This is a genomic window from Agrobacterium sp. 22-210-1, assembly GCF_053522525.1.
On the sequence record NZ_JBNWCI010000003.1, the window covers coordinates 173,014 to 630,296 of the forward strand.

The 457,283-nt window shown below is 59.4% G+C and carries 420 protein-coding genes and 4 pseudogenes (2 of these 424 only partly in view); 222 read left to right on the forward strand and 202 right to left on the reverse strand.

The window, feature by feature from the left end; genetic code table 11:
- A protein-coding gene (locus tag ACQZ5F_RS19105; protein WP_225337918.1) for an SDR family NAD(P)-dependent oxidoreductase crosses the window boundary here: on the forward strand, positions 1–281 show its 3' end. It extends 475 nt beyond the left edge of the window; only the last 281 of its 756 coding nucleotides appear in the window; its start codon lies off the left edge, out of view; the stop codon is at positions 279–281.
- Positions 282–544: 263 nt separating this feature from the next.
- On the opposite strand, the gene ACQZ5F_RS19110 is transcribed toward ACQZ5F_RS19105, so the two are convergent.
- Positions 545–928, reverse strand: coding sequence for a type II toxin-antitoxin system VapC family toxin (locus tag ACQZ5F_RS19110; RefSeq protein WP_225337917.1), 384 nt, complete (start codon positions 926–928; stop codon positions 545–547).
- A complete protein-coding gene (locus ACQZ5F_RS19115; protein WP_225337916.1) occupies positions 925–1,125 on the reverse strand; it encodes a type II toxin-antitoxin system VapB family antitoxin in 201 nt (66 codons plus the stop codon). Before ACQZ5F_RS19115 ends, ACQZ5F_RS19110 begins: the two co-directional genes overlap by 4 nt.
- 263 nt (positions 1,126–1,388) lie before the next feature.
- On the opposite strand from ACQZ5F_RS19115, the gene ACQZ5F_RS19120 reads away from it, so the two are divergent.
- From ACQZ5F_RS19120 to ACQZ5F_RS19145, 6 genes are read left to right on the forward strand one after another with little or no spacing between them, the layout of a single operon-like run.
- Positions 1,389–2,648, forward strand: a complete 1,260-nt coding sequence (locus tag ACQZ5F_RS19120; protein ID WP_448730716.1) for an ABC transporter substrate-binding protein — start codon at positions 1,389–1,391, stop codon at positions 2,646–2,648.
- Between the two features lie 58 nt (positions 2,649–2,706).
- A complete protein-coding gene (locus ACQZ5F_RS19125) occupies positions 2,707–3,576 on the forward strand; it encodes a carbohydrate ABC transporter permease (protein ID WP_225337914.1) in 870 nt (289 codons plus the stop codon).
- Positions 3,566–4,375 carry a carbohydrate ABC transporter permease gene (locus ACQZ5F_RS19130; RefSeq protein WP_225337913.1) on the forward strand — a complete coding sequence of 270 codons (810 nt, stop codon included), beginning with the start codon at positions 3,566–3,568 and terminating at the stop codon, positions 4,373–4,375. Before ACQZ5F_RS19125 ends, ACQZ5F_RS19130 begins: the two co-directional genes overlap by 11 nt.
- Positions 4,376–4,391: 16 nt before the next feature.
- The gene (locus tag ACQZ5F_RS19135) at positions 4,392–5,141 is read left to right on the forward strand and encodes a glycerophosphodiester phosphodiesterase family protein (protein ID WP_225337912.1); all 750 of its coding nucleotides are present in this window, start codon (positions 4,392–4,394) and stop codon (positions 5,139–5,141) included.
- Complete coding sequence (locus tag ACQZ5F_RS19140; protein WP_225337911.1) at positions 5,138–6,181, forward strand: ABC transporter ATP-binding protein; 1,044 nt, start codon at positions 5,138–5,140, stop codon at positions 6,179–6,181. Before ACQZ5F_RS19135 ends, ACQZ5F_RS19140 begins: the two co-directional genes overlap by 4 nt.
- 18 nt (positions 6,182–6,199) lie before the next feature.
- Complete coding sequence (locus tag ACQZ5F_RS19145) at positions 6,200–7,078, forward strand: MurR/RpiR family transcriptional regulator (protein ID WP_225337910.1); 879 nt, start codon at positions 6,200–6,202, stop codon at positions 7,076–7,078.
- A 279-nt stretch (positions 7,079–7,357) separates the two neighbouring features.
- Here the strand turns inward: ACQZ5F_RS19145 and ACQZ5F_RS19150 are convergent, their stop codons facing one another.
- Positions 7,358–7,912 (reverse strand): ankyrin repeat domain-containing protein, encoded by a 555-nt coding sequence (locus ACQZ5F_RS19150; protein ID WP_225337909.1) that lies wholly within the window; start codon positions 7,910–7,912, stop codon positions 7,358–7,360.
- A 463-nt stretch (positions 7,913–8,375) separates the two neighbouring features.
- On the reverse strand, positions 8,376–9,290 hold the full coding sequence (locus ACQZ5F_RS19155) for a hypothetical protein (protein ID WP_448730717.1): 915 nt from the start codon (positions 9,288–9,290) through the stop codon (positions 8,376–8,378).
- Positions 9,291–9,448: 158 nt separating this feature from the next.
- Between ACQZ5F_RS19155 and tssI the strand changes: the two genes are divergently transcribed.
- From tssI to ACQZ5F_RS19205, 10 genes are all read left to right on the forward strand, one after another.
- Entirely contained in the window at positions 9,449–11,560 is a 2,112-nt protein-coding gene (gene tssI / locus ACQZ5F_RS19160; protein ID WP_448730718.1) for a type VI secretion system tip protein TssI/VgrG, read from the forward strand.
- Between the two features lie 9 nt (positions 11,561–11,569).
- Positions 11,570–12,715: a hypothetical protein gene (locus ACQZ5F_RS19165; RefSeq protein ID WP_137330455.1), complete on the forward strand. Its 1,146-nt coding sequence runs from the start codon at positions 11,570–11,572 to the stop codon at positions 12,713–12,715.
- Between the two features lie 16 nt (positions 12,716–12,731).
- Positions 12,732–13,895 carry a hypothetical protein gene (locus tag ACQZ5F_RS19170; RefSeq protein WP_448730719.1) on the forward strand — a complete coding sequence of 388 codons (1,164 nt, stop codon included), beginning with the start codon at positions 12,732–12,734 and terminating at the stop codon, positions 13,893–13,895.
- Between the two features lie 79 nt (positions 13,896–13,974).
- The gene (locus ACQZ5F_RS19175; RefSeq protein WP_137002572.1) at positions 13,975–14,223 is read left to right on the forward strand and encodes a hypothetical protein; all 249 of its coding nucleotides are present in this window, start codon (positions 13,975–13,977) and stop codon (positions 14,221–14,223) included.
- 5 nt (positions 14,224–14,228) lie between these two features.
- The gene (locus ACQZ5F_RS19180; protein ID WP_225338460.1) at positions 14,229–15,254 is read left to right on the forward strand and encodes a DUF2169 family type VI secretion system accessory protein; all 1,026 of its coding nucleotides are present in this window, start codon (positions 14,229–14,231) and stop codon (positions 15,252–15,254) included.
- On the forward strand, positions 15,251–16,318 hold the full coding sequence (locus tag ACQZ5F_RS19185) for a hypothetical protein (RefSeq protein WP_225338459.1): 1,068 nt from the start codon (positions 15,251–15,253) through the stop codon (positions 16,316–16,318). Before ACQZ5F_RS19180 ends, ACQZ5F_RS19185 begins: the two co-directional genes overlap by 4 nt.
- The gene (locus tag ACQZ5F_RS19190) at positions 16,315–17,451 is read left to right on the forward strand and encodes a DUF4150 domain-containing protein (RefSeq protein WP_225338458.1); all 1,137 of its coding nucleotides are present in this window, start codon (positions 16,315–16,317) and stop codon (positions 17,449–17,451) included. Before ACQZ5F_RS19185 ends, ACQZ5F_RS19190 begins: the two co-directional genes overlap by 4 nt.
- 9 nt (positions 17,452–17,460) lie before the next feature.
- Entirely contained in the window at positions 17,461–18,450 is a 990-nt protein-coding gene (locus ACQZ5F_RS19195; RefSeq protein WP_225244481.1) for a type VI immunity family protein, read from the forward strand.
- A 14-nt stretch (positions 18,451–18,464) separates the two neighbouring features.
- Positions 18,465–19,457, forward strand: coding sequence for a type VI immunity family protein (locus ACQZ5F_RS19200; protein WP_448730720.1), 993 nt, complete (start codon positions 18,465–18,467; stop codon positions 19,455–19,457).
- Between the two features lie 9 nt (positions 19,458–19,466).
- The gene (locus ACQZ5F_RS19205) at positions 19,467–20,456 is read left to right on the forward strand and encodes a type VI immunity family protein (protein WP_225338456.1); all 990 of its coding nucleotides are present in this window, start codon (positions 19,467–19,469) and stop codon (positions 20,454–20,456) included.
- Positions 20,457–20,476: 20 nt separating this feature from the next.
- Here the strand turns inward: ACQZ5F_RS19205 and ACQZ5F_RS19210 are convergent, their stop codons facing one another.
- The 3 genes from ACQZ5F_RS19210 to ACQZ5F_RS19220 are packed head-to-tail and all read right to left on the reverse strand — an operon-like array spanning position 20,477 to position 21,608.
- Positions 20,477–20,626 carry a hypothetical protein gene (locus ACQZ5F_RS19210; RefSeq protein WP_225338455.1) on the reverse strand — a complete coding sequence of 50 codons (150 nt, stop codon included), beginning with the start codon at positions 20,624–20,626 and terminating at the stop codon, positions 20,477–20,479.
- Positions 20,627–20,634: 8 nt separating this feature from the next.
- Positions 20,635–21,327, reverse strand: a complete 693-nt coding sequence (locus ACQZ5F_RS19215; RefSeq protein WP_225338454.1) for a DUF899 domain-containing protein — start codon at positions 21,325–21,327, stop codon at positions 20,635–20,637.
- 2 nt (positions 21,328–21,329) lie between these two features.
- On the reverse strand, positions 21,330–21,608 hold the full coding sequence (locus tag ACQZ5F_RS19220; protein WP_225338453.1) for a hypothetical protein: 279 nt from the start codon (positions 21,606–21,608) through the stop codon (positions 21,330–21,332).
- A gap of 115 nt (positions 21,609–21,723) precedes the next feature.
- On the opposite strand from ACQZ5F_RS19220, the gene ACQZ5F_RS19225 reads away from it, so the two are divergent.
- A complete protein-coding gene (locus tag ACQZ5F_RS19225; RefSeq protein ID WP_448730721.1) occupies positions 21,724–22,944 on the forward strand; it encodes a helix-turn-helix domain-containing protein in 1,221 nt (406 codons plus the stop codon).
- 9 nt (positions 22,945–22,953) lie between these two features.
- Positions 22,954–23,604, forward strand: a complete 651-nt coding sequence (locus ACQZ5F_RS19230; RefSeq protein ID WP_225338451.1) for a Vgb family protein — start codon at positions 22,954–22,956, stop codon at positions 23,602–23,604.
- Between the two features lie 215 nt (positions 23,605–23,819).
- On the opposite strand, the gene ACQZ5F_RS19235 is transcribed toward ACQZ5F_RS19230, so the two are convergent.
- Entirely contained in the window at positions 23,820–24,206 is a 387-nt protein-coding gene (locus ACQZ5F_RS19235) for a GFA family protein (RefSeq protein ID WP_225338468.1), read from the reverse strand.
- Between the two features lie 454 nt (positions 24,207–24,660).
- Here ACQZ5F_RS19235 and mctS point away from each other — a divergent pair, with 454 nt between their 5' ends.
- Both mctS and mctR read left to right on the forward strand, forming a co-directional pair.
- Positions 24,661–26,058, forward strand: a complete 1,398-nt coding sequence (mctS, locus tag ACQZ5F_RS19240; protein ID WP_225338450.1) for a two-component system sensor histidine kinase MctS — start codon at positions 24,661–24,663, stop codon at positions 26,056–26,058.
- Positions 26,055–26,687: a two-component system response regulator MctR gene (gene mctR, locus ACQZ5F_RS19245; RefSeq protein WP_448730722.1), complete on the forward strand. Its 633-nt coding sequence runs from the start codon at positions 26,055–26,057 to the stop codon at positions 26,685–26,687. Before mctS ends, mctR begins: the two co-directional genes overlap by 4 nt.
- 63 nt (positions 26,688–26,750) lie before the next feature.
- Here the strand turns inward: mctR and ACQZ5F_RS19250 are convergent, their stop codons facing one another.
- From ACQZ5F_RS19250 to ACQZ5F_RS19265, 4 genes are all read right to left on the reverse strand, one after another.
- Positions 26,751–27,863 (reverse strand): TRAP transporter substrate-binding protein, encoded by a 1,113-nt coding sequence (locus ACQZ5F_RS19250; protein ID WP_448730723.1) that lies wholly within the window; start codon positions 27,861–27,863, stop codon positions 26,751–26,753.
- Between the two features lie 81 nt (positions 27,864–27,944).
- On the reverse strand, positions 27,945–29,450 hold the full coding sequence (locus tag ACQZ5F_RS19255; RefSeq protein WP_046802203.1) for a TRAP transporter large permease: 1,506 nt from the start codon (positions 29,448–29,450) through the stop codon (positions 27,945–27,947).
- A gap of 15 nt (positions 29,451–29,465) precedes the next feature.
- The gene (locus tag ACQZ5F_RS19260; protein WP_052819096.1) at positions 29,466–30,014 is read right to left on the reverse strand and encodes a TRAP transporter small permease subunit; all 549 of its coding nucleotides are present in this window, start codon (positions 30,012–30,014) and stop codon (positions 29,466–29,468) included.
- Positions 30,015–30,367: 353 nt separating this feature from the next.
- Positions 30,368–31,588: a LysR family transcriptional regulator gene (locus ACQZ5F_RS19265; RefSeq protein WP_448730724.1), complete on the reverse strand. Its 1,221-nt coding sequence runs from the start codon at positions 31,586–31,588 to the stop codon at positions 30,368–30,370.
- A 72-nt stretch (positions 31,589–31,660) separates the two neighbouring features.
- Between ACQZ5F_RS19265 and ACQZ5F_RS19270 the strand changes: the two genes are divergently transcribed.
- The 6 genes from ACQZ5F_RS19270 (at position 31,661) to ACQZ5F_RS19295 (ending at position 40,254) form a co-directional block, all read left to right on the forward strand.
- Positions 31,661–33,043 carry a dihydroorotase gene (locus ACQZ5F_RS19270; protein WP_046802206.1) on the forward strand — a complete coding sequence of 461 codons (1,383 nt, stop codon included), beginning with the start codon at positions 31,661–31,663 and terminating at the stop codon, positions 33,041–33,043.
- Positions 33,043–34,281, forward strand: coding sequence for a Zn-dependent hydrolase (locus tag ACQZ5F_RS19275; RefSeq protein ID WP_448730725.1), 1,239 nt, complete (start codon positions 33,043–33,045; stop codon positions 34,279–34,281). The genes ACQZ5F_RS19270 and ACQZ5F_RS19275 overlap by 1 nt, the downstream gene beginning before the upstream one ends.
- Positions 34,282–34,283: 2 nt before the next feature.
- Positions 34,284–35,375: a DUF917 domain-containing protein gene (locus tag ACQZ5F_RS19280; protein ID WP_312357468.1), complete on the forward strand. Its 1,092-nt coding sequence runs from the start codon at positions 34,284–34,286 to the stop codon at positions 35,373–35,375.
- 2 nt (positions 35,376–35,377) lie between these two features.
- Positions 35,378–37,036, forward strand: coding sequence for a urocanate hydratase (locus tag ACQZ5F_RS19285; RefSeq protein ID WP_448730726.1), 1,659 nt, complete (start codon positions 35,378–35,380; stop codon positions 37,034–37,036).
- 103 nt (positions 37,037–37,139) lie between these two features.
- Positions 37,140–38,447, forward strand: coding sequence for an MFS transporter (locus tag ACQZ5F_RS19290; protein WP_448730727.1), 1,308 nt, complete (start codon positions 37,140–37,142; stop codon positions 38,445–38,447).
- Between the two features lie 142 nt (positions 38,448–38,589).
- Positions 38,590–40,254, forward strand: coding sequence for an HAL/PAL/TAL family ammonia-lyase (locus ACQZ5F_RS19295; protein ID WP_448730728.1), 1,665 nt, complete (start codon positions 38,590–38,592; stop codon positions 40,252–40,254).
- A gap of 295 nt (positions 40,255–40,549) precedes the next feature.
- Here the strand turns inward: ACQZ5F_RS19295 and ACQZ5F_RS19300 are convergent, their stop codons facing one another.
- From ACQZ5F_RS19300 to ACQZ5F_RS19345, 10 genes are all read right to left on the reverse strand, one after another.
- Entirely contained in the window at positions 40,550–41,524 is a 975-nt protein-coding gene (locus tag ACQZ5F_RS19300) for a DUF4432 family protein (RefSeq protein ID WP_312357462.1), read from the reverse strand.
- 15 nt (positions 41,525–41,539) lie between these two features.
- A complete protein-coding gene (locus ACQZ5F_RS19305; protein ID WP_312357461.1) occupies positions 41,540–42,046 on the reverse strand; it encodes an NUDIX hydrolase in 507 nt (168 codons plus the stop codon).
- 176 nt (positions 42,047–42,222) lie between these two features.
- Positions 42,223–43,035, reverse strand: coding sequence for an inositol monophosphatase family protein (locus tag ACQZ5F_RS19310; RefSeq protein WP_448730729.1), 813 nt, complete (start codon positions 43,033–43,035; stop codon positions 42,223–42,225).
- Positions 43,028–43,828 (reverse strand): glycerophosphodiester phosphodiesterase, encoded by an 801-nt coding sequence (locus tag ACQZ5F_RS19315; protein ID WP_448730730.1) that lies wholly within the window; start codon positions 43,826–43,828, stop codon positions 43,028–43,030. The genes ACQZ5F_RS19310 and ACQZ5F_RS19315 overlap by 8 nt, the downstream gene beginning before the upstream one ends.
- A gap of 17 nt (positions 43,829–43,845) precedes the next feature.
- Positions 43,846–44,712, reverse strand: coding sequence for an ABC transporter permease (locus tag ACQZ5F_RS19320; protein WP_137087542.1), 867 nt, complete (start codon positions 44,710–44,712; stop codon positions 43,846–43,848).
- A 1-nt stretch (position 44,713) separates the two neighbouring features.
- Positions 44,714–45,631 (reverse strand): ABC transporter permease, encoded by a 918-nt coding sequence (locus ACQZ5F_RS19325; protein WP_448730731.1) that lies wholly within the window; start codon positions 45,629–45,631, stop codon positions 44,714–44,716.
- Entirely contained in the window at positions 45,628–46,647 is a 1,020-nt protein-coding gene (locus ACQZ5F_RS19330) for an oligopeptide/dipeptide ABC transporter ATP-binding protein (RefSeq protein ID WP_448730732.1), read from the reverse strand. Before ACQZ5F_RS19330 ends, ACQZ5F_RS19325 begins: the two co-directional genes overlap by 4 nt.
- Complete coding sequence (locus ACQZ5F_RS19335; RefSeq protein WP_448730733.1) at positions 46,644–47,591, reverse strand: ABC transporter ATP-binding protein; 948 nt, start codon at positions 47,589–47,591, stop codon at positions 46,644–46,646. Before ACQZ5F_RS19335 ends, ACQZ5F_RS19330 begins: the two co-directional genes overlap by 4 nt.
- Before the next feature lie 59 nt (positions 47,592–47,650).
- Positions 47,651–49,216, reverse strand: a complete 1,566-nt coding sequence (locus ACQZ5F_RS19340; protein WP_448730734.1) for an ABC transporter substrate-binding protein — start codon at positions 49,214–49,216, stop codon at positions 47,651–47,653.
- A gap of 42 nt (positions 49,217–49,258) precedes the next feature.
- On the reverse strand, positions 49,259–50,050 hold the full coding sequence (locus ACQZ5F_RS19345; protein ID WP_448730735.1) for a DeoR/GlpR family DNA-binding transcription regulator: 792 nt from the start codon (positions 50,048–50,050) through the stop codon (positions 49,259–49,261).
- Between the two features lie 643 nt (positions 50,051–50,693).
- On the opposite strand from ACQZ5F_RS19345, the gene ACQZ5F_RS19350 reads away from it, so the two are divergent.
- The 5 genes from ACQZ5F_RS19350 (at position 50,694) to ACQZ5F_RS19370 (ending at position 56,617) form a co-directional block, all read left to right on the forward strand.
- Positions 50,694–50,978, forward strand: a complete 285-nt coding sequence (locus tag ACQZ5F_RS19350; RefSeq protein ID WP_052819114.1) for a YMGG-like glycine zipper-containing protein — start codon at positions 50,694–50,696, stop codon at positions 50,976–50,978.
- A 214-nt stretch (positions 50,979–51,192) separates the two neighbouring features.
- Positions 51,193–51,867, forward strand: coding sequence for a response regulator transcription factor (locus ACQZ5F_RS19355; RefSeq protein ID WP_052819115.1), 675 nt, complete (start codon positions 51,193–51,195; stop codon positions 51,865–51,867).
- 1 nt (position 51,868) lies between these two features.
- Positions 51,869–53,218 carry a sensor histidine kinase gene (locus ACQZ5F_RS19360; RefSeq protein WP_448730736.1) on the forward strand — a complete coding sequence of 450 codons (1,350 nt, stop codon included), beginning with the start codon at positions 51,869–51,871 and terminating at the stop codon, positions 53,216–53,218.
- Positions 53,219–53,465: 247 nt separating this feature from the next.
- Positions 53,466–54,659 carry an efflux RND transporter periplasmic adaptor subunit gene (locus ACQZ5F_RS19365; RefSeq protein WP_448730737.1) on the forward strand — a complete coding sequence of 398 codons (1,194 nt, stop codon included), beginning with the start codon at positions 53,466–53,468 and terminating at the stop codon, positions 54,657–54,659.
- An 8-nt stretch (positions 54,660–54,667) separates the two neighbouring features.
- Positions 54,668–56,617: a MacB family efflux pump subunit gene (locus tag ACQZ5F_RS19370; RefSeq protein ID WP_137087556.1), complete on the forward strand. Its 1,950-nt coding sequence runs from the start codon at positions 54,668–54,670 to the stop codon at positions 56,615–56,617.
- A 67-nt stretch (positions 56,618–56,684) separates the two neighbouring features.
- Here the strand turns inward: ACQZ5F_RS19370 and ACQZ5F_RS19375 are convergent, their stop codons facing one another.
- The gene (locus ACQZ5F_RS19375) at positions 56,685–57,569 is read right to left on the reverse strand and encodes an NmrA/HSCARG family protein (RefSeq protein ID WP_448730738.1); all 885 of its coding nucleotides are present in this window, start codon (positions 57,567–57,569) and stop codon (positions 56,685–56,687) included.
- Between the two features lie 89 nt (positions 57,570–57,658).
- Between ACQZ5F_RS19375 and ACQZ5F_RS19380 the strand changes: the two genes are divergently transcribed.
- Positions 57,659–58,075, forward strand: a complete 417-nt coding sequence (locus ACQZ5F_RS19380; protein WP_448730739.1) for a winged helix-turn-helix transcriptional regulator — start codon at positions 57,659–57,661, stop codon at positions 58,073–58,075.
- Between the two features lie 163 nt (positions 58,076–58,238).
- Here ACQZ5F_RS19380 and ACQZ5F_RS19385 read toward each other — a convergent pair whose 3' ends face one another.
- Positions 58,239–59,189, reverse strand: coding sequence for a LysR substrate-binding domain-containing protein (locus ACQZ5F_RS19385; RefSeq protein WP_448730740.1), 951 nt, complete (start codon positions 59,187–59,189; stop codon positions 58,239–58,241).
- A 119-nt stretch (positions 59,190–59,308) separates the two neighbouring features.
- Between ACQZ5F_RS19385 and ACQZ5F_RS19390 the strand changes: the two genes are divergently transcribed.
- From ACQZ5F_RS19390 to ACQZ5F_RS19405, 4 genes are all read left to right on the forward strand, one after another.
- Entirely contained in the window at positions 59,309–60,055 is a 747-nt protein-coding gene (locus ACQZ5F_RS19390; RefSeq protein ID WP_052819122.1) for an SDR family oxidoreductase, read from the forward strand.
- A gap of 2 nt (positions 60,056–60,057) precedes the next feature.
- The gene (locus ACQZ5F_RS19395) at positions 60,058–60,765 is read left to right on the forward strand and encodes a cupin domain-containing protein (RefSeq protein ID WP_448730967.1); all 708 of its coding nucleotides are present in this window, start codon (positions 60,058–60,060) and stop codon (positions 60,763–60,765) included.
- Positions 60,762–61,853 carry a flavin monoamine oxidase family protein gene (locus tag ACQZ5F_RS19400; RefSeq protein ID WP_448730741.1) on the forward strand — a complete coding sequence of 364 codons (1,092 nt, stop codon included), beginning with the start codon at positions 60,762–60,764 and terminating at the stop codon, positions 61,851–61,853. The genes ACQZ5F_RS19395 and ACQZ5F_RS19400 overlap by 4 nt, the downstream gene beginning before the upstream one ends.
- 66 nt (positions 61,854–61,919) lie before the next feature.
- Positions 61,920–62,414 carry a GNAT family N-acetyltransferase gene (locus tag ACQZ5F_RS19405; protein WP_448730742.1) on the forward strand — a complete coding sequence of 165 codons (495 nt, stop codon included), beginning with the start codon at positions 61,920–61,922 and terminating at the stop codon, positions 62,412–62,414.
- A gap of 48 nt (positions 62,415–62,462) precedes the next feature.
- Here ACQZ5F_RS19405 and ACQZ5F_RS19410 read toward each other — a convergent pair whose 3' ends face one another.
- Positions 62,463–62,975 carry a TetR/AcrR family transcriptional regulator gene (locus tag ACQZ5F_RS19410; RefSeq protein WP_350639978.1) on the reverse strand — a complete coding sequence of 171 codons (513 nt, stop codon included), beginning with the start codon at positions 62,973–62,975 and terminating at the stop codon, positions 62,463–62,465.
- A 99-nt stretch (positions 62,976–63,074) separates the two neighbouring features.
- Here ACQZ5F_RS19410 and ACQZ5F_RS19415 point away from each other — a divergent pair, with 99 nt between their 5' ends.
- Both ACQZ5F_RS19415 and ACQZ5F_RS19420 read left to right on the forward strand, forming a co-directional pair.
- Positions 63,075–63,842, forward strand: coding sequence for an SDR family NAD(P)-dependent oxidoreductase (locus ACQZ5F_RS19415; RefSeq protein WP_448730743.1), 768 nt, complete (start codon positions 63,075–63,077; stop codon positions 63,840–63,842).
- A gap of 19 nt (positions 63,843–63,861) precedes the next feature.
- The gene (locus ACQZ5F_RS19420) at positions 63,862–64,203 is read left to right on the forward strand and encodes a carboxymuconolactone decarboxylase family protein (protein WP_052819296.1); all 342 of its coding nucleotides are present in this window, start codon (positions 63,862–63,864) and stop codon (positions 64,201–64,203) included.
- Positions 64,204–64,467: 264 nt separating this feature from the next.
- Here ACQZ5F_RS19420 and ACQZ5F_RS19425 read toward each other — a convergent pair whose 3' ends face one another.
- The 8 genes from ACQZ5F_RS19425 to ACQZ5F_RS19460 form a co-directional block, all read right to left on the reverse strand.
- Positions 64,468–65,973, reverse strand: a complete 1,506-nt coding sequence (locus ACQZ5F_RS19425; RefSeq protein WP_448730744.1) for a SecDF P1 head subdomain-containing protein — start codon at positions 65,971–65,973, stop codon at positions 64,468–64,470.
- A gap of 166 nt (positions 65,974–66,139) precedes the next feature.
- Entirely contained in the window at positions 66,140–67,183 is a 1,044-nt protein-coding gene (locus tag ACQZ5F_RS19430; protein ID WP_448730745.1) for an ABC transporter ATP-binding protein, read from the reverse strand.
- 15 nt (positions 67,184–67,198) lie between these two features.
- Entirely contained in the window at positions 67,199–68,041 is an 843-nt protein-coding gene (locus tag ACQZ5F_RS19435; RefSeq protein WP_448730746.1) for a carbohydrate ABC transporter permease, read from the reverse strand.
- The gene (locus tag ACQZ5F_RS19440) at positions 68,031–68,957 is read right to left on the reverse strand and encodes a carbohydrate ABC transporter permease (RefSeq protein WP_225338439.1); all 927 of its coding nucleotides are present in this window, start codon (positions 68,955–68,957) and stop codon (positions 68,031–68,033) included. Before ACQZ5F_RS19440 ends, ACQZ5F_RS19435 begins: the two co-directional genes overlap by 11 nt.
- Before the next feature lie 55 nt (positions 68,958–69,012).
- Positions 69,013–70,272 carry an ABC transporter substrate-binding protein gene (locus tag ACQZ5F_RS19445; RefSeq protein ID WP_046801084.1) on the reverse strand — a complete coding sequence of 420 codons (1,260 nt, stop codon included), beginning with the start codon at positions 70,270–70,272 and terminating at the stop codon, positions 69,013–69,015.
- A 29-nt stretch (positions 70,273–70,301) separates the two neighbouring features.
- Complete coding sequence (locus tag ACQZ5F_RS19450; protein WP_448730747.1) at positions 70,302–71,912, reverse strand: FAD-dependent oxidoreductase; 1,611 nt, start codon at positions 71,910–71,912, stop codon at positions 70,302–70,304.
- 16 nt (positions 71,913–71,928) lie between these two features.
- Positions 71,929–72,972 carry a LacI family DNA-binding transcriptional regulator gene (locus ACQZ5F_RS19455; RefSeq protein WP_448730748.1) on the reverse strand — a complete coding sequence of 348 codons (1,044 nt, stop codon included), beginning with the start codon at positions 72,970–72,972 and terminating at the stop codon, positions 71,929–71,931.
- 207 nt (positions 72,973–73,179) lie between these two features.
- Positions 73,180–73,638: an Lrp/AsnC family transcriptional regulator gene (locus tag ACQZ5F_RS19460; protein ID WP_046801081.1), complete on the reverse strand. Its 459-nt coding sequence runs from the start codon at positions 73,636–73,638 to the stop codon at positions 73,180–73,182.
- Positions 73,639–73,761: 123 nt separating this feature from the next.
- On the opposite strand from ACQZ5F_RS19460, the gene ACQZ5F_RS19465 reads away from it, so the two are divergent.
- Positions 73,762–75,045, forward strand: a complete 1,284-nt coding sequence (locus ACQZ5F_RS19465; RefSeq protein ID WP_046801080.1) for a cystathionine gamma-synthase family protein — start codon at positions 73,762–73,764, stop codon at positions 75,043–75,045.
- 113 nt (positions 75,046–75,158) lie between these two features.
- Here ACQZ5F_RS19465 and ACQZ5F_RS19470 read toward each other — a convergent pair whose 3' ends face one another.
- The 5 genes from ACQZ5F_RS19470 to ggt form a co-directional block, all read right to left on the reverse strand.
- The gene (locus ACQZ5F_RS19470) at positions 75,159–75,887 is read right to left on the reverse strand and encodes an ABC transporter ATP-binding protein (RefSeq protein WP_448730749.1); all 729 of its coding nucleotides are present in this window, start codon (positions 75,885–75,887) and stop codon (positions 75,159–75,161) included.
- Positions 75,884–76,753: an ABC transporter permease gene (locus ACQZ5F_RS19475; protein ID WP_448730750.1), complete on the reverse strand. Its 870-nt coding sequence runs from the start codon at positions 76,751–76,753 to the stop codon at positions 75,884–75,886. The genes ACQZ5F_RS19470 and ACQZ5F_RS19475 overlap by 4 nt, the downstream gene beginning before the upstream one ends.
- A complete protein-coding gene (locus ACQZ5F_RS19480; RefSeq protein WP_225338433.1) occupies positions 76,750–77,745 on the reverse strand; it encodes an aliphatic sulfonate ABC transporter substrate-binding protein in 996 nt (331 codons plus the stop codon). Before ACQZ5F_RS19480 ends, ACQZ5F_RS19475 begins: the two co-directional genes overlap by 4 nt.
- 152 nt (positions 77,746–77,897) lie before the next feature.
- On the reverse strand, positions 77,898–79,223 hold the full coding sequence (locus ACQZ5F_RS19485) for an LLM class flavin-dependent oxidoreductase (RefSeq protein WP_448730751.1): 1,326 nt from the start codon (positions 79,221–79,223) through the stop codon (positions 77,898–77,900).
- Between the two features lie 314 nt (positions 79,224–79,537).
- Positions 79,538–81,295 (reverse strand): gamma-glutamyltransferase, encoded by a 1,758-nt coding sequence (gene ggt / locus ACQZ5F_RS19490; RefSeq protein ID WP_448730752.1) that lies wholly within the window; start codon positions 81,293–81,295, stop codon positions 79,538–79,540.
- A gap of 282 nt (positions 81,296–81,577) precedes the next feature.
- Between ggt and ACQZ5F_RS19495 the strand changes: the two genes are divergently transcribed.
- Positions 81,578–82,489: an HNH endonuclease gene (locus ACQZ5F_RS19495; protein ID WP_052819139.1), complete on the forward strand. Its 912-nt coding sequence runs from the start codon at positions 81,578–81,580 to the stop codon at positions 82,487–82,489.
- Between the two features lie 126 nt (positions 82,490–82,615).
- On the opposite strand, the gene ACQZ5F_RS19500 is transcribed toward ACQZ5F_RS19495, so the two are convergent.
- Positions 82,616–82,921 carry a hypothetical protein gene (locus ACQZ5F_RS19500; RefSeq protein ID WP_137088016.1) on the reverse strand — a complete coding sequence of 102 codons (306 nt, stop codon included), beginning with the start codon at positions 82,919–82,921 and terminating at the stop codon, positions 82,616–82,618.
- Positions 82,922–83,147: 226 nt separating this feature from the next.
- On the opposite strand from ACQZ5F_RS19500, the pseudogene ACQZ5F_RS19505 reads away from it, so the two are divergent.
- The 4 genes and pseudogenes from ACQZ5F_RS19505 to ACQZ5F_RS19520 form a co-directional block, all read left to right on the forward strand.
- Positions 83,148–83,456: pseudogene (locus ACQZ5F_RS19505) on the forward strand (DAK2 domain-containing protein); the annotation flags it as partial.
- Positions 83,457–83,494: 38 nt separating this feature from the next.
- Entirely contained in the window at positions 83,495–83,677 is a 183-nt protein-coding gene (locus ACQZ5F_RS19510; protein WP_448730753.1) for a hypothetical protein, read from the forward strand.
- Positions 83,678–83,711: 34 nt separating this feature from the next.
- Positions 83,712–84,008 carry a hypothetical protein gene (locus ACQZ5F_RS19515; protein WP_448730754.1) on the forward strand — a complete coding sequence of 99 codons (297 nt, stop codon included), beginning with the start codon at positions 83,712–83,714 and terminating at the stop codon, positions 84,006–84,008.
- A 237-nt stretch (positions 84,009–84,245) separates the two neighbouring features.
- Positions 84,246–84,944 (forward strand): glutathione S-transferase, encoded by a 699-nt coding sequence (locus tag ACQZ5F_RS19520; RefSeq protein ID WP_052819144.1) that lies wholly within the window; start codon positions 84,246–84,248, stop codon positions 84,942–84,944.
- 126 nt (positions 84,945–85,070) lie between these two features.
- Here the strand turns inward: ACQZ5F_RS19520 and ACQZ5F_RS19525 are convergent, their stop codons facing one another.
- Both ACQZ5F_RS19525 and ACQZ5F_RS19530 read right to left on the reverse strand, forming a co-directional pair.
- The gene (locus ACQZ5F_RS19525; protein WP_448730755.1) at positions 85,071–85,475 is read right to left on the reverse strand and encodes a VOC family protein; all 405 of its coding nucleotides are present in this window, start codon (positions 85,473–85,475) and stop codon (positions 85,071–85,073) included.
- A gap of 27 nt (positions 85,476–85,502) precedes the next feature.
- A complete protein-coding gene (locus tag ACQZ5F_RS19530) occupies positions 85,503–85,838 on the reverse strand; it encodes a cupin domain-containing protein (protein WP_052819146.1) in 336 nt (111 codons plus the stop codon).
- Positions 85,839–85,986: 148 nt separating this feature from the next.
- Here ACQZ5F_RS19530 and ACQZ5F_RS19535 point away from each other — a divergent pair, with 148 nt between their 5' ends.
- Together ACQZ5F_RS19535 and ACQZ5F_RS19540 are read left to right on the forward strand one after the other, a co-directional pair.
- Positions 85,987–86,526, forward strand: coding sequence for a MarR family winged helix-turn-helix transcriptional regulator (locus ACQZ5F_RS19535; protein WP_444562064.1), 540 nt, complete (start codon positions 85,987–85,989; stop codon positions 86,524–86,526).
- A 113-nt stretch (positions 86,527–86,639) separates the two neighbouring features.
- Positions 86,640–88,589: an ABC transporter ATP-binding protein/permease gene (locus ACQZ5F_RS19540; RefSeq protein ID WP_046801065.1), complete on the forward strand. Its 1,950-nt coding sequence runs from the start codon at positions 86,640–86,642 to the stop codon at positions 88,587–88,589.
- Positions 88,590–88,622: 33 nt separating this feature from the next.
- Here ACQZ5F_RS19540 and ACQZ5F_RS19545 read toward each other — a convergent pair.
- Positions 88,623–88,724 (reverse strand): annotated as a pseudogene (locus ACQZ5F_RS19545) (Lrp/AsnC ligand binding domain-containing protein); the annotation flags it as partial.
- Positions 88,725–89,023: 299 nt separating this feature from the next.
- On the opposite strand from ACQZ5F_RS19545, the gene ACQZ5F_RS19550 reads away from it, so the two are divergent.
- A complete protein-coding gene (locus ACQZ5F_RS19550; RefSeq protein ID WP_448730756.1) occupies positions 89,024–89,704 on the forward strand; it encodes a DUF2161 domain-containing phosphodiesterase in 681 nt (226 codons plus the stop codon).
- A gap of 204 nt (positions 89,705–89,908) precedes the next feature.
- Here the strand turns inward: ACQZ5F_RS19550 and ACQZ5F_RS19555 are convergent, their stop codons facing one another.
- The 4 genes from ACQZ5F_RS19555 to ACQZ5F_RS19570 form a co-directional block, all read right to left on the reverse strand.
- On the reverse strand, positions 89,909–90,427 hold the full coding sequence (locus ACQZ5F_RS19555) for a hypothetical protein (RefSeq protein ID WP_046801063.1): 519 nt from the start codon (positions 90,425–90,427) through the stop codon (positions 89,909–89,911).
- Between the two features lie 158 nt (positions 90,428–90,585).
- Complete coding sequence (locus tag ACQZ5F_RS19560) at positions 90,586–91,536, reverse strand: MYG1 family protein (protein WP_448730757.1); 951 nt, start codon at positions 91,534–91,536, stop codon at positions 90,586–90,588.
- A 309-nt stretch (positions 91,537–91,845) separates the two neighbouring features.
- Positions 91,846–93,063, reverse strand: a complete 1,218-nt coding sequence (locus tag ACQZ5F_RS19565; protein WP_448730758.1) for a glycerate kinase family protein — start codon at positions 93,061–93,063, stop codon at positions 91,846–91,848.
- A 142-nt stretch (positions 93,064–93,205) separates the two neighbouring features.
- Positions 93,206–94,684 carry an SLC13 family permease gene (locus tag ACQZ5F_RS19570; protein WP_448730759.1) on the reverse strand — a complete coding sequence of 493 codons (1,479 nt, stop codon included), beginning with the start codon at positions 94,682–94,684 and terminating at the stop codon, positions 93,206–93,208.
- 217 nt (positions 94,685–94,901) lie between these two features.
- On the opposite strand from ACQZ5F_RS19570, the gene ACQZ5F_RS19575 reads away from it, so the two are divergent.
- On the forward strand, positions 94,902–95,219 hold the full coding sequence (locus ACQZ5F_RS19575) for a hypothetical protein (RefSeq protein ID WP_225338422.1): 318 nt from the start codon (positions 94,902–94,904) through the stop codon (positions 95,217–95,219).
- 101 nt (positions 95,220–95,320) lie between these two features.
- Here the strand turns inward: ACQZ5F_RS19575 and ACQZ5F_RS19580 are convergent, their stop codons facing one another.
- Positions 95,321–96,730 (reverse strand): S8 family serine peptidase, encoded by a 1,410-nt coding sequence (locus ACQZ5F_RS19580; protein ID WP_448730760.1) that lies wholly within the window; start codon positions 96,728–96,730, stop codon positions 95,321–95,323.
- A 113-nt stretch (positions 96,731–96,843) separates the two neighbouring features.
- Between ACQZ5F_RS19580 and ACQZ5F_RS19585 the strand changes: the two genes are divergently transcribed.
- Positions 96,844–97,386 (forward strand): RNA polymerase sigma factor, encoded by a 543-nt coding sequence (locus ACQZ5F_RS19585; protein ID WP_046801061.1) that lies wholly within the window; start codon positions 96,844–96,846, stop codon positions 97,384–97,386.
- The gene (locus ACQZ5F_RS19590; RefSeq protein WP_052819148.1) at positions 97,383–98,135 is read left to right on the forward strand and encodes an anti-sigma factor family protein; all 753 of its coding nucleotides are present in this window, start codon (positions 97,383–97,385) and stop codon (positions 98,133–98,135) included. The genes ACQZ5F_RS19585 and ACQZ5F_RS19590 overlap by 4 nt, the downstream gene beginning before the upstream one ends.
- A gap of 87 nt (positions 98,136–98,222) precedes the next feature.
- Here the strand turns inward: ACQZ5F_RS19590 and ACQZ5F_RS19595 are convergent, their stop codons facing one another.
- The gene (locus ACQZ5F_RS19595; RefSeq protein WP_052819149.1) at positions 98,223–99,476 is read right to left on the reverse strand and encodes an MFS transporter; all 1,254 of its coding nucleotides are present in this window, start codon (positions 99,474–99,476) and stop codon (positions 98,223–98,225) included.
- 90 nt (positions 99,477–99,566) lie between these two features.
- Between ACQZ5F_RS19595 and ACQZ5F_RS19600 the strand changes: the two genes are divergently transcribed.
- Positions 99,567–100,418, forward strand: coding sequence for a LysR family transcriptional regulator (locus tag ACQZ5F_RS19600; protein ID WP_448730761.1), 852 nt, complete (start codon positions 99,567–99,569; stop codon positions 100,416–100,418).
- A gap of 63 nt (positions 100,419–100,481) precedes the next feature.
- On the opposite strand, the gene ACQZ5F_RS19605 is transcribed toward ACQZ5F_RS19600, so the two are convergent.
- The 12 genes from ACQZ5F_RS19605 to ACQZ5F_RS19660 all read right to left on the reverse strand — a co-directional run bounded on the left by ACQZ5F_RS19605 (position 100,482) and on the right by ACQZ5F_RS19660 (position 114,719).
- Positions 100,482–101,729 (reverse strand): glucarate dehydratase family protein, encoded by a 1,248-nt coding sequence (locus tag ACQZ5F_RS19605; protein ID WP_448730762.1) that lies wholly within the window; start codon positions 101,727–101,729, stop codon positions 100,482–100,484.
- Between the two features lies 1 nt (position 101,730).
- Complete coding sequence (locus tag ACQZ5F_RS19610; protein ID WP_448730763.1) at positions 101,731–102,528, reverse strand: sugar phosphate isomerase/epimerase family protein; 798 nt, start codon at positions 102,526–102,528, stop codon at positions 101,731–101,733.
- On the reverse strand, positions 102,525–103,559 hold the full coding sequence (locus ACQZ5F_RS19615) for a hydroxyacid dehydrogenase (protein WP_448730764.1): 1,035 nt from the start codon (positions 103,557–103,559) through the stop codon (positions 102,525–102,527). The genes ACQZ5F_RS19610 and ACQZ5F_RS19615 overlap by 4 nt, the downstream gene beginning before the upstream one ends.
- The gene (locus ACQZ5F_RS19620) at positions 103,556–104,725 is read right to left on the reverse strand and encodes an SGNH/GDSL hydrolase family protein (RefSeq protein ID WP_448730765.1); all 1,170 of its coding nucleotides are present in this window, start codon (positions 104,723–104,725) and stop codon (positions 103,556–103,558) included. The genes ACQZ5F_RS19615 and ACQZ5F_RS19620 overlap by 4 nt, the downstream gene beginning before the upstream one ends.
- A 16-nt stretch (positions 104,726–104,741) precedes the next feature.
- Entirely contained in the window at positions 104,742–105,491 is a 750-nt protein-coding gene (locus ACQZ5F_RS19625) for an SDR family NAD(P)-dependent oxidoreductase (protein ID WP_448730766.1), read from the reverse strand.
- A gap of 17 nt (positions 105,492–105,508) precedes the next feature.
- Entirely contained in the window at positions 105,509–107,839 is a 2,331-nt protein-coding gene (locus ACQZ5F_RS19630; RefSeq protein ID WP_448730767.1) for an alginate lyase, read from the reverse strand.
- A 71-nt stretch (positions 107,840–107,910) separates the two neighbouring features.
- Positions 107,911–109,440: an extracellular solute-binding protein gene (locus ACQZ5F_RS19635; RefSeq protein WP_448730968.1), complete on the reverse strand. Its 1,530-nt coding sequence runs from the start codon at positions 109,438–109,440 to the stop codon at positions 107,911–107,913.
- 60 nt (positions 109,441–109,500) lie between these two features.
- Positions 109,501–110,382, reverse strand: coding sequence for a carbohydrate ABC transporter permease (locus ACQZ5F_RS19640; RefSeq protein WP_003517572.1), 882 nt, complete (start codon positions 110,380–110,382; stop codon positions 109,501–109,503).
- Positions 110,383–110,393: 11 nt separating this feature from the next.
- Positions 110,394–111,323 carry an ABC transporter permease gene (locus ACQZ5F_RS19645; protein ID WP_046801050.1) on the reverse strand — a complete coding sequence of 310 codons (930 nt, stop codon included), beginning with the start codon at positions 111,321–111,323 and terminating at the stop codon, positions 110,394–110,396.
- On the reverse strand, positions 111,320–112,435 hold the full coding sequence (locus ACQZ5F_RS19650) for an ABC transporter ATP-binding protein (protein WP_448730768.1): 1,116 nt from the start codon (positions 112,433–112,435) through the stop codon (positions 111,320–111,322). Before ACQZ5F_RS19650 ends, ACQZ5F_RS19645 begins: the two co-directional genes overlap by 4 nt.
- 30 nt (positions 112,436–112,465) lie before the next feature.
- Complete coding sequence (locus tag ACQZ5F_RS19655; protein ID WP_225341569.1) at positions 112,466–113,254, reverse strand: GntR family transcriptional regulator; 789 nt, start codon at positions 113,252–113,254, stop codon at positions 112,466–112,468.
- Positions 113,255–113,492: 238 nt separating this feature from the next.
- A complete protein-coding gene (locus ACQZ5F_RS19660) occupies positions 113,493–114,719 on the reverse strand; it encodes an MFS transporter (RefSeq protein WP_137087624.1) in 1,227 nt (408 codons plus the stop codon).
- 121 nt (positions 114,720–114,840) lie between these two features.
- On the opposite strand from ACQZ5F_RS19660, the gene ACQZ5F_RS19665 reads away from it, so the two are divergent.
- The 14 genes from ACQZ5F_RS19665 (at position 114,841) to ACQZ5F_RS19730 (ending at position 130,145) form a co-directional block, all read left to right on the forward strand.
- A complete protein-coding gene (locus ACQZ5F_RS19665) occupies positions 114,841–115,434 on the forward strand; it encodes a TetR/AcrR family transcriptional regulator (RefSeq protein ID WP_225244539.1) in 594 nt (197 codons plus the stop codon).
- Positions 115,435–115,609: 175 nt separating this feature from the next.
- On the forward strand, positions 115,610–117,364 hold the full coding sequence (locus ACQZ5F_RS19670) for an alkaline phosphatase (RefSeq protein ID WP_052819161.1): 1,755 nt from the start codon (positions 115,610–115,612) through the stop codon (positions 117,362–117,364).
- Between the two features lie 114 nt (positions 117,365–117,478).
- Positions 117,479–117,943, forward strand: coding sequence for a hypothetical protein (locus ACQZ5F_RS19675; RefSeq protein WP_046801044.1), 465 nt, complete (start codon positions 117,479–117,481; stop codon positions 117,941–117,943).
- Between the two features lie 4 nt (positions 117,944–117,947).
- Complete coding sequence (locus ACQZ5F_RS19680; protein ID WP_448730769.1) at positions 117,948–118,637, forward strand: ABC transporter ATP-binding protein; 690 nt, start codon at positions 117,948–117,950, stop codon at positions 118,635–118,637.
- Positions 118,634–120,067, forward strand: coding sequence for an ABC transporter permease (locus ACQZ5F_RS19685; protein ID WP_137087630.1), 1,434 nt, complete (start codon positions 118,634–118,636; stop codon positions 120,065–120,067). Before ACQZ5F_RS19680 ends, ACQZ5F_RS19685 begins: the two co-directional genes overlap by 4 nt.
- Positions 120,068–120,328: 261 nt before the next feature.
- On the forward strand, positions 120,329–120,787 hold the full coding sequence (locus ACQZ5F_RS19690; protein WP_448730770.1) for a DUF1801 domain-containing protein: 459 nt from the start codon (positions 120,329–120,331) through the stop codon (positions 120,785–120,787).
- Between the two features lie 252 nt (positions 120,788–121,039).
- The gene (locus ACQZ5F_RS19695; RefSeq protein ID WP_137087634.1) at positions 121,040–122,077 is read left to right on the forward strand and encodes an NAD(P)-dependent alcohol dehydrogenase; all 1,038 of its coding nucleotides are present in this window, start codon (positions 121,040–121,042) and stop codon (positions 122,075–122,077) included.
- A gap of 376 nt (positions 122,078–122,453) precedes the next feature.
- Positions 122,454–123,338, forward strand: coding sequence for a helix-turn-helix domain-containing protein (locus tag ACQZ5F_RS19700; protein ID WP_046801040.1), 885 nt, complete (start codon positions 122,454–122,456; stop codon positions 123,336–123,338).
- 97 nt (positions 123,339–123,435) lie between these two features.
- Positions 123,436–124,347 carry an ABC transporter substrate-binding protein gene (locus ACQZ5F_RS19705; RefSeq protein WP_080842915.1) on the forward strand — a complete coding sequence of 304 codons (912 nt, stop codon included), beginning with the start codon at positions 123,436–123,438 and terminating at the stop codon, positions 124,345–124,347.
- 71 nt (positions 124,348–124,418) lie between these two features.
- Positions 124,419–125,921, forward strand: a complete 1,503-nt coding sequence (locus ACQZ5F_RS19710; RefSeq protein ID WP_046801039.1) for a sugar ABC transporter ATP-binding protein — start codon at positions 124,419–124,421, stop codon at positions 125,919–125,921.
- Positions 125,911–126,888, forward strand: coding sequence for an ABC transporter permease (locus tag ACQZ5F_RS19715; protein ID WP_046801038.1), 978 nt, complete (start codon positions 125,911–125,913; stop codon positions 126,886–126,888). The genes ACQZ5F_RS19710 and ACQZ5F_RS19715 overlap by 11 nt, the downstream gene beginning before the upstream one ends.
- 39 nt (positions 126,889–126,927) lie before the next feature.
- Positions 126,928–127,659 (forward strand): SDR family oxidoreductase, encoded by a 732-nt coding sequence (locus ACQZ5F_RS19720; RefSeq protein ID WP_448730771.1) that lies wholly within the window; start codon positions 126,928–126,930, stop codon positions 127,657–127,659.
- Between the two features lie 90 nt (positions 127,660–127,749).
- Entirely contained in the window at positions 127,750–129,360 is a 1,611-nt protein-coding gene (locus tag ACQZ5F_RS19725; RefSeq protein ID WP_448730772.1) for an FGGY-family carbohydrate kinase, read from the forward strand.
- Between the two features lie 59 nt (positions 129,361–129,419).
- A complete protein-coding gene (locus tag ACQZ5F_RS19730) occupies positions 129,420–130,145 on the forward strand; it encodes an SDR family oxidoreductase (protein ID WP_046801119.1) in 726 nt (241 codons plus the stop codon).
- 69 nt (positions 130,146–130,214) lie between these two features.
- Here ACQZ5F_RS19730 and ACQZ5F_RS19735 read toward each other — a convergent pair whose 3' ends face one another.
- Entirely contained in the window at positions 130,215–130,511 is a 297-nt protein-coding gene (locus tag ACQZ5F_RS19735; protein WP_003522015.1) for a PRC-barrel domain-containing protein, read from the reverse strand.
- A gap of 263 nt (positions 130,512–130,774) precedes the next feature.
- Here ACQZ5F_RS19735 and ACQZ5F_RS19740 point away from each other — a divergent pair, with 263 nt between their 5' ends.
- Entirely contained in the window at positions 130,775–131,911 is a 1,137-nt protein-coding gene (locus ACQZ5F_RS19740; protein WP_312357361.1) for a polysaccharide biosynthesis/export family protein, read from the forward strand.
- A gap of 9 nt (positions 131,912–131,920) precedes the next feature.
- Here ACQZ5F_RS19740 and ACQZ5F_RS19745 read toward each other — a convergent pair whose 3' ends face one another.
- The 14 genes from ACQZ5F_RS19745 to tssA all read right to left on the reverse strand — a co-directional run bounded on the left by ACQZ5F_RS19745 (position 131,921) and on the right by tssA (position 150,596).
- Entirely contained in the window at positions 131,921–132,826 is a 906-nt protein-coding gene (locus tag ACQZ5F_RS19745; RefSeq protein WP_448730773.1) for a protein kinase domain-containing protein, read from the reverse strand.
- Positions 132,813–134,225 (reverse strand): type VI secretion system-associated protein TagF, encoded by a 1,413-nt coding sequence (tagF, locus tag ACQZ5F_RS19750; protein WP_448730774.1) that lies wholly within the window; start codon positions 134,223–134,225, stop codon positions 132,813–132,815. The genes ACQZ5F_RS19745 and tagF overlap by 14 nt, the downstream gene beginning before the upstream one ends.
- Before the next feature lie 81 nt (positions 134,226–134,306).
- A complete protein-coding gene (tssM, locus tag ACQZ5F_RS19755; RefSeq protein WP_448730775.1) occupies positions 134,307–137,795 on the reverse strand; it encodes a type VI secretion system membrane subunit TssM in 3,489 nt (1,162 codons plus the stop codon).
- Complete coding sequence (tssL, locus tag ACQZ5F_RS19760) at positions 137,792–139,294, reverse strand: type VI secretion system protein TssL, long form (RefSeq protein ID WP_448730776.1); 1,503 nt, start codon at positions 139,292–139,294, stop codon at positions 137,792–137,794. The genes tssM and tssL overlap by 4 nt, the downstream gene beginning before the upstream one ends.
- A complete protein-coding gene (tssK, locus tag ACQZ5F_RS19765) occupies positions 139,291–140,631 on the reverse strand; it encodes a type VI secretion system baseplate subunit TssK (protein ID WP_052819174.1) in 1,341 nt (446 codons plus the stop codon). Before tssK ends, tssL begins: the two co-directional genes overlap by 4 nt.
- On the reverse strand, positions 140,621–141,823 hold the full coding sequence (locus ACQZ5F_RS19770; protein ID WP_448730777.1) for a type VI secretion system-associated FHA domain protein: 1,203 nt from the start codon (positions 141,821–141,823) through the stop codon (positions 140,621–140,623). The genes tssK and ACQZ5F_RS19770 overlap by 11 nt, the downstream gene beginning before the upstream one ends.
- A gap of 9 nt (positions 141,824–141,832) precedes the next feature.
- Positions 141,833–142,834 (reverse strand): type VI secretion system baseplate subunit TssG, encoded by a 1,002-nt coding sequence (tssG, locus tag ACQZ5F_RS19775; RefSeq protein ID WP_225338400.1) that lies wholly within the window; start codon positions 142,832–142,834, stop codon positions 141,833–141,835.
- 9 nt (positions 142,835–142,843) lie between these two features.
- The gene (gene tssF, locus ACQZ5F_RS19780; RefSeq protein WP_448730778.1) at positions 142,844–144,625 is read right to left on the reverse strand and encodes a type VI secretion system baseplate subunit TssF; all 1,782 of its coding nucleotides are present in this window, start codon (positions 144,623–144,625) and stop codon (positions 142,844–142,846) included.
- On the reverse strand, positions 144,618–145,127 hold the full coding sequence (gene tssE / locus ACQZ5F_RS19785) for a type VI secretion system baseplate subunit TssE (protein ID WP_137087652.1): 510 nt from the start codon (positions 145,125–145,127) through the stop codon (positions 144,618–144,620). Before tssE ends, tssF begins: the two co-directional genes overlap by 8 nt.
- A complete protein-coding gene (locus ACQZ5F_RS19790) occupies positions 145,120–145,944 on the reverse strand; it encodes a type VI secretion system accessory protein TagJ (RefSeq protein WP_448730779.1) in 825 nt (274 codons plus the stop codon). Before ACQZ5F_RS19790 ends, tssE begins: the two co-directional genes overlap by 8 nt.
- Positions 145,941–147,335: a type VI secretion system contractile sheath large subunit gene (gene tssC, locus ACQZ5F_RS19795; protein ID WP_046801025.1), complete on the reverse strand. Its 1,395-nt coding sequence runs from the start codon at positions 147,333–147,335 to the stop codon at positions 145,941–145,943. The genes ACQZ5F_RS19790 and tssC (ACQZ5F_RS19795) overlap by 4 nt, the downstream gene beginning before the upstream one ends.
- Before the next feature lie 55 nt (positions 147,336–147,390).
- Complete coding sequence (gene tssC / locus ACQZ5F_RS19800; RefSeq protein WP_046801024.1) at positions 147,391–148,872, reverse strand: type VI secretion system contractile sheath large subunit; 1,482 nt, start codon at positions 148,870–148,872, stop codon at positions 147,391–147,393.
- Positions 148,873–148,969: 97 nt separating this feature from the next.
- Positions 148,970–149,479, reverse strand: a complete 510-nt coding sequence (gene tssB, locus ACQZ5F_RS19805) for a type VI secretion system contractile sheath small subunit (protein ID WP_010973761.1) — start codon at positions 149,477–149,479, stop codon at positions 148,970–148,972.
- Positions 149,480–149,543: 64 nt separating this feature from the next.
- On the reverse strand, positions 149,544–150,596 hold the full coding sequence (gene tssA, locus ACQZ5F_RS19810; protein WP_082178842.1) for a type VI secretion system protein TssA: 1,053 nt from the start codon (positions 150,594–150,596) through the stop codon (positions 149,544–149,546).
- Positions 150,597–150,816: 220 nt separating this feature from the next.
- Between tssA and tssH the strand changes: the two genes are divergently transcribed.
- From tssH to ACQZ5F_RS19830, 4 genes are all read left to right on the forward strand, one after another.
- Entirely contained in the window at positions 150,817–153,483 is a 2,667-nt protein-coding gene (gene tssH, locus ACQZ5F_RS19815; protein WP_225244555.1) for a type VI secretion system ATPase TssH, read from the forward strand.
- 57 nt (positions 153,484–153,540) lie between these two features.
- On the forward strand, positions 153,541–154,017 hold the full coding sequence (locus tag ACQZ5F_RS19820; protein ID WP_046801021.1) for an Hcp family type VI secretion system effector: 477 nt from the start codon (positions 153,541–153,543) through the stop codon (positions 154,015–154,017).
- Between the two features lie 109 nt (positions 154,018–154,126).
- The gene (locus ACQZ5F_RS19825) at positions 154,127–154,516 is read left to right on the forward strand and encodes a Rap1a/Tai family immunity protein (protein WP_046801020.1); all 390 of its coding nucleotides are present in this window, start codon (positions 154,127–154,129) and stop codon (positions 154,514–154,516) included.
- A gap of 11 nt (positions 154,517–154,527) precedes the next feature.
- Complete coding sequence (locus tag ACQZ5F_RS19830) at positions 154,528–155,028, forward strand: type VI secretion system amidase effector protein Tae4 (RefSeq protein ID WP_046801019.1); 501 nt, start codon at positions 154,528–154,530, stop codon at positions 155,026–155,028.
- 137 nt (positions 155,029–155,165) lie between these two features.
- On the opposite strand, the gene ACQZ5F_RS19835 is transcribed toward ACQZ5F_RS19830, so the two are convergent.
- Positions 155,166–157,112 carry a putative bifunctional diguanylate cyclase/phosphodiesterase gene (locus ACQZ5F_RS19835; RefSeq protein WP_225244556.1) on the reverse strand — a complete coding sequence of 649 codons (1,947 nt, stop codon included), beginning with the start codon at positions 157,110–157,112 and terminating at the stop codon, positions 155,166–155,168.
- A gap of 338 nt (positions 157,113–157,450) precedes the next feature.
- Here ACQZ5F_RS19835 and ACQZ5F_RS19840 point away from each other — a divergent pair, with 338 nt between their 5' ends.
- The 4 genes from ACQZ5F_RS19840 to ACQZ5F_RS19855 all read left to right on the forward strand — a co-directional run bounded on the left by ACQZ5F_RS19840 (position 157,451) and on the right by ACQZ5F_RS19855 (position 162,357).
- A complete protein-coding gene (locus tag ACQZ5F_RS19840) occupies positions 157,451–158,290 on the forward strand; it encodes an inositol monophosphatase family protein (protein ID WP_225244557.1) in 840 nt (279 codons plus the stop codon).
- Between the two features lie 55 nt (positions 158,291–158,345).
- A complete protein-coding gene (locus tag ACQZ5F_RS19845) occupies positions 158,346–158,954 on the forward strand; it encodes a dual specificity protein phosphatase family protein (RefSeq protein ID WP_225244558.1) in 609 nt (202 codons plus the stop codon).
- The gene (locus ACQZ5F_RS19850) at positions 158,948–160,633 is read left to right on the forward strand and encodes a metallophosphoesterase family protein (RefSeq protein WP_225244559.1); all 1,686 of its coding nucleotides are present in this window, start codon (positions 158,948–158,950) and stop codon (positions 160,631–160,633) included. Before ACQZ5F_RS19845 ends, ACQZ5F_RS19850 begins: the two co-directional genes overlap by 7 nt.
- Positions 160,634–160,713: 80 nt before the next feature.
- The gene (locus ACQZ5F_RS19855) at positions 160,714–162,357 is read left to right on the forward strand and encodes a Na/Pi cotransporter family protein (RefSeq protein WP_046801014.1); all 1,644 of its coding nucleotides are present in this window, start codon (positions 160,714–160,716) and stop codon (positions 162,355–162,357) included.
- Here ACQZ5F_RS19855 and ACQZ5F_RS19860 read toward each other — a convergent pair.
- The gene (locus ACQZ5F_RS19860) at positions 162,354–163,340 is read right to left on the reverse strand and encodes a LacI family DNA-binding transcriptional regulator (protein WP_225244560.1); all 987 of its coding nucleotides are present in this window, start codon (positions 163,338–163,340) and stop codon (positions 162,354–162,356) included. The two genes, ACQZ5F_RS19855 and ACQZ5F_RS19860, sit on opposite strands and share 4 nt — an antisense overlap.
- Positions 163,341–163,857: 517 nt before the next feature.
- Between ACQZ5F_RS19860 and ACQZ5F_RS19865 the strand changes: the two genes are divergently transcribed.
- From ACQZ5F_RS19865 to ACQZ5F_RS19895, 7 genes are all read left to right on the forward strand, one after another.
- Positions 163,858–165,711 carry an ABC transporter permease gene (locus tag ACQZ5F_RS19865; RefSeq protein WP_046801012.1) on the forward strand — a complete coding sequence of 618 codons (1,854 nt, stop codon included), beginning with the start codon at positions 163,858–163,860 and terminating at the stop codon, positions 165,709–165,711.
- On the forward strand, positions 165,711–166,844 hold the full coding sequence (locus ACQZ5F_RS19870) for an ABC transporter ATP-binding protein (RefSeq protein WP_046801011.1): 1,134 nt from the start codon (positions 165,711–165,713) through the stop codon (positions 166,842–166,844). The genes ACQZ5F_RS19865 and ACQZ5F_RS19870 overlap by 1 nt, the downstream gene beginning before the upstream one ends.
- 34 nt (positions 166,845–166,878) lie before the next feature.
- The gene (locus ACQZ5F_RS19875; RefSeq protein ID WP_448730780.1) at positions 166,879–168,003 is read left to right on the forward strand and encodes an ABC transporter substrate-binding protein; all 1,125 of its coding nucleotides are present in this window, start codon (positions 166,879–166,881) and stop codon (positions 168,001–168,003) included.
- 25 nt (positions 168,004–168,028) lie between these two features.
- On the forward strand, positions 168,029–169,168 hold the full coding sequence (locus tag ACQZ5F_RS19880; RefSeq protein ID WP_448730781.1) for an ABC transporter substrate-binding protein: 1,140 nt from the start codon (positions 168,029–168,031) through the stop codon (positions 169,166–169,168).
- A 50-nt stretch (positions 169,169–169,218) separates the two neighbouring features.
- The gene (locus tag ACQZ5F_RS19885; protein WP_448730782.1) at positions 169,219–170,334 is read left to right on the forward strand and encodes an ABC transporter substrate-binding protein; all 1,116 of its coding nucleotides are present in this window, start codon (positions 169,219–169,221) and stop codon (positions 170,332–170,334) included.
- Between the two features lie 63 nt (positions 170,335–170,397).
- Positions 170,398–171,315: an inositol monophosphatase family protein gene (locus tag ACQZ5F_RS19890; protein ID WP_448730783.1), complete on the forward strand. Its 918-nt coding sequence runs from the start codon at positions 170,398–170,400 to the stop codon at positions 171,313–171,315.
- 32 nt (positions 171,316–171,347) lie between these two features.
- Positions 171,348–171,974: a dual specificity protein phosphatase family protein gene (locus ACQZ5F_RS19895; RefSeq protein ID WP_444562098.1), complete on the forward strand. Its 627-nt coding sequence runs from the start codon at positions 171,348–171,350 to the stop codon at positions 171,972–171,974.
- 119 nt (positions 171,975–172,093) lie between these two features.
- Here ACQZ5F_RS19895 and ACQZ5F_RS19900 read toward each other — a convergent pair whose 3' ends face one another.
- A complete protein-coding gene (locus ACQZ5F_RS19900; RefSeq protein WP_312357319.1) occupies positions 172,094–173,650 on the reverse strand; it encodes a TerC family protein in 1,557 nt (518 codons plus the stop codon).
- A gap of 378 nt (positions 173,651–174,028) precedes the next feature.
- Positions 174,029–175,045, reverse strand: a complete 1,017-nt coding sequence (locus ACQZ5F_RS19905; RefSeq protein WP_448730784.1) for a DUF1402 family protein — start codon at positions 175,043–175,045, stop codon at positions 174,029–174,031.
- Positions 175,046–175,275: 230 nt separating this feature from the next.
- Here ACQZ5F_RS19905 and ACQZ5F_RS19910 point away from each other — a divergent pair, with 230 nt between their 5' ends.
- Positions 175,276–175,944, forward strand: coding sequence for a transglutaminase-like cysteine peptidase (locus ACQZ5F_RS19910; RefSeq protein WP_448730785.1), 669 nt, complete (start codon positions 175,276–175,278; stop codon positions 175,942–175,944).
- A gap of 46 nt (positions 175,945–175,990) precedes the next feature.
- On the opposite strand, the gene ACQZ5F_RS19915 is transcribed toward ACQZ5F_RS19910, so the two are convergent.
- From ACQZ5F_RS19915 to ACQZ5F_RS19945, 7 genes are all read right to left on the reverse strand, one after another.
- The gene (locus tag ACQZ5F_RS19915) at positions 175,991–176,203 is read right to left on the reverse strand and encodes a hypothetical protein (RefSeq protein WP_448730786.1); all 213 of its coding nucleotides are present in this window, start codon (positions 176,201–176,203) and stop codon (positions 175,991–175,993) included.
- A 264-nt stretch (positions 176,204–176,467) separates the two neighbouring features.
- Positions 176,468–177,553, reverse strand: a complete 1,086-nt coding sequence (locus ACQZ5F_RS19920; protein WP_448730787.1) for an ABC transporter ATP-binding protein — start codon at positions 177,551–177,553, stop codon at positions 176,468–176,470.
- Entirely contained in the window at positions 177,550–178,377 is an 828-nt protein-coding gene (locus ACQZ5F_RS19925) for a carbohydrate ABC transporter permease (RefSeq protein WP_046801001.1), read from the reverse strand. Before ACQZ5F_RS19925 ends, ACQZ5F_RS19920 begins: the two co-directional genes overlap by 4 nt.
- The gene (locus ACQZ5F_RS19930) at positions 178,374–179,276 is read right to left on the reverse strand and encodes a carbohydrate ABC transporter permease (RefSeq protein ID WP_046801000.1); all 903 of its coding nucleotides are present in this window, start codon (positions 179,274–179,276) and stop codon (positions 178,374–178,376) included. Before ACQZ5F_RS19930 ends, ACQZ5F_RS19925 begins: the two co-directional genes overlap by 4 nt.
- A 113-nt stretch (positions 179,277–179,389) precedes the next feature.
- A complete protein-coding gene (locus ACQZ5F_RS19935; protein ID WP_448730788.1) occupies positions 179,390–180,622 on the reverse strand; it encodes an ABC transporter substrate-binding protein in 1,233 nt (410 codons plus the stop codon).
- Positions 180,623–180,682: 60 nt separating this feature from the next.
- Positions 180,683–181,585: a sugar phosphate isomerase/epimerase family protein gene (locus tag ACQZ5F_RS19940; RefSeq protein WP_448730789.1), complete on the reverse strand. Its 903-nt coding sequence runs from the start codon at positions 181,583–181,585 to the stop codon at positions 180,683–180,685.
- A 12-nt stretch (positions 181,586–181,597) separates the two neighbouring features.
- On the reverse strand, positions 181,598–182,632 hold the full coding sequence (locus tag ACQZ5F_RS19945; RefSeq protein ID WP_448730790.1) for a Gfo/Idh/MocA family protein: 1,035 nt from the start codon (positions 182,630–182,632) through the stop codon (positions 181,598–181,600).
- A gap of 139 nt (positions 182,633–182,771) precedes the next feature.
- On the opposite strand from ACQZ5F_RS19945, the gene ACQZ5F_RS19950 reads away from it, so the two are divergent.
- On the forward strand, positions 182,772–183,806 hold the full coding sequence (locus tag ACQZ5F_RS19950) for a LacI family DNA-binding transcriptional regulator (protein ID WP_046800996.1): 1,035 nt from the start codon (positions 182,772–182,774) through the stop codon (positions 183,804–183,806).
- A gap of 25 nt (positions 183,807–183,831) precedes the next feature.
- On the opposite strand, the gene ACQZ5F_RS19955 is transcribed toward ACQZ5F_RS19950, so the two are convergent.
- A complete protein-coding gene (locus ACQZ5F_RS19955) occupies positions 183,832–184,710 on the reverse strand; it encodes a hypothetical protein (RefSeq protein WP_448730791.1) in 879 nt (292 codons plus the stop codon).
- A gap of 185 nt (positions 184,711–184,895) precedes the next feature.
- The gene (locus ACQZ5F_RS19960; protein ID WP_137087679.1) at positions 184,896–185,669 is read right to left on the reverse strand and encodes an SDR family oxidoreductase; all 774 of its coding nucleotides are present in this window, start codon (positions 185,667–185,669) and stop codon (positions 184,896–184,898) included.
- 137 nt (positions 185,670–185,806) lie between these two features.
- Here ACQZ5F_RS19960 and ACQZ5F_RS19965 point away from each other — a divergent pair, with 137 nt between their 5' ends.
- From ACQZ5F_RS19965 to iolG, 4 genes are all read left to right on the forward strand, one after another.
- Positions 185,807–186,706 carry a LysR family transcriptional regulator gene (locus ACQZ5F_RS19965; protein ID WP_052819201.1) on the forward strand — a complete coding sequence of 300 codons (900 nt, stop codon included), beginning with the start codon at positions 185,807–185,809 and terminating at the stop codon, positions 186,704–186,706.
- 135 nt (positions 186,707–186,841) lie between these two features.
- Positions 186,842–187,891: a LacI family DNA-binding transcriptional regulator gene (locus tag ACQZ5F_RS19970; RefSeq protein ID WP_448730792.1), complete on the forward strand. Its 1,050-nt coding sequence runs from the start codon at positions 186,842–186,844 to the stop codon at positions 187,889–187,891.
- Positions 187,892–188,018: 127 nt separating this feature from the next.
- Entirely contained in the window at positions 188,019–189,035 is a 1,017-nt protein-coding gene (locus ACQZ5F_RS19975) for a Gfo/Idh/MocA family protein (RefSeq protein ID WP_448730793.1), read from the forward strand.
- A gap of 1 nt (position 189,036) precedes the next feature.
- The gene (gene iolG / locus ACQZ5F_RS19980) at positions 189,037–190,026 is read left to right on the forward strand and encodes an inositol 2-dehydrogenase (RefSeq protein ID WP_448730794.1); all 990 of its coding nucleotides are present in this window, start codon (positions 189,037–189,039) and stop codon (positions 190,024–190,026) included.
- Positions 190,027–190,075: 49 nt separating this feature from the next.
- Here iolG and ACQZ5F_RS19985 read toward each other — a convergent pair whose 3' ends face one another.
- The 3 genes from ACQZ5F_RS19985 to ACQZ5F_RS19995 form a co-directional block, all read right to left on the reverse strand.
- Entirely contained in the window at positions 190,076–191,071 is a 996-nt protein-coding gene (locus ACQZ5F_RS19985; protein WP_225244576.1) for a LacI family DNA-binding transcriptional regulator, read from the reverse strand.
- Between the two features lie 75 nt (positions 191,072–191,146).
- Complete coding sequence (locus ACQZ5F_RS19990; RefSeq protein ID WP_448730795.1) at positions 191,147–192,091, reverse strand: sugar phosphate isomerase/epimerase family protein; 945 nt, start codon at positions 192,089–192,091, stop codon at positions 191,147–191,149.
- Between the two features lie 17 nt (positions 192,092–192,108).
- The gene (locus ACQZ5F_RS19995; RefSeq protein WP_448730796.1) at positions 192,109–193,284 is read right to left on the reverse strand and encodes a Gfo/Idh/MocA family protein; all 1,176 of its coding nucleotides are present in this window, start codon (positions 193,282–193,284) and stop codon (positions 192,109–192,111) included.
- 340 nt (positions 193,285–193,624) lie between these two features.
- Here ACQZ5F_RS19995 and ACQZ5F_RS20000 point away from each other — a divergent pair, with 340 nt between their 5' ends.
- Entirely contained in the window at positions 193,625–194,563 is a 939-nt protein-coding gene (locus tag ACQZ5F_RS20000) for a sugar ABC transporter substrate-binding protein (protein ID WP_448730797.1), read from the forward strand.
- Positions 194,564–194,620: 57 nt separating this feature from the next.
- Here ACQZ5F_RS20000 and ACQZ5F_RS20005 read toward each other — a convergent pair whose 3' ends face one another.
- From ACQZ5F_RS20005 to ACQZ5F_RS20025, 5 genes are all read right to left on the reverse strand, one after another.
- Entirely contained in the window at positions 194,621–195,622 is a 1,002-nt protein-coding gene (locus ACQZ5F_RS20005; RefSeq protein WP_448730798.1) for an ABC transporter ATP-binding protein, read from the reverse strand.
- The gene (locus ACQZ5F_RS20010) at positions 195,619–196,413 is read right to left on the reverse strand and encodes an ABC transporter permease (protein ID WP_448730799.1); all 795 of its coding nucleotides are present in this window, start codon (positions 196,411–196,413) and stop codon (positions 195,619–195,621) included. The genes ACQZ5F_RS20005 and ACQZ5F_RS20010 overlap by 4 nt, the downstream gene beginning before the upstream one ends.
- The gene (locus tag ACQZ5F_RS20015) at positions 196,410–197,234 is read right to left on the reverse strand and encodes an ABC transporter permease (RefSeq protein ID WP_082178845.1); all 825 of its coding nucleotides are present in this window, start codon (positions 197,232–197,234) and stop codon (positions 196,410–196,412) included. The genes ACQZ5F_RS20010 and ACQZ5F_RS20015 overlap by 4 nt, the downstream gene beginning before the upstream one ends.
- Positions 197,231–198,037: an alkaline phosphatase family protein gene (locus ACQZ5F_RS20020; RefSeq protein ID WP_448730800.1), complete on the reverse strand. Its 807-nt coding sequence runs from the start codon at positions 198,035–198,037 to the stop codon at positions 197,231–197,233. Before ACQZ5F_RS20020 ends, ACQZ5F_RS20015 begins: the two co-directional genes overlap by 4 nt.
- A gap of 108 nt (positions 198,038–198,145) precedes the next feature.
- On the reverse strand, positions 198,146–199,189 hold the full coding sequence (locus ACQZ5F_RS20025) for an ABC transporter substrate-binding protein (protein WP_448730801.1): 1,044 nt from the start codon (positions 199,187–199,189) through the stop codon (positions 198,146–198,148).
- A 126-nt stretch (positions 199,190–199,315) separates the two neighbouring features.
- Here ACQZ5F_RS20025 and ACQZ5F_RS20030 point away from each other — a divergent pair, with 126 nt between their 5' ends.
- The gene (locus tag ACQZ5F_RS20030; protein WP_448730802.1) at positions 199,316–200,077 is read left to right on the forward strand and encodes a UTRA domain-containing protein; all 762 of its coding nucleotides are present in this window, start codon (positions 199,316–199,318) and stop codon (positions 200,075–200,077) included.
- Between the two features lie 22 nt (positions 200,078–200,099).
- Here ACQZ5F_RS20030 and ACQZ5F_RS20035 read toward each other — a convergent pair whose 3' ends face one another.
- Positions 200,100–201,146 carry a GlxA family transcriptional regulator gene (locus ACQZ5F_RS20035; RefSeq protein WP_448730803.1) on the reverse strand — a complete coding sequence of 349 codons (1,047 nt, stop codon included), beginning with the start codon at positions 201,144–201,146 and terminating at the stop codon, positions 200,100–200,102.
- A gap of 85 nt (positions 201,147–201,231) precedes the next feature.
- Between ACQZ5F_RS20035 and ACQZ5F_RS20040 the strand changes: the two genes are divergently transcribed.
- The 5 genes from ACQZ5F_RS20040 to purU all read left to right on the forward strand — a co-directional run bounded on the left by ACQZ5F_RS20040 (position 201,232) and on the right by purU (position 207,368).
- Positions 201,232–202,485, forward strand: a complete 1,254-nt coding sequence (locus ACQZ5F_RS20040; RefSeq protein ID WP_448730804.1) for a sarcosine oxidase subunit beta family protein — start codon at positions 201,232–201,234, stop codon at positions 202,483–202,485.
- Positions 202,486–202,551: 66 nt separating this feature from the next.
- Positions 202,552–202,872 (forward strand): sarcosine oxidase subunit delta, encoded by a 321-nt coding sequence (locus tag ACQZ5F_RS20045; protein WP_003504489.1) that lies wholly within the window; start codon positions 202,552–202,554, stop codon positions 202,870–202,872.
- Positions 202,869–205,859, forward strand: coding sequence for a sarcosine oxidase subunit alpha (locus ACQZ5F_RS20050; RefSeq protein WP_448730805.1), 2,991 nt, complete (start codon positions 202,869–202,871; stop codon positions 205,857–205,859). Before ACQZ5F_RS20045 ends, ACQZ5F_RS20050 begins: the two co-directional genes overlap by 4 nt.
- 13 nt (positions 205,860–205,872) lie before the next feature.
- Positions 205,873–206,427 (forward strand): sarcosine oxidase subunit gamma family protein, encoded by a 555-nt coding sequence (gene soxG, locus ACQZ5F_RS20055; RefSeq protein WP_448730806.1) that lies wholly within the window; start codon positions 205,873–205,875, stop codon positions 206,425–206,427.
- A 56-nt stretch (positions 206,428–206,483) separates the two neighbouring features.
- Positions 206,484–207,368, forward strand: a complete 885-nt coding sequence (purU, locus tag ACQZ5F_RS20060; protein ID WP_225244584.1) for a formyltetrahydrofolate deformylase — start codon at positions 206,484–206,486, stop codon at positions 207,366–207,368.
- Between the two features lie 27 nt (positions 207,369–207,395).
- Here the strand turns inward: purU and ACQZ5F_RS20065 are convergent, their stop codons facing one another.
- The 4 genes from ACQZ5F_RS20065 to ACQZ5F_RS20080 all read right to left on the reverse strand — a co-directional run bounded on the left by ACQZ5F_RS20065 (position 207,396) and on the right by ACQZ5F_RS20080 (position 212,356).
- Entirely contained in the window at positions 207,396–209,489 is a 2,094-nt protein-coding gene (locus ACQZ5F_RS20065; RefSeq protein WP_448730807.1) for a mechanosensitive ion channel domain-containing protein, read from the reverse strand.
- Entirely contained in the window at positions 209,486–210,103 is a 618-nt protein-coding gene (locus ACQZ5F_RS20070; RefSeq protein WP_448730808.1) for a ParB-like protein, read from the reverse strand. The genes ACQZ5F_RS20065 and ACQZ5F_RS20070 overlap by 4 nt, the downstream gene beginning before the upstream one ends.
- A complete protein-coding gene (locus ACQZ5F_RS20075; RefSeq protein WP_448730809.1) occupies positions 210,087–211,718 on the reverse strand; it encodes a SulP family inorganic anion transporter in 1,632 nt (543 codons plus the stop codon). Before ACQZ5F_RS20075 ends, ACQZ5F_RS20070 begins: the two co-directional genes overlap by 17 nt.
- Before the next feature lie 242 nt (positions 211,719–211,960).
- Positions 211,961–212,356: a (R)-mandelonitrile lyase gene (locus ACQZ5F_RS20080; protein ID WP_312359383.1), complete on the reverse strand. Its 396-nt coding sequence runs from the start codon at positions 212,354–212,356 to the stop codon at positions 211,961–211,963.
- Between the two features lie 306 nt (positions 212,357–212,662).
- Between ACQZ5F_RS20080 and ACQZ5F_RS20085 the strand changes: the two genes are divergently transcribed.
- From ACQZ5F_RS20085 to ACQZ5F_RS20135, 11 genes and pseudogenes are all read left to right on the forward strand, one after another.
- Positions 212,663–213,685, forward strand: coding sequence for a substrate-binding domain-containing protein (locus ACQZ5F_RS20085; RefSeq protein ID WP_444562117.1), 1,023 nt, complete (start codon positions 212,663–212,665; stop codon positions 213,683–213,685).
- A gap of 136 nt (positions 213,686–213,821) precedes the next feature.
- The gene (locus tag ACQZ5F_RS20090) at positions 213,822–215,315 is read left to right on the forward strand and encodes a sugar ABC transporter ATP-binding protein (RefSeq protein ID WP_448730810.1); all 1,494 of its coding nucleotides are present in this window, start codon (positions 213,822–213,824) and stop codon (positions 215,313–215,315) included.
- A complete protein-coding gene (locus ACQZ5F_RS20095) occupies positions 215,312–216,256 on the forward strand; it encodes an ABC transporter permease (RefSeq protein WP_046800969.1) in 945 nt (314 codons plus the stop codon). Before ACQZ5F_RS20090 ends, ACQZ5F_RS20095 begins: the two co-directional genes overlap by 4 nt.
- Position 216,257: 1 nt before the next feature.
- A complete protein-coding gene (locus ACQZ5F_RS20100) occupies positions 216,258–217,226 on the forward strand; it encodes an ABC transporter permease (protein WP_052819224.1) in 969 nt (322 codons plus the stop codon).
- A 3-nt stretch (positions 217,227–217,229) separates the two neighbouring features.
- Positions 217,230–218,252, forward strand: a complete 1,023-nt coding sequence (locus ACQZ5F_RS20105) for a LacI family DNA-binding transcriptional regulator (RefSeq protein ID WP_225338362.1) — start codon at positions 217,230–217,232, stop codon at positions 218,250–218,252.
- Between the two features lie 33 nt (positions 218,253–218,285).
- The gene (locus tag ACQZ5F_RS20110) at positions 218,286–219,335 is read left to right on the forward strand and encodes a sugar phosphate isomerase/epimerase family protein (RefSeq protein ID WP_448730811.1); all 1,050 of its coding nucleotides are present in this window, start codon (positions 218,286–218,288) and stop codon (positions 219,333–219,335) included.
- Between the two features lie 10 nt (positions 219,336–219,345).
- On the forward strand, positions 219,346–220,515 hold the full coding sequence (locus ACQZ5F_RS20115) for a Gfo/Idh/MocA family protein (RefSeq protein WP_448730812.1): 1,170 nt from the start codon (positions 219,346–219,348) through the stop codon (positions 220,513–220,515).
- A 129-nt stretch (positions 220,516–220,644) separates the two neighbouring features.
- Positions 220,645–221,499 (forward strand): sugar phosphate isomerase/epimerase family protein, encoded by an 855-nt coding sequence (locus ACQZ5F_RS20120; protein ID WP_046800965.1) that lies wholly within the window; start codon positions 220,645–220,647, stop codon positions 221,497–221,499.
- Between the two features lie 17 nt (positions 221,500–221,516).
- A pseudogene (locus tag ACQZ5F_RS20125) lies at positions 221,517–222,554 on the forward strand (GMC oxidoreductase); the annotation flags it as partial.
- Positions 222,554–223,112: pseudogene (locus tag ACQZ5F_RS20130) on the forward strand (gluconate 2-dehydrogenase subunit 3 family protein). The pseudogenes ACQZ5F_RS20125 and ACQZ5F_RS20130, both read left to right, overlap by 1 nt.
- 69 nt (positions 223,113–223,181) lie before the next feature.
- Positions 223,182–223,577, forward strand: a complete 396-nt coding sequence (locus tag ACQZ5F_RS20135) for a c-type cytochrome (RefSeq protein WP_448730813.1) — start codon at positions 223,182–223,184, stop codon at positions 223,575–223,577.
- A 72-nt stretch (positions 223,578–223,649) separates the two neighbouring features.
- On the opposite strand, the gene ACQZ5F_RS20140 is transcribed toward ACQZ5F_RS20135, so the two are convergent.
- From ACQZ5F_RS20140 to nirK, 3 genes are all read right to left on the reverse strand, one after another.
- Positions 223,650–224,351 carry a Crp/Fnr family transcriptional regulator gene (locus tag ACQZ5F_RS20140; RefSeq protein ID WP_046800962.1) on the reverse strand — a complete coding sequence of 234 codons (702 nt, stop codon included), beginning with the start codon at positions 224,349–224,351 and terminating at the stop codon, positions 223,650–223,652.
- 149 nt (positions 224,352–224,500) lie between these two features.
- Entirely contained in the window at positions 224,501–225,418 is a 918-nt protein-coding gene (locus ACQZ5F_RS20145) for an SUMF1/EgtB/PvdO family nonheme iron enzyme (RefSeq protein WP_448730814.1), read from the reverse strand.
- A gap of 111 nt (positions 225,419–225,529) precedes the next feature.
- Positions 225,530–226,672 (reverse strand): copper-containing nitrite reductase, encoded by a 1,143-nt coding sequence (nirK, locus tag ACQZ5F_RS20150; RefSeq protein WP_448730815.1) that lies wholly within the window; start codon positions 226,670–226,672, stop codon positions 225,530–225,532.
- Positions 226,673–226,908: 236 nt separating this feature from the next.
- Here nirK and ACQZ5F_RS20155 point away from each other — a divergent pair, with 236 nt between their 5' ends.
- Positions 226,909–228,141, forward strand: a complete 1,233-nt coding sequence (locus ACQZ5F_RS20155; protein WP_448730816.1) for an NnrS family protein — start codon at positions 226,909–226,911, stop codon at positions 228,139–228,141.
- A gap of 84 nt (positions 228,142–228,225) precedes the next feature.
- On the opposite strand, the gene ACQZ5F_RS20160 is transcribed toward ACQZ5F_RS20155, so the two are convergent.
- The 8 genes from ACQZ5F_RS20160 to ACQZ5F_RS20195 all read right to left on the reverse strand — a co-directional run bounded on the left by ACQZ5F_RS20160 (position 228,226) and on the right by ACQZ5F_RS20195 (position 234,965).
- Positions 228,226–228,759, reverse strand: coding sequence for a DUF2249 domain-containing protein (locus ACQZ5F_RS20160; protein ID WP_448730817.1), 534 nt, complete (start codon positions 228,757–228,759; stop codon positions 228,226–228,228).
- A gap of 78 nt (positions 228,760–228,837) precedes the next feature.
- On the reverse strand, positions 228,838–229,143 hold the full coding sequence (locus ACQZ5F_RS20165) for a DUF2249 domain-containing protein (protein ID WP_046800958.1): 306 nt from the start codon (positions 229,141–229,143) through the stop codon (positions 228,838–228,840).
- A 146-nt stretch (positions 229,144–229,289) separates the two neighbouring features.
- A complete protein-coding gene (locus ACQZ5F_RS20170; RefSeq protein WP_448730818.1) occupies positions 229,290–231,188 on the reverse strand; it encodes a VWA domain-containing protein in 1,899 nt (632 codons plus the stop codon).
- A gap of 67 nt (positions 231,189–231,255) precedes the next feature.
- Positions 231,256–232,068 (reverse strand): CbbQ/NirQ/NorQ/GpvN family protein, encoded by an 813-nt coding sequence (locus tag ACQZ5F_RS20175; RefSeq protein WP_052819307.1) that lies wholly within the window; start codon positions 232,066–232,068, stop codon positions 231,256–231,258.
- A 65-nt stretch (positions 232,069–232,133) separates the two neighbouring features.
- Positions 232,134–233,480 carry a nitric-oxide reductase large subunit gene (locus ACQZ5F_RS20180; protein WP_046800956.1) on the reverse strand — a complete coding sequence of 449 codons (1,347 nt, stop codon included), beginning with the start codon at positions 233,478–233,480 and terminating at the stop codon, positions 232,134–232,136.
- A gap of 24 nt (positions 233,481–233,504) precedes the next feature.
- Positions 233,505–233,957 carry a c-type cytochrome gene (locus tag ACQZ5F_RS20185; protein WP_046800955.1) on the reverse strand — a complete coding sequence of 151 codons (453 nt, stop codon included), beginning with the start codon at positions 233,955–233,957 and terminating at the stop codon, positions 233,505–233,507.
- Between the two features lie 178 nt (positions 233,958–234,135).
- The gene (locus tag ACQZ5F_RS20190; protein WP_448730819.1) at positions 234,136–234,426 is read right to left on the reverse strand and encodes a hypothetical protein; all 291 of its coding nucleotides are present in this window, start codon (positions 234,424–234,426) and stop codon (positions 234,136–234,138) included.
- 5 nt (positions 234,427–234,431) lie between these two features.
- Positions 234,432–234,965 (reverse strand): cytochrome c oxidase subunit 3, encoded by a 534-nt coding sequence (locus tag ACQZ5F_RS20195; protein WP_448730820.1) that lies wholly within the window; start codon positions 234,963–234,965, stop codon positions 234,432–234,434.
- A gap of 137 nt (positions 234,966–235,102) precedes the next feature.
- Between ACQZ5F_RS20195 and ACQZ5F_RS20200 the strand changes: the two genes are divergently transcribed.
- A complete protein-coding gene (locus ACQZ5F_RS20200; RefSeq protein WP_003520964.1) occupies positions 235,103–235,258 on the forward strand; it encodes a hypothetical protein in 156 nt (51 codons plus the stop codon).
- 12 nt (positions 235,259–235,270) lie between these two features.
- Positions 235,271–235,948: an NnrU family protein gene (locus ACQZ5F_RS20205; RefSeq protein WP_448730821.1), complete on the forward strand. Its 678-nt coding sequence runs from the start codon at positions 235,271–235,273 to the stop codon at positions 235,946–235,948.
- Between the two features lie 4 nt (positions 235,949–235,952).
- On the opposite strand, the gene ACQZ5F_RS20210 is transcribed toward ACQZ5F_RS20205, so the two are convergent.
- Genes ACQZ5F_RS20210 through ACQZ5F_RS20220 form a run of 3 tightly spaced genes read right to left on the reverse strand, consistent with a single transcriptional unit; the run spans position 235,953 to position 238,473 of the window.
- Positions 235,953–236,543: a UbiX family flavin prenyltransferase gene (locus ACQZ5F_RS20210; RefSeq protein WP_448730822.1), complete on the reverse strand. Its 591-nt coding sequence runs from the start codon at positions 236,541–236,543 to the stop codon at positions 235,953–235,955.
- The gene (locus ACQZ5F_RS20215; protein WP_448730823.1) at positions 236,540–238,066 is read right to left on the reverse strand and encodes a UbiD family decarboxylase; all 1,527 of its coding nucleotides are present in this window, start codon (positions 238,064–238,066) and stop codon (positions 236,540–236,542) included. Before ACQZ5F_RS20215 ends, ACQZ5F_RS20210 begins: the two co-directional genes overlap by 4 nt.
- A 56-nt stretch (positions 238,067–238,122) precedes the next feature.
- Positions 238,123–238,473 carry a DUF488 domain-containing protein gene (locus ACQZ5F_RS20220; protein ID WP_137087717.1) on the reverse strand — a complete coding sequence of 117 codons (351 nt, stop codon included), beginning with the start codon at positions 238,471–238,473 and terminating at the stop codon, positions 238,123–238,125.
- A 149-nt stretch (positions 238,474–238,622) separates the two neighbouring features.
- On the opposite strand from ACQZ5F_RS20220, the gene ubiT reads away from it, so the two are divergent.
- From ubiT to ACQZ5F_RS20290, 14 genes are all read left to right on the forward strand, one after another.
- Positions 238,623–239,138: a ubiquinone anaerobic biosynthesis accessory factor UbiT gene (gene ubiT, locus ACQZ5F_RS20225; protein ID WP_444562136.1), complete on the forward strand. Its 516-nt coding sequence runs from the start codon at positions 238,623–238,625 to the stop codon at positions 239,136–239,138.
- Positions 239,129–240,106 carry a ubiquinone anaerobic biosynthesis protein UbiU gene (gene ubiU, locus ACQZ5F_RS20230; RefSeq protein ID WP_046800948.1) on the forward strand — a complete coding sequence of 326 codons (978 nt, stop codon included), beginning with the start codon at positions 239,129–239,131 and terminating at the stop codon, positions 240,104–240,106. Before ubiT ends, ubiU begins: the two co-directional genes overlap by 10 nt.
- 5 nt (positions 240,107–240,111) lie before the next feature.
- Entirely contained in the window at positions 240,112–241,050 is a 939-nt protein-coding gene (ubiV, locus tag ACQZ5F_RS20235; RefSeq protein ID WP_448730824.1) for a ubiquinone anaerobic biosynthesis protein UbiV, read from the forward strand.
- On the forward strand, positions 241,047–241,430 hold the full coding sequence (locus tag ACQZ5F_RS20240) for a hypothetical protein (protein WP_448730825.1): 384 nt from the start codon (positions 241,047–241,049) through the stop codon (positions 241,428–241,430). The genes ubiV and ACQZ5F_RS20240 overlap by 4 nt, the downstream gene beginning before the upstream one ends.
- Positions 241,431–241,580: 150 nt before the next feature.
- A complete protein-coding gene (locus ACQZ5F_RS20245; RefSeq protein ID WP_448730826.1) occupies positions 241,581–242,564 on the forward strand; it encodes an ABC transporter substrate-binding protein in 984 nt (327 codons plus the stop codon).
- 5 nt (positions 242,565–242,569) lie between these two features.
- On the forward strand, positions 242,570–243,379 hold the full coding sequence (locus tag ACQZ5F_RS20250; RefSeq protein ID WP_046800945.1) for an ABC transporter permease: 810 nt from the start codon (positions 242,570–242,572) through the stop codon (positions 243,377–243,379).
- Complete coding sequence (locus ACQZ5F_RS20255) at positions 243,376–244,128, forward strand: ATP-binding cassette domain-containing protein (RefSeq protein WP_448730827.1); 753 nt, start codon at positions 243,376–243,378, stop codon at positions 244,126–244,128. The genes ACQZ5F_RS20250 and ACQZ5F_RS20255 overlap by 4 nt, the downstream gene beginning before the upstream one ends.
- Positions 244,125–245,312, forward strand: a complete 1,188-nt coding sequence (locus ACQZ5F_RS20260) for an NnrS family protein (RefSeq protein WP_448730828.1) — start codon at positions 244,125–244,127, stop codon at positions 245,310–245,312. Before ACQZ5F_RS20255 ends, ACQZ5F_RS20260 begins: the two co-directional genes overlap by 4 nt.
- Positions 245,313–245,510: 198 nt before the next feature.
- Entirely contained in the window at positions 245,511–245,696 is a 186-nt protein-coding gene (gene napE / locus ACQZ5F_RS20265) for a periplasmic nitrate reductase, NapE protein (protein WP_046800942.1), read from the forward strand.
- A gap of 7 nt (positions 245,697–245,703) precedes the next feature.
- Positions 245,704–246,204 carry a ferredoxin-type protein NapF gene (locus tag ACQZ5F_RS20270; RefSeq protein ID WP_225244612.1) on the forward strand — a complete coding sequence of 167 codons (501 nt, stop codon included), beginning with the start codon at positions 245,704–245,706 and terminating at the stop codon, positions 246,202–246,204.
- Positions 246,197–246,484, forward strand: a complete 288-nt coding sequence (locus ACQZ5F_RS20275; RefSeq protein ID WP_149900841.1) for a chaperone NapD — start codon at positions 246,197–246,199, stop codon at positions 246,482–246,484. The genes ACQZ5F_RS20270 and ACQZ5F_RS20275 overlap by 8 nt, the downstream gene beginning before the upstream one ends.
- Positions 246,459–248,963, forward strand: coding sequence for a periplasmic nitrate reductase subunit alpha (napA, locus tag ACQZ5F_RS20280; protein ID WP_448730829.1), 2,505 nt, complete (start codon positions 246,459–246,461; stop codon positions 248,961–248,963). The genes ACQZ5F_RS20275 and napA overlap by 26 nt, the downstream gene beginning before the upstream one ends.
- Positions 248,933–249,424, forward strand: coding sequence for a nitrate reductase cytochrome c-type subunit (locus tag ACQZ5F_RS20285; RefSeq protein WP_052819310.1), 492 nt, complete (start codon positions 248,933–248,935; stop codon positions 249,422–249,424). Before napA ends, ACQZ5F_RS20285 begins: the two co-directional genes overlap by 31 nt.
- Positions 249,425–249,426: 2 nt before the next feature.
- Positions 249,427–250,122 carry a cytochrome c3 family protein gene (locus ACQZ5F_RS20290; protein ID WP_349506702.1) on the forward strand — a complete coding sequence of 232 codons (696 nt, stop codon included), beginning with the start codon at positions 249,427–249,429 and terminating at the stop codon, positions 250,120–250,122.
- Between the two features lie 105 nt (positions 250,123–250,227).
- Here ACQZ5F_RS20290 and ACQZ5F_RS20295 read toward each other — a convergent pair whose 3' ends face one another.
- The 6 genes from ACQZ5F_RS20295 to ACQZ5F_RS20320 all read right to left on the reverse strand — a co-directional run bounded on the left by ACQZ5F_RS20295 (position 250,228) and on the right by ACQZ5F_RS20320 (position 257,579).
- Complete coding sequence (locus ACQZ5F_RS20295) at positions 250,228–252,141, reverse strand: PhoX family protein (protein ID WP_046800937.1); 1,914 nt, start codon at positions 252,139–252,141, stop codon at positions 250,228–250,230.
- A 130-nt stretch (positions 252,142–252,271) separates the two neighbouring features.
- Positions 252,272–252,988, reverse strand: a complete 717-nt coding sequence (locus tag ACQZ5F_RS20300; RefSeq protein WP_448730830.1) for a 4'-phosphopantetheinyl transferase family protein — start codon at positions 252,986–252,988, stop codon at positions 252,272–252,274.
- Between the two features lie 26 nt (positions 252,989–253,014).
- Positions 253,015–253,770 (reverse strand): 2,3-dihydro-2,3-dihydroxybenzoate dehydrogenase, encoded by a 756-nt coding sequence (dhbA, locus tag ACQZ5F_RS20305; RefSeq protein WP_448730831.1) that lies wholly within the window; start codon positions 253,768–253,770, stop codon positions 253,015–253,017.
- 13 nt (positions 253,771–253,783) lie between these two features.
- Complete coding sequence (locus ACQZ5F_RS20310; protein WP_448730832.1) at positions 253,784–254,653, reverse strand: isochorismatase family protein; 870 nt, start codon at positions 254,651–254,653, stop codon at positions 253,784–253,786.
- A gap of 95 nt (positions 254,654–254,748) precedes the next feature.
- Positions 254,749–256,374 (reverse strand): (2,3-dihydroxybenzoyl)adenylate synthase, encoded by a 1,626-nt coding sequence (locus tag ACQZ5F_RS20315; protein WP_448730833.1) that lies wholly within the window; start codon positions 256,372–256,374, stop codon positions 254,749–254,751.
- 29 nt (positions 256,375–256,403) lie between these two features.
- The gene (locus ACQZ5F_RS20320) at positions 256,404–257,579 is read right to left on the reverse strand and encodes an isochorismate synthase (RefSeq protein WP_448730834.1); all 1,176 of its coding nucleotides are present in this window, start codon (positions 257,577–257,579) and stop codon (positions 256,404–256,406) included.
- Positions 257,580–257,660: 81 nt separating this feature from the next.
- Here ACQZ5F_RS20320 and ACQZ5F_RS20325 point away from each other — a divergent pair, with 81 nt between their 5' ends.
- Complete coding sequence (locus tag ACQZ5F_RS20325) at positions 257,661–262,109, forward strand: amino acid adenylation domain-containing protein (RefSeq protein ID WP_448730835.1); 4,449 nt, start codon at positions 257,661–257,663, stop codon at positions 262,107–262,109.
- Between the two features lie 53 nt (positions 262,110–262,162).
- Positions 262,163–263,509, forward strand: a complete 1,347-nt coding sequence (locus tag ACQZ5F_RS20330) for a condensation domain-containing protein (RefSeq protein ID WP_046800930.1) — start codon at positions 262,163–262,165, stop codon at positions 263,507–263,509.
- A 201-nt stretch (positions 263,510–263,710) separates the two neighbouring features.
- On the opposite strand, the gene ACQZ5F_RS20335 is transcribed toward ACQZ5F_RS20330, so the two are convergent.
- The 7 genes from ACQZ5F_RS20335 to ACQZ5F_RS20365 all read right to left on the reverse strand — a co-directional run bounded on the left by ACQZ5F_RS20335 (position 263,711) and on the right by ACQZ5F_RS20365 (position 271,806).
- Entirely contained in the window at positions 263,711–266,536 is a 2,826-nt protein-coding gene (locus ACQZ5F_RS20335) for a condensation domain-containing protein (RefSeq protein ID WP_448730836.1), read from the reverse strand.
- Between the two features lie 75 nt (positions 266,537–266,611).
- A complete protein-coding gene (locus ACQZ5F_RS20340; RefSeq protein ID WP_448730837.1) occupies positions 266,612–266,890 on the reverse strand; it encodes a phosphopantetheine-binding protein in 279 nt (92 codons plus the stop codon).
- Positions 266,883–267,722, reverse strand: a complete 840-nt coding sequence (locus ACQZ5F_RS20345) for a siderophore-interacting protein (RefSeq protein ID WP_448730838.1) — start codon at positions 267,720–267,722, stop codon at positions 266,883–266,885. Before ACQZ5F_RS20345 ends, ACQZ5F_RS20340 begins: the two co-directional genes overlap by 8 nt.
- Before the next feature lie 235 nt (positions 267,723–267,957).
- Positions 267,958–268,911, reverse strand: coding sequence for an ABC transporter substrate-binding protein (locus ACQZ5F_RS20350; protein WP_448730839.1), 954 nt, complete (start codon positions 268,909–268,911; stop codon positions 267,958–267,960).
- Between the two features lie 23 nt (positions 268,912–268,934).
- Positions 268,935–269,999: a FecCD family ABC transporter permease gene (locus ACQZ5F_RS20355; RefSeq protein WP_448730840.1), complete on the reverse strand. Its 1,065-nt coding sequence runs from the start codon at positions 269,997–269,999 to the stop codon at positions 268,935–268,937.
- Entirely contained in the window at positions 269,996–271,009 is a 1,014-nt protein-coding gene (locus ACQZ5F_RS20360) for a FecCD family ABC transporter permease (protein ID WP_448730841.1), read from the reverse strand. Before ACQZ5F_RS20360 ends, ACQZ5F_RS20355 begins: the two co-directional genes overlap by 4 nt.
- Positions 271,006–271,806, reverse strand: a complete 801-nt coding sequence (locus ACQZ5F_RS20365; protein ID WP_448730842.1) for an ABC transporter ATP-binding protein — start codon at positions 271,804–271,806, stop codon at positions 271,006–271,008. The genes ACQZ5F_RS20360 and ACQZ5F_RS20365 overlap by 4 nt, the downstream gene beginning before the upstream one ends.
- A 214-nt stretch (positions 271,807–272,020) precedes the next feature.
- Between ACQZ5F_RS20365 and ACQZ5F_RS20370 the strand changes: the two genes are divergently transcribed.
- Positions 272,021–273,322, forward strand: coding sequence for an NtaA/DmoA family FMN-dependent monooxygenase (locus ACQZ5F_RS20370; protein ID WP_448730843.1), 1,302 nt, complete (start codon positions 272,021–272,023; stop codon positions 273,320–273,322).
- Positions 273,323–273,324: 2 nt separating this feature from the next.
- On the opposite strand, the gene ACQZ5F_RS20375 is transcribed toward ACQZ5F_RS20370, so the two are convergent.
- A complete protein-coding gene (locus ACQZ5F_RS20375; RefSeq protein WP_448730969.1) occupies positions 273,325–274,101 on the reverse strand; it encodes an IclR family transcriptional regulator in 777 nt (258 codons plus the stop codon).
- Positions 274,102–274,414: 313 nt separating this feature from the next.
- Here ACQZ5F_RS20375 and ACQZ5F_RS20380 point away from each other — a divergent pair, with 313 nt between their 5' ends.
- Entirely contained in the window at positions 274,415–276,481 is a 2,067-nt protein-coding gene (locus ACQZ5F_RS20380) for a TonB-dependent receptor (RefSeq protein ID WP_137087743.1), read from the forward strand.
- Between the two features lie 85 nt (positions 276,482–276,566).
- On the opposite strand, the gene ACQZ5F_RS20385 is transcribed toward ACQZ5F_RS20380, so the two are convergent.
- Entirely contained in the window at positions 276,567–277,754 is a 1,188-nt protein-coding gene (locus tag ACQZ5F_RS20385) for an acyl-CoA dehydrogenase (RefSeq protein ID WP_046800922.1), read from the reverse strand.
- Between the two features lie 97 nt (positions 277,755–277,851).
- On the opposite strand from ACQZ5F_RS20385, the gene ACQZ5F_RS20390 reads away from it, so the two are divergent.
- From ACQZ5F_RS20390 to ACQZ5F_RS20425, 8 genes are all read left to right on the forward strand, one after another.
- Positions 277,852–278,778 carry a LysR family transcriptional regulator gene (locus ACQZ5F_RS20390; RefSeq protein ID WP_046800921.1) on the forward strand — a complete coding sequence of 309 codons (927 nt, stop codon included), beginning with the start codon at positions 277,852–277,854 and terminating at the stop codon, positions 278,776–278,778.
- 127 nt (positions 278,779–278,905) lie between these two features.
- Positions 278,906–279,967, forward strand: coding sequence for a LacI family DNA-binding transcriptional regulator (locus tag ACQZ5F_RS20395; RefSeq protein WP_052819266.1), 1,062 nt, complete (start codon positions 278,906–278,908; stop codon positions 279,965–279,967).
- Positions 279,964–280,986 carry an ABC transporter substrate-binding protein gene (locus ACQZ5F_RS20400; RefSeq protein WP_046800919.1) on the forward strand — a complete coding sequence of 341 codons (1,023 nt, stop codon included), beginning with the start codon at positions 279,964–279,966 and terminating at the stop codon, positions 280,984–280,986. Before ACQZ5F_RS20395 ends, ACQZ5F_RS20400 begins: the two co-directional genes overlap by 4 nt.
- A 174-nt stretch (positions 280,987–281,160) precedes the next feature.
- The gene (locus tag ACQZ5F_RS20405) at positions 281,161–281,988 is read left to right on the forward strand and encodes an ABC transporter permease (protein WP_448730844.1); all 828 of its coding nucleotides are present in this window, start codon (positions 281,161–281,163) and stop codon (positions 281,986–281,988) included.
- Positions 281,985–282,764 (forward strand): ABC transporter permease, encoded by a 780-nt coding sequence (locus ACQZ5F_RS20410; protein WP_006315562.1) that lies wholly within the window; start codon positions 281,985–281,987, stop codon positions 282,762–282,764. The genes ACQZ5F_RS20405 and ACQZ5F_RS20410 overlap by 4 nt, the downstream gene beginning before the upstream one ends.
- Positions 282,757–283,782, forward strand: a complete 1,026-nt coding sequence (locus ACQZ5F_RS20415; protein ID WP_448730845.1) for an ABC transporter ATP-binding protein — start codon at positions 282,757–282,759, stop codon at positions 283,780–283,782. Before ACQZ5F_RS20410 ends, ACQZ5F_RS20415 begins: the two co-directional genes overlap by 8 nt.
- 2 nt (positions 283,783–283,784) lie before the next feature.
- Positions 283,785–284,705, forward strand: a complete 921-nt coding sequence (locus ACQZ5F_RS20420) for a nucleoside hydrolase (protein ID WP_448730846.1) — start codon at positions 283,785–283,787, stop codon at positions 284,703–284,705.
- Positions 284,702–286,495, forward strand: a complete 1,794-nt coding sequence (locus ACQZ5F_RS20425; RefSeq protein ID WP_448730847.1) for an adenine deaminase — start codon at positions 284,702–284,704, stop codon at positions 286,493–286,495. Before ACQZ5F_RS20420 ends, ACQZ5F_RS20425 begins: the two co-directional genes overlap by 4 nt.
- A gap of 51 nt (positions 286,496–286,546) precedes the next feature.
- Here the strand turns inward: ACQZ5F_RS20425 and ACQZ5F_RS20430 are convergent, their stop codons facing one another.
- Both ACQZ5F_RS20430 and ACQZ5F_RS20435 read right to left on the reverse strand, forming a co-directional pair.
- A complete protein-coding gene (locus ACQZ5F_RS20430; RefSeq protein ID WP_448730848.1) occupies positions 286,547–287,248 on the reverse strand; it encodes a DNA helicase in 702 nt (233 codons plus the stop codon).
- A gap of 211 nt (positions 287,249–287,459) precedes the next feature.
- The gene (locus tag ACQZ5F_RS20435; protein ID WP_444562164.1) at positions 287,460–288,632 is read right to left on the reverse strand and encodes a M20 aminoacylase family protein; all 1,173 of its coding nucleotides are present in this window, start codon (positions 288,630–288,632) and stop codon (positions 287,460–287,462) included.
- Positions 288,633–288,843: 211 nt separating this feature from the next.
- On the opposite strand from ACQZ5F_RS20435, the gene ACQZ5F_RS20440 reads away from it, so the two are divergent.
- The 14 genes from ACQZ5F_RS20440 (at position 288,844) to ACQZ5F_RS20505 (ending at position 303,478) form a co-directional block, all read left to right on the forward strand.
- The gene (locus ACQZ5F_RS20440) at positions 288,844–289,551 is read left to right on the forward strand and encodes a phosphoribosyltransferase (RefSeq protein WP_448730849.1); all 708 of its coding nucleotides are present in this window, start codon (positions 288,844–288,846) and stop codon (positions 289,549–289,551) included.
- Between the two features lie 205 nt (positions 289,552–289,756).
- The gene (locus tag ACQZ5F_RS20445) at positions 289,757–290,812 is read left to right on the forward strand and encodes a dipeptidase (protein ID WP_448730850.1); all 1,056 of its coding nucleotides are present in this window, start codon (positions 289,757–289,759) and stop codon (positions 290,810–290,812) included.
- Positions 290,813–290,862: 50 nt separating this feature from the next.
- Entirely contained in the window at positions 290,863–292,503 is a 1,641-nt protein-coding gene (locus ACQZ5F_RS20450) for an ABC transporter substrate-binding protein (protein WP_448730851.1), read from the forward strand.
- Between the two features lie 18 nt (positions 292,504–292,521).
- On the forward strand, positions 292,522–293,589 hold the full coding sequence (locus ACQZ5F_RS20455; RefSeq protein ID WP_003499026.1) for an ABC transporter permease: 1,068 nt from the start codon (positions 292,522–292,524) through the stop codon (positions 293,587–293,589).
- A complete protein-coding gene (locus ACQZ5F_RS20460) occupies positions 293,586–294,518 on the forward strand; it encodes an ABC transporter permease (RefSeq protein ID WP_137087751.1) in 933 nt (310 codons plus the stop codon). The genes ACQZ5F_RS20455 and ACQZ5F_RS20460 overlap by 4 nt, the downstream gene beginning before the upstream one ends.
- Positions 294,515–295,351: an ABC transporter ATP-binding protein gene (locus tag ACQZ5F_RS20465; protein ID WP_046800908.1), complete on the forward strand. Its 837-nt coding sequence runs from the start codon at positions 294,515–294,517 to the stop codon at positions 295,349–295,351. The genes ACQZ5F_RS20460 and ACQZ5F_RS20465 overlap by 4 nt, the downstream gene beginning before the upstream one ends.
- Positions 295,348–296,097 (forward strand): ABC transporter ATP-binding protein, encoded by a 750-nt coding sequence (locus tag ACQZ5F_RS20470; protein WP_046800907.1) that lies wholly within the window; start codon positions 295,348–295,350, stop codon positions 296,095–296,097. The genes ACQZ5F_RS20465 and ACQZ5F_RS20470 overlap by 4 nt, the downstream gene beginning before the upstream one ends.
- A gap of 261 nt (positions 296,098–296,358) precedes the next feature.
- Positions 296,359–297,261, forward strand: a complete 903-nt coding sequence (locus ACQZ5F_RS20475; protein ID WP_448730852.1) for a LysR family transcriptional regulator — start codon at positions 296,359–296,361, stop codon at positions 297,259–297,261.
- Positions 297,262–297,443: 182 nt separating this feature from the next.
- Positions 297,444–298,979, forward strand: a complete 1,536-nt coding sequence (locus ACQZ5F_RS20480; RefSeq protein ID WP_448730853.1) for an ABC transporter substrate-binding protein — start codon at positions 297,444–297,446, stop codon at positions 298,977–298,979.
- Positions 298,980–299,173: 194 nt separating this feature from the next.
- Complete coding sequence (locus ACQZ5F_RS20485) at positions 299,174–300,124, forward strand: ABC transporter permease (protein WP_225244640.1); 951 nt, start codon at positions 299,174–299,176, stop codon at positions 300,122–300,124.
- Positions 300,121–300,942 carry an ABC transporter permease gene (locus ACQZ5F_RS20490; RefSeq protein WP_448730854.1) on the forward strand — a complete coding sequence of 274 codons (822 nt, stop codon included), beginning with the start codon at positions 300,121–300,123 and terminating at the stop codon, positions 300,940–300,942. Before ACQZ5F_RS20485 ends, ACQZ5F_RS20490 begins: the two co-directional genes overlap by 4 nt.
- A gap of 53 nt (positions 300,943–300,995) precedes the next feature.
- A complete protein-coding gene (locus tag ACQZ5F_RS20495; protein WP_448730855.1) occupies positions 300,996–302,393 on the forward strand; it encodes an amidase in 1,398 nt (465 codons plus the stop codon).
- A 97-nt stretch (positions 302,394–302,490) separates the two neighbouring features.
- Positions 302,491–303,057 carry a DJ-1/PfpI family protein gene (locus ACQZ5F_RS20500; protein ID WP_448730856.1) on the forward strand — a complete coding sequence of 189 codons (567 nt, stop codon included), beginning with the start codon at positions 302,491–302,493 and terminating at the stop codon, positions 303,055–303,057.
- A gap of 70 nt (positions 303,058–303,127) precedes the next feature.
- The gene (locus ACQZ5F_RS20505; protein WP_003504781.1) at positions 303,128–303,478 is read left to right on the forward strand and encodes a ribbon-helix-helix domain-containing protein; all 351 of its coding nucleotides are present in this window, start codon (positions 303,128–303,130) and stop codon (positions 303,476–303,478) included.
- 39 nt (positions 303,479–303,517) lie between these two features.
- Here ACQZ5F_RS20505 and ACQZ5F_RS20510 read toward each other — a convergent pair whose 3' ends face one another.
- The 3 genes from ACQZ5F_RS20510 to ACQZ5F_RS20520 all read right to left on the reverse strand — a co-directional run bounded on the left by ACQZ5F_RS20510 (position 303,518) and on the right by ACQZ5F_RS20520 (position 307,292).
- Positions 303,518–304,438 (reverse strand): ABC transporter permease, encoded by a 921-nt coding sequence (locus ACQZ5F_RS20510; protein WP_046800899.1) that lies wholly within the window; start codon positions 304,436–304,438, stop codon positions 303,518–303,520.
- Entirely contained in the window at positions 304,431–305,441 is a 1,011-nt protein-coding gene (locus ACQZ5F_RS20515; protein ID WP_052819285.1) for an ABC transporter permease, read from the reverse strand. Before ACQZ5F_RS20515 ends, ACQZ5F_RS20510 begins: the two co-directional genes overlap by 8 nt.
- 141 nt (positions 305,442–305,582) lie before the next feature.
- Positions 305,583–307,292 carry a peptide ABC transporter substrate-binding protein gene (locus tag ACQZ5F_RS20520; protein WP_448730857.1) on the reverse strand — a complete coding sequence of 570 codons (1,710 nt, stop codon included), beginning with the start codon at positions 307,290–307,292 and terminating at the stop codon, positions 305,583–305,585.
- 305 nt (positions 307,293–307,597) lie between these two features.
- Here ACQZ5F_RS20520 and ACQZ5F_RS20525 point away from each other — a divergent pair, with 305 nt between their 5' ends.
- The 11 genes from ACQZ5F_RS20525 (at position 307,598) to ACQZ5F_RS20575 (ending at position 320,948) form a co-directional block, all read left to right on the forward strand.
- A complete protein-coding gene (locus ACQZ5F_RS20525) occupies positions 307,598–308,761 on the forward strand; it encodes a M20 aminoacylase family protein (RefSeq protein WP_448730858.1) in 1,164 nt (387 codons plus the stop codon).
- Positions 308,762–308,809: 48 nt separating this feature from the next.
- Positions 308,810–310,660, forward strand: coding sequence for an ABC transporter ATP-binding protein (locus tag ACQZ5F_RS20530; RefSeq protein ID WP_448730859.1), 1,851 nt, complete (start codon positions 308,810–308,812; stop codon positions 310,658–310,660).
- Positions 310,661–310,968: 308 nt separating this feature from the next.
- Entirely contained in the window at positions 310,969–311,922 is a 954-nt protein-coding gene (locus tag ACQZ5F_RS20535) for a sugar-binding transcriptional regulator (protein ID WP_448730860.1), read from the forward strand.
- A gap of 144 nt (positions 311,923–312,066) precedes the next feature.
- Positions 312,067–313,380 (forward strand): ABC transporter substrate-binding protein, encoded by a 1,314-nt coding sequence (locus ACQZ5F_RS20540; protein WP_052819290.1) that lies wholly within the window; start codon positions 312,067–312,069, stop codon positions 313,378–313,380.
- Between the two features lie 166 nt (positions 313,381–313,546).
- A complete protein-coding gene (locus tag ACQZ5F_RS20545) occupies positions 313,547–314,419 on the forward strand; it encodes a carbohydrate ABC transporter permease (RefSeq protein WP_052820838.1) in 873 nt (290 codons plus the stop codon).
- Between the two features lie 12 nt (positions 314,420–314,431).
- Positions 314,432–315,256 carry a carbohydrate ABC transporter permease gene (locus ACQZ5F_RS20550; protein ID WP_225337895.1) on the forward strand — a complete coding sequence of 275 codons (825 nt, stop codon included), beginning with the start codon at positions 314,432–314,434 and terminating at the stop codon, positions 315,254–315,256.
- A gap of 12 nt (positions 315,257–315,268) precedes the next feature.
- Complete coding sequence (locus ACQZ5F_RS20555) at positions 315,269–316,267, forward strand: ABC transporter ATP-binding protein (protein WP_448730861.1); 999 nt, start codon at positions 315,269–315,271, stop codon at positions 316,265–316,267.
- On the forward strand, positions 316,264–317,040 hold the full coding sequence (locus ACQZ5F_RS20560; RefSeq protein WP_448730862.1) for an L-iditol 2-dehydrogenase: 777 nt from the start codon (positions 316,264–316,266) through the stop codon (positions 317,038–317,040). Before ACQZ5F_RS20555 ends, ACQZ5F_RS20560 begins: the two co-directional genes overlap by 4 nt.
- 61 nt (positions 317,041–317,101) lie before the next feature.
- Complete coding sequence (locus ACQZ5F_RS20565; RefSeq protein WP_448730863.1) at positions 317,102–318,586, forward strand: mannitol dehydrogenase family protein; 1,485 nt, start codon at positions 317,102–317,104, stop codon at positions 318,584–318,586.
- Between the two features lie 7 nt (positions 318,587–318,593).
- Positions 318,594–319,313: an HAD family hydrolase gene (locus ACQZ5F_RS20570; RefSeq protein ID WP_448730970.1), complete on the forward strand. Its 720-nt coding sequence runs from the start codon at positions 318,594–318,596 to the stop codon at positions 319,311–319,313.
- Positions 319,314–319,373: 60 nt separating this feature from the next.
- Positions 319,374–320,948 carry an FGGY-family carbohydrate kinase gene (locus ACQZ5F_RS20575; RefSeq protein WP_448730864.1) on the forward strand — a complete coding sequence of 525 codons (1,575 nt, stop codon included), beginning with the start codon at positions 319,374–319,376 and terminating at the stop codon, positions 320,946–320,948.
- A 222-nt stretch (positions 320,949–321,170) separates the two neighbouring features.
- On the opposite strand, the gene ACQZ5F_RS20580 is transcribed toward ACQZ5F_RS20575, so the two are convergent.
- Complete coding sequence (locus ACQZ5F_RS20580) at positions 321,171–322,004, reverse strand: MurR/RpiR family transcriptional regulator (RefSeq protein ID WP_448730865.1); 834 nt, start codon at positions 322,002–322,004, stop codon at positions 321,171–321,173.
- 298 nt (positions 322,005–322,302) lie between these two features.
- Here ACQZ5F_RS20580 and ACQZ5F_RS20585 point away from each other — a divergent pair, with 298 nt between their 5' ends.
- Positions 322,303–323,040, forward strand: coding sequence for a sulfate transporter family protein (locus ACQZ5F_RS20585; RefSeq protein ID WP_046802080.1), 738 nt, complete (start codon positions 322,303–322,305; stop codon positions 323,038–323,040).
- Here ACQZ5F_RS20585 and nth read toward each other — a convergent pair.
- Complete coding sequence (nth, locus tag ACQZ5F_RS20590) at positions 323,002–323,784, reverse strand: endonuclease III (protein ID WP_137087760.1); 783 nt, start codon at positions 323,782–323,784, stop codon at positions 323,002–323,004. The two genes, ACQZ5F_RS20585 and nth, sit on opposite strands and share 39 nt — an antisense overlap.
- Positions 323,785–323,821: 37 nt before the next feature.
- On the opposite strand from nth, the gene ACQZ5F_RS20595 reads away from it, so the two are divergent.
- Positions 323,822–324,304 carry a DUF2244 domain-containing protein gene (locus ACQZ5F_RS20595; protein ID WP_448730866.1) on the forward strand — a complete coding sequence of 161 codons (483 nt, stop codon included), beginning with the start codon at positions 323,822–323,824 and terminating at the stop codon, positions 324,302–324,304.
- Between the two features lie 133 nt (positions 324,305–324,437).
- Here ACQZ5F_RS20595 and ACQZ5F_RS20600 read toward each other — a convergent pair whose 3' ends face one another.
- Positions 324,438–325,124: an HAD family hydrolase gene (locus tag ACQZ5F_RS20600; RefSeq protein WP_448730867.1), complete on the reverse strand. Its 687-nt coding sequence runs from the start codon at positions 325,122–325,124 to the stop codon at positions 324,438–324,440.
- Between the two features lie 412 nt (positions 325,125–325,536).
- Between ACQZ5F_RS20600 and minC the strand changes: the two genes are divergently transcribed.
- From minC to minE, 3 genes are read left to right on the forward strand one after another with little or no spacing between them, the layout of a single operon-like run.
- The gene (gene minC, locus ACQZ5F_RS20605; RefSeq protein ID WP_312361536.1) at positions 325,537–326,265 is read left to right on the forward strand and encodes a septum site-determining protein MinC; all 729 of its coding nucleotides are present in this window, start codon (positions 325,537–325,539) and stop codon (positions 326,263–326,265) included.
- Between the two features lie 37 nt (positions 326,266–326,302).
- The gene (gene minD / locus ACQZ5F_RS20610; protein WP_046802075.1) at positions 326,303–327,118 is read left to right on the forward strand and encodes a septum site-determining protein MinD; all 816 of its coding nucleotides are present in this window, start codon (positions 326,303–326,305) and stop codon (positions 327,116–327,118) included.
- Positions 327,115–327,375 carry a cell division topological specificity factor MinE gene (minE, locus tag ACQZ5F_RS20615; RefSeq protein WP_046802074.1) on the forward strand — a complete coding sequence of 87 codons (261 nt, stop codon included), beginning with the start codon at positions 327,115–327,117 and terminating at the stop codon, positions 327,373–327,375. The genes minD and minE overlap by 4 nt, the downstream gene beginning before the upstream one ends.
- Positions 327,376–327,416: 41 nt before the next feature.
- On the opposite strand, the gene ACQZ5F_RS20620 is transcribed toward minE, so the two are convergent.
- From ACQZ5F_RS20620 to ACQZ5F_RS20630, 3 genes are all read right to left on the reverse strand, one after another.
- Entirely contained in the window at positions 327,417–328,322 is a 906-nt protein-coding gene (locus tag ACQZ5F_RS20620) for an amino acid ABC transporter substrate-binding protein (RefSeq protein WP_052820688.1), read from the reverse strand.
- Between the two features lie 68 nt (positions 328,323–328,390).
- On the reverse strand, positions 328,391–329,284 hold the full coding sequence (locus tag ACQZ5F_RS20625) for an amino acid ABC transporter substrate-binding protein (RefSeq protein ID WP_448730868.1): 894 nt from the start codon (positions 329,282–329,284) through the stop codon (positions 328,391–328,393).
- Positions 329,285–329,314: 30 nt separating this feature from the next.
- Positions 329,315–331,657, reverse strand: a complete 2,343-nt coding sequence (locus ACQZ5F_RS20630) for an EAL domain-containing protein (protein WP_448730869.1) — start codon at positions 331,655–331,657, stop codon at positions 329,315–329,317.
- A gap of 346 nt (positions 331,658–332,003) precedes the next feature.
- Here ACQZ5F_RS20630 and ACQZ5F_RS20635 point away from each other — a divergent pair, with 346 nt between their 5' ends.
- Positions 332,004–333,362 (forward strand): amidase, encoded by a 1,359-nt coding sequence (locus ACQZ5F_RS20635; RefSeq protein WP_448730870.1) that lies wholly within the window; start codon positions 332,004–332,006, stop codon positions 333,360–333,362.
- Positions 333,363–333,525: 163 nt separating this feature from the next.
- Here ACQZ5F_RS20635 and ACQZ5F_RS20640 read toward each other — a convergent pair whose 3' ends face one another.
- From ACQZ5F_RS20640 to ACQZ5F_RS20650, 3 genes are read right to left on the reverse strand one after another with little or no spacing between them, the layout of a single operon-like run.
- Positions 333,526–334,167, reverse strand: coding sequence for a ThuA domain-containing protein (locus tag ACQZ5F_RS20640; protein ID WP_003523774.1), 642 nt, complete (start codon positions 334,165–334,167; stop codon positions 333,526–333,528).
- A gap of 33 nt (positions 334,168–334,200) precedes the next feature.
- Positions 334,201–335,301: a Gfo/Idh/MocA family protein gene (locus ACQZ5F_RS20645; RefSeq protein ID WP_448730871.1), complete on the reverse strand. Its 1,101-nt coding sequence runs from the start codon at positions 335,299–335,301 to the stop codon at positions 334,201–334,203.
- Between the two features lie 53 nt (positions 335,302–335,354).
- Positions 335,355–336,554: an ROK family transcriptional regulator gene (locus ACQZ5F_RS20650; RefSeq protein ID WP_046802068.1), complete on the reverse strand. Its 1,200-nt coding sequence runs from the start codon at positions 336,552–336,554 to the stop codon at positions 335,355–335,357.
- A gap of 196 nt (positions 336,555–336,750) precedes the next feature.
- Here ACQZ5F_RS20650 and ACQZ5F_RS20655 point away from each other — a divergent pair, with 196 nt between their 5' ends.
- The 6 genes from ACQZ5F_RS20655 (at position 336,751) to ACQZ5F_RS20680 (ending at position 343,452) form a co-directional block, all read left to right on the forward strand.
- On the forward strand, positions 336,751–338,052 hold the full coding sequence (locus ACQZ5F_RS20655) for an ABC transporter substrate-binding protein (RefSeq protein WP_046802067.1): 1,302 nt from the start codon (positions 336,751–336,753) through the stop codon (positions 338,050–338,052).
- Positions 338,053–338,124: 72 nt separating this feature from the next.
- Positions 338,125–339,063, forward strand: a complete 939-nt coding sequence (locus tag ACQZ5F_RS20660) for a carbohydrate ABC transporter permease (RefSeq protein ID WP_046802066.1) — start codon at positions 338,125–338,127, stop codon at positions 339,061–339,063.
- Positions 339,056–339,904: a carbohydrate ABC transporter permease gene (locus ACQZ5F_RS20665; protein WP_046802065.1), complete on the forward strand. Its 849-nt coding sequence runs from the start codon at positions 339,056–339,058 to the stop codon at positions 339,902–339,904. Before ACQZ5F_RS20660 ends, ACQZ5F_RS20665 begins: the two co-directional genes overlap by 8 nt.
- Before the next feature lie 17 nt (positions 339,905–339,921).
- Complete coding sequence (locus ACQZ5F_RS20670; protein WP_448730872.1) at positions 339,922–340,995, forward strand: ABC transporter ATP-binding protein; 1,074 nt, start codon at positions 339,922–339,924, stop codon at positions 340,993–340,995.
- Between the two features lie 145 nt (positions 340,996–341,140).
- Positions 341,141–342,193, forward strand: coding sequence for a sugar phosphate isomerase/epimerase family protein (locus ACQZ5F_RS20675; protein ID WP_448730873.1), 1,053 nt, complete (start codon positions 341,141–341,143; stop codon positions 342,191–342,193).
- A 71-nt stretch (positions 342,194–342,264) separates the two neighbouring features.
- Positions 342,265–343,452 (forward strand): Gfo/Idh/MocA family protein, encoded by a 1,188-nt coding sequence (locus ACQZ5F_RS20680; protein ID WP_448730874.1) that lies wholly within the window; start codon positions 342,265–342,267, stop codon positions 343,450–343,452.
- A 100-nt stretch (positions 343,453–343,552) separates the two neighbouring features.
- Here ACQZ5F_RS20680 and trhO read toward each other — a convergent pair whose 3' ends face one another.
- The 3 genes from trhO to ACQZ5F_RS20695 all read right to left on the reverse strand — a co-directional run bounded on the left by trhO (position 343,553) and on the right by ACQZ5F_RS20695 (position 346,159).
- On the reverse strand, positions 343,553–344,497 hold the full coding sequence (gene trhO / locus ACQZ5F_RS20685) for an oxygen-dependent tRNA uridine(34) hydroxylase TrhO (RefSeq protein ID WP_448730875.1): 945 nt from the start codon (positions 344,495–344,497) through the stop codon (positions 343,553–343,555).
- 281 nt (positions 344,498–344,778) lie between these two features.
- Positions 344,779–345,687: a CHAD domain-containing protein gene (locus tag ACQZ5F_RS20690; protein ID WP_448730876.1), complete on the reverse strand. Its 909-nt coding sequence runs from the start codon at positions 345,685–345,687 to the stop codon at positions 344,779–344,781.
- A complete protein-coding gene (locus tag ACQZ5F_RS20695; protein WP_448730877.1) occupies positions 345,671–346,159 on the reverse strand; it encodes a CYTH domain-containing protein in 489 nt (162 codons plus the stop codon). The genes ACQZ5F_RS20690 and ACQZ5F_RS20695 overlap by 17 nt, the downstream gene beginning before the upstream one ends.
- 172 nt (positions 346,160–346,331) lie before the next feature.
- Between ACQZ5F_RS20695 and ACQZ5F_RS20700 the strand changes: the two genes are divergently transcribed.
- The 4 genes from ACQZ5F_RS20700 (at position 346,332) to ACQZ5F_RS20715 (ending at position 348,947) form a co-directional block, all read left to right on the forward strand.
- Positions 346,332–346,970 carry a 2-dehydro-3-deoxy-phosphogluconate aldolase gene (locus ACQZ5F_RS20700; protein WP_052820675.1) on the forward strand — a complete coding sequence of 213 codons (639 nt, stop codon included), beginning with the start codon at positions 346,332–346,334 and terminating at the stop codon, positions 346,968–346,970.
- 109 nt (positions 346,971–347,079) lie between these two features.
- Positions 347,080–347,775, forward strand: coding sequence for a tellurite resistance TerB family protein (locus ACQZ5F_RS20705; protein WP_046802057.1), 696 nt, complete (start codon positions 347,080–347,082; stop codon positions 347,773–347,775).
- Positions 347,776–348,058: 283 nt separating this feature from the next.
- Positions 348,059–348,745, forward strand: a complete 687-nt coding sequence (locus tag ACQZ5F_RS20710) for a GNAT family N-acetyltransferase (protein ID WP_448730878.1) — start codon at positions 348,059–348,061, stop codon at positions 348,743–348,745.
- On the forward strand, positions 348,738–348,947 hold the full coding sequence (locus tag ACQZ5F_RS20715; RefSeq protein WP_046802055.1) for a hypothetical protein: 210 nt from the start codon (positions 348,738–348,740) through the stop codon (positions 348,945–348,947). The genes ACQZ5F_RS20710 and ACQZ5F_RS20715 overlap by 8 nt, the downstream gene beginning before the upstream one ends.
- 71 nt (positions 348,948–349,018) lie before the next feature.
- On the opposite strand, the gene ACQZ5F_RS20720 is transcribed toward ACQZ5F_RS20715, so the two are convergent.
- From ACQZ5F_RS20720 to ACQZ5F_RS20730, 3 genes are all read right to left on the reverse strand, one after another.
- On the reverse strand, positions 349,019–350,080 hold the full coding sequence (locus ACQZ5F_RS20720) for a nickel/cobalt transporter (protein ID WP_448730879.1): 1,062 nt from the start codon (positions 350,078–350,080) through the stop codon (positions 349,019–349,021).
- A complete protein-coding gene (locus ACQZ5F_RS20725; protein WP_046802053.1) occupies positions 350,074–350,715 on the reverse strand; it encodes a DUF1007 family protein in 642 nt (213 codons plus the stop codon). Before ACQZ5F_RS20725 ends, ACQZ5F_RS20720 begins: the two co-directional genes overlap by 7 nt.
- Positions 350,716–350,806: 91 nt before the next feature.
- Entirely contained in the window at positions 350,807–351,985 is a 1,179-nt protein-coding gene (locus ACQZ5F_RS20730) for a hypothetical protein (RefSeq protein ID WP_448730880.1), read from the reverse strand.
- Between the two features lie 271 nt (positions 351,986–352,256).
- On the opposite strand from ACQZ5F_RS20730, the gene ACQZ5F_RS20735 reads away from it, so the two are divergent.
- The 3 genes from ACQZ5F_RS20735 (at position 352,257) to ACQZ5F_RS20745 (ending at position 355,150) form a co-directional block, all read left to right on the forward strand.
- Positions 352,257–352,544, forward strand: coding sequence for a hypothetical protein (locus ACQZ5F_RS20735; RefSeq protein ID WP_046802051.1), 288 nt, complete (start codon positions 352,257–352,259; stop codon positions 352,542–352,544).
- 488 nt (positions 352,545–353,032) lie between these two features.
- Complete coding sequence (locus ACQZ5F_RS20740) at positions 353,033–353,680, forward strand: outer membrane protein (protein ID WP_312360010.1); 648 nt, start codon at positions 353,033–353,035, stop codon at positions 353,678–353,680.
- A gap of 288 nt (positions 353,681–353,968) precedes the next feature.
- Positions 353,969–355,150, forward strand: coding sequence for an MFS transporter (locus tag ACQZ5F_RS20745; RefSeq protein WP_046802049.1), 1,182 nt, complete (start codon positions 353,969–353,971; stop codon positions 355,148–355,150).
- A gap of 80 nt (positions 355,151–355,230) precedes the next feature.
- Here ACQZ5F_RS20745 and ACQZ5F_RS20750 read toward each other — a convergent pair whose 3' ends face one another.
- From ACQZ5F_RS20750 to ACQZ5F_RS20760, 3 genes are all read right to left on the reverse strand, one after another.
- Complete coding sequence (locus tag ACQZ5F_RS20750) at positions 355,231–356,223, reverse strand: WD40 repeat domain-containing protein (RefSeq protein ID WP_052820699.1); 993 nt, start codon at positions 356,221–356,223, stop codon at positions 355,231–355,233.
- A 484-nt stretch (positions 356,224–356,707) separates the two neighbouring features.
- Positions 356,708–357,829: a CobW family GTP-binding protein gene (locus tag ACQZ5F_RS20755; RefSeq protein WP_137087774.1), complete on the reverse strand. Its 1,122-nt coding sequence runs from the start codon at positions 357,827–357,829 to the stop codon at positions 356,708–356,710.
- Between the two features lie 117 nt (positions 357,830–357,946).
- The gene (locus ACQZ5F_RS20760; protein WP_448730881.1) at positions 357,947–358,747 is read right to left on the reverse strand and encodes a creatininase family protein; all 801 of its coding nucleotides are present in this window, start codon (positions 358,745–358,747) and stop codon (positions 357,947–357,949) included.
- Positions 358,748–358,826: 79 nt separating this feature from the next.
- Between ACQZ5F_RS20760 and ACQZ5F_RS20765 the strand changes: the two genes are divergently transcribed.
- The 3 genes from ACQZ5F_RS20765 (at position 358,827) to ACQZ5F_RS20775 (ending at position 361,793) form a co-directional block, all read left to right on the forward strand.
- Positions 358,827–359,336 (forward strand): MarR family winged helix-turn-helix transcriptional regulator, encoded by a 510-nt coding sequence (locus tag ACQZ5F_RS20765; protein ID WP_137087776.1) that lies wholly within the window; start codon positions 358,827–358,829, stop codon positions 359,334–359,336.
- A gap of 132 nt (positions 359,337–359,468) precedes the next feature.
- Complete coding sequence (locus ACQZ5F_RS20770; RefSeq protein WP_004433466.1) at positions 359,469–360,491, forward strand: LacI family DNA-binding transcriptional regulator; 1,023 nt, start codon at positions 359,469–359,471, stop codon at positions 360,489–360,491.
- Positions 360,492–360,830: 339 nt separating this feature from the next.
- Positions 360,831–361,793, forward strand: a complete 963-nt coding sequence (locus ACQZ5F_RS20775) for a 2-hydroxyacid dehydrogenase (protein WP_448730882.1) — start codon at positions 360,831–360,833, stop codon at positions 361,791–361,793.
- 161 nt (positions 361,794–361,954) lie between these two features.
- Here the strand turns inward: ACQZ5F_RS20775 and ACQZ5F_RS20780 are convergent, their stop codons facing one another.
- The 11 genes from ACQZ5F_RS20780 to ACQZ5F_RS20830 all read right to left on the reverse strand — a co-directional run bounded on the left by ACQZ5F_RS20780 (position 361,955) and on the right by ACQZ5F_RS20830 (position 374,859).
- The gene (locus tag ACQZ5F_RS20780; protein ID WP_448730883.1) at positions 361,955–363,082 is read right to left on the reverse strand and encodes a Gfo/Idh/MocA family protein; all 1,128 of its coding nucleotides are present in this window, start codon (positions 363,080–363,082) and stop codon (positions 361,955–361,957) included.
- A 215-nt stretch (positions 363,083–363,297) separates the two neighbouring features.
- Positions 363,298–364,110, reverse strand: coding sequence for a 5-deoxy-glucuronate isomerase (iolB, locus tag ACQZ5F_RS20785; RefSeq protein WP_448730884.1), 813 nt, complete (start codon positions 364,108–364,110; stop codon positions 363,298–363,300).
- 238 nt (positions 364,111–364,348) lie between these two features.
- Entirely contained in the window at positions 364,349–365,257 is a 909-nt protein-coding gene (gene iolE / locus ACQZ5F_RS20790; protein ID WP_312359978.1) for a myo-inosose-2 dehydratase, read from the reverse strand.
- A gap of 1 nt (position 365,258) precedes the next feature.
- Positions 365,259–367,085, reverse strand: a complete 1,827-nt coding sequence (iolD, locus tag ACQZ5F_RS20795) for a 3D-(3,5/4)-trihydroxycyclohexane-1,2-dione acylhydrolase (decyclizing) (protein ID WP_444553011.1) — start codon at positions 367,083–367,085, stop codon at positions 365,259–365,261.
- Positions 367,082–368,998, reverse strand: a complete 1,917-nt coding sequence (locus tag ACQZ5F_RS20800) for a bifunctional 5-dehydro-2-deoxygluconokinase/5-dehydro-2-deoxyphosphogluconate aldolase (protein ID WP_448730885.1) — start codon at positions 368,996–368,998, stop codon at positions 367,082–367,084. Before ACQZ5F_RS20800 ends, iolD begins: the two co-directional genes overlap by 4 nt.
- Before the next feature lie 206 nt (positions 368,999–369,204).
- Positions 369,205–370,020 (reverse strand): MurR/RpiR family transcriptional regulator, encoded by an 816-nt coding sequence (locus ACQZ5F_RS20805; RefSeq protein WP_046802038.1) that lies wholly within the window; start codon positions 370,018–370,020, stop codon positions 369,205–369,207.
- Positions 370,021–370,237: 217 nt separating this feature from the next.
- A complete protein-coding gene (locus tag ACQZ5F_RS20810) occupies positions 370,238–370,954 on the reverse strand; it encodes an ABC transporter ATP-binding protein (RefSeq protein ID WP_225338945.1) in 717 nt (238 codons plus the stop codon).
- Positions 370,935–371,699 carry an ABC transporter ATP-binding protein gene (locus ACQZ5F_RS20815; protein WP_448730886.1) on the reverse strand — a complete coding sequence of 255 codons (765 nt, stop codon included), beginning with the start codon at positions 371,697–371,699 and terminating at the stop codon, positions 370,935–370,937. Before ACQZ5F_RS20815 ends, ACQZ5F_RS20810 begins: the two co-directional genes overlap by 20 nt.
- Positions 371,696–372,703, reverse strand: coding sequence for a branched-chain amino acid ABC transporter permease (locus tag ACQZ5F_RS20820; RefSeq protein WP_448730887.1), 1,008 nt, complete (start codon positions 372,701–372,703; stop codon positions 371,696–371,698). The genes ACQZ5F_RS20815 and ACQZ5F_RS20820 overlap by 4 nt, the downstream gene beginning before the upstream one ends.
- A gap of 1 nt (position 372,704) precedes the next feature.
- Positions 372,705–373,568, reverse strand: a complete 864-nt coding sequence (locus ACQZ5F_RS20825) for a branched-chain amino acid ABC transporter permease (protein WP_052820657.1) — start codon at positions 373,566–373,568, stop codon at positions 372,705–372,707.
- A gap of 118 nt (positions 373,569–373,686) precedes the next feature.
- Complete coding sequence (locus ACQZ5F_RS20830) at positions 373,687–374,859, reverse strand: ABC transporter substrate-binding protein (RefSeq protein WP_052820656.1); 1,173 nt, start codon at positions 374,857–374,859, stop codon at positions 373,687–373,689.
- Positions 374,860–375,203: 344 nt separating this feature from the next.
- Between ACQZ5F_RS20830 and ACQZ5F_RS20835 the strand changes: the two genes are divergently transcribed.
- Complete coding sequence (locus ACQZ5F_RS20835; RefSeq protein ID WP_225338948.1) at positions 375,204–375,548, forward strand: hypothetical protein; 345 nt, start codon at positions 375,204–375,206, stop codon at positions 375,546–375,548.
- 53 nt (positions 375,549–375,601) lie between these two features.
- On the opposite strand, the gene ACQZ5F_RS20840 is transcribed toward ACQZ5F_RS20835, so the two are convergent.
- The 6 genes from ACQZ5F_RS20840 to ACQZ5F_RS20865 form a co-directional block, all read right to left on the reverse strand.
- Entirely contained in the window at positions 375,602–377,335 is a 1,734-nt protein-coding gene (locus ACQZ5F_RS20840) for a M14 family metallopeptidase (RefSeq protein WP_448730888.1), read from the reverse strand.
- Between the two features lie 5 nt (positions 377,336–377,340).
- Positions 377,341–378,189 carry an ABC transporter permease gene (locus ACQZ5F_RS20845; RefSeq protein WP_052820652.1) on the reverse strand — a complete coding sequence of 283 codons (849 nt, stop codon included), beginning with the start codon at positions 378,187–378,189 and terminating at the stop codon, positions 377,341–377,343.
- Between the two features lie 6 nt (positions 378,190–378,195).
- Positions 378,196–379,119, reverse strand: coding sequence for an ABC transporter permease (locus ACQZ5F_RS20850; protein ID WP_003505487.1), 924 nt, complete (start codon positions 379,117–379,119; stop codon positions 378,196–378,198).
- Between the two features lie 89 nt (positions 379,120–379,208).
- Entirely contained in the window at positions 379,209–380,744 is a 1,536-nt protein-coding gene (locus ACQZ5F_RS20855; RefSeq protein WP_448730889.1) for an ABC transporter substrate-binding protein, read from the reverse strand.
- 41 nt (positions 380,745–380,785) lie between these two features.
- Positions 380,786–382,606 (reverse strand): ABC transporter ATP-binding protein, encoded by a 1,821-nt coding sequence (locus tag ACQZ5F_RS20860; RefSeq protein ID WP_052820650.1) that lies wholly within the window; start codon positions 382,604–382,606, stop codon positions 380,786–380,788.
- A gap of 139 nt (positions 382,607–382,745) precedes the next feature.
- A complete protein-coding gene (locus ACQZ5F_RS20865; RefSeq protein WP_197283345.1) occupies positions 382,746–382,883 on the reverse strand; it encodes a hypothetical protein in 138 nt (45 codons plus the stop codon).
- 293 nt (positions 382,884–383,176) lie between these two features.
- Between ACQZ5F_RS20865 and ACQZ5F_RS20870 the strand changes: the two genes are divergently transcribed.
- Positions 383,177–383,470: a putative quinol monooxygenase gene (locus tag ACQZ5F_RS20870; RefSeq protein ID WP_290561116.1), complete on the forward strand. Its 294-nt coding sequence runs from the start codon at positions 383,177–383,179 to the stop codon at positions 383,468–383,470.
- Positions 383,471–383,530: 60 nt separating this feature from the next.
- On the opposite strand, the gene ACQZ5F_RS20875 is transcribed toward ACQZ5F_RS20870, so the two are convergent.
- Positions 383,531–385,432 (reverse strand): bifunctional sugar phosphate isomerase/epimerase/4-hydroxyphenylpyruvate dioxygenase family protein, encoded by a 1,902-nt coding sequence (locus tag ACQZ5F_RS20875; RefSeq protein ID WP_448730971.1) that lies wholly within the window; start codon positions 385,430–385,432, stop codon positions 383,531–383,533.
- Positions 385,433–385,554: 122 nt separating this feature from the next.
- On the opposite strand from ACQZ5F_RS20875, the gene ACQZ5F_RS20880 reads away from it, so the two are divergent.
- Positions 385,555–386,247 (forward strand): TetR/AcrR family transcriptional regulator, encoded by a 693-nt coding sequence (locus ACQZ5F_RS20880; protein WP_137087791.1) that lies wholly within the window; start codon positions 385,555–385,557, stop codon positions 386,245–386,247.
- Here ACQZ5F_RS20880 and aroQ read toward each other — a convergent pair.
- From aroQ to pcaD, 11 genes are all read right to left on the reverse strand, one after another.
- On the reverse strand, positions 386,222–386,665 hold the full coding sequence (gene aroQ, locus ACQZ5F_RS20885; protein ID WP_448730890.1) for a type II 3-dehydroquinate dehydratase: 444 nt from the start codon (positions 386,663–386,665) through the stop codon (positions 386,222–386,224). The genes ACQZ5F_RS20880 and aroQ overlap by 26 nt on opposite strands.
- Positions 386,662–387,531, reverse strand: coding sequence for a shikimate dehydrogenase (locus ACQZ5F_RS20890; protein ID WP_448730891.1), 870 nt, complete (start codon positions 387,529–387,531; stop codon positions 386,662–386,664). The genes aroQ and ACQZ5F_RS20890 overlap by 4 nt, the downstream gene beginning before the upstream one ends.
- 203 nt (positions 387,532–387,734) lie before the next feature.
- Positions 387,735–388,496, reverse strand: coding sequence for an amino acid ABC transporter ATP-binding protein (locus tag ACQZ5F_RS20895; protein ID WP_046802023.1), 762 nt, complete (start codon positions 388,494–388,496; stop codon positions 387,735–387,737).
- Between the two features lie 13 nt (positions 388,497–388,509).
- Positions 388,510–389,349, reverse strand: a complete 840-nt coding sequence (locus ACQZ5F_RS20900) for a transporter substrate-binding domain-containing protein (protein WP_046802022.1) — start codon at positions 389,347–389,349, stop codon at positions 388,510–388,512.
- Between the two features lie 42 nt (positions 389,350–389,391).
- Complete coding sequence (locus ACQZ5F_RS20905; RefSeq protein ID WP_080842982.1) at positions 389,392–390,042, reverse strand: amino acid ABC transporter permease; 651 nt, start codon at positions 390,040–390,042, stop codon at positions 389,392–389,394.
- A 10-nt stretch (positions 390,043–390,052) separates the two neighbouring features.
- Positions 390,053–390,721: an amino acid ABC transporter permease gene (locus ACQZ5F_RS20910; RefSeq protein ID WP_046802020.1), complete on the reverse strand. Its 669-nt coding sequence runs from the start codon at positions 390,719–390,721 to the stop codon at positions 390,053–390,055.
- A gap of 367 nt (positions 390,722–391,088) precedes the next feature.
- Positions 391,089–392,150, reverse strand: coding sequence for a 3-carboxy-cis,cis-muconate cycloisomerase (locus tag ACQZ5F_RS20915; RefSeq protein WP_448730892.1), 1,062 nt, complete (start codon positions 392,148–392,150; stop codon positions 391,089–391,091).
- A 12-nt stretch (positions 392,151–392,162) separates the two neighbouring features.
- Entirely contained in the window at positions 392,163–392,783 is a 621-nt protein-coding gene (gene pcaG / locus ACQZ5F_RS20920) for a protocatechuate 3,4-dioxygenase subunit alpha (protein WP_046802018.1), read from the reverse strand.
- 2 nt (positions 392,784–392,785) lie between these two features.
- Positions 392,786–393,526, reverse strand: a complete 741-nt coding sequence (pcaH, locus tag ACQZ5F_RS20925; protein WP_046802017.1) for a protocatechuate 3,4-dioxygenase subunit beta — start codon at positions 393,524–393,526, stop codon at positions 392,786–392,788.
- The gene (gene pcaC / locus ACQZ5F_RS20930) at positions 393,523–393,972 is read right to left on the reverse strand and encodes a 4-carboxymuconolactone decarboxylase (RefSeq protein WP_046802016.1); all 450 of its coding nucleotides are present in this window, start codon (positions 393,970–393,972) and stop codon (positions 393,523–393,525) included. Before pcaC ends, pcaH begins: the two co-directional genes overlap by 4 nt.
- 3 nt (positions 393,973–393,975) lie before the next feature.
- Positions 393,976–394,773, reverse strand: a complete 798-nt coding sequence (gene pcaD / locus ACQZ5F_RS20935) for a 3-oxoadipate enol-lactonase (protein ID WP_448730893.1) — start codon at positions 394,771–394,773, stop codon at positions 393,976–393,978.
- A 94-nt stretch (positions 394,774–394,867) separates the two neighbouring features.
- Between pcaD and pcaQ the strand changes: the two genes are divergently transcribed.
- Positions 394,868–395,812: a pca operon transcription factor PcaQ gene (gene pcaQ, locus ACQZ5F_RS20940; protein ID WP_052820640.1), complete on the forward strand. Its 945-nt coding sequence runs from the start codon at positions 394,868–394,870 to the stop codon at positions 395,810–395,812.
- Here the strand turns inward: pcaQ and pobA are convergent.
- The gene (pobA, locus tag ACQZ5F_RS20945; protein WP_448730894.1) at positions 395,806–396,978 is read right to left on the reverse strand and encodes a 4-hydroxybenzoate 3-monooxygenase; all 1,173 of its coding nucleotides are present in this window, start codon (positions 396,976–396,978) and stop codon (positions 395,806–395,808) included. The two genes, pcaQ and pobA, sit on opposite strands and share 7 nt — an antisense overlap.
- 117 nt (positions 396,979–397,095) lie before the next feature.
- On the opposite strand from pobA, the gene ACQZ5F_RS20950 reads away from it, so the two are divergent.
- Entirely contained in the window at positions 397,096–398,019 is a 924-nt protein-coding gene (locus ACQZ5F_RS20950; RefSeq protein ID WP_448730895.1) for a helix-turn-helix domain-containing protein, read from the forward strand.
- Here the strand turns inward: ACQZ5F_RS20950 and ACQZ5F_RS20955 are convergent.
- Entirely contained in the window at positions 397,989–398,750 is a 762-nt protein-coding gene (locus ACQZ5F_RS20955) for an IclR family transcriptional regulator (RefSeq protein WP_046802011.1), read from the reverse strand. The two genes, ACQZ5F_RS20950 and ACQZ5F_RS20955, sit on opposite strands and share 31 nt — an antisense overlap.
- Positions 398,751–398,889: 139 nt before the next feature.
- On the opposite strand from ACQZ5F_RS20955, the gene ACQZ5F_RS20960 reads away from it, so the two are divergent.
- From ACQZ5F_RS20960 to ACQZ5F_RS21005, 10 genes are all read left to right on the forward strand, one after another.
- Positions 398,890–399,597 carry a 3-oxoacid CoA-transferase subunit A gene (locus tag ACQZ5F_RS20960; protein ID WP_448730896.1) on the forward strand — a complete coding sequence of 236 codons (708 nt, stop codon included), beginning with the start codon at positions 398,890–398,892 and terminating at the stop codon, positions 399,595–399,597.
- Positions 399,594–400,289, forward strand: a complete 696-nt coding sequence (locus tag ACQZ5F_RS20965; protein ID WP_046802009.1) for a CoA transferase subunit B — start codon at positions 399,594–399,596, stop codon at positions 400,287–400,289. Before ACQZ5F_RS20960 ends, ACQZ5F_RS20965 begins: the two co-directional genes overlap by 4 nt.
- A gap of 24 nt (positions 400,290–400,313) precedes the next feature.
- Positions 400,314–401,519 (forward strand): 3-oxoadipyl-CoA thiolase, encoded by a 1,206-nt coding sequence (pcaF, locus tag ACQZ5F_RS20970; RefSeq protein ID WP_448730897.1) that lies wholly within the window; start codon positions 400,314–400,316, stop codon positions 401,517–401,519.
- A gap of 408 nt (positions 401,520–401,927) precedes the next feature.
- Positions 401,928–402,956: a LacI family DNA-binding transcriptional regulator gene (locus tag ACQZ5F_RS20975; protein ID WP_448730898.1), complete on the forward strand. Its 1,029-nt coding sequence runs from the start codon at positions 401,928–401,930 to the stop codon at positions 402,954–402,956.
- A gap of 282 nt (positions 402,957–403,238) precedes the next feature.
- Entirely contained in the window at positions 403,239–404,180 is a 942-nt protein-coding gene (locus ACQZ5F_RS20980; RefSeq protein ID WP_225244662.1) for a sugar ABC transporter substrate-binding protein, read from the forward strand.
- A gap of 152 nt (positions 404,181–404,332) precedes the next feature.
- Positions 404,333–405,241 (forward strand): sugar ABC transporter substrate-binding protein, encoded by a 909-nt coding sequence (locus ACQZ5F_RS20985; RefSeq protein ID WP_448730972.1) that lies wholly within the window; start codon positions 404,333–404,335, stop codon positions 405,239–405,241.
- 47 nt (positions 405,242–405,288) lie between these two features.
- Entirely contained in the window at positions 405,289–406,185 is an 897-nt protein-coding gene (locus tag ACQZ5F_RS20990; RefSeq protein ID WP_448730899.1) for a sugar phosphate isomerase/epimerase family protein, read from the forward strand.
- Between the two features lie 10 nt (positions 406,186–406,195).
- Positions 406,196–407,206: a Gfo/Idh/MocA family protein gene (locus tag ACQZ5F_RS20995; RefSeq protein WP_062653069.1), complete on the forward strand. Its 1,011-nt coding sequence runs from the start codon at positions 406,196–406,198 to the stop codon at positions 407,204–407,206.
- A gap of 8 nt (positions 407,207–407,214) precedes the next feature.
- Entirely contained in the window at positions 407,215–408,000 is a 786-nt protein-coding gene (locus tag ACQZ5F_RS21000; RefSeq protein ID WP_448730900.1) for a TIM barrel protein, read from the forward strand.
- 206 nt (positions 408,001–408,206) lie between these two features.
- Positions 408,207–409,253 (forward strand): LacI family DNA-binding transcriptional regulator, encoded by a 1,047-nt coding sequence (locus ACQZ5F_RS21005; RefSeq protein WP_448730901.1) that lies wholly within the window; start codon positions 408,207–408,209, stop codon positions 409,251–409,253.
- Positions 409,254–409,503: 250 nt separating this feature from the next.
- Here ACQZ5F_RS21005 and ACQZ5F_RS21010 read toward each other — a convergent pair whose 3' ends face one another.
- Genes ACQZ5F_RS21010 through ACQZ5F_RS21035 form a run of 6 tightly spaced genes read right to left on the reverse strand, consistent with a single transcriptional unit; the run spans position 409,504 to position 417,647 of the window.
- The gene (locus ACQZ5F_RS21010; RefSeq protein WP_137087804.1) at positions 409,504–410,553 is read right to left on the reverse strand and encodes a carbohydrate ABC transporter permease; all 1,050 of its coding nucleotides are present in this window, start codon (positions 410,551–410,553) and stop codon (positions 409,504–409,506) included.
- Positions 410,554–410,555: 2 nt separating this feature from the next.
- Entirely contained in the window at positions 410,556–411,551 is a 996-nt protein-coding gene (locus ACQZ5F_RS21015) for a carbohydrate ABC transporter permease (protein ID WP_004433473.1), read from the reverse strand.
- Position 411,552: 1 nt separating this feature from the next.
- The gene (locus ACQZ5F_RS21020; RefSeq protein ID WP_448730902.1) at positions 411,553–412,659 is read right to left on the reverse strand and encodes an ABC transporter ATP-binding protein; all 1,107 of its coding nucleotides are present in this window, start codon (positions 412,657–412,659) and stop codon (positions 411,553–411,555) included.
- Positions 412,659–414,011, reverse strand: a complete 1,353-nt coding sequence (gene pglB / locus ACQZ5F_RS21025; protein WP_448730903.1) for a polygalacturonase PglB — start codon at positions 414,009–414,011, stop codon at positions 412,659–412,661. The genes ACQZ5F_RS21020 and pglB overlap by 1 nt, the downstream gene beginning before the upstream one ends.
- Positions 414,012–414,016: 5 nt before the next feature.
- Positions 414,017–415,111, reverse strand: a complete 1,095-nt coding sequence (gene bglB, locus ACQZ5F_RS21030) for a beta-galactosidase BglB (protein ID WP_448730904.1) — start codon at positions 415,109–415,111, stop codon at positions 414,017–414,019.
- A 13-nt stretch (positions 415,112–415,124) separates the two neighbouring features.
- Complete coding sequence (locus ACQZ5F_RS21035; RefSeq protein ID WP_448730905.1) at positions 415,125–417,647, reverse strand: hypothetical protein; 2,523 nt, start codon at positions 417,645–417,647, stop codon at positions 415,125–415,127.
- 195 nt (positions 417,648–417,842) lie between these two features.
- Between ACQZ5F_RS21035 and ACQZ5F_RS21040 the strand changes: the two genes are divergently transcribed.
- Both ACQZ5F_RS21040 and ACQZ5F_RS21045 read left to right on the forward strand, forming a co-directional pair.
- Positions 417,843–419,123, forward strand: a complete 1,281-nt coding sequence (locus ACQZ5F_RS21040; RefSeq protein WP_448730906.1) for an ABC transporter substrate-binding protein — start codon at positions 417,843–417,845, stop codon at positions 419,121–419,123.
- A 253-nt stretch (positions 419,124–419,376) separates the two neighbouring features.
- Positions 419,377–421,359, forward strand: a complete 1,983-nt coding sequence (locus ACQZ5F_RS21045; protein WP_448730907.1) for a phosphatase PAP2 family protein — start codon at positions 419,377–419,379, stop codon at positions 421,357–421,359.
- Positions 421,360–421,444: 85 nt separating this feature from the next.
- Here the strand turns inward: ACQZ5F_RS21045 and ACQZ5F_RS21050 are convergent, their stop codons facing one another.
- Positions 421,445–422,593: an ROK family transcriptional regulator gene (locus tag ACQZ5F_RS21050; protein WP_137087811.1), complete on the reverse strand. Its 1,149-nt coding sequence runs from the start codon at positions 422,591–422,593 to the stop codon at positions 421,445–421,447.
- Between the two features lie 145 nt (positions 422,594–422,738).
- Here ACQZ5F_RS21050 and ACQZ5F_RS21055 point away from each other — a divergent pair, with 145 nt between their 5' ends.
- From ACQZ5F_RS21055 to ACQZ5F_RS21080, 6 genes are all read left to right on the forward strand, one after another.
- Positions 422,739–423,968, forward strand: coding sequence for an extracellular solute-binding protein (locus tag ACQZ5F_RS21055; protein WP_448730908.1), 1,230 nt, complete (start codon positions 422,739–422,741; stop codon positions 423,966–423,968).
- A gap of 84 nt (positions 423,969–424,052) precedes the next feature.
- The gene (locus ACQZ5F_RS21060; RefSeq protein ID WP_448730909.1) at positions 424,053–425,105 is read left to right on the forward strand and encodes an ABC transporter ATP-binding protein; all 1,053 of its coding nucleotides are present in this window, start codon (positions 424,053–424,055) and stop codon (positions 425,103–425,105) included.
- Positions 425,105–425,959 (forward strand): ABC transporter permease, encoded by an 855-nt coding sequence (locus tag ACQZ5F_RS21065; protein WP_448730910.1) that lies wholly within the window; start codon positions 425,105–425,107, stop codon positions 425,957–425,959. The genes ACQZ5F_RS21060 and ACQZ5F_RS21065 overlap by 1 nt, the downstream gene beginning before the upstream one ends.
- On the forward strand, positions 425,956–426,822 hold the full coding sequence (locus ACQZ5F_RS21070) for an ABC transporter permease (protein ID WP_448730911.1): 867 nt from the start codon (positions 425,956–425,958) through the stop codon (positions 426,820–426,822). Before ACQZ5F_RS21065 ends, ACQZ5F_RS21070 begins: the two co-directional genes overlap by 4 nt.
- A gap of 46 nt (positions 426,823–426,868) precedes the next feature.
- Complete coding sequence (locus ACQZ5F_RS21075) at positions 426,869–427,765, forward strand: glycerophosphodiester phosphodiesterase family protein (protein WP_448730912.1); 897 nt, start codon at positions 426,869–426,871, stop codon at positions 427,763–427,765.
- Positions 427,762–428,547 carry an inositol monophosphatase family protein gene (locus ACQZ5F_RS21080; RefSeq protein ID WP_448730913.1) on the forward strand — a complete coding sequence of 262 codons (786 nt, stop codon included), beginning with the start codon at positions 427,762–427,764 and terminating at the stop codon, positions 428,545–428,547. The genes ACQZ5F_RS21075 and ACQZ5F_RS21080 overlap by 4 nt, the downstream gene beginning before the upstream one ends.
- 58 nt (positions 428,548–428,605) lie before the next feature.
- Here ACQZ5F_RS21080 and ACQZ5F_RS21085 read toward each other — a convergent pair whose 3' ends face one another.
- From ACQZ5F_RS21085 to ACQZ5F_RS21100, 4 genes are all read right to left on the reverse strand, one after another.
- Positions 428,606–429,184, reverse strand: coding sequence for a flavin reductase family protein (locus ACQZ5F_RS21085; RefSeq protein WP_448730914.1), 579 nt, complete (start codon positions 429,182–429,184; stop codon positions 428,606–428,608).
- A gap of 11 nt (positions 429,185–429,195) precedes the next feature.
- Positions 429,196–429,531 carry a ferredoxin FdxA gene (gene fdxA / locus ACQZ5F_RS21090; protein ID WP_312359894.1) on the reverse strand — a complete coding sequence of 112 codons (336 nt, stop codon included), beginning with the start codon at positions 429,529–429,531 and terminating at the stop codon, positions 429,196–429,198.
- A gap of 104 nt (positions 429,532–429,635) precedes the next feature.
- On the reverse strand, positions 429,636–430,235 hold the full coding sequence (locus tag ACQZ5F_RS21095) for a superoxide dismutase (protein WP_448730915.1): 600 nt from the start codon (positions 430,233–430,235) through the stop codon (positions 429,636–429,638).
- 205 nt (positions 430,236–430,440) lie between these two features.
- Complete coding sequence (locus ACQZ5F_RS21100; protein ID WP_448730916.1) at positions 430,441–431,508, reverse strand: linear amide C-N hydrolase; 1,068 nt, start codon at positions 431,506–431,508, stop codon at positions 430,441–430,443.
- A gap of 137 nt (positions 431,509–431,645) precedes the next feature.
- Between ACQZ5F_RS21100 and ACQZ5F_RS21105 the strand changes: the two genes are divergently transcribed.
- Together ACQZ5F_RS21105 and ACQZ5F_RS21110 are read left to right on the forward strand one after the other, a co-directional pair.
- Entirely contained in the window at positions 431,646–432,446 is an 801-nt protein-coding gene (locus ACQZ5F_RS21105) for a hypothetical protein (RefSeq protein WP_137088030.1), read from the forward strand.
- A gap of 195 nt (positions 432,447–432,641) precedes the next feature.
- Positions 432,642–433,592, forward strand: a complete 951-nt coding sequence (locus ACQZ5F_RS21110) for a bile acid:sodium symporter family protein (protein WP_448730917.1) — start codon at positions 432,642–432,644, stop codon at positions 433,590–433,592.
- A gap of 78 nt (positions 433,593–433,670) precedes the next feature.
- On the opposite strand, the gene ACQZ5F_RS21115 is transcribed toward ACQZ5F_RS21110, so the two are convergent.
- The gene (locus ACQZ5F_RS21115; RefSeq protein ID WP_448730918.1) at positions 433,671–434,726 is read right to left on the reverse strand and encodes an aldo/keto reductase; all 1,056 of its coding nucleotides are present in this window, start codon (positions 434,724–434,726) and stop codon (positions 433,671–433,673) included.
- 186 nt (positions 434,727–434,912) lie between these two features.
- Here ACQZ5F_RS21115 and ACQZ5F_RS21120 point away from each other — a divergent pair, with 186 nt between their 5' ends.
- A complete protein-coding gene (locus ACQZ5F_RS21120; protein ID WP_448730919.1) occupies positions 434,913–435,818 on the forward strand; it encodes a LysR family transcriptional regulator in 906 nt (301 codons plus the stop codon).
- A 61-nt stretch (positions 435,819–435,879) separates the two neighbouring features.
- On the opposite strand, the gene ACQZ5F_RS21125 is transcribed toward ACQZ5F_RS21120, so the two are convergent.
- The 6 genes from ACQZ5F_RS21125 to ACQZ5F_RS21150 all read right to left on the reverse strand — a co-directional run bounded on the left by ACQZ5F_RS21125 (position 435,880) and on the right by ACQZ5F_RS21150 (position 442,966).
- Positions 435,880–436,665 carry a 2-keto-4-pentenoate hydratase gene (locus ACQZ5F_RS21125; protein ID WP_448730920.1) on the reverse strand — a complete coding sequence of 262 codons (786 nt, stop codon included), beginning with the start codon at positions 436,663–436,665 and terminating at the stop codon, positions 435,880–435,882.
- Between the two features lie 102 nt (positions 436,666–436,767).
- Complete coding sequence (locus ACQZ5F_RS21130; protein ID WP_448730973.1) at positions 436,768–438,531, reverse strand: ABC transporter ATP-binding protein; 1,764 nt, start codon at positions 438,529–438,531, stop codon at positions 436,768–436,770.
- A gap of 816 nt (positions 438,532–439,347) precedes the next feature.
- Positions 439,348–440,508, reverse strand: coding sequence for a DegT/DnrJ/EryC1/StrS family aminotransferase (locus ACQZ5F_RS21135; RefSeq protein WP_448730921.1), 1,161 nt, complete (start codon positions 440,506–440,508; stop codon positions 439,348–439,350).
- Between the two features lie 251 nt (positions 440,509–440,759).
- Positions 440,760–440,924: a hypothetical protein gene (locus ACQZ5F_RS21140; RefSeq protein ID WP_448730922.1), complete on the reverse strand. Its 165-nt coding sequence runs from the start codon at positions 440,922–440,924 to the stop codon at positions 440,760–440,762.
- Between the two features lie 477 nt (positions 440,925–441,401).
- A complete protein-coding gene (locus ACQZ5F_RS21145) occupies positions 441,402–442,202 on the reverse strand; it encodes a metallophosphoesterase (protein WP_448730923.1) in 801 nt (266 codons plus the stop codon).
- Between the two features lie 53 nt (positions 442,203–442,255).
- A complete protein-coding gene (locus tag ACQZ5F_RS21150; protein ID WP_448730924.1) occupies positions 442,256–442,966 on the reverse strand; it encodes a 4'-phosphopantetheinyl transferase family protein in 711 nt (236 codons plus the stop codon).
- 638 nt (positions 442,967–443,604) lie between these two features.
- Here ACQZ5F_RS21150 and ACQZ5F_RS21155 point away from each other — a divergent pair.
- From ACQZ5F_RS21155 to ACQZ5F_RS21220, 14 genes are all read left to right on the forward strand, one after another.
- Positions 443,605–444,432: a transketolase gene (locus tag ACQZ5F_RS21155; RefSeq protein WP_448730925.1), complete on the forward strand. Its 828-nt coding sequence runs from the start codon at positions 443,605–443,607 to the stop codon at positions 444,430–444,432.
- The gene (locus ACQZ5F_RS21160; protein ID WP_448730926.1) at positions 444,425–445,402 is read left to right on the forward strand and encodes a transketolase family protein; all 978 of its coding nucleotides are present in this window, start codon (positions 444,425–444,427) and stop codon (positions 445,400–445,402) included. The genes ACQZ5F_RS21155 and ACQZ5F_RS21160 overlap by 8 nt, the downstream gene beginning before the upstream one ends.
- Positions 445,395–446,069: a NeuD/PglB/VioB family sugar acetyltransferase gene (locus ACQZ5F_RS21165; protein ID WP_448730927.1), complete on the forward strand. Its 675-nt coding sequence runs from the start codon at positions 445,395–445,397 to the stop codon at positions 446,067–446,069. Before ACQZ5F_RS21160 ends, ACQZ5F_RS21165 begins: the two co-directional genes overlap by 8 nt.
- Positions 446,070–446,071: 2 nt before the next feature.
- A complete protein-coding gene (locus tag ACQZ5F_RS21170) occupies positions 446,072–446,311 on the forward strand; it encodes an acyl carrier protein (protein WP_448730928.1) in 240 nt (79 codons plus the stop codon).
- Between the two features lie 45 nt (positions 446,312–446,356).
- A complete protein-coding gene (locus ACQZ5F_RS21175) occupies positions 446,357–447,694 on the forward strand; it encodes an AMP-binding protein (RefSeq protein ID WP_448730929.1) in 1,338 nt (445 codons plus the stop codon).
- On the forward strand, positions 447,691–448,704 hold the full coding sequence (locus tag ACQZ5F_RS21180; protein ID WP_448730930.1) for a LuxE/PaaK family acyltransferase: 1,014 nt from the start codon (positions 447,691–447,693) through the stop codon (positions 448,702–448,704). Before ACQZ5F_RS21175 ends, ACQZ5F_RS21180 begins: the two co-directional genes overlap by 4 nt.
- Positions 448,691–449,884 carry an acyl-CoA reductase gene (locus tag ACQZ5F_RS21185; protein WP_448730931.1) on the forward strand — a complete coding sequence of 398 codons (1,194 nt, stop codon included), beginning with the start codon at positions 448,691–448,693 and terminating at the stop codon, positions 449,882–449,884. The genes ACQZ5F_RS21180 and ACQZ5F_RS21185 overlap by 14 nt, the downstream gene beginning before the upstream one ends.
- A gap of 53 nt (positions 449,885–449,937) precedes the next feature.
- Entirely contained in the window at positions 449,938–450,393 is a 456-nt protein-coding gene (fabZ, locus tag ACQZ5F_RS21190; RefSeq protein ID WP_111793628.1) for a 3-hydroxyacyl-ACP dehydratase FabZ, read from the forward strand.
- A gap of 2 nt (positions 450,394–450,395) precedes the next feature.
- The gene (locus ACQZ5F_RS21195; RefSeq protein WP_448730932.1) at positions 450,396–451,985 is read left to right on the forward strand and encodes a GMC family oxidoreductase; all 1,590 of its coding nucleotides are present in this window, start codon (positions 450,396–450,398) and stop codon (positions 451,983–451,985) included.
- The gene (locus tag ACQZ5F_RS21200) at positions 451,975–452,361 is read left to right on the forward strand and encodes a hypothetical protein (RefSeq protein ID WP_448730933.1); all 387 of its coding nucleotides are present in this window, start codon (positions 451,975–451,977) and stop codon (positions 452,359–452,361) included. The genes ACQZ5F_RS21195 and ACQZ5F_RS21200 overlap by 11 nt, the downstream gene beginning before the upstream one ends.
- Positions 452,358–453,089 carry an SDR family NAD(P)-dependent oxidoreductase gene (locus ACQZ5F_RS21205; RefSeq protein WP_448730934.1) on the forward strand — a complete coding sequence of 244 codons (732 nt, stop codon included), beginning with the start codon at positions 452,358–452,360 and terminating at the stop codon, positions 453,087–453,089. Before ACQZ5F_RS21200 ends, ACQZ5F_RS21205 begins: the two co-directional genes overlap by 4 nt.
- A 135-nt stretch (positions 453,090–453,224) precedes the next feature.
- Positions 453,225–454,160 carry a hypothetical protein gene (locus ACQZ5F_RS21210; RefSeq protein ID WP_448730935.1) on the forward strand — a complete coding sequence of 312 codons (936 nt, stop codon included), beginning with the start codon at positions 453,225–453,227 and terminating at the stop codon, positions 454,158–454,160.
- A gap of 364 nt (positions 454,161–454,524) precedes the next feature.
- The gene (locus tag ACQZ5F_RS21215; RefSeq protein WP_448730936.1) at positions 454,525–455,754 is read left to right on the forward strand and encodes a class I SAM-dependent methyltransferase; all 1,230 of its coding nucleotides are present in this window, start codon (positions 454,525–454,527) and stop codon (positions 455,752–455,754) included.
- A gap of 83 nt (positions 455,755–455,837) precedes the next feature.
- Positions 455,838–457,283 carry the 5' portion of a glycosyltransferase gene (locus ACQZ5F_RS21220; protein WP_448730937.1) on the forward strand. The gene runs 1,317 nt beyond the window's last position, so 1,446 of the gene's 2,763 nt are visible here — the first part of the coding sequence; it begins with the start codon at positions 455,838–455,840; the stop codon falls past the right edge of the window.

A 457,283-nucleotide genomic window follows, 5' to 3' on the forward strand; every position in this document is an offset into this window, starting at 1 on the left:
AAGCCGCCGTCGCCGCGTTCACGCAGAACCTTGCGCGCGACTACGCACCGGACAAAATCCGCGTAAACGCCGTCTGCCCAGGTGAAATCCATACGCCGATGCTCGAAGCCGGCGTCAAACGCTCGGGGCGGACGATGGCCGATCTCGACAAGATGGTTCCGTTCGGCCGGATCGGCAAGCCTGAAGAGGTTGCTGCGCTTGTCGCCTTCCTTGCCTCCGATGAGGCGGCGTTCATGTGCGGTTCGCTTGTCGAAATCACCGGCGCACAGGCCGTGGCCTGAACTGCCTTGGTGGCGACAAGGCAGCTTACGGCCACGACTGCTACGATCAAGCCGCTGGAAATGGCTGGGCGAGAGCTGTTGTTGGTTTCGGGACTGAAATCCGACAACAGCCGTCTGAGGTTCCATAGTAGTGGTTATGGCGCAGCCGATGAACTCGCAACGAATTCTGCTGTTTCCAGTGGCTTAGTACGCGATGGGCAAGGGTCGGAGGTTCAGATCCCTTCAATAGGATCTAGAACTGCTTAGCAATCTTGCGTTCCGTTCTAGTGAGAGGCTTCTGCGTGTGGATGAAGCGTGGCGCCAACCTTTTGTGCTGCCGCCGCCAGGCGTTTGTCTCTTGTCCACAAGCTTGATCGGCGGTCGAGCAGTGTTGAAGTCAACAAGTGCGCGTCCGTGTAACCGATCCCCATGCTGAATATCGAATTCCGATCGATTATTGTCATTACTTCTGCATGGCTTGCGATCAGCGCTTCGCGCTGGGCTGTTAGAAAAGCTATAACTGCATCCCGTTCTCGAAGGTTACCGAGCGCCAATTCCCCAACAATGAACGGGTGGCACAGCAGCCGGTCATCGTTAATGATTTTGCATAGTTCCGCGTCACCGTATCGGAAATGATCTATCCAGATTGATGTGTCTACTAAAATCACTTGGCTATATCGCTCCGTCGGCGAGGAGAAGCCTCAGCCTCGGGCATAGAGCCGCCAAGCGCGATTAATCGTTTGCCAGATTCCACGCGCACAAGTGTCTCCAGGGCTTGCCGAACAAGAGCCGCTGTTTCCTTCGTGCCAGTGAGGGACTTGGCCCGTGCCATGAGATTGTCGTCGAGATTTATGGTAGATCGCATGTCGAGCTCCCGCTGATTAGCCGCTCATATAGCACCATTTGGTGTCAAAATCTATGGCTTGTCGAATACGGCTGAGACTTCTGTCCTGCGGGCTGCCGGTTCTATTCCTTTCAAGGCGAAGCACCGACACTCGGCTCATCGCCGGTGCAAGACACGAGCGCTGGCGGAACTTCGTCATCAAAACGTCGTAAGACCTTCAAGAAAGTGTCTCATGCAATTGCTAAGCAGCCGTCATTGCAATTATTTTTGCACAGGAGATACGGATGTTACAGAAATTGCAAATCGCCCTCACGGCGAGCGTCCTTTCACTCGCCGCGGGGGTCTCTTCGGCTGATGCTGCCACAACGGTGAAGTTCTGGCACAGCTTCAACAAATCGAACGGCGAGGCGCTCGACAAGATCATCGCGGGTTTTGAAGCCGCCAACCCCGATATCGATAGCGAAGCCGAGTATGTCGGCAGCTACAACGACATCATCGCCAAGCTGCAGGCCGCCATTCCCGCACGCCGTGCACCAGATGCAGTCATCCTTGAAGTCACGCGCTATGGGTTGTTTGCTAACAACAATCTGCTGACCGATCTTACCCCATATTTCGATGCCGACCCATTAAAGGACGATCTCTACGATTACGCCCGCGAAGTGGGGGTGATCAACGGCAAGAATTATGTTGTGCCGTTCAACTCCTCGACCCCAGTTCTGTATTTTAACAAGGACATCTTCGCCCGCGCTGGTCTCCCGGCTGATACTCCCCTGAAGACGTTCGAGGATATCTCCGCAGCAGCCAAGACGATCAACGAGAAGCTTGGCTCCCAGGGTATCTCCGGTATCGCAGCGCCGGGGCAGTTCGCGCGCTGGGGTCTGGTCATGGCCAATGATAGCGAGATGGTCGATCCGAAGAGTGGTGAAATCCTTCTGGATAAGCCGAACACAATCGAAGCCTATCAGTGGATGGCGTCGCTTGTGAAAGACAGCAAGGTCGCATCGCCGGACGGCGTGACCGAGGAAGACAATGGTCGCGACGCCTTTCTCGCCAAGAAGGTCGGGATCATGATGAACTCGACGGGCAATTACGTCGGTTCGAAAAAGGCGCTGGGAGATGACCTGGTTGTTCGGCCGATGCCATGCAACAAGACATGCTCCGTGCCGATTGGTGGTGCTGGAATTGGCATCATGTCCACTTCGGAGAAGGATGTGCAGGATGCTGCTTACAAGTTTATCAGTTATGCAGCATCGCCTGAAGCAAACGCAACCTGGTTTGCCGGAACAGGTTACTTGCCCATCAACAAGAAGAGTGCGGACCTTCCGATCGCCAAGGAAGCCCTGGCCACGCAGCCTGGCATCAATGTAGCGATCGAATCCCTGCCCGTCGCGCACGGTCGTGCTCGGACGACCGTGGTCACCTGGATGCGCACCACCGAATACAAGATGTGGGAAGCCATGGCGCTCGGTCAGCGTGATGTGGACGCGACAATGAAGGACTTTGCTGCACAGACGCGTGCCGAAGAAAAGCGCCTCAGCAACTGATCCTCTCGTGAAAAGGGTACCGACGGACGCCTCAAGTGTCTGTCGGTGCGGTCATTACATGTTTCGCAAGCTCACACCTTATCTCTTCGTGGCGCCGCTGATGATCTTCATCGCGCTGTTCACCTACATTCCCATTCTCGCAAGCCTAAATCTGAGTTTCCGCGAATGGAATTTTCTCTCTCCGAACATGCCCTTTGTCGGGCTTCGCAATTACGAGCAGTTGCTAGCCTCCCGAGATTTGTGGAACTCCCTCTGGGTGACGACCCTGTTTGCAGTACTATCCGTGCCGTTGCGGCTCGGCCTCGCACTGGTAATCGCCGCCTATCTCGTGCGCGATTCCGTGCATGTCCGTCTGCTGCGCGGCGCTCTGTTCCTTCCCTCGGTGACATCCACTGTTTCCATCGCCGTAGTGTTCTCATGGGTTTTCTCCACGGATTACGGCATGGTCAACGCATTGCTCGGCACCTTTAGTCTGGGCAAGGTTCAGTGGCTGCAGAACCCTCATCTGGCGCTCTGGGTACTGATCTTCGTCAACACATGGAAGCAGATCGGCTACGACATCGTCATCTACATCGCGGGCCTGCAGGCAATTCCACGCGAGCTGTATGACGCAGCAGCCGTCGATGGCGGCAAGCGTCTGCATGTATTCCGTCGAATCACCATGCCTTTGGTCATGCCGACCACGTATTTTTTGCTGGTGATATCGGTCATTGAGGCCTTCCAGGTGTTCACGATCGTCAACGTGATGACGAAAGGCGGTCCGGCAGGCGCAACCGACATGCTCGTCAACCTCCTCTATGAGATCGGGTTCGTGCTTTTCGATATTGGTCGTGGGTCGGCGCTGGCGGTGTTGCTGTTCATCCTGCTGGTCGGGCTCGCGATACTGAAATCTCGCATCATCGGCCGGAAGGTGCACTATGAAGCCTGAGAACCCACTTCTTGCTGGGCTGGCGCTAGTCGCCGGCCTGCTGTTTCTGTCTCCCGTGCTCTATTCCATCTGGATGTCGTTCCAGACGGTGGATGCCTACTACGCAGGCGAGCTCGGGTTCACTTTAGATAACTATGCGCGCGCGGTAGGGCAGTACAACTTCGCCCGTTACCTGCTGAACAGTCTGATCGTCTCGGGGATGGTGACGCTGCTCGGTATTACCTTCGCGACCATGGCGGCCTACGCCTTCGCACGGTATTCGTTCAAGGGCGGTGATTTTCTGTTTGCAGCAACCGTCGCAACGCTGATGATCCCGAGCCATATCAGCCTCATTCCGAATTATCTGACGCTGGCGAAGGTTGGGCTGCTGGACAGCTATGCCGGTCTGATCTTGCCAGCAATATCGAACGGCTTCGCCGCCTTCTTCCTGCGCCAGTACATCCGTGGCATCCCGAAGGCGCTGGACGAGGCAGCATACATGGATGGCGCAACGTCACTGCAGGTGCTTTGGCGCATCATCGTGCCTCTGTCCCGCCCGGCCATTGCATCCATGGCTCTCTACATCTTCATGACGGAATGGAATAATTACATCTGGCCGCTCGTCGCCGTAGGCAAGCAAGATATGTACACGCTGCAGATCGGCCTTGCCCGCCTTTACCGCATCAACCCCGGTGAAGGCCTGATTGACTGGCCGCTCGTCATGGCCGCATCCACGATCACCATTCTTCCCGTTCTCCTAGGCTTCCTTCTGGTGGAGCGCCATCTCGTGCGCGGCATCACCATGGGCGCGGTCAAATAATCCAGGACATTCAGATATGACACGCATTGCATCCCACCGCGGCGGTACGCTGGAATTCGGCGACAGCACGCCTCATGGTTTTACCGCCACTGCCGCCATGGCGCTGGAAGAAGTCGAATTCGATCTTCACCCCACGGCTGACGGTGCCATCGTTGTCCATCATGATCCGACGCTCGATGCCACCACGGATATGACCGGCGCAATTGTGGATATGACACTTGCCAAGGTGAAAGCGGCGACCATCCGCTATGGCGCTGGCAGTCACCCGATGACGCTCGAGGAATTGTGCGCGCTTTATGTGGACAGCCACGTCAATTTCCGCTGCGAGATAAAACCCGGTGTCGATGGTCTTCCGTATGAAGGTTTTGTTGCTCCTGTCATCGCGGAGCTGGAGCGCCATTCCATGCTGGAGCGGACAACGTTTTCGTCGTTTCTTCTAGCATCCATGGATGAACTCTGGACGGCGACGACACGCCCCCGGCTCTGGCTGGTCAGCCCGTCGGTCCTGCGGCAACTGGGAGCAGGAGCCGTCATTGAGACAGCGATTGCCCACAGCATTCATGAGATCGGTGTTCACATCGATACAGCCGATGCGGGCTTGATGGCGCAAGTACAGGCCGCCGGCCTCGATTTCGGCTGCTGGGCTGCTCACACCCGCTCGCAGATAACCAAAGCGCTGGATCTCGGCGTGAAGGTCTTCACGACCGACCGACCGACGCTCGCGATCACTCTCCGTACAGAACATCGAATGGAGGCCTCCGTATGAGTGAGATTTCTCTGCGCAACATTCGCAAGGCCTATGTCAACGGTCCTCAGGTGCTCCACGGCGTGTCATTTGATATTCAGCCGGGTGAGTTCGTGGTGATCGTCGGCCCGTCCGGTTGCGGCAAGTCGACACTTTTGCGCTTGATCGCTGGCCTTGATCGCTGCGAGGACGGCACCATCGAGATTGGTGGACGCCTTGCAAATGATCTCGCGCCGCAGGATCGCGACATCGCGATGATCTTTCAGAGTTATGCGCTCTATCCACATATGACCGTTCGCGAGAACATCGCATTTGGTCTGGAATTGCGCGGCATGAAAAAGTCGGAGCGCAACGAGCGCGCTCAATGTGTCGCGAAAACACTGCAACTCGAAGCCTATCTCGATCGTAAGCCAGCAGCTTTGTCCGGTGGTCAGCGCCAGCGTGTTGCAATGGGTCGGGCGATGGCCCGCAATGCCTCAATCTTTCTGATGGACGAGCCGCTTTCGAATCTCGACAACGCTCTCCGCATAACCATGCGCACCGAGATCAAGGAACTTCACCGGCAGCTTGGCGCTACCATGGTCTATGTCACCCATGATCAAACTGAAGCTCTGTCTCTGGCCGATCGTATCGCGGTCATGAAGGATGGCCATCTTCTGCAGTTTGATCGGCCCGATGTGATCTACGATCGTCCGGCCAATCGTTTCGTGGCAAGCTTTCTCGGCAGCCCGCCGATGAATTTCGTGCCGGCCGATATGCTTCCGGGCTGGGTCGGGCCGCAAGGTCTGACAGCGGGCCTGCGCCCTGAAATTCTCTCCGTGCATGCCGAAAAACCACATGGGACAGCGCTCATGGCGCGTCTGCTTCTGTCCGAAATGACGGGTGCCGATATGCTTCTTCATTGTGAAAGCCTGGCTGGGCGTCTGACGGTCTCGGCTCCGCGTCAGGATATGCCGAAGGATACGGGACAATTCTGGATTGCTTTCCATCTTGACCGCGCGCTGTTTTTCGATAGCCAGAGTGGCGAACGTGTTGATCTTTCGCCTGCAAACCAAGCGTGAAAGGAATTTAGAAAGCACATGGACAAGCAGGATGCACCGCTGGCTTTAAGCGATCTGATAAGCCGTCATTCGACGCGGCTGACTGATGCCGATACGCGCCTCCTGGATGTTTTGATACAGGATCCAATCCGCGCGGCGATGGAAAACGGCAAGGATGTTTCTTCGCGGGCAGGTGTGCATCCGGCCTCTGCGGTGAGGCTCGCGCGCCGCCTCGGCTTCAAGGGTTATCCGGAGTTTCGGGGGTTTCTGCAATCCAGTCTGACGGAAGGTGGCGGAGATTTTGAAAATCCTGCAGCGCGCATGGCTGCCCGGCTGATGCGGGCCGAAGACAACGGCTTGCTGGCGTCGATCCTGGACAGCGAGATCGCTGCTCTTCAACAGGCCCGCAACAGTGTTTCCGATGCCGATATTCGCGCGTTTTCGACCAGCCTACGCGACAGCCGTCGAATTTTCGTCTTCGGACGCGGGCATTTTGCGGCGCTGTCATCCCTTATCGCGCTTCGTCTCAGCCGCTCCGGCTACGAAGCGATCGATCTTGCCAGCCAGATGCACCAGCTTGCAGAAGTGCTGGCAACGCTGACCGCCGAAGATGTCGTTTGGTTTCTCGCCTTCCGCAGGGCGCCGCCGCTTCTCCAGGAAGTACGCGAGATTGCAGAACGGCGGGGAGCAAAAACACTGGCTGTGACGGATGTCGGGGGCACACGGATCGATCCGGTACCCCACCATCAAATTCTGGTCTCACGAGGTGATCCAGGTGAATCGCAGTCGCTTGTGGTGCCTATGACGATTGCCAATGCGATTATCCTCGACCTGGCATCCATCGATAACGGGCGCTCGTTGCAATCGCTGAGCGAGTTCAAATCGTTCAGGGCATCGTCACGTCTGACTGTTGGCTAAAAGTGCAACGTTGACATTGCTGATCACCTACCCCGAAAATGCTTCACGATTAAAATACCGGATATTTCAGCTGTTTGGGGATCTTGAACATCAAGGTCAGGGGTTCGTATCCGCTCAAGAGCGAAACGAGGAAGTCGGCTCGGGCGCAGACAGTCATCAGTATCCGAGCTGAATATCCCATTCTATCTTACGCAGCCAGCCAAACCTGATTGAGGATTTTGGCAGCTAGTGCCGCCTTGTCTTGCGGTAGGAAGGGTGCCGTTCAACATGAACCTGTTGTCACTTCGTCGCACCGTTTGCGGTAAGGACCTCGATAAATGATTCATCACCCGTTTCCCTTGCGAAGGAAAGGGCGGTTTCGCCATCGTGCCCTTCTGCATTCGGATCAGCGCCATGAGCAAGAAGAGCGGCGACGACATCCGGACCATTCTGCTGATTATTTGCCTGCATGATCAACGGGGTCCACCCTCTTTTGTCGCGAGACTCAATGTTTGCGCCTCGTTCCACAAGGAGCGGCACGGCGTCCGGATCGGTGACAATGTGGAGAATGGTGACGCCCTCATCGTTCACAGCATTGATGTTTGCGCCATTTTCAAGCAGGAGATCGAGCACTTCCTTATCCGGATACATGTCGAGGAGGTGTATCGGTTGGAAACCATATTGGTCCCTGGAAACGGCAAGCCCGGGATCGGTCGCGAGCATTGTCCGGACCGTTTCCACTTTGCCCACATGAACGGCGTTGTGGAAAATTCGCATTTCGTCGCCGTCCGCCGCAATGGCTGAACCGACAGCAACTCCCAAAACCGCCAGAAATCGGTAAGCCCAGCGAAACACAGTTACCTCCTTAGATATCCTCGGCATCAATCAACGTATAAAGGATTTGATTGCACGCGGGAATTTGACTTTCAGGGCCGGAATTCGAGCAACCAGCCCTCGGGTGGAGCGCCCGGGACAGTAGTTGTCACCGGTTCAATCAGTCTGCACCGACAATTCAAAACAGCCTCTGGGCCCCGGGAGAGCCTCCGACCAAGCATGGGACATACGGCTTCTTTAATCGTTACGGCAGGCGAAGAGTAGCCTGATTATGCGCACCGGCGTAGAGAGGCTTGGTGCACCAGATAATCTCGACAAGAATGACGAGGTAGAAAATACAACGGCCGGATGGAAACGGGGGGCGGTCGATTATTCCTTTGTTCAGATTGGCTCTTCCGCTGTCATAAATATCAGCTCAAGTCGATGAGGTAATGGGGTGGGCTTTTTTACGCCGTTCCCGCGCGGGGAACGGACGGAAAAGTCGTCATCGGCTGCACTGCTCCTCCGGCACAAAAACAAGCACGTTGAAACCCTCATCAATGTTGAATGTCTGCGGATTGAGCAGTTTGTTCCCATAGGTGGAGCTGAACCAGCACGCGACCCTCTCATCATGAATTGCTGCCAAGGTTTCCCGGACGCTTCTGTTGATCGCCTCGACGATGTCGATCCCTGTCTTGCCGCGCCTATTGAGGTGCATGAGCTTTTTCCGCGCGGGGCTTTCTGCATCGGAAACTGCGATGGATATCCTGTCCTTCGAATAGCTTTTTACCCGAACCCGCAGTCGCTTCGGACGAGACGCATCAAATTGGTCGTTAATCTCTTTGATACGCGCCTCGATGTCAGCATCGGTCAGACGCACCTCAGGCAAAACATCATCCGCCGGCGCAAGCCCGTCGCCAAATTGCGCGCGCGCAACCTCGGCGGCGTGATGCGCATATGCGAGATGGGTGACGGGCAGCGCCTTCAGCCATTTGCGGCGCTGCGTTATCGCCATCGATTTTGCCGCCTCCTCGCCCAGTTTGGCGACGGAGAAGTTTTCTCTTTTCTGTCCCTCATTGGTCATCAGCGTTGCCTGCCAGACATCGCCATCGGCCGTCTCAACGCGCCTGACGCCGGAGATACCACTTCGGTTGTTTCTACGCAGAAGTACGGCCTGTTCGTGATTGGTGGCGGGCGGAATGGCAAGAAGGATGGCGTCGCGGTAGGCGCGTGCCTGACAGTAGGCTTCGTCGCCGGAACCGTAAATACTGTCCTTGAACAGCCTGACGATCCTGTGGCCGCGCCGCCTGATACTGACCCACCATCCGGCACCATGGCGAGTGCCGGCGGCCTCTTCGCGGCGCAGGCCGTAAGTCTCGGCATCGTGCTTTGTCTGTCTCGGATTTCTTTCGAGCGGCACTCCACACCTCAGCCTGTCAGATCTCATCTATGGAATTTTGGCATATGCAGGTTGCAGAATTCATGGTGAGTCCTTGGTTTCGCCACAATGTTTGATTGCATTCTGTCGAGATTTTGACAGCTGATTGATATTTTTCCGATCTTCCATCGAGGTTTGCCATGAATGATCAGTCTTCTTTTTCCGATTTCGTTCAGGCGAGCCGCGTTCTCAAGGTCAAGTCCCCGCTGGGCGAAGACCAGCTTCTGCCGGAACGACTTGCGGTTGATGAGGGCGTATCACGGCTCTTCGAAATCCACCTGACCCTGCGGGCCAAGAAGGAAGCGGTCAAGCCCGAGGAACTGATTGGCCGGCTTGTCGATGTGTCGGTCGAGATCAGCCAGGGCGATGGCGACGGTGGCGGTGTTCGCCGGCCGTTCAATGGTCTGGTGACGGAATTGCACGAAGGTCCGCCGATCACCCGCGGCATGCGCTCCTATGCGCTGACGCTGCGGCCGCAGATGTGGCTTCTGTCGCGCCGCTCGGATTGCCGCATCTGGATGGACAAGACGGCGGTCGAGATCGTCGAGACGCTGTTTTCCGAACACGGCATTCCCGCCCCCGATACATCGGGCATCATCTCGCCGCCGCCGGCGCAGCATTACAGCGTGCAGTTTAACGAGACCGATCTGGACTATCTCACCCGGCGTTTCGAAGAGGACGGGCTGTTCTACTGGTTTGCCCATGAGGACGGTTCCCACAAGCTGCATGTGGCCGACAGCGCCAGCGGCTGGCTCGGGCCGTCGCCGGCCGCCCAGGGCGAGGGGACGGTGCGTCTGGCGCAGGGTTCGTCGGATCGCAACCACATTAGCGACTGGGCGCGGCGTTTTTCCTATGTGTCGGGTCAGCGTGCGGGTGCGGACTGGAATTTCGAGACACCGGGCATGGTGCCTGGCACCATGACGCCCTCACTGGTGCAGATGCCGGATGCGACGAAACGCGAGCTTTATGAATATCCGGCCCGGATCAAGACGGTTGAAGAGGCCGAGCGGGCGCAGAAACTCAGAACCCAATCCATCGAGGCCGACCATGACCGTGTATTCGGGTCTTCGACCACGCGCATCCTGGAAGCCGGCCGCCGCTTTACGCCTTACGAGGTTGCGCATCCCGATCACGCCTATGAAGAACATGTGATCATCAGGGCAAGCCACAGTATTGTGGATCTCTCCTATGAGACAAACAGCAACGAGCCGGAATATCGCAACAGTTTCGAGGCGATCCCGGCGCGCGTGCCGCTGACGCCGCACCGTGCGACGAGGCGGCCGCGCATCGAGGGTACGCAGGTGGCGATCGTCGCCGGTCCTGAAGGCGAGGAAATCCATCCGGATCAATATGGCCGCATCAAGCTGTGGTTCCCGTGGGACCGCAAGGCGAAGAAGGATGGAACCGATACGTGCTGGGTGCGGGTGGCACAGAACTGGGCAGGCTCCACCTGGGGCGGCCAGATCATTCCGCGCATCGGCATGGAGGTGATGGTTGCCTTCGTGGACGGCGATCCCGACCGTCCGCTGGTGACGGGGGTGGTGCCGAATGCGCGACAGACCGTGCCTTATGAGCTGCCGGCAAACAAGACGCGCAGCACATTCCGCACCAACACGCACAAAGGGTCCGGATTTAACGAATTGCGGTTTGAGGACGAGGCGGCCAAGGAGGAGGTATTTCTCCACGCTCAGAAGGATACGAATTTTGAAATTCTGAACGATTACTCCAAGCGTGTGGGACGCGATAAATCGGAACTCGTGGCCAACGACAAATCGACGGAAGTTGGTGGCGATCATGACGAGGTCATAGCGGGCAACATGTCGATTGCAGTCGGCGAAAATGCCTTGTCGAACCTTCTGAGGGACAAGACGAAGCTTGTCTTCGACAAGGTTGGAGCTGCCTTGGGCAAACTCAAGATCCCGGACCCTTTCAATTTCGCAAAAGGGAATTTCCAGCTTTTCGTCGAGAAAAATCACTCGCAGGTCGTTGGTATTGGTTCCTCGGAGGTTGTCGGCGGCGCCAAATCGACGGTTGTTGGGCATACCTATCAAACGACGGTCGGTAAATCTCACAGCGTCATCGTGCGGGGGCGCTCTGACACAGATATCGGGCGTATCATGAACATTCGGGTGGGCGAACAATTGACGATCAAAGTGGGAGAGAACTCGATGCTGACGATGTCGCGCGAGGGGCATATCGTGATTCAAGGGAAGCATATTCATTTCCAAGCCGACCAGATTACACAGAACTGAGTGTAGGCCATGGCTGAGAAACCGTCAGGATTGCCGCCGTCTCGCATGCTGGGTGTGCCGTTTTCCGCATACGACGACGACAATGTCCTGGAGATGTTGAAAACTGACCTGTCGACGTTCAAACGTCACCCGTTTTTTCCGGTGTCTCCGGGGATCACGCCGCCATTTCGCGCGGATGCTCCCCAGCAGTCGTTCAATTCCAAAGGCGGATTATGCGAATATATACCCGCTGTGGACGAGACCGTGCTTTTCGGACGATCGTCTAGCGCAAACAAACTCCTTCCCCAGAAGGAACGTGAAAACGAGAGCAAGGAAAGCGCCTGGAAATTCGGCGAACTGAGCAAGGATTACAAGGACGCCGGCGTCGGCAAGAAATATCAGCGCGGCGTCAGGGAGTATCTCGCTTCGGGCTATACACGCACCAACCCGGACGGAAAGACCGCCCACGACACCGACTGGCGCGGCAAATGGAAGGAGCGCAATTTTCAGGTCGCCGAATATACCTGGTGGAAACACGACAAGAAGGTGGCTGGCGACAGCTTTGGCGACCCGGCAAAGGATTGGGCTTCGGGAGAATACAAGCTCGGTGCACGGGAGGGCGATGGAAAGGCCGGATTTTCTGTCACCAAGGGCGGAATTGATGCCAAATTGAGCGCAAAAGCCAGTGTCGCCGCTGCTCAAGGAAAAGTCGAGGTTCTCAAAGACCAGGTCATCTCCGGAGCCGCAAAAGGCGCGGTGCTGAAAGGAGAGCTGGAGGGCGAGGTTGCTTTTGTCGGTAACCCTGAAGAGGTGACGGGGACGCTGAAACTCGCCGCCAAGGCAAATGTCATCGAGGGCTCGGTCAACGGAGAACTTTGCCTGACGCCAAGCCGTGTCGGCAATCCTGTCATCAAAGCGTGGAACTGGCTGTTCGAAGAGCACAACCAACTCATTGAGGACAAATGGGATATAGGTGTGTGCGTTGGCGGTGAACTGCAGGGAGCCGTTGGCGCTCAGGCTGAGGCATCTGCGGAAGCAGGCGTGAAAAAAGGCAAGGCGCGCGCCGAGGTCGGCGCCAAACTTGGTTTTGGCCTCGGCGGCGGCGCCAAAGTGTCCGGCGGCCTGACGGGTCTTGATAAGGCAGCAGACCTCATCAAGGGATGGCAGGGAAAATGATACGGAGAACCGAACGTTGAAGCCTCTATTTTTGGTGCTGCGCCGACTGTCTTTTTCGGCGATGGTTTTAATGACGACCGCAATTGGATTGGATGTTATGGCCGAAGATTATACGAGTCGTTTGACCCTCGACAGCACAGCGAAGGCGTCGGAGCCATATGGCTTTGAGGAAACCAAGGATCTTAACTTCCACTCGGTCAAGATCGATAAATTTATGTGGTTTAAGGAAAAGCGGGCACTGTCCGAATGGGATAAGTACGAAACCTTCGACAATGTGACCCTGCAGACGATCGGTTATGATCCCGCCAATCGCGATCATTTCGAAATCCAGATCATCACCGCCGAGATCAAACCGGAAAAGGTTGCGCGCGGGGTCGATTACGCCCGGCTCTTTGCGAAAGAATGGGCGCCTTCTGTCTCCGCGATGAAGGAGTATGGTCGTGACGCTGGCGATGTGTTTGCCCTCGGGCCGGATAATGGATTCAACCGCCGTGAGAGGGTCGCGGTTTGGCGTAAGGATAAGTCTCTGCTCGTCGTGCGCGCTGGCTACGCGGAAGAGCAGGCCGCCCGCGTCGAACCCCGGATCTCGCAATTTTTCGGAGCTTTGAAGCTCGACAACGAAACGACTGACAGCATTGACGGCGCGATGCATCTGGAAGAGCTGCCGTCGAGCGGTGGCGCCGCCTACTCCGCACGTCTGCCGGACGGATGGAAAAAACTGACGCAGAACAGCGATCCCAATCCGTCCTATACGGGGGCGATATTCACAAATTCCAATGATCCAGACGGAAACGCGGCTGTATCCCTGTTCGTCTTTCCAACGCCCAAGTCGGATCTGTCGCCAACTGACGACCAACTGCGTCAGCTTGCCGCGAAGGTGGTGGAAATCGAACTGCAAAATCTCATGCCGGACGTCGGCTTTAAGCTGGACCAGGACGTCAGCTTCGTTCCCGGCGAAAAAGTCGGCGATGTGGATAAGGGTTTCATCGACATCGTTACTCTCCAGGGCAGCGAGCAGAAGATACGTGCCAGGACCGTATTGAGCTTCAGGAAGGGCGTTGTCGCCGCAGTGGCTTCGCTCACGGCGTTCCCCGCCACGCCAAAAGATGTTGCAACGATGATCCATACCGACTTCGTCACCCGTACCATCGGAGAGGGTTTGGTGGGTCAACTGAAATGAATATCTGTGGTCGATGGGAGCGCCGCTCATTTTGGGATCGGCCTTCCACCTGGGTGAATTTAGAGGGAGTTCGCACGATATGAATCAGATACCTGATCGTAAAGCGCTTTTAGGGGACGCTCTTCCGTTGCCGGAGGATGCATGGGGGAAGCTTCTGAAGCTCGCGACGATGATCGAGTTCGATGGTTCCGGGACGCTGACGATCCGCAACGGCGAGGCCCGAATCTCATTGGGCTCTGACGGCGTGGTGAGGGTGGAAGGTAAAAAAATTATCCAGACGGCTCGTCAGAATATCGCGCTCGACGCTGCCTATATTGACCTGAACTGACCGGCATGTGGGCTGTCAGCAACAACACGCCTTTCTCTGCGGACGGCTATTTCATTCGCGACCGCGATGGAAAGGAATATTGGTGTGTCGCCGTGCGCGGGCGGTTTCGCGCGCGTCCGGACGGTATGACCGATCTTCTTGAGCCGCAGCCCGTTCGGCTCTCTCCAGCCTATCGCGATGCCGAGGCAAATGAGCTCCTCGCGGATGCTGATTTCGCACCTTTCAGGCCCGCCGCAGATATTCTTGTCAACGGCTCAGCCGTTGCACCTGACGAGAAGCCGATAGACCGTATCGATGTCACGGTTGCTGTAGGTACAATGACAAAGCAGGCTGCCGTCACGGGCGAAGCGCGTATGGTCAAAAAAAAGCACGGCTGGGAGGTCGCTGAAAAAGAGCGGGCCTCGCGCGTCGAACTATCATGGAGGCGTTCGCTCGGCGGAAGCGATCTTTTTGCGGATGATGATGGGGCCGAGTGCGAAGCCAATCCAATTGGCCGGGGCTGGTCACGTCATTTCGAGCGCGCGCCGGAGGGAGCCGAACTGGTTATGCCGCAGATCGCAGCGCCTGCGGATGTCTTCGATCCAGGTCGCCCGCTTTCGCAGCCAGTCGGGTTTGGCGCTATTCAGCCGGCTTGGACAACGCGGCGTATCCATGCTGGCACCTATGACGACGCTTGGATTAAAAACAGGTCGCCGCTTTTGCCTTCCGATTTCTCCGAAAATTTCCACCAGACCGCGCCGGTCGATCAAATCTATTCCGGTGAGTTGCGCGGCGGTGAGCCGGTACGACTGGAAGGGCTTCATCCGGAAGGCGGTTATGCATTTCGCCTGCCGCAATGTATCCTCGAAGCTGATACGCGTATTGCCGGAAAGACGCTGACGCACAGGTTCAGGCTCGTTCAGGTGGAGATCACTGGCGATGAGCGCCTCGTGGATCTGGTATGGAATGCCCATGTGCCATGTGGCGGGCGCGACCAGGATGTCGAGGTCTCTTTTCTCCGACTGAGGCAAATGGCCGGAGTTGTCGCATGAGAACGGCGGTTTCAATCCTGGCGGCCGGCCTGACGTGTCCGGCGGGCAAAGACTTTGAAACGGCAATTGCCGCCTATTCGAGCGGCGAACGATTTACCGAGAAGGACCGCAACCTGGTGATGGCGGACGGGCGACCGCCAACCCTTGCGGCGGTCTTTCCGTTGACGGAAGAGCGGGACTATGTCGAGCGTCTGCGAAAACTACTCGCCTGCGGGCTTGCCGATTGCGTTGCGCAGTTGACGAAGCGCGGACAGGAAAGCGCGGACTATGCGATGCTTCTGCTGCTGCCCTATTGGATGGAGGGCGGACCTGTCGCAGAGGACTTTAATACCAGGCTCCACCAGGCCCCTTTGCCGCAGGTGACGAGCCTCTCCGTTTCCTTCGGCGGACAGGCTGAAAGCCTGCAGCTTGTTGGCAGGGATGGTCCGGAAATCGTGAGGAGAACGGGGAGAATTGTTCTCGTTGCCGTCGTTGACAGTTATATCCACTCAGACATGCTCGACAGTCTGGCCTATCACGGTGAACTGCTGACACGAGACAACCCCTACGGCATGGTTCCCGGCGAAGCTGCGGCCGTGTTGGCACTTGGGCCGGAAAATGATGTGCGGCTTGGTCGAATCGCGCGCCTTTCTACCATGGAAGAGCCTGAAAGCCCGATTGATCCCGAGCGCGGATTGATGGGTCGCGCCCTTGCGAGCTGTTATGGGATGCTCCTCGAAGGAGGCTTTTCTCCTGATCGCTTTATTGTCGATCTCAATGGCGATCGCGTACGCGCTGAGGAATTTGGCTATGCGATCACAACCAATGCCGCGGAAATGGCCGAGCTGGCCGACAGGGCGGAAATACCGTCGCTTCAGCTCGGTGATCTTGGGGCGGCAAGCGGGCTTGTGATGGCCGCTCTTGCACTTGCGCCGGCGCCGGGATCGCGCAGGGAAAATGCCGAACCGGACGGCGAAGCGTTTCGCTACACTCTTCTGTCGGCCAGTTCCCGCGACGGGCTGAGAGCGGCAACAATTGTGGAAAGCGTCCAGCGCGACATAAGAACCGGTAGGGTAGACGCATGAAGGAAACAATCCGCATCAACGGGATTACGCTCTGCCACAAAAACTCCAATGGCTACGTCCGCTCGACCTTGCCGGATGTTTGCCTGACCCCGCCCAAGCCTGTGCCCGTGCCATACACGAATACCGCATTTGCCCGCGATCTTGCCGACGGGACGACCACGGTGTTCTCGCATGGCGGAGTGATGAATGGCGTGCGCGGCTCCCGGTTCGCCAAATCGATCGGCGATGAACCCGGTTCGTCCGGTGGAATCAAATCCGGCACGCATCTGCATCAGGCCACCTTCCTTTCCTGGTCCCCCAACGTCTTCATGCAAGGCCGCGCAGTGACGCGCCTTACCGACAAGATGCTCCTCAACAAGGGCAACACCGTATCGGTCGGAGGTTACAAAACCGATCTGCCCGAAGGTGATCCCGAGCGTTACCTGTGTGAAGTGGGCTGCCGCTGTTATGCGCTGCATCGTCCGAGAAACAGCGTTACCGAGGGTCTTGAATGGGTCGATCAGGTTTTGCCGCGCGACGACGAGGCGAGCCCGGGACGCTATCAGCGCTGTGTAGATGCAACGATCCAGGCGCAATATCCGAACACGGTGCTTGGCAGCAGCATGCCGGTCGGCGATCCCCGCACCAATTACGGCTATGTTTCCGAGCTTGGATTCTGGGACCCGAACAATCCGAACAATACATTCCCGGACAAACCGCCCGGCAATATCATCCTGCAGGGAGAGGAACACGACATTCCAAAGGTTCCCCGTCGGGCGCCCTGGGGCGGCACGAGATGGTTCAATGTCCGCGGCTCCCGCTGGCTGGACGTGGTCAAAGTCGAAAACGGCCAGATGACCCACATGTACGACATGAAGTTTCCGGGGGACAAGTTTCCAAATGAAACCGCGAAGGATGATGCCTATCGCGCTATCGCACGACGGCACAGAGCTCGTTACAAGGAGTTCGTGGTGTTGGATGAGTGTGACAACTGCGAGGAATCTGTGAGGCAGCGTGAACAGGAGCGCCAGTGGGAAGCCGAAGAACGATGGCGGCAGTTAAAAAAGGGGCTTGAGAATGGCCCGCCGATCTGGCTCCCCTTGCCCGGACCCCGAATCCCGGGTGGGCGCCGCCCGCCCGTGCCAAGCTGGTAGGATGATGTCATGAATTTAAACGAACTGGTCGCTGCCATGGCGAACTTCGAAGAGCGTGGCGAATTGGAGAAGCTTGACGAAATCGGCCTGCCGCCGGGCAACGCCATCCAATGGCTGTTCGGGCTGACGGCGGGGTTCTATTTTGCCGATGGTGAGACACGGCGTACACGCCAAGCCATGCTGGATCTGGCGCTACGTTATTACGACCTTACGGAAGGCAACACAAATTTGTTGTCCTTTAACGAGCGTGTACGTCGTATCTCGTCACGGGAAGACGTTGCGCAAAATCTGTCAAAAGACGAGTATTTTGACGAGGGGGAGACAGCGAGCTTCTATATCAGGCACATGCCAAAACAGGCGCTGCGTTCCACCGATCCGGTTCACGACTATTTTACTGTCCTTCTCCCGAGTGCCGGCTACCGCGGCGGCAATGGGCGCTTGATGTATCAGACGCGGTTATCGGAATTATCACGCGACCCAACTGGCGTGGTTCGCCTCTTCGTTGACGCCTGCCGTGATCTCCGGGTTTTTTATGCCGTTTCCGGAATGTCGCTTTTTTTCTATTCCTATGCGGCGGGTGCGACTGAAAAAGCATATCCTCTGTTCCGTCGGTTTCCGGGCCTTCTTTACGAAGATGGCAGTAATTTCACCCTGGAAATATTGCGCCGCATCGATGTGATCCGTGACGTGAACTGGCTGACAGCTGTCAATGATGAGTTGCTTGAGCGCGTCGGTGGTCTTGAGAAGGCGAGAGAGGTGCTCGGAGACGAGATCGTCCTCCATCCCTATGAGGGTGGCGTTGTTTTCCAGGCGGGTGAACGGCCTGTACTGGGCGACCTGAACAAGGGGCGGGTGCCGGCGGCATACCGCGCGGTCAATGATTTCCTCAAGCCCCTGCGCTACGAGAACTGGGACTATCCTTATCTACGGGCTCCCCACGATGTCGATGAGATGGAGTATACGCAATGGTGGACACGCCGATTTGACGATCAACATTAAGGCCGCTTAGCCTCGTGAATTTAAACGAACTCATCACCGCAATGGCCATCCTTGAGGAGCGGGGTGAACTCGAAAAACTGGATGAAATCGGATTGCCGCCCGGCAATGCAATCCAGTGGTTATTCGGGTTGACGGCAGGGTTCTATTTTGCCGATGGAGAAACGCGTCAAATACGCCAGGCCATGCTCGGTTTGGCACTGCGCTATTACGACCTCGCAGAGGGCAATACCAATTTATTGTCGTTTAACGAGCGGACACGCCGTGTTTCAGCAGGAAAACAGATCGAGGAATATCTGTCGCAGGGTGAATATTACGACGGAAGAGAGACAGCGAGTTTCTATATCAGGCACATGCCAAAACAGGCGCTGCGTCCCACCGATCCGGTTCACGACTACTTTACGGCCCTTCTTCCAGGCGCCGGTTATCGCGGTGGCAACGGTCACCTCATGTGCCAGACGGGGCTATCGGCGCTGTCGCGCTACCCGGCAGGTGTGATCCGTTTCTTCGTTGACGCCTGTCGCGATCTGCGGGTTTTCTATGCCGTGTCGGGTTTGTCGCTCTTTTTCTATTCCTATGCGTCTGGCGCAACTGCGAAAGCCTATCCTCTGTTTCGCAGGTTTCCTGGGCTGCTTTACGAAGATGGTGCGCGTTTTGGATTGGCCATACGAGACCGGACGGACACTATCCGTGACGTGAACTGGCTGACTGCCGTCAACGATGAACTGCTCTCGCGAGTCGGCGGTCTCGATAAGGCGCGAGCGGTACTCGGCGAAGAAGTCATCCTTCATCCTTACGAGGGTGGCGTCGTTTTCCAGGCTGGCGAACGGCCTGTGCTCGGTGACCTGAACAAGGGGAGGGTGCCGGCGGCCTATCGCGCAGTCAATGATTTCCTCAAGCCCCTGCGTTACGAGACCTGGGAGCGCGCCTATCTTAGAGCGCCATATGATGTCGATAAGATGGAGTACACAGAATGGTGGACACGCCGGTTTGATGGCGGCGAGCGCTAGGATGGCGTCTTGGATATAAACGGATTCATCGCCACAACGGCGACCCTCGAAGAGCGCGGTGAACTCGACAAGTTGGACGAGATCGGTTTGCCGCCGGGCAATGCCATCCAATGGTTGTTCGGGCTGACGGCCGGGTTCTATTTTGCGGATGGTGAAACACTGCGGACACGCCGAGCGGCGCTTGATCTGGCGTTGCGCTACTACGATGTTACGAAAGGAAATACCAATCTGCTGACGGTTGGTGAGCGTTCGCGCCGTGTGTCTTCGAGAGATGACATCGAGCGGCATCTAGCACAGAGCAATTACGCTGATGAGAAGGAGACAGCAGGCTTTTATATCAGACATATGCCTGCCAAAGCTCTGCGGTCGACCGATCCGGCACACGACTATTTGACGGCACTTCTTCCCGGCATTGGGTATCGTGGCGGCTGTGGGCAGCTGATGTACCAGACGAGGTTGTCGCAACTATCGCTAGATCCAATAGGTGTTGTGCGTTTCTTCGTTGACGCCTGCCGTGACCTTCAGGTTTTTTACGCCGTGTCGGGCATGTCGCTTTTTTTCTATTCCTATGCGACAGGTGCAACCGAGCGGGCCTATCCACTGTTCCGCAGATTTCCCGGTCTCCTCTACGAAGATGGCATCCGTTTTGGACTAAGCATTTCACAGCGCACTGATGTGATCCGTGACGTGAACTGGCTGACAGCTGTCAATGATGAGTTGCTTGAGCGCGTCGGTGGTCTTGAGAAGGCGAGAGAGGTGCTCGGAGACGAGATCGTCCTCCATCCCTATGAGGGTGGCGTCGTTTTCCAGGCGGGTGAACGGCCTGTACTGGGCGACCTGAACAAGGGGCGGGTGCCGGCGGCATACCGCGCGGTCAATGATTTCCTCAAGCCCCTGCGCTACGAGAACTGGGACTATCCCTATCTACGAGCGCCCTACGGCGTCGATGAGATGGAGTATACGCAATGGTGGACACGCCGATTTGACGATCAACGTTAAGGCCGCCCAACCTCGTGAAGTTAAACGAACTCATCACCGCGATGGCGATCCTCGAAGAGCGCGGTGAACTCGACACGTTGGACGAGATCGGCCAAGAGCTTTTCCTTGAGACCGTTTCGGGCATCATATCCTCCCCAGTCACGGCTCGCGGCAATTGCATTGGCAAACATAAGGACTGCTATTCGTACCGATCTTGGCGGCGCACCCAGTCCATTCCTTCGGCTTCGTTGCGTCCCTTCGGGGCGAGATCGAGCAGCTGATAGGTGCCCATCATCGCCTCGACGCCGCGCCCATAGGTGGAGTAGGTGCGGAAGACCTGGCCGGCGTCGTCCTTGTAGAAGGCGCTGATGCCCGGCCATTCCTCGCCGAGTTCCGGCCACTCTCCGAAATTATAGTCGATCTTTCCGGAGGCGACTTCGCCTGGTGTGAAGCTGACACGGAAATCGTGATTGAAGTCATTTCCGAAGGACGACACCCATTTGAACTGCCAGCCCATCCGTTTACGATAGCGCTCGATGTCGGCGAGCGGTGCGCGCGATACGGCGATCATGGTAACGTCGTGATGCGAAAGATGATTGTTCATGCCATCGGTATGATCGGCCATGAAAGAGCAACTCGGGCAACCCTCCTTCCATCCCGGCGCGAACATGAAGTGCTGCACCAGAAGCTGCGATCGGTCATCGAACAGATCGGCAAGCGTTCGGGGGCCATCGAGCGTATCGAACACATATTCCTTCTCGATTCGTACCCATGGCAGCGCCAGCCGCTTTTGGGTGACCTCGTCCCGGTGTCGAGTAAGCTCTTTCTCCGCTTTCAGAAAATCCCGCCGGGCGGCGAGCCAGTCTTTGGCTGAAACGATTTTGTGGTTCATTGTCAGTCTCCTCGGGTTTTAGGGGATGGGCATTGCCGCCAGTAAGCGGAAGCGAGCTTCAGCCAGGGCGACAGGTGAAAGAGGCTCATCAGCAGGTACATGAAGGCCATGCCACTGATCGGCAGCATGCCGGGTGGGGACGCGCAGATACTCACCTGAATGTCGTTCGCCGAAATCCAGGCCATCGACGCGAAGGTTGGCGAAGCTGCAAGAACGAGCCAGCCTGTCATATCGCCTGATCGCAGGGTGTCCGAAGAGCGTTTTCTTGTTGGTTTGGACATTGTCATTTCTGAATTCCCAATTGAGGTTCGACAACGCTTCCCGCGACGCTTAGCCTGACAAAAATCTATGTCCGAATGGCGGGAGAATGTGAGTAACAAGTGTGACGGGATTTGAATGGACACTCTGATGACCTTCGCGGCGCGGGCGCTTGCGGCGGGCGATCCGCTTGCAGCACTCAAGCACATCGCTCTACGCGCCGATGCTCCTGCACTCGCCCTGCGCGGCATTGCCATGGCGCAACTCGGCGACCTTGCGCGCGCGAAGGAACTGCTGGGAAACGCGGCACGCGCTTTCGGCAACCAAGAGCCTATGGCCCGTGCACGATGCAACCTCGCGGAAGCAGAGATCGCGTTGGTCTTGCGCGACCTTGGCCGTCCCATGGAGGGGCTCGCCGCCGCCCGGTCCACGCTGGAGACATTCGGAGACTTTGCGAACGCCGCGCATGCCGGCTATCTCGAAGCAAGGCGCTTGCTGTTGATCGGCCGTCTCGACGAAGCCGAGTGGGTTCTGGGCGGCTTCGATGCCGGTGCGTTGCCGATGACATCGCGGGTAGGCTACGAGTTGGTAGTCGCGGGCATCGCGATACGCCGCATACGCGCGAAGCCGGCTCGTGATGCGCTCGATCGCGCGGAAAGCGTCGCGGCTGCCTTTGGCAATGCCGCATTGAAAGCCGAAGTCGACAGAGCCGTACGGAACTTCGAAGCGCCTGCCGCGCGGCTGGTCTTGCGCAATGGAGAACGGCTTCTTCGGCTCGATGAGGTCGAGGCGCTCACTGCATCGGGGGCGACCGTCATCGATGTGTGCCGGAACGTCGTGCGCGTCAATAAAGCCATCGTCTTTCTCGCCAGTCGTCCGGTCCTGTTCGCACTCATGCGCGTGCTCGGTGAGGCTTGGCCGGAAGATGTCACGCGGGAAGAGCTTCTCGTCCGCGCCTTTCGCGCACGGGAAGCAGATGAATCGCATCGCGCTCGGCTGCGGGTCGAGATCGGGCGTCTGCGCGAGGCAATCAGGCCCTTGGCGGAGATACGCGCCACCGAGCGGGGATTCGTATTGGAGCCCCATGATAGCGGCGCGGTCGCGGTGTTTGCGCCGCCTGTCGAAGACGAGCATGGCGACATGCTGGCGCTTCTCGCCGATGGCGAAGCCTGGTCCAGCTCCGCGCTGGCGCTCGCGCTCGACGTCAGTCCACGCACGGTACAGCGGGCGCTCGACACCCTTGCGCAAAATGACAAGGTGGAATGGTTCGGCCACGGGCGCGCCCGTCGCTGGATTGCGACGAGCGTACCGGGTTTCCCGACAAGCTTGTTACTCCCCACCGTCGGCGTTCTAGTCTAGGATGAGGGCATGAAACAAACAGCCGCCGAAATCATCCGCGAATATGGCCCTTTTCCCGGAGTGGATCGCGTCCATGGGGTCAGCTTTGACGGCCGCCGGGTCTGGATGGCGACAGGCGAGAGGCTGGACGCCTTCGATCCGGACAACGGGAACGTGCTGAACTCGCTTAATATTGCCGCTGATGCCGGCACGGCATTCGATGGCAAGCACCTGTTCCAGATTGCTGAAGCGGTGATTCAGAAGGTCGATCCACAGACTGGCGAGGTGCTTGCCACGATTTCCGCCCCCGGCAATGGAGGCGATTCCGGTCTTGCATGGGCTGAAGGTTCGCTCTGGGTCGGGCAACATCGCGGCCGCAAAATCCATCAAATCGATCCTGAGACGGGAAAGGTGCTGCGCACGATTGAAACCGATCGCTTCGTTACCGGGGTCACCTGGGTCGACGGCGAGCTCTGGCACGGTACATGGGAGAACGACCAAAGCGATGTCCGCCGCATCGATCCTTCGACCGGTGAAGTATTGGAGCGGTTGGATATGCCAGCGGGAATGGCAGTTTCAGGACTTGAATCCGACGGACGCGATCGGTTTTTCTGCGGGGCTGGCGATAGCCCCAAAGTTCGCGCCATACGCAAGCCAAAACGATCTGAAACCGCAATGTGAAACAAGAAGCAAGTCGCCGGCTTATGTATCCTTATTCGTTGGTCTTCTCGGCGGTAACCGTTCACATGGACATCTGCAATGTCGTTTAAGGACCTGATACTGGAGGCAACGCGCGAGCAAGCTTGATGAAAACGGCAAAGTCGGCGGTTCGTATCTTTTCAACAGCAATTGTGTGTAATCTCGAAAGCTCGAGCTGAAGCATTCGACCTTCATCTCTATCCAGAATCTCGAAAAGATAGAGAAACCCATGCATGGCGGGTCGCTTCATACACGCTCTGAGTTGGTTCCATAGCATCTGGGTCTTCAAAACAGCCCAAGGCGATGGCGACGAGGTTAGGCCGAAATTCCGGTATCCAGTAGACGGTTGATCCGCAAGTGGGGCAAAAACGGAACTCTAGGCGCTTTCCGCTATCTCCAGGTCGTATATAGGTTTGGTGTTTCCCCGACGCCCTGATTTGATCGGCAGCATAAAACACTGCGACACCGAACGCTGAACCGGTACGATACTGGCAAGCACGACAGTGACAAACGGATATCTTATGGGGTTCGCCGTTTGTCACCACTGTTAGCTGATGACATGAACAATGGGCTAGGCGCACAATTTTGCTCCCAATTCCAAATTTTTTCGATCCTGAATATGCGCGATGACGACGATATCGGAGCGGTCAGCTTTGAGCAAATTGACATTCGCAAGGTCTTACCGAGGATGATCATCCTTGCGGTATCCTACACTATTCCGTTGCCGGTGTAGTTACCGGCTTTATCGCCGGATCGAGCCGCCCACCGCAGGCGCGGTCCTGCGATATCACATAGCGACCAGATAGGGCGCGTAGCACGGACGAGGGTGGGAGCCTTTCGGTCACCCCGGCGAGAGAACTGTTCTATCTCAGCGCGGTTGAGTGACACTATTCGGAGGGCGTCACACTGTTCCTCGCTGCACAGATTTCCCGAACCCCTTTCTATTTCGCCTCAGGATCATGTTCTGACACGCTCGACTTGCCGTATGAAGTATTGTTAGCTGAGGGCAAGTGAGAGCGAATGTGTCGGAGGGGCCGCATGAGACTCAGGAATCAGATTCTCGCATTGGCCATCGGGCCTCTCGTTCTTGCGATTATCGTTATCACAGCACTGATTACGTGGCAGTCCATGACGCTGGCGCGCACGAGCATCGATGCGTTCGAACGAAACATGCTCGCTGCAAAGGAGGCTGAACTCCTTAACCTCACCAATTTGGCCCTTTCGGCGATCCGTTCGGTCTATGACAGGGCGGGAACTGATGACGAGGCTGCGAAGGAGGAGGTCAAGCGAATTCTGACTGACCTCGATTACGGTACGGACGGCTATTTCTTTGTCTATGATTATGACGGCGTGAACGTCGTCCATCCGCGACAAAGCTTTCGTCCAGGGAGTAATTGGCTGGATCTTTACGATCCCGACGGCAACCGCGTCATCTATGACCTGATAGTCAAGGCGAAAGAAGGAGGAGGTCTTGTCCAGTATAAATGGGAGAAGCCCTCGACCGGGAAGATGGCTGATAAGCTTTCTTTTGCAGCCGGCCTCAACAAATGGCGCTGGATGATCGGTACAGGGGTTTATCTGGATGATGTTTTTGCCGCGACAGCGGCGGCGAAGGAGGAAATGCGCCGTTCCATTACATGGAATTTCCTGATTGTTGCACTGTTTGCGGTCCCTGCTGTGTTGCTGGTGTTCGCCACCTGCATGCTGCTCAATCTGCGTCAGCAGAGGTTGGCAGACGGACGGCTCAAGGAACTGATGCAGAGGGTTATCGATACCCAGGAAGAGGAGCGCCTGCGCATTGCTAGAGAATTGCATGACGGCATTTCTCAAAATCTCGTCGGAGTGCGCTTTGCGATTGATCTCGCGCGGCGCAAGGTGGCGCCTGACAATGTCGGAGCCGCCGAGGCGATCGGCAAGGGCGCCGTCGCATTAAATGAGGCGATCAAGGAGGTACGTCGTATTTCCCACGATCTTCGCCCGCGTGTCCTCGACGATCTGGGGCTGACGGCAGCGCTGGAATCCCTCATCTCGAGTTTTTCCGAACGCACGGGAATAGCGGCGACGCTTGAATCCGTAGCCTTCAAGCATATGCTTGTCCCCGAGGCACGGGTTGCACTTTACCGTGTCGCACAGGAGGCGCTGACCAACATCGAGCGCCATGCCGGCGCGACGCAGGTCGCCATCCGGTTTTCCAGTCGCGATGAACGGGTACAGATGGATGTCAGCGACAATGGCCGCGGCTTTCCGACCGTTCGGACAGAGAACGGGATGCCGGCAAGCAAGGGGCTCGGTTTGAGAAACATGCAGGAACGCATGACGCATTTCGGAGGCAGGCTGGATGTCGAAAGCTCCGCAAGGGGAACCGTTCTGCGGGCGGTGCTGCCCATCACCGCCATGAAGGATCGCAATAGCGGCTTACAGGAGGCCGCCGAGTGACCGTTCATCCGATCCGTGTGCTGCTGATCGACAACCATCCTCTGGTTCTGGATGGGTTGAGGGCCGTCCTCGAGACTTACGAGCATCTCGCAGTCGTTGGAACCGCATTGTCCGCCATGGCCGGTATCGACGCGGCTGTCGCCACGCGGCCCGATGTGGTGCTGATGGATATCAACATGCCGCAGATCAATGGCATTGATGCCCTGGAACTGTTCAAGGAAAAGCAGCTTTCCGCCCGGGTGCTGATGCTGTCGATGCATGACAGCCGGGAATATATATCGACATCGGTCATGTATGGTGCGGCCGGGTACGTTCTGAAGGACGTGGCGACCGAAGAAATAGTCGCCGCAATCGAAACCGTGGCTGCCGGCGGCACCTATTTTTCCTCTGGCGTTCGCGATGTGCTGATGGAGGGGTCTTCCGGCAGGCTGAAGGCGCTGACGACACGCGAGCAGGAAGTTCTGCTGCTGATCGCGCGCGGAAAGAGCAATCGCGACGCTGCCATGGCGCTCGACATCGCCGAGCGCACGATGGAAACCCATCGCAAGAATATCAAGAGGAAACTGGATATAGCGACGACTGCGGGTCTCATCCGCTATGCGATCGATAACGGGCTTATCAAAGAATAGCCGCTAAAGGTCCGAGGCCCCGGAATGTCGCCATCCGGGGGCCTCGGTAAAGTCTATGCCGGCTTATTTGCCGGCCGTCTGCATGGCATAGCCGTAGCTGTCATAGGTATATTCGGCGACGCGGAACCATTCAAAGCTCTCGTCGCGGAATTTCTTCCAGCCCGGATAGATCTTGGCCCATGCGGGATGCTTCTGCGTGTACTCGTCATAAAGCTCGAAGGTCGCCTTGTAGGCGGCGTCGAGCACATCGCGGGGCAGCGGGCGAAGCTGCGTGCCCTTGGAAACCAGCGAGCGGATCGCATCCTTGTTCTTGACGTCGTACAGCGCCTGCATGTTGATGTTGGCGGCCTTGCAGGCAGTGTCGAGTGCTGCCTTGTATTCATCAGGCAGGGCTGCATATTGGTCCTTGTTGACGAAGAAGTGGATCGTCAGTCCGCCCTCCCAGAACGCGGGGTAATAGTAGTATGGCGCGATCTGGTAGAAGCCGAGCTTTTCGTCGTCATAGGGACCGACCCATTCCGCGGCATCGATGGTGCCACGTTCCAGCGCCGGATAGATGTCGCCGCCCGGGAGCTGCTGCGGCACCGCGCCAAGCTTGGCAAGCACCTGCCCCGCGACGCCGGCAATACGCATCTTGAGGCCCTTGATATCCTCGACGCTCTTGATTTCCTTGCGATACCAGCCGCCCATCTGGGCGCCCGTCGCTCCACCGGGAATACCGATGACGCCGTAGTCGGAAAGGAATTCGTTGTAAGCTTCGTTGCCGCCGCCATGGTAGAGCCATGCGTTCTGCTGGCGGGCGTTCAGGCCGAAGGGGATGGTCGAGCCGATGGCGAATGTCGGATCTTTCCCCGTGAAATAGTAGCCGCAGGTATGGGAAATCTCGACGGTATTGGCTTTTACGGCATCGATGGCCTGGGCGCCGGGAACGATTTCACCAGCCTGGAAGACCTGGATTTCGAACTTGCCGCCGGTAATGGCCTTCAATGCGTTCGCCATAACGACGGCGCCGCCGTAGATGGTGTCCAGATTGTTCGGAAAGCCGGACGTCAGGCGCCAGCGAACGTTCGGCAAAGATTGCGCTATGGCCGGCGTGGTGAGCGTCGAAGCGGCCGCAGCCGCCCCGGCAAGCACGCCGCCGGACAAGAAGTGTCTGCGGTCCAGATTGTTCCTCATAAGATTACCTCCTCCTATTGAAGTGACCGACGCTTGGTGCGTCGATGGGGTGCGGCGGGCGCTTGTGCGCCCGTCGGAATGTCAGGGGTTGCTGGGCTTGCCGAAGCTTGGGGCGTTGCCGCCAGGGGCGAAGGGATTAGCGAACGGATCGGCGTCGCTACCTGCGCCGGGCATCGGTACATTGATATGGACGGCCGAGGGATCGGCGACCTTGGCACCCGACTTGTAGTGCATCACTATTCCGGGGAAGGCGATGATGATGATGACCATGGCGAGCTGGATGAAAAGATAGGGAATGGCGCCGAGATAAATCTGGGTCGAGGTGACCGGCTGGATCGTCTGTCCCGTGATCCGATCCTTATAGGCACGCGTCGGTGCGACGGACCGCAGGAAGAACAGCGAGAAACCGAAGGGCGGGTGCATGAACGACGTCTGCATATTAACCGCCAGCATGACGCCAAACCAGATCAGGTCGATGCCAAGCGCATCGGCGACCGGCGCCAGCAGCGGGATGATGATGAAGGCCAGCTCGAAATAATCGAGGAAGAAGGCCAGGAAAAACACCAGCAGGTTGGCGACGATCAGGAAGCCGATCTCGCCACCGGGGATCGATGTCATCAGATGCTCGACCCAGACGTGACCGTTCACGCCATAAAAGGTCAGGGAAAAGACGCGCGCGCCGAGCAGGATGAGCAGAACGAAGGACGACAGCTTTGCCGTCGCGTAGAGTGACTGCTGGATCAGGCCGAAATTGAGTTTACGGTTGGCAAGCGCAAGGGCGAGCGCGCCGACAGCACCCATGGCGCCACCTTCCGTGGGGGTGGCGATCCCGAGGAAGATCGTGCCGAGCACGAGGAATATCAGGACGAGCGGAGGCACCAGCGAGGTGATGACCTTGAGCAGCAACTTGGTGCCGCGCAGGGTCCGCGCCTCCAGCGGCAGGGCCGGGACCTTTGTAGGGCTGATGATTGATGTGATGATGATGTAGAGCGTATAAGCCGTTACCAGCATCAGACCCGGAACAAGCGCTCCCTTGTACATGTCGCCCACCGAGCGGCCGAGCTGGTCAGCCAGCACGATCAGCACGAGACTTGGGGGGATGATCTGCGCCAGCGTGCCTGACGCGGCGATCGTACCTGCGGCGATTTTGCGGTCGTAGCCATAGCGCAACATGATGGGAAGCGAGATGAGGCCCATTGAGATGACCGAGGCGGCGACGACGCCGGTGGTGGCGGCCAGAATTGCCCCGACGAAGATGACGGCAAACGCAATGCCGCCGCGGACCGGTCCAAACAGCTGGCCGATCGTGTCCAGCAAATCCTCCGCCATGCCGCTCTTTTCAAGAATGAGCCCCATGAAGGTGAAGAACGGTATCGCCAGCAGCGTTTCGTTCGACATCTGGCCGAATATGCGATCAGGAATGGCCTGGAATAGCGTGGCTGGCAGCAGGCCGAGTTCTATCCCGATGAAGCCGAAGACAAAGCCGACAAAAGCCAGCGCAAAGGCTACCGGATAGCCGAACAGCAGCACGATGATGAGCGCGGCGAACATGATCGGCGCGAGATTTTCCGCAAGGAATGCCATTATTGTTTCTTCCTTCGATCAGAGCATTGCTGCTGCGGCATCAGCCGCTGCAACCGGATCGGGGATATCGCCGCGCAGGATTGCGACGCGTTTGATGAGTTCCGACACGCCCTGAAGGGCGAGCAAGCTGAAGCCGATTGGTATCAGCGCCCAGACCGGCCATTGAATGAGCCCGCCCGTGTTGTTGGAAACTTCACCGGAGGCAAATTTCTGCAGGAACACCGGCCAGGAGAGATAAACCGTGATGAGGCAAAAGGGCATGAGAAAGAAGATGGTCCCGAGGATATCGACCCACAATTGCCCCTTGCGCGGCAGGCTTCCGTAAATCAGATCGACCTTCACATGCTCGTTGTTGAGGAGCGTGTAGGCGGCGGCGATCAGAAACACAGCGGAGAACAAATACCACTGGGATTCAAGCCAGGCGTTGGAACTCATCGAGAACGCCTTGCGCATGGCGGCATTGATGGCGCTGATGAGAATGGCGGCGAGCAGCAGCCACGAAATACCTTTGCCAATAGCAGAATTGGCAGCATCAATGGCGCGCGAAAGCGCCAGCAAAAACTTCATGAAATCCTCCCCGGAAGCGGCCGCGTACTCCTCGATACGCGTGCTGCCGCTATAGTTCGGGCACGATATCAATGGCGTCTTCACGCTCAAGGGCTGCTGCCGGAGAATTTCTTCAGGCGTACCGAGAACTGGGTATGTGAGGGGCAACTTCAGTAAGACGGCAAGGGATAATGAAATGAAAGAGCGTGCTTGGGCACCCAATACTTCGTCGTGCTCGACATCAACCCGGAAGACAGGCTTCCCGTGATCGCCCTCTATTTCTCTTGCAAGTTCATTGCGCTGGAAGCCCAGCGCTCGGCGAAATGATAGAGACTTGAAGCCAAGTTGCAGGAGCCGAGCTTACCCGGCCACCATTAGCTCGTCATATCAAGCAGCTGAAGAACGCGTTGCGCCATATCTGTGCCTCTGTCATCGGCGCGCCAGGCTAATAGCAATGGAACAGAAAATGTCATCGGCAATGGGATTTTCGTCACCTTGGGGGAGGTTATTCCCACGCCGGACGGCAATATCGAACAATATCCGTGGCCGACAATCAGTTGCACTGCCACCGGTATGCTGTCGATCTCAATCAACTGCACCTTTGACAGCCACGTTGGCCCAAGCAGGTGCTCGAGAAAGCTTTCGGCCGTCTGGCGCAGTCCGGAGGCGCGGGAAGGTAGTACCAGAGGGTGCTTGAGGATCGCCTCCCGCATCTGTGACGGTGAATATGCATCCGCCAGTTCAGGTGCTTCATGCTGCAGGAAACATGAAAGGTGGCTGCGCAGAACCTCACGGCTGCGCAGGCGGGAATTGTTGACTGGCATGTCGACAAGGACTGCATCGTATCGCTGCTGTTCAAGCCCTTCCAGCAGACTGTCTGCAAGTCCGGGCTGCATCAGCAGCGGTGTGTCGAAGCGCCGTGCCCAGTTGGCGGCAATGCGCGCCAGAATAATTGCCGTCGGGCTGTCAGTTGTTGCGGGAGGAATGCCGCCGAATGACCAATGGCGCAGATGCCGCTTGAAACGCAGGGCGGATGTGGAGTCCAGCGCAGCCCAGATATCGCGTAATTTGTGGACGTGGGGCGATACCCGCAGCCCCTCGGGCGATGCGCGCGAGCCGCTGCGGGTCCGTTCAAAAAGCCGGACGCCCAGATTTTCCTCCAGCATCGCCATCATCCGCGTCAGCTGTGGTTGCCCGATTTGAAGCCTCAATGCGGATTTACGGATCGAGCCCGATTCGAGAATGTCCACGAAGCGGAACAGTGCAATCAGCGACACGCTTCTCTGATGAATATCATTCGCATGGTCATCGCCGCACGCGCCGTGGATCGCGAAGATTTCATGGGTGGCCTGCGCGAGATACGGGCTAAGTCGCCCGCCTTCGGCTGTCAGGATCAGGCCTTTTGCACCCTGGACGAAAAGCTTGACGGAGAGGGCGGTTTCCAGGCGGCTGACGGCATCCGATACGGTTGAAACCGGAATTCCCGTTGCCTTGGACGCAAGGTGGATGCCGCCGAGACGAACCACCTGGTCACATAAAAGAATCGTCGAAACCTTCACCGCCCACGCCTCGTCTTGACCTTCCCATTCCGGCATCGGCTGTCCGGATTTTGGGATATACCACTAATTTTATTGTGCCTCATAGTCGAAATATGACAGGAGGACGACATGGCGGATTTCGATACGGTTTTGGCGGGGCGGGTCATTCTGACCGACCGCGAGATTTCTCGAGGTTTCGTGGCCATTCGCGAGGGGAAAACGGCACTCATCGGAGAAGGCCCCGCGCCGGCTGGAAGAGAAAATCATGATTTCGGCACCGGCATCCTATTGCCTGGCGCCATAGACGCACAGGTGCATTCGCTGTCGCAGAAGGGGGCCGAGGGTTTTGCGGCCTCGACCCGTGCGGCGGCGGCGGGCGGCGTCACGACAATCGTGGACATGCCCTATGATGAAGGCAATCTTGTGTGTTCCGCCGAGGCTGTCAGGCGCAAGGTCGCGATGATCGACGCGGAGGCGCGCATCGATGTTGCACTTTATGGCACCGTCGATCCGCAAGAGGGGTCTGCCCGCATTGCCGAACAGGCGGCGGCGGGAGTTTGCGCCTACAAGTTCTCGACCTTCGGCACGGATCCCCAACGCTTTCCGCGTATCCCACCGGCGCTGCTTCGCGCCTGTTTTGCCGAGATTGCAAAGACCGGGCTTGCCGCAGGCGTGCACAATGAGGATGACGCCTATGTCCGCGCCGCGATTTCCGAGGTCGAGGCATCCGGTATAACCGACTGGCGTGCGCACGGCCTGTCGCGTCCCGAACTGGCTGAGACGCTGGCGATGCTGCAGATTTACGAAACCGGTGCCGAGACAGATTGCCCGGCACATGTCGTCCATTGCTCCGTCAGCCGCGGCTACGAAATCGCCGAGATGTACCGCAGGAACGGCCGGTATTCCTCCGTCGAATGCTGCATTCACTACCTTGTTCTGGATGAGGAAAACGACGTCGCGCGGCTTGGCGGCAAGGCCAAGATCAACCCGCCCATACGCGCCCGAAAAGAAGTGGAGGCGATCTGGCGTCATCTGGCCGAAGGGCGGGTGTCGATGGTGTCTACCGACCATGTCAGCTGGAGCGAGGACCGCAAGACCAATCCCGATATGCTGAAAAATGCCTCCGGTGTCCCAGGGCTGGAGGTCATGGTGCCGCTTTTCGTCAAGGGCGCGATCGCGCGCGGTGTACCGCTGGTGTGGGCGGCCCGGTTGATGGCCGAAAATCCGGCCCGGCATTTTCGTCTGGATCACCAGAAAGGCGGGTTGCAGGTTGGGCGTGATGCTGACGTCATGGTGCTCGTCGATCGGCCCGTGGTGTATGACGCAGCCAGCAGTCCCCACTCCATTGCGGGGTGGTCGCCTTATCACGGCATGGAACTGCCCTGGACGGTCGCAGCCACCTGGCGGCGAGGCGAGATGGTTTTCGACGGGGAAAATGTGCTGGCTGCGCCGGGAACCGGTATTTTTGTGCGGCCGCCTGAAACGCTTGGTCTGCGCGAGGTGCTGTTGTGATGCGCCGCAATCTCGACGCGTCAATAAAGGACATAGAAGCGGATCTCGATGCACTGGCGCAGATTACCGATCCGGAACGCCCCTGGACCCGCCGCGCCTTCTCGCCCCGTTTCGATGAAGGGCGCGACTATCTTCGGCGGCGTTTCCTGAGTGAAGGATTGAATGTCTCGACGGATGCGGGCGGGAACCTGATCGGCCGCCGGGAAGGCACCGAGCCGCAGGCCGGAACGATCATGCTGGGCTCACATTCCGACACCGTGCCGGACGGCGGACGTTTTGATGGTGTTGCCGGTGTCGTCGTTGCATTGGAGGTCGCACGCATTCTCTCCCGGCGCGGTGTTGCCTTGCGGCATAACCTTGCCGTCGTCGATTTTCTTGCTGAAGAAGTCTCCATTTTCGGGGTTTCCTGTATCGGTTCGCGAGCAATGGCGGGCGTTCTGCCGCAGGACTGGCTGAGGCGTATCAGTGACGGGCGCGATCTGGCGACGGCCATACGTGACGTGGGCGGCAAGCCGGAAAGTCTTGAAGCTCCCTTGGCTGATGACCTGAAGGTCTTTCTGGAACTGCACATCGAACAGGGGCCGGTTCTCGAACGGGAAAAGATTGCGCTTGGGGTGGTGACAACCATTGTCGGCATCAATCGCGTCGAGATCGAGGTGACGGGTCGTCCCGACCATGCCGGCACGACCCCGATGGGGTTGCGTGCGGATGCCCTCGTCGCTGCGGCGCGGATCGTGAGTGAGATCGAGCGGTACGCGACGGAGCTTTCCGGTGGTCCCGGGCATTTCACCGCAACTGTGGGCGAGTTCGAAATCTACCCCAACGCCGCCAATGTGGTCCCGGGCCGCGTCCGCATGCTGGTTGATATCCGCGCCGAGCGGGCTGAGGACAAGGAAGCATTCGTATCCTGGCTGACCGGACTTGACGCGGACGGTGGAAACACAATCGAGGCACGGCTGATTTCCGCCAATCCCGGCGTGCAGATGGATGATGGATTGCAGGAGATGCTGGCAAAGGCCGCCGACGGGCTGGACACGCCCTATCGCAAGATGGTGTCGGGTGCGGGACATGATGCGGCGTTCATGACACGGCTGTGTCCTTCGGCGATGCTCTTCATCCCTTGCCGCGACGGCCGTTCCCATTGCCCGGAAGAATGGGCCGATGCGGCTGATCTCGCTCTGGCGGCTGAGGTTCTGGCGAACACGATTATGGAATTGGACAGAAAAAGGGAGGGCTGAAAGTGGCCAGAATTCTGACGGAGAAGGATGTGGAACCCGCGGTGCGGGGAGGCGCGGTCTATGCGGCTGGCGGTGGCGGCTGGGTCCACCATGGACGGATGCTGGGCTATGCCGCAGTGAACGCCGGTGCGCCTGAACTCGTCTCCATCGACGAATTGAACGAAGACGACTGGGTGGCGACGGCTGCCGCCATCGGCGCGCCGGCCTCCACGACGCCTTGGGAAATGCGGGGCGTGGATTATGTCAAGGCCGTGCAGCTTTTGCAGGACGCGCTTGGTGCAAAGGTCGCGGCCCTGATGATCGGGCAGAACGGCAAGTCCTCGACCCTCAACGCATGGCTGCCTTCGGCTATCCTTGGCTGCAAGGTGCTGGACGCGGTGGGTGACATGCGGGCCCATCCGACCGGCGACATGGGGGCAATCGGCATGGCCGGAAAACCGGACCAGTCGATCCAGACGGCCGTCGGCGGAAATCGCGATCAGAACCGCTATATCGAGCTTGTAACGCGCGGCGCAACCGGCCGGATCTCTCCCATCCTGCGCACGGCCTCCGACATGTCGGGCGGTTTCATCGCCTCGGCCCGCAACCCGGTTCGCGCCGGCTACGTCGCGAAAAATGCCGCGCTCGGCGGAATTTCCAAGGCGCTGGAGCTTGGTCACGCAATCCTCGCCGCCGAGCCTCGAGGGCATGCGGCAGTCCTCGACGCGATCCTTGCGACCACGGGCGGCAGGATCATGATTGAAGGAGAGATCACGGCCAAGGATGTCGTTTATACGAATGAGGCTTTCGACGTCGGTACGGTCACCATCGGCAGGGGTGATGCGGCGCTGACCCTGCATGTGATGAACGAATACATGGCGGTCGATGCGGTCGATGGTCGCCGCCTCGCAACCTTTCCGGACGTCATCACCACATTGTCGCAGGAGATCGAACCGTTGTCTGTCGGTGAGCTGAAGGTCGGCATGAAGATCCATCTGCTGCATGTCCCGAAGACCCTCATTCCGATCGGCGCGGGCCTGATGGACCCGGCGATCTATGTCCACCCCGAAAAGGTCATGGGCATCAACCTGACCGACTACGCATTGGAGGCCTGAAGATGCCGAGAGAAAATCCCCGTAATCCGGGCTTCCCGATCCCTTCAGGCCCGGACCTTCGCGCGAAGGGCTGGCGGCAGGAAGCCCTGTTGCGCCTCATGGAAAACGTGCTGGCTGTCGGTGAAGACCCTGAAAATCTCGTCGTCTACGCAGCACTTGGGAAGGCGGCGCGCAACAAGGCCGCATATGATGCCATCGTGCGCGCATTGACGACCATGGATGAGGATCAGACGCTTGTCATCCAGTCGGGAAAGCCGGTCGGGTTGATGAAGACTTCGACCGAGGCTCCGATGGTCATCATGGCCAATTGCAACATGGTCGGCCAATGGGCCAAGGCCGAGAATTTTTATGCTCTCGAACGCAAGGGCCTCATATGCTGGGGCGGCCTGACTGCGGGGGCATGGCAATATATCGGCTCGCAGGGCGTCATTCAGGGCACCTATGAAATCTTCATGCGCATTGCCGAACGCCGCTTCGGCGGCACGCTCAATGGGCGTTTCGTACTGACCGCGGGCCTTGGTGGTATGGGAGGCGCGCAGCCGCTTGCCGGCCGCATGGCGGGCGCGGCCATCCTGTGCGTGGAGATCAATCCGGAACGGGCCCGCACCCGCAAGGATATCGGCTATCTCGACGAGATCGCCGATGACCTCGATAGCGCACTGGCACGGATTGAAGAGGCCCGCGCGAAGGGTGAGGCGCTGTCCGTCGGACTTGTCGGCAATGCAGCGGAAATCTATCCCGAAATAGCTGCGCGGGGGATCATTCCGGATATCGTGACTGACCAGACCTCCGCCCACGATCTCGTTTATGGTTATATTCCAATCGGTTACGATCTGGACCGGGTACGCCGCCTGCGCAAGCAGAACCCGGATGAGCTGATCGAGGCCGGCAGGGCGTCGATTGCCAAACAGGTAACAGCCATGCTCGAATTCCAGCGGGCCGGCTCGGAGGTTTTCGACAATGGCAACTTGATCCGCACGCAGGCGCAGGCCGGTGGCGTTGCTGATGCCTTCGACATTCCGGTCTTCACCGAGGCTTATCTGCGCCCGCTGTTTTGCCGGGCGATTGGTCCCTTCCGCTGGATGGCCCTGTCGGGCGACGCCTCGGACATTGCGCGGATAGACGAGCTGGTGCTGGAGATGTTTCCGGACAACAAGATCGTCACCAACTGGATTTCGCTGGCGCGCAAGCACGTTCCGTTCGAGGGGTTGCCGGCACGCATCGCCTGGCTCGGCCATGGCGAACGGAGCGCACTCGCACGTCGGGTCAACGCTCTGGTCGCTTCGGGCGAATTGAAGGGGCCGGTCGCCTTCTCTCGCGATCATCTCGATTCAGCGGGCATGGCGCATCCGAACATCATGACGGAGAACATGCTCGACGGTTCGGACGCCATCGCCGACTGGCCGCTTCTCGACGCGATGCTGCTCTGCGCTTCGCGCGCCGACCTTGTCGCACTTCATTCCGGCGGCGGGGGTTATGCGGGCTTCATGACCTCGGCAGGGGTCACGATCGTTGCTGATGGAACCAACGCGGCCGACGACCGGCTTTCGCAATCACTCGACAATGATACCGGGCTCGGCGTCATCCGTTACGCGGATGCGGGCTATGCCGAGGCGCAGGATGAAATTGCCAGCAAGGGCATAAATCACGTGCAGATCTGACAGGTCAAAGCGAGGAGACGTCATCAATCGCCACGAAGGGCGGAAAATTACGATCACTAATCAACACCGCCTGCCGGCACCGGCAGGCCAAGAGGGGACAATAATGGAAAAAACATATCAAAATTTGTCAGTGACACCGGCCAGACGGTCATCACCGGAGCGCGCTGTTGCCGCAGCATCGATAGGCAACGCCCTGGAGTGGTATGACTTCACCGTCTATGCGCTGTTTGCAATCTACATCGCCCATAATTTCTTTCCCGGCGGTGATCATACGGTCGAACTCGTGAAAGCCTTTCTCGCCTTTGGGCTAGGCTTCGTGATCCGCCCCCTGGGAGCCATCGTGATCGGGGTCTATGGCGACAAGGCCGGCCGAAAGGCCGCACTGTTCCTGACCATCATGATCATGGCGGCGGGCACCCTGCTGATCGCGGTGGCGCCCACCTATGCCGCGATTGGTGTGGGAGCGCCGCTCATGATCCTTGCGGGACGAGTCCTTCAGGGCTTCTCCGCGGGCGGAGAAATCGGCGGAGCAGCCGCCTTTCTTGTTGAACATGCGCCCGCCGACAAAAAAGGCAAATATGCTTCCTGGCTCCAGGCAAGCATGGCGATTTCCAACATCATGGGTGCACTCGTCGCCTTTGCGGTTACCTCGCTTCTGACGGAGCAGGAGATCGGAGACTGGGGCTGGCGGATCCCATTCTTCATTGGCGTATTGATCGCGCCGGTGGGCCTGTGGCTGCGCAAGACGCTGGACGAAACGCCGGCTTTTCAGGCCGAACAGGCAAGTCTGGAGAACAAGTCCGCCAAAACACCCCTGAAGCTCGTCTTCTCGGACTATTTCGGCCACCTGATCAAAGGCTTCGCTTTCTCGATCCTGTGGGCGGTTTGCGTTTATGTGCTGATCATCTACATGCCGATCTTCGTTCAGCGTGCTTTCGGTTTCAGCCCTTCGGAGGCGTTTACGGCATCGCTGATTGGGAACGTCTTCCTCGCGGTCGGCTGCGTCAGCGCCGGCAGCATTTCGGACAGGATCGGTCGGCGCGTGATGCTTGCCATTGCCGCCGGCGCAATGCTGGTCGCTGTCTATCCCCTGATCTGGTGGCTGCAATCTTCACCGACGCTGACGACGCTCATCGTCGTGCAAAGCCTCTTCTGCATCATGGTCTCGGGATATGTCGGGGTCGCGCCGGCAACCCTGTCTGAGGTTTTCCCGACGAATATCCGCACCACCGGCATGTCATTGGCCTACAATGCCGCCGTAACGATCTTCGGAGGATTTGCCCCGGCGACGCTGACCTGGCTTGGCAGCACGGGCATCGGTTATCACGCGCCCGGATTTTATGTCATGGCCGCGGCGTTCATATCGCTGATAGCGGTTCTGATCCTGCCGAAGCCGTATTCCACGAACTAAAGGAGATGGGCCGCTCAAGGCCCAGCTCCCCCAATTGCTCCACCCGTCATGTCTGGAAGTTTCCAGTCGAAGCGAAGCCGTTTCGACGCCGGACAGTGCTGCAAACATGACGGCATAATAATAACCAACTCAAGGGAACATCATGTCTGTTAAAAACGGGACTATTCATCGCCTCTCCATTGTCACAGCTTTTGCGATCGCCGGGCTTGCTGCTTCAAACGCACGGGCGGAACATTGGTCCATCGACGGTCAAAACCTGACCGTGGAACAGGTCGTCGGCCTGGCGCGGGATGACAGCGCCAAAATTACTCTCACCGAGAGCGCGGGCAAACGGATCGCCGAAGGCTTTGATCTGGTGATGGAGGCCGCCCTGCAAGGCAAGGCGGTCTACGGCCTGACGGTCGGCGTTGGCTGGAACAAGGATCGCCCAGTTTTCGCGATGAAGGACGGCAAGCGTGTGCTGGACGACGATCTGCTGAAACTGTCACGCGCTTTCAATTCGACATCTCTGCGCGCTCATGGCGCAGGCGTAGGTGAGCCGATGGCGGTCGAGGCCGTGAGGGCGGGCATGGCGATCCGTCTAAACCAGATTGCAACCGGCCGAACCGGCGTTCAGAGCGCCGTTGCGGAAATGTATCGACAGTTTCTGGAGCAGGGGATTACCCCAGTGGTTCCTTCACGCGGTTCTGTCGGCGAGGCGGATATCACCCTTGCCTCCCATATCGGTCTGGCGATGGTCGGCGAGGGGGAGGTCTTCATGAAAGGCAACCGCATTCCCGCAGCACGCGCCCTGACTGACGCCGGCATCGCTCCGCTCGAGCCGGTTGGCAAGGATTTCCTTTCGATCCTTAGTACGAATGCGCTTACCGCCGGGCAGGCTGCCTTGCTGGCGCAAGATACGGCGGGTTATCTCGAAAAGGAAGCCGTTGTCTTTGGTTTGGCACTTGAAGGTTTTAATGGCAATGTCGCCCCTTTCCTCGCAGCGACGAACGAGCTGCGCCCCTTCGCCGAAAACACATCCGGGGCACTGATGGTTCGCTCTGCCCTTGACGGCAGCTATCTCTGGTCGCCCACGAAGGATCGGGCACTGCAGGACCCGCTGTCTTATCGCACCATGGCCTATGTGCTTGGCGGAGCCGAAATTGCGACGCAGGATCTGACCAGGGCGCTGGAAATCCAGATGAATCACAGTGATGACAATCCGGGCGTGGTTGCGGGAGCCTCGGACGACAAGGCTTCCGGGCAGGTCTCCCAGTATTTTATCGAGGGCGAAATATCGGGAGCGATCTATCCGAGTGCGGGTTTTGAGATGTTGCCGGTGGCCTCAAGGGTTGAAGCACTGAACACGGCGCTGGTGCGTCTGTCACAGGCCATTACGATGCAGACGATCCGCTTCGAGAACCCGGACATGACGCATCTTTCGCGGTTCCTTGCTGCTGAAACCAATCAGGGACATGCGTTTGGCGCGATCCAGAAACCGCTCGTCGCGCTTCTGGCTGAAAACCAGCAGATCGGCGCGCAGGCTCCTGTCGGCTCGATTGCGATGGCAGGAAATATCGAGGATCTGGACAGCCACGCACCGCTTTCGGTCGCCAATCTCGGCCGAATTCTGGATAACCTCTACTGGATGTCCTCGATACAGTTGCTCCATGCGGCGCAAGCCGTTGATCTACGCAAGCCCGGGCAGTTGGGGGCGGGAACAAAAGCGCTGTTTGAAGACTATCGCCGCAGTGTGCCCTTTGTGGCGGTGGACCGAATATATACCAATGATTTCAGGACGGGTTATCGCTTTCTCAAGGCCCGTTGAGCGGTTGTTATATTGGTGTTGAACAGATGAGATGACCGATGTCTTCCGCCCCGTTTCGCAAAGCAAATACTTGATGCTGCGGCACGGCCCGAAGACCTCGGCCATCCCCGCTATGATGGGTAGCGCCGAATTTGATACAAGGCAGTCTGTCGATCTATATTTCGACAGGACCGGGAGCTGGCTTTACAGAGGAATATCGGCAGATTGCTGACAGCAGGGCCCATTATCTTGTGGAAGGTTCTGGAGTCTGGAATCGAGCGGGCTGTCGCAAATATTCCAAAGCCTGCACCCCGTTTCATGAGGGGAGTAAATCTATTTGCAGCTTGTAGGTGCGGCTTTCCCCAGCATCCAGCTGACCGCCTTCGGGTGGTCGGAGATCGGATCGAGGCTCGATCCCAAGTGCGAATACGCCGGACTGATATGCGCGCCAGGTCGCAAACTTTGGGAGCGCCACCTGATCATAGGTCAGGGAGAGGGAGAAACCACATCGCTTGTTTTCGAGAACAATTGGCGTGTCGTGCGGAGTGACGCGGCAGTCGATATGATCCACTTTCTCCCCAAAGCTGTCGTGAGGGATCGGCGGAGTCGAATTGATTTCGCAAAGCGCAGGTTCAGGCAAGCCTTTTACGATCAAGGTCTCGTCCAAGAATGGATATCCGACATTGAGGTGATAGAGGATAGCGTGTTCGGATGGTCGGAAGCTTCGGTTTGTTACCGTGTCTTCAATGAGCAATGTGGACTCGAAAATCGGCACGGTTATTTTGCGGTGCAGTTCTAGAACCTCTCCGAAAACACTTGATTGCCGCACCGTGCCCTCGCAGATGATGGTGCGTGTCCCAACCTCGACGCCAAATCTCTTCAGCCGCGACTTCTCGGACGAGATCCGGCCGTGCTGCGGCAACCGCCTGGATTTGAGATTTGGATATCCGTAATGGGTGACATCGGAGTCATGAGGCCTGCTGTACTGGTCCAGACCGCATGTCACCATGAAGCCATCGAAATTGCGAAAAAAGCCTAACCCTTCTTCTGAATCCGGGTCATGTGGCGAGAATGGCATCTGGTTGGAAGAGTGCCATCCGACATTCACCCCCTTGAACGACAGCGATGACACGTCGAAACCACGATCGACCGCGATCTCGAAGCCGATACCGGCGGCATTTCTGGCAATGATAAGACGTTGTCCTCTGCCCGGGCCATCTTCCATTGTTAAGAGCCTTGCGTCGGCAACCGAACGGAGATCTGCGGTTCGGCGGAGCAAATCCATGTCCATCAATTGATCCTCATTTTATGGCTCGGAGCGCTGATACGTGGCCGGCAACGCCAGGGTTTCAAGTTTTGAGATCAAGCAACGAAGCTGCGGTTCCCTGACGGAAGAGGCTGCGGCCGCTGGCGTGAACCAGCTCAATCTGCGCTCGTCCTTTTCGGGATAATCGCTCTCGAGCCCTTGCACATCGAGCAAGTGGACCTGAACCATCGCAGGGACAAGATTTCCGTCATCCAGCCTCTTAAGATAGGTGTAATGACCCCATGCCTTTTTCTGGACACGGCCTCTCACTCCGGCTTCCTCCCAGGCCTCGGTGCAGGCAACTTGGTGGGGCTTCTTCTTCCCCATAGGCCATCCCTTTGGGACGACCCAACGGCCGCTGTCTCTGCTCGTTATCAGCAGGACTTCGATCGCTCCGTCTTGCTCAGGCACGCGTCGAAAGCAAATTGCAGCATATTGCGTCCTGACATCACCCTTCGGCAGCTTGCCGTCTACTGGTGCTGAAACTTCGGTAGTTTTGTGTGCCAAGTCGATAGCCTTTCACACTCCTGTCATGCACGTCGGCTATAGGATTGGTGGATCAAGAGTGCTGAATATCTCGATTATTCAGCGGCTTGACTGACGAGATGCTTGAAGGTTTTGTCTGATTGTGAGGAGCGTCGCACCGGCTTGCGCGGCGCCCGTTGGTAAAAGGCGATTGAGGGTCAGGCAGCCGCCGAAAGGTTGTTCAGCACCGGCTTTACTCGATTGAGAAATTCCTTGGAGCCGCACACGAAACGAAGTTTCTGCGGTAACTCCGTATTGTCCCAATCGATCGTGTGAGTGACGCCCAGTCCCGCGAGGATTGGCAGTGCCGCCATGACGTCCCATGTGGAGTCGCCGACAGAAACGTACCCATCTGTCTCACCCATCATCACTTCGATCAACGAGAGCGTTGCGGACCCCGTGAAGCGGAAGCTTATGCGCAGGTCATCCGAGATGAACCGGATGACCTCCAGCCTGTCAGCCGTCGAGACCGATGGATGAATGCTGAAACCTGTCGATGCGCGAGACATGTCGAGCGCTGGCAGGGGGCCGAGAGGCTTTCCATTGAGCTGCGGTACGATGGCGTGACCACCGATCAACAGAAGGTCGCGTGCAGGAGCGAAAATAACGCCGAAGGCGGGACGCCGGTTCTCGAAAAGCCCGATTGAGACAGCCCAGTTCTGGGCGCCGCGGACATAGTTGAACGTGCCGTCAATCGGATCGATGACCCAGATGCGACCCGAAGTGCCGGTGATCTCGCCGCCTTCTTCTCCAAAGACCCCATCGTCTGGAAAAGCTTGACGAAGCCTCTCGATAATCAGGGCTTCGACCTGCTTGTCGGCTTCGGTGACCAGATCAAGGTGCCCCTTCTTCTCGACCGGCAGGGTGGCCAGTTTTTTGAAGTGGTATAGAGCCAGGTTCCCGGCTTCCCGCGCAATGCCCTCGACAATGCGCGCCTGATCCGAAGAGATTGTTGTGTTTACCTTATCCACGCGCCTGATCCCGCAACCGTGCGATCTGTGCGACATCGTCACCGAGAAGCTGATCGAGCTGACCTTCACGGACCCACTGGACAAGTTGAGATTCGACGTCCACGCCATACGTCATCAATTTTTCATGGTGGCCGGCTGGCAGATAGCAGAAGGCCGCAAAGCCCCCCTCATGCAGCTGGCGCGCCTCGCCGCTGGCAAAATGATAGACTTCGATATTCATGGCATCCAGATTGGCCTGGCGAGCAAGCGACGCAGGATCGATGAGGCGGGAGTGCATCAGGCCGACTGTCGGAACCTCCGGGATGGCTTTCTTGACGTCCCTCAGCTGCACATAGTCGAAGGAAGAGAACTGCAACAGGTCGGCGGCACCAAGCTCATCGATCAATGCGCGCAGCTTCGGGAAAAACACGTCGTTCTGGTCGTAGATCTTGAGTTCCAGCTGATAGATGATGCCAAGCTCTCGTGCGAGTATCAGCGCATCACGCAGCCGTGGCACCTGCTCACCTGAAAACTCGTCACTGAACCAGCTGCCGGCATCAAGCTTCGCCAGCTCAGCATAGGTCATTTTCTGGACGATGCCGTGGCCATTCGTCGTGCGATCAACCGTCTTGTCGTGCATCAGAACGAGCTCGCCATCGCTGGTGATGGAGAGGTCGGTCTCGCAGGTCGTAAGCGGGCCGCCGTACTCGAAAGCCTTGCGAAACGCGACCAGCGTATTTTCCGGGGCGCCGGCGCTGTGGCCGCGGTGGCCACCGATGCGCATGTTCTCAATCGTCATTCGAAGCGGATTCATAGTCTTTTCCTTCTGAGTTAACGGAGGCGCGCGTCGAAGCGATCGCGCAGATAGTCGCCAAGCAGGCTGATGGAGAGCGTCGTCAGGACAATCACGGCGCCGGGGAATGCGGCGATCCACCATGCGATCGCGAGATAGTTGCGGCCGTCAGCGACCATCAGCCCAAGGCTCGTTTCCGGTGCTTGAATGCCAAGACCGAGGAAACTCAGGCCACTTTCCAGAAGGATGATTTCTGGAAAGTTCACGGTGAACTGAACGATCAGGGGGCCAGCGATGTTGGGGAGCATGTGGCGGAGATAGATGCGCATCGGCGGCACGCCGACGATACGAGCGGCTTCGGCATAGCCTTCCTCCTTGGCGCTCAGGACCAGGCCGCGCGTCAGTCGCGCATAACGTTCCCAGCTGGCGAAACCGACAAGGAACACGAAGAGAATTGGGCTGGAGCCAAGCAGCGCCAGAACGCCGAGAGCAATGACGATGAAAGGAACCGACGCCATGGCGTCGGCGAAGCCCATGATGGTGTTGTCCACCCAGCCGCCGAAATGGGCCGCCAGCAGGCCGAGCGTGGTCCCCATGATGGCGCAAATGACGGAGCCAACCAGCGCGATCATTAACGTCATCTGTGTCGCGACGAGCAGATTGCTGACCACGTCGCGACCAAGATAGTCGGTTCCAAGAAAGTGCTCGGCCGACAGGAATGGCCTGGCAAACCGCGCGATCGGATCCTGGCTCAGGTAGTCAAAGGGCGAAATCCAGCGTGCCGTTACGCCGACGATGACGACGATCGCAATCCAGAGGCAGCATAGAGTTATGCTTGCCGGCATTTTGCGGAATGGGGCCAGCACGGAGATCGGCGCGGGATTGGAGGAGGTGATCGATGCCATGTCAGTGCTTCCTGATTTTCGGATTGAGAACCGCATAGAGAACATCGACGGTGAGGTTGATGGCCACCATGAACGCGGTGAAGAGGATGATCATGGCCTGTACGACGGGTAGATCGCCGGTGCTCGTCGCATTGACAAACCCACTTCCGAGACCTGGCCACGAGAATACCGGCTCTATGAGTGCCGATCCGCCAAGCAGACCGCCTGCGACGAAGCCGAGTGTCGTCACCATCGGGATTGCTGCATTCGGAAGGGCGTGACGCAAGATGACGTCCCAATTCTGAATGCCATCCGCACGAGCTGCCGCGATATATGGCTGACCGAGCACGTCGATCAGCGTGGAGCGCATGAACCGCGCCACGGCCGCAGCGTTGAACAGCGCGAAGGTTGCTATGGGCAGGATGGCATGGTTCCAGGTTGAACTGCCGGAACTCGGCAGTACCCGAAGCCACACTGCAAACACGAAGACGAAGACCAGACCGAGCAGGAAGTTTGGAATGCTGTAGCCGAGAACAGCGCCGGCCATCACGCCTTTGTCGATAGCAGATTCACGACGCACAGCCGCAATAATTCCGACGGGAATTCCGATCAGGAGACTCAGGAAAAAGGCCGAAACCGTCAAAAGCAGGGTTTTAGGAATTCGCTCGCTGATAACGTCGAACACCGCTCGGCCATCTGCGAACGATGTCCCGAAGTCGCCATGGAATGCATTGGCGACATAGTAGAGATATTGTTCAGGGATAGAGCGGTCGAGACCCCACTTCTCGTTGAAGGCGGCAAGCGCCTCCGGCCCGGCATTATCCGACAACATCGACTGCGCGGGATCACCGCTCAAGCGCAGAATGACGAAAACGATGGTAACCGTGAACACGAGAACGACGATGGCACGTATGACGCGGGCGAAAATGAAGCTGGTCATATGGCCAACTCCTTCTTCACGGCGACATCAGCCGCCGGGACGGATTGACGGTCAATCTCCTCTGCACGATGGCAGGCAGCTTGCTGGTTCCCGACCAGTCGCAATGCCGGCGTCTCACTGACACATCGGTCGATCGCGAATGGACAGCGTGCCCGAAACGCGCAACCCTTTGACGCATTGCTGGCATCGAGTTCGCCTTTGATCGGCGGTTCGATATTTCGAACCCTGGGATCCATGGTCGGCACGGAAGCCAGGAGTGCCCGCGTGTAGGGATGCCGCGGATTTTGGTAGACCGTCTTGATGTCGCCTGTCTCGACAATGCGGCCGAGATACATGACGGCGATACGGTCAACGAGATGGCGAACGATCCTCAAATCATGGGTGATGAAGACGTAAGCGAGATCCATCTCCTGCCAGAGCTCGCTCAGAAGTGCCACCACCTGGGCCTGCACCGAGACATCGAGCGCCGAAACAGCCTCGTCAAAAACGACCAGCTTTGGATCAAGGATCAGCGCGCGTGCGATGACGACGCGCTGGCGCTGACCGCCTGACATCTGGTGCGGGTAGCGGTTCATCATCGCTCCGGAGAGGCCGACACGTTCCAGCATCGCGGCTGCCCGCCGATAGGCCTCTTCCCGACCACAGACATGATGAACGATCAGGCCTTCGGCGACCTGCTGGCCGATCATCATTTGCGGGTTAAGCGCCGCGAGCGGGTTCTGCTGTACGAGGGAGGTGCGAACACGGAAATTCCTCCAGTCCGCCTTCGTCCGGTCTTTGTGGTTTACGCCGTCAAACCATACATCGCCGCTGGTTGGGGGTGTCAGACCGAGGAGCAGTCGGCCAAGTGTCGACTTGCCGCTGCCGGATTCGCCGACAACACCAATGCGTTCCCGAGCCGACAGTTCGAAACTGATGTGGTTCGCGGCGAGCTGCTGCGTCGGCCTGGCGAAGAAACCAGTCTTGTGCCTGTAAGCCTTCGTCAGATCGCTTGTTTGAAGCAGGGGCGTCATCATGCGACCACCGGATGATAGCAGGAAGCTTCGTGGGACAGGCCGATGCTGGAGGGAGCAGGGAAGCGAGCCACACATTCCTCAGCCACGCGCGGACAGCGCGGATGGAAGTAACAGCCATCAGGCAGGCTCTCGAGAAGAGGAACAGAACCCGGGATTGGGATCGGTGGCTCAAGATCGGCGGGATCGATGCTCGGCATACAGTCGATCAAAGCGCGGGCATAGGGATGAGCGGGCCGCGCAAGCAGCTCCGCAATTGGAGCCGTCTCGATGATCTTGCCGCAATACATGACTGCTGCCTTGTCAGCGAGACGCGCAATCACCCCAAGATCATGGGAAACGATCATCAGGGCCATGCCAGTCTCGGCCTTCAACTCTTCGAGGAGGTGGAGGATCTGCGCCTGCATGGTGACATCGAGCGCAGTCGTTGGTTCATCGGCGATCAGCAATTGAGGCTTTGCCGCGAGTGCATGTGCGATCATGACGCGCTGGTTCATGCCGCCGGAGAATTGATGGGGGTAGGCGCGCAGACGGCTTGCGGCGCGATCGATACCGACGCGTTCGAGAAGCCGCATGGCTTCCAGCCGGGCATCGTTGCCTTTCAGCCCCTGATGGCGATAGAGCGCCGATTCAAGGTAACGGCCTATCGTATGAACCGGATTCAGGCTGCTGGTTGGGTCCTGGAATATCATTGCTATCGTCGGATCGGCGGCCCTGCCGGATTTCGTCGTATCACGTTCGAACTCGATGGAGCCACCGGTGCGGGCGATTCCGCGCGGCAGCATGCCCGCAACGGCGTAACAGGTCATGCTCTTGCCGCAACCGGACTCCCCAACAAGACCGAGGGTCTCACCGGCATTCACACTGAAGCTGATCCCATCAATGATTTTAGTATTGCGTGCCGGGACTTCGACGACCAGGTCGCGAACGGTCAAGAGCTTTGGCATTCTTCAATCTCCTTGGGGCGATGCGCACGGATGCGCATCGCCGAGGCAGCGTGTTATGATCAGCTGAAGCTGAGGTTGTTGCGAAATTCCATCATCTCAAAGCTGATGGGCTTCCACTGGACATTCTTGCGCGCCGCGTAGACGTCGAACGGCTGGTAAAGAATGACGGCCGGTGCTTCTTCCTCGAAGATGTCGCGCATGCGGCTCCAAGCGTCGAAGCGTTCCTTGCCATTCGGCATCTGGGAAACCTTGGTGCAGAGTTCGTTGAACTCGGCCGGAGCCTTCCAGCCCCAACGCTTCTGCACCTGGCCTTTCGGACCAAATTCGCAAACCATCGTCGCCCAGGCGTCCGTCATCCACTGGCCGTTCGACCAGTTGCGGATGTAGCTGTCCTGGTCTTTCGGTGCGGCGCCGGGGGCGAATACCTTCGGAACCACCGTGACGCCGATCTGCTTCCACATCTCGATCATCATCATGAGAGCGGGAACGGCATTGGCGTAGTAATTGCCCATCGTGTGGTAAGTGATGGGGGTGCCGTCGTAGCCACTTTCCTTGACCAGGCGCCTGGCTTCCTCGACGTTGTATTCCATCGCTTTGCGGTTTGGATCGAAAGATTCACCGTAGTTCGGGAAGTTGAAGCCATGAGGGATCGAAGCTTTGCTCTTCCAGAGCGATTCGACCATGATCGGGCGGTTGACCGCTAGCGCGAGGGCGCGGCGGAGCGTCTTCGACTGGAACACCTTCTGGTTCATGTTGAAGGTGAACATGTGGAAATTCTCAACGACCTTTCCGCGTGTTTCCAGGTCGGAATAGCCGTTGATGAGTTCCATGTCGTCGGGCGTGAGGGTGGTGACGATATCATATTCACCGCTGATCAGACCGGCGACACGGGCGGCTGGTTCGGCGACAAGCTGGTAGGTGATCTTTGAGGCAGTGGGTTTGATACCCCAGTAGTCGTCGTTCGGTTCGAGAACCACGCGGTCGCCAGCGATCATCTCGACGAATTTATACGGGCCTGTTCCGATCGGCTTGCTGCCGAACCCGACAGTGCCAAGGCTCTTATAATAGTCCTTCGGGACGATGCGCCCCATCCAGGAGGTAACGTATGTCTCCGTCAGATAGCTCGGCGTTTTCGTGCGCAGAACGACAGTGTATTTGTCCTCGATAACGGGCTCGTCGAAGTCGAGCGAATAGGAGCCACCAAGCGGAATGGTCTTGATTGCTTCAGGACCCCACAGGCGCTCGGACGAGAACGTGTAGGCGACGTCATCAGCGGTCATTTCGACGCCGTTGTGGAACATGACCTTCTGGCGCAGCTTGAAGCGCACGGACCTGTCGTCGATGCGTTCCCAGCTTTCAGCCAGCGATGGCATCAGACCGAGACCCGTTCCCGGCGCGCCGTTCCCGAAAAAATCGCGGGCGATGAGCGTGTCGTATATCTGGTTGACGATGCGCGGTCCGACATTGCTGATCGCATTGACCGGCTCCAGCGTGGCTGGCAGCCCGTTGACGCCGATCCGAAGCTCACGGCGCTCCTGGGCAAATGCAAACTTCATGCTGGTGGTCGATGCCAGCGCCGCAACGCTTGCACCGATGATGAATTTTCTGCGGCTGGTCGAAAGCATCTAAGGTCCCCTGCTTGGCAAGATGTACGTGGAAAGGAAGGTTCACGTCGCGATGACGAACTTTTTGCGCAGCTTCTCTGGCGCCGCGTCGATGATGGTTTTCGAGCCGTTGTCGGTGACAACGATGCCGATATCTTCGATCTTGCCGACAACGGACAGGCTGCTCTTTGTGAGCTTCGAATGATCGGCGACGACAATCGTCCGGCGTGAGACCTCGATCATGACCTTCGCGATGCTTGCGTTGACGGGCTCAACGGTACAGACCAGACCGCGATCGACGTCGATTGACGCCGCATTCAAGATGAGCTTGTCGACGTTGAACTGCCGGATGAACTGCTCTGCCAGCGGCCCGCGGAAGGAATGGTTCGTGTCGGTGTATTCACCGCCAACAGAATAAATCTTGTGATCACCCTGGCGCGTCAGCTCGGCAACGATGTCGAGGCCGTTGGAGATGATCGTGAGGTTCTTTCGACCCGCGAGCATTTTCGCGACTTCCAGCGCGGTGGTGCCCGCATCGAGGAGGATCGTGTCTCCATCCGAAATCATTCCGACAACGGTGGCAGCAATTGCAGCCTTTTCAGCTTGCTTCCACACCAGACGCGCGGAGTTCGTCGCATCTTGCGCTACCTGGTTGAGCCCGACTGCGCCGCCATGAGTTCTGCGAAGAAATCCCGACTCCTCAAGCTCGACCAGATCGCGACGCGCGGTCGCCACAGATATGTCAAAACGCTCAGTCAGTGTTTTGAGGTCAACGAAATTCTGCTCACGCAGAAGCTTGACGATCTTGGCCTGCCTGCCTTCTGCTTGTGTCGGTATTGGCTGGATCTCGTTCATTTGTGATGCTTCTCGTTCATGTGTGAGCGTTATCTATCGGCCTTGGATGACACTGATATGACAAAATAGGCCTGAAAAGTAGGTATATTGTATTTTGCAAGGCACCAATTCGATGCTGCAATGCGCTTTGTCGATGAAATATGAGCGATATCGTTCATCTCTTGGGGCCGTAAAGCAATAGAAGCGGTTGAGCTCTCAAACCCGTTTGGTAGGCACTCGGTTAGTAGCTCGCGATAGCGTAGCAGCGCGGTATCCAACGCGGTCCAATCCCGATTTTGTTGATTGCTGCCCGGACCAAATCCGGAAGGGGTAGGCTAGCAAGCTGCCGTAAGCGGTGTTGAAACGTCGTCAATCCCCGTATGAGAACGTCGGCAAGGGTCTGCGCGTAGTCATTTCGACTCACCATCCCAAAACGCAATGAAGAACAGCGTGACGTCGGAGCCTATCGATTAGGCGGCGGCAGTCTTTGAGAATTGCTGATCGCTGACACGCGCATCCTACGCGCATTTTGCGCTTTCGACCGGTGTCAATGCCGACGGCTCTCCGTAACTTCCGCGTAATTTTTGGCGGCCATACGTCTCCGCCTTGGTGCGCCTCAACGGTCGACGGGCGACCGTAGCGGCGATGGATCGAAAGGACGGACATGAAAAAGATCATTTCAGGCGTACTTGTTTGCTTGACGCTGACAGCGTGCAGCCAGACGGAAAAGGGCGCCGGCATTGGTGCGGCGGGCGGCGCTATCATCGGTGGGTTGGCAAGCGGCACTTGGGAAGGCGCTGCAGTGGGAGCCGCCGCAGGTGGCGTGGGAGGGGCCGTGGTAGGCAACATCAGCGAACGTAACGACAGGAACCGCCGCGACCGCTGGGAACAACGGGACCGCCGCGACTACGGGTGCAGATATCGGGATCATTACGGTCGCTGCCGATAAGGATTGCGGCCTGGGTGGTGCACGTCAATGGCGAGATGGGTACCGGACGAACTTCGGTTTCTCCGGTCTCCACGTCCATGGCAGTTTCATGATGTCCCACAACCTGACGATCAGGACGACGTCACGACTGTCGAGTTTATCTGAACCAGAGCCGTAGTTTTGCTATAAAGACTATCGGGAATGATTAGTCCGAGACTTGACTGATTAGGCGACTATGAAACTTCTGCTTATCGAAGACGATCCGGAAATGACGGACGCGTTGAGGACGGCCCTCTCGCAGCATGGCATCGTGCTTGACGCTGTTGGAGATCTGGCAACGGCGCGGGAAGCAATCGCTATGGCGGATTATGATATTGTCCTTATCGACCGGCAACTGCCGGATGGTGATGGCAGTACCTTTCTCGCCGATTTGCGTCGCGCCGGATCAAATACGCGATCGATCATCATCTCCGCCCTGAGGTCGACCGACGAGCGAATTTCCGGCCTCAATGACGGCGCCGATGACTATTTACCGAAGCCGTTCGAAATTCCCGAGCTAATTGCCAGAATGAGCGCGGTGCTGAGGCGGGTGCCCACAACCAGCCCGTTCGTCCTGTCGGCAGGAAACGTCACCTATGATCGTGTTTCATGCGATGTGCATGTCAACGGCGTCCGGCTTGCGCTCACCCGCAGGGAACTGCTCATCATCGAAACTCTTCTGAGAAACCGTGGTCGTACCGTGTTGCGCTCGTCCCTTGAGGGGCAGGTCTATTCCTTTGACGATGAGATCCAGTCGAACTCGCTGGAGTCCAATATGTCTCGCCTGCGCCGAAAGCTTGGCGAAGCCGAGGCCGACATTGTTATCAAGAATATTCGTGGCATAGGCTACTACCTTCATGAGCAGAAATAGGATGACCAGCACATCCCTTCGCTGGCGCTTCACTTTTGGTTTTATTGTCCTGCAGCTCTGCGCGGTCATCGCCTCTCTCAGCCTGGTTTTTTATCTCCTTTCCGGCCTCAAGCCCGATGTGGCGATCACGTCCATCTGGCTGTCTCAGGAAATCGCAGACTCGGTCCGTCTCGAGCCGAATGGCCGGGCCCATCTGGTGCCGACTGCCAAACTTAAAGAGATTATGAAGGACGCGCCTGACCTGTGGTTCGTGGCAGATCTGGGCAAAGATATTGTCCTCGCACACGGCGCGCCTCCCGAGAAAATTTCCGACAACATGCCATTCCTGCGGACGTTCAGAAGTGTCGAGCTGCATGGTGATCTGAATGATCCGTTGAGTGTCGCCCGCATGGAGCGCTTCGACACAGAGGCCGGTGAGGCAACGATTTTTGCCGGCGGTGTTTCGATGTCGCAATATGGTGTGACCGTGCTGTTGGGGAACCTTGCCATCGGCGTGCCGGCGCTGATCCTTGTCGCCATTTCCCTCATTGGCGTCCCGTTTGTCACGCGCTGGGCTTTGCGATCCTTCAGCGATCTGACCAGGCGTCTCGACAGGATCGATCTCGATACACGTGGCGCCCTGGTGGAAGAGCGTGGCTTGCCCAATGAGGTGCTTCGCCTGGTGCGCGACATCAACAGGGCGCTGCGTCGTCTCGATAGCGGCTTCGAGGCGACGGAGCGCTTCTTCGTCAACGCGGCCCATGAACTTCGAACGCCGATTGCTGTCCTGCAGGTAAGAATCGATACGCTTTCAGCAAGTGCGGACAAGACACACCTGCAGACGGCCATCAAGCGACTTACAGCGATCGCAAACCAGCTTCTCGACACCGAGAAGTACCGGCAGAAGCCTCAGCAGAATGCACCTGTCGATCTCAACAGCGTTGTGTCGAAGGTGGTCGCCGACCTTGCTCCCCTGGCGATCGCCGAAGGCTACGAGATTTCGTTCGACAGCGATGCGGAAAACCTGTTCGTTCCCGGGGATGCCGAAGCTCTGGAACGTGCATTCGTCAATCTGGTGCGTAATGCAGTGCAGTACGGAGGTGGAGGAGGACAGATATCGGTCAGTATTGAGGCTGACGGCAGCGTGACCGTAGCCGATCAGGGCTGCGGAATTGCCGGCGATAAGCAATCGCGCATATTCGAACCGTTCTACCGGATCAGCCCTCACGGCTCAGGTGCGGGCCTGGGGCTCAGCATGGTCAACGAGATCGTGACCCGTCACGGCGGCTATGTTGAGCTTTCGTCCGCTCCAGGCAACGGCAGCACATTTGCCGTGCGCTGGCGCGAGAAGCGCGTTTTCCAGCAGCGGTAGGGGCCGTCGTCTGCGCCAACGGGCAAGGCATATTCGTCCGTCGACGTTGGCTGAGCACGGGCGCGATCGCTTGATGTCTGGCGGGCAATCTCTGGCACGCCATCCACATTGCAAGCACCCTTTGTCGATCGGTTGATTTTACAGCGCGTGCCAAACGGACCAGGCGCAACGACCGCTCCCCGTAATTTTCAGGTAACTCTCGTGACAGAGAAAGCCCGCAAATTTCAATAGCATGGACCACGACTAAATGACACGACACATTACCCGCAAGCGTCTCATCCTGGCGGCGGCAACCCTTGTCGGTCTGCTGGTCGTCTGGCTCTTGTTTCTGCGTCCGCCGGCGAAGCCTGAACTGGTGACCACGCAGGCGCGAACGGGTGACATTGAAGAGGTCGTGCTGGCGACCGGGGTTCTCGAACCGCTTGAGCTGGTGCGCGTCGGCGCCCAGGCCTCGGGTCGCGTTGAGCGTCTGGCGGTCAAGATCGGTGACGTCGTCGAGGCTGGCCAATTGGTGGCCCAGATCGATTCCCAGACCCGGCGCAACACCTTGCGGGACCGCGAGGCCGCTTTGGCCAACATCCGCGCCGTTCACGCTGCGCGCAGCGCCGGTCTGGTGAAAGCCGAGAAGGACTTCGAGCGCGAGCGTGACCTGCTGGCAGGTGGTTCGACGCCGCGCGCCCAGTATGACGCCGCGGTTGCCACGCGAGACAGCGCGCGGGCTGAGGTTCAGTCGCTGGACGCTCAGGTCGCCCAAGCGCAGGTCGCGCTGGAGTCTGCGGGTATAGAACTGGACTATACCCGCATCACTGCCCCGATCGCCGGCACGGTGGTAGCGATCGTCACTGACGAAGGACAAACCGTGAATGCCCTGCAGACCGCGCCGACCATCGTCATGATCGCGCGATTGGACACAATGACGGTGCGCGCGGATATCTCCGAGGCTGACGTCGTGCGTGTACGGCGGGGCCTACCGGTCTGGTTCAGCATTCTTGGCGATCCGAAGCGCCGTTTCGATGGGGAGTTGCGACAGGTGGAACCAGCTCCCGCCTCCATCGCCAACGAGAGCAACGCCGCCGCGAGCCGTATTGGCTCAACCAACGGCGCGGTCTATTACACCGGGCTGATCGACGTCGCGAACGCGGACGGGGTCCTGCGGCCCTCCATGACGGCGCAGGTGTCCATCGTTCTCAGCCGCGTCAGCGGCGCCGTGCTGGTTCCGCTCAGCGCGGTGGAAGGCGCGCCCCGGGCCGGCGATACGGCGCGTGTCCGCGTACGCGACACAATGGGCGAGGTCCAGATCCGGCAGGTCCAGGTCGGCATCGACAACGGCGCGGACATCCAGATCCTTAGCGGTCTTCAGGCAGGCGAGACCATCGTCCTTGGAGCATCCACGGACGAACGCACGGATGGCCAGGCTCAACTGGCCGCGGCGAAGCGGTAGGGCGCGCTATGACGGAACCACTGATCCGCGTACGTGGGGTATCCCGCGCTTTCCCCGCAGGCGACGAGATGGTGCGGGTGCTGAAAGACGTCGACCTCGACATCGAGGCCGGCGAGATGATGGCCATCATCGGCGCCTCGGGCTCCGGCAAGTCGACCCTCATGAACATCCTTGGTTGCCTCGATCGTCCGACGGACGGCAGCTACTGGATCGAAGGGCGCGAGACGTCGAAGATGTCCGTGGACGAACTGGCGGCGCTACGCCGTGAGCGGTTTGGTTTCATCTTCCAGCGCTATCATCTGCTTGGCGATCTCAGCGCGGCCAGTAACGTCGAGGTTCCGGCCATCTATGCCGGGCGCAGCCGATCCGACCGGCACAAGCGAGCGATCTCATTGTTGACCCGGCTGGGCCTCGCTGAGCGGACGGGCAATATTCCGGGCAAGCTTTCGGGCGGCCAGCAGCAGCGGGTGTCGATCGCCCGCGCCCTGATGAATGGCGGCGAGATAATTCTGGCCGACGAACCCACCGGAGCGCTGGATACGCACAGCGGCGCCGAAGTTATGAAGATCCTGCGCGAGCTTCACGCCGAAGGGCACACCATCATCCTCGTCACTCACGACAAGAAGATCGCCGAACACGCGGATCGGGTCGTAGAGATCAGCGACGGCGTTATCATTTCCGACGAGCGCAATATATCCAAATCCGCCGCGACGGCCCGTCCCATCCGCGAGCACGCGCCGGGCGCTGGCTGGCGCGGCGCAATTGACCGGATGACCGAAGCCTTTCGTATGGCGGGCGCGGCAATCTGGGCGCACAAGATGCGCTCGCTTCTGACCATGCTCGGCATCATCATCGGTATCGCCTCGGTGGCGGCTATTTCGGCGCTGGGAGCTGGCTCGCAGCAACAAATCCTGAGCAGTATCAGTTCGCTCGGCACCAACACGATCGAAGTGCGGGCCGGGAAAGGCTTCGGCGATCTGGAAGCGGGCAAGATACGGACCCTGGTTCCCGCCGATGCCGAAGCGCTGGTGAACCAGCCCTATGTCGACAGCGTGACACCAACCGTCACGACGAGCGTAACTGTCAAGCGCGCTGCCGTGGCCGTCAATGCGTCAGTCACCGGAGTTGGCGCGGACTTCTTTCGTGTACGGGGCCTTGAGCTGGCCCATGGACAACTGTTCGACGCCCAGGATGTTATCGCCTACAGCCAGAATGTGGTGATCGACGCAAACGCCGCGCGAGACCTGTTTCCAGACCGGGTAAACCCGGTGGGGCAGGTCATTCTTCTGGGCACAATGCCGGCGAGGGTTGTGGGTGTGACGAAACCGGAAAACTCCTTCGGCCCGGCGGTTGATACATTGACGGTTTATGCGCCTTACACAACCGTCATGGGCCGCATGCTGGGACGTCCGAACGTCGACGGCATAACGGTCCGTATCAGAGACGATGTCGATCCGGGCAATGTCGAAGCCGCAGTTTCGCGCCTTATCGAGCGTCGGCACGGCGCGAAAGACTTCTTCCTCACCAACTCGGCGACCATTCGCGAGACTATCGAGACCACCACGCAAACCCTGACGCTGCTGATTTCGTCAGTCGCCGTGATCTCGCTGATTGTCGGCGGCATCGGCGTGATGAATATCATGCTGGTATCCGTGACCGAACGCACCAAGGAGATCGGGGTTCGTGTGGCCGTCGGCGCTCGCCGCAGCGACATCCTTTCCCAGTTCCTGATCGAGGCCGTCATGGTCTGCCTTGTCGGCGGCTTCATGGGAGTGATGCTCGCCCTCGGGATCAGCGCTCTTTTCAATTTGCTGAGCCCCGACTTCAAAATGATCTTCTCTTCGGGCTCCATCATGGTGGCCTTCACCTGCTCAACCCTGATCGGAATCGTCTTCGGCTTCCTTCCCGCCCGCAATGCGGCAAAGCTGGACCCGATCGAAGCCCTGGCGCGTGACTGATGACCTGGAAACGTCTGCTCGGTAGCCGTTGCGGTCGCTTATCATTATTGAGGCTGGCGTAGTGTCATTAGGCCGATGGTTGCAAGGCTGCATCGAGCAGCTTGCGCCCATTGCCAGCGAGCCAGGACCTGAAAGTGAGAAGGTCGGGGTTAATTTCGCGCATGAGTTTCAGATCGACGAGCTCGGCGAGCGGCCCGTCTACCAGGCTCTTTGCCATATGCGCGAGATCAGCGTTTGCAGCGAGAACATCGTCCGGGAACCGTTCATAGGTTATTGAGCGACCGGCTGCTTCGCTGAAAGCGACCTCAAGTTCACGCCCCGTCAGTCGATCGCTCGCGATCTTAAGCGTTGCACCGCCAAAGCGTGACTTGTCGGCAAATACGGCAGCGACAAACCTGCCGATGTCTTCCACGCCGGTAAGCTGAATGGAATGGTCGGGTCGGATCAGGGACACCAGCCGGCCCTCATCCAGACCGAAGCCAGGTCGCACCAGCATTTCCATGAAAATCATCGGCCGGATGATGGTCGTAGTCATGTCCAGCTGTCGAATATGGGCTTCGATACGAGGCTTGGCGTCGAAACGCGGAACGCCTGTCAGTTCATTCCCCACGCTGGCGCCAGACGAATAAACAAAATGGTTGATGCCGGTTTCGGCAGCGATATCCGCAATCGATGTACCATGACGGACTTCGTCTTCGGCAGCCAGGTTGGCTGGCAGTACGCTAAAGACACCGTAAGCGTCTTTCATTGCTGTGCGGATTACATTTGTCTCTTCAAATGAACCCTGCACAAGCTCGACACCTGCATTCCTCAACTGCAGGGATTCAGCTTTGGTGGAATCCAGAACGAGCGCGCGAACGGGCCATCCCGCTTTCAACAGGGCTTTGGCGACTGATCCTCCCTGTTTTCCGGTTGCGCCGAAAACCAGAATGGGGTGCTTGCTATTGGTCATTTGAAACCCTCGCGTTAAACAAGGGCCATCCATATATACGAATGTAGTTCTGCCGGAAGACGGCACATTTTTCAGCGTCAGGCACAAGGATGAAACCCTTGGATGAACAGACCGATGCCAGTACACAGTACGGGTCAGAAAATGACAGGCAATTCAGGCCCATTCCGTCAAATGGGGTCTGCAGCCTGCTGAGTGACAAGTGGACCGTGCCGGTTCTCTGGCGTCTTTCGCTCGCCGAGGATCATCGGCTCCGCTTTTCAGCCTTGAGAAAAGAGGTCCGTGAAATCACCCAGCGCATGCTGACGCTCACGTTGCGCAATCTCGAGCGTGACGGCTTCGTTACACGTCACTATTTCCCTGAAGTGCCGCCACGTGTTGAGTATGAGCTGACGGATATAGGCCACGGAGCCTTGCACGCCCTTGAGGGGTTCAACTTCTGGATCCACGACAATCTGGACGCCATCAAGGCGCGACGACGCGCTTACGACGACCAGACGGACCTGTAAATCCGAATCCCCGAGCCGAGTTGAGAGACTCAGAGACCGCTCCAGATTAGCAACGCTTGGCTAAGACCGCTTTCCGCATTCACGGCGAGATTAGAACCCTTGTGGCGCCCCGAAAGCGGAAATAGCAGTGGGCGCGCGAGGCGGCATGTTTGCGCCCCAATACTCAACGGCCCGCATCGCTGGCACTTTGGTGAACGTTTCGGTGGCTTTCGACGCTATCAGACACCAGCCACTCGTGAAATGAAGCCACTTCATATCTCCGTAGGGCTTTGGGAGATGCGGCGACGAAATAGGCCCACTTAACGGGCCATCTAATCTCGGGCAAGAGATGAACGAGGCGGCCGCTCTCCAGTTCCTGCGCCACCAGTGCTTTCCTGACGAGGGCAACACCGCGCGCGGCGATGGCCGCTTGAATGACGGCTGCCGTAGAGTTGATCTTCAGGCCGCTTTCCGCTGGCAACTGGTTCACCCCGGCGCGAGTGAGCCAGTCACGCCATGACGGGAAGTCGCCGCCAGGATGGGGCGTACCGTCATGGATCAGGGTTTGCTCGGAAATCCAGCCAGCCGCCATATGGCAATCCCGCGGAAGCAAAGACCTGTTGCAGACCGCGATGATTTCTTCACCCATCAGGTATGTTGACTTCACGCCCTTCCAGTCTCCGAGGCCGCACCGGATGCCGATGTCGGCTTCGCCCTGAGCAAGGTCAATCACCCGGTCGGAGACGTCGAGCCTGACGTCAATGTTGGGATGACGGGTCGTGAAATCCTCGAGACGTCCAAGCAGCCAGTTCGCGACCAGCGCCTGCGATGCCGTGACGACGATTACCGAACGAGCTTTTCGGCCGCGAAGCTTTCGAAGGCCGGATTCCAGGAGATCAAGGCCTTGCGCAATGTCATCCAGAGCCTCCCTGGCTTCGTCAACCGGGGCCAGACGTTCACTCCCTGACCGTGTTCGGCGAAAAAGCGGATACCCGACCCAGTCCTCAAGCGAACGGACAAGCTGGCCAACAGCGGGCGGGGTCACGTCAAGTTCGGTTGCCGCTCCAACGAAACTCCCGTGTCTGGCCGAAGCTTCAAGAGCCTGCAGGGATTTGAGCCTTGTGAGGTTTCTCATACGATAATGATCTCCTGATAACCAGCGACAAAGATTTTCTTTCTTTTCGGTATCGATCGTTTGCCTCGTCTCTGCAATCGAAAACGTCCATCCGTAATACTCCAGAAAGAGGTGCAGATATGACACTTGAGGGCAAGACAGCACTCGTCACGGGCGGATCGAGCGGGATCGGGCTGGCGACGGCAAAGATGTTACACGACAAGGGCGTGCGGGTCGCGGTCACGGGCAGATCGATGGCGAAGCTCGAGAGTGCAAGACTTGAAATCGGCGAGGATGTCCTGACGATCCAGGCCGATGTATCGTCACTGGACGATCTGGCGAGAATGAAGGCTACTCTCGAAAAAGAACTCTCCGCGATTGACATCGTGTTCGCGAACGCAGGCGTGGCCTTGGGCACGCCGCTCGCGTCTGCCGACGAGGCAACTTATAACGCGATCATGGACACCAACGTCAAAGGCGTCTTTTTTACTGTGCAGGCGGTGCTCCCTCTTATGCGCGATGGCGGCTCGATCATCCTCAACACCTCCTGGCTCAATCAGGTCGGCACACCCGGTCGCGCCATCCTCTCAGCGTCGAAGGCTGCAGTCCGATCCTTCGCCAGGACGATGTCGGCAGAGCTGATTGATCGAAAGATCAGGGTTAACGCTGTCAGCCCCGGATCGATAGAAACGCCAATCCATCGTGGGAAAAACCAGACGGAGGAAGAGTTCAGAGCCTATGCGGAGCGGGTTGGCAGCCAGGTGCCGGCCGGACGGATGGGCAAGCCCGAGGAGATCGCCGCAGCCGTACTCTTCCTCGCCAGCGACGCTTCCGCCTACATGCTGGGTTCGGAAATCGTCATCGACGGAGGAAGATCAGAGCTATGACGATGTTGATCAACGAGGACCTCACCCAGCGTGCCCTTGTCCATTCAGAGCGCCTCGACTGGGTATCTAGCCCCGCCAAGGGCGTCGACCGCCGCATGCTGTTTCGCATCGGTGGAGAGAAGGCCCGCGCGACATCCATCGTCCGTTATGCTGCCGGCAGTCGCTTCACCCATCACGAACATCCGGGCGGCGAGGAATTTTTGGTTCTTGACGGCGTCTTCCAGGACGAGAGCGGCGACTTTCCGGCGGGAACCTACGTCCGCAATCCTCCAGGCACAGGCCACGCACCAAGCAGCGATGACGGATGCATCATCCTCGTAAAGCTCTGGCAGTTCAGGGAAGCCGACCGGAAAAGGATCGTCAGGCTTCCGGGGGAAGGAACCTCTCTGAACTTGCGCTCCGGAGTGGCTTCGTCGCGATTGCTTTTCGACGGAGATGGCGAACGTGTGACACTTGAGGATTGGCAGCCCGATAGAATAATCGACGTCGAAAATCCCGACGGCCTCGAACTACTGGTACTATCCGGAGATTTCACAGAGAGCGGCGATATACTTGACCAGTGGACGTGGCTCCGACTGCCGGCTGGCCAGTCGATCCAAACAAAAGTCGGGAGCGATGGAGCTCGCGTCTGGATGAAGGCTGGTAAATTGCTGCACGACGATGTCTGCCAATTCGATACTGCCGTGAACCCAGAGGGAAAGTCCCGATGAAGTCCTATGACGTCGCGATCGTCGGTGCAGGCCTCGCCGGTCTCTACGCGGCAAGAGGCTTGTACGCGGCCGGGGTCGACTTCGTCGTCATCGAGGCCCGCGACCGCATAGGCGGCCGTATCCTGACCGCGGACGGTTCGGGACTGCCGAACGAAGACGGCTTCGATCTCGGTCCATCCTGGTACTGGCCAGAGATGCAGCCGGCCATGGCGGAACTGGTGTCGGAAGTCGGCCTCAAATCGTTTCCTCAAAACAGCGATGGCGACGTTGTCTTCGAGCGGATGTCACGGGAAAGGCCCCAGAGATATCGGCCTACGATGCAGGAGCAGCAATCGATGCGGATATCGGGCGGGACCGGAGCCGGCATCCGTGCGATCGCCCGTGAACTGCCGCAGGATCGAATTCTGCTCGGTGCTAAGGCGACGGCGATGGAATTGACCGATAACGGTGTTCGGATCGCGATTCAGGGCAAAGAGGCGGCTGAAGAGACCATCGAGGCTCGCCATGTCATTGTGGCATTGCCGCCGCGACTGCTGGAAGCTTCGGTGTCCTTCACTCCGGCGCAGGAGAACGCGACCTCTAAGCGTTGGCGGGATACGTCGACGTGGATGGCTCCGCACGCCAAGTTTTTTGCGATCTACGATCAGCCTTTCTGGAGGAGCTCGGGTCTCTCCGGGACTGCCCAGAGCATGGTCGGGCCGATGGTGGAAGTCCATGATGCCACGACCGCTTCCGGCAAGGCAGCTTTATTCGGGTTTCTCGGCGTGGCCGCCGAGAAACGTAAAGCAATCGGTGAGGAAGCACTGAAGGCCGCATGCCTCGCACAGCTCGAACGGTTGTTCGGGGCTCCCGCCCGAAACGTGACAGCAACTCTGCTGAAGGATTGGGCCACGGATCCCTTGACCACAACGAAACACGACCTCGTCGCCTCCGGGCATCCCATCATCCAGGACGAGGCCTGGGTAAGCGGAGCGTGGCGTGAACGCCTTATTCTGGCAGGAAGCGAGACAAGCGATTCCGAGCCTGGCTATCTGTCGGGTGCGGTCACGGCTGCCAAACGTGCCGTCGCCGACTATCTTTCGCGATAGGGAGCGTGGTGTGCAGTCCATGCCCGTCTTATCGAACGATCTTCTCGAGCAAATCAGGATTTTTGAATGACCATCGAATACTCTTTTCGTCAGCCAGTCCTCAATGATGCGGAGCGGTGTTTTGAGATCGAGACGTCGGCCTACGAAGGCGACGAGGCCGCGACACTGGAGAAAATCAAAACCCGTATCACTGAGTATCCTCAGGGGTTCCTCATCCTTGAAACGGGCGGAAAGATCGTAGGCTTTATCAACAGCGGCTGCGCATTCGATGTCGTCATGTCCGATGAGGCGTTCAAGGAACTCATTGGACACGATCCGGAGGCTCCAAACGTCGTCATCATGTCGGTCGTTGTCGATCCGGCGGAGCAGGGCAAGGGATATGCGAAACTCATGATGAACCGCTTCATCGAGCAGATGAAGGACATGGGCAAGATGAGCATTCATCTTATTTGCAAGGATCAGCACGTGCCGCTCTACCAAAAGATCGGCTATCGCTATGTCAAACCCTCAGCATCGGATCATGGCGGCATGGCTTGGCATGAGATGATCATGGGCCTTTAGAGCCACATTTCCTTACGGGCACAACCGTTTCCTGGTGGCTATTACCAATCAAGCAACGAAAGCAGAGCTGCCGGCTTCGAACACCGACTGATCGTCCAGGATAGTCGCCGTCAGCATCGCCCCTTCCAGGGCGGAGAGAACCCGGATCGCGGCGGCCCGTTCCAAACCGCCTTGCCGCAGATTCTCGATACCACGCTCAAAGAATCTCTTGACCTCGGTTCTGATTTCCTCGGCAAGTTCGTGAGACGTGGCCGCCAAAGCACCACAAAGACACATGCGTCCATCCCGTTGCAAAGCAATCCGGAAAACGCGACGCCAAGCCTCCACGACATCAGTGCCCAGTGCGACTTCTGCGTCGACGGCTTCGATGAAGCGGTCGGTGTAACGGCGCGCGACTGCTGCTGCGAGTTTTTCCTTGGCCGGAAAGTGATAGTGAACAGAGGAGGCCTTCACGCCAACATCCGCAGCAACGTCACGAAAACTGAAACCGTGATAACCGGCTCCGCGAATTCTCTCTTCGGCGGCATCCAGAATTGCGGTTACGGTGTCTGTCATAAACATTCCTCTCTACCTAATGTTAGATAGGCCTTGCGATCCAGAAATTCAATCCCTATGTCTCGATCATCTATCTAACGTTAGATAGACAAATGGAGATTGAACATGCGCTTTGAAGGTAAAGTAGTAGCAATTACGGGCGGAGGCTCAGGCATCGGTAAGGAAGCGGCTGCTCGCTTCATCGCCGAGGGAGCGAAGGTCGCGATCAATGGACGTGATTTGGCAAAGCTGGAGGCTGCAGCAAAGGACATTGATCCAGGCGGTAAAAACGTCGTCGTCGTCGCAGGCGATATTGCCAGGTCAGAAACCGGAGCGGCTCTGGTCGATGCGGCGGTAAAGCACTTCGGTGGCCTGGATATTCTCGTGAACAACGCCGGGGTCTTCAACCCCAAGCCATTCATAGAACTGACGGAAGCCGACTACGACTGGTATCTGGACACGATTCTCAAGGGTAAATTCTTCACGGCGCAGGCAGCGGCCAAGGTGATGAAGGAGAAGGGGGGCGTGATTGTCCAGACGGGTTCCATGTGGGCGATCCAAGCAATCGGCGCAACGCCATCAGCCGCCTATTCCGCGGCGAACGCAGGGGTCCACGCAATGGTCCGCAACCTCGCAATTGAACTTGCTCCGTACAATATCCGGATCAACGCAGTCGCGCCGGCAGTTGTCGAGACCCCTGTCTATAACACCTTCCTCTCTGACGATCAGGTCAAGGAGGTCCTGCCAACCTTTAACGCCTTCCACCCGCTCGGTCGGAATGGCCAGCCGCGCGATGTTGCCGAAGCGATCCTTTTCCTGGCATCCGAGCAGGCATCGTGGATTACCGGCACGATCCTTCCCGTGGATGGCGGCGTGACCGCCGGCCGCCAGTAAGGAGATCACCATGAACACGATGCAGGATTGGAATGCTTACCGTGAGACGCTGTTGGCGCGGGTAGGAGAATTCGCGAAGCACAGCCCCGATGTCTTGCGTGGGCTCAACATGGTCGAAGGCAGCGGGGCCAAAACAAAACACCTTGAGCCGAAAATACACGAGCTGATCGCCCTCGCTGTCGCGGTTACGACCCGTTGCGACGGCTGCATCTCCGTCCATGCCAAGAAGGCAGTCGAACTCGGAGCAGTGAAGGGTGAAATCGCTGAAGCTCTGGGTGTTGCCATAGCACTCAACGCTGGAGCAGCACTCACCTATTCGGCGCGTGTATTTGACGCTGTCGATGCCCTCCCATCGGACTAAGGCAGACATGCTGGCGGGGCCAAAGCGCCCCGTCAGCGATCTTCCTTCCACGCAGTGTTTTGCAAGGCAGGGTGGATCACAGTGGCCAATCCCTCCCGGAAGCTGCCTTTCGCCGAATAGGTTTTGTGGGAGTCGCGCTTATGGAGTCCACCGAGCGCAATTCCGGACGGTCAGCGATTGCGATGCGAAAACTTCTGATCTGTCTGTCTGGTATCCGAAAAAACAGGACGTGCCCGCATACCGGAAGAAATCCTCATCGCAAGGTCACGGCGCCAACCGCACAATGATCGTCGCCTCAGAGGATGACAAGTGCCGCTCGATCACCTTGGCTTGCGATGAATCAAGACCATTGATGGTAACGCTGCCGCCGATAATTGGCTCTCTCACCACCGGCTCGAAAATGACTTCTCCATCAACCAGCAACTGGGTCTTGTGCCCGAGAGCTACGCGCGTGAAATCCTCGAAGGCCTTGGCGCTTTCCGGTGTCAACGCAATTTCCACCGCAGGTCCTGCAGCAGGATCGACCGAAGTTTTCACCTTGGCGACCTTGAGCGAAATCGGTGCAATGTCCCCGCCGCCGCCGTCGGCAGAGGTTTTGCCACCCTCATTCTGGTCGGGAGAGGAAGCGGTATCGGCTTCGGGCTTCGGGCGGTACTGGTCCAGATTGATCGACGCCTTCGTATTGTTTTCGGGTAACGGCTCAACCCGTTGGCCAGACAGGGTCTCGGCAGTCCAGGCACGCGGCGCGGGCAATACCGGTGGCTGATCCTCTCGCCAGATATGCACGGCCACGGTAACCTTCATGCCGCCAACATTTGCGACCGTGTTTTCCAGCACTTCGATTGTCGAGCCGTCGTGTGTTGAATTCACATAGGTCACAGTCCGTGATTTGCCGGCGCTTCTGGCCTGCGCCAGTTGCGCATCGGTCAGTTGTTTGGCCCGGTCTGCGAAGCTCGCGATCATGCCATCGATCGAAGATTGCTGGGATTGCAGCAGGGCAGCCGGATCGTAGGTTACCTTCGCGCTGAAGGTGGCTGTTTGCCGGGCCTTGTCGGCGGCTTCGAGTTTCCAGACGGTACTTGTCGGAACGAGCATCCCCTTCAGCTCTTCGCTTCCCGCAACCGTCCATTCCTTCCCGATATCGGTCGTGAAAGCTTCGGAGGATTGCCCAAGCGCAAGGATCATGCTTTCCGGCGCAAGCACGTCGATAACGACTAGGGGATTACCTTTAACCGCCTGGAGCATGCGGGAAGCCGTGTTATCAGACGAGGACGTGGACAGAAGCATTTCCATATTGGCTATGATCTGATCGGCGCCGACAAGTGCCGTCGGGGCACCGCTCGGATCCGCGTCGAATTCCAGCTCCTCGACGCCATAAGCGGCGAGCGAATTGCGAAACATGGCGTTCATCGCATAGGAATCCGCAGCGCCCGTTGCGTCCGGGGGAATGTCCGCCGAAAGCCTCCATTTCATCCGCATCCCCTCGTCGTTCTGCGACAGGACCGTTGCAGATTGACGGAAGTCGCCCCGCATGACGGCGGACGATGCTTCCGGCCTGTCGAACCAAAGCGACATGTCGGTCTCGGTCGTCTTTTGAACGCGATAATGACGCTCAGTCCCAACCGCAGGTTCGTAAGGTGGAACGGTCACGCTCTCCGCCGCCTGGGCCGGGCCGACTGCCATCGTTACCTGGAATATCAGCCCGGCAGCGAGAAAGAGGGGAGGGACCAAGCCGATATTACGGCGCGTTACGTTCGTGCGAATTTGCATGCCCCTCCGATTAGCTTTCCAACGCCTGACACGTTGATTTCATACTGTCTATCCCAGGTTCAGCGCCACACGGCTCCCATAAACAGTGATTTTTAATCATTGAATCCGGCCCTGCGTTGCGATTCCGCGATCATTGCACTCAGGCGGTGTCGTGGCGATCGGTCTGCTAGTTGAGGCGTTGACTGGTCCTGGCATCGAACAAATGGATCGATGCCAGATCCGGCTGAACCTGGATGGTCGCGCCCGGCTGCGCCTGCACACGTTCGCGGAAAACACCGATGACCTGGTGGTGGCCGATCATCATCGTCACCTGCGTTTCCGAACCCATTGGCTCCACCAGCAAAACCGTTGCGGTGAGGCCATGGTTGACCAGTTCGAAATGTTCCGGGCGGATGCCGTAGATCGCTTCGCCTGTGGCAGGGCCGGGCGGGAGGGGCAGGACGACGCCGTCAGCCTCGAAACCATCGGTGGTAAGTTGTCCCTTGATGAAATTCATCGCCGGGGACCCGATGAAGCCGGCGACGAAGGGATTGGCGGGCCGGTCATAAAGCTCAAGCGGCGCCCCGCATTGCTCGACCCGACCGGCATTCATCACCACGATCTTGTCGGCCATGGTCATGGCTTCCACCTGATCATGCGTGACATAAACGGTCGTGACCCCCAGACGCTGGTGCAACCCTTTGATTTCACCGCGCATCACCACGCGTAGCTTGGCATCGAGATTGCTGAGCGGTTCGTCGAACAGAAAAACCTGAGGATTGCGGACGATTGCGCGGCCCATGGCGACACGCTGCCGTTGCCCGCCGGAAAGCTGGCGGGGGAACCGTTCGAGCAATGGTGTCAGCCCCAATATTTCCGCTGCCCAGTTCACCCGCTCAGCGATCTCGGCCTTGCTGCCGCCGCGATGCTCGAGCGAAAATGCCATGTTCCTGGCCACGCTCATGTGCGGATAAAGCGCGTAGTTCTGGAAGACCATGGCGATGTCGCGGTCTTTCGGTTCGATTTCGTTGACGACACGGCTGCTGATCGAGATATCGCCGCTGGTCACGGTTTCAAGGCCTGCGATCATCCGCAGCAGGGTGGATTTGCCGCAGCCCGAAGGGCCGACGAGCACAACGAATTCGCCATCGGCAATATCGATATCGACACCATGGATGGTGGCGAGTGCGCCATAGCTTTTCTTGACGGATCTAAGGGTAACGGGTGCCATGGGTCAGCCTTTCGATTAGCCTTTGAGCCCGGTATGGGCGAGGCCTTCGACGAATTGTTTCTGCGCAACGATGAAGACGATGAGTACGGGGATGGCAGTCATCGTTGCTGCGGCAAGCTGGATGTTCCACATCGGTCCGCCATAGGCGTCGGTAAATTGTGTCAGTGCCTGGGGCAGGGTGAACCTGTCGGGGCTGGAAAGAAAGACAATGGGTTCGAGATAGAGGTTCCAGCTGCCGAGAAATGTGAAGATCGCAACGGCGGCCAGCGCCGGACGGGAAAGCGGCAGTGCGATGGTCCAGAATATCTTGAACCGGCCGAGGCCATCGACCCGGGCGGCCTCCTCCAGCTCCATGGGCAGGGAGATGAAGAACTGGCGCATGATGAAGGTGGCGAAGACCGCCGGCGCACCGAAGATCGGCACCAGGATGAGCGGCCAGTGTGTGTTGACCATGCCCCATTTGAGAAACATCCGGAACAGTGGAACCAGCGTCACTTCGGATGGGATCAGCAGCCCCACCAGCACCACCATGAAGATGGCGTTGGCGAAGGGGAACCTGATGCGCGCAAAGGCATACCCGGCCATCGACGCCACTGCCATGGTGCCGATGGTGACGATTGCGGCGATATAGGCGGAGTTCCAGTATTGCAGCGCGAAGGGCTGTATTCTGAAAACGTCGGAATAAGACGAAAAATCGAAGGCGCGCGGCCAGATATCAGGCGGAAAGGCAAATATCTGGCTGACGGGTTTGACAGACGACGTCACCATCCACCAGGTCGGAAAGACGAAGGGGACAAGCAGCACGCAGAGTATGAAATAGATCAGCGCCTGCGCGCGTGGGCTGAGTTCAGTTTTCATAGAATACGAACTTTCTGCGCAAGTGCCATTGAATGAAGGTGAGAGCGCCGACAATGACCAGCAGAATGATGGAGAGTGTCGAACCGTAACCGAAGAGGTAGAACTGGAAGGCCTGCTGATAGAGGTAATAAACGAGAACCGTCGTGGAAAAACCCGGCCCGCCCTGAGTGAGGATCATGATCTGCGCAAAGACCTGCAACGCGCCGACGATCGTGACGATGGAGGCAAGCAGGATCGTCGGGCTGATCATCGGCAGGGTGATGCGATAGAACTGCTTGAAGCGCGGCACACCGTCGACACGCGCGGCTTCGAACAATTCCCGCGGCACGCCCTGCAGCGCGGCGAGAAACAGGATCATGTTGAGGCCGAGATTCTTGAGCGCCTGCACGACGATGACCGAGATCATCGCCGTTGTGGGGTGGCGCAGCCAGTTGGGACCCTCGACACCGATCATTTGCAGGAGGCCGTTGATGCCGCCATTATTCTGCAGCAAAAAGCTCCAGACGATTGTCCAGGCGACCAGCGACACCACCACTGGCGAAAAGAACAGCGTGCGGAACACGGTCATGAAGGCCAGCTTCTGGTTCAACAGCAACGCTAGCCCCAGCGCCAGGCTCATATTGAGGAGCGCAAGCCCGCCCGAGAACACGGCGGTCACGGCCATCACCTCGCCTATGGCCGGGTCGCTGAGCAGCTTGTGGTAATTGGCAAGGCCGGTGAACCGGAAAGATCCCGCCAGCACGTTCCACTCATGCAGCGAATACCAGAAGACCAGAACCAGCGGAACGAGCACGAAGACAACGATGCCGATGAGTTGCGGCGCTATGAACAGATAACCGGTGGCGGCGTCCCGCCGCGCCATGGTCCAGAAGCTGCGCCGGGCCTGTGTTTGCGCCGTCTGGAGGGCAAGCGTCATGGCTTTTCTTCCTTCTGCTTTTCGCATCCACACAAAATCGGATGACTACGAAGCGTCAATTGGCCGCCAGCAATGGATCGAGACGGCCGCAAAGCGCTTGCAGGACAGCCGCAACGTCGGCATCGGGACGCCAGAGACCGTCCAGGCTGGCACGAACGGTTTGTTGCAGCCGGGCAAAATTGAGAACCTGCTGCGTCGACTGACCGGTGGCGACGCCACGAATGACTACGGCCTCTATCTGTTTGCGCGACAGCAATGGGTTGGCGGCCGCGAGCACATCGGCGGTGAGCAGGCTCTGCCGCGCCGGCGGGAAAAACCGCGCGAGCTTGGCTACATTAGGCTTGGAGGAGAAAAATGCCAGGAATTCCGCCGCGAGCTTGGGATTTTTGCCGCTGGCCATGACGCCAATGCCCGCCCGACCTGTAACGGCATAGTCACCTGCAGGCCCTGTGGGCAAAGGCACGAGATCCCAGTCGAAGGCCTTGTCGCCTTTCGGCAGCAGCGCTGCGCGGCTGATCTGGGTGGTCGTCATCGCCGCATCCCCGGCAAAGAAATCGGCCGAAACACCAGGCCCCGGCATGGCTTTCTTCACGAAGATCGCATCGTGGATGAAGCGCATGGCGTCAACCATTTCCGGGCTGGCAAAAGCACAGGACTTGGTGTCTTTGGACCAGGGATAGGCATTCCAGCCGGTATAGACTTCGGCAAGGTTCTCCCAGGCCTTGTATTCAAAATCACGAATGATCAATCCCTGCTTGCCCGTGGCTGCGACTTTCGCAGCCGTTGCAATGGCATTGTCCCAGTTCCATTCGCCGGCGGCGATCATCTCGGCGGGCGTCTTTGCGCCTGCCGCCCGGATCATGTCGTTGTTGACGAAAACGCCGAAGGGCGATGTCGAGAACGGATAGAGATATTGCACCCCTTCATGCGACCAGGCGGTGAGCGTTGCCGGGGGGAAATCGCCCATGTCGTAACCTTCGGTATTGGCAAAGGTTTCGGTGAGGGGATAAAGCGCCCCGGCCGCCATGAAGTCGGGCGCGGTCGTGTCGAAAAGCCAGGCCAGATCGGGGGGATTGCCGCCGGCGATCTGGGTGGTCAAGGTGGTGGCATAACCTTCGTAGGCAAGCGAATCGTAGGTGATCTTGACGCCAGGATGGCTCGCCTCAAACTCATCGGCGATCTCGTTGAACAGGGCCAGATGGGCTTCGTTGGCGCTCCAGATGGCCATCCGCAATTCCTGCGACAAAGCCGGTGAAACCAGCCCGGATGTGACCAGAAAACCGGCCATTGCAATTTTCACTATACTCCTGCGCATAAATAATCCTCCCAGATTATACGTATTAGCTAGTAGCCGCGAATATCAGGCCAATGGCGCTCCACCCCTTGGCGTTCAATATGGGTATGGAACTCCGCCAGCCGCTTTTCATCGGCATGCACGCCATGCGGGGTCTCACCCCTGTCGAGGCAATAGGCGGCCAGCATGCCGGCCACTTCGCCGATGTTCCATTCGACCGGATGCAGCCTGTAACAACCATTGGTGATATGCGTGGTGCCGATATTCTTGGAAGCGGCCAGCAGATTTGTTTTGTGGCGGGGAATAAGAGCACCCAGCGGAATTTCGAAAGGGCAGGCGCCGACATCGATATAATTATCGCCGCCCGTCGAGGGGTGCAGGTCGATGCGGTACATGCCGATACCGATGCTATCAGGGTAATGCACCGCACCGCGATCGCCGCGCACCGCAAGCGACAGATCCTGCTCGACCACCGTGGTCAAGGCACGAATGCGACGGCTTTCACGGATATAGGGCGCCATTGCCAGTCCATGCTCGGTGCCGGTAATGTCGCCGCGCAGGCGCAGGCCCGGAAACCCCTGGCCGCCATCCGGGCGAGGCGCCTCGGTCTGCATCCAGTAGAACATGGAATAGGACAGGCTTGCCGCATCGGCCAGCCGCTCGGCATATTGTTCGGGGGTAACGTCGATGATCGGCGCCTCGAAATAATCTATCATCGGCCAGTTCACGAGGCAGATATCGCTGGCATAGGCGCCGGGCCGAAATGTATGGCGGGCGGCAATACGGCGGAATATCCACAGGCTCATATCGCCGGCGCTGTGGCGCTGGTCGGCAACGTCGCGTGTTGCGTTGTCGACCGGGTTGGGATCGAAGAACCGGCGGCTGCGCTCCAGCGTCCGTGGATTGGGCGAGTCCCAGCTCAACAGCGGGCCACCCCAGAATTCGGGGGCAACCTGACGCCAATGGTCGTACCGGGCGGGTTTGTCGATGACATGATTGCCGTCAACCTGATCGACGGCGAAGCAGATCGAGACGGCCTGCTGGTTGTGCGGTTGCGCCTCCGCCGGTGCGCTCGGCTCGCCGGTTTCGGATTGGGCTTCGAAACCAGTGACATAATCGGTTGCGGTCAGCGGCAGCAGATCGCCCAATTCGGTCGCGTCGATAATGTAGCGGGCCGAGCAGGAGATGAGATCGCCCGTATTGCAATGGCGCAGCGTCACGGCCCGCAGGGTTTCGCCGTCGGCCTCCGCTGCGATCGGCTCATAGGGCTTGAGGATGGTCAGCTTGCCGCCGGCCGCGTAAGGCGCAAGCATTGCCTCCATCACCGCCAGCGAAACGCGTGGTTCGTGGCAGAGGCGAGATACGTTGCCGTCACCGGGGTTGAGCGTCAGATCCGCCCGGGCTGCATCCGTCAGCGGATAGTGGTCGCGGTAATATTGCCGCACGCCGGTGCGCAGGGCGCGATAGCTGGCCGTGATCCCGAACTGTTCAACCCAGCTGTGCTCATCGGGCGGCACCGCCTGGCTGGTCAGCTGGCCGCCAATCCAGTCGAATGCTTCTGTCAGGATAACGCTGCGGCCGTTGCGCAGGGCCCCAAGCGCCGCGGCCACGCCGCCAAGTCCGCCGCCAACCACAAGAATATCTGCATTGTATTCTCTCACGTCAGGTTCTCTTTCCTTAAGTTGGGCCTTGATTTGGGGAGCCAAGCGTTTCGCCTGCCACGATGTCGCAGCCCAGCAGTATTTGCCGCACGGGGCCGGGGGGGCTGGTGAGGGTTTCGACCAGCATGGAGGTCGCCTGCCGGCCCATCTCTTCGCGGGGGATGGCATAGGAGGTGAAGACGCGTTGCGACCGGAATGTATGCGTTCGTGTGCCGCTGCCCAGCACCACGATGGAAAGATCGTTGGGGACGCTCACTCCCTGGGCGCGGGCATGATTGTCGAAAACCATCGCTTCGGCCACTTCGGCAAAAAAAACGACGCTCGCTCCGCTGGCGCGAACGTCGGCCAGTTGCTCGGCCGGATCGCCATTTTCACTCTCATGGGAATAGACCAGATCCGCCGCGCCCTCGATTGCGGCCAGAAAACCACGCCAGCGGTCGCTGATGGATTCCGCCGGACCCGTCGCGCCAATAAAGGCGAAGCGGCGATGGCCGGCGACAAGCGCCTCTCGGACAAGAGCATGCGTGGCTGTCACGTAATCCGCGCCAACATAACGCACCGGCCCGCCGGCATCGTCACGACGACCGACTGCGACATAGGGATAGTCACCGGCAACCAGCTGGGCCAGTTCATCGCGGTCGAACTGACTGCCCAGAATGAGGCACCCGTCAGCAAGTCGAAGCCGCCCCGTTTCCCCGAAGATACGCTTGCGCCCGTTGTCGTCGCGCGCCGCAGCCGTCATCAGCAGAAGGTCGTAGCCCAACCTCTCCGCTTCCTCCTCTATCCCCATCAGAAAAGGCGTGTAGAAATCCGCCTGCGCAATCGGGAAAGCCGGCTGATAGGTAAAAACACCCAGAATCCGGTTGGCGCCCTTGACCATGCTGCGCGCGATGGGATCCGCCACATAACCGGTGTCGCGAATGGCCTTCAGCACACGCTCCCGCGTTTCAGGCGGGATACGACCTTCAGCGGATTTCGCCTCGTTTAGCACAAGCGAAACTGTCGCCTGGCTGACCCCCGCGAAGATCGCAATGTCCCGTTGCGTCAAGCGCCTAACCATCGAAACCTCATTTCCTGTTGCTTGCTAATTCGTATTAGCTGCTTATGCGTATAAACAAGGTTTGCGAGAGGATGTCAAGAGTGAGGCACTCCACGATGATGTCGGGAGACGTGATGCGCTCCCGGCAGACCCTGCCGAACTTTGGGATCAGCGCCGTAGAGCAGGAGAGCCGGGTGAAGGAAGGAATTGCAACAGTCGTGGCGAGGTTCAGATGCGTCGTGCCTTTATCGTGTTCATGACGAAGCTTGTCTCGATGGTGTCGACGCATTTCAGCTTTGCGATCTTGTCCTTGATGAAGCGCTCGTAGTCCTCCAGCCCGCCACACATGACCTTGAGCATGTAATCCCTCGAGCCGGTGACCAGATGACATTCGAGAACCTCATCCCAGTTGAGAACGGCCGCCTCGAACATTCGGATTTCATCGTCGTGCTGGCGGCTGAGGCGGACGGATGCAAGAGCGGTCATTGTCCATCCCTCGATTGCCGGATCGATGATCGCGGAATACCCTTTGATCGCCCCCACCTCCTCCAGCCGCCGAAGCCGCCGCAGACACGCGGATGCCGACAATCCGACCCGCTCGGCAAGTTCGTTGTTTGTGACCCGCGCATCGGCGGACAATTCCCTGAGTATCCGTTTGTCGATCTGATCCGCAATTTTCTGCGACATAAAGGAAAATTCTCCGCAATATATTGCGTCATCAGACATGTCTGCGCCTTAAAATGCAAGTTATTTTGGCCTGATTGCATGTAACCTGCAGATAGTTCAACGCCAGCCAAGGGATCATCGGAAATGACCGCGCCGCATCCGTCCAAAACCCACATCGGCAATCACGCTCTCCATCCTGAAACCCAGATGCTTAATTACGGATATGATCCGGAATTGTCGGAGGGCGCCGTAAAGCCGCCTGTGTTTTTGACATCGACTTTCGTCTTCAAGTCGGCAGAAGACGGGCGTGACTTCTTCGACTACGTCTCCGGGCGCAAGGAGCCGCCGGAGGGCAGGGGGGCGGGCCTCGTCTATTCGCGTTTCAACCATCCGAACAGCGAGATCGTTGAAGATCGTCTTGCCGTTTACGAACGTACGGAGAGCTGTGCGCTCTTCTCGTCTGGCATGTCCGCCATTTCAACGACGCTTTTTGCTTTCGTCCGGCCCGGCGATACCGTGTTGCATTCCCAGCCCCTGTATGGTGGCACGGAGACGCTGCTGGCCAAGACCTTCCATAATTTCGGCGTGTCGGCTGTGGGTTTCGCCGACGGCGTCAGCGAAGCTTCGGTGATGGCTGCGGCAGAGGAGGCGATGGCGAAAGGCAGGGTGTCTGTCATCCTTATCGAAACCCCCGCCAATCCGACAAACAGCATTGTCGACATCGCGATAATGGGCCGCGTCGCTGATGTGATCGGCCAAAAGCAGGGGCACAGGCCGATCATCGCCTGCGACAACACGCTTCTCGGCCCGGTGTTCCAGCGACCTATCGAGCACGGTGCCGATATCTCGCTCTATTCGCTGACAAAATATGTTGGCGGGCACTCCGATCTCATTGCCGGGGCTGCGCTTGGTCGGAAGGATGTCATGAAGCAGGTGAAGGCCTTGCGTGGCGCTATCGGCACGCAGCTTGATCCGCATTCATGCTGGATGCTTGGCCGTTCCCTTGAGACGCTGCAGATCCGGATGGAGCGGGCGGACAACAATGCCAGGGTCGTGGCTGAATTCCTGAAGGCGCACCCGAAGGTCGAAAGAATCCACTACCTGCCGTTCAGCGAGCCGGCGTCCGCTGTGGGCAAGGTGTTTGCGGCTCAATGCACCGGCGCGGGATCGACATTCTCGTTTGATATCATCGGCGGCCAGGCCGCATCCTTCAAATTCCTCAATGCCCTGACCATATTCAAACTGGCGGTGAGCCTTGGCGGTACGGAGTCGCTTGCTTCCCACCCGGCAACCATGACGCATTCGGGAGTTCCCGCCGATGTTCGCCAGCGCATCGGCGTGCTGGATTCCACAATCCGGCTGTCGATCGGTATCGAACATCCGGACGATCTTGTCGCTGACCTGGCTCTCGCCTTGGATAAGTCATGACGCGCAGAAAGATGTAGCCTCGAATGGATGGAAGGCGAATGCTGCGGCAGATTCTCGCGCTGCCCAGCTTCGCCTGCCAGCTTCAGGCGGACTATTCGGGCGAGGCGCAGCCTTTAGATGACGTGGGCATTATGCAGGGCGGTCAGCACCTCGTTCTTGAGGCTGGCGAGGTGCGGCGACCTTCGGTCACGCGGGCGCGGTACGTCCACCTCTATCCGCTGCTGGATACGGCCGTCATGGGCGCCCATCATGTAAATCCGGTCACCGAGATAGAGTGCTTCGTCGATATCGTGGGTGACGAGCAGGAAGGAAATTCTGCGCTGTTCGACGATTTTCAGCACCAGATCCTGCAATTTCATCCGCGTGAAAGCGTCCACCGCACTGAAGGGCTCATCCAAAAGCAAGATGCGTGGCCGGGTATAGAGCGCCCTTGCGATGGCCACCCGCTGCGCCATGCCGCCTGAAAGGGCCTTTGGCAGCGCGCCAGCGTGGCCGCTCAGGCCCACATCATTGATCAGGCCCTCGACCCGCTCGACGTCATATTTCTTGCCGGCAGCGTAACCTATGTTTTCTGCAACCGTCAGCCAGGGCATCAGGCGGGGTTCCTGAAATACGAAGGCGATGGGCGGCGAGGCCTCATCTCCCTCTGCCGGCTGAACCTTGACCGTACCGGAAAAACGCCGGTCGAGACCGGCGGCAATGCGCAGCAACGTGCTCTTGCCGCAGCCGCTGGGGCCAAGAAGAACCGCCGCTTCACCATCACCCAGCGTCAGGTGGATATCCTGAAGGACGACCGTATCGCCGAAAGCTTTTTCGCGCACATCGACATTGAGCAGGCTCATCGCAGCGGCCCTCCTTCTTGAAGGGAATAGGTGTCACGCCAGCGCAGGCAGCGCTCCTCGACGATCTTGAACAGGCTGTCGGAAATCTTGCCAAGCACCGCAAGGCAGATGATGGCGATCATCACCAGATCGGGCCGCGAGAGTTCCCGTCCGTCGGACAGCATGTAGCCGATGCCTTCAGACGCGGCCAGAAGCTCGGCTGCGACGACACTCAGCCAAGCTAGCGACAGCCCGTAACGCAGGCCGGTGAACAGGTGCGGCAAAGAGGCGGGAATAAAAATCCGCCACACCAGAACGGGCAGTGGCTGGCGATACATTTCGCCCACTTCCACCAGCTTGCGGTCGACATTTCTGATGCCGGAGACGAGGTTGAGGTAAACCGGGAAAAACGCGCTTTTAGCGATCAGCACGATTTTTGAAGTTTCTCCAATGCCGAACCAGATCATCAGCAGCGGCACCCATGCAAGGCTGGGCACGGCGCGCAGCGCCTGAAATGTCGGCTCGAGATATCGCTCGGCGGCAATCACCAAACCGACCAGCGAACCAACGACGACCGCCAGCAGCGAGCCGATGACGAAGCCGACAAAGACGCGCGCGGTACTGGCCGCGACATTCGTCCACAACGGACCTTCGGCAAGCCGCAGAAACGTCTCGTAAAGTTCGGAAGGCGGCGGCAGCACATAGGGGCTGACCCAGCCCAAACGAACGAAAAGCTCGAGCAGCACCAATGAGCCGACCGGCACGATCGCGCCGCGCAGATCGAACCGCCCAAAGAAGCTTCCCACCCGCTGCAACAACGGCAGGCGGGAGGGGAATTGTCTGGCAGGCTGCTTCACGCGCTGGAATTCGCGCGGATGGGAATTCATGCGCCAAGTACCTTTTTCGCCGGCGCCGGATCGATCAGCGATGAAAGGACATTATCGACATTGACGCCCGGACGCAGAACATCGTCGCCGAGCAGTGGCGTGACAATGCGGATCGAGTTCAGCAACTCCTCACCCGGAACAGGATCCTTCCAGTCGCGCTTGTTAATCGTCAGCTCGGTGATCTTGGGATCGTTGCCGGTAACCTTGGTGACGAAATCGATGAATTCGCGGTTATTCTCGCGGATCCATTTCTGCGTCTCCACCCAGACGCCGAGTAGTCGCTCGACTGCTTTCGGGTGCTTTGCCAGAAATTCTTCGGACACGCTGAAGACGCTGCCGTCGCGCCAGCTGCGCTCATCGAAAATCGCCCTGTCGCCGGCAAGCTCCGCCTGGGAGGTATGCGGATCGATACCGACCCAGGCATCGACCTGACCCTGCTGCAGCGCGTTGAAGCCTTCCGGATGTTGCAGGTTCACGACCTTCAGATCGTCGATCGACAGCTTGTTTTGGTCAAGCGCACGCACCAGGGTGAAATAAGGAGCCGTGCCCTTGGTGACTGCGATGGTCTTGCCCTTGAGATCGGCGACGGTCTTGACCGGCGAATCCGGCCGCACCTGAATGATGGAGGAACCGCCCCAGCTTGCCACATAAATAACTTTCAGCGGCACGCCGTTGGCGCGGGCCAGAAAGGCCGACAGTGCGGCCGAACCGGCAAAATCGGTCGAGCCGACCTTCAGGAATTCCAGTGAATTGTTGCTGCCACGGGACTGCACCCAGGTGATCTTGGTGCCGACATCCTTAAAAGCGTCCTCAAGCCAGCCCTTGTTCTTTATCAGCAGCGTGTGCGAGGAGTAAAATCCCCAGTCAAGTTTCAGCTCCGCAGGGAAATCCGAAGAGGCTTGGGCGAGCGCGCGGCCCGTGACCAGCGGTGCTGCGAGAGCGCCAGCAAGGCCGAATTTGAGGATCTGGCGACGCGAATGTTCAGCCTTCATATTAATTCACCTAATTTATGTATTTTGTGTAATTAAAGGGTAAGGGCGGGTGTTTTTGAGGTCAATCCGCCCTTCTGGAACCTCATGCCAAACTTCGCGGCGGGCGTGGAAAATCTCCCTAGCTTTGTCGCAATCGGCGCGATGGCCCTTTATCAGGGGAAAAAACGATTGGCTGGCCGTTGCAGCCCCAGATGGTCGCGCAATGTCGGCCCCTCATAGTCCTTTCGAAACAGACCACGCCTTTGCAGTTCCGGCACCACCTGCGTGGTGAAGTCATCAAGGCCATTGGGCAGGAAAGGGAAGGTGATGTTGAAACCGTCAGAACCCTCTTCATGCAGCCATTTTTCCATCTCGTCGGCGATGGTTTCTGGCGTGCCGACGAAGGCGAGGCCGGCATAACCGCCCAACCGCTGGGCAAGCTGGCGCACCGTCAGACCTTCGTTTCTGGCGAGTTCGATGACCCTTTCACGGCTGGATTTGCTGGCATTCGTCTCGGGAATATCAGGCAGGGGAGCATCGGGATTGAAGCCGGAAACATCGTGGCCGAGCGCAATCGAAAGCGAGGCGATCGCGCTGTCATAATGGACGAGGCTGTCGAGCCTGGCGCGTTTGGCCTTGGCCTCCTCCGCCGTATCGCCAACCAGAACGAAAGCGCCGGGCAGGATGACAATTCCGTCGCGGGAGCGACCAGCGGCGACAGTCCTGTCCTTGACGTCCCTGTAAAAGGCCTTTCCCGCGGCAAGCGTGGGTGTCGCTGCAAAAACCACCTCGGCTGTTTCGGCCGCAAGCTGGCGTCCCGGCTCGGACGCCCCGGCCTGAACGATGACAGGCCAGCCCTGCACGGGACGCGCGATGTTCAGCGGCCCGCGCACGGAAAATTCGGGTCCCTTGTGATTGAGGACATGCATTTTTTCCGGATCGAAGAACAGCCCGCTATCGACATCGCGTATGAAGGCGTCGTCGGAGAAGGAGTCCCAGAGGCCGGTGACGACATCGTAAAATTCACGTGCCCGCCCGTAGCGCTCGGTGTGATCAGGCTGCTCGTCGCGGCCGAAATTCCGCGCAGCATCCGGGTTGGACGTGGTGACGATGTTCCATCCGGCACGACCATTGCTGAGGTGATCGAGAGACGCAAAACGTCGCGCCACATGATAGGGCTCATCAAATGTGGTGGAAGCGGTGGCGACCAGCCCGATGCGCGAGGTGACGGCGGCGAGTGCTGAAAGCAGGGTAAAAGGTTCGAAGGACGTTACGGTGTGGCTGCGGCGCAGGGCTTCCGTCGGCATGTTCAACACCGCCAGATGATCGGCCATGAAGAATGCGTCGAATTTCGCGGCTTCCAGCTGTTGCGCAAAGCGCGCCAGATGGGCGAAGTTGAAATTCGCGTCCGGGAAGGCACCCGGATAACGCCATGCGCCCGTGTGGAGGCTGACGGGCCGCATGAAGGCTCCGAGATGCAGTTTGCGATCATTTGCCATTCGGCTTTACCCTCTTGTCGATGTTTCTGATCCGGGCTGCTGGCCTTGCCGTGGAAGAGCAAGGCAGGCCCGATCTTCATCACGACGATATCCCTGCCGGGGACCGGGCGCGGCAAAGACCATTCCGATTATTGGTGGCAAACCGAAAGATTTTTTCTACGGGGCTGGATAGCCGGGTTCAGCAGCGTGTGAGGTCAACCACGATATTGAAACGACGCCCGTTGGCGCAGCCGAGCTTTTGAAAGACGCTAACAGTCAAGATGGAGACAAGGTCCTCACCCCTTTTTGCGCCGGTGTCTCCTGTGCCCCGTTTCTCACTCCCCCACAACCACTCCTTCGCGTCGTGGATCGGCACTGCCGGCCAAACCTCGGGCGGTCATCTCGATAGCATGCAAACCGGAATTCATCTCACCCGGTTTCACCTCGTAACCCAGTGCCTTCAGCGGACCGACCAGTTCTTCCGCGCTAGTGCCGGCCTCTATGTCATAGGTGCCGAACCGGTTGATGAGATGCGGCTGGGCGACGATCACTTCCACCGGCATGCCCCAGTCAATGTAGGCGATGAGCGCCTGCGCCACATAGCCGATGATCTGGCTGCCGCCGGGCGAACCAATGGCGAGCAGCGGTTTTCCATCCTTCATCACGATAGTCGGGGCCATGGAGGAACGCGGCCGTTTGCCGGGCTCGACACGGTTGGCGATCGGCAGGCCGCCATCATGGGTCTTGAAAGAAAAGTCCGTCAACTCGTTATTGAGCAGGAAGCCATTTGTCATAAGCCGCGAGCCGAAGCCGCTTTCGATCGTCGTTGTCATCGAGACCACGTTGCCATCCTTGTCGGCAATGACAAAATGGCTGGTGGAGGGCAATTCGAGCGCAGCATCCCGGCCGAAAAGGAGCGCGTGGTCCCATTCCGGCTCGCCGGCCTTGACGGCATCGGTGGCCAACGCCTTGTCGCCGTCGAGCAGCTTTGCTCTCTCGCTCAGATAGGTCTTGTCCAGCAGGCCCTTGATCGGTAATGGCACAAAATCGGTGTCAGCGACGTAACGCTCACGGTCGGCGAACGCGAGACGCTGCGCATCGCCGATAATGCGCCAGCTTTCGACATTTCTCGGCCCCAGGGACCTGAGATCGAAATTCTCCGCCATGCCGAGCATCTGGCCGATGGCGATGCCGCCCGACGATGGTGGTCCCATGCCGCAAACATCAAGTGCGCGATAGATAAAACAGACCGGCTCGCGCTCGATGACGCGATAGTTGGAAAGATCGGAAAGCGACAGCACACCGGGATTGTCGGCCGCCTCGCGCACGGTCTTGACGATCGCCTCGGCAATTCGCCCCTTGTAAAAGGCATCGGCGCCACCTTTGGCGAGAGCGGCAAGCGTCTCGGCATAGGCTGGGTTCTTCAACAGGGCACCGGTCTGCAGGGCGGCGCCTGATGTGTCAAAGAAATAGGACCGGGGCTCTGAATATTTCTTCAGCCGGTCGCCCTCGGATGCGATCAGGGAGGCAAGACGCGGCGAGACTTTGAAACCATCGGTCGCCAGCTTTTCCGCCGGCTTCAGCAGGCTTGCCCATTCCGCCTTTCCATAGCGTCTGTGCGCTTCCTCTAAAAGTCGCACCGTTCCCGGCGTGCCAACGGAACGGCCGCCGATGACTGCGTCCATGAATTTAAGCGGCTGACCTTTGTCATCCAGGAAGAGCTTTGGTGAGGCTTCCATCGGCGCCGTCTCCCGGCCGTCCAACGTCGTCAGCTTGCCGCTTTTCGCATTGTAATAGACGAGGAAGGCACCACCGCCGAGACCAGAACTCTGCGGTTCAACGAGGCCCAGCACGGACTGCACCGCCACCATAGCATCAATGGCGTTGCCGCCCGCGGCGATCACGTCGCGCCCAGCCTCGGCCGCCAGCGGATTGGCAGCCGCCACCATGAAGCTTCCTGACTCGACACGTCTGGCCGTCGCGACATCAGTCGCCTTCTCGGGCGCGACCATGTCGGACGCCTGCTGGGCAGAGGCGATAGCGGTGGAAAGCATGAGGGCGAGAAAAGCCTCAGCGAGAAATCTTACTTCCATTAGATTTATCCTCCGGAGGCGCGCAATCGGTAATGTAAGCAGGGCCAGTAATGTAAGCATGGCATCCAACTGAGCCAACAGGTAGATCGAACCCGCAATGACTGAGATACGGATGACTTCCAAACTCGTCCTTCCCTCTCCGAAAAGACGCCAACCTCTGGCACTATGATGGCTCCGGCGGCATGCGAAGTCTATGCCATACACGAGTTGGTGCTCAATGATTTCGCTTTAAGTGAGAAGGCGCATTGCGCTGTTGTATCCTGGTCGTGCTAATATTCGGGTATGGGATTCGGAATTTTCATTCATCGCTCAGATTCAATTTACGACGACAGTCCGGCTGAACAGTACCAGTTTCCGAGCCAATATCTCGGTCGTGTACAAGCTTGTCTCGGTGATTGGATCATCTATTATGAGCCGCGCAAGGTTGCAGCGACGCGTGGTTATTTTGCTGTCGCCAAAGTTGCCCAGATCATTCCGGACACTAAGGCGGCCGGCATGTATCTGGCGTTGATTGAGCCGGGAAGTTACCTTGATTTTATCAATCCTGTTCCGTTCGGTGGGCCAGACGGCGTCATCGAGCGCGGTCTGTTGAATGAAGAGGGCCGGATTTCTGGTAGGGCACAGGCGGCAGTACGCCCGATATCAGCGGCGGACTTCAATCGCATCGTGTCGATTGGCCTGGATGAGCTGGAACCCGAGTTGCCGCGTTTGGACGAGCCGAGAGAGATGCGGCTTTCTGACGGATTTGACGACCGGGTTCAGGCGCCCTTCGTGGTCGAAGAAGAGCGTGAGCGTGTTGCCCAGCTTTCGTCACGAATTGTGCGAGATCGCCTGTTTCGCCGGCTCGTTTTGCAGGCTTACGACAAGCGCTGTGCGATCACGGGCCTGAAGCTTATCAATGGCGGTGGACGTGCGGAAGTCGATGCTGCGCATATACGTCCGGTGGAGGCAAATGGCCCTGATATACTTTGCAATGGCATCGCCCTTTCAGGAACGGCGCACTGGATGTTCGATCGTGGGTTAATCGGTCTCTCCGATAAACTTGAGATCCTGATTTCACGGCAGGCCAATGATCGAGAGAGCATCCGCGGTTTGATCAACAAGACAGGGCGAGCGATCGTGCCGTTTCGATCGATTGAGCAGCCACATCCACATTTTCTCCAGTGGCATCGTGAGAATTGCTTCAAGGTTTGAAATATTTAGTCATGGCGGCGTGTAGGCCGCTCAGTCAGGGGTCGCAGATACTCTATACCGCCGGTCGGCCATCGAGAGACGACGATCGACAATGCTCTCTATATCGGAATATGGCCGTACCCTCTCTCAAATCCCCGATCCATCGAGTTCGCGATCATCCTCGCCTTTCCAGGGGGATGGCATTCCGAGACCATCGGCATTGGCCAGGGGAACCGGCATCCAACACTTCAATTCCGGCTCGGCATATTCGATGATCCGGCCCGGTGACGAGTCTGAAGCGCGCCAGCCTTCCGAGCCGAACCGGTCGCTCTTCGCCCAATATGCAAGATCTACCTGGGCAGGCCCCTGTTCTGACGAGCGTATCGTTACGAGGATCCGGTTGCCGTTTTTGGGCGCACTTGCCATGTGACGCCATTGCTGTGCCTCATCCATCATCTTCCTCCCTGTCCATGGCTGCAAGTGTCACCTCACCACTTAAAACGGTCAACTCAAACTTTGCGCATGATGCGCTGATTGGTTTACAAACCAGCAGCCCATTTATGCGGGCCTTTTCTTGCAACATTTTATTGGGCAGCGGTTCGCAACTGACGAGCGCCCGAGCTTGAAATTGGCCGGGAGATCGTGCTTGTTCAGGGCCAGCAGGGGGTACGGCTCGTAGATGGCGGAAGCATTTGTAGCGGCGGTTATCGCGGTCTCGGAACTTGGCGGTGCGAAGCCAGGTGACCGCACGATGATAGATGCGCTTCATCCGGCGGCAGAAACGTTTCGGGATAAACTTGCCGCGGGAGCTTCGACGGAAGAGGCCTGGCGGTCCGCAGTCGCGGCGGGCGTTGCGGGCGCCGAGGCAACGACATCCATGAAGCCACGGCTTGGGCGCGCAAGCTATCTCGGCGAACGGGCTGTCGGGCACCCCGACGCGGGCGCAGTCGCCGTCAGCATCTGGCTTGAAGCAATCGGGAAGGAATAGCCGGTGGACGACATGTCCACTCGTCGCTGGGGGAAGTTATGATCGCTGCTTATATCGACGAATTCATCATGTTTTGCGCCGGTCTGTGGATGACCGCCGTAGGTTTCGGTCATCTGCCCCTATCGAAAAATCCGACACAGCAACTGCCGGTGGTCCGGCACTTCAGGTGGATGGGGCCGTTACTGCTCGCTATTGCGATCATTTTGGCCGCGGCGTCATAGGTCGCCGTCAGATGCGCTCGGGATATGTTTTGCAATGAACACCATGCTGGCCTGCACCGCGTGCGGATTGGACGAAACCGAATCTGTTGTCCATTTCGGCTCCTATATTCTGCGATGCGCCGCTTGCGGCCAGCACCTAGTTGCGACATCGTTCATGGCGATGCTGAACTCGGATGACGAGTGTTCAGCCTTTATCGATCCGGGCCCTGGAAAAAACCCTTTGCCGGAAACGCTCGTCGCGCGCGGACCGCTCCGGTTGACTGCAACGGCAATCAGTGCCGCGGCCACTGACGGAACCCTGATACGCGTGATCTTCGAACCAATGGATTGAAGTCGCGGCTGACATCTGCGCAAACGCCTAGCAAATGTAATGAACCGCAAGCGCTGCGGGGCTGACAACTTTGAGCCCAGGCGCGCCCGGTTGTCATCATCCGCAACGCGTTAAAACATCGAACCAAAAGTTGCGTGCAGCAACTCTTCAAAGCTCCGCGTTTGTTTCCAGCGCGACGCGGTGGAACTGGCAATAGCCAGCCCCGTTAGAGGTTTGCGTAACGAACAGGAGGACGATATGAGCGACTTCGACCTTTATTACTGGCCAGTTCCGTTTAGAGGTCAGTTCATCAGGGGAATTCTGGCCCATGGCGGATGCTCCTGGGATGAACATGGTGTCGATGCGATAGACGATATTATGCATCGTGAGGTGGGGAAGCAGCCGATAGCTTTCATGGGGCCACCGGTCCTGATTGATCGCGAGCGCAATTTCGCCATCTCGCAGATGCCGGCAATCGCCCTCTATCTGGGTGAGCGGCTGGATATCCTGCCGGCGGCGGTCGAGGGCCGCGCACTCAGCGCCAAAGTGGTAAACGACGCCAACGACGTCCTTGATGAGCTGACGCTCAGCGGTGGGCGCGAGATGTGGACGCCAGAAAAATGGGAGGAGTTCGTCCCTCGTTTACGGAAGTGGCTCCGCATTTTTGAAGATACCGGGGCAAGAAACGGTCTGACCGCTCACTCCGGATTTATGCTCGGATCGGAAAAACCCGGCGTCGCAGATATCGTTACCGCCCTGCTGTGGACGACGATGGCTGACCGCTTTCCAGTCATTAAAGGCATTATCGAAGATACTTCGCCAGTCATCTGGGGCCTTTCCTGTCGGGTGGGGGCTACAGCTCAGCTGGCCGCCTTGAACCGCCGGAGTTTTGAAGACTACGGTGATGCTTATTGCGGAGGAGAGATTGAAAGATCACTCCGAAAAGTTGCGGGCTAACCGTGAATGTATGAGACAACCTGCTGCGCGGTCTGATGCCGCGCGGCAGAGTTTTTTGAGTGCCATGTGGTTCGTCGCGATTGAGCCGGCAAAAGCGTTATAGCGCCCGAAATGCCGATCATAAGGTCAGCCGTCTTTGCCTAGATTCATGTAGGCCGGCTCGAATACGTGACCATCGGGATCGGCGAAGGTGCGGAGATACATGAAACCTAAATCCTGCGGCTCTCGAACATCCGCTTGCCCGCCGGCCTTTGCCGCGGCCTCAACCATGGCGTCGACCTCGTCTCGGCTGTCGCGCGAAAGGGCGATCAGCATGCCATTTGTTGTGTGAGCATCGGCGATGGGCTTGGTGGTGAAGGTCTTATAATAATCATGCTGTAGAAGCTGGAATGTGATTGTGTCCGACCACACCATCGAGCTTGCATCTTCGTTGGAGAATTGCTCGTTCTTCGCACAGCCGATTGCCTCATAGAAGGCGGTTGAGGCAGCCAGATCTTTCACCGGCAGGTTCAGGAAAATCATTCTGGCCATTGTCTTTCTCCTCATGGTGGAACGGGATTACAGGAAAGTCTGCTGGAAGGTCTCACTTGGATGAATACAGATGATCTCCAGCCGTTCGGTGCCGATGTTTTCGAAGCGGTGGGGAATATTGGCAGGTCCGACAATGATGTCGCCGGATGAACCATGCGCCCGGCGATCGCCGATGGTGAATTCGGCCTCGCCTTTTCGAACGACCCATGTTTCCGCATAGGGGTGAACGTGCAGTTCAGGCCCGCGACCCGGATCGGCGTTGACGAGAAAGATGGATACGGCACTTCCATATTCGCATCCTTCATAACGTACCGTTCGGCTCTCGCCAGCTTTCGGTTCCTGATGACGGCGGATGGAAAACATCTGATCTCCTCCCTGAGATAGAATTATCTTCGCGAGAAGATATATTTCTAATTTATCTTCTCGTCAAGACATTTACCTTCTCGCAAAGATATATTCACGGCGCAGGCGAAGCCGTATATGGTTTTCAGGTTGATGATGGGGTGAAGAGATGAAGCAGGCGAAGACGATGACGGATCGCACGGTCGAAGCTGACAAGGGGGATCATGTCGATCGTCTCCGTGGCCAATGGGCGCAGGAATTACCGGATATCGATACGGAGCCGATGGCCATTTTCGGAAGAGCCAAACGGCTGAGCAACCTTTTGGCACCGTCTATCGAAGACACGTTTGCCCGTTTCGGCCTTGATCGTGGGGAGTTCGATGTTATCGCAACATTGCGCCGGTCGGGACCGCCCTACCAATTGACGCCAACGGAGATGTACACAACGCTGATGCTCTCGTCGGGTGGCCTGACGCACCGGCTTGACCGACTGGAAAAGGCCGGTCTCATCGAGCGCAGGAAATCGACGCTTGATGGGCGCAGTATCGTCGTATGTCTTGCACCGGCCGGCATTGATCTGGCCGAAAAAGCGTTTCGCGAAGACATGGCAAGCGAAGTGGGTTTCCTGCAAGGCCTCAATCCGGAGGAGCGCAAAAATCTTGCGGCGCTGCTGAAAAAGCTGGTGTTGGATATCGAGTCTCGATTGTAGCTTTGGGTGTAGATTTTCCCGGGAAACGCTGCGGATATTTGTTGGCGAAACCATTTGCCGCGTCCCCTCGCGTAGCCGTGAAACCTTTCAAACCGCCGTTCGTTTAAGCATCCATGACCGATGCTGATGCAAACCCGAAACCGGTCGATGGCACCGGCCAGAATGGTGCGAAAAACGCGCCCATGACGGAAGATCGTGACATTGATGATCCCCTCCCGCCCGAGGAAATAGAGCCCGCTTCAGGGTTGACGCCGGAGGAGGCCGAGCAGGCTCGAAAGAGATATCTGCTGAAGCGCTTCTGGATCAGCGCGCGAGGTTACTGGAGCCGCCGTGGTGATAGGCTGGCGTGGCCGTTCTCGCTCGGGCTGCTGGCGATGATCGGCATAAATGTCGGTTTCCAATATGGCATCAATGTCTGGAATCGCGGGATTTTTGATGCGATTGAAAAAAGGGACGCATCTACCGTCTATTTTCTCGGATCCGTCTTTCCGCCGCTGGTCCTGGGAAGCGTCTTGATCGTGACGTCCCAGGTCTATGCCAGAATGCTGATCCAGCGCCGCTGGCGCTCATGGCTGACGAAGTTGCTGGTCGCACGATGGATTGCAAATGGCCGCTATTATCAACTCAATCTGATCGACGGCGATCATCAAAATCCTGAGGCGAGGCTGTCGGAGGATATGCGGATCGCCACCGAGGCGCCGGTGGATTTTGTCGCAGGTGTCATCGCCGCGTTCGTGTCTGCTTCCACCTTTATCGTTGTCCTGTGGACGATTGGCGGGGCGTTGACGCTGTCGGTGGCGGGAGTGTGGATTACAATACCCGGCTTTCTCGTGGTTGCGGCAGTGATCTACGCCGTCGTTACATCTAGTTCCATAGCTTTGATTGGCAGGAACTTCGTTCGAGTGTCCGAGGTCAAGAACCAGCTGGAGGCGGAATTCCGGTACACGCTTACGCGCGTCCGGGAAAATGGCGAGAGCATCGCCCTGCTTGGCGGGGAAGAGGAGGAACGGAGCGACCTCGACAAGAGGTTTGTCAATGTGCGCCGGCAGTGGCGGCTGATGGCGCTACAATATATGCGCACCACGATCGTGTCGCATGGATCGATGCTGATCGCTCCCGTCGTGCCGGTTCTGCTTTGCGCGCCGAAGTTTCTCGATGGGAGCATGTCGCTCGGAGAGGTCATGCAATCCGCATCGGCATTCACCATCGTTCAATCCGCCTTTGGCTGGCTGGTCGACAACTATCCCCGGCTGGCCGACTGGAATGCATGCGCACGGCGCGTCGCATCCCTGATGATGTCGCTTGATGGTCTCGAGCGGGCCGAACAGAGCGACACCCTCGGTCGGATCGTGCGCGGTGAGACGGAAGGCGAAACAATGCTCAGCCTCAAGGATGTTTCCGTTTCGCTGGGTGACGGTACCGCTGTCGTCAAAGAGACGGATGTGGAAATCGGGCCGGGAGAAAGGGTGCTGGTCGCAGGGGAATCCGGATCGGGCAAAAGTACGCTTGTCCGCGCTATCGCCGGCCTGTGGCCGTGGGGCGGTGGCGACGTGAGTTTTCGCGCTGGCAGTCGACTTTTCATGTTGCCGCAGCGCCCATACATTCCGTCAGGTACGCTGCGTCGAGCGGTCTGCTATCCGCAGGCGGCCGAGAGCTGGACTCTCGAAGAGATAGGGGCAGCTCTCGACAAAGTTGGCCTTGGTCACCTCAAGGACAAGGTGGAGGAAGAGGCGCCGTGGGACCAGACGCTGTCGGGTGGTGAAAAGCAACGGCTGACCTTTGCTCGCCTGTTGCTGAACGATCCTGACATCATCGTCATGGACGAAGCAACCGCAGCCCTGGACGAAAAAAGTCAGGACAAGATGATGCAGACGGTAATCGATGAATTGCCCGATGCCACGATCGTCAGTGTGGCGCATCGTGCCGAGCTTGAAGCTTTCCACAGCCGAAAGATCACGCTGGAACGTCGGGAGGGTGGCGCAAAACTCGTCAGCGATATCCATCTTGCTCCTCGCAAGGGCAGGGCCGGCTCCCTGCTTCGGCGTATGGTCAAACGGAAGTGAGGGCATTCTGCCTCCAGATGCCGCCTTGATGAGATAATCATATTCGCCGGTGGTCAGATAGGCTTCCAGCACCTCCGGAAGCGCGGCCATGGCTGCGCCGAAACGTTCCAGAACCTCGTCGTCGTGGCGCTCCATAATTACCGTCTCGGTCAATCCCAGGTGCGCCTGATCGAGAATGGCGGTGTAGCCGCGAATGATCAAAGGTCCATATAGTGGATCATACTTTGAAATAGAAAGATCGACGGATCGCGTGTTCGCCCTCGTCGAGGGCGCAGCGTCGTCGCAACGCCGCAGCGAATGTCGATCCTCTGCGAAATTTATGGGCGGTTGTCTCCAGCGCTGACGATTTGTAACGGCGTCGGCGGCTATAAAGGTTGTCCTGAGCACGTGGAACGATGTATTCGGGGCCGGATATCACTTGATCCTGCAGGCACATGGAAACTTCGCTTTATCTGCCCGTCAAAGGCTTTCTTGAAAAGGCAGGTTACACTGTCAAAGGTGAGGTCGGCGGTTGCGACCTCGTCGGTTTGAGCGACGACGATCCGCCTGTTGTTGTGATCTGCGAGCTAAAGCTCAGCTTTAACCTGGAGCTCATTCTGCAGGCAGTCGATCGCGCAGCTATTGCAGATGAGATATGGATTGCGGCCCGAATTTCAGCCAAGGGCAGAGGCCGGGAGGCCGACAAGCGCTACCGTGATCTTTGCCGCAGGCTTGGGATCGGCATGCTCGGGATTTCTGATAGCGGTGACGTCAGCGTTGTTGTCGGTTCCATATCACCGATGCCGCGAACCAATCCGAAACGGCGTTCGCGGCTCATGCGTGAACACCAGAGGCGACGCGGAGATCCGGCAGTCGGCGGGAGCACCCGGGCGCCGATCATGACCGCTTACCGCCAGCAGGCGCTCGGCTGCGCGTTAGCGCTGGCATCAGGGCCGCTGCGTGTGCGCCAGGTCAGGTCCAGCATACCGGATGCCGGAAAAATTTTGCTTTCGAATGTTTACGGCTGGTTTGAACGGCTCGATCGGGGAGTTTATGACCTGACTGACGCCGGGCGGGAAGCGCTGCAGCGGTGGCCGCAGCAGGATATGCCTGCGACAGCCGCCATTCCAGACTGATTTCATTCAGTGACAGACCCAAGCTGAGACGCTGATGGCGATGTGCAAGAGGTATGGCGCTATGGCGCAGCCATCACAATGGAACCGCCGCCTAAGTCGAAGCCTGAAACGGCATCGACGTCGGCTGCCGCACGGGTTTAAGGCTCATTCACTGCCGTGATCGCCAGGGCAAGGCAATGGCATTGGCAGGTCGCCCGGTGATATTCAGTCCGGGGCGAATTCACAGGCCAACAGGGTTTTGCCGCCAAGAGCGTCACCTTCCCGGGCCACAATGGAGACTTTTCCGGGGCCCGCCAGACCTTCCGGGGGCTGCAGATCCTGCGAGAGTTCCCGTGCATAACCTTTGCTGGAGGTACCCATCAGGTCGGAAGTTTCTGGCTTCAAATCATATTTCGCCGCCAGATCGTCGGCACGCTGGCCCTTGATCAAAACGCCGACCGCACCATTGGCGAAGAACACTTCATCGCTTTCAAATCCATCACGGCCGATCTGAAAGGGAAGTGTGTAGATTGCCGCGCCCAGTGACGATGTGTCTGGTTTTGCAAGCTTTTCCGCTGCATCGTAAATCTCGGTCGCAGATGTCATCGAGTATGGCGGATTGCACAGCGCCGCATCATAAAATGTAGGATCGGTTTTGGCTGCCACAGCGCTTCCGGCTTGGAGCATAGCGAAAGTGATGCACATTACGGTCGTGCCGTGACGAAGGTGTGTGAGAGCGAGCATAGGCGATCCTTGAAATTTGCCTGTCGTTTATTGGTGGAAATGCGTCAGGTATCATCTTTGCTTGGAGCACCAAAGTTTGCGCCTGTCGATATCCGATGGAGCCTTTTCCCAAAACAGCCGGCTGGTGCGCAAACAACGCAGCAGGATAGGCCGCTATGTCACGGCTTTATCGCTGTGGCCTCCTTGCCGAGGGAGAGAGCCTCTTTCACCGCCAACTCCGCCATGGCTAGCGCAGCATCGCGGGTTCTGGCCGCTGCGACAAACCGGCCGTTGTGGCAGAAGCTCGCTCCTTCGACGCCACAAACCGCTTCCAAATCCTTGTCCGTCAGACCGGCCCAGGCGGCTGGCAGATCCGCCCGTAGATCAAAGCCCTCATCGGCGCGACGGATACCGGTCAGGCACCAGTCGTTGTTGCGGGGGTGAACGACAAACAGTAGATGGTCGGCGCCCGACTTCACGATAGCGGGCCGGAACGGCATTCCCACAGGCAATTCCAGAATATGCCCTTCGCCGGCATCCACGATAGCCCGGTTCACAAGCGCCTCAGCCCGCAATTTTGCAGCGCTGTTGGCAATCTTCGCCTCGATGAAGCTGCGGGCAATGGCGAGCGCCGCATGGAAACTGCGATTGTCGGCGTCGGGATCTGTCTCGTCAAAAACAGGTTTCAGGGTTTCCAGCAAAACAGGCAGCGTTAGCCCGGCAAGTGGCCCGGCGATGGAAGGGCTGAGCGCGCCATTGTCGACCAGATCGACCGGCAGCACAAAGCTGGTATCGAACGCGGCATGGACGGTCTCGATATGATCTTCTGGAACGCCCGAGGCGACAAGATAGTCCCGGCCGAAGTGCTTCCAGATCAGACCGAACGAACTATAGGGCTGACCATCGTCCCGTAATGGCGCGCCGCGCTGGTGGTGGTCGAAGATTCTGCCCGCTGGGTCATAAGCGCCGCCGACGTCGTAGATGATGCGGTCCGCGCCGGGCGTGATCCATTCGGCTGCCCTGCTGCGAACGAGGCGGGCCTGGGGGAAAAGCCGGGTCAACACGACGCTGGACAGAAGCTCATCAGCATGGAAGCCACCGGAATGGGTGACGAGGAAGTCCGGGATCATGTCAGGATACGCCTTGTTGCTTGCGGAAGGCCCGCTTTGGGGCCGGGCAACTGATACTCTGTGCCGGACGCCATCTCAACCCGCCATTTTCCACGGAGGCCAAAAGCAATGATATGCTGTACGTTCTCGGATAGATGTGGTCTTCCTGCGCGAGTTATGGCATCAATGCCGCGCGAAAGCGCCAGAAAACGTCATGATATCCTCCCCGGAGGGCGCTGCCGCGTATTTCTCAATACACATTTGGCAGCGCCGGTTCAGGCGGATATCGGGATAGGTTGCGTGCTTAAGGGCGAGCGCCTGCGAATTTCCTCAGGAGTACCGGGAACTGGACATGCCGGTTCCAATTGCGGACGGAGCACGAACTCTTCCCCTTATGCGCAAGGTTGTTCCGATCATGATCATCCTGACGGCATCCTCCGCCGCGCGGGCCAGAAGCTTCGGTGCCGATGATATTGCGTCCTCCAGGGAGCACGGTCGGGTCAATATCGAGGCGAAGGCATCAATCCCGTATTCGAGATTAAGCCTGACGCCCTTGCCGATCGTACCAGCAAGCGCGACCACCGGAACGCCGGCCTCCTTGGCCCGACGGGCGATTTCGGCTGGAACCTTGCCGAAGGGGGTCTGGCCGTCGAGGCTTCCTTCGGCAGTGATCACCAGATCGGCGTTACGCAGATAATCATCAATATCGAGATATTGCATGACGATGTCGTAGCGGGGGTGAAGCTTGCCGCAGAGCAGGCCCAGTACAGCTGCTCCCAGTCCGCCCGATGCGCCAGCGCCCGGTGCTGAGCCGACATCGAGACCGGTGGCGTCTTCTATGCGCTCTGCGTAGATTTCCATCGCCGCAGCAAGCTCTTCCACTTGTTGCGGCGTCGCTCCTTTCTGCGGCCCGAAAACGCGGGCGACACCTCGCTCCCCGAGAAGCTGGTTATGCCAGTTCACAGCGGCATCAATGCGCACTTGGGACAGGCGCGGATCTCGGTTGCTGAGATCGATGCGGTTCAGCTTCGCCAAGGCTGCACCGCCACGGTCGAGGTCGCGGCCGGCGGCATCGAGCAGTCGGACGCCCAGCGCCTGAGCCATGCCGGCGCCGCCATCATTGATGCCGCTGTCGCCGCAGCCGAGCAATATCCGTCTTGCGCCACCGTCAAGTGCGGCGCGCACGAGTTCGCCGACACCATAGCTCGTGGTGAGGCAGGGATTGCGGCGATCACGCGGAACAAGGCTGAGACCGGCAGCCGCAGCCATTTCGATGACCGCCGTCGGCTCAGGGCATCCGCCGAGAAATCCGATAAATGCGGAGACGGGTTGTCCAAGCGGGCCGGTCACCGTTACCGGGTGGATCGTGCCATTGGTGGCGCCGGTCAATGCCCGGGTAAAGCCTTCGCCGCCGTCGGCCATGGGTGCCTTGACGACCTCGGAGCCGGGAAATGCACGCAGAACACCTTTTTCAATGCAATCGGCGGCCTGTTCGGCTGAGAGACTTTCCTTGAAGCCCGAGGGGGCAACAACAACGCGGAAGGGCATGGGAAGATCCTTTCATGACAAGTATGTGACATTGGGGAAACGTGGCCGATCAGCACTTATTCCAGCGATTAAAAAATTTAGTCGGATAAATAAAAAAGGCCGCATATCGCGGCCTTTTGTTCACTGCAATTCATTGTTTGTTTTAGATTTTTTGCGAAAGTCCCTGCATCGGCCAAAGAAATATTGCCGACAGGATGAGCAGGAATATGAATGGCGGCAGGAGGAAATAACCAAGCTTGCGCAGGTCGGCTTGAGTGAATGCTGCGGGTTCCATTCCACCGAACAGAACGACCGGTTTTGCCGATACCATCGTCATCTGGCAAAAGCCGCTTGCCAGTGTCACCATCATCACAAGCACGGCCGGATCCACGCCAAGGCCAGACAAGGGTAATGCAAAGGCGGGAACAAGAACCGTAACCCGCGCCGTGCGCGAGGTGATCACCAGATGGGAAAAGGTGGCGACAATTACGGCAAATGAGATGACGATATAAGGTGCGGTGATCAAGCTCTGGCGGAAAACAGCCACCAGCCGATCGGCCAGCATCTGTGCCGTGCCCGTCTCGATCAGCGCTTCGCCGATGACCAGCGTGCCGGCCATGAAAAGAAGCAGATTCCACTCGACGGTTTTCAAGGCTGTTTTCAACGTCATGCCGGAGACATCAGGCACGCAGAGGACAAGAGCTGCCACCATGCCGATCAGCGCCATTCCGACACCGTGAATGGACTGGGTGGAAAACATCAGGACCGTGCAGGAGACCACAGCCGCGACGATGATCTGTTCTCTGGAAAAGGGGGCGATTCGCGCCAGGCCCGCTTTGCTGTCCGGGACCATGTCGCGTTCCTCTCTGGTGAGAAACACATGCAGCAGGATGGTGCAGGCAATCAGGCAGGTGATGAGCGAAAACGGTCCGGCCAGCACCAGCCAGCCGATGAAATCCGGCTGAGTTCCGGTCAGGCGGGCCAAGAACCCGGCAGCAACCAGATGCGCCCCGGCGCCAATCAGGGATGCGCCGGCGGAAAGGAGAATGATCGTGGGAAAGAGCAGGCCGAGGGCACGGGAAATGCGGCTATTGCCGATTGCGCCTGACAATCCGAGATACACCGGCATGAGAATGACGGCCCGGGCTGAGGTGGAAGGAATGACGAAGGCGGTCGCGAAGGTCACAAACGTCAGCATCCAGAACATCGAGCTTATGCTGCGCATTCTGGGCATCAGTCGTGCCGTCAATTGCTCGATGAGACCCACATGCCGCAATACGCCGGCAATCACGAAGGCCGACAGAAGAAGCCAGATGATGTCATTGCCCAACGACTGGTAAACCAGATTTTCCGGTATCGCGCCGACGACGGCAAGCGCGATAGCCCCGGTCAGGGCAACCGGCGTTTCAGGCAGTTCGAGGACCGTCCAGGCGATGATGGCCGACAAAAAAATGAAGAGTGTCGCCCGCATCGGCATTGTCAGGTCGTCGATCGCTAGAAAGATCAGCACAGCGGCGAAGGCAGTCAGCAGCATCGCAACAATATGTTTGAGGCGCCGGACGGAAACCGTAGCCTCGGTCATGGCGGTTGTCGGCAGGTCTTTCTTCAGATTTGCCGTGGGCAAGGACATGAGATGTGCCACCAGTGGCCTCCTTTGCATCGCGCCGTCATCAGAGGGCAGTTTCGGATCGGGAGAGCCGCCCGTGCGGCACAAATTTTCCCCTATGTCCGATTATGAACGTTCGATGACGGTGAATATTCCCAGCAGAGGCAAGTTTTTGAGGGGCAGGGGTGGCCTGAGGAAAATGTCTTTGCGCGGAATAAAGTCGCGTCAGCCGCGTTCCTCGCCAGGTACCGACATGGCAGGTACCGACATGAAACATGAAAGGAGAAACGTCATGAGGCATATTTTTGCCGCAAGTGCCGTGGCGCTGTTTGCCACGGTAACCTTCACGGTTGCAGCATCTCCGGCATACGCCACGGCGATACAGCCGCAGCCACCGCTTCGCGCGCACTCTCACATCGTTTTGGTGGATGATGATGGCGATGACGACGATGATGACCGTCGCTTCAGTCGCCGCTATCGTTATGACAACGACGGGTGGCGGAACTTCCGCGGCGGTTCCCGCGACGACGACGATGATTTTGACGACGACGATGATGACGATGACGATTGATATCGTCCATCAAGATCTGACGTTCATGCCCGGCCTCGCGCCGGGCATTTTTATTAAAGCTGCACATGGATAACGCAAAAAATAGAGTGACGCTGGCAAGCTCAACTCTGGCACAATGTTCGTGCGTTCAGCAGACCCCAACCGAAAATCGCGTCCTTACCCGGCGCGCCCATGTCGCTTGCCGACTGCGCCAGGGCATTTGCGACGTCGTTCGGCCGCATGTCCGGGTTTGCGCCCAGCAGCAGCGAGGCCGCAGCCGTTACAAAGGGCGCGGCAAAAGACGTGCCGCTCTTCTGTCTGCCGCCGGAAATGGAGGCGGCCGTCCACACGCCGACGCCTGGCGCTGCGATGTCGATATGCTCCCCGCGAACGGCGCGCCGATATGGCTTCATGCTTCTGTCCACGGCCGTGACCGCGATAACATCCGCATAGGCTGCGGGATAAACCGGCTTGGCGTTCGGACCTTCATTGCCGGCTGCGGCGACCAGTATCGTGCCCTTGTCGATCGTCGCGCGCACTGCCTTTTCGAGCAATGTGTTCGCAGGCCCGCTCAGGCTGAGGTTGATGATCCGGATTTTTCTGGCGGCGAGTACGTCGAGCGCCTGGATGAGATCGTATGTTTCGGCAATATCGGCCGTCTTGCGATAGCGCTGGAAGGCATCTATCGCCACGAGGTGCCCGGCGGGGAGAAGGCCGGGCGCACGGCTGCCCGCGGCTCCGACCAGAAGGGCGGCGACCGCGGTTCCATGCTGTTCACCCGATGGCGCTTCCGCACCATTACCAAGCTGCACGACCTCAATCGCGGCGTCGGTGAATGATGCGTGTCCGGCGTTTATGGCGGTATCGATGAGGCCGATCGGCAACGGAGCGGCGCAGCTTGCCGGTTGTTCCTGATCACCATCGAGAGGCCAGCCGACCATATGTCTCACGAGCTTGCAGCCATCACCGGAACAGGAAGAGGCTTCCTGCTGTTCCGGCTGATAGAAATGGTTGAAATCCACGGATGCGGAAGGCGCTGTCGCGATGACAGCCTGTCGCGCGGTATCCAGTGTCATTCCCCGCGGTATCGTCAGCTTGATCAGTTCGCTGCCGGTAAGCGCTATGGTCGTTCGTTCATCAACGACAAATCCTTCCTGCGTCAGGTTTGCTATCGCTGGATCGTCGAGGCCGAGCGCCAGTATTTTGTCGGGTGCGCGTTCCGGAACGGCGACGGTCCTTCGCTGCGGCGGCCTTTGTTCCGCTCGCTGGAACGGCCAGCCAAAAAGCGAACGCAGATCGCCACGGGGACGCCGGTTGTCGCTCCCGCGGTCTCCCCCTCCAGACGAGCCGCCATACCCGCTACCGCCACCATCGTCGTCATTGCCGCCGCCATCGTCATCATCGTCTGCGCGCGCTGCGGAAATACCGGGAGCAATGCCTGCCGATTGCAGCAGCGGCAACGCGGCCTGTGAAAAGGCGGCGGTGAGGATAACGATTAAAAACCCGAAACGAAGCGGTGCAGTCTTCGACAAATGGCTATCTCCAGTAGAAATTACACTCGAAACATTCCGAACATATGTGTGAATGTTACCTCAGGTAGACGTTTGGCTCGACAGATTATTCCGTTCCGTGCCAAACAAATCGCATGACGAATGAAACGCCCACAGTGCCGCAGCGGCTGGTCGAGTTCCTGCCGAACCTGCGTCGATTTGCGATTTCGCTCTGCCATTCACGCGAATTGGCCGACGATCTGGTGCAGGCCGCCTGCGAGCGGGCAATCGTTGCTGCCGACAGTTTTGCACCCGATACCCGATTCGACGCCTGGATGTTTCGTATCCTGCGCAACCTCTGGATTGATCATCTGCGCCGTGCCAGGACCGCTGGTCCGCAGGAGGAGATCGAGAAGGCGCATGATGTGTCGGTGCCTTCGGGAGAAGCAGCGACGCATGCGCGCATGGAACTGATGGAGGTGGTGGCGGCCCTGCAGAAACTGCCGGAAGAGCAGCGCGAAGTGCTGGTTCTGGTCTGCGTCGAGGAGCTCAGTTACCGCGATACGGCCGATGTTCTCTCCATTCCCATCGGCACGGTCATGAGCCGGCTGGCGCGGGCACGCAAACATCTGGCGGAACTGACGGGAATAAGTCTGGGGGAGAAACGTTCGTCAGATAGGAAAGGCGGCGTTGCATGAGCATGGAACATTTTGACGACGAGACATTGATGGCATTTGCCGATGGCGAACTTGACGAGGCGACCAGCCTTCGTCTTGAAACCGCGCTCGAAACGGATGACGCGCTTGCCGAACGCCTTGCCGTTTTCCTCGACACGCGGACGGCGCTCGCCTCGACGCTCAAGCCGCTGATCGATGAGCCGGTGCCGGATGCGCTTGCTGCATCGGTACGTCGCATGGTTGAGGACGCCGAAGCCAACAGTTCCGATACGGAGGGTGCCAAGGTCATTGCTTTCCGCGGACGGGAAAAGCCAGAGATATCCCGCTTCAGGCAGCGCTGGCTGATGCCGGTTGCAGCCTCCGTCCTCGCCGTCATTACCGGTGTTGGCGGTTTTGTCGCCGGGCGTAGCGGTCTCGAATCAGGCACATCGGTCAAGGGCGCATTGTCTGCTGCGCTCGATCGTCAACCGTCCGGCAGCGATATCGCAGTCGGTCAATCCGAAGTGCTGCGCATCGTCGCAAGTTTTGTCGATGGCCGGGGCGCACTCTGCCGCGAATACGAATTGAAACGACAGGAAGAAAACACCCTGGCCGTTGCCTGCCGGTCGGATGGCACCTGGGTAACACGTCTCGCCCTATCGTCACCAAGGGCCGACGGTTATGTTCCGGCGTCTTCACAGGAGACAATTGACACCTATCTGACGTCTATCGAAGCCGGCGGCCCACTTTCCGCGGCGGAGGAGCAACGTGTGCTTTCGAAGGCCGAATGATGTGCTGCGCGTGTCGGCGGAATTGCCTTTTTTTTTTGACCAAGGCACTTGCTTCGGCCTCATTCCCTGTCAAAGCAGTCAGCTAGTCTACGATGAGCTAATCTGAGTTCTGGAGGGGCGCAGCGAGATTGCCAGGGGCAGCGCTGTCACAACCACCGGCAAGATGAGTACCGACCACGCTGCCCCGTAGCCAAAACTGTCGACCAGCAGCCCGAAGATGTAAGGGCCAATTGCCATGACAGCCAAGCAGATCGTGGACGCGAAGGCGATTGTCGATGCTATCGAACCTTTCGGTGCGCTCTCGGCGATCTGCAGAAGATAAAGCGGAAACCAGCCGATCCCGAATATCCCCAATATGACGAGCACCGGGAGGATCACCAGCGGCGGAGTGCCGGTGGGAAGAAGCGCCAGGATTGTCGCAGCGCCGGCGGCAATGACGGATACCAGGCCAAAGGATTGACCGCGAAGACCGGGCCGGAAACGATCGCTGAGCCAAGGCAGGAGAATACGGCCGGGAATGCCCGCAAGCTGCGTGGCGGCAAACATCGAAGAAGCGGCAAAAAGGCCTAGCCCCAATCCATCCGCCATGAAGCCGATCGCGTGTGCGGTCAAGGTGAATTGAAACGCAGACATGGCGATACCGAGCCGCAATACGGGCCAGAAGCTGCGATCCTGCCCGACGATGCGGACGAGTTTGCCTAGAGATAGTGGACGCTCGGTTTTTGCGGCCAAATCGCCTCCCTCGCGATACAGCCCCCAGAAAAGCGCCGCGCCGACAATGGAAACACCGGCGCAAAGCCATGCTGCGGCATGCCACCCGTAACGGACCGCCATGAAAGGCAGGAGAGCGGCTGCAATCATTGTTCCAAAGGGAACCGCCGCCTGTCTGAACCCTGTGGCAATGCCGCGTTTGGCAGGTGGGAACCAGCGCATGATCGCCCGCGTGCCGCCCGGTTGGACGGCCGCATAGGTGCCGCCCAGAAAAGCGATGCAAACAAGCAGCGCGGGCAGGCTGTCTGCGAATGCCGCTGCACAGGCCATGGCGATCGCCATGCCGAGCATGGCAATGCCGACGATGCGACGTTCACCGTGAATATCAATGGCGCGGCCGAGCATGAACATTGTCGCGATCTGGACGCCGTTCATAACGGTCACGGCAAGCGATGCAGATGCGAGGGAGACCCCGAATGCTTCCCGCCAGAAGGGCACGAGAATGTAAATTCCCTGCGATACGAATGAGCCTGCGGTTTGCGTTCCGACCGCCACGGCAAGGACTGCCCAGATCCGGGGATCGGTCTCGGACGTGGGTGTGGGCGAGGACAAAGAAATCTGTGACGACACGAAAAGCTCCTATCAGGGTTTTCGTGCGATAACCTTTCTGGTCAGCCGACAGAATTAGGAGCTTGCAAGTTTCAGCGATAACAGCTTGTTATGCAAGTCATGCGCTCATTGGATCCTGAAGCCGTCGAGGCTTTTCTTCTTGTTGCCGAATTGCAGTCGTTCACGCGGGTTGCAGGCGTTATGAATACGACGCAGGCGGCCATATCCCTGCGCTTGCGCCGGCTCGAAGACTTGCTGGGGCATCGCCTCGTCGAACGGACGCCACGCCGCGTGCGGTTGACGGCTGCAGGCGAACGCTTCCTGGAGCCGGCGCGGGCCTATGTCGCTGCCGGTCGTCGCGCGCTTGATGTCTTTGAACAGGAGCCAACGCGTCTGGCGATCGGCGTTACCCATCATCTGATCGGGGCCGACCTGCCTCGGATACTTCGGGTCGTCAGCGAGCGCGAGACGAGCGTGACGCTTCATCTTCGTACGGCCGGCACAAGAACCCTGCTTGACCTCTATGATGCCGGAGAACTCGACGCGATCGTGGTGCTGCGGCACGATGATATCCGCCGGGATGGGGAACCTCTGTTTCAGGAGAGCTTTGGCTGGTATTGCAGCGGGGATTTTGATCTGCCTTCAAACCTCCCGGTGCCGCTGGTGCTTCAACCGGAACCTTGCAATTTGCGGGCCATGGCTCTTCGGGCGCTGGAAACAGCGGATATCCCCTGGCGCGAGGTATTTGTCGGCACCGGCGCAACGGCGGTCGGAGCCGCGGCTGAAGCCGGGATTGGCATAGCACTTCTGGCACAAAGCGCAGCCCCCGCCGGTGTGCGGCAGGTCAGGGGCCGCGCGCTCCCGGAACTTCCGAAACTGGATGTCGTGATGATTTCGACCGTCACCGGCGACAGCGCGAATGCCGTGCTTCGACGGATCACCGGGGCATTTCGATCATCCTGATCTAGCGTGTGGTTGGCCGGAAGCGCTGAGAAATCGGCCAGTCGAGTTCTGGCGCATGCAAGATTACCAACGCGGCACACGCCTTTCATAAGCGGGGTCGAAGAGCTTCATGTAGGCTGTGTCATCGCGCTCCTTCATCGCGGTCTGCTCATAAAGAGCCGCAAGTTCGGCGAGCTTCTGCCGATTGAGGCTGACGCCAAGTCCGGGCGCTTTCGGCACATCCAGACGACCGTTTCGGAATGTGAAAGGCGTACCCTCGATCACATCGACGCCCGTCCATGGGTAATGTGTGTCGCAATCGAAACTAAGGTTCGGCGTTGCTGCAGCCACATGCACCATCGCCGCAAGGGTGATGCCGAGGTGGGAATTGGAATGCATGGAAACACCAAGCCCCAGTGTCTCGCAGGTCTTTGCGAGATGGGTCGAAGCGCGCAATCCGCCCCAATAATGGTGATCTGACAGCACGATCTGTACCGCATTTTTACGGAAGGCGGTGGCGATCTGGTCGAACTCCAGAACGATCATGTTGGTGGCGAGCGGGATTGAGGTTGCGGCCGCCACCTGCGCCATCTGGTCCATGCCGATGACCGGGTCCTCAAGATATTCGAGAATATTTTCAAGCTTGCGGGCAATGTAGATGGCCGTTTCCACTGTCCAGCCGCCATTCGGATCAATCCTCAGGGGGTGATGGGGAAAGGCTTGCCGCAGCTTCAGCATCGTCTCGATCTCGAGATCGGGATGCAGCACGCCGCCCTTCAGTTTCAGCGATTGAAAACCGTAAGCGTCGACCATTTTCCGGGCTTCGCCGACCATCTGGTCAGGGGTCATAACCTCTCCCCATTCATCCGCCGCTTCGCCGATATGGCCTGCAAATTTGAAAAACAGATAGGCGCTGAAAGGTACGCTTGTGCGAACCGCCCCGCCAAGCAGGTCTGAAACCGGCCGCCCAAGCAGCTTGCCCTGAATGTCGAGGCAGGGGACTTCGAAGGCCGAGGCAACCACATCCGTCAGCTTGTGATCGGCGACAGCCGATTTGGCATTGATGCCACCGCCGCCCGGCAAAGCCGTAATGATACGCGATTTCAGTTCGTGAAGATGAAAAGGGTCCAGTCCGATGAGGGCTGGTGCGGCGCGACGCAACCCGTCCAGCGCCTTGATGCTTCCGTAACTTTCCCCAAGCCCGGTCGTGCCGTCGTCGCATATGACTTCGATGATGGTGCGCAGCGCATGGGGCTGATGGACACCCTTGCAATTCAGCAATGGCCGGTCGGGAATGGCGACCGGAGTGAGGTGGATTTCGGCTATGCGCATATCAAGAAACTCCTTGTCGCCACCAGTGGCGCGCAGCCTTCAGCGCATCTTCCAGTGGTGGCAGTTGGGGGTGCCAGTGGCGTTCCCATTCGAGGCTGAGGGGAATTTGCCGTTCGTCCGGCTGGAGCAACGAAAGCAGTTCCGCGATGGGAAAGTTGCCCTGGCCGGGCAGAACGTAGCGCCGTTTTCCGTCTTTATCCGTCGTGCTATCCTTGACGTGCAGATGGACGGTGTTTTTAGCGATGTGGCGCCAAAGGGTTTTGAGATCGGTGCCTTTGGCCCATGTATGATGGGTATCCCACAATATCCGGGCCGTCGGTACGTGTTCCAGAAAAGCGAGCAACTGATCGAAATCGGCCAGCGCGTCGTGGGTTTCGATCATAAGCTCGACATTCAGCCCGCGTGATTGCCGCAGACCCTGCCACTTGTCCAGCAGCGTCGCTGCGCGATCCAACTCCTCCGCCCCAATTTTTTTGCCACCATCGAATATCCGCAGATAGGCGATGTTGGCAGCTTCCGCCCAGTCAATGAAAGGGTCTAGCTCGGAGAGACTGCCGCTTCCGAACAGCCGCATGGATGTGTTGAGAGCGGCAATTCTGATGTTGCGTTCGGTCAGAAAAGTGGCAAATCGGGCAGGGGTGCCGAACTCGGCAACGAGCGCGGAGATCAGGTCTATGGTGCCGGATAGTGCGCGCAATTCCACGCTTCTTATGCCATGGCGCTCTGCCAGATCGGCCGTCTCATGCAGGCTGAGGTCGGAGCAGCCGAGGGTCGAAAAGCAATAGTCGGAACCGCTCATGCCATACGCTCCATATCCTGCTTATAGACCGGGTGGAGTGGCGCAAGCCCCGCCACGAAGCGTTCAATCTCGGTAATGGCCAGATCGGAAAGTGCGCGCAATTCGTTGCCCAGCGCCCCGGCTATATGAGGGGTGAGCACGACATTGGGCAGATCGTAAAATGGGCTGTCCGTTGGCAAGGGTTCGGGTTCGGGCGTGTCGATCAGGATGCGCAGCCGTCCGGAAAGCGCCTCGGCCAGCAATGCCTCGTGATCCACCAGCCAACCCCGCGCGGTATTGATGAAGATGGCATGATCGGCCATCAGCGCCAGTTCACGGGCGCCGATCATATGGCGCGTTTCCGGCAGGATCGGCGCGTGCAGCGAGACCACATCGGAGCAGGCGAGAAGTTCATCCAGCTCCGTTTTCCTCGCGCCGAGGGAGGCTGCCTCTTCTGGCGAAAGAAAGGGATCGTAAACGGCAATCTCAAATTTGCTGCGCGCCAGCATCTCCATCACCAGCCGCCCGATGCGTGAGGCGCCGACAATGCCAACCTTGCGGGCATGATTGCCGAGATGCGGCAGGCTTCTGCCACGCCTGCTGCCAAAAACGCCGGTGCCGCGCTCCGCCCTGTGTTCATCCCGCAACCGAAAGACGTCCTTGCCGCACATGATGATCGCCGCATAGGTGAATTCGGCAACCGGCACGGCCATGGCGGAAGCTGCTGTCGTGACGAGAATATCGGACGTTTCCCAGAATTCTGCGGGCGCAACCACCCGCACCGATGATGCCGCATAGGCCAGCATTTTCAGCCGTGGCGCGCGGGAAAGTCGTTCGCGTGTGAGGGATGGCGTACCCCAGGCAGCGAGCAGAATGTCAGCTTCGGCGAGAGCTTCGGCACCTTCAGCGGTGTCGAAATCCGTATGGGGAAAACCCGGAATAATGTCCGCTATCGCATTCAGCCGCGCCCATTCGCGCGAACCGAAGAACGCTTCGGGAAGCTCGCTGCGCATGGCGATCAGCAGGCGTGGTTTATTCTCGGAATGTTTCATGCGCGCACCGGATTTGAAATGGGGCGGATGTCGATGCTGGAAACATCAATCTCGATCGGTTGAGAACCGGGTTGCAGGATCACATCGAGAAAAAGTTCGGGCGGTGTCTTGCCCGACCGTAGTTTCAGGGGAGGGGTCCTTAACGCGCCTTGCCACTGCGCGGACGGAAAGGAAAAGAGCCTGCCGTCATCCGCGCGGAACGGTGCGAGCGCCGTCATCGTCTGTCCCTCGGCTGCGACATCTTTCAGCCGCAGCGATATTCCCAGAACCCCATCATGGGCCGGTATCTCCACATTACAGATCGCTTCCACCCAGACGCCGGTGCCGGGGTGGACAAGCTGCCCGCCAAGACGATGGTTCTGCTCACCCGTTTCGGTGACGATCCGGGCCGAGAGATCCGATGCGAGATTGCCGGCTGGATTGTTTACCGGATCGAAGCGATCATCCTTTGACAGGAGCCGGGCAGGCGCACGGGGCACGATCGTTTCGAGGTAGTCCGCCAGCAATTGTCCGACGGCAAAGGCGCCGGGTACGGAAAAATGGGTTCCGTCATCGGAATAGCCGGGATAGGACTCGCCGAATTCGCTGTCAGGATCGACCCACGCCGCGTTCCAGTCGAAGATATGGCAATTGGCGTTGTTTGCCGCAAATTCGATGCTTTGCCGGTTGATCCAGTGCGCCTTGGCGCGCTCCGTACCGCCTGCGGGCCATTTCCCGACGCTTCGCGCCAGAATGGGAAGCAGGATCACGGTCTTGCCGGCGGCGAGCAGGACTGAGGCGATCCTTGCCCGCGTGTCGGCAATCGTCTGGCGCGTTTCCACCATCATGTCGTTGGTGCCGGCATCGACAATGATCAGGTCAAAATCCGATTGCAGCAACCGAGACAATCGCCGCTCGATCTCGACCGCCTTCTGGCCGGAAACCCCGAAATTGAGGCCGGAAAAGAACCGGCTGACACCGGGCCGGTTGCTCGGCTCCCACCCAGACGGCACGGATGGATCGTGGTGGACCGGGCAACAAAGCCTGCCATGCGACAGGACCTCGGCCCAGCTCATCCAGCCGCGTGCCGATGTGGCAAGCGAGCTGGCGTCACCAATATGGTTCTGCTGGACGAGCGAGGTGCCGAGAATGGCAATCCGGCTCGCCCTTGGTAACGATACGGACATGGTTTTTACCGGGATATCAGGAGAACAGGACGCCGCCATTGATGTCGTAGCAGGCGCCGGTGACATAGGCGGCATCGTCAGATGCGAGGAAGGCTACCAGACCGGCAACGTCTTCGCTCGACCCTTCGCGCTTGAGCGACGTTGCGCCGGCCACCCGTTCGCGCACCTCCGGCTTGGTGAAGGTGTCGTGGAAGGTGGTCGAGATCATGCCGGGGCAAACGGCATTGACGCGGATATCAGGGCCGGCTTCCTTGGCAAGGCCACGGGTGAAGGTCATCACGGCACCCTTGGAGGTCGCATAGGCAAGAGCGCCCGGGCCGCCGCCATCACGGCCGGCCTGCGACGAGAAGGTGACGATGGCCCCGCCCTTTGCCATTTTGGGCAATGCGGCCTTGGTGGTCAGGAACAGCGATGTCAGATTGACGTCGAGGACCTGATGCCAGAAGGCTTCATCCATCTCTGCAATTGTCTTGCGGGCGATCAGGCCGCCGGCAACATGGACGAGGCCATGGATCTCGCCGAATTTGTCGGCAGCTGTGGATATGGCTGCCTCAACGTCGCTTGCATTGGTGAGATCCGCCTTGATGGCCAGAGCCGAGCGGCCAAGCTTTTCGATTTCGGTAACGGCTGTAGCCGCACCATCGGCAGCACCATTATAGGTAAGAACGACATTGGCGCCTTCCTGCGCAAAACGGATGGCACATGCCCGGCCGATATCCCGGCCGGCGCCGGCGACAACAACGGTCCTGTTGGTAAAACGCTGCATTGGAAAACCTCGTATGGTTAGAACTGCTTGGGAAGTGAGAGCTTGAAACGCTCGTCATCGACATCGCTGAAGTAGATGTCGGTCGAAAAACCCTGATCGTCGATGAAGCTGAAGATGCGCTTCGGCTCCTTCAGGCTGTAAGGCACGAGAAGGGTGACAAGGCGATGCCGGGTGGCGGCTGGAGCCGTGGCGCAGACATGGTGGTGAATATCGAGCCCTTCGAATTCCTTCGGGTCGATATCGGGAAAACCTTCCACTGCGCTGATTTGTGGCGTGCCGGCCGAAGAGTAGACGAACTGCCCGTAGAAGCCGGCTTTCTGGCCATTGTAGCGGAAGCTTGACCTGCCGGTCTGCGGCGCTCCGAGTGTATGGCAAAGCCATTGCAGTTCCTGGGGTTCGGAACATTCCACCTCGTCGACAATCACGAAATAGCTGTCATTGACGAAATGGATTTCGCGCAGCACCTTTTGAACCAGCGGGTTCGCAACCTGGTAGGCGGCTGTGGCGTCGCCGACGATACGCACATGGCCGGGCTTTTCCTCCACCGAGGCGATGCGGCCGGCGGCGCGGCGCGCAAGCGCCTTGTCCTTTTCCGCATATTGGCCCTTGCCGCCGATCAGCACCGCGTTTTTCGACCGTGTCTGACGGCGCCAGTTCAGGTGCATCTGCGAATTGAACGCCACGTAATAACCGGACTGGATCGCCAGATCTTCGCCATGGGCATAAAGCACAAAGGCGTTCTGGTCGCCATGGCTGTGGCTGAGCGAGCCATAGGGGCTGGATTTGAAGACGAACTGCAGGTGCCGGTCCGGATCTTCCATATTTTTCTGGATCGTGGCCCAACCGATATCATCGAAAACGGCGAGTGCCGGCAAGTCGGCAGGCGGCACGGCTTCCACCTGCCGGTAATCGTGGCGATAGACGAGATCGTCGAAGTTCAGGTCCCACCAGCCGTAATTGTAAAAGGCCATTTCCGTGCCCGTCGCATCGGCCTTGATGTGATCGAAATACCATTGGTAGTGGCCATTGCCGGTGACGCCGGCGAATTGCCGGACGTTGTAGCCGAGTTTCAGGCCGGGAAGATCACCGAGCGTGGAGTCGTCGCCGAAGTTGGCGCGACGGGTGCCGGGCGCCTTGGTGTAAAGCGGGAAGCGGCCGGTATTCTGGAAAAACGGCCGCTGATAAAGGTCGTAACCCATATAGGAGCGGATCAGGTTGGCGGCCTCGATAAGATAGGCCATGCCTGTCATCCAGTAATGCGGACCTTCCGCCCAGCCGCCGTCGGTTCCGGCCCATGGAGAATAGAGCGTGGCGAGGAATTCGACGGTATAGTCGAGCCATTCGCCCGCCTCTTCGCTTTCGCCCTGAAGCGCGATGCAGGCCGGTGTCAGGACAGCCGAAAGCGAGCGCACCGCATGGCTGTCATAGGGAAATACGTGAATGCGGGCGTGTGCAATGACATGGTCGGCAACTTCCCGCGTCCGTTCGAGAAGAACGGACCGCACGGTCTTGCGTTCGTCTTCGCTCAGATGGTCGTACAGCCAGTCATAACCCCAGGCGAGTGCAACAACGACACGGAACCCCGCCTCGTCATTATAGGCGCGCGAGGTCGCACCTTTCGGGTCCCAGGCGGCGACGGCCAGCAGCCATTTGCGAGATGCATCGAGAAGATCGTTGCGCCCGAGCACGCGGCCGGCGATGGCAAGGTGCCGGATCGCATAGATCACTTCCTGGCAATCAATATACATCTGCCGCCAGAGCGCGGCGACCCGCATGTTGTTGGGATAGGGCTGCGGTTCCGGCATGACCGGCCGCTGCAGCCATGGTTCAACCGATTTTTCGTAAAATTCGGCCCAGCCGCAATGATTGGGATCCTTTGCAACGGCATCGGCGAAGGTGCTCAATTGCTCGGAATTGAGCCACAGCCGAGGGTGGCTGGTTTGCGCGGCGGCGTGGCGGGCAGACTTGCCGGGCAGCGGCGTTTTCGGCAGTGTTGCACCGATCTCGAAACTGCGCACGGCGCTCCAGTTGGAATGCGCTGTCGCGGATTTTTGATCCCAAAGCGCATAACACCAGTGATAGTGGCCCTCCGGCAGCGCTTCATCCGGTGTGAAGAAATTCCAGGCGAGATCTTCGAAGACGAGCGTTTTTTTGTCCGCAAAGCCGGGATCGGCCGAAATGCGCAGCACGTAACGCGCGCCGTCGTCGATATCCGGTAGCCATGAAAAGCGCGGAGGGTTCTCCGTCGGCTGTGCTTCTTCGCTCGGCTCGTAGCCAATGGTCAATGAGCCCGGGCGGGGTTCATCGAGAAGTGTCTGTCTGGAGATGGCCGGGGCAGAGGGACGCATTGCGCTCTAACTCCTATGAAAACAGATGGGAAAGGATGGCGGCGATAAAGCCGCCATCGTGGTCGGAGGGTTTATTGCGCCGCCTTGTACTGGCGGTCATAGGCCGATTGCATCATCTTGATGACCTCGTCGTAACCGAGGGCGCTGAGACGCTTTTTATAGGCGTCCCAGCCGGTATCGACGTCCTGCGCGCCGAGAATCCAGGTCTGCTGCATTTCGGTCATGTAGGTGAGGATGCTAGGCCAGTAGCGGTCGAAGGTCGCCTTTTCCTCAGCGTTCAGGGAAACGCCCATGAACTCGTCCTTGAGGCAGTTGCACTTCTCGTACATGTCGATGCCTTCAAGCGCGATCTTGTTTGTCCACTGGCGCTCATATTCGTAATCCATCCAGTATCCGCGCGGGATCGCCGCACCGACTGCCCATAGCTGGGCATTGACCGGATCCTTGTTGTCGAGGATTTCCTTCTTGAACTGCGGTTTGCCGTCGACCATTTCGTAAGTGAGGCCCTCGACGCCGAAGTTCGACAGGATGCGACCCTGCTGCGAGAACCAGAAGTCGAAATATTTGATGGTTTCGACGGGGTGTTCGTTGGTCGCCGAAATAGCCCAGCCGACGGGCTGGACACGCAGGCGGCGGGAATCCTCGAAACGCTCACCTGAAACCGTCTTGGGCGGAAGCATGGGCTTCAGTGCAAAGCCCGCAATCTTCGGCGACAGCGCGTCATTATAGGTCGAGGTGCTGGCGAACCAGTCATGTGTCATGCCGCCGAGATTGTTGCCCAAGAGATATTCGCGCGAACGGGCGCCGCGGGTGAATATCTCCTTGTCGATCAGCCCTTCCTTATACCACTTGGCGACATTGGAAATGCCGGTCTTGTAGTTGTCTTCCGCCCAGGGGTGACGCAGCTTTCCGTCATAGACGGCAAAGTCGCCATACCGCTCCGATCCCGAAACGCGTGCGTCCCACAGATTGATGAGGCGGACGGCATCGATTTCCTCACGGGCAAAATAAGGCACCTCATCCTTGAGGCCGTTGCCGTTGGGGTCCTTGTCTCGGAAGGCTTTCAGAACCTCGTAGACCTCTTCCGGTGTCTCCGGCTGCTTCAGGCCAAGCTTGTCGAGCCAGTCCTGGCGGATGAACCAGCCGCGCGAGAACTTGCCATCAGGCACATAGGGAATGAAGTAAAGCTTGCCGTCCGGTCCGGAGATGGCGTTGCGGATGTCCTTGTGGCTGTCGAAGAAGGCTTTGAGGTTGGGGGCGTTTTCCTCGATCAGATCGTCGAGTGGAATGAACGCGCCTTCCAGCCCGTAGCGAATGAAGTCTTCCTTCAGCCCACCGGTGGCGTCGCCGCCGACGATATCGGGAAGGTTGCCAGAGGCGATCAGAAGGTTGAATGCATCGCGGCTGCTGGTGGTCGCCAGCGACGCCACGTTGCGGACATGGATGTTGGTGATTTCCGCGGCCTTCTGCTCCACCGGCCATTTTTCCGAATAGACGTATTTGTCGCGGAAGTGGAAATGGATCGTCAGTTCCAGCGGGTCTTCGGTGATCTTGCCCGCATCCTGCGCCAATGCCGGCAAGGCCAGGGTTGCGGCTGTCATCAACGCCAGTAGGGGCGCGCCTTTTCGTAGTGCTCTCACAGGTTCTCCTCCCTTGTGCTGCTACTCTTTCACTCCGCCCAGCAGAATTCCTTTGGTGAAATACTTCTGCGCGTAGGGGTAAATGATGAGGACGGGAATGATGGAAGCGATCATGATCGCTGACGTCACCGTCTCGAACGAATAATGGGCGGTGAGCAGGCTCGAGGCGAATTCGTCGTTCGAGTTGAGGTCGACGATGACGCGCTTGAGATAGACCTGAAGCGGGATTTTCTCTTCGCCGCGCAGCAGCACCATGGCCCAGAAATAGCCGTTCCAGCGTGAAACGATGCAGAACAGCGCAACGGTGACGATTGCGGGCTTGGAAAGCGGAATGAACACCTTCCACAGCAGCTGCAATTCGCTGGCGCCGTCCATCTTGGCGGCCTCTTCGAAGGACTTGGGCACGGCTTCGAAGAAATTGCGCAGCAGAATGACGTTGAAGGCGTTTGCCGCAAAGCCAAGGATGATGCCGAAGCGGCTGTCGAGAAGTCCAAGGTCGCGCATGTTCAGAAAGAAGGGGATCATGCCGGCGTTGAACCAGAGCGTAAACGCGATGGCGATGTTGAAGAAGGTGCGGCCACGCAGGCGCTTGCGCGAGAGGGCATAGGCTCCGGGGATCATGATCAGCAGGCTCATCAGCGTGCCGCCGAAGGTGTAGATGAAGGTGTTGCCATAAGCGACCCAGAACATCCTGTCGGACAGGACCCGGTCATAGGCGGCAAGCGTGACGTCCACCGGCCAGAGTGTGACGCGACCGGCCGTGACGGCGGCACCCGAGGACAGCGAGACCGACAGCACATAGATGAAGGGATAAAGCGTCGACAGGACGAACAGGCCGAGAAGAATGGCGTTTGCCCAGCCGAAAATCCTGTCGCCGCGGGAATAAAGATTGAAGTTTGCCATGTTTCAGCTCCTCACCACAGCGATGTCGACGAGACTTTTCGGCTGATACGATTTGCCGAATAGACAAGGACGAAAGCGATGACCGCGTTGAACAGTCCGGCGGCAGTCGCCAGATCGTATTGGGTGCCCTGCAGGCCGGTGCGGTAGATGAAGGTGGAAACGACGTCCGCCGTCTCATAAGTGGATGGGCGATAAAGCAGGATGATATATTCGAACCCGACCTCGACCAGATTGCCGATGCGGATGATCAGCATGATCACGATTGTCGGCAGGATGCAGGGCAGGGTGATGCGCCACATCATCTGCCAGCGCGATGCGCCGTCCACGCGGGCGGATTCGTAAAGTGTCGGGCTCACGCCGGCGATGGCGGCGAGATAGACGATGGATTCGAAGCCTGCCTCTTTCCAGACGGATGAGCCTATGTAGACCGGGCGAAACCATTCCGGCTGGGTCAGGAAATAGATCGGTTCGAACCCAAGGCCTTTCAGCATGAGATTGACGATGCCAATCGATGGCGAGAGGAAATTGATGACGATGCCGGCGACGATCACCACCGAAATGAAGTGCGGCAGGTAAACGACCGTCTGCGCCCAGCTGCGGGCAATGCCGCTTTGAATTTCGTTGAACATCAGGGCCAGAATGATCGGCACCGGAAAGGCGAAGATCAGGCCAAGGCCGCTGATGGTGATGGTGTTCCAGAAGGAACGAATGAACATGTCATTCTGGAAAAGCTCCACGAAATTCGCAAATCCGACCCAGGGGCTTTTTTCGATGCCGCGGAAGATCGAAAAATCCTGGAATGCGATGACCAGCCCGTACATGGGTTTGTAGAGGAAAACCGCAAACCAGATGAGCATTGGCGCGAGCAGGAGGTAGAGCTGCCAGTCGCGGCGCACGTCTTCCTGAAGGTCGTGAAGGCGCCCTTGAAAATCCTGTTTCATGGCCGCGCTCCACCCCGTGTTTTGAGCGATCTTCCGGTCGCCGCATCAAAGATGTGGACGCGTGCGGTATCGATGGACAGCCGGTTGATGCCGTTAAGGGCGTGGTCGCCATAAAGCGTTTCGGCTTTGGCGATAAATGGCTGGCCATCGGCCTTTCCATGCAGCAACGCTTCAGCGCCCAGAGGCTCCACGAGGTCGATGCTGCAATTTAGAACATCGCGGCCATCGCCAGCCTCCACCGACATGATTTCCGGCCGCAGGCCAAGCTTGACGGCCTGTCCTTGCGTCGTGTTCTGCGCGAAGGCATCGGGAATGTTGAAGCGCTGCCCGGAGCCGCCACCGAGGACAACGGTAACGCAGCCGTCATGGCTTTCGATCGTCCCGTCCAGAAGGTTCATCGGTGGGGAGCCTATGAAGCTTGCGACAAATGTGTTTGCCGGTTCGAGGAAAACCTCCATCGGCGAGCCGACCTGTTCGATATGGCCGCCATTCATGATGACGATACGGTCGGCAAGCGTCATCGCCTCCACCTGGTCGTGGGTGACATAGATGCTGGTAGCCTGCATCCGCTTGTGCAGCAGCTTGATCTCGGCGCGCATATGGGTGCGCAGCTTGGCGTCGAGATTGGAGAGGGGTTCGTCGAACAGGAAGATTTTCGGCCGGCGCACGATGGCGCGGCCCATGGCGACGCGCTGACGCTGGCCGCCGGAAAGATCTGCCGGCTTGCGGGCCAGATATTCGGTAAGTCCCAATATCTGTGCGGCTTCCGCAACGGCCTTGTCAACGACGGCGCGCTTCTCGCCCCTGACGCGCAGGCCGAATGCGATGTTCTCGGCCACGCTCAGATGGGGGTAGAGCGCATAGTTCTGGAATACCATGGCGACATCGCGGTCTTTCGGGGCGACCTTGTTGACGATCCGGCCATCCATTGAAACGGTGCCGTCCGAGATGTCCTCCAGTCCGGCGAGCATGCGCAGCGTGGTGGATTTTCCGCATCCCGAGGGACCAACGAGGACAACGAATTCCTGCGGCTGTATGGAAAGATTGATACCGTGGACGACTTCGAGAGCGCCGTAGCGCTTGACGACATCGTTGATTTGAACTGCAGACATGAAAGGCCCCTCCTCAAAAGCCTTGAATGTTCAGTCAGGCGTCTTCGACCCCCGTGAAGCGCGCTTCCTCGTGACGCGCGTGTTGACCTGTTCGATGAAGGTCCAGATCTTCGGGTTCTTGGAGAGTTCTGCGATCTTGGTTTCGAGTGATCCGAGATGGCGCTGGACGGCTTCGCGTGCGGCTTCGATATCGCCTGACTCGATGGCGCTCACGATCGCTTCGTGCTCCTCGATCACCTTTTCAGTGCGACGGACCGCAAAAACGCGCTTCAGATGGCGCATCCGGTCCATTTCACCTTTTGCCTGATTGACCACGCTCCAGGCGCCGGGAAGGCGGGCTGCCGCGAAGATGGTGCGGTGAAATTCCTCGTCCAGCAGGAAGAAATCCGTGAATTCCTCGTCTTCGGCTGCGGTGCGCTGCTGGGAAATGCAGGTTTTCAGACGGGCGATGTCTTCCAGCGAGTGCCGCTTGGTCGCCTCGATGACGGCGCCCTCTTCCAGCTTGAACCGGATGAAGCAGGCTTCCATGTAGCGCTGCACGTCGATCGGCGAGATATAGGTACCGCCCTGCGGTACGACAGTCACGAAACCTTCTTCGGAAAGGCGAATGATCGCCTCGCGCACCGGCGTCTTGCTGACATGCAAGAGCGCTGCGATTTCCTTTTCCGACAATGCGCGCCCGGGAAGCAGCTTCACCTCGACAATCAGTTTGCGAAGCAGGGCATGGATCCGGTTCGTCATGTTTCCATCAGCCGGCAAGTCTCGCGGGGTGACGAGTTCGGACAGCGGCAACGATGGAAATTCAAGAGCGTTAGACATATCAATAACCAAACTGAAATATCAGATTATGTAGTGACATATCTATTGTGTTTTTGAGAGTCAAGCGCGAATGATCGGTTGGGAAGCGCCACACCGAAAAACCGGAGCGATCTTTTGATCGCTCCGGTGCAAGGGTTTTGATTTTGAAGGAAGTTTCAGCGGCGGCTAAAAGCGCCTTGGGGCATGATAATGCCAGCTATTTTGCCGCCATTACCATGTTCACCGGGTGCTCGAGGTATTATTCGGCGGGCTGTGCCGCGCATGCCTGCTCGGAAGCTCTCTGCTCTCCGGAAAGGCTGCGCTGACCGAGGCCAATGATGGCGACTGTCGAAAGGCTGGCAGCAACGGACATCCAGAAGCCGTTGGTGGGGCCGAAATTATCGATGACCCAGCCGGAGATGAAGGCGCCGAGCGCCATGCCGATACCGATGCCGGTCATCACCCAGGTCACGCCTTCCGTCAGCATCGATTCCGGCACGCGGCGCTCGATAAGGCCGAATGCGGTGATGAAGATGGGCGAGATTGCAACGCCGCTGAGGAAAACGGCAAAGGCGAGCAGGGCAACGGTTGTCGTGGCAAAGAGGAGCGGCAGGGCGGTAAGCGCAAGGACGCTGACGGCAATCAGCAACTGGCGATGTAACGGCATTTTCGGGTTGATCGCGCCGAGCAGCAGGCCGACAACGAAGGAGCCTATGGCATAGACACCGATGACGAGGCTCGCGGCCTCCGGCTGGCCGAGTTGCTTGGTGATGGCCACAGCGCTTACCTCGGCCGTGGCGAAGGTTGAACCCACGAAGATCAGGGCGAGTGTGATGATCTGGACCGGCCGTAGCCGTATCGCTGATTGCTGCCGTGTCCCGCTTTCAACCGGGCGCACCTTGGGTTCTGTCGACCGCTGCAGCAGGAAGGCAAAGGTGCCGAGCGCCAGCGAGGCCGTGCTGATCATCATGCCCGCTTCCGGAAAGAGCGAGACCGCAAGCCCGACGGAAAGCGAGGCGCCGGAAATATAAACCAGCTCATCCGCGGCGGACTCAAAGGCAAAAGCCGTGTTCAGCTCTGGCCGGTCGCGGAAGATTTCCGTCCAGCGGGCACGCATCATGGCGGGGATGCTGGGCATGGCGGCGGCGAGGAAGGCTGAAAGGAACAGGGTCCAGACCGGCCACTTCTGGTTCGTGGCGAGGATCAAAACCACAAAGGCGATGACCGATATGATGGTGGCCGGGATGAGGACCTTGCTCTGGCCCTTGCGATCCACGAGGCGGGAGATCTGCGGTGCCGCAGCCGCATTGGTCAGCGCGAAGGTTGCCGAGACGGCGCCGGCAAGCCAATATTCTCCATGGGTCTGGGAAAGCATGGCGACGATACCGATCGGCGCCATCGCAATTGGCAGGCGGGCAAAGAAGCCCGCGGCGGAAAAGCCCTTCGCGCCCGGAGCCCTAAAAATTTCTCTGTATGGATTAGACATCGGGATGCACCTTGTTCAGGGAGTATCTACCACACACATACGTGGCGTATGTGAATGAGATAATTGCATACGTCGCGTATGTCAACTAATATACGTGGTGTATGTGGACGACGGAGAAAAAATGCGCAAACCCCGCAGTGAAATGATTGCCGAGACACGGGCAAAGCTTCTGTCCGCCGGTCGAAAGGCGTTTGGCAGCATCGGTTATGCCGAAGCGTCGATGGACGACTTCACCGCCGAGGCGGGGCTGACCCGTGGCGCGCTCTATCACCATTTCGGTGACAAAAAGGGCCTGCTGCTGGCGGTTGTCGCTGAAATTGACGCGGAGATGACAAAAAGACTCTGTGAGATTTCGTCGAAAGCCGCGACCCGGTGGGACGGTTTTATCGATGAGAATGTCGGTTATGTCCGCATGGCTCTTGAGCCGGAAATCCAGCGGATCATGTTTCGTGATGGACCGGCCGTGCTCGGTGATCCCTCCCGCTGGCCAAATGCCAATGGCTGTATCTCCGCCGTCGCGCGAAGCCTTGATGTGCTGAAGCAGGAAGGGGCGATCACCGATATTGACCCGGAGGCATGTGCCCGTTTCATCAACGCGGCAAGCAGCAGCGCCGCCCAGTGGATCGCGAATTCCGACGACCCTGAAAGGACTTCCAAACGGGCAGTTGAAAGCTTCCGGACCCTGCTTGAAGGATTGCGCATTCACAAAGGCTGATCCGTACCCGTTTAGGCGGGACCTCTCGACTGAAGGGAGAGCGGCGTGCCGGGTGCCCGCCTCACAGGTTCCCCGTCAGCGCTAGCTTTCACGACATGGCAATAGGTAAGTCATCCAACTGTCATATGGCGGGTCTAGGAGAGGTTGTGGTTTTCACATGTCTCGCGAGGGGAATATGCGCAAAATTGTTGCTGCTTTGGTCGCTACGACCTTTCTTGCCGGCGCCGCTCAGGCTGCCGAGGTCTATCCGCTTGATCGTGCTACGATCCTGACCGGTTCGCCGTTTGATTTCAAAGCGGAATTCGACGCGGTCGTAAAGCCGGAAGACGTCAAGATCACCGTCAACGGCCAGGATTACAAGGCTGTTCTCGGCAAGGACGTTGAGTTCGTTGCCGAAGAAAAGAACAAGGACAAGGTTCTTGGTTCGGCCGTCATCCTGCGCGGCATCACGCTCGCCAATGCCGGTGATTACAAGGTCGAAGTCTCGGCCGGTTCCGAGACCAAGAACGTGACCTGGACCGTTTATGGCACGCCTGCCCAGGCGAAGGCCAAGAACGTGATCTTCCTGATCGCCGACGGTCTGTCTGTCGCCCATCGCACTGCCGCCCGTATCATGTCCAAGGGCATGACCGAGGGTAAAGCCAATGGCCGTCTCAACATGGATGACGTGCCGCCGGTTGCCTTCATCGGCACCTCCGCCACGGACGCCGTCGCCACCGACAGCGCCAACACCATGTCGGCCTACATGACCGGCCACAAGACCGCCGTGAACGCTATCGGCGTTTATGCCGACCGCACTCCGGCCTCGCTCGACGATCCGAAGGTCGAAACGCTGGCTGAAGCCCTGCGCCGCCAGACCAAGAAGTCGATCGGCATCATCTCCACTGCCGAATTGCAGGATGCGACGCCGGCTGCCGTCGTTGCCCATACCCGCAAGCGTGGCGACAAGGCCGACATTAACGGCATGCTGTTCGACGTGAAGCCGGATGTGCTTCTCGGCGGCGGTTCCGCCTATTTCCTGCCGCAGGCGACCGCCGGCTCCAAGCGCAAGGACGACAAGGACTATATCGCCCTGTTCAAGGAAGCCGGTTACACGCTGGCGACCAGCAAGGCTGAACTCGCAACGGCTGCCGGCACCAACACCGGCAAGATCCTTGGCCTGTTCCACACCGGCAACATGGATACCACGCTCGATCGCGAGTTCCTGAAAAAGGGCACCACGGGCAAGTTCCCGGATCAGCCGGGTCTGGTTGAAATGACCAAGGTTGCGCTCGACAATCTGTCGAAGAACCCGGAAGGCTTCTTCCTGATGGTCGAAGCGGCGAACGTCGACAAGATGTCTCATCCGCTCGACTGGGATCGCGCCGTCGTCGATACGATCGAATTCGACAAGGCCATCGGCGTTGCCCGCGAATTTGCGGCCAAGAACCCCGATACGCTGATCATCGTCACCGGCGACCATACCCACGGCGTTTCCATCATCGGTACTGTTGATGATGACAAGCCCGGTACGGACATGCGCGAAAAGGTCGGCACCTATGCCGAAGCCGGCTTCCCGAACTACGAAGACAAGGACGGCGACGGTTATCCTGACAAGGTCGACGTTTCGCGTCGTCTCTTCCTGAACGCCAATAACGGTCCGGATCACTACGAAACCTTCCGCCCGAAGCTCGATGGCCCGTTTGCGCCGGCCATCCAGAACGAAAAGAAGGAATACATCGCCAACGAGCAATACAAGGATGTTCCCGGTGCCGTGCTGGTCACCGGCATCATTCCGAAGAGCTCCGACAGCGGCGTACACGCGGTTGATGACGTCGTGCTGCAGGCCGAAGGACCCGGCGCCGAAGGCTTCCGCGGTTACATGGAGCAGAGCGATGTGTACAAGGGTCTCGCCGAAGCTTTCGCTCTTGGCGCCAAGCAGACAAATTAAGATTTGAAACGGGGCAAGGGCGCGCCACCATGGCGTGCCCTTGCCGTCACTACGGTCCTGCGTTGCCGGCCATGACGGCTGACGATGAAAGACCTTTGAAGAAGGAAAATGGTCATGAGCAAGCCTGATCCGGCGCGGTTCAATCGCCGCCAGACCCTTGGTCTCATTGCTGGTCTGCCGCTGCTGGCCGCCGGCACGCGTGCACAGGCGAAAAGCGACATCACCTTCGACGAGCTTTATGGCAAGGTCAGCGTTCTCGGGCTGGAATTTTCCGAGAAGGTCAAGCAGTTGAACGGCGAGGAGGTCGCCATGCGCGGCTTCATGGCGCCACCGCTGAAGGCTGAAGCACAGTTCTTCGTGCTCACCGAAATACCCATGTCGATCTGCCCGTTTTGCTCCACCGATTCAGACTGGCCGGACAATATTGTCGTCGTCTATCTTGGCGAAAAGCAGACCTTTACCCAGCCCAGCCAGACGATCGAAGTGCGCGGTACACTGGAAACGGGTTCCTGGACTGATCCGGACACCGGCTTCGTCAGCCTGCTGCGCATTCGCCAGGCAGAATACGCGACGGTTTGAAACCATGCTGCCTCTGAAGATAGAAAATCTTGCCGTCTCCTTTCCCGGACTGGCGGCTCCGGTTCTTGTTATCGACCATCTGGAAATCGCGGCCGGAAGCCGCGTGGCACTGACGGGTGGTTCCGGCTCGGGCAAGAGCACCCTCATCAACATCATCGCCGGCCTTGAGCGGGTTGAGACCGGCCGCGTCGTTTGGGGGAACGGGAACATTGCGGAGCTGTCCGAGGGCCGTCGCGACCATTGGCGGGCTGCCAATATCGGCCTTGTCATGCAGGAGTTTCATCTTTTTCCCGGTCTCTCTGCGCTGGATAACATCCTGTTGCCCGCTCGCCTGTCGCGTGTTGCGAATGCAGAGCTTATAAAACGTGCGGAATCCCTGTTTGCGACCGTCGGCCTCAAGCGCCCCGGGCAGCATATCGAGACCATGTCGCGGGGTGAAATGCAGCGTGTTGCCATCGCCCGGGCGCTGCTGCGCAGCCCCGGCGTCATCATTGCTGACGAACCGACCGCCAGCCTGGATCTCGAAAGCGGCGAGGCTGTCGGCGATTTGCTGCTTGCCGTTGCCGCCGGCACCGGCAGTACGCTGATTGTCGCGAGCCACGATCAGCATCTGATCGGTCGCCTTGACCGGCGTCTGACCCTCAGTGGCGGCCGTGTCGTTGCCGATACTGACGCGAAGGAGATCGCAGCATGATCGGTTTCATCCTTGCCGACCTGCGTCGCCTGTGGCTGGGCGGGGCCGTCGTGGTTCTGCTGGTGGCGCTGGCCACCGCGCTTGGCGTGGCTGTCACCTTGCAGGAACGGTCTTTGCGTCTCGGCAGCGCCCGCGCCGCCGATAAATTCGACCTCGTTGTCGGTGCTGCCGGCAGCGAAACGCAGTTGATCCTTTCATCCATCTTCCTGCAGGCGGCGCCCCTGCCGCTCGTGGATGGCGCCGTCCTCACCCGGCTTGCCGCCGATCCGCGTGTCGCATGGGCGGCTCCTGTCGGATTTGGGGATTCTTTTGCCGGCTATCCCATTGTCGGCACGACGACGAGCCTCGTCAGTAACACAACGCCCGGCTTTGCCGAGGGCAGGATGTTTGCTTTGGAAGGCGAAGCCCTTCTGGGCGCTGCCGTCAACCTCTCCGTTGGTGCCGAGATCAAGCCGATGCATGGCACCGCCGAAACCGGCGGCCGCACCCATACCGAGATCGCCTACAAGGCCGTCGGGAAGTTGCAGCCGACTGGCACACCCTGGGATCGCGCCATTCTCGTGCCGATTCAGGCTGTGTGGCACGTCCATGGTCTTGGCCAGGAACATGGTCATGATCACGGTGAAGGCAATGGGGAAGGTGACGCGGCTGCGCATGATGACGGGCATCAGGAGGATGGCCATGATCACGCCCATGAAGGCGAGGCACATCATGAGGATGGCGATACGCATGCCGAAGGGGAGGTCGGCCAAGCCGATGCCATTATTCAGATCGGGATGCCGCAGGAGCCCAAAGCGGCTCTCGTGCCGGGCGCCTCCTCGGGGCATGCCGAGTCCGATCATCATGGCAGCATTGATCCCGATGCGCCGATCGTAGAGACCTTTGGTGAGAACATGCCCGGTCTGCCGGCCATTCTCGTCAAACCGAAGACGATTGCCGATGCTTATCGGCTGAGACAGGAATATCGCAGCGGCAATACGCTTGGCGTTTTCCCGGGCGAGGTGCTCACCGGACTTTATGCCACGCTTGGTGATGCCAAGATGGTTCTGGGTGCGGTCGCCGCGGGTTCGCAAGGGCTGGTGGCGGCAGCGTTGATGCTGGTGACGGTGATCCATGTCGGTCAGCGGCGTAGGCAGATAGGCGCATTGCGGGCATTCGGCGCGCCCCGTGGCTCGGTATTCGCCATCGTCTGGCTGGAGCTTTTCTTTCTGGTGGCGCTTGGTGTCGGTATCGGTTTTCTGCTCGGCCTGGGCGCTGCCCATATAGGCGCGCAGCTGTTTACCGCAAAAAGTGGCGTGATCCTGCCGGTTGGCTTCACCCGCGAAGATTTGCGTCTTGCGCTCTTCCTGCTGGGCTTTGCCGCTGTTCTGGCCGCGATACCGGCATTGCTTGCCTATCGCCAGTCTCCCGCAGCCGCGCTCCGCGCGTGAGCGTGTACAAAGGCCACGTTTTTAGATTTATTGGAGGCTGTGCCAGTCGGCGTGATTGGCAGGGTCGTGCCCCTTGTTTCGATTACCAGACCGACAGATCGGGTTGCGTCGCTTGTAACCTGGCTCCGAACATGCCCTCCGGTCCGGGAAGCGAAAGGCGCAGATAAAATATAGTTTTTTTACTGTGGTCGCTTTTTGTGGCAGGCTTTCGCCGATACCTGCGAAATCGGCAGGAAACTGCATGACATTGAGAGGGACGAGATGGCTGAAAGGAAACCGGAAAAAGCTGCCGAAAACGCGGAGGTCGGAGCTTCGGCTGTCGCACCGAAGCTTCTTTCAGGCGGCAATCCACAGATTGCCAAGGGTTATGGTGATGCGCCGGTGCAGGCCTATATTGCCGCCATGCCGGGGTGGAAAAGCCCGGTCGGAGCGCGTATTGACACGCTGATTGAAAACCTGGTGCCCGGCGTGCGCAAGGCCGTGAAGTGGAACTCGCCCCTCTACGGCATGGAGGATGGCGTCTGGTTCCTCGGCCTTCACTGCTTTGCCAAATATATCAAAGTCAGCTTCTTCAACGGTGCGTCCCTTGAGCCGCCACCGCCCGGTGCATCGAAGCAGCCGAAGGTTCGTTACCTTGACATTCACGAAGGCGCCTTCGATGAAGCGCAGTTCGCTGAATGGGTGAAACAGGCAAGCCAATTGCCGGGTGAGAAGCTTTAGGAAGACGCGGTTCGTCAGCCTTGCAGGGAAGACAGCTCCCGGCATGGGCAGACGAATCACGTCCCATTTCCCTCTCTGGAAAAGCCATGATACCCGGCCGGTGATGAGAAATCGCCGATGCCTCGATACAGTTTTTCCGTCGCGAAGAAAAACCGGCCGATCCGGCGGATTTCTGTTTACTTTTGCCGAAGTTGCACGCCATCACGCTGATTGAACTCGCTGCCAGGCGTATCGCAAACCATGGAGGATGAGATGAAGGCACTGGTGCTGGAAGAAAAAGGCAAGCTCTCGCTCAGGGATTTTGACATTTCGGGTGAACTCGGACCGAAGGATGTGCGCATCCGCACCCATACGGTCGGCATCTGCGGCTCGGATGTCCATTATTACACCCATGGCAAAATCGGCCATTTCATCGTCAATGCTCCCATGGTACTCGGCCATGAGGCGTCGGGAACGGTCATCGAAACCGGTGCCGAAGTGGCGCATCTGAAGGCCGGTGACCGTGTCTGCATGGAGCCGGGTATCCCCGACCCGACGTCGCGCGCATCCAAGCTCGGCATCTATAACGTCGATCCCGCCGTCCGCTTCTGGGCGACACCGCCGATCCATGGCTGCCTGACGCCTGAGGTCATCCACCCCGCCGCTTTCACGTACAAGCTGCCGGACAATGTGTCCTTTGCCGAAGGCGCCATGGTCGAACCCTTCGCCATCGGCATGCAGGCGGCACTCAGAGCGCGCATCCAGCCCGGCGATGTCGCCGTCGTCACCGGTGCCGGTCCGATCGGCATGATGGTGGCGCTGGCAGCACTTGCCGGTGGTTGCGCCAAGGTCATCGTTGCCGATCTCGCCCAGCCGAAGCTTGATATCATCGCCGCTTATGACGGTATCGAGACCGTCAATATCCGTGAGCATAATCTTGCCGAAGCCGTGGCCGCTGCTACGGATGGCTGGGGCTGCGACATCGTGTTCGAATGCTCGGGTGCTGCACCGGCCGTGCTTGGCATGGCGAAACTTGCGCGGCCCGGCGGTGCGATCGTGCTTGTTGGCATGCCGGTTGATCCGGTGCCGGTTGATATCGTTGGCCTGCAGGCCAAGGAGCTTCGGGTGGAGACGGTTTTCCGTTACGCCAACGTTTATGACCGGGCAGTTGCACTCATTGCATCCGGCAAGGTCGATCTGAAGCCGCTGATTTCCGCAACCATCCCTTTCGAAGACAGCATCGCCGGTTTTGATCGTGCGGTGGAAGCACGGGATACGGATGTGAAGCTGCAAATTCTGATGCCGCAATAAAAGATCAGGCCAATTGCCTGCTGATGACTGAGCGGCAGGCACCCTGCGGAAAAGTATAAGCGCGAGCTGCCGGTGATCGGTAGTTCGTGCTCCAAAAATTCATCAAAACTCTCCCCGTCATGCATATTATATCGGCGTATCACGCAAAATTGCGCGAAAAAATCGGTGCAACTGCCAGCTTAATTGGCAGCGTCTGTACGCAACTATTCAATTTCCGACAAAAAACAGTCAAAAAAGTATCGGTAATTTCCCCGGCTTGATGTGGAAGTAAATGCGCGGCAGGCCATATGCTCCCCGTTAACGCCTGGGACGAGCCATAAAGAGGAATGGCCTTGCTCCGCAAATACGGCGGACGTGACCGATGGGAGGAATATTAATGCAGCCCGATCTGGAACTGGTACACATCCGCAAGGGCGAATCCTTCGCTGCCTGGCGGCATGGCTATCCGTTCCGCACCGTGCGCTGGCATTATCATCCCGAATATGAAATTCATCTGGTCGTTGCCACGTCGGGCACGTTCTATATCGGTGATTTCGTCGGTCGCTTCAGCCCCGGTCAGCTCATCATGACCGGTCCCAATCTCCCCCAGAACTGGATCAGCGAGATCGAGCCGGACGAGATCGTGCCGACACGCTCTCTCGTGATCCAGTTTCCGGAGACATTTATCGAAGATGCCTGCACCTCCATGTCCGAAATGGATGTGGTGCGTGCCCTGCTGGATCGCAGCCGCCGCGGCATTCTGTTTGACGACGAGACGAGCGACCGGGTTCGCCCGCTGGTCCTTCGGCTGATCGAAGCGCAGGGGCTGACACGGCTTGCGCTTTTCTGGGAAATTCTCGATCTGCTGGTCAACGCGCCGTCTTCAGAAGTGCTGGCGAGCCTGAGCTACGAGCTTGATCTGACCGGCATCGGTGATAGCGGCATCAACCGCGCTCTGTCGCATCTGCGCCAGCATTTGACCGAACAGGTTGAGGAGATCGATCTGGCCGACATGGTGGGCCAGAGCCCGAGCGCCTTTTCCCGTGCCTTCAAGCGCCATACGGGAACGACGCTGGTGCGGTATCGCAATCAGTTACGCATTGATCTTGCCTGCCAGATGCTGCTGGCGGATCAGGACGTGAAGGTGGCGGAGGTCTGCTACGATGTGGGCTTTTCCAACCTTTCGAATTTCAACCGGCATTTCCTGAAATTGAAGGGAATGTCGCCGTCGAGGTTCCGAACCATATTCGCAGCCCAGAAGGCAGCGGTCATGGCGGATTAAACCAGCGACACATCGCCGATTTTTTAGAATTCGGGCAGAGGGCTGTCCGGAAACGGGCACTTGTTGCCCCAACTTTCCAAACGGGAGGAATAGTAAGATGAAAATGAAATCCAAGTTTCTGATGGCGACAGCCGCAATTGCAATGATGGCCGCTCCGGCGCTGGCGCAGGAAAAACTGAAGATCGGCATGACCTTCCAGGAGCTTAATAACCCCTATTTCGTGTCGATGCAGGAAGCGCTGAAGGAAGCCGCAGCAAGCATCGGCGCAGACGTTGTCGTGACCGATGCCGGCCACGATGTGGCAAAGCAGATTTCCGACGTTGAAGACATGCTTCAGCAGAAGATCGATATCCTGCTTCTGAACCCGACGGATAGCGCCGGCATCGAAGCTGCCGTGCACGCTGCCAAGGCTGCCGGCGTGACCGTCGTTGCGGTTGACGCCAACGCCAATGGCCCGGTCGACACCTTCGTCGGCTCTAAAAACCGTGACGCGGGCTACAAGTCGTGCAAATATCTCGGTGAAGCCCTCGGCGGCAAGGGTGAAGTCGCGATCCTCGACGGCATTCCGGTCGTGCCGATCCTGCAGCGCGTCGAAGGTTGCAAGGCAGCACTTGCCGAATTCGCCGACATCAAGCTCGTCGATACGCAGAACGGCCGTCAGGACCGCTCCGTTGCTCTCGGCGTCGTTGAAAACATGATCCAGTCGCGTCCGAACCTCGCCGGTATCTTCTCGGTGAATGACGGCGGTGCGATGGGCGCCCTGGCTGCGATCCAGGGTTCCGGCAAGGACATCAAGCTGACCTCGGTTGACGGCGCTCCGGAAGCGGTGAAGGCGATTGCTGACGGTGGTCCTTTCATCGAAACCACGGCGCAGTTCCCGCGTGACCAGGTGCGTGTCGGCCTTGCCATGGCGCTTGCCCAGAAGTGGGGCGCACGCGTCGTGCCGAAGGAAGTCCCGATCGACGTCATGGTCGTCGACAGCAAAAACGCCGGCGAGTTCAGCTGGTAAGAACTCCTCCCAAGCCCCGTCCCCATCTAGTGTGGGGGCGGGGTTAAATCCCGACCATTGAGGAGGGTGAAATGCTGGAACTGAATGGAATAAGAAAAAGCTTTGGCAAGATCGAAGTCCTGCGTGGCGTCGACCTTGAGGCGCGCGCCGGCGAGGTGCATGCGCTTCTGGGCGAAAACGGCGCCGGCAAGTCGACTTTGATGAAGATCCTGTGCGGCATTTTGCAGCCATCGGAGGGAACGATCCGCATTGACGGCAAGGATCGCCGCTTCGCCAATTATGATGAGGCGATTGCCGCCGGCGTCGGCATCGTGTTTCAGGAATTCAGCCTGATCCCCTATCTCAATGCCGTGGAAAACATGTTCCTTGCCCGCGAAATCCGCGGGCCGCTTCGCCTTTTGAACAAGGGTGCCATGCGCAAGCGCGCGGCCGAGATCATGAGCCGTCTGGCAGTGGATGTTCCGCTCGATGTGCCCGTCCATCACCTTTCGGTTGCCCAGCAGCAATTTGTCGAAATTGCCAAGGCACTGTCGCTGGATGCCCGCATCCTCGTTCTCGACGAGCCGACCGCGACGCTCACCCCGTCCGAGACCGAACACCTCTTCAAGGTCATGCGCGAGCTGCGGCGTCAGGGCGTGGCGATCATCTTCATTTCGCATCACCTCGAGGAAATATTCGAGATTTGCGACCGCATCACCGTTCTGCGCGATGGCGAACTGATCGGCTCCTGCCTGACTTCGGAGGTCGACAACGACCGTCTGGTCGAGATGATGGTCGGCCGGCGCATCGAATCCAGCTTCCCGCCGAAGCCGCAGCTCGATCCTTCCGCCGCAAGCGTGATCGAAGTGGAAGAGCTGCAATTGAAGAAGGGCGGCCCCGTCTCGCGCTTTGCGCTGCGCAAGGGTGAAATTCTCGGATTTGCGGGCCTTGTCGGCTCCGGTCGCACGGAAACGGTGCTGGCGATGCTCGGCGCGCACTCCGCTTCGCGCCGCAAGGTCAAGGTCGACGGCGTGGACACGCGTTTTTCCGGCCCTGATGAAGCGCTGATGCGCGGTATCGGCCTGTTGCCGGAGAGCCGCAAGGAGGAGGGGCTGATCACCAGCTTCTCCATCCTGCAGAATATTTCGCTCAACAACTATCGCAAATACCGCAAGGCCCACTGGTTCCTCGATCTCAAAAAGGAACTGGAGCACACGACAAAGGCCATGGCGCAAGTGCAGGTGAAGGCGCAAGGGCCCTACGCCCGCGTCGACACGCTGTCCGGCGGCAACCAGCAGAAGATCGTGATTGCCCGCTGGCTGAACCATGACATGCGTGTGCTGATCTTCGATGAGCCGACGCGCGGCATCGATGTGGGCGCCAAGGCGGAAATCTATTCGCTGATGCGCGAATTCGCCGCCAGGGGACATTCCATCATCATGATCTCCTCGGAGCTGCCGGAAGTGATCGGCATGTCCGACAGGGTCTGCGTCTTCCGCTCCGGCGGCATCGTCGCCACCGTGGAAGGCGACGACATTAATTCAGAAACAATAATGACAAACGCCACCACCGGGAGAGTTGAACATGTCGCTTGATGCAAACACCGGCACTGCCGCGAAAACGGGCGGCTTCAGTCTCAGTGCCATGCTGCGCTCGCCGCTCGCCCTGCCTCTGGCGGGCCTGATTGTCGTATCGATCCTGATGGGGCTTGCGAGCGACAATTTCTTCAGCGTCAACAACATCATGAACGTGCTGCGGCAGGTGTCCGTCGTCGGCATTCTCGCCGTCGGCATGACCTTCGTCATCCTCACCGGTGGCATCGACCTGTCTGTCGGTGCGGTCATGGCGCTTGTCGGCACGCTGTCGGCTGGCCTCATGGTGAACACCGGCCTGTCGCCCGCAGTTGCCCTGCCAGCTGGCCTGTTCATCGGGTTGGGCATCGGTATCTTTAACGGGGCGCTTGTCGCCTGGGGCAAGATGCCAGCCATCATCGTCACGCTTGCCACCATGGGCATGGCGCGTGGCCTCGGCCTTATCTACTCCGGCGGTTATCCGGTCAGCGGCATTCCGAGCTGGATCTCCTGGTTCGGCGTCGGCCGTGTCGGTGTGGTTCCGGTGCCGGTCATCATCATGGTGGTGATTTATGCGGTGGCATGGGTGCTGTTGCAGCGCACGGCCTTCGGCCGTCACGTCTACGCGCTTGGCGGCAACGAGTTGGCGGCCCGCCTTTCAGGCGTAAAGACCCGGCGCGTCAAGCTTGCCGTCTATGGCATCTCGGGCGTCACGGCAGCACTTGCGGCCCTCATCCTCACGGGCCGCCTGATGAGCGGTCAGCCGAATGCCGGCGTCGGTTTTGAACTGGATGCCATTGCAGCGGTCGTTCTCGGCGGTACGGCGATTGCCGGCGGCAGGGGTCTCATCCTCGGCACGCTCATCGGTGCGGTGCTGCTCGGTATTCTCAATAACGGCCTCAACCTGATGGGCATCAACCCCTATCTGCAGGATGTCATCAAGGGCGGCATCATCCTGCTGGCTATCTATATCGGGCGCGATTGGCGCTGAGCCGGCCCGGAAATATCTTCATAAACGCAGGAGAATTAAATGTCTGAATCGCTGCAAGGCAAGATCGCGGTCATCACCGGCGCCGCATCCGGCATCGGGCTTGCCACAACAGAAGCGCTCTTGGAACAGGGCGCAACCGTGGTCATGGTCGACTGGAACGAGAAAGCCTTGAAAGATCTGGCCGCCAAGCTCGGCGAGCGCGCCATTCCGCAGGTCACCAACCTTCTGGATGCCGACAGCTGCAACGCCATGATCCCCGAAATCCTGGAGAAGGTCGATCATATCGACATTCTCTACTGCAATGCCGGCACTTATATCGGCGGTGAGCTGACCGAAACAACGCCGGAAGCCATCGACAAGATGCTGAACCTCAACGTCAACGCCGTGATGAAGAATGTGCAGGCCGTCGTTCCGCATATGTCGGAGCGCAAGACCGGCGATATCGTCGTCACCTGCTCGATCGCCGGCCATTTCCCGACCTATTGGGAACCGGTCTATTCGGGCTCGAAATGGGCGATCACCAGCTTCGTGCAGGGCATGCGCCGCCAGATGATCCCGCATGGCGTGCGCGTCGCGCAGGTCTCTCCCGGCCCGGTCGTCTCCGCACTTCTCGCAGACTGGCCGGAGGAAAACCTCCGCAAGGCCAAGGAATCGGGTAGCCTTATTGATGCGAGCGAAGTGGCGGATGCCGTTATCTACATGCTGACGCGCAAGCGCACCGTCACCATCCGCGACATGCTGGTTCTCCCGACCAACTTCGACCGCGTCTAAAAACTTCAGGGGCGGCTGGGAAAATCGGAACCGGTCCAGCCGCTCCATATCGATCAAGCACCGGATGATCCGCTCCGAGGAGTATCGCAAATGGCTTCCTACCTTGTTGGCGTCGATGTCGGGACAGGCTCGGCGCGGGCCGGTGTCTTCGATGTCGCGGGCAAGCTTCTCGCTACCGCCAAGCGTCCGATCGGCATGCACCGCGAGGATGGCGGCATTGCCGAACAATCGAGCGGTGAGGTGTGGCAGGCGGTTTGCGATAGTGTCCGGGAAAGCGTTTCCCGGGCCGGTATCGATCCGGCCGCTGTTGCCGGTATCGGTTTCGATGCCACCTGCTCGCTGGTGGTGCGTGGGCCTGACGATGAGACCCTGCCGGTCGGCGCTGCCGATCATCCCGAACGCGATATCATCGTCTGGATGGACCACCGCGCCGTTGAACAGGCGGAGCGCATCAATGCCGGTGAACATGCCGTCCTGAAATATGTCGGCGGCCGCATTTCCCCGGAAATGCAGACGCCCAAGCTGCTGTGGCTCAGCGAAAACAGGCCGGATATTTATGCGCGTGCCGAGCATTTCTTCGACCTGACGGATTTTCTGACATGGAAGGCTTCCGGCGCGCTCGATCGTTCCGCCTGCACGGTAACCTGCAAGTGGACTTATCTTGCCCATGAAAACCGCTGGGATGCGGAATATTTCAATCGTATCGGGCTTGGCGATCTGGCGGAGCAGGGCTTCCGCCGCATCGGTGAAAACGTCGTGCATCCCGGTACGGCACTGGGCGCTGGCCTGACCGAAGATGCGGCGAAAGCCATGGGGCTGGTGGCAGGCACCGCCGTCGCCGCAGGGCTTATCGATGCCCATGCCGGCGGCGTCGGCACGGTGGCTGCGGGCGGCGATGCGTCGAGATGCCTCGGTTATGTTTTCGGCACCTCATCCTGCACCATGACCACCACCGCCGAACCCGCTTTCGTGCCGGGTGTCTGGGGTCCCTATTATTCCGCTATGGTTCCGGGCGCGTGGCTCAATGAAGGCGGCCAGTCCGCTGCCGGTGCGGCCATCGATTATCTGGTGCAGTTGCACCCGGCCTTTGCCGAGGCGAAGGCGCTTGCGGAGAAGGAAGGCAAAGCCTTGCCGGTTTGGCTTGCCGACCGCGCGCTCGGCCTTGCCGCATCCGCTTCCGCCGCAGCTGAGATCGCCGAGGATTTTCATGTGGTGCCGGAGTTTCTCGGCAACCGTGCCCCCTTTGCCGATCCCCATGCCCGCGCGGTCATTGCCGGTTATGGCATGGAGACCGGCGTGGATTCGCTCGTCGCGCTCTACGTCGCGGGGCTTCTCGGCCTCGGTTACGGGCTTCGCCAGATCATCGAGACCCAGGCTCGCAACGGCGCGCCTGTCGAAACCATCAGTGTCAGCGGCGGGGCAGGCGCTCATCCGCTTGCCAGGCAATTGCTGGCGGACGCGACGGGGCTTCCGGTCGAACTCACCGAATGCGAAGAGCCGGTGCTTCTTGGATCTGCGATGCTCGGTGCGGTTGCTGCCGGAAGCTATCCGGACCTGATGGCAGCGATGCCGGCCATGTCGCGTATCGCCAGCTGTGCAACGCCTGATCCTGATTTTCAGAAGGTCCACCAGTCGCGTTACGACGCCTTTCTGGCGTTGCAGAATGCGGCGCGCGCCATTCGAGCCGCCAGCCATTCCTGAACCCCGCGTCACAAGCTTAGATCATCCGGCCGCATTGGCCGCAAAATAACGAGGATTCCATGCAGTTTTCCGGAAAATCCGTCATCATCACCGGCGCAGGCAAAGGCATCGGCCGCGCCTGTGCGCAGCTGATGGCCGCACGCGGTGCGGAAGTCGTGGCGATCAGCCGCACGCAGTCCGATCTCGACAGCCTGAAAAGCGAAATCGGCGGCCGTTCAATCCGTGTCGATCTTGCCGATGTCGCCGCTACCCGTGCCGCCATGGCGGAAGCTGGTCCGTGCGACTTCCTGATCAACAGCGCCGGCATCAACGTGCTGGAAAGCGTGCTTGACATGAGCGATGCCGGCTACGAGGCCGTGCTGGGCATCAACCTGCGTGCCGCTCTTGTCACCTGCCAGGAATTTGCCCGCGCGCGCGTTGCGCTGGGTGGCGGTGGCGCAATCGTCAACATCACGTCTATCGCCGGCCACCGCGGTTTTCAGGATCATCTATGCTATGCGGCGTCGAAGGCCGGGCTTGAAGGCGCAACCCGTGTTCTCGCCAAGGAGCTTGGCGCGCACGGTATCCGCGTTAACGCTGTTGCGCCGACCATTACGCTCACCGAACTGGCGGCGGAAGCCTGGAACGATCCCGTCAAGAGTCAGCCGATGATGGTTCGCCATCCGCTCAACCGTTTTGCCGAAGCTGAAGAGGTGGCACAGAGTATCGCGCTGCTGCTATCCGATGACAGCAAGATGATTTCCGGCGCCGTGTTGCCTGTGGATGGCGGTTTCCTCGCCGTCTGACGTTTGGCAGACGCAAGTGCCGCCTGTAAGTGGAGAAACGCCCGGCAAATCGCCGGGCGCTTTTTTAGATCAATGACGATGCTCGGGCATGTCCTTCAGCTGGTCCTTCGTCCATGAGGTAACCGCGTGGACATCGCCGTCCTCATCCCGCATGAAATCGAGATCGCTGAGCGGCACGGCGACGGGCTTTGCGCCGATGCCGAGAAAGCCGCCGACATCGATGATTGCGGTGCTGCCGGCTCCAACGCCGTGGACATGGTCAACCTTGCCGACCTTGTGGTCGTCCGCACCATAAACGGTCGCTCCTTCGAGCACCGAAGGTGTGAGTTCCGTTTCAACCAGACGTACGTGATTGGTGTGATCCATTGTTCTTCCTCCTGTCTTGGTTTGCAGAAAACAAACTCCCGCATTGCAAAACCGTTCCATCCAATTTTGCGGCGGGCTGAGGCAGGTTATTTCTCATCGGTACATTGTTGGGGTCTCGGGTGAATGCCGGTGAAAAGGTTGCGGAATGGTCACACCTTTTCTTTGGAAAACAAGCATTCTCTGAATTACAACCGCCAAAGTTGTTGCGGTGACGTATCGTGATGTTATCTCTGCGTCAGGTTGAATCATCGAGGGGATGCGGGATGAAAAAGTTGGGGGCGGTTCTGCTGGTTGCTCTGCTGAGCGCATGTGCAAAACCATCTGACGGGCCGACTGCGGGCAATATCCGGTCTGCGACTTTCCCTCGAACCAACGAAAAAATCCCGGTCATCGAACTGGCGAACGCACCTGCGGCCACCGTCTCCGCGTCAGGCCTGCAGAGTGCTTCCGGCCCCGGGCTCACCGCGCTTCGCAATACCGGTTACAACGCCCAGAGATTGCGGCGCGGCGACGTGATCGACATCACCGTGCTGGATACGGGTGAGGACGGGCTTTTCTCCCCGACACAAAGCAAGACCCTCAACCTTGGCCGCTTCACTGTGGATCAAAGCGGGTCGGTCAATATTCCGTTCGTCGGCAAGCAGAGAGTGGTGGATTCGACGCCCGAGGGGCTGCAATCCCAGGTCGTCGCCGGGCTCAAGGGCTCGGCCGTCAACCCGCAGGCGGTCGTCACCGTCGTCGACAAGCCGACGAGTGCAGTGATGCTCAGCGGTGCGGTCAAGACCCCCGGAAAGATCGTGCTCACCGCCCGTCAGGAGCGGGTGCTCGATGCACTCAATCAGGCCGGTGGCCCGACGGTTGCCCCGGGTGCAGCCACGGTCACCGTCGTTCGCGGCTCGCAGAGAGCCAGTGCACCGCTTGACCGCGTCATGCGGGAAGATCGCCAGAATATCCGTCTTTCGCCTGATGATCAGGTCATGATCGATGGCGATGCCGCCAGCTACACGGCGCTTGGCGCTTTCAAGAGCGCCGGGGAATTCCAGTTCGAAACCGGGAAGCTGACATTGGCGCAGGCCGTCGGCCGCGCTGGCGGTTTGCTGGATGACCGCGCCGACGCCCGCAATGTCTATGTCTTCCGCAACGAGATCACTCAGGTTCCGGCAGCAACTGTTTCCGGTGCCAAGGGCCCGGTTGCGACGGCAACGAGCATGCGGCCGGTGATCTACCACGTCAATATGCGGGATGCGTCCAGCATCGCGCTCATGCAGCTCTTCCAGATGCAGAAGGGCGACGTGCTTTACGCCAGCAACGCACCGCTGGTGGATTCGGCAAAGCTGCTGACCGTGTTCCAGAAGAGCGTGCCGACGGCTGCCGCTCCTCAACCCGGCAGTGGCAACTGACAGACTGCGCTACAAAAGCTGTAGCGCATCCATTGCCGATTGCGGTCGCGAAGCGGGATCGTCATGGCAACAGGCTGAGGCGAAATGCGAAAGCTTTTCCGTTGCCTGCTCTCCCATTGTTACGATGAGCCGTGAGGCAAGTCGTCCGACTGAGAATATATCCTGATTTGGGTTTGCTGCCGCACCCTGCATCTGCTCCGGTGACGCAAAGCCGGCCGAGGCGGCAAATGCCATGCCCCGTTGCCTGTGCTTCTGGCCAATTTCCAGCGCAATGCCGAAATCGCCGAGCCTGCCGGTTGTGACGTCGTCCTCCTGGAGCAGAATATTGGTAGGCGTCACATCGCAATGAACATATCCCTGCATATGCATGGCATTCAGGCCGTCCAGAACACGGCGAAGCACAACAACCGCATCCTGCAAGGTGATTGGCCGGATGTTGGTCTGCGACGCCAGCGATAACGGGAGCCATGGCTGCAAAAGTCCCGTCCGCCCATCGGGCAATCGCAACAGCGCGGATGTTTCCACAAGGCACGGATGGCGCAGGGCAAGCCCGATCTGCGCCTCCTCCCGTAGCCTTTGCACCAGCGTGGCATCGTCTGCCAATGCCGACGGCACGGTTTTCAGGGCGTGAAGGGAGCCGACGTCGCGGTGTCGCAATTTCAAGAGCAGCGTTGTCTCGCTCTCATGGGCAATCCCCTCGACGGCAAAACTGTCGGCAATCCAGACGGGTTTTACTGCGGAAAAATGCGAGACCTTTCGATCGAGCGCATTTCGCAGCTGATCGATCAGGTCGTTCTGTTCTTCGGTGGGCCTTTCCCGCGCGCCGTCATGGCGAATACTCCTCCACAGTTCGGAAAAGCGCGTGCCTACCTGTAAATATGCAAAATCCGGGCCTTGCAGCTCATCGTTGCTCACGCTCGTTTCCAATCACGATGGCGCTGATGTTTTCGCGTGCGTTTTCGATCAGCGCTTCCTGTATCAACGCGCCGGCGCACTCCTTGAGAAGCGTGCCGCTGACGACCTCGGCAATTGTCCGCTCTTTCAGGATTTGTGCCAGCGGGGCGCTGCACAGAAGCAGCCTATCCTGCGGACCCCAATCCTCATGGATGATATCCGGCCGGAACTGTTGGGAAAGACCGACGTATTGGGACAGCTGCTTTTTCATGCCGACAATGACGTGATCGCGTGAAAGCTGGTGCATCGTTCCGTTTTTAAGAAGATAAGCGCGTGCGTCGCCGGACCATACGATGCTTAGCCTCTCGCCGCTGATGTGGGCGATGACCACGCTGGCGGCCGGCCGGCTCGCTGCGCCTGCCGCCTGTCGTGACAGGAGAAGGCTGTTGACGGTGCCGAGCTTTCCCCGGATGTTCTGCGTCATCATCTCCGGATTGTCGGCATCCGGCGTCTCCGCCAGAATATTGGTTACCAGACGGGCGGCCTCCACGGCGCCGTGCGTATCGCCCTGTCCGTCGGCTATGGCGAAGAGGGCAGGATTTCTTGAAACGAAGAGCGAATCCGCATTCAGGGACAGCCGCGTTCCCGCGTGCGTCGCATAGCTGTAGATGACCGGCGACGGCTGCTCGGCAGAGCGCGCAGGCCGAATGGGTGGAGGCGCTTGCGCGGGCACACTGTCTTGGGTCGGCGCATGGGCGCGCGCGGCACCCGTCCCTTCCTCATCGTTCTTGCCCGCCATTTCGCTGAACAGGCGCATGAAATCGGAAGCCTTCGGCTTGCCATCGAATTTGAGCCCCCGCGGGCGGCGACTGTGGGGATCGATATGCCACCAGAGACTGGTTGGCGGTCGGCCCCGCACCATCTCCGGTTCGTCATCCTCCTCCCGGGGTTTGGGCAGCCGCAGTTTCCTGACCGCGGCGTTGAAGCGCGCAATCTCGAAATCGCCGGTCGTGGATGTCTCGGCCAGGGCCTCGGCCGCCATGAACCAGGTATCGTCCAGATAGAGCGTTCTTGGGTGTTTCCGGAAATTGTTAAGCTGGGCGATGATGGCCAGCGGATATTTCCGCCCCACCCGGTCCGTGCTGGGCAGCAGCACGCCCACATAGGCGCAGTTTCCCCAGATGCCCCTTTCGACAATGAAGCGTATGGGCGGCGACGATGAGAATATGGCTGGCCAGCGGCCCGCGAACATATCCGCACAGGCATGCAGGCCGGATCGCATCCAGTCGTCAAAGGTGCTGATCAATTCCCGTTCAAGGCCGTCGGAGATGAAATCGCCGTGGCTGGGTACCTTGCCGAAGAAACCGATGCGGTCGCTTTCCGCTGCGGTTTCCGCGGGTCTCGATGCCTGATTGACCATCAGACGGAAACAACCGCTGAGGTTGTCGTCATCGCTGCCATCCTTACTCCCCTCCGTTGCAAATCAATATGCCACCTGCCGTCAAAACTGCTGAGGGCAGGCAAAGCTCGACATCGCCTCCAGTCTGAATGGGTTGAGAACCGAGCCGAACTGAATATCAAACTCGGCCGTCTGGCCGCCATTATCAAACCGTACCCGCAAAAGATCACCCGATTGGCTTTCGATATTTGCGCCGTCGAACAGGCGGAATGGCGACCAGTCGCCGTTTTCGGTTTTCGCCTGCTGCCAGCCGCCCGGTTGGAAGGCGATGCGCGACAGGCTGGCCGTGTTCTCACGGGACGGCCAGGTGATCGATTTCGCCTGTATTGGACCGTGATAATAAACCACGCGCTCACCCTCGATTTCCAGCATGACGGCGCTGGAGGCATTGGTGAGCGAAACGGGCTTGACATTGATCGCAACCGCCGGCGTCTCGCTGCCATTCGGGAAGAAGGCACGCGAAATCTTGTCGGCATTTTCGAACTGGGCGATGGCGCTGCTTGGAATGCCGGCGGCGCCGAAAGTGCCTTTCCAGCTCCAGGGGGTTGTCGTCTTGTCGACGAAAGGCTCCATGCGCTGCTTGAAGAAGCTCTGGAAAACCCCGGTCGGGCCGAAGAGACGGGTAAAATCCGCAATGGCGACATCGCGGGAAGACGACCGGTCGAAAGGATAACGCCCCGTCACGATCGAAGAGCAGAGAGATGCTGAATCGGCCGCCCAGAGGTCCGCAATACGGCTGCGTGCGGATTTGACTGCCAGCGAGCCGACATCGGCGGCCACACCCGCCACCCAGACATCGAGCGGTGCCGGCAGTTCGCGTGCCTGTTGCAGCAGGTCCTGATTGGCCTTGGTCAGCTGGCTGTCCACATCGAATACCTTGGCAACCTCATCGGAGGTCGTTGCCGAGCGGGCGAGCTGCTCGTTCAGCATCTTGAAATTCGAAAGCAGCTGCTCCGCTGGAGAACCCGCGGCCTTGCCGCCATTGGTTTCCGCGCCCGTTGCCGGGGCCGTTCCCTTGGCTGCCAGCATATCCCGCAATCGCGCATAGGGGTCCGCCGCATTCACGGTGGCGGCAAGAACGGCTGCCGTTGCATCGCCTTCGGTGGCGGAAGCGAGGCTGGCCGGATTTGCTCCCACGCTCGGGCGCAGATCGGTCGCTTCGGCGATGGATTTTGCCGCCTCCACCAGAATGTTGCGTTCATTGGCAAGTGCGCGGGTTGTTTCCACCGCGTCGCCCAGCGTCTGGGAGGGCTTGACCCTTAGATCGGCCAGCGTATCGGCCCATCTCTTCTCGAAACGGTCGAAATAGATTTGCAGCGCGGCCTGTGCCACCTGTTCGACCGTTGCGCCGCGGATCGCGTCGTCGGAACCACGTACCCATCCCTCTGAAAGCGCGATACGCGCTGCGTTGGCGACCTGTGGAATGACGACGCTGCGATATCCTTGCGCCGTGAAGAGGCCTTCTATGCCCTCCGCCATCGGCGCTTTGCTGCGGCGTTCGAAGGCGCGTTCTCCCAGCGGGCCGAAGGCCGTGGCGGGCGTCCATTCCATCAGCTCCTGCGCCTGCGGAAGGCCGGCGAGAATATCATAGGCACGTGTACCGATCGCCTGATCCCGGATGGTTTCGCGGGCGGTGGCGATGAGGCGGGCATCAAGCTCGATCGGGGCGAGCACGCCATCCGCCAGTGCCCTTGCGTGCTGGTCAAGTGCCTCCCGGGCTGCCCCTCTTCCGTCGCCGGGATAAAGGGACGCGAACATCTGATGCGTCTGCATGGTCAGGAAATCCCGGTCCAATGCGCCCATGCCGCCGAGCATTCCATAGAGCTTCAGCGAATTGAACGTGCGGGTCACATCCTTTTCGTCCTTCAGCTGTTTCTGCAATTGCACGATCATGCGTGGCAGCAGAAGGGCGTTGAGCGCGCGCTGATAGGCATCGCGCTGCCGCCCGGCGATCTTGTCTTCCTGATCGAGGCCGAAACTGACATTCCACACGCGCTCCCGTGCAAAGCCGGAGTTGACATCGCGCAGATTGTCGAGTGCCGGAAGAATGCGCAGGAAATCGGCGTCGGCGACATCGCGCACGGGAATACCCTGAACCAGCTGCTCATAGGCGCCGAGTTTGCGGTCGGCTTCAGCCAGCGCCTGCGTATTGGCGAAATAGGTGAAAATCCAGCCCGTGAAGACGACGGCAACCGCGACGGCGCACGCCGTATAGGCAATGCGCCGGACAAGCAGCTGCCGCCTCGAAAGGCGTTTGTCGCGCATTACCAGCGCGGCTTCCGGAAAGATGACGTCCTTGAAGAGCCGCGAAAGGAAATAGCTCCGGCGAGCCCGCGGCGCGCTGACGGGACGTTCCGTTTCCGGCTGTGTTCCCGAAGCGAGGTAGACACCACGCAGAAGCGGCGCTTCGATCAGCGGCGAACTTGCGCAAAGTTCGGTCAAAGCCTCGTGAAGCCGGTCTTTCAGCCGCGCCAGTTCCGCCGGGAACCGGAAGATGCGTCCGCGTATCTCCGCATTCTGTTCCTGCTGCAGGCGTTCGATCAACATCGCATCGACCCGTTGCTGCAGCAGTTCGAACTCTTCCGTCAGCCGTTGCGGCAGGTCCTTTGCGGAATAGCTCTCATCCAGCTTGAAGGTCGTGCCCCAGACCTGCTGGCGATCGGTCTTGTTGAAACCGTCGAAGAATTCCACGAAGCCATGCAGGAGGTCTGCCTTCGTCAGCACTATATAGACCGGCACGCGGGCGTGCAGATATTCATCCAGTTCGGAAAGCCGCTGACGGATGGAGCGCAGCTCCTGCCGCTGCTCCTCGGGATCACGGGTGAGAAGATCGGGGATGGACAAGGTCACCAAAGCGCCGTTGATCGGCTGCGAACGGCGATATCGCCTCAGAAGGCCAAGGAAACCTTCCCAGCCCGCTTTCGATGAGCCATCGAGATCATCCTGCGTGGTGTAGCGCCCTGCCGTGTCGATCAGTATCGCCTCGTCGGCGAACCACCAATTGCAGTTGCGCGTGCCGCCGATGCCTTTCACCGCGTTTTCGCCGAGCGCATCGCCAAGCGGGAACTGCAGGCCGGAATTGGTGAGCGCGGTCGTCTTGCCGGAGCCCGGTGCGCCGAAGATCACGTACCAGGGCAGATCGTATATATAACCGAACCGCTTTTTCGTGACACGCCGCAACAGCGCCAGGGCTTCTTTCAGGCGTGTCTGGATTTCGCCGATTTCAGCCTGACGGTTGGCGAGAGCCTCCCGCTCGATGCTGTCGACGAGTTCCTTGTCCTGCTTGCGGCCGCGGTAAATCGTGACGACGATATAGACCAGCCAGATGGCCACAATGATGCCGATGGCGATAATCCGGGCCTGTGTCGTTCCCAGCGGCTTGAAATCACCGAGCGCGATCAGATAGCCGTAAAACCAGATGACGACGCAAAGCGCGATCACCCATAGAAGCGACAGGAAGCGGCGTCCGACGAGGGCCGCATAGCTCTCGACATAAGATCGGATCGTATAAAAATAACTCAGCGGATTCATGGGTTTGCATCTCCCGGCTGCTGTCCCGAACTGTTCTCTATGGCCGGCGAGAGAATGCCGGCGTCGCTCAGTTTTTCATCGGGGTTGGTCAGGACCATGATCTCGGTTCTGCGGTTCGTCTCGCGGCCTTCCTGCGTCTTGTTGTCGGCGATGGGATCGCTGTCGGCGCGCCCTTCCGTCAGGATCGCCTCGGGTCCGGCAAATTGCGATAGAATGTCTCCGACCGCCTTCGCACGCGCCTCGGAAAGGTGCCAGTTGGATGGGAATTCCACGGTCTTGATCGGCACGTTATCGGTATAGCCGATGACGACGGCGCGGAATTTTTCGGCGGCGAGTGCTCCGCCGATACGCTGGATCAGATCGCGGAACTGCGGGCTGACCTCGGCGCTGCCGGTGGCAAAAAGGCCTGAATTGTTGATGCGCACACGCAGCCGCCCGTTGACGTCAGCCAGTGTGACCAGCTTCTTTTCGACCTCCGGCTGCAGGAAGGCCATCAGCTTTTCAAGCCGGGAAGGCTGCTTCGGTTCCACGATCTTGGGTGGTTCGACAATCTTCGGGACTTCGGTTTTCACCGGTGGCGCTGGAGGGCTCGCGATCAGCACGCTGGGTGTTTCGGTGGGCGGCAAGTGGGCCAGCCTTTCGAAAGTGACATCGGATGCGTTGTTGAGCGACAGTGTGAAGAAAAGATAGCCAAGCGCGAAGGCGAGCGCCATCAGCGACAGCAGCGTCCAGAGTGCCGCCATCGTCCGTAATGGCGTATGCCGGGCCTCGACGCCTTTCCAGTGCGGTGAAAGTTCCCGCTCAAAGGCGCCATATTGGCCGATCAGCGTCTTGTAGAGACTGTCGCGGATGCGCGAAAGCTCCAGAGCCCCCTTCGGTGAAACGCGGGTGCGCCCTTCGAAGGCGAGCGACAGGCACAGATAGATCAGCAGCAGCAGATCCTTGTTGGCGCCGGGCGACTGGTGGAAATGGTCGAGAATGTCGAAAACCCGGTCGCCGCCGGTGACATCATTGTGGAAGGTGGAGACAAGGCCGGAGCGCGCCCAGCCTGCCCGCACGCCCCACGGCTTGCTGAGAATGACATCGTCCACGGTCGCACAGACGACATAATGCGCCGCCCGTGCCCGCTCGGCGCTGATGCGGGCGGAAGAGAGATCGCGCTCATAACGGGTGATCGCCTCAAGGCAGGCGCGGCGCAGATGCTCCGGGTCCGGCTGGGCGTCGCTGAAGCGCAGGAGGTGCGCGAGGTTGAGAAGAGGCGCTGCCGATTGCACCAGCGTCGGCACATCCTCGCCGCCGAAGCGGAAACCGGAAAGCAGCTGGTCGACCGGCATGGCGGCCGTATTGCCCTTCGGCCGCGCGGCCGGCTCGTCGGTCTCGATGATGTCTTCGAGGATCGTCGCCATGTTGCGGGCGTTCTGGTTGCGGCGGCGGCTTTCCTCGGTGATTTCAACCACCGTCGGCAAATCCTGCCAGGAGGAGGGCTTTTCGTTGCTCATTCGCGTAACGCCCACATTTCCAGCTCAAGTCCGGGAAATTCGCCCGCCAGATGCAGGGCGATGGCGCCTGATGTCTCGAGCTGTTTCCAAAGCGGTGATGTCGTGTCGATTTCGAAATAGACGGTGCCCGAACGATAGGGCAATTGCCGCGGCAGAACGGGCAGCGAGCGCACGGGAATGCCCGGCAGCGCGACATTGACCAGTTCCGAAATCCGCTCCACCGGCCCGACTTTGATCTGTGCCGGCAACCGGCGGCGAATGTCCTCGGCGGCCATATCAGCACGCACCGCAAGCACGAAGCCGGCATCGCGCAGCAGGGTGCGGTCGTGGATGGTGCCGACACGCACGCCGTGGCGGCGTTCCACCAGTTCGATGGCAACGGCCGCCTGTTCCAGAACCGCCGAGAGTGAAGTGCGCAGATCATCGAAAACCGCGCCGAAGGTGGCCTTCAGATCATCATGACGATAGGGCGGGAAATTCGTCGCCCGTTTTTTGTCCGTCGTGAAGGTGGCGAGTTCGCCGGCAAGCTGGATGCAGTCCTCGTAAAACCGGATGGGGTGAAAACGCGTGGCGTTGGCGCCGCGATGCGAAAGCAGCGGATCCGCCCGGTTGAGGATTTGCAGCAGGAAATAGTCGCCTACTTCCGCAGTTCCGCGGATCGTCGGGTCACCGATGCGCTCGGCGATCGCCTGGGCGCGGTGGCGCACGATTCCCAGAAGCTCCGTCAGCAACTCGTTGAGACGCGGTGCTGCGGCGCAGGTGAGGCTGGGTGGAATGAAATCCGGATCGAGGATGACAGCACGGTCGGAGCGAACCTCGATCACCCGCGCCAGTCCAATGAGATCGTAACCGGAAAGATCGTCGCCGGTCTTGAGGAATTTCAGGCTGAGGCGACCGACATCAATGGGCGCAATGAAATCCGTCTCGATATTGGTGTCGGAGACCTCATAGCTGGAGGCGGTGAAGCGCACATTGTTGATGTCGTTGCGGCCCGACGCGGACATGTCCGCCTTTCCGGGCTGACGGGCGGGCAGGGCGAGATAGATGATGGCATCCTTGACGCTGTCATCGAGATCAAGCGGCGGCGGCAGATCGGAGTCCTCCGGCGCCTCGAAAGGGGTGCCGTCAGGAAGGACACCGCGAAGGTTCGACAGAGCAAACTGCCCGATCGACAGCGCGCTGCGATCCATGCCGATTTCGGCAATGCCCCAGGGATAGGGAGAAAGATTGCGCGTCGTATTGCGCACGAGGCGCTCCGTCCAGCGGTCGGATTGCTGGAAATGCTGGACGCGAAGAAACATGCCTTCGCTCCAGGCAACACGGTTTTCATGTCTCATCGTGGTTGTTTACCCCCTTGGCATCGGTCGTCATCGCGTCAGGCTCTGCAACAGGCGCGGCGTCACCGCGCGCTGCCCGCTGCAGAAACTGCCTGACCGGCAATTGGCGACCGTTTTCTTCAAATTGCTTTTTGTAGGCGGACCAGTAGTCGGTCCTGGTGATCAGCGCCTGCCAGTCCCTGCGCTCGATTTTCGAGCGAATATCGTTTCCGGCATCGACCGAAGCTTCGAGAAGCCGCGGCTCGAGTGTCTGCGTGCATGTGTGAATGAGTGTTTCAAGAGAGGCGGTAAGCCGACGCTGCTGATGAATGAGCGTTTCCAGACGCTCGCTCAGCGACGCATGTGGTGCGGCAGCGGCATGATCGCCCTCGATGTCGAGAACGGCCAGGCACTCGGCATTCTCCCTTTCGAGCGCGGACAGAAGATCACTGATCCCAGCCTGTGCGCCGGATGTTTCCGCCGGCCATGTCTCTTCTGCGGTCGGCTCTTCATTTTTATCCGGAAAGACGCTGTCGAAATCCTCGCCCTGCGACGATGATGCCGGACGTGCGATCATGACCGGTGTGTTCAGCGCATCGGTGTGCTCGTGCCTGCTGCTTGCGGCCGGCTCTTCATCCCAGTCTTCCGGAAGTACCATACCCATTCCACCGGCCTTGGGCGGAGCGCTCCAGCCGATCTCGACATTACGCGAAATGGATTTGGGCTTCTGGCCGGCAGCACTGCCGCTCGTTTCCATCCAGTCATCCTGCGGCAGCGTGCCGCCCAGCACCCCGCCGGCGGAACGCCCGTTCGGGGCGATATCGGCAAGGATTGCGGAAATGGTCAGGGGCTCGTCGCTCATCCGCAGGGAGGCATCGGGATCGGAAAAATCCAGGTCGGCATCGCCGCTGATGGCCACGTGGAAAATCTGCCCGCCGATGTTGATCTGCGAGCCATCCTGCAGGCGCGCGCTTTCCCCTTCGAGCAGCAGACGGCCATCGACCAGCGTGCCGTTCGCACTCTGGTCGATGATCGTAAAACCTTCGCCGTCGCGGCTTAGCGTGCAATGCAGCTTGGAAACACGCCGTTCATTGTCGTCGATCTGCCAGTCGCAATCCCGCGACCGGCCGATCGCGCGGCGGCCGCGCTCGAAGCTCCATTGGCCGGGTTTTGTGGCCCCGATATTCTGTGTGTGCCTGAGCGCCAGTTTCATGTCATGCCCTCACACGGAGATTACCGAGCCTTCCCGCTCGGTCACGATGGCGTCGGTGCTGTCTTTTTCTGCCGGTGCCACACGGGCCCAGCTGTTCCAGCCAAGACGGGCGGGAGCATCGGGCTGGCCCAGCCGGCAGAAGGGAATATCCTCCTTTTTCAGAATCACCTGCACATCGAAATCGAGCGCGTTTCCGACGAAGAGCCGCGTCAGCGAAAATATCTCGGCCAGCCGTTTCGATCCGGGCGTCAGCGCCAGATAATCCGCATAGGCAACCGGACCGATGACGACCCGGAAGCCGCCGCTCATATCCTCCACGGCGCTACCAGCCGTGGTATTCTGCCCCAGCCGCAGCCCTGATGCCTGTCCGAGCTGGCTTTGTTCGTGAAGCGGCAGCGGCACCCATCGCCTGCGGAACTGTTCGACGACCACCGGAAGCCCGGTAAATTCGCAAAGGGTCGAGGTGAGTGCCGAGACATTGCGATTGCGGCTGGCGAAAAGCCCGCTGAAGCGCAGAAGCGTATCTTCGGTCACGCCGGCCTTCTCGGTCAGGCCGGCCGTGCGAAACCCGGTAAGCGCAAGCAGCGTCTTGCGGAAGCCGTTGTTTTTTTCCTGATCGGACCAGCGCAATCCCCTGGCGAGGCGATATTTTTCCGAAGCGGTTACAAACAGCTCGCTGAATCTGGCTGCGAACAGATTGAAGAAGCTCGCCAGTGCGCCGGAGCGACTGCGCTCTTCCCGCTGCAGCAATTCGCCATAGGCTGGCGGCAGCGAACCAAGTGGCCCGACAATCGGGGCGAAGGCCGATTTCAGCTGGGAAATGCCGTGTTTGCGGCCGAACCCGCTGATCGCCAGTGCCGTGGGCTGCACACCGCCATGCGCCGCAATCGTCAGCCCGTCATCCGAGACATGCTGGGCAACGCGAAAAGCGGTGGCCGGGTCGAAACGGCCGGGATCGGCGCTGAGAAGGGCGGCCTGCTGATCTTTCAGTGTCGGTATTTGCTGTTCCATCCCGATCTCCTAGAGCAAAGGCCGGTCTGCCGCACGGGCTGGCCAGCGGGCAATCGGTTTGGAATGGCCGCGCATCGTCGCCGTCAGCCGGGTGAAACTGTTGATCGAGGTATAGAGGCCGAAGAAGTGGTTCAGCACACTGGCGAAAATGAAGGCGGCGGGGCGTGCGATGAGCGCCGGATCGAATTCCACGGTGATGTCCGTTCCCGGCACCATCGCCGAGCCGATCCGTGCGTGGGAATTCTGGGCCTCGACATTGCTGATCGATTCAACCAGCTGCCGGGTTTCCGGGCTGTCCCTGAAGGAATAAAGCGACAGAATATCCTTCAGCGGAGCCCCGCCATTGTCTGAAAGCGAGAGATGATTGAGCAGCAGATGCGAAATCAGCCGCCATTCGCGCGCCGAGCGTTCGTTGACGCGGATGGCCGCCGTTGGCGGCATCAGGGCATGGATGGACTTCACGGCTTCGTTGCCGGCCGAAAGCTGGAGGAAGGGGTGCCCACCGCCAAAGGGAAGCTGGCTCGGCAATTCGCGGTTGATGCAGAGCGTATCGACGCTTGCCACCATGTCGAGCGGTCCGAGCGGCCCGCGCTTTTGATCCACGAAGGCGATATCGGTATCGGAAGAGCCATCGTCGTCAAAGCGGCGCTGGATCTGCCAGAACACATTCGAGCCGTTATTGCGCTGGGTGCGCCCGAAAAACGGCGAGGTCTTTTCCGTCTGCCCGGAGCGGCTGGTCAGCTCGACATTTTCGACGGCGTAGATTTCACGGGTCCGCTGCCGCCTTGCGTCCGGCAGAAGGCGATATTCCGTGCGTGTTCCATCCAGGCTCAGCGGTTCGCAATTCTGCTTGAACAGGTTGATAACGGGTGAGGCGTTCAGCACGAAATCCTTGACGGAGACCATGCGCTCCAGCCGCGTATCCGCCGCATCCAGATAGATATAGAGTTCACAATTGCCGCCGCTCCATCTGTGCAGACCGTCAATATCGAGAAAGAGGAATTTCTGCGGCAGCGCGAAAAATTCGGTGAGAAGCCGGTATCCGTCAAAACTGTTGGCCGGATAGGGCAGCATGGCCTGATCGCGCGTATAACCCGATGGCCTGAGATTGGCGGCGGGCAGAAAAACCGCCTCCTTGTCTTCGGAGTGACATGCCAGCGCCATGCCCACGCAGTGGTTGGTCAAAAGCTCGTAAAGCGCTGTTGCCTGCTGCCAGGCGGCAGACAGGAAGATCTGGAGTTTTGTCAGCCCCATTTCCGGGAAGGTGCTGCCGCGTGGCGCCGTGCTACGCAGTGAAAGCCGCAGGCAACTCGCCGCACCGGCGAAGGACGCCGAAAAAGGCGCATCGATCGGCTGGCCGGAAAGCGTCGCCGCAGTGATTTGCAGCGGAACGATCTCCACCTCCTGCGTCGTGCGGAAACGGCAGCTCTCGCCGCCCACCGGTTCGGCGAGAATTTCGCTGTGGCGCGGAAGCGGCTGCACAGTCGCCAGCGCGGGGCTGGGTGCAAACTGAACGACGCTCATCGAAGGGATCGGCGCAAGATAATGCGGATAGAGCGTTTCCAGCAGGCTGTCCGTCAGTTCCGGAAACTCGTCGTCCAGCTTCTGGCGTACACGGGCGGCGGAATAGGCGAAGCTCTGGATCAGCCGCTCGACATGCGGATCGTCGGCGACATCGCCCGTCATGCGCAGTCTGCCGGCGATTTTCGGAAACGCCGCTGCGAAACGCGATGCGCGTTTTCGGAGCGCGAAAAGCTCGTCATTGTATTTTTCGAGAAAGCCGTCAGCCATTCGTCGCCTCCACCAGGAAACGCTGCGTGGACGGATCGATGCGGGATTCAAAGCTGATCGGCGGCATGCCTTCCTGAAGACGGAAGCTTGCCTGTATACGCATGCGAAGCGCCCGGTCGCCATCCGTGCGGTTTTTTAGGATCGCGACATGCACGTCGGCAAGGCGGGTTTCGAACAGCGAAATCCGTCGCTCGATGCTGCGTGCGAGCCGCGCCTTGGAGGCATCCGTCACCAGATTGGCCGAGAGAATGCCGTCCACGCCATAGCTCACCAGCGCATCGGTAAGCTCTTTCAGCGCTGTCGGCGGGCCGGCGGGGTTACGGCGGGTATTGAGCAATGCCTCGAGATCGCGGCGGATCACCTCGCGCATCTCGCGCGCCTGATCCGTCAGGCTGACGAGCGCATCCGTTTCCGCATCCGGTGCATCATCCAGCAGCCGGTCCAGAACGGAGCGTGACAGCGTTCGCTGCCGCGCGCGATATTGCTCGAGCGGATCAACCACGGGCGATCTGCCTTTCATCGTCGGAGGCGGCGGAAAGGGAACCGATCTCGTGGAATGGCACAACATCGTCGCCGATCAGCAGGCAGCGCTGGCCTTGCCCCGTCGCCAGCGGTTGGTCGCCTTCGCTCCAGCGCGTTTCGCGGCCGAGGAGAAGGCCGACATCGTCCTTCGCACCGTGATAGATGGCCGGAAGCAGCACGGATGCGACCGCGCCGTCGCGCAGCGTCAGTTCGCCGCCGCGGAAAGCAAGATCACGCGGGCGGCTCATGGGGTCGATGGTGAGGCTCTCGATGCGACCGTAATCGATCCAGAGGTAGCGGCCGCCATTGGTCAGCACTTCCAGCGCATGCGGAATCCGGTCGTCCAGGTCGCGAATATCGCCGGCGCTCTTGCCATTATGGCCGATCGGCACGGTGCCGCGTTTTTCATCGAGTTCAGCCAGTGCGGCTTTGGCGGCATCCGCATCACCGCTGCGTGCGGCGATATTCGCCCTGATCGCCAGCTGATCGAGTTCCGACGGACCGCCGGGGAAATCCGGCACCGCGCCGGTCTCGAACCAGGCATTGCGTGCGGCCATGGCGCGCAGCTGGTGTCGGAAGAGGGAAAAGCCGACGCTTTCCTGCGGCGAGAATGTTGCGGCCAGATTGCATTGCGCATCGGCCTTCTCATAGTCGCCGGCAAGCACAAGCAGGTCGATATAGAAGTGCCGGCCGTCCTTGTCGGTAGGCTTCGTTTTGACGTGTTCGCGCGCAAGACCGATCGCGTCCTGCAGCCGGTCATCATCGAGAAGGCGGGAAATGTCGTCGCGCAGCGTCATGCGGATATCCTTTGTGGCTCGGCCGAAGGCCCGGATGCGGCGGTGGGCTGCATCATGGTTTCGGCAATGAGATGGAAGCTCGTGGAGACGTCATCGAGCTGGAAATGCGGCTGAAGGCGCACGGTGCAGGAGAATGTTCCGGGCTTGCCGGGAACCTCGAAGACGTTGATCCCGGCAGAGCGCAGCGGGTAGCGCGTGCGCAGCGCCGCTTCCGCATCGTCATTGCCGAGCGTGTAGGAGGAAAGCCAGCTTTCCAGCTTGCGCTCGATCGTCGAGGCATCGCTCAGCTGGCCGATATCGTCGCGCATGATGACCTTGAGGTAATGCGAGAACCGGGAGGCGCACAGCACATATTGAAGCATGGCAGCCAAGCGAGCGTTTTGCCGCGCCGCTTCGCTGGAATAATGGCCGGGCGCATGCAGGGACTGGTTGGCGTTAAGGATCGCCATGCCGGACAGATAGGTGGTGGAGACGGGCACGATGCCGAGATCGGAAAATTGCTGTTCCTGCCCGGTCGTCAGCTGCACCTCGACGGGTGGCTGAGCGGAAAGGCCGTTGCTCTCGATGCCGAGATCGAGCGGCGGCAATTGCCGGGACGAGAGCATGCCGCCATCCACGGCGTCCTGCGTCACACCACGCAAATCCGCAAACCAGCCAGAATCGACGAAATTGCGCACAACCACGGTCGCAAAGGCGAAGGCGGCGTTGCCCCACAGCAGGGTCTCTCCACTTTCCACCACTTGCTCGCGGAAGGGAAAACCGTCATCCCGTTCGCGCGCATAGGGCCTGTAGGGGGAGCGCAGCAGGATGCGCGGCGCGACAAGGCCGATGAAGCGAGAATCGTCGCGGGCGCGAAGCGCATTCCATCGCAGCCGGGATTTATCCTGCTTCAGCGAGGAAAAGTCGTGAACCCGGCTGAGTTCGGTAAAGTCTTCCAGCCCGACGGCGGAAGGTGCGGCCGCGGCCACGAAGGGGCAAAAGGCCGCTGCCGCCACCATGCCGATCTGCGACAGCGTGGTAATGGAATCGGCGCCTTCGACATCATCAGGGGAAAACGCGTAGTCACCGATCAAAAGGCCGACCGGTTCGCCGCCCGGCATGCCGAATTCGCGGTTATAGACGACTTCGAAAAGATGGCTCTGGTCGAAGTCGGTGGCGCGTTCCGTGTTGCGGGCGAGGTCGCGCCAGCTGGCGTTCAGCAGTTTCACCTTGACGTCGCTGCTTCGGCCTGCCTCGCGAACGACCATGGCAAGCCCGCGCCATCTCGCCTCCATCGCCTGAAAATCGGCATGGTGGAGAATGGCGTTCACTTGGCCGCTCAGCGCATCGTCGATGAGAGCGATGAGCTGGTCGGCGAAAAGGCGGGCGTCCGGAAAGGACTGATGCGCCATGAGCGGGCTCCGGATGATGAACGGGGCCGGGGTGGCGGACCACCCCGGTCCGGGCTCAGTTCTTGGACGGAATGCGGGCGACCATGCGCAGCGAGGTCGTCAGTTCTTCCATCTGCAACCAGGGCCGCATCCATGCGACGGCATTATAGGCGCCCGGCTTGCCGGGCACTTCCTGCACGGTCACCTTGGCGTCGCGCAGCGGATATTTCGCCCGGCTTTCTTCGCCCGCTTCGTCATTGGCGTTGACGTAGTTGGCGATCCAGCGGTTGAGCCAGACTTCGCAATCGGACGCTTCCATGAAGGAGCCGATCTTGTCGCGGCCCATCACCTTGAGATAATGCGCGAAGCGCGACGTGGCCATGATGTAGGGCAGGCGGGCCGAAACGGCGGCGTTGGCCGTAGCTTCCGGCTTGTCGTAAAGCTTCGGCTTGTGCGCCGTCTGGGCGCCGAAGAACACCGCATAGTCCGTGTTCTTGTAGTGGCAGAGCGGCAGGAAGCCGAGCTTGCCGAGTTCGGCGTCGCGGCGGTCGGTAATGCCCACTTCCGTCGGGCATTTCAGGTCGAGATCGCCGTCATCGCTGGAGAAGACGTGCATGGGCAGATTTTCCACCCGGCCGCCATTTTCCGCGCCACGGATTGCCGTGCACCAGCCGCTTTTTGCAAAAGCCTCTGTCAGCTTCGTGCCCATGACGTAGGCGGCGTTCATCCAGCAATATTCATCATGCTGCAGATCGCCGTTCACCGCACCCTTGGTTTCGTCATAGGCGAAATCATCAATGGGGTTGGTCTTCGGGCCATAGGGCATGCGCGCCAGAACACGCGGCAGAGCGAGCGTCACGAAACGGGAATCGTCGCTTTCGCGGAAGCTGCGCCACTTGGCATATTCCACCGTGTCGAAGATCTTTTCCAGATCGCGCGGCCGGGCGAGATCGCGATAGTCCTCGAAACCGAACATGCGCGGGCTGGCGGCGGAAATGAACGGTGCAAAGGCCGCCGCTGCAATCGACGAGACACCCTGAAGCAGCTGCACGTCATCGAAAGAGTTGTCGAATTCGTAATCGCCGATGATGGCGCCGAGCGGTTCGCCGCCGGGGGTGCCGAATTCGTCTTCGTAGATCGCCTTGAAAAGCCGGGACTGATCGAACTCGACGGCCTTTTCGAGATCCCTTGCGAGTTCCCGCTTGCCGGCGTTCATGACGCGGATCTTGAGGTTGACGCTCGTTTCGGAATTCTTGACGAGATAGTTGAGCCCCCGCCAGGTGCCTTCCAGCTTGGCGAATTCCGGCGCTTGCATGATCGCGGCGAGCTGTTCGGAAATCGTCCGATCCAGCTCGGCGATCGCGTGGTTGAGGGTGACGGTGAGGTTGCGGTCGTATTTGACCGTTCCTTTCAGGGCCTGATCGGTCAGCGTGCGCAGCAGATTTTGTGCGCGGTCCGGTTCGGTCTGGCGGGTTGCGGCAACCACCTTGGACAACAGTCCCTGATCTTCGGCGGTCGTTGCCTGTGCTTCATTCTTCAGCAGGCTTTCAGCGCTCATGTTCCAGTCCTTCCACATGCGGCTTTAAAATGCCGCTTGAACAGTTGAGGCCCCCGCTACGAGGGCCGTTCGGGGAGGTTTTCCTCCGCACAGGCGATTATTCGCTTGCGCCGTTCTTTTCCTTCAGTTCGGAAACCAGCGTTGCGAGGTCCGTCTTGTTCTGGAGGATATCTTCGAGCATCCGCTCCAGATCTTCCGAACGGTCGGCCTTGGAAAGCAGGTCACGCAGCTCGTTGCGTGCATCCAGAAGCGCCTTGAGCGCGGGAACCTGCTGCACGACGGCGCCGGGTTCGAAATCGTCCATGCTCTCGAACTTCAGGTTGACCTGCATGTCCGTCCCGTCTTTCTGCAGCGTATTGGCCACGGAAATGTTGAGGCCCGGCGTCATGCGACGCATCACTTCATCGAAATTGTCACGGTCGATCTGAACGAATTTGCGCTCACCGAACGGCTTCAGGGGCTGGGTCGGATTGCCCGAGAAATCACCCAGCACGCCGACGACGAAGGGCAGTTCCTTGACCACCATCGCGCCTTCGGTTTCAACTTCGTATTTGATGTGGACGCGGGGCTTGCGAACCCGTTCCAGCTTTTCGTGTACACTTGCCATTTCAACCTCCTTGATGCCCTTTGGCATGGATGACTGTTATGGGGCGGTGTCTGCCCCGAGTTTGTTATTTTCCGTTGTTTTCTCCGCCGGGTTTGATACCGGCGGCCGTCAGAACTGCGTTGCGGGCCTGCGTTTCGGGCAGAAGCTCGGCCAGCAGTTCCGAAAAATCCATGCGTCCCCTGCGAACCAGCGTTTCGATGGAGAGCGAGATCGGTGAGTGCGGCTCGGTACGGCGAAAGTAACGCGCAACTGAAAGAAGAGTTTCAAAAGCTTCGTCGCGTGATGATATGCCTTCCGGGGAGGCCACGGGTGCGCGCATGACGGGTTGCCCAATTTCATCCGTGCTCGCGGCGGCTGCGGCCGCTTCAACCGGCGCCGGCTCCAGGTCCCGCCCGCCAAGCGTGCGAATGGCGGCGGCTGCTTCGATGAGCGTGTTTCGTATGTTCGAACTCGGGGGAGCGGCCTGGCCGCAACGCTCGGACAGAACGGCCATGATCGCATCAAATGCTAAGAGACAGGCATTCACCTCCGCCAGATGGGACGACATGGCGGCAACGCCCGCCTCGGACGCCAGCCGATACAGTTCCTCGCGGCGTTTGCTCTCGTTCGGCCGCTGCGCCAGCTGGAAATCCCAGAGACTATGTTCGGCAAATTTCCCTCCGGGGATCAGCGGCGCAAGCCGGAGCGGCTGAACAAGCGTTCCTTCGCTGCCAATGCCATTTAATCCCGCGAAAGGTGCAAATTTTTCTTCGTCATTGTCGTCGCTGATCGACCGTAATGAGTCCCAGTGGTTGTAAAAAAGATCACTGCAAAGGTCGTAGATTTCACGTAGTCCGTGAAATCCCCGCAGCCGCAGGCTTGCTTCGGCGAGCCATGCCAATATTTCTATGTCCTTGCTTTCGGAATATATAATCTGCAATCCAAGATTGCTGACACTGTCCCAGCTACTGGAGATCTTCAGGTTATCTTGAGGGGATGCAGCGCGCTCTTCTGTGCGTGCCTGGTTTCTTTCATCCTTAATTCTATAGTATATTTCACGCGTTCTTGAATCGATGCGGATGTTTTCTCCGCAATCTCCAAAAAATTCTATATCTCTTTTAACATGCGGCGCGTTCAAGAGCAGTCTATCCCCAGAAAATAGTAATGGATTTTTTGTAGTTACTTCCCTTACGTAAGGCTATTCCTCAGACAGACTTATTCAAAATGTGTCTAAATTGTGGCGTCTACTGCTTAATCTCACCCGACAAAAAATAAACTTCGGGGTGGACAACTCGGTTTCATCATCATAGTTATTCCACGTCACGTTGTGGAATGGACCGGGGCAGGAGGCTCATTGCATGTCGCATATCGATCTCAATCGCCTCATCGAAGCGCTTGAGCCTGACCTGCGCGTCACCCTTGAAGCTGCGGCTTCTGTCGCGGTGCGTCGGGGGCACAGGTACGTGGATATCCCGCATTGGCTGCTGGCGGTTGTAGATGCTGGTATCTATGCGGAAACATTCGAAGAATTAAAAATTCCACTTCCGGTATTGCAGGCTGAAATCGGCCGCAGTCTCGACGAGGCGATTATCGGGGACGGCGACGCATTGTCGCTCTCGCAGAACGTTCTGACAGCGGGCCGGGAGGCCTGGGTCCTCGCTTCGCTGGAGGCTGGGCGGGACCGGGTGACACTTTGCGACCTGCTGCTGGCGATGGATGAGGAAACCTCGCTCCGTTCCTTCGTCCGCTCTGCATTTCCGTCGCTGAAGGCGATGGATCGTGCGGCGCTGGAGCGCCTCCGCAGTTCAGTTGAAGGCGATACCGGTGCGAATGTGTCTTCCGCGCCTGCAAGTTCCGGACAGGCCGCCGGCCAGAACGATTTTTTGCGCCTTTACACCCAGGATATGACCGCCGATGCCCGCAACGGCAAGGTTGATCCGGTGATTGGCCGCGATGATGAGCTGCGCCAACTCGTCGATATTCTTACGCGCCGCCGACAGAACAATCCTATCCTTGTGGGCGAGGCAGGTGTCGGCAAAACGGCGGTTGCGGAAGCGCTGGCGCTGGAGATCATATCCGGAAACGTTCCGGAAAAACTGCGTAACGTCCGTCTTCTGAACCTCGACATTTCACTTCTTCAGGCCGGCGCCGGTGTGAAGGGCGAGTTCGAGCGTCGTCTTCATGGTGTGATCGATGCGGTGAAGCGCTCGGCGGAGCCCGTCATCCTGTTCATCGATGAAGCGCACGGCCTTGTCGGTGCGGGTGGTGCCGCCGGTCAGGGCGATGCGGCAAATATTCTTAAACCCGCTCTCGCAAGGGGCGAGGTGCGGACCGTCGCGGCGACGACGTGGAGCGAATACAAGAAATATTTCGAAAAGGACGCGGCGCTGACGCGTCGTTTCCAGCCCGTGCACGTGCGCGAGCCGGATGAGGCGACCGCAATACGCATGTTGCGTGGTGTCGCCGACACCTTCGTCAGCCATCACAACGTTGTCGTTCGCGACGAGGCGATCGTGGCGGCTGTGCAGCTATCCGCGCGTTATATGCCGGCACGGCAATTGCCGGACAAGGCGGTGAGCCTTCTCGACACGGCAGCCGCCGCCGTTTCGCTGGCGCGGCAGACCCTGCCCGAACGGCTGCGCGCCATGGAAAGCGAACGCCGCCTTCTGTCCGATGAGTTAAACTGGCTTCTGCGGGAACCGCAGGACGAAGACATGCAAAGCCGTATCCAGTCGATACGCGACGAGCTTGAGAGGCTTGAAAGCGGGATTGATGATCTGCGCGGCCGTTATGATGCGGAAATGGCCGAACTGGCGGCGCTGAGCGAAGAGCAGTCGCCGCAGCAAACCGACGCATCGAATGTTTCCCGTCTGCGACCCATCGGTGAAGCACAGCCAGCAAACGCGGAAAGACTTGTGCCGACGGTGGTTGACCGGGATGCGATTGCATCTGTGGTGTCCCGATGGACCGGTATTCCGCTTGGCAAACTTCTGGCGGACCAGATCGAAAGTGCACGCACGCTGGATGATCGCATGCGGCAGCGGGTTGTGGGGCAGGATGTGGCAATCGGCCGGATTGCCGATGCCATGCGCACCGCCCGCGCCGGTTTGTCCGATCCACGCCGTCCGCCCGCCGTGTTTTTCCTTGTCGGCATGTCCGGAACCGGCAAGACCGAAACAGCACTGTCGCTGGCCGATCTGCTCTATGGCGGCAACAGCCACCTGACGACGATCAACATGTCGGAGTTCAAGGAGGAGCACAAGGTTTCGCTGCTTCTCGGCTCACCACCCGGCTATGTCGGTTTCGGTGAAGGCGGCGTGCTGACCGAGGCGGTGCGGCGCAGGCCGTTCGGCGTTCTGCTCCTTGATGAAATCGACAAGGCCCATCCCGGCGTCCAGGATATCTTCTATCAGGTGTTCGACAAGGGCGTGCTCCGTGATGGCGAAGGCCGCGATGTCGATTTCAAGAACACCACGATCTTCATGACGGCCAATACCGGCTCGGAACTGCTTTCGGTACTTTCGGCCGATCCCGAAACGATGCCGGAGGGCGAGGCGCTGGAAGCGCTTCTGATGCCGGAGCTGACGAAACAGTTCAAGCCCGCTTTCCTCGGGCGCACGATCATTCTTCCCTTCATGCCGCTGGGTACGGAGGAGCTCTCGAGGATCGTGGATATGCAGATTGGCAAGATCAGCGAGCGCGTCCTTGCAACATATGGCGCCGACCTGAGCTTGTCCGATGTGGCGCGTGACGCACTGGTGGCGCGCGCCGGCGCGAGCGACATCGGCGCGCGCGCCATCGAAATCATGATCGGCAAGGATCTCCTGCCGCCGCTTTCCAGCTTTTTCCTTGAGAAGGTCGTTGCCGGAGAGCGGGTCGGAGAGGTCACTGTCGATTTTGACGGAATCAGGTTCGGCATTCGTGCCGAAGCGGCTGGGGAAACGAATGAATTCGTCGCAACCGAAAGGGTTGGGATGGGTGAAGTTGCCGCGTCGGAAGGGTCTACCCGACGCATGCGGCATTAGACGAAGGGTAACTCGGCCTCGAAGCAAGAGGTCATTTCAGCTACAGGAGCTTACAGCATGCCAATTTATCTGCAGATTGACGGTATCCAGGGCGACGCCACACATGAAGAACATCGCAAGTGGATGGATATCGAGGCCATTCACTGGAACGTGGCCCGCAACATGAACACCTCTGCTGGTTCTGCTGCAAACCGCGAAGCATCCGAACCGACGATTTCGGAAGTCATTCTGACCAAGGTTAGCGATTCTTCTTCCACCAAGCTTTTCCAGGAAGCCTGCGCCGGCCGCACAGGCAAGCTCGCAACGGTCCACATGGTAACCACGGGCAATCCCGGTAACACCTATATCGAGTACCTGCTGACGAATACGCTTATCGCCAGCTACTCGGTGGATTCCAGCGGTGACCGTCCGGTTGAGACCATCAAGCTCAACTTCACCAAAATGGAAGTGAAGTACACACCGTTCGACGACAACAACTCGCCGCAGTCTCCGATGATCGCCTCCTACGATCTGGCGACGACCAAGGCCGCCTGATAGCGACGCGACCCGGTGCCGGTATCGGCCGGCACCGGGTCGTTTTCATCAAAGTTTTGAAGCTCACGTCGTGATGTTTCTCATCCACGTTGGACGAGGCGGGTTTGTCATGCGCTCCCCATTTGCGTTTCTTGTTTCCGTGCCGTTTGTTTTGGCTCTGTCCGGTCTTTCATCGGCCGGCGCGGCAGAGCGGACATGGATTTTCTCCGGTGCCGAACTGAAACAGGCAATCGAAGGAAAACTTGCCCCGGAAGTATCCGATCCGGAAATGCGCCGGCTGGTTTCCGTCGCGAAATCCAGCGCCTATATCGCCGGTGTGGCCGATCTGACGAGCGGATCGGACTGGTGCGGTGCGGGTGCCGTGGCGCCCCATGAACTCACCGATCGGATCTACACCTATCTCGGCGATATCCCTGCGGAAAAACTGGATGAACAGGCAGCCACTCTCGTGCGGGAGGCGCTCAAGGTCTCCTTTCCCTGTGAGCAGAAAAGTAACTAGTGGGACAAGCCATGCGCGTTAACTTTGACACTCTATACGGCAATTATCCGAGCAGCGAGCCGTCACATTCCAACTATATCAGCCAGCGTGATCTTTTCACGGAAATCGGCTGGGAAGATTATATCGGCAATCCGAACTACCATAATACCTGCGCGATCCGCGTCAGCATCGCCTTCATAAAATCGGGCATCAACATCGTGCCCGGTTCGCATCGCATCCAGAAGGGCCCCTATGCCGGCAAGGGCATCGAGGTCAATATGCGCCGCCTTGCCAATCTATTGAAAAGAACGGGCTATCTCGGCGAGCCTGAGCCTTTTACACCGGCAACGGCACGAACCGGAATTGGCGCGCGCAACGGCGTCGTGGCGTTCCACAATATCCCCGGCTATAGCGGTGGCGGTCATATCGACCTCGTGCGGGGTGGTGCGGAAGCAGCCCAATGCGCCTCGGCCTGCTATTATAATTCGGAAACGATCTGGTTCTGGCCGCTTCAGTCCGGCCGTGTATCCTGATCAGGACAGGTCCTGAAAACAACCAGCCATCGTCCTGCGATTTCGTTCAGGCGAAGGGTGTTCTGAAAAATTGTCTTCGCCGCCCGGCGAGGACCAGCTTCTGCCGTGGGCAGTTGCGATGAACGGTCGCGATTTTCCTACAATGCGGTGCGTCTTGCCTGGCGCTCGGAAAGAAATTCATCGACATCTTCTTCTCGCAGCGGCGGCGCATAAATATAGCCTTGCACCAGCGTGGCGCCGAGGCCTTCCAGGGCTGCAAGCTCTTCCGGTGTTTCAACCCCCTCCACCACACATTCCAGTTCCATATCCCGGCTGAGGGTGAGAAGAGATTTCACGATCTTGTAGCTCGCCGGCTTTTCGTGCAGATTCGTAACGAAACTGCGGTCGATCTTGATCTTGGTGAGAGGCAGGGCATGCAGCCGCGTCAGGCTGGAATAACCAGTGCCGAAATCGTCCAGCGAAATGCCGCAGCCAAGACGCCGCAACATTTCGACCGATTGCCTGACCTGTTCGAAATCATGTGCAAAGGCGGTCTCGGTAATTTCCAAATCCAGACGACGTGCGTCGAAGCCGCTGTTTTCAATAATGCCGATCAGCGATAGCACGCCTTCGCAGGAATTGAGATCATGGGCCGAGAGGTTGAATGATAGCCTGAGGGAGGGTTCCCATTGTGACGCGGAAGCCAGTGCCTTCTTGAGAAGCGGCCGCGTCAGCGAACTGACGATGCCGGCTCGCTCGGCGATGGAGAAAAATTGGGTGGGCGGCACATGCCCGAGGATCGGGCTATGCCAGCGCGCCAGCGCTTCAAAACCGTCGGTCCCTCCATCGCGTATATCGACGATCGGCTGGAACACAACTGAAAGCTCGTTTTCCATATCGCGCTGCTTGAGCAGATGCTCGATGCGGGCTTCGATATTGATCTGCTTTTCGTGTTCCGCGTCGAACAGGACGGCATCGCCGCGTCGGGTCTTCTTGGCATGGTAGAGGGCATAATCTGCCCTGTCGAAAAGCTGTTCCAGCGTGGAGGCGAGATTTGGAAAGACGGCTATCCCCATTGAGGCGGAAACATGCACCGTTCCCTCCGGCATATGGTAGGGTGCTCTCAGCTGTTCCGAAATTGCATTGGCATTGGCAACGAGCTGCGCATCATCAGGTATGATCGGAGCAACGATGGCAAATTCGTCGCCGCCCAGCCGGAACGCCTTGCTGGCTTTCAGACTGGCGGTGAGGCGTTTGCTGACATTGACCAGCAGTCTGTCGCCGACGGAGTGTCCGTAGAGGTCGTTGACCGGCTTGAAGCCGTCGAGATCGATAACGCCCAGCGCCAGACGGGTTCCTGCGGCTCTGGCCTTTTCCAGCTCGACTTCCAGATGGGTGAAAAAAGCACGGCGATTGGGTAGCTCGGTCAGGCTATCCATATTGGCGAGCAGCAGGTTCTCGTTGCTCAGCGCTTCCGTACGCTGCTGGGAGACAACCATACGCTCGAAATTGCGGTAGTTGGTCAATAGGATGGACATCATGCCGGCGCAGACCAAGAGAACATTGATGGCAATGGCAATGAATGTCGGTTGCCGTGACGCCAGAAAGAAGACGATGAATGCGCCGTTGACGATGAGGGTAACAATGAAGGCGGCAGAGCGCACATACATCAGACAGAAGATGCAGGAAATCACGGTAATCGCCATGTAGAAGGCGACGTGAGACTGCGTATAGGCGTCCCCGTAAGGCACCAGCGAAAAAGACCAGAGCGTGAATGCCATGGCGATGCCGATCGCCAGGCGGTTTGTGCGCTGGAGTGCCGCGTGAGCCATTTTCGGATTCGGGTCGATGCCGCGTGTCTTCCACCAGAATGCGACCCTGAGGGTGCAGCCAAGGGTGAAAAGAGCAGGAATTCCAACGGTGAGCCAAAACGGCGCCAATTGCATATGCGTAATGGCAAGCGCCCAAGTACTTGAAAGCAGTATGAAATACATCATCGGCATCTGCCGTGTGAAGGCGCGATACTGTGCTTTCAGCAAGTCCGGATTGTCAGATCGAACAGACATGAAATTTTGAATTTTTTGTTTGGCACTCAGTATTTTCATTGGCCGCTCATCAAGTGCAGAGCGGCGTTCATAACATAAGTGCGGTTACATCATTGGAAATACACAGGGTTAATTGAGGAAGAACCAAATCAACCTCGAGATGCATGTGGTTGTCTTTCGCAACATCCCATTTGCATTGATCAAAGCGCGCTGATACGTCTTGAACGATCCAAGGCAAGCGTTTAATTCGGCGTCATCAATTGCGATGGACGTCGTGCGCTGACAGGATTGGCGATGTCCGATCCGACACAATCAATTCCTCCAAAATCGGGCTTGAAAACATTGAACACGTGTGCAATATGAACACGCGTTCACTCTAAGGGAAATGGTTGTTGCGCATGGACTCGATGCCTTATCCGGATACATTGACGGCTCGCGCCGAACTCTGCCGCAGCGTTATTCTTTCCGCCGGGGAACTGGTGCTGAAAGGCTTTCAGGGCGAAGCGACGCGCAGCTTTTCGATGAAGGGGCCGCAGGATTTCCTGACGGTGACGGATGCTGCCTCCGAAGCGCATATTCGCGGCGCGATCGCGGCGTGTTTTCCTGACGACAGCTTTTTCGGGGAAGAAGGCGGCGGGGAGATTGGCGAGCGCGTCTGGGTCGTGGATCCCATCGACGGGACTGCGAATTTCGCACGCGGCATTCCGCATTTCTGCATCTCGATCGCTTATGTCGAAAACGGACAGACCGAGCTCGGCGCGATCTATAACCCCGCCCTTGATGAGCTTTATTTTGCCCGCCGCGGCGAGGGGGCGACGCGTAACGGCTTGCCGATCCGGGTGTCGGAGACGGAACGTTTCGATGCGGCGTCGATCGAAATGGGCTGGTCGACCCGCGTGGCGAATGACATCTATCTCGATGTCGTCAAGAACCTGCTCGATATGGGCACCAATGTCCGCCGCGCCGGCTCCGGGGCCATGGCGCTTGCCTATGTGGCTGATGGCCGTTCCGATGCCTATCTCGAATTGCATATGAATTCATGGGATTGTCTTGCGGGACTGCTACTCGTCAGCGAAGCTGGCGGCGATGTCTGCCCCTTCCTGGAAGTCGGTAGTCTTGAGGATGGCGGGCCGGTGCTGGCGGCAGCCGGCGGTGTTGCCAAAGGTGTCAGTGAGGCATCGAGCATACCTTTGGCCGGGCGGCAGCCGTCGGGTGGGCAGCAGGCCGCATTGGCCTGATTTTAGGCGAAGCTTGGTCCTTGAAAGGGCGGCTTGGTGCATGTGGAGGAATGACATGGATGGACCCGTTTATGCCCGGCCTGCAATCAGCCTGATCGCGGAAGGGCTTGGCCCGCATAATGCTGCGCTTTATATCGGCGGCAGCGATGGTGCGAGCGATCTCGGGCTCCTGCGCCGCCACGGCATTACCACCGTTGTCAATTGCGCCGTCAACCTCGATGTCAATCTCGTGCAGGCAATGGCGGAAGAGGGCGACAAACGCGCTGTGGGTTATGGTGACATCCGCTATTACAAGCTTGGCCTGATCGACGGGGAGGGCAGCCCCGACACGATGATGCTGGGGGCCTATTACATTCTTGACGGTGCGCTTCGCCAGACCATGCCGAAACGCGAGACCTATCCGTTTCCAGATGGCGGCAATGTGCTGGTCAACTGCCGCAGTGGCCGCAGCCGCTCCGTCTCGCTGGTGGCGCTTTTCCTCCATAAGCAGCAGCCGCATCTTTACCCCACCCTTGACGACGCGGTTTCCGTGATCCGCACCAGGCGGGAATTGCGGCCCGACGAATGGTTCGAGACGCCGAAACCCATGCTTTATGCCGCCGCCCGCCGTGCTTCCGACTGGATCGACATGGTTGAAGGCAGAAAGACCCCCCAATCATGCTGACACGTGCGCTTCCCTCCGTTGCCGTCATTGCAGACGCGCATTTTCATGACACGGCCGCCGATTTCGGATTTCCGGGCATCGAGATCGATGGTGAGAGCATCACCATGCGCAGCTGGTCGGACACACGCGAATCCACCCGGGTTTTCAACGAGAGTGCCGATGCGCTGCATGCCGCACTCGAAGCGGTTCGGCAACGCGGCATCCGCCATGTGGTGCTGCTTGGCGATTATACCGATGACGGCCAGCGGGCGACCACCGAAACGCTGAAGGGCATTCTCGAGCGTCATCGTGACGCCCATGGCACCGCTTTTTATGCATTGCCCGGAAACCACGATATTTTCGGCCCGCGCGGCCGGCACCATACCAAGGAGTTCCTGACGGAAAATGGCCGATGCGTTTCTGTTTCGAGCGATGCACGGCGCGCTGGAGAGCGGGTTGTTATTAGCGACCGGATGTATTGCGAGGGCTATCCAGTGGGCCTCGGGCCCATGTCGGCTTTCGGATATTTCCGCCAGCCGGACTATATTCACTGGGAAACGCCGTTCGGCCTCTCCGACTTGGCGGAGGACCGCCTTTACGAGGTGCGCTCGCCCGATGGGCACAATGTCTACCAGCTGATGGACGCCTCCTATCTCGTCGAGCCGGAGCCGGGTCTCTGGCTACTGATGATCGACGCCAATATTTTCGAACCGCTCGACGGTGCGTTCGAAAAAGGTGAGGAAGCGGCCTTCACCGATAGCACCTCCGGTGGCTGGAACGCGCTTTTGCGCTGCAAGCCCTTCATCATCGACTGGATTGCCGATGTGCGGCATAGGGCAGAGGCGCTCGGCAAGACATTACTTGGCTTTTCCCACTATCCGGCGCTCGATCCTTTTGATGGTGCAAGCGGTGCCGAAGGCGCACTGTTTGGCGAAACCAATGTCGTGCGCCGCACGCCGCGCAAGGCGGTGGAGGATGCGTTGCGTGACGCCGGGCTTGCCATCCATTTCAGCGGGCACCTGCATGTGGAAGGTGTGACAAGGCGCGGGGACGGGGAGAATTCCCTCACCAATATCGCCGTGCCGTCGCTGGTTGCCTTTCCGCCCGCGTTCAAGGTTGTCCATCCGTCGCGCCAGGAAATCACTGTGGAGACGGTGGAGATGGATGCTCTGCCGATCAACAGCCGCATTTGCCGAGGCTATGCGCAGGAAACGGCTCTGGCTGGCGAGGATGAGGACCAGGCGTTTGCGGCGGGCAACTACGGTGATTTTCTGCTTGGCCACAAACGGGCGCTGGTCAGGCACCGTTATTTCATCAAGGAATGGCCGGCGGAGGTTGTGGCGGCCATTGCGAATAAAACCGTGCAGGACGTTATTGGCTTGATCGGAAAAAAAGGCGGCTCCCCATCTGATGGCCTCGTGCTGGCTTCTGAACTGCCAATGTTCGAGCTGATTGCCGATTGGTATTGCCTTCGTCAGGGCGCGGGTCTTGCCCTGCCGCATATCCAGCCGGAGCGGCTTTCCCTCTATCGGGTGCTGGCGGAACGCTTCGGCCGTGAGGCGGATCGTCACGACGGTTCCGTTCAAAGCTTTATCGAAATCTTCTTCGGTGCGCTCGGCCTGTTTATAGAGCGTGCTGAAGGCAGTTCGCGTGATCTCACGCTTCAGCTCGCTCCACAATATGAGCGCGTAGCGGTTTGATCTGAAGGTTTTGCAACGGGCCGCTGCATCGCAGCCCTGAGTGCAGAGCGGGCGGCAGGAACGACACGCGAGGTGATCCGATGGAATCGGTCGTTGTCAGCATCAATCTGTTCGGCGCGGTGGCATTGCTGCTTTTCGGCCTTGCGCAGATTAAGGACGGCATGTCACGCGCATTTGGCGCCAGGCTTCGCACCGGTCTTGCCGCCGGCACGCGGGGCGGATTTCGCTCCTTCTTTGCCGGTCTCGTGGCGACGATCGCCTTGCAGAGTTCGACCGCGACCGCGCTGATGGTCGCTTCCTTCGTTGAAAAAGACCTTATCGCGCCGGCCATGGCGCAGGTTGTGCTGCTGGGGGCTAATGTTGGCACCGCGATGACAGCGTGGATTGTCGCGCTCGGGCTTGGCTGGCTGTCGCCAATGCTCATCCTTGCCGGCGTCATCCTGCTCCGCGGAAAATCGGCGCAGCGGCAGGGAGCGGGTGCGGCCCTTGCCGGTGTCGGCCTGATGCTGCTTTCCCTGCATCTTCTTTCCGCGGCGACCGATCCGATCAGACAATCTCCGGCGCTTGGTCTCTTCATTTCATTGCTTGGCAATGCCTGGCCGGTGGCGCTGATTTTCTCCGCCGTCCTGGCGGTGCTGGCTTCTTCCAGTCTTGCGATTGTCGTTCTCATCCTGTCGCTCGCGGCAAGTGGCGGCATCGAAACGAGCTTGATCATCGTGCTGGTTCTCGGCGCCAATCTCGGCGGTGCGGTTCCGCCGGTGCTGGCAACGCTGAAAGCGCCGATTGCGGCGCGGCGGGTGACTGTCGGCAACCTCATCGTCAGGGCCATCGGCTGTCTTCTGGCCCTGCCTCTTGCCGGTTACGGTGCGGCGCTTCTGGATATGTCACCCTTTTCGCACGCCAATCTCGCTGTTGATGCGCATCTTTTCTTCAATCTGGCTGTTGCCGCCATCGCATGGCCGCTCTCGCCGCTGCTTTTGCGGGTAACGAAGGCAATGCTGCCGGAAAAAGAGGGGAGCGAAAGCAGCCGCAGCTATCTCGACAGTCACGATCTCGACCAGCCGGTCGCAGCACTTGCCGGTGCGAGCCGCGAGGTGCTGCTGGTCGGCGATCTGATCGAGCGCATGCTACGGCAGGCAAGCGAAGCGATGCGCGATAGCGACGTGACGAAACTCAACGATATCAGCATGCTGGAAGGCCGGGTCGACCGTATCCAGCATGACATCAAGGTCTATGTCTCCAAGGTCGGTCAGGATGGGCTTTGCCGCAAAGACCAGCGCCGCGCGATGGATATCGTCGAATATGCAATCAATCTCGAACATATCGGCGATATCATCGAGAAAGGCATCCGTCCGGAAATCGCCAAGAAGATCGATCTTGGCCTGCAGTTTTCCGCTGACGGCAAGAGTGAGCTGGAGCGTCTTTTCGCCGTCACACTCGACAATATCCGCATGGCGCAATCGGTTTTCGCGACCCGCAATGCCGATCTTGCCCGGCGGCTGGTGGAAGTGAAGGAAGATGTGCGGCGCCTCGAAAAACAGTCTTCGGAACGCCACCTGCAACGCCTGCGCGATGGCCGGGCCGACAGCATCCAGACCAGCTCCGTGCATCTGGATATGTTGCGCGATCTCAAACGCATCAACGCCCATATCGCCGCCGTCGCCCATCCGATCCTTGATGAAAGCGGCCTCCTGATCGAAAGCCGCATCAAGCAGGCGGGTTAGCGCGCGGTGATGCGCTCGACCATGGAAACGGGCACGACCTGAAGCCGGGTTTCCGGCAGGTCGCTGTCGAGCGCGGTCAGGACTTTCTCTGTCAACGCGTCGAAGGATTGGGCAACGGTGGTCAGTTGATAGCTTTTCCAGCCAGCCTGTGGAATATCATCGAAACCGACGATCGAGAGATCTTCCGGCACCCGGCGACCCATTTCCAGACGCGCGGCGTCCATAAAACCCAGCGCCAGCAGATCGGTCACGCAGAAAGCGCCATCGATCGCCTTGTCGGCCAGCAATTCGCAGCCGGCCCGATAACCGCTGTCATAACTTGTCGGCCCGCCGGACCAGGCAACGACCTCGATGCCTTCTATGGTCATGCGCTGGGTGAAGGCGCCGGCGCGGCGCAGCTGCGCCGGGGTCTGGCTGCCGCTGGAAATGACCGCGACCTTCCGGCATTTGGCCGCCACGAGCCGCATGGCGGCAAGGTCGGCACCGTGGGAATCGTCGCTCAGCACCATATTGGTATCGGTGCGGTCGAGACGCTGGTTGATGAGGATGAGGCGCACGCCATTGGCAATACATTCGTCGACGATTGAAGCCGGCGGTTCACCGGAGAGAACGACGATTGCCTGGGCGCGGAACTCGAAAAGAAGCTCGATCAGCGGTGCGATGTCCTTGCGCGCATCCGCCGCATTCAAGAGCAGGCATTGCAGGCCGCGACGCAGAAGGCCGATGCTGAGCAGATCGAGCTGCTTTGAAATAAAGGGCGAACTCAGGTTGGCGCCGACGACACCGATGAGGTTGGAGCGATCATTATTAAGGCCCTGCGCCAGACGATTGACGCGATAGCCAAGTTCCTGCGCGGCTTTCAGCACTTTGCGCCGCACCACCTTCGAAACGCTGCCGCCGGGAGTGAAGGTGCGCGAGACGGCGGAGCGCGAGACCCCGGCCTTTTTTGCCACCTCTTCGGCTGTCACGAACCCTCTCGCCATTCAACTTCCCCGGTTGCGAAATCCTAAGCCTGATATCACAGGCGATGTGGCGTCGGCTATTCCTATCGAAATTTTTCGACTGCCTGCCGCTGCGCTGGAGCAGGATGACCTGGCATATCCCGGTGAAACGTCTCATTCGTTCCATTGTCGTCGCGCCGGGAAAAACATTCCGCTGAATAGCGTGCTCAAAAAATTACAGTTTTGTGACAAAAAGACGTTTTAAAACAAATAAATAAGATAGTGATCACGTGTGCATTTTTTCGTTGACAAAACGTCTTTTAAGACGGATCATGCATTCCAAGGTGAAGTGAGTTATGGAATTTTTATTCTACTTCCGCTTTGCCGGCGATGTTTTCGGGAGGAGCTGGGATCATCGTTGTGGGCGGGTTGGAAGCCCGCTTCTGAAGCATTGATGCATTGTTGAAGGTCACGCACGCGCCGTCTGTTTCTCAGGCTGCGCGAAGGCAGGTGCTTGCCGGCGTGTCGGAGCAATGGTGTGGCCATACGGGGAGAGATAATGGCTCTTTTAAGCGAATCAACGAAGGCGGAGGCATTGGGGCGTCCCCCTGCGACCGCGCCTTCGGCATGGCAGGCCTGGCGATATCGCCTCAAGGTCGCGCTCCGGGAGCCGACGACGCTGATCGGCGTCCTGACGGCCCTGCTTTTTACCTATCTGATCGTCGTTCCGATCATTTCGATCATTCTCGACGCTGTCCGCGTCCAGTTTGGCCATGAAAGGCGCCTTGGCAAGGATGTTGGCGACCTCACGCTTTATTATCTCGACAGGGCGTTTTTCTCGCCTGTCGCGACTGACCTCTTCTGGCGGCCGCTCTTTAACACGCTGACAGTGGCTTTCGGGGCGATTTCGCTTTCGCTGGTCATCGGCACCGTGCTTGCCTGGCTTATCAGCCGCACGGATATGTTCGGTCGGCGCTGGTTCGCCACCGCGCTGATTGTGCCTTATATGCTGCCGGCCTGGACCTTTGCGCTGGCCTGGACGACACTGTTCAAGAACCGAACCGTTGGCGGCCAGCCCGGCTGGTTTGAGGCAATCGGCCTGACGCCGCCGGACTGGGTTGCCTATGGGCGTTTCCCGATCACCATCATCCTTGCGCTGCATTATACGCCTTTTGTCATCCTGCTGTTTGGCTCGGCGCTTCGCCGTTTCGATTCGCAGCTTGAAGATTCCGCGCGTATTCTCGGTGCACACCGTTATCAGGTGGCCTTGCAGGTCATCATGCCGCTGATGCGCCCGGCGCTGTTGTCTTCCATGGTGCTGATCTTTGCGAAGTGCCTCGGTGAATTCGGCGTACCCTATGTTCTCGGGCTGCCCGTGAAGTTCGAAGTCCTGTCCACCTCGCTGTTTCGCAGCATCGCCTCGCGCCAGACCGGTGTTGCCGGTGTCGTTGCGGCCTCGATCATGCTCATCGGTATCATCACGCTGATGATCGATGCGCGCCTCGTTCGCGAAGCGCGCCGGTTCGTGACCATCGGTTCGAAGGGCTCGATGAACCGGCAAAACCGCCTCGGCAAGATGCGGCTTCCGGCAACCGGCTTTGCGGCCGCCATCTTCATCCTCAGCGTCGGCCTGCCGCTTCTGACGCTGGCGCTCTCGACCATCATGAAAATGCCGGCCAAATTCACGCTCGACAACTTCACGCTCGATTACTGGATTGGAACCAACCTCAATACCGTGGCCTTGCAGACCGGCGTTCTTTTGAGCCCCGATCTATGGGCGGCGGCGAAAAACACGATGATGATCGTCGGGCTTGCCTCGCTGACATCAGGCGTTCTCGGTCTCCTGGTCGGTTATGTTGTCATCCGCACGCCGGTGCGCGCCCTGTCGGTCTATCTGCGACAGGTAACGTTCCTGCCCTATCTCGTGCCTGGCATCGCTTTTGCCGCCGCTTATCTGTCGCTCTTTGCCGTTCCGCGCGGGCCGATGCCGGCGCTCTATGGCACGGTGACGATCCTTATCCTGGCGCTGATTGCCGACCAGATGCCCTATGCCTCACGCGCCGGCATCTCGGCCATGACGCAGCTTGGAAAGGACCCGGAAGAGGCGGCGCAGATTGCCGGCGCTGGCTGGTTCCGCCGCATGATCTCCATTGTGATCCCGATCCAGAAGGGATCGCTGGTGACCGGGGTTCTCCTGCCCTTTATTTCGGGCATCAAGGGCTTGAGCCTCTTCGTCATCCTCGCCGTGCCGAGCACGGACGTGCTGACCACCTATTCGCTGCGGCTGGTCGATTACCACTACACGCAGGCCGCCAACGCCGTGGTGCTGATCATCGCCGGCATCGCCTATTTCGGCACGCTGCTGGCCCAGAAACTGACCCGCACAAATCTTGCAGAAGGACTTGGAAGCTGATGCCTACCATCAACCTGCGCGGTGCGCAGAAAAACTACGGTGTAAATTCCGCAAATGCGGTTTCCGATCTCGATCTCGAAATCCGCGACGGCGAATTCATGTGCCTGCTCGGCCCTTCCGGCTGCGGCAAGACCACGACGCTGCGGATGATCGCCGGCCTTGAAAACCTCTCCGGCGGGGAAATCCGCGTCGGCGACCGGGTGATCGATTCCGTTACCGATGGCATCTTCGTGCCGCCGGAAAAGCGTGAAATGGGCCTCGTCTTCCAGAGCTACGCGCTGTGGCCGCACCTGACGATCGAGCGCAACACGGATTTCGGTCTGCGCCTGCGCAAGCTGCCGAAGGCCGAGCGCGAAGCCCGTGTCGAACGCGTCATGCAGGCGCTCGACATCGCCAAATATCGCGATCGTTATCCGTCGCAGCTCTCCGGTGGGCAGCAGCAGCGCGTGGCGCTTGCCCGTATGCTTGCTGTCAATCCCGGCGTTCTGCTTCTGGACGAGCCGCTCTCCAATCTGGATGCGCGGCTGCGGCTGGAAATGCGCGCCGAACTGAAGCGGCTGCACAAGGAATTCAAGACCACCATCGTCTTCGTGACGCATGACCAGTGGGAAGCCATGACGCTTGCCACCACCATTGCCGTCATGAACGAGGGCACGCTGCAGCAGATGGGCACGCCGAACGACATTTACGACCGCCCGGCCAACCGCTTCGTTGCCGAATTCGTTGGCAGCCCGCCGATCAATATCCTGACCTTCGGCCAGCCCGGCGTTTCTGATGTTGCCGACAAGGGGGAAGCCTATTTTGCGGCGCGTTATCCGCAACTGCGCGGCATTGCCTCGGTTGGCATGCGACCGGAGGCGATGGGTTACGTGATGAAGCCGGAAGATGTGCCGCAGGGCAGCTTCTCCGGTGAAATGACGGTGACGGGCGTGCTGCCGACCGGCGGCAGCTGGATTCTTGAGCTGAGAAGCGAAAACCACACGCTGTTCCTCACCACCCATTCCCTGCCGCGTATCGACAGCGGCGACCGCGTGTTTTTCCACGTACCGCCGGAGGCCCTGCACGCTTTCGATGCAAAGGGGCAGCGGGTCACCGAGGCGGACGCCGTTCTACGCAACAGCACCTACAACTGAAAACGCCGGCAAAAACGGCTGAAGGAGAAACAGTATGAAGCGGACAATGACGGGTTTGAGCCGGCTGTTATGTGCAACGGCAATTGTCGCAACGTTTGGCGGCGCAGCGAATGCCGAAGAGCCGTTCGACCTCAATGCCCTGATCGAGGCGGCAAAAAAGGAAAAACCGATCACCGTTTATGACAGCACCGGCAAGATCGTCGAAATGGCGAAGAACTTCGCCGCGAAATATGGCGTGGGCGCCGAGGGTGCGAAGGTCAAGGCCTCGGCCCAGCTGGAAATGATCATCCGCGAGGCGCGCGCCAACAATATTCAGGGCGACGTCTCGATCATCAGCGATGCGCCGGCGGCGATGGCTCAGCTTATTCCTATGGGTTTTGTCGAAAGCTGGCTGCCGCCGGATATGGCCGGCAATATTCCGCCGGAATATCAGGATCCGCTTACCGTCGTCACCAGCGCCAATGTCTGGGCCTATAATAGCGAGCTTTTCGACAAATGCCCCGTTTCCAATATCTGGGAACTGACCGACCCGAAGTGGAAGGGCAAGGTGGCGATGCAGGATCCGCTCGGCAAGGCATCCTATGTCGACTGGTTCAACCAGATGGCCAAGCACGGCGATGGCGAGGTGATGGCGGCCTACAAGGCGCTCTACGGCAAGGATCTCGAAACCGCAGAGACGAGCGCGACCGCAGCCTGGGTAAAGGCGCTTGCCGCCAACGCCCCGCTTCTGACCGATGCCGATGCCGCGGCCGCTGAAGCCGTGGGTTCGCCCGGCCAGAAGGACGCGTTCATGGGCCTTATCAGCTCGGCCAAGTTCCGTGACAACGCCGAAAAGGGCATGAAACTCGGCCTCTGCAAGGAACTGAAGCCGTGGGCCGGCTGGCTTTATCCGGGCGTCGGCCTGATTACCAAGGGCACGGACAGCCCGAACGCGGCGAAGCTCTTCATTCACTACATCATGACCGCTGAAGGCATCGCGCCGCAGGCAATCGACGGCAAGATGTCGACGAACAAGGAGGTGAGCCTGCCTGCCGACGAGCCTTCGGGTATCGGCGCGGTTCTCGATGATATTCTGCCTTACAGCATGGCCACCAGCCTAGACGACTGGGATGCGCGCGAAACCTGGCAGGACTTCTGGCGTGTGAACTACAAAAAATAACGGGGGGACCGACGCAGTGACTACAATGAAGCAGAACCGATATGGTGGGCAGCGCGGGCGGCGAATCGCCGCCTCCGCGCTCTCCCTCATCTTCTCGCTGGCAGTTGGCGCTGCCGCGCATGCGCAGGACGCTTTTAATCTCGATGCGCTGATCGATGCCGCGAAGAAGGAAAAGCCGATCACCGTTTATGCGGTGACCGGCAAGATCGTCGATACGGCGCAGGCCTTCACCGCCAAATACGGCGTGCAGGCCAGCGGCAAGAAGGTGAACGAGGCGACGCAGGTTGAGCTGATGATCCGCGAGCATCGGGCCGGCAATGTTGTCGGCGATGTCAGCGTCGCAACGGATGTCGCCTCCGCCATGGGTGAGCTTCTGCCGGAAGGCATCGCCACCAGTTGGTCGCCGCCGGATATGGAAGGCGATATTCCGCAAAAGCTGCGCGATCCGCTCGTGGTCGTCTCGGACCCGCATGTGTGGACCTACAATACCGAGAAATACGGCACATGCCCGGTCACCAACATCTGGCAGCTGACGGAGCCGAAGTGGAAGGGCAAGCTTGCCATGCTCGATCTCTTCGACAAGCCGCTTTATGCCGACTGGTTCAACCAGATCGAAACCCACCACGATGCCGATGTCGCCAGGGCCTATGAGGACCTCTACGGCAAGAAGCTGGAAACGGGCGAAAAAAGCGCAACCGCGGCCTGGGTAAAAGCCTTTGCCGAAAATGCGCCTTTGCTGACGGATTCGAGTTCGGTTGCGGATGCGGCCGGTGCGCCGGGGCAGGCTGATCCGTTTTTTGTCATCACCTCGGTGGCGAAATATCGTGACAATGAGGCCAAGGGGCTGAAGCTCGGGCTTTGCAGCGGCGTAAAGCCCTTTTCCGGATTTCTCTATCCGGGTTTCGGCCTGATTGCCGGGCAGACGAAAAGCCCGAATGCGGCAAAGCTCTTCCTGCATTACCTGATGACGCAAGAGGGCATCGCACCCCAGACCGCCGACGGCAAACTCTCCGGCAATACGAAAATCGCCCTGCCGGTTGATGAGCCCTCGAAGGTCGCCGATCATCTCGATGAGTTGATGGCGTTCGATGCCGCAACTGCGGCCGACGACCTCGACAAGCGCGAAGGCTGGCAGGATTTCTGGCGTGTGAACTACAAAAAATAAACGGAAGGCGGGTGCCAAGCCCGCCTGTCTTTTCCTTGGGAGGGGAAACGATGAAAAGAACGAATTTGAGAACGGCGTCAGTCATTGCTGCGGCAATGATCGGACTGTCTGCCATGACTGCTGCGGCCGAAGAGGCATTCGATCTGGATACGATCCTGGCGGCGGCGAAGCAGGAAAGGCCGATCAATATCTATGACAGCACCGGCAAGATCGTCGAAATGGCCGAGAAGTTCAGCGCCAAATACGGGCTGAAGGCAACGGGTGTAAAGGTTTCCGCCAATAGCCAGCTGGAGATGATCATCCGCGAAAGCCAGTCCGGCAATGTGCAGGGCGATGTGGTGCTGATCACCGATGCGCCATCGGCTCTCGCGCAGCTTCTGCCGGCGGGTTTTGTCGAGAATTACCTGCCAGGCGACATGGCGGCGAAAATCCCGGCGCAGTTTCAGAACCCGCTGGCAATTTCCACCAACGCCAATGTCTGGGCCTATAATACCGAAGCCCATGACAAATGCCCGGTGGGCAATATCTGGGAACTGACCGAGCCGCAATGGAAAGGCAAGGTCGCCATGGTCGATCCCTTGAGCAAGAGCACCTATACGGACTGGTTCAACCAGCTCGAAGCCCATGGAAATCAGAAGGTCGCGGCAGCCTACAAGGCCCATTTCGGCAAGGAGATAGAGGAAAAGGGCGCGTCGGCCGCATGGATCAAGGCAATGGCTGCAAACGGCCCGCTTGCCACCGAAGGTGATGATCCGGTGGCGGAAGCTGTCGGTGCGCCCGGCCAGAAACAGCCTTTCTTCGGCCTGCTCAGTTCGGCCAAGTTCCGCGACAATGCCGACAAGGGTTACAAGCTCGGCCTCTGCACGGGCCTCGATCCATGGGTCGGCTGGACCTACATCAAGCTTGGGTTGATTGCCTCCAGGACCAAGAGCCCGAATATGGCGAAGCTCTTCATCCATTACGTCCTGACGGAAGAGGGCATCGCCCCGCAGATGAAGGACGGCAAGCTGCCGACCAATATCGACATCAAGATGCCGGCTGACGAACCCTCGGGGCTTATGAAGGTCGCCGACAGGCTGATGGGATATGATTCCGCCACCGGCCTTGATGACTTCGACCGGCGGGAGGAATGGCAGGACGTCTGGCGCGTCAACTACAGGAAATAATCCCGGCCGGCGCGGCTCAGGCCGCGCCGCCGCCTCCTTCTTTTTTGAACGAACAGACTGGATATGCCAATGCACACCGCATCTTCAACCGAGCGAAAATCTGGAAATGAGGAGGCGCTTTCCCGCTCGATGCGGCTGATGAAAATCGCCGAGACGGCGGCGCGCGCCGTGCGCGATCCGCTGCTTTCGGCATTCCGCTCGGAAATGGCGGTGGACTATAAAGTCGATCTCCACGACATCGTCACCATTCATGACAAGCGTGCTGAAGCCGCCATTCGTGCCATCATTCTCGCAAGCGAACCCAATTCAGCGATCATGGGCGAAGAAGGCGGCCAGATCGGCAGCGGCGAGGTGCAATGGTATGTCGATCCGATCGACGGCACTGCGAATTTCGCCCGTGGCCTTGCCTTCTGGTGCGTGTCGATTGCCGCCGTCATTGACGGCGAGGCCGTTGCCGGCGTGGTCTATGATCCCGTGGCGGAGCAGATGTTTTCCGCCAACCTTGAAGCTTCCTATCTGGACGGAGACAAGCTGCGCTCCCGCAGTGTTGCAGACGAGACCCGGGCGACCTTGATCACCGGTTATCCTGTCTCGCGTGATTTCCGGCTGGATGGGCGGGAAGCGGCGCTCGCCAATTTCGGTGCTCTTGTCGAGACCTTCTCGACATTGCGCCGGCCTGGCAGCGCCGCGCTCAGCATCGCCCATGTTGCGGCGGGCTGGACGGATGCGGCCGCCGGTTTTGGCGTTAATGCCTGGGATGTGGCGGCAGCCATTCTTATCCTCAAGAATGCGGGCGGAACCTATGAGCCGCTCACCCTCGGAAAGGTGGCGCAGGGTTCCGCAGATTTCCTCTGCCCCGGTTATATCGCCACGGGCAAGGGGGCGAATTACCCGACATTGCAGCGGGTGGCGCGATCCATATCCGCAGACCGCATCGCAAAGGCAAAAGCGCAGCATAGCCAGCCGGCCACAAAGGCCTGAAGACGTAATATCGGCACCGACGGAGACATGACATGCCACAACCGGAAAAGATCCAATCCCCAGAGCAGGAATCCGGCGAATTGCCGAAGCTCAGCCGCATCTATGAGCGGCATCCGCTTTATGGCGTCGATCTGTTCATTTCGGGTAAGGAGGGCGCAAGCGACCTCAACCTTCTGCGTGAGAACGGCATCACCACCGTCGTCAATTGCGCCGTCAATCTCGATTTCAATTTTGTGGAGCAGCCGCAAATCGTTTCCGATCATGAGGGCAGTGTCTATGGGCCGGGCGAAATCCGCTATTACAAGATCGGCCTGATCGATGGCGCTGGAAACCCCGATACACAGATGGTTGCTGCCCACTACATTCTGCGGGCGGCGCTGGAACAGATATTGCCCGACAAGCCGTCCTATCCCCGGCGGGAGCGCGGCAGCGTGCTCATCAATTGCCGGGGAGGGCGTTCGCGTTCCGTCGCCGTCGTTGCACTTTTTCTGCACCTGACGCTGCCGGTGGAATTTCCGACGCTCGATGATGCGATCAGCTTCGTTCGCGTAAAGCGTGAACTGCCGGAAAACGAATGGTTCAAGGCACCGAAGCCCGTGCTTGCGGACGCTGCCCGCCGTGCCGCCGGCTGGATCTCGATGATCGACGCCGCGCACTAAAGAAAGACCGTCTCGGTCCTCGCTGATTTCGGGGCAGTGACAAACCCTCGGCACGAGGCCGAGGGTGACGCCTTGTGTGCCGAGAGGTTGCCCGTTTAGCATCCTCTCGGCGTTCGGTTTTAAGCTTCGCTCACCGCGTCATTCCACGCCCGGACCTTCTCGATGTTCCGTTCCGAGCGGGATACGATCTCGAAAGCGAAGCCTTCGCCGGAAACACGCTCGCCGACCTCGGGGAGGCGATTGAGACGCCACAGAATGTAACCCGCGACGGTGGAATAACGATCGGCCTCATCCACCAGATCGATGTCGAGAAGATAAGATGCCCTTCTGACATCGACGGCGCCATCGATAAGCCAGGAGCCGTCTTCCGCCTTTTCCGAAATCAGCAGTTCTTCGCCTTCGTCAGGGAATTCGCCTGCGATCGCCTCGAGAATATCCGTCGGCGTGGCGATACCCTGCAGCGTACCGTATTCATCGATGATGACGGCCATCTGCAACGGGGATTTGCGCAGCTGTTCCATGACCTGCAGGGCCGTGGCGCTCTCATGCACCACAAGCGGCTGCCGCAGCGAGCTTTCAAGGTTCAGGCTGCCGTCGCGCAGAAGATCGCGCAACAGGTCCTTTGTGGCCGCGACGCCGAGGAAAGAGTCCAGCTTGCCCTGCGCGAGCATCAACCGGGAATGGTCGAGTTCCAGCAGGCGGTGGCGCAGCGTCTCCGCGTCGGCGTCGATATCCAGCCAGTCGATCTCGGTGCGTGGTGTCATGATCGACACGACAGGGCGTTCGGCAAGTGTCAGAACCCCGCGGATCATGTCCTTTTCTTCGGATTTGAACAGGTCGCTGAGGGTGGCCTGTTCGGCGATAAGATCGGCCGTCTCGCCAAGCGGCTGTTCACCGACCCGGCCGCCGAGAAGCCGCAGTATGGCGTCGGAGGTGCGCTCACGCATATCACCGGCGGTGATGCGCTTTTCGCGGTTGCGCCTGCCAAGCTGGTTTGCCGCCTCAATGAGCACGGAAAAGCCGATGGCCGCATAGAGATAACCCTTCGGAAGATGGAAACCGAAACCTTCGACGATCAGGCTGAAACCGATCATCAACAGGAAGCCAAGGCAGAGAATGACCACGGTCGGATGTTTCGACACGAATGTCATCAGCGGCCTGGAGGCTGCCATCATCACGGCCATGGCCACGCAGACGGCGGTGATCATTACCCAGAGATTGTTGACCATGCCGACGGCGGTAATGACGCTGTCGAGCGAGAACACGGCGTCAAGCACGACGATCTGCACGATGACTTGCCAGAAGACCGCGTGGACCACCTTGCCCTGTTTCGGCTTGTGGTCACCTTCAAGCCGTTCGTGCAGCTCCATGGTTCCCTTGGCAAGCAGGAAGGCGCCGCCGATGATGAGGATGAGATCGCGTCCGGAGAAGGAGAAATCCGCGATTGTAAACAGTGGCCGCGTCAGCGTGACGATCCATGAGATCGAAAATAGCAGCAGGATGCGCATGATGAGCGCCAGCGACAGGCCGATGACGCGAGCCTTGTGGCGCTGGTGTGGTGGTAGCTTGTCGGCAAGGATCGCGATGAAAACGAGATTGTCGATGCCGAGAACGACTTCGAGAACGATAAGGGTGACGAGGCCGATCCAGATGTTCGGATCTGCTAGGAATTCCATGTTCAGGAGCCTTTATGGGAATGGATGCGAACACGCAAAGCCCCGGACTGAACATCCGAGGCTGAAAGCTGTCGCGTTGAGGAAAACAAGAAAATTCGAGGCTGGCTACGCTTCACGCGAGCCAGCCTCGTTCGGTGTCGACTACTGTCGGTACTGTCGCCTTCGTCAGGCATAGAGCGAATTTATCCCGCTATCCGTGAATTCTTGTGCCGGCCGAATTAGCAGATTTCGGGCGGATGGAAAAGCGCTTTTTGCTTAAGGTTACATTGTGAAGGTACGGCTTGGCAATCTTTGCGTGTGTATCTGTGGGTTTTTACCCGAAAACATCCGATTGTGTACAATCTAGGCGATTGACTACTATTCGAAAACAAAAAAGCGTTATCGCGTTTTTTCGCCGATGTCCGATGTCGTCCGCTGGTCGACGCCCTTGCCGTCAAGAATGTTTTTCAGGATATCGAGGCGGTCGTTGATCAGCCATCCATAATAATTTTCAACCGGCAGGCGGGTTTTTGCGCCCGCATCCACGGCTGCCCGCAGGCGTTCGGCGCGCCGCCTTGGCTGGCCGACATTGTAGAGCGTCGCGGTAATTCCGGGATTACCTGAGATGTCGAAGCCCTTTTCCCGGTAGGCATCGATGGAATCCCTGAGGATGGCGGCGATGTAGATGATGCTGCGGTCGGGATCCATAACGTCGTGGTAGATTTCCTTCGGCCTCTCCGCCGTAAGTTTTGGCAGGCCGCTTATCCTGTTTACGAGATCGGTGACCTGCAGGGCCGTCAGCGGGCTGATCTGGCCAAGCCCAAAGGTTTGCCCCGCATAAAACGGCTGGAAGAAGGCACGCTGGAACGAGATGGCCTCGTATCTCGCACCATCCACGACCTTGCCGCGAAAGTCCTCATCCCAGACGGTGTCGCGGCAGCTCCATTGTTCGGAGGTGGTGGGAAGCGGCTCGCAGGACCGGAATTCCGGCCGCTGGAGGAATGTCTTCAGGGAAACGCCATTATAGCTGAACCTGATATCGAGTTCGGCGTAGGAAATCGCCTTGACGTAATAGGTCTGCAGGCGATCCACGGCCGAGACGTTGAAGGTATGTTCTCCGACGATGGCGCCGACAATATGTATCGGATCGATGCCATAGGCCGCTGCTGCCTTCTTGATCTTGCTGAGAAGGGCGGGCTCGCTGTTCAGGAGATCAATCGTCTTGCCGAACTTTTCCTCGTAGGTTGTGTAGAAAGCCTTGGTCCGGATCGCCGAGGCTTGTGGTATTTCCGGCTGCTGGGCGGAGCGATTTCCGGGAGGAACGACAGTCATCTGCTGCGCGACGGCGTAAGAAGGAAGGCAGGCCAGCGTCATGATGACGGTGGCTGTGCGGGTGATCTTCGCAAACAGGCTCATGCAACGTTCTCTGTAACGTGGATTTATCGTGGGTGTCGGTCTTTCTTAGGCAGGCCATCCATGCATGGCAAGTTTGCCGCCGCTCACATTCCCGTTGTTGGCCACTGCCAAGGGTGTCGCACGACCTGGCGGTAGCAGGCGCGCCAATTTTCCGGATCGTTAAAAGTCGAGTGGTTTGTTTCATTTGAACTCAAACCGGCAGCGATAGGTCATGTCATCAGGAGATGAACATGAGCTATTTCAACAAATTGCTGCAGGCATGTTTTGTTCTGACCGTTGCCGGTCTGCTTTCACCGGCGGAGGCTTCGCCGTCGATGGTAACGGGCGCGATAACCTCCCAGCCGGTGGGGCATTACGAATTCTGCCAGCGGCATTCGGCCGAGTGCCAGCCCATGAAGGCCATGCCACCGCTTCATCTCACGCCCGACAACTGGAAAACCATGGTTTCGGTCAACAGCGCCGTCAATGTCGAAATCGACCAGCGTTCCGATATGGAAGTATGGGGTTACGAGGACTATTGGGAATATCCCTACAAGGGTGCCGGGGATTGCGACGACATCGTGCTGGAAAAGCGCAAGCGGCTGATGGATATCGGTCTGCCGGCCTCCAACCTGTTGATTACCGTTGTCCGTGACGAGCGGGGAGATGGCCATGCGATCCTCACGGTGAGGACGGATCGTGGTGATTTCATTCTCGACAATATGAAGCCGAAAATCCTTCGCTGGGACGAAACGCCCTATAGCTATCTCAAGCGTCAATCCACCGATCATGCCGGTCGCTGGGTGGATATTGATGGCTCCGGTTCGCCGGCCATCGCCGCGCGCGAGGTTGATCGTGGTACCGCCGTGCCCGCAACCACCGCGCGCCGCAACATCATCGATCTGTTCAGGAACCGCTGAACCGGGCGGCTTTGCGGGAAAGCTGCGGCTGAAAGCGTCGTAACGATCAGTCGCGGCGTTTCAGGGCGTCGACAGCGGCTTCGGCGCGTGCAGCGGCCTCGCTTGCTTCACGCGCAGCGTCGGAAGCGGCCAGCGTGTCGGTTGAGGAACCGTCATAGCCGCCCATGGCGCGCTCCCCTATGCCGATGTGAAAGTCTTTCAGCTGGAAAGCCGCAAATGCCAGCGTGCCGGCGGCGGCGATGATAAAGCAGGTCGTCATGTTCAGCTTCATCTGCGTTTGTCTGCTCTTCAGTCGGTGATGTGCAATTCGGTTGCCTGTGACGAAAGCAGTCGATGAAGCGGCATATCGGGTTCCCGACGGCGGCGTGGTCGATTGCAGCATCCGACTGCGATCACAGGCGCTGTTATATGTTCTCGTCGAGGATAACGCCACCGGGAAAAGGGTCTGGTTTCTGGCCTTGCAGCGTTCCCCGAAGTCATTGGAAATATCGCTTGGGGAGCGCGCTTTTTTCCTGCCCTGCGCTTACCGTTTTGCGAGACCGGTGCCCGTTTCCTCATCAAAGAGGTGCAGATCGGTGGGGGCGATATCGAGGCCTATGACCTCGCCGGCCTTGACCTCGCTGCGTCCCTGCACCGCGATGACCAGCTCTGTGGATGTTCCTGTTGTGAGGAACGTGGCTGAGCCGGTGGTTTCCACGGCGGAAACGGGCAGCGTCAATGCCGCCCCGTTTGCCGCTGCTGGCCTTATGTGCTCCGGCCTGATGCCTACGACCACATGTTTGCCTGGCGGCAGGGCGGCCGGATTCCTGATCTGCTGCTGCGGCTCACCTTCGCCGAACCGCAATTGAAGCGAAGCGCCGTCCGGGCTGACGATGGCCGGAATGAAATTCATCGCCGGTGAGCCAATGAAGCCCGCCACGAAGCGGTTGACCGGGTGATCGTATAGTTCCAGCGGCGTACCCTGCTGTTCGATGATGCCATCGCGCATGACGACGACATGATCGGCCATGGTCATCGCCTCGATCTGGTCATGGGTGACATAGACCGAGGTTGCGTGCAGGCGGTCGTGAAGCGCGCGGATTTCCTTGCGCATATGGACGCGCAGGGCCGCATCGAGATTGGAAAGCGGTTCGTCAAACAGGAAGGCCTGGGGATTACGGATGATCGCCCGGCTCATGGCCACGCGCTGGCGCTGGCCGCCGGAGAGTTCGCGCGGATAACGCTTCATCAGCTTGGAAAGTCCCGTCGTTGCGGCAACCTCTTCGGCTGCCTTGCGGGCCTCGGCCTTGGCGACGCCACGCATGCGCAGCGAATAGGTGAGGTTTTCCTCCACCGTCATATGCGGATAGAGCGCATAGGATTGGAACACCATCGCCACATCGCGCTTGCGCGGCGGCACGCCGTTCATGAGCGTGCCGGCGATGCGCATGTCACCGGCCGATATGGTCTCCAGCCCGGCGAGCGAACGCAAAAGGGTGGATTTACCGCAACCGGAGGGGCCGACAAGTGCCACGAATGTGCCCTTCTTGATGGAAAGGTTGATATTTTTCAGGGCATGAAAGGCGCCGTAATATTTGTTGACGCCGGAAAGTTCGATCTGAAGGGTCATTTGAGTGCTCCTGAGGTCAGGCCGGACACGATGCGGCGCTGCAAGAGAATGAAGAGGGCGAGAATGGGCGTCACATACATGGTCGCATAGGCCATGATGTTGTTCCATTCGCTGGTATTGGGGCCCATGAAGGAATTGAGGCCGACGCTGGCGGGCTGCAATTCGGCCGCCTGTATCATCGATTTCGAATAGACGAATTCCCCGAAGGCCTGCATGAAGATGAGGATGGCGCTGACGAGGATGCCGTTTCTGGCAAGCGGCAGCACGATGTTGAAGAAGGCGCCGACGCGGGAATTACCGTCCACCAGTGCCGCCTCCTCCAGTTCCTGCGGCACGGCCATGAAGGTGGCGCGCACAAGGACCACGAAGAACGGCATGCTTTTCGCCGCAATGGCGAGAATGACCGACAGGCGCGGATAATCCAGAAGCCCGAATTGCGAGAAGCCGACGAAGATCGGTGTGATCATCAGCGATGCCGGCAGAACCTGCAGCATGAGGATGAGGAACAGACCGATATCCACCCAGACATTGCGATAGCGCGCCAGCACATAGGCGCAACCGACACCGAGAATGGTGATCAGCAGCACAGCGCCGGAGGCGATCAGTACCGAATTCCAGAGATATCGGCCCATGTTGCGGCTTTGCCAGACATAGGCATAGGTCTGCCATTGCGGGTCTGTCGGCCAGAAACCGGGCGGATTGGCGAACATCTCCGATCCGCTTTTGAGCGAGGTCAGATACATCCAGTAAAGCGGAAAGAGGTAGATGATGGCGAGCACGATGGCGATTGCCAGCATCAGGCGGTTACGGTTGGTGGTGCTCATCCGCGCACCTCATGTCGTGTGGAACGCACATAGACGATGGAAGCCAGCATGACGAAAACGATCATGATGACGGAGATCGTCGCGCCCTTGCCGAAATCATATTGCCGGAAGGACAGGTCCCAGGCCCAATATTGCGCCACGTTGGAGCTGTTGTTCGGTCCGCCATCGGTAATGGCGGCGAAAAGATCGAATTGCTGTAGGGTAAAGATCAGCCCGAGCGAGACGATCGCGCCGATGGTGGAGCGCATCATCGGCAGGGTGATGGTGTAGAAGCGTTGCCAGGCGTTCGCCCCGTCCAGTTCCGCCGCTTCGTAAAGATCGCCGGGGATTGAGGCGAGGCCGACGGAAAGCAGGATCATGTTAAACGAAGTGCCGAGCCAGACATTGGCGATGACGACGGCCCAGAGCGAAAAATTCGCATCCGAACGCCAGAAGATATTGCCTGAAATCAGGCCGCTTTCCCGCAGGAAGAAATTCAGCACACCGAAGTCGCCGGACAGGATCCAGTTCCAGATGGCGCCGACGACGAGGCCGGGCATGACCCAGGACACGAGGAACAGGCCGCGCAGCCAGGTGGCGCCCGGAAAATTCACCCAGAAGAACAGCGCCAGTCCGAAGCCGATGGCGAATTGCCCGGCAATGGAGGCGACGACGAAGGTGACGGTGTTGAAGAGGATCGGCAGGGTTTCCGGCTGCCGGAACAGATCGAAGTAATTCTTGAAGCCGACGAACGGGCGCACGAAGGTGCCCAGGCTGAACATGTCGACTTCCTGAAAGCTCATGACAATGTTGTAGAGCAGCGGCAGACCCGCCATGACGAACAGGAAACTCAAGGGCAGGGCGACAAGGACGATGTCGAAACCGCGACCGTCACTGACGCTGGAAAACAGTTTTTTCATGAAACATCCTCGCAAGCTCCGCTTGGGGCCGCCGTCGCATTTTGCGACAGGCGACCCCACCGGGAGGAACCCTGCGGAAGGGCGTCGGACACTCCGCTCGCCCGTCCATCCAATCAGCCTTCGACCAGCTTTATCTTTTCAGCGGCCTGATCGAGCGCGGCTTTCGGCGTCATCTGTCCCGACAGGGCGCCCTGGATAGCGTCCTGAATGGCCTTGGAAATCTTCGGCCATTCAGGTGAGGGGCCGCGCGGCTGCGCATATTTCAGCTGCTCGACAAAGGTCTTCAGCGCCTCATCCTTCAGTGCATTGCCGGTTGGCGGCACGGGAACATCCGAGCGCGCCGGCAATTGACCGAAGTTCTTGAACATGTCCTTGTCCTGCGATGCGAAGAATTCGATGGCCTTGAATGCTTCTTCGGGATGTTTGGTCTTGGAGAAGATCGCCCAGTTATAATCACCCATGGCCGATGACCGGGGGGCGTCAGGTGTGGGCACCGGCAGCAAGGCGACACCCCAGTCGAACTTGGCGTCTTTCAGCATACGATCGATTTCCCACGGGCCGGAAATGACCATGGCGGCATTGCCGGCGTTGAATGTGGCGGTGGAATCCCACTGGCTGCGTGTCAGCGTGTCCGGTGATGCGAGCTTTTCATCCAGCATCAGTTTCCACGTTTCGAGCGCTTTGACGGCACCCACGGTATTGATGTTCTTGTAGGTTGCGCCTGCCATCTGCGCCCAGGGCAGGAACTGGAAGGTGCCTTCCTCATTGGCCTTGGCGCTGAAGCTGATGCCATAGACGTTCTTTGAAGGGTCGGTCAGCTTGCGGGCCGCTTCCACCAGCTCGTCCCAGGTCTGCGGTGGTTTTGCCGCATCGAGCCCTGCGGCCTTGAACAGGTCCTTGTTGTAATAAAGCGCGATCGTATTCGTCGCCTTCGGCACGCCGAAATACTTGCCGTCCCACATCACCGATTTCAGCGGTCCGGGAAAATAGTTTTCCGTCTTGATGACATCCGACTTGGCGATCATGTCGGTCACATCAAGAAAGGCGCCGCGGGCGGCGAACATGGCGTGGTTGGGGTTGTCGATGGCGATGATGTCGGGCGCATTGCCGGTCGAATAGGCGCGCATCGCTTCGCTCACCACATCATCGAACTGCAATTGCCGATATTCGATCTTGATGCCGTTATTGAGCTTGTTGAACTCGTTTATGAGGTTCGGTGCCGGCTGGATATCACGATCCAGCGACCACAAGGTCAACGTCACGTCCTCCGCGTGGGCGGCAATCGCTCCGGCGGATACGCCCGCCAGCACAAATGCGCCGGCCATCATGCATTTCGCGATACCCATAATCTCCTCCTCTTGGTTATCGTCGCTGCAATTTCGGAAACCTTCTCCCAAAGGCGTCCGTTATGTCGGGTCGACGACGAAATCGCCGCCGCGGCATTTTTTCAGATAGTTCAAGCCATGCACCTGGCCCGTCATTTCCAGCGCGTCGCGATAGACGGGGTCATGCCAGCCTTCGATGTCGATGGAGCCGGACCAGCCGGCAAGACGCAGTTCGGAAATAATGTCGGTCCAGTTGCTGTCGCCGAAGCCCGGCGTGCGCATGAAGACGAATTTCTCCCTGCCGAAAATGCCGTGTTCGCGAATGACGTCCCAGCGGATGGTCGCGTCCTTGCCGTGCACGTGGAAAATCTTGTCCGCCCATTTGCGAATCTGCGGCAGCGGATCGATGAGGTAAACCATCTGGTGGCAGGGTTCCCATTCGATGCCGATATTGTCCTCAGGCGTTTCGTTGAAGATCAGTTCCCATGCGTCGGGATTATGGGCAATGTTCCAGTCGCCGGTCTGCCAGTTGCCGTCCATGGCGCAGTTTTCGAAGGCGATCTTCACGCCCTTGTCGGTGGCGCGTTTTGCAAGTTCGCTCCAGATTTCCTTGTATCTTGGCAGGCTTTCCGGCAGCGGCCTGCCGCGCAGCCGGCCGGTGAAACCCGCAACGCAGGTGGCGCCGAAATGATGGGCATTGTCGATGCAGTCTTTCCAGCCCTGCAATGTCTGAAGGTCGATCTCGGTTTCTTCCAGCGGATTGCCGAACATGCCGAGCGTGCTGATGGTGATGTCACGTTCGCCGATCGCCTCGCGGCAGCGCTTGCCGAGTTCAGCGATGTCCTGGCCGTTGGTCGTCTGCCAGAAGAACGGCTCGAAGCTTTCAAAGCCGAGATCGGCGATCTGGCCGATGCGCTCGGCCGCCTGTCCCTTGGTGGCGCTGACCATGGTGCCGATACGGATGGATTTTGCCGGATTGCTCACGTCTTTCAGTCCTTATGCTGCAATGGAAACACGCTGACCAAGGCGGGCGCTTTCAATCGCGCCGATCACCATGGCAAGGCTGTTGATGTTGTCGAAAGAGGCTGTCTCCGGCATCCGGCCGGTGCGGATGGACTCCAGGAACGAGAGAATGACGCTGGCGTGGCCGCGCGTATCCCGTTCAGAAACAGAATCGGAAACGTTTACGGTCGTAGAGCCTCGTAACAGGCCCTGTTCATCACCCGCCACGGAGGCCGAAAAACCGTCTTCTCCATCCCAGAGGATCATTCCCTTCGAGCCGATCAAACGCCAGCGGGCTTCCCAGCTGGTTCTTTCACCCTCGGCGCACCAGGAGCCACGATAGGTGAAGACCACATCGTTGGAGAATTCGAAAATTGCATTGGCGCTTGCCCCATGGGCATACCAGGAACCGGCTGGATTCTTTTCCACGCAAAAGACGGAGAGGGGCTTTTCATTGGCAACAAAACGGGCGGCGTCAAAGGTATGGATCGCCATGTCGAGAAGCAGGACGTTCTTCATCTCCTCACGGAAACCACCGAAATGAGGACCAAGGAAAAAGTCGCAATGAATGGCCGTCAAGTCGCCGATGATGCCGTCTTCCACAGCGTGTCGTAGCCGCCGGATACCCGCCACGAATCGCCGATTTTGCACCACCGCGTGGACTTTACCGGCATTTTTGGCCAGTTCCACCAGGCTCGCAGCCTCTTCCATCGATGCCGCAAGCGGCTTTTCGCTGAGCACGTGACACCCGGCCTCAAGGCCTGCCGCGACCACGGCAAAGCGCGCCTGCGGGATGACGACGTCAAATAATATGTCTGCTTTTGTTTGCGCCAGCACCTCACGGAGATCGGTGCCGATGACCGCATCTGCCAGCCCGAATTCCTCGGCAAGCGCGCGGGCCGTGCTCTCATTCAGATCAACCAGCCCGGCGATCCTGATCGCGCCGGCAATTTCCGGCGTGGATTGAATAGCGCGCAGCCAGCCTTTGGCCATGGCTCCGCACCCGCATAAAACGGCATTGAATGTCATCTCATCTCCCCGGACTCTTTCGCAAACTCCTCTTTGCGCAGAGCGTCGTAAACGTTTACGAGACTATGACGATGATGTTAGATATGTCAAGACCGTAGAGGGGCGCGTTGATGGCGCGCCGGGCTTTGGAGGGGAGTGCATGAAAGGAATTCGTCAGCTTGCCGATTATCTGGAGATATCGATAGGCACCGTTTCCCGTGCCCTGAACGGCAAGCCCGATGTGAACGAGGAAACGCGCCGCCGTGTTCTGGAAGCGGCGGAAAAGCTTGGTTATGTCGCCAATCAATCGGGCCGCAGCCTGCGGCAAGGTACCACCAATGTTATCGGCCTGATGACCGGCAGCGACGCGCAGACGGTGGAGAATTCCGACAACTTCTTCATGGGCGTGACGGATGGTCTGCAAAGCGTGTTTTCCGGCCACAATCTCGATCTCATCGTTCTTCCCTGCCCGGGGGAGGAAGATCCGGACGAATATCTAAAGCGCATGGTGGCGCGCCGCATGGTTGACGCGATGATCATTTCCTCGACCCGTCGGATCGACAAGCGTGTGGATTTTTTGAAGCAGACCCGTCTACCCTTCGTCGCGCTGGGCCGCACCTCGTCCAGCACGGATCATGCCTGGATCGATCTCGATTTCGAAGGCGTGGCGAAAAGCGCCGTTGACCGGCTGGTGGCCGCAGGTCATCGTAGCATTGCGGTGGCGGCCGCCGATAACGACATCAATCTCGGTTATGTCTTTCTGGAGGCATATAAACGCGCCCTCGAGGAAAAAGGCATAACATACGATCCGTCTCTGGTTATCCGGACAAAATCGAGCGAGCAGGGCGGATATCATGCCGCCAGTGAGTGGCTTCAGATGCGCCCACGGCCGACGGCCATCGTGCTGATCTATGAGTTGATGGCTGTCGGTCTTTATCGGCGGCTTGCCGAAGTCGGCCTCAAACCGGGGCGCGATCTCGCCGTCATCGGCTTTCGTGATGGTCCACGCGGCCAGTTTCTGGAACCGCGCCTGACCAGTTTTCGCATGTCGCTGCATGATCTTGGCGTGACGGTCGCCCAGACGCTTCTATCGACCATGCCGGCCTTTGCGCCTTTCTATCCCGATCAGGCCCGCCATTGCATCTGGCCGATGCTGCTTGTGGCGGGAGAGAGTGACCTTGCACCTGCACCTTAGGCGCCAGCGGCGGCTCGCCCTTATGTCAGAGTTTGTAGTCTTGAATGCTCACGACGCCGAACGGATTGAATTTGTAGCTATCGTCCTCATACCGCATGTCATTGGACAGGGTGGCCTGATGAGCCGTTACTGTCGTTTGCACACCATCGCGCGCCATCTGATCGGCAATATCGTCCATCAGCGCGGCGATCTTCAATTGCTCCGGATTGGTTGACGGCAGGTTTTCGTCTTTTCGGATGAAGCCCACCTCGACATCAGGCAGCCCGACCAGATGAAATCCGACGCTTGCCATGCCCTTGGCATCGCCGCCGATGGGGCGGCGTGCAAAAGCGAGACGGCAGGTTTTGGCGAGCGCCAGCAGATCACCGGAGGCGGCGTCGCTGCGCGACTGTTCGAAAAGCTCTTTCCAGCGTCGTGCTCCATGCGCGACGCCTGCGCTTTCGCCTTTGACGGCAATGGCGCCGTGGTCAAGCATATGTTGCACGAACTGCAAGGCCGTGGCGGATGTCATGACCGCGTTTTCTGCGGCCATCGACGGGCCAAGCACGTAAAGAACCGAGCCGTGTCCGGCGACAGCTTCTTCGTCAGCCTCCTGATAGGTGCTCGGATCAACACGGTCCCAGCAGACATTGAAGGAGCGCTCCATCCGGTCGTCCGGTTCATCCTGCGAATATTCTTCATCGATACTGAAATCGGCAGCAAATGTGTCGACTGCGGTGCGAGCGCTTTGTTGGAGCGCTGCCAGACCTTTTTCTGTTCCGAGGAAACACAGAACATGCCGGGGTTGGTACTCGGACCGGGATTCGGCAAAGGCCGATGATTTGCTTGCTGCTTTGCTGAGGGATGGCGCCCCCAGAACAAGGCTGCCCAAAAAAGCGAGAACACCGCGACGCCCTGAATTCATCCGCTCCCCCTAAATGGCTCCGTCAACAGGATGGGGAGTTTTATATCGGCATATTCATTCAGGCCATATGACATATGTCTTTTTATGGTCCCGCGGCCGTCGAAATTGGTCATGCCCGCCAAAAGAAAGGTGGCGAAAACGTCTGCACGCTTCGCCACCACACCATCGAAGAAGATCGATCGAGATTATTTGGTGGTGTAACCGCCATTGACCAGAATGGTCTGCCCCGTCATCCACCAGCCGTCAGTAACAAGAAAGCGGATATAGGGAACGATGTCCTCGATATCGGTAAGGCCGGTCTTCGAGAAGCCGGAGAGTGCCGCGGCGCTCTTGTGATAGGCCTGCGCTTCCGGCGTCTCCTGCCCGTAGAAAAACGGCGTATCCATGGGGCCGGGGCCGATCGCCGTCACCGAGATGCCACGTTCGCCGAATTCCTTGGCTGCTGCGCGGGTGAAGTGCTCCACCGGCGCCTTGGTGCCGGCATAGCTGGCGTAAAACGGCGTGAATGCTCCAAGCAGGGAGGTAACGAGAGTGCAGATCTTGCCATTGTCATTGACGTGGCGGCCGGCCTGCTGGAGGAAAAAGAAGGCCGACTTGGCGTTGACGGCGGTCATCTCGTCATATTCGGCTTCCGATGTTTCGAGGATCGGTTTCTTCAGCACCTTGCCGACCGTGTTGATGGCGATATCCGGCCGGCCGATGGCGGCGACGGCATCGGCAAACAGTTTTTCGACCGCGCCTGCCGTGGTGAGATCGGCCTTAAGGGCAACGCCCTGCGCGCCGGCTGCCTTCACGGCCGCCACGGTTGCGTCGGCGTCGGCCTTTGTGGCGGGGCTGTTATAGTGGATGGCGATTGCGCCTGCGCCCTGGCTGGCGAAATCGCGTGCGATCAGCCCGCCGAGGTTTTTCGCGCCGCCGGCGATGATGATTGTTTTACCTTTGATGGAATGATCGGTCATGGGGTTGGCCTCCTTCTGTCGGTACACAGCGATGCCTGCTGCGCTTTCATGCTGCAAAGATATCGTCTAGAATTGCGTGATAAAGTCCGTCATTCTGACATGACTTGTCAGAAAATCCGCACAGTGAAGGATGTCCATTGGATCGCATCGATCTGTTCCGTATCTTCGCGCGTGTCGTAGACTGCGCGAGCTTCACGCGGGCCGCCGATACGCTTGGCATTCCGCGCTCCTCGGTTTCGGCAGCGGTGCAGGAGCTGGAGGCGCGCGTTGGCGCACGCCTGCTTAACCGCACCACGCGCAAGGTCTCTCCGACCGAGGATGGATCGGCTTTTTACGAGCGGTGCCAGCGGCTTATCGCCGATGTCGAAGATGCGGAAAACCTGTTCAGGCAAAGCGCGGCGCAACCCTCGGGGCGGCTGCGGATCGATGTGCCGGGCCGGATCGGACGCCTTGTCATCGCACCCGCCTTGCCGGAATTTCTCGACCTTTACCCGCAGATCGACATCAGTCTCGGCGTGACGGACCGGGCCGTCGATCTGGTGGAAGACAATATCGATTGTGTGCTGCGCGTCGGTGCGCTCAGCGATTCCGGTCTCATCGCAAGGCCGATCGGCAAGCTGCCGCTGATCAATGTCGCCAGCCCCGCCTATCTCGAGCGTCACGGCATGCCGCAGCTTCCCCATGATCTTTCCCGCCACTGGGCCATCAATTACGCTTCTCCTTCCAGCGGGCGCGTGGAAAACTGGGAATGGCTCGAAGGCGAGGCGCTGCATTCGGTTTCCATGCGCGGCCGCGTCACCGTCAATAGTGCCGAGGCCTATATTGCCTGCTGTCTGGCGGGTCTTGGCTTGATCCAGATACCCGCTTACGATGTCAGGCCGCATATCGAGAGCGGTGAACTGGTCGAGATCATGCCTGCCTATCAGGCCGAACCGATGCCGATGACGCTGCTTTATCCGCACCGCCGGCATCTGTCGCGGCGATTGCAGGTCTTTGCGGACTGGCTGGAAGCTCTGTTGCGGCAACGGCTTCTTTAGCCTGCCGGCACCATATTATTCGTGCGAGACTGTGCTGAAACAGTTGATTGATTTCCATCAGGAAGACGATAGTCGTTATAGCCGTGCGGGCGAAAATAATGAACGCACAGGCAGGCGATGCGGAGGAGCTTGGGGATGGTGTCGAAACGGCAGGGCAGGCGTGTCACGATCACGGATGTTGCCGAACGGGCAGGGGTCGGCACGGCAAGCGTCGACCGGGTCCTCAATGATCGCGGCAATGTCAGCGAGGCGGTCAGCAAACGGGTCCTGCAGGCGGCGAAGGAACTTGGCCTGCGCCGCATGTTGCCGCAGGCGCATCGCAGGCTTATCCGGATCGACGTCATCCTTGCCCGGCCGGAACTGCCGCTCATCGCCCGCATGGGTTTCGAGTTCCGGCGGATCGCAACCTCGCTCGACAGATCTATCGTCATTCACCGGACGGTGCTGGAAGATGAGCGGCCGGAAACACTGGCGAAGGCGCTGGCAAAGACCGGCTGCGATGCGGTGGTTTCCTATACGCAGGATCATCCGCTCGTTCATGCGGCGGTGGAGGAGTTGAGCGCGCGGGGCATTCCCGTCGTCACCGTCATCTCCGATGTTCCCGGCTCGGCACGGATCGGTTATGCCGGAACGGATCACTATCGCGCCGGCCGCTCGGCCGGTTATTTCATCAGCAGGATGGCGCGCAAACCGGGGCCGGTCATCCTGTTGTGCAATCATCTCGGTTTCCAGTCACATGCCGACCGCGTGCGCGGTGTCACACAGTTTCTGGCGGAAAAGGCGCCGGGCTGGCATGTGGCGCGTATCGTCGAAGGGGGCGACGACCGCGCTCGCTCGGAGCTTCATCTGCGCGAGGCCTTTCATGCCGAACCCGATACTGTCGCCGTCTATAACGTGGGGGCGGCCAATATCGGCGTGGCGCGGGCCATCCGCGCCGATATTCTCCCGGATCGCCCCGTCTTTGTCGGGCACGAACTGACGCGCAATACCGCCGCTTTTCTGCGGGAAGGACTGATGTCGCTCACGATCGACCAAAGCCCGGAACTGCAGGTGCGGCTGGCGGTGAACATCCTGCTTCGCCATTTCGAATTCTTCGATGCCGGGCAGGGATCCTTTCCGCCTGAAACGGAGGTGCCTGTCGTCCTTTACGGGCCGGAAAACCTCCCGAATCCGCTGCCTTTCTGAGAGGCCGCACGGCTGATGGTTTTCCATCAGCATGGCATTTGCCGGACATGATGCGCCGGGGCATGTTTGCCGCGTCGGAGGGCTTGGTCGGCCGATCAAAGGCGGGTCCCTCCAGGGAGGATACATCATGAACGACACCATCGCCCCCGTTCGGTGGGGCATACTCGGCGCTGCGCGTATTGCGGACGGTGCCATCATTCCGGGTCTGGTCAAAAGCTCTACCTGCGAGCCGCTCGCCATCGGTGCGCGCAGCCTGGAACGGGCAAGAACCATGGCGGACCGGCACGGCATTCAGCGTGCCTATGGCAGCTATGAAGAGGTGCTTGCCGATCCGGATGTTGAGGCGGTCTATATCGCCCTGCCGAACCATCTGCATGTGGAATGGACCCGTAAGGCGGCAGATGCCGGCAAACATGTTCTGTGTGAAAAACCGGCAGCCATGACGGCTGCGGAACTCGATCAGCTCAGGGATATCGATCCGGCGTTGAAGATTTCCGAGGCCTTCATGGTTCGCCAGCAGCCCCGCTGGATCAGGCTACGGCAAATCCTTCAGGCGGAGGATTATGGCAGACCGCTTTCCTTCTCCTCGCTCCTGTCCTTCATGATGACCAATGAGGCGGATTTCCGCCAGAAACCGGAATTCGGCGGCGGGGCCTATTACGATCTTGGCTGCTACACCGCCATGGCGGCGCGTTATGTCTTTGGCTCCGAACCGAAACGCGCTTTCGCCGCCGCCACCCATAATGCTGGCGGCATCGACATGTTCACCTCGGTCATCCTCGATTTTGGCGACGGCAGACACGCGACTTTCATGGTTTCGATGGCGCAGGCCTCCTCGCAATCGATCCAGATCGTCTGCGAAAGGGCCTTCATCTCGCTGCCGCAGGCCTATGTGCCCTCACGCGTCAGCCCCAACATCATCGCCATCGACACCTCGGCCGATCATGCGAATTCGGACATCCACACGCTCGAATTTCCGCCACTCGACCAATACGAGGAAGAGGTGACGAATTTTTCCCGGGCAATTCGCGGCGAGGCGGTGCCCTATTTCGACATGCGGGATGCGCGAGCCAATGCGGCCGTGGCCGACGCGGTTTTCGCCTCGGCAAAAAGCGGCGCATGGGTTGATGTGAAAGGATATTGAAATGACGATCAAACTTGCCCTCATCGGCGCAGGACGTATCGCAAAGGTGCATGCGCAGGCCATTGCCGGCAGTGCCGATGCCGAACTTGCAGCAGTTTCGGACGCTCTGCCGGCCGCAGCGGAAGCTCTGGCGCGAGCCTCGGGCGCGAGGGCGGCGGATGTGGATGCCATTGCGGCGGATCAATCCATCGACGCCGTGCTGATCTGCACGCCGACCGACACCCATGCCGACCTCATCGAAAAATTCGCGCGAGCCGGCAAGCACGTCTTTTGCGAAAAGCCTGTCGATCTCGATCTTGCCCGCGCTGAAGAGGTGGTCTCGATTGCCAGGGCGGCGGGTGTGACACTGATGCTCGGCTTCAACCGCCGTTACGACCCGAATTTTGCCGGTGTGCGCGCTGCGATTGATGCCGGGCGCATTGGCGATGTTGAAATGGTGACGATCACTTCGCGTGATCCGGGTGCGCCGGATTTATCCTATGCTGCGCGTTCGGGCGGCATTTTCCGCGACATGACGATCCATGATCTCGACATGGCTCGCTTCCTGCTCGGCGAAGAGCCGGTTGTGGTGTCGGCCCATGCTTCGGTTCTCGTGAAACCGGAGCTGAAGGACATAGGCGATTTCGACAGCGCCACCGTCATTCTCGAAACGGCGTCGGGCCGCCAGGCGGTCATTACCAATTCGCGCCGCGCCACCTATGGTTATGACCAGCGGGTGGAAGTGCACGGTTCGCTTGGTGTTGCCCGTGCGGAAAACCACCATGAGAACACGGTCGTCATCGGCAATGCGGATGGTTATCGTAGCGCGCCCCTGCAGAACTTCTTCATGACGCGTTACACCGCGTCTTATGCCGGTGAAATTGCCGAGTTCATCGCGGCCCTCAAGCAAGGCAGGCAACCGGCCACCACCGGTGAAGACGGCGTGGTGGCCCTCAAACTTGCCAATGCCTGCGTTCAATCGGTGGAAACCGGAAAGCGCGTTACCGTTTAAGGCAAACCGCAGCAATTACATGGCGCGTCCCGACCCGGCGCGCCGTGCTTCAGATTTGCAGGCCGGAGGAGCGCCGGATAATCAGTTCCGGCGCTATGACGAGGTTGCGGATCGGTGCTGATGGGTCGGCGAGCCGCGTTGTCAGCGTTTCGACGGCGGCGGCAACCATGTCCGGTACCTTCTGGCGGATGGTGGTGAGTGAAATCGGTTCGGAGGCGGCCATGGGTATGTCGTCGAAGCCGACGACCGCCACCTCATCCGGCACCCGGAAGCCATGCCCGGCAAGCCGGCTGATGACGCCAAGCGCAATAAGGTCGTTGGCCGCAAAGATTGCGGTCGGGCGGTCCTTTCGGGCCATCAGCGCATCGGTCGCCGCGCTGCCGGCGTCAACGTCATACCGGCCCTCGGCGATGATGGGTTTCAGGCCCTGCCGTTGCATCGTGTCGCGATAGGCGTTGGCGCGGCTGTTGGCGCCGGCGCCGGTGCCGCCGGTAATATGGGCGATGGCGCGATGACCGAGCCCCAGCAGGAATTCCGTTGCCAGCCGGGCGCCGAGCGCATCATCCGAGCTTACGCTTTCCACCGTCTCCGTTGCCAGATTGCGGCCGATATAAACCGTCGGTAGCAGCTTCGAAACGGCAGCGATCTCTTCACGCTCCCCCGGTGCGCCGATGAGGACGAGGCCGGCAATGCGCTGGTCGATGAAGGCGCGCAGCGTGGCGGCCGTGCCGGAAACGGCCAGCATGGCGAAATAACCGGCATCCCGCAAAGCTTTATCGCATTCGCGCGCCAGCATTGCCTCGTAAGGGTTGAGCACATCGCCGACAACAAGGCCTATCGTGCGGCTCTGGCGGCTTGCCAGCGTCTGGGCGGCAAGGTTCGGCGTATAATTGAGGCTGGCGGCAGTGGCGAGGATATGCGCTTTCGTGTCGCCACGGACTCCTGGGTCGTTTCGCAGCGCGCGCGATGCCTGCGAGCGTGAAACACCCGCCGCCTTGGCGACATCTTCAAGCGTTACTCCGGGACGGGCGGGAAAGTTGCTCATGCTTTCCTATAAAGAAGGCTGATGGAAACTGGCAAGCGCCGGCGCTTTAATTTCGCGGTGCGACCCCAGCAGGCGTCATTTGACGCCTGCTGATTGTTCTATGCAGAAGCGCAGGGTGGTTGCCGATGTGGCGACGGCTTCGAGCGGCGGCATGGAGTAGTCCTCGTTCTCGATGCTGATGACGTCATCATAACCGGCCTTGCGCAACGCCCTGATAATATCGAGCCAGCCATGCACGGCGGTGCCGTGGCCGAGCGAGACGAAATTCCATGAGCGGCCTTCGACTGGCATCACATGTTTCGTGTCGAGCAGGCCATCGATCCGCGCGCGCAGTTCGATGCGTGAATCCTTGCCATGGACATGGTAGATACACTCACCCAGCGCCTCGATGGCGGAGATCGGATCGCCGCCCATCCAGATCAGGTGGCTGGGGTCGAAATTGACACCGACGGTCGGCCCGACTGCGTCGCGCAGGCGGAAGAAACTCTCGCTATTATAAACGCACTGGCGTCCGTGCTGCTCGACGCAGATCTTCAGGCCCTTTTCGGCCGCGGCTGCTGCGAATTTTCTCCAGAAGGGCAGAACCCTTTCGCTCCATTGCCATTCCAGCATTTCCATGGCCTCGAGCGGCCAGGAAGAGGTGATCCAGTTCGGGTTCCGGTCCTCCGCCCCGCCGGCGGGAAGGCCGGACATCATGACGATCCGTTCGACGCCGAGCAGGACGGCAAGCTCCAGCGTGTCATAGGCAAGTTTGCTGTCGTCTACCCCGATCTTTCCCGGATGCAGCGGATTGCCCGAGCAATTAAGCGCCGATATTTGGAGGTTACGTTCCTTCAGCATGCCCTTCAGGCGATCGCGCGAGGCCGTATGGGCAAGCAGATCAGCGATATCCACATGCGGCGCACCCGACCAGCCGCCAAGCCCGAATTCGACATGGGTAAGGCCAAGCTCGGCGATCTGGTCGAGGCAGGCGGCAAGCGGCAGCGCGCCGAAGCCGTCGGTATTGAGACCAATTTTCATCATTTGCTCCTTTGGCTTCAGACGGAGATGTGTCTGACCTTAACGGGCCGGTTGGTATCCGCGCTTTGCTGGATCGCATCGAGGATTTCGCTGGCGCGCAGCCCATCGAGGATGGAGCCATTCGTCATCGGCCCGCCCTTGGCGATGGCGTCGAGGAATTCATGGATCATGAAACCGAAGACCTCGGCATAACCGATGGCGACGCCGTCATGCGGCACCGGCAGCAGCGCGGCGAAAGGCAGGGCCGGATGGTTGGCGACGATGGTGAAGGGCGACTGGCCTGAACCGTCGAAACGGGCGATCTCGTAATGCGCCGGCGTACGGGAGTTGTAGCGAACCGTACCTTTCGTGCCGGTGATCGCAACGGTCAGGCTGTTGCCCATGCCCACGGCAACGCGGCTGGCAAGAAAAGTGCCTTGGCAACCATTTTCGAAGCGTAGCAGGGCGGACATGACATCGTCATTATCGACCAGTCGGCTTTCCGTGCTCAACGCTACATGGTTGTGGCCGATGCTGGCGCCGGCCGGCAGGAAACGCTGCTTGATGGAAATGGTCGCGATTGCACCGGCGATCTCCTCGACTTCCCCGCACAGGAAACGGGCTAAGTCGACGGCATGGGTGCCGATATCGAGTAGCGCGCCCGGTCCGGCCCGGTCGCGCTCGTAACGCCAGCTATGGGGAAGCTGCGCATCGGCGGCATATTCGCTTTCATACTGGACGAGCGCGTTGACCGGTTCGCCGATCTCGCCGTTCTGGATCAATTGCCGGATTGCCGCGATGGCGGGAATGCGGCGATAGTTGAAGACGGTTGCGGAAACGGTGGGGGTCGCTCTCGAGGCCTCATAGATGCGGGCCGCCGTTTCCGCATCAAGCGCCAGCGGCTTTTCGCAGATGACGTGTTTGCCGGCCGCGAGTGCGGCCAGCGTGACTTCCGCATGCAGGAAATTCGGCAGGCAGATGCTGACAATGCCGATTTCCGGATCTGCAAGCACGTCTTTCCAGTCCGAAGCGATGGTTTCGAAACCCCAGTTTGCCGCCATCGAGGCGGCAAGCTCACCATTGGCGTCGCAGATGGTCTTCAGGCGCAGGCCGGGGAGCCGGCCCGAGATCCGATCGATATTGACCTTGTAGCCGAAGGCATGCGCAGCGCCGATCATGCCGGCGCCGATGACCGCGATTGCCGATCCTGTCATATGTTCCTCCCAGAGACGGATATGTAATCTGCAATTTTGATATGAGAGCGCTCCCATATTGTCAATATCGCTGTGAGTTCCATCAAGGATGGGCTGGTTGTCGTTAGATTGTCCGGATTCTGCAGGGTTTTGATATCCAGCGCCAAGGTCGCTATTTTTTTTGGAATATGGATGCTCGAGAAATAATTGTGATGGGATTCAATCAAGCGCTGCGGTGCAGGCCCTTCGCCACCATTATCGAGGTTGACAGATTGAGAGCGCTCCCATTATTGCTGGTGGCGAGGGTTGAGGAGCCCTTGGTCAACATGGCGCCGCACGCCGGCGTATTGAGGAGGAACCGATGAAATCCCTACTGTCCGCACTGCTTTTGTCGTCCGCGCTTTTTACGACAGCGAATGCCGCCAATATCGGCGTTGCAATGTCGAGTTTCGATGACAACTTCCTGACGATCCTGCGGCTTGCCATGCAGAGTTCGGCCGAAGGCAAGCCGGATATTCAGCTGCAATTCGAGGATGCCCAGACCGATATCGGCAGGCAGCTTGATCAGGTTAATAATTTCGTCGCCCAGGGGCTGGATGCGATCATCGTCAACCCGGTGGATGCCTCCGCGACCCAGCCGATCACGGCTGCTGCTGCGGCCGCCGGCATTCCGCTGATCTATGTGAACCGTCAGCCGATCGAAAAACTGCCGGAAAGCGGCGTCAGCTTCGTTGGCAGCGATGAATATCAGGCCGGCACCCTGCAGATGACCGAAGTGTGCCGGTTGCTTGGTGGCAAGGGCAAGGTCAATATCATTATGGGTGATCTTGCCTATGAGGCTGCCCGCGTTCGCACCAAGGCAGCCGAGGACGTGCTGAAGAAACCGGAATGCGCCGGCATCACGGTTGCCGACAAGCAGGCCGGCAAGTGGACCCGTATTTCCGGTGCAGACCTCGTCACCAACTGGCTGAGCGCCGGCCTCGACGTCAACGCGATCATCGCCAATAATGACGAGATGGCGCTCGGCGCGATACAGGCGCTGAAGGGTGTGAAAAAGCCGCTTGGCGCCGGCGAAGGCAAGATCGTGGTCGGCGGCATAGATGCGACGCAGGATGCGATGAAGGCCATGAAGGCGGACGAGCTTGCCGTCACCGTGTTTCAGGATGCGGCGGGGCAGGGTAAGGGCGCATTGGAAACCGCCCTCAAGATGATCGCCAAGGAGCCGGTCGAGCAGAATGTCTGGATTCCGTTCGAACTGGTCACCCCCGCAAATCTGGCAACCTACGACAGCCGCAACTGACGCTCTGGCAGAATAGATGCATGGCGGCGGGCGCGCCGCCATGCGGTGCCGTTTTGGTCAGATGTAGTGCAGCTGACGTTCGGCGACGCTAAGAGTGACATGTTGGCCGGGTGGCGGGTAAAGCGCATCCTGGGCGCTTGCATGTTCGACCTTGAGCGCCACGCCGGATGCATCAAGTTGATAACGGACCGTGGGGCCGACGATGTTGATGTCTTTCACCTCGGCGGTGAAAGCCACGCCATTCCCGTCTGCCGCGTTGCCGATCGTGAAGGCATGTGGCGGGATGATGCAGGTCCGTTCGAAGCGGCTGCCGGTGATGCGTGACATGTCTTCGGCGGTGATGATATTGGCGTCACCGATGAAACCGGCCACGAACAGGTCGGCCGGCCGATAATAGAGCTCCTGCGGCGACGCTGTCTGGGCGATGCGGCCGGCATTCATCACCGATATGCGGTCGCCCAGCGACAGGGCCTCGTCCTGATCATGGGTGACGAGGATGCTGGTGAGGCCGCTCTCTCGCTGGATGCGTTTCAATTCATCGCGCAGGCGCTTGCGGATCTGGGCATCGAGTGCGGAAAGCGGTTCGTCCAGCAGAAGCAGCTTGGGTTCGAGCACCAGCGCGCGGGCAAGTGCCACACGCTGTTTCTGGCCGCCGGAGAGCTGATGCGGCCGCCGGTCGGCGCGATCGCTGAGGGAAACGGTTTCGAGCGCGGAGGAGACCTTGTCGTCGATGGTCTTTTTCGCGAGCCGGCGCTGTTCCAGACCGAAAGCGAGGTTCTGCCGCACCGTCATATTGGGAAAAAGCGCATAATGCTGGAACACCATGCCGATGCCACGATCCTTCGGCGGCAAGGTGTCGATGCGCCGGCCATCCAGCATGATCGAGCCGGATGAGGGCGAAACGAGCCCGGCGATGGAGCGCAGCAATGTCGTCTTGCCGCAGCCGGACGGCCCCAGCAGCACATGCATCTCACCCCTGTCGATGCCAAGCTCGATAGCGTCGAGAACGGTGGCGTTGCCATAAATGGCGCTGATATTATGGATCGCGAGATGGGTCATGATGCACGCTCCGTTTCCCGGACCATCCGAAAGGCAATCAGGGTAAAGGCAAGAATGAGCAGGAAATAGAGAATGACGATGACGCTGGTGATGCGGCCGCTGAGGCTGCGCTGGGCGAACATGTACATTTGCAGGGTTTCGAAATTGCCGCCGACCAGCATTTTGGCGTAGACGAATTCGCTGAACAGCGTCGCGAAATTCAGCACGATGGCGACTGCGATGGACGGCAGGATGCTGGGCAGGACGACGCGCCGTAAAATGGCGAGGTCGCTGGCGCCGATCAGCCGGCCGGCATCCAGAAGCTCGTTGATGTCGAGGTTGCGCAGGCCATTCTTCACGGCGATGTAAAACATCGAAAAGCAGAGCGGCACATAGGTCAGCACCAGTACCAGCGGCGAACCGCCGATCTGCAGCGGCGGGGTGGAAAATATCCTGAGATAACCGACCACGAGAATGATGCCGGGTGCGGCATAGGGCAATATCACCAGACGTGCGAACCAGCGGTCAAGTGCTGGCCAGTAGATGTGGGCGGAGACGACGGCCGGGACGATGATGATCGTCGCGATCGTCAGGGCGGCTGCGGCAACCAGCGTGGAACGCAACAGGGCCGCATGGAAACGTGGGTCCGACAGGATGGTGACGAAATTATCCCCCGTCAGCCCGGCCGGCAGCAGGGTTCCGGACCAGTCGGTCGCCACCGCATTCATCATCGTCGCCAGCAGCGGCGATATCATGATGAGCGCCATCAGCCACAGAAACAGGCTTGTGCCTTTGAAACCATGCCTTGTCATCGGTGCTTTTCTCCCGCCAATATCTGGCTTGCGGTGATGGGCACGAGAAGCACGACCAGAAGGCATATGGCGATGGCATTGGCGAGATTGGGATCGGAGAAAATGTCGCCGGATACAAGTTCGCTGATGCGGATGGTGACGACATTGATGCTCGTGCCGGTCAGAGCGAAGGTGGTCGCGAAAGTGCCCATGGCATTGGCGAAGAGCAGAATGGCGATCGCCACCAGTTGCCGCGCGACGGTGGGCAGGCCGACCCTTAGCCAGAACCGCAGCTTGCCGACGCCGATCAGCGCTGCCGCCTCTTCGATGTCCTGTCCAACGGCGGCAAGTGCCGGCGTAATCAGCAGCGTGGCCAGCGCCACCTGAAAATAACAATAGGCGATGATGAGCCCGGTAAATGAATAGACGTTGAAATCGTCGATCAGCCCCAGTTCCTTCAGCAAAAGCGTGAACATGCCGTTCAGCCCGAAAAGGAAGATGAGCGCCATGGCGAGCGGCACGCCGGCGAAGTTGGCGCCGATATTGGCGAAGGCCATGACGGTGCGGCGGGCGGCGCCAGACCTTGCGCGGAGTGCTACCGCCACCAGAAAGCCGAAAACGAGGCCCGTTGCCGTGCTGATGAGCGAGATGACCGTCGTTGTCGCAAAGGACTGGAGGTAAAAGGCATCCGTGAGAATGGTCCGGTAATTCGCGAGCGACAGCGCACCGGCGGCGAAAAAGCTGTCACTGATGACGCTCGCCAGCGGCCAGATGACGAGAATGGCGATCACGCCCAGAAACGGCGCTGCCAGCAGCCGCATTTTGCGGTTCTGCACGCTCATGCGGACAACAGCCCCGGCGGTACCGGCAGGCCATGATCGGGAATGGCGAGAAGCGCGCAGAGCAGCCCGGCAATATCCGTCTGCGCCAGCTTCGCATCCGCAGCCGGCGTAAAGGCCTCACCGAATGTATAGAACGGCACCAGAGCCTCGGTCTCATGCGGCCCGCCGTGATTGCCGTCATCGCTCATGCCGTGATCGCTGGTAACGATGATGCTGTAACCCGCAGCGTGCCAGGCCGGCAGATAACGCGCCAGGAGATCGCCGGCGTTACGGGCGGTATTGCGATATTCTCGCGAGCTGCCGCCATGCCTGTGGCCTTCATTGTCGATATTCATCGGGTGGATCAGCAGGAAATCCGGGCTGTGCCGGCGCAGCAGAACATCCGAATCGGCAAAGACATGGTCGTCCGGATAATGATCGGCCCAATAAAACGAGCCGTGATGAATGCCGCCATCGAAATTCTCGATATGGCGGAATTCCGGGGAGAAGGGAGCCTGATTGTAAAGTTCGAAATACCAGTGATAGGCGGAGGCAGCGGTGGTGCGGCCGGCAGCAGTTGCCAGCGAGAAGACATTCGGAAAACGGGAGCGGCGAACAACGCCGTTACTGGTGACACCATGAACCACCGGCGGCAGCCCGGTCATCAGCGTTTCGTAAAGCGGCCGCGAAATCGACGGCAATTCGCTTCGCACAGCGTGGATGCCGGCCTTTCCGGCCACAACCAGCCCTTCCATATATCCGAGGCAATCCCTTGCCGTCGCATATCGGAGGCCATCCAGCAGGATGAAGATCGTCTTGTGCATCGCTTTCGTCTCGTCTGTTTGTGGTTCGGTTTGCCCGAGCACTTTTTAGCATGTTCCGCGGGCTCGTTGCCCGCGGAACAGTCGTTTGGTTTTCAGGCCGTTGCCTGATTACATCTTCGGGGCGACGCTGGCGCGCCAGAGGTTGACCAGCTTGCCGGCGGCCTGGGTCCAGACGGCGGCATTGATCGGGCGGGCCTTGGCATATTGTTCCGACGGCAGCAGGCGTTCCTTCGCCTCGGCCGGCAGAGTGATGCGGTCAACGCGGATCGGGCGGGCGTAACCATTGGCCAGGTTGATCTGGCCGGCATCGCTGAGGATATATTCGCGTGCCAGCTTGGCGGCGTTGGGTTGCTTGGAGAATTTGTTGATGATGGTGGCGTAACCGCTGGTCACCGAACCATCAGAAGGAATGACGACCTTGAACTTCTCGCGGCCAACCACGTCGCGGTAGTTGAGGGCGTTGAAGTCCCACATCGGCGCGACCTGTATTTCGCCCTTTTCCATCGTGGCGGGGTTTGCGCCATTGGCCAGCAGGCGGCCTTTTTCCGCAAGCTTGGCGAAGAGATCGACGCCCGGCTGTAGGTTTTCCTCACCGCCGCCCATGGCGATGGCGGCGGCCAATACGGCGGCGTTGTCCTGTGCGCCGGAACCGACATTGCCGAGCGAGACCTTGTAGTCGCCCTTCAGCAGATCGGCCCAGGACGCGGGTGGGTTCTTGACATCGGCGGAGATCAGGAAGGCGATGGTACCGGTATAACCGATGACCCAATGGCCGTCCTTGTCCTTGGCCCAGTCGGGGATCTGGTCCCAGGTCGTGGTCTTGTAAGGCTGGGTGACACCGCGGGCGACAGCAATCGGGCCGAATTCGAGACCGACATCGCCGATATCTGCCGTCGCATTGGCGCCTTCATTGGCGAACTTGGCGATCTCCTCGCCGCTGCTCATGTCCGTATCGGCGTGCTTCAGGCCGTATTTTTCGGTCAGCTGGTTCCAGGTGTCCTTCCAGTTCGCCCAGCCGTCCGGCATGCCGACGCTGTAGATGGCGCCTTCTTTGCGGGCGGCGGCTTCGAGGGCCGGAACGTCCTGCGCCTGAGCGGTGAGGGGAAGGGGAAAAACGGTGAGAAGGGAGAGGGAGAGAATGGAATTTTTCACGGGGCTTGCTCCTTGGTCTAGACCAGTTGCATGCTCATTATCGGTTCGCTATGACAGGCCAATGACGTTTTCGGCGCGGACATAACGCGCCCGTTATTTTTTGACGGCCATGGAATGAGGGCGGCGATGCCAGCCAGAGAAACGACAGGCGGCAACCGCGATATCGAAGCTGGCCGGCGCGGTGGGCTGGAGCAGCAATTGCGCCGGGCCATTGCTGCAGGCGAGGTGGTGAAGGATGGTCGGCTTTTTTCCGAGCGGCAATTGATCGCGAAATATGCCACCACGCGCATCACCCTGCGCGAGGCGCTTTTCCATCTCGAGATCGACGGGCTGATCTTTCGCGAAAGCCGGCGCGGCTGGTTCGTTTCCGGACCACGCCTTGTCTACAGCCCGCTGCACCGCTCCCACTTCCATCGCATGGCCGCCGAACAGGGACGCTCTGCCGAAACCCTTCTGGTGGAAGCGGAGGCCACAGCGCTGCCCGAGGAGCTTGCGCCCCTCATGCGCTGTGCGCCGGGAACGCCGTTCTGGCGCATCCGCAGAAAGCGCAGCATCGACGGACGGCTGGTGCTTTTTGTCGAGCACTATCTTTCCATGGAGATTTTCCCCGATATCGTGCAGCACGACCTCACCCGGTCACTGACTACGATTTACCAGGACAGTTACGCCGTCACCTATGGTCCGGCCTATTTCGAAATTAATCCGGTCGCGTTGCGGGGATATCCGGCTCATCATCTCGGTTGCAGCGAAGGGGCTTACGGCCTGAAAATCACGCGCGTCAATCAGGACCAGCATGGCCGCATCATCGATTGCGACCTCGAATATTGGCGCCATGACGCCATATCGGTGCGGGTCGAGACCGGCCAGCCGGATCAGCCTGCTGGTTGAAGCTCCGGCGGTTGGAATATCTTCAGGATTGCGGCAGCAGCACGCCGACGGCGAATTCCTCATCCGTCGCTATGTGGCCGATCTGCGTCTTGCGATATTCACTGGGGCTGAAACCGCGCTCGGCCCGCAAGGTGCGAGAAAGATGCGGCGCGTCGCAAAACCCGGTGGCAAGCGCGATCTGGGTGATCGTGTCTTCGGTCTTGCGAAGCAGGGACAGGGCGCGGTCCAGTCGCAGTTCGAGATAGACCTTTGATGGCGTTGCCTTCAGGTCGCTGAGAAAACGCCGTTCGAGGCTGCGGCGACCGAGGCCAAGGTCACGGGCAAGTTCAAGCACGGTTCTCGGCACTTCAATATTCTGCTGCATGCGCAGGATCGCCTTTTTGACCAGCGGGTCCGTGGCTCTGCGTGCGCTCTGCTGGCCGGGTTGGGGTTTTTCGCCGCTCAACGCGCTGTCGATCATCATGATGTTGAGGCTCTTGATGGCGGCGGACTGACCGACATGACGCTCCACCAGGAAGGCCGCCAGATGCGCGGAGCCGTGGCCGCCCGAACAGGTCAGCCGGTCGCGGTCGATAACGAAAATCTGGTCGGAGACCATCTGCACCGTGTCGAAACGGTCGAGAAAATCCTGATGGTGGAACCAGCTCACACAGCAGCGATAACCATCGAGCAGACCCGCCTCGTGCAGAATGAAAACGCCGGTGCAGAGCCCGATAATGGGAGTGCCGGTCGCCGCACGCTGCTTGAGGAACCGGAGCGCTTCCGGCGGCAGGGCGCTGTGATCGCTGATCAATCCACCGGCAACGACGATATAGTCGTAATGCCCGGTGTCGATCAGCCGCGTATCGGGCTGCACCTTCACACCGCAGCTCGATTGAACGCTGCCCATGGTCGCCGACAGCACCGACCATTCGCAGAGAATTGGCCGCGAGCGGTCAGCCTCGTCGGCGGCAAGGCGCAGCACATCGACGAAATTCGCAAAGGCCGACAGCGTGAACCGATCGGCAAGCAGGAAAGCGACGCTGAGGCGTTTCTTGGCGCGGTGAGAGGTCATGGCGCAAATATTCATGCAAAGAGACGCGATTGTCCAGCCGTCGCAACGCAAATCTTCATAGCTTTTGCGACACGAGATTTTCCAACCATCGGGTCCGCTCATGACGCATTTTAATGCTTTCAATCTTTTGAAGAACGCCCTGACCGGCCATAAGAACTGGGATGAGCAATGGCCCGACAGCCAGCCGAAGGCCGAATATGACGTGGTCATCGTCGGCGCCGGCGGCCATGGTCTGGGGGCTGCCTATTATCTCGCCAGCCAACACGGCATCACCAATGTCGCCGTCATCGACAAGGGCTGGCTCGGCGGCGGCAATACCGGCCGTAACACGACCATCATCCGCTCCAACTATCTCTATGACGAAAGCGCCCGTCTTTACGATCACGCCGTCGACCTGTGGGAGAACTTGAGCCAGGAACTGAACTACAACGTCATGTATTCAAAGCGCGGCGTGCTGATGCTGGCCCATAACGTTCACGACGTGCAGAGTTTCAAGCGCCATATCCATTCCAACCGCTTGAACGGCGTCGACAATCGCTGGCTTACGACTGAGGAATGCAAGGAATATTGCCCGCCGCTCAGCATTTCCCCCAATGCCCGTTATCCGGTCATGGGTGGTGCGCTGCAGGAACGGGCCGGCACGGCGCGCCATGACGCGGTCGCCTGGGGGTATGCGCGCGGTGCCGCCGCACGCGGTGTCGATATCATCCAGAACTGCCCTGTTACCGCTATTCGCCGCAATGCCGATGGTTCCGTCGCCGGTGTCGAGACGGCGCGAGGCTTCATCAAGGCGAAAAAGGTTGCGGTTTCCGCCGCCGGCCACACATCCGTCGTCATGGATACCGCAGGCGTTCGCCTGCCGCTGGAAAGCTATCCCTTGCAGGCGCTGGTGTCGGAGCCGATCAAGCCGATTTTCCCCTGCGTGGTCATGTCCAACGCGGTTCATGCCTATATCAGCCAGTCCGACAAGGGCGAGCTGGTGATCGGTTCGGGTACGGACCAGTACACCTCCTATTCGCAGCGCGGCGGCCTGCCGCTGATCGAACATACGATTGCGGCGATCGTCGAAATCTTCCCGATCTTCAACCGCATGCGGATGCTGCGCAAATGGGGTGGCATCGTCGATGTCACGCCGGATCGTTCGGCCATTCTCGGCAAGACGCCTGTCGACGGGCTTTACGTCAATTGCGGTTGGGGCACGGGCGGTTTCAAGGCGACGCCGGGCGCTGCCCACACCTTTGCCTGGACCATCGCCAAAAACGAACCGCACCCGATCAACGCGCCGTTTACGCTGGAACGTTTCCGTTCCGGCCGCCTGATCGACGAGGCCGCCGCCGCCGCCGTGGCGCATTAATTTCACGCATTTTCCGGACGTAAAACCGCTTCGCACTTTTACTGGAAATGCTCCGAGGATACGACGATGCTTTTGATCCGCTGCCCCTATTGCAACGAAACACTGCCCGAAGCCGAATTCACCTATGCCGGGCAGGCCCATATTACCCGCGCCGCAGATCCCTCGTCGCAGACCGACGAGCAATGGGAGGAATTCCTGTTCATCCGCGAAAACGTCAAGGGTCCGCATTTTGAGCGCTGGCGGCACCTGCATGGCTGCGGCCGCTTCTTCAACGCCGTGCGCGATACGGTGAGCGACCGTTTCCTCACGACCTATCGGGCGGGCGAGCCGCGTCCTGAACTTTCTTCCCTGACCCGTGCACCAGCCAGCTCCGAGGTGTCGAAATGAACTCCTATCGCGTTTCCGGCCGTGGCCGTGTGGATGCCGCCCGCTCGGTAAGCTTTACCTTTGACGGGAAGACCTATCGCGGCGTGAAGGGTGATACGGTCGCCTCGGCACTTCTGGCCAATGGCGTGCATCTTATGGGCCGATCGTTCAAATACCACCGCCCGCGCGGCCCGGTGGCGGCGGGTTCCGAGGAGCCGAATGCGCTGATCGGCACCCGCCGTGGCACCGGTCAGTTCGAGCCGAACACCCGCGCCACCGTGCAGGAAATCTGGAACGGGTTGCAAACCACCTCCCAGAACAAATATCCGAGCCTGAAATTCGATATCGGCGCGGTCAACGACATTGCCTATATGCTGTTTTCGGCGGGCTTCTACTACAAGACCTTCATGTGGCCGAAGAGCTTCTGGAACAAGGTCTATGAACCCTTCATCCGCGCGGCGGCTGGTCTCGGCGTTTCGCCGACGGAGGAAGACCCGGACACCTATGCCTCGCGCAACCTGCATTGCGACGTGCTGATCGTCGGTGCCGGTCCTGCCGGCCTCGCTGCGGCGCGGGCGGCGGCGGTCGATGGCCTTAAGGTTGTGCTGGTCGATGAAAATGCAGAAGCCGGCGGCACGCTTTTGTCCGAACCGCAGGCGAAGATCGACGGCAAGCCTGCCTGGACCTGGCTGGCGGATGAATTGAAGGCGCTGAAGGAGCGCGGAGTCAGGGTCATGACCCGCACGACGGCCATTGCCTATTATCACCAGAACATGATCGGTCTCTGCGAAAAGCTGACCGATCATCTCGAAACCGTGCCGAAGGATACGCCGCGCGAGCGCCTGTGGCGGGTCAGGGCACGTCAGGTGGTGCTGGCGCAGGGCGCGCTGGAAAAGCCGCTGGTCTTCCACGGCAACGACCGTCCGGGCGTGATGCTGGCGGGCGCCGCCCAGACCTATCTCAACCGCTATGGCGTCAAGGTCGGCAACAGCCCGGTGGTGGTGACAAGCCATGACAGCGCCTGGTATGCGGCCTTCGATCTTCACGGCGCGGGTGCGCGTGTTCAGGCCATTATCGATACCCGCGCGACGGTGCGTGAAGAGCTTGTCAACGAGGCGCGCGCGCTCGGCATTCCGGTGAAGCTATCACATACGGTGACGGCGACCTCCGGGCGGCTGCGGGTCAAGTCGGTCCGAGTCAACCCGGTCAAGGGCTCCTCGGTCGGCGCGGGACAGGAGATCACCTGTGATGCGGTGCTGATGTCCGGCGGCTGGACGCCGTCGCTGCATCTGTTTTCCCATACGCAGGGCAAGCTCGCCTGGGATGACGAGCGGACCACCTTCCTGCCTGCCCTCACCAATGAGGATTGCGTGATTGCCGGGGCCGGCCGCGGACTGTGGGGCATCGAGGCGGCGCTGAAGGACGGCGCGGAGCGGGGGCGTGAAGTCGCCGAAGCGCTCGGCAAGGCCGCCAATGCTTCCAGCCATGCGGTGGAACATGACCGCACTGGCAGTGGTGTGTCGCACACGGAACTGCCGAGCGACCGCGATGCCGGGAAGGCCAAGGCCTTCGTCGATTACCAGAACGATGTGACTGCCAAGGATTTGCGACTTGCCGTGCGCGAAGGCATGCGCTCCATCGAGCATGTCAAGCGCTACACCACCAACGGCATGGCGACCGATCAGGGCAAGATGTCGAACATTAACGGCTTGAACATTGCGGCGGAAGCGCTTGGCAAACCCCAGCCGCAGGTGGGGCTGACCACCTTCCGCCCGCCCTATACGCCAACGACCTTCGGAGCGTTTGCCGGTTATCACCGTGGCGCGCATTTTGAAGTAACGCGCAAGACGCAGATCGATGGCTGGGCTGAGGCGCATGGCGCTGTTTACGAGCCGGTCGGGCAATGGCGTCGCGCCTGGTATTTCCCCAAACCGGGCGAAGATATGGACGCGGCGGTCGGCCGCGAATGCCGGGCGGTGCGTCAGAGCGTGGGCATTTTCGATGCTTCGACACTAGGCAAGATCGAAGTTGTCGGTCCTGATGCGGTCGAGTTTATGAACCGCATGTATACCAATCCGTGGTCGAAGCTCGCCCCCGGCCGTTGCCGTTACGGCCTGCTGCTTGGCGATGACGGCTTCATCCGTGATGACGGCGTCATCGGTCGCATGACCGAAGATCGTTTCCACGTCACCACCACGACAGGCGGTGCCGCCCGGGTGCTGAACATGATGGAGGATTACCTCCAGACGGAGTGGCCCGATCTCAATGTCTGGCTGACCTCGACGACAGAACAATGGTCCACCATCGCACTGAACGGCCCGAATGCGGCAAAGCTGCTCGCGCCGCTGGTGGAAGGTATCGAACTGACGGAAGAGGCTTTCCCGCATATGTCCTGCGTGGAATGCACGGTCGCCGGCATGCCGGCGCGGCTGTTCCGGGTCAGCTTCACCGGCGAGGTCGGCTTTGAGGTCAATGTGCCGGCCCCGCTTGGCCGCAAGCTATGGGAAACATTGTGGGAGGCCGGCCAGCAATATGGCATCACGCCTTATGGCACTGAAACCATGCATGTTCTGCGCGCCGAAAAGGGTTACATCATCGTCGGACAGGATACCGACGGCACCGTGACGCCCTATGATGCGGCGATGGGCTGGGCCGTGGGCAAGGCGAAGCCCGATTTCGTCGGCAAGCGCGGTCTTGCCCGCCCCGATCTCGTCGCCAAGGGCCGCCGACACCTCGTTGGCCTTCTGACCGAAGACCGTTCGAAGCTGGAAGAGGGGGCGCAGATCGTCTTCGATCCGAAACAGCCGATCCCGATGAAGATGGTGGGGCATGTGACCTCCTCCTATCATTCGGATGCGGTCGGCCAGCCGATTGCGCTGGCGCTGGTCGAGGGCGGTCATGAGCGGATGGGCGAGACCGTCTATATCCCGATGCTGGACCGTACCATTGCCGCGAAAATCACCGGGATGGTGTTTGTCGATCCCGAAAACACCCGCCTGAAAATCTGATCCGGAGATGACAATGAACATGCGTGTTTCCTCCCCCATTTCCGGCACCTTGGCCGAAAGCAAGGCGGCGCGGGTCAGCATCCTGCCTGTGCAGGCGCGGCTGTCGCTGCGCGCGCGTGGTGATGTCGCGTCACTCGGCGCAGCACTTGGCCTCACCCTGCCAGAGCGGATCGGCGCCCGCGTCTCCGCCGGCGAAAGGCAGGCCCTCCGCCTTGGTCCCGATGAATGGACGATCCTTGCCCCTGCCGGTGAAGTCGGCGAGTTGGTTGCGGCCTGCGCCGGCGTTTATGCCGGCCATCCGCACAGCCTTGTCGATATTTCCGGTCGGGAAGTGACGCTGCTGATCGAGGGGCCACGAGCCGCTGAACTTCTGACGCTCGGCTGCGCCCGCGATATCGACACGATTGCGGTGGGCGAGGCACGCAGGACGATTTTCGACGGCGTGACCGTGGTGCTGTGGCGCGATGCGGAAGACCGTTTCCGGATGGATATCTGGAACAGTTTCGTGCCGCATCTTGGCCATTTGCTTGAAACCGGCTGCAGGGAACTTGCCGCTGAAATCGCCTGAACTCGCCACGGTTTCAAAACTGTCCGAGTACTGATCCATCAAGGGGGAGCAGGATTTTGACCATCTATGTCATGAAAGTCTCGTGCCCGGCGCGCAGCGGCATCGTTGCCGCCGTATCCGGATATCTCGCGCGGTCCGGCTGCAACATCAACGACAGTTCGCAATTCACCGATCAGGAGACCGGCCGTTTTTTCATGCGGCTGAGCTTCGTTTCGGAACAGGGGCTGGAGCGTGACGCCCTCTTTGAAGGCTTCGCTCCTGTCGCTACCGATTTCGACATGGACTACGATTTCCATGATCTCTCCCGCAAAACCAAGGCGGTGATCATGGTGTCGCGCTTTGGTCATTGCCTCAACGATCTCTTGTATCGCTCCCGCATCGGTGCCCTGCCGGTGAAGATCGTTGCGGTGATCTCCAATCATCTCGATTACCAGAAGCAGGTGGTGAACGAGGATATTCCCTTCCACCACATCCGCGTCACGCCGCAGACGAAACCGGAGGCCGAAGCGGAAATCCTGCAGGTGGTGCAGGATACCGGTGCTGAACTCGTGGTTCTGGCACGTTACATGCAGGTACTGTCGGACCGGCTCTGTCAGGAAATGTCGGGCCGCATCATCAACATCCATCATTCCTTCCTGCCATCGTTCAAGGGCGCCAACCCTTACAGGCAGGCCTATGAGCGTGGTGTGCGGCTGATCGGCGCGACTGCCCATTACGTCACCGCCGATCTCGATGAGGGGCCGATCATCGAGCAGGATACGATCCGCGTGACCCATGCCCAGAGCGGTCTCGATTACGTCTCGCTTGGCCGCGATGTTGAAAGCCAGGTGCTTGCCCGCGCCATCCATGCCCATATTCACCACCGGGTCTTCCTGAACGGCAACAGGACAGTGGTGTTTCCCGCCTCGCCTGGGGAATATGTGTCAGAGCGCATGGGGTAAGTGCACCAGAGCGTGAGAGCGGGAACTTTATTCTTCGGGTGGCGGCTCCATTTCGCCGCCCTGTTCCTGCTCTGGCGGTCTCGCGGACCGGGCGGCGGCGGGATAGGCGCCTGTCATGCTGGCGAACTGAATGTCGTTTTCAGCAAATGCATCCTTCAACATCGAATAGGCCTTGCGCCGCACCACTGAGGATTGCCCACCGGCGCGCAGCATCATGCCGAAGCCGAGCGTCATGCCATATTCGCCAAAGTGCTCGACACCCTTCAACTTGACGGTCTCGATGAGGAACGGCCCGAATTCCGGATCTTCCTTCAGCGCCTTGCCGATCTCCTTGGTGATGGCCTTGACCTTGGCGATATCGGTATCGAAAGCGACGGTGACCATGAATTTGTCGATCGACCAGTCACGGCTCATGTTTTCGACCGCTCCGAGCGACCCGAACGGCACGGTGAAGATGGGCCCACGATGGTGGCGCAGTTTGACCGAGCGGATGCTGAAGGATTCCACCGTGCCGCGATAAGAACCGCTCTGAATATATTCGCCGACGCGGAAGGCGTCGTCGATCATGTAAAACACGCCACTGATGATATCTTTCACCAGCGTCTGCGAGCCGAAACCGATGGCGATGCCGAAAATGCCGGCGCTCGCCAGCAGCGGCCCGATATTGACGCCGAGTTCCGAAAGCGCCGTCATGACGGCGACGGCGGCGATGATGATGCCGAGCATGTTGCGCAGAATCGGTAGAATGGTCAAAAGCCGGTCGTCCTGCGGCTGGCCGCCGGAGTGGCCGCTCATTGCGTCCCCGGCAGGGGCGCTCAGCTCCAGCCGCCGGGCGATCATCGACTTGATGGCGATCCATATGAGATCGGCAAGCAGCAGGATGAGCGCGCCGTGCAGGATGCCGACGACGATGGAGGTGAGCAGCGCGCCGTCGGGCAGGGAATCCGGATGGGCGCGAACAAGGAAGATCAGCCATACGATGGCCGCTCCCACGATGGCGAGCCGCACGCCGCGCTCGGCCAGAACGGGGCGAAGGTCGCTTTCGCCGTAACCGCCAATATCGGTTGCGAGTTTCCGTGCGGCGATGCCGAGCGTCGAGGCAAGGCCCGGCAGGACCAGCGCATAAAACCCGATCCAGAACAGCACGCCTGCGCCGGCAAGGCGCAATCCGAAGAGGATGATGAGGCAGAAGATCAGCGCGACATCGATCGCCCGTGTCCGTTCAGAACCCGGATCTCCGCCGGGCCGCCGCCATATCCAGAGGCTGGCGAGCAGAAACAGGAAACCGACCATGCCGGTGGACAATAGACCGAGCGTATCGCGCGGGACACCCAGATTTTCGAGCGTCCTGAGCAACGCCCAGAAAAACCCGGCAAGCGTTGCAAGCCATGTCCAGCGGACGATCCAGAAATCGCGCCGAGGGCTGGCTTCGCGGCCAACCACCTGCCGCAACAGGCCGGAAACGGCAAAAAGCACCGGCAGGAGAATGCTCATCACGAGCCAGGGCAGCAGAACGGCGCTCAGCAGGGGCGGCCACTGGATGCTGAGGAACATGGCGGTTGCGACAAGACCGTATCCGAAAAGGGGCAGAAGCCGCCCTGAGACGACGGCTGAGGCATATTTGCCGATATCCCCGCCGTTTTTGCGGGATGCGTGCATGACGATGATACGGTTTGTGACAATGCCGCCCGCAAGTCCTGCGCCGAACAGGATCAGGACATGCTGCAAAAAGATGAAGGGACCGTAGGCGCGGACCGCATCGCCAAGCCTTTGACATGCTGAAGCGATCTGCGAGAACATGACGGGCAGGTCGCCCATGATGCGGGCAAGATGCTCCCGCCGCTTGCTTGCCCATTGGTCGAGATCGCTCAACTGACTTTGTGACGCCGTCTGCGGCTGCGGCTCCGCGCCAGTTGTCGCAAGTTTCTGTGCAAGCAGGGCACGAACGTCGTCCTGCCCGAGAAGTTGCAGCAACTGGTCGACTTTCTGCTCCGTCGTTTGTGCGGGGGAAGGTGCTTTTACCGGCGGCGGCTCCTGTGCGGAAAGACCGGTTGTTCCAAGCACGAAAAGTGCGATGATGGCCGGCGCAATCCACCTGAAAAGGGAGGGAAGGGTTGTCATTCGGTTCTCCCGCACCAGCCGGGAAGATGCCGTGCATCGTGTGAGCGCGCCAGTTCCAATGCCTCGGCCATGGTCTCATCGAATGAATGCCGCAGGTCTTTGCTGCTTACCCGGCGGCGGAAAAAATCCGCCCAGAGAAATTCGGTAAAAGGCGCTTCGATCTTGGCGAAACCGCCGGCATCGCGAACCGCGCCGGCCAGAGAGCGGAAAGGGTCGTCTTGAAGGTCAGTGATCTGCTTCGGCAGCTCGTCGACAGGGCGGCGCGCACCTTCGACATCGAAGGGATAAACCAGGTTGCGATGATCCATCACCGACCAGAATTCCTGCCTGCCGAGATGAGAAAGATCGGCCACGATGCTGGTCAGCACATGTTTCACGCCCTCGTCATGTAACCCCAGAGCAAGGTGGTGATGGTCGACCAGATAGAGACGCTGTTTATAGCCAATGACGACGGGCACCATGTGGTGGCCGAGAAAATCTGGCCCTTTTTTCTCCCGGATGGCGGCCCATTGTTTGCGTTTGTTTTCCACCTCGCGAAGGCCAACCGTCATCTGGGTCGGCCTGAGCGAGGTGATTTCAACCGGGCTGAGGTGGGGTTCAAGAGGCTGTGGCATGGTTGTTCTCCCGACCCATGGCCGTGGTTACGGCATCATCGACGCTGAAACTGCTGCGCGCCACCAGATCGCTCCCGCCGCCGGCGAGCATCAGATCCCGTACATGGTCGTGCACGCGGGCATAATAGACCGTGGTGCCGCCGTGCTGCATCGCTGCATCGAATTCCAGCAGCGCATCGAGCGCGGTGGAATCCAGTTCGAAACTTTCCTCTAGGCTGATGATCGCGACATGCAGTTCCGGCCTTGCGGCGATGCGTTTGGTGACGGCGGCAAGGATCGGTTCGGCATTGCCGAAAAAGAGTGGCTGCGCCGGCCGCAGGATAATCATGCCCGATATGTCCTGCGCATCGGGATGGCGTTCCATATCGACGAAATCGTGGCTGTCGCCAAGCCTTCCGAGATGCATCACATGCGGCAGGGAAAGCCGACGGACGAAGACGGCGAAGGAAAGCGCGACGGCAACGAGCATTCCGTTCAGAACGCCGAATGCCAGCACGCCGGCGGCGGCGGCAAGTGCCAGCCAGGCATCGTTGCCAAGCCGCCACAGGCGGATGATCGGCGTCGGATCAAGCGCGTGCAGCAGGGCTACGGCAATGATGGCGGCGAGCACGGCCTGCGGAATGAAGGCGAACCAGGCGGAAGCGAGCAGGCTGAAGATTGCAAGGCCGATTGCGGCGATAGCCGAGGCGAGGCGGCTCTGCGGCCCGACCGCTTCGCTTGCCGCACCGGCGGAAAAACCGGCGCCGACCGGCATTCCCTGCATGGCCGCGCTGGCGATATTGGCAAGCCCGAAGGCCCGCAATTCGCGATTGGAATCGACATTCTCACCGTGGCGCAGCGAAAAGCTGCGGATCGTACCCCAGGATTCCGCAAAGAGAATGAGCACCAGCGGCGGCGCAAAGCGGGCGACATGCGCGACATCATCGAGCGATACCGAAAGCGGGCCGGCCCATATTCCGGCAAGATCGATGGTGCCGACAATGGCGACGCCGCGGCTTTGCAGATCAAGCAGAATCGAGACGGCAATACCCGCCACGATCACGACAAGGCTGCCGGGAAGGATCGGGCGTTTACGCAGGAGCAGTAGTACGGCAAGCGCCGCGAGGCCAACGGCGATGCTTTCGAGGCTCCAGTCTCGCGGATGGGAGACTATCTGCAACAGGATTGCCAGCGGTTCGCCCGTTTGCTCCTTGATTCCAAAAAGGCTCGGCAGTTGCTTGATCGTGATCAGAATGGCGAGGCCGAAAGCAAAACCGCGCAGCACCGGCCGCGAAATCACGCTCGACAGCGCGCCGAGCCGCGTGGCCGCCGCCACGAGAAACAGGATGCCCACCAGTGCGACCGAAATGGCGACAAGCAGCATCTTCTGCGCCGGCGTGACGGAAAGCGTCGCGAGCATCGCGGCCAATATTGCTGCGGAAGAGGATGTGGGCGAGACGACGGCAAACCGGCTCTGGCCGAAAACGGCATAAACAATGCAGCCCATGATGGCCGCAAGAATGGCGTGCTGGGCTGGAACGCCGGCAATTCCCGAATAGGCGATCGCTTCCGGCAGCATCAGGCCGGCGATCGACAACCCTGCAATTACATCACGCCTGTCGAATGTCACGGACATTGGGTTGCGACCGTATCGACGCCGATGGAGGCGATAAAACTTTCACCCGCTAAGATCACGATTCTCCACCTTGTATCCGCGATGAGATGAAGGTTTCACCCAATGCGGATACAAGTCAAAGTTTAAATCGCGCGCCTGAAATATTTCGGTCTTTCCGGGTTTGGCCATCACCGCCCTTCGTTCGGCGGATGATGCGGACGTGCCTGTTTCAGGCGGGTAACTGTCCCCCCGGAATGGCGGTGTCAGCCGCCATATTGGTCGTCCGTCACCTTCTCCATCCAGTCCACCACCTTGCCGTCCTTGACTTCCTGAAGTGCGATATGGGTCATGGCGACATTGGGAGCCGCGCCGTGCCAGTGCCTTTCGCTGGGTGCGAACCAGACGATATCGCCGGGACGGATTTCTTCCACCGGACCACCCTCGCGCTGCACGCGGCCAAAGCCGGAGACGACGATCAGTGTCTGGCCCAATGGATGGGTGTGCCAGGCGGTACGAGCGCCGGGCTCAAAGGTGACCTGTGCACCCTGAACCCGCTCCGCATCGAAGGGATTGAACAGCGGATCAATGCGGACCGTGCCGGTGAACCAGTCCTCGGGTCCCTTGGCGGATGCCCGGGTTCCTGCGCGCAATATTTCCATGGTCATTCTCCTGATTGGAATCGTGTGGTGATTTGAGGCGGGAATTCCCCTGTTGTCCACAGGGGTGTTCAAACCTGATCGGGCGGAGAGGCTGCAGACATTTTTGAAGCCACCGGCTTCGATCATTTTGAAGGGTTATCGCACTCTTTTGCGCGTATTTTGCGACACTGTCAGCATTGATTTTGCCTTCCTTCCAGACGCCGCGAGAAAAATCGCGCTCGGGATTGACTCGATTATGAAAACGGTTACATTCGCTCATGTAAACGGTTTCATTGGTTAAAAACCGTGCTTGGAGGAGCAAATTTCATGTTTAGACATTTGATGGCTGCCGCCGCTTTGGTGCTGGCGGCCGGCACGTCGGCGTACGCCCAGGAGCAGAGCTTCAAGATCGGTCTTTCCAACTCGTTCGTCGGCAGCGAATGGCGCACGCAGATGATCGAGGAAGCCCAGGCTGCCGCAAAGGCGTGGGGCGAAAAGGGCGTCAAGGTTGAAGTCGTCGTTCAGAGCGGCAATGTCGATGTGCAGGGGCAGATCGGTCATATCCGCAATTTCATGAACCAGGGCGTTGATGCGATCCTCATCAATCCCGGTAGCCCGACGGCTTTCGATCCGATCTTCGCACAGGCCAAGGCACGCAACATTCTCGTCATCGCAACCGACGCCGAAGTGTCCTCGAAGGATGCGCTCTATGTCGGCATCGACCAGAAGGCTTGGGCGGCGCAGTCCGCGCAATGGCTTGCGGATGCGCTGAAGGGCAAGGGAAGCATCGTCGCCATCAACGGCATCGCCGGCAACCCCGCCAACGAAGCCCGCGTCGCCGGTTATCGCGAAGTGTTCAAGAAATACCCTGACATCAAGGTGCTGAACGAAGCCAATGCGAGCTGGGATCAGGCGCAGGGCCAGCAGGCCATGCAGAACCTGCTTGCCACCTATCCCGATATCAGCGGCGTCTGGGTGCAGGACGGCATGGCAGACGGCGCATGGCGCGCAATCGAAGCCGCCGGCAAGACCAAGGACATTGCAGCGACCGGTGAAATCCGCAAGGACTTCATGACCCGCTGGGAAAAGGAAAAGTTCAACTCCGGCGCTTCGGTCAATCCTCCCGGCGTCATGGCCAGCGCGCTCAACGTCGCTGTCCTGAAGTTGCAGGGCAAGGAATTCAAGGAAGGTGTTTTCGGCGGCACCTATGGTAACGCCATCTATATTCCGATCCCCTTCGTCAGCAACGATAACCTCGCGGACAACATCAAGTCCGCCGAAGGCAAGCCGGGCTACTGGTCCGTCACGGCAACAGTGACGCCGGAGCAGGCTGGCGAGTTCTTCAAATAAGACCGGCTTCGGGCTGGCGGTCCTTTGCCAGCCCGAATTTCGCAATTCGAGTGCGGGTTTCAGGTGAGAACCACTGGTTCTTTTCCGCGTCCGCCAGTGATGAAGCATAATGACAAGCACAATTCGGGGACATGCGATGGCGAACGCTCTGGAAGCGGCCGGCATAACGAAGAATTTTGGCGCGGTTCGCGCGCTTTCCGACGGCAGGCTGACAGTTGGTCGCGGTGAAATTCACGCATTGCTGGGCGCCAATGGCTGCGGCAAGAGCACGCTCTGCAAGATCGTTGCGGGTGCGGTGGCTCCAACCAGCGGCACCATCAGGTTCAACGGCGAAAACGTGCGCTTCAAAAGCCCGCGGGACGCCGAAAATGCCGGTATTGCGCTGTTTTATCAGGAACTCAGCCTTATTCCGCAGCTTTCCGTCGCCGACAATATTTTCCTCGGGCGCGAGCCGAAACGCGGCGTCTTTGTCGACGGCAAGGCGCTGAAGGCCGAAGCAGCCAGGTTGATTGCGCTGTTTGACGGGGTTGCAGGCAAAGGGCTGGAGCCGGATGCGATTGTCGGCAACCTGCCGCCCGATCAGCGCCAGCTCGTCGAAATCCTCAAGGTCTTCGCCCAGAATGCCAGCCTGATGATCATGGACGAGGCGACGGCGGCGCTCGATGGCCGCCAGTCCCAGCGTTTTTTCGAGATACTTCGGGCCAAGAAGGCCGACGGTATATCCACCATCATGATTTCCCACCGTCTCGACGAGGTTTTCGCCGTCTGCGACCGCATCACAGTGATGCGCAACGGCGCGACGATTTCCGAACTCGATACGGCGGCAACCACGCGCGAAGCTGTGGTGCATGACATGGTTGGCGATGTTCGGGCCGCTCCTGCCCGTCAGAACGGGCGTTCGGCTGCTGCACCGAGCCTGAAGCTTACGGATGTGGCGGGTGAGGGCGTTCGCGGTGTCACTCTCGAAGCTTATCCGGGCGAAATCGTCGGTCTGGCCGGCCTGCAGGGGCAGGGCCAGTCGGCGCTGCTGAAGGGCCTGTTCGGCGCCAGCCCTTTCGCTGCTGGGCAAATCCGGTTCGAAGGCCGTGAACTCACTATCGGCAAGCCTTCACAGGCGGTTCACAATGGTTTTGCCTATGTGTCCGGCGATCGCGGTCGCGATGCCTCGCTTCAGGGTCGGTCGATCTTCGAAAATCTCGTCGCCGCGCTGATGGTGCGCGAGAAGATGCGGCTGGTCCGTCCCGCGACGCTGAAGCCACGGGTGCAGAAGGTCGCGGATGACATGAAGACGAAGTTCGCCGGCCTGGATATGCCGATCGGCACGCTTTCGGGCGGCAACCAGCAGAAAATCTTCATCTCCCGCTGGCTCGCCACCGCGCCGAAACTGCTGCTGCTCGACGATCCGACCAAGGGCATCGATCTAGGCGCAAAAGCAGATCTCTTCGCCCTGATGCGGCAGCAGGCCGATGCCGGCGCGACAATCCTTCTTTACTCCTCTGAAGATGCGGAAATCCTCGAATATGCCGACCGCATTCTTGTGTTCAACGGTGGGCGCATTTCTGCGGAACTGACCGGAGCCGACATGACATCCGTAAACATGACCCGCGCCGCTTATGGAGATGCCGCATGAGCGCCTCCGGTTTTCTGCGCAGGCAGCCATGGGTCATCACCCTCGTCGTTCTGGCGCTTCTCATCGCCGTGAATACGTTCCTGCAACCGTCCTTCGTTCAGCCCTCCGTGCTGCAATCGAACCTGACGACGTTTCTGCCGCTGATCCTGGTCGCCATCGGCCAGACCTATGTCATTCTGGCGGGAGATATCGATCTGTCGGTCGGCAGCATCGTGGCGCTTGCCAATGTCGTCACCGTCAGCGTCATCGCCGCACTTGGCGGCACGACGGGCGCCGTCTTTGCCGGCATGGCGGCGGGTGCGGCTGTCGGGCTGCTCTGCGGATTGGTCAATGGCCTCTTCATATCCGGCCTGCGCTTCCAGCCAATCGTCACCACCTTCGCAACCGGCATCATCTTCGCCGGGCTGGCGATCTGGGTGCTGCCGCAGGCCGGTCTTCCGGTGCCGGAAGCCTATTGGCAGACCTATTCCGGCAGCTTCATCGGCTTGCCCTTCGTGCTGTGGGTGCTGATTGGGGGCATTGCCTTCACCCTCATCGTGTCGCGTATTCCGTTTCATACGCACCTGTTGGCCGTTGGTGGCAATCGCACCGGTGCCTTCCAGACGGGCCTGCGCCTCTCGGGCATCCGCATCGGCGCCTACATGATCTCCGGTCTGTTTTCGGCGCTGGCGGCGCTGTGCCTGACGGGAGAGACCGCTTCTGGCGACCCGTTGCTAGGCGCAAGTCTGGCGCTCTCCTCCATTTCGGCCGTGGTTTTGGGCGGCACCGCACTTTCGGGCGGCTTCGGCAGCTCGACAGGGTCGATCGCCGGCGCGCTGGTGCTCGGCATGATCGGTAATGTGATTTTCTTTGCGGGCCTACCTTTCGAGTACCAGACACTGGTGCAGGGTTTGATCGTGCTGACGGCGCTGGCCGGCGGTGTTCTGGTGACGAGGCGTTGATATGACCAATCCCGGCTTGCAACTCAAATCTATCGTCACCGATCCCCTGACCATCGCCATTGGTGCATCGGTCTTCCTGCTTCTGGTCGGCGAACTGCTGTCCCCCGGCTTCGCGCAAGGCTCGCAGATCGTGCGGCTGCTGACGATTGCCGCCATTCTCGGCATCGTCGCGGCGGGCCAGAACCTCGTCATCCTCGGTGGACGCGAAGGTATTGATCTTTCCGTCGGCGCGATGATCTCGCTCGGCGCCGTCCTTGCCGGCAATATGATGAACGGCCAGAATGCGGGCATTCCGCTCGCCATTCTCGTCGCAGGCGGCATTCCCTTCCTGATCGGTCTGATCAACGGTCTCGGCATCACCTTTGTGCGCATTCCGCCACTGGTCATGACGCTTGGCATGACGGCGGTGATCCAGGGCGGGTTGGTCGTTTATTCGCAGGGCGTTCCCTCCGGTGCTGCCGCACCGCTGCTGGCGGGCTTCATCAACCGTCCGCTCATTTTCGGTATTCCCGGCGTGCTTTTCGTCTGGCTGGGCATTGCCGCGATCATGCTGTTCGTGCTGCGCCGCACGGCCTTTGGCTTCGCCATCTATGCCATCGGCTCGAACGAGCGGGCGGCGACGCTCACCGGTTTGCCCGTGTCGCTGATCCGTACGCTGCTTTATGGCCTCTCCGGTCTGTTTGCCGGGCTGACCGGCGTCTGCGTGATCGGTTACACCGGCACCTCCTTCATCTCCGTCGGCGACCAATATGTGCTTCCGTCGATCATCGCTGTTGTCATCGGCGGCACCTCGCTTGCCGGCGGCGCGGGTGGATATGTCGGAACCATGGCCGGGGCGGTTGCGCTCACCATTCTGCAAAGCGTACTGATAACGCTCAACCTCGATGTATGGGCACGGCAGATCATATTCGGTGTCACGTTGCTAGCGCTGATGCTGCTTTATGGCCGCCAAAAGCAGTTGCGTGTGTGACAGATGAGCAAAGACCAAGGTTCGAATATCAGGGAAGTGGCAGCTCTCGCGGGCGTTTCGATCGCGACCGTATCGCGGGCGCTGCAACAACCCGACAAGGTTCGCCCGGAAACCCGGAAGAAGGTTTTCGATGCCGTGCGGCAGGCGAACTTCGTTCCCAATGCGCAGGCCGCGAGCTTCCGGCGTCAATCCAACAACACCGTCATCCTTCTCGTTCGCGATATCGGCAACCCGTTTTATCTCGAAATCTACAAGGGTGTTGAGGAAGCGGCGGGCGAAGCGGGCTTCAAGGTGCTGATGGGCGATGCCCGCAACGACGAGAACCGCGTGGCGACCCACATCGACATGGTACGCCAGAAACATGCCGATGGCCTGATCCTGATGACCGGACAGTTTCCCGCCGAGCTTCTCGATCAAGGCGACGCGCTGCCGCCGATCGTCATCGCGTCGGAAACGGTGCCCGGCCTCGCGCTGCCCACCGTCAAGGTGGACAACCGTGCCGCCTCCATGAACGCCATGCGCCACCTCATCGAGGCGGGACATCAAAGGATCGTGCATCTGGCCGGTCCGGTTCCGGAAAGTCTGGCGCAGGAGCGTTTCGATGGTTATCGCGCGGCACTTGCCGAAGCGGGCATTGCTTATGCCGACGAACTTGTCGTGACGGGCGATTACAGCATCGAGGCCGGCCGTCAGGCGATTGGCAGCCTTCTCGAAGGCGGCATTGCCTTCACCGCGATTTTCGCCTCGAGCGACCAGATGGCGATTGGCGCGATCAGCGAGTTGCGTGCGCGTGGCGTTTCGGTTCCGGCCGATGTCTCCGTCATCGGCTTCGACGATATCATTTTCGCCAATGCCTTCGAACCGCCGCTGACGACGGTGCGCCAGCCCCGGCAGGAAATGGGCCGCAGGGCCATGGCGCTGATGGTGGATCGCCTGAACGGAAAACGCACGGCTGAAACCATCGTGCTGGATACGGAACTGGTGGTGCGCGGCTCGGTCGCGCCCTGCCGCCCGCCGCATCGGTAGCGGCCAGACTGTGAATGCAAGGAGTGTAAGGACATGAAGACGATCAAAGGCCCGGCGATTTTCCTCGCGCAATTTGTCGGGGACAAGGCCCCTTTCGACACACTCGACAATCTCGGCCAATGGGCGGCTTCCCTCGGTTACAAGGGCATTCAGGTGCCGACCGATCCCAAGCTCTTCGATCTTGAGAAAGCCGCTGCATCCAAGACCTATTGCGACGATATCAAGGGCCGTCTGGCGGAAATGGATATCGAGATCACCGAGCTTTCGACCCATATTCAGGGCCAGCTCGTCGCCGTCCATCCCGCCTACGACGAGATGTTCGATGGTTTTGCACCTGCCGAACTGCGTGGAAAACCGCAGGCGCGGCAGGAATGGGCGGTCAACCAGCTGAAATATGCGGCGAAAGCCTCGCAGCATCTTGGCCTCAAAAGCCACGCGACTTTCTCCGGGGCGCTTGCCTGGCCCTTCGTTTACCCATGGCCGCAGCGCCCGGCCGGTCTTGTCGAAATGGCCTTTGCCGAACTTGGCAAGCGCTGGACACCTATTCTCGATGCCTTCGAGGAGAATGGCGTCGATCTCTGCTACGAGTTGCATCCGGGCGAGGACCTGCATGACGGCGTTACTTTCGAGCGCTTTCTCGAGGTCACCGGCAATCACTCGCGCGCCAACATCCTCTACGATCCCTCCCACTTCGTCCTTCAGGCGATGGACTATCTCGATTTCATCGACATTTACCACGAGCGCATCCGCGCCTTTCACGTCAAGGATGCCGAGTTCAATCCGACCGGCCGTTCCGGCGTTTATGGCGGTTATCAAAACTGGGTCGACCGGCCGGGACGTTTCCGCTCGCTGGGCGACGGGCATGTCGATTTCGGCGCGGTGTTTTCCAAGCTCACCCAATATGATTTCGACGGCTGGGCGGTGCTGGAGTGGGAATGCGCGTTGAAACATCCGGAAGACGGCGCGCGCGAAGGCGCTGGCTTCATTGAAAACCACATCATCCGCGTGACCGAGCGGGCCTTCGACGATTTCGCCAAAAGCGGTGTCGATGATGCCGCCAACCGCCGCCTTCTCGGTCTCTGAAAGGAACATCATGTCCTCCACAACAGCAAAATTTAACAGCCGCCGCATCCGTCTCGGCATGGTCGGTGGTGGTCAGGGCGCCTTTATTGGTGCCGTGCATCGCATCGCGGCCCGGCTGGATGACCGCTACGAACTGGTGGCCGGCGCGCTTTCTTCCGATGCTGCGCGTGCTGCCGCTTCGGCAACCCTGCTCGGCATTGCACCGGAGCGTTCCTACGCCTCGTTCGAGGAAATGGCAGCGGCCGAAGCCGGCCGGGAAGATGGCATCGAGGCAGTCGCCATCGTCACGCCAAACCATCTGCATTTCGCCCCGTCCAAGGCCTTTCTCGAAGCCGGCATCCACGTCATCTGCGACAAGCCGGTTACCGCGACACTGGAGGAGGCGAAGGCACTGGCCGAGATCGTCAGGGCATCCGACAGCCTGTTCGTTCTGACGCATAATTACACCGGCTATGCGATGCTGCGGCAGATGCGCGAGATGATCGCTGATGGCTCCATCGGCAAGCTGCGCCACGTTCAGGCCGAATATGCGCAGGACTGGCTGACCGAAGCGGTTGAAAAGACCGGTGCCAAGGGCGCGGAATGGCGCACCGACCCCAGCCGTTCCGGCGCGGGCGGGGCAATCGGCGATATCGGCACCCATGCCTTCAACGCTGCCGCCTTCGTTACGGGCGAAATCCCCGCGAGCCTTTATGCCGATCTGACCTCTTTCGTTCCGGGCCGGCAGCTGGATGACAGCGCCAATATTCTGCTGCGCTATGCAAGCGGCGCGAAAGGCATGCTCTGGGCGAGCCAGATCGCGGTCGGCAATGAAAATGCGCTGTCGCTCAGGGTCTATGGCGACAAGGGCGGGCTTGAATGGCACCACAGGGTGCCAGACGAGCTGTGGTTTACGCCTTACGGGGAGCCGAAGCGGCTTATCACCCGCAACGGTGCGGGTGCCGGTGCGGCCGCCAACCGTGTCAGCCGCGTGCCGTCAGGGCACCCGGAAGGATATCTCGAGGGTTTTGCGACGATTTACCGCGAAGCCGCAGACGCAATCATCGCAAAAAGGGAGGGAAAGACAGCTGCCGGGGAGGTGATTTACCCCGGCATAGAGGACGGCCTTGCGGGTCTCGCATTCATCGATGCGGCCGTTCGGTCCAGCCGGACCTCGTCCTGGGTCGGGATCGACATCTAGACCACTGGATATCGGGGACTGACGACGCAGGGCACAGGAGGTGGTGCCCGGCATAACCCGGCCAGAAGGCCGGGAAAGGCGTGGGCACACGTGTCGTCACATTGATCAAACGGAAAGGGAGTTACGCGTTTGAAAACGTTCAAGTCAAAATTCGCAAGCATGGCAGCCGTTGTCGCATTGGCGGCCGGCATCGCAAACCCGGTTCTGGCGCAAGACAGCAAGACGCTGCCGATTGCCGCGCAGATGTACACATTGCGTAATGCGGGAACACTTGAGGAGCAGCTTGCCATCCTCAACCGCGCGGGCGTTTCGGCCGTGGAAACGGTGGATATGCAGAAGGTCAGCGCCAGCGAACTGAACGCGCTGCTGGAAAAGCACAAGATCAAGGTCATTTCCTCGCATGTGCCGATCGACAAGCTGCGCGGCAACCTCGATGAGGTCATCACCGAGCAGAAAGCCGTCGGAAATCCGGTCGTCACCGTACCGTTCCTGAAGCCCGAAGACCGGCCGAAGGATGCCGCAGGCTGGACCGCCTTCGGCAAGGAACTTGGCGGCTATGCCGACAAGCTTTCCGCGGCGGGCCTTTCCATGGCCTATCACAATCATGATTTTGAAATGGTCAAGTTCGACGGCAAGACGGCGCTTGAGCTGCTGCTTGATGCGGCCGGCCCCAAGCTGCAGAGCGAACTCGATGTCGCCTGGGTGGCGCGCAGCGGCAATGATCCCGCCCAGTTTCTCGGCACATTGAAGGGCAAGGTTTTTGCCATCCACGCCAAGGACAATGCACCGGCCGGCACGGCGGAAAACGAGCGCGGCTTTGCCACACTCGGCACCGGCGTTCTCGACTGGAAGGCAATTCTGCCGGCGGCCAAGCAGGCCGGCGTCAAGTGGTTCATCCTTGAACACGACCTTCCGCTCGATGCCGAAGCTGTCGTGACCAAGGGCAACGCGTTCCTCAACGAACGCCTGCCGACCCTTCAGTAATCACTGCCAGTAAACCAAAACCGCGCACGCGCTGTCAGTTCCGTAACAAGTGTCGGCTGGGCTGTCCCTTCGGCGGCTATTTCAGCACGCAGGCATCGACCCTGCCTGCGGCGGTCGCTACCGGCAATCTCACCCTTCGGCCTTTCTCCATCGTCAAGGAAATCCTCTACGACAAGGACACGAAGAAGGCGCGCGGTGTTGAGATCATCGATGCCGAAACCAACCTGACCTATGAATACACCGCCGACATCATCTTCCTCAACGCCTCGACGCTGAACTCGACCTGGGTGCTGATGAATTCGGCCACCGATGCCTGGGAAGGCGGCCTCGGCAGCAGCTCCGGCGAACTCGGCCACAACGTGATGGACCACCATTTCCGCATGGGCGCGACCGGCCAGGTGGAAGGCTTCGAGGACTTCTATTTCAAGGGCCGCCGCCCTGCGGGCTTCTACATTCCGCGTTTCCGCAACACCGGCGACGACAAGCGCAAATACCTGCGCGGTTTCGGTTATCAGGGCTCCGCCAGCCGTTCGCGCTGGGAGCGGGAGATCACCGAACTGAATATCGGTGCCGATTACAAGGAGGCGCTGACCGAGCCGGGCGGCTGGACCATCGGCATGACCGCCTTCGGCGAAATGCTGCCCTATCACGACAACCGCGTGAAGCTGGATCATGAGAAAAAGGACAAATGGGGCCTGCCGGTCCTGTCCATGAATGTCGAGATGAAGCAGAACGAACTCGACATGCGCGAAGACATGGTCAATGACGCCGTCGAGATGTTCGAGGCGGTCGGCATCAAGAATGTCAAACCCTCCAGGGGCAGTTACGCCCCCGGCATGGGCATTCACGAAATGGGAACGGCCCGTATGGGGCGCGACCCGAAAACCTCCGTCCTCAACGGCAACAACCAGGTCTGGGATGCACCCAACGTCTTTGTCACTGACGGCGCCTGCATGACCTCGGCCTCCTGCGTCAACCCGTCTCTGACCTATATGGCGCTGACGGCGCGTGCGGCTGATTTTGCCGTCTCCGAACTGAAGAAGGGGAACCTGTGATGAACAGACGCGAACTGCTGAAACTGATAGCCATCGCCACTGGCCTTCCGCTGATCGGCGCGGATGTGTTGACTGCTGCGGAGAATGCCGCAAAGCCAGCCGGCGGCAGCCATGTGTTCAGCCCGGAGGATATCCGGTTTCTGGATGAGGTGGCGGAAACCATCATTCCCTGCACCTCCACGCCGGGCGCGAAGGATGCCGCTGTCGGCATTTATGGCGGTTTACGCGGCCGATTGTTATACCGACGAGCAGCGGGCACTTTTCCTTTCGGCAATCCCCGAGATCGAAAAGCGCAGTCAGGCCGAACACAAAAAGGCTTTTGCGGATTTGACGCCAGAGCAGCGGCAGACGTTGCTTGCCACGCTGGACAAGCAGGCGAAGGCGGAACAGACGCCGGCAAAACCGCACGCCTTCACGCTGGTCAAACAGCTGACGCTGCTCGGTTTCTTCACCTCGAAGATCGGCGCAACGGAAGTTCTCGTCTACGACGAGATTCCCGGCGGTTTCGAAGACCGCGTTCCCTACAAGAAGGGCACGCCCGCCTGGGGCACGACCTGAAGAGAGAACTGTTGGCCCGTCCGCATTTTCAGACGGGCCACACTCGAGCGGCAAGACAAGGATGACACGATGCGCAGTACAATCATCATCGCGGCGGCTATGCTGACCGCAAGCACCGTTCCCGCTCTTTCTGAGGGCGATGTTGCCAAGGGGGAGGCGGTCTTCAAGCGCTGTTCCGCCTGCCACGCCATAGGCGAGGGCGCGAAAAACCGGGTTGGCCCGCAGCTTAACGGCATCATTGGTCGCGCAGCGGGCAGCGTGCCCGACTATAATTATTCGAGCGCGATGAAAAAAGCGGGCGAGGACGGTCTCGTCTGGACACCGGAAGAATTGCGGGATTTCCTGAGCGCGCCGAAAAAGAAAATACCCGGAAACAAGATGGCGCTGGCCGGCATCAGCAAGCCGGAAGATCTGGACAATCTCATCGCCTATATCGAAAGCGCGGCTTCGAAGCCGGTTGAGTGAGGGCGGCGGGACTACCCGCTCGAGGCGCGGCTCTTGGCGAAGGCCAGACGCATGGCGGCAGGCCCCTGCGCGCTATACCTGGCTTGCTTCGCCTTCCGCCAGCTGGGCAAGGCCCGGCAGATTGCAGACGAGAAGCTTCTGCCGTCCTCCCTGCACCAACCCCTTGGTTTCCCAGCTGCTGAGAATGCGTGAGACCGTGTGCAGCGTCGTGCCGGTCATCTCGGCGATATCCTGCCGCGAGATCGGGAAATCGATACGGATGCCGTCTTCCTCCTTGCGTCCGGCCTGCTGCGAAAGGCGCAGCACGGCATGAGCCACCCGGCGCTCCACTTCCTGCGTTGACATTTCGCGGATGCGCGTATGGGCTTCCTCGAGACGCTGGCCGATGGTCTGCATGGCGGAAACGGCGAGATGCGGGTTCTGTTCGACGAATTGCGGCCAGAGGTCCGTTTGCCACGACAGGATCACGCTTTCGGCAGCCGTGGTGGCTGTGCCGGGATAATCGGACCGTTGCAGTGCTCTTGCGAAACCGAAGAGATCACCGGGATGCACCATGCGCACGATGATCTGCTGGCCATCATGGGTCACCTGGGTCACCTTCAGGCGGCCGTGGATGAGCAGGAAGAAATGCGTGGCCGATTGGCCCTGCTCGAAAATGGCTTCGCCCGGCGGCACCAGCCGGGATGTGGCGTGGGTCAGCAGTCCGTCCAGCTCATCGTCGGCCATCTTGGCAAACAAGGCCAGCGACCGGATGACGCTTCGGTCAATCTTCACTTGCACCCTCTCCGGTGATCGGACGACCCTCAAGGTGATTGCATTGGCAATCGAGGAACGGCCTTTTCTGTATTGTCAGCATACAGCACTATCACCGGCGGCAGAAGATCAAATGATATGAATCAAGCACTTGTTTTAATTGATGATTGTCAAGAAAACAGGGTAGTGGCGCGAAGCTTTTCGAGAAGCGGCGCGTACCAGCGTGTGTCTCTCACGAGCCTGAACCCGAGATTATCAGGCGGCACGCCGACGGCACATCCGCCGCTTTTGGGGTTTTTGACGAAGGCGCTCATCGCCGCCCGGTGTTTTCCCGAGGCGACGGGAATGCCGCAGGAGGCGACGCTATCGATCGCCTCACCATCCTTGCCGAGCGTCACACGGTGGCTGCAGCTCGAGGTCCATTCCCAGACATTGCCACCGAAATCGGCAAGGCCATATTCGTTTTCGCCGAAGCTGCCATAGGATTGCGGAACGGGATTGCCAGAGGCCTTGCGACTGGTCTGCCGCTCATAATCGGCCAGCCAGCGTAAAGCCGGGTTTTCACTGTCCGCGGCGACACCGAGTGTCTCGTCCGGGAAAAGCGACCCGGCGGCAAAGGCGAGTTCAGCGTCGGTCGGTAGGCGCCAGACAACGCCTGTCCGCTCACTTAGCCACTTTGCATAGGCGCGGGCGTCGTCCTGGCTGATGCCGGTTGCCGGTATTTCGCCGCCGACCGGAGCCGCAAAGCCGGGTTCCGGCTGCTGGCAGCCGCCCTCCGCCACGCAGCGCGCATAATCCGCGCTCGATACCTGATATTTCATGATCGTCAGATTTTGCCGCATCGCCACGTCGACCATCGGTCCATCGACGGCATAACCATTGCGGAAATATTCGCCCTCCGCCCGGTATGTGAAATGCCCGGCGGGCACGGTGACGACCTGCGGTGCCGTCATGGCCGCGCGGTCATCAGCGCCGCTGCGGATGATCCCGGACTGGAAACCGATGGCCGTTGCCAGCAGCGTTGCAATGGAGAGCGGCAAAAGAAGCGAGACGGCATTTGGGAAGTGGCTGTTGCCGGGAATGCCCATGGGAACCTGCCTGCGTCGAGAAGACGCCAAAGTTCGGGCCTGCCTTCAGGCCGCGGAGAGCAGAAGGGGAAGCGCGCCGCGACCGTTGTCGGCGGCGCGCCTCCGTCTGTGTCAGATGCTCGAGGGGGCGAGCACCGCCTGCATCAGGGTGTTGTTCCACTCACCGGTCACCTTGAAGTGAGCGGCTGCACCCAGCTCGAAGGCCTCAATGAGGTTGTGGTTGACATAGGCATAGATGCCGGGCTGCTCGAAGGTGTAGAAGGCAGCGCCCGCCGTGCCGCCGGGAATGAACCAGGTTTCCTGGTCGAGATCCGGCGGGTTGCGGAATTTGCCCGTCGCCCAGACATAGTCGCCATGGCCGCCGATGAGATGCGGGCGGGTATCACGGTTTGCCTGCGAATGGACGATCAGCACCTTTTCACCAACGGCGGCCTGAAGGGCATGTTCCCCCGTCAGGGCGCCGACTGCACCGTTGAAGACGATGTGGGTTGGCGTCAGCTTGCGCATCACCTCCAGCGTGTCGGCCATGGCGTCGCCGGCGCTTTCATATTTCTTGAAATTGCCGTTCTCGTCCCGGGGAATGTAGAAGTCCTGCTCGCCGACATAATAGACCTTGTCATAAACAAGCTCCTTGCCGTGGCCGTCCGTCAGGCCCTCACGCGGCAGCACCATGATCGCGCCATTCATGCCCGAGGTAACATGCCACGGCACCATGCCGGGAGGTGCGCAGTGATAGACGAAGACGCCGGCCTTGGTGGCCTTGAAGCGCAGGATCGCCTTTTCACCGGGGTTGACGATGGTGAGCCCGCCGCCGCCGAGCGCGCCGGTGGCCGAGTGGAAATCGATATTGTGCTGCAGCTCGTTGGTATCGGGGTTGATGAGGGTCAGCTCGACATAGTCGTCCTGATGCACCACCATCAAGGGGCCGGGAACCGAGCCGTTGAAGGTCATGGCGTGGACCTCGGTGCCCTTGTCGTCGAGAACCATTTTCTGCTCTTTGATCGTGAGCGTGAACTCGACGATCTTCGGTCCGTCTTCGGCTTTCTGCGTGTGGGCGTGAACGAAGGGCGGTTTGACGAGGTCAACCTTTACGCGAGGTAGCGCTGCAATCTCCGCGCTCGTCAATGGCTTTGCCGCGGCCTTCTTTTCCTCTGCCGCGCCCGCTGCCGATGGCATGATGACGGGAGCTATCGCCCCTGCAAATGCTGCGCCTGCGAGAATATTACGCCGTGTGATGTGGAAGGTTTCCGTCATCATTTTTCTCCTATCCCTCTTGGGGCAGAGCATGTTTCGCTCTGTCACAGCATTTGTAGCGGAGGGACGGAAATACAATTTGAGATGGAGCAAACTTCGCTTCCGGCACCCTGCGACATTTTGGCAGGCGGCTGAAGGCTGCTGCGGAGGCGTCACACCTCCTCTTTGCCTGTTCGCAAAGAAGCCGGACGGGCTTGGGTCTAGACATATGTCAAGACCAAACCAGGAGCATTATAATGAGTGGCAGCGAAACCGTTCTCACCGAAGGGCGCAGCCGGCCAAAGGGCGGCATTCCAAGAGGGCTGGGGCGCACCGGCCCGGTTATCTTTTCTTACGGCTTCCGGCCGTTTTTCCTCGGCGGCGCCATCTGGGCCATCGTGGCGATGGTGTTGTGGATCGCAGCCCTTTCCGGCTTCATCGACATTGGCGGGGACTATAGTGCGCCGAACTGGCATGCCCATGAGATGCTGTTCGGTTTCGCTTCGGCGGTGCTGGCCGGTTTTCTTTTGACGGCTGTGCCGAACTGGACGGGGCGACTGCCGGTATCGGGCAAACCGCTGGTCTGGCTGTTTGCGCTCTGGTGTGCTGGCCGGCTTTTCCTGCTTGTGCCGGACACGGTGGGCGTGGTCACCGCCGCAGCCGTGGACGGGCTTTTCCTGCCGGCGCTTCTCACGATCTGCGCGCGCGAGGTCATTGCCGGGCGCAAATGGAAAGACCTGAAGGTGCTGGGCGGGCTGCTGGCGCTTTCCCTCGCCAACATCATATTCCACGTTGCGGCGATTGGGGGCGATCATAGCCAGATCGCGACCCGCCTCGCGGTCTCGGCCTATACCGTGCTTGTCATTATCGTCGGCGGCCGCATCGTGCCGAGTTTCACCCGCAACTGGCTGAACCGGTTCGGCCGCACGGATTTTCCCGTGCCCTATAACGGCTTCGATACAGCCGCTATCCTGACCGGTATCGCGGCGCTGGCCGTCTGGACAATAGAATCCGAGAGCATCGTGGCAGTGCCAACGGCGCTTCTGGCCGCGTTCATGCATGCGGTGCGCCTGATCCGCTGGCGTGGCTGGACGACATGGCCGGAGCAGGTGCTGGTGGTGCTGCATGTGGCCTATGCCTTCATTCCCGTCGGTTTCATCACCATTGCGCTGGCGGCGCTTGACGTGATGGACACGCGCTCCGTCCTGCATGTCTTCACCGTCGGCGTTATCGGCTGCATGATGCTTGCGGTGATGACGAGAGCGAGCCTTGGCCATACCGGACGCAAGCTCGCTGCCAGCAGGGTCACTATTGCCGCTTATGTGGCGCTGATCGCCTGTGCGCTCTTGAGACCTGCGGCCGAGTTCTTCCCCGGCGCGATGATGCATCTTTATGCCTGCTCGGCGTTTCTCTGGGTCGCGGGCTTTGGTCTGTTCTGCTTCGAATACGGCCCGATCCTGATGCGCGAGCGCAAACCGCTGAAAGCCTAGAAGGCTTGCTTGCGATACTGCCAGAAACGAAACGCCCCGGAGGTAATTTCCGGGCGTTTCGGTTTCGGGGATTTGATATCTGGCTTAATGCGCGCCGGCGCCGGCGCGGATGAAGATGCGAAACGCCGTGCGCGCCTCGTCGAAATTGCCGGCCCATTGATGGCCCCGGGCCAGAAGCTCCGGGTAAAGAAAGGTCGGCTCCTGCGGCATCAGCACGAAGATCACGGCGCCCGGCGGAAGACGGTCGAGCGCTGTAAGCGTACGGCTCGCCTGGCCTTTGGCCGTCTCGTCGCTGAGGTCGAGATAGATGACCGGGTCCGGCCATATCTGCGGCTCCTCGGCATTGCCCGCAAGCGCCGGCGAAACGGAAATCTGTTCGGTTTCAGCGGATTGCGGCGTGAACAGCACTTCCCAGTCGCCACCGCCGATTTCCCTGACCTGATGGTCGAAACCGCGCTCGGCCATCACCTTGAACAGCGGAACGGGCCGGAAGGTGGCGTATAAGCGCAGCGCCTCACCGGGAGCAAGCCCGGCCACGGCTTCCATGATGGCCGGAAAAGGCTCGCCGCCGCTCAGTAAAAGCGGCCGGACATCGAGTTCCCTGATCATTTCCGTCATTGCATCACCTCGTCTGTCGGCTGGCGGCGGCATGGGCCGTCCGCCAGAGGTCTTTTCACCACACCGCCCGGGCAGGGGTCAATGTTCGGATCCGCAGCAGCATTCGCAGCCAGACATATCGTCCTCGGAACCTTCGGCCTGTTCTTCCAGCCGGCCGATATCGAGACGCCAGACTTCAGGGCCCTGTTCGAGATATTCCCAGCCGAACTGGCCGGGGAAATTGGTGGCGAGCTGGTAAAGCAGCGGACGGGGATCGTGATCACTGGTGATCTGCAGCGATTGCCCCTCGGTCAACGCGCCGAGCGCACCGAAAATGCGCGGATGGCGCTCGCGATGCGGAATGATGCGCACATCGATATTGGTTGCGGATTGGGCTTCGGACATAGGCTGGCTCCATGGCCGCGAATACTGAAATGTCCGGCGGTGCGGCCGGCCGGCGGACTGGAAAAACCTATCCGCCGTGCCGTTGGGAGACATTGTCGCCGCGCAAACAAACCTGAGATTCGTCAGGTTCGTCTGCGCGACATGCTTCAGCTCGCAAGGCTGCGATAGATCGCCGGCAGCGCCGATGGCAGCTTGGCGATCCTGCTGACGATGGCATAACCGTTCTGGCCGAACATGGCCGGAATATAGGATTGCGCCTTGCTGTCGACCGTTACGCCGAAGACGCTGACGCCCGAACGTCGCGCCTCGGAAACCGCGCGACGGCTATCCTCTATGGCGAAGCGGCCCTCGTAATGATCGACATCGTTCGGCTTGCCATCCGTCAGCAACAGAAGCAGCTTGCGGCGCTCCGGCCTTTCGCGCAATTTCGCACTGGCGTGGCGGATGGCCGGGCCGATGCGGGTGTAGAAGCCGGGTTTCAGCGCTGCAATGCGACGCTCGACAGTGTGGCCCATCGGCTCATTGAAATCCTTCACCGTTTCCACCCGCACCCAGGAACGGCGGCGGGAGGTGAAGGTCAGGATGGAGTGGCTGTCGCCGCAGGCCGAAAGCCCGTGGGCAAGCACCAGCAAGGCTTCCTTTTCCACGTCGAGAACCCGGCGATTGTCGAACCAGGCATCGGTCGACAGCGATACGTCGACGAGGATCGTCACGGCAAGATCATGCGCCTGCGGACGGCTTGCCATATGAATGCGGTCGCTGCCCTGTCCTCCGGCGGCGATATCGCTTCTGGCGCGAACCACCGCGTCAAGATCGAGATCATTGCCGTCAAGCTGGGCTCGCAGCATCTCGTGGCGTGGCCTCAGCACCTCGAACTGCCGCCTGACCCGGCGGATGAGGCTTTTGGTGTCCGGGCCGGGTTCCGGTGCCGTCTCGGCGTCTTTCGCCGGTCCGGCGATCACCCGGCAATGGTCGGCGAGATAGGTACCGCTGCGATAATCCCATTCGGGATAGGTCAGCTCCGCTGTCAGCGGGGTATGGTTCAGTGCTTCAGGCGGCAGGTCGAGATCGAAGCGGAAGCGGGCGGAAGGCCGCCCCTTTCTTTCACCCAGCGTCATATCGTCAAGCTCGTCCGCCGCGCTGCCGTCGGCATCGTCGCTATCGTCACCCGGACGGTCGACATTGACCATCTCGGCCATGGCGAGGATTTTTTCGAAACGGTTGAGGATGAAGGGGCTGCGTTCGGTCTGGCGGTTCTCGGCCTTTTCGCGCACGGCGATATGGCGGGCCGCTTCCGCGCCCTGCGGCGCGGCGCCCGCTGCCGGCTGGTCTTCGCTCTGCCGAGCTTCGGAGGTTTCGCGCAGCAGGGTGTCCGGCCAGAGCGGAACAGGCAGCATCGGTAAGTAGCGTGGCGGCGCTTTTTCCGGAAGAATGATGGGCGGCGGATAGCCCTCGATACCTGCCGCATCGGCCAGCAGGGAAAGCACCCGTTGTTCCACCTGCTGCTCGGCCTGCGGCAGCGGCCGCTTCTGCCGCACCGCGAGCATGGCGGCGCATAGCCGGCGATAGCGGGTCTTCATGCCGGGAAAAGCACGGGTTACGGTCTCCGCCAGTTCTGTGGCGCGGTCGAGCCGGGCAAGATCGTTGCGCAGCGGATCGGCAACCACGACCGGTTCAAGTGGCATCAGCGCCATGGCGGCGGCGAGCCAGAGATAGAGATCGCGGTTGAGGCGGCGGTCGGGAAATAGATCCAGCACCGGCGGCAGCATCAGCGTGGCGTGATCGCGCCCGGGCTGGGCCAACTTTTCTTCGCCAAGGCCCATGCGCTGGCGCAGCCTCAGCCGGTGTGTGGAGGTGCGGGCGCGGGCAGGGGCGATCTGCACCGCATGTTCACCGCCAAAACCGCGGAAACAGATGGCCAGCACGGCCTGCATCTCCTCCAGCTTCACGGCATGATCCAGGAAGCGCAACCATGTGCCGGTTTCGCCGATCAGCCTGTGCCAGGCGCGGCCGACGGTTTCTTCCAGTTCCAGAAAGTCCAGCATGGTTTATCCTCATGGCATCGGACCGGACTGCGCGGGGCCGCGCAATCCGGTGTGGATATCAAAGCGCCTATCGAATGATCGCATCCGCGACTTCATGCAGCGCGGCTTTCACATCCGGCTCGTCGGTCAGCGGTTCGATCATGGTTGCGCGCACGGCCTGGCGGGCGGGAAGGCCCGTATCGATGAGGCTGGCGCAATAGACGAGCAGCCGGGTGGAAACGCCTTCTTCCAGATCGTGGCCCTTCAGGCCGCGCAGCCGGTGGGCAAGATCAACAAGCGGCTCGACATCGCGCGCATCCAGCCCGCTTTCATGCGAAACGACGGCGATTTCCTGCTCCTTGGGCAGAAAGTCGAATTCGATGGCGACGAAACGCTGGCGGGTGCTGGGTTTCAGGCTTTTCAGAAGGTTCTGGTAGCCGGGGTTATAGGACACCACGAGCATGAAGCCGGAGGGCGCTTCCAGCACCTCGCCGGTGCGCTCCAGCGGCAGGATGCGGCGGTCGTCGGTGAGCGGATGCAGCACAACCGCCACATCCTTGCGCGCCTCGACGATCTCGTCGAGGTAACATATGCCGCCCTGGCGCACGGATCGCGTCAGCGGGCCGTCCATCCACATGGTTTCGCCGCCTTTCAGCAGGTACCGGCCGGTCAGGTCGGCGGCGGCAAGATCGTCGTGGCACGAAACGGTGGAAAGCGGCAGGCCGAGTTTCGCCGCCATATGGCTGACGAAACGGGTCTTGCCGCAACCGGTCGGGCCTTTCAGCAGAAGCGGCAATTGCCGCACCCAGGCGCTTTCAAACAGCGTGCATTCATTGCCGAGCGGTGTATAAAAAGGCGCGTCCGGTTGCGGCTGCGGCGCGGGACGGAAAATCGTATTCATGGTCATCTCCATGGTTGGTGGCAAGGAACCGGCTCTCCGGGGGAAAAGGAGAGCCGGTCCGTTTCTCATTCGGCGGGCTGCACGAGGCGGGCAACGTCGCCCTGTTTCTGCTTGCCCGGTACCAGGATTGCCCAGATGAACATGACCGCCGAAATGAGAACCGCGAAACCGGAACCGAGACGGATCCAGTAGAAGATCGCCAGCTGGTCCTGCACATCCATGAAGCTTTCGCCCATGACCCGCTGCAGCTGGATCTGCACTACGCCGGCGAATGTCAGCGCGAAGGTCATGACCGACATGGCCGTGCACATGACCCAGAAGCTCGTCATCGAAAGCCACTGGTTGTAAGGCGCACGCTTTTTCATTTCCGGTATGGCGTAGGCCATCATCGCAAGGTTCAGCATCACATAGGCGCCGAAGAAGGCGAGGTGCCCGTGGGCGGCGGTGAGCTGCGTGCCGTGGGTGTAATAGTTCACCGACGACAGCGTGTGCAGGAAACCCCAGACGCCGGCGCCGAAGAAGGCCATGACCGAGCAGCCGATCGACCAGAGAAGGGCTGCGCGGTTCTCATGCTTGCGGCCGGCCTTCCAGGTCATGACGAAGGTGAAGATGACCATGGTGAAGAAGGGGGCCACTTCCAGTGTCGAGAACAGCGAGCCGATCCACTGCCAGTAACCCGGTGCGCCGATCCAGTAATAGTGGTGGCCGGTGCCGAGAATGCCCGAGAAAAGGGCGAGACCGACGATGACATAGAGCCATTTTTCCACCACTTCGCGGTCGATGCCATTGAGTTTGATCATCAGGAAGGCGAGGATCGAGGCCATGATCAGTTCCCACACGCCTTCCACCCACAGATGGATCACGTACCACCAGTACATCTTGTCGAGCGCGAGGTTCATGGGGTTGTAGAAGGCGAAGAGGAAGAAGATCGCCAGACCCCAGAGACCGAAGAGCAGGATGTTGATGACGGTGGTCTTGCGGCCCTTCAGCGCTGTCATGGTGATATTGAACAGGAACATCAGCACCACAAGGACGATGCCGACCTTGATGGCGAAGGGCTGTTCGAGGAATTCGCGGCCTTCATGGATGCGGAACATATAGCCGACCACGGCAACCGCGGCGGCCACAAGGAAGATCCAGAACTGCGCGATGGCGAGCTTGGGGCTGTAAAGCTCGGTTTCCGTCTCTTCCGGCAGAAGATAGAAGGTCGAGCCCATGAAGCCCATCAGCAGCCACACGACCAGCGCATTGGTGTGGATCATGCGCACGATGTTGAAGGGCAGAAGCTCGGAAAGCGTATTGGGCAGCACGTAGATCGTCGCGGCGACGACGCCGAACAGGATCTGCGCCACGAACAGCCCGATTGCGCCGTAAAAATACAGCATGGCGACTTTTTGCGTCTGGTATTTCATCTCGTCATCTCCTTGCCGTCAGCCTCAACCCGCATCGTTCGGCGGCCAGTTCTGTGTCTTGATCCGGCTCGTCCATTCGAGGAAATCGACGAGATCATCGAGTTCCTGTTCGGTGAGATTGAACTGCGGCATCTGGCGGCGGCCTTCGATGCCGGTGGGCTGGGCGGCCATCCAGGCCTTGATGGAATCGCGGGCCGTTTCCTTGTCTTCCACGCCGCCATAGCGCTTCCAGACATTGCCGAGTTCGGGCGCGAAATAGGCGCCTTCGCCGAGCAGCGTGTGACAGTTGATGCAGGAGTTTTTCTCCCACACGTGCTTGCCGCGCGCGACGCTTTCCGTCAGCGTGCTTTCATCCGTCGAGGTGGTGCGCATGTAATAATGGCTATGGGCGGTCAGCCCGACGAATATGGCGAAGAAGAAGATGGAGCCGCCGTAAAAGACGTTTCGCGCTCCTGTTTTGGTCAGGCGTTCTGCCATGCCAATGGTCCTTTCCATCCGGAAGACCGCTTATGCGGACTGGCTTGATCGAACCCTCTTGCCGGGATTTGCCAGCAGGCTGGCGGAATGCGGTGGGGTCTGAAGCCTTTCTAGCCGCTGGCCGCCGGCGTTCTTTGCCATTTGGCAAACAAGTGGAGAGGTGGTGTGGTCCGCCTCTTCAGATCGACAAAATGCCCTGCAGGAACGCCCGTAACAGGGCTGCGGCGGTAAAGATGGCCGGCCATGCCAGAAGCGCTGTGCGCAGCAGGCCACGCTCTTCGCGAAAGCTGAGAAAATCGTCGATGACGCGTCTGGATTTCATAAGTGCGAAAAGCAGCATCAGGCAGGCGGCGGCAACCGGCGGCAGAAGCGCCGCCTTCCACGATGTGACGACGGCCGTGCCGGCGAGAACGAGAATGGCGAGCACTGCAAAACTTCTTGCAAGCTGGTGGGAGGTGCGTTGGATCATGATTGTCAAACCAGATAGATGACGGGAAAAATGACGATCCAGACCAGATCGATGACATGCCACAGCGTCGTCACCAGCGTAACGTTCTCGTTTTTCGGCAAGACTGCGACGATGAACAGCAGCACGGCCACGAAGACGACATGCAGCAGGTGGAAGCCGGTGAGCAGGAAATAAAGCTCGAAGAACGCGCCATAGGCGGGATCGGAGGCGAAGGCGATTTCGGTGGAGTATTCATAGAGTTTTACGCCGACGAAAGCGAAGCCCAGCAGGCCGGCAAGCACAAGTGCCCGCCTTTTGCCCGGCAGCGCGGTGTGGCGGCTGGCCGCAACGGCCGCCTGCCAGCCGCTCGCCAGCAAAATCAGCGTATTGAGACCGGCAAGCTGCGGCTGCAGATGCTGGCGCGCGGCGGCGAAGGCCTCGGGATTGAGGGCGAAGGCGACGATGAATGCGCCGGTCAAAGCACCGAAGGCGGCAAGTTCGCTCCAGACCAGAATCCACAGGAGCAGGTTTCCGCTTTCCTCTTCCGTATTTGTCGCCATGGTCTTGTCCGTAATTGTAAAACAGCAAGCCACGCTTAGGCGTCCTCAAACCCCGCTTCTTTGCGGTCGGTCAAAGAAGGGAGCGCGCAAAGTCTTATTGTCCTGACAAAGCGCAACTCTGGAAAATGGAGCTTCCCATGAACGACGCACAGGTCGGGCTGATTGTCGCAACCCCTATTATTATTGGCTTTGCGGTGCTGTTGTACCGTATGGGAGTGTTGCAGCGCATGGGCGCGGTTTCCGCCGTGCTTGCCTCCGTGGCGATTGCGTCGGTGCTGTTCCTGAACCAGTGAGAAGACAGTTGGATGCTTGAACTTGTCGCCGCTCTTTCGCTCTTCGTGGCGCTGCATTCCACTCCCGCCGTACCTGCCGTGCGCGGCCGGTTGATCGCAGCCATCGGCAGGCCCGCTTATTTCGGGGCTTATTCCGCCGTCTCGCTTCTGACGCTGGGTTGGGTATTTTATGCCGCGCTGTCGGTCGAGTATATTCCGCTCTGGGATGTCGCGCCCTGGCAGGCGCATGTCACGTTTCTGGCAGCGCCGATTGGCCTGTTTTTCGTGCTGGCTGGCCTCCTCAGCGTCAATCCGCTCTCCATTTCCGTGCGGCAGGGAGATAAACCGGGGGCAATCGTGCGCATCACGCGGCATCCGGTGCTCGTCGGTTTCCTGTTCTGGTCGCTCGGCCATGTCGTGCCGAATGGCGATCTGCGTTCCGTCATCCTGTTCGGCGGTTTTGCCCTGTTTTCGCTTGGCGGAATGGCGATGACGGAAAAACGCGCGCGGAAAAGACTGGGTAATGCATGGAGCACGGCGGCTGCTAAAAACGCAACGATCCCTTTCGCAGCAATCCTTTCCGGCAAAACACGCCTCGCCGTGGACGGGCCGATGATACTAGCCGCGGCGCTGACAGGGTTGACGGTCTGGTGGCTGCTGGCCGGCGGCCATGCCATGCTCTTCGGCGCGGACCCCATGGCCTATTTCTGAAGAGTTACGACGTCTTCACCACATGCGGCTGCCATATCGGCGCCTGCGGTGCGGAGCTGATGCCGAGCTGATCAATGGCGCGGGCTGCGAGCTGATCGACAATATCGAAGACACTCTGCGGCCTGTTGTAAAAGGCCGGCACCGGCGGCATGACGATGGCGCCAGCCTCCGTCACCGTGCACATGTTGCGCAGATGGATGACATGCAGCGGCGTCTCGCGCGTCATCAGCACAAGTTTACGCCGTTCCTTCAGATGCACATCGGCGGCGCGGGTGAGGAGATTGTCCGAAAGCCCGGTTGCGATGGCCGCAAGGGTACGCATGGAGCAGGGGGCGACGATCATGCCGGCCGTTGGGAAAGAGCCGCTGGCAATCGCCGCGCCGATATCATCGACAGCATGATTGACGCTGGCGAGCGAAAACATCCGTCCCATGGCTTCCGCACCTTCCTCATGCAGCACGGTGCGTCTGGCAGATTGCGACAGGACGAGATGGATTTCGACACTTTTTATCGCCGCGAGTCGTTCGACGATGCGCAGCGCAATGCCGGCACCCGATGCGCCGGTGACGCCGACCACAACGCGGCAAGGGGTCATGGCCATTCTCCAAGGCCGAGGTCACGCCACATCAGATCCACCTTGGCGACGACGTCTGGCGTCATGGAGAGCACACGCCCCCATTCGCGCTCCGTCTCCGGCGGCAGCTTGCGGGTGGCGTCCAGCCCCATCTTGCCGCCAAGGCCGGCTTTCGGTGAGGCGAAGTCGAGATAATCGATCGGCGTATCGTCGATGATCGTTGTATCGCGCGAGGCGTCGAAACGGGTGGAAAGCGCCCAGATGACATCCGCCCAGTTGCGCACATCAATATCGGGATCGACCAGAATGATGAGCTTCACATAGCTGAACTGCGGTAACATCGACCACAAGCCCATCATCACCCGCTTTGCCTGGCCGGGATAACGCTTGTCGATGGAGGCGACCATGACGCGGTAGGAACAGGCCTCCGGCGGCATCCACAGCTCCACGATTTCCGCAAACTGCTTTTTCACGAGCGGCAGGAAAATCTCCAGCATGGCTTCGCCGAGAACCGAGGGCTCATCCGGCGGCCGGCCCGTATAGGTGGAAAGATAGATCGGGTCGCGGCGCATGGTGATGGCCGACAGCGTCATGACCGGAAAGGATTCGACCGAATTATAATAGCCGGTATGATCGCCATAGGGCCCTTCGAGCGCCGTTTCCGTTGCTGAGACGGTGCCTTCCAGCACGATTTCGGCATTGGCGGGTACCGGCATCGGCACGGTCAAGGCTCTGGCGATGCGGCTTTTCGAGCCGCGCAGCAGGCCGGAAAAACCAAGCTCGCTGATATGCTCGGGAAGCGGCATGACGGCGGAAAGAATAGTGGCGGGATCAGCGCCGATGGCGACGGTGACGGGCATATCCAGCCCGCGCGCCTGCCACTGGCGGTGGTGATGCGCGCTGCCGCGATGCGCCAGCCAGCGCATGATCACCCTGTCGGGCGCAAGCACTTGCATGCGGTAGATGCCGACATTGATATCGTCGGAGTCATCAGGCGAACGGGTGATAACCAGCGGCCAGGTGATGAGCGGGGCCGGTTCTCCCGGCCAGCACCATTGCACCGGCAGGCGGCCAAGATCGACCGCATCGCCTGTCAGTACCTTTTCCTGCACCGGTGCGCGTGCAACGTTGCGGGGCCGCATGGAAAGTGCTGCTCGCAGCAGGGGCAGCTTACCCCATGCCTCGGCCATGGATTTGGGCGGGCGCGGCTCGCGCAATTCGGCGAGCTTTTGTCCAAGCGCGGGCAGGCCGCCCGCTTCCAGCCCCAGCCCCCATTCGATCCGCTGCCGCGTGCCGAAGAGATTGGCAAGCAGCGGCATGTCCCGCACCTCGCCCTCATGGTCGACGGGTTGCTCGAACAGCAACGCCGGCCCACCATCGGCGAGCACGCGGCGGTGGATTTCGGTGATTTCGTGCACCAGCGAGACCGGCTGGCGGATTCGCCGCAGTTGCCCGCGTTCTTCCAGCAGCCGGACGAAACCGCGCAGATCGGCTGCGTGGGTGGGCTTCACCTCTGTCTTTGTGTCTGTCGGTTCGTCTCTCATGCCGCCTGTTTGCCGGTGGCGGTGCGGCATGTCCTTGCGCTGCCGCAAATGCGGCTTCAGTGCGAACGAAGATAGTCGGCGAGAACGAGGGCGTGGTTGTGTTCGGTATCATGGGCGGCATAAAGCAGTGTGACGCGGCCATTCGCCATCAGCTCCTTCATGCGCGCCACGGCATCGGGATTGGCCGCCAGCTCCTCATGATAGTGTTGGGTGAATTCCGCAAAGCGCGACGGCATGTGCGAGAAATTCTTGCGCAATTCGTTGCTGGGAGCGATTTCCTTCATCCACAGGGAAAGTTGTGCGGTTTCCTTGCGCATGCCACGTGGCCACAGCCGATCCACCAGAATGCGTGCGCCGTCATCATCGCTGGCGGCATCGTAAATCCGTTTGATCCTTATATCGGACATTGGCGGCCTCCTTCGCTTCGCAAGTGAATGATTTATAGCGGCTTTTGTGACGCCGCACCCGAAAATCTCTCTGTCTTTGCGTTCGCTCAAACCTGTGCTGGCGCGCTGCGGTTAGGTTTCTGCCCGCAACTGACCTGACAGGACCATCCATGAGACCTTTCCCCGCCGCCATCGCCCGCCCCATGAATTTTCTGCCCCTTGCCGTGGTGCAGCGAGCGACGGCGGCGATGCTGGCGCAGATCATGAAACGGCACCCTCATCTGTTCGGCCGGCTCGGTGAACATTGCGGCAAGCGCTATGCTTTTCTGCCCGTCGATCTGCCCTTCGCCTTCATGGTCGAACCGGCTTATCCCGCCATCACCGTCAGCCGCAAGGGCCGCCTGCCGAGGGTGGATGCGGCGGTCGAAGGGCCGCTTTTCATGCTGCTTGCGCTGATGGAGGGGCGGCAGGATGCCGATGCGCTGTTCTTTTCGCGTGACCTGAGCGTGACGGGCGACATGGAGGCGATGCTGGCGCTGCGCAATGCGCTTGACGATAGCGGCATCGACCTGCCGCGTGATCTCGGTGCATTTGCCGGGCCTTTCGCGCCGGTGGTAACGGGGCTTGCGAACCGCCTGCGCGGCCATGTTCTATCCGAAACACGGGGAGGTGAGGCATGGAACTGATCTGTCCTGCCGGAACGCCCGCCGCCTTCCGCGAGGCCGTGGATGCCGGGGCAGACGCCGTCTATTGCGGCTTTCGCGATGAAACCAATGCCCGCAATTTTCCCGGCCTCAATTTTTCCCGCGAAGAGCTTGCCGAGGCCATCGCTTACGCGAAGAAGCGCGGCGTCCAGACCTTCGTGGCGCTTAACACCTTCATGCGTGCCGGCAGTGAGGATATCTGGTATCGCGGCGCGGCCGATGCCGTGAAAGCGGGGGCGGATGCGCTTATCCTTGCCGATTTCGGCCTGATGGCGCATGTGGCGGAAAACCATCCGCAGCAGCGCATCCACGTCTCGGTACAGGCCTCCGCCTCCAATGCCGATGCGGTAAATTTCCTCGTTGATGCTTTCGGCGCGAAACGTGTGGTGTTGCCGCGCACGCTGACCATTCCCGACATCGCCCGGCTGGCGCGGCAAATCCGCTGTGAAATCGAAATCTTCGTGTTCGGCGGGCTCTGCGTCATGGCGGAGGGGCGCTGCTCACTGTCCTCCTATGCCACAGGCAAATCACCCAACATGAACGGCGTCTGCTCGCCGGCAAGCCATGTGCGTTACCGGCAGGATGGGCGGGAGCTGGTGTCGGAACTCGGCGATTACACCATCAACCGCTTTCCCGCCGGGGAAGCGGCGGGTTACCCCACGCTATGCAAGGGCCGTTTCGAGATTGCCGATGACAGGTCCTATGCCTTCGAGGATCCGGTCTCGCTTGATGTGATGGACCAGATCGATGCCTTGCGCGAAGCGGGGGTCAGCGCGCTGAAGATCGAAGGCCGCCAGCGCGGCAAGGCCTATGTGGCGGAAGTGGTTTCCACCCTGCACAGGGCGCTGGCTGCCAGCGCCGAAGAACGGGGACGGCTGCTGTCGCGCCTGCGGCTCTTAAGCGAAGGCCAGCGCACAACTGTCGGCGCTTACGAGAAACGCTGGAGATGATGGCGATGGCAAAAAACGCAAAAGCCACATTGGCGCTCGGCCCGGTCCTTTATCTCTGGCAGGGCGAGAAATGGCGCGATTTCTATTTCCGCATCGCCGATGAAGCGCCCGTCAGCCATGTCTATCTCGGTGAAACCGTCTGCTCCAAACGGTTTCATTTCACCGAACCGCATCTGGCCGAAGTGATAGAGCGGCTGGAGGGCGCCGGAAAACAGGTGATCCTCTCGACGCTTTCGCTGGTGACGCTGGAGCGGGAAAGCCGCCAGCTGCGCGGCCTGATCGCCGACAGCCCTTATCCCGTCGAGGCGAACGATCTTTCCGCGCTCGGCATGTTGCACGACACGCCGCATGTCGTCGGGCCGACGGTGAATGTCTATAATGCCGCGACCGCGCGGTTGCTGTCGTCTCGCGGCGCGAGCGCCATATGCCTGCCGCCGGAACTGCCGATGACCTCGGTGGAGCGCATCGTGGCGGAGACGCCGGATGTGGACTTCGAAGTCTTCGCCTTCGGCCGCCTGCCGCTCGCCATTTCGGCGCGCTGCGCCCACGCCCGCGCCAAGGGCAATATCAAGGATAATTGCCAGTTCGTCTGCGGTGACGATCCGGACGGACTACCGGTACGCACGCTTGACCGGCAGTCGTTTCTGGCGCTGAACGGCGTGCAGACGGTGTCGCACACCTGCCAGTCGCTGCTTGGCGAATTGCAGGATCTGGCCGCTGCCGGCATCGCCCGCTTCCGGCTCTCGCCGCAGGACTGCGACATGGTGGCCGTGGCGCAAATCCATGACGATGTTCTGGCCGACAGGCAGGCTGTGGAAGATGGCCTTGCCCGTCTCGGGGAAATCTATCCGGACGTGCCTTTTTCCAATGGTTTTCACCACGGGCAGGAAGGGGCGGCCTGGATCGCCCGCGCCCGCAACACGGCGCATGGGGTAAATGCATGACGACGGACGGGCAAGAGCCACCATCACTGTCTGCGGCAGCGCCGGGCGGGGCGGATATCGCCGCTGCGATCCATCTGGTACGCAACATCGTTTTGGAAAGCGCGCTCGATTGCAGCTGCCGTGACAGGGTGCATGAGGCGCTGCGCGAGCTTGAGGATTTTGAGCGCCAGCGCAATATCGTCAAGCTTCTGACCGCCGCCCGCGAGGAGCGGCGCAAGATCACGCTTCTGACCGAGATGCTCTGCGATTTCGCCGAAGACGACACGGTGGATGAAGGCGTCGTCGAGACGGCGAGCCTGATGTTTCTCGACATCGCCGCCGCCGCTCAGGAGGGATCGCGAATTCTGCGCGACGCGCTCTCACTCAAGAAGGGTGAATAAATCCCTGTTTTCGGCCCTGTTTGATCCTGCGCAAAGAGCGGGCGCTTGCAAAATGTCATTTCCGGGTTGGTGACGCGCCGGGACCCGGAAGACAGGTCTGAGCGGGCGTCACGCGTATCTGGGCGCTTCCGGCGCGAAAGGATCAGGACCATGGCCCATCTCACACGTCGTCAGGCTCTTTCAGCCTTTTCTGGGCTCGCGGTCGCGACACTTGCCGCACCGCATGTTTTGAAGGCGGAAGCGCCGCTCACCTTTTATGGCCCTCCGGCCGCGCCCTCCGCCGTGCTGGCCCATGCGGTAAAGGGCGGGTTTCTGAAAGATGCCGCACCTGGGGCCATCTTCAAAGCCTGGAAAACACCGGATGAAATGCGCGCCGCCGTTGCTTCCGGCTCCATGGGGGCGGTGGTGATGCCGAGTTACGGGGCCGCCAATCTCCACAATCGCGGGCTTGGTCTTGGGCTGATGAACGTGCTGACCACCGGCCTGCTCTATATCGTTTCGAAAGACGAGACATTGAACTCCCTGCAAAGCCTTTCCGGCAAGACCCTCGCTTTGCCGTTCAAGAACGACATGCCCGATTTCGTGCTGCGCCGCCTTGTTGCCGAGAACGGCCTGAAGCCCGACGACATCAAGCTGGAATATGCCGCTTCGCCGCCGGAAGCCGTGCAATTGCTGCTGACGGGACGGGTGGATGCCGCCCTGCTGAGCGAGCCGGCTGCGACCGCCGTGCTCATCAAGGCGAAGTCGTTTTTCATGACCGTCCATCGCACCATCGATATTCAGCGGGAATGGGCGAAGGTGGCCGGCAAGGCTGAAATTCCGCAGGCTGGCCTTGCCCTGACGTCGCCGGTCCAACAAAAACTCGGCAAGGCCGGCATAGAGGCTTTGCAGAACGCCATGGAGACGGCGCTCGCCAGCGCCGCGGCCGATCCGAAGACGGCGGCCGATGCGGCCGCCGATGCCTTGGGTTTCCCGGCGGAAATTATCGCCGCCTCCTTCCCGACAAGTCATCTGTGCGCCCTGAAGGCGAGCGCTGCGCGTGCCGATCTCGAGGCGTTCTACGATGAACTCGCCAAGGCCGACCCGGCAATCATCGGCGGCCGGCGACCGGATGACGGCTTTTATCTGGTGTAGCAGGCATGAACCGCATTCTTGAAAGTCTTGGCTGGACCGGTCGCTATCTCTGGGCGGGCTGGGCCGGGCTTTCCGGCATTTTCTGTTTTCTCGCCGCCTGGCAGGCGGGGCATGAGATTTACGGCTCCTTCATCCTGCCCTCGCCGGGTGAGACATTCGCGGCAATCGGGGGGCTGGCGGCACGGCCGGATTTCTTCACCATCCTGTCGCAGAGTGCTGTCAGGGCATTGACCGGTTTTGCCATCGCTGCCGGCATCGGAACGGTGGCGGGTGTGGCGGCGGGTTACTCATTCGCTGCCATGCGGCTGATGAAGCCTGTTGTCACTGTCCTGCTCGGTGTGCCGCCCATCGGCTGGATTGTGCTGGCGCTGATCTGGTTCGGCTCATCCGGCGGCACGGCCATCATGACCGTTGTCATCGCCTCGGCTCCCGTTTCCTTCGCAGGTGCGCTGGAGGGTGTGGCCAAGCGGGACCGTCAGCTGGAGGTGATGGCGCAGGCCTTTGGCGCTCCGTGGTTTTACCGTCTGCGCACCGTCACCATGCCGCATGTGCTTTCCTATCTTTTTCCGGCCTGGACAACCACGGCCGGAAGCGCCTGGAAAGTGACCGTCATGGCCGAGCTTCTGTCGAATTCCGGCGGCATCGGCGGTGAACTGGCCACCGCACGGGCGCTGTTCGATATCGCGCAGGTGAGCGCCTGGCTCACCATCACCGTCGTGCTGGCGCTCATCACCGATTACGGCCTGCTGCATCTGTTGCGCGAAGCGCTGGAACGTTGGCGTGCCGCCGGACTGCCATGGGGTGTGAAACGATGAGCGACCATTTCGCCTTGAGTTTCGAACAGGTCGGCCACGCCTTTCTCGGCCGCAGCCTGTTCGAGAATTTCGATCTCCGCATCGCGCCGGGGGAAACCGTGGCGTTGCTCGGCCCCTCCGGCAGCGGCAAGACGACGATTTTGCAGATCGCGGCGGGTATCATCGATCCCGTTCGCGGTCGTGTGCGGCGCAATTACCGCCGGCAGGGTCTGGTGTTTCAGGAGCCGCGGTTGCTGCCGTGGATGACGTTGATCGACAATATCGCCTATGGTCTCGCTGCGGCGGGCATGCCGAAACGGCAACGGCGGGAAACCGCTGGACAGTTTGCATTGGAAGTCGGTCTGGAGGAGACGGATTTTCACAAATATCCGGTCGAGCTTTCCGGCGGCATGCGCCAGCGTGCCGGGGTGGCGCGGGCGCTCGCCGTGGAGCCGGATATGCTGTTTCTGGACGAACCCTTCAGCGCCGTGGATGTCGGCCTGCGCCGGCATTTGCAGGAGCTTCTGGTCGCAGCCGCGCGCAGGCGTGGTTTCTCCACGCTTCTCGTCACCCACGATCTTCATGAAGCGCTGTTGGTGGCCGACAGGCTGATCGTGCTCTCTGGTGTCGATGGCGATGTCATTGCGGTACACACTCCGGCCGGTTCGCCGGGGCGGCGCATGGCGCGCGCGGTTTTCGACGAGGTGGAATTTCTGTCCGAAAGCCCGGCTTTCGCCGAATTGTTTTCGGCAAAGGAGCGGATGCGATGAGACAACCGCCGATCCTCTCCGAAGCCCTTCGGCTGTTTTTCCCTTTGGCCGCCCTGCATGGCGCGGTCTGGCCGTTCTTGTGGGTCGCGATCGGCGGCTACGCCCTGCCTTTCGCCGATACCGTTTCGCCCTCGCAATGGCATGCCCATGAAATGATTTTCGGCACCTATGGCATGGTGCTCGCCGGTTTTCTCGGTTCGGCAGTGCCTGAATGGACCGATACGAAAGCGGCAGCGGGGCGCACGCTGCTTTGTCTTGCTGTCCTGTGGTTGCCGGGCCGGCTCATCGGTTTTGTGGGGGCCGATGCGTGGAGCCTGCTCGCAGGCTTTTTCGATCTGGCCTTTCTGCTCGCGCTCTCCGTCCTTATCGGCAAGGCGATGCTCGTGCGGCGAACGACGAAACATCTGGCGTTCCTCGTCTGGCTCATTCTGTTCGCGGCAATGGAGACCAGCGTGCGCTATGCCTGGTGGACCGGTGATCTGGAACTCGCAGCCCGCTGTCTGGAGGCGGCGCTGTACATCTTCACCGTGCTGTTTTCGCTCTCGGCTGCGCGCATCAATGTGGTCGTCATCAATCTGGCGCTCGATCCGAGCGGCGAGACCACGCCTTACCGGCCACATCCCGGCCGCCAGCACATGGCGGGCGCCATGGTGACGCTATACATGGTGGCGAAACTCTTCTTTCCGGAAAGCGATGTCTGCGCCTGGCTGGCGCTTGCGGCCGGTGCGGCGTTTTTTGACCGGCTGGCCGAATGGTTCATCGGGCGTGCCGCCTTCAAGACCGAGGTGCTGCTGCTCGGTCTCGGCAATGCCTTTGCCGGTGCGGGTTTTCTGGCGCTCGGGGCGGTGCGGCTCGGTTTTTCCGTCACGCCCGCCGCTGGCCTGCACCTGTTGTCGGTGGGGGCGCTTGGCTGCGCCATCATGGCGGTGTTCATCATCGCCGGGCTACGACATACCGGACGCAACCTGACATATCTGCCGTGGCAGGCGCATATGGCCGCCGCCTTGATGGTGGCGGCCGGGCTGATCCGCATCATGCCGGAATTCGATTTCGCAGCATTCCTGTCACCCTATCATCATGGCATCAGTGCTATCCTGTGGGCGACAAGTTTCGGCGTCTGGCTTCAGGGCTTCCTGCCCTTCATGCGTGCGCCCGGGGTTGATGCAGCGGGAGCTTGTGGCTGAGGCGCAACGTGTTCCTCTCGCCTTCGACGCTTTCGTATCTCCTGATTATTTTTTCGGCAAAAGCGCAATATGAAATCAGTGACTTAGGTCGACCCTATTGATGAATGTTATTTCTAATAAATAATCAATAAAATCAAGTGGTTGAATATTTCCGCCTTTTGGCCGATGATAACTCGAACAGAACAGGGAAACGCGAATATGCCCAAAATAGTCGCGCCTCTACACGCAGATGGAAAGCCGAGCCGGACGAGGGAGCTTATTACCTTCGCCGTCCTGGCCTTTGGGATCTGGCCTGTGCTGGCGGTCGGATTTGTCGGAGCCTATGGCTTCATCGTCTGGATGTTCCAGATCATTTACGGGCCGCCGGGACCACCCGGTCATTGAGGGTGAAATGACGATGGAAGTCTCTCTCAGCCGGCGTGACTTTCTGCGCGGCGGACAAAAACGGGAAACACGTATCTGTCCCCCCGGGGTCGCGTTGAGCGACCTCGCCGCCTGCAGCGGTTGCGCAAAATGTGTTGAAGCCTGTCCCACCGGCATCATCACCATGTCGGGTGGCTTACCTTCGGTCGATTTCTCGGCCGGGGAATGCACCTTTTGCGGCAAATGCGCAAAAGCCTGTCCCGAACCGGTTTTTACCGCCCCTGCGGCGCAGCGTTTCGAGCATGTCATGGCGATTGGCGATGCGTGTCTCGCCTTCGGCAATGTTGATTGCCAGGCCTGTCGCGATGCGTGCCCGACCGAAGCCATTCGGTTTCGTCCCCGCCGCGGCGGCCCCTTCGTGCCCGAGCTTGTTGAGGATGCCTGCACCGGCTGCGGGGCCTGCGTGTCTGTCTGTCCGACGGGTGTGATCAAGATCAAGGAAACAGCCACGGAGATGCAATATGCCTGAAAATACAGGCCGGTATCATGTCTCAAGCGCTGTCGTGGCGGTGATGCCGCAGATGCGGGACGCCGTGTTCGCAACGCTTTTAACGCTCGACAATGTCGAGGTTCATGCCGAGGGCAACGGCAAGATCGTCATCGTCATAGACGGCACGAGCACCGGCATGCTGGGCGATACGCTCACTTATATTTCGACACTCGACGGTGTGATTGCCGCCAACATGGTTTTCGAACACGTCGACACAGAGGAGACAGGCGGCGATGAGCAGCGAACTGACGCGGCGTGATCTATTGAAGGCCCATGCCGCCGGCATTGCGGCGGCAACGGCGGGCATTGCATTGCCGGCCGCCGCCCAGCCGGTGCCGGGCGGTGTTTCCGCATTGCAGATCAAATGGTCCAAGGCGCCCTGTCGTTTCTGCGGCACGGGCTGCGGCGTCATGGTTGGCGTCAAGGAAGGCAAGGTTGTCGCCACCCATGGTGACATGCAGGCGGAGGTCAATCGCGGCCTCAACTGCATCAAGGGCTATTTCCTGTCCAAGATCATGTACGGCAAGGACCGCTTGCAGACCCCGCTTCTGCGCAAGAGAAACGGGGTCTACGCCAAGGATGGCGAGTTCGAGCCGGTGAGCTGGGACGAGGCCTTCGATGTGATGGCCGCGCAGTGCAAGCGGGTGCTGAAGGAGAAGGGGCCGACCGCCGTCGGCATGTTCGGCTCAGGCCAGTGGACGATCTTCGAAGGTTATGCCGCGACCAAGCTGATGCGCGCCGGCTTCCGCTCCAACAATCTTGATCCCAATGCCCGCCACTGCATGGCGTCGGCTGCTTACGCCTTCATGCGCACCTTCGGTATGGACGAGCCGATGGGTTGTTACGATGATTTCGAACATGCCGATGCTTTCGTGCTCTGGGGTTCGAACATGGCGGAGATGCATCCGATCCTGTGGACGCGCATTGCCGACCGGCGGCTCGGCTTTGACCACGTGAAGGTGGCGGTGCTTTCGACCTTTACCCATCGCAGCATGGATCTGGCCGATGTTCCGATCATATTCAAGCCGGGTACGGACCTCGTTATCCTCAATTACATCGCCAACCACATTATCAAGACCGGCCGCGTCAACGAAGACTTCGTGAGGAACCACACGAAATTCGTGCGCGGCGTCACCGATATCGGTTATGGCCTGCGGCCCGACAATCCGGTTGAGGTGAATGCCGCCAATTCCGCCGATCCGACCAAGACGGAAGCGATCGATTTCGAGACCTTCAAGGAATTCGTCTCCGAATACACGCTGGAAAAGACCGCCGCCATGACCGGGGTGGAAGCTGGTTTCCTGGAAGAACTGGCCGAGCTTTATGCCGACCCGAAACGCAAGGTCATGTCGCTGTGGACCATGGGGTTCAACCAGCATGTCCGTGGCGTCTGGGCCAACCAGATGGTCTACAACATCCATCTTCTGACCGGAAAGATCTCCGAGCCGGGCAACAGCCCGTTCTCGCTCACCGGCCAGCCATCGGCCTGCGGTACGGCGCGTGAGGTGGGAACCTTCGCCCACCGCCTGCCAGCCGACATGACGGTGACCAACCCGGAACACCGCAAACATGCCGAAGAAATCTGGCGCATACCGCACGGCGTCATCCCGGAAAAACCGGGCTACCATGCCGTGCAGCAGGATCGCATGCTGCATGACGGCAAGCTGAATTTCTACTGGGTGCAGGTCAACAACAACGTTCAGGCCGGCCCCAACACCAAGAACGAGACCTATCTCGGTTATCGCAATCCCGAAAACTTCATCGTGGTCTCGGATGCCTATCCGACCATCACCGCCATGAGCGCCGACCTCATCCTGCCCGCTGCCATGTGGGTGGAGAAGGAAGGGGCCTATGGCAATGCCGAGCGGCGCACCCATGTCTGGCACCAGCTTGTCGAGGCGTCGGGCGAGGCGCGTTCCGACCTCTGGCAGCTGGTGGAATTCTCCAAGCGCTTCACCACCGACGAGGTGTGGCCGGCGGAACTGCTGGACGCCAATCCGGACTATCGCGGCAAGACGCTGTTTGAGGTTCTCTACAAGGATTGCGATGTCGGCAAATTCCCGCTGAGCGAAATCAATACGGATTATAAGAACCAGGAATCCACGGATTTTGGCTTCTACCTGCAAAAGGGTCTGTTCGAGGAATATGCCGCCTTCGGGCGTGGTCACGGCCACGATCTGGCGCCTTACGATGCCTATCACGAGGTGCGCGGCATGCGCTGGCCGGTGGTGGACGGCAAGGAAACGCTGTGGCGTTACCGCGAGGGTTACGACCCCTACGTCAAGCCGGGCGAAGGCGTGAAATTCTACGGCAACAAGGATGGCAAGGCGGTCATCATCGCCGTGCCTTACGAGCCGCCGGCGGAATCCCCGGATGAAGAATTCGATACCTGGCTGGTGACGGGCCGCGTGCTGGAGCATTGGCATTCCGGCTCCATGACCATGCGTGTGCCGGAACTCTACAAGGCCTTTCCCGGCGCCCGTTGTTTCATGAATGCCGCCGATGCGCGCAAGCGAGGGCTCAATCAGGGCGCTGAAATCCGCATCGTCTCGCGTCGCGGGGAAATCCGTTCGCGGGTGGAAACGCGCGGCCGCAACCGCATGCCGCCCGGCGTCATCTTCGTTCCCTGGTTCGACGCCAGCCAGCTCATCAACAAGGTCACGCTCGACGCAACCGATCCCATCTCCAAGCAGACGGATTTCAAGAAATGCGCAGTCAAGATAGAGCCAGTCGCATGATCAGGAAACACGGATGGATCGCCGCCACTCTTCTGGTCGTGGCGCTGGCGACGGGGGCCGTTGCGCAGATGGTGCCGGAATTGTCCGGCCCGCGCGGCGATGCCATGCGCACCGAACCCGCCAAACCCCTGCCGAAATGGGTGATCGACGATTTCAGGCGCATGCGCGCCTATCCGGAGCAGCCGCCGGTCATTCCGCATTCGATCGACGGCTACCAGCTCTCGGTTAATGCCAATCGCTGTCTGTCCTGTCACAAGCGCGAATTCACGCAGGATTCCGGCGCGCCGATGATCAGCGTCACCCATTACATGACGCGGGAAGGCCAGATGCTGGCGGATGTTTCACCGCGCCGTTATTTCTGCACCGCCTGCCATGTGCCGCAGGCCGACACACGGCCGCTCGTGCCCAACACGTTTCAGGACATGAGCGAAATGGGCGTCAAACCGGCGGGTAGCGAATGATGATCGCCCGTGTGAAAAAACTTCTCGTCTGGCTATGGGCGGTTCTGACCACGCCGGCCGGCACGCTGAGCCTAGCCTTCCTCACGCTCGGCGGTTTCGTCGGCGGGGTCATGTTCTGGGGCGCCTTCAACACCGCGCTCGAAATGACCAACAAGGAAGCCTTCTGCATTTCCTGCCACGAGATGCGCGCGAATGTTTATGAGGAACTGACGCGGACGGTGCATTTCTCCAACCGCTCCGGCGTGCGCGCTTCTTGCCCGGATTGCCATGTGCCGCATGAGTGGACGGACAAGATTGCCCGAAAGATGCAGGCTTCCAAGGAGGTCTGGGGCAAGATTTTCGGCACCATCGATACGCGCAAGAAGTTCCTCGACAAGCGGCTGGAGCTTGCCCAGCATGAATGGTCGCGCCTGAAGGCCAATGACAGCCTCGAATGCCGCAACTGTCATTCCTCCGCCGCCATGGACTTTACCAAGCAGACGCAGCGTGCCGCAGACATTCATTCCAAATATCTGCTGACGGGCAAGGCCACCTGCATCGATTGCCACAAGGGTATCGCCCATGAATTGCCGAATATGGAAGGCATCGATCCCGGCTGGAAAATGCCGCCCGCGCTCAACGATGAACCGGGACAGACGGCGTCCGCAGTAGATGACCTGCGCCGCGCCATGAGCGATGTGCACCGGAACGTTTTCTGATTTTCTTGATGGAATAAACGCCGTGCGTCCTTTGGGCGCACGGCGTTTTCAATGATGGAACCGGATCGTCGTTTTGCCGCGATCCGGTTCTCTTGTGCCTCTGCGTCAGCCGATCTGCGCGTTGTCGTCACGCTTGATGGCGATGACGGCCGAGCGCGGCAACTTGCCTTCGCCGTCCGGGAAGGGCGCGTCGGGGTGCTGGATGCCGACGAAGTGGGTGCGCTTGTCGCCGGACCATGTCTGGCCGGTGACTTCGGAACCCTTCGGTGCTGTCAGGAAGCGCTCGATACGGCCGGTGGCCGGGTCGCCCGCCAGCATCTGGTTGTTGCCCTGGCCGGCGAAGTTGCCTTCATTGCTGTCCTCGCCGTCGGTCTGGATCCAGAGCAGGCCGGTACTATCGAACATCATGCCGTCGGGCGAGTTGAACATGTTGCCTTCGTTGATGTTCGAAGAACCCGCAAAGGCGTCCTTGTGAACGGAAGGGTTGCCGGCCATGCAGAACAGGTCCCACTTGAACTTGCCGTCGGCATGGTCGTCATTTTCCGGATACCAGCGCACGATCTGGCCGTATTCGTTCTTTTCGCGCGGGTTGGCGGCGTTGATCGCCATGGCGTCGCCGCCAGCATTGGCGCGCAGCTTGCCGTCCTTCATTTCGCCGCGGCGGCTGTTGTTGGTCAGCGCGCAATAGGCTTCGATGGCGACCGGGTTGATGGCGACCCATTCCGGGCGATCCATCGTCGTTGCGCCCACCTTGGAAGCGGCCTGACGGGTGAAGACGCAGATTTCATCGATCTTCATGCCGGTGGTCTCAGGCGTCAGCGCCAGCCACTCTCCAGCGCCGTCATCGGCGAACTTGGCGACGTAAAGCGTGCCTTCGTCCAGCAGCTTCGAGGTGTCGCCGCCCGGCACGTAAATGCCGTTGGAGACAAATTTGTAGAGGAATTCGCCACGCTCGTCGTCACCCATGTAAACGACGACGCGGCCGTCACGGGCAATCACCACGGCGGCGTTTTCGTGCTTGATGCGGCCAAGCGCAGTGCGCTTGATCGGGGTGGAGGAGGCGTCCGAAGGGTCGATCTCAACCACGTAGCCGGCGCGGCGCGGCTCGTTCGGGTTCTTGGCGACGTCGAAACGTGCGTCGAACTTCTCATAGGCATAACGCGTCTCGGCGACGATGCCGTAACGCTTGTAATCATCCGGCAGCTTGAAGGCGGCATCTGCGGTGCCGAAATAGCCGTTGAAGTTTTCCTCGCAGGTGAGGTAGGTGCCCCAGGGCGTGCGGCCGGCGCCGCAATTGTTGAAGGTCCCGAGACAGTTGATACCATCAGGATCGGCGGCGGTCTTGACGAGGTCGGAGCCTGCGGCCGGGCCGGAAAGCTTCATCGGCGTGTTGTGATGGATACGGCGGTTGAACGGGCTGTCGAGAACGATTTCCCAGCCCTCGTTGCCTTCCGCGACTTCCATGACGGTGACGCCCTGCATGTTCTGCAGGATCTTCACGTCGTCGGCCGTCTTCGGGTTGCCCTTGTCAGTGTGCGGCAGGTTGATTTCCGGGTTTACGTATTCATGGTTGACGGCGATCAGCTGATGAGCGCCAACCATGAAGAGTTCCATGCCGTCGGTGTTTTCACCAAAGACCTTGTCGGAATTCTCAACGCTGACGCCCTTGGCGGGGTCGAGATCGGGAACGTTGGAGAACAGCGGCTGACCCCATTTGGCAACCGGCTTCCAGCTATAACCTTCCGGCACATGGATGGTGTGGTCGGTTGCTGCGGCCACCGGCTTGAAGGGGAAGCGGCCGGCTGCTGCTTCCTGCGCTTCGGCCGAAGTGCTTGCCATCAGGTTGCCGAGCGTGCCCATGGCAGCTGCGGCCGAGCCGAAGGCCAGCACACCGCCGAGGAAACCGCGGCGGGAAATCGCGGTTTCGACCACGCGGTCGAAATCGGTTTCGGCCGGCGGCGGGTTTTGCAGTTCGTCCCATTCGTCCCAGGACAGCTTGCTCGTATCGATGTCGGTCATGTCGTGTCTCCACCGTTTGCATGTTTGGAATCATTCCAACAAGCTGCGTACCGTTTGAGTATTTCACACGGATGACGGGAGGAGCGGCTTTAAATATGAGTTTATGAGAACAGAATCTGCACTTTTTCCCTCATTGCGGGAGTAGGATACGGGTGAGCAGGAGGCCTTCGAAATGGCCAAAGCGGAAGGAAATCTCCGTTCCCTCAAGCCAATCGCCGCTCAGGTCGGCGGTCAGGCGAAGCGACCCTGAGCCATCCGCATCGTAAGCGGATAATTCGGCCGCCTCGAAAAAGAAAAGCCGCTTTACCGTCGGATAAAGCGCCTTGAACAGGCTCTCCTTGGCCGAAAAAATAAGCCCGGTCATGAACGGGTCGACAATGTTGCCGAGGCTGTGAAGCTCATGCGTCGTCAAGGCCTGCGAAGCGATGTCGCTGGCTTCCTCTTCGGTCAGGCGTTTCTCGATATCGATGCCGATGCCGAGAAACCTGCTGCCGGAGCCGGCAAGGGCAATTGCCCGATCACTACTATGAGAAATCGCGCCGACTACGCCTTCGGGCCAGATCGGCGCTCGGTCCTCTCCCATTCCGGGAAAAAATGCGTGGCCGGTAAGGCGGCGTATGGCTTCCGCCGCACATTTGCGTCCCGCCAAAAACTCCGCCTTGCGTTTCGGCACTGCCCGCAGCAGCTGCGCGGGCAGGGCAGGGGTGATGTTGGCACCGGTTTCGTCGTCGGGGCTGTAACGAAGGGTGAGGCAATGGCAATCGCTGCTGTCATCCGGCCATGGCCAGACGGCTTCCGGTGGGTCGCCGGAAACAGTCTCGCGATGCAATGCCGGCACGATCGCCATATCTGTCCCTCGTTCGGCCGGCCGGATCAGGCTGCGAGCGTTGCGCCGCCGTCGACCACGATCTGCTGCATCGTCACGTGGCCAGCCTGATCGGAGGCGAGAAACAGCACTGTGTCGGCTATATCATCCGGTCTTGCAATCTTGCCAAGCGGAATGCCGAGCTTGAACTGCTCCGGCAGGCCAGCGATGAGCCGTTCCTTGCCTGTGGGATCGCTCAACATACCGGCCAGCATCGGCGTATCGGTGGAACCGGGCGAGACAACGTTGCAGCGCACGCCATAGGGCGCAAGCTCAAGGGCGGCGCAATGGCTGAGGCTGACCAGCGCCGCCTTGGAGGCGCAATAGGCCATCATGCCGATGCGCGGCACCACGGCGGCGTTGGAGCCGACATTGACGATCGCGCCACGCCGCTGCCGTTTGAAGACGCCACCCCATTGCCGCAGCAGATAGAACGGCCCTGCGGCATTGACATCCATGCAGGCTTTCCAGTCTTCCGGCGTCAGGCTTTCGCTGTCGCCAATACGCAAAATGCCTGCGGCGTTGACGAGGATATCAAGACCGCCCCATTCGCTTTCGATTGCCTTGCATACGCTCTCCACCGCCGCAGCGCCGGTGATATCGAGGGCAATCTGGCGGAAGGGTGCTTCCGCTGTGCCGGCCAGAAGGTCGAGGCCGATGACTTCGGCCCCTTCCTCGATGAAACGTTCGGCGATGCGGCGACCAATGCCCTGGGCCGTGCCCGTCACCAGCACACGCCGCCCGGTAAATCTCTGTTGCGTCATCTTGTCCGTCCGCTCAGGCTGCGAGCCGCTTTTCGTCGATCAGTGTCCACCAGGCGGAAAGTGTGGGTACACGCGCTAGCTCATCGAAACCGACGGTGACGCCGCGTTCCTTCAACTCGCCGGCAAGCTTCATCACCTGCAGGGAATCAAGGCCGTAGAAGATGAGGTTCTCGTCGGGGTCGATGTCACTTTCATCCTCAACCATCTGCAGGACGCGGGCTTTCAGCCATTCGCGGGTGCCGGTGGCCTGCTCGGTACCGGTCAGGCTTGCGGTGTCGATCACCACGCCGCAACGCGTCGCCACATATTGCAGCGCCATGCGGTGTTCGGCTTCGGAAAAATCGGCGACGCCGTCACCGATCATGAAGGGTTGAATATCCTTCATGAAGGCTTCCACCGCCGTCATCATGCAGCCGATATGGGCGTAAACGCCGCCGACGATGATCTGGTCGCGGCCCCAGCCTTTCATCCGCTCAGCAAGATCGGAACGCTGGAAGGCGCTGTAGCGCCACTTGGTCAGCACCACGTCGTCAGGCGTTGGCGCCAGCTTGTCCACCACCTTCTGCAATTCGGGATCGACGACGGTGAGACCCGGTCCCCACATGTCGTTCAGCAGCGCCCGGTCGCCCGGCGGCTGGTTGTGCGGCTGGGCGGTATAGATGACCGGCACGCCGTTCTGCACCGCCCATGCCTTGACCTTGGCGAGATTGTCGATGAGGGCCGTCATCAGCTTGCCGTCGGCCTCGTAGAACCGCAGGAAATAACGCTGCATGTCGTGAATGAGCAGCACGGCGCGCTTGGCGTCGGGCTGCCATTTTGTCTTGTTGGCCGGAAAGCTGGCGGCAATCGGCATCGGATAGTCGGAAATTGTGGGGATCGTCATGATGACCTCGGTTTTGTGCTGCGCCGGCTCGGGCGGCGCGTAATCTCTGGAGTTTGGGACGCCCTTTAGAGCGTCCCTTCGATTGGCGTTGCCTGTCAGGCGCTGATGGCGACGGGGGTTGTCAACAAATCGCGCAGGCGCTTCTTGTCGATCTTGCCGACGGCGGTGAGCGGCATCGCGTCGATGAAACGCACCCGGTCCGGCAACTTGTAATCCGCGACGCCGAGACCGGCGAGATGCTGGCGGATGGCCGGCGCTTTCAGCGCGGGATTGCGGGAGACGACGAAGACGCAGCTTTTCTCACCGAGAAGTTCGTCCTGCATCGCCACCAGTGCGGCATGCGTCACATCAGGATGCCGCAGGATCAGGTTTTCCACCTCCTCCGAAGCGACCTTTTCGCCGCCGCGGTTGATCTGGTCCTTCACCCGGCCGACGACCCGCAGATAGCCTTCGGGCGTGCGCTGCACGACATCGCCGGAATAATAGAAGCCATCCTTGTCGAAGACACGGGCACTGTGTTCGGGCGCGCGATAATAGCCCCGGAACGTATAGGGGCCACGGGTCGCCAGCATGCCGGCCTCGCCCTCGGGCACATCATTGCCATCCTCATCGACGATGCGGATTTCGTCGTCCGGGCTGATTGGCCTCCCTTGCGTGGTAAACACGATATGGTCGGGGTCACCGAAGCGGGTGTAGTTCACCAGACCTTCCGCCATGCCGAAGACCTGTTGCAGCGCGCAACCGAGCACTTCCGGCACCTGGCGGGCAAGAGCTTCGGCGAAGCTTGCGCCGCCAACCTGGAGGAGCTTGAGGGATTTCAGCCTTTGGCGATGTGCGGGGGCTGCCTGCAACCACAACGCCACGGCCGGCGGTACCAGCGGCACCATGTCGATGCCGTGTTTTTCGATGAGATCGAAGCAGGCGAGCGGCTCCGGATTGGCGGCCATGACCACAGTGCCGCCGGCGTGAAAGACACCGAGCGCACCGGGTGAACTCATCGGGTAATTATGCGCCACCGGAATGGCGCAAAGAAAACGGGTCTGCGGCGAGAGTTCGCAAATCTCCGCGCTGGCCCGTGCGCTGTAATCATAGTCGTTATGCGTCCGGGGGATCAATTTTGGCGTTCCGGTGCTGCCGCCGGAGAGCTGGAACAACGCCACCTCGTCCGCTGCCGAAGGGGCGTAGGCCGGCGGATTTTCCGCAGGCGCGGCAAGCATCCGTTCAAGGCTGCGCTGAGGTTCCGTCGCGCCTAGCAACAGGGTCAGGGAAAGATGTGGAGAGGAAGCCTTAAGCCCGTCCAGGAACGCGTCATTGGCAAAAAGCTCATGGCTGCGAGAGGCAATCACCAGTTTTGGCGCGATCTGTTCTGCATAGGAGGTCATTTCCAGCCGACGGTGGCTGAAGAGCGCGTTGACGGGTGCAACGCCGATTTTGATCAATGCAAAAAAGACGAGATAAAACTCGGCGATATTAGGCAATTGCACCAGCGCGGTATCGCCCTTGCCGATGCCTGCGGCCGCAAGATGGCCTGCGAGATTGGAGGATTGCCGGTCGAGTTCGGCATAGGTGAAGCGGCGATCACCGCAGATCAGCGCCGTTGCATCCGGCCGGTGTTGCACCTGTTCGGCGAGGATGCGGCTCAATGGCCTGTCGATCCAATAGCCGCGCTCGCGGTATCGGCGCGCCAGATCGTCGGGCCAGCGTGAAAATTCGATTGTCATGGTTTGTCCCCGGGAAAGTTCGGTCGTGCTCAGGCGGAGAGACCGCAGGCATTCAGCATGGTTTTGAGCTTGGTCTGCACCTCGGCCCATTCGGATTCGGGTTCCGAGGCCTCCACGATGCCGGCGCCGGCGAAAAGCCGCACGGTCTGGCGCTGCACGGTGCCGCAGCGGATTGTCACTACCCATTCGCCGTTACCTTGGGCATCCGTCCAGCCCACCATGCCGGTGAACAGGCCACGCTCGAAGGGTTCGACGAAACGGATGAGGCGATGGGCGCGCTCGGTCGGGAAACCGCAAACGGCCGGTGTCGGGTGCAGCAGGCACGCCAGTTGCAGCGCGTTGGTCTCGGGATCGGCGAGGCGGCCTTCGATGCGCGTCGAAAGATGCCAGAGTGCGGCCGTATTGATGAGGGAGGGTTTTTCCGGAACGTCGAGTTCCGCGCAGCATGGCGAAAGCAGCGAGCGGATATCCTCGATCACCAGGCTATGCTCATAATGGTCTTTTTCCGATGCCGAAAGCCGGTCCGCATTGGCCTTGTCCGCCACCGGGTCGGTCATGCGTTTTGCCGATCCGGCCAAGGGGTTCGAGATGATCTTCTCACCCTGCTTGCGGATAAGCAGTTCCGGGCTGACGCCGATCAGGTCGCCGTCATCCGGAAGCGGAATACGGAACTGGTAGCCGTCGCGATTCTGCTTGGCGAGGCTGGCCAGCAATCTCTCGACATTGACCTCGGAGGCGAAGGTCAGTTCACGCATGACGGAAAGCACCGCCTTGCGCACTTCGGAATGGCGGAAATTGAGAATGGCATGCTCGACGGCATGTTTGAAACCAGCCTCGTCCGGCAGGCTGTTCTGGCCGACAAGCGCCGGCATGGCCGAATCAGTGGCAACCGGAACCGCGTCGCGCGGACTCCACTCATAGTTGTTGGGGATGTAAAGGCATGATGGTTCGCTGACATCGAAGGGGATTGCGCCGATGGCGATCGGATTGTCTTGTCCAGCCCGGCGTGCCCGTTCAAAAGCGCCTTTAATCGCCTGCTGCAAAGGGCTTTCCATGTCTTCGCCACCGCGGGCTGGAATGGTTATCCTTTCGCGTATCCCTTCGGCCCGCAATTGCCCCGTGCCGGAGGTGAATAAAAATTCTCTATTAAAATCAGTAATTTCGTCGGATTCGACGTCATTCGTCCTGAGTGCTCCCGTTTTCATGGGATGCCTCCTGTTCGAGTGGTTGACGATGGCATATACTTGATTATGATAATCATGTTTTGTCAATCGGTGCAAACTCACATGCTAAATTTAACCCCGATGCAGGTGGCCTATTGGGTCGGACGCGAGGCGGATGGGATACTCGGAAAAGTTACGCCCCATCTCTATCTTGAGTTCGAGGGGCGGGCGTTTGACGTGGAAAGACTGGCTGTTGCGGTCGAAAGGCTTTGCCGGCGTCACCCCATGCTGAGCCTCAGGATCGATGTGGAAGGGCGTCAATCCGTCGATCCTGCCGGCAGGCCGCTCCGCCTTGATGTAGAGGATCTGACCGCGCTCGATTCGGAGGCGCTTGTGCACCGGCTCGAGGCAAAACGGCGGGATTGGAGCCATCGACAAACCGATCTGCGCAATGACTCACCCGCCGCGATCTCGCTCAGCCTGTTGCCGCAGGGACGCAGCCGGCTGCATGTGGACACCGACATGCTGGCGATCGATCCGGCCAGCGTCCGGATCGTGATGGAGGACCTTGCCCGGCTTTACGAAGAGGGTGAAGGAAAAGATGAAGCCACGCTATCGGGGAAGGTGACGCCATCCTTTTTCGACTGGGCGAAGCAGCTTGCCTCCGATCCGCACCAGAGGACCCTGCGTGAAAGGGACCGGTCGTGGTGGCGGCAACATATTGCGGATATTCCTGATGCGCCGCCGCTGCCATTTTTTCCCAATGACGCCACGCGTGCTGTTCACACGGATCGCTTTGCCACCATGCTTTCAGCGGCCGAACGAGGCAGTCTGGAACAGGCGGCGCGGCGTTGCTCGGTGACGACATCGACCCTGCTGCTCGGTATTTTCGCCGTGGCGCTGTCGCAGGCGACACAGGAACAAAAGTTCAGGCTCTCCGTCCCGGCTTTCTGGCGCGCCCCGCTGGTGGAAGGGGTCGATGGCATCGTCGGCGAATTTTCCAATGTGCTGGTGCTCGGCATCGATATCAGGCCGGATGAAAGCCTCGAAGCGCTGCTCCGACGGCTGTTCAACGGGATGAACGACCGTCTTGCCCATCAATCCTATCCGGGCGTCAGCGTCATGCGTGACCTATCCCGTCTGCGCGGCGGTTTGCAGAACTCGCCAGTCGTCTTTACCGCCGGCGTCGATCTGGCGGGAGGAGAGCTGTTTTCGGAGAAGGTTGGGCGGGTATTCGGTCAGATGGTCCACACCGTCTCGCAGGGGCCGGGGGTCGCACTGGATGCGCAGGTCGCGGCGCTCGATGGCGGATTGCTGATCAACTGGGATGTGCGGCTGGACGCCTTGCCGGAACGCTGGCTGCGCGCCCTGTTCGAAACCTACACTGCCTTTCTTCGCCAACTGGCTGCCAGCCCCGATCTCGTTTCCGCGAATGCGCAGCGATTCGGCGCACAGGTGCCGAAAGCCACAGCCGAGACAAAAGGAAAACTGATGGAACGTCCGCTTTCGCCCCTGCAACAGGCCTATCTTCTTGGTCGTGGCACCCATCTGCCGCTCAGCGGCGTGGCAATGCAGGAGTTTCGCGAATATCGCGGCAGCATCCACCCGGCCCTGCTTCAGTCACGTCTCGCCGCAATGGTGGAGCGACATGAGAGCCTGCGCACCCGCATCGACGAGCGGCGTCTGGTGCAGGTCGTCAGCGACGAGTCGAATATCAACCTTGATATTGTTGATCTTTCCGCCCTGTCTCCTGTCGATGCGGAAGCGCGGATGAACGCCGTGCGCCGTGACTTTTCCCATGCGCATTTCGATCTTGCCGCCTCTCCCTGGCAGGTCACGGTCTTCCGCCTGCCGGTGGGTGAGGCAACGGCTGACCGTGTCGCGGCCTTCCTGCGTTTTGATGCGCTCATCCTCGACGGGCGGGCTATCGCCAGCCTGGCGGCGGAACTTTTCGACGGCGTTCTGCCCTTGGAGACCGCTGGTGCTGTAGCCACGCAGCAGGTGGATATTGCGGCGGCTCGCGCCGAGGACGCCGCCTATTGGGCTGACAAGCTGAAAGATGCCGAGGTGCCCTCGCAACTGCCATGGAAGGCAGCGCTCGAAACCATTTCCGTTTCGCGCTACAGCCGCCAAAGCCTGATGGTGGAAAAGCAGCGCTTCGCCGCCTTTTCACGCATCGGCGCAAAGGAGCGGCTGTTCAAGAACTCGGCACTGACAGCGGTGATCCTCGATGTGCTGTCGCTATGGCTGAACGAGGGCGCGCTTGTTGTCGGCATTCCCGTTGCGCCGCAGGTGGAAGGAGCTTTTGCCAATCGCTCAAGCTTCATCGCGGTCAAATGGGATGGAGCCAAGGGCAATTTTGCCGAGCGGGCGGCAGGCCTGCAGACGGATGTGCTGGAAGGGCTGAACCACCTTGTTTTTTCCGGCATCGATCTCAATCGTGTGCTTCTCAACGCCAATGCGGGCGGGCTTGCCTTGCCGGTGGTCATCACCAATGGCCTGAGTTGGCCGACGCTATCGCCCGAATCGACCATGCGCTGGACGGACGGTCTCACACAGACGCCGCAGGTGGCACTGGATTTCCGCTTTTCACAAAATCCGCAGGGTGATCTCGTCCTCGATATCGACTATGCCGAAGAGGCGATCGATGCCGCGATGGTCGGGAATATTCTCGCCGCCATTGAGCGCGCGATTGCCGCGATCACGGACAACGGCGCTTACGCTTTCAATGCGCGAGATATTGTCGACCTGTCCCATTATCGGCTGAATAGCGACGAGCGGAGCTTCGTCTGCCCGCCTTTTCTGGAACGGATCGCCGCGCATCTTTTTGATGGTGATCCTTCGCGCACCGCGCTCGTCAGCGGCAAAAGGCGTATCTCTTACGGCGAACTCGGTGAGATGGTGGCCGGGGCAATGGCAGGCCTCAAGGCCCGTAATATCGGCCGAGGAGATGTCGTGGCGGTGTGCCTGCCACGCAGCCCTGAACATACGGCCATCACACTCGCCGCAGCACTGACAGGCGCCATCTGGGTGCCTGTTGATGCCAGCTCGCCGGAAGACCGTCTGCACTATCTGCTGACAAATTGCCGCCCGGCCATCATCGTCGCCCGCAATGTTCCGCAGAGCTTCGAGGCTGTCGATCCGGCGGAGCTGCTCGCCACGCCCGCACCGGCGGGAACGCCCGTTGTCACGGCGGAGATGGCGACGCTGTCCCACAGCGAAGAGCCGGCTTATTATCTCTACACGTCAGGCACCACCGGCAAGCCGAAATGCGTCGTGCTTTCCAACCGCGCCACCGCCAATGTTATCGGCAGCACGCTTGCTGAATGGGCAGTGACGGAAAAAGACGTGTTCATTTCGGTCACGCCGCTGCACCATGATATGTCGGTCTTCGATGTTTTCGGCGCGCTGGCTGCGGGTGCGACGCTGGTGCTGCCGGAACCGGGCGAGGAAAAGGATGCGGTCCGCTGGAACGAACTGGTGGCCGAACACGGTGTGACGCTCTGGTGCTCGGTGCCGGCCATCCTCGAAATGCTTCTGTCGTGCCGCCGTGGCGAGCAACTTGCTTCGCTCCGGCTCGTGGCGCAGGGCGGCGATTACATCAAACCCATGATCATCGAGGAACTGCGCCGGCTGAAGCCCGATCTGCGGCTGATATCGCTCGGCGGCCCAACCGAAACGACGATATGGAGCATCTGGCACGAGATCGTTGCGGAGGATGTCTCGGCCATCCCCTATGGCCATCCCCTGCCGGCCAATCGTTATTTTATCCTCAATGATCGGGGCCAGCATTGCCCTCCCGGTGTCGTTGGCCGCATCCATACGGTGGGCGTGAATGTGGCGATCGGTTATCTGGAGGACGGGGCCATCACCCAGACGGATTTCGCCACGGTGGATGATCCGGAAGGCAAGCCGGTACGTGCCTTCCGCACCGGAGATCGCGGCCGTTATCGGCCGGATGGCAAGATCATGTTTGCGAGCCGGGTCAATGGTTACGTCAAGGTGCGCGGCGTGCGCGTCTCGCTGCCGGATGTGGAAAACGAACTCATCCGTCATCCTGCCATTCAGCGGGTGCTGGTGGTGGATTACGGCGTCGAACAAAAAGGCGAGGCGGCCATCGGCGTGCTGTACGTCGTTGCACCGGGCCTCGAACTCTCCTCGGTTGAATTGCGCAATTTCGCCCGCAGCCATCTGCCGGAATCGCATGTACCCGGCCGGTTTCTCAAGGTTGACGATCTACCGCTTTCAGCCAATGGCAAGCCGGATCGCCGCCGCGCCCGCGAATTGCTGATGGGAGCCGCTGTTGGCGCGGAACCGGCGAAAGTCGCCGTCCCTGCCGTCAATCAGGACGACCGCCGGGTGCTGGATATCTATCTCGGTGTGCTGGGCAAAAAGCCGGGGAATGTGGATGCGAGCAGCGACCTGCTCGCACTCGGCCTCCTGCCATCGCATCTGAAAACCGTTTCAGCGGAAATCCACACCGTTTTCGGTGTGGAACTGACGCCACAACAGCTCCTGCGGTGCCGCAATGCCAGGCAGGTGCTTTCGCTTTTGGCTGCGGAAGCGGCCTGAACCCAGGCATTTCGGGCAGCATCCGACAACAGGAATAGTTCAAGGAAAAACAGATGGCGCATATCGATCCTGCCGGCGGCTGGCTTCCGCTGACCCAGCCGCAACTCGACTTCTGGGAGGAATTCTCCTTCCATCCCGATGAGCCGGTTTCCACGGTCGCCCATTATATCGATCTTTCCGGTGCGGTGAATGAAAGCGCGCTCCTTCAGGCGATCGCCCGAACGGTGCGCGAATCCGAGGTTCTGTCGATCCGTTTTCGTATCGGTGAGGATGGCGAGACGCCGCAGCAATGCTGCGATGCCGGCCATGCCCCGGTGGTTGAGCTTGTCGATCTCCGCACCGATCCGGCGCCCTTTGAAGAGGCGCTGCGACGCATGAACGTCGATGTGGAGGCGAAGCTGGACCTCAGAACCGACAGGCTTTCCGCGCAGCTTCTCTTCCGCATCTCCGATGATCGTTACCTCTGGTATATTCGCGCCCATCACATCGTCGTTGATGGCTATGGGCTGACGCTGGTGGAGCAGCGCTGCGGCCAGCTTTACGGATATTATTGCGGCAAGGGCGAAGCGGGACCGGATTTCCACCCCTTCGCCAGTTTCCTCGCCGAAGAAGATGCCTACAGGCAGAGCCGCCGTTTCGAGAAGGATCGGGACTTCTGGGAGGCCTATCTCGTCGCATCCGCCGATCTGCCCGTGCTGGACAAGGATTGCGAGGATTATGGCGGCGGCGGCCTGCATGCCGATGCGGCCTTGCCGCAGGGTTTCAGCACGAGGCTACAGCAGATAGCCGGCCGTCTGGAAATCGGCTGGCCTGACCTTCTGGTGCTGCTGTCCGGCCTTTATCTGCACCGGGTTTTACCACGTCCGGACCGTGACGTGCTGACCTTGTGGTTGCCTTTCATGAGCCGTTGGGGCAGCGTCGGTGCGCATATGCCGGCCATGCTCGTCAATATTTTGCCCTTCCATCTCACGATCGAACCGCAGGAAACCGTGAGCGCATTTCTGGCACGCAACGCCGCCAATCTGCGCAGGCAGCGCCTGCATGGCCGTTACCGCATCGAGCAGATTGCCGCCGACCGGGAAATCTCGAAGGGCCGGCGCTTCTTCTTTTCGCCGCTCATCAATGTGCTGCCCTTCAGCGCGCCGGTCTTTGCCGGGCTCGGTGTCTCGCGGCATATTCTCGCCAATGGTCCGGGAGACGGCTTCAATCTCACCTTCCGCGGCGAGGATGACGGCAGCGATCTGAACCTGCATATCGATGCGGATTCTGCACTGACGGAGGCCGAGGATTTCGCCCGCTACCGGGAGGAGTTGCCAGTGTTCCTCGATGCCATGCTGCAGGGAGAGGCGCTGACGCTTGCAGCGGAAGAGGCGTCCTCGAGCGTCCGTCTGGCGGTTTGAGGGGAAGGCCGACAACGCTTTCCCTATACTCCACGTTATCCTCGGCCCTGTGCCGAGGATCTAATCACGTCCAATAAAATCGAGGCGTTGCAGATGCTCGGGACAGGCCCGAGCATGACGGAAACGGGCTTTCAGGACTTCGTCTACGAACTGAACCCGGCTCTGCGCCGCAAAGCCGGGTTTTCCTCGCACAAATCCAGCTCAGGCGAGCGTCGTCAACACCCTGTTCGAAGCGCCGGCTTCGGCAAAGCGGCTGAAGACGCCGCTGGTGGTGTTGCGCAGCCGCTCGACATCTTCAGGGCCGTAGCGGTCCGAACGGTAGCTCATCAGCACGCGAATGGAGCGCTCGCCGCCGATCATTTCTTCCATCACCTCGAATTGCAGCCCCAGCATGGATTCGTGCTTGTCGGGGTCGATTTGGCGGAACTCCACCGGCTTGCCATCCGGTCCGGCAAGCGTGCCGTTCAGCTTGTTCCTGGCGTGGATCTGGATGAAGACCTCGAACAGATGGTCGCGGCCCGGCGTCATACCAAGCGCCTCCTCGACGAGATCGATCGGGATTTCGCTATGTTCCAGCGAGCCGTTGATGGTGTTCTTCACCGAAGAAATCAGGTCGCCAATGGTCATGGTCTCGCCGAAACGCACGCGATGGGCAACGACCGTGGTGAAATAACCGATCGTATCGAAATAACCGCTATCGGTGCGGCCCGAAGCCGAGGTGCCGACCACGAGATCGCTCAATCCGCCAAGATGACGCAGCGATGCGGCTATGGCGGCGTAAACCACGTTGAACAGCGAGGCGCTGTTCTGCTTGGCAACGGCGTAAAGCCCGTCGCTGACGTGTTTTTCCAGCTTGAATTCGACCCAGCCGCCCGCCGGTGCTTCGTCCTGCGGTGCCTCGTGCAGCGTGCCATCCTGTCCGTTGAGGGCAAGGCCTTTCGGCGCATCACGCAACATATCGGTCCAGTAGGCAAGGTGGCCGGCATTGACGCCTGAGGCCACCTGTTTTCTGGCGAATTCATGGAAGGGCGCAGGTTTGGTTGCAAAGATCGGGGCCTTGCCCGCCGCTCTTGCCCGGTAGGCTTCTGTCAGTTCGTCCATCATCAGGTTCACTGACCATTCGTCCAGCACGATGTGATGGAAGAGGAAGGACAGCACCTGCCTGCCGGTCTGCGCATCACGCAGGAAACGCAGCCGCATCGGCAGTTCACGCTCAAGATCGAACCGCCAGCCGGCTTCCGCATGCCGGTCCACATCTTCGCTTTCTTCACTGGTCCAGAACCATTTGTAATCTGGCAGGTCATGCATCGGCACGATCTTCTGCAGAACCGTGTCGTTTTCGACGTAGAAATGGGTGCGCAGGCCGGGATGGCGCTCGATGATGTCGAGGAAGGCGCATTCGAAAGCGTTTTCATCGACGGGACCAAGGAAATCGAGCGCGAAGGGGATATTGAATATGTCGCCGAATCCGAAGGCGGCATAGGCCTTCCAGAGCGACATCTGTGCCAGAGAAAGCGGCGCGGTCAACGAGCCGGTCTCCGTTGCTTGCGCATGTGCGGGCGCTGCAGTTTCGAGGCGGGTCGCCTGTGTAGCGAGGGCGGCTGCGGTTGGATAGCTGAAAAGGTCGTTGAAACGCAGCTCTATGCCGTGATTGCTGAGCAGACGTCCGATGATGCGGGTGGCGATCAGCGAATGACCGCCAAAATCGAAGAAATCGTCGTCCGGGCCCATATCGGGTGAGGCAAGCGCCTCGCGGAATTCGGTGAGGATGGTCGCGGTGGTGGCGTCATCGCCAAGGCCGGTGGATAGGCGAGCCGCCTGCTCCGGTGTTGCGGAGGCATTTTGAGGTACGATGGCGGAAAAATCTGCGCCGCCTTCGAGATGGCTGACGAAACGCTCCAGCAGGAAGGCCGTCGCATGCGGCGACATTTCCTTACCGCCGGTCAGTTCGAGACGGATGTCACCGGCGGCTGTCGGGCCGGCGGAAAGGGTGAGACCAAGACCGGATTGCAGCGAGGGCAGGAGCAGGGGTTCGAACTGGAGGCCATGCTCCGATACGGGCTGAACGGGTGCCGCCAGCGCATGAAGTATGAAGGTGGCGGGCTCGTCATCATTGTCGTTTCGCTGTTCCAGTCCCGCCAGCACGGCTTTTTCAGCCTGTTCGGGCGATTGGTGACGCGAGATCGATATCCGTGATGCAGCCTCCGCTGAAGGTGGTGTGGGGGCGTCGGGGTGCAGGCGGAGCATCACGGTTTCCGGACCGTCGCTTGCGGCAAGGAACAGGGCGAAACGCGCACCGGCACGCGCCAGAAGCGCATTCGTCGCAGTAGAGCCGTTGAGGCCGAGCAGGGTGGCGGGAAGATCGACGCCGTGGCTGTGGCTTGCCGGCCTCTCCAGCCTGTTTTGCCGCAACGCCACGACGGCTGAGCCGGAGACCGGGCGCTGCAGCCAGCCGAGTGGAAGCGGGTTGATGCCACCATCTTCGACCTTGCGAGCGGAAAGCGGTTTTGGTGTCTCACCGGCATAGGCGGTGGAAATGCCATCCAGCAATATCTTTGGCGAGAGAACTTCGCCAAGCAGGCCGTGGACCAGAAAGGCCAGCAGGATTTCCCCTTCATTCAACAGTACCACCGCCTGGAAGGACGGGTCGGTTTCGGCATCGAAGGGCCGTGCCTGAAGGTCGTGCAGAAGGGCGAGGGCTTCAGCTGACGATGGCACCTGCAGCAATTGCACATCGGATGCGGACAGGGTTTCGATATTTTTTGAAAGGGCGCCATCCTCTCCGAAGGCAAAGCGTGCGCGAAGCTCGGGCCAGGCCTCGCAAATCGTCTTCAGCGCTGCGGTCAGGCGCAACAGGTCGCATTCTTCGCCGATGCGGTAGGCGAGAAGATGCCGGAAGACCTGATCGGGATCCTGAAACTGCTTAAACCAGATCCGCTCTTCGTATTGGCTAGGCGGTGCTGCGTCGCCTCTGTCAAAGCTTTCTTCGATGCGACGTGCGAGCATACGCGTATTGTCTGCTGCCATGGTCCTCTCCTTGGACATGTTCTGGAAAATGTTCAGGGACATCGCGCCGGGCGCGAAAAATCCTGTTGGCGGGGATCAGCCTCCCACGCGCGCCCGTTCGATCAACGCCTGCCAGGCAGCAAGCGTGGGCTGCCGGGCCAGGTCGTCATAGTCGAGACGCGTTCCGGCAAGCTGCGAAAGCGGCGGGATGAGGCGCATGAGGGCAAGCGAATGAAGCCCATGACCGAACAGGTTGTCTCCCGGTTCGATATCGCGCACCTCATCCTCCAGAACTCCGGCAAGAAGGGCCTTGAGGTCCGTCAGCATCGTTCCCGCCTCCCGCATCGCACCCGACGTGATTGCCGGTTCATTCATCGAAATGATCGTGCACGCCGCTGGCGCCCCGCCGCCAGTAACCGGAGGCGCGTGTCCATTTGGGGTTTGCGCCGAATTCTGCGATCAAGAGGGCGCGAATCTCCTTTGCGGTCTTCGATTCGCAGGCGACCCAGCTGAAGAAATCGCCCTTCGGCAGATCGAGCTTGCGCAGCGCGCCCATCAATGCGTCGTGATCGGTTCCGCTTGTGGTGTTTTGCGTCACCCAGACGATCGAAGCGTCAGCCTTGGTGGCGATGTCCAGGCGGTCCGCATCCGTTTCGACCTCGATCAGCGCCACGGCCCGTGTGCCTTCAGGCATTTCTTCAAGCCGTCGGGCCAGCGCAGGAAGGCCGGTATCGTCGGCGATCAGCAGATGCCAGTCATAGGTGAAGGGAACGGTGAAAGAGCCGCGTGGACCGGCAATCCACGCCCTGTCGCCCACTTTGGCGGCTTTGGCCCAGTTGCTGGCGGGGCCGTCATGATGGGTGGCGAAATCGATGGCGAGTTCGCCCTTTTCGGCATCGAAGCTGCGCGGCGTATAATCGCGCGCCAGCGGGCGCGGCGCGCCTTCCGGGAATTCAAGGCCGTTCGGGCCGATCACCGGCAGGTTCGGCTCGGTTTGGCCGGGAAGCGGGAAGAACATCTTGACGTGGTCGTCAAAACCGAAGCTGGCAAAACCCTCCAGTTCCGGTCCGGTGAGGACGATGCGCACCATGGACCGGCTGAGCTGTTCCACCCGCGCAACATCGAGGCAGCGCAGCTTGACGGCGTGGCGATGACGTTTCGGAGTACGGTCCGGAACGGCGGTTTCAATGCTGTCGGTTATGCTCATGCTGTTGTCTTTCGTGGGATGTTGCCGACGGGTTCGGCTGTCTCGCTGTCCCGGATCGGCGTGCGGGATGATCGCTAATCGGAAGTGTTATCCGGTGCGATAATCCGGCATCGTTGCGTCAAGATGTGCAAACCATAACAGGCGCTTCCGGCTGTCGCAATATAACTTTACATTAAAACTCAAGTTTATAGCCGGCGCATGAAGTACGCGCCGGTATTCGCAGTTTTCGAGAAAATCAGGGGCGGGCCGCCCAGCCTTCCACCGCGTCCAGCGTGTGCAGGGCGCTGGGAATGGAAGGCGTCGTGACCCTGGTGGAATCGAGGAACACGATCCTGCCTTCGCGGGCCGGTTTCACGAAACGTTCCCAGCCGGGAATGATCTTTTCCAGTGCCGCGCGCGTTCCGGCCTCACCCCGCGCAGGGCTCGTATAGCTGTTCATCACCACCAGCATATCAGGATTGAGCTTGCCGAAAGCCTCGGCACTCAGCGGCATGGTGAGGGTGGAGCCAAGTCCGCCGGAAGAGGCGGCGTTATCGATCTTTAACCGGGCATAACCCAGATCCTCCAGTGCCTGCACCGCGCCGGACATGTCGCCAACCGCATTGATCTGGTCGGTCAGCAGGATCGCCAGATAGGTCTTGCCTTTGACATCTTCGCCCAGCGTCTTTTTGACGGCGGCAAGTTTGGTGTCATAGGCCTTCCGGCGTTCGGCGAAAGCGTCGCTCCGTCCCACGAGACCGGCAAGATTCTCCTCCACGCTGAAACCATAGGCATGGCCGGTGCTGACCTTTTGCAGATAGACGGGGGCGACGGTGGAAAGCTGTTCGGCCTTGCCGCCATCCATTTCCGTTGCCACGATCAGATCCGGTTGCAGCGCCCGCAGCTTTTCAAGATCAATCTGGCCGACAGCGCCAAAACCTTTGGGTTTCGTGCGGCCTTCACCAAGGACGGTATCGATAAAATCGACGGCGGTGGCGAATTTGCCGTCGCTATTGCGGCCATAGGCGCCAACCACATTGGCGCCGAGATCCATCAGCGGCACGCCCAGGAGCGGCTCATGCATGACGACGATGCGTTGCGGCTTTTCCGGAACGGAGACGGTGCGGCCGGCGGCATCGGTCACGTTGCGCTCGGCGGCAAGGCTCGTTCCAGCGGCCAGAAAGGCGGCGAGTAGGATGGCAATTCGCATGGCATTCCCTTTATTCAGTTCATTCAATGGCTGTTGGTTCTGCGCAGCGCCTGCAGGCGCAGCGTGAGGATGAAAAGCGGCACGCCGATCAGCGTCAGTGCAAGGCCGATCGGCATCGGCGTATCAGCCACCAGCCCGCGCGACAGCGTATCGGCGGTTACCACCAATATCCCGCCGGTGAGCCCGGAGAGAAAAAGCCTGGCGCGGCCGACGGCGGGCGAAACGAAAGTGGCGAGATGCGGGGCTATGACGCCGAGAAAGGTGAGCGGGCCGACCGCGGTGACGGATGAGGCACTGAGGATGACCGCGAAAACGATGACGAGCGGGCGCGAATGCCTGACGGTTTCGCCAAGCGCCATGGCCATCTCGTTGCCGAGATCGAAGACCGCAAGTGCCCGACCGAGCAGAAAGATGCCGGCGAGACTTGCGGCAAAGAGGGGCGCAAAAACGAGATTGGTGGACCAGCTTGCCTGAAACAGCGAACCCGCCATCCAGTCGGCCAGTGAAAGTGAAGTTTCCGCCGGCGTGTAGAGTAGAAGCACAGAGGAGACGGATGAAAGGGCGGATTCTATCGCTATCCCCATCAGCAGAATGGCAAGTCCGCTGGAGCGTTCACGTCCAACGAGGGCGATCAGGAGAAAGGCCACTGCCAGACCGCCGCCGACGGCCGCAAGCGCTACCATGGTTTTTGGCGCGGCCGGCACCAGCACCAGAAGCAGCATGATGGTGGTCATCGACCCCTGGCTCAGACCGAACAGGCCTGGATCGGCGAGAGGATTGCGGGCGACGGATTGCAGCATGGCGCCTGCCAATGCCACACTCCAGCCGGCCATGAAGCCGAGCAGAATGCGCGGCAGCCGCACCGTCCACAGCGCATAGGCCTGATCGTCGCCCAGATGCCCGCCGGCAAGGCCGTGCAAAAGGTCGAATAAACCTGTTTCAGTATTGCCGAGGCTAACGGATATGGCGGCGAGCATCAGCGCCAATCCAATCAGCGCGAGGCCGGCCTTCAGATTGCCGATGCCGATTTGCAGGCCGCTCGGCAGCCTGAGTACCGCTTTGCCGTTGGTGGCGAAATGCCGTTTCATGACAGCCCCCTTTGCGAAGGCGAAAGATAAAAGCGCTTGACGATGACGATGAAGACGAGGCCTCCGAGCAGATCCATGAACAGCCCGGTATTGACCACATAAGGCGCAAACAGAGTCTGTGCGCCAAGATCGGCCAGCACGCAGAGGCCCGCGCCGACAAGGGCGGACGCCGGCAAAGCGAGCGTGAAGTTCACGCCGACCAGCGGCCGGATCATATGCGGCACGATAAGGCCGACGAAGCCAATCGGGCCACAGATCGCCACCGCCGAGCCCGATGCCAGCATGGTGGCAAAAAGCGCGACCCGGGAAATACTTGTCACGTTCACACCTGCGGAGGCGGCTTTTTCCGCGCCCAGCAGAACGAGCGTCAGCGGCCGGGCGACTAATAACAATATCGCCAGCGCAATGGCTCCAATCCACCAGAAATCGATGAGCCGCGCGGCATAGACGTGGTTGATATTGCCGCCCACCCAGCTCAGAAATTCGCTGCGCCGTGTGGGGTTTGATAACAGCAGGGCATTGGTCACGCCGATCAGCAGCATCGAAACCAGAGCACCGGCGAGGATGACCGACAGGCCGCGCGGATCGTTCGACCGACCGGCAAGACGGGCGACGAGGAAGCAGGCGCCAAAGCCGAGACCGCTGCCGACGAGTGCCGCTAATCCCTGCACCTCCGGAGAAAAATCGAACACCAGCGCGCCGGCAACCACAAAAAGCGTCGCGCCGGCATTCAAGCCCAGAGTGGAGGGCGAGGCGAGGGGATTGCGGACAAGCCCCTGCAGCACGCAGCCGCTGACGGCGGTGGTGGCGCCCACGTAAATCGCGATCAGCGAGCGCGGGATCTGCTGATAGAGCAGCACCGACTGTTCATAGGTGTCGGCCTCACCCCGCCAGAGCGTCGTCGCGATCTCGGCAAGCGGCATATCGCCGGTCATAAGGAGCAGATTGACGGCGAGAATGGCGGCCAAGAGCAGCGCGGCGGCAAAAATCAGCATTACTTTCGAGGTCATGCCGGGATGGCCTGTTCCTGCCGTTCCAGTCGGGGCACGCAGATGAGCCGTCCCTGACGGGAGAAGATATCGGCTTCGAGATCGAAGACCTCGGCGACATTTTCAGGGGTGACCGTTTTTTCAACGGGCCCTGACGCCAGAACCCGTCCGGCTTTCAGCATGATGACATCATCGGCAAAAGTGGAGGCGAGGTTGAGATCGTGCAGCACGACGATAACGGTTTTGCCGTGCCTGTCGGTCAATTCGCGCACGAGGCCGAGAACGGCATATTGATACTTCATGTCGAGATGGTTGACCGGTTCGTCCATCAGGATCACGTCGGTATCCTGCGCCAGCACCATGGCGATGAAGGCGCGCTGGCGCTGGCCGCCGGACAGCGTGTTGACCTGTGCTTTCGCCTTGTCTTCCAGCCCGACGGTCCTCAGCGCCTCGGCAAAAAGCGCCCGGTCGCGTTCAGTCGGGCCGCCTGCAAGACCGTATCGCGCATAACCGGCGAGCTCGATCAACTCGCCAAGCGTCATATAGTCAGGGCAATGGCATTCCTGCGGCAGATAGGCGATACGGCGGGCGAGTTCCCGGCGTCCGATTTCGCTGATCGAACGCTCGCCAAGCCTTATTTTGCCTGATGACAAAGGCAGGAAACCCATGATGGTTTTCAACAGCGTCGACTTGCCGCAGCCATTCGGGCCGACCAGCGCCGTCACCCGCCCGGCTTGGAAACGGGCAGACAATCCCTTCAAGACGGGGACGTGTCCGTAGCTGGCGTGAAGGTCTGTCGCATCAAGCACCGGATACAACTCCTGTTATTCATGCGGCCATGCGTCGAGACGCCGCACAGCCGTTATAAGCATTTGAAATTAAATATCGATCTTGCGAAAAACGGGTCCCGTTCAGGCAAGCGCGACGCTCTGATCTTGAAGCGACACTAAACTATAGTAAAACTCTCCACAAATCGAAATTTGCCGATTCAACCCGCGGATTTCTTGCCCGTTATTTCAATCGAGGTGCATCATGTCAGTCGCAGCCAAGCTCCATGTCGGTATGTCGCTGGCCCCAACCTGGCTCAGTGGCGAGGCGTGGCGGCGCGCGGACAGCGATATAGGTGGGGTGTTTTCCAGCGATTATTTCGTCGATCTTGCCCAGCGCGCCGAGGCCGCATATGTGGATTTCGTGTTTCGGCCCGATACGCTTTTTCTGCGTACCGAGGGGCTGGAGACCGGCGGCGGATTTGCCAGCATGGACCCGACCATGCTTCTCGCCGCAATTGCCCGGGAGACCAGTCGCGTCGGCCTGTTATCCACCGTTTCGACGACCTTTTTGCCACCCTATGTGGTTGCTCGCCAGATTCAGTCGCTGAACTGGCTGAGTAACGGCCGGGCGGGGTGGAACATCGTGACTGCCCTTGAAGGCCATGAAAATTTCGGCCTCAAGCAAATGCCGTCGCCGCAGGAGCGCTATGAACGCGCCGACGAATTCACGCAGGTGGTGCGGCAGCTTTGGGCAAGTTTTCCGAACGAGGCGTTGAAGCTCGACAGGGAAAGCGGGCGGTTTGCCGATTCCTCGCTGGTGCGGCCGGTGGCACATGAAGGGCTGCATTTCAGCGTCAAAGGCCCGCTTAACCTGCCGGCCCATGCCAGCCGCATTCCGCTGGTGCAGGCGGGCGCTTCTCCCGAGGGCCGTGATTTCGCCTCGTCGGTGGCGGATGCGGTTTTTGCCTCGACGCCGGATATGCAGGCGGCCATCGAACTCAGGGCGGATTTGCGCCGCCGGGCCGAGGGGCATGGCCGCAGGGCGGATGAGGTGAAGCTGATGCCGGGCCTCAGCCTTTATCTGGCGAGCAGCCGAAAGGAGGCGCTGGAACTCTTTGCGGAGACCCATGCGCGCGCCAACCGCGCCCGCGCCTTTGCCTCCATTCGCGATATGACGGGCCTTGATCTTTCGGAGTGGCCGCTCACGCGGATCGTCACCGCTTCGGATCTGTCGCTGCCGCCTGAAACACCGAGAAGCCGCACCCATGCCAACCTTTTACGCCGGCTGATCGAACGGGAGACCCTGAGCGTCGCAGACCTGCTGCAACGGCCGGAAGTGATGGGGTCTGGCCACTGGCAGATCATCGGCACCGTCGAGGATGCTTTTGAAACCATTCGGGAATGGGCGCAGGCCAGTGCGATAGACGGTTTTGTCGCGGTGCCCGGCGGGTCTGTTGCTTCGATGCGGCTGGTATTGGAGCAGCTGCTTCCCCGGCTTGGCGACGCCGGGCTTTTCCGCACCGGCTATTCCGGCCACACATTTGCGGACCATCTGGCCGAATAGGTTTACGATCCGCCGGATTCGCTCGTCGCTTTTGTGGCTGCTTCGAGCAGTCGCGAAAAATGCCCTTCGGCCTCGGCTGTCGCCAGGAAGGATACGGTGGTGACGACGCAACAGATTTCGCGCTGGGCATCGAAAACCGGGGCCGCCTTGCCCGTCAGGGCCGAAAACAGATGCTCGTTGAGTTCCGCACCGCCTGCCTCGCGGATGGCGTTGAGAACCTTCGCCTCGGGGCGTGAGCCGCGAAAGGTGGCCGGCTGCAATTTGCGCACGGCGGCAATTCTATCCGGTGGTAGGTAAGCCTGAAAAACCAGTCCGCAGGCGCTGTTGTCCAGCGGCAGAACATCACCGAGCGCTACGGTACTGATGGAGAAGCTGGCGCTCCTGTGCCATTGCACTACGGTCGGGCCGCGATCGGTCCAGATCGCCACGCCGCAGCTGGCGCCGATCTGCGAAGCCAGATTTTTCATCTGGCGACCGGCGGTCTCGACCGGATTGATTCGTCTCAACGCGCTTATGCCTATCCCCAGTGCCGCCGGCCCGAGATCGTAGCAACCGCTTGCGGGGTTCTGGGTCACCAGTTCTTCCCGCACCAGGCTCTGCATATAGCGGTGCGCGGTCGAACGGCCGGTGCCGGCGCGTTTGGCCAGTTCGCCAAGCGCGAGTGCCGTATCTGATTTTGCGAGAAGGTCGAGGAAACGCGCCGCGATCGATACGGATTGAATGAGCGCTGAGCGCTTCTCGCCCTCGTTTTCCGGCAGATCATCGGCATCGTCATTCATGGCCTTCAAGCCTATTCCCCTTGTACGGCCCGAATTGTATGGCCCGGACATGCCTAACGCATCGGCCGGAAAATCGGAATTGATTTCTGGCAGGAAAACAGGCCGTTGCGACGCTTTGCCATCCTTGGTGCTAGGGGGTGGTCGATAAACTTTGTTGTAAATATGGCACATCCCGTTACGGAACCCCGATTGTCCGCAATGCAGAACGTATTCTCTATTGCGAAACAGATAACGCATCCGTTACTTGAATATGACTTTAATACTCATGTTTATTTAGGGGTGTGTTATGGGGTTTCGCTCTAACGGTCGTTTGATGAACGGGGTCAGCGTTCTGACGCTGGCGACGCTGTTTGTAACGCCGGTCCTGGGTCAGGATCAGCAGGCTGAGACAGCGGGGACGACAGTTCTTAAACCGATCGTCGTGACCGGTGAAAAAGTGGCGCGCGATATGAAGAACACGGCGTCGTCCGTTTCGGTCATATCCAGCGAGAAAATCAAAAAGGAAAAGACCGGCGATCCGACCGTTTCGGAAGCGATCAAGGATATTCCGAACGTCGTTTATACCGACAATGTCAGCGCGCCCATCATTCGCGGACAGGACACGCAGGGACCGAATACCGGCTCCATCGCCTTCTTCACCGGCACGGTGCCGCGCGCGACGATCAATGTCGACGGCCATTACCTCGGTTATAACGAGTTCATCTATGGCGCGAGTTCCATCTGGGATGTCGAAAGCATTGAGGTGTTCCGCGGTCCGCAGACCACCTCGCAGGGTGCGAACGCCATTGCCGGCGCGATCCTCGTCAATACCAAAGACCCGACGTTTACGCCGGAGGCGAGCTATCAGGCCGAGATCGGCAATTATCACCAGAAGCGCGGTTCCTTCGCCTTTTCCGGCCCGCTGATCGAAGACGAACTGGCGGCGCGTATGGCGATCGATTATTCCGGTCGTGATACCTTCATCGACTACATCAATTCCGCTTTTGCCCATGACGGTACGGACCAGAACTTCAAGGAGTTCAACGGTCGTTTCAAGCTTCTGTGGGAACCCTCGGAAATCCCCGGCCTTTCGACCAAGCTCACCTATTCCTATAACGCCTCCAACCGTCCAAGCCAGGAAGCGGCGTCGCGTCCCTTCGAGGACCTGAACCACATCACCAACACGATGCCGAGCTTCAGCCAATATACCAATACCGGCATTCTCGACATCAACTACGATTTCGAAAATGGTGTGAAACTGTTCAACCAGACGCAGTTTTCCTCGTCCATTGCCAAGCGCAGGGTCGGCATTGCCAATACCGGCGATGCCGATATCGACCTCAAGAACACCTCCCACGAAACCCGTGTGACCTTCGGCGATCAGGAGGATGTGCTGAGTGGGGTGGCGGGTATCTTCTACGCGCATACGAAAGCCGACGAAGTGCTTTATCTGCGCGGAACATCGCGCTTCAACGACACCAAGGACAATCTCGGTCTCTTCAGCGAACTGAGCTATCGCCTGACGGATCAATGGACCCTGACCGGCGGGCTGCGCTACCAGCAGGACCAGATTCAGCGCAGCGGTTACAGAACGCTGAGCGCCACAAGCAGAAGTTCGGTCAATTATGACGAGACTTTCTCTGAAATTCTGCCGAAGGCCTCGCTCGCTTATGCCGTGAATGACGACTGGACGGTGGGTGGTTTGATCAGCCGCGGTTACAATCCCGGCGGTGTCGCATTTGACCTGACGACCAGCAAATGGCGGACCTTCGACAAGGAAACCATCTGGAATTATGAGCTTTTCACCCGCGCCAGCCTGCTGGATGACACGCTGACGATCAACGGCAACCTGTTCTACATGGACATGAAGGATGCGCAGTTCAACGTGCCGATCGTCGTGTCCACGGGCATCAGCGAATCCTACACTGTCAATGCCGAAGAGGCCCATGCTTACGGCCTGGAAATCGGCGCCGATTATCAGGTTCTCGACAATCTGACGCTCAAGGCCAGCGCCGGTTTGCTGAAGACGGAAATTGACGAGATTTCCAGCAATTCCGCCTATCTCGGCAAGGAATTCGCCAAGTCACCCGGTTACAGCTTCACCATCGGCGCCAGCTGGGATGTGACGGACAAGTTCACCGTCTCGGGGCAGGTGCGCCATCTCGACGGTTATTATTCCGACACGGATAACAAGGCCGTTTATGCGATCGAGCCTTATACGATCGCGGATGTGCGAGCGAGCTACAAGTTCCAGGAGGAGCTTGAATTCTACGCTTACGTCAAGAACGTCTTCGACGAACGCGCACCGACGCTGATGAAGGAAAATCGCGGCATTGGCGGCATTGAGGCCAGCATGACCGAACCGCGCATGTTCGGCATCGGCGTTCGCGGCACCTTCTGAGCCACCGCGCGAACTAGAAAGACAAAAAGGCCTTCGAAGATAGCTTCGAAGGCCTTTTTCTTATTGGGAATAATGGGACAAAGCCTCAGAAAAACGCCTGAATTCCAGTCTGCGCCCGGCCGAGGATCAGCGCGTGAACGTCATGCGTGCCCTCATAGGTATTGACCGTTTCAAGGTTCTGGGCGTGGCGCATGACGTGATATTCGATCTGGATGCCGTTGCCGCCATGCATGTCGCGGGCCTGGCGGGCAATATCCAGCGCCTTGCCGCAATTGTTGCGCTTGACGATGGAGATCATTTCCGGCGCCATCCTGTGCTCGTCCATCAGCCGGCCGACGCGCAGTGATGCCTGAAGGCCGAGCGCGATTTCGGTCTGCATGTCGGCGAGCTTCTTCTGGTAAAGCTGCATGCCGGCCAGCGGCTTGCCGAACTGCTTGCGGTCGAGACCATATTGAAGGGCGCGGAACCAGCAATCTTCGGCGGCCCCGAGCACGCCCCAGGAAATGCCGTAGCGGGCGCGGTTGAGGCAGCCGAACGGGCCCTTGAGACCGGAAACATTCGGCAGCAATGCGTCTTCGCCGACCTCCACGCCATCCATGACGATCTCGCCGGTGATCGAGGCGCGCAGCGAGAGTTTGCCGCCGATCTTGGGTGCGGAGAGGCCTTTCATGCCCTTTTCCAGCACGAAGCCGCGAATCTGATTGTCATGGGCTTCCGATTTTGCCCAGACGACGAAGACATCGGCAATCGGCGCGTTGGAAATCCACATTTTCGAACCGCGCAGGCGATAGCCGCCGGCGATCTTTTCTGCGCGGGTCTTCATGCCGCCGGGATCGGAGCCGGCATCCGGCTCGGTCAGGCCGAAACAGCCGATCAGCTCGCCGGAAACGAGGCCGGGCAGATATTTCTTCTTCTGTTCGTCCGAGCCATAAGCGAAGATCGGGTGGATAACGAGCGAGGATTGCACGCTCATCATCGAGCGGTAACCACTGTCAATCCGCTCCACCTCGCGGGCGACGAGGCCATAAGCCACATAGCTGGCGTTGGCCGCGCCATATTCTTCCGGCAGGGTAACGCCGAGCAGGCCGGTGCGGCCCATCAGGCGGAACAGTTCCGGTTCGGTGGTTTCGGAAAGATAGGCCTCGGAGACACGCGGCAGAAGTTCCGATTTGCCGAAGGCGGCGGCGGCGTCGCGGATCATCCGCTCGTCGTCGGTCAGTTGGTCTTCGAGCAGAAAAGGGTCCTGCCAATTAAATGCTGCGCGTTCGCTCACTTTATGCCTCCGGATTTGCTGGCCGGATTATTGGTAATCGGCCCTGCCGGCACAAGCCATGTTTACTCATTTTCGCATTACCTTTAGTAATAGGCTCATGACATCTCTCAGCCGTAAACTCCTGCCGTCCACCAGTGCGCTTGCCGCCTTCGATTCCGTCGCCCGGCTCGGCAGCTTTTCCGCCGCAGCCGATGAGTTGGCCCTGACGCAAGGGGCGATCAGCCGGCAGGTTATGTCACTGGAAGAACAGCTTGGCGTGCGCCTGTTCGAGCGCGGTGCGCGCGGCGTGGCGCTGACGGCGGAGGGCAAAACTTACGCGAAATCGATTGCCTCGGCCCTTGGCGAGATACGCTCCGCGTCCCTGCAGCTCATGACCAAAACGCATGGCAATACGCTGAACCTCGCGATGCTGCCCACCTTCGGCACCCGCTGGCTTCTGCCACGTATTCCCGATTTCGTCTCCAGTCATCCGGAAATCACCATCAATTTCGCCACCCGTATCGGCCAGTTCGATTTCGAGCGTGAACAGCTGGATATGGCAATCCATATTGGTCAGGCGGATTGGCCTGGGGCGGAAAGCACCTTTCTGATGCATGAAATGGTCGCTCCGGTATGCAGCCCTGAGTTTCTCAATACGCATCCGGTCGAAAAGGCAGGGGATCTCGCCACCCTGCCGTTGCTGCACATGGCCTCGCGGCCAGGGGCATGGGGCCACTGGTTCGAAAGCCTCGGCCTTTCACTCGCCCTGCCGCAGGGCATGCGGTTCGAGCAATTCTCCAGCGTGGCGCAGGCCTGCATCGCTGGGCTTGGCGTGGCGCTGATGCCGCTTTTTCTGATCGACAACGAGCTGAAATCGCGGCAGTTGCTGAAGGCGTTCGATCATCAGGCAAAAAGCCCAAGCTCCTATTATGCGGTGGCGCCGCTCTCTCGCGCCAATCATGTTCCCGTCGTCCTGTTTCGCGACTGGCTGGTGCGGCAGGTGGAGGCCTATCATGCGGCGAACGGCTCACCGCTGCAAAAATAACCGCACTTTTTTCGGGCATTTATGTCTTATGCCCAGCTTTTCGCCGATTTTGCCGTCCATTGGACTCGACAGGGCGGTTTCGCTCGATTATCGTGATTAAACGTTTAATCAGCCCTTTCGGTCCACCATGGCGTCTTCACGGCCTGCCACCAATCTGAGCGCGATAGCAACGGCACTCGGCGTGTCGGTGGCAACCGTGTCCAATGCGCTGTCGGGCAAGGGCCGGGTTTCGCCTGATCTGGCGGAGCGCATCCGCAAGACGGCAAGCGAGCTTGGTTATGTGCCGAGTTCGGCGGGCAGGGCGCTACGCACCGGCAGATCAGGTGTTCTGGGGCTGGTTCTGCCCGATATTGCCAATCCTCTCTTTCCACAGATTGCGCAGGCCATCGAAAAGGCAGCAGTGACTGCCGGTTACGGTGTGCTGATCGCCGACTCGCGTGGTGAGATCGCCATGCAGACGGATGCCATCAACCGGTTGATCGAGCGCGGCGTGGATGGAATGGTTATTGTTCCCCGCCGCGGCACGCGCATTACCGATGTTGATTGTCCTGTCGCGGTGATCGACAGCCCCTCGACCCCCGGAAACACTGTTGCCGCCGACCACTGGGATGGCGGCCGGCAGGTTGGCGAATATCTGGCGGCACTTGGCCACAAAAAAGTGGTGCTGGTCGGCAAGAACCGGGATTCCAACGTGCAGAACGACCGCCTCGGCGGCATTCGCGATGGTCTTGGCAAGGCCTGCGTTGCACAGACGCTGTGGATAGACGCCATCGAAAAGGCCGGCGGTGCGGGCTGCCGGCTTGGCCTTGCCGACAGGGTCGCGGATGGTTTCACCGCGTTTGCCGCCGTTTCCGATCTGCATGCGCTGCGGGTGCTGACCGAATTGCAGCGCGAGGGCATCGAAGTGCCGGAAGAGGCCAGTGTCACAGGCTTCGACGATCTGATTTTCTCGGCCGTGGTCACGCCGCCGCTGACGACGATGCGCATGGATATGGGCCGCATCGCCGATCTCGCGGTTGGAGCGCTGCTGCGTGCGATTGACGATGTCAGCGAAGCCGGCATCGCCGTCGATGTTACGGCAGAAATCTCGAAAGTACCGATGGCGCTGATCATGCGCGGCTCCACCGGCAAAGCAAAGCATGATGCGATTGAAGCCAAAAAAATCACAGCAGGAGAACTCACACCATGAAAAAGATCATTCTTGCATCGGGCGCTGCCCTGATGCTGACGATGGGAGCCGCTGAGGCGCAGGACAAGACGCTGACGATCTCGGTCTACGCCTTCGCGCAGGACGAATTCAAGGAACTGGTCTATACGCCGTTTGAGCAGAAATGCGGCTGCAAGCTGGTCGTTGAGACCGGCAACAGCGTCGAGCGTCTGGCCAAGATGGAGGCCAACAAGGCCAATCCGGTGGTCGATCTTGCCATCGTCTCCATGGCGGATGCACTTTCCGCCACCCGTAAGGACCTGATCCAGAAGATCGACGCGTCCAAGGTTCCGAATATCGAAAACCTCTATGATATCGCCAAGGACCCGAATGGCGACGGCATGAGCGTCGGCGTCAATTTCTACGCCACCTCCATCGTCTACCGTACCGACAAGATGAAAATCGATAGCTGGGCCGATCTCCTCAAGGACGGCATTGTCGATCACGTCGCCTTCCCGAACGTCACCACCAATCAGGGCCCGCCGGCGCTCTATATGCTGGGCAAGGCCATCGGCAAGGACACGCCTGATCTTTCTGGCGCCATCGAGGCCGTGGGCGAAAAGAAAGACGATATCGTCACTTTCTACGTCAAGTCCTCGCAGCTGGTGCAGCTGATGCAGCAGGAAGAAATCTGGGCAGCGCCGATCGGCCGTTTCTCATGGGCGCCCTTCACCAAGCTCGACCTGCCGCTTGCCTGGGCCACGCCCAAGGAAGGCCAGACCGGCGGCATGAACGTGCTCGTGGTGCCGAAGGGCACGAAGAACCAGGAACTGGCGCTGCAATTCATGGATTTCTGGCTCTCGACCGACGTTCAGAAGGCGTTGGCCGAAAAGTTGGTGGACAGCCCGACGAACAAACAGGTCAAGGTTTCCGACGAGGTGGCGAACAATATCACCTATGGTGATGAAACCGCACGTAGCCTGCAGCTTATTCCGTCTGACGTGACGCTCGATAACCGCGACAAGTGGTTGTCGGAGTGGAACTCCAAGGTCGGGCAATAAGCCGAGACAATTTCAGTCAGGAACGGGGTGATTTTCAGCGTCCGCAAGGGCTCGCCCCGTTTCAGGAAAAGCGGTTTGGTCGTCCCCTGACCGCTTTTCCAACCTTTTCAGACCGCAAGCCGGCACGCCGGCTTCAACCGTAACCGGCCGTGTGGCCGTTCAGGGAATAAACCAATGTTTCAGAACCGGGCCGAAGCGCTGGCGCTTGCCTTGCCCGCTGCGATTTTTGCGGCGGCGGTTTTTCTTGTGCCGGTCTTCATGCTTTTGTCGGAGGGCTTTCGCACCGCTGACGGCTGGACATTGTCGGCCTACGCCGATTTCTTTTCCGATCCGCTGAACCAGACGGTTTTCCTGCGCACCCTCAAGCTCGGCGCGCTCGTCACCGTCGTTTCGGCGGTGGTAGGCTATGCAGCGGCCTTCGCCATCATCAACCTGTCGCAGGGGACGAAGGGCCATGTGGTCAATCTCGTTGTACTGCCGCTGATGATTTCGCCGGTCGCCCGCACCTATGCCTGGATCGTCATTCTCGGCAGAACTGGCATCGTCAACCAGGCGCTGCAGGCGGTGGGCCTCAGCGATGCGCCGATCCGCATCCTGTTTTCCGAGACGGCTGTTTTCATCGGCCTTCTGCAATTGTTCCTGCCGCTGATGATCATCTCGCTCATCAGCGCGCTGGAGAATATGCCGAAGGATACCATCGCCGCTGCCCGCGTTCTCGGCGCAAACTGGTTGCAGGTGTTCTGGAAGGTCATCCTGCCGCTCACCAAGGAAGGGCTGGTCGTTGGCGGCACGCTGGTCTTTACCGGTTCGCTGACGGCTTATATCACGCCCGCCATTCTCGGCGGCTCCAAGGTGCTGATGCTGGAAACCCTGCTTTACCAGCAGGTGACGGTCTCCAACAATTTCGTTGCCGCGAGCGTCATCGCCTTCATCCTGATCATCATGAGCTTTGCCGCCAATATCCTGCTGAAGCGCATCGCCACCGCAAGGAACAAGAAATGACCCGGCAGCTCTTCATTCCGCTCACGCTTCTTCTCGTTGTCGGTTTCCTCATCGGGCCGTTCCTCATCATCGTTGCGGCCTCGTTTTCGGCCGGCGATACGCTCGCTTTTCCGCCGCAGGGCTTTTCGCTGAAATGGATCGCCAAGGTCTTCACGGTCGAAAGCTTCCGCGAAAGCTTTGCGATGTCGATGTTCCTTGCCATCGGCGGCACGTTCACGGCGCTCATCCTCGGCATTCCAGCCTCTTACGCCATGTCGCGCTACAAGCTGCCCTTTGCCGAGACCGTGCGCACCATCGTTTCCGCGCCGATCATCGTGCCCGGCATCATCGTTGGTCTGGCGCTGCTGCGCTATTTCGTCGTGCCCTTCGGCATTGGCATCACGCTTGCTTTGTTTCTCGCCCACACAGCGCTCATCCTGCCCTATGCGGTCAGGGTCGTATCGGCCAGCCTCAACAATCTGCGCTCGGATATCGAGGAGGCGGCGGTGCTGCTCGGTTCGTCGCGCCTCGGCGCATTTTTCCGGGTGGTGCTGCCCAATATTCGCGGCGGCATCCTTTCTGCCTTCATTCTCGGTTTCGTGACGAGTTTCAATCAGGTGCCGGTGTCGCTGTTCCTGTCCGGCCCCGGCGTGCGCACGCTGCCCATCGACATGCTGGGTTACATGGAAATCGTCTTTGATCCTTCCGTTGCAGCACTTTCTTCGCTGCTCGCCTTCCTTTCCATCGGCATCGTCTTCATGGCCGAACGTTTTCTGGGGTTCTCCCGTTATGTCTGACGCAAATTATCTTTCGCTCAACAAAGTCTCGCTCGCTTATGGCAACAGCATTGCCGTCAAGGATCTCGATCTCGATATCCGCAAGGGCGAGCTTCTGGCCTTGCTGGGGCCTTCCGGCTGCGGCAAGACAACGACGATGCGCGCCATTGCCGGGCTGATGCCGGTGGCGGGCGGGCGCATCGATCTCGACGGGGCCGATATTACCCGTGTCGCCGCCAACAAGCGCGCCGTGGGTCTGGTGTTCCAGTCCTATGCGCTCTTCCCGCATCTGACGGTTTACGAAAACGTCGCCTTCGGCCTGAAACTCAAGGGCATGAGCGGCAAGGCCCTGGAGGACAAGGTCGCCTCCGGCCTGAAATCGGTGGGTTTGTCCAACTTCGCCTCCCGCAAGCCGGCCGAACTTTCCGGCGGTCAACAGCAACGTGTCGCGCTGGCGCGCTCCATGGTCATGGAGCCCAAGGTGCTGCTGCTCGACGAGCCGCTCTCCAATCTCGATGCCCGTCTGCGGCTTGAAATGCGCACCGAATTGCAGCGTGTGCAGAAGGAAACCGGCGTGACGATGATCTTCGTCACCCACGACCAGATCGAGGCTTTGGCGCTGGCTGACCGCATTGTCGTCATGAAGGGCGGCAAGATCGAGCAGATCGGCACGCCGGAGGAGATTTATAACGCACCGGTTTCCTCCTTCGTGGCTGACTTCGTCGGCTTTGAAAACATCTTCGCGCTGGAAGGCGGCGCGCTGAAAACCGCAAACGGCACAACACCGCTTCCCGGACCAGTCCCTTCAGCATCTGGACTGGCCTGGCGGCCGCGCATGGTCACCCTCGGTTCAGGTCCTTTCCAGGGAACCGTGCGCGGCACATCCTTTGCCGGCAACAGCCGTGAATATCTGCTGGATACGCCGCTCGGGCCCGTCAAGGCGGAAACCGATGCGGCGCTTGCCGCGCATGTCATCGGTGATACGCTTGCCTTCGACCTGCCGGTCGAAAAGGCGGCAAGTCTCAAGGTGTTCAACTGACCATGGGTGTGTGGATCGATACCGATATGGGCTTCGACGACATTGCCGCCATATTGGTCGTGCAATCGTCCGGCCTTGCCATTGACGGCGTTTCTCTGGTGTTCGGCAATACGACGCTTCAGGCGGTCTGCGGCAATGCCGCAGGCGCCGTTGCCGCCTTCGGTTGGTCCATGCCGATCCATCAGGGCAGTGCCAAGCCCGTGCTCGGCGCGCTCGAAACCGCCCAGTCGATCCTTGGCGATAGCGGCATCCCGACTGTCGGCCAAAGCCTGCCGGATGCACCGGCCTTGCCGAAAAGCGATGCCTTTGCCGCGCTCTGCGGCTGGCTGGAGGGGGAAGGCGAAAAGCGTATTCTGGCGCTCGGCCCGCTCACCAATATCGCGGCGCTTTGTCTCGCCCGGCCTGATCTTGCCGCCAGAGTTTCCGATCTCACCTGGATGGGTGGCGGCGTGACCAGCGGCAACCACACGGCGTCGGCCGAATTCAACGCCTTTGCCGATCCCGAGGCGCTGGCCATCGTGCTCTCCCACGGCCTGCCGCTGCGCATGGTCGATCTGGACGCTTGCCGCAAGGTCACCGCCTCGCCGGCCGATGTGCTGCCGATCCGCAATGCCGGCGGCAAGAATGCCGGGCTGATTGCCGATCTGCTGGAAGGCTTCATCGGCATCGCCACGAGACGCGGCAGAGCCGCCATGGCGCTTTATGATCCCGTGGCCGCCGTTGCCTTCACGTCCGGTCTCATCGGCTGGCGGCAGGCGCGGATCGATATTGAGCTTCATTCCGCCTTGACCCGAGGCAGAACGGTGGTCGAGGCGCGTGCCGACAAGGTGGAAACCTTTAATGCGCACTTCGCCGAAACCGTTGATGCTGAAGGCACAAAGGTTGCCGTTCTCGAGTCATTACGCCGGGAGGCCGCCCGATGAGTGCGCAATTCCCGATACGAGAGAAGGCTGATCTTGCCGACGATGCACTGCGCACCCACGCGGTTGCCGCTGCGCGCGGTGACCAGCCTTTCGACGTCCTCATCACCGGCGGAACATTGGTGGATGTGGTGACGGGAGAGCTTCGCGCCGCCGATATTGGCATTGTCGGCCCGCTGATCGCCAGCGTCCATGAGCCCGCCAGCCGCAGCGACGCTGCGAGCATCATCGATGCTGCCGGTGCTTTTGTCTCGCCCGGCCTCATCGACACACATATGCATATCGAAAGCTCGATGGTCACACCGGCCGTCTATGCGGCGGCGGTGGTCGCCCGTGGTGTTACCACCATCGTCTGGGACCCGCATGAATTCGGCAATGTGCACGGCGTCGAAGGGGTGCGATGGGCGGCGAAGGCAATCGAAAACTTGCCCCTGCGCGCCATTCTGCTCGCGCCCTCCTGCGTGCCATCAGCTCCGGGGCTGGAGCGCGGCGGTGCGGATTTCGACGCCGCCATTCTTGCCGATATATTGTCGTGGCCGCAGGTCGGCGGCGTTGCGGAAATCATGAACATGCGTGGCGTCATCGAGCGCGATCCGCGCATGAGCGGCATCGTACAGGCCGGGCTTGTCTCCGGCAAACTGGTCTGCGGCCATGCCCGCGGCCTGAAAGATGCCGATCTCAACGCCTTCATGGCGGCGGGCGTTTCTTCCGATCACGAGCTGGTCTCGGGCGAAGACCTGATGGCGAAACTGCGGGCAGGGCTCACCATCGAGCTGCGCGGCTCGCATGACCATCTGCTGCCGGAATTCGTGGAAGCGCTGAACGCGCTCGGCCACCTGCCGCAGACGGTGACGCTGTGCACCGACGACGTGTTCCCGGATGACCTGCTGCAGGGCGGTGGGCTTGACGATGTGGTGCGCCGCCTTGTCCGTTATGGCCTGAAGCCCGAATGGGCGCTGCGCGCCGCAACGCTCAATGCCGCGCAAAGGCTCGGCCGTGCCGATCTCGGCCTCATTGCCGCCGGTCGTCGCGCCGATATCGTCGTTTTCGAGGATTTGAGCGGTTTTGCGGCCCGCCAGGTGATCGCGAATGGCAGGGCTGTCGCTGAAGGCGGCCGCATGCTTGTGGATATCCCTGCCTGCCACGCAACCGCGCTCGAAGGCTCGATGAAGCTGCCGCTTCGTGAACCCGATGATTTCCGGGTCGCATCCAAAGGCGCGAAGGTGCGCCTCGCCACCATCGACCGCCCGCGCTTCACCCAATGGGGAGAAACGGAGGCTGCGGTAAAAGACGGTTTCGTTATTCCGCCCGAAGGCGCGACGATGATTTCCGTCACCCATCGCCACGGCATGGCCGAGCCGATCACCAGAACCGGCTTCCTCACCGGCTGGGGAAACTGGAACGGCGCCTTCGCGACCACCGTCTCGCACGACAGCCACAACCTCACCGTTTTCGGCGGCAATGCCGAGGACATGGCGCTCGCCGCCAATGCAGTGATAAAGGCAGGCGGCGGCATGGCTGTCGCCTCCGAAGGCAAGGTGACTGCGCTGCTTTCGCTCCCGCTCTCCGGCCTCGTTTCCGATGCCCCGCTTGAAGACGTGGCAATGGCTTTCGAAGAGTTGCGCGAAGCCGTCGGCAGGGTGGTGGAATGGCAGCCGCCTTATCTCGTCTTCAAGGCCTGCTTCGGCGCCACGCTCGCCTGCAATATCGGCCCGCACCAGACGGATATGGGCATTGCCGATGTTTTGACGGGCAAGGTGATGGAAAGCCCGGTGATTGCGGTGGTGAGATAAGAGCGCCAAGACTGACTGCCGCGATGTCGCCATCGCGACAGCCAGTCCTCATCAGTTCACATTGTGAAGTTGTGCCTCGCCATTATGGAGAAAGCAGGCTTTGCTGAAGAGGCCCAAATCCATCAGGTTGGGCAGGCGGATATCACGGATATCCGGAAGCCGTTTGTTTTCCGGATCGAAGGACCGGTCGATCTGCGAGATGAATGCGAGAATAACGCCGGTTTTTTGCGAGAATTCGCCAAGTGCGGCCACCTGTTGAGACAGGGCCGGTTTGTGCCGCTGCTGATCGAGTATTTGCAGATAGTCGATTACGGCAAAGGTCCCCGGTTTGGCGGGGGACAAATGGTGGGTGATATAATCGGCGCTTATCTCGTCCGATGTCACGATCTCCGTTTTTGTCCCGCCGGTTGCGTGCCTGTCGATGCGCTTTCGCGCCTGTTGCTCCGTCATTTCCAGCGTGAACAACACAGACCGCCTTTCGTCCTCGGCCGCCGCGCATAAAAGTTCAAACCCAAGCGCCGTTTTGCCGTGGCCCGGACGGCCGGCAAGCAGGAGCATGTCGCCATTCACGAGGCGTGAGAAGATGGTTTCGGATAATGAGCTCGCCGCAACATGCGCGGAGAGCAGACTCCACCTTGCAAATCCTTCCTCGCGCGCAATCTGGTCCAAAGCTTCGTGCAGGGGAATGTTATTGGTTCGGACCATGAGTTTGGCCCGGCGTTTCAATTGAAAAATCGGCGTAGAAAGTTTCATCAAAAGACCTCTATTCCGGGTCTGAAACGCAATCCCTCCTTATGCGAATGCCCGAACAGACGGTTCGATGATGATATTACCCCGCACGTCGAATACTTCCCCGAAAGGAGGGGGGAGGCTTGGGTCAAGCCTGTGCGTTGAAGTTAGCGCCGCCCTCGATTCGTCGCAAGCAACAAGAGCTCCGGTCAGAAAAACAGTCTGAACAACGAGGCTACTCTGCCGCCAGTTCCTGCTCCACCAGCGTTGCCCAGAACGCCACGCCCGGCACGATGGCCGCATCGTTGAAGTCGTAGGAGGTGTTGTGGTGCAGCGCGCCATCCACTGCCGGGCCGTTGCCCAGCCAGACATAGCAGCCGGGCGCTTCGCCCGCGAAGAAAGCGAAGTCGTCGCCGGCGGTCGAGGGCGGGAAGGCGGTGCGGGCCTTGGTGCCGAATACCGTTTTTGCGGCCCGGAGCGCCCGTTTCGTCGCATCCGCCTCGTTGATGACGGGTGGAATGCGGCGGATGAATTCGTAATGCGCCTCGATGCCGAACATCGCCGCCGTGCCCTTTGCCAGCCTGCCGATTTCCGCTTCGAGCTGGTCGCGCACGTCAGCCGCATAGGCGCGCGCCGTGCCGCCGATTTCGACGAGATCGGGAATGACGTTGAGCGCCTTCGGGTCGCCCGCCTGCACCGAGCAGGCGCTGACCACAGCGGGTTGCAGCGGATCGACGACGCGGCCGACGATGGTTTGCAGCGAGGCGAGGAAGGTGCCCGCCGCCGTTATGGGGTCACGGCCGAGATGTGGCTTGGCGCCATGGGTGCCGATGCCCTTGAAGGTCACGCGCCAGCTGTCGGAAGAGGCAAGCTGGGGGCCTTCCACCACCGCCATCTCGTCGATGGCTAACCCCGGCATATTGTGCAGGCCATAGACTGCATCGCAGGGGAACAGCGAGAAAAGCCCGTCCTCCACCATTTTTTTCGCGCCGCCGCGGCCTTCTTCGGCCGGCTGGAAAATGAAATGCACGGTGCCGGAAAAATCGCGGGTCTTTGCGAGATAGCGCGCAGCACCCAGCAGCATGGCGGTGTGGCCATCATGGCCGCAGGCATGCATCTTGCCGGGAAATTTCGATTTATAGGGCCGGTCGGGCACTTCCGGCATGGCAAGCGCATCCATGTCGGCACGCAGGCCGATGCTGCGGGTGCCGTTGCCCACCTGCAGGGTGCCAACGACGCCGGTGCCGCCAAGACCGCGATGCACCTTCAGCCCGGCCCGTTCCAGAAGGTCGGCGACGATGGCGCTGGTTCTCTCTTCTTCGAAACCCAGTTCCGGATGCGCGTGCAGATCGTGGCGAAGCTCCGTCAGGAATGGCAGGTCCTCACCGATCCGGTCCAGCAGTCTCATGGGCAGCTTGTCCTTGAATATGGGAAAAACCCGAGTCATAGGTGGGTTCGTCCGAATGCCTGTTGCTTTGTTTCCTTCTAGCTGAAAAAGCCAATGAAATGAACCCGCCGCATGTGTGCGGTTGCTGAAATGCTGAATATGCCGAACGGGGTTGGCGTGGCTGAAAAAACCGCGTCCGCTTTGCGCCATCCCGGTCCTGAAAGGAAAACCGATGCCGTCATCCGCATCGCCCGATACACAGTCCCCGGCCGCTCCTCATGAGTTCTGGCAGGCGATAGCTGCTCCCCGCACATTTGAAACGGCCGGGCCACATTCCACCTTCTTTCCTGCAGTACTCGATGACGGAAGGCAGATTTGCCTGCCGATAAGGCCGCTCGCGGATGGTGAAAATGCGCTTGCCTCGCTCATCGTCAATCAGGCGTCTTTTGAGGTGCTTGAAGTGCTTGCGGCTGATCTTGCCCGCAAGCTTTCCACCTTCGAGCCGGATGTCGTCATCGGCCTGCCGACGCTTGGTCTGACGCTTGCAGCCGCCGTTGCCCGCCATCTTGGCCATTCCCGTTACGTGCCGCTTGGCACGTCGCGCAAATTCTGGTATCTGGAGGAGCTGTCGGTGCCCATGTCCTCCATCACCACCAAACAGGAAAAGCGGCTTTATATCGATCCGCGCATGTTGCCGCTCATCGAGGGCAGGCGGGTGGCTCTGGTGGATGATGTCATCTCCAGCGGCAGTTCCATCATTTCAGGTCTTTCACTTCTCGCGTCGTCCGGCATTCAGCCGGTTGTCATCGGTGCGGCCATGCTGCAATCGGATCGCTGGCGGCAGAAAATCGCCGCTTTCGGGCCGGAATGGCCGGAGCGGGTTAGAGGTGTTTTCACCACGCCGCTGTTGACGAAAGCGCATGACGGCTGGCTGGCTTGACGTTGCGCAAATTCCGGCAAAACGCAAGTGGTGATAATTTCATCATTGCCTAATTTGCGTCTTGCGAAGCTGCGAGAGATCGTCCTAAGATCACCTTCGACAGATTATAGCGCTCGGCGAAAAACGCGCCGATTTGCTTTCGTTCGGTGTCATTCCGGCGTCTGCCCGCCCCCTTTGGTTTTGCCGCTTACTGGAATTTCTTCCCATGCATGCAGTGTTCGACGGTCATAATGATGTGCTGCTTCGATTGTGGCGCAACAGCAAGGCCGGTGCCGATCCGGTTGCGGAATTCAAGAACGGCACGCGCGAAGGTCATATCGATGGTCCGCGTGCCAGGGCCGGCGGTCTTGGCGGCGGAATCTGCGCCGTCTATATCCCCTCCGGCGACCTCATTTTGCAGGAGCCAGACGAAAACGGTCACTATGACACGCCGCTCGCCGCGCCGCTGGAGCGCTTGCCTTCGCTCGATATTGCCATGGAGAAGGCGGCAATTGCACTGAGGCTCGATCGCGCTGGTGCCTGGCGGCTTTGCCGTTCCACGGCCGATATCCGCAAGGCCTTTGCCGAGGATGTTTTCGCCGCCGTGCTGCACATGGAAGGCTGCGAGGCGATCGGTGCCGATCTCGATGCGCTCGAGGTGTTTTATGCCGCCGGCCTGCGCTCGCTCGGTCCGGTCTGGAGCCGGCATAATGTTTTCGGCCATGGTGTTCCCTTTTCTTATCCCATGTCGCCCGATACTGCGCCCGGTCTCACCGATGCCGGTTTTTCGCTGGTGAAGGAATGCAACCGGCTCGGCATTCTCATCGATCTCGCGCATATCACCGAAAAAGGCTTCTGGGATGTGGCCAAGACCACCAACCAGCCGCTGATCGCAAGTCACTCCAACGCGCACGCGCTTACCCCCGTTGCCCGTAATCTCACGGACCGCCAGTTGGACGCCATCAAGGACAGTCACGGTCTGGTCGGTCTCAACTATGCCGTGACCATGCTCAGGCCGGATGCGCGCGACATTGCCGACACGCCGCTTTCCGACATGGTGCGCCATATCGACTATATGGTGGAGCGCATGGGTATCGACTGCGTGGCGCTCGGATCGGATTTCGACGGCGCGACAGTACCCGTTGGCATTGCGGATGCGAGCGGCAACCACAATCTGGTTGCGGCGCTGAAATCGGCAGGCTACGGTGACGGGGAGTTGGCCAAAATCTGCCGGGAAAACTGGCTGCGCGTTCTGTCCCAGGCCTGGCACGAACCGGCCTGAAGACGCCCTATAGCGAATGAAATCAATCTTATAACAAAAGGGGAGATCCTATGATCAAATCGCTCAACAAATCTATGCGTATTCTCAGCACCAGCGCCGCTCTGTCGCTGATGATGCTGTCGGCTCCGCACGCTTTCGCCGCCACGCCGGCCGATACCCTGGTCGAAGGTTTTGCCATCGACGACATCATCACGCTTGATCCGGGCGAAGCGTTCGAACTGTCCGCCGCCGAAGTTACCGGCAACACCTACAGCAAGCTGGTCTCCATTGATCTCAACGACACGTCCAAGGTTATCGGCGATCTGGCCGAGAGCTGGACGACCTCCGAGGATGGCCTCACCTACACCTTCAAGCTGAAGTCGGGCCTGAAATTTGCCTCCGGCAATCCGGTGACGGCTGATGACGTGGCCTTTTCCTTCGAGCGCGCCGTGAAGCTCGACAAGTCGCCGGCATTCCTGCTGACGCAGTTCGGCCTCAAGGGCGACAACGTCAACGAAAAAGCCAAGGCGACGGATGCGAATACCTTCGTGCTGACCGTCGACAAGCCCTATGCGCCGAGCTTCGTGCTGAACGTGCTGACGGCAACTGTCGCTTCGGTGGTCGACAAGAAGCTCATCACCGAAAAGGCGAAGGCGGTCACGCCCAGCGCCGATTACAAATATGACACCGATTTCGGCAATGAATTCCTGAAGACCGGTTATGCCGGTTCCGGCCCCTACAAGATCCTTGGCTGGAAGGCCAACGAGGCGGTCATCCTCGAAGCCAACCCGAATTATTACGGCGAGAAGCCGAAGCTGAAGCGCGTCGTCTACCGCCACATGAAGGAAAGCTCCGGCCAGCGTCTGGCGCTTGAAAACGGCGATATCGACGTTGCCCGCAACCTCGAGCCCGGCGATATGGAAGCCGTTTCCAAGAAGGAAGGCCTTGCCGTCACCTCTGCGCCGAAGGGAACGGTTTATTACTTCAGCCTCAACCAGAAGAACGAGAACCTGAAGAAGCCTGAGGTCATCGAGGCTTTCAAATATCTCGTCGATTATGACGCGATCGGCGCGACGATCATCAAGGGCATCGGCGAAGTCCACCAGACCTTCCTGCCGAAGGGCCAGCTCGGCGCGCTTGACGAGAACCCCTACAAGCTCGACGTCGCCAAGGCGAAGGAACTTCTCACCAAGGCGGGCCTGAAGGACGGTTTCACCGTATCCATGGATGTGCGCAACACGCAGCCAGTGACCGGCATTGCCGAAAGCGTGCAGCAGACGCTGGCGCAGGCCGGCATCAAGCTGGAAATCATTCCGGGCGATGGCAAGCAGACGCTGACAAAGTACCGCGCTCGCACCCATGATATCTATATCGGTCAGTGGGGCTCGGACTATTTCGATCCGAACTCGAATGCGGAAACCTTCACCATCAACTACGACAATTCCGATGAGGGCAAGAACAAGACACTCGCCTGGCGCAATGCCTGGGACGTTCCTGACCTGACCAAGGAAACCCAGTCGGCGCTGCTGGAAAAGGACACTGCCAAGCGTGCCGCCATCTATGAAAACCTGCAGAAGGAAGTTCTGGCGAAGGGTCCCTTCGTCATCATCTTCCAGCAGACGGAAGTGGCGGGTTATTCCGCCAAGCTCAAGGGTCTGAAGCTCGGACCGAGCTTCGACACCAACTACGTCTATACGATCTCCAAGGAATGATCCGGAAGGATCGGTCTCTTGAGCATCGTTGAAACGAACAGCCGGGCGAGGCAGGGCAAACGCCGTGCCAACGCCCGTGTGAAGGCCGTTCTCGGCTTCGCCGTCACCGTCATCACCACCTTTCTGGGGTTGATGGCGGTCACATTTTTCATTGGCCGCGTCGTGCCGATCGATCCCGCGCTGGCGATCGTCGGCGACCGTGCGCCTGCGCATGTGGTCGAGCGGGTGCGTGAGCAGCTCGGCCTCAACCTGCCGCTCTGGCAGCAGTTCTTCCTTTATCTGAAGCAGGCGCTTTCGGGAGACTTCGGCATCTCCGTCCTCACCACCAATCCTGTCATGGAGGACATCAAGCGGGTGTTTCCGGCGACGATTGAGCTGGCCACGATAGGCACCATCATCGGTGCCGTCTTCGGCATACCGCTAGGCGTCCTTGCCGCCGTCAAGCGCGGCAGCTTTGCCGATCAGGTCGTGCGCGTCATCGGCCTCATCGGTTATTCCGTGCCGATCTTCTGGCTCGGCCTTCTGGCGCTGCTGGTGTTTTACGCCCGGCTGCAATGGGTTGCTTATCCCGGCCGCATGGATATCGTCTATGAATTCACCTTCACGCCGGTCACGGGCTTTTTCCTGATCGACGCGATCTGGCAGCGGCAATGGGACGTCTTGTGGGATCTCTTCCGCCACATCATCCTGCCTGCCTCTCTGCTTGGTTATTTTTCGCTGGCCTATATCAGCCGCATGACGCGCTCCTTCATGCTGAACGAGCTCGCCCAGGAATATATCGTTGCGGCCCGCGCCAAGGGGCTTTCGGAAACCCGCATCATCTGGTTCCACGCGCTGCGCAACGCCGCCGTGCCGCTGGTCACGGTGATTGCGCTGTCCTATGCCGGCCTGCTGGAAGGTTCGGTGCTGACCGAAACCATCTTCGCCTGGCCGGGGCTCGGCCTCTACATCACCAATTCCCTGCAGAATGCGGATATGAATGCCGTTCTCGGCGGCACGATCGTGATCGGCGCCATCTTTGTCGGCATCAATCTCTTCTCCGATCTGCTTTACCGGACGCTCGATCCAAGGACGCGCAGCCGATGACGATTTCGACTGACACACTGAAACCTTACAGCCGCGAATGGCTGCTCTCCGACCGGCCGGCCTCGCGCAAACAGGCGCGCCTTGGCCGGGCCTATGTCATCTGGCGGCGCTTTTCGGAAAACCGGCTGGCGCTGCTCGGCCTCGGCATCATTGTTGCGCTGCTGTTCGTCGCGCTGTTTGCCAATGTGCTGGCGCCACACAATCCGGTGCAGGGCGACCTGCGCAATGCCCGGCTTCTGCCTCCGGGGACGGAAGGTTACGTGCTCGGCACGGATGATCAGGGGCGTGATATTCTCTCGCGTCTCATTCATGGCTCCCGGCTGACCCTCTTCGTCGTGCTGCTGGTGGCCATCATCGCGGCACCCATCGGGCTCATCGTCGGCACCGTCTCGGGTTATGCCGGCGGCTGGGTCGATGCCGTTCTGATGCGCATCACGGATATCTTCCTTGCCTTTCCGAAGCTGGTTCTGGCGCTGGCGCTGGTGGCCGCACTTGGGCCGGGCATTGAAAACGCCGTGCTCGCCATCGCGGTCACCTCATGGCCGCCCTATGCGCGCATCGCGCGCGCCGAGACCATGACCTTCCGCAACTCAGATTTCATCGCCGCGGTGAAGCTCATGGGGGCCTCGCCCTTCCGCATCGTCCTGAAACACGTCATGCCGCTTTGCATGTCGTCGCTCATCGTGCGTGTTACGCTCGACATGGCGGGCATCATCCTCACCGCCGCCGGTCTCGGTTTTCTCGGCCTTGGTGCGCAGCCGCCTCTGCCGGAATGGGGCGCGATGATCGCCTCCGGACGCCGTTTCATTCTCGATCAATGGTGGGTTGCCGCCATGCCGGGTATTGCGATCCTGATCGTCAGCCTCGGTTTCAACCTTCTGGGCGATGGCCTGCGCGATGCGCTGGACCCCAAGGAGGCGAACCAATGAGCGCACCGCTTCTGACTGTCGAGAACCTGCGCGTTTCCTTCCCCACCCGCACCGGGCTGGTGGAGGCGGTACGTGGTGTCTCCTTCACGCTGGGACGCGAACGCCTCGGCATTGTCGGTGAATCCGGCTCCGGCAAGTCGCAGACCGGCCGCGCCATCATGGGGCTGACCCCGAAAAGTGCGCGCATCGAGGCCGATGCCCTGCGCTTCGGGGATATCGATCTTCTCAACGCTTCGGCGAAGGAAAGGCGACTCATGCGCGGCAAGCGCATGGCCATGATCCTGCAGGACCCGAAATATTCGCTGAACCCTGTCATGACAATCGGCCGCCAGATCATGGAAACGCTGCGCACCCACGAGAATATCGGCGCAGGCGCGGCGCGGCAGCGAACGCTCACCATGCTGGAGTCAGTGCAAATCCGCGATCCCGAGCGCGTGTTCGATCTATATCCGCATGAGGTATCCGGTGGCATGGGCCAACGTGTCATGATTGCCATGATGCTGGTCTGCGGCCCGGAGCTTCTGATCGCCGACGAACCGACTTCGGCGCTCGACGTGACGGTCCAACTGGAAGTGCTCGACATTCTCGACAAGCTGGTACGGGATCGCGGCATGGGGCTGATCTTCGTCAGCCACGATCTGCGCCTCGTCTCTTCCTTCTGCGACCGCGTCCTTGTCATGTATGCCGGCAAGGTGGTGGAAGAGCTTGCTTCCGCCAATCTGAAGGAGGCGAAGCACCCCTATACGCAGGGCCTGCTGAACTGCCTGCCGGAAATCGGCGGCCACCGGCATCCGCTGCCGGTTCTGGAACGCAAGCCGGAGTGGCGCGCATGAGTTCAGTTCTTTCTGTCCGCGACATGGTGGTGGATTTCGACGGTTACATCGCGCTCGACAGCGTCAGCATCGATGTGGCCGAGGGTGAATCATTCGGCATCGTCGGCGAGTCCGGTTCCGGCAAGTCGACACTGCTGCGCGCCATTGCCGGCCTCAACCATTTCGATGAAGGCTCCTTGATGGTGGCCGGGCGCTCCTATGCCGGCAAGCACCGCGACAAGAGCTTTTATAGCGATGTGCAGATGGTGTTTCAGGATCCCTATGGCTCGCTTCACCCGCGCCAGACGGTGGATGCGCTGCTGCTCGAACCGCTGGTCATCCACGGTCTGGATAATCGCGAGCAGCGCATTGCCCGGGCATTGGACGAGGTGGGCCTCGGCACCGGCTTCCGTTTCCGTTATTCGCACCAGCTTTCCGGCGGCCAGCGGCAACGTATCGCCATTGCGCGTGCGCTGATTGTCGAGCCGAAAATCCTGCTGCTGGATGAGCCGACCTCGGCGCTCGACGCTTCCATTCAGGCGGAAATTCTCAACCTGCTCGAACAGGCCCGCAAGGACCGTAACCTCACCTTCGTCATGGTTAGCCACGATCTCGGCGTCATCAGCCATATGTGTGATAGGCTGGCGGTGATGAAAAGCGGCAAGGTGGTGGAAATGCTGGAGGCGGAGGCGCTGGAAAGCCGCGAATTCAGTGCGGATTATACGAGGCAGCTGCTGGTGGCGAGCGAGGGTTTTAAGCGCGCGTGATGGCGCTTTTTGATGGGCAAGAGGTTTCTTCTCCCCGAGGGGGAGAAGATGCCCCGAAGGGGCAGATGAGGGGGCAAGCTCTCCGTATATCTCTGCTGTCGCCCCTCATCCTGCTGCCGCGGACTTCTCCCCGGCGGGGAGAAGAAACAAGCGGTGTGCTTTGCTTTCACGAGCGATCTTCCTGGGTGAGGTATTTTCTCGCGACGCTGCGATGATATGGTGAGCCCTCACACCTGCCCACCCGAACAAGGTATCCACCACATGCAACTGCGCGCATTGATGTATTTCGACGAGCTGGTCCGCACCAATTCCATGCGCGCAGCTGCGGAAAACCTGAATGTCGCGCCGACAGCGGTGAGCCGCCAGATCGAGAATCTCGAATATTATTTCGGCTCACCGCTGGTGGAGCGTTCCAGCCGCGGTGTGAAACTGACCGCTGCGGGAGAGCTGCTCGCCGCCCGCGCCGGCAAGACGCTGCGCGAGCTGGACCATGTGCATCAACTGATCGATGACCTGAAGGGGCTGCAACGCGGCCGGGTCACGGTCTATGCCAATGGCGCAACCGTGGCCAATCTTCTTGCGCCGGTGCTGGCGCAGTTCAGCCTCAAATATCCGAAACTGCGTTTCGAGGTACATATCACCAGCGCCCGCCAAGCTATGGAGGCGCTGGGCGCGGCGGAGGCCGATCTGGTGGTCAGCCTGTTCGCGCCAAAGGTTTCCGGCGTGAAAGTGCGCTCGCGCACCCGTATCAGCTATGATGTCATCTTTCCGGCCGGCCATGCGCTCGCGGCCCAGCCGGAAGTCTCGTTGAAGGAGCTGGCCAGCCTGCCGCTCGCCCTGCCGGACAAGAGTTTTGCCGCGCGTCTGGCCTTCGACACGCTGTTTGCCGATGCGGGCATCGAACTCGATCCCGTCTTCATCACCAGCTCGCTGGAAATGCTGAAGGAGCTGGTGCTGGGCCACGCCGCCGCCACGCTGCTGCCGGCGCTTTCGGTCGCGCGTGAAATCCGCAGTGGCCAGATGGTCGCCATACCCCTTGCCGGCAAGAAGGGCATCCACACCCAGATCGATCTCTGTGTTGCTCCTGACCGGCAATTGTCCTTCGCCGCTTCCAAGCTTGCTGATTTCATCGAGCGCTTCATGCGCGAGGCGACGGCGGGGTAAGCGGGCAGTCCCATGTCTCTGTCCGAGAGGTTGATTTCCATCCGCATTTCCGTGTAGCCATTTCAGCTACACGGAGCACACAAAAATCGAGATTGTGTGTGCGCCTGCAACATGACACTCTTTTTGCAACGGGTGGTCTTTGGAAGGGCAAAAATGCCCCGGCCGCCAGACAGGGGACAATGATGCCACGCACTTATCTTTCGCAGGCGGCAACGCTTTCGCGCCGTACCGCGCTGAGCCTTGCATTGGGCACGGCTCTCTCTCTGCCGCTTTCGGCAACGGTTGCCGAAGCCGCGCCGAAAACCGCGCTGACGCTTGGCATGGCCGTCGAGCCGGCCGGTCTCGATCCGACCATTGCCGCGCCCGTCGCCATCGGTCAGGTCACCTGGCAGAATGTCTTCGAAGGTCTGGTGAAGATCGACAGCGAAGGCAAGGTGAAGCCGCAGCTTGCCGAAAGCTGGGAAATTTCCCCTGATGGCAAGACCTATACGTTCAAGCTGCGCAAGGGCGTGACCTTCCATGATGGTGAGGCCTTCGATTCCGCTGTCGCGAAATTTTCGCTGGATCGGGCGCGGGGTGAAAGCTCGGTCAATCCGCAGAAACGCTTCTTCGCCGCCATTGACAGTATCGAGACGCCGGATGCCACAACGCTGGTGCTGAAGCTGAAGCAGCCGGCCGGCAGCCTTCTCTACTGGCTCGGCTGGCCTGCCTCCGTGATGGTGGCGCCGAAAAGCGCGGAGAATAACCGCACCACACCTGTCGGCACCGGCCCGTTCAAATTTGCGAGCTGGGCCAAGGGTGACAAGGTGGAGTTGCAGAAGAACGGCGCCTATTGGGACAAGGCGGTCGCGGTGAAGCTGGAGAAGGCAACCTTCCGTTTTGTGTCCGACCCGCAGGCGCAGGCCGCCGCGCTGAAATCCGGCGATATCGATGCCTTCCCGGAATTCGGCGCACCGGAACTGATGACCTCCTTCGATGGCGATGCGCGCCTCGGCACATTCGTCGGCAATACCGAGTTGAAGGTCGTGGCCGGCATGAACAATGCCCGCAAGCCCTTTGACGACAAGCGCGTGCGCCAGGCGCTGATGATGGCGGTGGATCGCGGCACTGTCATTGAAGGCGCCTGGTCCGGCTTCGGCACGGCCATTGGCAGCCATTACACCCCGAATGACCGCGGCTATATCGACACCACCGGCGTGCATCCTTTCGATATCGACAAGTCGAAGGCGCTGCTTGCCGAGGCAGGCTATCCGGATGGGTTCAGCTTCACCATCAAGGCGCCGCAGATGGCTTATTCCCAGCGCACCTCGCAGATACTGCAGGCCATGTTTGCCGAAATAGGCGTGACGATGACCATCGAAACCACCGAATTCCCGGCAAAATGGGTGGCGGATGTCTTGAAAGGTGCGGATTACGACATGACCATCATTGCCCATGCCGAGCCGATGGATATCGATATCTATGCGCGTGACCCCTATTACTTCAATTACAAGAACCCGGCCTTCAACGAGGTCGTGGCGAATGTCGAAAAGACGGCGGATGCTGGGGAGCAGGAAAAGCTCTACGGCGAAGCCCAGAAAATTCTCGCCGACGACGTGCCGGCACTGTTCCTTTTCGTGATGCCGAAGCTTGGCGTGTGGGACAGGAAGGTGAAGGGGCTTTGGGAAAACGAGCCAATTCCGTCGAATGTGCTGACGGACGTGCATTGGGAAGAGTGACGTTTGTCGATAGCCGTTTCTTCCGTCATGCCGGACTTGATCCGGCATCCAGCCAGCCCAAGTCCTTGGGCTGAAAGGGTTCTCTCCGCCGCGCAGACGCGCGTCGGCTGGATTCCGGCTCAGGGCCGGAATGACGGGAGAGAGATAACTGGACCTTCGACCGCAGGTGAAACAAAGCAAGGAGAAGATGCCAGATGTTAGCCGTCCTCATCCGGCGTCTTTTAAGCCTCGTCATCACCCTGTTTGCCGTTTCCCTCATCATCTATCTCGTCATGGGGCTCTTGCCGGGTGACCCTGCGGCCATCATGCTCGGCACTTCGGCGAGCCCCGATACGCTGGCCGCCCTGCAGAAGCAGATGGGCCTCGATCAGCCGCTGCCGCTGCGTTATCTCCACTGGCTTGCGGGCGTCTTCCGGGGCGATCTCGGGCAATCCTATACCTATGGCGTGCCGGTGGCTGGGCTGATTCTCGAGCGGCTTGCCGTCACCCTGCCGCTTGCGCTGCTGGCGGTGTGCCTTTCGGTCGCTATTGCCATTCCGCTTGGTGTGGCGGCTGCGAGAAGCCGCAACGGGCCGGTCGATTTCGCAGCCGGGCTGTTTTCGCATGTGGGTATCGCCGTGCCCGGTTTCTGGGTCGGGCTGCTGCTCATCATCGTCTTTTCCACCACGCTCGGCTGGATGCCGGCTGGCGGCTTTCCCGGCTGGACGCCTAGCTTTCTGGCAGGTTTCACCGCTCTGGTCCTTCCGGCAATCGCCCTCGCGTTGTCGCAGGCCGGTGTCCTTACCCGCGTCTGCCGCTCGGCGGTACTGGAAGTGATGAATGAGGATTTTGTGCGCACCGCGCGCGCCAAGGGCCTGAGCGAACGGGTGGCGCTGTGGCGGCATGCGGTGCCGAATGCGATGATCCCCGTCGTCACCATGATCGGCCTGCAATTCACCTTCCTCATTGCCGGTGCGGTGCTGGTGGAAAATGTCTTTAACCTGCCGGGTCTCGGACGGCTTGCCTATCAGGCGCTGACCCAGCGGGATATCGTCGTCATGCAGTCCGTCGTGCTGTTCTTCTCGGCGCTCGTCATCACCATGAATTTCGTGGTCGATATCGCCTATCTCTTTATCGATCCGAGACTGCGGGCAGGTGCGCGATGATGCGATTGCTCCGCCGCCGCCCCGCTTTCATCGTCGGCATCGCCGTTACGGTCTTTCTGGTCGCCGTTGCCCTGCTGTCGCTGGTCTGGACGCCGGTGTCCCCCACAAAGATGCAGATCGTCCAGAAGCTGAAATCTCCCTTTGTCTATGGCGGTCTTGGCACGGACCATTTCGGCCGCGACGTGTTGTCGATGCTGATGGCCGGTGCGTGGAACTCGCTGTCCACCTCCATCGCCGCCGTCACCATCGGCGCCTTTATCGGCACGACCATCGGCGTTGCCGTCGCGGCGCTGCGCGGTTTCACCGAAACCGTGGTGATGCGTATCTGCGATATCATCTTTGCCGTTCCGCCGATCCTGTCGGCCATGATGCTTGGCGCCTTCATCGGCACGGGCCGTTTTACCGCCATCATCGCCATCGCCGCCTTCATGGTGCCGGTCTTTGCCCGGCTGACGCTGGGGGCGGCGTTGCAGATATGGTCGCGGGAATATGTCACCGCCGCCACCAGCATCGGCCAGAACCGCGCCAGGATAACGCTCTTTCATGTCGTGCCGAATATTTCCAACCAGATCATCGTGCAGGTGACGATCCAGCTGGGTCTTGCGATATTGACGGAAGCGGGCCTTTCCTTCCTCGGTCTCGGCATGCCGCCACCCGCCGCCACCTGGGGGCGGATGCTGGCCGATGCCCAGACCTATCTTGGCACCGCGCCCTGGCTCGCCATCATGCCCGGCCTTGCGATTGCCCTTGCCGTCTTCGGCCTCAATCTCCTCGGCGACGGCCTGCGCGACCTGCTGGACCCGCGCGATACCAGCTGACCGTTTCAAGCCGATATCTCCCTTATTTCCTGTTTTTCTGACGAGACGATGCCATGACCGATCTCATAGACCTCAACACGCTCGAAATCCTGGCGCTTTACCGGGACAGGAAGCTTTCGCCATCGGAATATTGGCAGGCGGTGGAGGCGCGTATCGATGCTTTCGAGCCTGTCGTGAACGCGCTTTACGCTTACGATCCGGAGGATGCACGCAGGCAGGCGCTGGCCTCGACGGAACGTTGGCAAAAGTGCGAAACGCTCGGGGCTCTCGATGGCATTCCGGTCTCGTTGAAGGAATTGATCGCTACGAAAGGCCATCCGGTACCGCTCGGCACCAAAGCGGTGGAACTGGTGCCCGCGGTTGAAGACGCACCGGTTGCCGCCCGCTGCCGTGAGGATGGCGTGATTATTTACGCCAAGACGACCTGCCCGGATTACGGCATGCTTTCCTCCGGCCTTTCCAGTTTCCACAAGCTCAGCCGCAATCCGTGGGACCCCACCCAGAACCCCGGCGGCTCCAGCGCCGGTGCGGCCTCGGCAGGGGCTGCGGGTTATGGTACGCTGCATATCGGCACGGATATTGGCGGCTCGGTGCGGTTGCCGGCGGGCTGGACCGGCCTGTTCGGTTTCAAGCCAAGCCAGGGCCGTATCCCGGTCGATCCTTATTATACCGGCCGCTGCGCCGGGCCGATGACCCGCACCGTCCTCGACGCCGCCTATGCGATGGCGACGCTTTCGCGTCCCGACTGGCGCGATGGCACGGCGCTGCCGCCCAATGATATCAACTGGATGAACCTCGATATTAATGTGAAGGGCCTGAAAATCGGCCTGATGCTGGATGCAGGCTGCGGCCTGCCACTGGAAGATGAGGTGCGCGACGCCGTGCTCTCCGCTGCGAAACTGTTCGAGGCGGCTGGCGCCATCGTCATCCCGGTCGAGCCGGTGCTGACGCGGGAAATGCTGGATGGGCTGGACGATTTCTGGCGGGCGAAGTTCTGGGGTGACATGGCGGCGCTGAGCGCGGACCGCCGTGCCGCAATCCTTCCCTATATTCATGAATGGGCGCAGAAGGGGGCGGATATTTCCGGCGCGCGCGCCGTGTTCGGTTTCAACCAGACCATGGAAATGCGTAAGACCTGCGGGCGGTTGATGCAGTCCGTTGATGCGGTGATTTCACCCGTCAATCCCATCGTCTCCTATCCGGCCGACTGGGCCTCGCCCACAAACGACCCCGAACGGCCTTTCGAACACATCGCCTTCACGGTGCCGTGGAATATGTCGGAGCAGCCGGCATCCTCGATCAATTGCGGTTTCTCCAAATCAGGGATGCCCATCGGCTTGCAGATCGTCGGTCCGCGCTACGAAGACCTGTTTGTTCTCAAACTGTCCAAAGCCTTCGAGGATTGGGGCGGCGGTGTGCGGCGCTGGCCGGAGCCGCCGAGGAGCCGGTGATGCCGTCTTTCTCGGCCTTGTAGTATTGCCATAATACCCGCATCTCCACCCGGCCTGTTAGGGTGCCAAAAGGCATTCAAGAACGGGAGGAGCACGCATGCCGAAGAAGATATTGATGATCACCGGCGATTTCGCCGAGGACTATGAGACCATGGTGCCGTTCCAGACCTTGGCTGCGGTCGGCCACACGGTGCACGCCGTCTGCCCCGGCAAGAAGACGGGCCAGACCATTGCCACGGCCATCCATGATTTCGAGGGCGACCAGACCTATTCGGAAAAACGCGGCCATAATTTCGCGCTCAACGCCACCTTCGCCGATATCAGGGTTGCGGATTACGATGCGCTGGTCATTCCGGGCGGCCGCGCGCCGGAATATCTGCGGCTGAATGCGGATGTGCTCTCGGCGGTGAAACATTTCTTCGAGGCCGACAAGCCGGTGGCCGCCGTTTGCCATGGCGCGCAATTGCTCGCGGCTGCGGGCGTCCTGAAGGGCCGCACCTGCTCGGCCTATCCCGCCTGCCGCCCGGAGGTGGAACTGGCGGGCGGCACCTATGCCGATATCGCCATCGATGCGGCCGTTACCGACGGCAAGCTGGTGACGGCGCCCGCATGGCCGGCTCATCCGGCATGGCTTTCGCAATTCATGGCGGTGCTCGGCAAATAAGCTGTGGCGAACGGGGCTTTTGCAGGCCCCGTTTTCCGCCTATCTTTCAGGCGTGGCGAGGGAGGAGACCATGTGCAAGCTTTTCATCAAGGCAGACCCTGCGCTCTGGGAAAGCCATACAAGGTCGCTCAGGATCGATGGCATGGTCACGAGTGTGCGGCTTGAAAATTTCTTCTGGACAACGCTGGATGAGATCGCGCGCCGCGATGGCATGAACAGCGTGCAGCTCATCGCCAAGCTTTATAATGAATCGATCGATGCCGGGCACGATCTCGGCAATTTCACCTCGTTCCTGCGGGTCTGCTGCGGCCGTTATCTCGCGCTTCAGCTTTCCGGTGATATTCCGGCGCGCAGCGATATTCCGATTGCCGCGCTGGATGCGGACAGCATTCTCGATGCGGAAAAGGTGAATTATCATTGATGACGGTAAGCGCGGCCCGGGAATGCGCCGCGCGTCTTCTTAGCTCTTCAGCGCCCTTGGATCGAGCGCATCGCGCACGGCGTCACCGATGTAATTCACACTCAGAACGGTCAGTGAAATCGCCAGCCCCGGCCACAGCACGCGCGAGGGTGTCAGTTGCAGGAAGTTGGCGCCGTCGAACAGCAGCCGCCCCCAGGTCGGGAAATCGGAGGGGAAGCCGAGGCCGAGGAAGGAGAGTGCGGATTCCGTGATGATGGCCGAGGCGATGCCGAGCGTGGCCGAGACCATGATCGAACTCAGCACATTCGGCAGGATATGCCTGAGGATGATGCGGTATTCGCGCATGCCGCTCGATTTCGCCGCCATGATGAATTCCTGGCTTTTGATCGTCAGCACATCGCCGCGCACGATACGGGCGGTATGCATCCAGCTGGTTATGCCGATCACGAAGACGATGAGGATGAAGATGCCGGTTTCCGGCCCGAAGGCCGCACGCAGCGTATCGCGGAACAGCATCAGGATGACGAGCAGCAGCGGCAAAAGCGGCAGGGCCAGGAACAGGTCGGTCAGCCGCATCAGCGGACCGTCCAGATTTCGGAAATAGCCTGACAGCACTCCCACCAGCGTACCGAGAAACAGCGCCAGCAGCATGGCGGTGATGCCGACGGCAAGCGAGATGCGCCCGCCGGCCAGAACCTGCGCCAGCATGTCCTTGCCGAGATTATCGGTGCCGAAGGGATGCGCCCATGATGGCCACTGGTTGCGTTCCCTCACATTGATGGCGTTGGGTGCGACGGTGTGGATATAGGGCCCGACATAGACCGCCAGCAGGATGAAGATGAAGACGAAGAGGCCCGCCACACCGCCCTTGTGAACGCGGAACTGCTTCCAGATATCGGCAAGGGCGGATTGCGTGGGGGTGGCCGCAACCGTTGGCGCTGCGATGGTGGCGTCAGTCATAGCGGATCCTCGGGTCGAGAATGCCGTACAGCACGTCGGCAATCAGGTTGAAGAGCACGATAAGCACCGCGAAAATGAAGGTCAGAGTCTGCACCAGCGGAATATCCGCGCCCTGAACGGCTGTTATCAGCAATTGGCCAAGCCCGTTTACGCGGAAAATCTGCTCGGTGATGATGGCGCCTGAAAAGATCGTCGGCACGCCGAGCGCAATCACGGTCACGACCGGAATAAGGCTGTTGCGCAGCACGTGGACGAGCAGAACGGATTTTTCCTTCACGCCCTTGGCACGGGCGGTGCGCACATAATCCTGATGCAGATTGTCGAGCATGGAGGCGCGCACGAAGCGGCTGATCTGCGAGACGTTGTAGAGCGTCAGCACCAGAACCGGCAGGAACATCTGTTTGATCTGCGCGACGAAACTTCCCCAGTCGGTCACCTGCAGATTGGTGTCATAGACGGAAGGGAACCATTGCAGGTAGGAGCTGAAGATGACGACCAGCAGCACGCCGGTGAAGAAGGTCGGCACCGAATAGCCGACCATCGAAACGAAGGTGCCGATCTGGTCGAAGATCGAATATTGCTTATAGGCGGAGATGACGCCGATCGGGATCGCCAGCAGCGCCCCGAACAGATAGGCAAGGCCCACCACCCACAGCGTCTGCGGCATGCGCTGGATGACGAGATCGACCACCGGGCTGCGTGTCGCCCAGGACAGCACACGCATGCGGTTGCCATCACCGATCTGCCAGCCGGTCAGTTTTTCGAAAAGGTTCAACGGTTCGTTGATGAAGAACTGCTGCAACCAGAGCAGGTAGCGGATGAGAAACGGCTGGTCGAGGCCGAGGGAGGCGCGGATCTGCTCACGCACTTCGGGCGGAATGGTCAGCGGCAGGTCGCCAGTGGGGTCGTTGGGCGCGAGATCGAGCAGGGCGAAAATGACGAAGCTGATGACGAGCAACGTCGGTACGGCAAAGGCAAGCCGCCGGAGCGTAAAGGCAAACATCTGAAACTCTCCAGACTCAGAGCGCGGCAGGACGAAAATTGAGAGCATCTTCGCCGTGACGCTGCAAATGTGTCTTCAGATCATGGTCCAGGGGCATGCAAAAGGCCGGCCCCCTTGTCGGGGAGCCGGCGCATCTGCGTGTTACTTCTTGCGGGACCAGTCCGCGACGTTCCAGAGTTCCGAATCCCAGGCGTTCATGCGAACGCCTTCCAGCGTCAACGAATGCGAGGACACGTTGCCGCGATGAATGAGCGGAATATGCGCACCTTCCTCCGTCAGCATGTCGTTCAGCTGCTTGGCGATTTCCCCGCGCTTGGCAAAGTCCGTCGTTTTGGAAAGCACGTTCACCAGCTTGTCGAATTCCGGGTTGCAATAACGCGGAACATTCTGTCCCTGCCAGCCATTGGCGGGGGTGGGGATCTTGTCGCACAGCCATTCCGCCAGATATTTTTCCGGGTCCGTGCCGTCGAAGTTGTTGGTATACATTTCGACGTCGGCATAAAATTTCTGGAAGGTATCGGGGCTTGCCGGGTCGCCGCCGAAGAACACCGAGGCGCTGACATTGCGCAGCTCGGAAGCAACGCCGATCTGCGACCACATGTCCTTCACCAGTTCCTGCGCCGCCTGGCGAACAGAGTTGGTTGAGGTCTGGTAGAGGAAGGACAGCTTCACGCCGTTCTTGGCGCGGATGCCGTCGGATCCCTTCACCCAGCCGGCATCATCCAACAGCTTGTTTGCACCTTCGACATCCTGTTTCAGGCACCAGCTGTCATTCTTGGTGGAAGCGACTGCTTCCGGGGCCGGCACGATGTTGCAGGTCGGCTTGCCCGCTTCGCCATAGCCCGTCTCATCGATGATGTCGCGGTCGATCGCAAGCGACAGCGCCCGGCGCACGGCCGGATCGGAAATGGCCGGATGCGGGCCGCCCTCCTTGGTGGAGCGCTTGTCACCCAAGGCGGGATCGGCATTGTACCAGTTGAGATTGATACGCTCGACCTGGGTGCCGAAGGCGGTTTCCAGCTTGCCCTTGCCGGCGGCCACCATAGTGGCCAGAATTTCCGGCTCCACCTGCATGTTCCAGGCGTAATCGAATTCGCCCGTTTCAAGAACGGCACGCGCAGCGGAAGCCGCATCGCCGCCGCCCTTCAGGGTTACCGTTGCGAAAGCGGGCTTGGCCGGATCGCGATAATTGGTATTGGCGACGAAGCTGATGACGTCGTTCGGCTTGAAATCCTTGACCACGAAGGGGCCGGTGCCGATGGGGCCGAAATTGGCGGATGTGCAGCCAGGGGCGGCGGCCCCGACGCATTTCTCAAACTGCTTCTTCTGGATGACGGGGGATTGTGCGCCGACGAAGGCGGAATAGGGGTAGGGTTTCTGTTCGGTGAAGCTGACCTTGACGGTATGGGCGTCGACGGCCTCGACATTCTTCACGCCCTCATATTGAGCCGCCTGCGCGCAGCCGCCATCCGGCGCGGTGCAATATTTCCAGGTGAAGATGACGTCATCGGCGGTCAGCGGCGTGCCGTCCGACCATTTGACGTCGCTCTTCAGCTTCCAGGTCATGCTGAGCAGATCCTTCGCGACGCCGCCATTGTCGACCGTCGGGATTTCGCTCACCAGCATCGGCACCAGCTCGCCCTTTTCATCGTAGCGCGCCAGCGGTTCGATCACCATGGACGAGCTGTAGACTTCCTTGGTGCCTGCGGAAAGATAGGGATTGAGGGTCGATACGGCCTGCCAGAACAGGATTTTCAGTTCGCCGTCACTGCCGCGCTCGGCATGGGCGGCAGAGCCTGCCAAGGCCATGGCCGCCACCGTGCTGGCAAAGAGAACGCTGCGCTTCTTCATTGTGGTTTTCCCCTTTTTAGATTTTATCTATTTGAATGTTTGACGCTTTTCCCGTCGTCATGTGCAAGGTCTATTTTTATAAGTATTTGACTTTGCTAAGGAATATTCCTCCATTCCCGATGATGCTATTGTCAGTTTTTTTGAAAAGCAAGCCCCAAACTTTTATTGATGAACAAAATTTGAGCCATTCGTCTCTTGGCCTATTTTTCGCCCATGCAGCAAAATTCAGACTTGCAAAAGTAGAAATTCCAAACGCAATATGGTTCCCGACAACCCGGCGGGGAACAAAAAAAGGGAAAAAGAGAATGCCGATATTGAACCGTGTGGCCGAAATGCAGGAAGACGTTGCCGGCTGGAGGCGCCATCTGCATGAACACCCGGAGCTGCTTTACGATGTCTACGAAACATCGAAGTTCGTGGCCGAAAAACTGACATCCTTCGGCTGCGACGTGGTCGAGACCGGCATCGGCAAGACCGGCGTGGTCGGCATCATCAAGGGGCGGCGCGGCGACGGCCCGACAATCGGTTTCCGTTCCGACATGGACGCGCTGCCGATCCTCGAGACCAGCGGCAAGCCTTGGGCTTCGAAAATCCCTGGCAAGGCCCATTCCTGCGGCCATGACGGGCATACCGCCATGCTTCTGGGTGCTGCGCAATATCTGGCCGAAACCCGCAATTTCAAGGGTTCCGTCGCGGTCATCTTCCAGCCGGCGGAAGAGGGCGGGGCAGGGGCACTTGCCATGCTGAACGACGGCATGATGGAAAAATTCGGCATTTCGCAGGTCTATGGCATGCATAATGAGCCCGGCATTCCCGTCGGCCAATTCGCCATCCGCAAGGGCTCGACCATGGCGGCGGCGGATAGTTTCGAAATCGTCATCACCGGCAAGGGCAGCCATGCGGCCGCACCGCATCTTTCCATCGATCCGGTTCTAACCTCTGCTCATATCATCATCGCCCTGCAATCCATCGTCTCGCGGGAGACGGACCCGCTGAAATCGCTCGTCGTCACCGTCGCCACCACCCATGGCGGCACCGCCGTCAATGTCATTCCCGGTGCGGTGACGCTGACGGGAACGGTGCGCACCTTGCTTCCGGAAACCCGCGATTTCGCCGAAAAGCGCCTGAAGGAAGTGGCGACCGCCACGGCCATGGCGCATGGCGCCACCGTGGAGGTGAAATATCATCGCGGTTATCCCGTCACCTTCAACCACAATGACGAAACCGAATTCGCGACCGGCGTGGCGATGGGTGTGGCCGGTGCCAACGCCGTCAACACCAATCCCAACCCGCATATGGGGGCGGAGGATTTCTCCTATATGCTCGAAGCGCGCCCCGGCGCCTTCATCTTCATCGGCAATGGCGATACCGCCGGGCTGCACAATGCGGCCTATGATTTCAACGACGATGCGCTGCCTTACGGCATCAGCTACTGGGTCTCGATGGCCGAAAAGGCACTTGCTGCGTAAGACATCCGGCGGCCCGCGTGGCCGCCTTCTGCTTTTCAGGAGATCGGCATGCTTTTGGCGGCAACATCAATGGAACAGACCGGCGGTTCAGTCAGCCCGGTTTTATCGGTTCAGAATCTCACTACTTCCTTCCGCGTCGACGGCGGCTGGAAATCCGTGGTGCGCAATATGAGTTTCGAGATCGCGCCGCGCGAGACGGTGGCGATCGTCGGCGAGAGCGGCTCGGGCAAAAGCGTCACCTCGCTCTCCATCATGCGGCTCCTCGATAAAAAAACGAGCCAGATCGAGGGCAGCGTCATGCTCGGTGGGCGCAATCTCCTGGCGCTGCCGGAAGAGGAGATGCGCAAGGTTCGCGGAAAAGACATTTCGATGATCTTCCAGGAGCCGATGACCAGCCTCAATCCGATCTTCCCGATCGGCAAGCAGATCGCTGAAGCGCTGACCGTGCATCAGGATATTTCTTCATCGGCCGCCAAGGCCGAGGTCATACGCCTGCTGGAAAAGGTCCGCATTCCCAATGCGAAGAACCGTTTCGACGATTATCCGCACCAGTTTTCCGGCGGAATGCGCCAGCGCGTGATGATCGCCATGGCGCTCGCCTCCAAACCGAAGCTGCTGATTGCCGACGAGCCGACAACGGCGCTCGACGTGACGATTCAGGGCCAGATTCTCGACCTCATCAAGACGCTTCAGGAAGAGGAGGGCATGTCCGTCCTGTTCATCACCCATGATATGGGCGTGGTGGCGGAAGTCTCGGACCGCACCATCGTCATGTTCCGCGGCGATGTGGTGGAAACCGGCAGCACCGACGACATCTTCCATCGCGGCCGCCATCCTTACACGCGCGCTTTGCTTTCAGCCGTGCCGAAGCTCGGCTCGATGAAGGAACGGGTGCTGCCGGCCCGTTTCCCAATCATCGATATCAAGACCGGCGAAAGCCAGCCTGTCGCGGAGGTGAAGGACACGGTTTCCGGCGGCCGCACGCCCATTCTCTCGGTCAAGGATCTGACGACCCGCTTCGATATCCGCTCCGGCCTTTTCGGTCGCAAATCCGGCGCCGTGCATGCGGTGGAAAAGGTTTCCTTCGATCTCGCCGAGGGTGAGACCCTGTCTCTCGTGGGCGAATCGGGTTGCGGCAAGTCCACCACGGGCCGCTCCATCACCCGGCTGATCGAGCCTACCTCCGGGAATGTGACGCTCGACGGTTACGAGGTGCTGAAACTCGACAAGACGACGCTGCGCACCATGCGCCGCAGCGTGCAGATGATCTTCCAGGACCCCTTCGCCTCGCTCGATCCGCGCATGAGCATCGGCACGGCGATCATGGAACCTTTCATAGAGCACCGGCTGGGAACAAAGCCGCAGGCGCGTGAAAAGGCGGCGGATCTGATGGAAAAGGTGGGCCTCAGCCCGGATATGATGCGGCGCTTCCCGCATGAATTTTCCGGCGGCCAGCGCCAGCGCATCGCCATCGCCCGCTCGCTGATGCTCGACCCCAAGGTGATTGTCGCCGACGAGGCGGTTTCGGCGCTCGATGTGTCGATCAAGGCGCAGGTCTGCAACCTGCTGCTCGATCTGCAACAGAGTCTCAACCTCGCTTTCCTGTTCATCAGCCATGATATGGCGGTGGTGGAACGCGTCAGCCATCGTGTGGCGGTGATGTATCTCGGCGAGATCGTCGAGATCGGCCCGCGTGCGGCGGTTTTCGACAATCCGCAGCACCCCTATACGAAAAAACTGATGTCGGCCGTTCCTGTGCCCGACCCGGCACGGCGGCAGATCAGGCGCAACATGGCGACGGACGAAATCAAAAGCCCGATCCGGCCGGTGGATTATATTCCGCCGCAGCGCCATTACCGCGAGGTTTCGGCCGGCCATCTGGTGCAGGAAGCGGCGTGAACGAGCAGTGTCGGCTTCGGGCTGAGGGCTGGTAATGGATCGAGTGGTCACCCCTTGTTTCTTCTCCCCGCCGGGGAGAAGGTCGCGGCAGCGGGATGAGGGGGCGAGGGTAGCGTTATTCGGAGAGGGTTCCCCCTCATCCGACCCTTCGGGCCACCTTCTCCCCCTCGGGGAGAAGAAGCGCGCCGCATTGTTGTGCCAATGCATTTTTCAGTCCGCCGCACGCTCTCTCCCGCATCCCGCCGTTTGACAGCCGACGCAAAAAAATGCCAGCAAATGCGCAAGCATAATTCCTAGAGGGCAGCGGCATGGTCAGACGAAACGACGCACATGGACGGCTGGACGATGCGGCCCGCGCCGGCTGGCTTTATTATGTTGCCGGCCGCACGCAGGATGAGATCGCCGCCGCCATGGGCATATCCCGGCAATCGGCGCAGCGGCTGGTGTCGCTTGCCGTAGCCGAGCGATTGATCAAGGTCCGGCTCGATCATCCCATCGCCGCCTGTCTCGAAAAGGCCGAACGGCTGAAGCAAAAATTTGACCTTAGATATATCGAGGTGGTGCCGAGCGATCCGGCGGGTGCTTCCTCGACTGTCGGCATTGCCGAGGCAGGGGCGGCGGAAATCGAGCGCTGGCTGAAGAATGCCGATCCCATCGTGCTCGCCATCGGCACCGGCCGCACGCTGAAGGCGGCCGTGGACCAGCTTCCTCCGATGGAGTGCCCGCAGCACCGCATCGTGTCGCTGACAGGCAATATCGGGCCGGATGGCTCGGCTGCCTATTACAACGTCATCTTCAGCATGGCCGACGCCATCAAGGCGCGGCATTTTCCGATGCCGCTGCCGGTTCTGTGCTCCTCTGCGGAAGAGCGGGAACTGCTGCATGACCAGTCCATGGTGCGCTCTACCCTGGCGTTGGGGTCCGCCGCCAACGTCACCTTTGTCGGCGTCGGCGAACTCGGTGAAAACGCACCGCTCTGCGTAGATGGTTTCCTCGGTGTCGATGAGATGAAGGCGCTGATGGCAAGCGGGGCGGTCGGTGAGATTTGCGGCTGGATGTATGATGCCAATGGCCGCATTCTCGAGCACTCCGTCAATGAGCGCGTCGCCTCCGTTCCCATCCCGTCCAGAGACACCTGCACGGTCATCGGTATGGCCCAGGGTGCGCGCAAGAGCGCCTCGATTCTGGCGGCGCTGAGGGGCGGTCTCTTGAACGGCCTCATCACCGACGAAGCAACAGGTGAATATTTGCTCACGCATTGAGCAAAAATTAATTCAACAAAATCAGATGTTTGATTTTTCCATGTGCGCCGCAGCACAGGATGTCGCTTGACTTTTTTGCTCATGAGGTGAGTAAATGCCCCAGAGCAAAGCGAATGCTCATCATTTTTCTTCTGGGAGGAAGATATGACATTGAAGACCATTTTGCTGGGCGCATGCTCGGCACTCGCCCTTTCGACCCTTGCTTCCGCCGAAACGCTGACCATCGCCACCGTCAACAACGGCGATATGATCCGCATGCAGGGGCTGACCTCCGACTTCACGGCAAAGAACCCCGACATCAAGGTCGAATGGGTCACGCTTGAGGAAAACGTCCTGCGCGAGCGCGTGACGACCGATATCGCCACCAATGGCGGTCAATATGACATCATGACCATCGGTAACTACGAAGTGCCGATCTGGGCCAAGCAGGGCTGGCTGCTGCCGCTCGAAAAGCTTGGCGACAAATACGACATGGATGACCTTCTGCCGGCCATCCGCGGCGGCCTCTCCAGCGAAGGCAAGCTTTATGCTGCGCCCTTCTATGGCGAATCCGCCATGATCATGTATCGCAAGGACCTGTTTGAAAAAGCTGGCCTGAAGATGCCGGATAGCCCGACCTGGGAATTCATCGGCGACGCCGCCCGCAAGATCACCGACCGCAAGGCCGATATCAACGGCATCTGCCTGCGCGGCAAGGCTGGCTGGGGCGAAAACATGGCCTTCATCAGCGCGCTCACCAACTCCTTCGGTGGCCGCTGGTTCGATGAGAACTGGAAACCGCAGTTCGATCAGCCGGAGTGGAAAAGCTCCCTGCAGTTCTATGTCGATCTGATGAAGGATGCCGGTCCGTCGGGCGCTTCCTCCAACGGCTTCAACGAAAACCTGACACTGTTCCAGCAGGGCAAATGCGGCATGTGGATCGATGCCACGGTGGCTGCCTCCTTCGTGTCCAACCCGAAGGATTCGACCGTTGCGGACAAGGTCGGTTATGCGCTCTTCCCGACGCATGGCGAACTGAAGAACCACGGCAACTGGTTGTGGTCCTGGAACCTTGCCATCCCGAAGAGCTCGCAGAAGGCGGAAGCCGCCGAAAAGTTCATCTCCTGGGCAACCAGCAAGGACTACACCACGCTCGTCGCTTCCAAGGAAGGCTGGGCAAACGTGCCTCCCGGCACCCGCACCTCGCTTTACAAGAATGCCGACTATGAAAAGGCTGCCGCCTTCGCCAAGCCGACGCTTGCCGCCATGGATGCCGCCGATATCACCAAGCCGACTGTAAAGCCCGTGCCTTATACGGGTGGACAATTCGTGGCGATCCCTGAATTCCAGGCGCTCGGCACCACGGTCGGTCAGCTGTTCTCGGCGGTCGTTGCCGGCCAGTCCAGCGTTGATGATGCGCTTGCAGGCGCCCAGTCGACTGCGACGCGTGAAATGACCCGCGCCGGTTACATCAAGTAATCCTCCCGAAGATCGCTGTCCGGCCTGAGTGCCGGGCAGCGAATGCTCCGGGTCGGAAAGCCGCCAGGCGGCTCTGATACCTTTCAATCAAAACAAGAATGAGCCGGTTCTTCCGGATATGCCGGGCGCATGTCGTGACGCCTCGGCCCAAGGGGAGGTGAGTGTAATGGCAACCCGAAACACGAGCGGTCTTGCGCGGGTGATGCTTGCGCCATCGGTGCTGTTATTGCTGGTGTGGATGATCGTGCCTCTGGCGATGACCCTGTGGTTCTCGTTCCAGAACTACAATCTCCTCAACCCGGCCAATGTCAGCTTTGCCGGCCTGTTCAATTACCAATATTTCTACACCGACCCGGCCTTCTTCCAGTCGATCTGGAACACGCTTTTGATCGTCGGTGGCGTGCTGCTGATCACCGTCATCGGCGGCATCGCCATTGCGCTTTTGCTCGATAATGACATTTTCGGCCAGGGCATCGTCCGCATCATGATCATCTCGCCCTTCTTCGTCATGCCGCCGGTGGCCGCATTGGTGTGGAAGAACATGATCATGCATCCCGGTTACGGCGTGCTCGCCGATCTCTCGCGCTTCTTCGGTCTGCAGCCGGTCGACTGGTTCGCGCAGTTTCCGCTGCTCTCCATCATCATCATCGTCGCCTGGCAATGGCTGCCGTTCGCGACGCTGATCCTGCTGACGGCGCTGCAGTCGCTCGATGGCGAGCAGAAGGAAGCGGCCGAGATGGATGGCGCCAACTTCCTCAACCGCTTCATCTATCTGACCCTGCCGCACCTGTCGCGCGCCATCACCGTCGTCATCCTGATCCAGACAATCTTCCTGCTTGGCGTTTATGCGGAAATCCTCGTCACCACCAATGGCGGGCCGGGTTATGCCTCGACCAACCTCGCCTTCCTCATCTATCGCACCGCGCTTCTCGGTTACGACGTCGGCGGCGCATCGGCCGGCGGCATCATCGCCGTCATCCTCGCCAATATCGTCGCCATCTTCCTGATGCGCGCCGTCGGCAAGAACCTCGACCGGTAAAGGGGAAACATCATGGCCCGCAAGACAACCACACGTGCGAAGATCGGCTTTTCCATCGCGGCCTGGGCCGTGGCGCTCCTGCTGTTCTTCCCGATCCTCTATGCCTTCCTCACCTCGCTCAAGACCGAGCCGGAAGCAATCGCCGGCTTCAGCCTCATTCCCTCGGGCACGCTTGAGAATTACGTGACGGTTCAGACCCAGCGCGATTACTTCAAGCCGTTCATGAACTCGGTGGTGCTGTCGCTCGGCTCGACGATCATCGCGCTGATCATCGCCATTCCCGCCGCCTGGGCCATGGCCTTCTCGCCAACCAAGCGCACCAAGGACATTTTGATGTGGATGCTCTCCACCAAGATGATGCCGGCCGTCGCCGTGCTGGTGCCGATCTACCTGATCTTCCGCAATGCCGGCCTGCTCGATACCCGCATCGGGCTGACCGTCATGCTCACCTTCATCAACCTGCCGATCGTCGTGTGGATGCTTTACACCTATTTCCGGGAAATCCCCGGCGAGATTCTCGAAGCGGCCCGCATGGATGGTGCATCCTTGTGGAACGAGATCGTGCATGTGCTGACGCCAATGGCAGTTCCCGGCATCGCCTCGACGCTGCTTTTGAACGTCATTCTTGCCTGGAACGAATCCTTCTGGACTATCCGGCTGACGACCACCAATGCCGCGCCGCTGACGGCCTTCATCGCCTCCTTCTCCTCACCGCAGGGGCTGTTCTGGGCAAAACTTTCGGCCGCCTCGATGATGGCGATCGCCCCCATTCTCGTCATCGGCTGGTTCTCGCAGAAACAACTCGTGCGTGGCCTGACCTTTGGCGCCGTGAAATAAGGAACGACAAACATGGGCAGCATTTCCCTTCAGAACGTGTCCAAGCTCTTCGGTGAGGCGAAAGTCATCCCGTCGATCGACCTCGATATCAACGACGGCGAGTTCGTCGTCTTCGTCGGCCCCTCCGGCTGCGGCAAGTCCACGCTTCTGCGGCTGATCGCCGGGCTGGAAGACGTCTCCGGCGGAAAGATCGTCATCGACGGCAATGACGCCACCGAAAAGGCGCCGGCCGAGCGCGGTCTTGCCATGGTGTTCCAGTCCTATGCGCTTTATCCGCATATGAGTGTCAGGAACAACATCGCCTTCCCGCTGAAGATGGCCAAGCTCGACAAGGCGGTGATCGACAAGAAGGTCGAGGATGCCGCCCGGGTGCTGAACCTCACCGATTATCTCGAGCGCCGGCCCTCGCAGCTGTCCGGCGGCCAGCGCCAGCGTGTCGCCATCGGCCGCGCCATCGTGCGTGAACCGAAAGCCTTCCTGTTCGACGAGCCGCTCTCCAACCTCGATGCGGCGCTGCGCGGCACCATGCGGCTGGAAATCTCAGAACTGCACAACACGCTGAAGACGACGATGATCTACGTCACCCACGACCAGGTGGAAGCCATGACCATGGCCGACAAGATCGTCGTCCTCAACCGCGGCAATATCGAGCAGGTCGGCTCGCCGATGCAGCTTTACCGCACCCCCGCCAACCTCTTCGTCGCCGGCTTCATCGGCTCGCCGCGCATGAACCTCATCACCGGCGACTTCGCCCGCAACAAGAACGCCACCACCGCCGGCGTGCGACCGGAGCATCTGGCGCTGTCGAAAGAAAGCGGCCTGTGGCAGGGCAAGGTCACCGTCGCCGAACATCTCGGATCGGATACCTTCCTGCATCTCGAGGTGTCAGGCATCGGGCCGATCACTGCCCGCACTGACGGTGAGTTCGAATGCAGGCATGGCGATACCGTCTTTATCACGCCCGACGAGACCAAGATCCACAGGTTCGATGACAAGGGTATCGCGATATGACGGGGAGACTGGAAGGCAAATCCGCGCTGATAACAGGCTCGGCGCGTGGCATCGGCCGCGCCTTTGCAGAAGCCTATCTGCGTGAGGGCGCAACGGTCGCCATTGCCGATATCGATTTCGAACGCGCCAGCAAGACCGCCCGCGAGATCGGCGAGAATGCCTATGCCGTCGAACTTGATGTGACCAAGCAGCATTCCATCGACACCGCCATCCGCACGGTTGAGGGCCAGACCGGTGGGCTCGATATCCTCATCAACAATGCCGCGCTCTTCGACCTCGCGCCGATTGTCGAGATCAAACGCGAGAGCTACGAGCGGCTGTTTTCGATCAACGTATCAGGCACGCTGTTCATGATGCAGGCCGCCGCAAAAACAATGATCGCTCGGGGAAAAGGCGGCAAGATCATCAACATGGCAAGCCAGGCGGGCCGGCGCGGCGAGGCCTTGGTGGCGATCTATTGCGCCACCAAGGCCGCCGTCATCAGCCTCACCCAATCGGCCGGTCTCGATCTCATCAAGCATGGCATCAACGTCAATGCGATTGCGCCGGGCGTGGTCGATGGCGAGCACTGGGACGGTGTGGATGCGCTGTTTGCGAAATATGAAAACCGCCCCGCCGGGGAAAAGAAGCGGCTGGTCGGTGAGGCCGTGCCCTTCGGCCGCATGGGCCGTGCCGAGGATCTGACCGGCATGGCGATCTTCCTTGCCTCCGATGAGGCACAATACATCGTCGCCCAGACTTACAATGTCGACGGCGGCAACTGGATGAGCTGAGTATCGGGCGCCTGCCGCCCGGCCTTGGCACGAACAACGTTTCCCCTTCGAGGATCGTGACATGACATGCAAACTCTCCCTCGCTACGCTTGACGACGCCAGAAAAACGGCGGCTGTTCCGGCCTATTCCCGGGCCGATCTTTCCGCCGGCATCGTGCATTTCGGCGTCGGCAATTTCCACCGCGCCCATCAGGCTGTCTATCTGGATGACCTCTTCAACACCGGAACGGACCATGACTTCGCCATCATCGGCGCGGGCGTTCTGCCGTCCGATGCGGTGATGCGTGAAAAGCTTGCCGCGCAGGATTTCCTGACGACAGTGGTGGAGCAGGACAATAACCGCACCGGCGCGCGCGTTACCGGCCCGATGATCGACATTCTGAAGGTCGGCGACACCAAGGCCATCATCGATACGCTCGCCGATCCGAAAATCCGCATCGTCTCGATGACGATTACCGAGGGCGGTTATTTCATCGATGCTTCCGGTTCCTTCAACCCGCAGCATCCGGCCATTGCCGAGGATGGTAGAAACCCGGCTTCGCCGAAAACCGTATTCGGCCTCATCGTCGCCGGGCTGAGGGCGCGCCGCGACAAGGGGCTGCAACCCTTTACCGTCATGTCCTGCGACAACATTCCCCATAATGGCAAGGTTACCGAAAATGCCGTGGTCGGGCTCGCGGCCCTGTCCGATCCGGCTTTCGCCAACTGGATCGGCGAAAACGTCGCTTTCCCCAATTCCATGGTCGACCGCATCACGCCCGCGACAGGCGAGCGCGAACGCAATATCGCCCGCGACGATTTCGGCATCGAGGACAACTGGCCGGTCTTCTGCGAAGAGTTCAAGCAATGGGTGATGGAGGATAATTTCCCCGCCGGCCGGCCGGCGCTGGAAAAGGCTGGCGTGCAGTTCGTCAAGGATGTTGCGCCCTATGAGCACATGAAAATCCGCATCCTCAATGGCGGCCATGCGGCAATCGCCTATCCGGCGGCGCTGCTCGATATTCATTTCGTGCATGAGGCCATGGAACATCCGCTGATCCGGGCGTTTCTGGCAAAGCTCGAAAAGGAAGAGATCATCCCGGTCATTCCGCCGGTTCCCGACACGAATCTTGCCGATTATTTCGGGCTGATCGAACGGCGTTTCCTCAATCCGAAAATCGGCGACACCATTCCGCGACTGGCGCAGGACGGTTCCAACCGCCAGCCGAAATTCATTCTGCCTTCCACCACCGACCGTCTGGCGCGCGGTGAAGATATTGTCGGCCTGTCGCTGGTCTCGGCGCTCTGGTGCCGGTATTTCCAGGGTACTTCCGATAGCGGCAAGGAAATCGCCTTCAACGATGCCAGCGCCGACCGGCTTCAGGCGGCGGCCATCAAGGCGAAGGACGATCCGATGGCCTTCCTCGCGCTTGACGATATTTTCGGAGAGGTTGCCGAATCGGAGCTTTTCCGTAAACGCTTCGCCCATGCATTGAAGACGCTGTGGCAAGAAGGCACGGCGAAGACCTTGCAGCTTTATCTGGATGACAAGCTGGCTGAAAAGTGACCGCGAGATGGAAGACGAAACCGGGCCTCTTTTGATTTTCGATTGCGACGGCGTTCTCGTCGATAGCGAGCCGGTCTCCATTTCCGTCCTCCTCGGCATGCTCTCCCATCTCGGCGTGACGATGGGGGAGGAAGAGGCCTATGAACGCTTTCTTGGCCGCAGTGTAGCCAGCATGACGGCGACGCTGTTTGAGGATTACGGTGTCGAAACCGACATCGATTTTCTCGACCATATGCGGGCGACGCTGTTCGAGCGTTTCCGCACCGAGCTTCGGCCAATCGACGGCATTGCCGTAACGCTCGACAGGCTCCTGCCGCTGCGGCGCTGCGTTGCTTCCTCAAGCCAGCCGGAACGCATCCGTTATTCGCTGGGGCTGACCGGCCTGATTGACCGGTTCGAGCCGCATGTTTTCAGCGCCACCATGGTGAAGAACGGCAAGCCGGCGCCCGATCTGTTCCTGCATGCGGCGCGCGAAATGGGCGTCGAGCCGCGTCACTGCATCGTGATTGAGGACAGCCCGGCCGGCATTGCCGCCGCAAAGGCCGCAGGCATGGGCGTTTTTGCCTTCACCGGCGGCTCGCATGCGCGCTTTCCCGCATTCCGCGAAAAGATCGCCGGGCTTGGGGCGGATGCCGTGTTTGACGCGATGCCGGATTTGGTCCACCTTGTCGGCAGCTATGTGGGGAAGGGCGGTTTTGACGGCCAAGTGGAGCGTGATGCGGGCTGAAGCAGATTTTGCCTGCCGCCATCGCCGGGTCGTTACGCAAGGGATGGAATTGCAGTCTTGATGCGTCAAAATCTCGTCGCTGTCGATGTCGGTACAGCCAGCGCGCGTGCTGGGATTTTCGATCCGACCGGCAGGCTTCTCGCCCGCTCCACCCACCCGATCCTGATGCAGCGTCCGCGTGAAAACCACGCCGAGCACGATTCCACCGATATATGGAATGCTGTCTGCATTGCTGTGAAAGCAGCCCTTGCCGATGCTGGCATTCTGCCGCAAAGCGTCGCCGCCATCGGGTTTGACGCCACCTGTTCGCTTGTCATTCGCGACGCGCGGGGAGAGCCGGTTTCAGTTTCCGTGACGGGTGAAGACAGGTTCGACACCATCGTCTGGCTCGATCATCGGGCGATAGGCGAGGCCGACCGGCTGACGGCATCCGGCCACCGGGTGCTGGATTTTGCCGGCAACAGCGTCTCGCCGGAAATGCAGATGCCGAAGCTGATGTGGCTGAAGGCCCATATGCCGGCAAGCTGGGGGCGCATGTCCTTCGCCTTTGATCTGGCGGATTTTCTGACGTGGAAAGCGACCGGTTCAGCGCAGCGCTCAAATTGCACGCAGACCGCGAAGTGGAATTTCCTGGCGCAGGAAAATCCCGGCTGGCAGGCGGATTATCTCGAACTGGCGGGGCTTGCCGATCTGAAGGAGCGCGCCAGCCTTCCCGAAACCACGGTGATGCCGGGGGCGAGCATCGGCCCGCTTTCGCCCGAGGCGGCGACTGAACTCGGGCTCGATACCGGCTGCCAGGTGGCCGCGGGCATGATTGACGCCTATGCCGGAGCGCTCGGTGCGCTGGGCGGTTGCCTTTCGGACGATGTCGGTCGGCACGTGGCACTGATCGCCGGCACCTCAAGCTGCCTCGTTGCCATGTCAGAGCGGCAGATGCCAGGCCACAGCCTCTGGGGTCCCTATTGGCAGGCGATCCTGCCCGGCCACTGGCTGGTAGAGGGTGGGCAATCGGCGACCGGCGCGCTGCTTGATCATATCGTGCGCATGCATGCGGCTGGCGGTGAGCCGGACACGGCACTGCATGCCCGCATCGTTGCGCGGGTAACGGAATTGCGCGCGCTTGAGGGTGAGGCCTTTGCCGAGCGGCTGCATGTGCTGCCGGATTTTCACGGAAACCGCTCGCCGCTTGCCGATCCCCATGCTGTTGGTGTTATCAGCGGGCTGACGCTGGATACATCCTTCGACAGTCTCTGCCGCCTTTACTGGCGCACCGCCGTGGCGATTGCGCTCGGCGCGCGCCATGTGCTCGACGCCATGGAGCGCTTCGGTTATTCGGTCGAAAGCCTGCACGTCACCGGCGGGCATGTGAAGAACCCGCTCTTGATGGAGCTTTACGCCGATGTGACGGGCAAGCGCATCGTGGTTCCCGCCACCGCCGATGCCGTACTGCTTGGCACGGCGATGACGGCGGCAACTGCCGGCGGTGTGCATGCGAGTATTGAAGCGGCTGGCGCGGCCATGTATCCGGGCAATGCGGAAATTTCCGGAAATCCGGAGCTCACGCCCCGCTATCAACGGGATTACCGCCGTTTTCTCGCCATGCACCGTCATCGCCAGGAGCTGGAGAGCCTCTGACTTATCAAGGCAAATGGCAAGGCGGAAATATGGCTGACGGGTGCGGCTTGTTTCTTCTCCCCGCCGGGGAGAAGGTGGCCCGAAGGGTCGGATGAGGGGGTAAGCTCTCCGCATATCTCTACCCTCGCCCCCTCATCCCGCTGCCGCGACCTTCTCCCCGACGGGGGGAAGAAACAAGCTGCAATCGCTCGATTTATATGCCCGCCCGCCCTAGGGCGTAGATCAAATGCCCAGCGAACGCTTCAGGCCGGAGAGGTTTTTCATCCGCGTTTTGCATGTTTCATCGGCTTCCGCCACCAGGCTGCAGAGGGTAAATTCCATCAAAGAGACGAGTTGCAGCAGACCCTGACCGCCATTCTGGGCTTGAGGCAGCGCAAGACAGATATCGGCGCTTTCAGGACCCCATTCGTAAAACCGGGTGGTGATCAACAGGGTTCTGTAGCCGCCTTTGCGTGCGGTTGCCGAAAGGTGCTGCAGGGGCGAGAGGCTGCCACCGCAATCCATGATGACGAGAAGCGTCTGGGCCGGTTCGAAATCCCACAGGGCGACATAGGCCGCACTGTCGCTGCCGAGATAATGGACGTGGCCGCGACACTCCAGAAGCCGTCCATGGAATTGACGCGTGGCCCCAAGACCTTCCGGCGATGTCGCCAGAAAAACATCGGCTGCCGAGGCTATTTCTGCCATCGCCAGACGCCACATTGGCTGGGCGGTCATGTCGAATGCGGTCTGGATGGCCTGGATTTGCTGCGAGAGGAGCTGGGAAAATGGGTTGGACTGGCGCTCTCCGCTTTCACCAATCGTTGGCTGATCCGGGCCAGCCGTCTGTTCCGCATGGCGCAGATCCGCGCGAATGTCGCTGAACTGCCGATAGCCGAGCGAACGTAAGAAACGGCCGACCGTCATCGGGCTGAGGCCGAGCTTGGCGGCCAGCGTCTGCGCCGTTTCGAAAGGTAGCTCATCCAGATGCTCGATCAGATATTTGGCGATCTTGCGCTCGGAAGGTGTGCCGGCCTTCATGGCACGGGTAAGATTCAACAGCAGCTTTTCCACCAACGCCTCATTCTTTTATCTTTATTGAACGATGATGCATCCGCGCGCCCGAAACGGGCGTGCGAACCGCGTTTTGACGGTGGGGAAGCTTTCCCGGCCTTGCCCTCCACCGGACAGGAATGCGAAATATTATAGATGGATTATTATATTTTAGAGATACCTTTTATTCAAGGGAAATTCCATCTCCGGTTTAATTTCAGACGTTTGGCGGTTTTTACCCAATCTTGCAGAGCGCAGGCCCAGTTCTTATCTGTCGTCTGGTCAGAGAATTTCAACGCGAGAGGCCCCAGGGGAGTTCCGAATGATTCTTGATGCAGCGAGGCTGGCATTCCAAAATCTCTTTGCGACCGAGACCCGGTCGGTGTTCTGGAAGGTTTTGGGGCTCACGCTTCTCGTGCTGGCGGCACTGTGGTTCGCCATCCGCTCCATCTTTATCTACTTCGCCCTGCCATGGGTGGATACGCTTATCCCCGGCGTACCGGACTGGGCGGGGTGGCTGACCTTTGTTTTTGCGATTTTTGCCGGCATAGGACTGGCGCTGGCGCTGGCATTGCTGATTTCGCCGGTCACCGCCGTCATCGCCGGCCTGTTTCTCGACGATGTCGCTGAAGTGGTGGAGAAAAAGACCTATCCTGATGATCCGCCGGGCAAGGCAATGCCCATTGGCGAGGCCGTGCTGTCGTCGATCAAGTTCTTCGGTGTCGTTATTGCCGGCAACCTCATTGCGCTTTTGCTGCTGCTGGTACCGGGCGTCAACCTCATCGCGTTTTTCCTGGTGAACGGCTATCTGCTCGGCCGGGAATTCTTCGAGTTCGCGGCAATGCGTTTCCGCTCGCCTGCCGAGGCAAGGTTGTTCCGCTCCAAACACCGCACTACGGTGTTCATGGCCGGTCTGGTGATCGCCGCTTTTCTGGCCATCCCGTTCCTCAACCTTTTGACGCCGCTTTTCGCCGCCTCGATGATGGTTCATCTTCACAAGGCCGTCAGCCGGCGTGACCCCTTATTCGCCGCCGGCCGCACCGAACAGCTGCGCGGGTAACTCCACCAGCGGCGCTGGAATATCGAAGGTCTTTTCCGGCGATTTGCAGATATCGGCGATCACGCAGCGCTCGCATTCCGGCTTGCGCGCCTTGCAGCAATAACGCCCGTGCAGGATCAGCCAGTGGTGGGCATGGAACAGATATTGCTCGGGAATGATGCGGACGAGCCGGTCTTCCACCTCGTCCGGGGTTTTCCCCGGCGCAAGACAGAGCCGGTTGGCGATGCGGAACACATGGGTATCCACCGCAAGCGTGGGTACGCCGAAGGCCATTGACATCACCACATTGGCCGTCTTGCGGCCGACGCCGGGTAGCATGACCAGCTCTTCGCGGGTCTTCGGCACTTCGCCGCCGAAGCTGTCGATCAGCATCTGCGACAGGGCGATGACGTTTTTTGCCTTGTTGCGATAAAGGCCGATGGTCTTGATATGGCCAATCAGCTGTTCTTCGCCGAGCGCCAGCATCTTTTCCGGCGTGTCGGCCACCTTGAACAGCGCCCTTGTCGCCCGGTTCACGCCGACATCGGTCGCCTGCGCCGAAAGCGCTACCGCTACTAGGAGGGTGAAGGGATTGGTATGCTCCAGCTCGCCTTTCGGCTCCGGCCGCTGAATGGAAAAACGTCGAAAGATTTCGGTCAGCTCGTCCTTCGAATAGGCCGTCTTCACCCGTGCTGGCTTACGCGCGGATGCCGGATTTGACTTTTTCAAGGTTTGGGTGCTGGATCGTTTTTTGGCGACTGTCATGGTCTATCTATAGCCAGCCCGCCCGAAGGAAAGCAACGTGGATACGCTCAACGACCAACCGATTTTCGCGGCGGAACTCGTTCCGCACCGTTCGCTTGGAAGAAGGGGTTTCCGGCTGCTTCTTGCCTTGTCGGGGTTCGCCTGCCTGATCTATGGCGGCTTTTTCCTCGCCACCGGGGCATGGCCGGTCGGCCTGTTCTTCGGGCTGGATTTTCTGCTGCTCTACCTCGCTTTCCGCGCCAATTATCGCGCCGCAAAAGCACGGGAAGAGGTCCGCATCTCCCGCACCAGCCTGTCGATCCGCAAATTTTCTCCGGCCGGGCGCATGGTGGAACATCGCTTTAATCCGTTCTGGGCGCACTTCAAGGTGCGGCGGCACGACGAGATCGGCATCGTCTCCATGCATGTGACGGGCGAGGGGCGGGCGACCGATATCGGTTCGTTTCTCAACCCTGATGATCGGGAAAGTTTCGCCAAGGCATTCGGCGGCGCGCTCGCCACCGTTCGGCGACGGACGTGACAGCGCGGTACTCCTCAGTCTCCGTTCTGCCCGGGAGAGGCGCTAGGATGACGTTGCATATGGCGGCGTTGGCGGACCCGGGGGGCCTGCCTGCGAACGAAATCATTGTTTCGCGCGTTTCGTGGTCGGCCCTTCAGCCCCTGCTGCCGGTAAGTTTCAAGCTGCCATCCTCGCTGATGCTGACATCCAGTTCACCATAACCGCCAATGGAAAGATGCGGCGTTTCGATGGGATGGGAATGGGTGGCGTTGATGACCACCACTGTCGCGCCCATGCTTTCCCCAGCCTGAATACCAGCGGGCGCGTCTTCGAAGACAATGCAGCGTTCCGGCGAGACGCCGAGCTTTTCCGCTGCCTTTTTGTATCCTTCCGGGTCCGGCTTGCCGTTCACCACGTCTTCGGCGCAGATCATAACCGGGGGCGGTGTGAGGCCTGCCGCTGCCAGCCGGCGTTCAGCAAGCGCGCGGGCAGCCGAGGTGACGATGGCCCATTTGCCGGCCGGCAATTTCTCGAGAAATGCAGCCGCTTCAGGAATCTGAAGGATGCCGTCCACATCGTCCATTTCCTTTTGCAGCAGCATATCGGCCTCTACCTGGACATCGAGACCTGGAACCGCCTCGCGGCGCACCACTTCCGAAGCGCGCATGCCGTGAATGCGCTGCAGGAAGGCGTTGGGCTCTATGCCGTTATCCACGGCCCATTCGCGCCAGACCCGCTCCACCACAGCAATCGAATTGAGCAGCGTTCCATCCATGTCGAACAGGAAAGCGGCATAGTCTTGCGAAAATGTCTGGTTCTGCGGTGGGACTTTGCTGTGCATTTCATTCTTCCGTTGAAGGTGTCGGGCTTGCCCCCCCGTGTCTATAGCATCGGAGGGCATAACGAAATCGCTTTTTCCCGCTTGGAAGCCCAGGGCGGGCATCCGGCTGACGGCGGATAGTGTCCCGGAATCGGACGGTTCGCATCTTACCGACTCGGGTGAGATGGGTTAGGGATTCTGGCGGTGGATCCGGTCTCACGGAGCGTCAGGTTGCAGCAAGGCTCAGCCACTATCATGAGTTTTCGCAAGTGATGGAAATGTGCAAAATCAAAAGCTAATGGACGTTTTTGAATGTTTTGCTTGAGATTTTTCCTGGTGAACATTTCTTAACGAAACTGTCGCCTTAAGGGCGCCGTTAACCATTTGTTAACCATATTCGAGGTACCTAATTGTCAACGATTTGTTTACCAAGATGACCAAAGTGCTAACAGACCAGCGTTCGATCCGTATCAAAGGCCGCTCCTTCCTCGCGGTCGTCCTGTCTCCCGAATCTCCGGTCGATCAATGGCTGGAAAGGCTTGATGATCTCGCCGCCCGCTCGGCCGGTTTCTTCCTGTCACGTCCGGTTGTTCTGGATGTGTCGGAACTGACACTCGACAAGGCGGGACTGAAGTCGCTCCTTGCTGCGTTGACGGAGCGCAATGTCGGTATCATGGGCATTGAGGGCGTTCGCCCTTCGATGATCGAGCCGGGCATGCCGCCGTCGCTGAAGGGCGGGAAGCCCGCTTCCGATGTCGAGGTGGAGCCGATTGCTGTCGCTGCGGAATTGCCGGAAGAAAAGCCGCGTGCTGCGGGCGAGATTCGTGCCGTGGTGCAGTCGCTGGTCATCAACGAGCCGGTTCGCTCCGGCCAGTCGATCATGTTTCCCGAAGGGGATGTGACGGTTATCGGTTCGGTCGCCTCGGGTGCGGAAATCATCGCCGGCGGTTCGGTGCATATTTATGGCGCCCTGCGTGGGCGTGCCATGGCCGGTTCGCTCGGCAACGTCTCGGCGCGCATCTTCTGCCGCAAGCTCGAGGCGGAGCTTCTGGCCATCGATGGCGTCTACAAGGTTGCTGAAGACATCGACGAAAAGCTGCGCGGCCAGCCGGTCCAGCTGTGGCTGGAAAACGATACGATCAAGGCCGAAAAACTTGGCTGATAAAACAGAGAAACAACTATTGGAACAGGAGAGCCATATGGGGAAGGTAGTCGTTGTTACTTCCGGCAAGGGCGGGGTTGGCAAGACCACCTCGACTGCAGCGCTTGGCGCCGCGCTGGCGCAGAACAAGCAGAAGGTCGTGGTCGTCGATTTTGATGTCGGCCTGCGTAACCTCGATCTCGTCATGGGTGCTGAACGCCGGGTGGTTTACGATCTCGTCAACGTCATTCAGGGTGATGCCAAGCTGACGCAGGCACTGATCCGCGACAAACGCCTCGAGACGCTGTTCCTGCTGCCTGCCTCGCAGACGCGCGACAAGGACAATCTGACGCCGGAAGGTGTCGAATGGGTGATCAACGAGTTGAAGAAACATTTCGACTGGGTGATCTGCGACAGCCCGGCCGGCATTGAACGTGGTGCGACGCTGGCCATGCGCCATGCGGATGTGGCCGTTGTCGTCACCAACCCGGAAGTCTCCTCGGTGCGCGATAGCGACCGCATCATCGGCCTGCTGGATTCCAAAACGCTGAAGGCTGAACGCGGCGAGCGCATGGAAAAGCATCTGCTGCTGACGCGTTACGATTCCGCCCGCGCCGAACGTGGCGACATGCTGAAGGTGGATGACGTTCTGGAAATCCTCTCCATTCCGCTGCTCGGCATCATCCCCGAAAGCACGGACGTGCTGCGCGCTTCCAACGTTGGCGCGCCCGTCACGCTGGCGGATGCCCGCTGCGCCCCGGCCATGGCCTATTTCGATGCCGCTCGCCGCCTCTCCGGCGAGGACATTCCGGTTGTCATCCCCGGTGAGAAGCGTGGCATCTTCTCCAAGATCTTTGCAAGGAGGGCTGCATGAGCATCTTCAGTCTCTTCCGTAAACAGAAGTCGGCACCGCTTGCGCGTGAACGCCTGCAGGTGCTGCTTGCCCACGAGCGGGCATCGTCGGGAACCGATCTCGTCGCTGTCCTGCGGGAAGAAATTCTCGCCGTGATCGCCAAGCATGTGCAGATCGACAGCGACAGGGTGCATGTGAAGATGGATCGCGACGAGCATGTCTCCATTTTGGAGATCGATGTCGAGATACCGTTGAGCGCGGATTTGCGCGCTGCATAAGATATTTTGCGAAAACGCCGCCCCCTCGCAGGGCGGCGTTTTTATTTCTCGGCCGTCGTATCGACCGGCTTTCGAAACGCCTCGGCCAGATCGCCGGGCAGCGGGCGCTTCAGGTTGATGCCGTTCGGCGGTATCGGCGTATTGAACCATTTATCGTAGATTTTTTCGATTTCGCCGCTCTCATAGATTTGCCCCAACGCTTGGTTGACCGCATCCCGAAAACCAGTGTCGCCGCGACGAAGCATCAGGCCATAGGGCTGCGGCGGGGCGAGATATTCGTTGGAAATGGAATAGTCGTCCGGCTTGCCTGTTTCAGCGACGAAGGACCGCAGAAGAATATCGTCCATGACAAAGGCGGAGGCGCGGTTTTCCGTCACCATCTCGAAACCGCCTTCAGTGCTGTCATTCTGCAGAACGGCGACGTTCAGCCCCAGCTTGCGGTTGAGCACATTCAACTGGCTGATATTGATCGTTCCGGTCGTTACCACCACGGTGCGGCCAGCAAGATCGGCAACCGTGTTCAAGCGGCTGGATTTCAGCGCCACATAACGCGTGCCGGTGATGAAATGGCTGTAGGAAAACCACACCGCCTTGCGTCTTTCCTCCGTATTGGTACTCGCCACGCATTCCATGTCGATCGTGCCGTCATTGAGAAGCGTAATGCGGTTGCTGGGGGTGCGTTTGACGAAGTCGATCTTCAGTTCCGGCAAGCCCAGTTTCTTCTTGATGGAATCCGCCACCCTCAGGCAAAGCTCGATGCTATAGCCGATCGGTTCTGTGCCGGTGCCGAGATAGGAAAAGGGAATATTGTGATCGGCATAACCCAGCCGGATGGTGCCGGTTCTGGCAATGGTTTCGAGCGTCGGCGGCTGGCTGTCTTCACTTGCCGCGTGGGTGGATAAAAGACTTAAAATTCCGAATGCAAGCCCCAATGTCGATCTCTGCATCGCGCATCTCCAGCTAAAATGATCTGCCAAAACATGTCTTCATAAAATGCAGGTGGGAGGGAGCGCCCTCAGTCACGATATTCACTCGGATGTTCGTAGGCCTGTTTCAAAGTAGCCGCCATCGGCAGGTTCAGGTTCATACTGTTGGGCGGAATGGGCTTGGTGAACCATTTTTCATAGAGGTCGTGAATGGCGGGACCTGCGAAAATCTGCTTGAGGCTCTCGTTGACGGCGGCCTTGAAGGCCGGATCGTCGCGCCGGAAAACCAGCCCATAGGGTTCTGGTGCGCTCAGCGTTTCCTCTGATAATGCATAGAGGTTCGGGTTTTCTGACGTCGCAGCCAGGGCTGCAAGCAGGATGCCATCCATGACGAAAGCGGAGGCCTTGCCGGCAACGACGAGTTCGAAGGCCTCCTCGTTGGTTTTCGTCGGCATGACCGAGATATTGAGGTTCTTTTCCCGGTTTATGGCATTCAGCTGTTCGATATTGACGGTGCCGGAAGCGGAGGTGACGGAACGGCCAGCCAGATCGGCAAGGCTTTTCAGATTGTCCTGCCTGCGCGATAGAAACTGCGTTGCGGTCATGAAATTCGGATAGGAGAAATCGACGATTTTCCGGCGTTCGCTGTTATTGGTCGTGGCGGCGCATTCGATGTCGATCTGGCCGCTGCGGACGAGAATGAAGCGGGTGGCGGGCGTGGCTTTGACATATTCGAGGTCAAGCCTGTCGAGCTTCAGCTTCTTTCGGATATCCTCACTGATCGTCCGACAGAGATCGGTCGAAAAACCCGTCACTTCCCCATTCGGCAGCTGGTAGGAAAAAGGCGGCTCGGCCTCGCGGTAACCGATGCGGATTTTTGCGGTCCTGGCAATCTGCTGCAGCGTGTCGCCTTCGCTGGCGGCCTGCAGCGGGGTGATGGGGGTAAAGCATGTGACGAAAAGGCAAAATACCGCAAGACGCATGTTATTTCCTTTTGGCCGGCGGCCGGTTTCTCAAATCGCTTTTTGTGGCGGGTTATAGGTTTCCTGTATCGGACGCCCGGTGTCGCGCAGCGACTGACCGTCCCCGCCGCCAAACCCGTCTTTCCCGGCCGGCGTGATGATGGCGCGATTTTTGAGGATGTGCGCAAGTGGCGCCGGTTCGGCGAAATAATAACCCTGAGCCTCGTCACACCCGCAAAGCTTGAGTGCGGCGACCTGTTCACTGTTTTCCACGCCCTCGGCGGTCACCTTCAGGCCGATCTGATCAGCCATGTCGATGATGGTGTTGACGATCGCGGAACACATGGGATTTGTGGGCAGGCCGGAGACAAATTCGCGGTCGATCTTTATCTTGTCGAAGGCCACATGGGTCAGCGTGCTCAAACCGGCGTAACCGGTGCCGAAATCGTCAAGGGCGAGACGAACACCTCTTTCTTTCAGCAGCTTCAAGGCTCTGGCGCTGCTGTCCCGCTCCAGCATCGCCGTTTCCGTCACTTCCAGCTCCAGCCGTTCCGCCGGAAAACCGGATGTTTCAAGGGCGCGATCGACAACGGGGACGATGTCGTCATTGCCGAGCTGGACGGCAGAAAGATTGACGGCGAGCCTGATGTCCTTCGACCAGGCCATGGCATCCATGCAGGCCTGCGCCAGAACCCATTCGCCGAGCGGCTTGATGAAGTTGTTTTCTTCGGCAATGGCGATGAAGCGGTCCGGCGTTATGAGGCCGAGCTTGCTGTGCCGCCAGCGGGCAAGCGCTTCATAGGCGACGATGCGGCCGCTCTGCAGGTTGACCACGGGCTGGTAATGCAGCTCGAATTCGTGGTTTTCGAGGGCGGATTTCATGTCTATTTCCAGCGCGTGCTTGTGCTGCGCCGCCATGTCCATGCCGGGCTCGTAAAAAACGAAAAGGCCGCAGCCCATGGATTTGGCGCGGTAAAGTCCGAGATCGGCCTGCTGCAGAAGCTGGGTGGCTGAGGTTCCGTGATCCGGCGCGCAGGCTATGCCGATGCTGGTATCGACGCTGATGTCGCTGCCTTCAAGATTGAAGCTGCGTGAGACTGCGTGCACCACCCGCTTTGCCAACAGGGCCGCATCTGCCCGGTAGTCGTCGCTTCCCGCCTGAATGATGGCGAATTCGTCGCCACCGAGCCGGCTCACCATGTCGTTTTCACCGAGCACGGAGGAAATTCGCGAAGCGACGGCCACCAGCAACGCATCGCCGGCGGCGTGGCCGAGCGTATCGTTGACCGCCTTGAAGCGGTCGAGGTCGAGCAGCATAACGTTGAATGGCTGGCCGGATGCGGCGAGATGGTCGAGACGGTTTTCCAGCGTTTTCCTCAGCAATACGCGGTTGGGAAGACCGGTCAGCGCATCGTGATGCGCCATATGTTCCAGCTGTTCCGCCATATCCCGTATCTGCCTGAGGCGCCCGCGTTCCAGAACCGCTTCGCGCAAGGTTTCGATAGCCGTTGCCATGTCGCCGATCTCGTCTCTGCGTTCCTGAAACGGCGTGACAATATCGGTTTCCTCACGGGCGATCCGCAGTGTCGCCTGCACCAGAGCCGGAACGGGCTTCAGGAAATGCCGGGCGATCACCGTTACGAGAACGCCTGTGACCGTCAGCACCACGATCAGCGCGGCGAGCGAATTGTAGATCAGCTTGCGCTGCGCGCCGTAAAGCGCATCCGAACCGCCGATACTGACGGCAACCGCACCAATCGGCTTTTTTGTCTCCGTGCTGATGATCGGCAGCAGGCCGATATAATGACTGGACTCACCAATGGTCGCAAAGCCGGTGGCAAAACGTGCCGCCACACCATCCTTGGCGAAAATGGGATCCGTCGCGAGCGGCTTTTCAGCGTCATCTGTGGCGTTATCGAAGGCTGCTGCGATTTGTCTGAAGCCGGCATCGGTCTCGTCATAGCGGAAAAGCCAGACGGCATTTTTGGTCTGTGCGCCGATGAGGGCGAGAACATCGCTGGGATTGAAGCCGGTAACGAGAATGGATTCGTCGTCGCCGATCGGCTTGTCGGTCAATATGCCGTTGACCTGGCCGCCGTCGTCGGCGGTAACGCTGACATAGGTATAGATGCTGCGCAGCGTCGCGCTGGCGATCTGCGAATTGACGCGGGCCTGATTGAGCCATTGCTCGCTGGCGGCGGCAACGAACATGTACCAGCCGACGAGCGCACCGATGCTGTAGGCGAAGATCACACCGCCCAGAAATATCAGGGTTATCTTGCTGGCAAGCGAACGGCGGCGCGAAAACCGGCCATTTTCCGGCTGCGTCGTTAAGTCAAGCGTGTGGCCGGGTTCAGTCTGTCTATCTATCCCCCGATAGGCAGTCTCTTCCATTCGCGATATTCCCCCGCGATGTCGCGTTATGATTGTTTTATGGAATTTTTATAGGGCATGCATTTCAATGCTGTCTGCTAAATAATTCAACAAAGTTTAGATGCGATTAAGAATTAATCCGTCTTTTTATAGTCGTCTCTTATATAAGGCGCTGCTTGCCTACACCCCGGGTTGAAAAAACCGGGTGCTGGCGATTATATTCTGTGGCGACGCCACCAAGACTTTATGACACGCTTTACGTGTTCTTCAAGGTGGATTCCCGGCTGCATGGGGGCGACAATTGACCTTGCCAAGGAGCGGATAAACGGCATGTTGTGCGCAACATGCCGGTTTCAGGGAAGATATCATGGCTCACAAGGGCAAGAACATCGCGCAACTTTCGGTTCTCATCCAGAGCGGCCATCTCGATCCACGTAGTTTGGTGGAGGAGACGCTCGATGCGATCGATAAGGACGATGACCAGGCGATTTTTATCTGCCTGACGGCAGAGCGCGCCATGGCGGAGGCGGAAGCGGCATCGAAACGTATTCGCGAAGGCCGCTCCTGTGGTGTACTCGATGGCATTCCGGTAGCATGGAAGGATCTTTTCGATCTCGCGGGCGTGGCAACCACTGCCGGATCGACGGTGCTGTCGAACGATGCGCCTGCTGCCCGCGACGCAGATGTGGTGACGGCGCTGAAGCAGGCGGGCATGGTCTCCATCGGCCGCACCAATATGAGCGAGTTTGCTTTTTCCGGTCTCGGCATCAATCCGCATTATGGCACGCCGCGCAATCCCGCCGCACAGGATGGCCATCGTTTGCCCGGCGGTTCGTCTTCCGGTGCGGGTGTGGCCGTGGCCGCCGGTCTCGTGCCGGTGGCGATCGGTACGGATACCGGCGGATCGGTGCGCATTCCCGCCGCTTTCAACGGCGTGGTAGGCTACAAGGCAAGCCGCGGCCGTTATTCGATGCGCGGTGTTTATCCCCTGGCGAAAAGCCTTGATTCACTTGGGCCACTCACCCGCACCGTGCAGGATGCCGTCTGGGTGGATGCGGCCATGCGCGGCAAGGCCACGGCTGATGTGGCGCGCTCACCTCTTTCCGGCCTATCGCTGGTGGTGCCAGAGACAGTGTTTTTCGATGCAGTTGAGGATGGCGTTGCGGCTGCTTTCGAGCAGGCGGTGGAGCGGCTTGTTCGCGCCGGTGCTTCGGTGCGGCGACAGGCATTTTCGATCTTTTCGGAACTGTTCGAGCTTATCAGGCAAAAGGGCGCGCTGGTAACGGCGGAAGCTTTTGCCCTGCATAAAGCCCGGCTGGAAGGTGCGGATGCCGCACGTATGGACCCGCGCGTTGTTGCCCGAACGAAGCTTGGCGCAAATATCTCCATGCCCGACTACATCGCCATTATCGAGGCGCGCGAACGCATGACGGCGGCGTTTATGGGCATGATCGGCAAGGACGAACTGTTGGTGTCACCGACATTGCCGCATGTGGCCGCAAAGGTCGCGCCGCTTGTCGATGATGACGATGCCTTCTTTGCCATGAATGCGAAGACCCTGCGTAACACCCAGATCGGCAATTTTCTCGATCTCTGCGGTGTTTCCATTCCGTGCGGAACAGGCGAGGCGGGAATGCCCGTGGGGCTGCTGCTCTCCGGCCTGCATGGAATGGATGAGCATGTGCTGGGTGTTGCGATGGCTGCGGAAGAGATCGTGCGGGGTTGAGGGGCGGTTTCATCCCCTCTTGTCGTCGGCAACGTAAAAACCTGTCCTCCGTCATCCTCGGGCCTGTCCCGAGGATCCGCTGCCGATTGATTTTTGATGCGTGGTTAGATCCTCGGCACAAGGCCGAGGATGACTTCGCGTGGGGAGAGGACTCCCGACAATCTCACCGCGCCGCCCAGTTGGCGCCGCGGCGGAACATGGTCTTCATCTGCGGCACGGAAAATTCCTTGGCCTGATGGCCGAGCGCCGAATAGAAAACGCGGCCCTTGCCGTATTTGCGTTTCCACACCACCGGCATCACCACGCCGTCGATCCACCAGGCATGATCGCCGGTGAATTTCGTCGTCGCCAGCACCTCGTTGGAGGGGTCGACATGCATGTAATATTGCTCCGACGTATAGGGGAAATCGGAAATCCCCTCCATCAACGGGTCGTCGGGGCGGGTGATGTTGACGTGATAGTCGATGATATTGCCGGGATGGGCGACCCACTGGCCGCCGATCATGAACTGATATTCGACGCATTCGCGGAAACTGTCGCCAGCACCACCATGGAAACCGGCGATGCCGACACCGTTTTCGACGGCGGCGGTGAGGTTCTTGATCTCTTCCTTCTCGATTTTCGACATGGTGACGATGGGCACGACGAGGCTTAGATCATGCACCGAAGGATCGGCAAAAGCCTCGGTTGAGTGCTCCACATAGACCTTGAAACCGTCTTCCTCCAGCATGTCCTTGACGATGGTGGCGCATTCCTGTGGCTCGTGGCCGCTCCAGCCGCCCCAGACGATGAGTGCTTCGCGCATTTATTTCCTCCTCCGGATTATTGGATGACTTGATTATTTGCCGAGCTGGCCGTCGACCAGCGATGTTTCCAGCGGAGCAGGGCGCTCCGCCTTGGTGGTGATGGAAACGGCGGTGCCGCTGTCCGATGCCGTCTGGAAGGCTTCCATCACCTCCAGCACATGCAGGGCGAGATCGCCATTGGCGCGGTGCGGGCGGTTTTCGCGGATCGCATAGGCCATATCAGCGACGCCGATGGAGCGGTAATTACCGTCGGCATAAGGCGACGACAGTGCCTGCGGCTCGAACTGGCCGCCCTTTTTCAGCAATTGCACCTCGCCGCCGAAATGGTTGGGATCGGGCACGAGCAGTGTGCCTTCCGTGCCGTAGAGTTCCAGCGGCACATGTTTGTGGCCTGCCACATCGAAGCTCATACCCACCTGCACCACGGCACCATTCTGGAAGGCCAGCACGCCGGAAACATGGGTGGCGACATGGACGGGGATTTTCTCGCCGTTCTTCGGCTCGCTGGTGATGAGGCGTTCGTTGCGCGGCGCGATGGCAAAACCCGCCACCTTGGCAACCGGGCCGAACAGGTTGACGAGGTCGGTGATGTAATAGGGGCCCATATCCAGCATCGGGCCGCCGCCAACCTCGTAATAAAAGGCCGGGTTGGGGTGCCAACGCTCATGGCCGGGGCACATGAAGGTGGCCGTTCCGCCGACTGGCTGGCCGAGCACACCCTCGTCGATCAGCCGGCGTGCGGTCTGGTGGCCGCCGCCGAGGAAGGTGTCGGGGGCCGAGCCGATGCGCAGGCCCTTTGCCTTTGCCGCATCCGCGAGGCGTTTTCCTTCCGTGAAATTGATGCCGAGCGGCTTTTCGGAATAGGCGTGTTTGCCGGCGTCCAGTGCGCGCAGGCCCACCTCCACATGCGCCTTGGGGATCGTCAGGTTGACGATGATCTCCACGGAGGGATCGGCCAGCAATGCGTCGATGCTTTTTGCCTGAAGGCCGAATTCATCGGCCCGCGCCTTTGCAGCCTCCTCGTTCATATCCGCCAGTCCGCGAATGTCGAGAATGGGAAACGACGCCATGGCCTTGAGATAGGCGCTGGAGATGTTGCCGCAGCCGATGATGCCGATACCGACCTTGTTCATGTGATTTCCTCCCGTAAATCAGAAATGCCGAAGCCCGCTCTCAACCTTGCCGGCTAGAGCGCCGGCCCTGTTGTGTTCCATGGCGATTCGTAAAGCTCGTAAAGCGCGACGGCTGCAGCCCCCTGGGCCCATAATTCATCGCTCGCAACGTCGAAAACCAGTTCCGCGACGCCGGCCAGCGAAGGCGGCACGGCGGCGTTGTAACTGTCGCGGATGCTGGCGATGAAGGGTTCGCCAAGTTCGAGGCTGGAGCCGGTGATGATGACGCGTGGCGGTGCAAACAGTGTAACGATATTCGCAAGTGTCAGGCCCAGTGCCGCGCCGGCGCGCAGGGCTGCCGCAATGAGATCGTGATCTTCGGCCGCAATCAGCGCATGGGCATGTTGCATGCCGCGACCAAGCCGGATGGCCTCGGCAAATCGCCCGTCCACCGGGCGCGAGCCTAAAATAGCGTTTTCACCCGCCTGGCTCGCCAGCCGCACTGTGCCTTCATTGGCAAGGCCGATGACGAGGTCGCCGAGATTGTGGCTGAGGCCGCCGGCACCACGGAACAGCTGATTCTGGTGCAAAACGCCAAGCCCGAGCGTCTGTTCGAGCGAAATCAGTACCATGTCTTCCAGATCGCGCGCATGGCCGAACCAGTGGTGCGCAAGTGTGATGGCGTGGGCGTCGCTTTCGATGATGGTCGGCGAGCTCAGCCGTGCCGTCATTTCCTCGGCGAAATTGACGTTCACCTCGCGCAAAATCGGGCTGCTGCGGATTTTCCCGGTGCGATGCTCGATGACGCCGGGAAGGCCGAGGCAGACCATGTCGACATCTTCCAGCGACAGACCGGCATCGACCACGCAGCGCCGCACGCCGTCCTCCACCAGATCGGCAATGACGCCGATCGGCTGGCGATCGACACGGATCGGCAGAGCGAGGGTGGAAAGTACATTGCCGCAGAAATCGGTGACGACGAAAACCATGCGGCTTGCGGCGATCTTGGCGCCCACGACGCGGGCGGCATCCGGGTTCAGTTCCAGCATCACCCGCGGCCTGCCGCGCGCGCCTTCTGTGCGGATATCGCCGAGATGACGGGTCAGAATCAGCCCGTCATCAAGCAGCGAGGCGGTAATCGCCGAAACGGTGGTGGTGGAAAGTTGCGTTCTTTCGCTGATTTCCACCCGCGAGATCGGCCCATGGCGGCGGATGCTGTCCAGCACGCTTAGCCTGTTGATCGCGCGCATCAATTCTGGGTCTGCGGTCTTCATGGTGTCCTGCTGCGATCGATGCCGGTTCGAGAACCGATTTATGTCGGGTTGCGGATTAAATAACGGTGTAGGGGAGGGGTGTGTCAAGCGGTTCGCGCAAAAAATCAGCATAGCGCCTTGACATTGTGCGAGGCCTAATGTGAATTAATCCGCATTGGGGAATAAATGAGGAAATCCCCGAGGGAGGATCATCATCATGACGATTTGGCACGCAGGCGCAAGCCTGAGCGGCAGGCTGACAGGCTTTGCCGCAACGACAAGCATCGCTCTCATGCTCGGCGCGGCCAGCGCCTCGGCCGCAACGGTCGTTAAATGGATGCATGTGGAACTGGACCCGAAAGCCGTGGCCGTCTGGGAGGAGATTGCCAAGGATTTCGAGACCAAGCACCCTGATGTGGATGTGCAGCTGCAATTCCTGGAAAACGAGGCCTTCAAGGCGAAATTGCCGACCCTCTTACAGTCCAACGACGTACCGGATTTCTTCTATAGTTGGGGCGGCGGCGTTCTTGAGGAGCAGTCCAAAACCGGTGCGCTGAAGGATTTGACCGAGGTTTTCGACGCTGACGGCGGCAAGCTGCGGCAGGCCTATAATGCATCCGCAATCGACGGCTTGTCCTTCGATGGCAAGGTCTGGGCCGTGCCTTACAAGGTCAGCCTCGTCAGCTTCTTTTATAACAAGGCGCTGTTTGCCAAGGCCGGTGTGAAGGCGGAAGACATCAAGAGCTGGGACGATCTCGGCGCCACGGTCAAGAAGATAAAGGAAGCGGGCATCGTGCCGATCGCCGGTGGCGGCGGTGAAAAATGGCCGATCCATTTCTACTGGAGCTATCTCGTCATGCGCAATGGCGGGCAGGCCGTGTTCGATGCCGCCCGCAAAGGCGAGGGCGAAGGTTTCATGGATCCGGCCATCATCAAGGCAGGCGAACAGCTGGCCGAGTTCGGCAAGCTCGAACCCTTCCAGCCCGGTTATCTCGGCTCCACCTGGCCGCAGGCGCTTGGCGTCTTCGGTGATGGCAAGGCGGCGATGATCCTCGGTTTTGACAATACTGAAGCCAACCAGCGCAAAAATGCCGGTGACGGCAAGGGCCTTGCCGCTGACAATATCGGCCGCTTCGCATTCCCAGCCGTCGAAGGTGGTGCCGGCAAGGCCACCGATACGTTGGGCGGCCTGAATGGCTGGGCGGTCACGAAAAACGCCTCCAAGGAAGCGATCGATTTCGCGACATTCCTGACCAGCAAGGAAAGCGAAGAGAAGATGGCGGCTGCCGGCATGATCCTGCCGGTTGCGAGCGGGGCGGACGGCGCGGTCAAAAACCCGCTGCTGGCGGATTCGGCCAAGCAGCTTGCCGGTTCCACCTGGCACCAGAACTTCTTCGACCAGACGCTGGGCGCTGCCGTCGGCCGCGTCGTCAATGACGTCTCCGTCGAGATTGTTTCCGGCCAGATGAGTGCGGAAGAGGGCGCCAAGCAAATCCAGGATGCTTTCGAGCTTCGCTGATTGTCGCCTGCGATGCGGCTGCCGCGTTAAACCGCGGCGCCGCGATATCTGCACAAAAGAAAGCGGATAGAGATGACGGATATTTCCATGACTTCTGCGTCCATACCGGCGCGCGGCGCAACGAAGACAAAGCGCAAGCAAAGCTCGGTCGCGCATGACCGGGCGCTGACCCTGCTGGTTTTCCTGCCACCCGCACTTCTGCTCTTTACCCTGTTCGTCATCCTGCCCATGGGCGAGGCTGCATGGTACAGCCTTTACCGCTGGAACGGTTACGGCACGCCTACCGACTTTGTGGGCCTGAGGAATTTTCAGGTCCTGTTCGGCAATGCCGCCTTTTCGCAGGCGCTGCTCAATAACGGCCTCATCATCCTGATTTCCGTGTTGATCCAGATTCCGCTGGCGATCTGGCTTGCGATGATGCTGGCGCATCGCATTCCCGGCGTCGTCGCCTTCCGGCTGGTTTTCTTCCTGCCCTATGTGTTGGCGGATGTCGCAGCCGGTCTGATCTGGCGTTTTGTTTATGACGGCGATTATGGCCTGTTTGCCGCCATCTCCAATTTCTTCGGCTTTGCCAATCCTTATGTGCTGGCCGACAAGGATGTGGCGATCTATGCCGTGCTCGGCGTCATCGTCTGGAAATATTTCGGCTTTCACATGATGCTGTTCATCGCCGGACTGCAATCCGTCGACAAGAACGTGCTGGAGGCCGCCGAAATCGATGGCGCTTCCGGCTGGCAGAAATTTCGTTATGTCACGCTGCCGATGCTCGGCTCCACCGTTCGCCTTTCCGTCTTCTTCGCGGTGATCGGCTCATTGCAGCTGTTCGACATGATCATGCCGCTTACCGGCGGCGGGCCGTCCAACTCCACGCAGACCATGGTCACCTTCCTTTATACCTACGGCGTCATGCGCATGCAGGTGGGGCTTGGCAGTGCGGTGGGCGTCGTTCTCTTCATTATCTGCGTGACGCTCGCCTTCGGTTACAAAAGGATTTTCATGCGCCATGACTGACACATCCACCTCCGTCCGCATGCCGCTGCAAACGAAGCTCTATCTCTATATATCGCTGAGCCTTATCGCGGCCATCGTGCTCATCCCGTTGCTCACCACCGCACTTGGCGGCTTCAAGACGCTGGGAGACCTGCGCGTCAACCCGTTCGGCATCCCGGCTGAATGGCAATGGGCCAATTACGGCGATATCCTTCTTGGCAAACGTTACTGGCTGCAAATCTTCAATTCGCTTGTCATCGCCCTATTGACGGTGTTCCTGACGCTTACCGTCTCGGCCATGGCGGCTTTTACCTTCGCGCATGTGAAGTTCTTCGGCTCGTCCTTCCTGCTCAATTATTTCCTGCTGGGGCTGATGTTTCCGGCGGCCACCGCCATCCTGCCGCTGTTCATCCGCATCCGCGATCTGGGCCTCTTGGATACCTATTGGGGTGTGGTGCTGCCGCAGGTGGCCTTCGGGCTGGGCATGAGCATTCTCCTGTTCCGTAATTATTTCCGCAATCTGCCGGAGGAGCTGTTTCAGGCCGCCTTCGTGGATGGCTGCGGATATCTGCGGTTCTTCTGGCACATTTCCATGCCGCTTTCGCGACCCATTGTCGCCACCGTCGGCATCGTTTCCTTCGTCGGCAGCTGGAACAGCTACATCCTGCCGCTGATCATGCTGAATTCGGAATCGAAATATCCCTGGCCGCTTGGCATCATGGTCTATCGCGGTGAATTCGGCACCGAATGGCAGCTGGTGCTCGCCTTCATCACGCTGACGATCCTGCCGACCGTCATCGTCTTCTTCCTTGCACAGAAACACATCATCGCGGGCCTGACGGCCGGTGCCGTCAAATCGTGACTTGAAAGGAGCAAAACATGGCTTCCGTCGAACTTAAGGATATCCGCAAGTCCTATGCCTCGCTTGATGTTATCCACGGCATCTCGCTTGATATAGCGGATGGTGAATTCATCGCGCTGGTCGGCCCTTCCGGTTGCGGCAAGTCCACGCTTTTGCGCATGATCGCCGGGCTGGAGGAGATCACCGATGGGGATATCCTCATCGGCGGCACCGTCGTCAACTCCATGACCCCGCGTGAGCGCAACATAGCCATGGTGTTCCAGTCCTATGCGCTTTATCCGCATATGACAGTGGCCGAAAACATGGGCTTCAACCTGAAGCTCGCCGGCCAGCCGAAAAACGTCATCGATGAGCGCGTGGCGGAGGCCGCCCGCATGCTCGATCTCGGCAAGCTTCTGGATCGCAAGCCCTCGCAGCTTTCCGGCGGCCAGCGCCAGCGTGTCGCCATGGGCCGCGCCGTGGTGCGCAACCCGGCGGTCTTCCTGTTCGATGAGCCGCTGTCCAATCTGGACGCCAAGCTGCGCGTGCAGATGCGCAGCGAAATCAAGGCGCTGCATCAGAAAGTTGGCACGACGTCGATCTATGTCACCCATGACCAGATCGAGGCGATGACGCTGGCGGACCGGGTGGTGGTGCTCAATCACGGTCGCATCGAGCAGCAGGGCACGCCGTTGGAACTCTACAAGACGCCGGCCAATCTTTTCGTTGCTGCCTTCATCGGCTCGCCGGCCATGAACCTCATCGAAGGTGTGGTCGATGGCGAGGGCGATCAGCCCGCCGCCCGGTTGAAGGATGGAACCGCGATCCGTATTGCCGCCACACGCAAGGTCAAGCGCGGCCAGCCTGTGACGATCGGGCTTCGCCCCGAACATATCGGTTCGACCATCGGCGGCGATATCTCGCTTTCCGGCCGCACCGTGCTGGTGGAGCCGACGGGGGCGCAGACCCATGTGGTCTTCGAACTGGCGGGCGATCAGGTGACGGCCGTGGTGGATGGCGAGCAGCCGGTGAAGGTCAACACACCCTTTGCCGCCACCGTGCATCATGATCGTGTGCATGTGTTCGACAGGGCAAGTGGGCTGGCGCTTTAAACCTATTTCGCTTTTTTAGTGAAATAGCGAAATTCTCTTGCCCTTCCGCTTTTGGGGCTTGTCTGAAAATTACGAGCGGTTAGCTTGGCGCTGGGAGTCAAAGCGGTTTTACCGCTCAACTGTATCGATACAGGGAGGTTATTTTATGAGAACGATCAAGGGACCGGGTCTTTTTCTCGGCCAGTTTGCCGGTGATGTCGCCCCCTTCAACAGCTGGGATGGCATTACCAAATGGGCGGCGGAAAAGGGCTATGCCGGCGTGCAGGTTCCGACCTGGGCCGGGCAATTGATCGATCTCAAAAAAGCGGCGGAATCGAAGGATTATTGCGATGAGTTCGCTGGCGTGGCGCGCCAGAACGGTGTGGAAGTCACCGAGCTTTCCACCCATCTGCAGGGCCAGCTGGTTGCCGTTCATCCCGTCTATGACGAGGCCTTTGACGGCTTTGCAGTGCCTGAAGTGCGTGGCAATCCCAAGGCCCGGCAGCAATGGGCCGTGGAGCAGGTGAAGCTGGCGCTGAAAGCCTCGAAAAATCTCGGCATCAAGGCACATGCGACCTTTTCGGGCGCTCTCGCCTGGCCATTTATTTACCCTTGGCCGCAGCGGCCGGCCGGTCTGGTGGAAACCGCCTTTGACGAGCTGGCGAAACGCTGGACGCCGATCCTTGATTATGCCGACGAGCAGGGTGTGGATGTCTGCTACGAAATCCATCCCGGCGAAGACCTGCATGACGGCGTGACCTTCGAGATGTTTCTGGAGCGGGTGAAGAACCACAGCCGCGCCAACATGCTCTACGACCCCTCGCATTACGTGCTGCAATGCCTCGATTATCTCGATAATATCGATATCTACAAAGACCGCATCAAGATGTTTCACGTCAAGGATGCGGAGTTTAACCCGACAGGCCGGCAAGGCGTTTATGGCGGTTATCAGGGCTGGGTGGAGCGCGCCGGCCGCTTCCGTTCGCTGGGCGACGGGCAGGTGGATTTCGGTGCGGTCTTCTCGAAAATGGCGGCCATTGATTTCGACGGCTGGGCCGTGGTCGAATGGGAATGCGCGCTGAAACATCCCGAAGACGGCGCCCGCGAAGGGGCGGAATTCGTTAAGGCGCATATCATCCGCGTCACGGAAAAAGCCTTTGACGATTTCGCATCAAGTGGCACCGACGATGCGGCCAACCGCCGTATGCTGGGGCTTTAAGAACATTTCCAGGAAAAGTGTGAAGCGGTTTTCCGTCCGGAAATGCGCTCAAAAAATGCCGAGGAGATATTATGGCTATTGAAGGAAAGACAACCGACAAGGCGAACAGGCGCATTCGCCTTGGTATGGTCGGTGGTGGTTCGGGCGCATTCATCGGCGGCGTCCATCGTATGGCAGCAAGGCTCGACAATCGCTTCGATCTGGTGGCGGGGGCCTTGTCCTCAACGCCGGAGAAATCCCTCGCTTCCGGCCGCGAGCTGGGGCTTGATCCGGAGCGTTGCTACGGCTCCTTCGAGGAAATGGCCGAAAAGGAAGCGTTGCGCGAGGACGGCATCGAGGCGGTGGCGATCGTCACGCCCAATCATGTGCATTATCCGGCCGCGAAAGCCTTTCTCGAGCGCGGCATCCATGTCATCTGCGACAAGCCGCTGACCTCTAATCTGGAAGACGCCAAAAAGCTGAAGGACGTGGCCGACAAGGCTGATGCGCTGTTTATCCTCACCCATAACTATACCGGTTATCCGATGGTGCGGCATGCGCGGGAACTGGTGCAGTCCGGCGTGCTCGGCACGATCCGCCTGGTGCAGATGGAATATCCGCAGGACTGGTTGACGGAAGCAGTGGAACAGACCGGCGCGAAACAGGCGGTCTGGCGCACCGATCCGGCGCAATCCGGCGTCGGCGGCTCCACCGGCGATATCGGCACCCATGCCTATAATCTCGGCTGCTTCATTTCCGGTCTGGAGGCCGATGAACTGGCAGCGGATGTCCACACTTTCGTCGAAGGCCGCCGGCTGGATGACAATGCGCATGTAATGCTTAGGTTCAAGGCTAAGGACGGCAAGCAGGCCGCCAAGGGTTTGCTCTGGTGCAGCCAGGTGGCCGTTGGCCATGAAAACGGTCTGAAGATCCGTGTTTATGGTGACAAGGCTGGTATTGAGTGGACGCAGGCCGATCCGAACTATCTGTGGTTTACGAAGCTAGGCGAGCCGAAGCAGCTGATCACCCGCGGTGGCGCTGGCGCCGGGGCAGCCGCCGCACGTGTCACCCGCATCCCGTCAGGGCACCCGGAAGGATATCTGGAAGCCTTCGCTACCATCTATACCGAGGCAGCGCATGCCATCGAAGCCCGTCGCACCGGCTCGCCGCTGGACAAGGCGGTGATCTATCCGACCGTCGATGACGGGGTAAAGGGTGTTGCTTTCGTTACTGCCTGTATCGAATCCGGCAAAAACAATGGCGGCTGGGTGAAGCTGTAGGACTGGATACGACGTTACCGCGCCATCTTCTCCCCGCCCCGGGGCAGAAGATGGCGCGGGGTCGATCACTAAACGAGCGGCATATCGATCGCTGGCCGTTTTATCGTCCCAGATGCTGCTCGCCGCGCTTTTTCGCCAGTTCGATCTGCTGCTGGCGATCGCGGAAACGCTGGCGGTCCTCTTCCGTGCGGTCGTCGTAACAGCTCGGGCAGGAAACGCCTTCCTCGAATTTGGGTGACAGGCGTACTTCCGGCGTGATCGGGTTGCGGCAGGCGTGGCAGAGCTGGTGGTCGCCTTCGGCAAGACCGTGCACCACCGAAACGCGCTCATCGAAGACGAAACAGGCGCCTTCCCAGAGACTTTCTTCTTCCGGCACCTCTTCCAGATATTTCAGGATACCGCCCTTGAGGTGATAGACCTCATCGAAACCCTGCTCTTTCATGAAGGCGGTGGCCTTCTCGCAGCGAATGCCGCCGGTGCAATACATGGCGATCTTCGGCTTGTTGTGCAGGCCGGGATTGTTCTTCACCCAGTCGGGAAACTCGCGGAAGGTCTTGGTCTTCGGATCGACCGCACCCTTGAAGAGGCCGATGGCGGTCTCGTAATCGTTGCGCGTATCGATGAGGATGGTGTCCGGATCGGAGATCAACGCATTCCAGTCCTGCGCCTCGACATAGGTGCCGACGATGCGGTTCGGATCGATATCCGGCACGCCCATGGTGACGATCTCTTTCTTGAGCTTCACCTTCAGCCGCACGAAAGGCATATGCGAGGCGCGGCTTTCCTTGTGCTCCAGCGCGGTAAATTCCGGCTGGGCGCGCAGGAAGGCAAGCACCGTATGAATGCCCGTATCCGGCCCGGCAATCGTGCCGTTGATGCCTTCAGCGGCAAGCAGCAATGTGCCCTTGACGCCGTTTTTCTGGCAGAGCTCGAACAGCTGTTCGCGCAGGCTCTCGAACCGAGGCAGGCGGGCAAAATGGTAAAGTGCTGCCACAAGGAAATCACCAGAGACTTCCGGGCGGGGGAGAATGGTCGTGTCGGTCATGGGCGCTGAAATACAGCGACGGCGGCCGCAAAGCAATATTTATCCGCCGCGGTCAGCATTTTGAAAATCGTCAAATATCAAGCGATGTGGGGAAAAATGAGGGCGGTTTGTGCCTCGAGTTCCGTGTTTGGAAGACGGCAAAACCTCTCTTCCGTCATCCTCGGGCTTGACCCGAGGATCCACAACCCGACGTACCATGGATCCTCGGGTCTAGCCCGAGGATGACGGAGCGTATGGCTTTGCCGCTGTCAATAAGTCGGGCCATGTCATTGTTTCTCATCCTATTTCGCCGCCTGCCGCCACAAGAGGCCGATGATGCGGCTTTCGGTGCGGGCGGACTCGGAAAAGACTTCGTCCGCCAGTTCAAGGCCTTCCGCGCGTAGCGCCTGCTGCCTTTCGATGATCGCATCGAGAAGAAGCGCCAGCCGTTCGCCATTGCCGAAACGGTCCGGTTCCCGGTCGGCAACGGCGGCGAGGACCGAAAGGTCATGCTCATGGCCGAGAATATCGACCAGCCGTTTGGTGTCGGCGCGCTTGGCGCGCATGGCGGAAGGCCAGAGGCGGCGCATGAGGCCAAGATGCATCCAGTGGGTCTGCCCCGCTTTGCGCAATTCATGAAAATGCTCGACATCCGCCTGGTCGCGACAATCGGAGAGTGCTTTTCGCGCCTTCACCCGTTGTTTTGCCCAGCTGCTTCTCACCAGTCTGGCCGTCTTTTTCAGGTCATCCGGCAGGGAGAGGGCTTGAAGCCTTTCGTGTCCGGCCTCGCAGCCGGCGATCGCCGCCGCTATGGCGTCGTCAAGATCCACCTCATGGTTAAGGGCATCGTCGCGACGCTCGCGCAGCATTGCCGTGATCGATCGCAACGCCTCTCCCTGCGCGCCGGAGAGCGCAAAAGCCTCGAGATATTCCGCAGTTTCCACCAGCGCCGTCGCATCCCGTGCAAAGGCGAGTGAACGGGCGATATCGCGGAAACGGGCATTCTCCTCGCGGCTGAAATCGGGCGCCGCCTTGCGGATGAGGCGGTAGAGCGCCCGCAGCCGCTTGAAGCGCTTGCGCGCATCGTGCACCGCCTCATGTGATCCGGAGGGCTGGTCGCGAAGGATGGTGATCGCGTCCTTAATCAGCTCTAGCCCGGCGCGGCGGATTTCGTCGCCAAAGGGCTTTTTCGGATCAATCCTGAAGGGCATCCGGCAGGCCTCCACTTGAACAGTCCATGGCGAGTGACTGGTTGGAGAAGCGACGGTCACCCGTCACCTCTTTCCCGAGCCAAGGAGGCAGGTCTGGGTTGGCATTCTCATCGTTCATTTCGACTTCCGCGACGACCAGGCCCTGATACCGGCCCTCGAAAACATCGATTTCCCAAGTGAAGCCGCCATGATCAACGGTGTGACGCGTCTTTTCTATCACCACACCCGGTGCGCTTGCCATCAGCTCTTCCGCGTCCTGGAGGGGAATGGAATATTCATATTCGTCGCGGACAAGCGCGCTTGCACCGATCTTGATGGTCAGTGTCGCATCACGCCCATTGACGATCCTGACCCGGACCGAACGATTTTCCAGCGAAGCGACATATGCCTGCCGGAAAGCCATGCTATGCGTCACCTCAACGCGCCATTCACCGCCTGCAACAAGAAACTTCCGTTCAATTTCCTTGGCCATGCTGTCTCCGCAAACTGGTGCGCCAGATTATCGCAGGATGACGTCGCGAAGAAGCGAATTGATTGAAGTATCTGGATAAAAAATGGCCCTGCCATGCCTCGACATCATAGCCGGGGCAGGCTAATCGGTAAACGGGATTTCAATCGTTTCAATCGCGCAAGGGAGGCTCATCTTGGCCCAGGACTCCGAAAAACTTCTTTCCATCCTCAAACTTCAGCCGGTCGTGCCGGTGCTGATCGTGGATGATGCCGCTTCCGCCGTGCCCCTGGCGCGCGCTTTGGTCGCGGGCGGCCTGAAGGCAATCGAGATCACCATGCGCACCCCGGCGGCGCTGGATGCCATCCGTGCGGTAGCGGCGGAAGTGGAAGGCGCCAATGTCGGTGCCGGCACCATTCTCAACGCCCGGGATTTTGAAGCCGCAGCCGAAGCAGGCTCCACCTTCATCGTCAGCCCCGGCATCAATAAAAGCGTGCTGGAGGCGGCGCGCGGTTCCAACGTGCCGTTGCTTCCGGGCGCAGCCACCGCCAGCGAAGTCATGGCGCTGCGGGATGAGGGTTACAAGGTCCTGAAATTCTTCCCCGCCGAACAGGCCGGCGGTGCGCCTTACCTCAAGGCGCTGTCGTCGCCGCTCGCCGGCACGGTGTTCTGCCCGACGGGCAGCGTTTCGCTGAAGAATGCCAATGACTATCTGTCTCTGCCGAACGTCGTCTGCGTCGGCGGCTCCTGGGTCGCACCGCGCGAACTGGTGGCGACCGGCGACTGGGCTGGCATCACCAAGCTTGCCGCTGAAGCGGCCGCCCTGCGCGGCTGATTGACATTACTTCAAACCCGTTCACGAAGGCGTGAGCGGGTTTGACATTTATATTCGCGCCGCGGCTTCCTATCTCACCTGTAGATTTTGACCTTTACAGGAGATTTTGATGTTCGACGCCAAGAAGCTTCTTGAACAATTCCTCGGCTCGCAGGTGCCGGGCCTTTCGGGAAGCGTCCGTGACAGAGCCGGGCAGGCCGCCGATATCGCCAAGAACAATCCCCTCAAGGCAGGTGCTCTCGCCGCCGCCATTTTGGGCACCAAGACCGGCCGCAAGCTCGCCGGCAATGTCGCCACTATCGGCGGTGTCGCCGCCATCGCCGGCCTCGGTTATCTCGCCTATAAGAATTACAAGTCCGGCCAGGCTCCCGAAGTCGCGCCGAAACCCGAGCCGGAGCTTTTGGCGCCGCCCGCTGATTCCGCCTTCCATCCGCAATCGCCCGCTCTTTCCAATGATTTTGCCCTGAAACTCATTCAGGCGATGATCGCTGCCGCCAAGGCCGACGGTCATATCGATGAAAAAGAGCGCGCCAATATCATGGACAAGGTGCAGGTCTCCGGTCTCGATACGGAAGCGGAGCGGTTCCTGGAAAAGGAATTGGCCGATCCGCTGGATATCGATGCGCTGGTGGCCGCCGCCCGCACGGAAGAACAGAAGGTGGAGCTTTATACCGCCTCGCGGCTTGCCATCGAGGCCGATACGCGCGCGGAGCGAGGGTATCTCGATCTTCTTGCCGGGCGGCTTGGGTTGCCGGATGCGCTGGTGGACCACATTGAAGCGACGGTGGTGGCGGCGAAGGTTTGACGTCCGGCTTTTGACGTCTGTGGGTGTGGCTCACCCCCTCTGCCCTGCCGGGCATCTCCCCCTCAAGGGGGGAGATCGGCAGGAGGCGCCACCACCACTTCATTCACAAATGTTGAGATGGCGAGACTTATCCGCGTATCGATCTCCCCCCTTGTGGGGGAGATGCCCGGCAGGGCAGAGGAGGGTGAGCCACACCCACCAAGCCGGCAAGTCCCGCCTCACATGCACTGTTGTCATCCCATCCCGCTTGCCCTAATCCTTGTCCCAGACAATGGGGAAGAGAATGCGCGATCTGAGTGATTTCAAGGGATGTCCGGCACCAAAGCCGGTGGTGTTGAAGGGCCGTTACGTGACGGCGGAGCCGTTTGATCGTGGCAGGCATCTTACAAAGCTCTGGGCCGCACTTGGCGGTGAGGGCGTCAATGCACTTCTCAAATATTTCCCGCAAAACGCCTTTCCCGATGCCGACGCCTTTGGCGACTGGCTGATCGGTGCAGGGCAAAAACTCAACTGGGTTACGCTGATCTTCGTGGAAAATGCCAGCGGTGATGTGGTGGGCATGGCGAGCTACATGCGGCCTGATCCTGCCAATGGCGTGGTCGAGGTCGGTTCCGTCGCCCATGGCGGCAAGATGAAGCGCTCGCCTTTGTCCACCGAGGCGCATTACCTGATGGCGAAACATGTTTTCGAGGATCTTGGTTATCGCCGTTACGAGTGGAAATGCCACAACGAAAACGAGCCCTCCAAGATCACCGCGAAACGTTATGGTTTCACCTTCGAGGGCGTCTTCCGTCAGCATATGATCTCGAAGGGTGAGAACCGCGATACCGCGTGGTTTTCCATGATCGATGGCGAATGGCCGCTGATCGGCAAGGCCTTTGAAATCTGGCTTTCGCCGGAGAATTTTGCAGATGACGGGGCGCAGAAGCGCAAGCTCGAGGATATCCGTGCGGAGCTTGCCAATGGCTGAGAAGAAGGATTGGTCGCCGGCTTTAGCAGCCGCCCTCATCATCATCGGCTTCGGGCTGGTGTTCTTCGTCATGCCGAAAATCATGCTGTGGCTGGGTGATTATTCACCCTGGCTTGCGGCTGCCTTCGGCACGGTTGCGGTGCTCTGTTTCTTTCTGGTGTTCTGGCTGCGCGCGCGTTACCAGCGCCGTCGTGACGGTTAGAGCACCCAAGTGCTTTAACTCTTCTGTTTTAACCAGAACGTAAGCCGCTACGCATTTTTACTGGAAACGCCCTAGAGCCGAAGCGAAGCGCCGAGCAATAACAGACCCATGATCAAAACGAACAGCGCACCGGCGATCTCGATCGCGTGGCTGATGCCAGCTGCCTTGCGGCTGCCGGGGCCGGCGAAACGCACCGCAAGCCCCTTGGCCGATACCGCCATGATGGCGAGAGCCGAAACCATGATGGCGGTGCCGAGCGACATGGCCAGCACGGAAAGCACGCCGCCGAGATAAAGTCCGTTTAAGAGCGCGAAGCTCATGACGATGATGGCGCCCGAGCATGGCCGCAGCCCGACCGCAATGATGGCCGACCAGGCTTCGTGCAGGCTGAAATTCTTGCTTTTCAAAAGCATGGGGTCGGGCGCATGGGATTTGCCGCAGGCCGAGCAGAGGTCGCCCGCGCCATCATGGTCGTGATCGGCAAAGACCGGCTTGCCCTGGAACCGCAACCCTGTGCCCATGCCGCTGGTTCTGCCCGCCGATGTTTCGCCCGCGGTAGCGAAGACGGCGACGGGTTCGCGCTTTATGCGCAGCGACCAGAGTTTGCGCGCCAGAAGCCAGGCGCCGAACAGCGCCACCATGGCGAAACTGGCGATCTCCATCGCCTGTGTCGCCTTGGTCATGGTGATCGAGGTGCCGCGCAGCACGAGCCAAGCCGCGCCGACGAGGCCGATGGCGACTGCGCCCTGAATGAGCGCCGAGACGAAGGAAATGAGAATGCCGCGTCTCAGCTGTGTTTCATTGGCGATCATGTAGGACGAAATGACGGCCTTGCCATGGCCGGGCCCTGCGGCATGGAAAACGCCATAAGCAAAGGAAAGGCCGATCAGCGAACCAAGCGCCCAGCCATCCTCGCGCATCGCCTTCAACGCGCCGGTCAGCGCCCGGTAGAACATCTGCTGATGTACATTGATCCATTGCATTAGCGGCGCAAATGGCCCGCCGACGGAAAAGGAAGGTTCGGCCGAACCGATGCCAAGTGGCGACTGTGCATGCGACGCGCCGGCAACGGCAAGCAGGGTGAAGGCCGCAATGACCAGAGGCCCCGCCAGACGGCCGCCGCGGCTCAGCATGTCACCTCCAGCCGGGTGGCGAAGAGCTTCGTCATGTCGGTACCGGTCGGATCATTGAAGAATGCATCGGTGAGCGAACTCTGGTTCTGCGAGATCACCTCGTCGGGATCGGGGCGAACGACATGGTGCTTGCAGGCATTCAGATCCTTGCCCTCGGTGGCAATATCGGCGTCTTTGGCAAAATCGATTGCCGTATACATGGTCGGATCCCAGGCGCCGAAACTCAGCTTGCCTTTCACTGCAAGGGGTTTGGCGGGCTTTACGGAAAAGAACATCAGGATCTGCTGATCCTTGTAATCCACGTGAATGGCGTCCGGTTTGGCAAATTCTACCGGTTTTCCGTTGGCAGTGATGAAGGTGTAATAGGAATATTCGGCGAGCGACTCCAGTACGGTGGTGCCGATTTCGGCCAGCTCGTCCTTGTCCAGCTTCAGGTCGCTGTTCTTGTCGTAGTCCATTACCACGCTTGCCGAGAACATCTCGTCAAAACGCCAGATATTGCGCACTTCCTGAACGGTGCCGTTCGGCCCCTCGACAATTTCCATGCGCGCCTCGGCGAAAATATGTGGATGCGCCGAGGCCGCGACGGGAATACAGGCAAGGCCAGCCGCGAGAAGCAAAAATCGTCTGTTCATTATCCGCTCTGTCCTGCCTTCGAATCTCGAAGGCTCGAGTCTAGCAGAAATTGGGACCGAATTTCGACCCGGTGCTGACCGACGGGATATTTCAGAATGTGCCGGTGAAACGTGAGGTGACGCTGGAGCCGCTATAAGAAAAGTCTGTGTCGCGCTCGCCATGCAGAAGACGGTTGAATTCCACTTCAAGCTTGCTGCTCTTGCCGGTATCGATTGACAATGTGGCCACAAGCCTGCGTTCGCTGGTATCGTAGTTGTAGTAAATCCAGTCCTTGTGAACGCGCTGCAGCGCAAGGTTGAGCCCCACCGTGTCGGTAAGCCTGCTTTTCATGACCAATTGCCAGCGCCGATGGAATTCGGCGATCGGGTCATCGGGGTCGAAAAGCGCATAGTCCTGCGAAAAACCGGCGCCGAAGGCGATGCGGTCAGTGGCTTTTACCTCGGCTTCTGTTCGCAGATAGGGCCGGGTGCGTTTCACCTTGTCGCTGATCTCATCGCCGGAAATGGTTGTGAGGCCCGCCTCGGCCAGAACCGCGAAACGGTCGGAGAACTTGTAACCATAAGCAAGCGAGCCGCGCAGCGTATTGGCCTCAAACCGCTCGTATTTTTCCTGTTGGCTTTCCGGCACGACGATGCGGTCATAAGCGAGTGTCAGCCCGGCTTCGCCGCCGGCCAGCGGTCGTTCATGTTCAGCCTTGAGGGATAAAAGTGCCTCATTGGCCTCCAGCCGGGTGGGAAGGAAATAGGCTGGCCTGAAACGCGCCTTGCCTTTCATCAGGCTGGCAAGGCTTGCCGTCAGTGTGTTCTTGCCGCCCAAGGCCAGGATGCCGAGCTGCGAAGAGGCCTCCAGTTTGTGGTCCAGCCGCCGATAACCGATGTCTTCTTCTGGCAGGTGCACGAAGATATCACCGGCATCGCTGCGCGTGCCGCGCAATTCGATTGCCCATTCCAGTTTTTCAGAAAAACGCCTGGTCAACCCCAGCGAGGCAATGGTGTTATGTTCATTGGCAAAACTATATCGGGGGAGACGGACCTCTTCATGCTCGAGTGCATAACGCAGTTCTGCCCCTTCCAGCGCGACCTTGCCATTGAGCCCGAAGCCGGCGCGCAGCGAAATCGCGCTCAGACGGTTGGTATCGGCGAAATAATTTGTGTCATAGGCGACGCCCGACTTGTAGGTGACAGTGTGCTCATCCGCACTTTCGCCCGCCCGTGCGCCGGGGCCACAGGCAAGTCCAAGAACAAGCGCGATACATCCCCCCAGCCGCATTCGTATCTCCGGTCTCTAATTAAGCAATATCTTATATTTAGATGGTTAATAAAGTTTCCAGGGATTGTTTACTGTCATGGCGGCAAATGATCACTCACAGCAATCGAGTTCAGTGAGATGAACGCGATGCAAGGTAGATAAAAGTTTATTAAAATCACAAGTATTAGTGTTAATTGTTTATTGTAATATTAGCGTTTGCTTGAATTAGAATCCTCTAAATATACAGTACGGTTACGCCAGATGGCGTGATCAAACATAAGAGGAGAGAGAAATGATTGCTAAATTTGCTTGCGTAGCCGCTATTCTTACTGTCGCTTCCGTTGGTCAGGCCAATGCTGGCGGTCTTCTGGGCGGCATCCTTTCCGGAAACAGCAACAAGGGTGGCGCGCTTGTCGTCGTGTCGCCAAGCGTCGATCTGGGGCTCAACGGTATCCTGTCCAATAACGGGATTCTGAACGGCAACAAGACCGGTATCCTGAGCGGTATCCTGAATGGCAACAAGACCTCTGTCGACGTCATCGACAACAAGAATGACGGCGGCAAGAAGCGCCGGCACTAACAGGCCAGACCGAAAATCGACAGGGATTTTCGACGAGAACGATGTGCGCAGGACATAAGCCGGAAATAATCCCCGCGTTGCGTGTGTATGACGCATGGCACTTCCGGAAACAACAAACGGCGCATCGCACAACTGAAAGGGGGCCTCATGGCCTCCTTTTTTTGAGATACTCTCGGCCATGCCTTCACAAAGTTGCGTGCTGGACGCTACTTCTGATGGGTTTTGTTGATTGGATGTAGCTGTGGTCGCTTAATTCTGGTCGCTCGGATTTATGTGTTTATTACCTAATTAATATATTGTTAGACCTCAGAATATTAACGGATTTATATCGATCATACTTATGGTTTTTAAATTTTTACACGATATTAACCTTGTTGAGCTTCAATCATAAGGTGCGTTCACCTCGTTAATTGCGTTGTGTTTTCCGTGGCGGATTTGTTCGCGTCCCGCAACGTGGTGGGTGAAGATATTTTTCAAGGAGCTATCGCATGTTGAAACAATCATTTCTGGCACTCGTCACTCTCGGCGTGTTTTCGGGGGCCGCCGCTGCGGCTGATGCGGTCAATGACATTCCGGCTGCACCGTATGTCAATGACGTTGCGCCTTCCTTTTCCTGGGAGGGTTTTTACGCCGGTGGTTCGGCTGGTTATGGCTGGAACCGTGTGAAGTCGACCACTTTTGGCGTCACGACGAAGCATGAATTCGATGGCGCCCGTTTTTCCGGTTTTGCCGGTTATAATTTCGAGGTGGCACCATCCGTCGTTCTCGGCGTTGAGGGCGACCTTGGTTATGCCTGGGGCGACAAAACCATCGTTACCAGCAAGGTTTCCGCAGGTCTTAACGGCTCCGCACGTCTGCGTGCCGGTTATGCCATCGATCGTGCCTTGATCTACACTGCCGGCGGCTACACCGCGACCGATAGCGAAGTTGATGCACCGTTCGGCAAGGACAGCAAGGTGCTGCATGGCTGGACGGTTGGCGCGGGTATTGATTACGCTTTCACAGACAATTTGTTCGGCCGCGTTGAATATCGCTACAACGATTTTGGTAAGGCGACCTACAGAACGGGTGCGATCTCGTCGGTGGGCGATGTCAATGAACATCTCGTCAAGGTTGGCCTCGGCGTAAAGTTCTGACCAAGGGCGCTTCGGCTCTTCGGAGCGGCCGAGGTCGCTGACAGCGCCAACGCCACGGGCGCCATGGGACTGTTTTATCGATCCATACCTGCCCGGCGGGAAATATTCTGCCGGGCCGGATAACTTATTGCGAGCCTGTGCTTGCCGTGAGACACGAAAGAAGCGGGCATGTTTTCGTTCGAAACCAAAAACGTGCGCTTCCTGACATACGAGCTTGAACCGTGGGTGGTTTTGGTGTGATGGTGCGATCCGATCCCGTCCCGTCTCCCCGCATCCAGTCGATTCCCCATGCTACAGAAAAGCACTTCGCCGGGCGCTTTTGATCGTCAGGCCTATATGATCGCGCTGCTGGTCTTCGTTGCCGGCGGCACCAATGCGGCTGTCGTGCCTTTTATCGGATTTTACATTATTCAGGTGCTCGGCCACGCGCCTGCGACACTCGGCATCTACAGCGTTACAGCGATGGTTGCCTCGATTGTAGCCAGTCGTATTTATGGTGAACGTGTCGATGCCGGTGTGCGGGTGCGGCCCTTGCTGCTTCTGTCCGTTGCGGGGGCTTTTATCGCGGCGGCGGCAGCGACTTTCGGTCATCTGGCGCTGCTGGTGGCTGTTACGGCCACTGGAATGGGGCTTTCCAACGCCGCCAGCACGCTCGTCTTCAGTTATGGTCGATATCACGGCCGGGTGCAGGCGCTCGATACCACCGCCTACAACGCTTTCCTGCGGATGATGGTATCGCTGGCGTGGATGCTGCTTCCGGCCGCCGCCTATCTGATCGTCGATCTCGCCGGTGCAAAAGCCGTGTTCATGAACGCCATGCTGATGGCAGCCATCTGGGGCGGACTGGCCTTGGCCATCGTGCCGCGCGGCCAGACATGCCCTATGGAGCGGCGACAGGGGGGCGAGACCGATGAGGGACGCAACCTGCCGCTGCTTATGGCGGCGGCGGCCAGTTTCTGCATGTCTTTCGCCCATTCCCTGTGCGCGTCGGCTCTGCCGGTGTTTCTTGTGCGTGAGGTTGGGTTGCCGGATTACGCGCCGGGCCTGTCGCTCAGCATCAAATGCGCCATGGAGGTTCTGCTGATCCTGCTTGCGCCGAGGATCATGCGCCGGGTCAGCGCGCGCCTGTTGTTGAGCGGTGCGGCGGTGACGGCGATTATAGCCTTCAATATCATCGCCTCGGTCACGACATTACCCGCCATGCTGTTCGGCGCAGCCATGGAGGGAGCTTATTATGGCCTTTTTGCCGGCACGAGCCTGACCTTCATTCAGGGTTTTGCGCGCGGGCGCACGGCGCGGGCGACCGCGCTTTATATGAACTCCATCTTCCTTGCCGCACTGTTTGCGGTGCCCTTGATGGGGTTCGTGGCGCAATATTCCAGCTTCGGTGTGTCGATCCGGCTTGCCTCGGTGGGCGCCGGCGCAGCCCTGCTGCTATTGTTCCTGACGCGGCGTCAGGTGAGCGAATAGACGGCTCTCCGCCCACATTCCCATGATAAGGACGGGAATGAGAGGAATAGAGCCAGTAAATTGTCTGACCAGTGCCTGCCTTACGCCGAAATATCGATAATGCCGCAGTCGCCTGCCTCTGAGGCAAAGGCGAGCAGTTTGCCGGTAGCGCTCCAGTCCATGGCGGTGATGGCGCCCTTGCCGGGGCGACGAAGCAGGGCTTCCTTGCCATCGGCCAGGCGTACGCCGAGGATCATGCCGTCGATGAAGCCAATGGCGAGCACGTCTTCCACCGGGTGGAAGGCGACGTTGGTGACCATGATGTTGGCGCGGCTGCCGAGCTCTTCCGGCGCCTTGCCCATCGGGCCGTCCTTGCCGGCAAATGGCCAGACGATGGCGGCCGGCGCGCCGGAAGACGCAAGCCATTTGCCCTTAGCCGACCAGGAAATGGATTTGACCTTGGCGGGATAACCCGTCATGCGCATGTGGCGGGCTTCCATGCCGCCCTTGGTGGCTTCCATCTTCCAGCCATGCAGGGCGTTTTCCTGCATTGTGGTAACGAGGAACTTGCCGTCAGGCGAGAACGTGACGCCGGTATGCGCGCCCTTCCATTCCAGATCGACCGGATCGCCGGCGCTAGCCACCCAATGCAGCGTCACGCCGTTGTAACGTGCAACCGCAATGCGCAGGCCCTTGGGCGCAAAGGCAATCGCTTCCACCGTGCGCTCTTCCTTGAATTCCTTGACCGTGCCGTCCGACAGCCGCACGAAGCTGGACTTGCCGACGCCATAGGCGACCGCCTTCTGCGGCCCGCCGGCAACGACGCCGATCCATTTGCGCGGCACGTGCGCCAACTCGCTGATGCTGCCATCATGGCCGATGCGCAGCACCCGACCATCTTCGCCGCCTGACAGCAGCGTGGCGCTGTAGGGGTCGCGAATGCAGGTCAGAAGCCCCTCATGCGCCTCGGTTACCTTTTCGCCGCCATCCAGCCGGTGAATGGTGCCGGCGGCGGTGGCAAACAGGGGAATGTCGCCGAGAAAATGGGTCGAGACCACGTGGCCTTCGATATCAAGCGGGGCAACAGTCGGCATGGGGCATCGGTCTTTCGTATCTGTGTCGGATGGGGCGACGATGTCGACCCCGGCGGCAGGCATGGTTCTAAAGCATTTCCGGCAAAAGCGGAACCGCTTTTACGTTCGGACGATTCGTGAAATCAAGGAGATAGAGCGCTTTGTCGTCGAGGGACCACCCTACACGGCAGTTGAAAATCATTGACACTCCGGCGCTCCGGGCTCACCCCCCTCTGTCCTGCCGGACATCTCCCCCTCAAGGGGGGAGATCGTTCCGTGGCGAGGTTTCGCACCTCTCGACGGTCGAGAATGAAGTGACAAGAGAGCGTCTTGCCGATCTCCCCCCTTGAGGGGGAGATGTCCGGCAGGACAGAGGGGGGTGAGCCCGGAGCGCAGGAGCGTCAGTGATTTTCAACTGCCGTGTAGGGTGTCGAAGAACGCGCGTCCGGTGGATGACGGACGCAGCCGTACCCCGGCTCAGAGCCGGGGTGACGGGGTCAAACGATCAGGCCGTGGCGAGGCAGGCGTTGAAGCTCTTTTCCAGCTTTTCGCGGTCCAGTTCGCGGCCGATGAAGACGAGGCGGCTTTCGCGTTTTTCGTCTTCCTTCCACGGGCGCTGGTGATCACCCTCGATGATCATGTGCACGCCCTGCACCACGTAACGTTCCGCATCGCCCTTGAAGGCGATGATGCCCTTGAGGCGCAGAATGTTCGGACCGTCGGTCTGGGTGACCTTCTGGATCCACGGGAAGAAGCGCTCGGGGTTCATCTCGCCGCCGCGCAGCGATACCGATTGTACGGTAACATCATGGATCGGCGAAACTGCGCCATGGTGGTGGTGATCATGGCCATGGTCGTGCCCATGGTCATGATCATGGTGATGATGCCCGTGGTCATGGTCGTGATGATGGTGGTCATGGCTGTGATCGTGGTCGCAATCGGGCCCGCAGACGTGATCCTCATGGCCGTGCTCGAGGAAATGCGGATCATTTTCCAGCGCGCGTTCCAGGTTGAAGGCGCCCTGATCGAGCACCCGGGCGAGATCGACGCCGGAACGGGTTGTCTTGTAGATGCGGGCGGAAGGGTTGATGGCGCGCACGATATCCTCGATGCGGGCGACTTCCTCGGGCGAAACGAGATCGGTCTTGTTGACGACGACGACATCGGCAAAGGCGATCTGGTCTTCGGCCTCGCGGCTGTCCTTCAGCCGCAGCGGCAGGTGCTTGGCGTCAACGAGGGCAACGACCGCATCAAGCTCAGTCTTGGCGCGCACGTCGTCATCCATGAAGAAAGTCTGGGCGACGGGAACCGGGTCGGCAAGACCTGTCGTCTCGACGATGATACCGTCGAAACGGCCGGGACGGCGCATCAGGCCTTCCACGACGCGGATCAGGTCGCCGCGCACCGTGCAGCACACGCAGCCATTGTTCATTTCGTAGATTTCTTCATCGGACTCGACGATCAGATCGTTATCGATGCCGATCTCGCCGAATTCATTGACGATGACAGCGTATTTCTTGCCGTGGTTCTCGGAGAGAATGCGGTTAAGAAGTGTCGTCTTGCCGGCGCCGAGATATCCCGTCAGGACGGTGACTGGAATGGGCTTGGCTGGTGCTGTTTCGGTCATGGAAAACCCCGCGTGGAGACAAGGCCGGTAGAGGCCTCAAGGAAGAAGTGTCGACGTCCATATAGGCGCGACGTCCGGGCAGTTCAAAGAGATTTTGGCCGAATCCGGCCAAGTGCCTCAAATTTTGTTATGAAATAACGTTATGTCAAAAGCGTGGACATCTTCAAGCAGTTCGACAAGGCCTTTGACGGCGTGGGAGATGAGCCTCTCACCCTTTTGCGCCGTGGCTGCTGCGGCATTTCCGGCAACACCGTCAGGGTTGAGATCGCTCATCAGCCAGCCGAAGGCGTGCGGGCCATAGGCGCGCAAATGCCGGAAGCGGCTGGCGAAATCGCTCTGGCGCGAGGGGAAATCGGCTGCCTTTTCCATTCTTACCCGTTCCGGGCAGAGCGCCAGCATGACCGAGGTTTCGATATCGCCGCCATGAATGTCGATTGCCTTGTCTTCCGGCTTCACAACATCGGCGGGTACGCCGAAACGGGTCCAGCTGGTGGCAACCGCCAGCATGTCGAAACGGGCGCGGGCCTCGGTGGCAACGATTGTCATCAGCGGTGAGTTGCCGCCATGGGCGTTCAGCATCACGAATTTGCGCACGCCTTTTTCATGTTCGGCCTTCGCAATGTTGAGCCAACGTTCGATGGCCTCGTCGTAACGCAGTGTCTTCGTGCCCGGCACATCCATGTGTTCGATGGAATATCCGACGGGTTCCACCGGCAGGAAGGAGACCGGCAGATGGGAAGGCAGGGCGGCGGCGAGACGGGCAACGATACCTTCGGCAATCAGCGTATCGGTCTCGAAGGGCAGGTGCGGCCCATGCTGTTCATGCGCCCCCAGCGGCAGCACGGAAATTGCACCTGTTGCGCGAAGATGCGGGTCTGTTACGTTTTCGTCGTGATAATGCGTGTATGAGTTTGACATCTGGCAGTCCGCGCGTGCATTCGGTAAGGATTTCCAGCAACATATATCGGTTCCGCCACAGGGTAAAAGGCACTCGCATATGAGCAAGGACAAAACTGGGCATAAGGACAAGGGCGCCAAGAAAGAAAAGGGCGGCAAGAAAATAAAGGACGCCAAAAAAAGGGATGACAATTTCAACCCCGAAGAACTGGCGCAATCCATCACCCAGGCCGCCCGTTCCATGCGCACGGCGCTGAGCCACAGCCTGGCCGAAAGCGGGCTTTATGCCGGGCAGGACGGTGTTATCCTGGCGCTGGCGCAGGAAGGCAGCCTGACACCGGGGCAGATCGCCCAGAAACTCGGCGTCAAGGCGCCCACCATGACGCGCACCATCGGCCGCATGGAGGCCCAGGGTTTCGTGGAGCGCAGCGGCGACGACGAGGACGGTCGCGTGACGCTGGTGAAGCTGACGGAAGCGGGACTGAAAAGTGTCGAACACATCAACATCTCGATAGCCGATTGTGGCGCAAGGGCCATAGAGGGGCTTTCGGCCAAGGATGTGCGCACCGTGGTTAAACTTCTCAAGGCAATCGATACCAATCTTCAATGATTTGTTGAAATTTTTAAAAATAAAACTCTGTTTTGTGGGTATCTCTTAAACGGGTTGCGGATTTTGTTTAAATTGTTTAATTGCAATTTAAACAGGGACATCCGTCGCTGACATGCGTTTGGGAGGAATGCCGTGGCTCAAAAGGTCAAACTGTCCACGATTGCCGAAAGTCTTGGTCTCTCGACCGCCACCATTTCCCTTGCATTACGTGACAGTCCGCTGGTTGCTTCCGATACACGCGACAAGATCAAGGAACAGGCGCGGGCGCTGGGTTATATCTACAACCGCCGCGCCGCCAGCCTGCGCACCTCGCGCTCCGGCATTGTTGGCGTGGTGTTCCACGATGTGATGAACCCGTTTTACGGGGAAATTCTCAAAGCCATCGAAAGCGAGCTGGACCGCAGCCGCCAGACCTTCATTCTTTCCAATCATTATGATTCAGTGGAAAAACAGCGCACCTTCATCGAAACGCTGCTGCAGCTCGGCTCGGATGGCATCATCATGTCGCCGGCCATCGGCACGCCGATCGAGGATATGACGCTTGCCGAAGAAAACGGCATGCCGGCCATTCTCGTAGCCCGTTCCATGGATGGCGTCGACATGCCGACCTATCGCGGTGACGACAGCTACGGCATTTCGCTCGCCACCAACCACCTGATCAGCCTCGGTCACCGCACCATCGCCATGGTTGGTGGTACCGACCAGACATCGACGGGGCGTGATCGTTATCAGGGTTACGTCAATGCGCTGCGCAAGGCCGGCATCGAGGTCGATCCGAACCTGCGCATTCCCGGCCCGCGCTCCAAGCAGGGCGGTTTCGAGGCGGCGGTGCATTTTCTGTCACTACCGCAGAAGCCGACGGCCGCCGTCTGCTGGAACGATCTGGTCGCCATCGGCCTGATGAACGGCATTTCGCGTGCTGGTCTGGTGCCGGGTGTCGATATTTCGGTAACCGGCTATGACGATCTGGAGGAGGCGGCGATTGCCACGCCGGCGCTGACCACCGTTTCCAACGGTCAGGCCGAGGTGGGGCGTCTTGCGGCCCGCGCGCTGCTGGACAGGCTGGCGGGCAGCCATGAACCTGACGGCATTCACCTCATCAAGCCGGAAATGCGCATCCGGCAATCCACCGGGCCGGTGCGGCCGCGGGTTTGAGGCTTCAGACGATGGGAAATGGTGCGCGTTCTGTGCATTGCACCTTTCCGTCATCCCAGCCTTGAGCGGGAATCCAGCTACCGCGTGTCCACGCGGTAAAAAAAGACTCTCTCAGCCCAAAGACTTGGGCTGGCTGGATGCCGGATCAAGTCCGGCACGACGGTGAGGGGGCGCAAAAAATCGGCATGAAACTTCCGTCTGCCCCCATAGCATCCCCTTATTGCCCTTTTCACGGCGGTCTTTGTTTGAAAGGATCGTCGCCCAGAGGAGTGGTATGCGAGCGGTTCGCCTGCAACCCACTTCAGCATATTGGAATGTTATCAGGAGGAATATCCGCTCATGTCTGACAAAAAGGCCGTCGTTCTCGTTCCCGGCAAGATAAACCCGCGCGTTCTCGAACGCCTCGAAGGCAAGGTCGAGATTGTGACAGCGCCTGCCGGTGCCGAGCCGGTTCTGCCTGATGGTGCGGCGGAGCGCATCAATGCCATCGCCGTTTCCGGCGTCGTCAACGCAAAGTGGATCGATGCGCTGCCGAAGCTCGAGATCATCGCCAATTTCGGCGTGGGCTATGACGGCGTCGACGCCAAACATGCCGCCACACGCAACATCGTGGTGACGAATACGCCTGACGTGCTGAACGACGAGGTGGCCGATACGACGATCGCGCTTTTGATCAACACCGTGCGCCGTCTTTATCAGGCCGAGACCTGGCTGCGGGATGGCAAATGGGTTGGCGAAGGACCCTTTGCGCTGTCGCCGTTTTCGCTGCGCGGCCGCAAGGTCGGCCTTTTCGGCATGGGCCGCATCGGCCAGGAAATCGCCAAGCGGCTGGAGCCTTTCAAGGTGGAAATCGGATACCACACCCGCAGCAAGCGGGATGGCGTCTCTTACACCTATTACGGTTCGCTGAAGGAGATGGCGGAAGCCGTCGATATCCTGATCTGCATCGTGCCCGGCACGCCGGAAACGCATAAGGCGATCAATGCCGAAATCCTGACGGCGCTTGGGCCTGAAGGCGTGTTCATCAATGTCGGGCGCGGTTCGAGCGTCGATGAGGACGCGCTTCTGCAGGCGCTTAAGAGCGGTGCTGTGGGTGCTGCCGGTCTCGATGTGTTTTATGCCGAGCCGAAGGTGCCGGAAGCCTTCCTGTCGCTGCCGAATGTCTCCCTGCTGCCGCATGTCGCCTCCGCCTCGATCCCGACGCGCAATGCGATGGCCGATCTGGTGGCCGACAATATTCTCGGCTGGTTCAGGGATGGCAAGGTGCTGACGCCGGTGCCGGAAACGCCGGTGAAGGGGTAATACCTTACCGCCACACACCGTCACCCTGGACTTGATCCGGGGTCTAGCATGATCAAGTCTTTGATCATAAAAGACTCCTGTCACGGCGCAGACGCGCCGTGGCTGGATGCCGGATCAAGTCCGGCATGACGGAGGAGACGTTTTCGCCCTTTGTGGACGTTCTATTCCGCAATCTCCGAGCTTCCCACCCAACGCCCTTCGGCAAACGACTGGGCCATGGCGTGGATGCTGCGCTCGATCTTCAGCCCTTCCTCGAAATCGACGATATGGGCTTTTTTGCCCTCAATCGCCGCGATCAGCTCCCGGCATTCGATCACCTTCAGATCGTTGAAACCGAGCCCGTGGCCGGGGGCGGGAATGAAGCGGTCATAGGGCTTGTGATGCGGCGCGGTGAGGATGGTTCTGAAACCCTGCTCCTCCGGGCGTCCATCCGTAGTGTAGAGCTGGAACTCGTTCATACGTTCCTGATCGAAGAGAATCGAACCCGTCGAGCCATAAATCTGGATGGCGATGCGACCCTTGCGGCCCCAGGCGGAACGGTTGGCGATGAGCACGGCGGAAATGCCGCCTTCGAGCTTCAGCAGCACGCTGGCAAGATCATGCGTCTCGACGGCGCGCTCGCCGCCGCCGGCAAGCGGGCGAGTCTCATAAGGTTTCACCATGTCGGTGATGGCGCTTTCGGCATGACCGAACAGAGCGAAGAGCAGCGACAGCGGGTGCACGGCGAAATCATCCAGCGCGCCATAACCGGAGGAGGCTTCGCTCTTCCAGTAGAAGGGCTGAGCGGCGTCCGCCATGAAGTCCTCGTCCATTTCGGCGCGGACATGATAGACCTTGCCGATAGCACCTTCGTCGATCAGGCGGCGGATATGGCGGATGACGGGGTTCTGAATGTAGTTGTAGCCCATCGCCGCTGCCTTGCCGGAACGGCGGGCCGCATCGCGCATCTTCACAGCATCGGCAAAAGCGGGCGCCATTGGCTTTTCACACCAGACATTCTTGCCGGCCTCAAGGGCGGCAATCGCCATTTCCGGGTGGAAGGCATTCGGCGTGGTGACCGAGATCACGTCGATCTCCGGATCGGACAGCAGGTCGCGCCAGTTGCCCGTCGAGCGGGCGAAGCCGAACTCGGCGGCTTTCTTCGCGGCAAGCTCGGGATTGACTTCCGCGAGCGTCACGAGGCGGGGACGCTCCACATCGCCGAAGACGCTGGTGACATTGTTCCACGCCAGCGCGTGGCATTTGCCCATGTAACCGGTGCCGATAAGGCCCACGCCAAGAGCGGTCATGCTATTCTCCTCCAGAGAGTTTTAGAATGAAATCAATGTATTGAGCGTTTATTGAAATGTGACAGGCGAAACAAAGCCCCTCCGCCCTCATCCCTGTGCTTGTCACAGGGATCCAGCCAGCCCAAGTCCTTGGGCTGGGAAGACTCTCCCCGTCGCGCAGACGCGCGCCGGCTGGATTCCTGTGAAAAGCACAGGAATGAGGATAGGTGAGTGAATTACGGATTATCCCGTTTGAAAATCCAGTCGTGATCAGGGTGGTTCTTGAAGCGCCATTTGCGCATCGGCCCGGCCATCACGTTCAGATAATACATCTCATAGCCATAGGGCGCGCCGCAGGGGTGGTGACCCTTGGGCACCAGCACGACATCGCCGTCCGACACCGCCATGGTTTCGTCCAGCGAACCGTCCTCAGTGAAGACGCGCTGGAAGCCGAAACCCTGAGCCGGGTTGAGGCGATGATAATAGGTCTCCTCCAGATAGGTCATGTCAGGGTAGTTATCCTCGTCATGCCGGTGCGGCGGATAGGACGACCAGTTGCCCGACGGCGTGAAGACTTCCGTCACCAGCAGGCTGTCGGCCACATCGCGTTCTTCCATGGCAATGGGGAAGATGTAACGCGTATTGGCGCCCTTGCCACGCTCCGTCAGCTGCACGCCATTGGGACCTATCTGCTGCGCCTCGCGGCTGCCTTTTTCGCCGGGCGCGGTGCAGACGCCGACGGTGCAATCGGTCGTGGCGGTCAGCGACCATTCGGAGCCTGCGGGCACGTAGACGCAGTGCGGCGGCTTGCGTTCGAACACATTCATGCGGTCGCCGAGTTCACCGAAATCCTTATCCCCTGCGGAAATCGTCGCCTTGCCTTCGACCAGCACGAGAATGACTTCGGTATCGCCGGTTTTCTCCGCCGCCGTTTCGCCCGGCTTCAGGCGGTAGAGGCCGAAACCGACATAACCCCAATCCGCGCTTTGGGGCGTGATGTCGTGCACCTTGCCGCTGGTCGCGACCGGCTTGCGCAGAAGTGAGGTCATGGTGGTGTTCCTTTTTGGTCAGTCGTTCAATGTATCGGGCGGCTATATTCCCACGTTTCCCTCATCCCTGTGCTTGTCACAGGGATCCAGCCAGCCCAAGTCCTTGGGCTGAGAGGAGTCTTTCCACCGCGCCGACGCGCGTCGGCTGGATTCCTGTGACAAGCACAGGAATGAGGGAGGAGGGGGTGCACCGGAACATACGATTCTAGGACGTATAGACGAATGCCCCCCGCCCAGCTCAAGCAGCCTGAGCCTTGTCCAGCCCCGCTTCGCGCGCAAAAGCCTTCAGCGATTTCAACCCGAGGCTCTGATATTCGAACGGGTTGCGCACGTCAGGGTCCTGTTCCGCCTCGATGACCAGCCAGCCGCTGTAACCATGCTCGGCCGCAACCTTCAGCACCGGAGGAAAATTCACGCCGCCTTCGCTGTCGCCGGGAACGGTGAACACGCCGCGGCGAACGCCTTCGAGGAAGGAAAGCCGCTCGCCCCGAACCTGATCGGCAATGGCAGGGCGCACGTTCTTGGCGTGGATATGGCCGACGCGACCCATGTATTTCTGCGCGACACGCACGGGATCGCCGCCGCCGAACAGGCAATGGCCGGTATCGAGCAGCAGATGCGTCTTCGGGCCGGTGTGCTGCATCAGAAGGTCGATCTCGTCTTCGCTCTCGACCACCGTTCCCATGTGGTGATGATAAACGAGGGTGATACCCTGTTCTGCGGCAAAGGCGGCCAGCGCCTCGACGCCCGCGCCGAATTTCGCCCAGTCATCGGCCGCAAGGCGCGGACGGTCGACCAGCGCCTTGTTGTCATCGCCGTGGATGGCGTTCGAGGTCTCGCAGACGATGATGACCTTCGAACCCATGGCTTTCAGCAGGTCAAGCGCCGGCTGCATGGCCTTCTTTTCGGATTCGATGTCGTCGGTCAGAAGGTTCAGCGAATGCCAGCCGGAGACGAAGGAGAGACCGCGCGGCGAAAGCACGCCCTTCAGGCCTTCCGGCTCAGTCGGGAACTTGTGGCCCTTTTCGATGCCGTCGAAACCGATCTTGGCGGTTTCATCAAGGCACTGTTCGAGGCTGATATGCGCGCCCAGCGTGCGGTCATCGTCGTTGGACCAGGCGATAGGGTTGGTGCCGTAGCGGATCATCTTACTGTCTTTCCTTGACATGGTTTTCATAACGGGCGCGCGCCGGGCCGATTTCGGCGCGGTCGGAGACTTCAGGCACCGCGACATCCCACCAGTGACCGCCGGCCTGAGGGGTCGGATAGGGATCGGTATCGATGACGATCACGGTTGTTCGGGTGGAGGCGCGGGCGCTCGCGAGCGCTTCTTCCAGTTCAGTGATGGTGGAAACCTTGCGCGCATCCGCCCCCATCGAGCCGGCATGGGCAACGAAATCGATGGCGATGGGGTTGACGTTGGTGTGGGCGTAGAGGTTGTTGAACTCCGCGCCGCCGGTCTCCATCTGCAGGCGGTTGATGCAGCCATAGCCCCTGTTGTCGGTGATGACGAGCGTGATCTTCACGCCCATGGCGACCGATGTGGCAAGCTCCGAATTCATCATCATGTAGGAGCCGTCACCCACCATGACGATCACGTCGCGGTCCGGCTCCGCCATCTTGATGCCGAGGCCACCGGCCACTTCATAACCCATGCAGGAGAAGCCGTATTCCATGTGATAGGAGAGCGGCAGCTTGGATTTCCAAAGCTGGTGCAGCTCACCCGGCATGGTGCCTGCCGCGCACATGACGACGGTATTGTCACGCGACTGGCGCTGCACCGCGCCGATGACCTGCATGTCGGTGGGCAGGCTGTTGGCGTTGTCCTCGCCCGGCGCGGCTGTATCGGCATCGGCCTTTTCGAACCATGCAGCCTTGAGACCGGCATCCGGCGCGGCAAAACGGTGGCTGCCGAGTGCTGCGGAGAGCTTTTCAAGCCCGATCTTGGCATCCGCCGTCAGGCTGATCGCATCATGCTTGGCGCTGTCATAGGGCTGGACGTTGAGCGCCAGGATCTTGCGGTTAGGGTTCTTGAACAGCGCCCAGGAACCGGTGGTGAAATCCTGAAAACGGGTGCCGACGCCGAAGACCAGATCGGCCTTTTCACTGATGATATTGGCGCTTTCCGCGCCCGTGACGCCGACGGGACCGAAGTTGAGATCGTGATCCCACGCCAATGCCGATTTCCCGGCCTGCGTTTCGACAACGGGAATGGAATGGGTTTCGGCAAAGCGCTTCAGCGTCTCGGTTGCGCCGGCAAAATGCACGCCGCCGCCGGCAACGATGATCGGGTTCTTCGCCGCCTTCAGCGCGGCGACCGCATCTTCGAATTCCACAACATCCGGCTGAGGACGGCGCTGTCGCCAGACCCGCTTTTCGAAGAAGCTGACAGGATAATCATACGCTTCCGCCTGCACATCCTGGCAGAAGGCGAGCGTGACCGGGCCGCAATCGGCCGGGTCCGTCATGGTCCGCATGGCGCGGGGAAGGGCGGTCAGCAACTGTTCCGGTCGCATGATGCGGTCAAAGTAACGGCTCACCGGGCGGAAGCAGTCGTTGACGGTCATCGTGCCGTCGCCGAAATCTTCGAGCTGCTGCAAAACAGGATCGGGACCGCGATTGGCGAAGACGTCGCCGGGGATCAAGAGCACCGGCAGGCGGTTGACATGCGCGAGCGCTGCCGCCGTCACCATGTTGGCGGCACCCGGGCCGATGGAGGAGGTGACCGCCATCGCCCGCCGGCGGCGCAGCTGCTTGGTGTAAGCAATGGCCGCATGGGCCATGGATTGCTCGTTCTGGCCGCGATAGGTCTGCAGCTCGTCGCGAATGCCATGCAGCGCTTCGCCGATACCGGCGACGTTGCCGTGGCCGAAAATGGCCCAGACACCGGCAATATAGGTTTCGCCATGTTCATTCATCTGCGCGGCGAGGTAACGAACCATTGCCTGCGCAGCCGTCATTCTGATTGTCTTCACGCTGCCTCTCCCTTTTTGGCGCGCGCCTCATCCCATATGCGGCACAGGCTGGTATAGCGCTGCGCCATATCCTTCACCGCTTCCTGATCGGTGATCCTGCCACCGAGCCAGCTTCGCGCGGCATCTGCAAAAATCGTGCGGCCAACGGCGAAACCTTTGACCAGATCGAAACCGGCGGCAAGGCGGAAGCTCTCCTCCAGCTCGCTTTGCGGTGCGTCGAGACCGAGAACGACGATGCCGCGCACATAAGGATCGTTACGATGCACGGCATCGCAGGCGTTCTTCCAGGCGGCGCGGGTCTTCATCGGCTCCAGCTTCCACCAGTCGGGATAGACCCCGATCTCATAAAAACGCTCGACGATGCGGGCGGCTGTCAGATCGTCGGTCGGGCCGACCTTGGAGGGAATGACCTCCAGCAACATTTCCAGCCGGTTGCGGCGTGTCGCCTGGAACAGACGCATGACCGTCTCCTCCTGCGTTGATCGCATCTCCTCGGTATCGTCAGGGTGATAGAAGCACAGGACCTTGACGACATTTTCAAGCGGCCATTCGGACAGCCCGCCGAAATCCTTGCCGAGTTCCGGTTCCAGCGTCAGCGGGCGGGAACCGGGCCATTCCACCGGACGACCGATCCAGAGACCGGAACCGCTCGCGGCAAACAGGGCGTCACGGCCAAGGCGACCGTCGCAGAGAATACCGTAACCCGGCCTGTCGCCGGCCACCTGCTGTGCGGCTTCTAGGCAGAGCTTCTTGAAAGCGCCGATCTTTTCGTGCTTGACGCCAAGCTCGTCGGCGATGGCCTCCAGCTGCATGCGGTGGTCGAAGGCGAAGACGCGCATCGTGTCCCAGTCGCCCTTGCGGTTGGTGGACCAGTGCACCTGTTCCAGCGCCTCGTCCTTGCGCAGCGCCTTGTTGCGAATGCCAGCCTTGAAGAAATATTGCAGCTCTTCCCAGCTCGGATAGGCCGGCGTGCAGCCGTGGCGGGAAACGGCGAAAGCGCCGCAGGCATTGGCGTATTTTAATGTCGTCGGCCAGTCTTCGCCGCGCAGCCAGCCGCGGAACAGCCCGGCCATGAAACCATCGCCAGCACCCAGAACGTTGAAGACCTCAATCGGGAAACCTTCGCCCGTCTCACCATCGTCGAGACTTGCCGGGATTTCACCGGTGAAGACCGAGGCCCCCATCGGCCCGCGCTTGCACACCAGCGTCGCGTTGGAAACCTTGCGCACGGCCTTCAGCGCCGCAAGCGTATCGGTGGAGCCGCCGGCGATGTGGAATTCTTCCTCGGTGCCGACGATCAGGTCGAACAGATGCAGGGTGGATTGCAGCTTGGCGGTGACCTTCTGCGATTCCACGAAACGGCTTTCGCCGTCGCCATGGCCGGCCACACCCCATAGATTGGGGCGGTAATCGATATCGAGCGCGGTCTTGGCGCCATTTTCGCGGGCGAGTTTCAGCGCCTTCAGCACGGCCGCTTCCGTTTTTGGATGCGACAGATGCGTGCCGGTGGCGCAGACGCAAGCAGCTTCGGCAATGAAGGCGGGATCGATGTCGTCTTCGCTGAGCGCCATGTCGGCGCAGTTTTCGCGATAGAAAATCAGCGGGAACTGGTTCTGGTCGCGAATGCCGAGCAGCACCAGCGCGGTCAGCCGCTCCGGGTCTGTCCTCACACCGCGCACATCAACGCCTTCACGTACCAGCTGTTCACGGATGAAGCGGCCCATATGCTCATCACCAACGCGGGTGATGACGGCGCTGGCAAGGCCAAGGCGCGCAGCACCGGCGGCAATGTTGGTGGGAGAGCCGCCGATATATTTGGCAAAGGAGGCCATGTCCTCCAGACGGCCGCCGACCTGCGAACCGTACAGATCGACAGACGAGCGCCCGATCGTGATAAGATCAAGTTTTTTCAAAAGGTTCCTCCTTCGGGCCGCCCATTGCGGCGGCCTGCCTCACATGTTTGGAGCGATATCGGGCAGAGCTGCCCGCACCTTTCGCCATCCCGTTCCGGCAGGCCTCCACCGCCCGCTGTCATCCGTCACGAGACGGACGAATATGGAATGCCCGTTTCATGGATTTGGATCATAAATTCTATTTTTTCCATTTTCAATAAAAATATTCAGGCTGTTTTGCGGGTTCCCACAGCCACGGCCAGCGTAATCGCCAGACAGAGGGTGGCGGAAAGGGAGCGGAATGCACCAAAATCGATCTCCGTGACCGTCAGAAGCGTTGCGCCGGATTTTCGCAGCGGATTGACGGCAGAATCAGAGAGCGCAACCACCGGAATGCCATTGGCCCGGGCCGTTTCCGCCAGTTCCAGCGTCTCAGTGGAATAGGGGGAGAAGGTGATGGCGATCAGCGCGTCATCGCTGGAGATGGCGCTGATATTGCCCAGCCCGCCGACGGCGCTGTGCAGAACCGCCGGAACCTTCATTTTCTCGAAGGCATAGGCAAGGTAACTGGCTATGGGGAAAGAACGTCGCAAACCGACAATGTGGACGGTGCGCGCGCCAGCCAGCGCCGAAACTGCCTCGTCAAGCTGCCGTGTATCGACCGATTTCAGCAGCATTTCCAGCGAGGAACGACCAGCTTCGACAAATTCCGCAAGCAGGCTGGAGGCACTTTCATCGCCCTTTTCACGCAGATGGTCGAGCCGTGTGGTGTAATCTGGCCAGCCGCCGACATAGGAATCGCGAAACAGGCGCTGCATTTCCGAAAAACCGGAAAAGCCCATGATCTGGCAAAACCGCATGAAGGCCGAAGGCTGCACGCCAGCACCCTCTGCCATTTCGGCAACGGTGGAAACGGCAATGCGGTCCTGATTGGAGGCGACATAATCGGCGCATTGCCGCAATCGTTTCGGCAGCCCCTCCGCAACCTGGAGCAACCGCTCCTCAAAAGCCTTCACCGATTCTGGCGCCTCGATTGCCGTCATTGTCGTTCCTTTATGCAGACTGAAATCGTGTGCACTTTAACTCCAGTGGAATTTTTATTCCATTGGGTTTTTTAGGAACGAATAAATGAGGTGTCCTGGGTCCGTTGTGGGCACAGTTGATCCGACGCCCTCATCCCTGTGCCTGTCACAGGGATCCAGCCAATGTGCATCTGCGCGGTGCGGGCTGGAAACCTGTTCTGGTTTTATTTCGATGCACTCAGTGCAGCCCGCCAACGCCAAGATGCGTATCGACAATATCCGGGTTCTCCGCAAGCTCGCTGGACGGCCCTTCCCATACGATGCGGCCGCGTTCCATGATGATGGCGTGGTCGGCGAAGTCGATGGCCATCTGGATACGCTGTTCGACGAGGAGAATGGTCATTTCGCCCGATTGCGCCAGTTTGGAAAAGGCCGCCATCAGCTCCTCGCAGATGACGGGGGCGAGGCCTTCGAGCGGTTCGTCGAGAAGCAGCACGCGCGGCTGTCCGAGAATCGTGCGAGCGGTGGAAAGCATCTGCTGTTCGCCGCCGGAGAGTTGCGAGCCGAGATTACGGCGGCGCTCCTTCAGGCGCGGAAACAGCGTATAGGCTTCCTCGATCGCGGATTTCGGCCGGCCCTTGAGGCCGACGAAAAGGTTTTCCTCAACGGTGAGTGTTGGAAAAACATCACGGGTCTGCGGCACGTAACCGAGGCCGGCTTTGGCGCGGGCAGCACTCGGCAGGGCGGCAATGTCCTGTCCGCCGAGGCTGATATCGCCAGCAAAGCGCTTCGTCTGTCCGGCCAGCGTGGCAAACAGGCTGGTCTTGCCAACGCCGTTGCGGCCGAGAACCGCGAAACGCGAGCCCGACGGCACGGAAAGCGACAGACCCTCGATGACGCGGGTGGGGCCGTAACCGGCGGTGAGGTTGACGATTTCAAGCGGCGCTGCGGGCATCGGCGTAACTTCCCAGATAGGCTTGGCGGACTTCCGCATTGCTGGTGACGTCTTCCGGCGAACCATCGAAGATGACCGCGCCTGCGGCGAGCACCACCACACGTTTGGCAAAACGGAAGACCAGATCCATGTCGTGCTCGATCATCAGGATCGCGAGATCGGCCGGCAGCCGGTCGAGCGCCTGTTCGATTCGCGCGGTTTCCGTGGAAGGCACGCCGGCGGCCGGTTCGTCTAGCAGCAGGATTTTCGGGCGAAGCGCCATGGCAAGCGCGATCTCGATCAGCCGCTGCTGGCCATAGGCGATTTCGCGCACCTTTGTTTCGGCAAGTGCGAGAAGGCCAAGCGTGCCGAGAATGTCGCGGGCTTCGCTCATCACCGCAGGCATGGCGCGGTAACGGCCGAAAATCCGGCCCGTCCTGCCTTCGCGCTGGAGAATGGCAAGCGCCACATGCTCCTCCGGCGTCATGTCCTGAAACAGCCTTGTGACCTGGAAGGAGCGGACGAGGCCGCGCTTCACCCGCTGGCTGGCGCTGAGGCCGGTCACGTCTTCGCCGGCGATGCGCACCGTGCCGGCCGAGGGCTTGATGTTGCCGGTGACGAGATTGACGAAGGTGGTCTTGCCGGCGCCATTGGGGCCGATCAGCACCGTGCGGTCTCCCGGCGAAAGCGACAGCGAGACATTGTTGGTGACGACGAGGCCGCCAAAATTTTTCTTGAGGCTGGAGACTTCGAAAATGGCGCTCATTTGCGACCTCCGCGGATGCGCGCAATGATCTGCTCACCCGCGCCATAAAGCCCGCGCGGTGCAAAAAGCACGACGGCAATCAGCAGCAGGCCGACAATGGTGAGCCAGTGGAACGGATTGGCGGCGGAGACGACATCTTCGAACCACATGAAGGTGACGGTGCCGATCAGCGCACCATAGAGCGAGCCTGCGCCGCCGAGTACCAGCATTACCAGCGCTTCGGCCGAAAGCGTGAAGCTGAGACTGTCGAGCCCGACGACCTGGGTGGAAATGGCGTTCAGTGCGCCGCCAATGCCGGCGACGACGCCTGATATGACGAACATCTTCAAAATCGTGCCATTGACCGAGCCGCCCATGGCCTGAATGCGTATGCTATCCTGCTTGACGCCGCGACATAGCATGCCGAAGGGCGAGTGGACGATGACCCTGAGGACGAGGAAAACGAGGAGCAGCAGACAGACGCCATAGATATAGGCGGTGCGGCCGAAAAGATCGAATTCGAAGGTGCCGAACAGGGCATCCGGCGAGACGCCGGCAAGGCCGTCGCTGCCGCCCGTCCAGTTCGACGCCTTGTTGGCCGCCTCATGGAACAGATGGATGACGGCGATGGAAAGCACCAGCTGCGGCAGGCCGTGGGCACGCAGCAGAACAGTGCCGGAGACCAGCCCGGCGACGCCGCCTGCTGCGGCGCCGATGGCGGTCATCAGCAGCGGATCGGTAATCTCGAAATGGGCGGCGGCGATGCCGGCGGCATAGGCGCCCGCACCGAAGAGCGCCGCATGGCCGAGCGTGGCGACGCCGCAATACCCTGTGACGAGATCGATCGAAAGCACGAGAAGCGCAATGGCGATGATGCGGGTCAGAAGCGCCAGATTATCCGGAAACAGAAAGTAGCCGATGATGGCGGCGGCGATGATGAGGAGCGGCCCTGCGACAGCGCGCAGCGGCGAGCGTGTTTTCGGGATCTCTGCCGTTTCAGTCACGTCGTTCATGAGCACCGCCATCTCATTTCGCCCTTCCGAGAAGGCCGCGCGGGAACAACGTGATGATCACGATGACCGCCAGATAAAAGAAGAATTCGCCATATTCAGGGGCGAGATACCGCCCGGTCGTATCGATGGCGCCGAGCAGCAGGCAGGCGATCAGCGCGCCGGGGATGGAGCCCGCGCCGCCGACCGAGACCACCACGAGGAAGGTGACCATATAGCGCAGCGCATAATAGGGTTCGACCGGCAGCAGTTCCGCGCCGATGACGCCGCCCATTGCGGCAAGACCGACGGCGATGGCGAAGCTGACGGCATAGATGATTTCGGTGCGCACGCCCAGCGCCGCAGCCATCGCGGCATTGTCCACCGCCGCTCGCAGCTTGATGCCGAAGGCCGTCTTTTCGAAGGTGAACCACAATGCACCCGCCACGGCCAGACCGCAGGCAATGGCGAAGATGCGGTGGGTCGCAATGGTGCGGAAGCCGAGATCGGTCGGGCCAGCCAGCTGCTGCGGCAGCGGAATGGTCTTCAGCGTCGGGCCGAAGACGAAATTGGCGATGCCGATGATGCAGAAGGTGATGCCGATGGTCATCAGCACCTGCGTCAGTTCAGGTGCGCCATAAATCCGCCGGTAAAGGAAACGTTCGAGCGGTATGGCGATGATAATGGTGCCGGCGATGGCAACGAGGATCGCCGCCGCATAACCGAGACCGAGGCCGTGGGCGGCATAAGAGGCGAGGTAACCGCCGATCATGGCGAAAGCGCCATGCGCCAGATTGACCACTCGCATCAGTCCCATCGTCACCGAAAGGCCGATGGAGATGATGAACAGGACCATGCCATAGGCAAGCGCATCGATAAGGATGCTGAAGACCGTCTGCATGTTGAAAAAACTCCTCCCGGTGCTGTAACGCCCGTCCGGGCCGGAACCGAACCGCCGCAAGGGCGGCTCGACCGTTTCAAGAATGCCGCCCTTGTGGCGGCGAGGCCGGTATCGCCGGTTATTTCGCGGCGGCGAGACCCGGATCGCCCTGTTTTTCGAAGGTCTGGACTTCCTTGTTGTAGTAGCTGCCGTCATCGGCCTTGGCGACTTCGCGCAGATAAATGTTCTGCGTGATGTGGCGGCTTTCCGGATCGATGCTGACAGGGCCGCGCGGGCTTGTCCAGGAAAGACCCTTCACCGCCTCGACTGCCTTTTCCGCATCCTGTTTGCCGCCGGTGGCCTCGATCATCTTGCTGATGACATACATGCCGTCAAAGGCGCTAACGGCAGGGAAGGACAGTTCCTTCGGATTGCCGATCGCCTTGGTGGCGGCTTCCACGAAGGTCTTGTTCTCAGGTGAATCATGCGAGACGGCGTAATGGAAGGTCGTCTGCATGCCGAGTGCGGCCTCGCCAAGTGCCGGCAGGTCGGATTCCTGCGTGAGATCGCCCGGCGCGAAAAGCTTGACGCCAGCGGATTTCAGGCCGTTATCGTTGAAGGCCTTGACAAAGCCGAGCGTGGTCGGGCCTGACGGCAGGAAGGCGAAAACCCCTTGCGCGCCGGAATCCTTCACGCGCTGCATGATCGGGCTGAAATCATTGGTGGAAAGCGGCATGCGGATGGTTTCCACCACCTCACCGCCGGCGGCGGTAAATGCCGCCTTGAACGCGTTTTCGGCATCGACGCCGGGGCCGTAATCGCTGACCAGCGAAATGACCTTCTTCACACCGCCATCAAACGCCACCTTGGCAATGGGGGTGGAGGTCTGCCAGGTGGTGAACGAGGTACGCACCACATAGGGGCTTTTGGTCACGATGGCCGAGGTGGCGGCATTCATGATGACCATCGGCACATTGCCCTGCTTCAGAAGCGGCGTGACGGCCATGGCGTCGGGTGTGAAATAGAAGCCGGCGAGATATTGCACGCGTTCCTTCACCACCAGTTCCTGTGCCAGCGCCTTGGACTGCGCCGGATCGGCCTGCGGCACATCGCGATAGACGACCTCGACCGTGTCATCGCCGACCTTGTTGCCGTGAAGTGCAAACCAGGCATCGATGCCGGCCTTGAAGTTCTTGCCCTGCAACGCAAAGGGGCCGGAGAACGGACCGACCACGCCGACCTTGATTGTCTCGGCATAAGCAGCAGAACTGAAGCAGATGGCCGCGATTGCGGCGGTGATCCGTAATTTCATTGATTTTCTCCCAATTGATCCGTGGCTCCCATCCACAGATCCAGGCTGCCAGATTGATGAGTGCGGTGACCAAAGTAAAATGAAATAAGGGGGGTAATAAATAACCTGACGGTTATCAATAACCGTGCCGTTTCGCCCCCACCCATACCGGATGCAACAATAAACACTGCCCTGATGATTCTCAAACCAGCCCTGTCGCCGGCAATGTCATGCCCGTGAAAACAGCTTCGGGCAAACTCGGTGCGCAATGGTGTTCACGCGGAGGCGAACCCCTGCCTTAACCAGTTCTAAGGGGATTTTTCGTAAGCTCGCAAAGCATATTTATGAACTTTATTTGGTGTCTGATGAGCGAATATCAAAATAGAGCCGTTGAGCTGATGCGAAATCGCGTCGGAGAAAGTATACTCAGCAACAAGATAGAACGCCGCGAGGCATTTCTTCGCAAGGCGCTGTTGCTTTATCTCGGCATGGGCGGAACGGCGGAGGCCGTTCAGGCTGCCGCAAAGGACGCCGCCTCCACACCCGCGCCGACCATCGACGTCGCCGTCGGAGACGTCATGTACAAGCTTGCGGCGATCGGACACGTCTCCGATATCGATATCATCCAGGCCGCCTATAACAAACTGGATGCCGCGAACCTGCATATTCTCGACAAGGGCAAAAAGCTTCTGCAGAAGCAGCGGGAATAGAAACTCGCCGTCACGCCGGAGAAGTAAGCCGCCCGTTACGGGCGGCTGCGATATCAGACCGTTTCCCCGACGAGAATCTCCTGCCAGGCATCATAGGCAGATAGAACCGTTTCCATCTGTGCAGTATGGCCGGTGATGAAATCATCGCCATAGATCGTCTCATCGGGATATTCGGTGATCAACGTCATCGGCACGGTGTGGCGGTCGTCGATGGACGAGAGGCACGGGAAGCCGTTGATGATGCGGAAACCGGTTTCGCCGGCGTGGATTTCATAAAGCGCGATCTGGCGATTGTTGTAGTCGAGCAGCCCGGGAATGGCGCCGAGATGGCGGGTTACCCTGTCGAGCAGGGCTTCGGCCTGGCTTTCCCAGTCGGCATGATGGCGGATGATGAGGAAGAAGCCTTTCGGCAGTGTCCACATGGCGAAGTTGCGCGGCACATAACCTGATAGAGGCCGCGTCCATTCATGCGAGGGATATCCGTGCAGGTTCACATGCAGGCTTGCGCCGCTTATCTCCTGCGCCTTGAAGCGGATTTCCTTCTCGTTGAGATGGCTGCCTGAATTTTCCGGCGTGCGATATTCGAGATCGTCGCCCAGCGCCGTGTAGCGTGCCGCATGGTGCATATGACGGGGATTGTCGATGCGCAGCCGTTGGTGCAGGGCGTAGCCGTCAGGGTTTTCCAGCGGGGATATGGTGAAATGCGCACCCTTGCGCTCTGCAAGCTTGCGGGCCGCGCGGATGGCGCCGACGATGCCTGTCGTCTCGTTGGGGTGCTGGCCGCCGCTCACCATCACGGCGGCATCGCTGCCGGCAATGTAACGGGCGGCAAGAATGCGGCCGGAACGCGAGCGGGCATCGAAGGCCTCGCCGCCGATCTCCGATAGCAACCCTGCGATCTGACCTGCGGCCACCGGTTCGCTGGCCGCATCGATCGTTTGCTCCTTGCCATCGAGGAAGGCGGTGGTGAGCGCACGGGTCTCGATGCGGACCGAAACCTCGCCATTGCTCTTGACGATTTCCGGAACGATCTGGCCGGGTTTCAGGCCGCGGTCACCCAGCGGCCGGCCCGATTTTTTCTGGAAGAATTCCAAGAGCGAGAAATAGAAATCCTCATGCAGCGCTTCACGCAGGCTGATGACTTCATCGCCGACCGGCAGCGACAGGTCTTGGGCCGGATGCGCAGCGCGGATGTTCAATTCCTCGAAATAGGGTTCTTCATTACCCCAGTCGTGGCTGGCGACTGCTTTAATGGCCGCTTCGAAAAGCCGCTCGTAATCCGTCTCCAGCCGCTCGCCGGTCATATCGCCCGCAAGACGGAACCAGCCGGTGGGTGAGACATTGGTTTCGCCGACGATATCGTCGTGAACCCGGTTTGGAGCCAGAACCTTCAGTGTCTCCGTCCGGTCGCCACGCTTGAGTGTCAGGTCATAATGGAAGGCATCGTCCTTGCGGGCGATGAAGCCTATCTTCGCATCGCCGACCAATGCTGCCAGCGGATAGGCCTCCAGCCGGAAACGGTTGGCGGGCGCGTTTGCGTGCACCGGGTAACCCACCTCGATGCTATCGACGCCATCAAGATTGATCTCTTCCAGAAAGGTGAAGAGAAGCGGCTTGTAGGCGCTGCGGATACGGGCGCTGACGCCCTTCTTCTTCAGCCTCTCTTCGGCCTCGCGGCGGCTTTTGGCATCATCGAAGGTCCATGCCTCGAAGGATTGGCCGGGCGTGGCGCGGGCTACAAGGGCGTCCAGGGTGCGCTCGAAGGTCTGTTCGAAAATCTGGCTCATCGCTGTTACCTCGAGGTTCTGCCTGTTGGGTCAAGGCTGTCGCGCAGCCAGTCGCCGAGAAGGTTGAGGCCAAGCACGGTAAGGAGAATGGCGAGGCCGGGGAAAACGCTGACCCACCATGCCGTCTGCAGATAGGTGCGGCCATCCGCCAGCATGCCGCCCCAGCTCGGAATGGTCGGATCGACGCCGAGGCCGAGGAAGGTGAGGCTGCTTTCCAGCAGGATGTTGTTGGCGACATTCAACGTCATCAGCACGATGACCGGGCCGATAAGGTTCGGCAGCAGATGCTGGAGGATGATGCGCCAGTCCTTCACGCCGATGGCGCGGGCGGAAAGGATGAATTCCCGCTCCCTCAGCGTCAGCACCGAGCCGCGCACGAGGCGGGCATATTGCACCCATTGCGAGACGATCAGCAGGATGATGGTGTTGGTAAGGCTGCCGCCGACAATGGCGATGAAGGTGATGGCAAGCAGGATGAAGGGCATGGCGAGCTGGATATCGGCAAAGCGCATGACCAGCATATCCCAGAAGCCGCGATAATAACCGGCGACCAGACCGACGGCGACGCCGAAGATGACGGCGCCGATGACCGAAGTGAAACCGACCAGCAGCGAAATCTTGCCGCCGGCGACGACGCGGGCGAGCACGTCACGCCCCAGCGGATCGGTGCCGAGCGGATGGGCGGCATTGGCAAAGGGCTTGGCAAGGCGCGCCATCAGGTCGATCTTCTCCGCCCCACCGGGAAACAGCACGTCGGAAAAGAGGACGGCAAGGCAGATGACGGTGGTGAGGAACGCGCCGAGAACGAATTCGAGATTGGTGAAGCGCGACAGGCGCGAGGTTTTGGCAGCCATCGTCACTTACTCCGTGCGGATGCGCGGATCGACAAGCCCATAGGCGATATCGACCAGAAGGTTGATGCCGACGATCATCAGCGACAGCACGGTGATGACGGCCTGAAGCACGGGATAATCACGCGCGCCGACCGCATCGAAAGCCAGCGTGCCGAGACCCGGCCAGTTGAAGACACGCTCGATGACGACGATGCCGCCGAGCAGCCCGCCGAATTGCAGGCCGAAATAGGTAATCAGCGGAATGGCGCAGTTGCGCAGCGCGTGTTTGTACAGCACCTTGCTTTCGCTGAGACCTTTGGCGCGCGCCACCATCACATATTGCGAACGCAGCGTATCGAGCATGGCCGTGCGCACCAGGCGCACATTGGTGGCGGTCAGGATCACACCCATGGTGACTGATGGCATGATGTAGCTGGCAAAACCGCCCATGCCGCTTGGCGGCAGCCAGCCGAGCGTGATGGAGAACAGGAGCACCAGCATGGTGGCCAGCCAGAAATTCGGGAAGGACAGGCCGACGAGCGAGAAGATGCGGATCACCTGATCGGCCGTCTTGCCGCGCGAAGTCGCCGCCTTGATGCCGAGCGGGATCGAAAGCGCAATCGACACCGCCATCGAGATGAAGGCGAGCAAAAGCGTGGCGGGCAGGGCGTCGGCAATCAGCCGCGAGACCGGCGTGCTGCCGGTGAAGCTGCGGCCGAAATCGAGCGTTACGAGGCCCTTCAGGAAGCTGAAATATTGCACGAAGAACGGCCGGTCGGTACCGAGCGCCGCGCGAATGCGCGCCAGATCGTCTTCCGTCATGCTGCCGCCGCCCTGGAACATGGTGACAGCCGGATCGCCCGTCAGGCGGATGGCGAAAGAGACGAGAAGGGTGATGGCGATGACGACAAAAATCGCCTGCAGCAATCGCTTGATGAGGAAACCGGCCACGTTTTTTACCTTGCGAGGAAACGGGGGAAGAGAAATCCCGCCTTGCCCGCGAGAGTCGGACAAGGCGGCGTGTCAGAGGATCAACCCGCTTATTCGACGGTGACGTCGGTAAGCTTCAGGCGGTTGTCCGGCGGTGCGACGAAACCCTTGACCCGCTTGTTGATGCCATAAATGGCATTGGTGTTGTAAAGCGGAATTTCCAGCGCGCGTTCGGCGGTATAGCTGCCGATTTCCTTGAGGATCTTTTCGCGCGCGGCACGGTCGGTCAGCGGGCGCTGGGATTCCAGCAGCTTGTCCAGCTTCTCGTCCTTGTCGTAAGGGTTCCACTTTTCACCCGAGTGATACATGGAATAGGCCGTGTTATCGTAATCGAAGGTCCAGCCGCCCCATTTCTGCTGGAACATCGCGCCGGTCTTGCCCTGCGGGATGATGTCGTTCAGCAGAACGTTGGTTTCGTAAGGCTTGATGGTGGCGGTGATGCCGACCATGGAGAGGTAGCTGGAAATAACCTGCGCCACCTCGTTCATTGTCGCGTCATTGCCGCGGATATCGATCTGCAGCGCCGCACCTGCCTTGACGCCGGCTTCCGCGAGCAGCTTCTTGGCGCCCTCGGGATCGTAAGGCAGCGGCTTCAGTTCCGGATCGTAACCGAAGGACAGTGCGCTCTGGAAGCTTGCAATCTCGGAGGCCTGGCCGGCAAGGATCGACTTGACGATGGTGCCACGGTCGACGGCCATGATGATCGCCTTGCGCACCTTCGGATCGGCGGTGATGCCATCACGGGTGTTGAAGCGCAGCGCATCCACCGTCGGGCCGGGAACGCTGACGATCTCCAGCTTGGAATCGCCCTCGATAACTGGGATCATGCCGATCGGGATGGTGGGCGGAATGACGAGATCGACGCGGCCGGCCTGCAATTCGGCAACGGCGGTCGCCGGTTCGGCGATGAAACGGTATTCCAGTTCGGAAAGCTTCGGCGCACCGCCCCAGTAATCCGGGTTGGCTTCCAGCTTGATATTGGTCTTCGGTGCGTAGGAAACGAATTTGAACGCACCGGTGCCGACCGGGTTGAGGTTGAAATTATCCTCGCCCTTTTCCTGAATGTACTTCGGCGGAACGATCATGCCGCCATAACCGGCAAGCTTGGTCAGCAGCACCGGATCCGGCGCCTTCAGCTTCATGTCGACGGTGTAGTCGTCGATGACGTCGACGCTTTCGATGGCGACATAGTTGGAGCGCTGCGGGCCTTTTGCACCCTGTTCGCCGAGAAGGCGCTCGAAGGTGAACTTGACGGCGGCGGCGTTGAAGGGTTCGCCATTGTGGAACTTGACGTTCTGGCGCAGCTTGAAGCGGATGCGCTTGCCCTCATCCAGCTCTTCCCAGGATTCGGCAAGGCCGGGGGCCAGTTTCAGGTCCGGGCCGCGATAGGTCAGGCCGTCGAAGATGTTGGTGGCCACAGCCGCCCATTGCACGAGGAAGGTGTCGATCGGATCCCAGCTGCCGGGGTCCTGCGGGCTGGAAATGGTCATCTTGCCGGCGGCAAGAGCCGGTGCGGCGGTCAAGGCCGTGGCGGCCATGGCAAGCGCGACGAACGTTGTCGTCATCCCCTTCTTGATTATTGTCATCTACCTGTTCCTCTTCAGATTGTTGTGGGTCTGGTTGTTATTCAGGCGCTCTTCGCGATGAAGTGGCCTGGATTGATTTCCTCATGGGCGAGAATGGCCGGCTCATCGCCGACACGGCGCACGGGATTGGGGATTTCGCCCTCGATCATGGCGATGCGGCGCTCGATCTTGGGATCGGCGACCGGCACGGCCGAAAGCAGGCGGCGGGTATAATCATGCGTCGGGGTTTCGAAGACCTGCCGGCGGCTGCCCATTTCCATGATCTGGCCGAGATAAAGCACGGCCACGCGGTGGCTCATCTTTTCCACCACCGCCATGTCATGGCTGATGAAGAGATAAGCGAGACCGCGCTCGGCCTGCAGGTCCATGAACAGATTGATGATCTGCGCCTGAATGGAGACATCGAGCGCCGAGAGCGCCTCGTCGGCGATGATGAGCTTCGGGTCGGAAGCGAGCGCGCGGGCAATGCAGACACGCTGGCGCTGGCCGCCGGAAAACTCGTGCGGATACCGTGATGCATGTTCGGAGCTTAGGCCCACACGTTCCAGCAATTCATCCACGCGCCGCCGTACGGCCTTCTGATCATTGATCAAACCATGGGTGTTGATTGGCTCGGCAATTGAAAAACCCACCGTCTTGCGCGGATCGAGCGAGGCGAAGGGGTCCTGGAAGATATATTGCACTTCCTGCCGCATGCGGAACCGTTCCGCCGCCGACATCTCAGAATAGCTGCGGCCATTGAAGGAGATTTCTCCCGACACCGCCGATTGCAGCTGCTGGATGGTGCGACCGATGGTGGATTTGCCCGAACCGGATTCGCCCACCAGCGCCAGCGTCTCGCCGGCATGAATGTCGAAGCTGACCTTCTGGACGGCGCTGCAACGGTGTGTCGCCTTGCCGAACAGGTTCTTGCGGATATCGAAACGAACGAACAGGTCCTTGACCGACAGTAGCGGCTTGGCGTCATATTTTGCGGTGTTCTGCACGCGTTCCTCGCCAACCACCACCGGCTGGCCGTCCTGCAATACGGTGAGCGGCAGGCGCTTGGGAAACTCTTCGCCTTCCATGCTGCCGAGGCGCGGAACGGCGGAAAGCAGGGCGCGCGTATAGGGGTGCTGCGGATTGCCGAAGATATCCTTGACCGGACCTTCCTCGACCTTCTTGCCCTTCCACATGACGACGACGTCATCGGCCATTTCAGCCACCACGCCCATATCATGGGTGATGAAGACCATGCCCATGCCGAGCTTCTTCTGCAGGTCGCGCATGATGTTGAGGATTTGCGCCTGAATGGTCACGTCCAGCGCCGTCGTCGGTTCGTCGGCGATCAAGAGCTTCGGTCGGCAGGCGAGCGCCATGGCGATCATCACCCGCTGGCGCATGCCGCCGGAAAGCTGGTGGGGGTAACGGTGCAAAAGCTCGGCCGCATCGGGCAGCCGCACCATGTCGAGCAGCTTTTTTGCTTCCGCCATGGCCGCCTGCTTGCCCATCTTCTCATGCAGAACAAGCACTTCGCAAATCTGGTCGCCGATGGTGAAGACCGGGTTCAGCGATGTCATCGGCTCCTGGAAGATCATGGCGATCTCCTTGCCGCGGATCGAGCGCATCTCCTTCTGCGAGGCCTTCAGCAAATCCTTGCCTTCAAACAGGATTTTACCGGTGGGATAGGTCGCGCCCATCATGTCGGCAAGGCGCATGGTGGACAGTGAGGTGACCGATTTGCCCGACCCGGATTCGCCGACGATCGCCACGGTCCTGCCTGCTTCGACGGAAAAGGAAATGTCGTCTACGACGCGGCTGTCGCCGAACTCGACGCTCAGGCCTTCGACCGAGAGGAGGGCGTTGCGGTTTACGGCAGTCATGTCAGCGTCTCCGGCTTGGCGTGCGCGGCAATTCTGGCGCGGCCATCTGAATTATGGAAGGGCAAAAGGGCGTCGGACAGGCGCCGGCATCAGGCGTTGCGCGAAAGAAGGCGAATGTGAAGGAAAAGCGCATGGTGGCTCACGCCGCCTCGAAGGCGCAATGGGCATCGGATGAAGCCGGCAGACGCGGATATTGCGATCTTGCCCCGGCTTTGAAAGCCACGGTGTCGGTGCCGGCAAGATGCCCGGCATCGGCCCCGGAATCGATGTTGCGCATGAAATTGTATTCCCCACCCTTGTTTTACAAAAAAGCTAACAAAACCCGACAATCATGTCCAGAGTGTTGAACAATTTTTGTGTACTGCTCTACAAATGCGCAAGTGCATTTATTTTGGGCGCGGGTGTGCCTCAATGTGCGGGGGCGCGTACCACGCCTCTTCAGGGCTTATTGTCGAGGATGAGGGAGGAAGGGAAAGCGGACAAATTTTATCGTGATGTCGCAATGGTAGACGATTGTATCGTTGCCCGTGCTACAGGCGGATAAACAATAATCCAACGAGGATACCGAACATGACGAATAGAACGGGCGCAGTCAGATTATCCGGCTTCCTGCGTTGCGCATCGGTGGAGGATATCCAGCTTGTGGAAACCCATCTTCCCGAGCACCTTCGTCTGACCAGAGCGGAACCCGGCTGCATTTCCTTTGACGTCACTCAGACCGAGGACCCTCTGACCTGGCGGGTGGAGGAACTTTTTGTCGATCGCGCCGCCTTTGATTTTCATCAGCAGCGGACGCGGGCATCGGAGTGGTTTGCTGCCACCTCCGCCATTCCACGGGATTACGAGATAACGGCGCCGGCGTGAGAAGAACGGCCGGCCGCAGCGGCATTCCTGTCGCTGCGTACTGTCGGTTTTCGACGGCAATTATTCCTTCGGCATGCCGACCGGTGGTGCAAGACGTCGTTGGGCCGCAATGCGGAAAGGCGCGTTCATGGCCCCATAACCGGCATAGGCACCACGCCGCTCGATGATCTCGAAAAAGAAACCTTCACCGAAGGTGCGGCTGTATATCTGGAAATATTCGCCATTGTCGTCGCGGTCATAAAGAATGCTTGCTTCTCGCAGGGCATCGGAAAATTCCGGTTCCAGCCCGAAACGGGCTTCCAGATCGTCGTAATAATTGCGCGAGATTGGCAGGGCGTGGAAACCGCGCGCCTGCATTGCCTTCGCCGTCGCGAAAATATCATCGGTGGCAAAGGCGATGTGCTGGATGCTGGTGCCGAAACCCTCGGCCAGAAATTTGCCGGCGAAGGTCTTGCGATTGTCCGCGCCGTTCATGGTCAGGCGGAAATGCGGCGAGGGCACGCTTTCAATTGCCTGACTGCGCACCAATCCGCCGGGATCGACCACATCGACCATCGGCGTGCGGCGGGTGGAAAACAGCGATGTGTAGAACAGAAGCCAGGTCAGCATTTCATCATAATGCGTTGTTTGCGCAAGGTGATCGATGCGCTTCAGGCCGGCATCTTCGGCTGCCTTCCGTCCCTGCGTCGACACGAACTCATTGTCCCAGATGGAGGCGAGCGCCGGCGAGGCATCGAGGAAATAGATGACGCCGTTGCCCACGCCCTGAATGGCGGGAACGGCGACTTCGCCGGTCTTGCGCGGTTCCGTGAAGGTCGGCGCGCCGAGCGCTTCGGCCCGGGCAAGCGCTGCCTGCGCATTATCGACCTTCAGGCCGAAGGCATAGGCATTGGTGCCGTGGATGGAATAGGACGCGCCGGCGAAACTGTCGCCTTCATCGCTGGTGTTGATGACAATGCGGATATCGCCCTGCGTATAAAGATCGACATCGCGATTGCGGTGCTTGCCGGTTCTTTCGAAACCGAGCGTGGCGAGCAATGTCTCCAGATGGGCTTTTTCCTCCGGTGCCGTGGTGAATTCGACGAATTCCACCCCTTGCGTTTGCACCCGTTCCGGCATGGCGGGCACATCGATGCGAATATCGGGTTCGAGACGGCGCACCTGATCCATGAGGTTGATGAGCGAGCGGTGACCGTCTTCGGCGAGCAGGCGGGCCGAGCCGCCGCGGAACTGGTCGTTGAAGATTTCGAGCGACAGCGGGCCGCTGTAACCCGTCGCCGCCACGGCGCGCATGAAATCCACCACCGGCAGGTCGCCTTCGCCCGGCATGTTGCGGAAATGGCGGCTCCAGTAGAGCAGGTCCATGTCGATCAGCGGCGCATCGGCCAGCTGCACGATGAAGATCTTGTCGCCGGGGATGGAGCGGATCGAATTGGGGTCGATCTTGCGTGAGAGCGTGTGGAAACTGTCGAGAATGATGCCGACATTGGCGTGGTCGGCGCGGCGCACCACCTCCCAGGCATCGCGGTGATCGCTGATATGGCGGCCCCAGGCCAGTGCCTCATAGCCGACGCGCACGCCGTGTTTTGCCGCAAGCTCGCCAAGTTGATGGAAATCGGCGGCGGCGCGGTCGATGCCGCCAAGCGAGACCGGCGAGACATTCGAGCAGATCAGCATCAGGTCGGTGCCGAGTTCGCCCATGATGTCGAATTTGCGCTGAGCGCGTTCGAAGGCGCGGGCGCGGTGCGGCTCCGGCATGCCCTCGAAATCGCGGAATGGCTGGAAAAGCGTGATGTCCAGCCCGTGATCGGCGACAAGCGCCTTCACCTCGCGCGGGGAGGCGTCATAGGTCAGGAAATCGTTTTCGAAAATCTCCACGCCACTGAAGCCTGCCTTGGCGATGGCCGCCAGTTTTTCGGGAAATTCGCCGCTGATCGATACGGTTGCAATGGATGTGCGCATTGGCATGCCGTGTCTGCCTGTGTCATAGCTCGCCATATTGCCTTCCTTTTCAGCCTTATGTACTGATTGGTTAATAATCAGGGCGTGGGCTTGGGCCAGCCGCCCCACCGATGGAATGGATCATGACCAAAAGCGCTACTTCGAACGGAACCCGAGACAGCCGGCAGGCGAAGCGCGATCCGGAGGGAGTGCGCCGCGACATTCTTTCGGTGGCCATGGAAGAGTTTTCGCAGAACGGTCTCTCCGGCGCCCGCATTGATGAAATTGCGGCCCGCACGCGCACGTCCAAGCGCATGATCTATTACTATTTCAGCGACAAGGAGAGCCTTTACCAGCGTGTGCTGGAAGAGGCCTATGCCAAGGTGCGCGGGGGTGAGAGCGATCTGGAGCTGGACGACCTGGAGCCGGCGGCGGCGCTCGACAAGCTCTGTCGGTTCACCTTCGATCACCACCGGCGCAATCCGGCCTTCATCCGCATGGTGATGATCGAGAACATCCATCATGGCCGGCACATGCAATCGTCGGAAACCATCCGTCAGCTCAACCGGCCGGCCATTGATGCGCTTGAAGGCGTGCTGCTGCGCGGCCAGAAAGGCGGCATCTTCCGCGATGGCATCGATGCGCTGGAACTGCACTGGCAGATCAGCGCGCTGTCCTTCTTCAACGTTTCGAACGCCGAGACCTTTTCGTTCATCTTCGGCGACAGCCTGTTTACCGAAAAGGGTCAGGAGACATTGTCGCGGCATGTCAGCGACATGGTACTGCGTTATGTGCTGACGCCCGGCCATATCACGACGATCGGGAAAAACGGTTGATGAGATGGCGTAACGCCACCTCGTAACCTTCGATGCCGAGACCGGCGATTACGCCTTCGGCGCGGGTCGAGACGTAGGAATGGTGGCGGAAAACCTCGCGTTTGTGGATGTTGGAAATATGGACCTCGATGACATCAGCTTCGAAGGCATTCAGCGCATCGAGGATCGCCACTGATGTGTGGGTAAAGGCGCCAGGATTGATGACGATGCCCGACGATTTGCCGCGCGCTTCGTGAATCCAGTCGATCAGCTCATATTCGCGGTTGCTCTGGGCAAAGAACAGCTCATGGCCGGCAGCATCGGTCACCTTGCGGCAGTTGGCTTCCACATCGGCCATGGTCTCATAGCCGTAGATTTCCGGCTGGCGCTGGCCGAGCAGGTTGAGGTTCGGGCCATTGAGGATGGTGAAAAGGCTCATGCCACACCCTCCGCCATGCACAGTTCGGTGAAATGCGCCGTCATGCGCTGCGCATCCGGCTCGCGGCCGCAGAACAGGCGGAATGCGCCGACGGCTTGAAATACCGTCATGCCGCCGCCGGGCAGGGTGCGACAGCCCTTTTTCGCCGCCGTCGCCAGAAGTTCGGTGACGAGCGGCATATAGACGATATCGGCCACCCAGTGCCGCTGTTCGATGAGGTCGGCCGCGACCGGCATGCCCGGATGGGCAGGCATGCCCATGGGGGTGGCATGGATGAGACCATCGGCGAGGGGCAGGGAGGCAGCCGGGTCTTCAACGGCAAAAGCGCGGCCGTCGCCGAAACGGGCATTGAGTTCATCGGCGAGCCGCTCCGCCCGCGTAAAGTCGCGGTCGAAAATATCGAGATGGGCGATATCGAGCTTCAGCGCCGCATGGGCCACCGCAACGCCCGCTCCGCCAGCGCCGACCAGCAGCGCCCGGTCACGTTTCGCATCAGGCAGGCCGCGCACGAAACTTTCATAAAAGCCGTACCAGTCGGTATTGTGGCCGATGCGTCGGCCATCCTTGAAGACCACGGTGTTGACCGCACCAAGCATGCGGGCATCGTCGGAGAGTTCATCCAGATGCGGAATGACCGCCTGTTTGAACGGATGGGTGATGTTGGTACCGGCAAAACCACGCGCTTCCAGCTCATCGAGCAGATCGGGAAGGGCGCTTGCCGGCAATTCGCGGGCGGTGACGTCGACCAGCTCATAGGAATAATCGAGGCCGTGGGCAGCGCCTTCGCGCATGTGCAGCGCGGGCGATTTGGAAAGCTGGATATCGGCGCCGATCAGGCCGACCTTGAAGGATTGTTTCTCTATCATGATCAAGTGTCGTTCGTCGTTTCGGGGCAGGCTCCGCCTGCCTTCAGGTTGCTGGCGAGGTATTGAGACCTCTCCTTCGTCATCCTCAGGCTTGACCCGAGGATCCATAGCCCGTTGAAATCAGTGGATCCTCGGGTCAAGCCCGAGGATGACGTCGCGTATGCCGAGAGGTCGCCACAAGTCTGAGGGCAGATGGACGAACCTCAGTGATGGGCGAGAATTTCGCCGAGGAACGTGCGCGTGCGCTGATGCTTGGGATCGCTGAAGAATTCCTCCGGCGGGCCTTCCTCGATGATCTCGCCTTCCGACATGAAGATCACGCGGTCGGCCACCTGCCGGGCGAAGCCCATTTCATGGGTGACGCAGATCATCGTCATGCCGTCACGGGCAAGGCCGATCATGGTGTCGAGCACTTCTTTCACCATTTCCGGATCGAGCGCCGAGGTCGGCTCGTCGAACAGCATGGCTTTCGGCTCCATGCACAGCGCCCGGGCAATCGCCGCACGCTGCTGCTGCCCGCCGGACAGCTGGGCCGGGTATTTGTCGGCCTGATTGAGGATGCGCACGCGCTCCAGATATTTGCGCGCCGTCGCCTCCGCATCGGCTTTCGACAGGCCCTTCACCCGCATGGGGGCGAGCGTGCAGTTTTCCATGATGGTCTTGTGCGGGAAGAGATTGAAGCTCTGGAACACCATGCCCACTTCGCGGCGAACGGCATCGATGGCACGGCTCGAATCCGAAAGCGTGGTCCCTTCCACCGTGATCTTGCCTTCCTGGATTTCCTCCAGATGGTTGATGCAGCGGATAAGGGTGGATTTTCCCGAACCCGACGGGCCGCAAAGGACGATTTTCTCACCCTTGCGAACCGTCATGTTGACATTTTTAAGCGCATGGAAGGCTCCATACCACTTTCCAACCCCTTGAAGGGCGATAAGCGGAACCTCGGCAGTGGCGGATTGCGGCATGGAAACCTCCGGATTACTTCACGGTGAACGGGATGTCGGGCAGGCTGTCCGGGAAGGCCGGAACTTCGCGCTTCATCCACTTGTCATAGATCTTGGCCAGCTGGCCGTCGGACTTGATCTTGTCGAGGAAGGCGTTGACGGTCTCGTTCCAGTCCTTTTCACCGGGACGGGTGCCGGCGCCGTTATAAAGCGTCGTAAGATCGAACTTCGGCTCGTATTTGCCTTCGGCCGCCTTGTTCAGACGGTCGCCATAAAACTGGTTGCCGCCGACGACCTCAACCTGGCCGGAGATGAGCGCCTGAATATTGGCGGCATCATCATCAAAGCGCAGGATGTTGGCCTTCGAGCCGGCGCCTGCCGTGATCGAGGTATCCATGGCGCTCGACTTCGGCACGCCGACGGAGACGCCGGTCAGATCGTCATAACCGGCGATCTTCTTGTCCTTCGGGCCGTAGACCGAGAGAACGTTGCCGGCATAGGGCTTGGAATACTGGATGGTCTTTGCGCGTTCGGCGGTCATGCCCATGGTTGCGAACAGCAGATCGACCTTGCCGGTCAGAAGCGCCGGAATGCGGTTTGCCACAGCGAGCGGCACGAACTCCACCTTGACGCCGAGATAATCGGCAAAGGCCTTGCCGATATCGGCATCGAGACCGTCCTGTACGCCGCTGGAATTGACGAAGCCCCATGGCGAATTGTCGCCCTGAATGCCGATGACGACCTTGCCCTTGGCCTTGGCCTCTTCCACCGTGCCGGCGAAAGCATCGACCGGTGCGATAAAGGGTAGGGCAACCGTTGCCGCGGCAAGCGCGAGCAGGGCGCGGCGAGAGAATTTCATGCTGGTGGTTTTCATCTTTTGCTCCTCCTTACAAAGCTGATGAGATGGTTTTGGTTGTTAACGGGAATTGGCCTGCATCCGTCTCTCCACACCCGCGCCCCACAGGGAAAGCGGCCAGCAGATCAGGAAATAGATGATGCCGACGATGGCGAAGACGGTGAGCGGGCGGAACGTCTGGTTGGAGACGATCTGGCCGGCGCGCGAGAGTTCGACGAAGCCGACGATGGCCGCGAGCGAGGTGCCCTTGATGAGCTGCACCAGAAAACCGATGGTCGCGGGCAGAGAAATCTTGAAGGCCTGCGGCAGAACCACGTCCTTCATGCGGGAGATATAATGCAGGCCGAGCGCATTGGCGGCTTCCGTCTGGCCTTTCGGCACCGCCTGGATGCCGCCGCGCCAGATTTCGCCAAGGAAGGCGCTGGCATGCAGGGTGAAGGCGATGGCAACAGCAATCCATGCATCGACATTGAGGCCGGCAAGCGCCACGCCGTAATAGACGACGAATAGTTGCATCAGGAGCGGAGTGCCCTGGAAGACGGCGATGTAACCGGTGCTGGCGCGCTGGATAGCGGCATTGTCGGCAACGCGGGCAAGCGCCACGCAGAGACCGAAGACACCGCCGCCGATAAAGCCGATCACGGTCAGCGCAAGTGTCCATTTCAGGCCTTGCATCAGGAAGAAGAATTCGTTGGGACCGATGGATTCCATTGTCTTTTCCTCACTTGACCGGATAGCTGAAGGATGCGCGGGAGATGAGCGAGAAGATGCCCATCATCAGCGAGGAAATGATGAGATAGAGCAGCGTGATCGAGAAATAGACCTCGAAGGACCGGAAGGTGTCCGCCTCGATCTTCTGGGCCACGGATGTCAGTTCGTAAGCGGCGATCGAGGTGCAGACCGAGGTGGTCAGCGTCAGCATGATGAACTGGCTGGTGAGCGACGGATAGACCGCGCGCAGTGCCGGCTTCAGAATGATGTGGCGGAATATCTGTGACCGATGCAGGCCGAGCGCCAGCCCAGCCTCCACCTGGCCCTTGGGAATGGAATCCACGCCGCCGCGAATGATTTCAATGGCATAGGCGCCGCCGTTGAGAGCCAGCGCAATGATGGCGGTGACGGTGGGGTTAAGCTTGATGCCAACCTGCGGCAAAGCGAAGAAAATGAAGAATATCTGCACCAGAAACGGCGTGTTGCGGATGGCTTCGACGAAGCCAATGACCAGACCGCGCAGCAGCTTGAAGCGCGAACGACGGGCAACGACGCCGAGAACCCCGATGACGGTGGCGAGCGACATGCCGGCAATGGCAAGGCCGATCGTCGCCAGACAGGCCAAAAGCAGCTCGGGCAGGCGGTCCATGACCACCGAAAAATCGAGACTGTAAGACATTCTTCCTCCCAACCCCTTCGGGTCCGGACAGGCGTTTCGCCTTGTCCTTATCGCTTTGGGAACCTTACGGCGCCAAAGCCCTCCATTTGTCTGACCATGTCCAGAAGGTTGTTTTCCTCACCCGCAGCATGGCTTCGACATGATTGTTTGTACCAGTTAGTTCATTTTTGTGTCAAGCGCTTCATCCGGTTAAAAAGCAGCTGAAAAGCCGTTTTTTCTACATTCGTTATTTTTAAGAAAATCTTGTGTTATCAATAGCTAATGCGCAAAGGCGCAAGCGTTTTCAATGCACGCAAACACTGCCGCCGAAGGTGTGGCGTGAAGTGCCGGGGAAGCCGATTTCAATCAAAATCCGTGGGTCTCTCGACTAGCTTTTTTCCGTGCCCAACCTGTCTATCTGTCCCGCGAGGCGTTCGGCGATCAGCAGGGATGCACCCGTTGCCGTCACCATTTGCGGCAGCGTCATCCATTCCAGCATCCAGCCAGCACCGGACCGCTCCTGTTCGTGGACAAGCGACTGATGCACTGCGGATATCTGCACGGCATTAAACCGTGCCAGTGTCACCAGCGTTTCGGCATTGACCGGATTCTGCTTGTGCGGCATGGCCGAGGAGCCGCCGCCGCCGGAGAGGCGGATTTCCGCGCCGAGTTCCGCCATCAGCGCAATATCCTGGCCGAACTTGCCCAGCGCACCGGTGATCAGCGAGAGAATATTGCCGAATTCGGCGACGCCATCGCGCTGGCTCTGCCATTGCGGCCTGTCGGCAAGGCCGAGGCGCTTTGCAAGATCGGTACGCACTGCAGCGGCATTGTCGCCAAGCTTTTCCAGCGTGCCGGCCGCGCCGCCGAACTGAAGGGCAAAGCCGTTCTGCGCAAAGATTTCGAGCCGTAACAGATGGCGTTCGAGTGGCGCGGTCCAGCTCGCCGCCCGGTCGGCGACGGTGATGCCGATGGCGGCCTGCATGCGGGTATAGCCCGTCAAGGGGTTGTGGCCGTCGCGGGAAGCGATGTCTCCCAGCGTATCGATGAGGTGACCGAGCCGGGTGGCGATGATTTCCGCCGCCATTTTCAGCCGCAGCATCAGGCTGGTATCGATGACATCCTGGCTGGTCGCGCCGAAATGCACCTTGTCCGCCGCCTGACCGGCGACCGCTGCCCGCATCTGCCGGATGAGTTCGGGAACCACAACGCCGTCCTTCGCGACGCCGTGGCGAAGTGCGGTCATATCGGCGGCAAAGTCCGAAAGCCCCAAGACGATCGCTTCCGCCACATCCTCGGAGATGATGCCGGCCTCCGCTTCCGCCTGCGCCAGCGCCTTCTCGCAACGGACCATGGCGTCGATATCCGCTCTCGCCGAAAACAGCTCGACGATCTCGCTGTCGCCGAAAAGGCCGGACAGAAACGGATGTTCGAAGGGGGAAAGGCTCATCTTCCGTCTCGCTCAGATATCGAAAAACACGGTTTCGCCTTCGCCCTGAAGGCGGATATCGAAGCGATAGACGTTGCCTTCTTCCTTTTTGGCGACGAGCGTGGCGATACGGCTTTTCTGCTCGACGCGGGCAAGAACCGGATCGGCGGCATTGGCCTCCTGTTCTTCCGGAAAATACATGCGGGTCTGCAGGCCGATATTGATGCCGCGCGCAACGATCCAGAAGGTGATGTGCGGCGCCATCGGCCGGCCGTCACGGAACGGGACCGTGCCGGGCTTGATCGTTTCGAAAATGAATTCGCCGGTATCCATGTCGCCAGGCGAGCGGCCCCAGCCGATGAAATTCGGATCAGCCTTGCCGCGTGTTTCGCTCGGGCTGTTGTAATAACCGTCGGTATCGGCCTGCCAGATTTCGATCAATGCGTCCTTCAGCGGCATTCCCGCGCCGTCATAAACCGTGCCGCGCACGCTGATACGTTCGCCGCGCGCCTTATCGTTATAAAGCGGACCGGACCCCAGATCCTTGTCAAACACGCCTTCGATGCCGACGAAATTGGGCGTGCAGCCGATATGCACATAGGGTCCCGCCGTCTGCGAGGCGGTCTCTTTGAAATAGTTGAGCGGCTGAACCATGGTCAGTTGCCCTCCATGCGATTTTCGAAAAGGGTCGAACGGCGACCGCGCAGGACGATATCGAACTTATAGGCCAGCATGTCCATCGGCAGCGTCGCATTCATGTCCAGCGGCGCGATCAGCCGCTTGATGGCATCCTCATCCGGAATGGTCTTTACGATCGGACATTTCCAGATCAGCGGGTCGCCTTCGAAATACATCTGGGTGATGAGCCGCTGGGCGAACCCGTGGCCGAAGACGGAAAAATGGATATGGGCCGGCCGCCAGTCATTGACGCCGTTCGGCCAGGGGTAAGCGCCCGGCTGGATGGTCTTGAACCAGTAATAGCCGTTCTCATCCGTAATCGTGCGGCCGACGCCGCCGAAATTCGGATCAATGGCGGCGAGATAGCTTTCCTTCTTGTGGCGATAGCGCCCGCCGGCATTGGCCTGCCAGAATTCCACCAGCGCGCCATCCACGCCGCGGCCGCGCTCGTCCAGCACCCGGCCGTGCACCAGAAGGCGCGGACCGATGGGCATTTCGCCGGGGCGGGCGTAATTGAGGATGAGGTCGTTATCCAGCGGGTTCAGCATACCGTGGCCGAAAACGGGACCGGTGATCTCGCTCTTGGTGCCATCAAGCGAAATCAGCGCGCGCTGCGGCGAGCGCAGGATCGAGGTCTTGTAGCCGGGCGCATAGGCCAGCGGGTGAATGTCGCGGTTGCGCGCGAAGAACGGTCCGGTTTCGGGCGGCTGGTTGCTCATTTCGTCTCCTCCCCATCGCCAGAATGATCAGCGCCAGAATTATCAGGGGAACTATCGGCCTTCATGCTGGCCAGGGCAAGCTTGGCGATCTTGAAAGCGTGGTTGGCGGCGGGCACGCCCGCATAGATCGCCACATGCAGCAGCGCTTCGCGAATATCCGCCTCGGTGGCGCCGGTGTTGACGGTGGCGCGCACATGCATGGCAAGCTCCTCGTCCTGCCCGAGCGCGGCAAGCAGCGCGATGGTGACCATCGAGCGCTCGCGCTTCGTCCAATGGTTGCCGGACCACACCGTTCCCCAGGCGGCTTCGGTGATGAGCTGCTGGAAGGGCTGGTCGAAGCCGGACGTCATGGTTTGCGCCCGGTCGACATGGGCGTCGCCCAGCACGGAGCGGCGGGTCTTCATGCCCTGTTCGAATCGTTCGTTCTTGTCGATATGGTCCGCCATCGGTCAATGCTCCGGCAAGGTCTTCAGAAAAATTGAGGCCGCCTGTGTGTAGGCAAGCGGCTGTTCAAGGCATGGGATGTGGCCGCAGCCGGCAATGGTCACGAAACGGCTTGCGGGAATGAGATCGGCAAGCGTCCGCACCAGCTCCGGTGAGGTGGAGCCATCCTGATCGCTCGCGACACAAAGCGTCGGCACGGCGATGCGCCCAGTGGCTTCGGTAAAATCCGCATCGCGGATGGCGGCGCAGGTGCCGCTGTAACCGGCTTCCGGCTGCTGCGAAAGCATGTTGCGCGCACCGGCATAGGCAGCATTGTCAGGCTGGCGAAACGCTGGCGTGAACCAGCGCTCCATGACGGGATCAACCAGCGAGGCGAGGCCATCGGCGGCGATCTTGTCGATGCGGGTGTTCCACATCTCGGCCGTGCCGATCCTGTGGGCGGTGTTGCTGAGCACGAGCGCGCGGACGAGATCGGGACGGCGGGCATAAAGCCCCTGTGCAATCAGACCGCCCACCGACAGGCCCCAGATGATCGCGCTCTTCACACCAAGATGATCGAGGAGTGCGATCAGATCACCGGCATGATCGTCGATGGAATAGGGAGCGTGCCCGACATTGGAAAGCCCGTGGCCGCGCTTGTCGTGCAGAACAAAAGCATAGTCATCGCCGAGCGCTTCGATCACCGCATCCCAGATGCGGAAATCGGTGCCGAGCGAATTGATGAAGGCGATGACCGGCTTGCCGCTGTCTAATCCCTTGGTGCGATAATGGATCACGGTCTCGCCGCAGCGCAGAAAATGCATGGCATGCTCCTCCTGCCAGGGATATTGCAAGCCGGTTCCGGTTAAGTAAAATGACATTATGGATGAAAATCATAACCTGTGGATTATATGAGCGATGGTCGATCAGCGTATCAAGTTCCGCCACCTGCAGACCTTCGTGGAGGTGGCACGGCAGAAAAGCGTCATCCGTGCTGCGGAAATCCTGCATGTCAGCCAGCCGGCGGTGACGAAAACCATCCGTGAGCTGGAAGAGATTCTCGGCGTCTCGCTGTTCGACCGGGAAGGGCGCGGCATCCGCATCAGCCGTTATGGCGAGATCTTCCTGCGCCATGCCGGCGCGACGATGACGGCGCTGCGGCAGGCGGTCGATTCGGTCTCGCAGGAGGCGGCGCGCGCCGGTCCGCCGGTGCGGGTGGGGGCTTTGCCCACGGTTTCGGTGCGGATCATGCCGCAGGCGATGGCCGGGTTTCTGGCGGAAAAGACCGGCAGCCCGGTGAAGATCGTGACCGGCGAAAACGCCGTGCTGCTGGAGCAGCTGCGCGTCGGCGATCTCGACCTCGTTGTCGGCCGGCTGGCCGCGCCGCAGAAAATGGCGGGCTTTTCCTTCGAGCATCTCTATTCTGAGAAGGTGCGCTTCGTTGTGCGCGTCGGGCACCCGTTGCTGTCACCCGGTCTTTCGGTCTTCGACCACCTGCATGAATATCCGGTGCTGATGCCGACGCGGCAATCGGTTATCGGCCCTGTCGTCGAGCAGTTTTTGATCGCCAACGGCGTGCCGGCCCTGCCGATCCGCATCGAAACCGTGTCCGACGCCTTTGGTCGCGCCTTTTTGCGCACCAGCGATGCGATCTGGATCATCTCCGAAGGCGTGGTGGCGGCGGATGTGGCGGACGGCATTCTGGCGATCCTGCCGGTTGATACCGGCGATACCAGCGGCCCGGTGGGGCTGACGGTGAGAGCCGATACGCAGCCTTCGCTGCCGCTCTCGCTGCTGATGCAGGCTATTCGCGAAGCGGCGGGTGAGTTGCTGGATGGGAGGGCGGAGGCCACCTCTCAGTAAGGAAGCCCGACATAGTTCTCCGCAAGCGCGGTGGAAGCGGCGCGTGATTGCACGAGGTAATCCAGTTCCGCTTCCTGAATGCGCTGGCCGAACTCCCCCGTATCCGGGAAACGGTGCATCATCGTCGTCATCCACCAGGAAAAACGCACGGCCTTCCAGACGCGGGAAAGCGCCTTCTGCGAATAGCCGTCGATGCCGGTCTCTGACCGGTCGCGATAAAACTCGATCAGCGCCTCGCTCAGATAATACACGTCGCTGGCGGCGAGGTTGAGGCCCTTGGCGCCCGTCGGCGGCACGATATGGGCGGCGTCGCCGGCCAGAAACAGCCGCCCGAACCGCATGGGTTCGCAGACGAAGGATCGCAGCGGCGCGATGGATTTTTCAAAGGAAGGTCCGGTCACCATTTCATCCGCATGGTTTTCCGGCAGGCGGCGGCGGAGTTCATCCCAGAAGCGCTCGTCGCTCCAGTCTTCCGGCCGGTCATCCAGCGAACATTGGATGTAATAACGGCTGCGCGTGTTTGAGCGCATGGAACAGAGCGCAAAACCGCGCGGATGGTTGGCATAGATGAGTTCATGGTTGACGGGCGGCACATCGGCCAGAATGCCAAGCCAGCCGAAGGGATAGACCTTCTCGAATTCCTTGATCGCGCCATCAGGCACGGATTTGCGGCTCACCCCATGAAAACCGTCACAACCGGCGATGAAATCACAATCGATCCGGTGGGTTATGCCGTCTTTCTGATAGGTGACATAGGGGCTGGCGCCATCGAAATCATGCGGCTCGACATTGGCGGCATCGTAAATGGTCATGAGGCCCGCCGCTTCACGGACATCCATCAGGTCATGCGTCACCTCGGTCTGGCCATAGACCATGACTTTGCTGCCACCTGTCAGATCGAACAGATCAATGCGATGGTCGCGGCCGTCGAAGGTCAGCGAAAAACCATCATGCGGCAGGCCTTCCCGGTGCAGGCGCTTATCCGCGCCGACCTTTTCCATGAGATGCACCGTGCCCTCTTCCAGCACGCCGGCGCGGACACGGCCGAGGATATAATCCTTGCCGGCCCGGTCCAGAATGACGGTCTCGACGCCTTCTTTGGCCAGAAGCTGGCCAAGCAGAAGCCCAGATGGGCCGGAGCCGATGATGACGACCTGTGTGCGCATTGTTTCCTCCCGGACTTGTCTCCTGTCAGGAAATTGACCAAGGCGGGCCACAAGCTCAATGGACTTTCTGATCCGTAAATTGCACAATCCGACCATGAGGTGGAGGAGGGAGATAAGATGCGGATTGCTGCGAGTGAGGGGCTTTATGGCGAAGAAGCGGCACAAAGCATTGATTTTCGCTTCCATTGCGAGACGCTTTTTTCGAGAAGCAGCCTGCACCGTTTCGAAATCGGACTGCATCGCCACTCTGCCTTTCTGCAAATCTTGTACATTTTTGGCGGTGAGGGCGATGCGTTGCTGGATGGTCGCATCGAACCTATCCGCCCGCCCGTCGCCATCATCGTGCCGCCGGGTTTCGAGCACGGCTTCCGTTTCTCGCGCGATATTGGCGGGGTGATCGTCACCATGCTGCCGGGCGCGTTGCCGGCATCGGTGCAGGCGCTTTTGCTGCGCAATTTCCAGCAGCCGGTGCTTTTGCCCTTGCGGGACTTTGCCGAGGGAGAATGCCTGAGCCAGGGTTTCGAACGGATTTCCGCGGAATATGAGGCCCGCGAGATCGGCCGCAATGCGATGATCGAAGGCCAGCTGGCCACCGTGGTCACGCTTCTTTCACGGGCCGCGCGGCCGCTTCTGGAAGCGAGTGGCGAAGGCCTTGCCGGGCAGCGTTTCGAGCGGTTGCTGTCGCTGATCGCCCGCCATATTCGCGAGCCGCAAAAAGCCGGGTTTTATGCAAAGAAGCTCGGTCTGTCCGAGACCCATCTCAACCGTCTGGTCCGCTCGGTGTCCGGTCTCAGCCTGCAGCGGTTGATCGCTAAGCGTCAGATCGAGATCGCCCAGCAGGAACTGATCTTTACGGTTTCCAGCGTGCAGATGATTGCGGAAGGGCTGGGCTTTGCCGATCCCGCCTATTTCAACCGCTTCTTCAGGCGGGAGACCGGCATGACGCCGCGCGCCTGGCGGCTGGCCGAACAGCGCAAAATGGGCGATGCCGGCGCGCTGCAGATGCCGCCTCAGACCAGCATTCTCGCCAGTTCCCGCTGAACGGAAAGAAGCGCCGGCAAATATCGCTCCACCAGTTCCTCCATCGAGGCGGCCGAGGCGGCGAGCCCGACGTTAAGCGCAGCAACCGTCTGACCACGCACGCTTTTCAGCGGCACCGCGATGGAGCGAAGACCGGCTTCGACTTCCTGATCGATCAGCGCATAACCGCGATGACCGGTCACCTCGATTTCGGCGAGCAGGGCGTCGATGTCGGTGATCGTCTTTTCCGTGCGGGCGACCAGCCGGGAAGCTTCGAGAATGTCGCGCCGCCGCTCGGATGGTTGCGCCGAAAGAAGAACGCGGCCCATCGAAGTGCAATAGGCGGGCAGGCGCGATCCGGGCATCAGTGCAATGGACATGACCCGCTGCTGGGCGGCGCGGGCCACGTAAACGATTTCGGTCTCATCCAGAATCGAGACGGAGGTGCTCTGGCCGATCTCCTCTGAGAGATGGTCGATGAGCGGCTGCACAATCTTCGGCAGTGGCATTGTGGCGAGGCAGCCGGTGCCGAGCCGCAGCACCTTCGGCGTGACGGTGAAGAACTTGCCGTCATAGGCGGCATAACCAAGTTCTGAAAGCGTGAGCAGACAGCGGCGCGTCGTGGCGCGGTCCAGCCCGGTAATCTCGGCTGCATCGGAGATGGAAAGGCGCGGCCTCTCGGCGCTGAAAGCCTCGATCACACGCAACCCCTTGGCGAGACCGCCCATCATGTCTCTTTCGTTGACCGCCATTTTGCAGCTCCATTTGTGCGATATACGAACAAAAATCATATAACGCACAAAATCCTTGCCGTCGAGGTTGTTTCGGATTTACCTCATGGCCACGCAGCCTTGCCGGTTCCATCAGCTTGGCTGGATGGAGGTTTTGAGAATGGACAAGACAATCAAGAGTGCTAGAGAGGCGCTTTCCGCTATCGGCGACGGTGCGACGATCATGATCGGCGGTTTTGGCGGCTCCGGCGCGCCGATCGAGCTGATCCATGCGCTGATCGACAAGGGTCCGAAGAACCTGACGGTCATCAACAACAATGCCGGCAACGGCCGCATCGGCATCGCCGCTATGATCGACGCGGGCATGGTCAGGAATATGATCTGCTCCTTCCCGCGCTCTTCCGATCCGCGGGCCTTCACTGATCGGTATCTGGCCGGCGAAATCGAGCTGGAACTGGTGCCGCAGGGCACGCTTGCCGAGCGCATCCGCGCCGGCGGTGCCGGCATTCCGGCCTTCTACACCCCCACCGGCTTCGGTACGGAACTGGCCGAAGGCAAGGTCATCGCGGAATTCGACGGCCGCTCTTACGTGCAGGAACGCTGGCTGAAGGCGGATTTCGCCATCGTGAAAGCCGAGCTTGGCGATACCTATGGCAACCTCACCTACAACAAGGCTGGCCGCAACTTTAACCCGCTGATGTGCATGGCGGCGATTACCACCATTGCGCAGGTCTCGAAGATCGTCGCCGCCGGGGAGATCGACCCGGAGCATGTTGTCACGCCAGGCATTTTCGTGAACGGCGTCGTGGAAATCCCCGATCCGCAACAGGAAGAAGTCCTCATTCGCGCCGGAGTAGCCTACGCATGACCACGACCATCGACACCCGCGAAGACATCAAGCTTTCCAACGCCCAGATCGCATGGCGTGCGGCGCAGGACATCGAGGACGGCGCTTACGTCAATCTCGGCATCGGCTTTCCGGAAATGGTGGCACGTTACCAGCCGCCCGGCCGTCAGGCGATCTTCCACACCGAAAATGGCATCCTCAATTTCGGCGAGGCGCCGCCGGAAGGCGAAGAAGACTGGAACCTCATCAATGCCGGCAAGAAGGCCGTGACGCTGAAACCCGGTGCGGCCTTCTTCCACCATGCGGATAGCTTCGCCATGGTGCGCGGCGGGCATCTGGATGTGGCGATCCTCGGCGCCTATCAGGTGGCGCAGAATGGCGATCTCGCCAATTGGCGCGTCGGCTCCAAGGGTGTGCCGGCCGTCGGCGGGGCCATGGATCTGGTGCATGGCGCCAAGCAGGTCTTCGTCATTACCGAGCATGTGACCAAGAACGGCGAACCGAAGCTCGTTGAGAAATGCGCTTTTCCGCTGACCGGCGTCGGCTGCATCACCCGCATCTATACCAGCCATGCCGTCATCGACGTGGTGGATGGCCGTTTCGTACTGCGCGAAAAGCTGCCGGCGATGACATTTGAAGAATTGCAGGCCATGACCGGTGCGCCGCTCAGTGTGGATGGCGAGGTAACCGATCTCGTCGCACCGGAACTTTAAGGCCAGAACTCTAAGGAAAGACCGATGACCGAAGCCTATATCTGCGATTACATCCGCACGCCCATCGGCCGCTTCGGCGGCGCGCTTTCCTCCGTCCGTGCCGACGATCTCGGTGCGGTGCCGCTGAAGGCTTTGATGGAGCGCAATCCTTCCGTCGATTGGGAGGCCGTCGAGGATGTGATCTTCGGCTGCGCCAATCAGGCGGGCGAGGACAACCGCAACGTGGCGCGGATGTCGCTGCTGCTTGCCGGCCTGCCGGTTTCCGTAACCGGAACGACGATCAACCGGCTGTGCGGTTCCGGCATGGATGCCCTCATTACGGCCGCCCGCGCCGTCAAATCGGGCGAGGCGGAGCTTATGATTGCCGGCGGCGTGGAAAGCATGAGCCGCGCGCCCTTCGTTCTGCCCAAGGCGGAAAGCGCCTTTTCGCGCAATGCCGAAATCTACGACACCACCATCGGTTGGCGTTTCGTCAACCCGCTGATGAAGGCGCAATATGGCGTCGATTCCATGCCGGAAACAGGTGACAATGTCGCGATCGATTATCAGGTCTCGCGTGAGGATCAGGATGCCTTTGCCGTGCGCAGTCAGCAGAAGGCGGCTGACGCACAGGCTAACGGCCGTCTCGACAAAGAGATCGTTTCGGTGACGATCCCACAGCGCAAGGGCGATCCGCTTGTTGTCTCCAGAGACGAACACCCGCGTGCGACCAGTCTCGAAGCGCTGGCGAAGCTGAAGCCGGTGAACCGGCGCGGTGGCGCGACGGTGACGGCGGGCAATGCGTCGGGCGTCAATGACGGCGCGGCCGCGCTCGTCATCGCTTCAGCGGAAGCGGCGAAGAAATATGGTCTTACCCCCATCGCCCGCATCCTTGGCGGTGCCGCCGCCGGCGTGCCACCACGCGTCATGGGCATCGGCCCGGCGCCTGCCTCGGCCAAGCTTCTGGCACGGCTTGGGTTGAAACAGGAACAGCTTGACGTGATCGAGCTGAACGAGGCTTTCGCCAGCCAGGGCCTTGCGACGCTTCGCCAGCTCGGCATTGCCGATGACGATGCGCGGGTGAACGCCAATGGCGGCGCCATCGCGCTCGGCCATCCGCTCGGCATGTCGGGTGCGCGTATTGCCGGCACTGCGGCGCTCGAGCTTTCGCTGACCGGCAAGCGCCTTGCGCTCGCCACCATGTGCATCGGCGTCGGGCAGGGTATTGCCGTGGCGCTGGAGCGGGTCTGATCGTTTGGCGGCATTCGGCATCGTCAAAACGGTGCGAATGCCGCTGCCGCAGTTTCCTTACGTGTGAGAGTGGCCATTCAGGCTACCTGGCAGGCGATTTTCTCGCTCTGACACATCCCAGCCTCCTCATTCCTGTGCTTGTCACAGGAATCCAGTCGACGCGCGTCTGCGCGGCGAAAGGTCTCTCTCAGCCCAAGGACTTGGGCTGGCTGGATCTCTGTGACAAGCACAGAGATGAGGGAAGGAGCGTACTGGACCAGGCAAGTCGGCCTTGCGGCGCAGCTCTGGCCTGACTATTCCCTGATGAAGAACTCCATACCATATCCCTTCACGCATGTTGGATTCCATCATGATCCGTGACATGTTTTGAGAGACATGACAGGAATCTTTCCGTCTGCGGGAGCCAGCATGAAGCGTCCAACCATCACCGATGTCGCAAAAACCGCGAGCGTCAGCGTCGCCACCGTCGACCGCGTGTTGAACGGCCGCCTGCCGGTGCGAGAGGAAACCGCGCGGCGCGTGTTTGATGCGGCGGAGAAGATCGGTTTTCACGCCACCAACATCATTCGTCAGCGCATGCTGGCCGATATGCCATCCTACAGTCTTGGCATTATCCTGCGCAAGGAACGGCATGCCTTTTACCAGACCTTTGCCGACGAGCTCGAACTTGCGGCACGCAACATCCGGGATCGCCACCTCAATCTTCGCATCGAATTCGCCCAGTCCGGCGAACCGGGCGAGTTGGCGGCGCTTCTGGCCGGCATGAGGGGCCGTGTGCAGGCGGTCGCCGCCACTGGTCCGGACCATCACGATGTCACGGCCGCCGTCGAGGCGCTGAAAGCCAAGGGTATACCGACCTTTTCCCTGCTCTCCGATTTTGCTCAAGGCGTGCGGGAGGCCTATCTCGGCGCCAACAATATGAAGGTCGGGCGCACGGCGGCCTGGATGATCTCGCAACTGGCGCGCAGCAGGGGCAAGGTGCTTCTGCTTTTGGGTGGCCACCGTTTCCACGGCCATTCGCTGCGCGAAACCGGCTTTCGCAGCTACATGCGGGAATATGCGCCGGAATTTGAGGTGATGGATGCGCTGATCACGCTGGAGACGCGGCGACTGACCTATGAGCTTGTGATGGATACCATCGCCAAGCATCGGGATCTCGTCGGCATCTATTGCATCGGTGGTGGCATGGAAGGGGTGATCGAGGCGCTGCAGCAGGAAAACCGGCATGAAAACATCGTTTGCCTCGTGAATGAACTGACGCCCGAGTCCCGTCAGGCGCTGCTGGAACGGCGCATCAGCGGCGTTTTCCAGACACCGCTTCGCGAGCTGTGCGCAGACCTCCTTGCCACCATGGTTCACACCATCGAACACGGCATGGCTGAAACGCCGGGACAGCGCTTTGTGCCTGCGCATCTGTGGGTTCCTGAGAGCCTTTGATGGTTTGATGGATTCCATCATAAATCCGGTGTCCGTTTCTATCAGGCTTGATGGTTTCGGTGGTCTCTGACGCGTTGACGTCGGGGCCGGACTAGGAAATCTTGCCAGCGTGCGGAACGGGCAGGAGGCCGGACCCACACGGCATTAGATTATTTCAGGGCTGTTTGACGCTGCGGTTTTTCCTTCGCGGCGAAGGGCAGTTTTTGCCGGAAGGCGGTGGCGGCGCGATGCGCTCCAGCCGGCTCGACCGGTTCTTTTCAAAGGGGTTTGGAGGAGAACGACATGAAAAGACATTTCGCAATTGCAGCTTTTGCCGCGATGCTGGCAACGGGCGCGTCGGCGCAGACGGTCGGGGTTTCCATGGCCCTGTTCGACGATAATTTTCTGACTGTGCTGCGCAACGGCATGATCGATTATTCCAAGGGCATGAGCGGCGTATCGCTGCAGGTCGAGGATGCGCAGAACGATGTCGGCAAGCAGCTGAGCCAGGTACAGAATTTCGTCGCCGCCGGCGTCGACGCCATCATCGTCAATCCCGTCGATACGGATGCGACCGTTGCGCTTTCGCAGGCCGCCGCCGCCGCCGGCATTCCGCTTGTCTACGTCAACCGCCAGCCGGTCAATCTCGACAGCTTGCCGGACAAGCAGGCCTTCGTCGCATCCGATGAAAAGCAATCGGGCACCCTGCAGACGCAGGAAGTCTGCCGGCTTTTGAAGGAGGCGGGCAAGACGGAAGCCAGTGCCGTGGTGATGATGGGCGAGCTTTCCAACCAGGCGGCCCGCATGCGCACGCAGGATATCAAGGATGTGGTGGCGACGCCCGATTGCAGCTTCATCAAGCTTGTCGAGGAACAATCCGCCAACTGGTCACGCACTCAAGGCTCGGACCTGATGACCAACTGGCTTTCCGCCGGCGTTGAGTTCGATGCTGTCATTTCCAACAATGATGAGATGGCCATCGGCGCCATCCAGTCGTTGAAGGCGGCCGGCCGGCCGATGGATAGCGTCATCATCGCCGGCATCGACGCCACGCAGGACGCGCTTGCGGCGATGGCGGCGGGCGATCTGGATGTGAGCGTTTTCCAGAATGCCGCAGGCCAGGGCAAGGGTGCGCTGGATGCGGCGCTGAAACTCGCCAAGGGCGATGCGGTGGACAAGAAGGTCTTCGTTCCCTTCGAGCTGGTCACACCGGCCAACCTCAAGAACTATCAGGCCAAGAACTGAGCCATGGCCGTGCCCAGTCGGCTTCTCCGCTCCCGGGGAATGCCGCCAGGCTGGGCGAACGCGCCGGAGCCGGCAGGATGGCCGGCTCCGGCGACAAGAAATGAAGCAACCAGCGGCGATTTCCGCGGGAGGAAACCTTGAAAAAATTACTGATGGCGACGGCGCTCTGCGTCTTCGCGACACCGGCCCTTGCCGAGACCCGCATTGCGGTGTCCATGACGTCTTTCGACAATCCGTTTCTGACGATCCTGCTCAACGGTATCAGGGCCGAGGCCGGGCGCGATAAAAATATCGAGCTTCTGGTCGAGGATGCCCAGCTTGATCCGTCGAAGCAGCTCAATCAGGTGCAGAATTTCATCGCCAATGGCGTTGATGCGATCATCGTCAATGCCGTAGATGGTGATGCCACCACCGCGATCACCAAAGCCGCATCCGCCGCAAAAATCCCTCTCGTCTACGTCAACCATCCGCCGGCCGAACTGGAAACCGGCCTGCCTGATGGGACGGCCTTTGTCGGTTCCAACGAACTCGATTCCGGCACCATGGAAGCGGAAGCCGCCTGCAAGCTGATGGGCGGCAAGGGCAAGGCCGTGATCCTGATGGGACCATTGGAAAACCATGCGGCGCTGGTGCGCACCAAGGATGTCGAAACGGTGTTTTCCAAGCCTGACTGCAAGATCGAAATCCTCGAAAAGCAGACGGCGAACTGGAGCCGCACGCAGGCGCAGGACCTTGTCTCCTCCTGGCTGACGGCGGGCATCCAGTTCGATGCCGTCATCGCCAATAATGATGAAATGGCGATCGGCGCCGCGCAGGCGCTGAAGGCGGCGGGCGTTTCCATGGAGGATGTCGTGATTGCGGGCATCGATGCCACGCCGGACGGTCTTGCCGCCATGCAGGCCGGCGATCTCGACATTACCGTCTACCAGAATGCGACGAAGCAGGGCGAGGTTTCGGTTCAGACGGCGGTGAAGGCCGCTGCCGGGCAGGGCGCTGAAAAGACGCTCTGGGTGCCCTTCGAACTCGTCACCCCGGAAAACATGTCCGCCTACGCCAAATAAGCCGGGGCTTCAGCCCCGGTCCGTTTATCACTTCACTGGAAACAGCCATGAAACATACGCTCGATCCCCACATGTTCCGACACCTTTCGCTGGCCGAGACCTGCCGCAAGGTTGCCGAACTCGGCTATGACTACGTCGAACTTTCACCCCGTCCGGATTTCCTTTCCTGGTGGACCCGGCCGAAGGTCTATCCCGAACGCGTCGCCGAATTCAAAAAGGCGCTGAAGGACCATGGTGTCGGCCTTGCGACGCTGCAACCGATGTATCGCTGGGCAAGCCCCTATGCGGACGAATGGGAAGTGGCGATCGACAACTGGAAACGCGCCATCGAGATCGCCGTCGAGATGGAATGCCCGATGTTCGTTTCGGAATTCGGCCGCGGCGGTTCACCGGAGCGCAGCCTCAACGACCTTTCCGGCTTGCATCGTCCGGAAACCTGCGAAGCACAGTTCTTCCGCGCCATGGATATTCTGGTGCCGATCCTCGAACGGGAAGGGCTGGTACTGTCGCTGGAGGCCCATCCCGAAGACTGGATCGAGGAGATCGCGCCGGCCATCGACATTATCAAGACCATCAATTCCAAGGCGGTGAAGGCCTCCTTCATCGCGCCGCATACGTTCTTCTACGGGCCGGACATGGTGGCTAACCTCCGTGCCACCGAGGGCCATCTGGTGCATGTGCGCCTTGCCGATACCTATGACCACAACAAGTCGTCGCAGCTGCGCTACATCGTCAATCCCCCCGGCTCGAAGGTCAGGGTGCACCAGCATACCGATTTCGGCCAGGGCGAGATCGACTGGGAGACCTTCTTTGCGACGCTCGCCGACATGAAATTCGACGGCGTGCTGTCGAACTGCGTGTTTGCCTGGGAAGATCGTGTCGATGACAGCGCGCGTTTCATGCTCAGCGAAACCCGGCGATACGTCGCCAAATACTGGAAATGAGGTTTTTCAAATGACTGTCAGAATTGGTGTCGTCGGCACCGGCGCAATCGGGCGTGATCATGCCCGCCGTATCAACAAGGTTCTGGGCGGCGCGAAGATCGTCGCGCTGAGCGACGTCAACCGCGCATCCGCCGAGGCGGTCAAGAACGACATCGCCCCCGATGCCGTCGTTTTCGCCACCGGTGAAGAGCTGATCGCATCACCGGACGTGGATGCCGTGCTCGTCACCTCATGGGGTGCCACGCATGAGCAATATGTGCTGGCGGCCATTGCCGCCGGCAAGCCGTGCTTCTGCGAAAAGCCGCTGGCAACAACGGCGGAAGGGGCAAAACGCATCGTCGACGCCGAGGTGGCGCATGGCAAGCGGCTGGTTCAGGTGGGCTTCATGCGCCGTTATGACGCCGGTTACGTGGCGCTGAAAAGGGCCGTCGATAGCAAAATCGGCGCGCCGATCATGGTGCACGCCGCCCACCGCAATCCCACGGTTCCGGAGCAGTACGTTACGCCCATGGCGATCCATGACACGATGATCCATGAGATCGACGTGCTGCGCTGGCTGCTTGACGATGACTATGTTTCGGCGCGCGTTCTCTTTCCCCGTTCGGCGGCCAGAAGCCATGCGCGGCTGAAGGACCCGCAGATCGTCATTCTGGAGACGGCGAAGGGCACGATTATCGACGTCGAAATCTTCGTCAACTGCCACTATGGCTATGACATCCAGTGCCAGGTGGTGGGCGAGGACGGCATTGCCAGCCTGCCGGAGCCGATGTCGGTGCAAACGCGCCTCGGCGCCAAGCTGCAGAACGACATTCTGACTGACTGGAAAGATCGCTTCATCGCCAGCTACGATGTGGAGTTGCAGGACTTCATCCATGCGGCGGCGAAGGGCACGGCATCGGGGCCCAACTCCTGGGATGGCTACGTCGCCGCCATCACTTCCGACGCCTGCGTGGCCGCGCAGGAAACGGACGGGGCAGCCGTCGAAATCAAACTTCCCACCCGTCCCGCCCTTTATCAGTGAGGTCTTTCATGCGTTTCGCCATCAACCATATCTCCGCGCCGAAGCTCTCCCTTGAAGGGTTCTTCGCGACAGCCCGCGAACTCGGGCTCACCGAAGTCGAAATCCGCAACGACCTGCCTGATATCGTCGGCACGGTGGAGCCGGCGGCCGTGAAGGCGGCGGCCGAAAAGGCCGGCGTAACGATCATCTCGATCAATGCGCTTTATCCCTTCAACGTCTGGTCGGGCGACCTGCCTGCGCGGGCCGTCGCGATGGCCGATTATGCGGCGGCAAGTGGCGCGAAAGCGCTGGTCATGTGCCCGCTCAATGATGGGACGCCAGTGTCTTTTGACGATCTCGTCACGGCGCTGAAGGCCATGAAGCCGATCCTCGAAGAACGCGGCCTGACCGGCTTTGTCGAGCCACTCGGCTTCCCGGTATCATCACTGCGCACCAAGTCCGAGGCCATCAAGGCAATCGACGCGGCCGGCGGCGGCGATGTCTACAGGCTGGTGCACGACACCTTCCATCATCACCTTGCGGGAGAGACCGAATTCTTCCCCGAACGCACCGGCCTCGTGCATATTTCCGGTGTGATCGATCCTGCCGTCTCCGTCGCCAACATGCTCGACGCCCACCGCGTTCTGGTGGATGGCGGCGACCGGCTGGAAAATATCGCCCAGATCAGGACGCTTGAGGCGGCCGGTTACAGAGGGCCTTACAGCTTCGAGCCCTTCGCGACGGAAGTGCACGAGCTGAAGGATCCGGCAGCTGCCGTGAAGGACAGCATCGACCATATCTCCCAGGCGCTCTGACCGCCTCGCCGCCCGCGGTTCGCCGCGGGCGGCGTTTCTTGCGGGAGATTAAAAACCCAGAGAAATCAATTCCGCATTTACGGATGATGCTGTAATCTTCCGGCGACGAGAGAACAGCAAACAGGCACGGGTATTTTTCAGATCGACTGCGTGGGGCAGGCTTTCTGCCCGCACCGTCCGAAGTAGAGTGGTTGAATTTCCCCTTTATGAAAATAGACAGGAAAACGACGCTTAAGGACGTGGCGCGGGAGGCGAATGTTTCGCTGAGTACCGCTTCGCATGCCCTCAATGGCACCGCACCCTTGACCACGCAGGTTCGCGAGCGGGTGCTGGAAGCGGCCCGGACGCTCGGTTATCTCGAAAACCGCCGGCAGAAGGCGACGATCGCCACTCTGCGTGTCGTGTTGCTCGCCATGACCAATGATGCAGCGCCGCAGAGCGATCTCAATATGGTCAGCTGGACGATGCTGAACGGCTTCCGGCGTGAATGCGAGAAGCGCGGCATTCGCATCGTTCCCTTTGTCAGCACGACGAGCCGGCTCGATCCCGTTACCGTCGCGGAGGCTGCCGATGCCGACAATGTCGATGGCATCGTGGTCCTGAATGATGACAGGGCGCAACTGGTCGAGGCGCTGTCCGCGCTTTCCAGGCCGGTGGTCTTGATCAATGGCGAAGACCCGGCCATGATCGTCGATACGGTGACGGCCGAGAACCGTTTTGGTGCGCGGCTTGGTATCGAGCATCTGCTCTCACTCGGGCATCGCAACATATTGCATGTCACCTGGAAGGGCCGCACAACGATCCGCCGCCGTTATGATGGTTATAGCGACGCGTATCTTGCGGCAGGCCTGACAGTTCCGGCCGATATGGTCGTCGAGGTGGAAAGCTACGAGCCAGAATGGGGCGAGGCCGCCATCCGCCGCCTGCTGGCCGAGACACGCCCGCTTCGAAACGCGACGGCGATCTTCTGCGCCGCCGACAATCTGGCGCTCGGCTGCCTGAAGGCGTTGACGGAAGCCGGTATCCGCGTTCCCGATGATGTCTCAGTGCTTGGTTTTGACGATATTATGCCGGCCGCCTTCAGCGCGCCGCCGCTCAGCACCATACAGTTGCCCGCTGACAGGCTGGGCGGTGCCGCCCTTTCACTTTTGGAACAGCGGCTTGTGGCAGCTGATCCCACCCGACCGGCGCACCGGCTGGAACTCGGCTGTCGCCTCATACTAAGGGGCAGCATCGCTCCGCCGCCTAAATAGGATCGTCGGCCCCTCTGCGGGCTGGTGGAAGAATGCCTGTTGGGCGACTAATTTTCTCGCCGTCATGCCAGACTTGATCCGGCATCCAGCCGACGCGGCTCTCTCGCGGCGGAAGACCCCTTCAGCCCAAGGACTTGGGTTGGCTGGATACCGGCTCAAGGCCGGTATGACGGGGTGGAGAGGTCTCGGTACTACATCATCCAATAGTCGAAGCGGCTATGCTTTAAAGCGAGCATCCTCAAACCCCGCCTCACTTCATGCCTGTCCCGGCAATGCCTGTCGTGATGTAACGCTGCAGGAACAGGAATACGACGGTGACAGGCGCCAGGCTGAGGAAGGTCATGGCGAGGATATAGTGCCATTGCACCGAGAACTCGCCCTGGAAGGCATTCAACCCCACCTGCAGCGTGAAGTTTTCACGGCTGCTGAGAACGATCAGTGGCCAGAGGAAGTCGTTCCAGCGCCAGAGCACCGAGAAGATGGCGAGAACCGCAAGCGCCGGCGCCGTCAGCGGCAGGATGATGCGCCAGAAGATGCGGAATTCGCTGGCCGCATCGACGCGGGCCGCCTCGATCAATTCGTCCGGAATGGTCAGCATATATTGCCGCAGCAGGAACACGCCGGTCGGCGTCGCGACCGTCGGGATGATGACGCCCCAGAGATTGTCGACGAGGCCGACGCCGACGATGACGAGATAGGCGGGCACCATGACGACGGTGAGCGGGATCATCAGGGTGGAGATGATCAGCACGAAGATCGCCTTCTCGCCACGGAAGCGGTATTTCGACAGCGCGAAGGCGGCCATGGCGTTGACGATCAGCGTCAGGACGGTCGCAACGAAGGTGACGAAGACCGAGTTCTTGAGGAAGGTCAGGAAGCTGAACCGGGTGAGCGGATCGGTGAAGTTCTCCGTCGCGATGGTCAGTTTCTGGACGGGAGATATTTCCCGCGTGTCGACGCTGACGGGTGGGCCGGGATTGGCGGGGTCCACCATCTGGGCTTTGAGGCCGATGCGACGGACCATGGCCATCTCCCGCTCCATGCCGTCGATGGGGGCTTTCCACAGGCTGAGCGGTTTGTCGTAACCCTGCACCTCCACCTGCACGGCGGCGCGCGGCAGAAGGCTCGGCGGAAACCGGGTGATTTCGGCTTCCGGTTTCAGCGATGACATGGCGGCCCAGACGACGGGGATGAGGACGGCGAGCGTGCCGCCAATAAGCCAGACCCATGACAGGATATCGGTGAGGCCGATGCGGCCGGGGCGGCGGGTGCGTGTGAGGAAGGAGACGGCGTTGGACATGGTCAGGACTCCATCTTTTTGCCAAGGCGCAACTGCACCAACGTCAGCGCGAGAAGCACAAGGCCCATCAGAACCGATGCGGCGGATGCAAGGCCGAACAGCCTCAGATCGCTGCCGAAGGCCATCTGGTAGATATATTGCACGACGAATGTATTGGCTGTTCCCGGTCCACCACCATTGGTGAGAACCCACGCTTCATCAAATATTTGCACCGATCTGATCATCAGAAGGATTAGCACGACCAGCAGGTTGGGCCCAAGCAGCGGCAGGGTGATGCGCAGTAGGGTGCGCCGGGGCGAGGCGGCGTCGATGGCGGCGGCTTCATAGAGGTCCTTCGGGATGGCCTGAAGGCCGGCCAGCAGGATGAGCGTATAAAAGCCCATATGGAACCAGACGGAGACCACCACGACAAAGAACCGCGACCAGCCGACATCTAGCAGGAAGATTTCCGGCGGCACGCCGAGCATCTGGAAAAAGGCGTTCAGCAGGCCGTTGCGGTCGAGGAACCATTTCCAGATGAGGCCGATGACGACAGGCGACAGCAGGACCGGGTAAAAGAACATGGCGCGGAAGAAACCGCGCGCGGCAATCGCCCGGTTGAGGATGAGAGCGGTGATGAGCGCGACCAGCAACGTGGCGATGACGTTGAAGCCGACGAACCACAAAGTGTTCCAGATCGCCGTCCAGAACAGCGATTCCCGGCAGCTTCCGGGGTCCATGTAGCTCTGGCAATCCAGCAGCTTGCCGAAATTTTCCAGCCCGACAAAGGGGCGGTCGGTGATGAGAAGTTCGGTGCCGCCGGTGAAGGCGTAACCGACGGCAATCGCAATGGGCAGGAAGGTGAAGATGCCGAACAGGACAAGGTTCGGCATCAGGAAGATATAGGGCATGCGCCTTTTGCCGATCAGCCGCTCGATGAAGTTGAGCGGCACTTCGGCAATCGCCATTACGGCATCGAGCGCACGGTCGGACAGTCTCGCAAGCTTCGGATTGGCCATGCTAACCCCTCCCTTCGCTGTCGAGGCGCGGCAGCGCCAGTTCGGTGGCGGGATCGAAGACGTGCACCTTTTCCCGCGTTGGCATGATCTTCAGCACCGAGCCGGAAGCGGGGGCGAAATGGCCCGCCTGATGCACGATGACCTGCTCCTTCTCTCCCTGAAGATTGCCATAGAGATAGGTCTCGGTGCCGAGGCTTTCGTGATACTGCACCTCGAAGGGCAAGCCGGCATTGTCGGAGATGGTGAAATGCGAGGGGCGAATGCCCGCGAGAACCGCCTGCCCGGGGCTGACGGTTGCCGGATCGATGAGGCAGGGCAGGGACACGCCATAACCGGCGTCGATGGCGATGCCGCCGTCACTGCCCTTGGTGATGGTGCCCTTCAGCATGTTCATGCGCGGCGAGCCGAGAAAGCCGGCGACGAAGAGGTTGCGCGGATTGTCGAAAAGCTCGAGCGGGCTGCCCACCTGCTCGATGCGTCCGGCGCGCAGCACCACGATTTTGTCGGCCATGGTCATGGCTTCCACCTGATCGTGGGTGACATAGATCATCGTCGTCTTGATATCGCGATGCAGGCGGGTGATTTCGGCGCGCGTCTGCACGCGCAGCGCCGCATCGAGGTTCGACAGCGGCTCATCGAACAGGAAAATATCGGGTTCGCGCACGATGGCGCGACCGATGGCGACGCGCTGGCGCTGGCCGCCGGAAAGCTGTTTCGGCTTGCGGTCGAGATAGGGTTCGATGGCGAGCATGCGCGCCGCCTCGTTGATGCGGCTTTCGATTTCCGCCCGCTTGAAGCGCAGGTTTTCCAGACCGAAGGCAAGGTTCTTGCGCACGCTCATATGCGGATAAAGTGCGTAAGACTGGAAGACCATGGCGATCTTGCGCTCGGCCGGCGACAGCGCGCTGACATCGCGCCCACCAATGCCGATGGTGCCTGACGTGACATCCTCAAGGCCGGCGATGATGCGCAGCAGCGTCGATTTTCCGCAGCCCGAAGGGCCGACGAAAACGACGAACTCCCCGTTCTCGATCTGAAGATCGATGTCATGCAGCACATGAACGGCGCCGAACGCCTTGTTGAGGTTTTCGAGTTTCAGACTTCCCATCACCTGCTCCCTTCGGACAAGTTCGTCATCGCGACGATCTCTTGTTTGTTCCAGCCCTCGGGCAAGGGCATCGTTCTTTTAATGGCGACATCACGCGCCGAAAATCCCTCTACGCCGGCAAGGTAAACCGCAGGCATTCCGCCGGGATAATCCTCCATTCCGACGATCCTGCCCTCAGCATCCTGCGTCCAGGCATTGGCGCGGCCGGCGGCATGGGGGCTCGGCGCAATATCCGCATTGGTTGGGCGCAGATCGTATTGCAGGCCGGTGCCGAGCTTGCCCGGCTGCTGCGACAGCATGATGCGCTCCAGCCGGACATTGTGAATGCCGGCCTTCGATGTGGCGACGAGGTTGATCGCCCCTTCCATGGAACCGCTCAGATCTTCCACGACCAGATTGTCCACGCTGCCGGCCTGACGCTCGGGGCGGCGGTCGACGACGGTGACGGTGACCGCTTCACCCGAACCCCAGAAGCCGCCCGGTGTTTCGTGGCACTCGGTCTCGATTCTTGAAAAGCGGATGTTGCGCATCGCGCCGCCATCGCGGGAGAACAGGCCGACGCCGCGATTGGACTGGACGATTTTGCAATCCTCGAACGCGACATTGGTGAAATCGCCGAAGGATTCCGTGCCAAGCTTCAGCGCGCAGCTCATGCTGGAAACGGTGCAGCGGCGAACGGTGATATCGGCGCAGGCGCCGACCGCCTTGCCGTCCAGCCCGGCGCTGGTCTTCAGGCAGATGCCGTCATCGGCGGTCGAGATAAAGCAATCCTCGATCAAGGCGCGCCGGCAGGCATCGAGCACGATGCCGTCCGTATTCGGCAGACGGCGGTCGTTTTCGACGCGCAGATTGCGGAAATGAAGGTCTTCGCAATCGACCATATGCAGCGTCCACATCGGCGAACCACTGACGGACAGGTTTTCAAGGCGCACGTTGCGGCAGCTTTCCAGCACCATCACGCGTGGGCGTTTTTTCGCCGGGACATAGGTACCCATGGCCTTGTCGTCGCCGACGATGAAGTTTTCACCGCCGGCCTCGATGCGGCCGGGACCGGTGACGGCGATATTGCTTGCGCCGCTCGCGATGATCATGCCGCGATCGGAGTCTTCGGCAATCACCGAAACCCGGGTGAGGGCGTAGGCGTTGTAATCGGAAACGGGGGCAAGCACCGCATCTTCAGCAAGGTGCAGTTCCACGCCGCTTTTGAGATGGAGGCCGGCGCTGACATGACGCCCGGCCGAGAGAGACACGCGCCCGCCGCCTGCGGCTGATACGGTATCTATAGCCTGCTGGATGGCCGCCGTGGCATCAAGGCCACCCGCCACGACTGTGATATCCTGACTGATGTTCATGATGCTCACGATGCCTTTGGCCTTTTCAGAAAAACGTCGATCAGGAGCAGCATCGTCAGTGCCTGCCCGTAGGGCGTGGGCAGATTGGGAATGCGGCGGTAGAAGTCGAGATCGTGGCCCATCGGCGTGCCGTCGGAAACGCCGTGGACGACGCCTTCATCGTCGATATTGCCAAGCACCGCCTTCAGCGCGCGTTCCGCATGCGGCCTGTTCTCCTCGCCGAGAATGCCGGCCTCGATGCCGCGCAGAATGCCATAGGCGATGCCGGCCGTCGCCGATGTCTCGACCGGCGAGTTCGGGTCATCAAGAAGTGTGTGGAACATGCCGTCCTCGCGCTGATATTGCCTGAGCGACCGCACCTGGCTTGCCAGCACATTGGCGAGGAAACGCCTGTCCTTTTCACCAAGCGTCGGCACCAGTTCGAAGAGTTCGGGAATGGCGACGGTGATCCAGGAATTGCCGCGCGCCCAGAAGGCGTCCGCGAAATTATGGCGTCCGTTGAAGGTCCAGCCGTGATACCAGAGCCCGGTGACGGGGTCCGACAGATAACGCGTATGGATCATGAACTGGTAGACCGCCTCGTCGATCCAGTCCTGACGTTTGCAGACGACGCCGGCGCGGGCGAGGAACAGACATGCCATGAACAGCGTGTCGTCCCATAATTCGCCCTCATTCAGCCGCTCCTTGACGACATGCTGGAAGCCGCCATCTTCGGTTTTCGGCAATTTATGCACCAGCCAGTCGGCCCAGTCTTCCACCAGCACCCGGAAATCCGGCCGGTCGACATGTTCGGTGAGGATGACAAGCGGCAGCATCGGGGCGGAGCTGTTGATCTGGCGCGGCGGCAGGCCGCGCTCGATCTGCCAGCCATACCATGTCACGAGGTCGTCCAATGCCTTCCGGTCGTTGGCGGCGAGCGCCCGGCGCAGGAACCCGTAAAGGCCCACACCCACTTCCCAGTCCCATTCATCGAACTGGATCTTGCCATCGGAACTGCCGCTGACCAGACCTTCCTGAATGCCCTTGAGGCGGCTGAAGGCGGCGGCGACATTGTCGATCGTCGTCCTGAGAGTGTCTTTTTCCATGCTTGGCTGGTTCATCTGTCAATTCCGCTTAGGAGTAGAATGGTTGCGCCGCGCCACCCGATGCGGGATCGGCACTGTCGAAGGTGATTTCCGGCTGGGGCTGGTCGTGGTCGAAGGCCATGGCCTGCCCGCCAACGGTGAATGCGCCGTCCCAGGTGAGGGTAAGCTCAGGTCCGCCCGGCGGCGTGACCGAGAGCAGGCGGCTTTCGGTATCGAAGGTGATCTGTGTGGCGAGTATTCTTTCCCGAAAACGGGCAAAATCCGCGACATCCCCGCAGCCGATGATGCCGATCCAGCCGGCGCGGCGGCCGGGCGATCTGATTTCGCGATTGGCGGTGGCGCCTGCGGTGATGGGCTGAAGCCCGTTCGTCGCATAAAGGGCGGCAAAGCCGCGGCCCGAGCGGGTGATGAGCCAGTTGCCCTCCACCAGCACCTCGTCCAGCCCGTCGCGGCCGAGATAGGCATGGGTCCAATCGTTGCGGTGATCTTGCGTATCGAAGATCAGCATCGCCAGATCGCGATGTTGCGCCACGCGCGGCAGGATGCCGCTTCCCGCCCAATAGGAGGGGCGTTGCGTGCCCCACGGATCGTCCTCGCCCGGGTGGTTGACCCAGAGCCGCGCCATCGGGTGGCCGGCAAGCTTAATGTCCATGACGTGCTGCTGGTGGCCCTTGCGGCCGGTCTTGTGATCGACAACGGTGGAAAGCTGGGCGGCCTCGTTCTTGAAGAGCACGAGCTTGCCGGGCTCCAGCCCCTGCGCATACCGCGCCTCGACCACACGGCCGGTCTCCAGCTGTGAAAGGGCGGCGAGATGCGCCGGGGGCAGGTAATCGCCGCAGCAGAACATCGGCAGCGAGGCGACACCATTGTTCAGCCAGCCCTGACCGAAGGCGACCTCTGCAAAGGGCGCCAGTTCTGTCAGCGGCCCCGCGCGCAACTCCTTGTCATAGGCTCTGCCCTGCGAGCCGGAGGGAACGCCACCGAGCGTATGGAGCGCGATCATTTCGAAGATGAGATCAAGCTGGTAGCGGGCGCGGACGGCAAGCTCCGGTCCCGCCCAATGTTCGATGGCGAGAAGGCCGATGAAATCCACGGGGTAATAGGCGGCCGAATTCCATTCGGCCAGCCCGTGCGCCTCGACGCTGTCGAACCAGCGCTCCAGCCGGTCGGCGGCCAGCGCCGCCTGTTCTCTGCCGGTGCGGCCGGAGGCGGTGAAGACGGTGTCGGGCAGATAGTGTCCGGCGAGCAGTTGGCTGGTGTGGAAGCAGAGAACATGGTTCTCGCTCCAGAACCACATGACGTCATTGCCCGGCTCGTCCACCCAATAGCGATAGCCGAGGATCGAGGCGTTGATCCGTTCCAACATCTCTTTCGGCAGGCGGTTACCATAGGCGCGTACCAGCCAGAGAAGCGGTATCATGACGAAATCGGAGCAGTCCTCGCGCCGGTCGATCGAGCGCAGCGTTGCGTCAACAATGCCTCCGATCGTCTTGATGTCATCGCTGCCGGTGGCGACCATCGCCAGCGCGCGGCCGATGCGCCAGGCGCCAAAACGGGCGCTGAAGGACAGGGCCGCCTTTTTTCGCTCGTTAATATCGGCATTGGGGGCTTCCGGCGCGATATCATGCATGAAGGCTGCGTCGATAAGGCGGGTTACTGTTCCCGCTCCCGAGCCCATGGTGATTTTTACGCCGTGATACCCGTCCGAAATGCCTGTTGTTTCGGGGATTGTCAGCGTGGATTGCCCGGCCTTCAGCACGGTGTCCACGTCCGCAAGCGCAGCGCGCTCATGCCCATGGCTTTTGACAGCGATGTGCACAGGCAGGTCGCTCGCAGGGGCTGCTCCGAAGACCAGCTCAAGGGCCGTGCCGCAAAACACGTCGCGTGCCGGGCGAACATCGCGCACCAGCGCGGCAAGACGCTTTGTTTCTTCCCGGTCGAGCGGCACGGGCAGCACGACGGTCAACGGTGCGGCGTCGACAACCTCAAGCTCGAAGAACCAGATGATGTCGCGTTCCGCCAGATCCTCGCAGAGCAGCAGCACCTCGTTGTCGCCGGCCGCAAGGTCGAGCACCACGTCGCGGCTGGTTTCGACATTGCGGATGAAGGGTTCGAAGCGCACCTGTTCGATGCCATTGAGCCATATGCGGACACCGCCGCAGGTACGCAGCCGAAAATGTACCTGCCTTGCAACTTCACTGCGGAAAGTGCCCTTCAGCCAGCGTTGGACATGGGTGGGAACATGCCAGAAGCCGGTGAATTCGACACGGCGATTGGAGCCCGGCAGGTTGAGGTGTGACACCGCAAAGCCAGTCTCGGGCGCGACGTCGCGGCCGATCATGGTCTGCTGGAAGGCCTTGCGGCAGGGCAGGTCGCCCACATCCACGAAACCGTTGATGAAGCGATAGTTCACGCGGTCTTCGGCGGGGGCTGCGGTGCCGGGAAATGACGCCTCCACTAGATCGGAGACGATCCAGGCAGTCACCGTTTCGCCGTTTGCGACGGTATATGTCGGCTGCGACGCGTTCGCCGCAAATGGTCCATCCGTCATAATGGATCGCCTCCCTTCGATCTTTATAAAATTATTTTCACAATTCGATTTTCGCTTTTTCGCGTCGATTTGTGCGATTTACGTAAAACAAGCAGCTTGACGTTTATTCTGTCAAGCCGCAAAACAGGATAAATCGAATTATGCAGAGGAGCTTTCGTTCGATTTATGAAAATATTTTCATTTGGGAGGATGAGCATGATGAAATTGTTTTCGGGCGTCAGCGCCCTGGTAATTGCCTCCGTTGCCGGTCTTGCGGCCGCGCAGGCCGAGACCCGCACGATCACTTTCCTTTTTACGGATGACGACCAGGGTTACGTGCAGCGCATGGCCGAACTCAGCAAGGAGTTCGAAGCGGCCAATCCGGGCGTGAAGGTCAATTTCGTATCTTCGGGTTATGACGCTGTTTCCAAGCAGCTGCCGGTGCAGCTGGCGGTGGGCGAAGGTCCTGACATCGCCAAGATCACCGACTGGCAGCTTGCACCCTATTATCTCGACATGCGCCCCTATATGAAGGATGCCGAAGCCTTTGCGAAGCTGCACGGCTCCAGCCTCAACCAGCTTCGCCTGCCCAATGTCAACGATCCGCAGTCGATCAACGGTTACATGGCGTCGCAGACGCTCAACCTGCCCTTCGTCAACAAGACGCTGTTCGAGCAGGCAGGCGAACCTTTGCCTGGCCCGACCGCGAAATTCAGCGAGATCGTCGAGGCTTCCGCCCGTGTCGCCAAGGCAACCGGCGTGCAGATCCCCTTCACCATGGACCGATCCGGCCACCGCTTCTCCGGCGGCGCCTTTGCTTACGGCGCGACCTATGTGAAGGACGGCAAATTCAGCTTCCCGGATGACGCGGCCAAGAAATATATCGCCGATATCTATTCATGGACGCAGAATGGCAGCTTCCCCAAGGAAATGTGGGGTGCCGCCGGCGGCTCGCAATACAAGAACATGGGTGACGAGTTCGTCAACGGCAATGTCGTGACCTATCTGGCCGGCAACTGGATGGTCAATCCGTTCCAGAACAAGATCGGCGACAGTTTCGAATGGACGGCTATCAATGCGCCCTGCGCCGATGCCGGGTGCTACGCCATGCCCGGCGGCACCGCCGTTGTCGGCTTCAAGCGCACCAAATATCCGGAAGATGTGGCTCACTTTATCGAATTCCTCGGCTCGGAAAAGGTGCAGCGGGAAATCGCCGAGAACTACGTCATCCTGACCGGCGCGGAGATTGTCGATCCGCAATACAAGCTGAAGAGCGAAGACGCCAAGGCGGCGATGAAGGTCTTCCTCGACAACAAGAAGAACGTGCCGCAGGCAGCCCGCGATTTCGAACGCGCCAAGGGCGGCAGCGCCATGTATCAGCAGATCGTGCAGCGCATGAGCCAGCTGATCGTCGGTGAGTTGACGCTCGACCAGACCTATAAGGTTCTGGAAGATGACGTCGCCAAGATCAACGAGGCTGTCGCGGTCAAGAAATAACGACCCGATCGTCCGCCGATGGCGGAATGATGAAGCTTTCGAACGATATGCCCGGAGTGATGCTTCGGGCATATCACGCCGTATCTTTCCGAAGGCGGCGCATTTTCGCTGGAGGAACTGCCGCAGGGAGCCGTTCCCGGCGACCCATCGAAAAACTGAAATACGCTCCGTTTAAACCTGATGACGAGGCGCGCGGGAAACCGTGCCGCCTGTTTTCGTCACGCGTCAATCGCTGCAAATCATAGGATTCGTCATGGCCAAACTGAAGATGTCGTCTTTTCCGTCCGCACGCTCTACCCTGCTTGCCTCCGTCGCATTGCTGGTTCTTGTCCCGAGCGCACAAGGGTTCGATCGCAGCGGTCCAGCGGGTCAGGGGTTTGCCATCACGGTGCCGGAGCCTGCCGCGACCTATCCGCTGCCACTTGCCGATAGTTATCGCAACCAGACCGGCAAGAATGAAAAGGGCGAGGATGTCCGCGCTTATGATGACCGGGACAATCCGATCATCGAAATCCTCTCCGGTTTCAACCGCATCTGGACGCTTGGCGATGAAAAATGGGCGGATGGCGGCGCCAATGGCGATGGTCCCTCGGATTTCAGCCATGCGAAGATCGTTAATCTCGCTGTCTGGCAGGAAAACATGCGTTACGTGCTATCAGTGACCGGCGAGAACCGCACGCGCGCTGCCGCTTTCGAAGCCTATATGAACGACCGGCGTTCGCAGGGTTACAGCGTCATTGACGGCATGGGGCCGCTCGCCGACTGGTATCGCGAAGGAGCGGGCGCGACGACGACGATTAATCACACATTGGCGGATTTCGACCCGAACGAGGTCATCGCCCGCAAGGAAGACGACAAGGGCTCCGAGGCGGGTGCAGCCGATAGCGAGCTGAAGGATTTTGTCGCCTTCATGAAGGTGATCCGTGGCCCGGAGGGCACGACCTCGCCGGCGAAATATTTCTATTCCACGCCACGGCCGTGGCGCATGAACGACAAGGGCGAGGTGATCGAAACCGGTAAGGAAACCATCGGCGACCGCACCTTCGAAAGCTATGACAGCGACGCCGGCGTTGTCGTTCCGGCGCTGAAATATGCCCGGGAAAATCGCGGCCGCGCCAAGGATGGCGGTTTTCCGAGCGGGCACACCAACGCCGCCTATCTTGCCGCCATTGCTTATGCCTATGCCGTGCCGGAGCGTTTTTCCGAATTGCTGACGGCGGCTTCCGAACTCGGCGAGAGCCGTATCGTCGCTGGCATGCATTCGCCACTCGACGTGATCGGCGGCCGCATCACCGCAACGGCGATGGCTGCGGCCATGTTGCAGGACCCGAAAAATGCCGAGGTGAAGAAGGCCGCGCATGCGGCCTTGCAGGCCTATTTCGCCAAACGTCTGCGGCAGGGCCAGTCGCTCATCGATTTCGCCCATGGCGCAAAGCCGGATGTCGACCAATTTGCCGATGCGGCGAAGAACGGGGCGGATTATCGCAGGCGCATGACCTTTTCCTTCAGCCGCGACAAAGCCGTGGGCGATGCGCCGATGGTGGTGCCGAAGGGGGCCGAGGTTCTGCTGGAAACGCGCCTGCCTTATCTTGATGCCGCAGAGCGGCGCGCCGTTCTGTTCTCCACCGGCATCGAGGCGGGTTATCCGCTGCTTGATGATAGCAATGGCTGGGGTCGTATCAATCTGGTTGCTGCCGCCGGTGGTTACGGTGCGTTTGATGGCGATGTCGAAGTCACGATGGATGCCGCCGCCGGCGGCTTCAACGCGGCAGACCGTTGGACGAACGACATTGCCGGGGCGGGACGGCTCGTCAAATCCGGTAGTGGGGCGCTGACGCTCAGCGGCAATAACAGCTATGGCGGTGGCACAATTCTAAGGGATGGCACACTGGTAGCGTCGTCTGCCGATGCGCTTGGGACCGGCGGCGTGCTGGTCAGCGGCGGCACGCTTACGCTCAAGGCCGGCAAGGATGTCGCCATCGGTGGTGATTATACGCAGTCGGGCGGCACATTGGCGCTTGATCCGCAAAAGGCTGCTCTTCGCGTTAAAGGCAATGTGGTGTTGGACGGCGCGACCCTGAAGCTTGCTTTCGATGGCGGTGCACCGGCTGCCGGCACGCGCCTCGATGTGATCGCCGCCAATGGTCTGACCGGGACATTCGCCACGATTGATGCGGGCAATGTAAAGGTGCGACCGGTCTATACTGGCTCGGCACTGTCTGTGGTGATCGAATAGGCATGATGCAATGATAGAGGCCGCCGCAACCCTCCGGTTACGGCGGCCCCAGATAGATTTGCAGGGAACCACAGGATGACCACCCCTACAGGAAATAGCGCACCCTCAGTGGCAATAGCGCGGCGCCGATGGCGGACGGATCGCCGACCGTTTCGCTGAGAACCAGCTTCGCCTCCTTCGGGCCGACGCCGTAACGGTGTTCGCGCTGGGAGGGCATGTGTGTGCGTTCGATCATCATCTGGCCGAGCGCGCGTGGCAATTGTCCGCCAAAGACGATGGCCTGCGGATCGAGAACCGCGATCAGGCTCGCGACAAGCCGGTCCACTTGCGGCATGGTCTCGGTTAGCCATTCCTCCACGCCCGGCCAGGAGGGATCGAACTGCTGATAAAGCGCTTCGATCGACTGGATGTCGACGCGGTTTTTCTGCAAGGTTGTGATCAGATATTGCAGCGCCGGGCGCTTGGGCGATTCATCCGGGTTGTAGATGCCGCTGAATTCGCCGGCATTGCCGTAAAACCCGTGAAACGGCTGCCCGTCGAGGATCAGCCCGCCGCCGAAACCGTAATTGAAGGACAGATAGGCAAAGGTCTGGCACCAGGAGCCGACGCCGCGAAGGCTCTCGCCGATAGCCCCCGTGGTGGCGTTGTTTTCCAGCCAGACCGGCAGGTGGAATTTCTCCTCAAGGATCGGCTTCAGGTCCATTAGCGACCAGTCGCGCAATGGTTCCGGCGCGTTGAAGGCGCGGTCTTCCGACACAAAGAAGCCCGACATGGAAAAACCGAGGCCAAGCAGGCGCTCGCGCGGGATGCCGTGTTCGGCCAAAACCCGTTCGAGGGCCAGCGACAAGGCGTCAAGCGTCATCTCCCGGTCTTCCGGGAGCATCTTCAGCTTTTCCTCGACAATGACGACACAGCGGAAATCGGCGATGCAGATCACCACGGAGTCGGTGTTGATGGAAATGCCGAGCGAATAGGCGGCCTCCGGCACCAGCTCGATGGTTGGGCTTGGCTGGCCGCGCGTGCCCTTTAGCGGCGCGCCGGTGCGCAGCAACCCGCGCTCCAGCAGGCCTTCGATCAGCCGATGTACGGATTGCTGAGTCAGGTTCGTGTGGCCGGTAATCGATGCGCGGGCGATGGGCCCATGGCGGCGCACGATATCCAGAATTAGACGCTCGTTTTCGCTGGCAAGCGGCTGGCGGTCGAAAATCTGGCGCGGCGTCTGATCTGTTGTCATGGCCTTGGATAACGGCTGCGCGGGGCGGCGGCAACATGGGGCATTGGTTTGCGACAGCATTTTTCACTGGACTGTCACAAATATTACACTTAGAGTGTATTAATAAGGGGCCGGTCAACAACGGGTCCTCAGGAGGAACCATTCAATGCGCATGAAATTTCTTGCGATCGCCGCGCTTGCGCTGGCGACGACGGCAGCGCCGTGCCTATCGGCTGACAGCAATATGAAAAACCTCGACTTCGATCTGTCGAAGGTCACGCGCGACAATTTCTACGACATCGTCGTTCCCGCCGCCAAAGCCGAGGGCACGGTGACGATGTATAATTTCGCCGGCAGCTTCGCCGATACGTGGAAGGAACTGATCACCCGTTTCGAAGCCAAATATGGCATCAAGGTCGCCTATAGCGACGTTAAGGGCGATCAGGCGAACCAGCAGCTGATCGCGGTACAGGCGGCAGGGCAGGATTCGCCCGTCGATGCCTATTTCGCCGGTGGCGGCAGCTATCCGCTTCTGTCCTCCAAGGGTGTTGTCGGCAATATTGCGCTGACGAAGATCCTGCCGAATATGGCCAATTACAATCCGGAACTGGCAGAGACCGTCTTCGGCAAGCCGCATGGCGGCAGCTTCCCGCTGGTGCATCTCAACCAGACCGCAATCGGTTACGATTCCGCCTTCGTGAAGGCCGAAGATGTGCCGAAGAGCTTCGAGGACCTTCTCGTCTGGGCCGAAAAGAACCCGAAGCGGCTTGGCGTCACCCTGCCAGCCAAAGGCGGTTCCGGTGGCGGCTTCATCTATTCGGTGGCGCTCAATTATCTCACCGGCGACTGCCGTGCAAAGCTCACCGACTATAACCAGACGCTGCAGCAGGCCGAAGACTGGGCCATGGAGTCCGAGTGCCTTACACCTGTCTGGGACTATTACCGCCGTCTCCTGGCGGTGGCGGAACTGACCAATGGCAATGCCGATACGCTGAACCTCATCAACAACCAGCAGCTTCACATGGGCACCGTCTGGGAAGATCAGGTGATGAGCTTCCTCGGCACCAAGCAGTTGCCGGAGAGTTTCCGCGTCACGCTGCTGGAAAAGGGCCAGGTTGGCTCGGGTGACGCCATGTTTGTGCCGGCCAATGCGAAGAACGTCGCTGCGTCGCTGCTTCTGATCGACATGGCGATGAGCAAGGAATTCCAGCTCTGGAAGCTGGAGAACAAGGCCTCCCGCTCTCCGCGCGCCGATGTCACCAACGATCTGATGCCGAAGGCCGTGCAGGAGCATGTTCTGCCGCAGAGCGTTTATCCGCGCCTGTCGCTGCCGGCTTTCTGGGACATGTCGACGGCGCTTGCCGAAGCGCTCGATGAAAAAGTCCTCAACCAGTAACGCCGTCAGGATGACCGGATCGTGCAGCCGAAAGTGCTGCACGGTCTGGACACTCTTGGTCAAAAAATATCAGGGAGGCTCGCCATGAGTGAACTCGATATCAGCAATATCAGCAAGGATTACGGGGCAAGCCGGGCGCTTCATCCCGTGTCGATCACCGTGGAGCGGGGCGAATTCGTCACCATTCTCGGCCCCTCGGGTTGTGGAAAGTCGACGTTGCTGCGCATCCTCACCGGCATCAGCCAGCCGTCGGGCGGTGAAATCCACCTTGGCGGCAAGCGCATAGACCAGGCGCCGCCGGAAGCGCGTGATATCGCCATGGTGTTCCAGTCCTATGCGCTTTTCCCTCATATGTCGGTTGCCAAAAACCTCGGTTTTGGCCTGAAGATGAAGAAGGTTGCGAAGGACGAGCGCGCGCGCCGTATCGCCCATGCGCTTGAAATCTGCAATCTTGCCGGTCTGGTGGATCGCATGCCGCGGCAATTGTCCGGCGGGCAACAGCAGCGCGTGGCGCTGGCGCGCGCCATCGTTATGCAGCCGAGCCTGCTGCTGTTCGACGAGCCGCTCTCCAACCTCGACGCCAAACTCCGCGACACGCTGCGCCATGAGCTGACCGAGCTTCACCGCCGCATCGGTGCCACCAGCCTTTATGTCACGCATGATCAGGCCGAGGCCATGGCGATGTCGGACCGGATCGTCGTCATGAATGCCGGGCGCGTGGTCGAGATCGGCACGCCGCTCGAACTTTACCGCTCGCCGAAACATGCCTTCACCGCTGGCTTTCTCGGCCAGACCAATCTTCTGCCCGTATCCGCTGAAGGCCAGCAGGCGCAATTGCCCTGGGGCCAGCCTGTGACGCTGGATCGGGTTGCGGATCGGACGGCGGCCGGCAATGTGCAGATTTCCGTTCGTCCGGAAAACATCCAAATCCACGCCGATCAGGCCGGTGACGGCACGGTTTCCGCCGTTTCTTTCATGGGCGCCAATGCGCTCTATACGGTCGAGATCGGCGGCCGCCAGATCAGGGTCAGCCAGTCCGGCGCGGACAATCTGATCGATGCCGGGCAAAGGGTCGCCCTGCAATTTCCCGGTTCGGTCCATCTTCTCGATGACAGAATGGTGGGGGAGGCGGTGTGATGGCCGGGATTCTTCGTAACCGACGCGCCCAGCTTCTCCTGCTGTTGGCGCCCGGGGTGGGATATCTTCTGGTCTTCTTCGGCGGACCGCTGCTCTCGGCGCTGATCGGCAGCTTCAGGCAGGAGGATGGCGGCTTCACGCTGATGTTCTACGAGCGGATTTTCACCCGCGCATCGATGATCCGTGGTCTGACGACCTCCATCTATTACGGCGTCATGCCTGTCATCGCCTCGCTCGCGGCCTCGGTGCCGCTGGCGCTTTTGATCCGCAAGAGTTTTTTTGGCCGCAAGCTGTTCAGTGGCCTTTACAAGCTGCCAATGGCGGTGCCGGGCATCATCGTCGGCCTGATGGTGATCGTCGTTTTCGAACGGGGCGGCTTTCTCGACAGGCTGGTCGCGCCGCTCGGGCTAGAACTGCCCAAGCTCGTGCGGGACGACTGGGGCATCGGCGTCATTCTGGCCAGTGTCTGGAAGCAGATACCCTTCATGACGCTGATCATCACCAGCGCCTTTGCGGCCATTCCCGAGGATATACGTTATGCCTCGCGCACGCTTGGCGCTTCGCGGCTGAAGACGTTCTTCTTCGTGGAGGTGCCGCTCGCCATGCCGGGTATCACGGCCGCCATTCTCCTTACCTTCATAGGCTCCATGGGCTCTTACGCCATTCCCGACATCGTCGGGCCGCCGACGGCCCGGCCGCTTTCGGTGCTGATGGTCAAGGAGTTCAATCAGGGCCGCTTCAATCAGGTCTATGCCATGGGCATGGTTCTGAGCCTGTTCGCGATCTCAGTCCTCATTCTCTATTATTCCCTGACATCTCGCATCGGCCCCGGCCAGAACCGAGGAGACGCATGATGAGCGCTATCACCATCGAACCCGCCATCACTCCCCGCCGCCGTGCCTTCACGCCGGAGGACCGGATTTTTGTCTCGATCGGGCTTTATGGCGCGCTAACGCTTGCCATCGCCGTGCCGCTGACGCTGATGTTTCTCTGGAGCATTGCCGATGGCTGGTCTCCGCCGCTCGTCGTGCCGAAGGATTACACCACGGCACGCTGGGCGAGCATCCTCAGCGATGGCAGCCTCATCCGCGCCGCCATCAACAGCATCCTCATCGCCATTGTCGTCACCTTCCTGACGGCGGCCATCGCGTTACCCACCGCCTGGGCGATGGCGCGGTTTCCCTTCCGGCTGAAACGGCTGGTGGAGATTTTCATCCTTGCGCCGATCATCATTCCGGGGCTGGTCGTCGCCGTTGGCATCGGGCAGGTGTTCCTTCTGTTCGGCCTAGCCTATTCGGTGACGGGCGTCATTCTGGTGCAGATCGTCGGCACCCTGCCGCTGATGATCCGGCTGATGACGGCGGCGCTGGAGACCATTCCAGACGATCTCATCCATGCCGCGCGCTCGCTTGGCGCGGGCACGGTCGGCATCGTTCTCCACATCATATTGCCGCTGGCGGTGCCGGGCCTTCTGGCAGGCGGGCTGATGTCCTTCATCGGCAGCTTTGAGGAATTCGACAAGTCCTTCATCGTCGGCGCGCCTGTTGTCGAAACCCTGCCGATCAAGCTTTACATGTATCTTGATCCCTATTCGATGCAGCTGCCGCTTGCCTCCATCGTCTCCTTCATCCTGCTTCTTCCCGCACTGGTCGTCTTCATCATCGCCGGTCGCATCCTGCGCGACGATCTGATGGCGGCGGGCATGGGGAAAATCTGATCCGGGCGCTCCAACCCGGTAATTGCAACGTCCGAAAGTGAAAACCATGCACCAAACCCTTGCAGCCTCCCGTAAGACCTCCAATTCCTGCAACGTCCTCGCGCTTTGCTCGCGCGACAATCCGGCCATCCTGACGATAGCTCATCGCGGCTTCTGGACCGCCACCGCCGAAAACTCGCTGGCTTCCGTCCGCGCCGCGATTGCGGCAGGCGTGGAGATGATCGAGATAGACACGCAGGCGACGGCCGACGGCCGGTTGGTCGTCATCCACGATGAAACGATTGACCGCACCACGGCGGGCAAGGGGACCGTGAGCGCGCTGTCCTTCGAGGTGGTTCGCGCCGCTAAGCTGAAAGCAGGCGCGGGTGGTGATGCGGCTGACATCACCGATGAATGCGTGCCTACTCTGGAGGAATTGCTGGAAGAGGCGCGAGGCAAGATCACCGTCAATATCGACACCAAGTTTACCCGCGATCTGCCGCAGGTCATGGAAACCGTGCTGCGGCTCGGCGTCGAGGATCAGGTGCTGGTGAAGACCGATATCGATCCTGAAGCGCCACGTTTCGAGGTGCTGGAGACCGACTGGTTCGGCAAGATCCCGCATATGCCGATGTTTCCGGTCAGAAAGGGCAAGTTCGCCGAGGATCTGCGCCGCATCGAGGCGTTGAGAGCGCCGATGATCGAGGTGAAATTCACCGATATTGCCGATCTGACCGAAGGCCGTGCCGAGATGGAGCGCCAGAATATCCGCCTGTGGATCAACTCGCTCGATGTTTCCCATTGCCTAGATTTCAACGATACGCGGGCGCTTTCAAATCCCGAAGCCGTATGGGGTGCTCTTGCCGAGGCTGGCGTCGGCGCCATCCAGACCGATGAAGTCGAAGCCTTCACCGGCTGGCTAAAGGCAGGCGCCGGCGAGACGGGCAGGGCGTGGACACGATGAGCGAGCGTCTCGAACGCGCCGTCGCCATCATCGAGGAAGCGATGGGCCTTGCCCTTCGCTTTTTCGAGGCGCGTGACGCCATCGCCACCCGGACGAAGGGCTTTCAGGATTTCGTCTCGGAAGCCGACACCACGGTCGAAAAGTTGATCCGCGACCGCCTGGCAGCCGCTTTTCCCGGAGAAACGGTGCTGGGGGAAGAAATGGGCGGCGTTGCCGATGACGCCTACTGGATCATCGATCCCATCGATGGCACCGCCAATTTCCTGCGCGGTTCGCCGCTCTGGGGCATCTCGCTCGGCTTTGTGCGAAATGGCCGGCCGGAACTCGGCGTCGTCGCCATGCCGGTGTTGAAGGATATCTATGCGGCGGCGGATGGGACGGGTCTGATGTTGAACGGCAAACCGCTTGCCCGCCATGTGCCCTTCGAGGATGTGCAGATCATGTCGCTCGGCGACAGCGCGGCCGCCGATGCGGAAGAGGTGGCGGCTCTCACCATCGGGCTCAGGCATGCCGGCTGGGTGGTGGAATCCATCCGCTCGACATCGATCGGCCTCGCCTTTGCCGCACGCGGTATCTTCGACGGCCATCTGCAGAAGCTGACGACCATGTGGGACATCGCCGGCGGCGTCGTTCTCGCAAGGGAAGCTGGCTTGGACGTCCGTATCGGAACAAGGCCCGGCAGCGGCATCCCCTGGGTCGCGGCCGCGACACCGGCGCTGATGACGGTGACGGAGGGGCTGTGGCCGGAGATAGCGGGAGAAGTATCGGCGGAACCTGCGTGACGCCTGGCGCAGGATCCTTCAGCGCGCTCGCCCGTTTCTCGGGGCGGGCGCATACCGTTTATGATGAAACAGCCGAACGCCGCTCATCTGTCCCGGTATAGGCGCGGTCGCTCCAGAGCAGGGCTTTGCGCAGCCGATCCGATATCGCTTCGGTTATGGCGCCGACAAACAGGATATGGTCTGCGGCATCGATGGAGCCGACAAGTTCGCAGTCCATGGCGAGCGTCGCATCGGCGAGTTTCGGGCTTCCTGACGGCCATGTATCCCAGTCTCCAACGCTGAACCGGCCGGGGAGATTTCCCTTGCCCGCAAAGACATCGGCGATCTCCTCCTGTCCCCTGGACAGCGCGGCGACGGAGAAGCGACGGCTCGCAGCGACGAGATCGACCACGCGGCTGCTGGAGTCGATGGAGATTATCAGCAGCGGCGGTTCTGCGCTGAGCGGCATGAAGGAGGTGATCGTGCGCCCGATCCGCTCTCCGCCGTGGGAGGCCGTGGCCACGGCCACGGTGAAGGTCAGCCCGGCTATTGAATCCTTGAATTCACGCGGGGAGATCATCGGAGACGCGCAAGCTTTCAGCGGAATATGGGCGTGATTGACCACGCCGCCAGAGATCAGCCTTAGATTATGAGACATGACATGCCGGGCTAACCGCCCGCTCCCGGGTTCTTGGAAAAAATGGAAAACTTGGCTGAGGCGCCATTCATGACGTCGGCATTGTCTGGCGGCGGCCTTTTCTGGTGCACGCGCGGCCAGATGCCGGAATAGTGGCGGTTTAGGTCGAGCCAGGCATGCAGCCCGGCTTCGGTATCCGGTCTGATCGCTGCCGCGGGACATTCCCGCTCGCAGATGCCGCAATCGATACATTGGTCCGGATGAATAACGAGCATGTTCTCGCCTTCGTAGAAACATTCGACCGGACAGACTTCCACGCAATCCATATATTTGCAGGCGATGCAGTTTTCGGTGACGACATAGGGCATTGAAACGCTCGAATGGAGTTGCAGCCGGACGGCGGCTGTCCGGCTGCGCCTGACCCGGCCCGCCGCACGGGGCAGCGGCAGGGGCCGGGTCGGTGGGGCTCAAATCAGAGGCGGGCTGCCACGGCCTGCCAGTTCACAAGATTGTCGAGGAAATTCTCGATGTAAGCCGGACGCTTGTTGCGGAAATCGATATAGTAGCTGTGCTCCCACACATCGCAGCCGAGAAGCGCCTTCTGCCCGAAGCACAGCGGATTGACGCCGTTTTCGGTGCGGGTGATCTTCAGGGTGCCGTCGGTATCCACCACCAGCCATGCCCAGCCCGAACCGAACTGCGATGCACCGGCGAGGGCGAAATTCTGCTTGAACAGCGATACCGAGCCGAAGGACTGCGCCAGCGCATCCTCAAGCGCCTTTGGGATGGCATGATTTCCCGGCCCCATGATTTCCCAGAAGAGATTGTGGTTCCAATGCTGGGAGGCATTGTTGAAGATACCGGACTGTGCGATTGCGCCCTTCTCATAGGTGCCCCGGACGATGTCCTCGAGACTGCTTTTTTCCCATTCGGTGCCTGATATCGCCTTGTTGAGATTATCGACATAGGCCTTGTGATGGAGATCGTGATGAAACTTCAACGTCTCCTCGGACATGCCCGATGGGGCAAGCGCATCATGGGCATAGGGGAGGTCGGGAAGCTGGAAAGCCATGGGGTATCCTTTGTCAACTGTTCGCTCAAGAGCATGAAATGAGCCTTGCGGAAACAAGGTGACAATACTTCTAGGAGCTCAACCATGGTTGAGGTCAAGAGGTTTTTTCACTGGAAGGATCGGACATGAAACAGGCCAAGGGGAATTGCAGAAAACCCCCGTGTCCACTGGCTCGTCGTGATGATTGCTCCGGAATTCGGCGACTTCAAAGCCCGAGAAATTTGAACGGCTTGCTATCCTTCAGGCTGTCATTCGCCATTCCTGAATAGATGTGAATCTGGTTGGGACCAAGATCAAGTTTCTTCACCGAGCCGGTGTCTTTGGAAAGATCGAGCTTCGTCATGTCGATCCAGAAGATATTCGGCGTCAACGCGGACTCGAAGAAATAAAGCTTGCGCTTGTGGTCGATGACCGTGCGCCAGCGTGTCGAAGAAATATTCGGCTGGTCCGGCGTGGTAATACCATAGGGAACCGAAACGTTGCGGATGACACTGAAGACGCTGGCGATCGCTTCAATTGCATTCTCGCTTTTGGGAATGGCGTTGGCGTAAAAGGCAGCGCGGGCGAAGCGATCCGAAGCGCGGTTCGTGCCAGGCAGCATGACCGTGCCACCGATCTGCGTCCAATATTCATTCAGAGCCAGCTGTTTGTCGAATGTAGGTGAATTGGTCATCACCTGATATTTGCGGTTGTGATGAATGACCTGCTTGCCGTCGATATATTCGACGATTGCGCTGTCTCCACTTGCATCCGAAAGTGAAAGATGCAGCGTTGCCAGACGCTCTTCACCCGGCACGTTGTCCGTCACGATCGTGAAGGGGATTTTCTCCAGCGCGCTGACAGCTTCGGCGACGGTTGCGAAATTATCGAGCACATATTGCGCCCAGGCCGCGATGGATAGGCCCGGAGATTTGCCGTCATAGGCAGGGTAGCTGGATTCGACCAGCCAGAGAACATTTGCCGCAAGCCCGGCCTCGTTCATGCCGTCCGTGGTGGAAATATCGTAGCCTGACGCGATGACGCTGCCGTATCTGGATGTCCATTTCACGGAGTTTGGCCCGGCCTCGCCAGACCGCTCCATTCCCCGCGGAAACACCCAGATGTTGGTTCCGACATCCGTTTTCCAATCCATCGATCGGGCCGTCATGACCTGATCGTTTTCGCCAAGATACACGAAACGCGTGCAGGCCTGCGCCACCGACGTGGTGAGTGTTGCGATCGAAAAAATGATGGCGGTGCAGGCAGATAAAATCGGCAAAGTCTTCGGGCGCATGAGACAGGCTCCGGTGCTCTTGGCAGGAATACAGCGTATGATAGAAAATCGGACTTGTTGGCGGAAGTCAAATGGGTCTACTTTCTCTCAATCATAGGGGGATGCCTTTGCTGAAATCATCTTTTGTTGCTGCCACCCTGGCACTTTCCGCAGGTGCCGCCTCGGGCGCGGATCAGGCGAGCGCCGGTCCGCATGAAGTTGATCAGCCGGACTGGGCGCTTCAGGCCACGGCCTATCTCTGGGCAACGGGACTGAACGGAAACATATCGCCTTTCCGCCGCGCGCCGACGCTGCATGTCGAAAAATCCTTCTCCGACGTCGTGGACGATCTCAACTTCGGTGGATTTCTCAACATCTGGGGGCGTTACGACCGCTTCGTCCTCTCCGGCGACATGATGTATGTGGACACCACCGATAGTCACGCGGCTGGCCCGCTGCCGGCGCTGCAAATCCCGGGTTTGCCGTCTTTGCCGGCCGGTGCCGCAATAGACGCGAATGTTGATACGCAGGAATTCATGGCGACGCTGCAGGCCGGCTACCGGGTCGTGGATGCGGATGGATTTACGCTGGATGCGCTGGCGGGCGCCCGCTTCTGGCACATTTCCAACGAGGTAGCGGTCACCGCCAGTCATCCTTTGATCGGCAGCGTTTCCGCCACCCATAAGGAAAGCTTTGGCTGGGTCGATCCCGTTATCGGCGCGCGAGCCTTCGTCAGCCTGACAGATCGGCTGTCCCTTCAGGGACAGGTCGATATTGGCGGCTTCGGCGCGGGATCCGATCTCACATGGTCTGCCTTGGCAACGGTGAACTACGTCTTCACGGACACATTGTCTGTCTCGGCAGGCTACAAGGTGCTCGATGTCGACTATTCGGATGATGGATACGTTTTTGATTCCCGACTGAGCGGGCCCGTCCTCGGACTGAGCTACAGGTTTTAACGGCCCAACCCCGTCCAAATCGTGTGTCTGATTGCCACGCGCTTTCGTTGGGCGTGTGATTTCCACGCATCGTCAAGGTTTGTTGTGACTTCCAGCGTTCCTTTTCCGCCCTGGGCCACTGGCCGTCGGGTGTGACCTTGACACAGAGACCGCGCGCACTAGACGGGGACGGATATTCATTGTGGGAGTATAGACATGAAAACGCTGGCAGCCGTCTCGGCTTTCGTGGGCAAGACCTTCGCCGTCTGGGTCATCCTGTTTGCCGTACTCGGCTTCTTTTTTCCGGATACGTTCAAGCAGATTGCACCGTGGATTGTCACGCTTCTGTCGATCATCATGTTCGGTATGGGGCTGACCCTCTCGGTTGATGACTTCAGAGAGGTGGTTAAACGGCCGTTCGATGTAACGATCGGCGTACTCGGCCAGTTTCTCATCATGCCGCTTCTGGCGGTGCTGCTCACCCGCATCATTCCCATGCCGCCTGAAGTCGCGGCCGGCGTCATTCTGGTTGGTTGCTGCCCGGGAGGCACGTCTTCCAATGTCATGACCTATCTGTCGAAAGGTGACGTTGCGCTGTCTGTCGCCTGTACCTCGGTAACCACACTTGCGGCACCCTTGGTGACACCCTTCCTCGTCTGGCTGTTCGCCAGTCAGTTTCTGCCGGTGGATGGCTGGGCCATGTTCCTCAGCATCGTCAAGGTCGTGCTGGTGCCGCTGGCTCTCGGCGCCGCGTTGCAGAAGCTTCTGCCCGGTGTGGTCAAGGCGGCCGTTCCGGCTTTGCCGCTCGTAAGCGTCATCGGCATCGTCCTGATCGTTTCGGCGGTTGTCGGAGGTTCCAAGGCTGCGATCGCCCAGTCCGGATTGATGATTTTCGCCGTTGTCGTCCTGCATAACGGGCTTGGCTATCTCATCGGTTATCTCGCCGCAAAGGCAACGGGCCTGTCGCTTGCCAAACGCAAGGCCATTGCGATTGAGGTGGGCATGCAGAATTCGGGCCTCGGTGCAGCCCTCGCAACGGCCTATTTCTCGCCTCTTGCCGCAGTTCCGAGCGCCATTTTCAGCGTCTGGCACAACATTTCCGGCGCGATGCTGGCAAACTGGTTTTCGGGCCGGGTTGAGGCAGATTCCGCAGACAAAACCGCTTAAAACTCCACAATATCAGGCCGCCTGCAAGACAGGCGGCCTGATGGTGGGTGTTGCGTTTCCCCGGTCACTCAGCCAGCCTTACGGCCATAGACCGTGACGGGTTAGCGTCGATGGATTGCGTTGCGCAAATCCCGCTTGCCGCTGGTACGGGAAATGCGGATAGGGTGCCGTCGTCTCACTGGCTTCATCCAGCCGCGCCACCTGTGCAGGCGTCAGTTCCCATCCCACGGCATCGAGATTCTGGCGAAGCTGCTCCTCATTGCGTGCGCCAATGATCACGGTGGAAACGGTGGGCCGTCTGAGCAGCCAGTTGAGCGCGATCTGCGGTATGGTCCTGCCTGTCTCTTCCGCGACAGCGTCCAACGCATCAATCACGCGGTAGAGATGCTCATCATCCACCGGCGGGCCGAAACTCGCGGTCTCATGCAGGCGGCTACCTTCGGGCAGCGGCGCGCTGCGGCGGATTTTTCCGGTCAGCCGTCCCCAGCCAAGCGGGCTCCAGACCATGGCGCCAAGGCCCTGATCCGCGCCGAGCGGCATCAGATCCCATTCATAGTCACGGCCAACAAGGGAATAATAGACCTGGTTGACCACGTAACGCGGCCAGCCGTATCGGTCGGCGACAGACATCGATTTCATGATCTGCCAGCCTGAAAAGTTCGAGATGCCCGTATATCTAACCTTGCCGGACCGAACGAGCGTATCGAGTGTCGACAGCACTTCCTCCACCGGTGTGAAAACATCGAAAGCGTGAAGCTGGAGAATATCGATATGGTCGGTCTGGAGCCGTCGCAACGCGTCCTCCACCGCGCGTACCAGCCGGAAGCGGGACGATCCCGCCTCGTTCGGTCCGTCGCCCATCGGCAGGCTGGTCTTGGTTGAAATCAGAACGTTGTCGCGCCTTCCCTTGATAGCTTCACCCAGCACCTCCTCTGATGCGCCATTGGAATAGACATCCGCCGTGTCAAACAGATTGACGCCAGCCTCCAGACAGATGTCGATCAGGCGGCGGGCTTCTTTGGCGTCTTGATTGCCCCAGTTGCTGAAGAGCGGCCCGGAACCGCCGAAGGTTCCTGTGCCGAAACTCAACACCGGGACTTTCAGGCCGGATTTGCCGAGATAGCGATATTCCATGGGGTGTTCCTTTGTTGCTGCGGCATGGTTGTGGGCGAGGCGCCTCGTGGCCCCTTGCTCTCTCCATTCCGCCGTGATCTGGCAGACGAAGATTGCGGCGTGTTTCAATCGCTTTCTGAAGATAGACGCTCGCCCTTCAATGAAATAGAATGCCGAAAATAATATCACTTGTGAGATGAAGTCATCATGGCGCGACTGGAGATCAACCGGGCAGGAGAGATGGAGATCTTCGTGCGGGTCGTCGAACTCGGAGGTTTTTCCCGAGCGGCCGCGGCGGCAAATATGACGCCTTCGGCGGTGAGCAAGCTGATTGCACGACTGGAAAGCCGCCTCGGCGCGCGCTTGCTCAATCGCTCCACCCGGCAGCTACAGATAACGCCAGAGGGTTGTGCTTTCTACGAAAGGGCCACCCGTATCCTCGCCGATCTCGAAGAGGCCGAACGCGCCGCAGGGGAGGGCGAACAGCCTGTCGGCCGCGTTCGGATCAACACCAGTGCTTCTTATGCTACGCATATTCTTGCGCCCATCCTGCCGCGGTTTCTGGCGCTTCACCCGGGCATCACGCGGGATATCGTTCAGACGGATCTGGTGGTCGATCTTCTTGCGGAGCGCATGGATGTTGCTGTTCGGGCGGGGCCGCTGAAGAGCTCCAGCCTCGTTGCCAGAAAACTCGGTGAGACAAGAATGATCATCGCTGCTGCTCCGGATTATCTGGAGCGCTGTGGCGTGCCGCAAACCATCGCCGATCTCGAGGACCACAATCGTCTCGGATTTGGCTATGCCCGGTCAGTCGATGGTTGGCGGCTACGCGACGACGGTAAGACCGTCGTCATCCCCGCGACGGGGCGCGTACAGGCAAGCGATGGCGAGGGGCTTCGTCGCCTTGCTCTTGCCGGTGTCGGTCTGGTTCGTCTTGCCGCTTTCACCGTGCGGAAGGACATCGCCGCCGGCCGGCTCATATCGGTCCTCGATCATTTTGATGCGGGTGAGATGGAGATGTTTCATGCGGTTTATGTCGGCCAGCGCGGACCACTTCCCTCACGCATTCGGGCGCTGCTCGATTTCTTGGGCGAATATGGGCGGGTGAAGTGATCATCTGACGATATCAAGACGGCACGCGGCCCGGGGAAAAAGACATCCGGATGACGGTGTCCTATGGTTTCGGACCGGACAAGGTGAAAGCACCGACCGATTTCAGTGTTATGTGTGTCTCCCCGGCAAGTGTGCTTGGTATCGCACCGCAGAGACTGCCCGTTGTTATGACATTGCCCACCTTGAGCATGTCACCTTTGTTGAATGCCGTATTGGCAAAGGCGACCAGCGGCGCAAGCGGATCACCATTCGGGTGTTTTGCCGTGGCATCAAATAGCGACACCGGCCCCTCGGTAATGGTGAGCTGCGGCAGGTTCTCGCCATTTCCGGCAAAGAGGTTCACGACGCCTTTATCGACTTCCGGGCCGATGACGAAGCCGTGGTTGGCGAGGCGATCCGCGAGAAAAAGCGGAAACGGTACCTGATTTTTCTCTGCGAGCCTGTAGCGGAGCAGTTCAGCGCCAAGGTGGACCTTGTCGATATATCTTATCAGATCGGCTCTTGTCAGCGGCCCCGATGTCGCAGAAGGAATATCCGCCGAAAGCGTAAAGCAGATCTCGACCTCGATGCCTTCAGTGCCGTCATGAGGAAAAGAAGCGGCATTGGCGTCATCGACCCGAACGCAATCGAACATGGGCGCCCCGATGGCCTCGCCATCCGGGCGAATCGCCAGTTTCCAGCCGGCAACCGGTTTTGCCCAGATCTCAGCAAAAGCCCGCTGGGCCGCCATAGCCTCTTCGAGGGTGCGGGGAATGAGGCTCTCTGCTTGCAGTGTCGCCAGAGTGATTTTTCCATGCTCGTGGCTCGCTTTTGCGAAGCTTTCAGCCAATTTTTCGATTGCCGTCATTGCGTCCGTGGTCCCGGATATTTTCAAATGCCAAATGCTGTCATGATTTGGCATTGTCTGCCAAGGCTATCTGAAGAACGGCATGGGGCTTGCGCTCTGCGATCAGGCGACATCCGCGTCGAACTGAATACTATGAAGGCGCTTGTAGAGGCCATCATTCGCGAGCAATTCGCGGCGACTGCCCTGTTCGACAACTTCGCCATTGTCCATGACGACGATTTTGTCAGCCCGATTGATGGTGGAAAGGCGGTGCGCAATGACGATCGAGGTTTTGTTGAGCGTCAAACGTTCCAGTGCATCACGCACCAAGGCCTCAGATTCAGAATCAAGCGCACTCGTCGCCTCATCGAGAATTAGAATATCCGCGTCTCGAAGCATGGCGCGGGCGATGGCCACACGCTGTCTCTGTCCGCCAGACAGGCCCGATCCGTTCTCGCCCAACCTTGTGTCGTAACCCTCAGGCATCTTCATGATGAAATCATGCGCATTGGCAGCCTTCGCAGCGGCGGTGATCTCCTCCTCAGTGGCATTGTCTCGCCCTACCGCGATGTTGTGTTTGATAGTGCCTGAAAACAGAAAGGTTTCCTGCCCGACGTAAGAGACATGTTCGCGCAGGCTGGCGAAGGAAACGTCACGCAAATCCATTCCGTTGATTTCCACGGATCCGTTTTGCGGATCGTAAAGGCGCATCATGAGGTTGATGATGGTGGATTTGCCGCTGCCGGAAGGTCCCACCAACGCGGTCATTTGGCCGCCTTCGAAGAGAACGCTGACGTCCTTTAAAACCGGCTGACCGGAAAGATACTCGAAGCTGACATTCTTGAGTTCAACATCGCCACTTGCCTTCTGAAGGGCAACGGCGTCCTTTTTCTCCGCGAGCGTCAGCGGAGCGTCCAGAACTTCGAACATCATGCGCACGCCGATCATGCCGCTCTCGATTTGTACACGCATTCGCGCCAGACGTTTTGCAGGCTCATATGCCAGAAGCAGCGCTGTGATAAAAGCCATCAGGTCGCCGGGAGAGCCGCCCTTTTCCAGAACAGTGTAACCGGAAACAGCAATCACCACGGCGATTGCGAGGCCGGAGAGAGTTTCCATGATCGGGCTTGTCGCTGCTTCGAGCTTGGCAATCCCATTCGAGCGATGCTCTACATCCGAAACGGCCTTGTTCATACGTTGGCGCATCAGTTTTTCGAGTGAAAACGCCTTTATGACTCGAACACCGATGCTCGTTTCCTGCACGACATTGACGATCTCGCCGATGGAAGCCAGTTCGGCTTCCATGATCTTGCGTACCCGTCGCAACACCAGACGGACGCTGAAAATGGCGATCGGACCTATAATCATGGAGATCGCACTCAAAAGGAAATTCTGGGCGAACATGACAATGATCAGCCCTAAAAGAGAAAAAAGATCCCGTACAAACGATGTGACGATCGTATCGATCACGCTGCGGGCTGCTTGCGCATTATAGGTTACGCGTACGAGCAACTCAGAAGAAGGCATGTTCTGAAAAAAAGATACGCCTTGCTGCAGTAGACGATCGTATATTTTGCGCTGCTGCTCGGCAACAATACTGTTGCCAGCTTTACTCAAATAGAAGCTCTGAAAAAAAGTGGCGAAGCCTTTGACGATGAAAATCATAGCTACGGCAAACGCGATCTCCAGCACAACGTCGAAGCCGCGCTTCAGATAGACGCTGTTGACGATATCGCGCATGATCCAGGCGCTGAGCGATGTCGTTAGCGCGACCACCAGCATTGCGACGATGGCGACGGAATACCAACCAACATGTTTCTTGAAATTCTCTCTAAATAGTCGCGTCAACAACTTCTTGTCGTTCGGCGACAAAAACGATCCGATCACGGAAAAATCCTTATTTAGCGTCGACGCTGCGATAGCCGACAATGCATATACAGCCATCAAGAGGTGCGATTTCCGCTGCCCTCGCGCGCTAGTTAGTATACAGACCTCTTATTGCGCAGCCACGCTGGCTTCTCTCAGTCGCATAGCGTTCTGTCTCGTTGCGGCTAGCAAATAGTGTGCTGGAGACAGGCTGTCAATATTTTGCTTGAAGGTGTCGGAAAACCTTCGAAAAGTTGGCCGGAGACCGTCGCCAGAAGTGGCTCTATCCGTCGAAACAGTTTGGGGCGTTTTGTTAACTGGATTTCCTTCACGATTATGCCGCCAGCATCGTTGGTGCCGGCGCGTTGAAGCAGGCCTGATCCGGCGTCCCCCGGCTAAGTGATGGATGTAGATGTCGGTGTTGTAAAAGCTTCGATAGCTGCCGATGTCAGGGCGGGCCTCGGTCATGGTCTTGTAGGCGTAGAAGTTGCCCCCTTGCATTTCATCGACCACCATCGCCACTGACGACGGCAACGAATACCGCTGCGGGCACCAATGCAGGCCGATTCTATTGCCGCAGTCGCCACCGCTGGGTAGTGCCACGTATAGAGCAGCCTCCGTGGAAACATCAAAAAACCCGCTACCTCCGAAATATTTACCCCCGGGCGCGAATGCTGCCTCCAGAATTTCCCGTTGATAATCCGGTGACTAATGACGCCGATTTGATCTGTCAGCAAATGGCGTGTGCCATAGTTCCTAACTTCGAGCTTAGATACTCCCATCACGGGTCAACCGTAAAGGGGAGTTAACAAGTTTCAAATCTTTTTCCCGTTGAGGTCAGGGCCGATTGTGAAACACATCACCAATCATTGAAATAGCGTCCTCGCTCACACCACTGTGGAAAGGCAGGCAAAGCACACGAGATTTTACTTCCGTCACATGCGGCACGGACCGTGTCGAGACGATTCTTAGATGCCGATAAGTTTCGAAATCCGTGCAAATAGGATGAAAATACTTCCTGGCAAAAATATTTCTGGCCTTGAGCTCATTGTAAATGTCATCACGCGTTTTGCCGTATCGTGTCTCATCAATTATGAGCGGGAAATACTGCTCAGAACCTTCCACGCCTTCCTGCATAATTTGCGTTTGTACGCCATCCAATCCAGCAAGCATGTCGCAATAGCGCTTCCGCAATTGTCGACGTTTGGCCTTTTCACCTACCATGGCTTGTAAGTTCAGAAGCCCAACCGCCGCCTGAACTTCATTCATCTTTCCGTTGATGCCAACTTCGACGACTTCTTCTTCGCTCTTAATCCCGAAGTTGCGCAGATAATATATTCTCTCCCGATCTTGCGCGCTCGGTGTGGCTATGAGGCCGCCTTCCAGCGTATTGAAGAGCTTCGTTGCGTGGAAGGAAAAAATAGAAGCGTCGCCATAACGGCTGATTGGAACGCCATTTTTGGTAGCTCCGAATGCGTGGGCAGCATCATACAGCACCCGTAAGTTGTGCGCCGCTCCAAGTGCGGTAAAGGCGTCTACCTCGCAAAGTGTTCCGTAAACATGTACGCCGAGGATGGCGGATGTGTTCTTGGTGATGGCCTGCGCCACCGCGTCTGGATCCAGCGTCAACGTGCCTGGCAAAACATCTGCAAAAACCGGCTTTAATCCATTCCAAGAAATGGCATGAGCTGTAGCGGCGAAAGTCATTGGCGAGGTGACGACCTCGCTACCTGGTGGCAGATCAAATAATTTTAGAGCAGTAATAAGACCGATGGTGCCGTTATTGAACAACATTGCGGTATCTACGCCGAGGTAGGTTTGTAATGCCGCCTCAAGCTGCTGATGCAACGGCCCATGATTAGTGACGTGCTTTTTTTCCCATATCTGCTGAAGCATCGGCATCAGCTCGCTCAACTCCGGCAAGAGCGGCTCGGACACAAACACTGGTGCATCGAGCGATCGGATGTTATTTTTTTCTTCTGGGATTACTTGGACCATTATTCTAGCGCTCACTGGCAACATTCCGCCTCACAGCGGTATTTATTAATTAGTCGAAGTAGCCAGAATCCACAGAATGGCAGCAACTGAGCGTGGCAGGCTACTAAGTACGTTCATGGATGCCTAACGCAACCGGACGGAGAAAGAAATAGTATAGATAGAAATTACGTACAAAAAAATCGCCCGTTAGAAGCTTTTGCTCATCGTTCATGTTTTACGATTTCATCTACACCGCCTAGAAACGAAGAGGATCATTTGCCGGTGCGGCCTTCTGCGACCGGAAGGAAATCTTGGCCATCAACGGATAGGGTCGAGGCAGCCAAAATCAGCGCAATCATGTGCAGTTTGAAAATAGACGCCGAACCGAGGCCATTCAGGGTCTGTGTCAGCCGCGCTTGCGGAAAGGCAGAATTCATCTTCTCGCTTTATGCCGACCGGCGAACTTTGCCGTTTAATCAATTTTCTGCCGACGTTTCCGGCACCATAGCGGGCGGCTACTCGACCTAGTTTAGGTTGTTTCCGTGCAAGACGGATTTGCAGCGCTCACTCCGGAGATTGTTGTCGGTTGTATCGTACGATATTCGCTTGGTAGTTCCACCATTGTCGTCGTTCGTGACCTTCATCGATGCCGGCGCGCCGTGACAATCACGACGCATCTGGCAATCGAATGGGTGACGTCGATGGGCCATAGTGGGGTTGGGTCATCAGTCGGTGGTCAATCTCGACTTTGTCTTGGCATAGATCGCTTCCCGACGGTTAAGTGGAAAGCCATCGGCATATTTGGTGTTCCAGCTGCAAGCTGGGTTCTTTTAGCATGGCCCGGCGCTGATTTTCAGATCGAGTCTGATTTCTATGAGTTAGGCGAATTTACAAGCCCCGCTTCAGCCTGGTGGTTATTGATAGATACAGAGCAAATCCTTACGGGTAATGGACTGTTCCGAAGGGTAGCCATAGGCATTGTTGATGTATTCGACATGGTCGATGATGACACATCGGTTGAGGTGGCTGTGGCCATAGACGTGCAAGCGACGGGATGCCTTGAGAAGCCGGACCTGACGATCGATGACTTCGCTACCCAGTGCCGGATATAGAAAGTGGAATCGCTCCGGAACGAGGGATGGCATCAAGTCGATCCGTGGCAAGAAATGCGAAAAGGAAATAATGGTCTCGTTCTCGACTGACAGAACATGCCGATTAAGACTGAGAAAATAGGCGGCGATCTCCTGCGCGGTCATTTCCGAAGGCCAGCGGCAGGCGCGAAAATCGAGCCAGCTGTTCAGCAATTGCTCGCCGGGCCTGCCGAAGGAGTAATCATACCAACCCAGCAGCGGTACGATTGAAAGTGTGCGATGGTGAAAGGGCTGGGTAGCTACGCCGTGTTCTTGCGCCAGCCGCAGCAGATGGTGGAACTTGTCCACGGATGTCATCTCGGTGTCGCGACGCACCCAGAGGTCGTGATTTCCGGGTACGAAGAAGATTCCCGCGAATTTTCGCCGCAGTTCACCGAAGGCCCAATCCACAAGCCGAACATCATCGGAAATGTCTCCTGCGAGGATGAGAAGGTCGGATTGATAATCCTCATGGGACAGATTTGCTATCCAGGCGCGGTTCTCCTCGTAGTCGACGTGGATATCGGAGGTTGTAAAAACCCGCATGAATTTACTCGCATCCAAAATATATAGCGTCTCAGCCATTTCGACATTGCTTCAGGCGGAAAAGGCGACTGCATTCTGCCGATTTGGGCAGGTTATCTTTTTTCGTTCTGTTCGACTACGAATAAGGTCAGCAGGCGGTTGTCAATATGTCTGAAATGGGCATTTAACAGGGCGCGCGAGGGGAACTCAGGGGCCAGATCCCGATGGACGACGAACAGCAGTTTTCCGGTTTTCCAGTCAATCTCCAGTACTGACATGGCGTCGAAGCCGAAATAGCCACCCACGAAGGGGTAGGCTGCCTTGAAGAAACTCTCCTTTACTGAAAAAATAAGCGTTACGACCTTTTCAGGCGACGCGCTATCGTGGAGTAGGTGCAGTTCGTCGTCATTGACGATGGATCTACGAAGCCGCGCCTGTGTCTCCAAGGTGACGATATTCTCGACATCCAGCCCAATAGCCATGTATTGAGATATCCGTGCTGCCGCTGCAACCGCATAGCCATGGGAATGGCTGATCGAGCCGACAATGCCCGCGGGCCAAAGAGGTTGGCGAGCAGTGCCAACGCCTATCGGGCCATGAGATATGTTGTGTGCCTCTAGCGCCATATGTGCGCAGTGGCGTCCTGCGATAAATTCGGATTGGCGTTTGGTCACGGCATTGCGGATGAATTCGATATAGCCTTCGTCCAGATGGTGAATGGAGGCTTCGGAAAAATGGTCAACATCGAAACAGGTGCGAAAGACCGAAAGGCCTTCACAGCCAAACCAGTCCACATAGCCGGATTGAAATAAGAACTTGGCCACACTCTATCTCCACCATTTACGTCTAGTCACCGTTTTTTTCGCCACTTATCAGTGGAGGTGCAAAAAGTTTGTTGCTGGCAGTGAGCAGGGAATTCAGAATAGGTTTCATCGAATGAATTTCCGCAAAACTGCAAAGGCTGGTGCAAAAGTGAACGAATGAAACCGAAGCACCGTTGGGCAGCATGGCCTTGTGCCCTTTCCGATCAGTCGGTGTTTCGTCGCATAACATTTTGCCAGTTATACATTGAAAGAGACGCGCGCCACTTATTTGATGCCGTGAGTGGCGAAACCGGTTCCCGTTCTCGCCCGCGAATAAAGCGCGCACCGCGTTCAATGGGTGGATAACGATAGTTCGGAAACGGTGTTCGGTATCAATCTGAGGCCCTGGCTGATTCCGATCTATCAGATTTTTCTTTCCCATCTGGTTGGCCGGCTACCGCAACGGCTGGTCTCGTGACCGAAAAAAGCGTGAAAGAGACAGTGGGAAGGAAGCGCCACTCAACCGGCAGATGCTAACCGCAGCACTAAGCAGTCATACTTTTGACAGTGGCGTCCAATAAAAAAACAGGGTCGTTCGAAGTTGCAATGCAAATTCAAATAAAGTAGGTTCCGCCGCGCTGCAGAGAGAGGCCAAAGTGATGACGAACACTTCAATAGTGTCGGATGTAGATATTCGCAAGATTATAGTGGATACTGCGTTCAAATGCGGAGAGTCTGCCCACATTGGCGGCAGTCTTAGCATGGTAGAGTTGCTGAATGTACTCTTCGGCGAGGTGCTGAATCATCGCCCCCGAGAGTCTGAGTGGCCTGAGCGCGATATATTCATTCTTAGTAAAGGGCATGCAGTACTTGGTTATCTGGCTGTCCTTCACCTTTATGGTTATTTCGATGCTGACAAGCTCGCGACATTCCAGACGGATGGGAGTGACCTGATCGCTCACCCGGTCAAGAAGCTTAAACTTGGGATTGAAAGTTCCAACGGCAGCCTCGGGCAGGGGCTGTCATATGGGCTGGGTCTTGCGCTCGGTATGGAACTTAAAAACGAAGACCGCCGTGTTTACGTGATGCTTGGCGATGGCGAATGCAACGAGGGTTCTGTCTGGGAAACGGCGGCATTGGCTGCGGAGCGAGGGACTAACCGTCTCTGCGCTATTGTTGATGAAAACGGCTTCCGTAACGACGGGGCAACGACCACATATGCAAATAAGATAAATTTGGCCGGAGTCTGGCGCGCATTTGGCTGGAACGTTATCGAAATTGATGGCCATGACCGCGACCAAATCCGCGAGGCCTTCGCTGCGGCGCGAGCCTATGAGGGTGGTCCAACTGCGATCGTGGCCAGAACTATTAAGGGGCGGGGAATAGATTTTATGGAAGCCAATAATGACTGGCATCACAATCGGATTACCGGCAATGTCTATAAAGATTGCATCCGCGCGCTCGGACTGGAGTTAGCTGATGGTTGAAATTTCGACGCGAAACGCGCGCACCTGGTCGCGGATGGGTATTCGCGCAACCTATGGGCAGGCCCTTTCGGGATATGCGGCGGAGAATCCAAATGTGCTCGCACTGTCTGCTGATCTGGGTAGATCGTCAGGTCTTGACCGCTTCTCGAAGGAGTATCCGCACCAGTTCATAAATACGGGCATTGCAGAGCAGAACATGGTCGGCGTGGCCGCTGGCCTTGCACGGTCAGGTTTTGATGTCTTTGCTTCCACATTTGCCCCTTTTGCTTCGATGCGTGCGAGTGAACAGGTGCGCATGAACATGGGCTACATGGAAGAGCCGGTAAAGCTTGTGGCCCTGGGCAGCGGTTTTGCCATGGGCTTTTTGGGGAATTCCCATTACGGTCTGGAAGACTTGGCCGTCATGCGGGCCATTCCCGGCTTGACCATTGTTTCGCCTGCGGATTGCGCCGAGATATACAAAACGCTTGAGGCCTGCATCGGCTACAATAAGCCTGTTTATATCCGCCTTACGGGTGCCGTGAACTGCCCTATCGTGTATGAAGAAGACTACGATTTTGAGTTTGGCAAGGCGGTTTGGATCAAGCCGGCTGCGGATATCACTATAATTTCGGCGGGCACCACTGTGGGCCATTGCTTGACCGCAGCGAATGCGTTGGCCGAAGAAGGTCTCACAGTCGGTTTGCTTAACATGCACACGATAAAACCACTGGACAAAGTGGCGTTGGCGCATGCGGCTGAAGTATCCTCCACCCTGATCGTTGTGGAAGAGCATATGCGTACGGGCGGCCTGGGCAGTGCGGTGCTGGAACATTTCGTCGAAGCAGGTGCGCCTCAATGCCGCATCGTAACGCACGGTATCGCAGACCGCTACGGCGAGACGGGCAGCTACCCCTATATGCTGAAAATTTCTGGCCTTGATGCTGAGGGGATTACGCGAATAATAAAGCGTGAGGCAGAAAATGCCTGATAAAAGTGTACCCGCTTGGTATATTTACGGTGCTGGAGGCTTTGGGGTCGAAACGCTGGATATCTGCATCAGTGCCATGGCAGCTGGGCAAGTGCCGAAGCGCAACATGGGTTTCATCGTTGATGGCTCCACGGAAAAGGATGTGCTCGGATATCCGGTGGTGGAGCTTGCTGATTGTCAAAAGGGTGCCTTTGTGACAATCGCTGTGGGAGAGCCAGCTGCGCGTGCCAAACTTGCTGAGAAAGTGACTGAGGCCGGCCTGAAATTGTGCTCTGCCATCGCGCCGTCTGCTGTGATTTCGCCTTCGGCCACCATCGAGGATGGTGTCATTGTCGCACCGTTTTGCTCGGTTCAAGCACGTGCCTTTATCGGCCGCAATGCGGCGGTGAATACGATGGCGATCGTTGGCCACGACGTAAATGTTGCTGAAGATGCGGTCATTTCGTCCATGGTCAATCTTGGAGGTGCTGTAAAGGTTGGGCCGCGCGCGTATATTGGGATGGGCGGCAGCGTTCGCGAGAAACTTACTGTGGGTGCCGACAGCATTGTAGGCATGGGTTCCGTTGTTCATAACGACGTGCCTGAAGAGGTCATCGCGATGGGTAACCCGGCGCGTGTGTTGCGTCGTAATGAAGATAAGACTGTTTTTAGGAAAACTGGAGAGTAGAGTTGTCAAATAGAGAGAAATACGATTCCGCATTTATGACTGTGTTCGAGATTGATGCAGCTCAATTGACTGACGAACTTGAATATAGAAGCATTAATGCTTGGGATTCTGTGGGTCATATGGCGCTCATGGCTGAACTTGAAAATGCCTTCGACATTATGCTCGACATGGATGATGTCGTGGACTTTGGATCATACAACACCGGTCTCAAGACGCTTGAGAAATACGGGGTCACATTCTAAATGTTTTGGAATGACAGGGACCAGGCGAGCGATGCGAGGATCTTCTTGACGACACAAGATCGTGCCCTCAGTTATGCGCAGGTCTTTGATCTCGGCGACAAGCTCTTCAAGGGTTGCGGGCGGGGCGTTGTTGTTATGCTCTGTGACCGCTCCCCTGAGACCGTAGCCGCCTATGTAGGCGCGTTGCGGGCGGGCTTGGTGCCCCTGCTTATGGATGGTGCCGCTGTTCCGGCCGTCGTTGAACGTACTGTTCAGGCTTATTGTCCTGCATACCTGTTCAGCCCAACAGGCGCGGCGCCGGAAGGTTTTACGCCTCATGCCAAGGTCGGTGCGAAGGGAGTGCTTTTCGTCGCCAACAAGGCTGCGAAGGCGGAAATTCATCCTGACCTTTCGCTTCTGATACCTACGTCTGGATCCACCGGCGATCCTAAAGCCGTTCGTATTACTAGCCGAAACCTGCAGGCCTGTACTGATGCTATTTGCGATTATCTTGCAATGGCGGAAGATCGGGTTGCGGTGTCGCTTTTGCCGCTGCATTATTCATATGGTCTCTCGGTGCTGCACAACGTCATGAACGTTCGTGGACGCATCGTATTGACCGAGCTTTCTGTTCTAGACCGAGGGTTGTTTGGTTTTTGCGAGGAACAGGGCGTGACGGATATCGCCGGTGTGCCTTTCATTTTCGATATTTTGCGGCGCTCCAGGCTGCCCGAGGGGCTGGCTCGTTCACTCGTTTGCGTCACACAGGCGGGCGGACGGCTCGATCCAAAGATCACAAGGCACTTTCTTGAGCGGTTCGCGGACACGGGTACACGTTATTTCACCATGTACGGCCAAACCGAGGCAGCGCCGCGTATTTCGTACGTGCCGCCTGAGGCGGGCCTCGAAAAGCTGGGATCGGTCGGTGTACCGATCTCTTGTGGGCGCGTGCATATCGATGGTGATGGAGAGGGTGAGTTGGTTTATTCCGGCTCCAACGTATCGATGGGTTACGCACAGGGATTTGTAGATCTTGCGCGCGGTGATGAATTTCGAGGTATACTCCGTACCGGCGATCTTGCGACGATCGATGCCGATGGCTTCATAACCATCACCGGTCGTCTCAAACGAACTATAAAACTTCACGGGATTTCTGTGAATCTTGACCATGTAGAAAGCGTGCTTGTCAGCGCCGGAATCGATTGCATGGTTGTGGGGAGCGAAAATCGCATGATCGTTTGCTATTGTGGTAGCGATCACGCGGACGTAAACGCTGCGATGTCTCACAATTTCTTCTTCCACCCTTCGACCATTGCCCTTCAGGAGGTTGCCCTCCTGCCTCGAACCGCAGTCGGCAAGCCCGACTACGTCGCTGCCTTGAATGCCTATGGAGATGTGCGTTGACTTCAACGATACTCGACGATCTCATCGCGTTGACAGAACATCACCGCGCGGCTTGCGAGCCCTACGCCAATTACTGCGATACGCTTTATACGCGAGATCGTCCGCCACAAAGCCTCGCTGATCTACCTTTCCTGCCTGTGCGCGCCTTCAAGGATTTCGACCTTCGAAGCGTGTCGGAGGAGGATGTTTTCAAGGTAATGATGTCTTCAGGGACATCCGGGTCACGGTCACGCATTTATATCGATCGGGAAACGGCGCAGGCTCAAACCCGTACGTTGCTGGCGATCTGCGGCGAAGCGTTCGGCAAGGCCCGTTCGCCTATGCTGGTTATTGACAGCGAGAGCACGATCAAGGATCGCAACCGTTTCTCCGCCCGCACCGCGGCCGTAAACGGCTTTTCGATCATGGCACGCGACCGGTGCTTTGCACTGGACGACGACATGTCACTGAACATTCCGCGCGTGCTCGACTTTTTGAAACAACACAACGATAAGCGCATCTTTATATTTGGTTTCACGTTTCTTGTCTGGCAAGCGTTTTGCGAGGTTCTGCGCGAGGCAAACCAGAAGCTTCCGCTAGAAAACGCTTTCTTGCTGCACGGTGGCGGGTGGAAGAAGCTGGAAGCGGCGAAGGTTTCAAATCAGCAGTTTAAGGCTACCATTGCCGAGTGGACCGGCTGTACTGACGTGCGAAATTACTACGGCATGGTTGAACAGACCGGCACAATCTATATGGAATGCCGAGAAGGTCATCTGCATGCCAGCCCATGGTCTGACGTGCTGGTGAGAGACATTCACACGCACGAAGCGCTGCCGCATGGTGAAGTGGGCCTTATACAGGTGTTCTCCACAATCCAGAAAAGCTATCCTGGTCATGCGCTTCTGACTGAAGATATGGGTTTGACGCGCCACGCTTCTGAGTGTTCATGTGGACATTCCGGTACGATTGTTGAGGTTCATGGGCGCTTGCCGGCTGCCGAGGTTCGGGGGTGCAGCGATGCCTATATTTGATGCGCATCGTTTTGAAACAGGCCAGTGGCGACAGGGCTTTGATTTCGGTGGCAGAGCGCCGTTCGCGGATGAGAGCATTCAGGAATTCCTTAACACCCTTTCACGCGCTATCCTCACTGACAAAGAGGTGCGCGGTCATCCCGATCTTGCAACTTTCGGTTATTTTTGCCGCAAGGCTAACCTCGTGCGGGCGATTGCCGATGTGCATTCGATCTCTTCCCGCTTCGGCTGGGGTACGGTGGTACATGTCGCGCCAGGCAATATTCCACTGAACTTCGCTTTTTCTTTCGTAATGGGACTGCTTGCTGGCAATTCCAACATCGTTCGCTTGCCATCGCGGCATTTTCCGCAAACGATTCTTTGCATTGCTTTAATCGATCGATTGCTCGCCAATCCCGAATTCGAACAGATCGCGCGGCGTACCCGCTTCGTACAAACAGAGCGCGACAGCGCTGCCCTTAATGGATTGATCAACGAAGCTGCCGGACTTGTAGTCTGGGGCGGCGACGCGACGGTGCAAAAATTCCGGGCGCTGCCGAAATCGCCCGGTTGCGTTGAGGTTTATTTCCCTGACCGTGTCTCGTCGCTATTGGTGGATGCGACAGGCTATCTCTCGCTGTCGGATGAGGACGCGCGACTGAGCGCCCGCCGCTTTTTCAATGATACATTTGTCGTGGATCAGAATGCCTGTTCCTCGCCGACAACGGTTTTCTGGCTTGGTGACAAGGGTAATATCGACCAGGCAAAAACGAGGTTCTGGTCTTTTCTGGAGGCGATTTTAGGCGCTGAATACGTGCTTGATCCGATGGCGCGGATAAACCGCAACCTCGACATCCTCCGCGATGTGACCATGGTGGGACACGCGCTCAACCTCAATACCGAGCATGATGTTTGGCGCCTTGATGACCCCGAGGTGCTGGGCCTGCCGCTACGTTTCGGCACGTTCCTTGAGCTTCCAATTACGGACGTGAAGCAGGTGCTGACCTATTTGCGTCCGAACGAACAAACACTGACAACTCTCGGCATAGCGCCGGAAGATGTCTTCCGCGGGATGACTGTAGACGGGCAGATTCCAAATATCGACCGTATCGTGCCGGTGGGCAGTGCGCTGGACATCTCCTTCAACTGGGACGGCAAAGAGATTCTTGCCATCCTCTCCCGTAGAGTACAAATTTCCTGAAACCTTGCTGCGCGCTCTTATTAGCGGCACATGATATAGATGAGGCATTGCCAATGGCGTTTTCTCTAGATTGCGAAGAACTTAAAGCATATCAGCCCAATCGCTACCCCTTCCTCATGATCGATAAGGTGACTGAAGTCGAACCGGGGCAGTATGCCAAGGGCTTCAAGAACCTCACCAACAACGAATGGTATTTTCCAGTGCATTTCCCTGGTGGTCCCAACATGCCGGGCGCGCTACAGCTTGAGGCTATGGCACAGATGCTGACTGTGGCCATCACGACGCAGGAAGGCCTCAAAGGTAAAGTCACGCACGCGCTTGAGCATACGGTACGCTTCAAGAAGGAAGTTCGCCCCGGAGATCAACTGCTGATCGAGGCGACGATCGACAGCTGGCGGCGTGGAGTCTGCAAGGGTCGTGCCGTGGGTTACACCAATGGAGAGGTCGCTTGCGAAGCCAAGATGATGATCACCATACCGGATATTCTCGAACAATATCTTCCTAAATAAAAATGAACGATTTTGATGTCATCATCATTGGCAGCGGCGCAGCTGGTGCAGCCGCTGCTTGGCGACTTGCGACAAAGGGATTCAAGGTAGCTTGTGTGGAGAGGGGTCCTTGGATGGATCCAGCCTCATATCCCAGTACGCGCCCTGATTGGGAAGTGTTGAAGCGTACGTCGATGTCTCCGGTCGCCGCCACGCGAGGGGCTGTACAGGATTATCCCGTTGATGACAGCGCGTCATCTGTCGCCGTATGCAATTTCAATGCGGTTGGTGGCTCGACCATTCTTTATTCCGGACATTTTCCGCGTTTCCGTCCCGACGACTTCCGGCTTGCCACGACGGAAAGTCTTTCAGAGGACTGGCCAATTTCCTACAACGACCTGCGCCCCTATTTCGACCTTAATGAAGAGATGATGTCGGTTGCAGGGCTTGCAGGAGACCCGCTTTATCCCGACATTGAAAATCTGTTGCCACCAGTACCGCTCGGCGATGTGGGGACGCGGCTTGCTCATGCGTTCAACGCCAAAGGCTGGCATTGGTGGCCAAGCTATTCTGCAATCTCGACAAGGGATCGTCGCGGGCGCTCTGCTTGCCTCAATCTAGGCCCATGCAATACGGGCTGTCCGCAGGGCGCCAAATCGAGCACTGACATCACCTATCTCGCTCGCGCGAAGGCGACGTCACTGGAGGTTCTCGACGAGACGGCTGTTTCGCATCTTCTGGTGGAAAACGGGCGCGTGGCCGGAGTGTGCGTTACCGACAAGCACCGCAACAAGAAGACCCTTCGTAGCCCGCGCGTGATCCTCGCCGCAAGCGCCATAGGTACGCCGCGTCTGCTGCTGAACACTCGGAGCGACGATCATCCACGTGGCTTGGGCAACGGCCAAGACCAGGTCGGGCGCAATCTGATGATCCACCCGCTTGGCTATGTGGAAGGCGTTTTTCCCGAGGTGCTCGATACCGATACAGGCCCCCAGGGTTGCATGCTCTACAGCCTTGAGCATTACCGTAGTCCGGATGCGGGCCATAAACTGGGCTATATGATGCACGCTTTGCGCGGTACGGGTCCGCTAGAGACGGCACAATCTGCCTACGGACGGCGAAAGCTGCGGTTTGGAGAGCATCTCTACGATGATTTCGGGGCCTTCTGGCGTAAGCAAGCGGTGATCTCGATCATCTGCGAAGATCTACCCGATCCGGAGAACCGCGTGGAGCTCGACACCACACGCACAGATGCGCATGGCGATCCCGGCGTGCGGGTCAGCTATACTATGAGCGAGAATACTCGAAAGATGATGACCCATGGCATGGGCAAGGCACGTGAAGTACTTTCGACGGCCGGCGCGAGACAGATCTATGCGCACGGTCCTGTGCGTAACTCCGGGTGGCATGTAATGGGTACTGCGCGCATGGGATCTGATCCCAGCCGATCAGTGGTTGATCCTCGGGGCAAAGTACATGGCGTCGATGGGCTTTACGTGGTCGATTCCAGCGTTTTTGTGACCTCGTCCTGCGTAAATCCTGCAAATACAATTCAGGCGGTCGCCCTTTACCTCGCCGATGCCATTGCCGAAGAGGCCGCACATGTTGGTTGATGGACTGCTAGCGGCGATGTTCCCGGGAGACCCCGCCCATAATGTTCCTGGCTTCGCCGCACTCGGACTCGGTGCTGACGTCATCGGTAATCCGGAGATAACGCAGGCCATGGGCCACGCGCTTGCCGAACTGCCTGAAGCTGAAACCGCCGAGGTGAATGAAACTCTGCGTGCGTTACGCAAATCGCACTACGATGTGGCGCAGACATTTATTGATGCGGCGCTGGTCGCCTATTTTACCGCTCCAGCGGTCATCCGCGCGTTGCGCGGCGGACCCGAAACTCTCTTTCCGCACTCGCGGACATTGCCTGATATCGATTACGCACTGCTCGAACCCGTATTTGAGCGCGCCGCCCTGTCGGAGGGATCAGAATGAGTGAAAATAAGCCATTTGCCGTTGTGACGGGTGCCAATCGCGGAATTGGCCTTGCGATTACCGAACGGCTCGTGACGCAAGGTTATCGTGTCGCGGGCTGTGTGCGAAACGCCTCGCGAGATCTGCAGGATCTACTGTCCGCAGAGGAGGGGCACACCATTGTGACCCTGGACCTGCGTGACGATGCCGCCATCTCTGAGGCGGCTCGCACGGTGTTACGTTGGTCCAAGCAAATCGACGTTCTGGTTAATTGCGCCGGTATCGCTAGCGGCAGTCTCTTCACCATGACCCGAATGGACCAAATGCGTGATGTCTTTCAGGTGAACACCTTCGGGCCACTGCTCTTTACCCAGTACATTGCTCGTGCGATGACAAGAGCGAAAGCTGGAACAGTGATCAATATAGGCTCTACGGCGGGGCTTTTGGCAGATGCGGGCACCCTTGCCTACGGCGGCTCAAAGGCGGCACTCATCCACGCCACCCGCGTTCTAGCAATGGAACTTGGCGCAAGCGGTATCCGCGTAAACGCTATCGCGCCTGCCGTGGTAGAGACGGATATGGCTGCACAAATGGACGATGCCGCACGCGCTACCCTCGATACCCGGTCAGTACTAGCGGGAAAAATACTGCCTCGCGATGTGGCAGCACTGGTAAGCTATCTCATCTCACCGGAGGCAGCCCAGATGACAGGGCAGGTACTGCGCCTCGATCGCGGTATGTCGCTCTGATACAAAGGCATCGAAGACACGTTTTATTCTTTGAAATTCATGGATATACAGACTGCAGTGAAAATTTAATGTCTGTCGAAAGATAAATGGCCATTTCAAGATGACCAATCTTACCAAACGGGACGGCAGTATATTATGAATAAACTGAGCAGACCGGTCATCGTGGCGTGCCCTCCTTTTGACGATCGGAGTGGCGGAAACATTGTTCTCCACTACTTGGCTCACCGCTTACGTGGTGTGGGAGTGGACGCTTACGTCTTTCCTCTCATCGATGAAGCGTCTTCGGATATGCCGCGTCTGCTGCGCAAATTGCATAAAGCGCTGACAATGTGTAGATATATCTGGGGTTACTTACCCTTCAAAACGCATCCTGCGCTTAATACGCCTCTGCCGTCGCTGTCATCGCTTTGCCGTGGAATCGTCGTCTACCCCGAAATCGTAAGCGGTAACCCGTTGGGTTTAGCCCGCGTGGTGCGTTGGATCCTCTACACACCGCGCGGCCACGGGGTAGGTGAGGATTTTGAAAAACAGATTCCCGGGGAGAAGGTATTCTTTTTTCAACATCCCTTCATAGAGCATATCGACTGGATACCGCGCGAAAATTGTCTGCGCCTACAGTGGCATCGTGACGACATTTTCAACGACCCTGGCCCAGTTGAACGCACTGAAGTCTGCCGAATGATCCGTAAGGGAGATGCCATGACTAACAGCCTCCCCCCAGGGGCGGAGGGGGCCACCATGTTGGACGGCAAAAGCAACGAGGAGATCGCGGAGGTCTTCAAGCGCGCGCGTCTTTTCTATTGCCACGACCCCTATACGATGTACTGCGACTACGCCGCGCTCTGCGGCTGCCTTCCCATTGTAGTTCCCCCGCCGGGGCTATCTCGTACCGATTGGCGCCCTGAGAAGGACCGGCTCGGCATCGCCTATGGCGACAGTGCCGAGCAATTGGATTGGGCCGTGCGCACCCGCGCCGGTCTTATAGACCGGATCCGGGATCTCAAGCGACAGGAAGACGGAATGCTGGAGCATTTCATCTCCCGCCTTGCCGACGCTTTCACTCGACAATAGGATGTTTACCCCCCGTATTGGATATGATCCGCAGGAAGTGAAGAAGTTTTTGCTTCTTGAGAGGGTGGATGAGGTCACTCCCGTATCAGGGGGGCGTCAGAGTGCGCATCCGTCTTGCGGGAATTATGATACCGCATGGAGGTCTGGATCACAACCAAAGCAAGTACACCGACACGCAGGACGATATGAAAAGCTCTGACATCCCCCAATCTCCGTTAGCACATCGTGTGGATCAGACTCTGCTTAATTTGCAACCCCTCAAATATAGTCATTCAGGAAGGGAACCTTTCTGAACTCAAGATGTTAACCCCCGATGTGCTGAAAATGAAACGATTCACTTTCAGCGGCCGTTGGGGAGAAATAGATGGAAAGAGATTTAAAGTCCAGAATTATTGGATTATATCGCAGAATAAAAAAGAACAGAATTTCTGTGCGCATTAGGGATGTGGATAATCGTATCCAAGAAAACCTAAAGATTAGTAGCTATATTGTAAGGCAAAACAATAATCAATTGACTTCAATGGAGGAAATGAAAAAACTATGCGTATCTAGCAAATATTCCATTGATAATGTTGGTGAATCGTGCGCAAATATAAATAAATTAATTGAAGAAAATTTGAAAACAAATAGAGAATATGCAAATATTCTGGAGGTTATCCTAAGCGAGGGCAGGGATGCTATTCAAATAGCTGATGAAATTAGAAAACAAAATAATATTCATGATAATCGTATTCGTCAACTGGAGTTATGTGTTCTTCATCTCATGAAACAAGCTGGAGTTTCTGTCGAATCGTTAGCTGTCGAAGCATCCGACAGTCAGCAGCCAGCTATCGCTAATGATATAAGATTTCTCAAGCTCGAGTTAACAAAGAGCAGTGTCATCAAAAGCATAGATCGCATCCGCGCGCTAACGGAGTTGCAATGCCGGGACGTCGAGTTCCTGGAGCACACGTTGATACCTGAATTGGGTCTAGCGCAAGAAGACTGGTCGTTCCCTCCAGAAATCGCCCATTTGTCTGGGAAGGGCCTGCATTTGCTCCAGTTGCCATGCCAGCTCGCGCCTCTATTGGCGTGGCTTGCCGACAATGCGCGTGGCATCGAATGCTATTTGGAAATCGGTGTTCGTTGGGGTGGGATGTTCATTCTCATTTCGGAATGGCTTAGACGCTTTTCGCCTGAGTTGCGTAAGGTCATAGCGCTTGATCCTGCTGAAATGTCGCCCCTTATTAGGGAGTATGCAGACTATATAAGCACAATAGATGGAGATCGCAGGCTTGAGGTTCGATATGAAAAAGAATACTCGACATCTGTAGTCGCTAAAGATCTGGTCCTAAACTTGAGGCCTGATTTCGTTTTTATCGACGGCGATCACCGATATGAGGGTGTAAGCCACGACTATGAACTCGTCCGTGATCGGGCAAAAATGCTCATGTTCCACGATATTTGTGCAAGCTCTTGGCCAGGTGTTGGCAGATTGTGGCGGGAGGTGCTGACACAAAACTCCAAAACTCATTCTGCGGTTGAATTCACAAAACAATACCAGTCCGGCGATGGAGGTGGTATGGGCCTTGGCGTTGTTAAGGTACGCCGATAGGCATCACACCCGCAGGCTTGAATGGATTGCGAATTCTGCATGATTGACGACGATCGTGGATATTGTAAGCGAAGGAAATAAATATGAATACTCATAAATCGCCATCGTTGCAGGATGACGTGGTGTCTCCCAACCCAGAGGCAGCTTCCACGATGGTGGATGTCATGGGTAAGATCGACGAAAGCCGTATGATTGGCTCGTTCAGGGACGATCTCACGGAAGGGGATAAGCTGACGCTCAAAAACTTCATAGGGCGGGAATTTGGCCTCGAACAACTAGAGGTGCTGACGGATGTAGCCGATGTGCTGGCTGCTGTTGAGCGACATGAACACCTACAGATGCAGATTGATCTGTTATGTCTCGACGTTACGGTAGCACGGAATTGCGAAGGCGCAGTGTTTGCCCGGCTTTTAAAGCAACTGTCGCCCAAGGGAATCGTCTGCATTGAAGCCAGTGACAAAACTGAGCGGATTAAGGCCGATGCACTCTCGGAATACGCTTTAGACGCAGTAATGGTGGTTCCCGGCTTTGCGGTATTCGTCCAGGTCGACGGCGAACGATCGCCCTCTAGCGTATGCTACCAGATAGACCTATTCCGCCGGCGGCGCTATGTTAAACGTAAGCAGCAGGGGAGGCTGGCCGCGGGCCCAAAGGTGCCCGAAGTGGCGGTGATCGTGCTGACGCATCAGCATGAAACATTTATCGCCGAATGCCTTCGTTCCGTCATAATGCAGCGTGGCGACTTCACCATGCGTGTGCTGGTTATAGATGATGCATCTACGGACAAAACCATACAAGTTGCGCGGTCCATCATCGCGGAGAACAGTAGCGACCGCATAAAATTTGAGGTTAGGGTCAATCTCGAGAATACGGGTACTGGTACTAACTGGGGGGCTGCCCTGAGCTGGGCGCAGGGAGCCGATTTTGTAGCGCCCTGCTTCGGCGATGACTTCTGGGAGTCGGAAAACCGGCTCCAAGAGCATCTTGATTTTCTGCGTAAATGGCCAGATGTGGTCATGTCGTTCAATTCCACTGCTTCTTCGTTCAACGCCTCGCGCCGCCACGGAGGCACTGTTATAGCCGAAGAAATCATAACTGGTTCCAATATAGTAGAGGATAATCCAGTTATGAGTCTGGGCTGCACCTTTTATCGTGGGGAGATGGCCGAAGTACTTCCGTATAAATGGCTATTAAAAGAAAAGGATAGCAATTATAACTGGAAATTCAATATTTACTGCGGCCAATTTGGGCCAATTGGGCACTTGAATAAAGTCCTTACGTACAGCCGCAAAGATAGTCCGGCTACATGGAGGAAATCTCCTTGGAATGTATCTAGAGCTTCTGCGATTCTGTCAGAAGTTGAATATATGAATGGTATGTTCGACTTTAATTATAGAAATGAGTTTGAAAATGTTAATGAATTTTGTTACTCAATTTTAGGGGGGGCTGTAGCTTATAATGACGAAAATTCGAAAAAAATAGACGTAATAGTTCTGGATGATACATTTCCGACGCCGAAGAATGGATTT

Excerpts from the sequence above, each read along its gene's own strand:
- ACQZ5F_RS19115 (WP_225337916.1), bottom strand. The coding sequence starts at position 1,125 with ATGCGATCTACCATAAATCTCGACGACAATCTCATGGCACGGGCCAAG.
- ACQZ5F_RS19120 (WP_448730716.1), top strand. The coding sequence starts at position 1,389 with ATGTTACAGAAATTGCAAATCGCCCTCACGGCGAGCGTCCTTTCACTC.
- ACQZ5F_RS19125 (WP_225337914.1), top strand. The coding sequence starts at position 2,707 with ATGTTTCGCAAGCTCACACCTTATCTCTTCGTGGCGCCGCTGATGATC.
- ACQZ5F_RS19130 (WP_225337913.1), top strand. The coding sequence starts at position 3,566 with ATGAAGCCTGAGAACCCACTTCTTGCTGGGCTGGCGCTAGTCGCCGGC.
- ACQZ5F_RS19135 (WP_225337912.1), top strand. The coding sequence starts at position 4,392 with ATGACACGCATTGCATCCCACCGCGGCGGTACGCTGGAATTCGGCGAC.
- ACQZ5F_RS19140 (WP_225337911.1), top strand. The coding sequence starts at position 5,138 with ATGAGTGAGATTTCTCTGCGCAACATTCGCAAGGCCTATGTCAACGGT.
- ACQZ5F_RS19145 (WP_225337910.1), top strand. The coding sequence starts at position 6,200 with ATGGACAAGCAGGATGCACCGCTGGCTTTAAGCGATCTGATAAGCCGT.
- tssI (WP_448730718.1), top strand. The coding sequence starts at position 9,449 with ATGAATGATCAGTCTTCTTTTTCCGATTTCGTTCAGGCGAGCCGCGTT.
- ACQZ5F_RS19165 (WP_137330455.1), top strand. The coding sequence starts at position 11,570 with ATGGCTGAGAAACCGTCAGGATTGCCGCCGTCTCGCATGCTGGGTGTG.
- ACQZ5F_RS19175 (WP_137002572.1), top strand. The coding sequence starts at position 13,975 with ATGAATCAGATACCTGATCGTAAAGCGCTTTTAGGGGACGCTCTTCCG.
- ACQZ5F_RS19180 (WP_225338460.1), top strand. The coding sequence starts at position 14,229 with ATGTGGGCTGTCAGCAACAACACGCCTTTCTCTGCGGACGGCTATTTC.
- ACQZ5F_RS19185 (WP_225338459.1), top strand. The coding sequence starts at position 15,251 with ATGAGAACGGCGGTTTCAATCCTGGCGGCCGGCCTGACGTGTCCGGCG.
- ACQZ5F_RS19190 (WP_225338458.1), top strand. The coding sequence starts at position 16,315 with ATGAAGGAAACAATCCGCATCAACGGGATTACGCTCTGCCACAAAAAC.
- ACQZ5F_RS19195 (WP_225244481.1), top strand. The coding sequence starts at position 17,461 with ATGAATTTAAACGAACTGGTCGCTGCCATGGCGAACTTCGAAGAGCGT.
- ACQZ5F_RS19210 (WP_225338455.1), bottom strand. The coding sequence starts at position 20,626 with ATGTTTGCCAATGCAATTGCCGCGAGCCGTGACTGGGGAGGATATGAT.
- ACQZ5F_RS19215 (WP_225338454.1), bottom strand. The coding sequence starts at position 21,327 with ATGAACCACAAAATCGTTTCAGCCAAAGACTGGCTCGCCGCCCGGCGG.
- ACQZ5F_RS19220 (WP_225338453.1), bottom strand. The coding sequence starts at position 21,608 with ATGTCCAAACCAACAAGAAAACGCTCTTCGGACACCCTGCGATCAGGC.
- ACQZ5F_RS19225 (WP_448730721.1), top strand. The coding sequence starts at position 21,724 with ATGGACACTCTGATGACCTTCGCGGCGCGGGCGCTTGCGGCGGGCGAT.
- ACQZ5F_RS19230 (WP_225338451.1), top strand. The coding sequence starts at position 22,954 with ATGAAACAAACAGCCGCCGAAATCATCCGCGAATATGGCCCTTTTCCC.
- mctS (WP_225338450.1), top strand. The coding sequence starts at position 24,661 with ATGAGACTCAGGAATCAGATTCTCGCATTGGCCATCGGGCCTCTCGTT.
- ACQZ5F_RS19250 (WP_448730723.1), bottom strand. The coding sequence starts at position 27,863 with ATGAGGAACAATCTGGACCGCAGACACTTCTTGTCCGGCGGCGTGCTT.
- ACQZ5F_RS19260 (WP_052819096.1), bottom strand. The coding sequence starts at position 30,014 with ATGAAGTTTTTGCTGGCGCTTTCGCGCGCCATTGATGCTGCCAATTCT.
- ACQZ5F_RS19265 (WP_448730724.1), bottom strand. The coding sequence starts at position 31,588 with ATGCCGGAATGGGAAGGTCAAGACGAGGCGTGGGCGGTGAAGGTTTCG.
- ACQZ5F_RS19270 (WP_046802206.1), top strand. The coding sequence starts at position 31,661 with ATGGCGGATTTCGATACGGTTTTGGCGGGGCGGGTCATTCTGACCGAC.
- ACQZ5F_RS19275 (WP_448730725.1), top strand. The coding sequence starts at position 33,043 with ATGCGCCGCAATCTCGACGCGTCAATAAAGGACATAGAAGCGGATCTC.
- ACQZ5F_RS19285 (WP_448730726.1), top strand. The coding sequence starts at position 35,378 with ATGCCGAGAGAAAATCCCCGTAATCCGGGCTTCCCGATCCCTTCAGGC.
- ACQZ5F_RS19290 (WP_448730727.1), top strand. The coding sequence starts at position 37,140 with ATGGAAAAAACATATCAAAATTTGTCAGTGACACCGGCCAGACGGTCA.
- ACQZ5F_RS19295 (WP_448730728.1), top strand. The coding sequence starts at position 38,590 with ATGTCTGTTAAAAACGGGACTATTCATCGCCTCTCCATTGTCACAGCT.
- ACQZ5F_RS19300 (WP_312357462.1), bottom strand. The coding sequence starts at position 41,524 with ATGGACATGGATTTGCTCCGCCGAACCGCAGATCTCCGTTCGGTTGCC.
- ACQZ5F_RS19315 (WP_448730730.1), bottom strand. The coding sequence starts at position 43,828 with ATGAATCCGCTTCGAATGACGATTGAGAACATGCGCATCGGTGGCCAC.
- ACQZ5F_RS19320 (WP_137087542.1), bottom strand. The coding sequence starts at position 44,712 with ATGGCATCGATCACCTCCTCCAATCCCGCGCCGATCTCCGTGCTGGCC.
- ACQZ5F_RS19325 (WP_448730731.1), bottom strand. The coding sequence starts at position 45,631 with ATGACCAGCTTCATTTTCGCCCGCGTCATACGTGCCATCGTCGTTCTC.
- ACQZ5F_RS19330 (WP_448730732.1), bottom strand. The coding sequence starts at position 46,647 with ATGATGACGCCCCTGCTTCAAACAAGCGATCTGACGAAGGCTTACAGG.
- ACQZ5F_RS19335 (WP_448730733.1), bottom strand. The coding sequence starts at position 47,591 with ATGCCAAAGCTCTTGACCGTTCGCGACCTGGTCGTCGAAGTCCCGGCA.
- ACQZ5F_RS19340 (WP_448730734.1), bottom strand. The coding sequence starts at position 49,216 with ATGCTTTCGACCAGCCGCAGAAAATTCATCATCGGTGCAAGCGTTGCG.
- ACQZ5F_RS19345 (WP_448730735.1), bottom strand. The coding sequence starts at position 50,050 with ATGAACGAGATCCAGCCAATACCGACACAAGCAGAAGGCAGGCAGGCC.
- ACQZ5F_RS19350 (WP_052819114.1), top strand. The coding sequence starts at position 50,694 with ATGAAAAAGATCATTTCAGGCGTACTTGTTTGCTTGACGCTGACAGCG.
- ACQZ5F_RS19355 (WP_052819115.1), top strand. The coding sequence starts at position 51,193 with ATGAAACTTCTGCTTATCGAAGACGATCCGGAAATGACGGACGCGTTG.
- ACQZ5F_RS19360 (WP_448730736.1), top strand. The coding sequence starts at position 51,869 with ATGACCAGCACATCCCTTCGCTGGCGCTTCACTTTTGGTTTTATTGTC.
- ACQZ5F_RS19365 (WP_448730737.1), top strand. The coding sequence starts at position 53,466 with ATGACACGACACATTACCCGCAAGCGTCTCATCCTGGCGGCGGCAACC.
- ACQZ5F_RS19370 (WP_137087556.1), top strand. The coding sequence starts at position 54,668 with ATGACGGAACCACTGATCCGCGTACGTGGGGTATCCCGCGCTTTCCCC.
- ACQZ5F_RS19375 (WP_448730738.1), bottom strand. The coding sequence starts at position 57,569 with ATGACCAATAGCAAGCACCCCATTCTGGTTTTCGGCGCAACCGGAAAA.
- ACQZ5F_RS19380 (WP_448730739.1), top strand. The coding sequence starts at position 57,659 with ATGAAACCCTTGGATGAACAGACCGATGCCAGTACACAGTACGGGTCA.
- ACQZ5F_RS19385 (WP_448730740.1), bottom strand. The coding sequence starts at position 59,189 with ATGAGAAACCTCACAAGGCTCAAATCCCTGCAGGCTCTTGAAGCTTCG.
- ACQZ5F_RS19390 (WP_052819122.1), top strand. The coding sequence starts at position 59,309 with ATGACACTTGAGGGCAAGACAGCACTCGTCACGGGCGGATCGAGCGGG.
- ACQZ5F_RS19395 (WP_448730967.1), top strand. The coding sequence starts at position 60,058 with ATGTTGATCAACGAGGACCTCACCCAGCGTGCCCTTGTCCATTCAGAG.
- ACQZ5F_RS19400 (WP_448730741.1), top strand. The coding sequence starts at position 60,762 with ATGAAGTCCTATGACGTCGCGATCGTCGGTGCAGGCCTCGCCGGTCTC.
- ACQZ5F_RS19405 (WP_448730742.1), top strand. The coding sequence starts at position 61,920 with ATGACCATCGAATACTCTTTTCGTCAGCCAGTCCTCAATGATGCGGAG.
- ACQZ5F_RS19410 (WP_350639978.1), bottom strand. The coding sequence starts at position 62,975 with ATGTTTATGACAGACACCGTAACCGCAATTCTGGATGCCGCCGAAGAG.
- ACQZ5F_RS19415 (WP_448730743.1), top strand. The coding sequence starts at position 63,075 with ATGCGCTTTGAAGGTAAAGTAGTAGCAATTACGGGCGGAGGCTCAGGC.
- ACQZ5F_RS19420 (WP_052819296.1), top strand. The coding sequence starts at position 63,862 with ATGCAGGATTGGAATGCTTACCGTGAGACGCTGTTGGCGCGGGTAGGA.
- ACQZ5F_RS19425 (WP_448730744.1), bottom strand. The coding sequence starts at position 65,973 with ATGCAAATTCGCACGAACGTAACGCGCCGTAATATCGGCTTGGTCCCT.
- ACQZ5F_RS19430 (WP_448730745.1), bottom strand. The coding sequence starts at position 67,183 with ATGGCACCCGTTACCCTTAGATCCGTCAAGAAAAGCTATGGCGCACTC.
- ACQZ5F_RS19435 (WP_448730746.1), bottom strand. The coding sequence starts at position 68,041 with ATGAAAACTGAACTCAGCCCACGCGCGCAGGCGCTGATCTATTTCATA.
- ACQZ5F_RS19440 (WP_225338439.1), bottom strand. The coding sequence starts at position 68,957 with ATGACGCTTGCCCTCCAGACGGCGCAAACACAGGCCCGGCGCAGCTTC.
- ACQZ5F_RS19445 (WP_046801084.1), bottom strand. The coding sequence starts at position 70,272 with ATGCGCAGGAGTATAGTGAAAATTGCAATGGCCGGTTTTCTGGTCACA.
- ACQZ5F_RS19455 (WP_448730748.1), bottom strand. The coding sequence starts at position 72,972 with ATGGTTAGGCGCTTGACGCAACGGGACATTGCGATCTTCGCGGGGGTC.
- ACQZ5F_RS19460 (WP_046801081.1), bottom strand. The coding sequence starts at position 73,638 with ATGTCGCAGAAAATTGCGGATCAGATCGACAAACGGATACTCAGGGAA.
- ACQZ5F_RS19465 (WP_046801080.1), top strand. The coding sequence starts at position 73,762 with ATGACCGCGCCGCATCCGTCCAAAACCCACATCGGCAATCACGCTCTC.
- ACQZ5F_RS19470 (WP_448730749.1), bottom strand. The coding sequence starts at position 75,887 with ATGAGCCTGCTCAATGTCGATGTGCGCGAAAAAGCTTTCGGCGATACG.
- ACQZ5F_RS19475 (WP_448730750.1), bottom strand. The coding sequence starts at position 76,753 with ATGAATTCCCATCCGCGCGAATTCCAGCGCGTGAAGCAGCCTGCCAGA.
- ACQZ5F_RS19480 (WP_225338433.1), bottom strand. The coding sequence starts at position 77,745 with ATGAAGGCTGAACATTCGCGTCGCCAGATCCTCAAATTCGGCCTTGCT.
- ACQZ5F_RS19485 (WP_448730751.1), bottom strand. The coding sequence starts at position 79,223 with ATGGCAAATGATCGCAAACTGCATCTCGGAGCCTTCATGCGGCCCGTC.
- ggt (WP_448730752.1), bottom strand. The coding sequence starts at position 81,295 with ATGGAAGTAAGATTTCTCGCTGAGGCTTTTCTCGCCCTCATGCTTTCC.
- ACQZ5F_RS19495 (WP_052819139.1), top strand. The coding sequence starts at position 81,578 with ATGGGATTCGGAATTTTCATTCATCGCTCAGATTCAATTTACGACGAC.
- ACQZ5F_RS19500 (WP_137088016.1), bottom strand. The coding sequence starts at position 82,921 with ATGGATGAGGCACAGCAATGGCGTCACATGGCAAGTGCGCCCAAAAAC.
- ACQZ5F_RS19510 (WP_448730753.1), top strand. The coding sequence starts at position 83,495 with ATGATCGCTGCTTATATCGACGAATTCATCATGTTTTGCGCCGGTCTG.
- ACQZ5F_RS19515 (WP_448730754.1), top strand. The coding sequence starts at position 83,712 with ATGAACACCATGCTGGCCTGCACCGCGTGCGGATTGGACGAAACCGAA.
- ACQZ5F_RS19520 (WP_052819144.1), top strand. The coding sequence starts at position 84,246 with ATGAGCGACTTCGACCTTTATTACTGGCCAGTTCCGTTTAGAGGTCAG.
- ACQZ5F_RS19525 (WP_448730755.1), bottom strand. The coding sequence starts at position 85,475 with ATGGCCAGAATGATTTTCCTGAACCTGCCGGTGAAAGATCTGGCTGCC.
- ACQZ5F_RS19530 (WP_052819146.1), bottom strand. The coding sequence starts at position 85,838 with ATGTTTTCCATCCGCCGTCATCAGGAACCGAAAGCTGGCGAGAGCCGA.
- ACQZ5F_RS19535 (WP_444562064.1), top strand. The coding sequence starts at position 85,987 with ATGAAGCAGGCGAAGACGATGACGGATCGCACGGTCGAAGCTGACAAG.
- ACQZ5F_RS19540 (WP_046801065.1), top strand. The coding sequence starts at position 86,640 with ATGACCGATGCTGATGCAAACCCGAAACCGGTCGATGGCACCGGCCAG.
- ACQZ5F_RS19550 (WP_448730756.1), top strand. The coding sequence starts at position 89,024 with ATGGAAACTTCGCTTTATCTGCCCGTCAAAGGCTTTCTTGAAAAGGCA.
- ACQZ5F_RS19555 (WP_046801063.1), bottom strand. The coding sequence starts at position 90,427 with ATGCTCGCTCTCACACACCTTCGTCACGGCACGACCGTAATGTGCATC.
- ACQZ5F_RS19560 (WP_448730757.1), bottom strand. The coding sequence starts at position 91,536 with ATGATCCCGGACTTCCTCGTCACCCATTCCGGTGGCTTCCATGCTGAT.
- ACQZ5F_RS19565 (WP_448730758.1), bottom strand. The coding sequence starts at position 93,063 with ATGCCCTTCCGCGTTGTTGTTGCCCCCTCGGGCTTCAAGGAAAGTCTC.
- ACQZ5F_RS19575 (WP_225338422.1), top strand. The coding sequence starts at position 94,902 with ATGGCAGGTACCGACATGAAACATGAAAGGAGAAACGTCATGAGGCAT.
- ACQZ5F_RS19585 (WP_046801061.1), top strand. The coding sequence starts at position 96,844 with ATGACGAATGAAACGCCCACAGTGCCGCAGCGGCTGGTCGAGTTCCTG.
- ACQZ5F_RS19590 (WP_052819148.1), top strand. The coding sequence starts at position 97,383 with ATGAGCATGGAACATTTTGACGACGAGACATTGATGGCATTTGCCGAT.
- ACQZ5F_RS19600 (WP_448730761.1), top strand. The coding sequence starts at position 99,567 with ATGCAAGTCATGCGCTCATTGGATCCTGAAGCCGTCGAGGCTTTTCTT.
- ACQZ5F_RS19605 (WP_448730762.1), bottom strand. The coding sequence starts at position 101,729 with ATGCGCATAGCCGAAATCCACCTCACTCCGGTCGCCATTCCCGACCGG.
- ACQZ5F_RS19610 (WP_448730763.1), bottom strand. The coding sequence starts at position 102,528 with ATGAGCGGTTCCGACTATTGCTTTTCGACCCTCGGCTGCTCCGACCTC.
- ACQZ5F_RS19615 (WP_448730764.1), bottom strand. The coding sequence starts at position 103,559 with ATGAAACATTCCGAGAATAAACCACGCCTGCTGATCGCCATGCGCAGC.
- ACQZ5F_RS19620 (WP_448730765.1), bottom strand. The coding sequence starts at position 104,725 with ATGTCCGTATCGTTACCAAGGGCGAGCCGGATTGCCATTCTCGGCACC.
- ACQZ5F_RS19625 (WP_448730766.1), bottom strand. The coding sequence starts at position 105,491 with ATGCAGCGTTTTACCAACAGGACCGTTGTTGTCGCCGGCGCCGGCCGG.
- ACQZ5F_RS19630 (WP_448730767.1), bottom strand. The coding sequence starts at position 107,839 with ATGCGTCCCTCTGCCCCGGCCATCTCCAGACAGACACTTCTCGATGAA.
- ACQZ5F_RS19635 (WP_448730968.1), bottom strand. The coding sequence starts at position 109,440 with ATGACAGCCGCAACCCTGGCCTTGCCGGCATTGGCGCAGGATGCGGGC.
- ACQZ5F_RS19640 (WP_003517572.1), bottom strand. The coding sequence starts at position 110,382 with ATGGCAAACTTCAATCTTTATTCCCGCGGCGACAGGATTTTCGGCTGG.
- ACQZ5F_RS19645 (WP_046801050.1), bottom strand. The coding sequence starts at position 111,323 with ATGAAACAGGATTTTCAAGGGCGCCTTCACGACCTTCAGGAAGACGTG.
- ACQZ5F_RS19650 (WP_448730768.1), bottom strand. The coding sequence starts at position 112,435 with ATGTCTGCAGTTCAAATCAACGATGTCGTCAAGCGCTACGGCGCTCTC.
- ACQZ5F_RS19655 (WP_225341569.1), bottom strand. The coding sequence starts at position 113,254 with ATGTCTAACGCTCTTGAATTTCCATCGTTGCCGCTGTCCGAACTCGTC.
- ACQZ5F_RS19660 (WP_137087624.1), bottom strand. The coding sequence starts at position 114,719 with ATGTCTAATCCATACAGAGAAATTTTTAGGGCTCCGGGCGCGAAGGGC.
- ACQZ5F_RS19665 (WP_225244539.1), top strand. The coding sequence starts at position 114,841 with ATGCGCAAACCCCGCAGTGAAATGATTGCCGAGACACGGGCAAAGCTT.
- ACQZ5F_RS19670 (WP_052819161.1), top strand. The coding sequence starts at position 115,610 with ATGCGCAAAATTGTTGCTGCTTTGGTCGCTACGACCTTTCTTGCCGGC.
- ACQZ5F_RS19675 (WP_046801044.1), top strand. The coding sequence starts at position 117,479 with ATGAGCAAGCCTGATCCGGCGCGGTTCAATCGCCGCCAGACCCTTGGT.
- ACQZ5F_RS19680 (WP_448730769.1), top strand. The coding sequence starts at position 117,948 with ATGCTGCCTCTGAAGATAGAAAATCTTGCCGTCTCCTTTCCCGGACTG.
- ACQZ5F_RS19685 (WP_137087630.1), top strand. The coding sequence starts at position 118,634 with ATGATCGGTTTCATCCTTGCCGACCTGCGTCGCCTGTGGCTGGGCGGG.
- ACQZ5F_RS19690 (WP_448730770.1), top strand. The coding sequence starts at position 120,329 with ATGGCTGAAAGGAAACCGGAAAAAGCTGCCGAAAACGCGGAGGTCGGA.
- ACQZ5F_RS19695 (WP_137087634.1), top strand. The coding sequence starts at position 121,040 with ATGAAGGCACTGGTGCTGGAAGAAAAAGGCAAGCTCTCGCTCAGGGAT.
- ACQZ5F_RS19700 (WP_046801040.1), top strand. The coding sequence starts at position 122,454 with ATGCAGCCCGATCTGGAACTGGTACACATCCGCAAGGGCGAATCCTTC.
- ACQZ5F_RS19705 (WP_080842915.1), top strand. The coding sequence starts at position 123,436 with ATGAAAATGAAATCCAAGTTTCTGATGGCGACAGCCGCAATTGCAATG.
- ACQZ5F_RS19710 (WP_046801039.1), top strand. The coding sequence starts at position 124,419 with ATGCTGGAACTGAATGGAATAAGAAAAAGCTTTGGCAAGATCGAAGTC.
- ACQZ5F_RS19715 (WP_046801038.1), top strand. The coding sequence starts at position 125,911 with ATGTCGCTTGATGCAAACACCGGCACTGCCGCGAAAACGGGCGGCTTC.
- ACQZ5F_RS19720 (WP_448730771.1), top strand. The coding sequence starts at position 126,928 with ATGTCTGAATCGCTGCAAGGCAAGATCGCGGTCATCACCGGCGCCGCA.
- ACQZ5F_RS19725 (WP_448730772.1), top strand. The coding sequence starts at position 127,750 with ATGGCTTCCTACCTTGTTGGCGTCGATGTCGGGACAGGCTCGGCGCGG.
- ACQZ5F_RS19730 (WP_046801119.1), top strand. The coding sequence starts at position 129,420 with ATGCAGTTTTCCGGAAAATCCGTCATCATCACCGGCGCAGGCAAAGGC.
- ACQZ5F_RS19735 (WP_003522015.1), bottom strand. The coding sequence starts at position 130,511 with ATGGATCACACCAATCACGTACGTCTGGTTGAAACGGAACTCACACCT.
- ACQZ5F_RS19740 (WP_312357361.1), top strand. The coding sequence starts at position 130,775 with ATGAAAAAGTTGGGGGCGGTTCTGCTGGTTGCTCTGCTGAGCGCATGT.
- tagF (WP_448730774.1), bottom strand. The coding sequence starts at position 134,225 with ATGGTCAATCAGGCATCGAGACCCGCGGAAACCGCAGCGGAAAGCGAC.
- tssM (WP_448730775.1), bottom strand. The coding sequence starts at position 137,795 with ATGAATCCGCTGAGTTATTTTTATACGATCCGATCTTATGTCGAGAGC.
- tssL (WP_448730776.1), bottom strand. The coding sequence starts at position 139,294 with ATGAGCAACGAAAAGCCCTCCTCCTGGCAGGATTTGCCGACGGTGGTT.
- tssK (WP_052819174.1), bottom strand. The coding sequence starts at position 140,631 with ATGAGACATGAAAACCGTGTTGCCTGGAGCGAAGGCATGTTTCTTCGC.
- ACQZ5F_RS19770 (WP_448730777.1), bottom strand. The coding sequence starts at position 141,823 with ATGAAACTGGCGCTCAGGCACACACAGAATATCGGGGCCACAAAACCC.
- tssG (WP_225338400.1), bottom strand. The coding sequence starts at position 142,834 with ATGGAACAGCAAATACCGACACTGAAAGATCAGCAGGCCGCCCTTCTC.
- tssF (WP_448730778.1), bottom strand. The coding sequence starts at position 144,625 with ATGGCTGACGGCTTTCTCGAAAAATACAATGACGAGCTTTTCGCGCTC.
- ACQZ5F_RS19790 (WP_448730779.1), bottom strand. The coding sequence starts at position 145,944 with ATGACGCTGCGCGACGACATTTCCCGCCTTCTCGATGATGACCGGCTG.
- tssC (WP_046801025.1), bottom strand. The coding sequence starts at position 147,335 with ATGGCGCATCAGTCCTTTCCGGACGCCCGCCTTTTCGCCGACCAGCTC.
- tssC (WP_046801024.1), bottom strand. The coding sequence starts at position 148,872 with ATGAGCGCTGAAAGCCTGCTGAAGAATGAAGCACAGGCAACGACCGCC.
- tssB (WP_010973761.1), bottom strand. The coding sequence starts at position 149,479 with ATGGCAAGTGTACACGAAAAGCTGGAACGGGTTCGCAAGCCCCGCGTC.
- tssH (WP_225244555.1), top strand. The coding sequence starts at position 150,817 with ATGTCGCATATCGATCTCAATCGCCTCATCGAAGCGCTTGAGCCTGAC.
- ACQZ5F_RS19820 (WP_046801021.1), top strand. The coding sequence starts at position 153,541 with ATGCCAATTTATCTGCAGATTGACGGTATCCAGGGCGACGCCACACAT.
- ACQZ5F_RS19825 (WP_046801020.1), top strand. The coding sequence starts at position 154,127 with ATGCGCTCCCCATTTGCGTTTCTTGTTTCCGTGCCGTTTGTTTTGGCT.
- ACQZ5F_RS19830 (WP_046801019.1), top strand. The coding sequence starts at position 154,528 with ATGCGCGTTAACTTTGACACTCTATACGGCAATTATCCGAGCAGCGAG.
- ACQZ5F_RS19835 (WP_225244556.1), bottom strand. The coding sequence starts at position 157,112 with ATGAAAATACTGAGTGCCAAACAAAAAATTCAAAATTTCATGTCTGTT.
- ACQZ5F_RS19840 (WP_225244557.1), top strand. The coding sequence starts at position 157,451 with ATGGACTCGATGCCTTATCCGGATACATTGACGGCTCGCGCCGAACTC.
- ACQZ5F_RS19845 (WP_225244558.1), top strand. The coding sequence starts at position 158,346 with ATGGATGGACCCGTTTATGCCCGGCCTGCAATCAGCCTGATCGCGGAA.
- ACQZ5F_RS19850 (WP_225244559.1), top strand. The coding sequence starts at position 158,948 with ATGCTGACACGTGCGCTTCCCTCCGTTGCCGTCATTGCAGACGCGCAT.
- ACQZ5F_RS19855 (WP_046801014.1), top strand. The coding sequence starts at position 160,714 with ATGGAATCGGTCGTTGTCAGCATCAATCTGTTCGGCGCGGTGGCATTG.
- ACQZ5F_RS19860 (WP_225244560.1), bottom strand. The coding sequence starts at position 163,340 with ATGGCGAGAGGGTTCGTGACAGCCGAAGAGGTGGCAAAAAAGGCCGGG.
- ACQZ5F_RS19865 (WP_046801012.1), top strand. The coding sequence starts at position 163,858 with ATGGCTCTTTTAAGCGAATCAACGAAGGCGGAGGCATTGGGGCGTCCC.
- ACQZ5F_RS19870 (WP_046801011.1), top strand. The coding sequence starts at position 165,711 with ATGCCTACCATCAACCTGCGCGGTGCGCAGAAAAACTACGGTGTAAAT.
- ACQZ5F_RS19875 (WP_448730780.1), top strand. The coding sequence starts at position 166,879 with ATGAAGCGGACAATGACGGGTTTGAGCCGGCTGTTATGTGCAACGGCA.
- ACQZ5F_RS19880 (WP_448730781.1), top strand. The coding sequence starts at position 168,029 with ATGAAGCAGAACCGATATGGTGGGCAGCGCGGGCGGCGAATCGCCGCC.
- ACQZ5F_RS19885 (WP_448730782.1), top strand. The coding sequence starts at position 169,219 with ATGAAAAGAACGAATTTGAGAACGGCGTCAGTCATTGCTGCGGCAATG.
- ACQZ5F_RS19890 (WP_448730783.1), top strand. The coding sequence starts at position 170,398 with ATGCCAATGCACACCGCATCTTCAACCGAGCGAAAATCTGGAAATGAG.
- ACQZ5F_RS19895 (WP_444562098.1), top strand. The coding sequence starts at position 171,348 with ATGCCACAACCGGAAAAGATCCAATCCCCAGAGCAGGAATCCGGCGAA.
- ACQZ5F_RS19900 (WP_312357319.1), bottom strand. The coding sequence starts at position 173,650 with ATGGAATTCCTAGCAGATCCGAACATCTGGATCGGCCTCGTCACCCTT.
- ACQZ5F_RS19905 (WP_448730784.1), bottom strand. The coding sequence starts at position 175,045 with ATGAGCCTGTTTGCGAAGATCACCCGCACAGCCACCGTCATCATGACG.
- ACQZ5F_RS19910 (WP_448730785.1), top strand. The coding sequence starts at position 175,276 with ATGAGCTATTTCAACAAATTGCTGCAGGCATGTTTTGTTCTGACCGTT.
- ACQZ5F_RS19915 (WP_448730786.1), bottom strand. The coding sequence starts at position 176,203 with ATGACGACCTGCTTTATCATCGCCGCCGCCGGCACGCTGGCATTTGCG.
- ACQZ5F_RS19920 (WP_448730787.1), bottom strand. The coding sequence starts at position 177,553 with ATGACCCTTCAGATCGAACTTTCCGGCGTCAACAAATATTACGGCGCC.
- ACQZ5F_RS19925 (WP_046801001.1), bottom strand. The coding sequence starts at position 178,377 with ATGAGCACCACCAACCGTAACCGCCTGATGCTGGCAATCGCCATCGTG.
- ACQZ5F_RS19930 (WP_046801000.1), bottom strand. The coding sequence starts at position 179,276 with ATGAAAAAACTGTTTTCCAGCGTCAGTGACGGTCGCGGTTTCGACATC.
- ACQZ5F_RS19935 (WP_448730788.1), bottom strand. The coding sequence starts at position 180,622 with ATGGGTATCGCGAAATGCATGATGGCCGGCGCATTTGTGCTGGCGGGC.
- ACQZ5F_RS19945 (WP_448730790.1), bottom strand. The coding sequence starts at position 182,632 with ATGACATTCAATGCCGTTTTATGCGGGTGCGGAGCCATGGCCAAAGGC.
- ACQZ5F_RS19950 (WP_046800996.1), top strand. The coding sequence starts at position 182,772 with ATGAAAGGAATTCGTCAGCTTGCCGATTATCTGGAGATATCGATAGGC.
- ACQZ5F_RS19955 (WP_448730791.1), bottom strand. The coding sequence starts at position 184,710 with ATGAATTCAGGGCGTCGCGGTGTTCTCGCTTTTTTGGGCAGCCTTGTT.
- ACQZ5F_RS19960 (WP_137087679.1), bottom strand. The coding sequence starts at position 185,669 with ATGACCGATCATTCCATCAAAGGTAAAACAATCATCATCGCCGGCGGC.
- ACQZ5F_RS19970 (WP_448730792.1), top strand. The coding sequence starts at position 186,842 with ATGGTGTCGAAACGGCAGGGCAGGCGTGTCACGATCACGGATGTTGCC.
- ACQZ5F_RS19975 (WP_448730793.1), top strand. The coding sequence starts at position 188,019 with ATGAACGACACCATCGCCCCCGTTCGGTGGGGCATACTCGGCGCTGCG.
- iolG (WP_448730794.1), top strand. The coding sequence starts at position 189,037 with ATGACGATCAAACTTGCCCTCATCGGCGCAGGACGTATCGCAAAGGTG.
- ACQZ5F_RS19985 (WP_225244576.1), bottom strand. The coding sequence starts at position 191,071 with ATGAGCAACTTTCCCGCCCGTCCCGGAGTAACGCTTGAAGATGTCGCC.
- ACQZ5F_RS19990 (WP_448730795.1), bottom strand. The coding sequence starts at position 192,091 with ATGAAAATTGGTCTCAATACCGACGGCTTCGGCGCGCTGCCGCTTGCC.
- ACQZ5F_RS19995 (WP_448730796.1), bottom strand. The coding sequence starts at position 193,284 with ATGACAGGATCGGCAATCGCGGTCATCGGCGCCGGCATGATCGGCGCT.
- ACQZ5F_RS20000 (WP_448730797.1), top strand. The coding sequence starts at position 193,625 with ATGAAATCCCTACTGTCCGCACTGCTTTTGTCGTCCGCGCTTTTTACG.
- ACQZ5F_RS20005 (WP_448730798.1), bottom strand. The coding sequence starts at position 195,622 with ATGACCCATCTCGCGATCCATAATATCAGCGCCATTTATGGCAACGCC.
- ACQZ5F_RS20010 (WP_448730799.1), bottom strand. The coding sequence starts at position 196,413 with ATGACAAGGCATGGTTTCAAAGGCACAAGCCTGTTTCTGTGGCTGATG.
- ACQZ5F_RS20015 (WP_082178845.1), bottom strand. The coding sequence starts at position 197,234 with ATGAGCGTGCAGAACCGCAAAATGCGGCTGCTGGCAGCGCCGTTTCTG.
- ACQZ5F_RS20020 (WP_448730800.1), bottom strand. The coding sequence starts at position 198,037 with ATGCACAAGACGATCTTCATCCTGCTGGATGGCCTCCGATATGCGACG.
- ACQZ5F_RS20030 (WP_448730802.1), top strand. The coding sequence starts at position 199,316 with ATGCCAGCCAGAGAAACGACAGGCGGCAACCGCGATATCGAAGCTGGC.
- ACQZ5F_RS20035 (WP_448730803.1), bottom strand. The coding sequence starts at position 201,146 with ATGAATATTTGCGCCATGACCTCTCACCGCGCCAAGAAACGCCTCAGC.
- ACQZ5F_RS20040 (WP_448730804.1), top strand. The coding sequence starts at position 201,232 with ATGACGCATTTTAATGCTTTCAATCTTTTGAAGAACGCCCTGACCGGC.
- ACQZ5F_RS20045 (WP_003504489.1), top strand. The coding sequence starts at position 202,552 with ATGCTTTTGATCCGCTGCCCCTATTGCAACGAAACACTGCCCGAAGCC.
- ACQZ5F_RS20050 (WP_448730805.1), top strand. The coding sequence starts at position 202,869 with ATGAACTCCTATCGCGTTTCCGGCCGTGGCCGTGTGGATGCCGCCCGC.
- soxG (WP_448730806.1), top strand. The coding sequence starts at position 205,873 with ATGAACATGCGTGTTTCCTCCCCCATTTCCGGCACCTTGGCCGAAAGC.
- ACQZ5F_RS20065 (WP_448730807.1), bottom strand. The coding sequence starts at position 209,489 with ATGACAACCCTTCCCTCCCTTTTCAGGTGGATTGCGCCGGCCATCATC.
- ACQZ5F_RS20070 (WP_448730808.1), bottom strand. The coding sequence starts at position 210,103 with ATGCCACAGCCTCTTGAACCCCACCTCAGCCCGGTTGAAATCACCTCG.
- ACQZ5F_RS20075 (WP_448730809.1), bottom strand. The coding sequence starts at position 211,718 with ATGTCCGTGACATTCGACAGGCGTGATGTAATTGCAGGGTTGTCGATC.
- ACQZ5F_RS20080 (WP_312359383.1), bottom strand. The coding sequence starts at position 212,356 with ATGGAAATATTGCGCGCAGGAACCCGGGCATCCGCCAAGGGACCCGAG.
- ACQZ5F_RS20085 (WP_444562117.1), top strand. The coding sequence starts at position 212,663 with ATGTTTAGACATTTGATGGCTGCCGCCGCTTTGGTGCTGGCGGCCGGC.
- ACQZ5F_RS20090 (WP_448730810.1), top strand. The coding sequence starts at position 213,822 with ATGGCGAACGCTCTGGAAGCGGCCGGCATAACGAAGAATTTTGGCGCG.
- ACQZ5F_RS20095 (WP_046800969.1), top strand. The coding sequence starts at position 215,312 with ATGAGCGCCTCCGGTTTTCTGCGCAGGCAGCCATGGGTCATCACCCTC.
- ACQZ5F_RS20100 (WP_052819224.1), top strand. The coding sequence starts at position 216,258 with ATGACCAATCCCGGCTTGCAACTCAAATCTATCGTCACCGATCCCCTG.
- ACQZ5F_RS20105 (WP_225338362.1), top strand. The coding sequence starts at position 217,230 with ATGAGCAAAGACCAAGGTTCGAATATCAGGGAAGTGGCAGCTCTCGCG.
- ACQZ5F_RS20110 (WP_448730811.1), top strand. The coding sequence starts at position 218,286 with ATGAAGACGATCAAAGGCCCGGCGATTTTCCTCGCGCAATTTGTCGGG.
- ACQZ5F_RS20115 (WP_448730812.1), top strand. The coding sequence starts at position 219,346 with ATGTCCTCCACAACAGCAAAATTTAACAGCCGCCGCATCCGTCTCGGC.
- ACQZ5F_RS20135 (WP_448730813.1), top strand. The coding sequence starts at position 223,182 with ATGCGCAGTACAATCATCATCGCGGCGGCTATGCTGACCGCAAGCACC.
- ACQZ5F_RS20145 (WP_448730814.1), bottom strand. The coding sequence starts at position 225,418 with ATGGGCATTCCCGGCAACAGCCACTTCCCAAATGCCGTCTCGCTTCTT.
- nirK (WP_448730815.1), bottom strand. The coding sequence starts at position 226,672 with ATGACGGAAACCTTCCACATCACACGGCGTAATATTCTCGCAGGCGCA.
- ACQZ5F_RS20155 (WP_448730816.1), top strand. The coding sequence starts at position 226,909 with ATGAGTGGCAGCGAAACCGTTCTCACCGAAGGGCGCAGCCGGCCAAAG.
- ACQZ5F_RS20160 (WP_448730817.1), bottom strand. The coding sequence starts at position 228,759 with ATGACGGAAATGATCAGGGAACTCGATGTCCGGCCGCTTTTACTGAGC.
- ACQZ5F_RS20165 (WP_046800958.1), bottom strand. The coding sequence starts at position 229,143 with ATGTCCGAAGCCCAATCCGCAACCAATATCGATGTGCGCATCATTCCG.
- ACQZ5F_RS20170 (WP_448730818.1), bottom strand. The coding sequence starts at position 231,188 with ATGCTGGACTTTCTGGAACTGGAAGAAACCGTCGGCCGCGCCTGGCAC.
- ACQZ5F_RS20175 (WP_052819307.1), bottom strand. The coding sequence starts at position 232,068 with ATGAATACGATTTTCCGTCCCGCGCCGCAGCCGCAACCGGACGCGCCT.
- ACQZ5F_RS20180 (WP_046800956.1), bottom strand. The coding sequence starts at position 233,480 with ATGAAATACCAGACGCAAAAAGTCGCCATGCTGTATTTTTACGGCGCA.
- ACQZ5F_RS20185 (WP_046800955.1), bottom strand. The coding sequence starts at position 233,957 with ATGGCAGAACGCCTGACCAAAACAGGAGCGCGAAACGTCTTTTACGGC.
- ACQZ5F_RS20190 (WP_448730819.1), bottom strand. The coding sequence starts at position 234,426 with ATGATCCAACGCACCTCCCACCAGCTTGCAAGAAGTTTTGCAGTGCTC.
- ACQZ5F_RS20195 (WP_448730820.1), bottom strand. The coding sequence starts at position 234,965 with ATGGCGACAAATACGGAAGAGGAAAGCGGAAACCTGCTCCTGTGGATT.
- ACQZ5F_RS20200 (WP_003520964.1), top strand. The coding sequence starts at position 235,103 with ATGAACGACGCACAGGTCGGGCTGATTGTCGCAACCCCTATTATTATT.
- ACQZ5F_RS20205 (WP_448730821.1), top strand. The coding sequence starts at position 235,271 with ATGCTTGAACTTGTCGCCGCTCTTTCGCTCTTCGTGGCGCTGCATTCC.
- ACQZ5F_RS20210 (WP_448730822.1), bottom strand. The coding sequence starts at position 236,543 with ATGACCCCTTGCCGCGTTGTGGTCGGCGTCACCGGCGCATCGGGTGCC.
- ACQZ5F_RS20215 (WP_448730823.1), bottom strand. The coding sequence starts at position 238,066 with ATGAGAGACGAACCGACAGACACAAAGACAGAGGTGAAGCCCACCCAC.
- ACQZ5F_RS20220 (WP_137087717.1), bottom strand. The coding sequence starts at position 238,473 with ATGTCCGATATAAGGATCAAACGGATTTACGATGCCGCCAGCGATGAT.
- ubiT (WP_444562136.1), top strand. The coding sequence starts at position 238,623 with ATGAGACCTTTCCCCGCCGCCATCGCCCGCCCCATGAATTTTCTGCCC.
- ubiU (WP_046800948.1), top strand. The coding sequence starts at position 239,129 with ATGGAACTGATCTGTCCTGCCGGAACGCCCGCCGCCTTCCGCGAGGCC.
- ubiV (WP_448730824.1), top strand. The coding sequence starts at position 240,112 with ATGGCAAAAAACGCAAAAGCCACATTGGCGCTCGGCCCGGTCCTTTAT.
- ACQZ5F_RS20240 (WP_448730825.1), top strand. The coding sequence starts at position 241,047 with ATGACGACGGACGGGCAAGAGCCACCATCACTGTCTGCGGCAGCGCCG.
- ACQZ5F_RS20245 (WP_448730826.1), top strand. The coding sequence starts at position 241,581 with ATGGCCCATCTCACACGTCGTCAGGCTCTTTCAGCCTTTTCTGGGCTC.
- ACQZ5F_RS20250 (WP_046800945.1), top strand. The coding sequence starts at position 242,570 with ATGAACCGCATTCTTGAAAGTCTTGGCTGGACCGGTCGCTATCTCTGG.
- ACQZ5F_RS20255 (WP_448730827.1), top strand. The coding sequence starts at position 243,376 with ATGAGCGACCATTTCGCCTTGAGTTTCGAACAGGTCGGCCACGCCTTT.
- ACQZ5F_RS20260 (WP_448730828.1), top strand. The coding sequence starts at position 244,125 with ATGAGACAACCGCCGATCCTCTCCGAAGCCCTTCGGCTGTTTTTCCCT.
- napE (WP_046800942.1), top strand. The coding sequence starts at position 245,511 with ATGCCCAAAATAGTCGCGCCTCTACACGCAGATGGAAAGCCGAGCCGG.
- ACQZ5F_RS20270 (WP_225244612.1), top strand. The coding sequence starts at position 245,704 with ATGACGATGGAAGTCTCTCTCAGCCGGCGTGACTTTCTGCGCGGCGGA.
- ACQZ5F_RS20275 (WP_149900841.1), top strand. The coding sequence starts at position 246,197 with ATGCCTGAAAATACAGGCCGGTATCATGTCTCAAGCGCTGTCGTGGCG.
- napA (WP_448730829.1), top strand. The coding sequence starts at position 246,459 with ATGAGCAGCGAACTGACGCGGCGTGATCTATTGAAGGCCCATGCCGCC.
- ACQZ5F_RS20285 (WP_052819310.1), top strand. The coding sequence starts at position 248,933 with ATGCGCAGTCAAGATAGAGCCAGTCGCATGATCAGGAAACACGGATGG.
- ACQZ5F_RS20295 (WP_046800937.1), bottom strand. The coding sequence starts at position 252,141 with ATGACCGACATCGATACGAGCAAGCTGTCCTGGGACGAATGGGACGAA.
- ACQZ5F_RS20300 (WP_448730830.1), bottom strand. The coding sequence starts at position 252,988 with ATGGCGATCGTGCCGGCATTGCATCGCGAGACTGTTTCCGGCGACCCA.
- dhbA (WP_448730831.1), bottom strand. The coding sequence starts at position 253,770 with ATGACGCAACAGAGATTTACCGGGCGGCGTGTGCTGGTGACGGGCACG.
- ACQZ5F_RS20310 (WP_448730832.1), bottom strand. The coding sequence starts at position 254,653 with ATGACGATCCCCACAATTTCCGACTATCCGATGCCGATTGCCGCCAGC.
- ACQZ5F_RS20315 (WP_448730833.1), bottom strand. The coding sequence starts at position 256,374 with ATGACAATCGAATTTTCACGCTGGCCCGACGATCTGGCGCGCCGATAC.
- ACQZ5F_RS20320 (WP_448730834.1), bottom strand. The coding sequence starts at position 257,579 with ATGAAAACGGGAGCACTCAGGACGAATGACGTCGAATCCGACGAAATT.
- ACQZ5F_RS20325 (WP_448730835.1), top strand. The coding sequence starts at position 257,661 with ATGCTAAATTTAACCCCGATGCAGGTGGCCTATTGGGTCGGACGCGAG.
- ACQZ5F_RS20330 (WP_046800930.1), top strand. The coding sequence starts at position 262,163 with ATGGCGCATATCGATCCTGCCGGCGGCTGGCTTCCGCTGACCCAGCCG.
- ACQZ5F_RS20335 (WP_448730836.1), bottom strand. The coding sequence starts at position 266,536 with ATGGCAGCAGACAATACGCGTATGCTCGCACGTCGCATCGAAGAAAGC.
- ACQZ5F_RS20340 (WP_448730837.1), bottom strand. The coding sequence starts at position 266,890 with ATGAATGAACCGGCAATCACGTCGGGTGCGATGCGGGAGGCGGGAACG.
- ACQZ5F_RS20345 (WP_448730838.1), bottom strand. The coding sequence starts at position 267,722 with ATGAGCATAACCGACAGCATTGAAACCGCCGTTCCGGACCGTACTCCG.
- ACQZ5F_RS20350 (WP_448730839.1), bottom strand. The coding sequence starts at position 268,911 with ATGCGAATTGCCATCCTACTCGCCGCCTTTCTGGCCGCTGGAACGAGC.
- ACQZ5F_RS20355 (WP_448730840.1), bottom strand. The coding sequence starts at position 269,999 with ATGAAACGGCATTTCGCCACCAACGGCAAAGCGGTACTCAGGCTGCCG.
- ACQZ5F_RS20360 (WP_448730841.1), bottom strand. The coding sequence starts at position 271,009 with ATGACCTCGAAAGTAATGCTGATTTTTGCCGCCGCGCTGCTCTTGGCC.
- ACQZ5F_RS20370 (WP_448730843.1), top strand. The coding sequence starts at position 272,021 with ATGTCAGTCGCAGCCAAGCTCCATGTCGGTATGTCGCTGGCCCCAACC.
- ACQZ5F_RS20375 (WP_448730969.1), bottom strand. The coding sequence starts at position 274,101 with ATGAATGACGATGCCGATGATCTGCCGGAAAACGAGGGCGAGAAGCGC.
- ACQZ5F_RS20380 (WP_137087743.1), top strand. The coding sequence starts at position 274,415 with ATGAACGGGGTCAGCGTTCTGACGCTGGCGACGCTGTTTGTAACGCCG.
- ACQZ5F_RS20390 (WP_046800921.1), top strand. The coding sequence starts at position 277,852 with ATGACATCTCTCAGCCGTAAACTCCTGCCGTCCACCAGTGCGCTTGCC.
- ACQZ5F_RS20395 (WP_052819266.1), top strand. The coding sequence starts at position 278,906 with ATGGCGTCTTCACGGCCTGCCACCAATCTGAGCGCGATAGCAACGGCA.
- ACQZ5F_RS20400 (WP_046800919.1), top strand. The coding sequence starts at position 279,964 with ATGAAAAAGATCATTCTTGCATCGGGCGCTGCCCTGATGCTGACGATG.
- ACQZ5F_RS20405 (WP_448730844.1), top strand. The coding sequence starts at position 281,161 with ATGTTTCAGAACCGGGCCGAAGCGCTGGCGCTTGCCTTGCCCGCTGCG.
- ACQZ5F_RS20410 (WP_006315562.1), top strand. The coding sequence starts at position 281,985 with ATGACCCGGCAGCTCTTCATTCCGCTCACGCTTCTTCTCGTTGTCGGT.
- ACQZ5F_RS20415 (WP_448730845.1), top strand. The coding sequence starts at position 282,757 with ATGTCTGACGCAAATTATCTTTCGCTCAACAAAGTCTCGCTCGCTTAT.
- ACQZ5F_RS20420 (WP_448730846.1), top strand. The coding sequence starts at position 283,785 with ATGGGTGTGTGGATCGATACCGATATGGGCTTCGACGACATTGCCGCC.
- ACQZ5F_RS20425 (WP_448730847.1), top strand. The coding sequence starts at position 284,702 with ATGAGTGCGCAATTCCCGATACGAGAGAAGGCTGATCTTGCCGACGAT.
- ACQZ5F_RS20430 (WP_448730848.1), bottom strand. The coding sequence starts at position 287,248 with ATGAAACTTTCTACGCCGATTTTTCAATTGAAACGCCGGGCCAAACTC.
- ACQZ5F_RS20435 (WP_444562164.1), bottom strand. The coding sequence starts at position 288,632 with ATGAGACTGCTGGACCGGATCGGTGAGGACCTGCCATTCCTGACGGAG.
- ACQZ5F_RS20440 (WP_448730849.1), top strand. The coding sequence starts at position 288,844 with ATGCCGTCATCCGCATCGCCCGATACACAGTCCCCGGCCGCTCCTCAT.
- ACQZ5F_RS20445 (WP_448730850.1), top strand. The coding sequence starts at position 289,757 with ATGCATGCAGTGTTCGACGGTCATAATGATGTGCTGCTTCGATTGTGG.
- ACQZ5F_RS20450 (WP_448730851.1), top strand. The coding sequence starts at position 290,863 with ATGATCAAATCGCTCAACAAATCTATGCGTATTCTCAGCACCAGCGCC.
- ACQZ5F_RS20460 (WP_137087751.1), top strand. The coding sequence starts at position 293,586 with ATGACGATTTCGACTGACACACTGAAACCTTACAGCCGCGAATGGCTG.
- ACQZ5F_RS20465 (WP_046800908.1), top strand. The coding sequence starts at position 294,515 with ATGAGCGCACCGCTTCTGACTGTCGAGAACCTGCGCGTTTCCTTCCCC.
- ACQZ5F_RS20470 (WP_046800907.1), top strand. The coding sequence starts at position 295,348 with ATGAGTTCAGTTCTTTCTGTCCGCGACATGGTGGTGGATTTCGACGGT.
- ACQZ5F_RS20475 (WP_448730852.1), top strand. The coding sequence starts at position 296,359 with ATGCAACTGCGCGCATTGATGTATTTCGACGAGCTGGTCCGCACCAAT.
- ACQZ5F_RS20480 (WP_448730853.1), top strand. The coding sequence starts at position 297,444 with ATGCCACGCACTTATCTTTCGCAGGCGGCAACGCTTTCGCGCCGTACC.
- ACQZ5F_RS20485 (WP_225244640.1), top strand. The coding sequence starts at position 299,174 with ATGTTAGCCGTCCTCATCCGGCGTCTTTTAAGCCTCGTCATCACCCTG.
- ACQZ5F_RS20490 (WP_448730854.1), top strand. The coding sequence starts at position 300,121 with ATGATGCGATTGCTCCGCCGCCGCCCCGCTTTCATCGTCGGCATCGCC.
- ACQZ5F_RS20495 (WP_448730855.1), top strand. The coding sequence starts at position 300,996 with ATGACCGATCTCATAGACCTCAACACGCTCGAAATCCTGGCGCTTTAC.
- ACQZ5F_RS20500 (WP_448730856.1), top strand. The coding sequence starts at position 302,491 with ATGCCGAAGAAGATATTGATGATCACCGGCGATTTCGCCGAGGACTAT.
- ACQZ5F_RS20505 (WP_003504781.1), top strand. The coding sequence starts at position 303,128 with ATGTGCAAGCTTTTCATCAAGGCAGACCCTGCGCTCTGGGAAAGCCAT.
- ACQZ5F_RS20510 (WP_046800899.1), bottom strand. The coding sequence starts at position 304,438 with ATGACTGACGCCACCATCGCAGCGCCAACGGTTGCGGCCACCCCCACG.
- ACQZ5F_RS20515 (WP_052819285.1), bottom strand. The coding sequence starts at position 305,441 with ATGTTTGCCTTTACGCTCCGGCGGCTTGCCTTTGCCGTACCGACGTTG.
- ACQZ5F_RS20520 (WP_448730857.1), bottom strand. The coding sequence starts at position 307,292 with ATGAAGAAGCGCAGCGTTCTCTTTGCCAGCACGGTGGCGGCCATGGCC.
- ACQZ5F_RS20525 (WP_448730858.1), top strand. The coding sequence starts at position 307,598 with ATGCCGATATTGAACCGTGTGGCCGAAATGCAGGAAGACGTTGCCGGC.
- ACQZ5F_RS20530 (WP_448730859.1), top strand. The coding sequence starts at position 308,810 with ATGCTTTTGGCGGCAACATCAATGGAACAGACCGGCGGTTCAGTCAGC.
- ACQZ5F_RS20535 (WP_448730860.1), top strand. The coding sequence starts at position 310,969 with ATGGTCAGACGAAACGACGCACATGGACGGCTGGACGATGCGGCCCGC.
- ACQZ5F_RS20540 (WP_052819290.1), top strand. The coding sequence starts at position 312,067 with ATGACATTGAAGACCATTTTGCTGGGCGCATGCTCGGCACTCGCCCTT.
- ACQZ5F_RS20545 (WP_052820838.1), top strand. The coding sequence starts at position 313,547 with ATGGCAACCCGAAACACGAGCGGTCTTGCGCGGGTGATGCTTGCGCCA.
- ACQZ5F_RS20550 (WP_225337895.1), top strand. The coding sequence starts at position 314,432 with ATGGCCCGCAAGACAACCACACGTGCGAAGATCGGCTTTTCCATCGCG.
- ACQZ5F_RS20555 (WP_448730861.1), top strand. The coding sequence starts at position 315,269 with ATGGGCAGCATTTCCCTTCAGAACGTGTCCAAGCTCTTCGGTGAGGCG.
- ACQZ5F_RS20560 (WP_448730862.1), top strand. The coding sequence starts at position 316,264 with ATGACGGGGAGACTGGAAGGCAAATCCGCGCTGATAACAGGCTCGGCG.
- ACQZ5F_RS20565 (WP_448730863.1), top strand. The coding sequence starts at position 317,102 with ATGACATGCAAACTCTCCCTCGCTACGCTTGACGACGCCAGAAAAACG.
- ACQZ5F_RS20570 (WP_448730970.1), top strand. The coding sequence starts at position 318,594 with ATGGAAGACGAAACCGGGCCTCTTTTGATTTTCGATTGCGACGGCGTT.
- ACQZ5F_RS20575 (WP_448730864.1), top strand. The coding sequence starts at position 319,374 with ATGCGTCAAAATCTCGTCGCTGTCGATGTCGGTACAGCCAGCGCGCGT.
- ACQZ5F_RS20585 (WP_046802080.1), top strand. The coding sequence starts at position 322,303 with ATGATTCTTGATGCAGCGAGGCTGGCATTCCAAAATCTCTTTGCGACC.
- nth (WP_137087760.1), bottom strand. The coding sequence starts at position 323,784 with ATGACAGTCGCCAAAAAACGATCCAGCACCCAAACCTTGAAAAAGTCA.
- ACQZ5F_RS20600 (WP_448730867.1), bottom strand. The coding sequence starts at position 325,124 with ATGCACAGCAAAGTCCCACCGCAGAACCAGACATTTTCGCAAGACTAT.
- minC (WP_312361536.1), top strand. The coding sequence starts at position 325,537 with ATGACCAAAGTGCTAACAGACCAGCGTTCGATCCGTATCAAAGGCCGC.
- minD (WP_046802075.1), top strand. The coding sequence starts at position 326,303 with ATGGGGAAGGTAGTCGTTGTTACTTCCGGCAAGGGCGGGGTTGGCAAG.
- minE (WP_046802074.1), top strand. The coding sequence starts at position 327,115 with ATGAGCATCTTCAGTCTCTTCCGTAAACAGAAGTCGGCACCGCTTGCG.
- ACQZ5F_RS20620 (WP_052820688.1), bottom strand. The coding sequence starts at position 328,322 with ATGCAGAGATCGACATTGGGGCTTGCATTCGGAATTTTAAGTCTTTTA.
- ACQZ5F_RS20625 (WP_448730868.1), bottom strand. The coding sequence starts at position 329,284 with ATGCGTCTTGCGGTATTTTGCCTTTTCGTCACATGCTTTACCCCCATC.
- ACQZ5F_RS20630 (WP_448730869.1), bottom strand. The coding sequence starts at position 331,657 with ATGGAAGAGACTGCCTATCGGGGGATAGATAGACAGACTGAACCCGGC.
- ACQZ5F_RS20635 (WP_448730870.1), top strand. The coding sequence starts at position 332,004 with ATGGCTCACAAGGGCAAGAACATCGCGCAACTTTCGGTTCTCATCCAG.
- ACQZ5F_RS20640 (WP_003523774.1), bottom strand. The coding sequence starts at position 334,167 with ATGCGCGAAGCACTCATCGTCTGGGGCGGCTGGAGCGGCCACGAGCCA.
- ACQZ5F_RS20645 (WP_448730871.1), bottom strand. The coding sequence starts at position 335,301 with ATGAACAAGGTCGGTATCGGCATCATCGGCTGCGGCAACATCTCCAGC.
- ACQZ5F_RS20650 (WP_046802068.1), bottom strand. The coding sequence starts at position 336,554 with ATGAAGACCGCAGACCCAGAATTGATGCGCGCGATCAACAGGCTAAGC.
- ACQZ5F_RS20655 (WP_046802067.1), top strand. The coding sequence starts at position 336,751 with ATGACGATTTGGCACGCAGGCGCAAGCCTGAGCGGCAGGCTGACAGGC.
- ACQZ5F_RS20660 (WP_046802066.1), top strand. The coding sequence starts at position 338,125 with ATGACGGATATTTCCATGACTTCTGCGTCCATACCGGCGCGCGGCGCA.
- ACQZ5F_RS20665 (WP_046802065.1), top strand. The coding sequence starts at position 339,056 with ATGACTGACACATCCACCTCCGTCCGCATGCCGCTGCAAACGAAGCTC.
- ACQZ5F_RS20670 (WP_448730872.1), top strand. The coding sequence starts at position 339,922 with ATGGCTTCCGTCGAACTTAAGGATATCCGCAAGTCCTATGCCTCGCTT.
- ACQZ5F_RS20675 (WP_448730873.1), top strand. The coding sequence starts at position 341,141 with ATGAGAACGATCAAGGGACCGGGTCTTTTTCTCGGCCAGTTTGCCGGT.
- ACQZ5F_RS20680 (WP_448730874.1), top strand. The coding sequence starts at position 342,265 with ATGGCTATTGAAGGAAAGACAACCGACAAGGCGAACAGGCGCATTCGC.
- trhO (WP_448730875.1), bottom strand. The coding sequence starts at position 344,497 with ATGACCGACACGACCATTCTCCCCCGCCCGGAAGTCTCTGGTGATTTC.
- ACQZ5F_RS20690 (WP_448730876.1), bottom strand. The coding sequence starts at position 345,687 with ATGCCCTTCAGGATTGATCCGAAAAAGCCCTTTGGCGACGAAATCCGC.
- ACQZ5F_RS20695 (WP_448730877.1), bottom strand. The coding sequence starts at position 346,159 with ATGGCCAAGGAAATTGAACGGAAGTTTCTTGTTGCAGGCGGTGAATGG.
- ACQZ5F_RS20705 (WP_046802057.1), top strand. The coding sequence starts at position 347,080 with ATGTTCGACGCCAAGAAGCTTCTTGAACAATTCCTCGGCTCGCAGGTG.
- ACQZ5F_RS20710 (WP_448730878.1), top strand. The coding sequence starts at position 348,059 with ATGCGCGATCTGAGTGATTTCAAGGGATGTCCGGCACCAAAGCCGGTG.
- ACQZ5F_RS20715 (WP_046802055.1), top strand. The coding sequence starts at position 348,738 with ATGGCTGAGAAGAAGGATTGGTCGCCGGCTTTAGCAGCCGCCCTCATC.
- ACQZ5F_RS20720 (WP_448730879.1), bottom strand. The coding sequence starts at position 350,080 with ATGCTGAGCCGCGGCGGCCGTCTGGCGGGGCCTCTGGTCATTGCGGCC.
- ACQZ5F_RS20725 (WP_046802053.1), bottom strand. The coding sequence starts at position 350,715 with ATGAACAGACGATTTTTGCTTCTCGCGGCTGGCCTTGCCTGTATTCCC.
- ACQZ5F_RS20730 (WP_448730880.1), bottom strand. The coding sequence starts at position 351,985 with ATGCGGCTGGGGGGATGTATCGCGCTTGTTCTTGGACTTGCCTGTGGC.
- ACQZ5F_RS20735 (WP_046802051.1), top strand. The coding sequence starts at position 352,257 with ATGATTGCTAAATTTGCTTGCGTAGCCGCTATTCTTACTGTCGCTTCC.
- ACQZ5F_RS20740 (WP_312360010.1), top strand. The coding sequence starts at position 353,033 with ATGTTGAAACAATCATTTCTGGCACTCGTCACTCTCGGCGTGTTTTCG.
- ACQZ5F_RS20745 (WP_046802049.1), top strand. The coding sequence starts at position 353,969 with ATGCTACAGAAAAGCACTTCGCCGGGCGCTTTTGATCGTCAGGCCTAT.
- ACQZ5F_RS20750 (WP_052820699.1), bottom strand. The coding sequence starts at position 356,223 with ATGCCGACTGTTGCCCCGCTTGATATCGAAGGCCACGTGGTCTCGACC.
- ACQZ5F_RS20755 (WP_137087774.1), bottom strand. The coding sequence starts at position 357,829 with ATGACCGAAACAGCACCAGCCAAGCCCATTCCAGTCACCGTCCTGACG.
- ACQZ5F_RS20760 (WP_448730881.1), bottom strand. The coding sequence starts at position 358,747 with ATGTCAAACTCATACACGCATTATCACGACGAAAACGTAACAGACCCG.
- ACQZ5F_RS20765 (WP_137087776.1), top strand. The coding sequence starts at position 358,827 with ATGAGCAAGGACAAAACTGGGCATAAGGACAAGGGCGCCAAGAAAGAA.
- ACQZ5F_RS20775 (WP_448730882.1), top strand. The coding sequence starts at position 360,831 with ATGTCTGACAAAAAGGCCGTCGTTCTCGTTCCCGGCAAGATAAACCCG.
- ACQZ5F_RS20780 (WP_448730883.1), bottom strand. The coding sequence starts at position 363,082 with ATGACCGCTCTTGGCGTGGGCCTTATCGGCACCGGTTACATGGGCAAA.
- iolB (WP_448730884.1), bottom strand. The coding sequence starts at position 364,110 with ATGACCTCACTTCTGCGCAAGCCGGTCGCGACCAGCGGCAAGGTGCAC.
- iolE (WP_312359978.1), bottom strand. The coding sequence starts at position 365,257 with ATGATCCGCTACGGCACCAACCCTATCGCCTGGTCCAACGACGATGAC.
- ACQZ5F_RS20805 (WP_046802038.1), bottom strand. The coding sequence starts at position 370,020 with ATGACGGCAATCGAGGCGCCAGAATCGGTGAAGGCTTTTGAGGAGCGG.
- ACQZ5F_RS20810 (WP_225338945.1), bottom strand. The coding sequence starts at position 370,954 with ATGCCCGCAGCGCCGCTTGAAATCGTCAACCTCACCGCCGGTTACGGC.
- ACQZ5F_RS20815 (WP_448730886.1), bottom strand. The coding sequence starts at position 371,699 with ATGAGCGCCATTTTCGAAGTCTCCAGCCTCAAGAAAAATTTTGGCGGC.
- ACQZ5F_RS20820 (WP_448730887.1), bottom strand. The coding sequence starts at position 372,703 with ATGGCGGTGCTCATGAACGACGTGACTGAAACGGCAGAGATCCCGAAA.
- ACQZ5F_RS20825 (WP_052820657.1), bottom strand. The coding sequence starts at position 373,568 with ATGCAGACGGTCTTCAGCATCCTTATCGATGCGCTTGCCTATGGCATG.
- ACQZ5F_RS20830 (WP_052820656.1), bottom strand. The coding sequence starts at position 374,859 with ATGAAATTACGGATCACCGCCGCAATCGCGGCCATCTGCTTCAGTTCT.
- ACQZ5F_RS20835 (WP_225338948.1), top strand. The coding sequence starts at position 375,204 with ATGAGCGAATATCAAAATAGAGCCGTTGAGCTGATGCGAAATCGCGTC.
- ACQZ5F_RS20840 (WP_448730888.1), bottom strand. The coding sequence starts at position 377,335 with ATGAGCCAGATTTTCGAACAGACCTTCGAGCGCACCCTGGACGCCCTT.
- ACQZ5F_RS20845 (WP_052820652.1), bottom strand. The coding sequence starts at position 378,189 with ATGGCTGCCAAAACCTCGCGCCTGTCGCGCTTCACCAATCTCGAATTC.
- ACQZ5F_RS20855 (WP_448730889.1), bottom strand. The coding sequence starts at position 380,744 with ATGACAATAATCAAGAAGGGGATGACGACAACGTTCGTCGCGCTTGCC.
- ACQZ5F_RS20860 (WP_052820650.1), bottom strand. The coding sequence starts at position 382,606 with ATGACTGCCGTAAACCGCAACGCCCTCCTCTCGGTCGAAGGCCTGAGC.
- ACQZ5F_RS20865 (WP_197283345.1), bottom strand. The coding sequence starts at position 382,883 with ATGCGCAACATCGATTCCGGGGCCGATGCCGGGCATCTTGCCGGCACC.
- ACQZ5F_RS20870 (WP_290561116.1), top strand. The coding sequence starts at position 383,177 with ATGACGAATAGAACGGGCGCAGTCAGATTATCCGGCTTCCTGCGTTGC.
- ACQZ5F_RS20875 (WP_448730971.1), bottom strand. The coding sequence starts at position 385,432 with ATGCGCACATCCATTGCAACCGTATCGATCAGCGGCGAATTTCCCGAA.
- ACQZ5F_RS20880 (WP_137087791.1), top strand. The coding sequence starts at position 385,555 with ATGACCAAAAGCGCTACTTCGAACGGAACCCGAGACAGCCGGCAGGCG.
- aroQ (WP_448730890.1), bottom strand. The coding sequence starts at position 386,665 with ATGAGCCTTTTCACCATCCTCAATGGCCCGAACCTCAACCTGCTCGGC.
- ACQZ5F_RS20890 (WP_448730891.1), bottom strand. The coding sequence starts at position 387,531 with ATGATAGAGAAACAATCCTTCAAGGTCGGCCTGATCGGCGCCGATATC.
- ACQZ5F_RS20895 (WP_046802023.1), bottom strand. The coding sequence starts at position 388,496 with ATGCCGCAATCCGCCACTGCCGAGGTTCCGCTTATCGCCCTTCAAGGG.
- ACQZ5F_RS20900 (WP_046802022.1), bottom strand. The coding sequence starts at position 389,349 with ATGAAAACCACCAGCATGAAATTCTCTCGCCGCGCCCTGCTCGCGCTT.
- ACQZ5F_RS20905 (WP_080842982.1), bottom strand. The coding sequence starts at position 390,042 with ATGGAATCCATCGGTCCCAACGAATTCTTCTTCCTGATGCAAGGCCTG.
- ACQZ5F_RS20910 (WP_046802020.1), bottom strand. The coding sequence starts at position 390,721 with ATGTCTTACAGTCTCGATTTTTCGGTGGTCATGGACCGCCTGCCCGAG.
- ACQZ5F_RS20915 (WP_448730892.1), bottom strand. The coding sequence starts at position 392,150 with ATGAGCCTTTCCCCCTTCGAACATCCGTTTCTGTCCGGCCTTTTCGGC.
- pcaG (WP_046802018.1), bottom strand. The coding sequence starts at position 392,783 with ATGGTTCAGCCGCTCAACTATTTCAAAGAGACCGCCTCGCAGACGGCG.
- pcaH (WP_046802017.1), bottom strand. The coding sequence starts at position 393,526 with ATGAGCAACCAGCCGCCCGAAACCGGACCGTTCTTCGCGCGCAACCGC.
- pcaC (WP_046802016.1), bottom strand. The coding sequence starts at position 393,972 with ATGGCGGACCATATCGACAAGAACGAACGATTCGAACAGGGCATGAAG.
- pcaD (WP_448730893.1), bottom strand. The coding sequence starts at position 394,773 with ATGCATTTTCTGCGCTGCGGCGAGACCGTGATCCATTATCGCACCAAG.
- pcaQ (WP_052820640.1), top strand. The coding sequence starts at position 394,868 with ATGGTCGATCAGCGTATCAAGTTCCGCCACCTGCAGACCTTCGTGGAG.
- pobA (WP_448730894.1), bottom strand. The coding sequence starts at position 396,978 with ATGCGCACACAGGTCGTCATCATCGGCTCCGGCCCATCTGGGCTTCTG.
- ACQZ5F_RS20950 (WP_448730895.1), top strand. The coding sequence starts at position 397,096 with ATGCGGATTGCTGCGAGTGAGGGGCTTTATGGCGAAGAAGCGGCACAA.
- ACQZ5F_RS20955 (WP_046802011.1), bottom strand. The coding sequence starts at position 398,750 with ATGGCGGTCAACGAAAGAGACATGATGGGCGGTCTCGCCAAGGGGTTG.
- ACQZ5F_RS20960 (WP_448730896.1), top strand. The coding sequence starts at position 398,890 with ATGGACAAGACAATCAAGAGTGCTAGAGAGGCGCTTTCCGCTATCGGC.
- ACQZ5F_RS20965 (WP_046802009.1), top strand. The coding sequence starts at position 399,594 with ATGACCACGACCATCGACACCCGCGAAGACATCAAGCTTTCCAACGCC.
- pcaF (WP_448730897.1), top strand. The coding sequence starts at position 400,314 with ATGACCGAAGCCTATATCTGCGATTACATCCGCACGCCCATCGGCCGC.
- ACQZ5F_RS20975 (WP_448730898.1), top strand. The coding sequence starts at position 401,928 with ATGAAGCGTCCAACCATCACCGATGTCGCAAAAACCGCGAGCGTCAGC.
- ACQZ5F_RS20980 (WP_225244662.1), top strand. The coding sequence starts at position 403,239 with ATGAAAAGACATTTCGCAATTGCAGCTTTTGCCGCGATGCTGGCAACG.
- ACQZ5F_RS20985 (WP_448730972.1), top strand. The coding sequence starts at position 404,333 with ATGGCGACGGCGCTCTGCGTCTTCGCGACACCGGCCCTTGCCGAGACC.
- ACQZ5F_RS20990 (WP_448730899.1), top strand. The coding sequence starts at position 405,289 with ATGAAACATACGCTCGATCCCCACATGTTCCGACACCTTTCGCTGGCC.
- ACQZ5F_RS20995 (WP_062653069.1), top strand. The coding sequence starts at position 406,196 with ATGACTGTCAGAATTGGTGTCGTCGGCACCGGCGCAATCGGGCGTGAT.
- ACQZ5F_RS21000 (WP_448730900.1), top strand. The coding sequence starts at position 407,215 with ATGCGTTTCGCCATCAACCATATCTCCGCGCCGAAGCTCTCCCTTGAA.
- ACQZ5F_RS21005 (WP_448730901.1), top strand. The coding sequence starts at position 408,207 with ATGAAAATAGACAGGAAAACGACGCTTAAGGACGTGGCGCGGGAGGCG.
- ACQZ5F_RS21010 (WP_137087804.1), bottom strand. The coding sequence starts at position 410,553 with ATGTCCAACGCCGTCTCCTTCCTCACACGCACCCGCCGCCCCGGCCGC.
- ACQZ5F_RS21015 (WP_004433473.1), bottom strand. The coding sequence starts at position 411,551 with ATGGCCAATCCGAAGCTTGCGAGACTGTCCGACCGTGCGCTCGATGCC.
- ACQZ5F_RS21020 (WP_448730902.1), bottom strand. The coding sequence starts at position 412,659 with ATGGGAAGTCTGAAACTCGAAAACCTCAACAAGGCGTTCGGCGCCGTT.
- pglB (WP_448730903.1), bottom strand. The coding sequence starts at position 414,011 with ATGAACATCAGTCAGGATATCACAGTCGTGGCGGGTGGCCTTGATGCC.
- bglB (WP_448730904.1), bottom strand. The coding sequence starts at position 415,111 with ATGAACCAGCCAAGCATGGAAAAAGACACTCTCAGGACGACGATCGAC.
- ACQZ5F_RS21035 (WP_448730905.1), bottom strand. The coding sequence starts at position 417,647 with ATGACGGATGGACCATTTGCGGCGAACGCGTCGCAGCCGACATATACC.
- ACQZ5F_RS21040 (WP_448730906.1), top strand. The coding sequence starts at position 417,843 with ATGATGAAATTGTTTTCGGGCGTCAGCGCCCTGGTAATTGCCTCCGTT.
- ACQZ5F_RS21045 (WP_448730907.1), top strand. The coding sequence starts at position 419,377 with ATGGCCAAACTGAAGATGTCGTCTTTTCCGTCCGCACGCTCTACCCTG.
- ACQZ5F_RS21050 (WP_137087811.1), bottom strand. The coding sequence starts at position 422,593 with ATGACAACAGATCAGACGCCGCGCCAGATTTTCGACCGCCAGCCGCTT.
- ACQZ5F_RS21055 (WP_448730908.1), top strand. The coding sequence starts at position 422,739 with ATGCGCATGAAATTTCTTGCGATCGCCGCGCTTGCGCTGGCGACGACG.
- ACQZ5F_RS21060 (WP_448730909.1), top strand. The coding sequence starts at position 424,053 with ATGAGTGAACTCGATATCAGCAATATCAGCAAGGATTACGGGGCAAGC.
- ACQZ5F_RS21065 (WP_448730910.1), top strand. The coding sequence starts at position 425,105 with ATGGCCGGGATTCTTCGTAACCGACGCGCCCAGCTTCTCCTGCTGTTG.
- ACQZ5F_RS21070 (WP_448730911.1), top strand. The coding sequence starts at position 425,956 with ATGATGAGCGCTATCACCATCGAACCCGCCATCACTCCCCGCCGCCGT.
- ACQZ5F_RS21075 (WP_448730912.1), top strand. The coding sequence starts at position 426,869 with ATGCACCAAACCCTTGCAGCCTCCCGTAAGACCTCCAATTCCTGCAAC.
- ACQZ5F_RS21080 (WP_448730913.1), top strand. The coding sequence starts at position 427,762 with ATGAGCGAGCGTCTCGAACGCGCCGTCGCCATCATCGAGGAAGCGATG.
- ACQZ5F_RS21085 (WP_448730914.1), bottom strand. The coding sequence starts at position 429,184 with ATGTCTCATAATCTAAGGCTGATCTCTGGCGGCGTGGTCAATCACGCC.
- fdxA (WP_312359894.1), bottom strand. The coding sequence starts at position 429,531 with ATGCCCTATGTCGTCACCGAAAACTGCATCGCCTGCAAATATATGGAT.
- ACQZ5F_RS21095 (WP_448730915.1), bottom strand. The coding sequence starts at position 430,235 with ATGGCTTTCCAGCTTCCCGACCTCCCCTATGCCCATGATGCGCTTGCC.
- ACQZ5F_RS21100 (WP_448730916.1), bottom strand. The coding sequence starts at position 431,508 with ATGCGCCCGAAGACTTTGCCGATTTTATCTGCCTGCACCGCCATCATT.
- ACQZ5F_RS21110 (WP_448730917.1), top strand. The coding sequence starts at position 432,642 with ATGAAAACGCTGGCAGCCGTCTCGGCTTTCGTGGGCAAGACCTTCGCC.
- ACQZ5F_RS21115 (WP_448730918.1), bottom strand. The coding sequence starts at position 434,726 with ATGGAATATCGCTATCTCGGCAAATCCGGCCTGAAAGTCCCGGTGTTG.
- ACQZ5F_RS21120 (WP_448730919.1), top strand. The coding sequence starts at position 434,913 with ATGGCGCGACTGGAGATCAACCGGGCAGGAGAGATGGAGATCTTCGTG.
- ACQZ5F_RS21125 (WP_448730920.1), bottom strand. The coding sequence starts at position 436,665 with ATGACGGCAATCGAAAAATTGGCTGAAAGCTTCGCAAAAGCGAGCCAC.
- ACQZ5F_RS21135 (WP_448730921.1), bottom strand. The coding sequence starts at position 440,508 with ATGGTCCAAGTAATCCCAGAAGAAAAAAATAACATCCGATCGCTCGAT.
- ACQZ5F_RS21140 (WP_448730922.1), bottom strand. The coding sequence starts at position 440,924 with ATGAATTCTGCCTTTCCGCAAGCGCGGCTGACACAGACCCTGAATGGC.
- ACQZ5F_RS21145 (WP_448730923.1), bottom strand. The coding sequence starts at position 442,202 with ATGGCTGAGACGCTATATATTTTGGATGCGAGTAAATTCATGCGGGTT.
- ACQZ5F_RS21155 (WP_448730925.1), top strand. The coding sequence starts at position 443,605 with ATGACGAACACTTCAATAGTGTCGGATGTAGATATTCGCAAGATTATA.
- ACQZ5F_RS21160 (WP_448730926.1), top strand. The coding sequence starts at position 444,425 with ATGGTTGAAATTTCGACGCGAAACGCGCGCACCTGGTCGCGGATGGGT.
- ACQZ5F_RS21165 (WP_448730927.1), top strand. The coding sequence starts at position 445,395 with ATGCCTGATAAAAGTGTACCCGCTTGGTATATTTACGGTGCTGGAGGC.
- ACQZ5F_RS21185 (WP_448730931.1), top strand. The coding sequence starts at position 448,691 with ATGCCTATATTTGATGCGCATCGTTTTGAAACAGGCCAGTGGCGACAG.
- fabZ (WP_111793628.1), top strand. The coding sequence starts at position 449,938 with ATGGCGTTTTCTCTAGATTGCGAAGAACTTAAAGCATATCAGCCCAAT.
- ACQZ5F_RS21195 (WP_448730932.1), top strand. The coding sequence starts at position 450,396 with ATGAACGATTTTGATGTCATCATCATTGGCAGCGGCGCAGCTGGTGCA.
- ACQZ5F_RS21200 (WP_448730933.1), top strand. The coding sequence starts at position 451,975 with ATGTTGGTTGATGGACTGCTAGCGGCGATGTTCCCGGGAGACCCCGCC.
- ACQZ5F_RS21205 (WP_448730934.1), top strand. The coding sequence starts at position 452,358 with ATGAGTGAAAATAAGCCATTTGCCGTTGTGACGGGTGCCAATCGCGGA.
- ACQZ5F_RS21210 (WP_448730935.1), top strand. The coding sequence starts at position 453,225 with ATGAATAAACTGAGCAGACCGGTCATCGTGGCGTGCCCTCCTTTTGAC.
- ACQZ5F_RS21215 (WP_448730936.1), top strand. The coding sequence starts at position 454,525 with ATGGAAAGAGATTTAAAGTCCAGAATTATTGGATTATATCGCAGAATA.